This is a genomic window from Pyxidicoccus sp. M6, assembly GCF_055568925.1.
Genome location: NZ_CM145714.1, coordinates 7,957,929 through 8,419,301 on the forward strand (window position 1 = coordinate 7,957,929; position 461,373 = coordinate 8,419,301).

Consider the following 461,373-nt stretch of genomic DNA (forward strand, 5'->3'; position numbering starts at 1 on the left):
AGCCTCACGTACGGCATCCGCTCCGCGGTGTCCTCCTTCCCCAGCGGCTCGGTGGTCGCCCGCTGCACCATCACCACCGAGGGCTTCGTCACCGACTGCAAGTCGCTGCAGGGGCTCAGCGGGCTGGAGGACAACGTCATCCGCACGCTCTCCACGTGGCGCTACGAGCCGGCCATGCTCAACGGCAGGCCCGTGGCCGTGTACTACGTCTTCGACATCGTGTTCAGCACCCAGCCGGGCGGCGCTCGCATCGAGCCACCGGGCAAGCAGATGGCGAGCGTGGACCTCGAGCAGTACCGGAGCGGCGCGGCGGCCAGCCACTCGTGCATCGTCTGCAAGCGCTTCACCACCGACGGGCGCATCCTCTTCCGTTCGGGCACCTTCTGACGGCGCCGGGCGCTACCGCGCCACCGGCAGCTGGAGGATGAAGCGGGCGCCCCCGCCGGGCGCCGAGCCCACCTCCAGCGTGCCGCCGTGCTGCGTGACGATGGCGTGGACGATGGAGAGCCCCAGCCCCGAGCCCTGGGCCTTCGTGGTGAAGAAGGGCTCGAAGATGCGGTCCCTCACCTCCTGCGGGATTCCAGGGCCCTCGTCGTCCACGATGAGCCAGACGCGCCCGCCCTCCTGGCCCGCGCTCACCGTCACCTTGCCTCCGGCGGGCGTCGCCTCCAGCGCGTTGAGGCACAGGTTGATGAGCACCTGACGCAGCCGCTCCTCCTCGCCCGCCACCGGCGGCAGCGCCTCGTCCAGCGAGGCCTTCTCCAGCGCCACCTTGCGGGCCTCGGCCTGTCCGCTGAGCAGGTCCACCACGCGCCGCAGCAGCGCGCGCACGTCCACCGAGCCGGGGCGGAACTCGCGCGGCCGGGCGAACTGGAGGAAGTCCTCCAGGATGTGGTCCAACCGGCGGATTTCGTCGCGCACCAGCAGCAGCGGTTCCAACAACGGGCCCTGCTGCGGGTCCGGCAGCTTGCGCACGCGGCGCTCCAGCACGGACAACTGCAGCGCCGCCGCGTTGAGCGGGTTGCGGATTTCGTGGGACAGGCCCGCCGTCATCGTCCCCACCGCCGCCAGCTTCTCCGTCATCTGCGCGCGCCGCGCCAGCTCGCGCTTCTCGCCGTGCAGCCGCACCTGACGCATGGCCTGCTCCAGCGTCAGCAGCAGTTCCTGCGGCGCGCACGGCTTCATCAGGTAGGCGCACGCGCCCGCGCGCACCGCCGCCACCGCCGTCTCCAGCGTGGCGAAGCCGGTGAGCAGCACGACTTCCGAGTCCGGCGCGCCCTCCTTCAGCTCCGCCGCCAGCGCGGTGCCGTCTCCGTCCGGCAGGCGCAGGTCCACCAACGCCACGTCGAAACCCTCCCTCGCGCACTCGCGCGCGGCCCGGCAGCTCGACGCGCCGCGCACGGCGTAGCCCGCGTCGCCCAGCAGCTCGTTGAGGTTGTCGAGGAAGGCGGCGTTGTCGTCCACCACGAGGATGGTGGGCAATGGCTTGGAGGTGGGCTCGCTCATGAGGCGTGGGGGATGCGCGCGGCGTGCGCCGACTCCAGCGCCCGCACCAGCACGCTGGTGTCGAAGGGTTTGGAGAAGATGCCCGAGGCCCCCTCCAACGGCACCATGTCCGGGTAGGCGGTCATGATGTAGACGGGCAGCTTCGGGTAGCGCTCGCGCAGCCGCCGCAGGGCCTCACCGTCCGGGCCGCCGGGCAGCCGCAGGTCCACCAACGCGGCGAAGGGCTCCACGCAGCTGATGCGGTCCGTGTCCAGCACCGACGAGGCCGTCACGCACGAGAAGCCGCGCGCGCGCAGCACCTCGCCGAGGTTGTCGCTCAGCGCCGGGTCGTCCTCCACCAGCACCACCAGTCCATCTCGCCGGGCGCCGGAGAGCAGCCCCACCAGCGTGGGAATGGGCACGGGCTTGGGAAGCACCGCGAGCAGTCCCTCGCGCCGGGCCGTCTCCAAGTCATCCTCTCGGGGATACGCGGTGATGACCACCGCGGCCAGCCCCGGGTCCACACGGCGCAGGTGGTGTACTGCGTCCGCGCCGGACATGCCGGGCATGCGCATGTCCGTCAGCAGCGCGTCGAAGCGCGTGGTGCGTGCCAGTTGCAGCGCCTCGTCGCCAGAAGTCACGACGACGGCCTGGTCTCCTTCGTCGCGGAGGATTTCGGCGAGGTTCTCCGCGAACGCACGGTTGTCATCCAGCAGAAGGTACCGACGCATGGGCGCCCTCCGCGGGCATGAGGGGAAGCCGGAGCACGAAGCGCGCGCCGGCGCCGGAACGGGGCGCATACACAATACTGCCGCCGTGGCGTTCCAGGATGCGTTTTACGAGCGGGAGCCCCAGGCCGATGCCGCGGGCCTTCGTCGTCATCAGCGGCTCGAAGAGGCGGCGGCGGATGGCGTCGCTCACGCCGGGGCCGGTGTCCTCCAGCACCAGTTCCGCCACACCGGGCTCGGGCGTGCTGGCGGACAGCGAGATGGTGCCGCCCTTCTCCTCCAGCGCCTGCGTCGCGTTCTCCAGCAGGTTGACGAACACCTGGCGCAGTTGCACGGCATCGCCCTGCACCGACGGCAGCGCCGCGAGCCCTTCTTCGCGCAACGCCACCGAGTCCGGCCGTTGCACGGCGGAGGCGGCTTCCTGCCACACCTCATCCAGCCACACCTCCTGACGCTGCAGGGGACGGTCGCGAATCATGTCCAGCAGGTCGGAGACGATGCGGTTGGCGAGGGCGACCTGCTCGCCGATGCGGCCCAGGTGCTTCGCGGTGCGCTCGTCCACGGCGCCGGGACGGCCCTTGAGGATGTAGAGCGACGTCTCGATGACGCCGAGCGGGTTGCGCAGCTCGTGGCCGATGGAGCCCACGAGCTGGCCGAAGGTGGAGAGCCGCTCGCTGCGCGCCTGCTGCGCGAGCAAGTCCTCTCGGTATGTGTGGAGCATGATGGCCAGCTCCAGGTCCAGGATCTTCCCCAGCGCCGCGCGGGTGACGCGCAGCTGGTCCGGCCTGCCCAGGTACGCCTCGTCGATGACGGCGTTGAGCTCCTGGCGCAGCACGTTCATCGCGCCGAACATGTAGTGCTGCGGCAGTGCGATGCGCACGTGCATGCGGCCGATGCGGCAGCGCAGCTCGTAGTAGTCCTCGTCCCACGGGCCGCGCAGGAGCTGGCTCATCCAGATTTCCAGCGTGCCGCGGAGGTGGCCGACCTGACTCTCGCCGCCTTCCAGTGCCTGGCGCGCACCCTCGTGCTCCAGGATGCGGTCGTAGAAGATGCGGGCGATGCGGGCAAAATGTGGCTTCGCGATGGCATGCAGGGCGACGAGCGCCTGCTCGTCCTCCTTGCCGAAGCCGACGTATCTTTTCAGTTCCTCGAGCAGGGTTTCCGCCATGGTGTCTGGGTTGAGAGCCTAACCGGAGGAAACGGCGGAGAGCAGCGACTTCCTCCCGTCATCTTCACCGGTCAACGCCACCGGACCGTCACGCGACGCGCGCCGGGCGCCTTAGCCCGCGTCGGGCGCCGCGGCCCAGGGCAGTTCCTCCACCGTGCAGCCGGCCCGCCGGGCCACCTCCAGCAGGAGCAGCTCGCGCTGGATGCGCAGGTCCAACTGCCGCCGCTGCTGGTGCTTCAGGAAGTGGAGGCCGTGCACCACCTCCGCCATCGTCGCCTCTCCCGAGGCGAGGCCCAGCAGCACCGCGCCCAGCGCCTCCTCCGCCACCGGAAGGAGCTGCTGCTCGTGCGTGCCCATCCGCTTGTCCAGCGAGGCCAGCTCCGCCAGCTGCCGGTCCAGGTCCGGAGGCAGCGCCGCGGCGCGGCCCGTGCGCGCGAAGACGAGACCCGCCAGCGCCACGCGGTCCAGATTTCCGTCCCGCGACCAGGGCGGCGCCGTCTCCCCTTCGAGGATGTTGAAGTCCGGGTCCATGCGGCCCAGCCGGGCCAGCAGCTCCGTGCGCGCGTCCGCCAGCGCCACCAGCTCGCCGTCCGTGGCCAGGGCCTCCGCATCGAGCATGACGCGCTCGTGCGAGAAGACGAGCTCCTTCGGGGCCTCGGCGGAGAGCTGGATGAGGCGCTCCAGGAACTCGCGCACGCCCTCTTCAATCATGCGCGCCTCGCGGTTGTGGCGCAGCCACAGCTTCACCCGCGCCGGCTCCTTGCCCGGCGACTCGAGGAAGCGCGCCAGGGACACCTCCTGCGCGCGCTGCGGAGCGGGCTTCTCCGCCGCCGGGCGCTGGGGAGCCACCAGGGGAGAGCCGGGCTCCAGGCCGCTCGCCTCCCCCACGCTCGCGCCGAGCAGCATGCAGAGACACACCGGAATCGCATCACGCAGGGCCATGGGGCCTCCCGTCCGCCGGCCCACCTCGGGGCCGGCCTCCGCATGCATGAGCAAGCCTCGCGCCAGATGCTCCTCGTGCCCCGACGCACGAGGACGGACGCAGGAAGTGCGCCCCGCACCCGCTCGCGCGAGAGGGGCGCACTTCCTGCGCCGGCCGAAGGGCAGGCGGCCCTGCGCGTGTCCAACCTGGTGTTCCGTCGATGCCCGCGTGAGGTGTGAGGGACTACCAGCTTCCGCTGGAGCCGCCTCCGGACGAGCGCCCTCCTCCGAAAGAGGAGCCGCTCCTGCTGGACGAGGAGCGGGAGGAGGAAGAGGAGGAGCTGGACGTGGACCGGGTTCGCCGTGGCGTGCTGTGAGTCGACGTCGTCACGTGGCCGCAGTGGCCGCAGCGGCGCGTCACCTCCACGCGTCCCCCATGATCGTACGTCGCGGCTTGCAGGGTCCGGCTCGTCTGCTTGACGGCGACGTAGCTGCACCCCGAGCAGCGCGAGAACCGGGTGAACAGCGTGCCGTAGCGCTCCACGAAGGACCACCCAACTCAGCCATGCGCGCATTGGCTCGGACTGTAGCAGAGCGCCTGCCTGCTCGGAGGACGTGCTCCCCGTGGAGCACGGCGTCGGGTGCGCTGACGCCCCGGCCCTCGAGCAACCAGCCGAGCGCGCGGGCCGCGCAGGTCTCGTTCAGTGGGCAACGGAGACGGTGCCCGCCTGCCAGCGCGTGCCCAAGGTGAACGGGCTGATGGACTTCTGAAGGAGCGAGGAGACACGACGCATGGCTGGACCGCAGACCACGCCTGGAGAGCCCGTGAAGGCGCCGGAGCCGGGCAAGCCGCCCGCGCGCGAGCCACCCACCCGCCAGCTTCCGGAAATCGAGCCGCCCACACGTGCGCCGCCGGAGATTGAGCCGCCGCAGCCGCCGGACATCCGGCCGCCGGGAATCCATGACCCGCCCATGCCCACGCAGCCGGGCAAGCCGGAGATCATCGCGTAGTCGCGCTCCAGCCATGCCGTTCCTCTCCCCTCGCGAGGTGCCCAGCTTTCTCGGGAAGGCTGTGTCGCGACGCGAGGAAGGAACGGAACATGCGAGGGCCCGAGTTCCTGGACCGTTATGAGGGAGGCCGTGAGCTCGCGGGCCTGCTGACGGACTACGCGCACCGGCCGGACACGCTGGTGCTGGCCCTGCCGAGGGGCGGCGTGCCGGTGGCCTACGAAGTGGCCAGGGCCCTTGGCGCGCCGCTGGACGTGTTCCTCGTACGCAAGCTGGGCGCGCCCTCGCACGAGGAGCTGGCGATGGGAGCCATTGCTTCTGGAGGAGTGCGCGTCCTCAACCGCGAGGTGGTGGAGGAGCTGGAGGTGACGCGGGAGGAGATCGACGCCACGGCTGAGCGCGAGGGGCGGGAGCTCCAGCGACGCGAGGAGCGATATCGAGATGGTCGCCCGCCGCCGGACGTGCGCGGGCGCACGGTGGTGCTGGTGGATGACGGCCTGGCCACGGGCACCACGATGCGCGCCGCGGTGGCCGCGCTCCGGCAACAGGGTCCCGCGCGCATCGTCGTCGCCGTGCCGGTGGGCGCCGTCGAGTCGTGTGAGGACCTGGCCGCCGAGGCGGACGAGGTCATCTGTGCTCGCAAGCCGGAGCCTTTCTACGCCGTGGGCCTGTGGTACCGCGACTTCGCGCAGACCTCGGATGACGAGGTGCGTGAGTTGCTGGCGCTCGCGTCGCGGCAAAGGGCCGAGGGAGCTGCGCAGCCCGCTGCGCCTTGATGATGGCGTCCTGGTGCGCCGCGTGTCGAAGGGGCGTGCCCGGTGCCGGAGCCCATTGCGTGTCTCGAGGGCCCGTGCCCTGATGGGAGCGGGCCGGCATGTCATGCGCGGCGCCCCTGGGGCGACATCGTCATGGAAAGCATCATCCTGCTGGGGTGCACCGTCACGCTGCGCAATGGGACACAAGTCAGCTGTGTCACGGCGTTCCTGATTGTGGCGCTGGCCATCGGGGTCCGCGTGCTGCCCAAGCTGCTCGAGGAGCGCCCTCCGCCGCCTCCGCCCGGCGCGCCCCTTCGGAACCAGGACTCGATGAACTCGGCCGGTCTCCCCATCATCCTCGTCCTGCTCGCGCTGCTTGTCGTTGGAGTCCTGTTCATCCTGTAGCGGAGCACCTCATTCCCGCAGCCTCGAAGAGCCCGTCCCCCCGCCCGCCCCACCACCGGGGTGTCAGTCCGGAAGTCCGGCTGCAAGAGTCCGCAACCCCATTCCGGTTTAGGCTCGCGCGTCCGCGCCTACACCGTATGCACGAGTCCCCCTCCCACCGTCAGTTGCTGTTGGCCGTCCTCGCGTCCACGGCCGCCGCCGCGTTCGTCGCCTGGCTGAGCTGGCGCGTCGGAGCCGAGAGCCTCCTGGCCCGCGTCCTCCTCCCCACCTCGCTCGTGCTCATCACCACCAGCGTGCTCGCACTGCGGTGGGCTCTCGTCTCTCGCCGCATCCACCGTGAGCGCCTCGCCGCGCTGCGCAGCGCCACCAACGCCAGCGCCCTGCGCGAGGCCGTCATGGACGCCGCCCCCGTGGGCTTCGCCTTCTTCGACCGCGAGCTGCGCTACGTCCACGTCAACACCGCGCTCGCCGCCATGAACGGCCAACCCGCCGCCCTCCACCTCGGCCACCATGTCACCGAGGTGATGCCCGAGCTCGGCCGGCTCCTCGCGCCCCGCCTCCAGCAGGCCCTCGAAACCGACACTCCCATCCAGGACCCCTGCCTCCAGGTGGAGACTCCCGCAGCTCCCGGCGAGCCGCGCGTCTGGTTCGGCAGCTATTCGCGCGTGCGCGGCACCGGCGGCGAGGTGCTCGGCGTCATCGCCGCCCTCTCCGAGCTCACCGAGCGCATGCGCGCCGAGCGCAGCCTCCAGGAACACGAGGACCGGCTCGACGTCCTCACCCGCTCGCTGCCGGACTACCTCTGGGGCGGCAAGCTCCGAGGCGGCGTGCTGCGCGACTTCTACTGCACCCCCGTCATCGAGCGCACCACCGGCTACTCCGCCGCCGCCTTCGCCCAGCCCGGCCCCGACGGCCGCCCGCCGCCCCTCTGGGCGGAGATGGTCCACCCCGAGGACCGCGCCCGCTACCGCGCCTGCATCGAGGGCCTCGCCCCCGGCGCCGAGGTGGAGCTGGAGCACCGCCTCATCTGCTCCGACGGCCGCGTGCGCTGGGTGCGCAGCCGCGCCGCCGCCTCCGCGCTCGACTCGCAGCAGGAGCTGCACGTGGGCTGCGTCGTCACCGACGTCACCGACCGCCGCCTCGCCGACGACCTGCGCCAGCGCCTCCACGCCAGCTTCCGCCGCTCCGCCCAGGAGTGGCGCCGCACCTTCGACGCCGTCTCCTCGCCCGTCCTCGTCCTCGGCGCGGACGGCGTCATCCAGCGTCTCAACGCCGCCTCCATCGCCCTGTTCGACGGGCTGGACCCCAGCGGCCAGCCGCTGTCCACGACGCCCCCCACGCCGCTGCGCTCCAGCACCCTGCTCCTCCTGGAGCTCCTGCGCCACACCCGCGGCAGCGCCTCGCGCGAGGTGACGGACCCGCCCTCCGGCCGCGCCTGGGAGGTGTCCGGAGCGTGGGTGGAGGACGGCGACGACTCGCGCATCATCTTCGTGGCCACGGAAGTCACGCGCCTCATGGAGCTGCAGGCCCGCCTGCGCCGCCATGAGACCATGGCCGCCATGGGCGCCATCGTCGCCGGCGTGGCCCACGAGGTGCGCAACCCCCTCTTCTCCATCTCCGCCGTGGTGGACGCGGTGGAGGCGACATTCGGCTCCCGCGCCGAGCTGCAGCCCTATCTGGAAGTGCTGCGCGGCGAGGTGAAGCGCCTCAACCACCTCACGCAGGAGCTGTTCGAGTACGGCCGCCCCGCGCGCGGTGAGTGGGTGGAGGGCCCCGTGCGCCCCGTCGTGGAGGACGCGCTGGCCGCGTGCTCGCTGGCCGCGGAGCAGGCCGGCGTGGCGGTGGTGCCCGTCGTCGCCGCGGAGCTGCCGCCGGTGCGCATGGACTCGCGGCGCCTGTTCCACGTCTTCCGCAACGTGGTGGAGAACGCGGTGCAGCATTCGCCCTCCGGCGCCACCGTGCGCGTGGCCACCGAGGCCGTGGAGGAGGACGGCCGCGCGTGGGTGCGTTGCACCGTGCATGACGGCGGCCCGGGCTTCCGCGAGGAGGACCTGCCCCACGTCTTCGAGCCCTTCTTCAGCAAGCGCCGCGGCGGCACGGGCCTCGGCCTGTCCATCGTCCAGCGCATCCTCGAGGAGCACCAGGGCGCCATCCGCCTGCGCAACGCCGAGTCGGGAGGCGCCGAGGTGACGCTCCTCCTGCCGGCCGTTTCCTCGCCTCCGGTAACCCTATCCGTAGACTCCATGGCCTCATGACGCGCACCCGCATCCTCCTGGTGGACGACGAACCCGGCATCCGGCTGGGCATGAGGGGCTTCCTCACCGCGCACGGCTTCGACGTGGACGAGGCCACCAGCATCGCCGAGGCGCAGGAGGCCTTCCGCACCACCCGCCCGGACGCGGCCGTGGTGGACTACCGGCTGCCAGACGGTACCGCGTTGCAACTGCTACCGCGCCTCAAGGAGCTGGACGCGTCCGTGCCGCTGGTGGTGCTCACCGGCCACGGCTCGATTGAGCTGGCGGTGCAGGCCGTGAAGGAGGGCGCGGAGCAGTTCCTCACCAAGCCGGTGGAGCTGAGCGTCCTCAAGGTGGTGCTGGAGCGACTGGTGGCGCAGCGGCGCGAGCGGCAGCGGCAGCTCGCGGAGCGCGTGAGCACCGTGCGCGCCACCGCCGTGAATCCCTTCCTCGGCACCAGCGCCGCCGTCCGCGCGCTCCAGCAGCAGGCCGAGCGCGTGTTGCAGAGCGACGCCCCGGTGCTCGTCACCGGCGAGACGGGCAGCGGCAAGTCCGTGCTCGCGCGCTGGCTGCACGAGGGCGGCCCCCGCGCGGACGCGCCCTTCGTGGACCTCAACTGCGCGGCGCTGTCCAAGGAGCTGCTCGACTCGGAGCTGTTCGGCCACGAGAAGGGCGCCTTCACCGGCGCCGTCTCCGCCAAGCAGGGCCTGCTGGAGGTCGCGGACCAGGGCACCCTCTTCCTGGACGAGATTGGCGACATGGACGTGGCCGTCCAGCCCAAGCTCCTGAAGGTGCTGGAGGAGAAGCGCTTCCGCCGGCTGGGCGACGTGCGCGACAGGCGCGTGGACGTGCGCCTCATCGCCGCCACGCACCAGGACCTCGGCGCCGCCGCGCGCGAGAAGCGCTTCCGCAGCGACCTCTACTTCCGCATCAGCACCCTCATCCTCCACGTGCCCGCCCTGCGCGAGCGCCCGGAAGACATCCCCGTCATCGCCCAGCACTTCCTGGAGGAGATGGGCCGCTCCCGCGGCCGGGGTGCCGTGGGCCTGCTCCCGGACGCCGAGGCCGCCCTCGCGCGCTACCCCTGGCCCGGCAACATCCGCGAGCTGCGCAACGTGCTGGAGCGCGCCATGCTGCTGTCCGGCGGCGGCCCGCTGTCCCGGAACGACTTGCGCTTCGAGGCCCCCGCCGACGAGTCCAGCGCCGAGGAGGACCTCACCCTGGAGGAACTGGAGCGCCGCCACATCGAGCGCGTGCTGCGCCGCGAGAATGGCCACGTGGAGCGCGCCGCCGCCCGGCTCGGAATCCCCCGCTCCTCCCTTTATGAGAGGCTGAAACGTTTGGGCATCAACCGGTCCGGATTCCAGAAACCGGATCCGTAACCTGGACAGCCGCCGGGCATGCGAGCGGGCTCGCCGTGCAAGTACCGGAAATCCCGAGGCCGCCGGGGCCTCTTGGACCCTGGCCCCTGGCTTGCTCACGGCCGGTCCGTGTCGCGCAACCTCCTGATTGTCGATGACGAATCGGCCCTGTGCTGGGTGATGGGACAGTTCTTCGCCAGCGCGGGCTACCGTGTGGACTCGGCGCAGGCGCTGGACGAGGCGCTCGATTTGATGACGACGGGCCGATATGACCTCGTCATCAGTGACTTGCGCCTGAGTGGCACCCAGTCCGAGGAGGGGCTCATGCTGGCGGACTTCGTGCGTCGCTTCTCGCCGGACACGCGGGTGGTGCTGCTCACCGCCTTCGCGACCCAGGAGCTCACCGAGAAGGCGCGCGGACTGGGAGTCGATCTGGTACTGCCCAAGCCACAACCGCTGCCGGCGCTGGCCCGGCACGTGTCGGAACTCCTCACGCCGGAGCCTTGAGCGCATGGAACGTCACAAGTCGGGGGGGCTGCAACGCCGAGCCGTGGCGATGCTGGGACTGGTGATGGCGCTGGTGGTGCCCGGTGGCGTGGCGCTGGCCCAGCCCGCGGCGTCACAGGCCATCGACGTGCAGCAGTACAAGCCGGGCCCGGGCACGTACGACCTGCTCGGCCTGCACGGCGCGCGCGTGGGGCCGCACCTGGGATGGAACCTGGGGCTGTCGCTCAACTACGCGGATGATCCGCTCAATGTGCTGGACCCGCGCCAGGACAAGTTCGTCTACCGAATCGTCGACAGCCAGCTCACGCTGGATTTGATGGGCGCCCTCTCCCTCTACGACAGGCTGGAGCTGGGCGTGTCGCTGCCCGTCTCCACCACCACGTCCGAGCCGGCCGCCATCATCTCCCCCAGCCTCGCCAGCGGCGTGAAGGCCACGGGCGTGGGCGACTTGCGGTTGGTGCCCAAGGTGCGGCTGCTGTCCACCGACCAGGGAATCCACCTGGCCGTGGTGGCGCCGGTGACGCTGCCCACGGCGGGAGGCTCGAAGTACCTCGGCTCGGATGGGCTCACCTTCCAGCCCCGGCTGGTGGCCGAGTGGGCCGGCACGTCGCTGCGCCTGCTGGCCAACGTGGGCGTCAACCTGCGGCGCGAGGCGCAGCTGCGCAACCTGCGCGTGGGCAACGAGCTCGCGTACGGCGTGGGCGCGGAGGTGCCGGTGACGCAGGCGCTGTCCGCGGAGGCGTCGCTCGCGGGCGCGCTGGGACTGAAGGAGTCGAACACGGAGGAGCGCCCGCTGGAGCTGCTCGCCGCGTTGAAGTACCGCTTCCAGGAGGGGCTCTCCGCGCACGTGGGCGCCGGGCCGGGCCTCACGCGTGGCTACGGCACGCCGGGCTTCCGCCTGCTCGCGGGGCTGACGTGGACACCAGCTCCGACTCCCGCCGGCAGCGCCCCCGTGGCCACGACGACGTGCGCGCTGGGGCCCGAGGACTTCGACGGGTTCCAGGACGAGGACGGCTGCCTCGACCCGGACGATGACGGCGACGGCATCCTCGACGGCCCGGACGTGTGCCCGGGCGAGGCGGAGACGCGCAACGGCTTCCGGGACGAGGACGGCTGTCCGGACGACCCGAACGCATGGCAGCCGGTGGCCACCCCGAGCGGTGAGCCCGTGGAGCCGCCCACGCCGCTGACGCTGCCGCCCGTCGCGGTGGCGGACTCGGATGGCGACGGGCTGCTGGACACGGAGGACCGCTGCCCGAACACGGCCGAGGACCTGGACGGCTTCGAGGACGGCGACGGCTGCCCGGAGACGGACAACGACCGCGACGGCGTGGCCGATGCGTCCGACGCGTGCCCGCTGGAGGCCGAGGTCATCAACGGCGTGAAGGACGACGACGGGTGCCCGGACAAGGGGCAGACGCAGGTGCGCGTGGAGGGCTCGCGCATCGTCATCCTCGACAAGGTGTACTTCGCCACCGGGAAGGACGTCATCCTCGCGAAGTCGCACCCGCTGCTGAAGCAGGTGGCGTCGGTGCTGAAGGCGAACCCGCAGCTGGAGCTGGTGCGCGTGGAGGGCCACACGGACGACCAGGGCTCGGACGAGCAGAACCTGGACCTGTCCCAGCGCCGCGCCAACACCGTGCGGGCCTTCCTGGTGAAGGAGGGCATCCTCGCCGTGCGCCTGGAGGCGGTGGGCTACGGCGAGACGAAGCCGGTGGACACCAACCAGACGGCGAAGGGACGCGAGAACAACCGCCGCGTCGAGTTCAACATCGTGAAGGTCGCCGAGCCCTCGGCGGCGGGAGGGACGCCGTGATGCGGACAGCTCTGTGGATGATGGCCCTGGTGCTGCTCACCTCCCCTGCCCTGGCGGCGGAGGGAGCGGAGCCCTGTGGCGGCCTGCGCTTTACGAACGGGCGCATCGAGACGGGCCGGCCGCTCGCGCCGAAGGGGCCGGAGACGACGGCCTGCCTCCAGCACGTGGCCGAGGCGCTGAAGGCGCGGCCTGCCATCCGCTCGGTGACGGTGGCGGCGAGGGTGCCGGACGTGGAGCGGCTGGAGGGCCAGGGGCTCGCGGCGGCGAAGGCCGCGGCGGAGGTGCTGGTGGCCGCGGGCGTGCCGCGCACACGCCTGTCGGTGGTGGCGCCGCCGTCCACGTCGGGCGAGCCGGCACAGCTCCAGCTCGCGTACGTGGAGCGGCCCGCGCAGCCGCCGGTGGCGCGCGTGCGTGCGGCCAACGGCGACGTGTCCGCGGGCCCGGCCCCGGCGGAGCTGCGGCCGAGGACGGTGGGCGACGCGCTCTACTCCGGCGAGCTGCTCGACACGGGCCCGGGCGCGCGCGCGGAATTGATGCTGGCGGATGGCAGCTCGGTGCGGGTGATGGAGGGCAGCCTGGTGCGGCTGGGCACCGTCGAGCTGATGGCGAACCTGAAGCGCAAGGTGGAGCTGGAGCTGTTGCGCGGCACGCTGGAGACGGCGGCGGCGCCCGGCGGCGAGGGCAGCGTGTTCGAGGTGCGCACGCGCTCCGCGGTGGCCGGCGTGCGCGGCACCCGGTTCCGCGTGACGGCGCAGGAGGACGGCACGCACCGGCTGGAGACGCTGGAAGGCAAGGTGTCGCTGATTGCGAAGAAGGGCGACCTGGACGTCGTCGCGGGTTACGGCTCGCGGGCGCTGCCGGACTCGGCGCCGGAGCCCGTCCGCCCGCTGCTGGTGGCGCCCACGCTGGCGGACCCGCGCGGCGGCACCTTCCGCGAGGCGCCCCGGCTGTCCTGGTGGACGGTGCCGGGCGCGAAGACGTACCGCGTGGAATTGGCGCGGACGGCGGACTTCGCCGCGGGCGTGCAGTCGTACAAGTCCGAGGGCACGGAGATGGAGGTGCCGGGCTCTCGCGAGGGCAAGTGGTTCTGGCGGGTGCTGGCGGTGGACGGGGATGGCTTTGTCGGCTTTCCGTCGAAGATCTTCGCCTTCGACGTCCGCCCTTGACGTTTCCGGCTTTTCCCGGACCTCGTATGTATGATGGGAGGGCTGAGGTCGAGGCGAGGCTCTGAATCCCGGGGGGGCCATGACGAGAGAACCGCCCAACGCGCGTGGGATTGCGCCCGCTTCCACCGCACCGTCGCCAGACAGCGTGCGTGTTGCCGTGGTGACCGACGTGCTGCTGTACCGCGAGGCCCTGACCCAGTGGCTGTCGAGCGTGCCGGCGATGGAGCTCGCCGGCGATGCCTCCAGCCTGGACGAGGCGGTGGACCTCATCCAGACGCGGCGGCCCTCGGTGGTGGTGGTGGACATGGGCAGCCGCGACTCCGTGGCGCTGGTGCGGGGGCTGCGCGCCGCGACCGCGGAGGTGAAGCTGGTGGCCTTCGCGGTGACCGAGCGGGAAGACGAGCTGATGGTGTGCGCGGAGGCGGGCGTCAACGGCTTCGTGACGCGCGAGGCCTCGTCGGAGCAGCTCGTCGCCGCCGTGGTGTCCGCCGCGAGGGGCGAGCTGCTCTGCTCCCCGCGAATCTCGGCGCTCCTCTTCGAGTGCGTGGGCACGCTCTCCCGGCGCAGGCCGGAGGGCCCCTCCACCACGGTGCTCTTCAGCGAGCGTGAGCGGGAGATTGGCGTCCTCCTGGCCGAGGGCCTGGCCAACAAGGAGATCGCCGTGCGCCTGCGCATCGAGGTGGCGACGGTGAAGAACCATGTCCATGGCATCCTCACCAAGCTGAGGGTGGCGAGCCGGACCGAGGCCGCCGCGTACTTCCGCATGCGCCTTCGCTGAACCTCGCGCCGCGAGGAACCGCACCTGGATTCAATCCGACCTGAATCCAGTTCCTCCCCTCGCCAGGACCCGGGCTGCACCTCCGATTCATCCCCGGACGAGCCGCGGTACCGGACCGCCGATTGGACCACCGGGGCACTGGTTGCCACCTGCCACCGCGCCTCTAATCCCGCGCCATGGCGCAGCGGATCATCGATGCGATGGACATTGCCAGCGCCTGGGGCGCGCTGGCGCCCGACGGTGTGACGCCGTCGACGGAGCTATCGCTCACCGCCGAGACGCTTCAGGTGCGCTACGGCGCGGACGGGCACAGCGGGCGCGTCGACGCCAGCGCCGCCGCCGCCGGCCACCTGCTGCGCCGGACGCTGGGCGCGGGGGTGGACCTGCGGCCCTACCGCGAGCTGCGGCTGTGGGTGCAGGCGAACCGCGCCGCCACGGGTACGGCGACGCAGCCCTTCTTCCTGGAGCTGCGGCTGGGAAGCGCGGTGCTGCCGGTGGACGCCCCGGGCAACACGTGGCACCGCTACCTGGCGGTGTCCCAGGCGGGGACGTGGGAGCTGCAGCGGCTGTCCCTGGAAGACCTGGCGCCGGCCGTGCGCTCCTCGGTGGGGACGCTCCAGCTCCGGTGCCGGTCCGGCGTCCCGTTCACCTGCTATGTCGACGACGTCCTCGCCGTCCGTGACGAGATGGTGCTGGACGTGGAGGCCGCCCTCCTGGCCCGCCTCCACAACGTCCTGACGCTGGACGGCGCGCCGGTGCCCGCGGTGGTGCACTCGCCGGACGTGACGGCGCCGAACCCGCCCTACCTCCGCCTCACCCGGCTGGGCATCGAGCACTCCGACGCGAGGACGCCCTCCACGTCCGTGCGCTCCGACTACTCCTCCGCCGGCTCCGCTCTCCGTCCGGCCGGCTTCGCGTACGACCTGCTGTACCGGGTGGACGTCTTCGCCACCTCGCTGGCGAACGAGGCGCGGCTGCTCGACTTCGCGCTGGAGTCCCTGCCCCCACGCGGCGACCTGCTGGTCAACGGCGTCCAACTGCCCCTGGAGATGACCACCCTGCCCGCCGAGGAGCTCATCGGCGGCAGCCGTGGCGAGCGCGTCGGCCTGCTGTACCGCGTCCTCGCGCGGAAGGACGCGGGCGCGGGGCTCTTCGCGCGCGATGTGAGCACCGTCATCGTCGAAACGGACCAGAAGGTGGCGTGAACCATGACGAGCCCCAGCCAGGAGTTCCTCGTTGTCAGCCGGCGCAACCAGCCGACAGAGCTTCACCTGTCGGACGGCACGGTGGCCTTCCTGGAGCCGCGCGGCACGCTGTCCATCCCGGCGGCGGTGCGCGAGTCACCGCAGTTGCTCGCGCTCGAGCGCCAGCACGCGGTGATGGTGCGGCCCGCCGAGGCGCCAGAGCCGCGCGAGGCCCACGCGGAGGCGGCGACGCCCCGGGAGCCCCCGGCGGAGGACGCCCACAAGACGGGCGGCAGGTGGAAACGCAGCAAGACGAAGTGAGGACCCGGCACAATGGCCTACAACATCGGTCTCAACGTCGTCGAGGTAGATGGATCCGCGACTCCCGCCATCGTCGGGGCGGCGACCTCGGTGGCGGCGTTCAACGTCATCACCCGCCGGGGCGTTCCCAACCGCGCCATCCGGATCAGCAGCTACCCCGACTTCGAGCAGCGCTTCGGCGGCCCCTTCGCGGGCGGGTACGGCGCCTATCTGGTGAAGGGCTTCTTCGACAACGGCGGGCAGACGGCCTACGTGAACCGGGTCGTCGCCACGGACACCCTCACCGGGGCCGCGCCCGCCAGCATCACCCTGGATGACGCGGCCAACGCGGACACCCTCACCCTGGAGGGCGGCTTCCGCGGAGAGGAGGACCCGGGGCGCTGGGGCGACGACCTCTACGTCCGCACCACCGCGCGCGCGTCGGCAAAGACGACGGTGAAGGAGCTGTCGCCCGCCACCGTGACGGGCACCGCGCTCACCGCGCCGGTGAACATGTCGACGTTCCCCTCGCTCACCGTGCGCGTGGACGGCGAGACGGCCGCCACCGTCATCACCTTCCAGGCCTCGGACTTCGCGGCGGCCAACGCGGCCACGCTGGCGGAGATTCGCGACGCCATCAACCGCCGGACGTCGAAGCTGGTGGCCTCCATCAGCGGCAACCAGCTCGTGCTCATCTCCACGGGCCAGGTGGCGCGCATCGCCAAGGACTTCACCCGCCTGCAGGTCACCGTCGCCAACACGACGCTGGGCTTCGCGGTGATGGCCAGCCCCGCCGTGGGCACCGCGGCGCCGCGCGCGGCCAACGGCACCGCGCTGGCGGAGGTGTCCTCGCTGGTGGTGGGTGACGCCCTGCGCGTGTCGGACGGGACGAACACCGCGCTGGTGAAGCTGATGTCCGTCAACCCGCTCGACGGCGCCGTCACCTGGGCGCCGAACATCGCCAACATCGCCACGTTCGACGCCATCCTCCTGCGCGTCTCCAAGGTGGAGTTCGACCTGGACATCGCGCTGGGCGGCGGGGACGCGGAGCACGTGGTGGAGTCGTGGACCGGCCTCTCCCTGGAGACGGACGTCCCCAACTACGTGGAGACGGTGCTCAACGACCCGCTGCGGGGCTCGCGGTACGTCATGGCCACGGACGCGCACAGCCCCTCCACGGTGGGCGCCGACGTCCCGGTGGCGACGAGCGGCTTCGTCCGCTTCAACCCCGGACGCGACGGCACGCCCACGGCCAACGACTTCATCGGCAACCCCACGCTGAAGTCCGGCTTCTACGCCTTCGACGCGTACGACGTGCAGTTGCTGAGCACGGAGCGCACGGACGCGTCCATCCTCGCGGCGGGCCTCACGTACTGCGCAAGCCGGGGCGACTGCATGTTCGTGGGGGCCGTGCCGGAGGCCACCATCCAGGCGGACCTGACGGCCGCCCTCAACTACGGCCAGGGCTTCCAGGGGAGGAAGGTCTACGGCGCGCTCTACGGGCCGTGGATCATCGTGCAGGACCCCATCGGCACCGGGGCCAGCCCGCTGAAGAAGATTCCCCCCGTGGGCCATGTGATGGGCGTCTACGCGCGCGTGGAGACGACGCGCGGCATCTGGAAGGCCCCCGCCGGTGACGAGGCCAACCTCGCGGGCGCGCTGGACGTGGAGTACCGCCTCAGCGACGCCGAGCTCACCACCCTGGTGAAGAACGGGAGTATCAACGGCATCCGTGCCGTGCCACGCGCCGGCATCGTGGTGGACGCCTCGCGCACGCTCTCCACCGACACGCGCTGGCTCTACGTGAACGTGCGGCTGCTGTTCAACTACGTGAAGAGCAGCCTCAAGCAGGGCCTGCGTTGGGTCCGCCAGGAGCCCAACCGGGACACGCTCTGGAACGCCATCCGGCTGGGCACGGTGACGCCCTTCCTGATGGGCCTGTGGCGGCAGGGCGCCTTCGGCACCGGCACGCCGGAGCAGGTCTTCACCGTCATCTGCGACGCCACCAACAACCCGCCCACCGAGGTCGACAAGGGCAACCTGGTCGTCGAGGTCTACTTCTATCCGTCCAGGCCCGCCGAGACGATTGTCGTCAAGGTCGGCCAGCAACCCAGTGGCGCCACCGCCGCCGAGGCGTGAGAGGAACCCGCGATGCCGAAAGTCGGAGATATCTGGGAGAGCTACCGGGCCAATGAGTTCGTGCTGATCATCGACGGGACGGAGAGCCCCGGCGTCAGCAAGATTTCGGGCCTGTCCGAGGGCGAGCTGGAGACCATCGAGCAGGCGGATGGGGGCTCCAACCACGTCTACAAGCTGGCCGCGGCGAAGGTGAAGTTCGAGTCCCTCACCATCGAGCGCTACGTCGACGGGAGCCCCGAGGACAAGCGCTTCATGGAGTGGTTCAAGCAGACGTTCAAGCTCAACACTCGCACGCAGGGCGGCTCCACCGTCCGCAAGAACGGGATGATCGTGAAGCGGCACAACGGCGTCGACGTGATGACGTTCGCGTTCCGCGACGCGTGGGTGAAGTCGTCCAAGTTCACCGACCTCGAGGCAGGCACCACCAACCTCATGAAGCAGACCCTCGTCCTCGAGCACGAAGGGCTCGAGCGCGTGGAGTAAGCGAGGACACCCGACATGAGCGCCAACGCCCCCAACCCCGGCCGAGAGGCCGAGTTCACCATCCCCATCGGCCTCACTGACGACGAGGGCCGCGTCCACAAGGTGGCCGTGCTGCGCAAGATGACCGGCCGGGAGGAGGCCATCCTCGCGGACCGGCGCAACCAGCGGAACGGCGGCAAGCTGGTCAGCGAGCTCATCGCGAGCTGCCTCGTCCGCCTGGGTGAGCTGCCCAAAGGTGGCAGCTCCACCGTCGAGCGGATGTACTCGGCGGACCGGAACTTCCTCCTGCTGAAGCTGCGCACCCTCACCTTCGGGCCGGAGCTGCAGGCGACGTACACCTGCGGCACCTGCGGCGAGTCCATCCAGGTGGTGGAGGACCTGGACCAGCTCCCGGTGAAGATGCTCCAGGACGGCGAGTCCCCCGACGAAATCGTCGTCAACCTGCAGGACGGGTACGTGGACAAGGATGGCCAGGTCCACACCGCGCTGACGCTGCGGCTGCCGCGCGGAGACGACGAGTCCGCGGTGGCGCCGCAGATGCGGCAGAACCCGTCGCTGGGGAAGAACGCGCTCTTGGCGCGGTGCCTCAAGTCGCTGGGGGACGTGCCCCGCCACCGGCTGGAGGCGCTCGGGCCGAAGATTCTCGCCGACCTCACCATGACGGACCGGCGGCTCATCGACCGCGCGCTGAACACGAGCGCGCCCGGCGTGGACCTGGTGCGTGAAGTCGTCTGTGGCAGCTGCGGCGGCAGCTTCCGGGCGACCCTGGACATGACGAATTTTTTAGCGCTGGCCTAGCCCAGGAAGCGCTCCGACAGGAGGTCTTCTTCCTTGCCTACCACCTCCATTGGTCCTGGGCGGAGATCATGAACCTCGAGGCCGACGAGCGCCGGGCCTTCGTTCAACTGCTCATCGATCAGATCGAGCGGGAGAACATGCAACTCGAGGCGTCGAGGAGGGCGCGCTAGATGCCGGTGTCGCTCCTCCTCCAGGAAGTGCTGGGGCCGCTGCTCAACGACCAGCCGCGGACGCTCGCGTTCGCCACGCTGGCGGTGGACCGCGCGCGCCAGGGCCTGACGCGGCTGGAGCCGTTCAACCGGCTCGTGTCGCTGGAGGAGATGCTCATCGGCCGGGCGCGCAGCGCGTTCCTCGTGCACTGGTTCGGCACCGGCCTGCCCATCGAGGGGCTCGCCCTGCGGGTGTACATCGCCAACATCGACCACCTCCGGCGCCGCTACCAGGCGGTGCTCGCCGCCACGGGGCCGGACGCGCGCGGGCTGAACCTGACGGAGCCCCTGCTGGGGCTGGTGGGCAACGTGGCGGGCGTCGTCCTCTCACCGGCGGGCATCTTCTCCGTGACGATGGTGGCGCTGCGGTCCATGCGCACCTGGTTGCGCATCCTGGTGGGCACCTTCGCCAGCGTGCTGGTTCCCGCCGTCGGGGGCGTCATCGGCGTGCTGCTCTTCCCCGCCGGGCTCGGCGTCGCGCTGCTCGCGGGCCTGCGCAACGAGCAGCCCCTGCGCGCCCTCTACGACGTCATGGGCGCGCTGGCCCGGCTCCTCCACCAGGTGAACCAGTTCATCGACCTGCTGCTCGGCCCGAGGGAGCGCATTCGCAACCCGCTGCTGCGCCAGACGCTGGAGGTCTTCGACCGATTCGCCCGGCTCGTCCCCTTCGTGCTCGCGCTGTTTTCCGTGCTGCTGGCGCGGCTCGGGCCCCTCATCCTGCCGCTGGCGAGGCAGGGCGCCGCGCTCATCCAGTTGACGCGCGCGGTGATGGGCGCCGTGGGCGCCATCCTGGGGGAGGTTCCCCAGGTGCTGGAGCGGGCCTTCTCCTTCGCTCCGTCGCAGCCGCTGGGCCGGCTGCGGGCGGTCTTCTCCAGCATCGGCCCCATGGTCCAGCGGGTGACGGAGCGCATCCGCACGTTGCTCGAGGACGTGGCCCTCACGCTCCCGGTCATCGGCGAGCGGGTGATGACCGCGGTGCAGTCCTTCTTCAACGCCGCGAGAGCCGTGGTGCTCCGGAACCTGCAGGCCCACCCGCGAGTCATCACGCTGCAGACGTTCCGCGCCCAGCTCGCCGACATCGGCCGCCTCTTCGCCACGCCGGCCGCCACGAGCGCCGCTCCCTCCTCCGGCGGTGGCGCGGGCTCCTCGGGGCCGGCGCTGCCGGGCTGGCTGTCGTCGGGGCTGGGCTACTTCTTCGGCCCGCCACCGCCCCTGCCCGCCGCGCCGGCGCTGCCGGACCTCGCCGCCATCGAGGCGATGATTGGCCGGCCGGCCCTCTCCCTCGACAGGGCTGGCATCGAAGCCGCCGCGTCGTTCATCCCCGCGGGGACGCTCGACGTGTTCCGCCTCGCGGACCGGGCCCGCGCGGACTTCGACCGTGCCGCCTCGCCTCCCAGCGAGCTGGCGCGCGCCCGCCGGGAGCTGGCCCGCGAGCTGGGCGCTCCTCCCTCCGAGGTGCTGGCCCGAATCCGGACCGAGGAGCTGCCGCTGCGCGAGGCACTGGCCGCCGTCATGGGCCGGGTGCTGCCTCCCGCCATCCGCGCGTACCTGCCCGACCTGCTGGACCTCTTCCGCACGCTCGACACGGAGCTGTACGGCGTCACGCCGGAGCAGCCCGCGCCACCCGCCTTCCCCGTGCTGCACGTCCCCGAGTCGCGCCGGCTCCGCGTCGTGGTGCGCCGCCTCCAGGTCCGCTCCGCGGGAAGCGACGCGCCGCACGTGGGCGTCTTCAGGGACAGGCTCGTCGAAGCCCTTCAGCGCCAGGCCTACCTGGCTCCCGCCACGCCGTAGAGGACTCCGCCGATGCCGATTGCCTGGGACTTCATCGCCGCGCTCTTCCGGACTCCGCTCCGGATGCAGACGTTGGAGATTGTCCGGGGGCTGGAGCGGCTGGAGCGCTGGCTCGAGAACCGGGTGAAGGTGGCGGAGGCGCTGGAGCTGCGCAGCCGCGGCTTCCCCATCATCCTCTTCTACAACGAGGCGCTCACCCTCTACGTCGACGAGTCCCAGCACGGCACGCTGCGCCGCCCACCCGAGCGCGGCGTGGGCGCGACGCTGGTCGCATCGGGGCAGGCCTTCGTGTCGGGGCTCGGCCGCGTCGGCGAGGCCATCACCGAGGAGCGGCTGTTGCCCGGCTTGGTGGAGCGCATCGGCAACATCTTCGACCTCATCGTCGCGTCGATGGAGCGCTTCATTCCGGTCCGCCCGGGGATGTTCGACATCCGCGCCCGGACGGCGTCCGACCTGTTCGGCCAGGCGGGGCTCCTCTTCCGCACCGTCACCGAGAGCACCGGCCCGCTCCTCACCCTGGGGGGGAACCTGGCCGAGGCGCGCGACGTCCTCCGTGGGGTGCTCGGCCCGTCGGAGGCCGTCGCCAGCGCGGCGGCCAGCACGAGCGCTCCGGCCGGAGAGGAGAGCCTCGCGGAGTCCCTCGACGTGGGGGCGCGGTTCATCCTCGGCGCCGTCCTCGCGCTGCCCATCCTTCCCCTGTGGGTGGGCCGGCTGTGGAGCGCGACGAACGTCTTCCTGCGCGACACGCTGCTCCGGACGTTCCAGGACATTGAGTCCGACGTCTTCGCGCTGCGCCGGCAGGTCTACGACGTCTTCTCGCGCACCCTGCCCGAGCTCATCGTGTCGGCGGCGCGCGTGCTCTCCTCGGTGTGGGCGGTGGTGGAGCTGCACTGGCGCTTCTACGTGCGCGTGGCGCTGGTGTACGGCGGGGACCTGCTGCGCAACCTCGACACGTACCTGCGCGGCCTGCAGACGTTCCTCAACTACTGGATTGGCGTCGTCAACGGCATCATCCGCGCCATCGAGGCCGCCCTGGACTTCGACCTGGCGCCCATCATCGCCACCGTGGTGCTGGGCCCGCTGGGCCTGGGGCTGTCCGCGCTGGGAGCGCTGCCTCGCTTCACCATCCGGGACTTCGTCGGACTGGGCGCCAACGTGGCCCGCGAGGCGCTGCGGCTCTTCCTGACCGGCCTGATTCTCACCGTGGAGAACAGCGTGCGGGGAGCGGGAGTCGCGGCCCGGGCCTTCAAGTACCTGGGCGGACCGCTGGGCTGGTGGCTCGGGCCCAAGGCGGTCCGGGGAGTGGACGCGGTGCGCTTCCGCGTCGGCGCCGCTCGGCGGCTGGTGTGGAACCTGCTGCGCGCGCCCCAGGCCCTGCCCGCGGAGACCGCGGTGCCCTTCACGCTCCCCGCCAGCTTCCCCAACGTGTTCGACGCCTTCTTCGGGCCCGGCGCCCCCAACTTCCGCGCCGCGCTCGGCACCGCGCGCACGGAGCTGGAAGGCGGCGTGCGGGACATCCTCGGCGGTGGAGTGGCGCTGCTCACCGACCTCTCCCGCTCCTTCGACCGGGCCACCGCGGACGCCGCGACGCTGGGCTCGCCCACCCGCATGCGGCGCATCGCCGAGGGCGCGACGTCGCTGGCAGAGACTGCGCTCGGCGACCAGCTCGGCGAGCTGGAGGGGCGCATCCGCGACCGGCGCGCGGACCCGGTGGCCGTGGCCTTCGAGGGCTGGCTGAGCCGGGGCGGCTTCTACGTGGTCGGCTCCGCAGTCCCCCTCTACGTCGAGGAGATGGACCGCTTCTGGCGGCAGCAGTCCGAGGAGGGCGCCGAGACGACGGTGACAGTCCTACCGACGTCGCCCCACAAGCTGGTGAGCCGCGCGGCGCTGGGGCGGGTGCGCGTGCCGGGCATCACCCTGACGGCGGCGGGACGGCCGCCGGGAACGGAGCTGGCGGAGGCGGTGGCCACCCGCCTGAAGGCGGCCATCGAGGAGTCCTATGTGACGGGAAGGGAGCGGCTCGCCGGACTGGCGGCGGCCGCGCGGTGAGGACACACGGACGGAGCGAATGATGGAAGAGGAGATCATCACACAGCTCGGATTGATCCTCACCCAGCTCCGCTTCACGCGGCGGGCGGTGGAGGACATCGAGCGCAGCACGGCCCGCTATGGCGGCTTCACGTTCGCCACCGCGCTCGCCGCCGGTCCGCGCTTCGGCGAGCCGCCGATGATTTCCGGCGCCCTCAAGGTCTACGTGGTGAACATCAACGACCTGGCGCCGGGCGCAGGCATCGGCGGCTTCCTGGAGGGGCTGCTCGGCGGCATCGGCCGCTTCTTCGGGAGCTTCTTCGGGGGCCTCGTCGGCGGCACCATCAGCGGTGTCTCGCTGCCGTTCATGATTGGCCAGCTCAACCGGCTGGCGGAGCGCATCGAGCGCATCCTGACGCTCGTGGGTGTCGGCACGCGCCCCGCGCCGACGGCGACGCCAGAGCCGGCCCGCGCGGAACCCGCCAGTGGGGGCCTCAACCTGACGGCCACGCTGGCGCAGGTGGAGCGGGTGGTGAACACCTTCACCGCCCTCTTCCAGGCGGCCTCCACCGGACCCGAGGCCGCGGCGCGCACCTCGTCCTTCCCGTCCACGCCGGGCGGCGAGCGCTGGCTGGCGATGCTCACCACCGCCTCCGCCATCCTCACCGGCATCTCCCACGTGGTGGACGGCCTGGTGCTCCTGGTCCCCATCCTCATCGGCGCGCTGGCCTTCGTCATCACCCGCCTGGACGACGTGAAGCTGGCCTTCATGGACATGCTCCAGTTCGTCCTGCGCAACGTGCTGCTCCTGCGCGGCGTGGTGCTCACCACCCTCTTCGACACCGTGGCCGCGGCGGCGCGCCTGGCGGCCAACGTGCTGGGAATCCTCGCCACCGCCGTGGAGCGCATCCTCGGCTCGCTCTTCACCATGGTGGGCACCCTCCTCGACGTGGCGGTGGCGGCCATCCGCTTCATCGCCAACGGGCTGCAGCGGACCATCGACGCGCTGCTGCGCTGGCTGGTGGAGACCGCCTTCGTGGTGCTCACCCGGCTGGGTGACACGCTGGTGTTCCGCTTCATCGTCCACGTGGTGCAGTTGCTGCCGGGCATCATCCCGCCGCTGTGGGAGCTGAAGTTCGGGAAGACCTTCACCGGCACCATCACCGCGCCGCCCATCGGTCCGCCCACGTACCCCGGCGCCCTGGCGCCGCTGCCGGCGTTCCCGGACCTGGGCGCCATCATCACTCCTTCCGCCACGGCCTTCGGCACCAGCGTGACGACGGCCGCCGGCTCCATCACCCGCGAGATGCGCGGCATCTTCGGCGCCGGAGGAAGCGCGCTGGCCGGCCTCAGCGGCTCCCTGGAGCGTGCCGCCGCCGGCGAGGCGCGGGCGTCCGAGCGCCTGGGAGAGCACTACCGCACCGTGCGGGACCGCTCGCGCGACTTCGCCGCCGCGCTCACGCCCGCCGTGGAGGCCGCGCGGCGCGAGCCCGCCACCGGCTTCGAGGCCATTGCCCAGGCCTATGAGTCCTGGCTGGGCACCGGCGGACTGGACACGCTGCTGGGCACCATCACCGAGCACTTCCGCCGCGGGCCGACGACGGGAGCGGCCGCCGCCACGTCCCTCCCCGGCACGGTGGCCGCCGGCGCCGTGGGAGAGCGGCCGCGGGCCACCATCGAAATCGAGGCCATCACCATCGAGATTGCCCCGCCTCCCACGGGCGCGGCCGCGACGACGACGGGGAGCGTCTCCTCCGCCACCGCCGAGCCGCAGGAGCTCACCGTCTCGATGTTCACCGAGATGTTCCACGAGCTGGAGGAGCGGGGCTGGAATCCCGCACTCGGCCCCCTCGTCACGCAGGTCACCTAGGAGGTCACCATGCCCGAGCGTTCCACCGGCTACCTCGCCAGCCTCATCAACGTCCCGCCCCTCATCTTCCGGTTCCAATACAACCCGGAGATGTTGCAGGAGAAGAAGACGTACAAGTACCAGGAGGCCAACGCCTTCGGTCAGTGGGGCACGGACCAGTTCGCCGCCGCGCCGGGGCTCTTCTCCAGCGTCGGCAACTTCTTCACCGCCGCCGGTGCCCTCTACAAGGACGTGAAGGAGATTGGCGCGCTCCTGGTCAACACCAAGCCCCTGGAGCCGGTGGAGGGCGAGCAGCGGACCTTCGCGCTGGACTTCAAGCTCAACGCGACGGAGCCGGGCCCGCTGGACGGCAAGCAGCACTACGCCGACCTCTCCCACCCGGAGCGCGGGAGCCTCGAGCCCGACCTGGCGCTGCTCCGCTCGTTCATGAACCCGGCCTACGACATCATCGAGGTCGTCAAGGCGCTGGGAGGCAATCCCTCCTGCTGGAAGCGCCCCCCGGAGTGCTCGCTCATCTACGGCGGGCTGTCCGTCACCTGCGTGATGACGGACCTGAACATCAAGATGGTGGAGTTCTTCGACGACGGGAAGCCGAGCCGCGCCGACGTCAGCGTCTCGCTGAAGGAGCAGACGTTCGCCCCGTCTCCCATCATCGAGTACCTCAAGCGCAACTTCGACGTGGGCCGCAGCTACGCGCGGCAGGGCATCGGCACGGACTTCGCCGCCGTGACGCCCATCGTCAACCTCTTCGTCTAGCCCCGCGGAGGACCGCCCATGCCCGTCACCAGCCGCTCCCGCTACTTCAACCACCCCGTGAGCCGGGTACGTGACGCCTCCGGAGAGGAGCACGAGGCCATCTCCATCCGCCCGGCGCCCGCGCCGCCCGGCCCGTCCGGCGCCACGCAGCACATGGTGGCCGGGCTGGAGAGCATCGAGTACCTCGCGTGGCGCTACTTCGGCTCCAGCGACAACTGGTGGCGCATCGCGGACGCCAACCCGCTGCGCTTCCCACTCGACTTCCCCCCGGGCACGAAGGTGTCCATCCCCGCCGCCGCGGACGTGGGCCGCACCCAGCGCACGAGGAAGGTGTGACGTGGCGGACCCCACTCCCTTCATCAGCGTGCGCTGGCAGGGCGGAGAGATTGGCGGAATGGTGCAGTCCGTCAACGTCGAGGACCACGACCGCCTCATCGACCGGGCCCGCATCGTCGTGGATGACCCGCGCGAGGTCGCCGGCCACATCGTCGACGTGGGCCAGACGGTGCGGGTGGACCTCGGCTGGTCCGACGACCACGCCATCATCTTCGAGGGCGAGGTGACGCGCGCCGTTCCCGAGACGACGGGCGGCCGCCGCCGCGTCACCATCACCGCGCTGGACTTCAGCGTGCGGCTGCGGCGGCACGAGCGCCCGAAGGATGACCCGCCCTACCGCGGCAAGCTGAGTGAAATCGTCCAGCGCATCGCCAGCGCGCGGGACTACGGCTTCGCGGTCAGCGCGGACAACATCAAGCCCGACCCCGACCCCGAGTTCACCGAGGACAACGAGCTGACACGCCGCTCCGGGCTCAACGACTGGGACTTCCTCCAGCAGCTCGCGGCGGAGCACGACTGCCGCGCCTTCGTCGAGTTCAACGAGGGGACGTCCAAGTTCTACTTCGTGCCCACGCGCAAGCTGCTCGACGGCGAGCCGATGGGGATGCTCCACCAGTGCCCCGGGTACACGCAGCTGCTGGACTTCCGCTACCAGCGCATCGCCTCCGGCGCGGCGCCCGCGTACTCCACCTCGTGCGTGGACCCGTCGTCCGGCCAGACGGTGAGCGCCAGCGCGCCCACGCCCGCGCCCACCGCGCCGCCGCCCGCCAGCGCGGACGTGCGCAGCCGCCTGTCGGAGGTCAGCGACTCGGACGCGCTGGCCTACGACGCGGGCGTCGAGGCGGCGGGGCGCGCCACCAGCAATCCCTCGGACCAGGTTCCGCAGCTCTTCCTCCCCGGGCTGCCGTCGGACCCCGCGCTGGCGGAGCGGCTGTTGCGAAGAGACCCGACGCGCGTGCTGGGCCTCGTGGGCGAGGGCACCGCGCGCGGCACCGTGCGCTTCCGCGCCAAGGGGCGCCTCACCCTGGAGGGCATCGCCACGTGGGCGGAGGGCGACTGGTACGTCGCCCGCGTCAACCACCTGTTCACCCGTACGACGGGCGCCGGTGAGGCGTTCGCCGGTACCTACCGAACCCGCTTCGTCGCCACGCGCTGACCATGCTCCTGAACGAAGACCTCAGACGCCACGCGGGCAAGTTCTACGGCAAGTACGCCGCGGAGGTGGCCAACAACGAAGACCCCCTGAACATGGGCCGCATCCAGGTGCTCGTGCCCTCCGTGTTCCAGGACAACACGCCCGTCCGGGCACGGCCCTGCTTCACCTCCGGGCACTTCTTCGTGCCGCCGGTGGGCGCGAAGGTCTGGGTGGAGTTCGAGGCCGGCGACACCCGCTACCCGCTCTGGGTGGGCACCTTCTACCCGGCCGACGCCGCGCCGCAGCCGGCCGTCCAGACTCCGCCGGACACGCGCGTCATCCACACGCCGTCGGGCCACACCATCGAGCTCTGGGACCAGGCGGGCGAGGAGAAGATCGTCATCAAGCACAAGGACGCCTCCTTCGTCGCGCTCGACAAGGACGGCGGCGTGCTGGTGTCCAACAAGAACGGCTCGCACCTGTTCCTGGACGCGAAGGACGGCAAGGCCACCTTCATGGAGGAGCACGGCAACCTGCTCACCTTCGGCAACGACGGCGCGGTGCTGGTGGGCAAGGACGGCGCCATGGTGGAGCTGAAGGGGGACACGGCCCGGTTGATGGCCGCGAAAATCATCCTGCAGGCCACGTCGGTGGCGCTGGGCCAGGGCGCCGCCGAGCCCACCATCCTGGGCAAGACGTTCGCCAGCATGTGGTCCACCTTCATCACCCACACGCATGCGACCGCCGTGGGCCCGAGCGGGCCGCCGGTGCCACCCGCCCTTCCGCTGGAGGCGATGATGGCCCTCACCAGCGCGGTGGTGGTGAAGTGAATGAGCCTCTGCAACTTCCCCGCGATGCCGTCGCTGGCGGTGCCGCTGCCCGCGCTGCCGGGGCCGCCCTCGCTGCCGGCCATCCCCGCGCTGCCCACCCTGCCCTCGCCTCCAGCGCTCCCTGCGCCGCCGCCGCTGCCGGCGCTCTCCGTGCCGCTGCCCGCGCTGCCCGGGCCGCCCGCGCTGCCGGCCATCCCCGCCCTGCCCTCCCTTCCCAAGCCCCCACCGCTGCCGGCGCTCCCGCCACTGCCCGCGCTCTCCGTGCCGCTGCCCGCGCTGCCCGGGCCGCCCGCGCTGCCCTCGCCTCCGGCACTGCCCTCGCTGCCGGCCCTTCCGCCGTGCCCACTCGACTGAGGAGCGCGCCTCCCATGGCACTCAACAAGCAGACGCTCGCCACGAAGCTCAAGGACACCTTCAAGCAGGCGAAGGACAACGCGTGGACCAGCGACCAGGTGGCGGACGCCCTGGCCACCGCCTTCGACGAGTACGTGCGGGCCGCCGAGGTCGTCTCGGTGCACTGCACGGTGAGGAACAACTCCAACGTCGTCATCGGCACCGCCACGCAGGACAACCGCGGCAGCCTTCAGTGAGGAGCTCCCATGCTGGATGACATCCGTGGCTTCGGCTTTCCCTTTCGAATCGACCCGCAGACGGGCGGTGTCGCCTGGGCCAGTGGGGACCAGAAGATTCGCCAGAACGTGATGCTCGTCATCGGCACGCGGCGCGGCGAGCGTCCCATGCTGCGCGAGTTCGGCAGCCAACTGCACTCGCTGGCCCACAACCCGAACGACCAGGTGATGGCGGACGTGCTCCGCACGCAGGCCAGGCACGCGCTGATGCAGTGGGAGCCGCGCGTCGTCATCACCGACGCGGTGGTGGCGCAGACGGAGGACTCGCTGCACCTGCGCCTCAACTACTTCCACACCAACGAGCCGGTCACCGGCGCGCAGATCACCTTCCCGCTCGGGTGAGCCATGGCGTCCGCGCCCCTGCCCATCGACTACACCAACAAGGACTACGCCTCGCTCCGGCAGGCGCTGCTGGAGCTGGCGCGGTACCGGCTCCCGGAGTGGAGCGACCGCTCACCGGCGGACCTGGGCGTCCTGCTGGTGGACATGTTCTCGTACATGGGCGACGTGGTCCTCTACTACCAGGACCGCATCGCCGCGGAGAGCTTCCTCCACACCGCGTCCGAGCGCCGGAGCGTGATGCACCTGCTCAGGCTGCTCGCCTACGAGCTGGCCCCGCCCGCGCCCGCCTCCGCGGACCTGCGCCTCATCTTCCGGCCGCCCTCAGGGTCCCCGGTGGTGACCATTCCCAACGGCGCGCAGTTCTCCGCGCGCGGCACCGCCGGCGAAATCCTCTTCGAGTACCTCGGGCCCACGTTCACCGTGGATTTGAATTCCGACCAGGTGCAGGTCATCACCGGCAACCGGCGCGTCTATGACGGGCTGCCCGTCACCCAGAGCGCGTCGGGCGCGGTGGAGATCATCGGCTCGTCCACGGGGGAGCCCAACCAGGCCTTCACGCTGGCGCGCTCGCCCCTCATCCTCGACTCGCTGGTGGTGGAGGTGAACGAGGGCGGCGCCGGCTGGGTGAAGTGGGACCGGCGGGAGAGCCTGCTCTATCACGACTCCGGTGACGGCCGGCCCAGCCTCTCCACGCCGGAGTCGCGCCACTACTACATCCAGTTCGACGAGGAGGACCGCGCGAGCGTCCGCTTCGGAGACGGCGTCTACGGGCGGCGCCCGCCCATGGGCGTGAACAACCTGCGCGCGACGTACCGGGTGGGCGGCGGCGCGGCGGGGAACGTCCCCGCCGGGGCCATCAATCGCGTGCGGACGGCGAGCCTGTCTTCGCTCGTGGAGTCCGTCACCAACCTGCTGCCGGCCGCGGGCGGCACCGACCACGAGTCCCTGGCGAACGCGGTGCGCTTCGGCCCGCTGGCTTTCCGCTCCGGCCAGCGCGCCGTCACGCTGGACGACTACGTGGCCCAGGCGCACCGCGCGGGCGGCGTGGCCAAGGTGCGCGCGCGCAGCCGCGGGTGGAACGTGGTGGAGCTGTACGTGGCACCGGAGGGCGACACCGTGCGCCCCGTACCCGAGGACCTGCGGCGGCGGCTCATCGCGTACTTCGAGGCCCGGCGGATGGCGGGGACCTTCGTCGACGTGCTGGACGCCACCTTCGTGCCCGTGGACCTGAGCGCGGACGTCGTCTTCGACCGCCACTTCCACGCCGACGCCGTCCGCCAGGCGGTGGAGGCGGCGGTGAAGGACGTGCTCGCGTTCGCCAACGTGGACTTCGGGCAGACGGTCTTCCTGAGCGACATCTACGCGCGCATCGAGGCCGTGCCCGGCGTCCAGGCCGTCACCATCACCCGCTTCCTCCGGCACCTGACGCAGGCGGAGGACCTGGACCAGAAGCTGCGCCAGGCCTCGCTGCCCCCGCTGGACCAGTTGCCGGAGTTCGTCCGCCGGGGCCTGCTGGTGGACGTGGCGCCCGAGGGGCGCATCGACGTGGGTGAGTTCGAGATTGCCGGGCTGGGCGAGCTGAAGGTCCGCATGCAGGAGGCGACCCGGTGAGGATTGTCGGGTTCCAGGCGAGCGGAGACCTCGTGGGCCGGCGCATCCGCGTGGCCTGGGAGTTCTGGCCCGAGGAGGGCGAGACGCTGGCCAACGTGCCCCGCGTCGTCCTCCGCCGGAAGCTGCGCGACTTCGAGTACGTCGCCACGACGCCGGACCCGTACGTCGTCTATGACAGCAACGACTTCCCGCCCGCGGACCCGCTCGCGCTCGTCACCGAGCTGCCCGGCTGGGAGGAGCGCGAGGACGGCACGCGGCGGGTGGTGAGCGTGCTGTCCGTGGCCCGCCCCTTCAACGGCCGCAACACGGAAGTCGCACGCCGCACCCTCACGCAGGTGCTGGACGAGGACGGTCGCACGCTCTCGCAGCGCGTGGAGCTCCTGGACCTGGGCGGCCAGCCCGACGCCCTCTCACCGGGAGAGACGTACTACTACCAGCTCTTCAGCCCGGCGCTCACGGCGGACACTCCACCGGAGCCCTACCGCTCCACCGCGACGCCCGCCGAGAACCACGGCATGGGCCGCACGCTCTACGAGATGCTGCCGGAAATCTACCGGCGGCACGACGTGGTGACGCGCCCCAGTACGCCCGGCGACGACACCGTCCCGGAGATGGCGGGCCGCTCCGGGCAGCTGCGCCGCATGGTGGACCTGTTCGGGACGGCGCTCAGCTCCATCCGCTCCAGCGCGGAGGCGCTGCGGCGGCTGCACGACGTGGACGCGGTGGATGCGCGCTTCCTCCCGCTCCTCGCGAAATGGATTGGTTGGGACCTGGACCAGAGCGCGAGCGCCGCGCGGCACCGGAACGAAATCCGCACGGCCGCGAGGCTCTACCCCACCATCGGCACCATCCCCGGCCTCCGGGCGCTGGTGACGCAGTACACAGGCTGGTCCAGCCAGGTGGTGGAGCTGGCGCAGCACGTCTTCCGCTCCCACCAGGCGCCCCGGTACAACCTCTTCGCCTCGGCGGAGCGCGGCACGCAGTGGTTCGGCGCAGACGACTCCGCGCCGCTGCTCGGCTTCGGACCCGGCAACGACGACGCCTCGGGCGGCGGCAGCGCGCCCGCGCAGTTGCTGGGGACGGGCACCGAGCCCTTCGCCTTGTTCCCCGGCGCCACCCTCACCGTCGCGGTGGACGGAGGGCTGCCGTCCACGGTGCGCCTCGCGCCGGGTGACTTCGCGACGATGGGGGCCGCCACCGCGGCCGAGGTCGCCGCCGCGCTCTCCGCCGCACACGACCAACTGGTGGCCACCGCGGTGGGCGGCCGGGTGCGGCTCGCGACCAAGAGCGTGGGCCCGGCCTCGTCCCTGCGCGTGCTGCGGGAGTCCGGCTCGCTGCTGTCGCTGGAGGCCTCGCCCGCCGGCCGCCTCAGCGCCTTCAACCAGGGCGCCGCGCGAAGCTGGCTCTTCTTCGAGGCCCGGGACGCCGCCGCGCCGCCCGAGCGTCCTCCGCTGGAGACCGCGGCGAGCCCGCCTGGAACGCGCCAGGACGTGCCGCGCGAGGTCGTGGGGCGCATCCTCTACAAGGCGCGGGTGGATGACGTGTGGCGCCCCGCGCGCGTCGCGCTCGGCGCCACCACGACGTCACGTGGCGCTCCCGCCGCCGCGGCCCTGCCGGACGGCCGCGTCTTCCTCTCGTGGCTCGACGCTCCGGAGGCAGGCGAGGCCCGCCACCGCTTCGCGCTGGGGAAGGTGCGCGCGGGGACGCCGGCCCGCCTCCAGGGCACGCGCCGCGCGCCCTTCGCCCTGACGCCCGGGACGCGGCTGGTGGTGGGCTCCACGGGTCCAGGCGGGGCCGAGGTCTTCACCGTCAACGCCTCGGACTACGCCAACCCCGCGCGCGCCACGGCGGCCGAGGTGTCTGTCGCCCTCTCCTCGCAGCTCTTCCACGTCAGGCCGGTGGTCGAAGCGGATGGCTCGCTCCGGCTGGAGACGCTGCTCACCGGCGACGCCACGCGCCTCTGGGTGGACCTGTCCCAGTCCACGGCGGCGCGCGCGCTGGGCTTCGGGCCGGAGGCGGCGGGCCCGGCGCGCGGCGCCTTCGATGACACGCTCGACTGGAGCCGCGAGGGCTGGCTGCCCCAGGTTCTCCCCGGCCGCCACGCGGGCCTCTCGGCGGCGTGGGATGCCACCGTGGGCGGCCTGCGCCTGGCGTGGGCCAGTCACCAGGGCCCGCCCTGGAAGGTGTGGCTCGCGCTGTGGACGGGGAAGCATGCCATTGCCACCGCGGCGGGCGTCGCCGTGCGCGCGGAGAACGGCACCGTCACCCTGCTCACGAGCGCGCAGGGGCTGCCCTCCAACGACATCCGGGCCGTGTCGCTCGACGCGGACGGCACCTGGGCCTTCGCCACGGCGGCCGGCCTGGCGCTCTACCGGACGAACAACACCGTGGGCGTCGTCAACACGGGCTCGGGCCTTCCGTCCAATGACGTGCGCGATGCCTGCTTCGAGCCGGGCGGCGGGGTGTGGCTGGCCACCGCGGGGGGCGCGGTGCTCCGGCCGGCCACGAGCGGCCTCGTCGTCCTCACCACCGCGCAGGGCCTGCCCTCCAACGACGTGCGTCGCGTGGCCCTCCAGCCGGACGGGACGGTGTGGCTGGCCACCGGCGGCGGCCTCGCGCGGCGGAGCCCGGACGGTGCCCTCACCACGTGGACGGCGGCCTCCCGAGGGCTGCCGTCGTCGGACGTCCTCGCGGTGGCGCTCGACGAGACGGGGACGCCATGGGTGGCCACCGCCGCCGGACTGAGCGTGCTGCGCGCGGGCGTCTTCGCGCGCGTCACCGGGCTTCCGGGCGGGGCGGCCCTCCGGGCCATCGCGTTCGACACCCGAGGCGCGGTGCTGGTGGCCACCTCCGCCGGACTGGCCATCCGCCGCGGCGAGGAACCCTGGGACGTCGTGGGCACGGCGAACGGCCTGCCCTCCAATGACATCCGCTCCGTCTGGGCCTCGCCCACGGGAGAGGTCTGGGTGGCCACGCCGGCGGGCGCGGCGTACCTCGGAGCGGACGGGTTCTGGCGGAAGGTGGGGACCGCCGAGGGGCTTCCCTCGCTGGACGTGCGCCACTTCTCCGGCGTCTGGTCCACGCCCCGCGCCGCCGCCTCCGCCGGGGGCGCCAACGTCGAGCCGTCGTTGGTGTCCGGTCTGCTCGCGGGGGCGTGGCTGATCTGGAGCCGGCGCGAGGACCTGGGGCCGAGTGAGACCTGGACGGTGCGGCAGCGGCGCTTCGATGCAACGACGCTGACGTGGACGGACGAGGCGGCCGTCACCACGGCGCCCGTCGGGGGCCGCGCCGCCGACCGCGAGCCGTCCGCCGTACCGGGGGCCGCGAGCGGGCTGCGCGTCTTCTTCCGCTCCGACCGCTCGGGCGGCGAGGGGCTCCACTGGCTCACGCTGTCCTCGACGGGCGTGCCCGGCGCGCTCAACGCGCTGCCCGCGGACGCGGCGAGGGACAGGGCGCCCGCGCCGCTCGTCCTTTCCGGCAACACGCCGTGGCTCGCCTTCCGGAGCGACCGGAACGTCGCGCTGTCGCAAGCCGAGGCCCCGGCGCCGGCCTTCTCCACGGCCCGCTCCGCGCGCGTCCCGGACCCGGGCGCGCTGCGCCGCCACTCCGGCTCCACCTCCGTCGCGTTGGACGACCTGGTGCGCAACCGCGCCCGCCGCGAGCTGGGAGACCAGCTCTCATACACGCCGCAGAAGCCGCGGGGCACGCCCGAGGAGACGCTGACCGACGAGGACCTCTACACGCGCGGCACGCTGGGCCTGTACCTGAGCCGCGGAAAGGTCGGCAACGAAATCACCGCCGACGAGGTGTCGCGGCTGCGCGCGCTGCTGGAGCGCTTCCTGCCCATCAACGCGCGGGCGGTGGTCATCGTCAGGCCGGAGCCGGTCATCGAGCTCGTCTACCCGCCCGGCGCGGACATCGTGGAGAGCTACGCCGACAACCACCCCTTCATCGAAACGTACCCCGGCCCCATCACCGACGCGGCGGCGGCGGCGCTGCCCGGCTGGGACGTCCTGCACTCCAACGACGTCGGAGACGTGTCGGCGGACCCCGCCGACCCCACCACGCTCCGGCGCCGGACCTACTACCCACCACCGGAATGACCTGACCGAGGAGCTCGCGCGAATGAGTCTCGAGGACCGCCCCACGCTGGGGCTGAAGGGGATGTTCAGGGACGTGCTCCGCGACGCGCACGGCGACGTGGTCTGGGACCACGGCTGGCGCAACAACTCCATCGTCGCGGACTGCCGCCGGGTGCTGGCCGGCTTCCTGGCGGGAACGCCCACCACCACCGCGGGCATCCTGGGGCTCGCGGTGGGAGCGGGGCTCGCCGCGTGGGATGTCACCGGGCCGCCTCCGGCCACCCCGGCGCAGACGGCGCTGGTGGACCCGAATGCCTTCCTCGTCCCCAACCCGGGGCCCGCGTTCCAGATCAACTTCCTGGACGGGGCCACCGTCTCCACCACGCCCACCAACCGGCTGCAGATCAAGGTGACGCTGGGGCCCAACCTCCCCCCGTGGCCGGACGCGAACCACACCACCTCCGCCCTCCGCGAGTTCGGCCTGGTGGCGCGGCTCAACGGGGTGAACGTGCTCCTCAACTACGTCACCCACCTGGTCATCAACAAGGACCCCACCAGCACGCTGGAACGGACCATCTGGCTGGTCTTCTGAACCGAGGCTCCTCACATGGCAATCATCTCCGCCGACACCTTCCGTCCCTTGAAGCGCCACATCGGCTGCCGGCTCCAGCAGGGCGTCCCCATCGTGGACGCGGACTGGAACGAGCTGGAGGACATCCGCAGGTTCGAGCTCCGCGCCTTCCTGAAGTGGTTCATCGGCGACGGCATCCCCGAGGGCACCGACGGCTTCCGGGTGGTGGGGCAGAATCAGGCCAACGACTTCCTCATCAGCGCCGGGACGCCGCCCGCGGTGCTGTCCACGGACCCGGTGGAGCACGCGCTGCGCGACATCGGCCGCCTCCTGGTGGACGGGCGCGACATCCTCATCGACGCGGACCTGCGCTTCCGCCAGCAGTCGCTCCACGTCAGCCAGCCCGGCGCCGCGGCCCGGGCCGCCGCCCTGGGCGTGCCCACCGTGCCGGAGCTGCCCGGCCTGAATGGCGAGGTGCTCATCTACGTGGATGTCTGGGACCGGCTGCTCACGCCCGCCGAGGACCCCTCGCTGCTGTTCCCCGGCCTGGGCACCGAGAGCTGCGCCCGTCTCAAGCGCGAGTGGGTGGTGCGCGCGCGGGTGTCCGCCACCGTGCCCAGGCTCACCACTCCCGCGGACCCGGACTACCTGGCGGGCCACAGCTACTACGCGCTCGCCCGGGTGCTCCGCCGCACCACCAGCCCCAACGTGGCCAGCTCCGACGTGGTGGACCTGCGCGCCCGCCGGCTCTTCCTCCCGTCGGCGACGCTCATCGAGGACGCGCTGGGCACCACGGCGGACCGCTACCGCCAGGGGCTGGACCGCCCGGCCATCAACCTCCGGGCCGCCATCAATGCGCTGCTGAGGGGAGAGCTCCCCGGCACGCAGGAGACGAGACTCGCACCGAGTACCAGCCAGCAGATCATGATGCGCGGGTTCGCCTTCGATAAGAGCAACGGGGTGCTGGCGGCGTGGCTCTCTCCGGGGGTGGGCAGTGACTACCAGGTGTTCATGAGCCGGTTGTCGCTGAGCAACATCCCCGGCGGATTCGACCCCGCGCCCGTGCAGGTCAGCGCCACCACCAACCACCCATACCCGCCGTTCCTCGCGGTGCTGCCGGATGGGGATGTCATCGTCAGCTACAGTGAAATCACGAGCACCACCCCGTTCGAAATCAACGCGCTCTACAAGCGCGCCCCCTACTCCGGGCTGGCGACCGCGCCCGAGCAGCAGGTGGCGAACACCACCCAGTTCGAGGCAGCCCCCATGGTGTTCGTGAGCGGCAACGTGGCCGTGTTCATCTACGCGGGGGGCACGAGCACCGAACTGCTCTGGAAGTTCCGCCGCCTGCGGCACACGGACAACACCTGGCTGGACGCAAACCCGGTCGTCCTCTCTCCCGAGCAGGTCCTGGGCTTCCTGCACGCGGCCGTGGCGGAGGACGGCCGCCTCTGGGCGATAGGCTCCAACGACAACGACAAGGTGTTCGCGCTCTCGCTGGACCCGGTGACGGGCGTGGTCGCCAACAACTCGCCCCTGTTCGACGCGAACACGTCGGGCGATCCGCAGCCCTTCATCCTTCCGACGAAGGCCGGGCCTGTCTTCGGCTTCTGGCGGGGCCCCACGGGGTTGATGATGGCGCGCTTCGCGGCCGGTGCCTGGGAGCCCGCGCAGGCCCTGCCGTTCACCGTCGTCGGTGATGATTTCAACCCGACCGCGGTGGAGGACGCGTACGGCGGGCTGTGGCTCTACTTCGCCCGGGGGACACCGGGCCGTGTGTTCTACGTCCGTCGCGAGCCAGCCGACGGCAGATGGGGACTCGTGCGGCAACTGACCGTGTCCACCGACACCAGCGCGGACGACACGCCGTTCGCGACCCAGGCGCCGGACCGTTCGACCTGGGTCTTCTGGCAGAGCTCGCGGGGCGGCGGCTCTCAGAACATCTTCTTCAAGCAGGTCTTCAACGCCATCTGAAGTGAGCACCGGGAGGGACTGATTGCGCGGGGCGGACCGGGCACGCATGATGCGCCCGGACGCGTCCCCAGCCATGTCCCCAAGTCCCTCCGAGCCCACCGCGGGTCCCAGCCCCCGTCGCCCGCGCACCGCGCTGTGGCGGACGCTGGGCGCGCTGGTGGGCGTGCTGATGGCCGTCGTCACTGCGGTGGCGGGCGGTGCGCCGGGCTTCCTGGAGCGCGCGCTGTATGACACGGCGGTGAGCCGGTGGTTGCCCGGCGTGCCGAAGAGCGCGGACCTCGTGCTGGTGGAGGTGGATGACCGGACGCTGGCGGCGCTCGGGGAGCGCTGGCCGCTGTCCCGCGCGACATGGGCCCGGGCCTTCCGAGCGCTCGCGGCACAGCGGCCCGCGGCGGTGGCGGTGGACGTGGTGTTCGACCAGCCCGGGCCTCGCGATGCGCTGGAGCTGGGCGAGGAGGTGCTGGAGGCGCTCCAGGACTCGGGCCTCGCGGCGCAGCCCGCGGGGGCGGCGTTGGTGTCCCGCCTGGAGGCGCGGCTGCATGAGCAGGACGGAGACGCGCGGCTGGCGGAGGCGCTCTCGGAAGGAACGGGCGTCATCCTCGGCGCAGCGGCGCTGACGGGGGACATGCCGGTGATGGCGCCGATGGAGGAGGGTGCCCCGGGCCAGCCCCTGGCCCTGTCCCTCCCCGTGGAGGCGCTGCGGCTGAAGGCGCCGTCGGTGGCGGGGAGCATCGCTCCGCTGCGGCTCGCGGCGCGAGGCAGCGGGACGTTGAACATGTGGGTGGACGGAGATGGCGTCATCCGCCGCTATCCGTACGCGGTGAATGTCGCGGGCCGGGCGTGGCCTTCGCTGGCGCTGGCCACCGCGCTGCAGTTGATGCCGGAGCGCTCCGCGTCGCTGCTGAGGCTCGCGTCGCTCGACCATGGGGCGCCGCTGATGCGGCTGCCGGCTCCGGACTGGCTGCCCCGGGTGAGCCTGGCGGATGTGCTCACCGCGGAGCCGGGCTCGGTGGGGTTGGACCTGGCGCTGCGTGGGAAGACGGTCTTCGTGGGCGTCACCGCGGCGGGGTTGCACGGCCAGAGCACGCTGCCCGGACAGGTGGCCGTGCCGGGCGTGGAGATTCACGCCTTTGCCCTGGACAACCTGCGCTCGGGCCGGCTGCTGCGCTCGTCGGGCGTGGTGGCGATGACGGGCGTGCTGGAGACGGCGGCGGTGCTGCTGGCCTTCGCGCTGCTGTGCCGCCGTGCGCGCTCGCTGCGCGCGATGCTCGGGTGGGCGCTGCTGCTCGCCGTGCTGCATGGAGCCCTGGTGGGCTGGATGGCCGCGGACCCGGGCTGGGTGGTGCCGCTGGTGCCCGCGTGGGTGGGCCTGCTGCTGATGCTGGTGGTGGACGCCGTGGCGCGCGGTGAGGAGCTGGGCCGGCAGCGTAGCGCCCTGCGCCGGCTGTTCGCCCGCTATCCCCAGGCGACGGGCTCGACGTCGGAGTAGCCACGCCCGGGAGTCCCCGCGACACGAGTTCCGTGGCAGCATCCGAGAGGCATGGCTCCGTACGCCCTCATCGCCGAGCCCGACCCGAGCCGCGCCGCCGTGCTCCTCGCCCTCGTCCGGGGTGAGGGGCTCGAAGGCGTGGCGGCCCGCGACGGCGCGGACGCGCAGGAGACGGTGCGCCAGCGCGGCTCGCCCCGCCTGCTCATCACCGACCTGGCGCTGCCTCGCGTGGATGGCTTCACGCTGCTGACGTGGCTGCGCGAGCGTGAGGACGCCGCCGCCACGGCGGTGGTGGTGGTGACGGCCTTCGATGAGTTGCGCGTGCGGGCCTGGCAGCTCAAGGACGTGCTGGGCATCCACGCGCTCCTCAGCCGGCGCGCCACGCCGGAGCGGGTGCGGGACACCCTGAAGCGCGTGCTGGACGGCCAGCGCTCCGCCCTGCCCGACGCCGCGGAGCCCACGGTGGACCAGGAGCGCCAGCGGCTGGCGCGCATCGAATCGATGCGGCTGGTGGACGAAGGGCCTCCGGACGCGGAGCTTCAGCAACTCGTCTCCGAGGTGGCGCAGGCCTTCGGCGTCCCCGTGGCGTTGCTGTCGCTCGTCCTCGGGGACCGGCAATGGTTCAAGGCGCACGTGGGGCTGCCGCCCTCGCTCGCGAAGGACAGGGGGACCCCTCGGGACTGGGCCTTCTGCCACCACGTGGTGCAGGGCCGCGAGCCGCTGGTGGTGCCGGACGCCACGCGCCACCCGGTGTTCCGCGACAACCCGCTGGTGCGCGATGGAATCGTTGGCAGCTATGCGGGCGCACCGCTGCTCACGTCCACCGGAGAGGTGCTCGGCTCGCTGTGCGTCATCGACACGCGGCCGCTGGTGCTCGGCTCGGAGGACCTGGCGGCCCTGCGCGAGCTGGCCCGGCGCGTGGCGGAGGACCTGGAGCAGAAGGTCCGCGCACGGCAACCGGCGCAGGCCCCCGAGCTCGCGGGTGTCGCGAAGGCGCCGGCCCTCACGGAGGACACGGCGCTGGCGGTGCTGGCGGAGGCGGTGCAGGCGATTGATGTCCCGGTGCTGCTCGTGGCCCCGGGACGCCGCCCCTTCGCGGGCAACGCCGCGCTGTCGGAATGGCTGGGCCTGCCGGCCGAGCGAATCCCTGGACTGACGCTGGAGGCCTTCTGTCAGCACGTGGCCGGGCTGACGGCGGACCCGGCGGCCGCTCTGCGGCAGCTCGACCTGGCCTCCGAGTCCTCGCGAGGACTGCACCTCACCGTCACGCTGGAGCGCCCCCAGCCCCGGCGGCTGCGCTGGATGGCGCGGCCCTTTCCGGTACCCGGCGGCGTGGCGCAGTTCCTCACGCTCGTTGACCTGGGCGGCACGCCCTCGCCCCGTGAAGAGCGTGAGCGGATGTTGCGCGTGGACGCGCTGACGGGCCTGGACACACGGCGCGCGGGCGAGGAGCGGGTGCTGCGCGAGATTGGCCGCTGCCGTCGCGACGGGCTGCCCTTCAGCCTGCTCCTGGTGGACCTGGTGGGGCTGGGCCGGCTCAACACCACGCGAGGCTTCGACGCGGGGGATGCCGCGCTGCGCGAGGTGGCCCGCCGGCTGGAGTCCCTGTGCGCTCGGACGGGCTTCGCCGTGCGGTGGGAGGGAGGCACGCTGCTGGGCGCGCTCCCCGGCGTGGATGCCTCGGGCGCGGAAGGCCTGCGGCAGCAACTCCAGGCCGTGCACGGCGCGCCGGAGGTGGTGTCCGCCACGGTTTCGGTGGAAGGCGAGGAGGACCCCCAGAGCACGCTGGCCCGGGCCGAGGCCGCGCTGACTCGGTCGAAGGCGGAGCACCGGGCCAAGCACCCCGGGTGAGCCGCGCCGCGAGCCGGTGTATGAAGGGGGTACGCTTCCGCACGTCCTCGCGGGAGTGGAGGCCGCATGCCCTCGTTCGTGGTGCCCGACCGACTCCGCCTTCCCTTCTCCTTCGACGCGGCCTGGCTCCAGGAGGAGCTGGCGCGGCTGGGCCCCGACATCTGGGTGCCGCACTTCAACAAGCGCAACTACGAGGGCGAGTGGAGCGGCGTGCCGCTGCGGTCCATTGGCGGCGAGGAAGGGCGCATCTACCCCGACCCCACCGGCCGGGAGCGCTACGCGGACACGCCGCTGCTCGCGCGGTGCCCCGCCTTCCGCGAGGTGCTGTCCACGTTCCAGTGCCCCATCGGCTCGGCGAGGCTGCTGAAGCTCGCGGCGGGCGCCGTCATCCGCGAGCACACCGACTACAACCTCGGCTTCGAGGACGGCGAGGTGCGGCTCCACGTCCCCATCGTCACGCACCCCGACGTGGCCTTCTTCCTCTCGGGCCGGCGCGTGGTGCTCGAGCCCGGTGACTGCTGGTACCTCAACTTCAACCTCCCCCACCGGGTGGAGAACCCCAGCGCCACGGACCGCGTCCACCTGGTGATGGACTGCGTGGTGGATGACTGGCTGCGCGCCGTCTTCTCCAGGGCCATCGTTCATGCCGCCTGACGGCTTCGAGCGATTCCGCCGGCTCGTGCTGGAAGACGTGGCATTGCAGGACGCGCTGAAGGAGACGGCGGACGTGCCGGCCTTCATCGCCCTGGCGCGAAAGCTCGGCGCCGAGCGCGGATGTCATTTCACCGAGGAGGAAGTGCGGGAGGCGATGCGCGCCGCCCGGCGGACGTGGCTGGAGCGGTGGGTATGAGCGACGCGCGGCTGGAGGGTTGGGTGCCCTGCCGTGTCCTCTTCGCGGACGGCGAGCCGCGCGTGGAGTGGTGCCACCTGGGCACGCAGCGCTTCACGGACCCGTTCTTCGACCAGACGCTGGAGCGCCGGTTCCGCCACCCCTTCGCCCTGCTCTTCCGGCACCAGACATCCATGGACGAGCTGGTGCGGCGTCATGCCGAGCGGCCCGGGCTGCCGGTGCGAGGGCTCGTCTTCCACATGTCGCGCTGTGGCTCCACGCTGCTGGCGCAACTGCTCGCGGCACTCCCGCGCCACGTCGTCCTCTCCGAGGCCGGGCCGGTAGACAGGGTGCTTCGCGCCCACCTGCACGTGCCCGGCATCACGGAGGCGCAGCGGATTGAGTGGCTGCGCGCGGTGGTGGGCGCGCTCGGTCAGCGGCGCAACCCGGAGGAAGAGGCGGTGTTCCTCAAGCTGGACGCATGGCACATCCTGGAACTGCCGCTGCTCCAGCGGGCGTTTCCCGGCGTGCCGTGGCTGTTCCTCTACCGAGAGCCGGTGGAGGTGCTGGCCTCGCACCAGAACCACCGGGGCGCGCACATGCTGCCGGGCATCCTGGAGCCCGCGTTGCTGGGGCTGGAGCCGGGGGCACTGGAGGGAATGCCGCTGGAGGAGTACGGCTCCCGCGTGCTGGCTCGACTGTGCGAGGCGGGGCTGCACGGCTATCGGGAGCGCCAGGGACCGGCGCGACTGCTGGACTATCGGCAGCTCGCCACGGAGGGAGCGGCGCTCCTCACGGACCTCTTCGGACTGGAGCTGTCACCGGAGGACTCCGAGCGCCTGCGCACCGCCGCGGAGCGGAACGCGAAGAACCCCGTGGTGCCCTTCGCGGACGACACCGAGGAGAAGGCACGCCGGGCCACCGCCCTGTCGCGCGAGATGGCGGAGCGCCACATCCGCCCCGTCTACGACGCGCTGGAGGCCGAGCGCCTTCGCGGCTGAACGCGAGTGCGCACGCGCTACAGCGGGGCCACGTCCGAGGACAGCCCCATGGGCCCCAGCATCGCGAGCCGCGACTCCACCTGCTCGCGCGTGGGCAGCCCGCCGAGCGCGCCCAGTCGCATCGTCGCCAGCGCGGAGGCCTCGTGCGCGAAGCGCGCCGCCTGGGCCAGCGACTTCCCTTCCGCCAGCGCCACGCAGAGCGCCGCGCAGAAGGCGTCTCCCGCGCCCGTGGTGTCCGCGCGATCCAAGGCCTCGTCCGGCAGCCACAACTCACCCGCGGAGGACAGGACGAGGCTGCCGCCAGGTGCCGCCACCACCACGTCCCCCACGCCTCTCCGCAGCAGGTTCTCCGCCGCCTGCCGCGCCGAGGCCCTGTCTCGAACCTCCACGCCGGTCAGGACCTCGGCCTCGTGCGCATTGGGACGGATGATGTGCACGGCCTCCAGCAGGTCTTCCGACAGTGACTTCACGGGAGACGGGTCCAGCACCACGCGCGTGCCCGCCGCCCGCGCGTGATGGATGGCGGCGCTCACGACCTCCAACGGCACCTCGAGGTCGATGAGCATCACGCTCGCGGAGGAGATGCGCTCCTCCGCCTGCATCACGTCCGACACCTTCATGCACCGGTTCGCCCCGGGGGCGGCGAGGGTCTGCTTCCTTCCGTCCTCGTCCACCATCTCCAGCACCACGCCGGTGAGCGAGGACGGGTCTCTCGCCACGCCGCCGATATCCACGCCCTCGTCCGCGAGCTGCTCCAGCGCCGCGAGCCCTCGCGCATCCATGCCCACGCGGCCGATGAGCGCCACGCGAGCGCCCAACCGAGCCGCGCCCACGGCGCCGTCGGCCCCCTTGCCCCCGAGGCTCTCCAGGAACAGATGGCCCTGCACGTTGTCGCCGGGCCCGGGCAGGCGGGAGCCCTGCACCAGGAAGTCCGTGTTGATTCCGCCGACCACGACGATGTCGGCCTGCTCGCCAGTTGCCATGGCCCACCTCCTCCTCGGGCCCGCCGGGCGTGCAATCTCCGTCATCCAGAGAGGCCGCCCGCCCCGTGCAAGGAGCAAGGCGGGCCGCCACGAGGGCATGCGACTGGCTTCAAGGTACGCACGGAGCCAGCGCGAGCCCCCGAAAGGAGTGCCCGCTGCTCTGCTTCCGACCAGAAGAACCGGGGCCTGTTCACCGGCTCGCCGCCACTCCGCTCAGTGTCCCCAACGCGCCGAGGCCACCGCCTCCTGGAGCAGCGCAGCCAGCCGAGTGCTCGTCCGGGCCTCGCTGCTGCTCAGCACCCGCCACGCACCCTCGCGCGTGTGCAGCACCACCTGGTACGAGTCCTCCGCGACCAGCAGCCGGGCCATGGACCCGAAGAACACCACCGCGAGGAGCACGAGCGCGGCCTCGTAGAACCCCCGGCGCCCCGTGGCCGCCACGGACAGCGCGGACAGCATCGGCAGCCCCACGCTCATGCTCAACGCGAGCGTGGCCAGCACGGGCCGCAGGCTCGGCGAGCTACGCACGGACTCCACGCGCTGCACGTCCGCGAGCGGCAGCGTCTTCCCCCGCGCCACCACGCACTCGGAGGTGACGAGGACGCCGTGCGCCTGGAACAGCGGCGCCTCGACGGGAGGCAGCGCCACGACCACCGGACGCTGGGGCAACACGGGGGCACCGGGCAGCAGGACCGCGGCCTGAGGCTTCATCATGAGTCAGCTCCAGAGGTCGGCGGCACGGCCCCGCCGGAAGAAATCGATGTGGCGTCCCGCACGCCGGGAAGGTGTGCCCGCAGCATCCGGCGCAGCTCCTCCAGCGGACGGCCCAGCGCGAAGCAGTCCCGCGCCCCCAGCCGCAGCGCGAGCTGCACCAGCCGCTCATCCGCGAACGGCACCAGCACGATGAACGGCCCCTGCCGCAACAGCTCCCGCGCCCGGCCCAACAGACGGTGGAGGCCCTCGCCCCGCTCCACGTGCACCAGCACGAGGTCTGGACGCACCGCGAGGCCGGGTCCATCCAACTCCAGGGCAATGCCCAGCTCTCCCAGCACGTCCATCAGGAGCGAGCTGAGCGAGGCATCTCCCCCCAAGAGGAGGGCGTGGGCTGTGAATGGGGACTCCACTGGCATGGAGCCAAGCAATGCCCATGCCCGGGCACTTCCCTCTCGGAGCCGCGGCCGGCGAGCCGCGCACCGTGGCATCGCGCCAGCCCGATATGGCGGATTGCCACGGTGGTGCCGGAGCGACTACCCGCGCTCCCGCTCGCGACGATGGATTGTGGACACATCGATGCCCAGCAGCTCCGCCGCGCGCGTCTTGTTCCCGCCGCAGCGAGCCACCATCCACGCGATGTACTCCGCCTCCAGCCGGCGCAGCGGCCACAGCTCCTGCTGCGCCAGCGCCAGCGGCCGGGACTCCAGCGCTTCGGACGGCAGGTGCGGGCGCAGCTCCTCCATACCCACCGTCTCCCCGGGTGCGAGCACCACCAGCCGCTCCACCAGGTTCTCCAACTCGCGCACGTTGCCCGGCCAGGGCATGGCCGCCAGCGCCGTGACGACCTCCGGAGCCAGCGCCTGCACGCGCGAGCGCGGGTTGCGGGCCCGGGCGCGGGTGACGAAGTGCTCCACCAGCAGGGGAATGTCCTCGCGGCGCTCGCGCAGTGGGGGCAGGCGAAGGGTGACGACGTTGAGCCGGTAGAAGAGGTCCGCGCGGAAGCGGCCCTCGCGCACGCGCGCCTCCAGGTCCTGGTGCGTGGCGGCGATGATGCGCACGTCCACGGTGCGGCTGGCGTCCGCGCCCACCGCGCGCACCTCGCCGTCCTCCAGCACGCGCAAGAGGCGGGCCTGGAGCTCCATGGGCATGTCGCCAATCTCGTCCAGGAACAGCGTGCCCCGGTCCGCCTCCACGAAGAGCCCGCGCCGCGCCGAGGTGGCCCCGGTGAAGGCGCCCTTCACGTGGCCGAACAGCTCGCTCTCCAGCAGGTCGTGCGGTAGCGCGGTGCAGTTGACCGCGACGAAGGGCCCGGCCGCGCGCGGCCCCTCGAAGTGGAGCGCCCGCGCCACCAGCTCCTTGCCGCTGCCGCTCTCGCCGCGCAGCAGCACCGCCGCGCCCGAGTGCGCCACCCTTCCGATGAGCTCATAGAGCGAGCGCATCGGCGCGCTGCGGCCCACCAGCGCGCCCAGGCTGCTGCGCTCGGCGGCGGCCTGTCGCAGGGCCCGGTTCTCCGCGCGAAGCCGCCGCTCCGCCAACGCGCGCTTCAGGAAGACGAGCACCTCGTCCAGCCGGAAGGGCTTGGTGAAGTAGTGGTAGGCGCCGCGCTTCATCGCCTCCACCGCGCTCTCCACGCCGCCGAAGGCCGTCATCAGCAGCACCGGCACCTCGGGGTCCACCGCGTGCACGGCCTCCAGCACATCCAGGCCGTCCACCTTCTCCATGCGTAGGTCACTGAGCACCGCGTCGTAGAGCCGCGAGCGCACGAGCTGCACGGCCTCCTCGCCGCCCGTGGCGAGGTCCACGGTGTAGCCCTCGTCGGTGAGCGGGTCGCGCAGCATGCGCCCCATCTCCACGTGGTCGTCGACGACCAGGATGCGTCCCTCAGCTTGCATGTCGCTCCTCGGCGGCGGACGGCGTGGCGGGCCACAGCACGGTGACGCAGGTGCCCTGCCCCGGCTCGCTCTCCAGCTCGATGCGCCCGCCATGGTTGCGCACGACGTGGGCCACCATCGTCAGGCCCAGCCCCGTGCCCTGCCCGCGCTTCTTCGTGGTGAAGAACGGGTCGAAGACCTGGTTGAGGCTCTCGCGCGGAATGCCGCAGCCGTCGTCCCGCACGGTGAGCGACACCAGCCCCCACGTCCCTCGCGCCGCGCCATCCGGCCCCGAGGCCGACAGCCGCACCCGCCCGCCCGGGCCGCACGCGTCACACGCGTTGAGCGCCAGATTCACGAGGACCTGTTGGAGCTGGTCCGGGTCCGCGGCCAGTGGAGGCAGCGCGTCTGGCACGTCCAGCTCCAGGCTCACCTTGCGGCGCTCCGCCTCCACGCGCAGCAGCTCGTGCACGTCGCGGACGATGGGCCCGAGCGACACCGGCCGCACCGCCGTGGGCCGCAGGCGCGAGAAGTCCAGGAGCTGCCGCAGCGTGCGGCTCACCCTGTCTATCTGCTCGATGATGACGGCCACGCCGGGGCCCTGCGGATGCCCCTGCCCCAGCTTGCCGAGCACGTACTCCGCCCGCCCGCGCACCACGCCCAGCGGAGTGCCAATCTCATGCGCGATGCCCGCGGCGAGCACGCCCACCGTGGCCAGCTTCTCCGCGCGCAAGAGCTGCGTCTCCAGCGCGCGCACGTTGCTCAGGTCCTCCACCACCAGCAGCGTGCGGACGTCCGAATCTCTCGCCTCCAGCGGCACCGCGTGAAGGTTGAACCGCCCTTCATCTCCGAAGAGGGCCAGCGGCTCGCCCAGCAGGCTGTGCGGGCGTGCCTCGCTCGCGGCGGCCTCCGCCAGCGCGCGCAGGCGGGACACCACGGCCTCGGGGGCCCGCGGAAACGCGGCGGCCAGCGGTGCGCCCACGGCGCCCTCCGGCATCCGGGCGCGCAGGGCCTGGTTGACGGCGCTGATGCGGCCATCCTCCGTGAGGGCGAGCACGCCGGCGGGGATGTGGTCGAGAATCTTCTGCGTCTTGTCGTGCAGGTGCGCGAGCTGGTCCGCGTGACGGCGGCTCTCGCGCAGCGCGGCCGCGCGGCGCTGGGCCAGCACCACGTACACGGCGAACGCCACCAGGAAGAGCGCCACCAGCGCGGAAGCGCCCGCCAGCCGCCAGATGAGCCCCTGCTCGTGCGAGCGCAGCGCCGCGGTGGACACCAGCGTGGCCGCGGCCCAGTTGCTGCCGCCGCGCATGCGGATGGGAGTGAAGACGGCGACGGCCTCCGCGCGCCCGAGCCCCAGCCGCTCCGCCTCGTCCTCGCCGAGCGGGAGCGTGCCGCGCTCGCCTTCCTTCATCCGCGCCGCCATGGACGCGAAGCCCGGAACGAGCATTCCTTCCGCCTCCAGCCGCCGGTACCAGTCCGCGAGCTTCGCGTCACTCGCGGGAGTCGGCTGGTCATGCGCGCCCAGCAGCAGCAGGCGCGCCTCCGGGTCCGAGGTGACGATGCGCAGCGGCGTGAAGAAGGACTCCGTGTCCACCAGCACCGCGATGGCGCCCGCGGGCCGCCCCTGGGCCACGGGCAGCGCGGTGGCCATGACGCGCAGCCAGCCCTGGCTCTCTCCGAGCGGCGGTGACGTGGTGATGTCGCCCGGGGGGCGCTGGAGCGCGCGCCGGGCCGCCTCCGCCATCTGCGGGAGGATGGCGCCGCGAGACACCTGCTTGCCGGTGCGCCTGTCCAACAGGCGCAGCCGCTCGCGCCCTTCCGCGTCGTACGCGACGATGACCTTGTACTGGCCCACGGCCTCCAGCAGGGCGCGCAGCTCTCTCCGGTGCTCGGCATCGCTGCCGGGCTGGGACATCAGCTCGCCCGCGAAGCGCAGGTCCTCGCCCACGTCCTCGAGCGACTCCCCGACGCCCCGCGTGGCCTCGTCGAGCTGGGCCTGCCGGTCCACCGCGAACTGCCGCGCCAGCGCCGCGCGGTTGCTCTCCAGCAGGGTGAGCACGCCCATGCCCACGCTGGTGAGCGCGGCGACGAGGAGCAGGATGGGCAACAGGGCGTACCGCATGGACGCGGCGAGTCTATCGTGTCCGCGGGCATTACCCCCGACGGGATGATTCGGGGACACCGAGCCGAGGCAGCGAATGGATTTCGTCAGGTACGTCGGGGTGGATGGCGATGAGTGCGATGCCACGTGGGACGCGGTTCTCGAAGCAATCGAGCGCTTGAGAGGCGGTCAGTCCCATCAGATATCCCTGAGCGAGAGCGAGACGGGTGATGTCTTCATGCTCATCAGCCGCTGCCGGCCGTCCGGGCTCCTCTATGTTTCGGCCCGGGCGCAGGATGAGGCGGATGAGTTCGACCTGGTCGATGCCTCGATGCCACCAGACCTGATCGAGTGCATCGTGGGGACGCGGATGCAGACCGTTACGCGGGACGCCTTCGTCGACGGGCCCCAGGTCGAGGCGGTGGCCAGGCACTTCTTCCACACGGGAACGAGGCTCGCCTCCGCCACCTGGCGGAAGACGAAGGAGCGATACCTGCGGATGGGACGGGGCGAGCCCGTTCTCAGTCTCAAATGACCCGGCTCCCTGGATAAATTGTTTTAGCTGATACTCTTGCAACCGCGGCACTCGTGGACGTGCTGGGCGCCGCGCACAACCCCATCCGGGAGAGCACAAATGATTGGCTCCGCGAAGAAGGTCGCACAGTTGTTGCTCGCCGTTACCGCAGGCGCGGTCGTGTCGTTCGGTACCACCGTGGCAGTTGCACCGACGCCCAGCGAGCCGCTCTCCTACTGCTCCGTGAACTGCGTCAACTACTGCATCGACGAGGGCTTCAGCTACGGCCGGTGTGATGTCGATGTCTGTGTCTGCTTCTACGCCTACTGACGTCGTCGGCGTCCGACGGCGCCACTGAAGTCCCCTCGCTCCTCCGAGGCCGCGCCATCGGAGGAGCGAGGTCATGCCCTGGTGCGTGAGTCCGCCTCAGCAGCCCCGGCCGTACGCCAGCAGGAACGTGGTGCGGTCCGTGTCGTTCACCACGCCGTTGCCGTCCGCGTCCGCGTCCAGGCTGCGAGCGTTGTACGCGTTGAGGAACGCGTCGCGGTCCGCCTGATTCACGGTGCCGTTCGTGTCGTAGTCGGACGGGCAGTAGAACTTGATGCTCATCTTCCACCACGACGTCGCCGTGCCCGCGGTGCCCTCGCGCGCGTCCACCAGCGCGGACACGTCACCCTGGAGCGTGAAGGGCCCGGGGAACAGCCAGCCCTTGCGGCTCACCGAGTCCGCGTCGTTGTTGCCGATGTCGATGGACAGCACGGGCGCGCCGGTGGTGAGGCTGGCGATGTACACGAGCGACGTGGAGCCGCCGTAGACACCCGCCGTCGTGTCCGCCGTGGCATCCCCGGACACCACGTAGCGGGCGAAGCGGTTCAGGTCGAACGTCAGGTAGAAGTCCGCGTTGCCCGTGGCGTACCCGCGCCCGGTGGCCTGCGTCCAACCATCCGCCGTGGCCCTCACCTCCGCGGTGATGCTGGAGCCGGTGATGCTCGACGTCTCCGTGCCCGAGCCATTCGAGTCCGCGTGGCTGTGCGTGTCGTCGTACTGCGGCTGCTCGCTGGCCTTCAGCACCACGCTCTCGTTGAAGTCCTCGAAGCCGTAGGTGCGGCGCGAGTCCTCCGCGTTCACGTTGGTGATGCCGCCATCCTTGGCGATGACGGTGGCGGACACCGACCGGGTGCCCTCGGACGGGGTGATGAACTGCGCCTGCGCGAACGCGGACGTGGCGGCGAACAGGGGAACGGCACCAGCCAACAGGGGGATGCGACGCATGAGACCTCCAAGCTGCGTGACGGGTTGCGCGCGCAACTTAGGCGCCCCGCCTGACGGCCTTCCTGCCAATCCAGTGACGGCCCGCCTGCTCTCGTAACTCCGCGAAACCCAAGGAGAACTTCGCGCCGCTCGTCTCGCTCTCCCACACGCCGAGCATTGACTCCTCGCGTCGCTTGGTGTTACCTACCGGTCGGTAGGTGCTGAGGGCCAATAATTTTCCAGTATCCATGGAAAGGGTCACACGTGACGAACAGCGGACGGAAGCCGGATGAGGGCGAGCGCTACCGGGCCATCCTCGAGACGTCGGCGCGGCTCATCTGCGAGCGCGGCTACGAGGGCACGTCGATGCAGGAGATTGCCGCCGCGTGCCGGATGACGAAGGCGGGGCTCTACCACCACATCCAGAACAAGGAGCAGCTCCTCTTCGCCATCATGAACTACGGGATGGACGTGTTCGAGGAGCAGGTCCTCTCGCGCGTGCAAGGCATTGAAGACCCGGTGGAGCGGCTGCGCGCGTGCATGCGTCACAACATCCTGCTGGTGACGCGCGGGTGGAGCAAGGAGGTCATCATCATCCTCCACGAGCACGCCACGCTCACCGGCGAGGCGCGCGCGTTCATCGACGCCCGGAAGAAGCGCTACGTGGACTTCCTCGAGGAGGCCTTCGCGCAGGCCGCGGCGTCCGGGCGCATCCGCCCGGTGGACCCCACCATCGGTGCCTTCTCGTTCCTGGGCATGGTGCTGTGGGTCTACAAGTGGTTCAAGCCGGACGGGCGCCTCACCGACGAGCAGATTGCCGACGGCATGGTGGACATGCTCTTCCCGCCCATCGTCGCGGCGGCCGTGGAGGGCCAGCCGGGCACGTCGTCGTTACGCGTGGTGCCCGCGCGCTCCGCCACCGGGACCGACGCTTCCTCCGGCTCCGCTTCAGGCTCGAAGGAGAAGCCGTGAAGACGGCGCGCTGGTGCTCGCTGGAGGAGGCCGTCGCCTCCATCCCGGACGGCGCGTCGCTGGCCACCGGGGGCTTCATGCTCGGCCGCGCGCCCATGGCGCTCGTCATGGAGCTCATCGCCCAGGGCAAGAAGAAGCTGGGCCTCATCTCGCTGCCCAACCCGCTGCCGGCGGAGTTCCTCGTCGCGGGCGGGTGTCTGGAGCGCGTGGAGCTGGCCTTCGGCGCGCTGAGCCTGGAGGGCCGCGTGCGGCCCATGCCCTGCCTCAAGCGGGCGATTGAAGCGGGCACCCTCTCCTGGCGCGAGCATGACGGCTACCGCGTCGTGCAGCGGCTTCGCGCCGCGTCCATGGGCCTGCCCTTCATCCCCGCGCCGGACGCGGACGTGTCCGGGCTGGCCCAGGTCGAGCCGCCGCGCACCGTGGTGGACCCCTTCACCGGGCAGAGCGTGACGGTGGAGCCCGCGTACTACCCGGACGTCGCGCTGATTCACGCGCGCGCCGCGGACGAGCGCGGCAACCTCTACATGGAGGACCCGACGACGGACCTGCTGGTGGCGGGCGCGGCGAGGCGGGTGATTGCCACGGTGGAGGAGCGCGTGGCGCGGCTGCCTCGCGCGACCATTCCTGGCTTCCAGGTGGACCGCATCGTCCTCGCTCCGGGCGGCGCGCTGCCTTCGGGCTGCGCGGGCCTCTACCCGCATGACGACGCGATGCTGAACCGCTACCTCGCGCTGGCCGAGGCGGGGCGCGAGGCGGAGTTCCTCGAGTCACTGGTGGCCCGGAGGGCGGCATGAGCCCCTGCATGGACGCAACGCCCGCGGAGACGGTGGTCTCCCTCCTGGCGAAGCAGATTGAGAACGGCGCCGTGGTGGCCACGGGCGTGGCCTCGCCGCTCGCGATTCTGGCCATCGCCGTGGCGCGCGCCACGCACGCGCCGGACCTGACGTACCTGGCCTGCGTGGGCTCGCTGGACCCGGACCTGCCCACGCTGCTCCCCTCCTCCGAGGACCTCGGCTACCTGCAAGGGCGCTCGGCGGAAATCACCATTCCGGACCTCTTCGACCATGCGCGGCGCGGCCGGGTGGACACCGTCTTCTTCGGCGCGGCCGAGGTGGACGCCACCGGCAGCACCAACATGACGGCCAGTGGCAGCCTGGAGAAGCCGCGCAACAAGTTCCCCGGCGTGGCGGGCGCGGCCACCCTGCGGCAGTGGGTGAAGCGGCCCGTGCTGCTGGTGCCCCGGCAGTCCCGCCGCAACCTCGTGCCCGAGGTGCAGGTGGCCACCACGAGAGACCCAAAGCGGCCCACCACGCTCATCTCCGACCTCGGCGTCTTCGAGCTGGGCCCCGAGGGTGCGCGCCTCGTCGCACTGCACCCCTGGGCGACGACGGAGATGCTGGAGGAGCGCACCGGCTTCACCTTCCGCGTGCCGGAGTCGATTCCCGTCACGCCGCTCCCGGACGTGCGCACGCTGGCGGCCATCCGCGACATCGACTCGCGCGGGCAGCGCAACCAGCTCGTCGGCGCCTGACCCGCCATTCACAAACAGCATTTTTGGATTCACGGAGGCATGGAGATGAAGGCCGTCGTTCTGCGCAGCTTTGGTGAGGCAGGCAATCTCAAGATGGAGACCGTCCCCATGCCCCGTCCCGGGCGCGGCGAGGTCTTGCTGAAGATTCACGCGTGCGGCGTCTGCTACCACGACGTCATCAACCGCCGCGGCAACCTGCCTCGCACCCACGTGCCCGCCATCCTCGGCCACGAGGCCGCGGGCGAGGTCATCGAGGTGGGCCCGGAAACGCCGGGCTGGAAGACGGGAGACCGCGCCGCCACGCTGCAGCGCCTGTCCTGCGGCGAGTGCGCGCTCTGCAAGAGCGGCCGCAACAGCCTCTGCAAGACGGACAACCGCTTCTTCGGCGAGGAGCTGCAGGGCGGCTACGCGCAGTTCATGGTGGCGCCGGTGGCGGGCCTGGGCCGCGTGCCCGCGTCGCTGCCGTGGGAAGAAGCCGCGACGGTGTGCTGCACCACGGGCACGGCGGTGCACACGCTGCGCACGCGCGGCCGCGTCCGCGCGGGTGAGACGGTGCTGATTACCGGCGCCAGCGGCGGCGTGGGCCTGTCCTCGGTGCAGCTCGCCAAGGTGGACGGCGCGCGCGTGATTGCGATTACGTCCGGCGAGGCCAAGGTGCAGCCGCTGAAGGACGCGGGCGCGGACGAGGTCATCGTCTCGCGCGGGCTGGACTTCGCGGCCGAGGTGCGCAAGCGCACGAAGGGCCAGGGCGTGGACCTGGCCGTGGAAATCGTCGGCAGCGCCACCTTCGACCAGACGCTGAAGTCCATGGCACCCGGCGGCCGCGTGGTGGTGGTGGGCAACCTGGAGTCGGGCATCGTCCAGGTGAACCCCGGCCTCGTCATCGTCAAGGAGCTGGAGATCATCGGCGCGTACGCCACCAACCAGCAGGAGCTGGACGAGGCCCTGCGGCTGACGGCCACCGGCAGCGTGCGCCAGTTCGTCACGGACAAGGTGCCGCTGGCGGAGGCTGCGCGGGCGCACTTCCGGCTGGAGAACCGCGAGGTGGCGGGCCGGCTGGTGCTGGTGCCGCCCGAGGCGTGAGAGCGGCGCGAGGCGCATTGACACGGATTCGGAGCACGAAGCGAGGAGTGCCATGAAGAAACGCGTGGGAATCGAAGCGTTGGCGGTGGCGGTGCCGTCCCGGTACGTGGACATCGAGGACCTGGCGCGGGCCCGCGGAGTAGACCCGGCGAAGTACACGTCCGGCCTCGGCGCGAAGGAGATGGCCGTCACGGACCCCGGCGAGGACACCGTGGCGCTGGCGGCCACGGCGGCCGCGCGCCTGCTGAAGCAGCAGGACGTGGACCCGTCCCGCATCGGCATGCTGGTGGTGGGCACCGAGACGGGCATCGACCACTCCAAGCCCGTCGCCTCGCACGTGCAGGGCCTGCTGAAGCTGCCTCGCACCATGCGCACCTATGACACGCAGCACGCGTGCTACGGCGGCACCGCGGGGCTCATGGCGGCGACGGAGTGGATTGCCTCCGGCGCGGGCGCGGGCAAGGTGGCCGTCGTCATCTGCTCGGACATCGCGCGGTACGGCCTCAACACCGCGGGCGAGCCCACGCAGGGCGGCGGCGCGGTGGCGCTGCTCGTCTCCGAGCAGCCGGACCTGCTGGCCATGGACGTGGGCCTCAACGGCACGTGCACCATGGACGTGTATGACTTCTGGCGTCCGGTGGGCCGCCGGGAGGCGCTGGTGGACGGGCACTACTCCATCAACTGCTACCTGGAGGCGCTGTCCGGCGCGTACCGCGGCTGGCGCGAGAAGGCCGTGGCGGCGGGGCTGGTGCGCTGGTCCGGGACGATGCCCGGCGAGCAGCTCGCGCGCATCGCCTACCACGTGCCCTTCTGCAAGATGGCGCGCAAGGCGCACGCGCAGCTCCGGCTCTGTGACTTGGAGGACGCGGTGGGCCCCGGGCCCGGCACGCCCGAGGCGCGTGAAGAGGTGGCGAAGTCCCAGGCGAGCTACGACGCGCAGGTGGCGACGTCGCTGGGTCTGAATTCGCGCATCGGCAACGTGTACACGGCGTCGCTGTACCTGGCGCTCGCGGGCCTCCTGCAGCGCGAGGCCGCTCAGCTCGCGGGCCAGCGCATGGGCCTGCTCTCGTACGGCAGCGGCTGCATGGCGGAGTTCTACTCCGGCGTCGTGGGCGAGAAAGCCGCGGAGCGCATGGCCCGCGCCGACCTGGACGCGGTGCTGGCGAAGCGCGAGCGCGTCTCCATCGAGGAGTACGAGCGTCTCATGAAGCTTGCCTCGGACGCGCCCGAGCCCATCGCTCCGGCCCCCGGCGCGTTCCGGCTCAAGGAGATTCGCGACCACAAGCGCATGTACGTCGAAGGGGCGCCCTGAAGTCCACCTGCCCTGGCGGCCATGCCCGGGTGCCGCCGGGGCCTACGCGCTGGTGTGGAAGCTCGCGGCGCCCGGTGACGCGCGGCGCTCCTCGGACACCGGAGCGAGGTTGTGGACGAGCAGCACGCGCAGCACGGTGTCGAGGGCGAACGAGATTCGGACGCCCTCCACCGTGGTGACGAAGCCCTCCTCGCCGCGCTCCAGGCGGGCCAGGACCTGTGCCAACGGCACGGCGCTCCCGAGCAGGAGCACGAGGTTCTCCAGATGCGTCTCGAGGTGCACCCGCACCTCGCCTGGAAGACGCTGAAGCTGTCGCTCCGCCCGCCGGGAGAAGAAGAGCCTGGGCATGAGAGCATGCTAGGCATCGGACACATGCTCCGCCCGGAATCCGGCAAGGCCGGCCGCTGAGCAGGCGGGCGGCCGGCCGCCTGTCGTGCTTGCTGGCCCTACCCTACCGGTACCAGCGCAGGCGCGCGACGGCGCCTCCGCCGTTCTCGTAGTACTCCATGACCACCCTGTGCCAGGCGGAGCGCGTGAAGTAGCGCCAGGTGACGTACGAGGTGGGCGCCTGGTCCCTCCACGCGTCGATGATGCGGTTGCCGTCCAGGTACACGCGGACGCCGTCATCCGCCTCGGCCGCGAAGAAGGTGCCGCCGGAGAACAGGTAGAAGTTGCCGGACCAGCGCACGGAGAACCCGTCCGCGCCCACCCACCTTGAAGGACTCCCTTGGCCCCAGTCGTGGTCGAGCGGCGCGGACTCGCAGCGCACCAGCGCCGGCGCGCCGGACAGCGACATGTTGTTGAAGTACTCCGCGAGGTACATGCCGTCCGGACACTCGCTGGGGAAGTCGAAGTCGTAGAGGGCCATGTACGAGGCGTCGCTCGTTCCCGCGACGATTTCGCGCTGCTGCGGGCCCGGCCCGTCCGCCCACCCCCGGAAGACGGCCTCCGACTGGGGCGACGGCGCGTAGACGGTGTGCGTGGAGCCGACGATGACCGTGCGCACCCGGGGCGCCGGGCCCGAGGCTCCGTCGAACACCAGCTCCAGCCCCGACGGTGACGTGTCCACCGTGAGCTGCACCGTGCGCGGGTACAGCGTCACGGTCCTCGACGCGGTCAGGCCCCTCGAGTCCGTCGCGGTGAGCGTGAGCACGAAATGGATTTCATCGCCGTGGTCCTCCACGGTGAACGTCCCGCTCGGGCCCGTGCTCGTGGAGTACGGGTGCGCGTGGCAGGTGCCTCCGGTGCAGTGCTGGAGGACGATGCTCCAGGCCAGACGGCTCGCGGGAATGGGGCCGTCCTCCGGGTCGCTCGCACTGCCGGAGTACGTCACCAGGTCACCCACGCTGAACCGGTACGCGGCGGACGGCGAGGTGATGGACACGGTGGGGGCCCGGTTGCCCACGTCGATGCGCAGGCTGGCGGAGTGGCTGCCGCCCCGCCCGTCCGTCACCGTCAGCCGCGCGGTGTAGCGGCCGGGCAGGTTGTACGTGTGCTCCGGATTCGCCATCGTCGTCGCGAGGGAGCCGTCTCCGAAGACCCAGCGGTACTGGAGCGTGTCGCCGTCCACGTCCCGCGAGCCGGCGCTGGAGAAGCGCACCCGCAGTGGCACGCCGCCGTTGGTGGGCGAGGCCGAGGCCACCGCCGTGGGCGGCGTGTTGCCCGCGGTGTAGCGGAAGCGCCGCAGCTCTCCCGCGAGGATGTCGACGAAGTAGAGATTCGTGTCCGGCCCCACGTCGAGCGCGACGATTCCGCCCACGTCGGTGGCGAAGTCCATGACGCTGCCCGGAACGAGGTTGTCATTGGCGTCGACTCGCAGGGAGCGAATCCAGCGCCGGGAGTAGTCGGCGAAGAAGTACGCGCCGCGCCAGGTCTCCGGATACGCCGTGCCCGTATAGAAGGCCCCACCCGTGGCCGTCTGGCCGACGGAGTGGTCCCAGACATACAGCGGGGCCTTCACCGCGGACTCGCCCAGCTCGTAGAGGTCCTGGCAGAGCGGCTTCGGTGCATAGCCTGGCTGGCGGAAGTAGCCCTCGTAACAGGGCCAGCCGAAGTTGGCGCCGGCGGTGGCGACGTTGATTTCCTCGTAGTCGTTCCAGCCCACGTCGCCCAGGTAGGGCACGCCCGTGTCCGGGCGCAGGTTGAAGCGATAGGGATTGCGAAGCCCAGATGCCCAGACCTTCGAGCGATTGGCATTGGCATCGCCATTCCAGAACGGATTCGTGGGTACCCCCTTCCCTTCGCGGGTGATGTGCAACACCTTGCCCGCGAGCGAGTCCACGTCCTGGGCCCGCAGGGCATCGTCATCCACCATGTCGAAACGGGATGCGTCCCCGTTCGTCAGGAAGAGCGTGCCGTCCGGGGCGAAGCGGAGGTTGCCCACGCTGTGCGAGGCACCGTCGGCCGGGATGCAGTCCACGCCCGGGAGGAAGTCCTTGCAGGAATTGCCCACCACGGAGCCCAGCAGCACGTATTCACTGGCGACAGACGCCGTGTCACCCACGGCGGTGTACCGCGCGAGGCGGGCCGTCTTCGGGCCTGTGTCGTCCACTGCGTCGTCGTCGTAGGTGTAGAGGAAGTAGACGAAGCCATTCGTGGCGAAGGCCGGGTCCACCGCGAGCCCGAGCAGGCCCCGGTCATGGTGCGAGTTCACCCGCGCCCGGAGGTCGAGGAAGGGCGTGGGCTGGAGCACTCCGTTCTTCACGAGCCGGACGAGACCGTCCTTCTGCGTGACGAGGATGCGCCCGTCGGGGAGCACCGCGAACTCCGTGGGGGTGGAGAGGCCCGAGGCCACCACCTCCATCGTGAATCCGGACGGAAGCAGCGTGGCGAGGGAAGAAGGCTCGGCCTCCGCGAGCAGGCTCCATGTGAGGCAGAGGAACAGACAGGTGGCGCTTCCGCGCGTCCAGCGGCTCGGAACTCTCATGAACACTCCGAGATGGGGGAGCCGGGAAGCTGGTGCTGGAATCGCGCCTGACCAGCGGCACTTCAGCCGTGGGTCACTGTCGCGTGGTGCGCGGCGCCGACGCGCTCACGCCGTACGCCAGCGCACCGCCAGCACCGAGACGGCCAGCAGCGCGGTGCCCGCGCCCACCGCGGCCATCAACGGACGGCGCAGCCCCGCGACGAGCGCCTTCAGTGCCCCACCCGCTCCGCGCACCGTCGCGGCGGAGGTCCGCTCGGCGAGCCGTTCCAGCGCCTGGGCCGAGGCTGCGGGGCTGTTGGCCAGCTCCTCTCGGATGCCCACGGCGAGGCCGTGCACCAGGGTGCGGCCGGTGCGCACGAGCATGCCCACGAGCGCATCGGCGTCCTCGCGGAGCTTCGACTCGATGCCCTCGACGAGTCCCCTGCCCACCTTCGAGGCAATCTCCGCTCCGCAGGGGGCGAAGCGCAGCGCGTCTTCCGCGAGCGTCGGCGCGGCCTCGTGGAGTTGCTCCACGACCGCCCTCACCACGCCCACGGCCATGGCCTGGGCGCGCTCGCCCGGGGTGCGAATCTCGCGGGTGCGGTCGCGGGCGAACTCCGCCACGCCGTCCAGCATGCGGTTGATGCGCTCCGCGAAGGCGTGGAAGGGCATGCCGCCGTCCTGCCACTCGCGCTCCAGCACATCCAGCGCGCCCTGCATCGCGGCCTCCGCCATGACATGGGCCACTGCGCCGGGCTCCGCGTGCTCGCGCTCGGCGGCCTCGTGCACCAGCCGGCCGAGCACCTTGAGCGCGTCCGTGATGAGGTCGCGCACCTGGCCATCCAGCTCGGGAATCTCCCTGCGCAGCCCGTCCGCCGCTCCGCTCACCGCGCCGACCACCGCTTCGCGCGCGGCCAGGCGCTCGAGCCCCAGGGCCAGGTTGCGCAGCGCCTCCACCGGGCCCGTCCTCGAATCCTTCCCCATGGACCCTCCCGTCCTTCGCGCCCGCCTGCCCCGCGCGGATGTGGTGCGTCTGTATGAAGGGTGGGAACGGGGTGTCATCCGGTCAACCAGTCCATGCCCGACACGGCGGGGGGCGGGCCTCTGCCTCCTCTCTGCCCTGTCCAGGATTGGACCTGTGGCCAATGGCTGAACGTCGCGCGTGCGCGCAGCGTATGGAGTGAAGTCGGAGTGCACATGGCATGTCCCCAGGCCGGGGCTGGTTCCTCCCTCCCCGCCGCGCCCCGGCCTGTCTTCGCCATGCGACCACGCCCGTCCTTCATGGAGCTCGAGCAGCTCTTCCCCGGCGACAGCGAGCTGGCCGGACGCATGCGCGCGTTCGACTGGAGCCGCACGCCGCTCGATGACCCGCCGGAGTCGCATGTCGACGAGTGCTGGCGCCTCGTCGCAAGGCGGGTCTAGTCAGTATTGCTGTGCGCCAGAGCAAGAGGGTCGAGGGTCTGGGCATTCCGATTGAGTGGCATGTCGCGGAGAAGCATGCTGCGGGGGCTATCGAGGCACTGCTTGAGAATGCGGGCGTCAAGGGAGTCAAGGTCATCCATACCCCAGTGCTCTGAGGACAGGACATCGTGACCGGCTCCCCCGAAACCAAGCCCTATCCCGAGACCTACCATGCCTGCGCCTATTGGGGGCCGCGGAAGGAGTCCGCAGAGGAGTGTGCTCGGCGGGCAGTGGACTTCCTCAACCTGCTGGCTTCATGCGATCCACTCCTTGCCAACTGGAACAAGATTCCCAAGCCGCGTGGCAAGGGCCGCAAGACGCCCCTCATGCCTCCTGACCTGGCCACCCTCACCGAGGCGTTCCGGCGTGGCGTCAACCGGGAACCCGGAGGACCCGCCATCGAGGAACTGGGCTTATCGGTCTGGGCCTACAACGATGGTTCCGGTCAGGACTTCGCCAGCTTGAGCATGCGCTGCGGCAGCTTCGCACGAGGGGGCACGGCCAATGCGTGCGTGTTGGACCTGCCCTCGCGAGGAGCGAGCGCGGAACAGCTGCTCACCCTTCCTCTCCTGGCGAACGTGGTGCGAGGCATGGTGTCCTGCTGGGAGCCGGACTGGGCGTTGGCCGGTTCATCGGCCTACAGGATGCAATACCGGGAGCCTGATTCATCCCCCTTCTCCCTCAACTGGCTGACCTATCTTTCGCACCGTCTGGGCAGGGTGCCACCCCTTCCCGCCCCCGTGCGCATCGAGCCGGTCGAGGACCGGGGCACCCTCATCATCCTCACCCCCGAGCGCTTCACCGTGGCCAATCCAGAGCATGTGGCGCTGGCCCGAAGGGTGCGCGAGTTACTCGCCCGGGCCGGCCTCTTGCCACCTGCTGCGGCATGACTCCAAGTCCTGACACGCGAACCATTCACGTGACTTCGCGCCCGCGGACCTCGGGGTGGCCCATGCGCGCTGAAGCGTCGCGTGTCTCCTGGCTGCTGATCGCCACCCTGCTGGTCACGGGCTGCGCGTCGATACCTCCGTCATCTGTCCGAAGGCCAGAGCTGGGCTACGCACCGCGCACCGTCGCGCAGTCGGGGCCAGACTCGGGACGCGAAGCACGAGTTGCTGGAAGCGTCCGCGCTCGCGGCGGTGCGCAGGAAGACGCGTGGGAGCAGTTGCTGACGGACTCGGGGCTGGGCGCAGCGGACGCACGCCCCTTGCCCGGCAGCACGCTGACGCCTGCGCATGCGGTGCGGCTGCTGGGGGTGCTGCTTCGCAAGCCCGTCACGCTCGGGACATTCCCGGCTCGCATGGCCGTGGGCTCCCTGCTGCGCGAGGTGCTGCAAGGGGGCGCCGTCTCTCATCCCGAGCTCTTGAGCCGAGTGGAGCGCTTCACGCGAGTGGCGGTGCTGAGGCAGGATGGGTACCTGGCCTGGGTGCGGACAGGAAGCACGCAGCAGAAGGCCGCGTCCGTGGAGTGGAGGGACGGCGCATTCCGGGCAGGCCCCTTCGAGCTGGGGCGTTTCTACGTGAGCAATGGCTCTGTCTTCCGGCTCGCGAACGAGCGACTGGAGCCCGTCGAGAGCTCCGTGTTCGTCGAGGTGTACGACGATGCGGACTACCTCGGCCGCTCGCTGGACGGGGCCGAGGCGGCGTTCCTGAAGCTGGCACTCTCGTTGGGCGAGTTCTTCACACGCCCGTTGGACAGCATCGCCGCGCTGAAGCACCTTCCGGCTGGCGTCGCCGCGCTCATCGTCTCTTCGCCCGAATACTTCGAGCGCTTCCGGTACATGACGCGCGGCGAGCAGGTGCGCGCGGTGGCCGAGCTGGCCACCAACCTCCTCGCGACGACGGGCACGGCCACTGCCACCACGCGCACGGTGACGGGGGCATTGGCAGGTGCCGAGGCGACGGTGCCGGCCCTGTCGCTATCCGCGCAGGGGGCGCTGACACTGGAGCGTGTGGCGGTGCCAGTGGGACGCATGGCCTCGGTACTGGGTGGCGGACCCGGAGCCGCCATCATCCTCCAGCGCGCCAACTCGGCCGCTGGGGCGGCGTCTCCTGGCGGGGGGCGCGAGCCGGGGCAATGGGGGCCCTCCGAGGAGAAGGGCGCGCCGGCTCGCGCCAGGGCCTACCAGGAGCAGATTTCAGGGCGCTCGTACGACGAGGCCTACTGGGTGGGCGGCGTGGGAAGGAAGAGTGGCGGGACGAAGTTCGACGGGTACAAGAACGGTGTGCTCCTGGAGGCCAAGGGCCCCGGGTATGCCGAGTTCTTCGAAGAGAACTTCGCGCCCAAGGATTGGTTCAAGCACTCAGAGGGTGCTGCGGAGCTTCTCCGTCAGGCGCAGAGACAGCGTGAGCGGGTCAAAGGCCTGGGCATTCCGATTGAGTGGCATGTCGCCGAGAAACATGCTGCGAATGCCATTCGGAAGATGCTCGACGATGAGGGCATCGTGGAAATCACGGTCATTCATACCCCTGCGCACTGAAAAGAGGACTTCGTGACCGGCGGCGTTGCCCCATTGCCTTATCCTGAGAGCTGGCGTGCCCGTGCCTTTTGGGGCCCGCGGAAGGAGTCCGCCGAGGAGTGTGCTCAGCGGGCCGTGGACTTCCTCAACCTGCTGGCTTCGTGCGACCCCCTTCTGGCCAGTTGGAACAAGATCCCCAAGCCGCGTGGAAAGGGCCGCAAGACGCCCCTCATGCCTCCTGACCTGGCCACCCTCACCGAGGCCTTCCGGCGCGGCGTCAACCGGGAACCTGGCGGCCCAGTCATCGAGGAACTGGGTCTGCGCGTCGAGGCCTACAACGATGGCACCGGCCAGGACTCCGCCTCGTTGACGATGCAGTGCGGCGGCTATGGGAGCGGTCAGTTCCCCAATGTGTGCGTGCTGGACCTGCCCTCGCGAGGAACGAGCGCCGAGCGACTGCTCACCCTTCCCCTACTGACGCGCGTGGTGCGAACCATGGTGGCCTGTTGGGAGCCGGAGTGGGCGATGGCCGGTTCGGTGGCCTACCTTCCGAACCAGGAACCCAACTCCCCGCCGTTCTCCCTCAACTGGCTGGCGTATTTCTCTCGCCGCATGGGCAGGGTTCCTCCCCTGCCCGCGCCTGTACGCATCGAGCCCGTCGAGGACCGGGGTGCCTTCGTCATCCTCGACCCTGAGCGCGTCACGGCGGCCAATCCGGAGCACGTGGCGTTGGCTCGAAGGGTGAACGAGTTGCTCACGCTGGCCGGCCTCCTCAAAGCCCGCTGAGGTCTGAATCCAGGTCCCGGAGTGGCATGTCGCGGAGAAGCATGCTGCGGAGGCCATCAAGCGGCTTCGGAGGAGCGATAACATCCAGGAGATCAAGGTCATCCACACCTCGGCCCTCTGTGGAAAGCACCGTGAGCACCGCTCGTGAGACCGAGAGCTATCCCGAGACGTACTACACCGGTGCCTACTGGGGCCCGCGGAAGGAGTCCGCCGAGGAGTGTGCTCGGCGAGCCGTGCACTTCCTCAACACGCTGGCTTCGTGCGACCCGCTCCTGGCCAGTTGGAACAAGATCCCCAAGCCGCGCGGGAAGGGCCGTAAGACGCCCCTCACACCGCCTGACCTGGCAACCCTCACCGAGGCGTTCCGGCGCGGAGTCAACCGGGAACCCGGAGGACCGGCTATCGAGCAACTGGGCCTGCGCGTAGCGGCCTACAACGATGGCACTGGTCAGGATTTCGTTTCTTTGACCATGCAATGCGGCGGCTACACGCAAGCCTTGTCCAACGTGTGCCTACTGAATTTGCCGTCACGAGGAGAAAGTGCCGACCGGCTGACCACAGTTCCTCTGCTGACAAACGTCGTACGCGCCATGGTGTCCTCTTGGGAGCCCGATTGGGCGATGGCCGGCTCGAGCGCCTACCGGAGGTTCGACGGGGAACCCAATTCCTCGCCGTTCTTCCTCAACTGGCTCACGTATCTCTCGCACCGCCTGCTCCTGGCACGGACGCGCGTGTCCCCGGCGTTTCGTGTCAGCGGCGCGCTCACGGCGGGAGTGCTCGCCTCCGGCTGGCTTCTCGAGCGTACGGCGGGAATCCCGAACCCGACCGGCCCCGCGCTGGCGTGGCTCGAGCACCACCCGGTGCTGCTCCTCCTCGTGCTGGCGCGCAGTGCCATCGTCGCGCGTGCGAGCGAGCCCGCTCCCATCCCCGTATCGGTGCGCGAAGAGTAGCCATGCGCGCCTTTGCCCGCGATGGAGCTACGGGAACGTCACGTTGTCGAGGGTGACGGGATGTCGGCCACCTTCGCCCCACAGCTTCAGGATGAAGGTGCTATTCGCTACGTCCTGAACCGCTGCCTCCACCACTACGCGGCGTCTCTGCGCGCCGGACACGGAGGCGTCCTGCCAAACGGTCACGTCCGTCAGTTCCTCGCCTGCCCTTTCCCGAAGCAGAGCTCCCTCCGCATTCCAGGGACCGAGCTCTTCGGGGACGTCCAGCCATAGCTCCACTGCTACACGATTGAAGGAACGGAAGTTCCGGACGGTTCGCACATGGAGGGACGCACCGGACACCGGAACATCCCTCGTCTTCACCTGCTCGGAGATGACGCCAGTCTTGTCCAGCACTCCAGTGGCAAGCAGGCTCGTGAGCCCGCTGGGACGCGACAACTCGGCTCGCAGGCGGCCCACCTGCTCGTGACATGACTGGAGCTGCGCGACCTTTTCCTTCATCTCCGCCAGCAGGGATTCGGGATGCCGCGGCTGCCGGTAGACCTCCACCTGCCGCTCGGCCAGCGCGGACTGCTGTACCACCAGGGTGAACGTGGCGCTGGCCGGCCCCTCGCCACCCTTGAAGGGCACCGTCAGTCGGAGCCGCTGCCCGGGGACAGCCTGATCCGAGGGCACGAGGAGAATCGACTCCTCCGCGATGGAGACGCATACCTGCTCGCGCCTTTGGAGCCGCACGCCTTCGCGGTCGAGGGTGGCTCCATGAAAGCGGAACGCGGTGGTGAGCCCCGGGCTGATGACCACCTCGGGCGCGGAGTTGGCTGCATCCTGTCCCAGCTCGATATGACGCACGCCGGGGGCCTCGGGCTTCTGGCCCGATTGCGCGGCGGCGGTGCTCTGCTCGACGAGCGCCTCGGGCTGCTGGCCCGGTCGAGCATCGGCAGCGCTCCCCACGATGAGCGCCAGGAACAGGGGCATGACACACGTCGATTGCAGCACGGAGGTGACCTCTTGGATGGGGCCTGTGGTTCTTCAGCCACCTGCGGCTGCGTTCCTGGATTCACTTGAAGCGGTCGACTGCCTCGACGTCTCCAACGCTGAAGACACGGGCGGCGGCGGGAGTGCTGCCCGGCTCGATGACGAGACCACGCTTGTCATCGGTGCCATACATCTCCATGCAGATGGGGATGATGCCATCGGGCGTGCGCGCCTCTGTGAGCCGGCCGTAGACGCGCTCCTTGCCGAGAATGAGCCGCCCGCGAAGGAGCGTGGGATCCCTCAGCTTCTCCCAGTACCCCACCAGATTCACTTCGATGAAGCCTTCGCGCACCGTGATGTCCTGGCGCCGTACTCCAGGAAAGTCGAAGGGGTGGCCACCACCAATGACGAGACCGAGCTTCTTCATGGTCTCCACCGCCCCAGGAGGACAGCTCTCGGGTGGAGGATCCGCGCGGACCGGAGTCCCAGCGCAGGCCAGCGTCGCCGACGTGGCGCCCACACAGAGCGCCTTGCGCACGGAGCCCAGGCCCGGAGCTCGGGAGGTAGTAGAAGTGGAAGGTGCAGCAGCCGTCTTCTTCACGGGAGTCTTGTCCTCGGCGTGCGTCGCGGGAACAGCGACGGCCGCAGGAGGAAGGGCCGCCCGGGGCGGGGCTGCGGCGGTGCCAGTGTCAGGGGATGCCACCTCACGCGCCACTTCATGGCCGGACGACCCGAGAGGTAGCACAGGCATGCGCCCCCCGGCGGATGCCAGGGGAGGCTCCTCGCGCGGGGACATCGCCCCTTCGCCCAGCACCTTTGCTCCCACGATGGCCGCGCCCAAGGCGGCTACGAGGGTGGCGCTGGTCAACCAACCCCTCCACCATGTCTCAGGACGGTCCGAAGCCCTCAGCCTCACCACCTCGCGTCGGGCTCGCCTCACGTGAGGCCTCGGCACAGGCAGCTCGGGCCCCAGCACCAGCCTCCGACGAGGTGGCGTCACGGACGGCGCAGGCAGCTTGGGCAGGCGGATGCGCCTCGCTCCATGCTCCGTCCCCTCCTCCCATTCGAAGACGGTGCGTTCCCACGCCGTGGCATCACCCATGGCCACCGCCGCGACGAGCGCGGCGTGAACTTCATTGCCCGTCTGGAAGCGCGCCTCGGGTGACTTCGAGAGCAGTCGCATGATGACGTCGCTCAAGGCACGGGGCACTCGGCGATGGAAGGCCGCGGGCGCCGGAGGCACCACCGCATCGACCTGCAGGTAGAGCAGGTCCGGAGGCAGGTCGGGCGAGAACGGCCAGTGGCCCGTCACCAGGCGGTAGAGACAGACGCCGAGCGCATACAGGTCGTCGGTGGCCCGGGCCACGTACCGCGCCCCGGGGCGCCGGGCGTGCTTGAGGAAGAATCGCACCGCCTCCGGGCTGAGCAGGTGCAGGGTGGCTGGAGGTAGCACCGCCGACGTGACGGTGTCCGCGCCTGCATATCGCCCCACGCCGAAGTCGATGAGCATGGGCTCGCCATCCGACTCACGGATGAGCACGTGCTCGGGCTTGAAGTCGCGGTGCAGCACGCCCTTGTCGTGCAGCGCGCCCAGCGCCAGGGCCACCTTGCCCACCTTCTCGGCCAGCAGCCGGAAGGACGGATTCACCGTCTCCACCCACGTGTGCAGCGCGGGGCCGGGCACCCAGTCCATGACGAAGTAGAGGTACCCCGTGCGCGGGTGCGGCCAGCGCCCGCTCGCATGCAGCCGCACCACGTTCGGATGGGCGGCCCGGGACATCAGCAGCTCCACCTCGCGCTCCGCCCGCCCGTCCCCCTGCCGCAGCGAGAGCTTCAGCGCATAGAAGTCTCCCGGACACGCCACGTCCTCCACCCGGTAGACGGCTCCGTAGCCGCCCATGCCCAGACGCTCCACCACGCGCCAGGCGCCCACCTCCGTCCCGGGCCCCAGCGCCCCCGGGTGCACCTGCCAGTCTTCCACGTGCATGGGCATACGACTTCCAGCCTCCATCGACAACCCATCAACCTAGCAGGTTGACACCCCCACGCGCAGAAAGGATGCATGTACCGCCCGGCCCCTGGCGCATCGCGGGGCCGCGGCCTGGACGCGCGCCACCTTGACACGGCCAGAGGCGGTGACTATTCAATAAATCAATAGAATAGCTGAGGATGGGAAATGGGGAACCGGGCTTTCAAGAACGCGCTGTACGAGCAGCTCGCTCGCATCTCCAAGGCCATTGCCAGCCCCCGGCGTCTGGAGCTCGTGGACCTGCTGGCCCAGGGTGAGCGCACCGTGGAGGCGCTCGCCCGAGAGGCGGCCCTGAGCGTCGCCAGCACGTCGCAGCACCTCCAAGTGCTCCGCGAGTCGCATGTGGTGGAGGCGCGCAAGGACGGCCTCTACGTCTACTACCGGCTGGCCAGTCCCGCCGTCTTCGCACTGGTGCAGAGCGTGCGCAGCGTGGCCGAGGCCCAGCTGGCCGAGATGCAGCGCGTGGTGGACACCTACCTCGAGGACCGCAACGCGCTCGACGCGGTGGGACGCGAAGAGCTGCTGGAGCGCGCCCGTGCCGGCGAGGTCGTCGTCATCGATGTACGCCCCGCCGAGGAGTACGCCGCCGGTCATATTCCGGGAGCCCTCGGCATCCCCATCGCCGAGCTGGAGACACGCCTGAAGGAGCTGCCGCGCCGCCGCGAGGTGGTGGCCTATTGCCGCGGCCCGTACTGCGTCTACGCGAACGAGGCGGTGAAGCTCCTGCGCGCGCATGGCCGCAAGGCACGCCGCCTCCACGAAGGCTTTCCAGAGTGGCGTGCCGCGGGCCTGCCCACGGAGGCGTCATCATGACTTTCAAGCCTCCCGAGTCCGAGGCCATCCTCCGCTTCAACCAGGGACGGGCGCCGTGAGCCGCGGGGACAGCACTCCGGCGGTACGCCTGGGCCTGCGGGCCAACCTCGGCCAGTTCTCCCTGCTGGTGCTCGTCAACGCCTTCGTGGGCGCGATGGTGGGACTGGAGCGCAGCATCCTCCCCAGCCTGGCCGAGCAGGAGTTCGGCCTCGTCGCCCGCTCGGCGGTCCTCTCCTTCATCGTGGCCTTCGGCCTCTCCAAGGCGGCCACCAACTACTTCGCGGGGCGCCTGTCGGACGCCTGGGGGCGCAAGGGTGTGCTGGTGGCGGGCTGGCTGCTGGGAGTGCCTGTGCCCTTCCTGCTCATCTGGGCCCCGTCCTGGGCGTGGATTCTCGGGGCCAATGTGCTGCTGGGCGCGAGCCAGGGCCTCACCTGGTCCACCACCGTCATCATGAAGATTGACCTGGCCGGGCCAGAGCGCCGCGGTCTCGCCATGGGGCTCAACGAGTTCGCCGGCTACGTGGCCGTGGCCCTCTCCGCGCTCGCCACGGGCTACCTCGCGGCACGCCATGGCCTGAGGCCCGAGCCCTTCTACCTGGGCTTCGCCTACGTCGCGCCAGGCCTGCTGCTGTCGGCCTTCCTGGTGCGCGAGACGCGCGGGCATGCCGAGGCCGAGGCGCGCACGCACTCCGCCAGCGCGACGTCCCCTCGCGGCGTCTTCGTGCGCACGAGCTTCACCGACCGCGAGCTGTCGAGCGTCACCCAGGCCGGCTTCGTCAACAACCTCAACGACGGAATGGCCTGGGGCCTGTTTCCCCTGGTGTACGCGGCGGCGGGCCTCTCACTGGCACGGGTGGGGACGCTCGCCGCCATCTACCCGGCCGTGTGGGGCGTCGCGCAGCTCTTCACCGGAGCACTGTCGGACCGGTTGGGCCGCAAGTGGCTCATCGCCTCCGGAATGTGGGTGCAGGCGGGCGGCATCGCGCTGATGGTGTCCGGGCGGAGCACGGCGCTCTTCATTCTCTCGGGCGTGTTGCTGGGCCTCGGCACCGCCATGGTCTACCCGACGCTGCTGGCCGCGATTGGTGACGTGGCGCACCCTTCGTGGCGCTCATCGGCCGTGGGCGTCTACCGGCTGTGGCGAGACGCGGGCTATGCCGCGGGCGCACTGGTGGCGGGCATCACGGCCGATGCGCTGGGCGTACCGGCCGCCATCACCCTCGTGGCCATTCTCACGGGTGTCTCGGGCGTACTCGTGGCCGTGCGAATGCGAGAGACACATGGCGCGCGCCACGCCACGTTGACCGGGCCCGGGCCCGGCTCCGCGCTCTCATGAGCGTGCTCAGTGCACCGACAGGAAGAAGCGCAGCTCGTAGGTGTCCTTGTCCACGTCCGGGAAGCCGTCGAACTCGCTGTGGCGCTGGAAGAAGTTCACCTCCGTGCCCAACCCCAGCCGGTCGAGCACGGGCAAATCCAATTGGAGCTGTCCGGTGTGGACCTGGTGCGAGCCTCCCGAGCCGTTCAGCACCGCGACGCGCGACACCCCCGCCTCCAGCGTGAGGATGTCCCACGCACTGTTCGCATAGACGACGCGGAGCTGGAGGCCCACGCCCGGGCCATAGTCGTAGTCGCGGTCCTCGGTGCCGTTGTGTCCGGAGGAGATGCCGGTGAGCACGCTGCCCTGCACCCACAGCGCCGCCTTCAGCTTCGAGTGCGTGGAGAGCTGGCGCTGGTGCAGCAGGCCCACGTCCAGGGACTGGCCGCCCACCACGTACGCCACCGTGTCCACGTAGCTCAGTTGCTGCAGGAGGCCCAGGCGCAGCTCGTCCCGCCCGGTGCGCACCAGCGTCTTCGCCGCGAGCAGCCCCGTCAGCCCCGCGTGGCTGACGAGGCTGTCCTCCCGGGTGGTGAGCTGGATGTGCGCGTCGAAGGCGTCGAAGGGACGGTCGATGTCGCCACGGAACATGTCCCCGTAGCGCAGCGAGAACTGGGTGAAGAACTGGTCGCTGCCTCGCGCCTGGAGCTTGCCTTCGCCGAGGCTCAGGTAGCCCAGCGTGCCCCAGGCCGCGAGCGCGTGCGCCCGCCATTCCGGAGGCGAGGGCTCGTGCCGGAAGGTGTCGCCACGCAGCAGCCGGTTGACGCCCCGGATGGGGCTGATGAGCCCCGCGGTCAGCTCCCGGCCGACCCGCTCGCGCCCCGTGGTCTCCGTGTCGAGCACCCAGGAGGACAGCCGGTAGAGGGCTTCACCCATGGCCATCCCGCCCATGGTGGTGTTGACGAGGTCGTTGATGGACGGCGGCTCGTTCTCCGCGAACACCTCCCACTGGGTGCTGCCCAGCAGCATGAAGGGGACGGCTCCCACGTAGGAGATGCCGTTGTCGCGCGCGGCCGTGTAGTAGAGGCCGCCATGGTAGGGATGCGCGAACTGGTTCGTGGAGAAGCCGTCCTTGTCCCAGCCGAAGCCCGCGTACAGGTTGTCCCGCCACGTCTGGGGACTCACGCGTGCCCAGTCCTTCTGGCCGAGCGTCCTGTCCCAGGCCCATACGCCCAGGTTGATGGCGGTGACCTCCCCCAGCGCGAGCCACGGGTGGCGCTCCTGCGCCGTGTCCTCTTCAACAACCTCCTCGGCCCGCGGGGCATCCTCGGGCGGCGTTGCTTCCGACGCATGCGCGGCGGTGCAGGTGAGGACCATCAACACGCCCAGGACGCGCCGTCGCGCCCGGGCCGCGCGTGGGCTCCCCCGTCGTGGGCTGCTGTCGCTGGTCCTCGTGGAGTGCTGCCGCGTCCCACACATCCGCCCGCCCCGGCGCGGCCCCGCGCCGCGAACCGCGAAGGTAGGCATCCGCTATCCGCCAGGCGCCCCGCCTTCCGGGGAGGGGGCGGCGGCAGGCACGGACCTCCGAGTGGGGCAGCGCTCCCCTCCTCCAGCGGGCGGATGCCCCCGTGGCAGCACTGCCAGGGTCCCTCCCCGCGAGTGCGATTGCGCGGTGAAGGCAGTGAGCCAGAGATTGCGCTGTAGGCCCGTCGGGTGTCGCGGCCGGGGGAGCACATGACATGCAGACGACGTTGACGCCCGGCGATGGCTCATCCGAGGACGGCATCTCGGGGCAGGTGTCCGCCTCCAGGCAGGAGTCCCCTCCCCCCGTCCTCTGGTTCGAGTCCCTGTCGCGCGGAGACACCGCCATCGCCGGTGGCAAGGGGGCCAACCTCGGCGAGCTGACACGGGCCGGGCTGCCCGTTCCCCGGGGCTTCGTCGTCACCGCCGCCGCCTTCACCGCCTCCCTGGAGCCCCTCCGCTCCCGCCTCTCGGAGCTGTGGCGCCGCATCGACCCCGATGACGCCGAGTCGCTCGCCACGCTCTCCGGTGAGCTGAAGCAGCTCGTGCGCGAGGCGGAGCTCCCCGCCCCCGTGCGCGCCGCGCTGCTCGGCGCATACCGACAGCTCGGGAAGGAACGCGCCGTGGCCGTCCGCTCCTCCGCCACCTCCGAGGACACCGCGGACACCTCCTTCGCGGGCATGCATGAGACCTACACCAACGTCGTGGGTGAGGACGCGGTGCTGGACAAGGTGCGCGAGTGCTGGGCCTCCGCCTATGGCCAGCGCGTCATCGCCTACCGCCGCAGCCAGGGACTCTCCGAGGAGCCCACCCTCGCCGTGGTGGTGCAGGAGATGGTGGACTCCCAGCGCTCCGGAGTCCTCTTCACCGTGGACCCATCCACGGGAGACACGGAGCGGCTCGTCATCGAGGGCGCCTTCGGGCTCGGCGAAGTCGTCGTCGGAGGCCAGGTGGAGCCGGACACGTACGTGGTGAGCAAGCAGCGCCTGCGCCTCATGGAGGTCCGCGTCGGCCACAAGGACTTCCAGATTGTCCGCGAGGGCCACGGGAAGGAGCGCCGCGTCGAGCTGTCTCCCGAGGAGGCCGACCGCCGCGTGCTGAAGGACGAGGAGGTGCTGGAGCTGGCACGGCTCGGGCTGCGCGTGGAGAAGCACTACGGCTCACCGCAGGACGTGGAGTGGGCCGAGTCCGGAGGCCGCCTGTACCTCGTGCAATCGCGCCCCATCACCACGCTGACCGGCGCGGGCCAGGCACCGAGAAAAACCGAGGCCCCGGCCGCGAAGGGGCCGGCGCTCGTCACCGGCCTGGGCGCCTCGCCCGGCGTCGTGTCCGGACGCGTGCGCGTGCTGCGCCACCCCGACGAGGGCAAGCGGCTGCGCCAGGGCGAGGTGCTCGTCGCGCCGATGACGTCTCCGGACTGGGTGCCCACGCTGCGCCGCGCCGCCGCCATCGTCACCGACAGCGGCGGCATGACGTGCCACGCCGCCATCGTCAGCCGCGAGCTGCGCATTCCCTGCGTGGTGGGCACGCGCTCGGCCACGCGCGTGCTTCGTGACGACGAGGAGGTGACGGTGGACGGAGCCACCGGCCAGGTGCGCGCGGGACTGGAGGCCGCCCCCGTGTCAGCGCGGGCCGCCCCGGCCCAGGCGCCCACGGTGGCCGCCGAGCCCGAGCCGCTCGCCACGCGGCTCTACGTCAACCTCGCGCTGCCCGGACAGGCGAAGGAGGTGGCCGCGCTCCCGGTGGATGGCGTGGGGCTCCTGCGCGCCGAGTTCATGCTCACGGACGCGCTCGGCGGCGTGCACCCGAAGCGGCTCCTGGCCCTGGGCCGGCGCGACGAGTTCGTCGAGAAGCTGGCCGGCTCGCTGCTGGAAATCACCCGCGCCTTCCACCCGCGTCCCGTCGTGTACCGGACCACCGACTTCCGCACCAACGAGTTCCGCGGCCTGGAGGGCGGCGCCGACTTCGAGCCCACCGAGGCCAACCCGATGATTGGCTACCGCGGCTGCTACCGCTACCTCCGCGAGCCCGAAATCTTCCAGCTCGAGCTGGAGGTGCTCGCCCGCGTGCGCGAGGAGACGCCCAACCTGCACGTGATGATTCCCTTCGTGCGCACGAAGTGGGAGCTGGAGGCGTGCCTGGAGGCGATGGACAAGAGCCCCCTGGGCCGGCAGCGGGGCCTCCAGCGCTGGGTGATGGCGGAGGTGCCCTCCGTCGTCTACCGCATCCCCGAGTACGCGAAGCTGGGCATCACCGGCGTGTCCATCGGCTCCAATGACCTGACGCAGCTCATGCTCGGCGTGGACCGGGACTCGGAGCTGTGCGCGGAGCTGTTCGACGAGTCGGACGCGGCGGTGCTGGACGCCATCATCCACATCATCCGCGCGGCCCGCGAGGCGGGCATCACCTCGTCGCTGTGCGGCCAGGCGCCGTCCAACCGGCCGGAGTTCGCCGAGCACCTGGTGCGCGCCGGCATCACCTCCATCTCCGTGGACCCGGGAGCCGCCAGAGCGGCGCGGAGGGTCATCGCCGCGGCGGAGCGACGGCTGCTCCTGGAGTCCGCACGGGCAGGGCATGTATGACGCCCCGCCCTGGCAACGCCCGGGCTCCCCGGCTGGAGCAGGTGGTCGGCAACATGGGACTGCTCGCGGCCGGGCTCGCCGGGGTCATGGCCGTGGTAGCCATCCTGGCCTGGAGCCTGGAGGGCACGGGCCTCCCCCACGTCTTCTTCGGCATCTCGGTCGTCGCGTTCTTCGCGCTCGCCGTGTTCCTGTGGCTGCTCACCCGGAACGCGCGCATGCTTTCGCGCATGGAGGCGGAGCGGCAGCGCATGGAGCAGTCGCTCCGGATGTCCGAGGCCCGCCTCGCGGCCATCGTCTCCAGCGCGGCCGACGCCATCATCTCCGTCGACGGCGCGCAGCGCATCACCGTCTTCAACGAGGGCGCGGAGCACATCTTCGGCTACTCCGCCCGCGAGGCCGTGGGCCAGCCCCTGGACCTGCTCATCCCGGAGCGCTTCCAGCAGGTCCACCGGCAGCACGTCGAGCGCTTCGGCGCGGACGCGCCGTTGTCACGGTCCATGGCGGAGCGGATTCCCATCGTCGGGCGGCGCAGGACCGGGGACGAGTTCCCCGCGGAGGCCAGCATCTCCAAGGTGGACGTGGGCGGGACGCACCTGCTCACCGTCATGCTGCGCGACATCTCCGCCCGGAAGCATGCGGAGGAGGTGCTCCGCGACAGCGAGGAGCACTTCCGGACCGCGTTCGAGGATGCCCCCATCGGCATGGCCATCGTCGGGCTGGACGGCCGCTTCCTGAACGTGAACGACTGCCTGTGCGGGATTGTCGGTTACTCGCAGCGGGAGCTCCTCACCCGGCACTTCCGGGACATCACCTGGCACGAGGACCTGGAGGTGGACCTGGCGAACTTCCGGCGGCTGCTCACGGGGGAAATCGGCTCGTACCAGCGGGAGAAGCGCTACATCCACAAGACGGGCCACATCGTCGACATCCTGCTGACGAGCTCCCTGGTGCGCGACTCCCGGGGCGAGCCGCTCCACTTCATCGCGCACATGCAGGACATCTCCGAGCGGAAGCTGTTCGAGCAGGCCCTGCGCTTCCTGGCCGAGGCGGGGCCGCGCCTCGCGGGCTCGCTCAAGACCCGGACGACGCTCGCCACCGTGGCACGGCTCGCCGTGCCGACGCTGGCGGACTGGTGCGTGGTGGAACTGGTGGATGAAAACGGGCACGCCCTGTCATTGGAAGGAGTGGCGGCCACGCCGGAGAAGTCGCAGTTGCTGGACACGCTGCTCAGCGCGTACCCCCATGACCCGATACGCCATGGGAATATCGTCGCGGGCGTGCTCCAGACGGGACGCTCCGTCCTGTTCCCGGAGGTCCCGGAGACGCTGCTCGAGGAGATGGCCGAGGACGGTGCCCACCTGGAGATACTCCACCGCATCGCGCCGGTGTCGGGCATCGTCGTGCCGCTCCAGGCTCGCGGGCGCATCCTGGGCGTGGTCATCCTCTGGACCTCCGAGTCGGAGCGCCACTTCGGCACCCGGGATTTGACGCTGGCCGAGGAGCTGGCCAACCGCGCCGCGCTCGCCATCGACAATGCCTTCCTCCACGAGAAGTCCGTGCAGGCCACGCACATCCGCGACGAGGTCCTGCGCGTCGTCGCCCATGACCTCCGCACGCCCCTCAATGTCATCGCCCTGAGCGCCGCGACGATGCTGAAGCGACAGCCCGGCGGGCAGCGGACCGCGGACACGCGGCCGCTCGAGGCCATCCGGAAGGCGGTGGCGCGCTCCCACCGGCTCATCCAGGACCTGCTGGACGTCGCCAAGATGGAGGCCGGCCACCTCAAGGTGGCGCGCGCTGCGCTGGACACCCCGTCCCTCGTGCGAGAGGCCATCGAGCTGCACCGGGCGCTCGCGGAGGTGAAGTCCATCCAGCTCGTGGCCGACGTCCCCGAGGACGCCCCGCCGCTCCTCGCCGACCATGACCGGGTACTGCAAATCCTCTCCAACCTCATCAGCAACGCGCTCAAGTTCACTCCCGAGGGCGGAACCGTCGCCGTGCGGGCCGAGCCCGAGGGCGGCACGGTGCGCTTCTCGGTGAGGGACACGGGGGCCGGCATCGACGCGGAGGACCTCCCCAATCTCTTCGAGCCCTTCTGGCAGGCCCGGGTGGGAGGCAAGGATGGCGCGGGACTGGGGCTCGCCATCGTGAAGGGGCTCGTCGATGCCCACGGCGGCCATGTCTGGGTGGAGAGCAGCCCCGGCATGGGGAGCACCTTCTCCTTCTCGCTTCCCACCGGGCCGCAGCCCGAGCCGCAAATCACGCACCACGCATGAGGAGGGCGCACGCATGAAGCCCGGAGAGGGCTCGCCAGAGCTGGCTTCCTTCTACCACCTCGGGCACGAGCCCCTCGGCGACAGGGCCTGCCGGGGCACCGCCTGCTTCGTCGCGCGTCACCTCCGCCCCGACTGCTGGCGCCAGGCCGTCCGCGCTCCCTCCCGCGTCTATTGCCTGGGCAGTTGCTACGTGTCGCCCGCCACCACACGGGAGGAGGCGCGGCCCATGATGCGGGTGCGGGCCCCACGCGCCGTCGCGCTGGAGCGCCTCGCCGAGGGAGGGGCCCGCACGCTGGCCGACTACACGCGGCACGGCGGCTACCAGGCCCTGGAGGCGGCGCTGTCCTCGCCGCCCGAGGACCTCCTCTCCGAGGTGGAGCGCTCCGGGCTGCGCGGCCGCGGCGGAGCGGGCTTTCCCACCGGACGCAAGCTGCGCGCGGTGGCCCTGGCTCACGGCACGGAGAAGCACGTGGTGGCCAACGCGGACGAGGGGGACTCGGGCGCGTACATCGACCGCTTCCTCCTGGAGGAGGACCCGCACGCACTGCTGGAGGGGCTGCTGCTGGCGGCGTACGCGGTGGGCGCGCGCCGGGGCACCGTCTACGTGCGCAAGGAGTACCCGCTGGCCGCGTGCGTCCTGCACGTGGCCCTGCACGAGGCGCGGCGCGCGGGGCTGCTGGGCTCGCACATCCTGGGCAGCGACTTCTCCTGCGAGCTGCACCTGGAGGTGGGCCAGGGCAGCTACCTCTGCGGCGAGGAGACGGCGCTGCTCAATGCGCTGGAGGGACGCCGGCCCTTCGTACGCGCCCGGCCGCCCTACCCCGCGCAGGCGGGCCTCTTCGGCCAGCCGACGCTGGTGCAGAACGTGGAGACGCTGGTCAACCTCCCGTGGATTGCGCGCCACGGGGGTGACGCCTACGCCACCATGGGAATCCCGGGCAGCCGCGGGACGAAGGTGCTGTCGCTCAACTCGCTCTTCCACCGCCCGGGGCTTTACGAGGTGGAGCTCGGCACGCCGGTGCGCACCGTGGTGGAGGAGCTGGGCGGCGGGCTGCGCACGGGTCCGCTGAAGGGCGTGCTCATCGGCGGGCCGCTGGCGGGAGTCCTCCCTCCGTCGTTGCTGGACACGCCGCTGGGCTTCGACGAGCTGAAGGCCGTGGGCTGCTCGGTGGGCCACGGCGGCGTGGTGGCCTTCGACGCGCGCACGTCCATCGCGGCGCTGGTGCACCACGTCTTCTCCTTCGGCGCGTACGAGTCGTGCGGGAAGTGCACGCCCTGCCGGCTGGGTGCGCGGCACGTGGAGCAGCTCTTCGCGCGTGCCATGGAGGCGGGGCCGGCGCCTCGCGCGGAGGGCTGGGAGGACGTCGTCGAGGCGCTGCGCCTCACCAGCCTGTGCGGCCACGGCACCGGCCTGGGCGAGTTCGCCGCGAGCGTGCTGCGCTACTACCGCGAGGAGGTGGAGGCGTGCTTCGCGTAACGATTGACGGGCAGCCGCGCGAGTGCGCGCCGGGCACCGTCCTGCAGGGCCTGGAGTCGCTGGGGCTCTCCATTCCGGCGCTGTGCAATGACTCGCGGCTCGGGCCGGTGGGGGCGTGCCGCACGTGCATCGTGGAGGTGGAGGGCTGCGCGCGCCCGGTGGCCGCGTGCACCACGCCGCTGACGGAGGGCCTGGTGGTGCGCACGCGCTCTCCCCTCGTGGAGGCGCAGCGCAAGGTGCTGCTGAGGCTGCTCGCCTCGGAGTACCCGGCGGAGGCGGTGGCGCGCCACCCGGACAAGCCCTTCCACCGGGTGCTGCGCGAGTACGGCCTGGAGGGCGAGCTGCGCGGCGAGCACCGGCAGGAGCTGCGGGACGACTCGCATCCGTACATCCACGTGGACATGTCCCAGTGCATCCACTGCTACCGCTGCGTGCGCATCTGCGACGAGGTGCAGGGGCAGTTCGTCTGGCGCGTGTGGAACCGGGGCGCAGGGACGCGCATCCTCCCGGACGGGCCCTCGCTGAAGGACAGCTCCTGCGTGTCGTGCGGCGCGTGCGTGGACAGCTGTCCTTCCGGCGCGCTGGAGGACCGGACGCTGCTGGACCGGGGCTGGCCCGAGGCGTGGACGCGCACCACCTGCCCGTACTGCGGCGTGGGCTGTGAGATGGACGTGGGCACGCGGGCGGGACGCATCGTCACCGTGCGTCCGTCGCGCGAGGGCCCGTCCAACCGGGGTCACCTGTGCTCCAAGGGCCGCTATGCCTTCGGCTTCGGCGAGTCCCCGGACCGCGTCACCGTCCCGCTGCTGCGGGAGGACGGAGGCTGGCGGCGCGCCTCCTGGGACGAGGCGCTGGGCTTCCTCGCCTCGCGGCTGCGGCGCATCCGCGAGGCGCACGGCCCGGACGCGGTGGGCATGCTGGGCTCGGCGCGGGCCACCAACGAGGAGAACTACCTGGCGCAGAAGCTGGCCCGCGTGGTGCTGGGGACGAACAACGTGGACTGCTGCGCGCGCGTCTGCCACGCGCCCAGCGCGGCGGCGCTGAAGGCCATGCTTGGCACGGGCGCGTCCACCAACGCGTTCGCGGACGTGGAGGACGCGCGCACGCTGCTGGTGGCCGGGAGCAACACCACCGAGTGCCACCCCGTCGTCGGCGCCCGCATCAAGCAGGCGGTGCTGCACGGGGCGAAGCTCATCGTCATCGACGCGCGGCGCACGGAGCTGGCGCGCTACGCGGACGTGCACCTCCAGCCCCGCGCCGGCACGGACGTGCCGCTGCTCAACGCGCTGGCGCACGTGGTGGTGACGGAGGGCCTGTGCGCGGAGGACTTCCTGCGCGAGCGCGTGGACGCGGTGGAGGAGTTCCGCGCCTTCATCCGTGACTGGACGCCCGAGCACGCCGCGGAGCTCTGCGGCGTGGACGCGGAGGCCGTGCGCCGGGCGGCGCGCCTGTACGCCACGCACGGCCCGTCCATGATGGTGCACGGCCTGGGCATGACGGAGCACGTGCAGGGCACGGAGACGGTGATGGCGCTGGTGAACCTGGCGCTGCTGACGGGCAACCTCGGCGGGCCGGGCATGGGCGTCAACCCGATGCGCGGGCAGAACAACGTGCAGGGCTCGGCGCACATGGGCTGCGAGCCGCACCACCTCACCGGCTACGTCCCCCTGGAGGCAAACCGCGCGCGCTTCGAGGCGGCGTGGGGCGCGCCCCTGCCCGCCACCCCGGGACTGGATTTGATGCAGATGATGGAGGCGGCACGTGAGGGACGACTGAAGGCACTGTGGGCCTTCGGCTACGACGTGCTGCTCACCAACCCCACGGCCCACGTGACTCGCGAGGCGATGGAGCGGATGGAGCTGCTGGTGGTGCAGGACCTGTTCCTCAACGAGACGGCGCGAGCCTGCGCGCACGTCTTCCTTCCCGCGTGTACCTCCTTCGAGAAGGACGGCACCTTCATGAACGGAGAGCGGCGCGTGCAGCGGGTGCGGCGCGCGCTGGCTCCCGCCGGTGAGTCGCTGCCGGACTGGGAGATTCTCTGCCGCGCGGCGAAGGCGCTGGGCCACCCGGAGGGCTTCGACTTCGCGTCGCCGCAAGACGTCTGGGACGAGGTGCGGCGGGTATGGCCTGCGGGAGCGGGCCTGTCCTATGCGCGGCTGGAGACGGGCGGCCTGCAGTGGCCCTGCCCCGACGAGTCGCACCCGGGCACGCGGCTGCTGCACACGCGCGCGTTCGCCAGCGGGCCCCGGGCGGCGCTGCGCCGCATCGGCTTCACTCCCTCGCCCGACGTGTGCACGGAGGAGTTCCCCTTCGTGCTGATGACGGGCCGGCGGCTGTACCAGTTCAACGCGGGGACGATGACGCTGCGCACGCCCCACGCGGTGCTCCAGCCGGGGGACTGGCTGGACATGGCCCCGGCGGACGCGGAGCGGCTGGGCCTGGAGGACGGCGCGCGCGTGCGGGTGCGCAGCCGCCACGGCGAGGCGGTGCTGCCCATGCGACGCGCCGACGGCCTGCGCCCTGGAGAGCTCTTCACCACCTTCCACACCGCCGAGGTCTTCATCAACGAGGTCATCGGTCCGCACCGGGACGGCATCACCCACACGCCCGACTACAAGGTGACGGCCGTGCAGGTAGAGTGCGTGGATGAAGGAGGTCCACCAGCATGACGGTGCTGTGGTTCATCATCTGGCTCATCGCGAACAACATCGGTGCGTATGAGCCGCTGCGCTTCGACCCCGTGAATGCGTGGGCCGCGACGTTGATTCTCGCCGTGGGGCTGGACCTGTCGGCGGCTCACGCGAAACGGAACGGGCGGGGCAAGTAGCGGCCGGACCGGGGGCCGCGCGGGCGCCTTGCGAAGAAACGCTGGCGCGAGAGCACCAGCGGCACCAGGGCCACCGCGACGCCCACGACGACGCGTGTCCAGTCGTCCACGTGCAGCGGGTGCAGCCCCATCAGGTCCGCCAGGGGCCGTGCCTGGATGAGCACCACCGAGACGAGCAATGACACCGCGCAGACCCACCGGGCCGTGCGGGTGCGCAGCGCGGTGAGCACGGTGGTGTAGCCCGCGCTCGCGAGGGTGAGGGACGCCAGCGCCACCGCGCGCCCGTGCTCCACGTCGCGCCCCGCCCCCAGGCTCCGGTCGTAGCTCCAGACGAGCCCCACCGTCACCAGCCCGCCCACCAGCGCGACGGTGGTCCACTCTCCGGCGGAGAAGAAGCGCGCGGGGCCCTGTCTCCTCGCGGGCCCGAGACGTCCCGGTCGGGCCGCCGCCTGGAAGGCCAGCATGGCCGTGGGGTGGATGATGAGCTCCAGCCAGACGATGTGGATGGGCAGGTACAGGAGCGGGTAGCCCGCCAGCGGCAGCAGCGCCGCCGTGACGACGAGCGGGATGTGGATGAGCAGCAGGTACTGGAAGCAGCGCTGGAGGTTGCGGAAGAGCTGCCGGCCCTCGGCGATGGCGCGCACCAGCGTGCCGAAGTCGTCATCGAGCAGCACGATGGAGGAGGCCTCGCGCGCGCCGCGCGTGCCACGCTCCCCCATGGCGATGCCCACGTCGGCGGCCTGGAGCGCGGGGACGTCATTCACCCCGTCCCCCGTGGCGGCGACGACCTCTCCGTGCCTGCGCAGGGCCCGCACCAGGTCATACTTCTGTGCTGGCAACGCGCGGGCCACCACGTCCACGGGCGGCACGGCTCCGTCCTCACGCAGCCGCGCCTCCAGCTCGTCGCCCGTGAGCACGACCGGGCTCGCGCCACCGAGCCCGAGCTGCTGCGCCACCGCGAGGGCCGTCTCCGGATGGTCTCCCGTCACCATGACGGTGCGCAGGCCTGCCTCGCGGCACTCGCGCACCGCGGCCACCACCCCGGGGCGCACCGGGTCCTCACAGGCCACCAGCCCCAGGAAGTGGAAGCCGTGCCGCGGCTCTCCACCCCGCCATGATGGGGTGTCCAGCGGCTGGCTCGCGCAGGCGATGACCTTGCGCCCTTCACGTGCGAGCGCGGAGACCCTTCGCGTCCACTCCTCGCGGTCGGCGGACGACAGCGTGCACAGGCTCAGCACACGCTCCGGTGCCCCCTTCACCGCCGCGAGCAGGCCACCGTGCCCGTCGTCCACCACGGCCGTCTCGCGCTGCCGCTCCTCGGTGAAGGGGAAGGTGGCCACGGGGCTGCCGTGATGTGGAACCCGCGCCGCCGCGTCCAACAGCGCCGCATCCAGCGGGTCCCTCCCCTCCTCCCGCGAAGCCAACACCGCCGTCCGCAGCAGCGCCTCCTCCGCGACTTCCGGCGCGGGCACGAGGCGCGCCACCCGCAGCCGCCCCTCCGTCAGCGTGCCCGTCTTGTCCGAGCAGATGCACGTAATCCGGCCGATGTTCTCCACGGACACCGCGCGCCGCACCAGCGCCTGTCTCCGGGCCAGCCGGTACACCCCGGCCCCCAGGAAGAACGTGAGCGCCAGCGGAAACTCCTCGGGAAGGGCCGCCACGCCGAGCGTGGCCGCGCTCAAGAGTGCATCCATCCACCCGAAGCCCTGGCGCCAGCGCACGAAGGCGAGCACCGCGCACAGCACCGCGGCCACCACCACCAGCACCGCGACCAGGTGCGCCACCGCCTCCTGGAGCGGCGTGCGCGCATGTCCGCCCTGCTCCGCCGAGCGGACGATGCTCCCGTAGAGCGTGTCCTTCCCGGTGAAGACGACGCGCACCCAGGCCTTTCCGGTGAGCAGCCGCGTCCCCGCCATTCCCCAGTGCAATCCCTCCACCGTCGGCTCCGTTCCAGGAGGAAGGAGCTCCAGCGGCCGCTTGCGCACGGGCAGCGACTCACCGGTCAGCGAGGACTCCTCGGCCTGCGCGTCCTCGGCGCGCACCACCAGGCCATCCGCCGGGAAGTGCCCGCCGGCCTCCACGCGCACGAGGTCTCCCACCACCACGTCCTCCGCGGGCACCTCCAGCTCGCGCCCGTCGCGCAGCACCGTGGCCCGCGCGGCCAGCCGGCTCTGCAGGCCCTCGGTGGACGCCTGCGTCCGGTGGTGCAGGAAGGCATCCATGCCCAGCAGCGGGACGATGGCCACGAGCAGCACCATCCCCTCCGAGAGCTCCCCCAGCGCGAAGTAGACCGCGCTCGTTCCCACGAGGAACCAGAGCATCGGGTCCGTCGCCGACTCGCGCAGCGTCCGCCACGCGGAGCGCCGGGGTCGCGCCAGCACGTCATTGCGGCCGTAGCGCGCGCGCCGCTCCAGCACCTCGCCGGAGCTGAGCCCCCGGGGGTCGCCGATAGGGCCTGGAAGCCGATGGGTGGGGACGGGGATTCGCATGCCTGGGGCGGTCGGGGGCTCCCAGGGGTGAAGCTGCTGCGGCCGCCCGCGTGCGGCATCCACCGCGCGGGAGGGCTCGCTCGCGGTGACGGCGGGAGAGGCCCCGGCCGTGCGCCCGTCGCCCCCGGCGCTCGCGCAAGAATTGGCCGTGATGCGCGGTGGGTGCGCAGACTTTGCGCGGGGGACGTACGGCCCGCTCTCCTGGAGGCCCGTCGCCAGCACCGCCGGTCCGCCGTATGCATGACGGTGGGGACTTCACCATTGGGGAGGACATCGATGCGGGTTCTGGTCACCTACGGCTCCAAGCGGGGCGGCACCGAGGGCATTGCCCGGCAGGTCGCCGGGGTGCTCCGGGGCGAGGGCCTCGACGCGGATGTGCTCCCTCCGGGCGACATCGAGGACGTGTCGGCCTATGACGCCGTCATCGTCGGCGGGGCGCTGTACGCGAATCGCTGGTACCGGGTCGCCCGGCGCTTCGTTCACAAGCACGTGCACGAGCTGCGTGAGATGCCCGTCTGGTTCTTCTCCAGCGGTCCACTCGATGACTCCGCGTCGGAGGGCATCATCGAGCCCACCGCCCAGGTCCGCGCCCTCATGGAGCAGGTGCACGCGCTCGGGCATATGACCTTCGGCGGGCGGCTGGAGGCGAACGCGAAGGGCTTCATCGCCCATGCGATGGCTCGCCAGCATGCCGGCGACTGGCGCGACCCCGAGCGCATCCGGAGATGGGCCCGGAGCATCGCCGAGGAGCTGCATCCGGAGCGGGAGGAGCCCCCCGCTCCGACGGAGACCGCGCCGGAGCCCCTGCTCCACTGAGACTCAGTCGCTGTCCAGCAGCCGCGCACGGACGCGGCAAGTCGCCCGTCAAGGCCACGCGGGCTTCAGGAACGCACGCCAGCCCCTCCCACGTGGGCGGCCGTCACGCTCCTGTTGCGCATGCGGAAGTCAGGCCAGAGCTTCGACATGGGAAGGCCACACGCGCCACCTTCCGGGGGGAGCCATGCGAGCGACGGTGTTCCGAGGGGTCGACCGGTTCGGCATCGAAGAAGTCGAACAGCCGCGCGCGGGGCCCGGGGAGGCCGTCGTCCGCGTCACACTCACCACCATCTGCGGCACGGACCTGCACATCGTCCGCGGCGAGTACCCCGTGAAGCCGGGCCTCGTCATCGGTCACGAGCTGGTAGGCGTCATCGAGGAGCTCGGCCCCGGCGTCACCGGCTACCGTCCGGGCCAGCGCGTGCTCGTGGGCGCCATCACCCCGTGCGGCCAGTGCCGCGGCTGCCTGTCCGGGCACCTGTCTCAGTGCGGCCACGGCGAGGGGTACGAGGCCCTGGGTGGCTGGCGGCTGGGAAACACGCTGAACGGCGCACAGGCCGAGTACGTCCGCATCCCCTTCGCGCAGGCCAACCTCGCGCCCATTCCCGACGGGCTCACCGACGAGCAGGTGGTGCTGCTGGCGGACATCGCCTCCACGGGCTTCAGCGGCGCGGAGTCCGGTGGCGTGCGCCTTGGCGACACGGTGGTGGTCTTCGCGCAGGGCCCCATCGGCCTGTGCGCGTCCATGGGCGCGCGGCTGATGGGCGCGGCGCGCGTCATCGGCGTGGACGGTGACGACGCGCGGCTGGCCATGGCGCGGAAGCTGGGCGTGGACGTGGTGCTCGACTACCGGAACCAGGACGTGGTGGCGGAGGTGAAGCGGCTGACGGGAGGCGGCGCGGACGTGGCCATCGAGGCGCTGGGCACGCAGCAGACCTTCGAGAACGCGCTGCGCTGCCTGCGGCCCGCGGGCACGCTGTCCAGCCTGGGCGTGTACTCCGGCAAGCTGCAGCTCCCGTATGACGCCTTCGCCGCGGGCCTCGGGGACCACCGCGTCGTCACCACGCTGTGCCCCGGCGGCAAGGAGCGCATGCGGCGGCTCATGGAGCTGGTCCAGGCCCGGCGCGTGGACCTCACGCCCCTGCTCACCCACCGCTTCGCGCTGAAGGACATCCGCGAGGCCTACGCGCTCTTCGGCCAGCGCAAGGACGGCGTCCTCAAGGTCGCCATCCGCCCCTGAAGCCCTGTCGGGTTCCGGCCCCGGAGAGGAGCCGCCCCGGTGTCACTTCGAGAAAGCAGCCTCCGAGGGAGTGCCGCCGGAGGCAGGCGGTGGCGCATCCTGTTTGCGCCTCTGCGCGAGTGCCGTCGGTGGCAGGTCGGGTGACTGCACGCTCTTGTCCGCCATCTGGAACAGGCGTCGGAGCACGCTGTCCATCGTGGAGCCCAGGACGCGGTCCGCGAAGAACCCCACCGAGATGGAGATGATGGCGTAGGCGTACTCGACGGCCAGCGGGCCGCCCAGCACGATGCGGATGGCGGGAGGCTGTGTCGCCGACTCCTGGCCGGAGTACTCGATTCCGAAGAGGAGCTCCGACCTGGCCAGCAGGTAGAAGAGGAAGGCCGCGAAGGCGCCAATCGCCGGACGGACGAAGAGGTAATAGAGGAACTGCCTCCACGCGGGACCCCGGGCGGCGAGCACGGGAGGGTCCGAAGCCATGTTCGCGACGATGGCCCCCGCGGCACCCAGCAGGATGAGCGACATCAGCGGCAGGGGCACCGCCCGGGTCGACAGCTCGGGAGCGCTGGTGCCCGCGGGCAGCCAGGCGTGGATGTTGAAGAGGAAGGCCGTGACGAAGAGCAGCACCAGCAGGGCACCGCTCAAGCCGCGCACCAGCAGGGCGAAGGCGAGCTGCCGGAAGTGCTGGTCCGATTGTTCGTTCACCAGCCGGAGCGCCCCTCGCAGCACGTTCCGGGCAAACGTCAGCTTCCGCACGTCGTCGGCGCCGGGAGTCTCGGGCTTGCCGGCGAGCTCCAACACCTGGTTCACCGCCAGCGGGAGGGGGCCCGAGTTGCCGTCGAGCCCCAGCCACGTCTGACGGGAGATGGGGTCCTGGATGTTGCGGCGGAACTGCTCCTCCACCTCCAGGGCCTGCGTGGCCAGCATGGCGGGTGGCATGAGCAGCAGCATGTCCGCGGAGATTCCGTGGACGAGGCCCCAGAACTGGGGGTCATCCCTGCGAATGCGCCGATGCCTCGTGCCTGTGATGCCGGACTTCGCCAGCTCGAGGCGGGCGAGGAGTTGCTTGAGCAACTGCTTTTCTTCGGTCGATTCCCGCGCCTGAAGGTAGTGCAGCGTGGCCTCCACGCTCTGCAGCTTCGACCAGAGCTCGCCCCGGGAGGAGAAGCCGACGGACTCGGGCAGGGACGGGGACCGCCCCTCCGGATGCTGCGCTGCAAGGGTCGTCATGGAATGGCCTCCCCTCACTGGCCAATGTGCCCATTCGCGCCCGGGCACGACAGTGCGGTGTCTTCCCTTCTCAGTCGGAGGGGCGAAGCGGCGGAAGGAAGCGCTCCAGCGCCTGTCAGGCCTTGTCGAGCTCCCCGGCTTGCCGTCCCTCACGCATCCCAGTTCATGGCCGGAGCGGACAGCGGGACGTGCCTCTCGGGGGCGGTGTCGTGGCGACGGCGAGGGAGCATCTTCGTCGGGAGCACGTCAGAGCAAGACGCTCGGTGGTCACCGACATGTGTACCGGGCAGGCCTGCTCCACCGTTTCATTGCGCACAGGAGCCGGAACCATGGATGGCACGATTGGAACCGAGCAGGCCTCCCGCCGCGCCGCGCGTCGAGACGCAGCTCACGCACCATGCATGAGGTGATGCATCCGAAGATGCGGCCGGGAGCGCCCCGGGCTCGGGCCGAGTGGGGCCGGACCCTCGCGCTGGCGGCGCTCCTCGCCGGAATGGTCCTGCTCGCATCCTCGGACGCCTTCCAGTCCGGGGTCCGCCGGGTGCTCGACGCGGCGGCGCCCGTCATCGCCGAGCACCCCTTCAGGGGCGCGGTGCTCTTCATCCTCCTGTCCGCGCTGTCGGCGATGCTGGCCTTCTTCTCCAGCGCGCTGCTGCTGCCGGTGGCGCTCCACGCCTGGGGCAAGACGGTGTGCGTGCTGCTGCTGTGGGCGGGCTGGATGCTCGGCGGCGTGTGCGCGTATGGCATTGCCCGCCATTGGGGCCGGCCAGTCATTCGCCGGCTCGCGTCGTCGGACGTCCTCGCGCGCTACGAGGAGCACATCTCCCGGCGCACGCCCTTCGGGCTGGTGCTGCTCTTCCAGCTCGCGGTGCCCTCGGAGGTACCCGGCTACGTGCTCGGGCTGGCGCGCTATGGACTGCGCCGCTACCTGCTCGTGCTCGCACTGGCGGAGCTGCCGTACGCGGTGGGCACCGTCTACCTGGGGGCCAGCTTCCTGGAGCAGCGCACCTTCGTGCTGGTGGGCCTGGGCGTGTTCGGCATCGCCTTCGGAGCCTGGGCCCTCCACCTGCTGCGCGAGCGACTGGGGCCGAACGGGCGGAAGTGAGCACCTGCGACGCGAGGGCGCAGCGTGGACTCATCGGTAGCGTATCCGTGAGGAGGAATCCCCGGACGGCGTCATGCAGGAGCGCGAGCTTCGCGTAGAGGGGGCGCCCCGGCCCCGCCTCAGAGCGGCGGCGCATCCGCCTCGGCGCTCCACGCGCGGCCCCAGCCCAGGTGGTGGCGGAGCCTGCCGCGCCGCTCGAAGTAGTGCTCGGCGGCGTTCGCGGCGAGCCTCCCAGACAGCAGCACCGGAGCGATGCCGTGGGAAATCACCCCCTGCCCCGCGAGGAAGAGCCCCTGCACCGGCGTGCGCGTGCGGAAGCGGTAGCGGCCCGACTGCAGCGGAGTCATCGCCGGCCCGTAGGGGCCGCCATGCGGCGCGCGCAGCGAGTCGACCCAGGTAAGGGGGGTGGCCACCTCGCGCACGACGATGTCCCCGACGAGGCCCGGGAAGCGCGCCTCCACCTCGCACAGCATCCGGTCCGCCAGCCGCTCCTTCAGCGCGGCGTAGCCCTCACCTCGCACCTCGGGCGGCACGGACGCCCACCGCTCGAACATCGACTCCGGCACGAAGGTGGTCACCTCCAGCGTGGAGCAGCCCGGCGGCGCCAGGCGTCCCGTCGGGTCCTTGAGCGAGTTGGCCGCGAGGAAGAGCGGCAGCTCCGGCGGAAGCCCGCCATGGGCAAGCGGCTCGTAGAGCCCGTCGAGGTCCGTGGACGGGTAGCTCCAGAGGTTCGCCGCGCTCATTCCGTACTGGCGCAAATCTCTCCGCAGCCCGAGGTAGACGACGGCCATGCCCGTCGACGGCTCGATGCGGGACACGCGCATCCGGAGCGACGCGGGAAGGGACTCGGGCCCCACGAGGCGGCCCAGCGTCACCGTGGGGTCCACATCCGACACGACGACGTCGGCCTCGAAGGCCTCTCCGTCCTCCAGCTCCACGCCGATGACGACGCCCCGCGAGAGGTGGATGCGCCGCGCCGCCGCGCCGGTGCGGAACGTGACGCCGTGGGCGCGGGCCACCTCCACCAGTTTCGCGAGCAGGGCCCCTCCCCCTCCCATGGGGAAGAAGGCCCCATCGGAGTAGTCGGCGATGATGGCGAGCGCGGCCGTGGCCGCGGCGCGTCCCGGAGGCAGTCCCCAGTCGCCGCACATCGCGGACAGCGCGGCGCGCGCCCGGTCGTCCCGCAGGTGGCGCCCGAGGAACTCTCCCCACGACACGCGCCCCAGCCGCCACAGCCGGGGCAGCACGCGCAGCGGCTTCAGCTCGGAGGCATGGTGGGCCGTGCCCCGCGGCTGGGAGGCGAGCATCATCACGTCCCTCACACACGCCAGCGTGTCGAAGACCTCGGCGAGGCCGGCGGCCTCCTCGGGGAACAGCGCCCGGAGCCGCGCGTGGAAGCGCTCCAGCCCCGCGCAGTTGCGCACCTCGAAGTCCGGGAAGCGGTAGATGTCGAAGCCGTCGGGCTCGAGCTCGCTGAAGAGGGCCGAGGCGTCGAGCCCCAGCGCGGCGAGCTGCTCGTACAGGAGCTGTCCGGGATGGCACCCGCCCACGTAGTTGATGCCGACGTCGAAGGTGAAGCCCTCGCGCTCGAACGGGGCGAGGTTGCCGCCCACGTGCGTCCCCTGCTCCAGGGCCGTCACCTGGAAGCCCGCCCGCGCCAGGAAGGTCGCCGCCGAGAGGCCTCCCGCGCCGGTGCCAATCACCACCGCCTTCGGTGTCGCGTCCATGGGCTCCCCGCTTTCACCGGGCCACACGCGGCACGCCAGCGCACGCCCTGTCCCTGGAGGGCGAAGCCTCCTCCACGAAGTCAGCGCATGCCCGCGGCGACATGCAAGCCATTGAAGCCAGCCAGGCATGGCGAGCGCCGGCTCCTCCGTCAGACACTCACCTCGTGGACGGGGAGATACGAGGCTTGAGACATCCCATCGCCCATCCGGCCGGATGGCCTGCCACGCCATGAAGCAAGACCTTGGGCCGGCAGTCAGCGGAGGGGACAAGCATGGAGACGAATCGTCGGCCCGGAATCGCCGGGCTGTTGGGTGTGGTGTCGTGCGTGGCAATGGTGGCCGCCTGCGGGCAGGCGCCGGAGGACGAGGCGCGGGAAGCGCAGGCGGTGGCGGCGGACGCTCCGGAGGCGCGGACGTCACAACAGCCGCTGAAGGCCCCGGCCCCCGCGTACGTCGCGCGGTACGGCCCGGCGGTGGCCTATGGCAACACGCGGTACTTCGTCGTCTGGAGCGACATCCGGACGGGCGGACTCTATGGCTCGCCCGTGGCGCAGGACGGCACCATGCTCAAGCCGGGGGGCGAGCTCCTGAACCCCGGTGACACCGGCGTCCGGCGGGTGGCCATCGCCTTCAATGGCACCCACTTCTTCGTCATCTGGGAGACGGTGGATGGCGTCAATGGCGTGCGCGTGACGGCGGACGGCACCGTCGTCGGCCCCGAGTTCACCCCCTTCTACACGCCCGAGGCCTTCGGTCAGGTGGACATCGCCTGCTCGCCGGAGGTCTGCCTGGTGACCACCTCGATTGAGGGAGACGACGAGACAGACATCTACATCCAGCGGGTGTCGAAGGACGGCGTCCTCCTCAGCCCCGCGCCCTACGAGGCCGTGAGCCCCGGCTTCAACTACGCGCGCCAGCCCGCGGTGGCCTGGGACAACACCCACAAGGTCTTCCTGGTCGTCTGGAGCGACGAGCGCGGCGGAGGCCCCGGGCACGAGGACATCTATGGCAACCGCGTGACGGAGGCCGGCAGCATCCTCGACGGGGATGGCTTCCCCATCTCCCACGCCGCCGGCGCCCAGGTGAGTCCGGACGTGGTGTGGACCGGGCGCCGCTTCCAGGTCGTCTGGTCCGACGGCCGCTCGGGAGACGCGGACATCTACGGCGCGCGCGTGCGCTCCAATGGGACGGTGGACGACCCTGGCGGCCTGCCCATCTCCACCGCGCCGGGAGTGCAGGCCACGCCCCGGCTCGCCCACCACAACTCGAAGTCCCTGGTCGTCTGGGACGACACGCGCGGCGGGGCGCACCGCATCCGGGGCGCGCGGTGGGATGAGGACGGTCACGTCTGGGACGCCCATGGCTTCGCCATCTCCAGCGGAGGCCAGCCGGCGGAGTTCCTCCCGGCCGTGGCCTATGGCGCCAACCGGTTCCTCACCGTGTACGGCGCCGGAGCCGGCACCCAGATTGACGTGCCCCACCTCATCCTGGGCGCACGCGTCACGCACGAGGCCACCGTGAAGGACGCCCCGGCGCTGCTCTTCACCCGGCAGCGCTGAGCCCCCGGAGACGGCGGCGGTACATCGGCGACAGGCACGGGCTCCACTTCGAAGTCATGGCCCGGCCTGGGCCAGCACCGGAGGCCCCGAGGGGAAGTGGAGCTCCAGGTGGTAGACGCCGTCCTCGCGGACGGTGCGGATGGGCAGGCCGCTCTCCTGGAAGACGTCCAGCATGGGCTTGTTCGTCACCAGCACGTCCGCCTGGAAGCCGGGGATGCCTCGCGCGGCGGCGGCCTCGCGGATGCGCCGCATCAGCACCGTGCCCACGCCGCGCCCCTGCCAGTCGTCGCGCACCACGAAGGCCACGTCCGCCAGCCGCGTGGCTGGGTCCACGTCGTAGCGCACCACGCCCACCACCTCGTCCGTCCCCGGAGGGCACGCCACCAGCGCGAGGTTGTGCTCGTAGTCCAGGTCCACCAACTGCTGCACCTCCTCGTGCGGGTGCGTCTTCTTCAGCTCCAGGAAGCGCCGGTAGCAGCTCTCCTTTGAAAGGCCGTACATGAGGTCCTGCAGGCCACGCTCGTCGGTGACGCGCGCCGGGCGGACGAGCAGCTCGTCTCCGGACAACGTGCGCTCCGTCCGCGCCTCGGCCCACGGGTAGCGCGCACGGGGCACCACCTGGTCCGGCAGCACCCACTTGCGCGCCTTGGCTGCGGCCATCAGCTCCGCGCGGAAGTCCGGGTGGGCGATGTCGATGAGCGCCAGCGCGCGCTCGCGGATGTTCTTCCCCCACAGGTCCGCGACGCCGTACTCCGTCACCACGTAGTGCACGTCGCCCCGGCTGGTGACGACGCCCGTGCCCGGCTCCAGCGCCGCCTGGATGCGGCTCACCGTGCCGCCCTTCGCCGTGGACGGCAGCGCGAGGATGGGCTTCCCGCCCCGGCTCCGGCGCGCGCCGCGCAGGAAGTCCACCTGCCCGCCGATGCCCGAATAGAAGCAGCCGCCCAGCGTGTCCGCCGCCACCTGTCCCGTGAGGTCCACCGCCAGCGCGCTGTTGATGGCCATCATCTTCTCGTTGCGCGCCACGTTCAGCGGGTCGTTGGTGAAGTCGCTCGGGCGCATCTCGATGGCCGGGTTCTCGTGGGCCCACGCATAGAGCGCGCGGCTGCCCATGATGAAGGACGTCACCAGCTTGCCCGGCAGCAGCGTCTTCTTCCGTCCGGTGATGACGCCCGCCTCGACGAGACGCATGACTCCGTCGGAGAACATCTCCGTGTGGACGCCCAGGTCCTGGTGGCGGGTGAGCTGGGCCAGCACCGCGTCCGGAATCTTCCCGATGCCCGTCTGCAGCGTGGCCCCGTCCGGGATGAGCCGGGCGACGTGGATGCCAATCTGCCGTGACACCTCGTCCAGGGGCTCGGAGTGGGCCTCCAGCAGCGGCGTGTCCACGGGCACGAGGTGGTGGATGCGGCGCACGTCGAGGAACGAGTCCCCGTGCGTGCGCGGCATGTTGGGATTCACCTCCGCGATGAGCAGCGTGGCCGCGTCCACCGCGCTGCGGACGATGTCCACGGACACGCCGAGGCTGACGTACCCGTGGGCATCCGGCGGGCTCACCTGGAGCAGCGCCACGTCGATGCGCACGCGGCGGCTGCGGATGAGCTCCGGAATCTCCGAGAGGAACACCGGCATGAAGTCCGCGCGGCCCTCCTGCACGGCGTTGCGCACGTTGGCGCCGATGAAGAAGGCGGTGTGACGGAAGCGCCCGGCCTGCGCGGGCTCCGCGTAGGGCGCGGGGCCGAGCGTGAGGAGGTGGACCACCTCGTTGTCGGCCAGGTGCTCGCCCTTCTCCACCATGGCCCGCACCAGCGTCACCGGCTCCGCCGCGCCCGAGCCGATGAGGATGCGCCGCCCCGGAAGGATGCCGCGAATCGCCTCCTCGGCCGTCACCACCTTGTCCGCGTACCGCTGACGCCAGTCCTGTTGCTCGTGCATGCCCTTGCGTTAAGCATTCCGCGTTCCAACGGCGCGGCAGGACGTGCGGCGCCTCTGAGCGCAGGCCTTGCGCGGCGATGGAAGCAGGCACGCAGGCGTTGCGCCGCCCTCTTGCCTACCAGGTGTCGATGAACCGGCGCCGCCCCTCGCGCGTCTGCCGGGGGACGGAGCGCAGGCCCCGGAGAATCCACGCGCGCGTCTCCGCCGGGTCGATGACCGCGTCCAGTTCCAGGAGTGAAGCCATGTTGATGGCCTTGCCGCGCTGGTGGGCCTCGGCGATGAGTGCCTTCGCCATCTCCTCCCGGGCCGCCGGGTCTTCAATGGCTTCGAGCTGCTTGCGCATGCCGATGCGCACCGCGCCCTCCAGGTTCATCCCTCCGAACTCGCCCGAGGGCCACGACGCCATGAACACGGGCGCGTGGAAGTGGCCACCCGCCATCGCCTGCGCGCCCAGCCCGTAGCCCCGGCGGAGCACGACGGTGAAGAACGGCACGGACAGACTGGCCGCCCCCACGAACATGCGCGAGACATGGCGCACCAGCGCCGTCGCCTCCGCCTTCGGGCCCACCATGAAGCCCGGCGTGTCACACAGCGAGACGACCGGGAGGCCGAACGCGTCGCACAACTGGAAGAAGCGCGCGGCCTTGTCGGCGGCGTCCGCGTCGATGGCACCGGCGAGGTGGAACGAGTCGTTGGCGATGAGCCCCAGCGGCTGCCCCTCGATTCTCACCAGCGCCGTCACCAGGCTGCGCCCGAAGTCCTTGCGCAGCTCCAGCACGGTGCCGGTGTCCGCCAGCGTCTCGATGATGGGGCGGACCTTGTAGGCCCGGCGGCGGTTCTCCGGCAGCGCGTCGCGCAGCTGCTCCTGCGGGGCGCACGTGCCAGGAGCGATGGGGCCCTGGAAGTACGACAGGTATTGCTTCGCGACGGCGACCGCCTCGGCCTCGTTTCGCACGCGCACGTCGATGACGCCGTTGCGCGTCTGCACGTCCGCGGGGCCAATCTCCTCCGGAGCGAACGAGCCCAGGCCACCGCCCTCAATCATCGCCGGCCCACCCATGCCGATGTTGCTGTCGTCCGTGGCGATGATGACGTCACAGCTCCCCAGCAGCGCGGCATTCCCGGCGAAGCACCGCCCGGAGACGATGCCCACGCGAGGAACGAGCCCCGACAGCGCGGCGAAGGCGAGGAAGCTGGGCGTGTCCAGGGCCGACACGGTGTGCGTATCCGTGTCGTTGGGCCGCCCGCCCCCGCCCTCCGCGAAGAGCACCACCGGCACGCGCCACCGCGAGGCGAGCGCCAACATGCGGTCCAGCTTCCGGTGGCCCACCAGCCCCTGCGTGCCGGCGAAGACGGTGTAGTCGTAGGCGAGCACCATCGTCCGCGCGCGCTCGTCGTCGAAGAGGGCCCGGTTGACGGTGCCCACGCCGCAGATGATGCCGTCCGCGGGGCTCGCACGGACGAGGTCCTCGATGGAGCGCGTGGACCGCTGCGCCGCGAGCGCGAGCCCGCCGTATTCCGAGAAGCTCCCCGGGTCCACGAGGTCACCAATGTTCTCCCGCGTGGTGCGCTGCCCCGTCTTCCGCCTCCGGGCCACCGCCTCCGGGCGGCCCTCGTCCGAGGTGGCCGCCAGCCGCTCGCGAAGCTCCGCGAGCTCGGGACGGACCTCTCCGGGGGAAGTCTTGCCGCCGTCGCCAGTCGTGTCGCTCATGGGCGCGGGATGATGCCCCGGGTTGGCCCGCGCCCACCAGCAGTGAGCTGGCTTGGGGCAATGCCGGTCAGATTACGCGGCAGGGGCCGACTTTCCGCGGTTGCGCGGGAAGTTGCTCATCTTGACTTTGACATGCCGCTTGTAGCGGCGCTCCGGTCTGCGCTGCGGCAGGACGAGAAGCCGGAGCTCGCTGTCGAGTTCACCCAGTCGACTAGGCAGGACACCAGGAGAGGTATCCCACGCAGCGAGGCAGAAGTTGCGGATGAGCATCAATGCGTGACGGAAGCTGATACGGATGGGCGGCACGTTCAGCTCCCGCGCCACCCGTTCCATCTCCTTGCGCACCAGGTTGTAGGCGATGGCAATGCCAGCAATCTCCTGGCGGACGCCCTCGGGGTGTTTGCTTCGGAGGGCTTCTTCCCGCTCGAGCATGTGCGTCTTGAGTTCGTCGTACCCCAGTTCAATCTCCCATCGCTCGTGGTACAGGGCGGCAAGCTCCGAGGCCGGAAAGCGCTCGGGGTCGAGCATGGAGGTAATGAGGCGCTGAGGCCGGTAGCCTTTTACCTGATACTTCACCACGCGCGCCTGAATCGTTTCAGGCATGTCGGGGCATTCTTCGCGCAGGCGCTTGGGAGTCTTGATTTCCACCCGCTCATCCCCGGGCCCCAGCTTCTGGAGCGTCTTCCATTTCAGGTTGGACTTGGTCCTCAGCAGCCAATGGCGCTCCTGGCCTCCTTGGTGCAGTCGGTACAGCGGCCCCCAGGACAGAAAATTCCGGTCGAGGATGCTCAAGGAATGGTCGGGGATGCGCTCCCACAGTGGCGTCACCAGCGCATGCTCGCTCTCCTTGATACCTCCGACACTCAGCCCCGCCAGCACGTGCGAGCGCAGGGCCATCAGCCCCACCATCCGCACTTGAGGGTAGCCCGAGCCGCTGCGGGCACTGCCGGGCCTGCCAAAGGCCGCTTCATTCTGCGGCGTATCCGCCACTCGCAGGCACACCCCATCCAAGCCATACAGGCTCAAGCCTCTCCACCGGTCTTGCTCGGCACTGGCGTGTCCCCACGCGTGTCCCGTCAGCTCGAACAGATGCTGCGCCGGCTCGACACCCAGTCGCTGTCGCGCTTGAACAATGGCGCTTTTCGCCACCCCCGAGCGCGGCCCCGGGCGCACCAGGGCCAGGTCCAGGTGCTGCACCACTTCCTGAATGGAGCGGTCCCGAAACAGGCCCATCCCGATGGCCAGCCAGAGCGCTCGGTCCACCGGCAACTTGCGCCTGCGCATCTGGGCCCGGCCTTCTTCGCCGCCGGCACCAGCGGCCAGCGCTTCGAAGAACCATTCCGGCTTCATGTGGGCGCCGAGGTGGGCGAACGCCTCGGGGGTGAACGCCAGTATCTCAGGCAACGCGGCGACGAGCGGGCTGGGCATCGACTCCTCCTTCGCCCAACCCTGCACACTCCTGCCCCTCGCTCCAAGCCTGAGCAACCCAGCGGAATCTCTGCGCTTTTCCGGCTATCTGACCGGCATTGTGGCTTGGGGCGCACGGGTAGCCGGTGGTTGAGAGCTGGTGCACCGGAGCCCGCGGCTTGCGCCTCTCAGGTGCCAAGGTCACGGGATGCGGCAGCTCCGCGAGACACCCATCCCCGAGCAGCCCCGTACCACAGCGCCGCCCGCGGTCATTGGCGGCCACCCACACGTCGTAGCCGAGCGCCATTCTCCGCGCGTCGAGCGCACGGATGGCCGCCACCCGTGCCTCGCCGTCATCACAGCAGGCGCACGCGGACAGGAAGCGCCCGAAGGCACGCTGGTTCTCCGGCGACTCGTAGATGTCCGGGATGCGCAGCTTGGGCTTCCACAAGAAGGCGTGGTCAGCCCCCTTGAAGATCTGCCGCTGCTCGGCCACCGAGCCCACCACCGTCTCCAGCGACGAGCCCTTGTAGACATTGCCAAAGGTTCCCTTCTCGACTTCCTCCACCACCGTCTCCAGACCGCGGCGGATGGAGCGGAAGTTCTTCAGGCGCTCCTCCCACAGGAACCAGGAGCGGTACGTCCCGCCGGCGTCTTCCCGCCAGCGGGTGATGAGGGCACGCAAGGGTTCAGACATGGCGTTCACGGGCTCCCGTGCCGGCGAAGCCCCCGGGCTCGCAGGCTCACATAGGCCACCGGGACGATGACCAGCGTCAGCAGCGTGAGCGACACGAGCCCGCCCACCATGGGCGCGGCGATGCGCCGCATCACGTCCGCGCCTGTTCCCCGAGAGAGCATCACCGGCGCCAGGCCCACGAGGTTCATCCCCACCGTCATCAGCAAGGGACGCACCCGCAGCACCGCGCCGTCCAGCGCGCACGGCACCAGGTCCGCTGGCCCCGAGATGCGCCCCTCCCGCGTCCAGCGCTGCCACGCCTCCTCCAGATAGATGACCATCACCGACGCGGTCTCCGCCGCGATGCCGATGAGGGCAATCATCCCCACCCAGACCGCCACGCTGGTGTTGAAGCCCAGCGCGTACAGCAGCCAGAGGCTGCCCACCATTGCGAAGGGCACCGACAGCATGACGAGCAGCGTGAGCGACAGGCTGCCGAACTCGAAGTACAGCAGGCCCACGACGAGCAGCAGCGTCAGCGGGATGAGGTACGTCATCCGCTCGCGGATGCGCTCCAGGAACTCGTACTGGCCCGTCCACTGGAGCCGGTAACCGGCGGGCAGCTTCAGGTCGGCCACCGCCGCCTTGGCCCGGTCCACGTACCCGCCGAGGTCGGAATCACTCGTGTCCACGAAGACGTAGCTCACCAACGACGCGTTCTCGTCCTTGATCATCGGCGGGCCGCTGCGCACCTCGAACCGTCCGAGCTGAGCGAGCGGCACCTGGGTGGCCACCGGTCCCGTGGTCATTCCCCCTGTCACGCCGCCCATTCCCGCCATTCCGCCGCCCTGCCCCGCGCCTGCGCCCGCCCGCACCGGCACCAGCACGCGCTCCAGCGAGGCGAGGTCCGTGCGCAGCTCCCTCGGGTAGCGCACGTTGACGGTGAAGCGCTGGCGGCCCTCGATGGTCTGGTCCACCACCATGCCGCCAATGGCCGTCTCCACCTGGTTCATCACGTCCGTCACCTGGAGCCCGTAGCGCGCGAGCGCCCGCCGGTCCGGGATGAAGTCGATGTACGCGCCCAGCGTCTCGCGGTCGGCGAAGACGCTGCGCGTTCCCGGCACATCCCTCAGCCGCGCTTCGACCTGCCGGCCCACCTCCTCGTTGCGGGCCAGGTCGTCGCCGAAAATCTTCACGCCGACGGGGGTGCGGATGCCGGTGGTGAGCATGTCCACCCGGGCGCGGATGGGCATGGTGAGCGCGTTCTGGAGGCCGGGCAGCTCCAGCGCCTTCATCAGCTCCGCCTCCAGCTTCTCGCGCGTCATCCCCTCGCGCCACTGCGAGCGCGGCTTGAGGACAATCACCGTCTCGAACATGGAGAGCGGCGCCGGGTCCGTGGCCGTCTCCGCGCGCCCGGCCTTGCCCAGCACCGACTCCACCTCGGGGAAGGACTTGATGATGCGGTCCTGGAGCTGGATGACCTGCTTCGCCTCCTCGATGGAGATGTTGGGCAGCGTCACCGGCATGAAGAGGAAGGACCCTTCGTCCAGCGGCGGCATGAACTCCGAGCCCAGGCGGTAGAAGGGCCATGCAGTGGCCAGCACCAACAGGGCCGCCACGGCGAGCACCACGCCCCGATGTCTCAACACGAGTCCGAGCACGGGCCGATAGGCGGCGATGGCGGCCCGGTTGACGGGGTTGGACGCCTCCGGGCGGATGCGGCCCCGGATGAACAGCACCATCAGCGCCGGCCCCACGGTGACGCTCAGCACCGCCGCCGCCGTCATGGCGAACGTCTTCGTGTACGCAAGCGGATGGAAGAGCCGTCCCTCCTGGGCCTGGAGGGCGAAGACGGGCAGGAAGCTCACCGCGATGATGAGCAGCGAGCTGAACACGGGCCGCGCCAGCTCCTTCGCCGCGTCGATGATGATTTCCTCGCGTGGCCGGCGGCTGCCCTCCTGCTCCAGCTTGCGGTGTGCGTTCTCCACCATCACCACCGTGGCATCCACCATGTCGCCGATGGCGATGATGATGCCGCCCAGCGACATGATGTTGAGCGTCACGCCGGTGAGGTACGTGGCGATGAAGGACGTGAGCACCGCCACCGGCAGCGTGACGATGGCCACCAGCGCGCTGCGGAAGTGCATGAGGAACAGCGCGATGAAGAGGAGCACCACCACCATCTCCTCGGTGAGAGCCTCGCGCAGGGTGGCCACCGCCTCGCGGATGAGCTCCGAGCGATCATACCCGACGCGCACCGTCACTCCCTCGGGCAGGGATGGTTCCAATTCCTTCAAGCGGGCCTTCACCGCGTCGATGACGTCCAGCGCGTTCTGCCCGGTGCGCATCACCACGATGCCGCCCACCGTCTCCCCTTCCCCGTTCCACTCCAGCAGACCCCGGCGGATGTCGGCGCCAATCTCCACCCGGCCCAGCTCCTGGATGCGGACCGGCGTGCCCGAGGGGCTCTGCTTCACCACCACCTGCTCCAGGTCCTCGCGGGATTTCACGTAGCCCAGTCCCCGGAAGACGTACTCGCGGCCGCCCCACTCGATGACGCGCCCGCCCACGTCGCGGTTGCTCGCCTGCACCGCCTGCGTCACCTCCGGCAGGCTGACGCCGTAGGCGGCCAGTCGCACCGGGTCCACCACCACCTGGTACTGCTTCTCGTAGCCGCCCACCGAGGCCACCTCGGCCACGCCCGGCACCTGGGCCAGCGCGTAGCGGAGGCTGAAGTCCTGGAACGCTCGCAGCTCCTGCAGGTCGTGCCGCCCGCTGCGGTCCTCCAGCGTGTACATGAACACCCAGCCGCTGCCGGTGGCGTCCGGCCCCAGCGTGGGCGTGGCTCCGGACGGGAGCTGACCGGACACCTTGGCCAGGTACTCCAGCACGCGGCTGCGGGCCCAGTACGGGTCGGTGCCGTCCTCGAAGACGACGTAGACGAAGCTCATCCCGAACATGGAGAAGCCGCGCACCGCCTTCACCCGCGGGGCCGAGACGAAGCTCGTCACCAGCGGGTACGTCACCTGGTCCTCCACCAGCTGGGGCGCGCGGCCCATCCACTCGGTGAAGACGATGACCTGCGGGTCGGTCAGGTCGGGAATCGCATCCAGCGGGCTCGCCTTCAGCGACAGCGCGCCCAGCACGGCCAGCAGCAGGGCGAGCGCCACCATCAGCCCGCGTCTGCGGGCGCACCCTTCGACGAAGCGCTCGAACATCAGTGGCCCCCGTGTCCGGTGGGCTGCGAGGTGCCGCGCAGCCGGCTCTCGCTGTCGATGAGGAACTGGGCGCTGACCACCACCGCCTGCCCTTCGGAGAGCCCTTCGCGAATCTCCACGCGGTCCTTCGCGCGGCGCCCCACCTTCACCAGCGTGGGACGGAAGCGGCCCTGCCCGAGCGACACGTAGACGACCTGCCGCGTGCCGGTGTTCACCACCGCCTCATCGGGCACCCACAGCGCGTCGGTGGCCTGCGTGGGCAGCTCCACGGTGGCGAAGCTTCCGGGGCGCAGCACGCCCTCCGGGTTGGGCACCACGAGGCGCACCTTCACCGTGCGGCTCACCGGGTCCACCGTGGGGTAGACGGAGTCGACGCGGGCCTGCACCGGCTCGGCCACGCCCTGCACCTCCACGCGCGCCAGCCCGTTGCGCTCCAACCGGTTCACCTCGAACTCGTACACGTCCGCCACCACCCAGACGCGCGACAGGTCGGCGATGCGGTAGAGGAGCATCTCCGGCTCCACGTAGTGCCCCGCCAGCACCTGCTTCTCGATGACGGTGCCGTCGATGGGCGAGCGGAAGACGACGGCCTTCTGCGGCCCGTCGCGCTCGATTCGCTTCACCTGCTCCTCGGGCACGTCCCACAGCCGCAGCCGGGCCCGCGCGGCGGCGGCCAGCTCCGCGTTGGTGGCCTTCGCGCGCAGGTACTCCTGCTGCGCGGCGTACAGCTCCTGCGAGTACAGCGAGTACAGCGGCTGGCCCTTCTTCACCGGCTGGCCCACCGCGTTGACGAACAGCTCCTGCACCCAGCCCATCAACTTGGAGTGCACGTGCGCCTCGCGCGTCTCGTCGGCCTGGATGATGGCGGAGGCGCGCACCGTGCCGGTGAGCGTCCCGCGCTCGGCCTTCGCCACCTTGAGGCCGATGAGCTGCTGGCGCTCGGCGGACACCTGCACCTCCGCGTAGCCCTCCGGCACGCCTCCGGGCGTCTCGCGTGCATGCCCCTCATGGCCGCCCGGAGGCGCGGACGGACGCCGCGGCGCGGGTGCCCCCTGCTCCGCCTGGGGCGGCGGAGGCCCGTGCCCGGCATGTCCCTGCCAGGCCAGCAGTGGGCCACTGGCGAGGAGCAGCAGCACCGCGCAAAGCGCCTTCATCGCTTCTCCTCCGGGGCGAGGGATGCCCCCAACAGCCGCTCCAGCTCGTAGCGGGCGGCCTCCCGCCGGGCCACCGCCTGCAAACGGGTCGCCTCCAGCCGCTGGCGGGCCATGGTGGCCTCCAGCAGCGACAGGAAGTCCGCCGAGCCGCTGACGTACGCGGACTCGCTCGCGGCCACCGTCTCGCGCATGCGGGGCAGCGCGGTGTCCTCCAGCGCCTGGAGCGTCAAATCCGCCGCGCGCGCCCGGCTCCATGCCATGCGCAGGTCCGTGCGCGTCATCACCTCCATGGCGTCCAGCTCCCGCTGCGTGCGCTGCACCATGGCCTCGGCCATGTGCACCTCATTGCGCTGCCGGTCGAACCACCACAGCGGGACGGTGAAGCCGATGATTCCTCCCACCGAGTCCGGCATGCCGCTGAAGCGCTGTTCATAGAAGCCAGACACCATGGGCATGGGCAGATACATGCGCTCAGCCAGCGTGCGGCGGGTCTCCATCTCCGCGCGCATCCACCGCATCGCCTCCAGCTCCGGGCGCTCCTCCGTGCGCGCGAGCAGCGCTTCCACGTCCGGCAGGGGCTTGCGCTCGGGCAGCACCACCGCGCCCACGGGTTCATCGAGGCGATGTCCGCGAAGCGCATTGAGCATGGCGCCCAGGGCCTCCCGCTCGCTGTCCAGCGAAGCCTTCTCGGCCGCCATCGTTGCCAGCTCCGCCTGGGCACGCAGGAAGTCGTGGTGCCCCATCATCATCCCCGCGACGTAGCGGGCCTTCGCGGCGTCCTTCATCCGCTCCAGGGTGGCAACCTGCCGGTCCAGCAGCGCGCGCATCTCCTGGTTCATCCACAGCTCCAGGAAGACCTCCACCGCCTGCGTGCGCGCGTCCCAGCCCACCCGGCGCGAGCGCGCCTGCTCGGCCTGGAGCTGCGCCCGTGCCGCCTCCTTGGCCAGCCGTCGGCGCCCGAAGACGTTGAGCGGCTGGGTGAAGGTCCAGGTGAGCATGGGCATCGGCGCATCCTCCCCGCTCCGCAGGGGAATGCTCTCGGCCATCAGCTCCACCGTGGGGTCCTCCCAGGCCCCCTCCACGGCTATACGCGAGCGCGCCACCTCCACCGAGGCCTGCTGGGCCTGCACCTGCGGTGCGCGCGCGGCGACCTCGGCCAGCAGCGCCTCCATCTCCATGGGGGCAGGTGCATCGGGAGCCGCGGCGACCAGCGTGACGAGCAGGAGCGGAACCATGGTCTCTTCAAACGGTGGGTGTCCGCACGTCCCGGAGGAAGCGCGGCGGAGCGTGGGTCGCGGCCCGCCGGGTTTCACGGGGCGCCCGCTCGCGGAGTCCTCGCGCGGCAACCCCCGGCGTGAGGCCCGTCATTGCCCGGGGATGCGCCTGGCCGTCGAGCGTCGTCTCCATGACACCCCTCCGCTGCAGTCCCAGTGCCAGCTGAGCGAAGAAGGAGCCGGGAGGGACGCGGCGGGGAAGCGCTGGGGCGGCGAGCCTCGGCGACCTTAAACGCCACCCCCTGGAGGCACAAAGCGCATCCGCCGCGGGAACGCACGAAATGCGTGAGTGACGACGAAAGCGCACGAATTGCGACGCGCCTTCGCGTCCCGGCCATCGCCACACATGCACTTCACTCCGACGCGAGGGCAGGAGCGCGCAGCGCCCGGATGAGCCGTACCTTGCCCGGCGGTGCTCGCGGGATGGCGTCCAGGTGGAGCACGTCCTCCTGCCGGCCCTGGATGCCCGCGAGCAGCCTGAAAGGCCGCCCGCATTCACAGGCGGCTGTCGAGACACAGACGCTGTCGCTCATCGCGTACCGGATGAGGGGCTGGGTGCGGCTGAAGAGCACGGTGACGAGCACCTTCGCGCCATACACGCCCGGAGGCACCGGGCGGTGGTCCTCGTCCACGACCTCCGTGATGACCAGGTCCTCGTAGAGGTGCAGGCCCGTGTGGCGCTCGCACTCCGAGGCCACCCCCGCCGTCTCGGTGGCGGCGTAGACGTTGAAGGGCCTGATGCCCCAGGCGCGCTGGATGCGCTGGCGCGCCTCCTCCGTCAGCACCTCGGAGGCGCACATCACCGCGCTCGGAGCGATGTGCAACCGCCCGGCGAGCTGCTCCTCGGCGAGCACCCGGGCCATCGACGCGTAGGCCACCAGCGACTCCGGCGCCGCTCGTTCGAGCCGGGAGACGACTTCCGGCAGCGGCCAGGTCGCATCGATGCGGCTCACGTCCGTGAAGGGACTGCGCAGGCTCGCGCCCACCCGGGCGGACTGGTGCCAGGGCACCGTCGAGCTGACCACCGCCATCTTCAGGGGGTGGAACAGCCCGGCCTCGATTCCTGCCCAGTCATTGGCCCGGGCATAGGAGGCCAGGATGGTCGCCCACTCGGCGGGATTCGCGCAGAACAGGCCGCGCCTGCCCGTGCTGCCAGAGGTGAGCGAGAGCTCGTAACGCCCCTGGAACTTCTCCTCGGCCCGGGGACCGCTGGCGTGCGCCTCGGCCTCCGCCAGCCGAAGCTCACGTTCCGTCACGAGCTCGTCGAAGTGCGCCATCAGCGTCGCCTTGTCGAGCACCGGGAGTTCGTGCAGAGGCCTGTCCCCCAGCCCCCGGTGGAAGCGCTGGTAGAAGGGGGACTTCCGGCAGGCGTACTCGCGCAGCTCATGCAGCGCGGCCGCCTGATGACGCTCCAACTGGCGCCGGCTCCAGCGCTCGCGTCTTCGGAAGCGCGCCCGAAGCACCAGGACCTTGGCGAGGAGTACGGCATCCATTCCGGCCTCCGCTCAGGGCTTCCCCGGCAGCCTGGACGCCAGGGGCCGGGCCGGAACCAGGAGGCCAGGCGAAGACGAAGCGACGGGGCCGCTGCCACGAAAGATGGGTGCCGCCTCTGGCGAGGACAACGCGGGCGCGCTTCAAGAACGCGGCTGCCGCGCCATCAGGTCCCCGGCGCACGGGAGCGCAGCCCTCACCAACGCCGTGGCAGGTCCCGGCCCACCACGACCCTCGCACGCCCCGCCGAGTCTCCCTCCTCGCGCCCGACGCAGCGAGTCACGCGAACGACTTCGGCGTGATTTTCCAGCTTCGCGGCATTGGCGGTATTGCAACAGGGTTACCTACGCGGTGTGTCATTGATTGGTTGTTCCGCTCTGCAAAACACAACCAATGAAATCACTCTCACGTTCCGCCCTGCGAAACACAGTCATCGAAAAATTCGGCGATACCTTTTCACAGACTTAAAGCTGTGGCATTGCTGCCGCCACCAAACCAACGGGGAGGATGCGATGCGACGGCTCGTGCTCGGGCTCATGGCGGCGGCTCTCGGGTTGACGGCGTGCAAGAAGGAAGAAACCGCGGCGCCGAAGCCTGAAGGCTCGCAATCGCAGTCACAGCCTGTTTCGGACATCAAGACAGACAAGGGCGTCGACCTGGAGCACAAGGTCGTCTACATCGGCGCGCTCAATGACGAGAGCGGTCCGGGGGCTGCCATTGGCAAGCCATTCGCCGCCGGCAAGCGGCTGCTGGTCCGCCAGGTGAACGCCGGCAACAGCGGCCTGCTCCCCGAGGGCTGGAAGCTGGAGCTCGTCGAGAAGGACCACGCCTACAACCCGCAGAACGCGGTGCAGGCGTACAGCGACATCCACGACCGCATCCTCTTCCTCGGCACCAGCTTCGGCACGCCCAACACCCTGCCCCTGCGCGACAAGCTGGCCGCGGACGGCGTGGTGTGCTTCCCCGCGTCGCAGTCCTCGGAGATGGCGCGCAACCAATTCACGCCGCCCATCGGCGCCTCCTACAAGCTGGAGGCGATGCGGGCCATGGACTTCGCCGTGGAGCACGCGGGCGGCGCGGACAAGGTGAAGGCCGCCATCGTCTACCAGGGGGATGACTTCGGGAAGGACGGCATCGACGGCTGGACGGAGGCCGCGAAGCACCACGGCGTCACCATCGTCTCCCAGCAGACGGTCGCTCCGGGGCAGAAGGACTTCGCCGCCATCGTCACCGCGCTGAAGCAATCCGGCGCCAACTACGTGCTGCTCACGGTGCTGCCCAGCGCGTCGGGCCCCATCCTCGGCACGGCCGCGCAGCTCAAGTACATGCCCAACTGGGTGGGCCAGACGCCGGCCTGGGTGGACCGCTTCTTCGACCCCAAGGTCATCCCTCCCCCCGTCTTCACCAACTTCTACTGGGCCACCGGCCTCACCTACTGGGGCGACGACGTCCCGGGCATGAAGGACTTCCTCGCGCTGCACGGCCAGCACGCGGACGTGCCGAAGGACTTCTACACGCTGTCCTCCTACGTGCAGGGGCTCGTCCAGGTGGAGGCGCTGAAGAAGGCCATCGAGGCCAAGGACGTCACGCGCGCCGGCTACCTCAAGGCGCTCAAGGGCCTCAACACCACCGCGCGCGGCATGGCGGCGGAGGCCATCGACTTCTCGAAGTTCCCCTACGAGACGGCCGTCTCCGTGCGCATCCTCAAGCCGGTGATGGACCAGGGCACCTGGCAGGTCGTCTCCGGCTTCGCGAAGCCCAAGGCGCTGGACGCCTCTCCCGCCAAGGCCGCCGATGACAGCAAGTAGTCCTCCCCTCCTCCAGGTCAAGAACCTCCAGGTCGTCTATCACTCGGTGGTGCGGGCCCTCCGGGGAATCTCCCTGGAGGTGCCGCGGCAGGGAGTCGTTGCCCTGCTGGGCCCCAACGGCGCCGGGAAGTCCACCGCGCTGCGCGCCATCAGCGGCCTGTTGGATTTGCACGACGGCGCCATCACCAAGGGCACGGTGGAGCTGTCCGGCAATGACCTGCTCCGGCTGCCCGCGGACGCGCGGGTGCGCGAAGGCGTGGTGCAGATTCTCGAGGGCCGCCGAATCCTCAGCGAGCTGTCCGTGGAGGACAACCTCCTCGCTGGCGGCTTCGGCATGGGCGCGAAGTCGCGCGCGGAGCTCGTCGAGTCCGCCTTCACCCGCTTCCCCCTGCTGAGGGAGCGGCGGAAGCAGAAGGCGGGCTACCTGTCCGGCGGCGAGCAGCAGGTGCTGGCCATCTGCCGCGGGCTGATGCGGCGGCCCCGGGTGCTGTTGCTCGACGAGCCCTTCCTCGGGCTGTCGCCCAAGGCGGTGGGCGAGGTGACGGAGCTCATCCAACGCATCGCCGCCGAGGGTGTCTCCGTGCTCCTCGTCGAGCAGAACGCGCGGGTGGCACTTCAGATGGCCACCTACGGCTACGTGCTGGAGACGGGGAAGGTGGTGCTGGACGGTCCCGCGGAGCGGCTGCGGGACGACCCGGACGTGCAGGAGTTCTACCTGGGCTTCGGACGCGAGGGTCAGCGCGGCTACCACGAGCTGAAGCGCTACCGCCGCAAGCGCCGCTGGTTGTCCTGAGGAGAGGCATGGCACTGCTCGAGCTCGACAACGTAGGTCTCTCCTTCTCCGGCGTGCGGGCGCTGGACGGCGTGTCGTTCTCCATCGAGGCGGGAGCGCTGCACGCCGTCATCGGCCCCAACGGCGCCGGCAAGAGCAGCCTCTTCAACTGCATCAGCGGCATCCACCGGCACATGGAGGGCCGCGTCACGCTGGACGGGAAGAGCCTCACCGGCGTGGAGCCCACGGAGATTGCCCGGCTCGGCGTGGCGCGCATGTTCCAGAACCTCGCGCTGTTCGAGCACCTCACCGTGCTCGAGAACCTCCTCCTCGGCCGGCACCAGCGGTACCGGACGGGACTCGTGGGCAACCTCTTCTGGACGCGCGGGGCGCGCGCGGAGGAGGTCCGCCACCGCGAGAAGGCCGAGGAGGTCATCGACTTCCTCAACCTGGAGCACTTCCGGTGGATGCCCGTGTCGGTGCTGCCCTACGGCATCCGCAAGCGCGTGGAGCTGGGCCGCGCGCTGTGCATGGAGCCCAGGCTGCTGCTCCTGGACGAGCCCACCGCGGGCCTCAACCAGGAGGAGACCGAGGACATGGCCAACTTCCTCCTCGACCTCCGGCACGAGCTGGGGGTGACGCAGGTCCTCATCGGCCACGAGTTGCGCTTCGTGATGGACCTGGCCACGCAGGTGACGGTGCTGGACCGGGGCCGGGTGATTGCCAACGGGCCGCCGTCCACGCTGCGCAACGACACGCGCGTCTTGAGTGCCTACGTGGGCGGGGCGGTGGCGGCATGAGCGCGGCCCTTCCCATGAGTCTTCCCGCGCAGCTCTGGAAGCACGCGGAGGAGCGTCCCCACGCCGTGGCCCTCCGCGAGAAGCGGCTGGGCATCTGGCGGGAGATGAGCTTCCGCGAGTACCTGGAGTGCGTGGGCCACGTGGCCCGCATGCTGTGGGAGCTGGGCGTGCGCGCGGGGGACTCCGTCGCCATCCTCAGCGACAACCGGCCGGAGTGGCTCTTCGCGGACCTGGGCACCCAGGTGCTCGGCGCGCGCACGGTGGGCATCTACCAGACGAACCCGCCCCCGGACGTCGCGTACATCCTCAACGACGCGCGCTGCACCGTCGTCATCTGCGAGGACCAGGAGCAGTACGACAAGGTGGCCACCGTCGCCGCCGAGACGCCCACCGTCCGGCACGTCATCGTCATCGAGCCGCGAGGCCTGCGCGGCTCGCAGGATGCGCGCCTCCGGCTGTGGGAGCGCTTCGTGGAGGAGGGCCGCGCGCTGGCGGAGCGGGAGCCCCACTTCCTGCGCGAGCAGCTCGCCCGGCGCAGCCCGGATGACGCGGCGATGGTCATCTACACGTCGGGCACCACCGGCAACCCCAAGGGCGCGCTGGTATCCAGCCGCAACATGCTCGAGGGCTCGTCCACCTTCGTGCGGCAGATGGGCCTGACGCCGGAGGACAGCGTCGTCTCGTACCTGCCGCTGTGTCACGTGGCGGAGAAGCTGTTCAGCCTGCTCCTGCCGCTGGTGGTGGGCGGGAAGGTCCACTTCGGCGAGGCGCTGGAGACGGTGCAGGCGGACGTCGCGGAAGTCTCGCCCACGGTGTTCCTCGGGGTGCCGCGCATCTGGGAGAAGATGCACGCGAGCATCATGGTGAAGATGCGCGACGCCTCGTGGCTCAAGCGCACCCTCTTCAACACCTTCACGAAGCTGGGCGCGCGGATTCGCGAGCGCGAGCGCAATGGCCAGCGGCGCTGGTGGGACGGGCTGGCGTGGTTCGTCGGCGACCTGCTCATCTTCCGGCCCCTTCAAGAGCGCCTGGGGCTGCGCCGCTGTCGCTACCCCATCTCCGGCGCGGCGCCGATTTCTCCGGACATCATCACCTGGTTCGACAGCGTGGGCGTCCGCATCTACGAGGGCTACGGCCAGACGGAGAGCGCGGGCACCAGCCACCTCAACGTCCCCGGCGCCACGCGCATCGGCACCGTCGGGCGGCCGGTGCCGGGCGTGGAGTGCAAGCTGGCCGAGGACGGCGAGGTGCTGATTCGCGGCTCCAACGTCTTCCTCGGCTACCTCAACAAGCCCGAGGCCACCGCCGAGGTGCGGCGCGACGATGGCTGGCTGCACACCGGTGACGTGGGCGAAATCGACGCGGACGGCTACCTGCGAATCACCGGCCGCAAGCGCGAAATCCTCATCACCTCCGGCGGGAAGAACCTCTCCCCCGAGCGCATCCAGAACGCGCTGAAGAACAGCCCGTACATCAAGGAAGCGGTGGCCATTGGCGACCGGCGGGCCTTCGTCACGGCGCTCATTCAAATCGACGCGGACACGGTGTCGGACTGGGCGCTGCGCCGGAGGATTCCCTTCACCTCGTACACGGACCTCACCACGCAGCCCGAGGTGAAGAAGCTGATGGAAGAGGAAGTGGCCCGCGCCAACGAGGGGCTCGCTCGCGTGGAGCAGGTGCGCGCGTTCCGGCTCCTCCCCCGCGAGATGACGCAGGACGCGGGCGAGGTGACGGCCTCGCTGAAGGTCCGCCGCAAGGCGGTGCTCCAGCTTCACGCTCCCCTGGTGGAAGAGATGTACGCGAGGACCCGCGAATGACGCAGTTGCTCCAGCTCAGCATCTCCGGCCTGGCCCTGGGCGCGACCTACGCGCTCATCGCGCTGGGCTTCTCGGTGGTGTACCGCGCCTCGCGGCTCTTCAACTTCGCGCACGGCGAGTTGCTCAGCCTGGGCGCGTTCCTGATGACGGCGCTGGTGGACGTGCTGCCCTGGTGGCTGGCGCTCGCCGCCGCCGCGTGCCTCACCGGCGGGCTGGCCGCGCTGCTGGAGCGCACGGTGCTCCGGCGCATGGTGGGCCGTCCCGTCTTCACCACCATCATCCTCACGCTGTTTCTGGGGTTGCTTCTACGCGCGGGCATCGTCATCGCCTTCGGCACGGACACGCGCGGCATGCCCACGCCCTGGGACGCCATGGCGGAGGTGCAGGTGGGCGACGCCACCGTGCTCCTGTCCTCACTGGTGTCCCTGGGCGCGACGGCGGCCGTGCTCGTCCTCTTGCACGCGCTCGTCCAGCGCACGCCGCTGGGCGTGGCGATGCGAGCGGCGAGCGAGAGCCAGGAGGTGTCGCTGGCACTGGGTATCCCGGTAGGCCGCGTGCTGGCCTTCACCTGGTTCCTCGCCGGAGCGACGGCCGCGGTGGCCGGCATCTTCCTGGGGATGTTCCCCCGCTCGGTGGACTCCAACCTGGGCTACGTGGCGCTGCGCGCCTTCCCGGCCATCATCGTCGGAGGCCTGGAGTCGGTGGTGGGCGCGGTGGTGGCCGCGTTCATGCTGGGCCTCCTGGAGGTGCTGTCCCAGGCGTACGTCAACCCGCACCTGGGCGCCTTCGGTCACAACTTCCACGCCGTCTTCCCCTATGCCGCGATGATTCTCTTCCTCGTGCTCCGGCCGCGCGGCCTGTGGGGCGAGCACGAGGTGCGCCGGGTCTGAACGCCCGCGAGACGACGCCATGCCAACCCGCCCCCTGGTCATCCGCTACGAAGACGACCTGAAGCTCTTTCCTGACTTATGGCAGAAGGCCGGCGTGGTGCTGACGCTGGCCGTGGCCCTGAGCTACCCATGGCTCGCGAGCACGCGCTGGCTCACCGTGGGCAACCTGGGCCTGGTGGCCATCGTCGGCGCGGCGGCGCTGATGGTGCTCACCGGCTTCGCGGGCCAGGTGAGCCTGGGACACGCGGCCTTCCTCGCGCTGGGCGCGTACACCGTCGCGGCGCTGGGCACGAAGTGGGGCTGGCCCTTCTGGCTGGCCCTCCCCCTGGCGGGCGTGGTGTCCGCCACCGTCGGCGTCGTCATCGGCGTCTTCGCGCTGCGGCTGCGCGGGCTGTACCTGGCCATCGTCACGCTGGGGCTCGTCTTCCTCACGCAGCACGTGCTGCTCGCGTACCCGGAGGTGACGAACGGGCTGAGCGGCACGTCGGTGCCCATGTACTGGTGGTTCCGCGGCGCGGACGGCAGCGCGGCCTCCATGGGCGACACGTGGATGGTGGGGTCCGTGGTGCTCACCTTCGAGCGGAAGCTGTACTTCCTCTTCCTGCTGCTGGCCGGCGGCACGGTGTGGCTGACGAAGAACGTGCAGCGCTCCAACAGCGGCCGGGCGATGATGGCGGTGAGAGACCAGGACCTCGCGGCGGAGGTGCTCGGCGTCGCGGTGACTCAGGCGCGGCTGCAGGCCTTCGGCGTCTCCTCGTTCCTGGCCGGCATCGCCGGGGCGATGTTCGCCTTCCAGCAGCAGTACATCACCGTCGAGCCGCCGTTTGATTTGAACCTGTCCATCCAGTTCATCGCCATGATTGTGCTGGGCGGGGTGGGCACGGTGTTCGGCGCGGTGAGCGGCGCGCTGGCCTTCACCTTCCTGAGCCCCCTCGCCGAGTCGGTGGGGCACGCCATTCCCCTCGTCAACCAGCTCACCTCCGCGCAGCAGTCGACGGTGCTCCTGTCCGTCGTGGTGGTGCTGGTGCTGGTGCTGGAGCCCCTGGGGCTTTTCGGCGTGTGGCTGCGAGTCAAGCGGTACTTCCAGGTGTGGCCGTTCCGTTACTGAGGGCGCGGCCCGAGACATGACGTTGACCCCGTAGAGGAGACTCACCATGAATCGCGTGTTGCTCGCTGTGCTGTTCGTATCTCTGGTGTCGGCGACCGGCGCCCAGGCCCAACAGGCGGATTTCCGGGACTACGAAGCGGGTTTCTTCGTGCCGAACCGCAGTGTCATCGCCCACACGTACCTGCGCCACGCGTCCGCCTCGGGTGACCGGGACTTCTCCCAGACGCAGGCGGCCTTCCGCGCCACGTACGTGCTCAAGCACGACAGCGGGCTCGTGGTGGTGCCCTTCGACATCAGCATGCCGGTGGTGGACGTCACGGTGTTCCAGGCCAACCCGGCGTCGCCGGCCGCGCCGAAGACGGCGCTCCGGGCCTCGGGCGTGGGTGACCTGACGTACATCCCCACGGTGGGCTACGGCCTCATCCAGGACGCGGAGACCAATACCCATACGTGGTTCGCCTTCACGCCGTACGTCACCATCCCGGTGGGCAGCTATGACAGCAACAGGTTCCTGAACATCGGCAGCAACCGGTGGACGGTGCGCCCGCAGCTCGTGGTGGGCCAGCGCTTCCTCAAGGCCTTCACGCTGGAGGCGATGGTCAACGTGGGCATCCACGGGGACAACGACGAGTTCCCGGTGCTGGCGGGCGCCGAGGTCGCCAAGCTGACGTTGAGCCAGTCGCCGTCGCTCGGCGGCGTCCTCGCGGCGGGCATGGACCTGTCCCAGAGCTTCTTCACGGGCGCGGCGCTGTACATTGACCGGAACGGGCAGCGCACCGTCGAGACACCGGTGGGCGAGGTGGAGGTCGCCCCGAAGCAGACCGTCAGCTCGCTGCGCCTGACGATGGGCCTGCGCATCGAGAAGCTGACCACCGTCATGCTCCAGTTCCAGCCGGACATCTACGCGTCGTCGGGCATCACCAAGGGCAACTTCGTCGGCGCCCGCCTCACGCACGTGTTCTTCTAGGACGTCACGGAGGCGCACCGGGAGTGTGTCCCCGGTGCCCTCCCCCGCTGTGGAACTGTTGACAGACGCATCCTTGTATAACCCGCGATGCCAGAAATCCTCGTCCAGTGGCATGCTGGCCGCCGGACTCGAGGAGGCGCGCGATGATCGACGTCATCAAGGTGGCAAAGCAGCTCAAGAGCGCGGTGCTGGCGGATCCGGAGCACTTCTACACGAACGAGACGGGCGCCTGGGTCGCCGGCATGCCCTCGCCGAAGGAGATCCAGATCCGCACGGGGCGCGAGCCGTATTGGATCAACCTCGGCTATTGGCGCGACGTGGAGCGCGTGGACGAGAACAACGTCGAGCGCGTGGGTGAGCTGTTCAAGGAGGCCCAGTCGCAGATGGCGCACCTGCTGGCGAAGACGGCGCGCCTGGGGCCCGGGGACACCGTGCTGGACTGCGGCTTCGGCTACGCGGACCAGGACCTGCTGTGGGCGGAGCAGTACCACCCCTCGCGCATCACCGGGGTGAACATCACGCCGAACCAGGTGCGCATCGGCCGCGAGCGCGTGCGGCTCACGGGGCTGGACGGGGTGATCCGGCTGCTGGAGGGCTCGGCGACGGCGCTGCCCTTCGGAGCCAACGAGTTCAGCGTCGTCTTCGCGCTGGAGTCCGCGATGCACTTCCGCACGCGCAGCGACTTCCTGCGCGAGGCCTTCCGGGTGCTGCGGCCGGGAGGGCGGCTGGTCATGGCGGACATGTGCATGAAGACGGACCGGGAGTCGGGCGCGGGGCTGCGGCGCCGCCTGCGCTACCGCTACTGGCGCGGCCGGATTGCCTTCCCGGAGGTCAACGTCTGGACGACGCAGCGCTACCTCGCGGAGCTGGCGGGGGCGGGCTTCAAGAACGGTCGGCTGGACTCCATCGCCGCGGACGTCTACCCGGGGGTCAACACCGCGATTGTCGCGCTGCGGGGCATGGCGGCCGTGGCGCGCCAGCCCGGCACCGTCACCGTCGACAAGGTCCGCCAGGACGTGCTGAAGGCCCGGCTGACGCCTGTTGATCAGCTCCAGTGGAGCGACCTCTTCAACTGCGACGAGTACGCGGTGGTGTACGCCGAGAAGCCGTGAACCGTCCCCGCCCGGCGCTGCCTCCGAGACGCCAGCGCCGGTCGCGAACGTGCGTAGTCCTGGCTGCGGCGCTGCATCCGAGACGCCAGCGCCGGGTGCAAACGTTGGTGGCTCTGGCTGAGACGCTGCGCTCATGACGCCTGCGCCTGGCGGCAACGCCTGTGGCTCCGACTTCGTGGAATCCGGCGGAGGGCTTCCTCCATGAGGACCACCGGAGTCCTCGGCCCTGGCCAGGGCGAGCCAGAGGGCCTCTCCCGACTCGGCGATGTCCTCCAGGTACACCGGCTCGTTGCGCTCCGCCGACGCCCGCGCCAGCTCCGTCAGCGTGCCCCAGACCAGGGCCTCACCCGCCCTGACGCAGCCGGGCCTCAGCGCTGCTTCCTGCTCGCCGTGCTGGAGCACTTCGCGCACCAGCGCCCGCGCCGCGCCGCCGGGCACCTGCTGGCCGGGGACCCTCGGATGCAGGAAGGTGAAGCTGAAGGGGCCGGGCTTGCCCAGCGCCCACTTCGCCATCGCGTTCCAGAAGACGAAGAAGGCCTCGCGGAAGGTGACGCCCTCCGCCCCGTGCTTGCAGATGTATGCCCAGTCCACGTCCTGGCAGAAGACGTTCTCGCTGAAGTCGCGCACCTCTTGAGCAAAGCGCGGCTTGCTGCCGTAGCGCCGGTACAGCGAGCCCACCGACATGCCCGCGGCCCGGGCCAGCTGCTCGGCCTTCACGTGCTCGTAGCCGTGCTGGCCCAGCACCTCCGCCGAGCTCTGCATCATCCCCGACAGGAAATACTCCGTGAACCCCATGCCCCTGCCCCTCCCGCCCCTCCGGGGCGGCCGTCCCGTGGAAGGAACGTTCCTTCCATGAAACCCTTCTACCGGAGGGGGCTGACATCACGGGTTGGATGCGAACGGAGCTACCTCCCCGGGTGGCCCGCGCCTGTCTGTGCTCAAGAGGTGGCGCTGCGCCGCTCTCGCGCGTCGGCTGCGTGGGCTCGGCTCAGGGCTTCGCGCAGCAGCGTGGCCACCCTCCTGAGCCCGTCGCCGCGCAGGAGGGTGTAGTGATCGCCCTCAACCGTGTGCACTTCCACTCCGCCCCGGGCCAGCGCCTCCCAGCCGTGCGGCCGTGACGCCGCGCTTGCCTCCAGGGAGAGCAGCGTCCCCGCGTAGGGCTGGGGCACGTAGCTCCACGCCGCGCGGAGGTTGTCCTCGAATACCTCCCGCAGCGTCGCCAGGGACTGGAGGCCCGACTCGGGAAGCGCCGCCGCGGTGCGGCCCGCTGCTTCGAGCACCCGCAGCGCCTCGTCAGGGACCATCCGTGACAGCTCCTCCTCTGAGCACGGAAGCTCGGCGCCCGTCGCGCGCAGCAGGTCGCGGTAGAAGAGCGCGCCCAGTCTCGCGGGCTCCAGCGACTCCGGAGTCATTGTCCCGTCGGGAGAGACGTTGATGTTCGCATACGAATCGATGAGCGCGACCAGGCCCACCTCTTCTCCCTGCACCTGGAGCTGGCGGGCCATCTCGTAGGCGAGGATGCCGCCCATGGACCAGCCGCCCAACAGGTACGGACCTCGCGGCTGCACGGAGCGCACGGTGTCCAGGTAGTGCGCGGCCATGGACTCCAGGCTGCCGAAGCGCGGTGCCTGTCCCTCCAGCCCCGGCGACTGCACGCCGTAGAACGGCTGGTCCGGCCCGAGCAGGTGCGCCAGCTCCGCGTACGCCAGCACCGTGCCGCCCACCGGGTGGATGCAGAAGAAGGGGCGCTTCGTCGTGCCACCTCGCAGCCGCACCAGCACGGACGCGGGGCCCTGCTCCCTGCGTAGCAGCTCCGCGATGTGCTCCACCGTGGCTCCCTGGAAGAGGGCCGCTACGGGAAGTGCTCGTCCCGTCAGCTCGCGAATCCGAGCCAGCAGGCGCATGGCCAGCAGCGAGTGGCCTCCCAGTTCGAAGAAGTCATCGCGGATGCCCAGTGGGTGCTGGCCCAGCACTTCCTCCCAGATGCGAACGAGCTGCAGCTCCATGGAAGTCCGCGGCGCGACCCGGATGCGAGTGGACTCCAGCGCCGGGCCTTCCGGCGCGGGCAAGGTCTTGCGGTCCACCTTGCCGTTGGGCGTGAGGGGCAGTGCCGGTAGCGTAACGAAGGCCGAGGGCACCATGTACTCGGGCAGCTTCGACTGCATGTGCGCACGGAGCTCCGCCACTGCGGGCGCGTCAGCTCGGGGGACGAAGTACGCGACGAGCCGCTTGTCTCCGGGCCCGTCCTCGCGAGCCACCACCACTGCCTCGCGCACCGCGGGGTGGCGCAGCAATGCGGACTCCACCTCACCCAACTCAATCCGGAAGCCTCTCAGCTTCACCTGCCCGTCCAGGCGGCCAGAGAACTCGATGCGCCCGTCCCCAAGCCACCGCGCCCTGTCTCCCGTGCGGTACAGGCGCGCACCGGGCTCCGGGCTGAAGGGGTGCGGAATGAAGCGCTCCGCCGTCAGCTCCGCACGGCCCAGGTAGCCCCACGCCAGTCCGTCTCCTCCCGTGTACAGCTCGCCCCATACGCCCACCGGCACCGGCTCCAACGCCTCGTCCAGCAGGTACACCTGCGTGTTGGAGATGGGCCGGCCGATGGACACGGTGTGCCCCACCTCGTCTGGTGCCGTCATTGGATGGCAGCAGGTGAAGGTGGTGTTCTCCGTCGGGCCATACCCGTTGACGAGCATGCGGCCCTGGGAGAGTCGTGCTCTCACTGCGGTGGGAGACAGCACGTCGCCGCCCGCGAGCACCTGCCGCACGTGCGCGAGGGCCTCGGGCTGTGTGGCCATCATCTGCTCGAAGAGAGCGGCGGTGAGCCACAGCGTGGTGATGCCGTGCCGCACCAGTGCCTGGCCCAACTCCTCCAACGAGGGCGCCGAGTCGGGGAAGAGCACCAGCTTCGCGCCGTGGAGCAGCGCGCCCCAGAGTTCCAACGTGGACGCGTCGAAGGAGATGGGGGCGAGTTGGAGAAAGACTTCGCGCTCTGACAGCTCGACGAAGTGCGAGCCCTTCACCAGGCGCACCACGCCCCGGTGCGGAATGGCCACGCCCTTGGGCCGGCCCGTCGAGCCCGACGTGTACATGACGTACGCAAGCGCATCGGCGGACGCGGGCACATCCAGGTTCTCCGCACCCTCCTGCGAGCCGGAAGCCGCTACGGGCTTCAGCGGCGCGTTCGGCACCTCCGCACTCTCCTGTGAGCCGGAAGCCCCTATGGGCTCCAGCGGCAGGATGTCCACGCGCAAGTCCGGTGGCAGACGCGACAGGAGCCTGGGCTGCGCCAGCAGTACCTGGATGCCCGAGTCCTCCACCATGAAGGCCAGCCGCTCGCTCGGGTACGCGCTGTCGAGCGGCACGTACGCACCGCCCGCCTTGAGGATGGCGAGCGTCGCCACCACCATCTCCAGCGAACGTCCCGCGCACAGGCCGACGCGAGCACCCGCTACCACGCCGCGCTTGCGCAGGTGGCGAGCGAGCTGATTGGCCCGCTGGTTCAGCTCCGCATACGTCAGCCGCGCGCCCTCGTACTCCACCGCCACGGCGTCCGACGTGCGCGCCACCTGCTCCTCGAACAGCAAATGAATGGACGCCTCGCGCGGGTACTCCGTACGCGTGTCATTCCACTCGACCAGGAGGCGGCGGCGTTCGGACTCGCCGAGCAGCGGCAGCGAGTCCACGCGCTGGCCGGGACGGGAGACGGCTCCTTGCAACAACCGCACGTAGTGCCCCGCCATGCGGGCCACCGTCTCCGCGTCGTGAAGCCCGGTGTTGTATTCCCAGTACGCCACGAGTCCCTGGGGCAGCTCGCGCACGAAGAGCGTGAGGTCGAACTTGGCCATGCCCGGCTCGAAGGACAGTTCTTCCGAGACAAGCCCCGGCAGCGCCATGGGCTCCGTCGAGCCGGTCATGACGAACGTGGCCTGGAATACCGGTGAGCGGCTCAAGTCACGCGCGGGCTGGAGTGCATCGACGAGGTGCTCGAAGGGCAGGTCCTGATGGGCGAAGGCGCCCAGGCAGGTCCTGCGCACCCGCGCCAGCAGCTCGCGGAAGGAGACGCCACCACTGGTGTCGGTGCGCAGGGCCAGCGTGTTGACGAAGAAGCCGAGCAGCGGCTCCACCTCGCGCCAGTTGCGACCTGAGATGGGCGACCCCACGATGAGGTCCGGCTGCCCGGTGTAGCGCGCGAGCAGCGCCTGGAAGCCTGCGAGCAGCGTCATGAAGAGCGTCACGCCCTCCTTCCGGCTCAGCTCGCGCAGCGCGCCCGCAAGCTCCGGCGGAAGTCGCATCGACAGGTGGGCGCCCTTGAAGGACTGCACGGGTGGACGCGGCCTGTCGGTGGGCAACTCCAGCACCAGCGGAGCCCCGGCGAGCTGTTCCTTCCACCAGGACGACTGCCGCTCCAGCACCTCGCCCTTCAGCCACTCGCGCTGCCACCGCGCGTAGTCCGCGTACTGCACCGGCAGCGTTTCCAGCGCCGGCGCTGCTCCCCTCACCCGAGCGCCGTACACGGCCGCCACTTCCTGCTCCAGCACGCGTGCCGACCAGCCGTCGAAGACGATGTGGTGCGCGCACCAGCACAGCACATGCGCTTCGGGAGATACGCGCAGCAACCTCGCGCGCAGCAGTGGGCCCCGCTCCAGGTCGAAGGGCCGGCGCGCCTCCTCCTCGACGCGGGCAAGGACATCCGCCTCCGCCACCTCCTCCACTTCCAGCTTCAGCTCAATGGACGTCTGGATTCGCTGCACCGGCCGACCGTCCACTTCCGCGAAGGTGGTGCGCAGCGCCTCGTGCCGCCGCACCACTTCCTGGAAGCCCGCCTCCAGCGCCGCCACGTCCAGCGGCCCCTTCAGCCGCACGGCATTGGGCATGTTGTACGAGAACCCACCCGCATCGATTTGCGAGACGAACCACAGCCGCTGCTGCGCGAAGGACTGCTCGGCCTCGCCGTCATGCGGCTGGTGCACCAGGGGCGGTGGGGGCTCGCCCCGCTCCTGCTCCAGTGCCGCCTCCAGCCGTCGCGCGAGCTGCGCCACGGTGGGGGCCTCGAACAGCACGCGCACGGGCAGCTCGCGGCCCACCACCTCGCGCAGGCGCGAGACGGCCCGGGTGGCCAGCAGCGAGTGGCCGCCCAGCTCGAAGAAGTGGCCGTCCGCTCCAACGCGCTCCATTCCCAGCAGCGGGCCGAAGACGCCGGCCACCACCTGCTCCATCGCCGTGCGCGGTGCCACGAAGCCTGCCTGCGCGCTCTCCGCCTTCGGCGCGGGCAACGCCTTGCGGTCCACCTTGCCCGTAGGAGCCAGCGGCAGCGTGGCGAGCGACACGAAGGCCGAGGGCATCATGTACTCCGGCAGCCGGGCCTTCAGCTGCTCGCGCAGTCCGGCGAGCTCCACCGACGGTCCCTCCTGCGGCACTACGTACGCCACCAGTCGCCGGTCTCCGGGCACGTCCTTGCGGACGATGGCCACCGCGTCGCGCACGCCGGGGAAGGCACGCAGCACCACCTCCACCTCGCCCAGCTCGATGCGGAAGCCGCGCAGCTTCACCTGTCCGTCCAGCCGGCCGAGGAACTCCACGTTCCCATCCGCCAGCCATCGCGCCCGGTCTCCCGTGCGGTACGTGCGCTCCCCGAAGCTGCCTCCGAGGACGTCCGGGACGAAGCGGTCCGCCGTCAGGTCCGGCCGCCCGTGGTAGCCATGCGCGAGGCTCTCGCCCGCGACGTACACCTCGCCGGGCACGCCGATGGGACAGGGCTCGCCCCGCGCGTCCAGTACCTGGAGCCGCACATTGGGAATGGGCTGCCCCACCGGAGGCAGCGCGGGCCACGACGAAGGAGGACCGGACGCGCGCCACGCCGTGACGACGTGGGCCTCCGAGGGCCCGTACTGGTTCTCCAGCACGCACCCGGGGAGCCGCTCGAAGAAGGCCACCAGCGCCGGAGTCACCTGGAGCTGCTCGCCCGCCGTCACCACCTCGTTGAGCGGGGGCAATTCCGCCTCGTTGAGGGCCGCGTCACACAGCGCCTGCAGCGCGACGAAGGGCAGGTACAGCCGCTCCACGCGGTGCCGCACCATGTAGCGCAGCATGGCGGTGGGGTCCTGGCGCAGTGGCGGCGTCATCAGCAGCACCCGCCCGCCCAGGCACCAGGTGCCGAACATCTCCTGGAAGGAGACGTCGAAGTTGAGCGAGGCGAACTGGAGCGTGGTGGCGTCCGGCTTCACCGAACGCTGGAGCAGCCACCACAGCATGTTGCCCACCGCGCGGTGGGACATGACGATGCCCTTGGGCCGGCCGGTGCTGCCCGAGGTGTAGACGAAATAGCAGTGCGTCTCCGGAGACACCTCCACCGGCGGGACGTGGGTGGGACGGGCGGCAATGGCGTCCGCAGCCTCACCCAGACGCAGCAGTCGCGCGCCCGTGCCGGAAGGCACCGCCGAGACGAGATGCCCGTGCGCCACCACCACCGGTGCGCGAGTGTCCTCCAGCATCAGCGCGAGGCGCTCGGAGGGCCATGTCGGGTCCAGCGGCAGGAAGGCCGCACCCGCCTTGAGCGTGGCCAACACGGCCACGGGCATGTCCAGGCTGCCGCGGTCCAGGCACAGGCCCACCGAGCCATTGGGGTGCACACCGAGCGCAATGAGGTGATGCGCGAGCTGATTCGCGCGCGCCTCCAGCTCCGCGTAGGTGAGTGAGCTCGTGCCGTCCGTCACCGCCTCGGCATGCGGCGTGCGCTCAACCTGGGCCTCCACCCAGCGATGCATGAGGCCCGGGACGTAGGTGGCGTCCTCTCGTGCGCCCCACTCAAGCAACAGCTTGCGGCGCTCGGCCTCGCCCAGCAGGGGCAGGGCATCCACGCGCTGGCCAGGATGGGACACGGCGCCTTGCAACAGTCGCACGTAGTACCCGGCCATGCGGGACACCGTCTCCGCGTCGTAGAGGTCGGTGTTGTATTCCCAGTACGTCTCCAGCCCACGCGGCGTGTCCCACGCGAAGAGGGTCAGGTCGAACTTCGCCGTGCCGGGCTCGAATGGAAGGTCCTCGGCGGTGACGCCGTGCAGGGCCAGCGGCTTCGGCGTGCCCGGCATGACGAACATGACCTGGAACAGCGGCGAGCGGCTCAAGTCTCGCGTGGGTTGCAGCGCATCGACGAGGTGCTCGAAGGGCAGGTCCTGATGGGCGAAGGCGCCGAGGCATGCCTTGCGCACGCGGCCCAGCAGCTCGCGGAAGGTCGTGCCCTCCGTGTCCACCCGCAGCGCGAGCGTGTTGACGAAGAAGCCGAGCAGCGGCTCCACCTCGCGCCAGTTGCGGCCGGAAATGGGTGAACCCACGACGATGTCCGACTGGCCGCTGTAGCGCGCGAGTAGCGCCTGGAAGCCCGCGAGCAGCGCCATGAAGAGCGTCACACCCTCACGCCGGCTGAGTTGATGAAGGGCTCTCGCCAGGGTGTCCGGCAGCGGCACGCGCAGCAGCGCACCCCGGAAGGACTGCGCGGGAGGACGTGGCCGGTCGGTGGGCAGCTCCAGCACGGGCGGTGCCCCGGCGAGCTGCGCCTTCCACCAAGACAACTGCCGCTCCAGTACGTCGCCCACGAGCCACTCGCGTTGCCAGCGCGCGTAGTCCGCGTACTGCACTGGCAGCGACTCCAGCCGCGGCGCTTCTCCGCGCAGCCGGGCCGAGTAGGACTCCGAGAGCTCCTGGTACAGCACGTCGACGGACCAGCCATCGAAGACGATGTGGTGCACGCACCAGAGCAGCGCGTGGTCTTCCGGAGCCACGCGCAGGAGGCGCACGCGCAGCAGCGGGCCGCGCTGGAGGTCGAAGGGCTTCCTGGCCTCCTGCTCCACCTCGGCGAGGACGTCCGCCTCGGCCAGGTCCTCCACGTGCAGCTTCAGCTCATGGGGCGCGTGGATGCGCTGCACGGGCCGGCCATCCACCTCCGCGAAGGTGGTGCGCAGCGACTCGTGACGCCGCACCATCTCCTGGAAGCTGGCCTCCAGCGCGCCCACGTCCAGCGGCCCCTTCAGCCGCAGGGCGAAGGGGATGTTGTACGAGAAGCCGCTCGCGTCGAGCTGCGAGATGAACCACAGCCGCTGCTGCGCGAAGGACTGCACCGCTTCACCGCCGTGCGGCTGGTGCACCAGCGGAGACGCCCCTGCCCCATCCGCCTCCTCCAGGCGTCGCGCGAGCTGCGCCACCGTGGGAGCCTCGAAGAGGGCGCGCACGGGCAGCTCGCGGCCCACCACCTCGCGCAGGCGCGAGACGGCCCGGGTGGCCAGCAGCGAGTGGCCGCCGAGCTCGAAGAAGTGGCTGTCTGCCCACACGCGCTCCCGTCCCAACAGGGGGCCGAACACACCGGCCACCACCTGTTCCATCGCGGTGCGCGGGGGCACCCTTTCCCCTGCGTCCTCGAGGTCCGGTGCGGGCAAGGCCTTGCGGTCCACCTTGCCGTTGGGCGTGAGGGGCAGTGCCGGTAGCGCGACGAAGGCCGAGGGCACCATGTACTCGGGCAGCTTCGACTGCATGTGCGCACGGAGCTCCGCCACTGCGGGCGCGTCAGCTCGGGGGACGAAGTACGCGACGAGCCGCTTGTCTCCGGGCCCGTCCTCGCGAGCCACCACCACTGCCTCGCGCACCGCGGGGTGGCGCAGCAGTGCAGACTCCACCTCACCCAATTCGATGCGGAAGCCTCGCAGCTTCACCTGTCCGTCCAGGCGGCCAGAGAACTCGATGCGCCCGTCCCCAAGCCACCGCGCCCTGTCTCCCGTGCGGTACAGGCGCGCACCGGGCTCCGGGCTGAAGGGGTGCGGAATGAAGCGCTCCGCCGTCAGCTCCGCACGGCCCAGGTAGCCCCACGCCAGTCCGTCTCCTCCCGTGTACAGCTCGCCCCATACGCCCACCGGCACCGGCTCCAACGCCTCGTCCAGCAGGTACACCTGCGTGTTGGAGATGGGCCGGCCGATGGACACCGTGTGCCCCACCTCGTCCGGTGCCGTCATCGGGTGGCAGCAGGTGAAGGTGGTGTTCTCCGTCGGGCCGTACCCGTTGACGAGCATGCGGCCCTGCGACAGCCGCGCTCGCACGGCGGTGGGCGACAGCACATCGCCTCCCGCGAGCACCTGCCGCACATGCGCCAGGGCCTCAGGTTGCGTGGCCACCATCTGCTCGAAGAGAGCGGCGGTGAGCCACAGCGTGGTGACGCCGTGCCGCACCAGTGCCTGGCCCAACTCCTCCAACGAGGGCGCGGAGTCGGGGAAGAGCACCAGCTTCGCGCCGTGGAGCAGTGCGCCCCAGAGTTCCAACGTGGACGCATCGAAGGAGATGGGGGCGAGTTGGAGGAAGACTTCGCGCTCTGACAGCTCGACGAAGTGGGCGCCCTTCACCAGGCGCACCACGCCCCGGTGCGGAATGGCCACGCCCTTGGGCCGGCCCGTCGAGCCCGACGTGTACATGACGTACGCAAGCGCATCGGCGGACGCGGGCACATCCAGGTTCTCCGCACCCTCCTGCGAGCCGGAAGCCCCTACGGGCTCCAGCGGCAGGATGTCCACGCGCAAGTCCGGAGGCAGACGCGACAGGAGCCTGGGCTGCGACAGCAGCACCTGGACGCCCGAGTCCTCCACCATGAAGGCCAGCCGCTCGCTCGGGTACGCGCTGTCGAGCGGCACGTAGGCACCGCCCGCCTTGAGGATGGCGAGCGTCGCCACCACCATCTCCAGCGAACGTCCCGCGCACAGGCCGACGCGAGCACCCGCCACCACGCCGCGCTTGCGCAGATGGCGAGCGAGCTGATTGGCCCGCTGATTCAGCTCCGCATACGTCAGCCGCGCGCCCTCGTACTCCACCGCGACGGTGTCCGGCGTGCGTGCTGCCTGCTCCTCGAACAAGGCGTGGACACACGTGTCGCGTGGATATTCCGTCCGCGTGTCATTCCACCGCACGAGGAGCTGCTGGCGCTCATCTTCGGAGAGCAGCGACAACTCCGACACGCGCCGCTCCGGCCGTGCGACGGCTTCACTCAGCAGCCGCGCATGGTGCTCCGCCATGCGGGCCACCGTCTCCTTATCGAAGAGCGCGGTGCTGTACTCCCACAGACCCACGAGCCCCTCGGGCGTCTCGCGCACGAAGAGCGTCAGGTCGAACTTCGCAACCCCGGGCTCGAAGGCGACATCCGAGGCGCGAACGCCTGGGAGCTTCAGCTCGGCACCGGGCTCGCCCTGGAGCGCGAAGGCGGCCTGGAAGACGGGCGTGCGGCTCACGTCGCGGGTGGGCTGGAGCGCATCCACCAACTTCTCGAAGGGCAGGTCCTGGTGCGCGAAGGCACCGAGGCACGTCTTGCGCACCCGGGCCAGCAGCTCCTGGAAGGACGCGCCTTCCGTGTCGACGCGCAGGGCCAGCGTGTTGGCGAAGAAGCCGACCAGCCCCTCCAGCTCATACTGACTTCGCCCCGCGACCGGCGAACCCACGACGACATCCGTCTGCCCGCTATAGCGCGAGAGCAGCGCCTGGAAGCCCGCGAGCAGCGTCATGAAGAGCGTCACGCCGGCCTTGCGACTCACCTCGCGCAGCGAGCTCGCCAATGCCTCCGGCAGCGGCACGCGCAGGAGCGCACCGTGAAAGGACTGCACGGGAGGGCGCGGCCTGTCCGTGGGCAGCTCCAGCACGGGCGGTGCTCCGGCGAGCTGCGCCTTCCACCACGACAACCGCCGCTCCAGCACCTCACCCTCGAGCCACTCGCGCTGCCACTGTGCGTAGTCCGCGTACTGCACCGGCACGGGCTCCAGCCCCGCCTCCCCTCCCCTCACCCGCGCGCCGTACACCGCGGCCACCTCCCGCTCCAGCACGCCCATGGACCAGCCATCGAAGACGATGTGATGCACGCACCAGAGCAGCACGTGGTCTTCCGGAGCCACGCGTAGGAGGACCACGCGCAGCAGCGGGCCGCGCTCCAAATCGAAGGGCCTGCGCGCCTCCTCCTCGACGCGGGCAAGCACCTCCGCCTCCGCCACCTCCTCCGCTCGCAGCTTCAGCTCAATGGACGCGTGGATGCGCTGCACGGGCTGGCCGTCCACCTGCGCGAAGGTGGTGCGCAGCGACTCGTGCCTCCGCACCACCTCCTGGAAGCCCGCCTCCAGCGCCGCCACGTCCAGCGGCCCCTTCAGCCGCGTGGCGAATGGCGCGTTGTACGCGAAGCCTCCCGCGTCGAGCTGCGCGAGGAACCACAGCCGCTGCTGCGCGAAGGACTGCACCACCTCGCCGCCGTGGGGCTGGTGCCTCACCGTCGGCCTGCGTCCCGCTCCGTCCACCCGCTGCCGTACGCCCTCGCCCGCTGGAGGATGTGTCTGCATCATGGTGCACCTGACCTCGCGCCAGCCCGGCTGGACGCGCCAGGCGCGCCCCGGGGGAATCCAGGTGAAGAAACAGTCTGCTGTGTGAGGGCGCGGAACCGGCGGCGTCAGTCCAGGCGCGCCGTGCGCAGGGCCGCCTGAGAGCCGTGCGCCGGCAGGAGCTCGTCATAGGGATTCATCGCGTCCCCCGACAGGCTCTCCAGCTCCACCTCCGTGCCCAGCCCGAGCTCCCGCGCGCGCCGCGTGAGGGCCCGCGTCACCACCTGGTCCTCCAGCGCGAAGCCCGTGGAGTCGAACACCGTGGAGCGCTTGCGCCAGTCCGCGTAGCGCTCCGGATGCTGGATGACTTCGATGATGCAGGGGCCAATCTGCTCCGGCCGCAATTGCTGGCACTCACCCTCGACGAGTGCCTGCTCCAGGAAGTCCGGGCACACGAGGCTGCGCTCCAGCAGCGACAGCGGCAGCTCGATCTTCCCCGGCAGGTCCGAGCCCACCGCGTTGATGTGCACCGACGGCTTGAAGCGGCCATCCGACATGACGGGGCCCTCGCCCACGCCCACCGAGGTGACGGTGCAGATGATGTCCGACTCCGCCTCCAGCTCCTCCAGCGACGCCGGGCGCACGTCCAGCCCGAGGAAGCCCACGCGCCGCAGGTAGGTGCGCAGCACGCCCAGGTCCACGTCGTACGCGAGCACACGCTCGATGCGAAACAGGCGAGACAACGCGTGCAACTGCGTGACGGCCTGGGCCCCGCAGCCCACCATGCCCACCACGCGGCTGTCCGGGTCCGCCAGGTACTTGCTGGCAATCGCCGACGCCGCGCCCGTGCGCAGCGCCGTGGGCAGCACGCCGTCCATCAACTCCATCAGCCGCCCGGTGGCGCAGTCGTACACGCTATTGGTGGCGATGATGGTGGGAACCCCATAGCGGTGGGGATTGTTCGGGTTGTAGCCCACCACCTTGATGGTGATGGACTCGCCGTGCTGCATCACCGGCATCCACTCCAGCACGCCGGTGCGCTCGTTGCGCAGCGTGAAGCCGTCCCGCTTGCGAGGCTCCGTGCGCTCCGTGTCGAAGTGGCGGAACGCCGACTCCAGCGCCTCGATGACGGTGTCCATCAAGGCGTCGATTCCCTCCGTCTGCACGAGCTTGCGCAGGTCGGCCTGCGTCACGAGGAGTGTCTTCACGCGCGCTCTCCTGGGGGGCGGGAGGTTGGGGGGACGAGAAGTGGACGCACTCTGCCACCATCCAGGGCTTACTGTTAAGTCAGCGATCCAATCTAAATTGGATTTAACAGAAATACCTGCATTCAACTTCTTCAATGCCATGCATCACGTGGGAGCGGGTGCGCGACTGGGCGCTCCCCCTTCATCCAGACGCGCGCATTCCGCCGCCTGCTCCTACAGTGCGTCTCTGGCGAGAGGGTGCTCCGTGGGTCACACCCTTCAAGCGAGGGAGGACGTGGATGCAGAATGAAAGGCAGCACATGGCCGCGCTGGGCTTCGACGAGCAGGAGCTCTCCAGCCGCCGCACCTATTTTCAACTCGGTGATGAGGACCTGGCCCGGCTGAAGTCGCTCCGGCCCTTCGCGGAGCGGCACAACGACGCCATCGTCGACGCCTTCTACAACGAGCTGCTCCTCAAGCATGACGAGAGCCGGCTCTTCTTCCGCGACCCGGCCGTCCTGCAGCGGGCCTCCAGCGCGCAGAAGCGCTACTTCCTCCGGCTCTTCTCCGGCGTGTGTGACCTGGCCTACGTGGCGGACCGGCTGCGCGTGGGCACCACGCACCAGCACCTCAACGTCGCTCCCAAGTGGTACCTCGGCGCCTACGCCCACTATCTGCGTCTCATCGACCAGCGCCTCTACCAGGAGCTGGGTGACACACCCGAGACGGAGACGCTCATCCGGAGCATCCAGAAGCTCGTCTTCTTCGACATGTCCGTCGCCATCGAGACGTACATCGCGGCGGGCGTGGAGGCGATTGAGCGGCACCAGGCGGCCATCCGCGAGCTGTCCACTCCCGTCATCCAGCTCTACGAGCGCGTGCTGCTGTTGCCGCTCATCGGGACCATCGACGGGCTCCGTGCCCGGCAGATGGTCGAGCGGGTGCTGGAGCGCGTGGTGAAGACGCAGGCCAGGGTCATCATCCTGGACATCGCGGGCGTGGCGGTGGTGGACACCAGCGTGGCCAACCACATCATCCAGACGATGGAGGCGGTGCGCCTCTTGGGCGCCAACACCATCCTCAGCGGCATCCGCCCGCAGGTGGCGCAGACGCTGGTGCAGCTCGGGGTGGACTTCTCCGCCATGCACACCTGCGCCAGCCTGCAGGAGGGCCTGGAGCTGGCGCTGGACATGACGGGCCGGGTGATTCGCGCCCGGGGGAAGTGACGCGTCACGCGCTGACTTCCGGCCCTCCCCGCGGCTCGACACGGGACTGGAGGAGGCCCGCGTCCTCCGCGAGTGGAGCCGTGAGCGAGGACGCCTCCTCGGAGGCCTCGGGCCGGACCACGCTCCGCACCAACCACAGGCAGGGACACGGGCCCTGCTCGGGCCGGCACGTCCCTGCCGGGTCCCCTCTCATCCAGGACTCTCGCCACCTGGCGCAGAGGGCCTCGTGTTCGGCGTCGCCCGGCTCATTGAAGCCGTTGTTGCGGTAGAGCACGGCCTCATCCGCCTCCCGCTTCTTGTCGTCGAGGGAGGCGTTCCGGGCCCCGTGGACATGGACCGCCAGCCGCGCCACCTCTCCATCCGACGGAGCCGGCCACCCATCCCATCTGACGAGCGCGGCCAGGAAGGCGTCGCCGATGCCCGCGCCCCAGAAGCCGGATGGCACGTAGAAGTCATTCGAGTCCCAGGCCTCGAACCGGCTCCCCTCCCCCAACTCCTCCTTCCGCACGCGCACCAGGGCCAGTTGGATGTCGACGTCGCGGTCCCCATAACGGACCGCGTGGATGAAGGAGAGCAGCCGCGCGCCGTCGCTCACGGAGAGCTCACCCCGCTCCTTCAGCCAGCCGGACATCGCCAGTCCCCTGGCGTGCTCGCGAGTCACCTGCTCCACCCGGGCCGCGGTTCCGGCCCGCTCGAGGCCGAACCGCTGCTCGAGGAAGCGCGTGAAGCGCTTCGGGTACAGGGCCTTGAGGAGGGGCCACCACATCCGGAAGAGCGGCGCGTGCGTCCAGCGCGCGAAGTAGTTCATCAGCCCCAGGTAGGCGGGATGGTTGTACCGCTCGGCGAGGTCCTCGCTGAGGAACACCTCCTCCATGAAGAGGAGGGCCCGGCGGCTCGCCTGCAGGGACTCGGAGATGTCCGCGGCCTCGGGCCAGGCCGGAGTCTCGCGGGGCCTGCTCCCCCGTTGCCGTGACAGGCCTTCGAGGAACACCTCCTCCTCGAAGACCTCTCGCAGCAGCCGGTAGGCCCCCGCCTTGTGCAGCAGCGCGTCGATTTCCGCCGCTCGCGACGCGAAGCGCGCGAAGCGCTCCGAGTACCCGGCGGGCAGCGGGAGCCACTCCCGGCGGGCCTGGGCGAAGAGGACGGGGCCCAGCATGTCCGGGTCCTCCCGGGCGACCCGGTCCAACTGGCTCAGGACGGGCTGGAACGCGGACTCGGCCACGTGCTCGCCCAGCCTGCGGTACGACTCCCACTGGGCCTCGTCGTAGAACTGGTCCCCGGTCGACTCATGCGGGAAGGCGTCGTTACGCGCCTTGTACTGGGCGACGTCCGCCGGCTCGTTGCCCGTCAGCGTGGGCTTGATCATCAACAGCACCCCGGTGTCTCCCGTGGGGTAGTGGATGTCTCCGGCCACCATCCGTTGCCGGGCCCGTCCATGGTCGTCGGGGCGCAGTGGCGACAGGTCGATGTCGATGTCCACCCCGAAGTCCTCGCGGACGCGCCGCACGGCGTTGCCGAAGTCGTCGAAGGCGACATCCGGGTCCATGCCGCAGTCGGACACGAGGATGTAGCGGCAGTGCCGGCGGACCAGCTCGTAGAGCGCCAGGTTCTCGAAGTGCCCGCCGTCGGAGAGGTGGACGTCCCGGCCCTGCGCTCGCGACATGCCGAACATCTCCTTGTAGAAGGGCAGTCCGAGGGTCAGCGCGTCGAACCAGCGCGGCCCGCGGCCTCGCGTCGGGTGAGGCCACCACAGTCCCAGGCGCAGGTTGAAGGCGGTCATCAGGAACGTGACGGCCGGCCCGAGCCGCTTGGATTGCGCGCCCATGTTCGAGTTGAAGGCCGCGCCCGATGCCGTCATCGCCGACGCGAGCGAGGGAGCTCCGCCTTCGCGCCTTCCCGCGCCGTCGGAGCTCCAGCGCGCCCATTCGTGGGCCACGCTCATGCCCACCGGTGAGAGGACGGCGCTCTGCGCCCCGCGCTCCAGGTTGCGCAGCGGGTCCTTCGGCCGAAGGTCATTGGCCGCGCAGCAGATGAGGTGCAGGGGCCGCGCCCACGGGCCACCGGCGAGCTCGGTCAGCGGCAGGTCGTCCCCGCTGCACTCGCCCGACGGCTCCGTCTGGCTCCGCCCCGGGTTGGACGCGCCCAGGTAGGCGCACGCGAGCCGCGAGCGGTAGAAGGGGTGCAGCCCCACCCGCGTGGTCTCGAAGTAGAGCAGCGTCGCGACGGTGGCCGCGGCGGCCATCCCGAACAGCAGCGGCAGCCAGTGGTCCTGCCGCGCGTGGATGACCAGGGCCACCACCCCGATGAGGAGCAGCGCCACGATGAAGCACGCCAGGAGCCGGAGCGCGATTGGCTTCATGCGCTCGCGCCTGTCCGGCATGGCCGGCCGGCTCGGCTGGTGGCTCAGGAGCTTCTGCCCGCGGGCGAGCACCTTCATGAGGATGCCGACCACGGTCACCAGCCCGGCGATGGAAGGCGCCTCCAGCTTCTGGCTCAGCCACGCCCCCGCGAGCCAGCATCCCGCCATGCCCGTCCAGAGCGCGGCGAGCATGAGCAGCCGGCTGATGGCCCGCCCGAAGGCCGCCATCCAGGCGGGCTGCGCACCCCGGCCCCAGTTCGAGAAGAAGAAGCGGAGGAGCACGAGCGCGCCCGCCGCCGCGCCCCACACGGCGGCCGGATGGAAGAGGGACTGAAAGACATGCCGGTCCGGCATGGCCCAGGACTCGGAGTGCCACCGCAGCAGGTCGGCCATCGGCGTCATGTTCGCGCCCGCCGCGAAGCGCCACGCGAAGGCCACGGTGAGCACCACGCCGCACACGCCCGCGAGGAAGTACGCGCCGGGCCCCTCCAGCGTGAGGCGATCCTCGCCCAGCTCCCTCCTGCGCCACCACCACTCGCCCTGCACCAGCTCCACGGTGGTCACCAGGAAGAAGAACAGGAGGCCACCGCGCAGCCACACCGCGCCGAGCGCCAGCCCACACGCCATCAGCGAGATGAAGGGGCGCTTCAGGGGCCCTCTCGCCAACAGGGGCGGAATGAACAATGCGAGCCAGGATAGCGACCCTGGGAGGCTGCCCTGCCCACCGACGAGCGCCACCCGCCCGGGGACGAGGGCCGCGCGTGCGAGCCCCTCCCAGGCGAGGACCGCCAGCACCAGCAGCGCCAGTGTCGTCAGCAGCGAGGGGATGATGGCGCTCAGCACGGAGGAGACCATTCGCCCCGTGTCGGAGTTCAGCAGCCCCGGCCTCGGGCGCAGGAAGTTGCTGAACTCGCGCAGGTGGCGGATGGGCAGCGGCTCCATTCCGCCAGCCGCATCGGTTCCCAGTGGAAAGAGGCTCTTCTTCTTCCGCTCGGCTTCACGCTCCTGCCCGGCCCGCGGCTCCTGCTCGGCGCGCCCCGTGCGCGCGCGCCACGCCGTCCAGAACCCCCCGATGTACCCGCCGCCCGACACCGTCGCGAGATAGTGGAAGACTCCCAGCAGCTCCAGCTTCGCGAGTCCCTGCAGGAGCCCGAGGTTGAAGGTCGCGCTGCGGATGCCGCCTCCGGAGAGCGCGAGCCCGAAGAGGCTCTCCCGGGGATGCTCCACCCACGTCGTCGCCTTCCCCTTCGTCCGCTTCCGGGGCTCCGCAGGAGGCGCTCCCGCCGGGCGTGGGTGTTGTCCAGGGTGGATGGCCTCCAGCTCGGCCTCCACGAGCTCCTCGAAGTTCGAGCCGGACGCAACCTCCAGTCCCGCGTGCGTCTCCATGGCGCTGTCCCCCCAGGCCATGTGTCTGCCTCACACCCGCTCCGGCCAATGACCGGGTGGAGCAGGTCCCGTCCGCACGAGGGCCGGGAGGCGCGCGTGCCTGGCGGCGCCCCGCCTGTCGCGCCTCAGGGGCCCTGATTCTCGCGGACGGCGGCGGCCGTCTGGTCCAGCTCCGCGGACAGGAGCACCAGCACGTCATCGAGCGACACGAGCCCCGCTACGCGCCCCTGCCCGTCCACGATGGGCAGGCGGCGCACGCCGTGTTTCTTGAAGGCGAACAGCGTCTCGTCGAGCGAGGTGTCCACACGGACGATGACGGGCTCGGACGTCATCGCCGCCGCGACGGTGACGGTCGTCGCGTCCGCCCGCTCGGCCACCACCCGCGTGACGATGTCCCGGTCGGTCAACAGGCCCACCGGGCGCAGGTCGTCCTGCACGACGACGAGCGCGCCCACGTGCTGCTCGCGCATCCGCTCGGCGGCCTCGGCCACGCTCTGGGTGGGCTGGATGATGGCCACCGTCTTGCGACAGAACCTTGCGAGCGACATTGACACCTCCCCGGACGCTGCGGGCGTGCGCCCGTCCGTACGGCCCCGACAGGGGTCGTCCCCGCGCACGTCCTCCTCCCCGGGAAAGCAGCGCACCCCATCCGCTGGATGCAACCCACCGCGCGCCAGCGGCGCGGCGAGCGCCCGCCATCCCATCCGGAGGCTTCGACCGCGACGTCCTGTCCGTGTGGAGACGCGAGCGCCTTCGCGGGTGCTCATGTTTCCCCCGACATGCCTCCCGCAGTACGCGCAGCACGGCCGCGCCCACGAGGAGAGACGCCGTGGAGAAGACGACGCAACCCCAGACAACCGTGCGCGACGCGCACCGGACGCCGCGCCCACCCCACCCTCCCCTGGAGCAGCCCACGTCGCTGCTGGGGCCGGCCCTTGGCGTGGGCGTGACGATGGGACCCTCGCTGGTGCTCGACCTCCTGTGGGCCTCGGCGGTGACGGCGACGCTGCTCGGCGGCCGCCCGCGTGGCCGTGCGTTCCAGGCGGCCAGCCGGGTGGGAGCGCTCATGCCCTGGGGCTGGCTGCTCGCCCGCCCGTGGGTGCTGTTCTGGGGCGCGACGCCGGAGGAGGTCCGCCGCGCCCTGCCTGGAGACGCGCTCGTGCCCAATCCAGTGGGCGGGGGGACGCGCGCCATCACCATCGATGCGCCTCCCGAAGCGGTATGGCCGTGGCTGGTGCAAATCGGTTACGGACGCGCGGGCTGGTACAGCTACGACTGGCTGGAGCGGGCCGCGGGGGCCGCGCACTTCGTCGAGGGCCACTCCGCGGACCACGTGCTCCCGCGGCTCCAGGGGCTGAAGGTCGGCGACGTCATCCCCATGAGCCGCTGGACGGGGATGCAGGTGGTGGAGCTGGTGCCTTCGCGCGCGCTCGTGCTGCGCTCCGCGATTGATGAGGAGGCCCCTGCCTGGGGCCTGTCGAGCTGGGCCTTCGTGCTCGAGCCGCTGGAGGGAGGGAGGACGCGGCTGCTCGTGCGCGGGAGGAGCGGCATGGAGCCGCGACGGTGGATGCAGCGGGTGCTCGCGCAGCTCATCGAGCTTCCGCATTTCGTCATGGAGCGGAGGATGATGCTCGGCTTGAAGGCGCGGGCCGAGAGGAGGACTCCAGTCTGATGTCCTTCCGGCCCGAGAACGCTTGCGACGGCGCGTGAGCGCATCCGGGCGTCACCAGCGGACACAGTGCTCCGGCTCCGGAACCATGGCCGGGCCCGGAGGGGGACACCACCCTTGGCGCCCCCTTTCAGGCGAGGTGATGCGATGGCCCGGTCATGGTGGAGCGTGTGTGTCTTGCTGTTGCTGGGAGGCCCGCTGGCCTGCGAGGTCGCTCCGTCGTCTGAATCCCTCGTGCGCCCGGGGAGCCGGGACGCCGCGCCGTCCGAGCGCCCGGAGGACGTCCAGGCCTCTGCCATCTTCGAGGCCACGCTGGCGCAGGAGCGCTCGGCGGAGCGCGGCGCGCTGAAGCCCGTGGAGCGGCTCGGAAAGCTGCTCTTCTTCGACCGCCGGCTCTCCGAACCCATGGGCCAGGCCTGCGCCGTATGCCATGGCCCCGAGGTGGGCTGGACGGGCCCCGACATGTTCATCAACCTCACCGGCTCCGTATACGAGGGCGCCGTGCGGGGCCGCTTCGGCAACCGCAAGCCGCCCTCGTCCGCCTATGCCACGACTGCCCCCATCTTCCACCCGCGGACGCTCGGGCGCGCGGAGTTCGTGGGCGGCAACTTCTGGGACGGCCGCGCCACGGGAGAGGAATTGGGCAACCCCGCCGCGGACCAGGCGCAGGGCCCCTTCCTCAACCCCGTGGAGCAGAACAATCCCAGCGAGGCCGTCGTGGTGGGCAAGGTGTGTCAGGGCCCCTACGGCGACCTCTTCCGCGCCGTCTACGGCGCCAGCATCTGCGGCGACGTACCGCGCGCGTACGACTCCATCGCCCGGGCCATCGCCGCGTACGAGGGCTCGTCCGAGGTCAACGCCTTCTCCTCGAAGTACGACGCATGGCTCGCCGGCCGCGCCCGGCTCACCGCCCAGGAGGAGTGGGGCCTGCGGCTCTTCGAGGGCAGGGCCCGTTGCGACACCTGCCACCCGAGCCAGCGCGGGCCCCGCGGCGAGCCGCCGCTCTTCACCGACTACAGCTTCGAGAACCTGGGCGTGCCCCGCAACCTGTTCAATCCCTGGTACTGGCAGCTCCAGTTCAACCCGGAGGGGCCCTTCTACGTGGACCTGGGCCTGGGCGCCTTCCTGCAGACGCGCGCGGAGTGGGCGTCGCGGGCGCGCGCCAACCTGGGCCGGGTCAGGGTTCCCACCCTGCGCAACGTGGACAAGCGCCCCTTCCCCGGCTTCATCAAGGCCTATACCCACAACGGCTACTTCAAGAGCCTCGAGTCACTCGTCCACTTCTACAACACGCGGGACGTGCTGCCGGTGTGCCTCGTGGGGACACCGGACATCCCCGGCACGGACTGCTGGCCCATGCCGGAGGTGGGGTTGAACCTCAACACCCGCGACGTGGGCGACCTGAACCTGTCGCCCCAGGAGGAGCAGGCCATCGTCGCCTTCCTGCGGACGCTGTCGGACGGCTACTTCCGTCGCGCCGCGGAGTGAGCATTCGAGGGGACGGCCCCTCTCGTGACTCCAGGCCCCACCCTTGCGCCGGAGCGAAGCGCCCCCATCGTGACAGGGGCGCCTCCGTGAGGGCGGGAGGGGACGTTGCCTCAGGCAAGGGCCCGATGGAACTGGCGCAGGTGGGGCTTCGGGCTGGCCCTGCTGGCGGCGGTCATCCTGGTGGCGGCGCGCGCCTCGGACGAGCGCGAGTTCGCGCGCCTGCTGAGGGACTCGGCCCCGGCCTGGCTGCTCGTCGCCGCGCTGCTCCAGGCGGCGACCTACCTGTCCCAGTCCGCCGTGTGGCGCTCCGTGCTGCGGCGGGCGCGCTTCCGCGTGCCGCTGGGCGCCCTGTACTCGCTGAGCTTCGCGAAGCTGTTCATCGACCAGGCCGTGCCGTCCGCGGGCATCAGCGGCTCGGCGCTCATCGTCCATGGCCTCGAGCGGCGCGGCGTGGCGCGCGGGCCGGTGATGGCGTGCGTGGTGGTGGAGACGATGACCAACTACACCGCGCTCATCCTCGCGCTCCTCGTCGCCCTGGGGCTGGCGGACTGGCTCGGAGAGGCGCGCGCGCTGGTATGGGCGTCCACGGGCGTGCTCATCGCGCTCACCTGCGTGCTCATCGCCTTCCTCGTGCGCCTGTCCCGGAGCACGGACCTCGAGCGCCGCCCGCGCGGCGTCGCGCGGATTCCCGGCGCGAGGACGCTCCTCGCGGCGCTCTCCCAGGCCCCACCCTCGCTCGCGCACAGTCCGCGCGTGCTGACGGAGGCCACCGGCTACAACTTCGTCATCCACCTGCTCGACGCCGCGACGCTGTGGGCCCTGCTGCGCTCCATTGGCGTGGAGGCGTCACCCACCGGCGTCTTCGCCGCCTTCATGCTGTCCACGCTGGCGAGGACGCTGGGCGTCATCCCCGGAGGGCTCGGCACCTTCGAGGCGGCCTCCACCGGGACGCTGACGCTGATGGGCATTCCCCTGGCCGCGGCGCTGTCGGCGACGGTGCTGTTCCGGGGCTTCAGCTTCTACCTCCCGCTGGTTCCGGGCCTCCTCCTCTCCCGGGGCGAGCTGCGCGAGCAGCGTGAGGCGGGCCGCGCGCCGGCCGTCGAGCGCTACTGGGCCCTCCCGCCGCGAGCGCTGCTCGACGCCCTGCGCACGAGCCCGGACGGACTTCCGCCGGAGGAGGCCCTTCGCCGTCTGGAGCTGCACGGTGACAACGAGCTGGAGGAGTCCCGGCGCCTGTCGCGCCTCGGCGTCGTCTGGGGGCAGCTCAAGAGTCCCCTCGTGCTGCTGCTCGTCGTCGCCGCGGTCATCTCCGCCTTCACGGGTGACTGGACGGACGCGGTCATCGTGCTGGCCATCGTCCTCGGCAGCGTGGTGCTCGGGTACTCGCGCGAGTACAAGGCCCAGGCCGCCATTGCCCGGCTGCGGGAGCGCATCACCCTCTCGGTGAAGGTGCTGCGGGGAGGCCGGCCGGACACCGTGCCGCTGCCCTCCATCGTCCCGGGCGACGTGGTGTTGCTGTCCGCGGGGAGCATGGTGCCGGCCGACGCGCGGCTGCTCGAGGCGACGGACCTGTACGTCAGCCAGGCGGTGCTGACGGGCGAGAGCTTTCCCGTCCACAAGCGGCCCGGGCTCGCCGCGCCGGACGCCGCGCTGGCGGCCCGGGACAACTGCGTCTTCCGGGGCACCCACGTGCGCAGCGGCACCGGGGCGTGCGTCGTCGTCGCCACCGGGCGGGACACGGCCTTCGGAGGCATCGCCCGGCGCCTGGCCCTGCGCGCGCCGGAGACGGAGTTCGACCGGGGCATCCGCCAGTTCGGATACGTGCTGCTGGTGACGATGGTGTTGATGGTGCTGGTCGTCGTGGCGGCGAACGTCCTCCTCGCGCGGCCACCGGTGGAGACGCTGCTCTTCTCCCTGGCCCTCGCGGTGGGGCTCAGCCCCGAGCTGCTGCCCGCCATCCTCAGCGTGAATCTCGCCGCCAGCTCGCAGACGATGGCCGCGCGGGGCGTGCTCGTGCGCCGCCTCAGCGCGATTGAGAACCTCGGCAGCATGGACGTGCTGTGCACCGACAAGACGGGCACGCTGACGGAGGGCGTCGTCAGCCTGGACGGCGCCTTCGACACCTCGGGCCAGCGCTCGGACGACGTGCTCACGCTGGCGGCGCTCAACGCCGCGCTCCAGGCGGGCCTGTCGAATCCGCTCGACGAGGCCATCCTCCGCGCGCAAACGCCCGCGCCGGACTCGGCACAGAAGCTCGGCGAGATTCCCTACGACTTCGTGCGCAAGCGCCTGTCCGTCATCGTCCGGCGCGGGGACGACGTGCGCCTCGTCACCAAGGGCGCCTTCGCGCAGATGCTGGAGGTCTGCACGCACGTCGCCGGCGGTGAGGCCCTGGACGCGCGGCTGCGAGCAGGGCTCCAGCGTCGCCACGACGCCTGGAGCCAGCAGGGCATCCGCATCCTCGCCGTGGCCACCCGCCCGGTCGAGGCCCGTGCGCACTACACGCGGGAGGACGAGCGCGAGCTGACGCTGTGCGGGTTCCTCGCCTTCCTCGACCGGCCGAAGGAGGGCGCGCGCGAGGCCATCCTCGAGCTGTCCCGGATGCGGGTGGGCATCAAGGTCATCACCGGGGACAGCCGGCTGGTGGCGGAGCACGTGGCGCGTGAGGTGGGCCTGGGCACCACGCGGGTGCTCACGGGGGCGCAGCTCCATCAACTGAGCGACGAGGCGCTGTGGCACCGGGCCGAGCTGACGGAGCTGTTCGTCGAGGTGGACCCGACGCAGAAGGAGCGCATCATCCTCGCGCTGAAGAAGCAGGGCCACGTGGTGGGCTTCATGGGCGACGGGGTGAACGACGCTCCGGCCATGCACGCGGCGGACGCGAGCATCTCCGTGGACCAGGCCGCGGACGTGGCCCGCGAGGCCGCGGACTTCGTCCTCCTCCAGCGTCACCTGGACGTCGTGCGGCGCGGAATCGAAGAGGGGCGGAGGACCTTCGCCAACACGCTCAAGTACATCCTCACCACGACGAGCGCGAACCTGGGGAACATGGTCAGCATGGCGGTGGCGTCGCTGTTCCTGCCCTTCCTTCCGCTGCTGGCGGGACAGATTCTGCTCAACAACTTCCTGTCGGACATTCCCGCCGTGGGGCTGGCGGGCGACAGCGTGGACCCGGAGCTGATGGAGCGGCCGAGGCGCTGGAACATGCGTTTCATCGCGCGCTTCATGGTCGCCTTCGGGCTGTTGAGCGCCGTCTTCGACTTCCTGACCTTCGGTCTGCTCCTGCGCTTCTTCAAGGCCGGCCCCGAGCTGTTCCGCACGGGCTGGTTCATCGAGTCGCTGCTGACGGAGTTGGTGATTGCGCTGGTGGTGCGCACGCGGCGGCCCTTCTACCGGAGCCGTCCCGGCACGCTGCTGCTCGTCACCACGGTGGCCGTCGTGGTGCTCACGTACGTCCTGCCGTTCCTCCCGTTCGCGGGGATGCTCGGCTTCGTGCCGCCTCCGGGCTCGCTGCTGCTCGTCATCACCGTCATCACCGGCCTCTACGTCGCGGCGACGGAGCGGGCGAAGAAGGGCTTCTTCCGGAGCGAGGCGTGAGGCGCGCGTCGTACTCAGGGGCTCACCTGAAGGTGCCGCGCTGCGACATCGCGATGACGACGAGGGCCGGTCTGAACGTGTGCGTCATTCCGGTGTCATTCGCGACAACCTCCGAGCCAAATTGTGTAGCTCGGATGTAACCGGCCTCGCCTTGTTTTCACTCTATACGTGGCTTGATAGCCTTCATGCTCCGAAGCACCACAGGAGCACGCCGTGATTGCCACCTCGTCCCCGTCCAACGTCATCTCACTGGAGCAGCGGCTCGCCGGCTACTGGTGCGAGCTGCTGGGAGTCGACTCCGTCTCGCCGGGAGACAACTTCTACGAGATGGGCGGCAACTCGCTGCTGGCCACCAACCTGGCGAACCTCATCGAGGACGAGCTGGGCGTGCGGCCGGAGATGAGCGAGCTGGTCGGCACGCTCGCGGAATCCGTCACCGCCACGGAGGCACTGCTGAAGGCGCTGCACGCGTCGAACTGAACGCGTCCGTCACGCATGCTCGTCGGGGAGGAGCGTGCGGAGCAGCTCGTCCTCGGAATCGAGCGGGCGCCACCCTGGGGGAGGCGGCGCCGTGCGGAGTGCTGCTCTGGCCTGCTTCACGCGCTCTTTGTGGGTTTCCGGTGTGAATGCGGACCACGAGCCAAGAGCCATCGCGAGCTTGATGCGGTTGGGTTCGTCTCCCGCTTGCGGCCATCCTTCGGGAAGGCGCTCCCACAGCTCGCGTACGAACTGACCGCGTACCAGGCGAGTCACCTGATGACTTCGCTCTGCCTCCTCAACCAATCCGCTGAACACCTGCACGGCTGCGAGCTCGGCCGTGCCAAGCTCCTCGGCGAGCGCCACCAACGAGGCCGTGGGGCGCGCTTCGGCGAAGGCCGTGAGCGAGCTGTAGCCGCGCTCGCGAACCCGCTCGTACATGCGGGCGACCCAATTGCCGCGCCAGGAGTTTCCCTCGGTCATCGTGCTCGCCAGGGGACGAAGTTCATCGGGAGGTTATAGCGTCTCATCTGGAGCGCGACCTCTTCCAGAATCTCGCTTCGCGACAGCATCCGACCTGCTTCAGCCTCGGCTTCGCGAAGCACTTCCATGATCATCCGGTTCCACTCCTTGGGCCACGTGCGCCCCAATCGCCAGTCACCACCACCGTGAATCGCCTGATGGTGCGCGGCCTCCAGTTGGACACAGAACTGGTCGATGTCCATGTCGCCCTTGAAGCCGCGCTGAACGAACCACTCGCGTTGCTCCCGAGGCAGGGCGTGGTGCTTGGGCAACTCCGACATGCCCGCTCCTGCCCTGCCCGTCTCCCGCATGGCGCGCACCTCGGGTCCATCGCCGAGCGCCTCACGTATGCCCTTCGGCAGGTCCTCGTTGGACTGCGCCATCATCACCTGGCCTGCGTGGATACGGACGGCGGCGCTGATGGCTGGAACGGAGAGGACACCGGCCTGCACGAGGCGGCGAATCATCTCCACCCATTCCGCGGAGACGACAATCTGCGAGCCCATCATCACCCCACCCGAGCCCATCAGGAGGCCGACGCCGACAGTGGCGGGAGCGGCGGGAGGTAGTCGAGGCAGCGACATCTTCAGCGTCGAGACCAGGGTGAGCATCTCCACGAGCTGCGCCGCCGCGATGACCTTGCCGCTGCGGTCCATGGCCGTGCGCGCGCCGTCTCGGACGGTGCCGAACTCGCGTGTGAGCTGCCCCATCAGCTCGGGCATCGCCGTGGCCGCTGCCTCGACTTGCCCGGGGTCATCTGACGCAAGCGCCGCAAAGGTGGGCTGCATCCGCTGCTGCACCCGATTCAAGTCCATGAACAGCGTCTCGATACTGTAGGCGGGGCACTCCCGGAGCACGACGTCGGCCAGCTGAAGGAAGTCGAGCCATGCGGCGAGCAGCATGGCGCCGGACATCGCCGCCTGGAGCCGTGGCCCTCCCATCCGGAGGACGCCCAGCGACATGTCCGGGTCTTCGACTGCCGAGGCAACCTCCGTCAGCGCCGTAACGCGACCGAGGGTGCCTCGCAGCCAGGGCAGCTTGCTGGAGCCATGTTCCAGGTAACGGGAGAAGACTCCGTTGACTCCACTCAAGCCGCGATTCCCCAGTCCGGGTGGACGCGTCGCCAGCTTGGAGAGTGCACTGGCGACGCCATTCGTGGAACTCTTCACCGTGTCCACTGCATCGAGCACCGCTTGTCGGGCCAGCGCGACGTGTTTTCGGTCATCTCCCAAAGACGTCGTCTCACGTGGCCCGGTGCGACGGTAGAGCCGCTCCGAGCCTGGTGGTCCGCTCCGCGCGGTCACGGCACCGCGCCGCGGTGAATCGCTCCGGAGCCCACTCCTACCGGAAGCTGGCGGCAGCGACGCGCAGCCGGAGACGAATACGGCCACGCACAGCAACAGGGGCACGATGCGCACAGTCCACCTTCGCTATCCAGCGAGCAGGTTCCGCTCGGAGGGCTCCTCGGGAGGAGGTGGCGGTGCCTCGGCCGTGGCCTTCCGGTGCAGCAGGGGCCGGCTCCGGTACAGGAAGCCGACAATCGCCGGCACTGGCGACACGATGCGGTCCACCGAGCTCAGCGCGCCGGCGTGCTCGCGGCGCACCGCCGGCATGCGGCTCCAGTGTGTCTGCGGCCGCAGGTGGTGCTCCTGGTGGTAGCCGTCGTTGAACGCGAGCAGGTTGTACAGCCGCCCGTAGTGGCTCACCGAGTCCGTGTACCGGCTCTCCGGCGCCGCGCCGTAGTGCTCGTAGTAGTTCTGCACATTGACGAGCGCGAGCGCCAGGTAGAAGGCCGGCACGTAGCACACCAGCGTCCACCGCCAGGACAGCGCGAGGAACACGCCCAGCCCCACGACATGGGCCACGCGGTCCAGCCGCACCTGCCGCAACTCTCGCTCCCGGCGCACCGGGTCCTTCGTCGCCAGCTCTCGCAGCGCCGACTCGTGCGGCCCCACGCCCCACAGCCGCCACACCGCCACCCCGTTGCGCGCCGTGCTCAGCAACGAGTGCAGCGCTCCACCGAAGGCGTAGTGCCACACGCTGTCGTGCTCACTCCCCTGCCCGTCCTCGAACGTGGAGGACCTGTCCTTCGTGTGCCCGTCCGCGCCCTTCCGGTCGTTGTTGTACCGGTGGTGGTTGCGCACGTGCGTGAGCTGATACGCCTGCACCGACTGGCCGATGTTCAGCGAGTTGAGCATCGACACCAGCGCGTTGAGCCACCGCGACTCGAACCACGGCGTGTGCGTGAAGAGGTGGGAGATGACGATGATGTTGTACGTCATCATGAAGACCAGGAGCCCGAAGCCGCCCACCCGCTGAAGGGCGGAGGCCTGCTCCCAGCCGGCCGCGAGCCACACCATCACCACCGTCTGCATGACGCTCAGCCCGAGCATCACCGCGTCCAGCGGAGAGTTCTTCCAGACTTTCATCTCGGAAACCCGGCGGGCCTAGAAGTAGGACTGGAGCGCGCCGCGGCGGCGGACATCCAGCGTGGCGCAGTGGAACGAGCCGCCGAACGAGTTGAAGTTCCGGAAGTTGCAGAGGATGGGCTTGAAGCCCCACTTCTTGAACGAGGCAATCATCGGCTCGTCCGAGCGCTCCACCACCACGCGCTGCTCGTCGAGCATGATGACGTTCATGTTGATCCACTTGCTCGTCATGTAGAGCGTGTGCTCGGGCGGCATGATGGGCTTCGGCGCGCGGAACACGTCCCAGCCCTTGAACAGCTCCGGCACCTTCGTCACCCGCTCCGGGTTGATGAGCAGCTTCCCCGGCGCCAGCGGAACCAGCGTGGCGTCGATGTGCATGGGGTGTGGGTCATCGAACTCGAAGACGTGGATGCGGTACTCCGGGCCGATGTGCCGGCGCAGCCACTCGATTCCGAAGCTGTTCGTGACGTTGCTCCGCTGGGCGAAGATGTCCCGGCCGCAGCGGATGAAGTCCGCGGCGTCGAACGTGGGCTCGAACTCGCTGATGACGGAGCGGAACGGGCCGCCGTCGTGCGCCTCCGTCCAGTCGTAGTCGTACAGCTCGTCCTTGAGCTCCGGCTTGGGGCCCGCGCTCCAGCGCGCCCCGCCGCGGAAGTACTCCTTGAGCAGCGGCCGGTACGCGGACGTCTCGTAGTAACGCGAGCGCCACGCCATGGGACACTCGATGATGTCGTTGCCCACCACGAGCAGGAGGTCTCTCGGCATGGCCGCGTACAGGCCCGTGCTCGTCCAGCCCGGCGCGCCGAAGGACTTGAGCTGGTCCACCGGCTCCGGACGGCGGACCTTCACCCCTTCCGCCTCCAGGATGTGGACGAACTCCTCCAAGTCACGCTTCGCCGCCGCAATCTGCTCCGCCGGGAACGGCTTGCCCGCGTGCTTCCGGAAGAAGTCGTGCTGGTCCTCCGGCAGCGTCGCCTTCAGCGCGATGTGCGAGGGCGGGACGGTGGCGCCGTCCACGATGCCCACGATGACTTCCTCCAGGGGGTCCCACTCATTGAACGAGCTGACAGGGCACGCGGATTCGGTGGCGGACATGGCTGGCTTCCCCTTTTTCGCGCCGGAGCGCGAGCCGAGGCTCGAACCCTGACTCACGGGACATCCCCGTGAAACAAGCTTCGACCGTCATCCGTATCATCCACGAAAAGCCGCCCATCCGTGAAGTGAGCGTGTGATGTGTTTCAACCGCTCGCAATGCGTGGCGCGGCGCGCAAGGGACTCCGCGTCACATCGCAACCATGCTGGCGATGATTTCTTTCATCACTTCAGAAGTCCCCCCGCCAATGGTGAGCATGCGCACATCGCGCCACGCGCGAGCGACGTGTGTCTCTTCGACGTACCCGAGGCCGCCGTAGAACTGCTGGCAGTCATAGGCCACGCGCTGCGCCAGCTCGGTGGTGAGGAGCTTGGCCATGGAAATTTCCTTCACCGGCTTCACCTTCTGCCGCCGCTTGCGCTCGTAGAGGTCCACCGCGTGGTAGGTGAGCCTGCGCGCCGCCTCCACCAGCGTGAGGTGGTCCACGAACTTGTGGCGCCACACCTGGAAGTCCACCAGCCGCTCGCCGAAGGCCTTGCGCTCGCGGCCGTAGCGGATGGCCTCGCGCAACAGCCCGTCCATCACCGCCACGGTGTTGACGGCGGTGACGAGTCGCTCGGCGTGGAAGCTGTTCATGATGAGGGAGAAGCCGTCGTTCTCCCGTCCCAGTACGTAGCGCGCGGGGATGCGGCACTCCTCGAAGAAAAGGACGGCCATGTCCGAGGAGCGCTGCCCCACCTTCTCCAGCTTCTTCGAGACGTGGAAGCCCTTCACGTCCGTGGGGAGCGTCACCAGGGAGACGCCCGTCATGCCCTCGCCGCCGGTGCGCACGGCGAGGACGAGGAAGTCCGCGCGGGCCCCGTTGGTAATCCACATCTTCGAGCCGTTGATGACGTAGTCGTCACCGTCGCGCCGCGCGGTGGTGCGCAGGCTCGCGAGGTCCGAGCCCGCGCCCGGCTCGCTCATGGCCAGCGCGGCGATGCGCTCGCCCGCGAGCGCCGGGGCGAGGAACTCGCGCTTCTGCTCGTCGGTGCCCACCTCGTTGATGACGGGCGTGGCCATCTGCCCCTGCACCATCAACGACATGCTGACGCCGCCATTCTGGCTGCGCGCCAGCTCCTCGGCGAAGACGGCGACGTACCAGGTGTCCAGCCCGCTGCCGCCGTACTTCGGGTCGTGGTCGATGCCGAAGAAGCCCAGCTCGCCGCACTTCTTGTAGACCTCGCGCGGGAAGTGGCCCGCGCGGTCCCACTCCAGCGCGTGCGGCGCCAGTTCCTTCTCGACGAACTGGCGCACCGTGCGGCGGAACGCCTCGTGCTCCGGAGTGAAGCGCGCATCCATGCGGCCAGGTCCCTTCCAGCTCGGCGCCTCACGCGCCCCAGTAGTAGCTCCACTTGAGCATCACCGCGTCCGTCGCCGGGCCATCCAGGAGCCGCTTCGGTCCCAGCGTCGCCGGAGCCACCTCGCCCACCGGCGTGGGCAGTCCCTGCTGGGTGTGCGAGTACACGAGGAAGAGCGTGGAGCCCAGCCGGTACTCCCATCGCGCCACCGCGTTGATGTTCAGCGCCGTGTCGTGGAAGTTGAAGTTGTCCGCGGGCTCCGTGGCCGCCAGCGCGTCCAGGTCGATGCGCGAGCGCGCGGCGTCCGACCGCGCCGTGAAGTAGCGGCCGTACAGGCCATACGCGGTGAAGAGCTGCGCGTAGCCCTGCAGCGTCAGCTTCGGCGACACAATCCACTGCTGCCGCAGTGTGAGGGACAGGTAGCGCGAGTCCAAATCCCCGAGGAGGAACTGGCCGTCGTCCAGGGACGTGACGAAGCGGGGACCGTGCCGCGTCCTGTCGCTGCCCACCTCCACGCGCGTCTGCAGCGCGGGGTGCGGGTTCATCACCGCGTACACGCTGGCCGTCCAGTCCCAGTGCGCGGGCGCGGCGGCGGTGGCGAGCCGGCGGTTGATGCCCGCGCTGCCACCCACGGCCACCGTGCGCGTGGACTTGGTGTTGCCGTAGAGGCCGACGTACGCCACGCCGGTGCGCTCCAGCGGGACGCCGGTGCCGGACAGCTCGCGCACGTCGTAGCCGCCCACGTCGAGCGTACCCTGCACGCCCAGCACGTCGAAGGACGGCAGCAGCGAGTCCACGCTGAGGCTGGCGGACGTGCCGCGGTACACGCCCCGCCCGTCCGCCGTCCACTGGGGCTTCACGGTGAAGGTGGCGAAGAAGTCGTTCAGCGGCCCGAAGCCGTCCGGCTGCGCGTACTGCAACTGGAAGCGCGGAATCGTCGCGTTCTGCGTGCGCTGGAAGCCGGTGGCGTTGAGCTCCAGCTTGGGCAGCGCGAAGTCCACGCCCAGCTCGGGGCGGAAGCCCTTGCCGCCGAAGCGGCCCGCGCGCACGTAGCCACCCATGCCCGTGTCCCCGCGCCGCAGCACCGTGCCGTCGCGCAGCAGGCGCTCCGGCGGCCCCGCCACCGCGCGCGACGCCGTGACGAGGCCCAGCACGCCCCACTGGCTGTCGCCCGTCTTCACGTCGAAGTCCAGCGCCCCCGCCAGCGAGCCTGTCGCCGTGCACGACGCGGGCGGCGGCCCCACCTCCGGCTCCAAATCCTCCGGACGGCACGTCCCCTCGAAGGGCTGCGCCGAGGCGAGCGAGACGCCCACGCGCGAGCTCGTCCCCACCTTCGTGCGCGCCATCGCCACCAGGAAGTTGGTGGTGGCCGTGGGCGCGGAGGGCAGCTCCACGCCGGGCCCCAGGTGCAGCGGCCGGCTGGCCTCGAGGTGCAGCCCGCGGTCCGGACGCTCCTCGTCCCGCTGCTGCCAGGGCGCGGTGACGAGCGCCTCCATGACGCCCACCTGCACGCCCTTCCCCACCGTGCCCGTCATCTTCGCCGCGCCGAGGATGGGCGTCGCCAGGCCGATGCGCCGCGAGTAGAAGAGCGACATCGGCGCCGTGTCGGACGTCATGCCCACCGGCTCGAAGAGCTCCAGCCCCTGCGTGAAGAAGGGCCGACGCTCCGGGTAGAACGACTCGAAGGTGGAGAGGTTGAGCAGGAGCTGGTCCGCCTCCACCTCGCCGAAGTCCGGGTTGAGCGTGGCGCTCAACGTCAAGTCACTCGTCACCGCCGCCTTCGCGTCCAGCCCCACGTCCAGCACCGGGCTGAGCAGCCGGGGCGTGGGCTGGGTGGGCGCGGAGAACTGGGGCCGCATCACGCCGCGAGCCGCCAGGTAGGGCCGCACCTCCCAGCGCGCGTGCGGACGCAGCGCCTCCATACCGGTGAGGTGCCCCAGCCGCGAGGCCACCGCGTTGGTGGTGCGCGGGTTCTCCACCGACTCGATTTCTTCGTTCTTCCGGCCGATGTCGCGGCGCACGGAGAAGCCCCACGTCTGCACCTCCGCCTGGGGAAAGGGCAGCAGCGACAGGGGAATGGCGTACTCGGCCACCCAACCATCCGGGGCGGTCGCCGCCGCCGCGTCCCACACACCGTCCCAGTTCTGCGTGTAGTTGCGGTCGTCGAAGTAGAGGCCGTCGCTCTGCACGCCGCTGGCGCTCAGCGAGAAGACCATGGCCGTGCGGTGGTCATGCGCCGAGTCGATGAGCAGGTGGATGCTGTCGCCGCGAGGCAGGCTGTCACGCCGACCCAGCCGGTAGTCGATGAGCGCCGGCTGCGAGTCGTGCGCGTAGACGCCCACGTACAGCGTGTCGTCGTCGTAGAGGACGCGCAGTTCAGTGCGCTCGCTGGGCGTGGCGCCCGCCTTGGGGAAGCGCTGCACGAAGCCGTCGAACACGGGCGCGGTGGCCCACACCGGCTCGTCCAGCCTCCCGTCCACCGTGACGCGGCCCGGCGTACGCGCCGCGTGGAGGAACTGCTCGCGGCCCGGCCCTTCCAGCGCGGCCTGGCTCACCGTCCCCCACAGCGCTACCAGCAGCGCCGTGCCCCACCTCGCATGAGACGACATGTTCCAGGTAATACCAGCTCTCATGTCGCACATGCAAAACGGCTCTGTTTCATCTGTATACTTAATCGGCAAAAACTGCGATGGCTTTATTTCTCCGTTTTCTCGGACTACGATGATGTATCGTTTGAGGCCCGAGGTCCACACCCCTGGAGACGCCATGCGGAATGAATCCATCGAGGCGGCGCTGAACAAGAATCCCAACCGCGAGCAGCTCCTCAAGCACCGTTTCTTCCAGATGGTGGATGAGCGTGCGCTGTCGAAGGCGCAGGCGGAGACGGTGCTTGGCCAGTGGTGGCACCCGATGCACTACTTCCCCAACTTCCTGGGCCGGTTGCTGGCCGCGTGTCCCCAGTTGGAGATGAAGACGGCCGTCTCACACATCCTCGACCAGGAGGTGGGCGAGGGGAATCCGGCCAACGCGCACGAGCGGCTCTTCATCACCACGATGACGGACGCGGGCCTGGAGCGAGCGGCGGTTTCCGAGGCGGAAATGATGCCCGCGACGCAGCGCCTCATCGACGGCTACAAGCGCGCCACGGACGACTACCTCACCGGCCTCGGCTTCCTCTACGGCACGGAGGTGGCGGACCTCACCATGGTGGCGAAGCTGGGCAAGCTGCTGCGCCGCACCACCGGCCTCAAGTCCCTGCCGTGGGTGGACATCCACGTGAAGCAGGAGCCGGACCACGTGGAGACGGCGGGCCACACCGTGGGGCTCCAATACACGGACGCGGAGATGGCCACGATTGTGCGCGGCGCCGAGGACATGTGGCGTCTGTGGGTGGGATTCTTCGACGAGCTGCACAATCGTGTTGTCTGACATTGGCTCCGCGCGATGCGTCAGTGATTGTCGCCGCGCGATGCGTCAATGACGGTGAGTCAAGAAATCCCTAGTGAGACAGTAAATACAGGGAAGCCCCGGGCAGGCGGTTCCGGGGTGAAGTACAACGAGCCCACCGTGCCCTCGCTCCGACTGTCGCGTCTCTCCTCGCTTCGCGCCCTGAGGCACCGGGACTTCGCCTTCATCCTCGCTGGTGCCACGCTTTCCAACATCGGCACGTGGATGGAGGTGCTGGCCCTGGGCGTCTACGTGACGAAAGTCACGGGCCGCGCGGAGTGGACGGGAGGCATCGCCGCGCTGACGTTCCTCCCCGCCATCATCCTGTCGCCGCTGGGCGGGGCGCTGGCGGACCGGTTCGACCGGCGCCGCTACGTGGCGCTGGGGACGGCGCTCGAGTGCCTGCTGGCCGGCACGCTGGCGACGCTCGCCTTCACCGGCAAGCTCACGGTGGGTGCCATCGCCATCGTGTCGTTCCTCAACGGCTGCGTCACCAGCCTCTTCCTGCCGGCCTTCACGGCGCTCCTCGTCAGCGTGGTGCCGAAGGAGGACTTGCACAGCGCGCTGAGCCTGGACTCCGCGCAGTACAACCTGGGGCGCATCTGCGGCCCGGCGCTGGGCGCGGCGATGGTGACGATGGCGGGCGTGGAGTGGGCGCTGCTCACCAACACCCTCTCCTTCCTCGCGGTGCTGGTGGGGCTGGCCTTCGCGCGAGGCGCCGCGTCCACTGGGGCGCCCTCCAGCAGCGAAAGCCTGTGGACGGGCATCGTCCAGGGCATGAAGGTGGCGCGGGAGGACCCGGGCATCGCGCTGGCGCTGTTGGGCACGCTGTCGGTGGCGCTGTGCATCGCGCCCTTCACCGCGTTGGCGCCGGTCATGGCCATCCGCGTGCTCCACCTGGACGCGGGCGCCACGTCGCTGCTCGTCGGGGCGCAGGGCGCTGGTGCGTTGCTCGCGGCGCTCGCGGCGGGCTCGCTGGCGGACCGCTTCGGCAGGGGGCGCCTGTTGGAGTGGTGCGTGCTGCTCATCGGCCTCATGGCGGCGGCGTACTGGCTGTCGCCGTCACTGCCCTTCGCCGTGCTGGCGGTGCTGGGGCTGGGCAGCCTCTACATGCTGACGAACACGGGGCTGGCCACGCTGTGCCAGTCGCGCGTGCCCGCCGAGATGCGGGCCCGCATCGCCAGCTTCAGCGGCATGCTTCTCTACGCCGGCTTCACCTTCGGCGTGTGGCTGCAGGGCGCGCTGGCGGACCGGCTGGGCGTGCGCCTGGTCACCGCGAGCGCGGCACTGTCCTTCTTCGTCCTCGCGGTGATGTTGCGCTCGCTGCGCCCGCGCACGTTCGCCGTCCTGGAGACCTGAGACCATGAGTCAGCACGAGCGCGCCGCCGCCCCCCAGGCGGCGAAGCCGGAAGCCCTTCCGGGACGCAAGCGTCTGCCCCTCGTTCCCGTCTCGCGCACGGAGCCGCTGCCGCTGTCCTTCATGCAGCAGCGCCTGTGGTTCCTCGCGCAGCTCGAGGGCACCTCGTCCACCTACAACGTCCACTTCTTCGTCCGGCTGAAGGGCCCGCTGGACGTGGGCGCCCTGCGGCGCGCCGTGGCGGACATCGTCCAGCGACACGAGTCACTGCGCACCACCTTCGCCGAGGTGAATGGCCAGCCCGTGCAGCGGGTGACTCCGACGCTGGCGCTGCCCCTGCCCGTGGAGGAGCTGGAGCCCGCGCCCGGGGAGACGCGCGAGGCGGCGGTGCGGCGGCGCGCGGAGGAGGAAGCGCGTCACCGGTTCGACCTGGAGACGGGCCCTCTGGTGCGCGCGACGCTGCTGCGCGTGGCGGAGGACGACCATGTGCTGCTCTTCGTCACGCACCACATCGTCTGCGACGCGGTGTCGTTCTATTGGATGGCCGGTGAGCTGAACACGCTCTACCTCGCGCACTCGCGTGGGGAGGAGCCCCGGCTCCCGGCGCTGCCGGTGCAGTACGCGGACTTCGCGCACTGGCAGCGCGAGTGGCTCCAGGGCGAGACGCTGGAGGCGCAGCGTGCGTGGTGGATGAAGCGGCTCGAGGGAGCGCCGCCCGTGCTGGAGCTGCCCACGGACCGGCCCCGTCCTCCGGCGCAGACGTTCCGTGGCGCCATCCTCCCGGTGCCGCTGCCTCCCACGTTGCCGGCGGCCGTGCGCGAGCTGGCGCGCAAGGCGGGCGTGACGCCGTACATGACGATGCTGGCGGGCTTCGGCGCCCTGCTCTCGCGCTACAGCGGCCAGTCGGACCTCGTGGTGGGCACGCCCTTCGCGGGACGCGGACGGCGCGAGGTGGAGAAGCTCATCGGCTTCTTCGCCAACACGCTGGCGCTGCGGCTGGATGCGTCCGGAGAGCTGTCCTTCCTGGAGCTGCTGCGCCGCACGCGCGAGGGGTGTCTCGCGGCGTTCGGCCGGCCGGACATGCCCTTCGAGCAGTTGGTGGATGCGCTCGTGCCCGTGCGGGACGCGAGCCGCTCGCCGCTGTTCCAGGTGATGTTCGTCCACGTGAGCACTCCGCTGGCCACGCTGAAGTGGCCGGGAATCACCGTGGAGGAGGTCGCGTACGAGCCGGGCGTGGCCCGCTTCGACATCACCCTCTTCTTCTACGAGGACGCGGACGGCTGGGTGGGGCGGTGGGAGTACAACCGCGACCTCTTCGACGAGGCCACCATCCTGCGCATGGCGGCGCACTACACGCGGCTGCTGGAGGCCGCGTGCGCCAACCCCGCGGAGACGGTGTCCCGGCTACCGCTGCTCACGGACGTGGAGCGGCACCAGGTGCTGCGCGAGTGGAACGACACGGCGGTGCCCTACCCCACCGTGCCCACCGTGCACGCCCTCTTCGAAGCCACCGCCGCTCGCACGCCCGAGGCCATCGCCGCCAGCTTCGGTGACTCGCGCCTCACCTATGCCGAGCTGAATCGGCGGGCCAATCGGCTCGCGCACCACCTGCGTGCGCTCGGTGTGGGGCCCGATGAGCGCGTGGGCATCTGCATCCCTCGCTCGCTCGACTTGCCCATCGCCGTGCTCGCCACCCTGAAAGCCGGCGGCGCCTACGTCCCGCTGGACCCGGCCTACCCCGCCGAGCGCCTCGCCGCGATGCTGGAAGCCTCCGGCGCTCGCGTGCTGCTCACCCTGGGCCACCTCCAGGACGTCCTGCCTCCGGGCTCCGCCACGCGGCTCGTCTTGGACTCGGACTCCGACGCCTTCGCGCGGGAGCCGGAGACGAATCCGACGCTCATCACCGGGCCCGGCTCGCTCACCTACGTCATCTTCACCTCCGGCTCCACCGGCGCCCCCAAGGGCGTCGCCATGCACCACGCCTCTCTCGTCAACCTCATCCACTTCCAGTGCCAGAGCTCCTCCGTTCCTTCGGGACGCACCCTCCAGTTCTCCGCCTTCAGCTTCGACGTCTCCTTCCAGGAGATGCTCGCCACCTGGGCCGGCGGCGGTGAGTTGGTCCTCATCTCCGAGGACGTCCGGCGCGACGCGCATGCCCTGCTTCAGCTCATGGACTCGCGCGGCGTGGAGCGCATCTTCCTCCCCTTCGTCGCCCTCCAGAATCTCGCCGAGGTCTCCGAGCAGGACGGCCTGGTGCCCCGCCACCTCAAGGAAATCATCACCGCGGGCGAGCAGCTCCGGATGACTCCCGCGCTGCGCCTCTTCATGAAGCGGCTCCCCGGCGCCGTGCTGCACAACCAATACGGCCCCACCGAGACGCACCTCGCTACGCTCTGCGTCCTCTCCGGCGACGCGGACTCATGGCCGGACCTGCCCCTCATCGGCACCGCCATCGCCAACGCCAGCATCCACCTGCTCGACTCGCACCTTCAGCCGGTGCCCATCGGCGTGCCTGGAGAGCTCTACATCGGCGGCTTTCAGGTGGCGCGCGGCTACTGGGGACGGCCGGACCTCACCGTGGAGCGCTTCCTGCCGGACGCCTTCGGTACGCGCCCCGGCGCGCGCATGTACCGCACCGGAGACTGGGCCCGCTACCGCCCGGACGGAGCCATCGAGTTCCTCGGCCGCCGCGACGCGCAGGTGAAGGTGCGCGGCTTCCGAATTGAACTGGGCGAAATCGAAGCGGCACTCGCCAAGCACCCATCCGTGCGCGACTGCGTGGTGGCCGCGCGCGAGCAGGGGCCGGGCGAGAAGCGACTGGTGGCGTGGGTGGTTGCAACCGAGGGCCAGACGGCGGAGACGGATGCGCTCAAGGCCTTCCTCAAGGAGCGGCTGCCCGAGTACATGGTGCCCTCCGCCTGGGTGCACCTGGACGCCTTCCCCCTGACTCCCAGCGGAAAGGTCGACCGCAAGGCGCTGCCGGACCCCGGGCAGGAGGAGCACGAGGCGTACGTCGCGCCGCGCACGGAGACGGAGGCGCTGGTCGCGCGCATCTGGGCGCCGCTGCTGAAGCTGCCGCGCGTGGGCGTGAATGACCACTTCTTCGAGCGGGGCGGCCACTCGCTCCTGGCCACGCAGGTGGCCTCACGGCTGCGCTCGGCACTGGGGGTGGAGTTCCCGGTGCGCGTGCTGTTCGAGGCCCCCACCGTGGCCGAGCTCGCGGAGCGGCTGGACGCGATGCCCCGAAGCACGGCGGGTGCGCGGCCTCCACCGCTCGTGCCCACGCCGAGGGATGGCGAGCTGCCCCTATCCTTCTCGCAGCAACGGCTGTGGTTCATCGCGCAGCTCGATGCCGGTGGCTTCTCGTACAACGTGCCCTTCGTCTTCCGGCTGGACGGACGGCTGGAGAGCGCCGCGCTGGAGCACGCCCTGCGCGAGCTGACCCTGCGGCACGAGGTGCTGCGTACCACCTTCCCGCAGGTGGACGGCCGGCCGGTGCAGCACATCGCCCCCGAGCCCGTGCTGCGACTGGTGGTGGAGGACGTGTCGGCGCTGCCGGACGACGCGCGCCGGGACACGCTCGCGCGTCGGGCGCGGGAAGAGGCCCAGCGTCCCTTCGACCTCGCGGTGGGCCCGCTGGTGCGCGCGACGCTGATGCGCGCCACGGAGAGCGAGCATGTGCTGCTGCTCGTCATGCACCACATCGTGTGTGACGGCTGGTCGCTGGGCGTACTGCTCCGCGAGCTGAAGGCGCTCTACACGGCGGCCCTCACGGGCGAGTCACCCGAATTGGCGCCGCTGCCGGTGCAGTACGCGGACTTCGCGCGCTGGCAGCGGGACTGGCTGAAGGGCGACGTGCTGGACGCGCAGCTCGCGTGGTGGAAGGGACAGCTCGCGGGTGCGCCCGCGCTGCTGGAGCTGCCGGCGGACCGTCCCCGTCCTCCGGTGCAGGGCTTCCGGGGCGCGCTGCTCCAGGTACCGCTGCCGGAGGCGATGACGGACGCCATCCGGCAGCTGTGCCGCGACGAGGACGTCACGCCCTTCATGCTGCTGCTGGCGTCCTTCCACGCGTTGCTGGCCCGGTACAGCGGACAGGCCGACATCGTGGTGGGCACGCCCATCGCCGGCCGCACGCAGCGCGAGCTGGAGGACCTGGTCGGCTTCTTCGTCAACACGCTGGCGCTGCGGCTGGATGCGTCCGGAGACCCGAGCTTCCGCGAGTGGCTGGGCCGGGTGCGCGAGACGAGCCTCGGCGCCTTCGCGCACCAGGACGTGCCCTTCGAGAAGCTGGTGGACGCGGTGCAGCCCGTGCGCGACCTGAGCCGCTCTCCGCTGTTCCAGGTGATGTTCGTGCTCCAGGACGCGCCGCCCACGGTGGCGCTGCCCGGGGTGGCGCTGGGGCTGATGGACATCGACCCCGGCGTCGCCACGTTCGACCTCACGCTGTACATGCGCGAGACGGCACGCGGCTGGGTCGGCTTCTGGGAATACAACAGCGACCTCTTCGACGAGGCGACGGTGGCCCGAATGGCGGCGCACCACGCGCGCCTGCTGCGGGTCGCGTGCGCGGAGCCGTCTCGGCGCCTGTCCTCGCTCCCGCTGCTGACGGAGGTGGAGCAGCGGCGGTTGCTGGCCGACTGGGACGCACCTGGGACGCAGGTGGCGGAGACCTCGTGCCTCCATTCGCTGTTCGAGGCGCAGGCCGCGCGCACGCCGGACGCGGTGGCGCTCGACTCCGAAGCGGGACGGCTCACCTATCGCGAGCTGAATGCCCGGGCGAACCAGCTCGCGCACCACCTCGCGCGGCGGGGCGTTTGCGTGGGGGACGTGGTCGGCGTGCTGCTGGAGCGCTCGCTGGATGCGCTCGTCTCGCCGCTGGGCGTGATGAAGGCAGGCGCGGCGTACCTGCCGCTGGACCCTGCGTATCCCCGGGAGCGGCTGGAGTACATGCTCGCGGACTCGGGGGCGAAGCGGCTCCTCACCCACGCGGGCGTGCTGGCGCGAACGGGCGCGCTGGACGCCGAGGTGCTGGACGTGGAGGCCCTCCGCGCGGAGGTGGCGCGTGAAGCGGACACGAATCCCAACCGTCCTGTGCCGACCGAGTCGCTCGCGTACCTCATCTACACCTCCGGCTCGACGGGCAGGCCCAAGGCGGTGATGACGCCGCATCGCGCGGTGGCGGCGTATTCGCTCGGCAATGCGCGCATCTATGGGCTGACGCCCGCGGACCGGGTGCTCCAGTTCTCCACGCTCAGCTTCGACCAGAGCGTGGAGGAGATCTTCCCCGCCCTGCTCACGGGCGGGACGGTGGTGCTGCGCACCGAGTCGATGCTGGACCCGGTCGCCTTCCGCGACCGCTGCGAGCAGTGGGGTATCACCATCCTCGTCCTGCCCACGGCCTTCTGGGCGGAGCTGACGGCCGTGCTGGTCAGCGGCGTGGTGCGCCTGCCGCCGTCGGTGCGCGTGGTGGGCATCGGCGGCGAGAAGGTGCCCGCCTCGCGCGTGCTGGACTGGCAGCGCGTGGTGCCCGCGCACGTGCGGCTCACCAACGAATACGGCCCCACGGAGACGACGGTCATCTGCGTGGTGGGCGACCTCGGTCCGGTGCCCGAGGCGGAGCTGCGGCAGGGGCGCGTCCCCATCGGCCGTGCGGCGCCCGGCGTGCGTGCGTGCGTGCTGGACGCGCGGCTGCAGCCGGTGCCGCCGGGGCTCCCGGGCGAGCTGTACGTCGGCGGCATCATCCTCGCGCACGGCTACCTGGGCCGGCCGGACCTCACCGCCGAGAAGTTCGTGCCCGACCCCTTCAGCGCCGAGCCGGGTGCGCGGCTGTACCGCACCGGTGACCTGGTGCGGAGCCGACAGGATGGAAACCTGGAGTACGTGGGCCGCGCCGACGACCAGGTGAAGCTGCGCGGCTTCCGCGTGGAGCTGGGGGAAATCGAGTCCGCGCTGCGCAAGCTCGCGGGTGTGCACGACGTGGCCGTGGTGGTGCGCGAGCCGACACCCGGAGACAAGCGGCTCGCCGCCTACGTGGTGCCTGAACCGGGGGCGGAGGTCCGCGCCTCGTTGCTCCGCGCGGAGCTCCGGCGCGCGCTGCCCGAGTACATGGTGCCCTCGGCCTTCGTCGTCCTGGACGCGCTGCCGCTGACCCCGAGCGGCAAGGTGGACCGCAAGGCCCTGCCCGCGCCCCACGAGGAGGTCGAGCGCGAAGGCTACATCGCGCCGCGCGCGGGCCTGGAGGAGGTGGTGGCCAACATCTGGGCGCCACTGCTGGGCGTGAAGCGCGTGGGCGCGCATGACAACTTCTTCGAGCTGGGCGGCCACTCGCTGCTGGCCACGCAGGTGGTGTCTCGGCTGCGCGAGGTGCTCCAGCGGGAACTGCCGGTGCGCATGCTGTTCGAGGCGCCCACCGTGGCGGAGCTGGCGCGCCGGCTCGAGGCGTCGCGCGAGGACGCGGGGCCTCCGCCGCCTCCGTTGGTGCCCGTGCCACGCGACGTCGCGCCGCCGCTGTCCTTCGCGCAGCAGCGGCTGTGGTTCCTCGCGCGGCTGGATGCCGGGGGCTTCTCGTACAACGTGCCCTTCTTCCTGCGGCTCAAAGGTCCGCTGGACGTCTCCGCACTGGAGCGCGGCCTCGGGGACCTCGTGCAGCGTCACGAGTCGCTGAGGACGACCTTCATCGAGGTCGACGGCGAGCCCGTGCAGCGCGTCTCCCCACAGGGGGAGCTTCCCTTCACCGTGGAGTCCCTGCGAACGGCGTCGGAGGAGCACGTCCGCCTGCGAGCCGAGGAAGAGGTGCGACGCCCGTTCGACCTGGAGCGCGGGCCGCTGGTGCGGGCCACGGTGCTGCGCACGTCGGCGGAAGAGCACGTGCTGCTCTTCGTGATGCACCACATCGTCTGCGACTTCTGGTCGTCGGACGTGCTGGTGCGGGAGTTGAAAGCGCTCTACACGGCACACGCGCGGGGTGAGGACGCCGCCCTCCCCGAGCTGCCGATTCAGTACGCGGACTTCGCGCACTGGCAGCGACAGTGGCTGCGAGGCGAGGTGCTGGAGGCCGAGCGCGCCTGGTGGAAGGCTCAGCTCGCGGGTGCGCCACCGGTGCTGGAGCTGCCCACCGACAGGCCCCGTCCCGCCGTGCAGACCTTCCGTGGGGCGCAGTACCACCAGCGGCTCCCGGCCGAGCTGCCCGTCGCCGTCCAGGAGCTCAGCCGCGAGGTGGGCGTCACGCCCTTCATGCTCCTCATGGCGGGCTTCCACGCGCTGCTCGCGCGCTACAGCGGGCAGCCCGACATCGTCGTCGGCACGCCCATCGCCGGGCGCAACCGTCGCGAGGTGGAAGGCCTCATCGGCTTCTTCACCAACACGCTGGCCCTGCGCGTGAATGCCTCCGGCGACGTCAGCTTCCGTGCGCTGCTGCGCCAGGTGCGCGAGGCGTGCCTCGGGGCGTATGCGCACCAGGACATGCCCTTCGAGCAGCTCGTCGATGCGCTCGTGCCCATGCGCGACGCCAGCCGCTCGCCTTTGTTCCAGGTGATGTTCGTCTTCCAGCAGGGCTCCGCCGCGTGGGAGCTGCCCGGCGTGGCCGTGGAGGAGCTCGCCTTCGAGCCGGGCATGGCGAAGTTCGACCTCACCCTCTTCGTGCGCGAGACGCCCACCGGGTGGACGAGCCTCTGGGAGTACAACACCGACCTCTTCGACGAGGCGACGGTGGCCCGCATGGCCGCGCACTACACGCGCCTGCTGGAAGGCGCGCTCGCGAGGCCGGAGCGGAAGCTGTCCACGCTGCCCCTGCTGGCGGAGGCCGAGCAGCAACCCCTCACCGCCTGGGCGGGAAGGACGGTGCCCTATCCGTTCGCGCCCACCGTGCACGCGTTCTTCGAGGCCACCGTCGCGCGCTCGCCCGACGCCGTCGCCGTCCGCTTCGGTGACTCACACCTGACGTACGGCGAGCTGAACCGCCGCGCCAATCAGCTCGCGCACCACCTGCGCTCGCGAGGCGTGGGAACGGACACGCTGGTGGGCGTCTGCGTCCAGCGCTCGTTGGACCTGCCGGTGGCGGTCCTCGGCACGCTGAAGGCGGGCGGCGCCTACGTGCCGATGGATCCGGCGTACCCCTCCGAGCGCCTCGCGCTGATGCTGAAGACCTCGGGCGCGAAGCTGCTCATCACCCAGCACGCCCTGCGCGGCGCGCTTCCCTCGGGACAGGCCACCCCGCTGTTCCTCGACCTGGAAGGCGCGGCCCTCGCGCACGAGCGTGACGACAACCCGGTGCCCATGGCGGGGCCGGAGTCGCTCACGTACGTCATCTTCACCTCGGGCTCCACCGGCACGCCCAAGGGCGTGGCGCTGCACCATGGGGCGCTGGTCAACCTGCTGCACTGGCAGCTGCGCGACTCGGTGGCGCCGAGCGGCCGGACGCTCCAGTTCTCCGCGCTGAGCTTCGACGTGTCCTTCCAGGAGATGTTCTCCACCTGGGCCGCGGGTGGCGAGCTGGTGCTGCTCACCGAGGAGGTCCGCCGTGACGCGCACGCGCTGCTCGACTTGCTAAAGCACGCCGGAATCGAGCGGCTCTTCCTGCCCTTCGTCGCACTGCAGAACCTGGCGGAGACGGCGGAGCGGGAGGGGCTCACGCCCTCGCGCCTGAAGGAAATCATGGTGGCGGGCGAGCAGCTCCGGATGACTCCCGCCCTGCGGCGCCTGATGCAGCGGCTGGGCGGCGTGCTGCACAACCACTACGGCCCCTCCGAGGCGCACGCCGTCACGTCGCTCACGCTGAAGGGAGACCCGGAGGAGTGGCCGGACCTGCCGTCCATCGGCTGGCCGCTGAGCAATACCCGCATCTACCTGCTGGATGAGCACCTGCGGCCCGTTCCTCTCGGCGTGTCGGGTGAGCTGTACGTCGGCGGCGTCCAGGTGGGCCGCGGCTATCTCGGCAGGCCGGAGCTCACGGCGGAGCGCTTCATCCCGGACCCGTTCAGCACGGAGCCGGGTGCCCGGCTGTACCGGACCGGAGACCAGGCCCGCTACCGCGCGGAGGGGGAGCTGGAGTTCCTCGGGCGCGGCGACTCGCAGGTGAAGGTGCGCGGCTTCCGCATCGAGCTGGGTGAAGTCGAAGCGGCGCTCGCGAAGCACCCGGCAGTGCGCGACTGCATCGTCGACGCGCGGGACGACGGCGCGGGCCAGAAGCGACTGGTGGCGTGGGTCATCGGAGCGGAGGGCCAGCGGCCCGAGTCCGGCACCCTGCGCGCGTTCCTCAAGGAGCGGCTGCCCGAGTACATGGTGCCCGCCCTCTGGGTGCCGCTGGAGGCCTTCCCCCTCACGCCCAGCGGCAAGGTGGACCGCAAGGCCCTGCCGGTCCCCGAGGGAAGCCGCGAGGCATCGCGCGCCTTCGTGGGCCCGCGCACGCCGCTGGAGCTGCGGCTGGTGCGCATCTGGGAAGAGGTGCTGGGCGTGCACCCGGTGGGCGTGCGCGACAACTTCTTCGAGCTGGGCGGACATTCGCTGCTGACGCTGCGCCTCCAGTCCGCCATCCGCGCGAAGCTGGGACGGCCGCTGCCGGTGACAGCGCTCTTCCAGAACCCGACGGTGGAGCACCTCGCGAAGCTGCTGCACGAGGACACCGGGCCCTGGTCTCCGCTGGTGGAGCTGCAAGCGGGAGACGGCCGGCGTCCCTTCTTCTGCGTCCACCCGGTGGGCGGCAGCGTGTTGCCGTACGCGGAGCTGGCGCGACGTCTGGGGCCCGAGCAGCCCTTCTACGGGCTCCAGTCGCACGGGCTGGATGGAGACGAGGCGCTGCCGGAGTCCATCCCCGTCATGGCGAAACAGTACCTGACGGCCGTGCGCGCGGTGCAGCCACGCGGGCCGTACCTCCTCGGCGGCTGGTCCATGGGCGGCTCCATCGCCTTCGAGATGGCGAACCAACTCCGACGCGAGGGAGAAGAGGTGGCGCTGCTCGCGCTCATCGACACCACGGCGGAGCTGCACGGCGGAGGCCCCACCGCGCCCGAGCAGCCAGAGTCGGCGCTGCGAGAGCTGTTCTTCGAGGACCTGCTGCGCGCGGCGGGACAACCCATGCCCGCGCTGGAGGGGAAGGCTCCCGAGGCGAGACTGCGCGCGCTAGAAGAAGCCAGCCAGGCCTTCCCGTATCCGACACTCCGTCGCGTCTTCGAGAACAACCTCCGCGCCGCGTGGACGTATGTGCCTCCGCCCCAAGCCGGCCCCGTCACGCTCTTCATCGCCCGCGAATCACGCTGGGACCACGGTTGGGCGTCACGGGCTCCGGGAGGGCTGACGACGCACGAGGTGCCCGGAGACCACTACTCCATGCTGGCGCGGCCCCATGTGGAGACGCTGGCGGCGCGGCTCGCGGAGTGTCTGGAGGAGGCGCGGGCCCGTATCGAGGGCGACCAGCAGGTGGGCCGCGTGGGCTGAGCGCGCTGCATGTGAGACGCATGTCTCACCGTGTATGAATGGAGTGGTTCGAGTTGTTCGAGGCGTCCATGCGCGCATGGTGCCACGAGTCCCGTCACGGTCTGTCGCACGCAGACCGACTACTCCGGGTCGAGGGCCCAGGTGCCCTCTTCCCACCCCCTCAGCGTCTGTCGGGCCCCAAAGGCGATGAGCCCGTCTCCCTTTGCGGCCTCCTCCAAGACGGCCCTGGCTTCGGCGGTGCGATAGCGGAGCAGGAACGCAGCGGCTGTTGTCCTCACGTCCACCATGGGATGCTTGAGAAGAACGCACAGCGCTTCTCTTCCTTTGTCACCGCGGGCCCGAAGCTCCTGGAACGCTGCGATGTATCGGTCTCCGTGCGAATCTTCGGGATCGGCTCCTGCCTTGAAGATGGCTTCGGATTGCGCTGCGACATTTTCGGCAAACTCTCTGACCAGATCTTCCAGCGTCATCGCCAGATTCCCTTTCTGATGTTTTCAATGGCGAGCAAGCCGAAATCGCGTTGGACTTCGTAGGACTGAGTGCTCAGCCACTCTCGAATGGTGAGGCTGGGTGCGCGAGTGAGAAGCGGGAGCTTCTTTGAATAGAACGCGCTGACCAGCTCGTGGAGTGTTTTGTCCAGGGCGATGACGTTGTCTGTATTGTGAATGGACTCAGGTCCAAAGCGGCGAACATTGCCCTCGGTCTGCTCAACGATGTGGTGCCACTCCTTGCCCTTGCCGGCACTGCCTCTACCCTTGTACAGGCCACTGTGCGTCTGCCACTCACGGTATCCCGGCGCTGAACCCCCGCTTCCCCGGGTACCACTGGACGACATCGCCACGGCCCCTGGCGCGAGCGTGAATGCGAAGCCATCCGCGGCCACGGCCACCGTCTCCACCTGCCCCACCGCCGAGTACACCACCCCGGCCAGCGCTTCGGCCCGCACCGCCGCCTGCGCGGCCCCGGGCAGTCCCTGGAGCTTCGTGCCCAGCGTGGCTCCCGTGCATCCAATGGCCGCGGTCGCCAGCATCACGAACGCCCGCGCCGCGTTCCGGCCCATCACCTTCCCGAAGCGCTCGCCCGCGTCGCGCAACTCATCGAACGTCACCGCCCGGTCGGACTCGACCATCAGGTTCCGGAAGCCCTGGATGAGCTCCCAGAAGGTGTCGACTCCCACGTAGATGATGAGCGCCGCTGTCAAAACCGCCGCCACCCCCTTGGTCGCCGGCTCAGGTACCGTCCAGAGGAGCGCATAGGTGGCTGCCGTCCACAGCGCCGCCTGCATCAACGCTTCCGGGTTGGCCATATCCTTCACGGCCTCCCATAGCTCGTCCATCACCGCGCCCTTCGCCAGGGACATGGCGAGGGTGAAGCGCGCATCCCCCGTGACGGACGGACTCTCCTCCAACAGCCCCAGGCAGTCCCCTTTGCGTTGAGTCCGCTCGCACCAACGCAGGTAGGCGCGCGTCAGCTCCACCTCGGTCTGGGGAGCTTCAGCGGCCAGGTGCTCCCCCGGACCGAGCGGAGTCAGGCGCCGGCTCCTCGCATCGAAAAGATACGCGCCGCTCCGGGAGCCCACCTCGAACAGGAGTCGAGCCGCTTCCTGGGGGCGTTGAGACGGGCGCAAGGTCCGACTCAACCGAGCCACGGCCGCCGCTACCTCATCGTCATCGAGCGCTATCGGCTCGGTGCTTCCTTCCGCGCGGGGAACGTGGACAACCGGTGAGCCGCGGCCTGTGTCGAGCCGAACGACTCGCGTGGCTCCGCCGCAGCCGACCAGCATCCACAGCAGCGAGAGCACCCACCACGGCAGCCGCATCCGAAGCTCCAGTCCCATCTCCCATGCGCCGGGGAGTATGGCACGAGCCCCGTCGGGCCCCGGCTTCGCGGGACATCACTCAGTCCGTGAAGCCTCCGCCGATGACCGGGATGCGCGCATAGGCGCGCGGGAGGCATCCAGCAAGTCAACCCACCCTCGCGTCCCTCACGAGCCACTCCCGGGCCCCTCGCGCGCGAAGGGGCGTCACGACCTCCTGCCCGCCCGCCTCTCTTCCCTGTCTCCCTGCCACCCTCAGCTTTGCAACGTTCCCCAGCACACAGGAGGTGCTCATGGCAGACACACGAAGCTCAGGGAGGTCGGGCAAGGGACGGTGGGGGCTCGTGCTCGCCGTACTGCTGGCGGCAGCTCCCCCGGTCGCGAGCGCGCAGGCGGCGAAAGCCCCCGGCGAGCAACCCTCGCAGGTCGACCCCAGGGCAGATCGCCTCCTGCGGAAGATGAGCGACTTCCTCGCCCAGCAGCGCGAGTTCTCCGTCCACATCGATGGAAGCCAGGACGTCGTGCTCGAGTCGGGACAGAAGGTCCAGTTCAACCGCTCGGGCGACGTGCACGTGCAGCGGCCGGACCGGCTCCGCGTGGACCGCTCCGGCGAGCTCGCCAGGCTCCACCTCTACTACGACGGCCGGCAGCTCACCCTCTTCGGTGAGACCCACAACGCCTATGCCACGTCACCGATGCCGCCCACCCTGGACGCCACCCTCGACGTGGCCGCGGAACGGCTCGGCCTGGAGGCGCCCGGCGCGGACCTGCTCGTCAGCAACCCCTACGCCGCCCTCTCCGAGGACGTGGTCTGCGGCAACTATCTCGGCCGCTCCATCCTGAACGGCGTGCCCGTCCACCACCTCGCGTTCCGCAACCGCGAGGGCGTGGACTGGGAACTCTGGATCGAGGACGGCGACCGGCCCCTGCCGCGCAGGTATGTCATCACCACCCGGGACCTGACCGGTGGCCCGCAGTACGCCGTCACCATGTCCGGCTGGGACCTGGCGCCCCGCTTCACCCAGGACACGTTCCGATTCACACCCCCTGCCGGTGCGATGCGCGTGTCGTTCCTCGCGACGAGCTCGAAGGGTGAGCAGTCGCAGGGTGAGTCGTCACAGGCGGAAGAGCCACAGGGAGGTGCGAAATGAGGCTGGACACACTCAAGAGCCGACGTCGTGCGGCCGGGCTGCTGCTGGGCGTCGCGGCCCTGGGCGGGCTGCTCCCGGAGACGGCTCTCGCCATGGAGGCCATCGCGCTCCCGGGAGACCTCCTCCCGCAAATCACCCTGGCGCAGTACGGAACCTCGCGCCGGGTGGCTCGGCGCACCTCGCGGCGCACGGCCGCGCGGCATTCCGGGGCCTATGGCGGCTACGGCTACGGCGCCGTGGGCGTCGGCGTGGCCATTGCGCCCATTCCCGTGGGCGTGAGCTACGTCAGCACGCTCCCCACGGGCTGCGCGGCCGCGACGGTGGGCGACATCACCTACCAGCAGTGCGGCGCCGTCCGCTACCGCCCCTACTACCAGGGTGAAACGCTCGTCTACGTGAAGGAGTAGCCCTCGCGCTCCGGCGGTGGGGCGCGCTGCAACCCCACCGCGCGGAGCACGCCGCCTACTGGCGGGCCATCGCCTGGCGGAAGCGCTCCTGGGGCGAAAGGAAGTGGTCGAAGTCCTCCCGGCCCTTGTCGAGCTGCACCCACTTCACCCGGCCGGTGAACCGGCTGTCGCCGTCGTGGAAGCCCTCCGCCACCGGCGAGCCCAGCTCCATGCCCACGTCAGCCGACTCGTCGGCGGAGAGGATATAGGCCAGGGTCTGCTCCACCCGGCCGCGGCCCACCTTCTTGCCGTCCACGTAGAGCGTCACGTCGCCACCCTTTCCCACGCCGCCGCCGTCGTACTTGAACTCCATGCGGACCTGGTGCGTGCCCGCGGGCAGCACGCGGTCCGCCTCGACGTAGTCCCTGCGCAGCCCGGCGTAGTTGTAGCAGTAGCGCAGCCGGCCCCCGCGCACGAAGAGGCACCAGCCGCCGAACGCGCCACCCTGGGTGACGATGACGCCGTTGGCTCCGCCCTCCGGTATCTCCACCTCGGCGGTGACGGAGTGCGACTTGTTCTTGAGGTTCAGCATCGAGTTCTCGCTGAGCCGCCGCATGGAGCCCGACAGCACCTGCGAGTCACCCTGGATGAGCTCGGGACGCCCGGCGATCTCCGCGTTGAAACGCTCGGCGCTGCGGTCATCCAGCGGCAGCACGTAGTACTTCGCGGCCTCGATGAGGAAGAGCTGCTTCAGCTCCCGCAGCTTCTGCGGCTGCTCGGCGGCGACGTCCCTCGCCTGCGTCCAGTCCTTCGTCGTGTCGTAGAGCTCCCAGACATCATCCTCGAGGCTGCGTAGCGGCTCGGGTTCCCACGGCGTGCGGTGCCGCGTCACGGCCGTCCAGCCCTGGTGGTAGATGCCCCGGTTGCCGAACATCTCGAAGTACTGCGTCTGGTGCCGCTCCGGCGCCTTCGCCTCGTCGAAGCTGTAGCCCATGCTCACCCCCTGCATGGGCGTCTGCTGGACGCCGTGGACCAGCACCGGCTGCGGCAGGCCCGCGGCCTCCAGAATCGTGGGCGCCACGTCGATGACGTGGGTGAACTGCGAGCGGACCTCGCCCTTCGCCTGGATGCCCCGGGGCCAGTGGACGATGCAGCCGTTGCGCGTGCCCCCGTAGTGCGACGCCACCTGCTTGGTCCACTGGTACGGCGTGTCCATGGCGTGCGCCCAGCCCACCGCGTAGTGGTTGTAGGCCTCGGGCGTGCCAAGCTTGTCCATCCGCTCGATGAGGAACTCCGGCGTCTCCACGCCGAGGATGTCGTTGAAGGTCAGGCCCTCGTTGAACGTGCCGTTGAGGGTGCCCTCGGCGGAGGCGCCGTTGTCTCCGATGATGTAGTAGACGAGCGTGTCCTCCAGGACGCCCATCCTCGCCACCGCGTCAATCAAGCGCCCCACGTGCGCGTCCGCGTACTCGAGGAAGCCCGCGTACACCTCCATCTGCCGCGCGAGCACCGGCCGGAGCTTCTCCGGCATGTCCTTCCACGCGGGGATTTCCTTCGGGCGCGGAGTGAGCACGGCGTCCTTCGGAATGACGCCGAGCTTCTTCTGCCGCGCGAAGATGTCCTCGCGCAGCGCGTCCCAGCCGGCGTCGAAGCGGCCCTTGTACTTGTCCGCCCATGCCTTGGGCACGTGGTGCGGGGCGTGAGTGGCGCCCGGGGCGAAGTAGCAGAAGAACGGCTTGTCCGGCGCCAGGGCCTTCTGCTGCCTCATCCAATCAATCGCCCGGTCCGTCATGTCCTCCATGAAGTGGTAGCCCTGCTCCGGCGTGCGGTCCGGCTCCACGGGCGTCGTGTTCTCGTAGAGCGCCGGGTAGTACTGGTTCGTCTCCCCGGCGACGAAGCCGAAGAAGTACTCGAAGCCGGAGCCGGTGGGCCACCGGTCGAAGGGGCCCACGGGGCTCGTCTCCCAGACGGGCACCTCGTGGCACTTGCCGAACTGCGCGGTGCTGTAGCCGTTGAGCTTGAGGGTTTCGGCCACCGGTGCGCAGTGGTTGGGCCGCATGCAGCTATAGCCCGGCGAGGAGGTGGCAATCTCCGTGATGCCGCCGAAGCCCACCGCGTGGTGGTTGCGCCCGGTGAGGAGCGCCGCGCGCGTGGGCGAGCACAGCGCCGTGGTGTGGAAGCGGTTGTACTTGAGTCCGCCCGCCGCGAGCCGCTCGGCGGTGGGGGTGTTGATGACGCCGCCAAAGGCGCTGGACGCACCGAAGCCCACGTCGTCCAGCAGGACGACGAGGACGTTGGGCGCGCCGGAGGGCGGACGCAGCGGGACGATGGGCGGAAACTTCGCGCTCGGGTCCCTGGCGCTGAAGGGACGCACGCCCTGGTAGAGCTGGTCCGGGATGGGGAGGACCTCGCGAGGGAGTGTGTCGTTGGGAGAGGGCTCCGCCTCGCCGCCTGCCCGCCGCTTGCCATTCTTCTTCATGGTTCCTGTCGTCCTCTCCGTGCCACGGCCCGAATCTCCGCAAGCTAGGCCGCCCGCGACTCCAGGCCAGTTGCCCCGCCGGGAGGGGCGGGCACGGGGTTCACGACGCATGCAACTGAGTTGCGCGAGTCAGGGTGCTCGTGCGAAGGCAGGCGCCTCGACCTCCCGCCCGCCCGCCTCTCCTCCGCGTCTCCCCGGCCCTCCAGCTTTGGAACATTTCCGGGAGGCGCCATGGCGAAGAAGCAACCGAACATCCTCATCATCTGGGGCGACGACATCGGCTGGTTCAATCCGAGCTGCTACCACCAGGGAGCCATGGGCTACCGCACCCCCAACATCGACCGCATCGCGGCCGAGGGCGCGCGGTTCACCGACTGGTACGGGCAACAGAGCTGCACCGCGGGACGCGCCGCCTTCATCACCGGCCAGTCCCCCATCCGCACCGGGCTCACCAAGGTGGGGCTCCCGGGCGCGAAGATTGGCCTCCAGCCAGAGGACCCCACCATCGCCGACCTGTTGAAGCCCCTGGGCTACGTCACCGGCCAGTTCGGGAAGAATCACCTCGGAGACCGCGACGAGTTCCTCCCCACCGTGCACGGCTTCGATGAGTTCTTCGGCAACCTCTACCATCTCAACGCCGAGGAGGAGCCAGAGAACCCGGACTACCCCAAGGACCCCAACTTCCGGAAGCGCTTCGGCCCGCGCGGCGTGCTGCACTGCTGGGCCAACCCCGACGGAACGCAGCGAATCGAGGACACCGGCCCGCTGACGACGAAGCGCATGGAGACGGTGGACGACGAGTTCGTCGCCGCGAGCCTCGACTTCATCGACCGCGCCCATGCGTCGGGCAAGCCCTTCTTCGTCTGGTTCAACTCGACGCGCATGCACGTCTTCACGCACCTGCGGAAGGAGTCGCAGGGGGTGACGGGCCTCGGGCTGTACCCGGACGGCATGGTGGAGCACGACAAGCATGTCGGCCAGCTCCTCGACAAGCTCGACGCGCTGGGCATCACCGAGGACACCATCGTGATGTACTCGACGGACAACGGGGCCGAGGTGCTGAGCTGGCCGGACGGCGGCAGCACGCCCTTCCGCGGCGAGAAGGACACCAACTGGGAGGGAGGCTGGCGCGTGCCGTGCGTCATCCGCTGGCCGGGCGTCATCGAGCCGGGGACGATTTCCAACGAGATGTTCTCGCACACCGACATGCTGCCCACGCTGGTCGCGGTCGCCGGCGAGCCGGACATCGTCGACAAGCTCAAGCGGGGCCACAAGGCCGGGGACAAGACCTTCAAGGTCCACATCGATGGCTACAACCTCGTGCCCTTCCTGATGGGCGACGTGGAGGAGAACCCGCGCAAGGCCTTCTTCTACTGGAGCGACGACGGCGACCTGATGGCGGTGCGCGCCGGCATGTGGAAGGTCGTCTTCCTCGAGCAGCGCGCCCATGGAATGAGCGTCTGGCAGGAGCCCTTCGTGGAGCTGCGCTTCCCGAAGCTCTTCAACCTCCGGAGCGACCCGTTCGAGCGGGCCGACAAGGACGCGACGCTGTACTACGCCGACTGGGCCGCCAAGCGCATGTTCGCCCTGGTCCCCGCGCAGGCCCTCGTCGGCAGGTTCCTGAAGACCTTCGAAGAGTTCCCTCCCCGCCAGCGGCCCTCGAGCTTCAGCATCGGCCAGGCCCTGGAGAAGGCGCGGGAGAAGCAGAAGATGATGGCCAGCACCGTTCCCCCTCCCGGAGAGGGCGAGGTGGCGGCGAGCGAGGAGCAGCCCGCCGTCCATTGAGGCCGGGGCAAGCCCCACTCCGGGGACGGGCACGGTGCGGGCCTCGACGAATGGCACCGATTCCCGTGCAGTGGTCAGCGTGGGGCGTCCCTCCCACGTTGGTCACCCATGAAACCGACCTACGTGTGCCTGCTCCTGTTCCTCGGCATGGCGGTCAGCGGAACCGCGGCCGCCGCCGAGAGCGATGCCGCCGCTGAAGGCAAGGCGTGTCCGTCCGACCGGGCCCGGCAGCTCGGCGGACACACCTTCCTGTTCCCCATCCTCCAGCAGAGCGCCTTCGTCACCACGAACGTCGGCCTCCGCGAGGGCCTGGCCCGCTACGACGTGCCGGACCTGCCCGTCGGCAGGCTGGGCCCCCAGGACGTGCTGCTCACCGGTGTCCAGCAGACATTGGACTTGAGCATCGCCTTCACCGACTGGCTGGGCATCGCGGCCTTCGCGCGGGGCACCGTCGTCACCGGCGCCAACGGGCGCTCGCTGCTCATTGAAGGCGCGACGGTGGAATTGGTGGGCCAGGCGGGCGCCGTCGTTCGCGTGTGGCGCAACGAGTCCAGCGGGACGCAGGTCTCCGTGCGCGGCAACCTCGGGTATCAGGATGGCAGGGAGGTCACTGTCTCCCCGCTCATCACCGGAATCTTGAACACTCCAGGGTCGACCATCGAGGACATCATTCTGGGCCGGCTCGGCGACCTCATCCTCGTGCCCACGAAGGAGACGCAGGTGCTCGGCGGCGCCTACCTGGCCCAGGCCCTCAACCGGACCTTCTCCATCCAGGCCTCCGCGAATGGCGAGTACGCCTGGCGCGAGCGGCAGCCCTTCGACTCGTCGATTGGCGACCGCTTCACCGAGAAGACACATGCGGCGCGCGTCAACCTCACGGCCGCGCTCGAGGCGGACTTCGCGCCCCATGGCATCCCGATTGGCCTGCTGGGCGAGTACCTGTTCACCACCGGGCAGGAGAGCAACGCGCGCCTGCCAGACAGGACCTTGAGTTCGCACACCGTCGCGCTCGGCGTCTACTACACCGGGCGGCGCAGCCTGCAGGTGGGCCTGGGCGCCGTCACCACGCTGAGCGCCGCGCCTCGCATCGGCATCACCGAGGATGGCGAGCCGCTCGAGTCCGACAATCCGACGCTCAGCTACGGCCAGTTCATCCTCCGCTACATCTGGTGAGCGGCTTCCCTCCTCCCGCTCAGGGGAGCCCCTCGCGGATTTGACGGAGGACGGTGAGGAACTCCCGGTCCAGTATCAGCAGGACGGCCAGCGGGGCGAGCGCCGCCGCGACGAGGCCCGCCAGCGAGCGCGGCTCGTACAGGAGCAGGCGCATCTTCCGGGCGGTGGTGAAGGTCGTACCCAGGTCGGCGAGCGAGGAGAACTCGGGAGCGCCCAGCACCTCCGGCTCGGCGCGAGGCGCGGTGCGGAACCACTTCCGTTCGAACCGCCGCGAGTGCCAGGCCGCGACGGCGGAGAAGCGGAGGTCCCCCCGCCGCTTGGCCCTCACGAGCTGGGGCGTGAAGAGGCCCAGCGGCGCGCACACCGCGAGCGCGCAGAGCGCGCCGAGCACCAGCATGGGGACGAGATACGGCAGCGGCGCGCCGACGATGCCGTGGGGCTCCGCCTCCCACACGGTGGCGGCCACCGCCGACGCCAGGGCGAACACCACGGGCGCGAAGCTGGCCTGACACAGCGGCAGGAAGCCCAGCCCGCCCATCTGGTCCGGGTGCGTGGGCGCCAGCGCGAGCGGCAGCCGCGAGATGCGGAAGAGGAGGCCCGTCCACACCAGCCCACGCCACAACCACCGCAGCAGCAGGAACCGCAGCAGCGGTGCGCTCAGGGCCAGGTACCACCAGCCCGCGGCGGTGGGCGCGCCTCCGGGAGCGGGGGACATCCACTCCCGGGTGGGCCCGGGCGCCGACAGGAAGCCAATGGCATACGCGGCGACGAGCATGAGGGCCTCGGCGATGCGGCTGTCGCGCAGCCGCTGCGCCTGATGGAGGCTGGCCTCGAAGCGATGACGGCTTCCCACCCCCACCAGGTGCACGGCGAGGAACTGCCGCACCGCCTCCCGGATGCGCTCGTCCACATAGGGCTCGGCCGCGATGAGCACCGGCAACGTCACCAGCAATTCGGTGTGGACCTTCACCTCGAGGAACAGCGCGTGCAGGGCGTCACTGCTCCAGGCCCACGCGAGCACCGGGAGCGGCAGCCAGGCCAGGGCGACGAAGGCGAGCGTGGTGCGGACCCGCAGGAACCGCGGTGGCCGGACGAGATGGAGCTTCCGCTCGACGCTGTAGAGCGGCCCTCCGCTCATGAGCGAGAAATCTGGCAGTGGGGGCGAGACGTCCATGGTTCGGCCACATCCAGGCAGTCACGGGCGGGCCCACCGGCCATGCGCGAACCACCGCTGGCGCCCTCCCCTCCACGGTGTGCTCGCGTCACGCGGTTGCCAATCCACGGCCCCGCGGGCGCGCTGCTCCATGCGGAGGAATGAGTGCTCGCTCCCCCCGGACTCCCGCCGGGGGCCGCCGGGCGGGCGAGGCTCGGCACCATTCCGCCTCGCGCGCAATGTCAGGAGGCCGACGCCACGCGCCTCGGCGAATGACAAGGAGATGCCCCCATGCGGCTGCCGCTTCGTATCGCTCCGTTCCTGCTGGGCCTGATGCTCGCCGCCTGCTCGGGTATCGAGGTCAATACGCAGTACGACCCCAACGCCGTGGCACAAATCGGCGGCTTCCGCACCTACGCCTGGCTTCCCCAGCCTCAGGGCAAGGACCCGCGCCTCTACAACGACATCATCAACTCCTACGTCCGGGACGCGGTGAACGCGGACCTGCAGAAGCGCGGCTACCAGCAGGTGGAGCGGGACGCGAACCCGGACTTCCTCATCGGCTGGCAGGGCGCCATCGACAACAAGGTGGATATCCAGACGGTGAACTCGTACTACGGCTACTACTGGGACCCGATGTGGAGCCCCTACTACGTCGGCGCCGGGGCCCCGTACACATACGCGCGGGAGTACGAGCAGGGCACCCTCATCGTCGACTTCGTGGACGCGAAGTCGAACAAGCTCGTCTGGCGGGGCACGGCCCAGGCGGAGGTGAACGAGAACCCGTCCGCGTCTCGCACCCAGGGCCGCATCAACGAGGCCGTGGAGGAGATGCTCACGCACTTCCCGCCCAAGGCCTCGCAGTGACGCGCCGCGCGCCCGCCCCTCCCCGGGAGCCGACGGGTGCGTCGCGCTCGAGACGCGCTCGAGCCAGAAGCGCCGCTGCAACGACATGACAACAGCCACCGGGACGAGGCCGGTGCGCCGCCCTCCCGGCCGGTCCACCCTGGAGGGGCGGTGTGCGGACAGGCGTCCCGTCCCCACGCTCCTGGCACCACGCAGTCCGGTGTCCCAAGGAGGTTGTCATGCGATTGCACACGTTGCTTCCCCTCACCTTGCTGGTACTCACCGTGCCGCGGGCCGTGAGGGCCCAGTCGGACGCGGCCACGGTGGGTTTCGAGTCGCAAGGCCATGAGGGCCCTTCGCGCCACTTCATGTTCAACGTGGGAGGCGGCGTCTCGTTCCCCATCTCCGACGCGGGTGACCGCTTCAAGACGGGTGGCGGCTTCCAGGTGGGCGCCGGCTTCCAGTTCCAGCGCAACCTCGGCCTCATGGGCGAGTACCTCTACTCCGCCTATGACGTGCAGGCCGACGTGCTCACGGGCACCGGCATCGACGGCAACCACTACATGCAGTACGGCAGCCTCAACGCCGTCTGGAACGTGATTCCCCAGAGTCCCCTGGGCTTCTACATCATCGGCGGGCCGGGCCTGTACTACCGCAAGGTGGAGCTGACGCAGATCGCGGGTGTGGCGGCCGTCCCGTACTGCGACCCGTGGTTGTACTACTGCAGCACGGACATCGTTCCCGTGTCCGAGATTCTCGGCTCGCGCAGCAGCACGGACTTCGGCCTCAACGTCGGCCTCGGCGTCACGCTGAAAATCTACGGGGACCTCCGCCTCTACGTGGAGGGCCGCTACCACTACATCTTCGGCCCGGAGTTCAACCTGCCGGAGGGCGGCACGCGCAAGGCCGACGGCCAGTACATCCCCGTCAACCTCGGCATCCGTTACTGAATGCGCGCGAGCGGAAGGAGGCGGATGCCCGGCGGCAGCCGCCATCGTCCACTTCCGGCGGGTGCCCCGCCCTGGAAGGCCGGTGCCCTCCCTCCGGAAGTGCTCCAGATTGGAGCCGGCGGACCCGCGCATCCTCCGCCACTCCAAGGAGCGCCGCCATGAGCACGGACCTGAGCAGCGAGGCCGCGCGGCTCGGACCTGCGCCTTCCGCGCCCGCCGAGCCCGCGCCCGGCGAAGCGCCCTTCCCGGACATGGTGTGGATTCCGGGCGGCACGTACTGGATGGGCTCGGACCACCACTACCCCGAGGAAGCGCCCGCGCACCAGGTGAGCGTCACGGGCTTCTGGATGGACCGCTTCACGGTGACGAACATGCGGTTCGCGCGCTTCGTGGACGCCACGCGCTATGTCACCGTGGCCGAGCGCCCGCTGAATCCCGCGGACTACCCGGGTGCAATCCCAGACATGCTGGTGCCCGGCTCGCTCGTCTTCCGCAAGGCCCCCCGGCCCGTGGACCTGCGGAACATCGCGCACTGGTGGGCCTACGTGCCGGGCGCGTGCTGGCGTCATCCTGAGGGCCCGGGCAGCAACCTCAAGGGACGCGGCAGGCACCCGGTGGTGCACCTCGCCTTCGAGGACGCGCAGGCCTACGCGGAGTGGGCCGGCAAGACGTTGCCCACGGAGGCGGAGTGGGAGCGCGCCGCGCGCGGTGGGCTGGACCGGAAGGAGTTCTGCTGGGGGGATGACTTCACGCCCGGCGGCCGGCACCTGGCCAACACGTGGCAGGGCGAGTTCCCCTGGCAGAACCTGCGCGAGGACGGCCACGAGGGCACGTGCCCCGTGGGCAGCTTCCCGCCCAACGGCTACGGCCTGCACGAGATGGCGGGCAACGTGTGGGAGTGGACCACGGACTGGTACCAGTCGCGCCACGCGGGCAACAAGGGCAAGGCGTGCTGCATCCCCGTCAACCCGCGCGGTCCGGCGCACGCGGATGGCAGCCAGGACCCTGGTACGCCGCAGGTGAAGATTCCCCGCCGCGTGCTCAAGGGCGGCAGCCACCTGTGCGCCCCCAACTACTGCCGCCGCTACCGCCCGGCCGCGCGCTCGCCCCAGGCGGTGGACAGCGGCGCCAGCCACATCGGCTTCCGCTGCATCGTGTACCCCGCGCGCAATTGAGAGCGGGCACCGGCGGCGTCAGGTGGGGACGCTGCCCGGTGGAAGCGGGGCGCGCTCCGTCCCGCGCTGCCGCTTCGCCCAGACCTTGTACGGAATCAGCGCGAGTATCCGGACCAGGACGATGGCACCCACCACGGCCGCGACCTCCAGTGCCTGCACTCGCGGATAGCTCTTGATGATGATGGTCATCGTCAGCGCCGGAGGCGCGAGGGCGGCGGCGAGCGCCACGGCCTTCCGGTCCTCGAGCCGCGGCCCTCCCGCCCAGTGTCCCAGGAAGGCCGAGGCGGACACGAGCAGCACCAGCGCCAGCACCGTGGGCCACCCGAGGTCTTTCAGCCGGGGCGCCGCGATGATGATGACCAGCACCGCCGCCGCGACCAGGAGCACGTTGAACACGCGGCGGCACCACACGGCCAGCGCGTCCGCCAGACGCGGGAAGCGGCGCCGGACGGCCATCCCCACCAGCAGCGGCGGAATGACCTTCACGAGCAGCGTGCCCACCACGAGGCCGGGAGTGGCCCGGAGCTCGTACCCCATCAACCGGTCCAGCACGGAGACCCAGATGGGCACGCTGACGAGGGTGAACAGGGCCAACAGCAGCAACATGTTGAGCGACGTGGTGACGCTCGCGTTCAGCGACTTCGCCTGTCTCACCTGCAAGGGCGCCCCGGGGCAGATGGCGGTGAGCACGATGGCGCCCGCCGCGACCGGGGGCAGCTTGAACAGCCGCACCAGCGCGTACGCCACGAGCGGCACCGCCACCAGCACGACGGCCAGGGCCCTCCCGTAGAGCGCGGGGCGGGTGTGCACCTCCCGGAGCTTCTCCGGCCGCGCCTCCAGCCCCATGGAGAACATGAAGAGGACGATGACGTTGGACAGCGCGAAGACGAGGATGGACCTCAGCATGTCCCCTTCCCCTTTCAGGGGCGCGGCGAGGCGCTCAGTTCCAGGGTGTGCCCCCGATGAATGTTTGACAATCCAGGCGGCCCACGCGGCGCCACGTCTCATGGCAGGCCGCGGCATGCGCCAGTGCCATCAGTACCTGGCGCCCGGCCGGGGGCTCGCGGAGCAGGCGGGGTGAACATTCCCCCGGTAGTCACCGGGCAGGCGTGGGGAACACCGTCTTCCAGTCGTCGCGCATGCTGACGACGCTCCACCCGCCCTCCTTCGCCGCCCGCAGCGAGGCGCCGTCCTTCTCCTGGTAGGCGAACTCCCTCGCCGCGTCGTCGTGGTTGATGAGGAGCTGGAAGGAGGGGCCGCGCCGCTGCTGGGAGGCGCTCAGCATGGCGATGTCTCCGCCGCTGCGGACGTTGCCCGCGACGAACACCGGCGGCCGGCCGATGTGCAAGGCGTTGCCCACCGGCTTGCCCTCCTTGTCGTTGACGTGGTCCACGCGGGGCTCGCGCCACAGCACGACCTTGCCGCCGCGCTTCTCGAACTTCTCCTCCAGGCTGCTGCCGATGACCTGCTGGGGAGGAATGCCATACACGTCCTCGGAGAAGACGCGCATGAAGTCGATGCCGCCGCCGGAGCTGATCCACGTCTGGAAGCCGTTGTCACGCAGGAACTGGAGCAGTTCGAGCATCGGCTGGTAGGCGAGCTGCGTGTACGGCACGCCGAACTTCGGATGGCGGGCGGCTTCGAGAAACTGGCGCACGTCTGCCTGGAACTGCTCCTGCGTCATGTTGGCGTGGGTGGCGGCGAACAGCTCCATCAGCGCCTTCTCGCCTCCTTCCATCACGGTGTCGATGTCCCCTTCCAGCACCGCCTTGAACGGCTGCCTTTGTTTAAGCGAGGGGTCCTTCGCGGCGAGCTCGCGGACGCGCTGTACCAGGAAGGCGCCCTGCACGGCCGGCCTCTCCTGCCAGAGCGTGCCGTCGTTGTCGAAGACGGCGATGCGCTGCTCGACCGGGAGGAAGTCCGGACCGCCCTCCGTCGTCACCCGCGTGACGAAGCCCGTGATGGCCTGCTTCACCGGACCGTCATTCCATGATGGCAGCGGGTCGGCCTTCGCCGCTGCCGGGAAGGCCAGCGCGAGCACAAGCATGAGGACGACGGGGCGCGGATGACGCTCGGGGCGGCGGGGAAGTGGAGACATGGGGGCACCTCTCCCGCGACACGCTGGGAATGCTGGGGCCACTGCGCAATCCAATGGCCAGGCATACCTCCAGGCGTGCGGCCCGGCTCAGGCTCGACTATTCGTGTCCTCCGAACGACCGGCGATCTCCGGGAAGCGCGCGTACGCCTGCGGGAGCGAGAGCAGGTCCGCATCGCGGGCGGGGTCGGGAAACCCGATGGCCCGCGCGGAGGCGGCCGACCAGTAGTTCAGCCACCCGAGGTGATGTGGAATCTCAGGCGCGCGGATTTCCTCGGTCAGCTTGAGCCTTGGAAGTCCCCATGGCGGAACATGTGGCTCACGCATGGAATGGCGTATCTGCTGCGCCAGCTCGGCCGCCACGACTTCCGGCGTCGCACGGCCCCAGAACGCGCCTGCTGCCTCCCCCATGCCTGCGAGCACAGCCGCTGCCACGGTGCTTCCATCTGCGACCAGAGGCAATTGGGCGTGGACTTCAAACTGCGCAAGTCCTTCCGGGGAGGTCTCCGCCGGCCTTTCCCATCCGGAAAGCGACACCCGGAAGTCCTCGTCGCCGTTGCAGATGAGCCGAAAACCTCTCCCATTCGGCCGCCCCTGGGCGAGCCAGGCCTCTCGCTGCGGCAGAGGAACCAGCTTCCCCTCGCCGGAAATCGTCCACTCCAGACGCAAGCCGGGGAAGGCGTGTTCCACTTCGCGGACGATGGCCAGCTGGCGGCTGTCGTCACGCGCGAGCGCAAGGGCGTAGGCGATGAGGATGAGGGGATTCCGCGAACCTGCCATGTCAGCACCAATCCATCACGACGACATCGAGGGAGCCATCCCGAGCGAGCAGCTCGACCTTGTGCGCGGCGCTGCGCACGCCGACCCGGAAATTGAACCCGCACGTCATGGCGAGAGCACGCTCGCGCTGCAACTCCGGTAGCTGGCTGTCGATGACGATGTCGCGAAGGTCGTCCGTGTACGTATCGAAGTTGTCGGTCTTGATCTCCCACAGCACACGTGCGCGCATCTGCAGAGCGTCGAGATTCTTCCTATTGACGAGCGCGTCCCAGCCGGAAAAGTCATTCCGTGGAACCTTGTCCGCGCACCTGTCGTGCAGCTCGTTGCCACCAAGGTGCGGCACGCGTTGAGGGGCACACTTGGGGTGGCGTCCTTGCTCCAAGGGCTCCACCGGCACCGGAGGCAGCCAATCCTGTCCTGATGGCTCCGGCTCTGGCCTTCGTTCCCTCTGGGAGGCCGACGCGACTGGCGCGGTCTGGAGCTCCGCCTCTACTTCCGCGGAATGGCCTCCGCGCCACTACACCGCGCCTATGGGAACGTCACGCCGCCGAGGGTCACCGTCCGGGCGCCGCTCGCGTCCCACAGCTTCAACGTGAAGGTCCCCACCGTCGCGCCCGCTGGCGCCTCGGCCTCGACAATCACGCTCCGCTGACCGAGCTCCCCGGGCTCAATCGGTTCAGGAGGCCACACGCTGAGCACCTTCAACTCGGCGCCCTTCCTGTCCGTGCGCATCAGGGTCGCGCGCTCCGGTTTCCACGGTGGTGCATCCGCCGGGTTGAGCAACGTCACGCTCACGGCCACCCGCAGGGCCGAGCGGTAGCTTTCAACAGCCGTAGCCGTGAGCGTATTGTTGGGGTGCTGCGTGACATGGTTGGAGAGCACGCGGGCCACCACTCCCGCCGAGTCCATGATCTTCGAGTCGAGCAGGCCGGTGAGCCCTCCCGGGCCGCTTCGCTCGACCCGGAGCTGCTCGTTGTCCGCACGGCACTGACGGAGGGCCGCCTCCGTCTCTCGCAGCTCGCGCTGGCATGACTCCACCGTGCGCTTCTCGCGGTGGACCTCCACATGGGTGGCGGCCTCCATGTCGTGCACCACCAACTGAAGCGCCGCGCCTGCCGGAGCGTCATCGTCCTTGAATCGCACCGTCAGCTTCGCCCGCTCCCCCGGCACCAGCTTCTCGGAGGGCACGAGCTTCACGGTGCTCTCACTGACGTGCACCTTGGTGAAGTCCTCGCGGTGCTCCAGCGTCAGCGACTCGCGCAGGAAGTCCGTCTCGAAGCTGAGGGTGGTGGCCTGCCCCGGGCTGATGCAGATCGCGGGCACCTCGCCCGTGGGCACCGCCGGCAGCTCCACGTGCTGGACGCCCGACTGGCACGCCGTGGCCCCCGGCTGCGTGATGACGGACCCATCCAGGAGGACGAGCGCGAAGAGGACGAATGGTGGGGAGGCGAGCACGGAGAGAAGACCTCGGAAGGTAGAGCGCGATGCAGTGACCTGCCACGTCGGGTCTACCACGCCCTGCCCGCCGCCGCACCGTGGCCGCGCGCCCCGAGCTCACACGTCCGGGGGCGCTATTCGAACGTGCGAACCGCCTTCACGTACACGGTGGAGAAGACCTTGGCGGTGCCGGACCCGTCGTAGGACTCGAGCTCGACGCCGCGCTTGATGTCGTTGCCCTGCAGCTCCACGCAGATGGGGATGGTGCGACCGTCCACCTTCGCTTCCGTGAGCCGGCCATAGGCACGGTCCGCGAGGAAGAGACGTCCGGACAGCACCGTTCCTGATGGGAGGTCCCACCAACGTCCAAGGAGGCGGACAGCCGTCCGCCCCTCTCTCACGGCGACAGGCTCGGGGACCTTGAAAGGGTCGCCGAGCGTCGCGCCGTTGGTGGTCCCCAAGCGGATGCCCAGCTTCTCCATGGCCGCCAATGCGCCGGGCGGGCACGGCTCGGGCTCGGGGGGGGGAGGACGAACCTGGGCTCCAGCGCATCCCGTCAGCGCGGAGCAGGCAAGTGCCGCGCCCACCACGCTCCTCGCGGTGCGGCTCGCCGTGGAGGGCTGCCTGGATTGCACGTTCGTAGGGGTCTTCACGGCAGGTGATTCCTTGGAGGGCATCGCGCTGGATGCGACAGTCTGAGGGTTGAGCGCCGCCTCGGGTGAGGCCGCGGCGGCTCTAGCTTCTGGTGACTCCGGCGGACCCGCCACTTCTTCACTGCCTCCCGCCTTCCTCTCCGGTTCATGCGCCAGGGATGCCACCGGCGGCCGGGCCGTGCTCCACCACGAAGCCAGAACCACGAGACCTGTCACCAGCGCGCAGAGCACGAAGCCCCCCAGCAGCAGGCGGCGCACACGCGCCCGGGTCCAGATGAACTGCGTGCTCCGCGCCGGTACCGCGCTCATGCGCGCGAAGTCGTCGGTCAGCGGGTGGCCCGGTGGCGCCGCGTCACCGGGAGGCGCTTCGCCCCCACCCACCGCGCGCGCCTCGGCGGCGAGGCGATTGCGCTCCGCCAGCTCGCGCTCGTGGACCTCCTCTTGCGTCATTGGCGCCGGCCCGCTCTCGGGCAGGTCCAGCGGCACCTTTCAGGCGCGGGAGGTGCGCGCCTTGCTCGCCTCCCAGAGCGCCTGGTGCAGCGCCTCCGCGCTCGGGAAGCGGTCTTCCGGACGCTTCTCCAGCAGCCGCATGGCAATGGCACTGAGGCTCAGCGGCACCTTCGGATTGATTCGATGGGGAGCGCGCGGCACGCGCAGCCGGATGACCGCGCCCAGTTTCTCCAACGGCAGCTCCGGGTTGAACGGGTAGCCGTCGGTCAGCGCGCTGTAGAGCAGCACGCCGAACGCGTAGAGGTCCGCGGCTTCACCACCCTCGAACCGGGCCTCGTCACCGTGCGCGCGCGCCTGCTCGAGCGCCTCGGGAGGAATCACGGACAGGTCCATGGGCGGCATGCCCTGCGTCAACGTCCTCGCGCCGGGCAGCCGCACGCTTCCGAAGTCGAGCACGAACGGCCTGCCGTCCTTCCGTCGGATGATGACGTTGTTCGCGTTGAGGTCCCGGTGATGGATGCCGCGCTTGTGGAGGTCCGCCAGCGTCCGCGCGATGGGCTGGAGCACGTCGGCGAGCTGAGCGGCCGTCGGATGTTTCTCGTGGCGCCAGTCGTGGAACCGCCATCCATCGACGTGCTCCATGAGCATGGAGAGGAAGCCGGATTCCGGGTCGGGCCAGCGGCTCACCTCGTAGACGCGGGGAATGTGCGGGTGCGGCGTGTGCTCCAGCATCGCCGTCGCTTCGCGCACGCACCTGCCATCCACGTCCTCCTCTCCGGGCAGTTTCTCCCCCGGGAGGCGTACGGCCATCTTCAACGCGTAGATCCGGCCCTCGCCCTCCACCTTGAAGACGCGGCCCAGCCCACCGGCGCCGAGCACTTCGAGAATCTTCCAGGGACCGACGGTGTCGCCCGAACCGAGCCGGTCCGGATGGAGGATTTCAGTCGTCATTCGGCGTGCCCGGCGTGGGTTGGACTGTGAGAAGGCAACTTCCTGGGTTGCTCTATCTCACACCACGGGGCGGCGGCGCCACGCGCGGAGCACGAGCGCCGCGAGGATGATTCCGCCCACCAGGCCCAGGCCCACGAGCGCCAGCAGCCATAGGAAGACGCGGTCCACCAGGTGCCCCGCACGGTCGAAGGCGTGGTCCACCCAGCCCCGGGCCAGGCCGTCCAGTTGCTGCAGCGTTGCCACGCGCTCGGCATGCAGCGCGTCCACTACCGCCGCGCGCTCCTGCCCTACTCCGGTGAGCACGGCCTGCCGCTCTCCGGAGATGAACTCCTGGAGCGAGCGCCGCTGCCCGTCCAGCGCCTCCAACACCGCCGCGCGCTCGCGGGCCACCAGCGCGGGCGTGTTCGCCGCCACGCCGCCCACCCGGTCGAGGATGTCCACCACTCGGGCCAGCTCGGCCAGGGTGGACTGCACGGCGGGGGCGTTCATGGCATCCGCGGCCACCAGCTCCGCCTGCCAGCGGGCCTGGCGCGGGAGGCTGGCCGCGTAGATGTCCACGCGCGCGGTGATGTCGCGCGTGTCCTCCAGCAGTCCGGCCGTCCTCCGCAGCAGCCCCCCGCCCGAGGCCGCCGTCACGGAGGCCAGCAGCGGCACGGTGGAGTCACGGGCGACGAGCGGCCCCGTCAAGGGGTGCTCCGCGGCCCACTGGTGCACGCGCTCACGCGCGGAGGACACGTCCTCCTGTCCGGACACCTCGCGCCACAGCGCCTCCACCTCCGACTCCATGCCCTCCAGCGAGCGGCGGGCCTCGGCCAGCAGCTCCGGTGAGGCGTTCGCCGCCGTCTTCGGCAACGCGTCCTCGAGCTGGGCCAGCAGCGCCCACGCATCCACCAGGGAGGCCACCGGGTCCGGCTGGAAGAGCGCGCCCTGCATGGTGGGCACCGCGTTCGCCTTGAACTGGAGCATCGCCCGCTTCACCTCGGGCGAGTCCGAGCGCGAGGCGATGTTGTCCGCCGCCGCCTCGATGAGGCCGGAGAAGCGCCGGGCCAAATCCCTCACGCGGATGCGCAGGGCGCTCACGTCCAGGTCCGAGTGGCCCACGCGCTGGGCCAGCTCCGAGCGCGGAGGGTTCATCGAGGCGCACGCCGAGAGGAGTGCCGCGAGCACCCCCACGAACAGCCAGCGCCAGGAGCGAGGAATCAGGGACATGAGACAGGCGCAACCTGCGCATGTCCGCCTGCCCCGCCGACCCACCCCGCGAGCGGGTGGACGCGTTCCGTCGCGGACAGACACGACCAGCGCCCGGCGGCCCGGCGCCCCCTCCCTCAAGGTCGATGCAATGGATACCGCCGTACACAGCATGACGACATGAGCTCCAAGGCCTCCATCCGACCCGTAGGGACTCCCTATCCCTCCATCTCCGACTACGCCTTCCTCAGTGACTGCCACTCGCTGGGCATGATCGCCCGCGACGGCACGCTGGAGTGGATGTGCTTCCACCGGTTCGACTCCAACCCCGTCTTCGCCTGCATGCTGGACCGCGACAAGGGAGGCTTCTTCCGCGTCGCGCCCGTGGCGCCCTCCTCCATCACCCGGCGCTACCTGCCGGACACCAACATCCTGGAGACGCGCTTCACCACCGACACCGGCGGCGTCCTCGTCGTCACCGACTGCCTGCCCTGCTGGGAGGACGAACGCGAGCCCGGGAAGCTCGCCGTCACCAAACCCCGGCACCTCTTCATCCGCCTGGTCCGCTGCGAGAAGGGAGAGGTGGAGGTGGCCGTCACCTTCTCTCCCCGCTTCGACTTCGGCCGCACCACGCCCTACCTCCATCCCATCGCGGATGACCTCGCCGTCATCTTCGGCGGCGCGGACTCGCTGCTCCTGCAGTGCAACCTCGGGCGCATCACCTCCGACGCGAAGGGCGGCTGCGACGCCCGCGAGGTGCTGCGGGCCGGTGACAGGCGCGAGCTGGCCCTCCAGTGGGAGCACCCGCACTACATGAAGCCGGCGCGGATGGACGTCGAGGACCTGCGCACGCGCGTGGAGCGGACGGAGGCATACTGGCGCTCGTGGTCGAGCCGCTGCACGTACTCGGGGCCCCATCGCGACCTCGTGGTGCGCAGCCTGCTCGTGCTCAAGGGGCTCACCTACGCGGACACGGGCGCCATCATCGCGGCGGGCACCACGTCCCTCCCGGAGGAAGTGGGCGGCGTGCGCAACTGGGACTACCGCTTCAGCTGGCTGCGGGACTCGTCGGTGCTCATCGCCGCGCTGGGCATGTTCGGCTACGGAGATGAGGCCCGGCGCTTCGCCCGCTTCCTGCTGTCCACCACGGCGGGCCGCACGGACGAGCTCCAGATTCTCTACGGCATCGGCGGCGAGCGCTTCCTCATCGAGACGGACCTGCCCGCCCTGGATGGATACCGGGGCAGCAAGCCGGTGCGCATCGGCAACGGCGCGTTCGACCAGTTCCAGATGGACACCTACGGCGAGCTCATGGGGGTGATGTTCAACCTGATGAACCGCCTGGGGTTCTCGTACGAGAAGCAGAAGGCGGACCCCGCCACCCGCTTCTGGATGGAGTTCCTCCGCCAGGTGGCGGACACCGCGGCGCAGAGATGGAAGGAGCCGGATGACGGCATCTGGGAGACGCGCGGCGGCCGGCAGCACTTCGTGTTCTCCAAGGTGATGGCGTGGCTGGCGCTGGACCGCGGCATCCGTCTCTTCGAGCCCTACCCCGAGTTGAAGGCGGACCTCGACGGCTGGCGGCGCGCACGGGACGAGGTGCGCAAGGCCATCGAGACGGAGGGCGTGGACCCGGAGACCGGGGCCTTCGTGCAGGCCTTCGGGCAGAAGGCGCTGGACGCCACCGCGCTCCAGATTCTCCTCACCGGCTTCCTGCCCCCGGATGACCCGCGCGTGAAGGCCACGGTGGAGCGCATCGACAAGGAATTGACCCGCGAGGGCCACGTCTACCGCTACGTCGAGCGCAACGACGGGCTGTCCGGCGAGGAAGGCACGTTCACCTTCTGCACGCTCTGGCTGGCCACCAGCTTCGCCGTCATGGGCGACGTGGAGCGCGCCGAGGAGCGGCTCGCGAAGGTGCTCGAGTACGTCAACGACCTGGGCCTGTGCGCCGAGGAGATAGACCCCGTGCGCCGCGAGGCCCTGGGCAACACCCCGCAGGCCTTCAGCCACGCGGGGCTCATCCAGGCCATCCTCGCCATCGAGAGCGCCCGCGAGGCCCGGAGGAAGGGCGTCAGCGCTCCGGCCATCTCCCCCCTGCAGCCGGAGGCCGCCGCGGCGCCGCCGCAGGCGTCATCCCCGGCATGAGCAGCCGGGCAAGGGAGAGCGCCTCATGGGTTGAACGGCCACGGACGGGCCCAAAGCTTTGCGGTGAACGTGAGTTTTTCGGGAGGCGGTCATGAAGAGCATCCGAGCACTGATGATGGTGGGCCTGCTGACGGGAGGCGCGGCCCTGGCCCAGGAACAGGCCGACATGCGGGGCGTCACGGTGTCCGTGGGCGGCGGCGTCGAGGGCTACAGCGGCGAGCTGGCGCCGCGCCTCAACACGGGCCCGGCCTACGGCGCCACGTTGACCCTCAAGCCCTCGCGCGTCCTGGGCCTGGAGGTGGGCTACTCCGGCGCGGTGAACACCATCGACACGGACGGCCGCGAGGTGGCGGGAGAGACCCCGGACATCGTCCGTAACGGCGGGCAGGCGGTGGCCACTGTCGGCATCACCGCCAGCCCGCTGCAGCCCTACATCCTCGGGGGCGTAGGGCTGAGCGACTACAACGTGCGGAGGAACGGAGAGGTGCTGGGCTACCAGGACGACACCGTGGGCACGGTGCCGCTGGGCGCGGGCGTGCGCTTCTACTCCGGGAACTTCGTCGCCGACTTCCGCGCCAACTACAACCTGCTCTTCGACGAGGAGTTCGTGCCCATGGCCCGCACCGTGGAGGGCCCGGGCAACACGGAGTTCGCGAGCGGAGGCAGCTACAACGGCACGCTCAACGTCGGCGGCACCTTCTGACCCCGCCAGAGGCGGGGCCTCCCGAACCTCGTGGCTTCAGCGGGCCGCCGCGAGGTTCTTGGCGACGAAGTCCCAGTTGATGAGCTTCTCGAGGAACGTGTCGATGTACTTGGGACGCGCGTTGCGGAAGTCCACGTAGTACGCGTGCTCCCAGACGTCGATGGTGAGCAGCGCCTTCTGGCCGTGCTTCATCGGCAGGTCCGCGTTGCCCGTCTTCGTCACCTTGAGCTTGCCGCCCTCGAGGACGAGCCACGCCCAGCCCGAGCCGAACTGCGTGGCGGCGGCGTTGGCGAACTCCTCGCGGAACTTCTCGAAGGAGCCGAAGTCGCGGTTGATGGCGTCCGCGAGCTCACCGGTGGGGCGCCCGCCGCCATTGGGCTTCATGCAGTTCCAGTAGAAGGTGTGGTTCCACACCTGGGCGGCGTTGTTGAAGACGCCACCGTCGCTGCTGAGGATGACCTCCTCCAGCGACTTGCTCGCCTCGGGCTTGCCGTCCAGCAGCTTGTTGAGGTTCGTCACGTACGCGGCGTGGTGTTTGCCGTGGTGGTACTCGAGCGTCTCCGCGCTGATGTGCGGAGCGAGGGCGTCCTTCGAGTACGGCAGGTCAGGGAGGGTGAACGGCACGGGTGTTTCCTTTCGTGGTGAGGGTTCTCTGTGAAGCGTGTCTTCCTACTTCGGGAGGGGACCGGGCCCGGCTGACGGCAGCTCCGTCACGGCTCGGTAGGCGCGGTTCCAATAGAGGAGCGGCTCCGCGTCCACGCCCCGGTGGACGCCCACCACCCTGCCCACGACGAGCAGGTGGTCGCCGTAGCGGCGCAGGTCCTGCAGCTCGCAGGCGAGGCCGACGAGGGAGCCCCGGACCCAGGAGTGCTCGTCGAACGCGGCGTCCTCCGCCGCGCCGCTCGCGCACTTCGCCGCGATTTCCCGCTGGGTGGAGTTGAGGACGCTCACGGTGAAGCGGCCGGCGGCCTCCACGCGCTTGAGCGTCCGCGAGGTCTCCTTGAGCGCGATGAGCATGAGCGGCGGCTCCAGCGAGAGCGAGCTGAACGAGCTCACCGTCGTCGCGGCCAGGCCGTGCGCGTCACGGAGCGATATCACCGCCACACCACTCGCCCAACGGGACATCGCGTCCCGGAAGTCACGAGCGTCGACGCCATCCTGCGGACTCGGGAGCATGCCCCCCGATCTATGGCGGACAGGGTGCTCCTGTCAGCACCCGTCCAATGTCTTGGACGAGCTCCAATGTGTTGGCGGAGCCCGCGGCCAGGATGTCCCCCCCGACCCGGACCTTCCGGGCGAGGAATCCGCGCGCCAGGAACAAAGGCGGAGGTGCTCCTCCCGATGCGTCGGAGGCTCAACCTCCCGAGCCACCCGGGGACGATGGTTGCCCGGGACCGGATGACGGTACTGAAGGCTCCCCCTCCCGAAACCTCCGCCGAGGGGAATCCCCATGCACCGTTCCCTTCAGGTCGTCCGGACCTTCGCCTCGCGCAGTCTGGTGCTCGTCACCTGCCTGGCGGGAAGTGTGGCCCTGGCCCAGAGCTCCTCGGTGTTGTTGGGCACCATCATCGATGCCTCGACGAAGCAGCCCGTCCCGGACGTGGTGGTGACCGCCCGCGCGCCCAGTCTCCAGGGGGAGCGGGTGGCCGTCACCAACGACGCGGGCCAGTACCGCATCCCGCAGCTGCCTTCCGGTGTGTACACGCTGCGGTTCGACAAGGAGGCCTACCGGCCCTTCTCGCGCGACGGAGTCACCCTCCGGCTGGGCTACTCGGTGCGCGTGAATGTGGAGCTGCTCCCCGAGTCGGCCTTGAGCGAGGAGATTCTCGTCGAGGGAAGCCCTCCCACCATCGACGTGGGCTCCACCACCACCGGGCTGAACATCAGCGAGGAGTTCATCCGCGACGTCGCCGTCATCCCGCCCGCCACCAAGAACGGGGCGGCCCGCTCCTTCGAGTCACTGGCGAGACTGGCACCCGGTGCGGTCTTCGACGTCTACGGAGTCTCCCTCAGCGGAGCCACCTCCCCCGAGAACCAGTACCTCATCGATGGCGTCTCGGTGAACGACCCCAGCACCGGGGTCAACGGCACGCCGCTGAGCGTCGAGTTCGTCCAGGAGGTGAATGTCATCACGGGCGGCTACCTGCCCGAGTTCGGCCGCGCCATGGGAGGCGTGGTCGAGGTGGTGACGAAGTCCGGTTCCAACGAGCTCCACGGCTCGGTCTTCGGAAACTACACGCCGGGAGCGCTCGCCACGTCGGGCAAGGAGATTCGCCAGGCGGTGGATGTCATCTCCGGCCAGGAGTCGCTGTGGAACCTGGGGGACTTCGGCGTCGAGCTGGGAGGCCCCCTCCTCCGGGACAGGCTCTGGTTCTACGCGGGCATCGCGCCCTCGTTCACCCGGTACCAGCTCGAGCGCAACCTCAACGTGCGCGTGCTCGACGAGAATGGAGAGCTGGTCGAGGACGAGAACGGCTTCATCCAGACCCAGCGCATCGAGGGGACGCAGCAGCACTACTTCGCGGATCAGTGGGGCCTGCAATACATCGGCAAGCTGACGTACCAGGCGCACCGGAACCACCTGCTCTCGCTGTCGGTGGTGGGCACTCCCGGCTCCTCTGGCGGCCCGGGGCGCTTCTCCATCCTTCCCGACAACGGCGCTCCGGAAGTGAGCGTGATTCAGGGGCCGCTGGAGGCGCAGGCCACCCAGCGCACCCGGAACGGGCTGGACGCGGGGCTCAAGCTCTCCTCCTCGTTCCTCGACAAGCGCCTGTTGCTGGATGCCACGGCGGGGTGGCACCACCAGGGCAGCGCCGTGCGTGCCTCGGATGGCACGCGGGCGGGCAGCACGGAGGGGCTCGCGTACGTCCCCCAGGTCAGTTGGCGCAGGACGACGCCATACGAGCACTCCCTCGTCGAATTCGAGCAACCGCCGGACCCTTCCGTCTGCGGCGCCACCCCGGAGGAGGCGGCGCTGCGCTGCCCCGTCTTCAACTATCTCACCGGCGGCCCGGGCTTCCTGGAGGAGCGCACGCTGGACAGGCTTCAGGGCCGGCTCGTCGGCACGCTGCTGGCGAAGGCGGCGGGGCAGCACGTGCTCAAGGTGGGACTGGAAGCCGAGTGGATGCGCTACGACCATATCCGGGCGGTGAGCGGCGGCAGCCTGCTGCGCGAGTCGAGCGGAGGAGACTCCTTCGATGACTTCGTCCAGTACGGCTTCCTGACCGGACCCGACCAGGCGGTGCTGCTCGACTCGTTTCAGACTCTCTCCAAGTCCAACTCCCTCGGCGCCTTCGTCCAGGACAGTTGGAACGTGCGCGACCTCGTCACCATCAACGTGGGGCTTCGCTATGACGCCCAGTGGCTGCGGGGTGGAGACGAGCTCGCGCTGGCGCTCGCCAGGCAATGGTCACCCAGGCTGGGACTCATCGTCGACCCCACCCGCTCCGGCCGGGCCCGGCTCTTCGCCAGCTACGCACGCTATTTCGAGAGCGTCCCGCTGGACCTCATCGACACCTCCTTGCCGGGCACTCCCCAGGTGCTCTCGCGCAAGAGCGCGGAGGTGTGCCGTCCGCTGGAGCCGGGGTTTCGGGAGGCCTGCGCCTCGGACCGTGCGCGGCTGCCCTACCTGGAGGAAGAGTCGCCCCTGGACCCCAGCCGACGGTGGCTGGCGGTGGGGGCGGGCAACACCCTCGTGGATCCGGACATCCATGCCCAGTCCACCGATGAGTGGGTGGTTGGTGGAGAGCTCCATCTCCTCGCTCATCTCCGCGTCGGTCTCTCCTATACGCGGCGCTCGCTCAACAGGGCCGTGGAGGACATGAGCCTGGACGAGAAGAGGACGTACTTCATCGGCAATCCCGGATATGGCCTGGGGCAGCCCCTCGGCAAGGCCACGCGGACCTACGACGCGGGAACGCTCTTCCTGCAGCGGAGCCTCGCGGATCGGTGGCTGTTCCAGGCGAGCTATACGCTCTCCTCCGTGCGCGGCAACTACGAGGGCCTGTTCCGCAGCGAGACCGGCCAGCTCGGTCCGAACCACACCAGCGCGTTCGATTCGCAAACGCTGACCATCAACAGCGAGGGCCCGCTGCCGTCGGACCACACGCACCAGTTCCAGGCGTTCGCCTCCCGGGAGTTCGTCATCGGAGCGCACCTGAGCGTCCAGTTGGGGCTCTCGTACTTCGCGACCTCGGGGATGCCCTATAGCTATCTCGGGGCGGACCCGGTGTACGGCCCACTGCAGGTCTTCATCCTTCCCCGCGGCTCCGCCGGACGCCTGCCCTGGTATCACCGCATCGATACCCGCCTGGCCATCACCTATACGCTGACGAAGACGCTGACCGCCTCGGTCGGTGTGGATGTGTTCAACTTCTTCAACTTCCAGGCGGCCACCTCCTACGACGAGTCGTACACGTACTTCCCTGTCGTTCCCATCCAGGACGGGACGCCGGAGGATTTGCCGGAGCTGCGGGGCCTGGATGGCGAGCTGCTCGGGCCCGAAGCGCTCAACAAGAACTTCGGCAAACCCACCAGCTACCAGTTGCCACGTTCCATCCGGCTCGGCGCCCGGCTGTCCTTCTAGCGGCACCCGTGGCTGTCAGGAGAGCCCGCATGCGCAGACACTTCCTGGGGTTGACGACGGCAGCCGTCCTCATCACGTCCTGTGACACACAGCAGCCCGACATCGGCTGCCCGGTCCAGGGCGTCGATTGGGTGGCAACCTACAAGCCCGTGGGCGAGAACACGTGCCCCGAGCTCCCGGGAGAGTTGCTCGGCGTCCAGAAGTACCAACGCCAGCTCTTCCTCAAACCACAGACGCTCAACGACATGGACCCGGCGGATGAGCTGGACCCCAACCACCCGCCATACGCGTCTGGCGACCTGCCCGCGGAAGCGGATGCGGACGGCCTCTGCACCGTCGTCTCTCTTTCGGTGGCGGAGAAGCATGTGCCCCAGGGCTCGGAGCCGTCGCTTCCCACCGATGCCGTCTATCATTGGAGCAACGTCCGGCTCGTGGCGCTGCCGGAGGTGCCGGGAACGCAATTGATCGCAGACATGGAATACACGGCGACGTACGCCGCGCGGGAGTGCACCGCCCGGTATGAGGTCTGGGCGATGTGGCCTGGCAATGTCGACTGTGAGTCCGCGGAGTCACCGGGCACGCCCGACGACAGCCTCTGCCAGACTTCCGGGATCATTCCTCCCCGCTTCGCCGTGACCTGCGATCCCGCCCAACTGCGCTGCGTCCCCGCCCAGCGTCCGCCGTCACTGCGGAGTACTCCATAGGCTCGCAACGCTCGCTCCCACGAGGGGCCCGGCAACCGCACTCCGTGTGCTACGGCCTCCTCAATCGTCGACTGGCCTAGGTTTCGCAGGGGGACTAATGATAAACGGTGGCCCCGACGCAGCACCAACATCCCTCAGTGGCATCGGCGTGCGCCCTGGAACCAGCCTCCAGGTGATGCGGCCCACCTCCTGCCCCTCATGGAGTTGGCGGATGGCAATCTCATATGCGTTCTGACGCAGCATCTTGGGGATGTCGACCCTCAACCATGCGGGAATGCGCGCCTTCGCGGGGAAGAGCCACTCGCCCAGCGGGTGGTGCCCGGTGGGTTTGATGGGCAGCAGCGCCACACCGGGCTTCCCCTCATACACGTATCGTGGCGGCAGCAGCCCCAATCGCTCCCGGACGGGAGACTCCACTTCCAGGTACACCCGCGCCTCCTGCGGCAGGCGCGCCACCACCTCCAGCGCCATCCTCCGCGCGATGTCCGGCGCCCCCGTCACCAGGAAGGGCAGCCTCACGAGGCCGAAATGATTCGGCTCAGTGCCCGCGACATTGAAGCTGCGCCAGGTGACTTTGTTGTTCTCACGGATGAATCTGCGGAAGTTGTCGAAGTCCATCAGGTCCGCGAGCGCGGGGGCCGGTTCGGACGCAGTGCTGAGCAGCCCGACCAGGGAGTAGTGGTCGGTGGCGGGAATCTGGGCGCCAGGCCAGGTGAGCGGTGGAAAGAGCGTGAGCATGTCCCCGCTGGGCAACGAGGGCAGCGTCACCGAGCCGATGAGGTTCCATTGTTCGGGAGTGACGAGCGTGGCGACCTCGGCCCAGTAGATGGTTGCCTCCACGCTGGTGGCTGCCGCCCCGCCCCGGTTGCGGGCACGGATGTAGAGGTAGTTGTCCTGGCCGCGCCTGGCCTCGAAGCCCAGGGTGGCATCGTTCGCGGCACCGCTCAGTTCTCCGAATTCCGCCTCCGCATTGGCGACGGTGGCGGGCCTGAGGATGAGGTCCGGGCTGGCACAGAGGAGGCCCGAGTGCGGCTCTCCCGTGTCTCCCACGTGGTCGCGAAGGTAGACGTCGGGAACGATGTCGAGGCAGTCTCCGGCAATGGCCCTCAAGTCCGGCATCACGCCGATACCATCAGTCGGAGAGGCCGAGGGCGTGCCGAAGGCGGGGTTGCTCAGGATGGCGCGCATTTGCTGGGGGCTCAAGCGGTAGCCCATCGCCGCGGAGGCCATCCCCTGGGTGGATAGCGCGGCCCCCGTGACGATGGACGAGGCGCTGGACGTGCCGTTGAAGGTGGCGGTGTATGCGTCGTGCACCGCACCCGCGGGGTCGGTGGTGGCGCTCTCGACGTGCTCGCCCCAGCCGAAGCAGTCGACGCGGCTCCCGTAGCAAGAGAAGCCCAGACGGGTGTGAGGCGCAGCAGAGGAGGCGGCGCCGACGATGGTGGCCCCCGAGTCCCTGAAGCCAGCCGTGGGCCCTGCGGCCCGATTGAAGATCTGGCGACCCCTGGAGTCCACCACGGTGTCCAGGTCGACGTTCCCGTTGCCCCCGGCTTCCACCACCACGACGCCCAGGGCAGTCGCCAGGCGGACCACGTCGAAGACGGCAGGCTCAATCTCGACCGGAACCCGAGTATGCCCCCAGAGAGACGTCTGCGCCTCCAGCAGGAGGACGTCCCCGAATTCCATCACGATGATGGCGTCCAGGATGGGCTGCGCGGTGCCATACCCGCCGTCGGTGAGCCACTGCGAGACGACGCGCACGGAGGTCAGGTTGGGGGTGATGCCGACGCAGCCCACGGTGTTGTCAACGGCGGTGACCTCGCCCAGCACCGAGGTCCCGTGGGAGAAATACTTCTTGTTGATTCCTGAGATGAGCGTGATGCCATGGTCCACGAGATCTTCGTGGTCGAACTTCCAGCCCCATTCCAGGTCCACGAAGCCGAGCCCGGCTCCATCCCCGCCCGGCACATTCCAGGCGAATTCGGCGTCAATCCCATCCGGCGCAGGGTCCAGGTAGCCCTGGTTCATCCAGTGTGGCTCATCTGCGGCATTCACCAGCGGGGGCTCGACAGGGCCGGGCTCGACATAGGCCTGCTCCACGGCTCGCGACTCGCTGAGCCGCTGGACCACCTCTTCCGGTTCCACTTCCGCGGGAACCTCCAGGACAAAGTACGAGGCGAGGTCCACCGGCTCATAGGTGGAGTCCGTCTCGGCCGCACGCTTCACCATGGAGCGCAGCTCCTCGGGGGATTGACGGAACAGCCGCGTCATGCGGAAGTCCGGGAGCCGCACGGCCAGACGGGGCAGTAGCGTTTCGACGTCCTCTGGCGTCGGGGTCTGGGGTGGCTCCATCCAATCCCTGAACTTCACCACGACCCTGGGTGGGAGCAGACTTCCGCACTCTGCCTCGCGTTTTGGATTGCTCCCGCCATTGCCTTTGACTCGCGAACGTCCCTGCATGGCACCCCCTCCTGGATGTGGAAGGCCGCGCGACCTCGGTCGGCGTCCAGGTGAAGTTGGTAATCACTTCCGTCCCAGGAGAAGTGGCGAGAAGCCATCTAAGCCCTGGCGGGGCTGCTTCGAAGTCCGCCCCCCACCCGCGATGAGCGCTCCGAGGCGAAAGGGAGCTGCCGTTGGAGCGCATCAGCCGGGCAGGCTCAGACGGACCTTGTCCTGGCTGTTGTGTGAAAGGAATACATCGAAGCTCCCCCTCGCATGGCGCTCCCCTCACGCGCTCGAGCCCACCGTCATCCCTCAAGGTGGACACGTCCCTGCCGGAGTGAGGTTCCTCCCGGCCCGTTGTGACCGCGCTCCAAGCCGTGGCCCCGCCAGGGAATGCACCCCTGGAGTGCGCCTTCGCCCCGGGCACACGGCCCATCGCGAGGGGGCGTGTGCCGCGGACCTCAAGGACGCGTATGAGGGTAGGTGATATTCGGCGGCCCTGACCCATCATGCCCTTGTCGCCCCTGTGGCACCGGCTCGCGCCCTTGGCCGAGCAGCCACGTGATGCGGCCCACCTCCTGCCCCTCATGGAGCTGGCGGATGGCAATCTCATACGCATTCTGACGCAGGTGCTCGGGGATGGAGACCCTCAACGCGGCGGGAATGCTCTCCTTCGCGGGGAAGAGCCACTCGCCCAGCGGTTGGTACCCGGTGGACTTGATGGGCAGCAGCGGCACACCGCTCTTCTCCTCAGGCACGTACCTCGGTGACAGCTGCTCCAGGTGCTCCCGGAGAGGGGAATCTATCTCCAGGTACACCCGCGCCTCTTGCGGCAGACCGGCCACCACCTCCAGCGCCATCTTCCGCGCCATGTCCGGCGCTCCCGTCACCAGGAACGGCAACCTCTCGAAGTCGGAGAGAAGATTGGGCGTATCGCCCACGACGCTGAAGTTGAGCAAGGTGACGTTGTTGTCACGGATGAACTTGCTGAAGGTGTCGATGTCCTTGAGCGCCTCGGGGTCGGGGGCCGGGTCGGACTCGGTGTCCAGAATCGCTATCAGGCAATAGTGGTCGGGGTCGGGAATCTGGTCCCCGCGCCAGGTGAGCGGTGGGAAGAGCGTGAGCACGTCCCTGGTGGGCAGCGAGGACAGCGTCACCGAGTCGATGAAGTGCCAATCCACCGCGGGGATGAACGTGGCGGCCCTGGCCCAGTAGACGGTGGCTCGCACGTTGGTGGCCGCCCCAAGACCCCGGTTGCGAGCGCGGATGTAGAGGTAGTTGTCCTGGCCGGCCCAGACCTCGTTGCCCAGGGTTCCGCTGTCGGCGTTGGAGCTTCCTTGTCCGAATTCCGCTTCGGCATCGGCGACGGCGTCGGGCCTGAGGATGAGGTCCGGGCTGGCGCCAAAGCGGCCATCGCTCCGGTCTCCCGTGTCCCCCACATAGTCTCTCAGGTAGACGTCGGGAATGGCCGTGAGGCCGACGCTGGCGGTGCGCTTCAAGTCCGGCATCACGCCGATACCGTCGGTCTGGGCGGCCGAGGGCGTGCCGAGGGCGGAGTCACTCAAGATGGGACGCAGTTGCCGGGGAGTCAGGCGGAAGCCCAACCCCACGGAACCCACGCCCTGGGCGGAGGCCATGCCCTGCGTGGATAGAGCGGCTCCCGCGACGATGGCCGCGGCGCTGGAAGTGCCGTTGAAATTGGAGATGTATCTGGGGCGCCCCGGGCCGTGGGTGGTCACGACCTTCTCGCCCCAGCCATAGCAATCCACACGGCTTCCATGGCAGCAACGCGCTATCCGGGTGTGCTGAGCGTCGGAAGAGGCGGCGCCGACGAGGATGGCTCCCGAGTCCTTGAAGCCAACCCTGGCGCCCCCGGACCGATTGAAGACCCGCTGGCCCTGGTCGTCGACCACCGTGTCCAGGTCGACGTTCCCGTTGCCCGCGGCCTCCACCACCACGATTCCCAGGGCGGTCGCCAGGCGGATGACGTCGAAGACGACGGGCTCTATCTCGACCGGAACCTCGCTGTAGGTCACAGCCGGTGTGTCCGGGTCGAACGAAAAATCCGTATGCGCCTCCAGCAGGAGGACATCTCCGAATTCCATCACGGTGATGGCATTCACGATGGCCGGCGGGGTGCTGTACCAGAGTTCCCCGTCCTCATTCTTGTGCCATTGTGAGACGAGGCGCACGGAGGCAAGGTGGGGAGTGATGCCGACGCAACCCACGGCGTTATCCAATGCGGCGACCTCGCCCAGCACCGACGTCCCGTGGGAGATGGCATCGTAGTTCTCTCCGGAGATGAGACTGATGTCAGGGCGCTTGAGATCTCTATGGTCGAGCCACCAACCCCACTCCAGGTCCACGAAGCCAATCCCCGCGCCATCGCCGCCCGGCACCGTCCAGGCGAACCTGGCGTCAATCCCTCTTGGCGCTGGATCCAGGTAGCCCTGTTTCCTCGACTGTGGGTCATTCGAGGCATCCACCTGCGGGGGGGCGACCGGGCCTGGCTCGACATAGGCGTGCTCGAAGGCCTGCGGTACTTTCCGCAGAAGCCGGACCAGTTTCTTCGGATCCTCCTCCTCGGGAAGCACCAGCGCAAAGTATGAGGTGAGGTCCACCCCCGGCCGATAGGTGGGGTCCCTCTGCATCGCTTTCTTCGTCAAGGCGTGCAGTTCCTCGGGGGACTGGCTGAACAGTCTTGTCATCCGGAAGTCCGGAAGTCTCCCTTCCAGAGGGGGCAGGCGCGCTTCGACGTCCTTGCGCGTCGGGTTCTGGGGGAGCTTCACCCATTCCGCGAACTTCACCACGACCCTGGGCGAAAGCACCCTGGCGCGCTCGGCCTTGGGCCTTGGCTTGCTCCCGCCATTGCCTTTGACTCGCGAACGTCTCTGCATGGCTCCCCTCCTGGACATGGGAAGGCCGCGCGAACACGGCCGTCTTCCCGGAGAAGTTGGTAATCACTTCCGTTCCAGGAGAAGTGGCGAGAGGCCGTCTGAGCCCTGGCGGGGCTGCTTCGAAGTCCATCCCACGCGCGGCGAGCGTTCCGAGGCGGCGGATGTCTGCCGTTGGCGCTCATCGGTCGGGCAGACTCAAGCGGATGTTGAAGGTGTATTCCACCGCGATGGGGCGGCCCTCCAGCGTCACGGGCTGGTAGCGCGAAGCATGCAGTGCATCCAGCACGGCCCTTCCCATATGAGGCTGCGGCTTGAGGATACGGCACCGCTCGACCCTTCCCTCGGTGGTGATGACACATCTGACAATCATCAGGCCTTCGACACGGGCCGCGAGCGCCTCACGCGTGTATCGAGGTGTCGGCCCCGAGAGCTTCCGGGGGCGGGTCATCCCCACGTCGAACGAGCGCACGTCCATTCCCACACCGCCCACCTGCCCACCGACGGCTCCGCCGACCAGACCGCCCACCACGCCTCCAATCTCACCGTCGTCCGCCCCACCCTCCTCCCCCTCCACACCGTTCGCCGCTTCCTCTTCCCCTTCGGCTGGCGAAGCCGACTCCTCCTCGGAGGGCCTGACCTCGGGGCGCTGCCTGGGCGGCACCCTGATGTCTGGCTTCTTCGCGACCGGCCTCCTGGCGTGCGTCTTCTTGTGTGTTCGAGGTGGAGGGGGTGGCGGCGGCAGGGATGGAACGACCCGGAGCGACACCCCTGGCTGCTGGAGCGTGATGACCCGTGCCACGTCCTCCCTGGGAGGGCGCGAGGTGAACCAGAGCACGAGACCGAGGACGCAGAGATGCAGGACGATGGAGATGACGACGCCCACGCGGACGCGAGACCTGGGCCCCTGCCCACGACCAAGGACAGACTCGAACATGCCTTCCCCCTACCTGCTCTTCGACGCGGTGAGCGCCTGCGACACCGACAGGCGCTGCCCGCCCGTGTCTGTCCGGGTGGTGCAGTCGCGCTTCGTGTGAAGGTAGAACGTGCGCTCCTCGCAGGTCAGGACCCGCCCGGCGCTCCAGCTCGAAAGCCGGGCCGCGAGAGGTTCCCCCAGCGGGCGCGTCCAGACGCGAATCGTGCCATTCCCGGTGGGGGTGTAGAGGAGCGAGTCATCCGCGCTGAGCCAGGCGCCCCGAAGCAGGCTCGTCTCACCGAAAGGCCTTGAGAGGAATTGACCGGAGTCCGCATCCCAGAGGCAGGGGATGTCCTCCCGGTAGGTGGTGATGACTCGCTTGCCATCCGCGCTGAAGCGCGCCTCCCCCACCGGGCCGAGGGTCTGCCCCGAGAGCGTGACGAGGGGCCTGCCCGTGGCCGCATCCCAGAGGCGTGCCGTGCCGTCCATGCCGGCGGTGGCGACGCGCGATCCGTCAGGGCTGAAGTCCACCTCCGCCACCAGGCCGACATGCCCCGAGAGGGTGGCGAGGAGCCTGCCCGTGGCCGCCTCCCAGACACGCGCGGTGTTGTCCATGCTGGTGGTGGCCACTCGCGTCCCATCCGGGCTGAACCGGGCGGTCAGCACCTCTCCCGTGTGCCCCGAGAGCGTGACGAGGAGCCTGCCCGTGGCCACATCCCAGAGGCGAGCCGTGTCGTCCATGCCGGCGGTGGCGATGCGCGCTCCATCGGAGCTGAAGTTGGCGGACCACACCCTGCCGATGTGTCCCGCGAGGGTGACGAGGAGCCTGCCCGAGGCCACGTCCCAGACGCGCGCCGTGCCGTCGACGCCGGTGGTGACGACACGCGTCCCATCGGGGCTGAAGGTCACCCCCTGCACGGGGCCGGTGTGCCCCGCGAGGGTGACGAGGAGCCTGCCCGTGGCCGTATCCCAGACACGTGCCCTGCCATCATCGCCAGCGGTGACGGCGCGCGTGCCCCCGGCGCTGAAGTCCGCCGTGGTGCCTGCCAGCGTGGTGGCCAGCTTTCCGGAGGCGTCCCAGATGCGCGCCGTGCCGTCGACGCCGAAGGTGACGATGGACTGGCCGTCGGCGCTGAAGCTGCCCCCCAGCACCGCCTTGGTGTGACCGGAGAAGGTGTTGAGCAACACGCCGGAGTCCGCATCCCAGAGGCGTGCGGTGCCATCCGTGCTGGCGGTGACGACGCGCGCCCCGTCCGGACGGAACCCCGCCTCCACCACGGGACCGGTGTGCCCCACCAGGGTGACGCGGTGCCTGCCGGAGGCCGCGTCCCAGAGGCGCGCCGTGCCGTCCAGGCTGGCGGTGACGATGCGCGTGCCGTCAGGGCTGAACGCGGCGCCCTGCACCGCGCCGCCATGTCCCTCGAGGATGGCGAGGAGCCTGCCGGAGTGCGCGTTCCACAGGCGCGCCGTGCCATCCGCGCCTGCGGTGACGACGCGCATGCCATCGGGGCTGAACCGGGCTTCGGACACCGCTCCCCGATGTCCCGAGAGGGTGACGAGCAGCCTGCCGGATTCGACATCGTGGATGCGCGCCTTGCCGTCCGGGCCGACGGTGATGGCGCGAGTGCTGTCCGGGCTGAACATGGCGAACCCCGCCTCCTCGGAACCCCTGACGAGGATGCGGAGGGGCCTGCCGGAGGCGGCCTCCCAGGTGCGCACCGTGCCGTCACGGCTCGCGGTGATGATGCGCAGGCCGTCGGGGCTGAAGCGGGCCTCGCCGACCGCGTCGGTGTGTCCCGAGAGGATGGCGAGGGGTTTGCCGCTGGCCGCGTCCCAGATGCGCACCGTGCCATCCTGACCGGCGGTGACGACGCGTGAGCCCTTGGAATCGAAGCGGGCGCTCCTCACCGGCCCGGAGTGGCCCTTCAGGGTGACGAGGGGGCTTCCGGAGGTCACGTCCCAGATGCGGACCAGGCCCTCGCTGTTGGACGTGATGACCCGCGAGCCATCGGGATTGAAGCCGACACGGCCGACGAAGCTGGAGGTGTCGCGCAGGACGACCCGGGCCGGCTCGAGCTGCCACTCGGACAAGGCCCTCTCCACGTGTTCCGTGGGGGCGAGACGGTAGGCCGCCTGGATGAGGAGGAGGCTGCGCTGCGGGTCCTCCTTGAGTCCCAGCAGGGCATTGGCCGTCAGCTCACGCGAGAGCGCCGTGTCCCGCTCCCGGCGCGCCTGCGCCCAGAAGGAGAGGATGCCTCCCGAGCCCACCAGCAGCACCACGAGCAGGAAGCGCAGTCTGCGCGTCGCCCTCCGCGCCACCCGGGCCCGGGCCGCCTCGGCCCGCCTCCCCTCCTCGGCCACGCGTGCGAGCTGCTGCGTCTGCTCGAGCTCCGCCTGGCGGCGATGCTCCTCCGCGCGCTTCTCCTCGTCCCGGCGCTCCACGCTCGCATCCAGGAACTCGCGCTCCCCTGCGTTCAGGGGCTCGGGGTTGCCGGAGAAGCACTCCTCGGCCTCCAGGAGGCGGGAGCCGGTGAAGAGGTAGCTGGCGTCGCGTTGGTGCTCCGTCCATTCATGGGTGGCCTCCGTCAGCCGGCGGTGGATGAACAGCTCGCGGCGGTTCTCGTCCAGCCATCCGCGCAGGGTGGACCATGTCTGGATGAGGACCTCGTGTGCCACCTCCACGGTGTTGTCAGTGACGACGACGAGCCGGGCCTCGGGGCCCGACAGCGTTCGGAGGACGTGCTCGACCTGGGGAGCATCTACCCCGGGGAAGTCCAGCTCGCTGGAGTGGATGCGCCGTCGCGTGTCCGGAGTGCCCTCGCCCAGCGCCGTCAGCCGCAGGAAGAGCCGCTTCGCAATCTCCCGCTGTGGAGCGGTCAGCGCCTCGTAGCAGGCCTGTGCGCGCCGCTGGAGCGCTCCCGCCACGCCGCCGCTCGCCTCATAGGCGGACAGCGTCAACCAGGCACCGTTGCGAGCCCGCCACAGCTCGTAGAGGGCGTGCTCGAGCAGGGGCAGTGAGCCGGGCTCCTGGGAGACGTCCTTCAGGATGGCGCTCACCAGCCCACGCTCCAGGAAGGCCCCCACGGCCTGGGTGGGCCGGGTGATGGCGTCGCGGAGGGACTCCGGGCCCATGTTTCCCAGCAGGACTTCGTGGTCCTGCAGCAGGGTCCGAAGCGTGGGGATGCGCAGGCTGCGCTCGAAGAAGTCCGCGCGCAGGGTGACGATGACGCGGATGGCGCCGCCTCCGTGCTCGACGGCATCCCGCAGGTTGGCGAGGAAGGCCGTCGCGGACTTCGAGAGGCTCCCATCCGGGGCATGGGTGAAGAGCTCCTCCAGTTGGTCCACGACGAGGAGGAAGGTGCCCGGGTGCTCGGCGGTCAGGGTCGACACCGCCGTCCTGAAGGCATGTTCCTCCGAGGCGAGCCGCTCGCGGAGCGCCTCGGCGGTGGCCAGGCGGGCCTCGGGAGGAACCAGCGTCGCGAGCTGGTCCGCGAGCGCTCGGAGGGGACGGCCTCCCGGCGTCATCGTCCGGGCGCGCAGCGGCGCGTCGTCCCCCCAGCCGGAGTCCTCGAGGCGAGGCAGGACGCCGCCGAACACCAGCGAGGACTTGCCCACTCCCGAGGCGCCCACCACCGCGAGGAAGGGCGCGAGCCGCAGCCTGGCGAGCACCGTCCCGACTTCCGCTTCGCGGCCGAAGAAGAACCGGGCGTGCCGCCTACCGAAGGGCAGCAGGCCCCGGTAGGGGGCCGGCTCGTCCGGGAGCTGGAAGGTGTCGTTCTCGGGGGCCTGTCCCTTGATGCCCGCCACCAGCCGCTGGAATGCGGCGTCGTCGTCCAGCCCCGCGCGGAAGTCCACCCAGGTCCGCAGGGCCAGGAAGCCCGTGACGTCCTCATGCTTCGCGCCGGGGAGGAGCACGGGAATGACGCGGTACTCGTCGCGGGTCCGCACCGCGTTCGCCAACGCGACACGCAGCTCCTCGTCGCGCCAGTGCGCGTTGACCGAGGCACCGAAGAAGACGGCCACCGCCTGGCTCTTCGCCAGCGCCGACTCCAGGCTGTGCTGCCACGTCGTTCCTGGCACCAGTTGCCACTTGTCCAGGAAGGGCCGCAGCCCGGCTTCGGACCTCAGCCGCTCGGCGAGGACCTCGACCGCGGCCTTGTCCTGGCTGTTGTGTGAAAGGAATACATCGAAGCTCCCCCCTCGCATCGCGCCCCCTACCCGCTCGAGCCCGTGCCCACCCTCCCCCAAGGTGGACACGTCCCTGCTGGAGTGAGGTTCCCCCCGGGCCGTTGTGACCACGCTCCAGGCCGTGGCCCCGCCAGGGAATGAACCCCTGGAGTGTGCCTTCGCTCCAGGCACGTGGCCCCTCGCGAGGCGCGCGCCGCAGGCCCCTCCTCAGTGCCCCCGCGGCTTCGAGGGTGTGTAGATGACCGTCGGTCCCGACGGCGGCGGCCTCGGAAGCCGCAACTGAGCGCGATCCGGAACCAGTCGCCAGGTGATGCGGCCCACCTCCTGCCCCTCATGGAGCTGGCGGATGGCAATCTCGTATTTGTTCTGACGCAGCGCTGGGGGGATGCAGACCATCAACGCGGCGGGAATGCTCGCCATCGCGGGGAAGAGCCACTCGCCCAGCAGGTGGTGCCCGGTGGCCCTGATGGGCAGCGTCGGTATCCGGGTCTTCTCCTCCTTGTCCTCCCTGAATTGCGGCGGCAGCAGCCCCATGCGCTCCCGGATGGGCGACTCCACTTCCAGGTACACCCGTGCTTCCTGCGGCAGGCGCGCCACCACCTCCAACGCCATCTTCCGCGCGATGTCCGGCGCTCCCGTCACCAGGAACGGCAGCCTCACGAATTCGGAGCCGCAGCCCAGGTTGTTGTCCACGGTGAAGTTCGGCTGGTTGCCCACGACGTGGAAGTTGCGCCAGGTGACGTTGTGGTTGTCACGGATGAGCCTGAGGAAGGTGTCGAAGTCCTTGAGCTCCGCGGGCCTGGGGGCCGGGTTGGACGCGGTGCCCAGAAGCGCTATCAGGCAGAGGTAGCTGGGGTCGGAAAGCTGGGTCCGCCAGATGACCGGTGGGAGGAGCGTGAGCATGTCCCCGGCGGGCAGCGTGGGCAGCGTCACCGAGTCGATGAGGTGCCAGGGGACCGAGGTGATGAGCGTGGCGACCGGAGCCCAGTAGACGGTGGCTTGCACGTCGGTGGCTTCCCCCCCACCCCGGTTGCGAGCGCGGATGTAGAGGTAGTTGGTCTGGCTGGCCCGGACCTCGTAGCCCAGGGTGGCATCGTTGGCGGTGCCACCCTGCTCTCCGAAATCCGCTTCGGCATCGGCGACCGCGTCGGGCCTGAGGATGAGGTCCGGGCTGGCGCCGAGGGGGCCCGAGCTCCGCGCTCCCGTATCCCCCACATGGTGTCTCAGGTAGACGTCGGGGATGACATTGAGGCTGTCGCGGGCGATGCGCTTCAAGTCCGGCATCACGCCGATACCGTCGGTCTGGGAGGCCGAGGGCGTGCCGAGGGCGGGGTTGCCCAGGATGGCGCGAAGCTGCCAGGCACTGAAAGGGTGGCCCATCGCCGCCAGGGCCATGCCCTGGGTGGAGAGCGCGGCTCCCGCGATGATGGCCGCGGCGCTGGAAGTGCCGCTGAAGGTGGAGGTGTATGCGTGGGGCGAAGTGCCCGTGGTGCTCTCGACCTGTTCGCCCCAGCCATAACAGTCGATGCGGCTTCCGTGGCAGGAGTCCGGCAGTCGGGTGTGCGGAGAGGAGGAAGAGGCGGCGCCAACGATGATGGCCCCCGAGTCCTTGAAGCCAACCGCGGCGCCCCCGGACCGATTGAAGACCTGCTGGCCCCGGGTGTCCATCACGGTGTCCAGGTCGAGCTTTCCGTTGCCCGCGGCCTCCACCACCACGATGCCCAGGGCGGTCGCCATGCGGATGACGGCGTAGACGGCGGGCTCTATCTCGACCGGAACATCGTCGAAGCCCCACAGCCGCGTCTGCGCTTCCAGCAGGAGGACATCGCCGAATCCCATCTTGAAGACCGCATCCATGATGGCCTGCGCGGTGTTGAATCTGTCGGGCGCGAGCCATTGCGAGACGACGCGCACGGACTCGAGGTTGGGGGTGATGCCGACACAGCCCACGTCGTTGTCCACGGCGGCGACTTCGCCCAATACCGACGTCCCGTGAGAGATGTATTCCTTGTTGGCTCCAGAAATCTTTCGGATTTTGTGCGCCTCGAGGTCCTCGTGTTCGAGCCTCCAGCCCTGCTCCAGGTCCACGAAGCCGAGCCCCTTGCCATCACCGCCCGGCACCGTCCAGGCGAACTCGGCGTCAATCCCATCCGGCGCGGGGCGCAGGTAGCCCTGGCTCTTCGCGTGCGGGTCATCCGAGGCATCCACCTTCGGGGGCGCGACAGGTCCGGGCTCGACGTAGGCCTGCTCCACGGCTGGCGCCGCCAGGAGACGCTCGACCATCTCTTCCGGCTCCATCTCCGCGGGAATCTCCAGGGAGAAGTATGAGGCGAGGTCCACCGGCTGATAGGTGGGGTCCATCTCCACGGCAAGCCTCGTCAAGGCGCGCAGCTTCTCGGGGGACTGGCGGAACAGCCGTGTCATGTGGATGTCCGGGAGCTTCGCGGCCAGAGAGGGCTTTATCTTCTGGAAGTCCTCCGGCGTCGGATTCTCGGGTGGATCCATCCAATCCCTGAGCTTCACCACGACCCAGGGTGGGAGCGGGCTACCGCGCTCTGCCTTGGGCCTCGGCTTGCTCCCGCCCTTGCGCCTGACCTGCGTAGGCCTCAACATGTCAACCCCTCCTGGACGCACGTCGGCCGTACGAACACGGCCGTCGTCCCGGGGAAGTTGGTAATCACCTCCGTCCCAGGAGAAGTGGCGAGAAGCCATCCAAGCCCTGGCGGGGTTCCTTCGAAGTCCTCCCTCCCACGGCGAGCGCCGCGAGAGGCGGAAGAGGCCTGACGTTGGAGCGCCTCCTGGTCGTGTCGGCCGTCGTCACGCCGTGGTGCGCTGACGCCGGGGGAAGGTGATGACGAACTCCGTGGAGTCGCCGGGCACCGTCTCGACGCCAATCTCTCCCAGGTGGGACTGGATGATGTCGTAGCAGATGGACAGCCCCAGGCCGGTGCCCTCCCCCGCCGGCTTGGTGGTGAAGAACGGGTCGAAGATGCGGCCCACGACTTCCTGGGGGATGCCAGGGCCGTTGTCCTGGATGCGGACCTCCACCTGGTTGCCCAGGTTCTTCGTGCGGATGCGCAACCTGGGCTTGAAGCCCGGCCTCCCGCTGCGCAGCTTCTCGCGCGTGGCGTAGCACGCGTTGTCGATGACGTTCAGGAAGACCCGGCTCACGTCCGACGCCGACAGGAGGATCAGCCCCACCGTCGAATCGTAGGAGGCGTCGAGCTCCAGGTTGAAGTCCGGGTCCTTGCCGCGCACCGCGTGGTACGCGAGGTGGACGCTCTCCGCCACCAGGGCGTTGAGGTCCGTCTCCACCTGCGTGCTGCCTCCGCTGCGCGAGTGCAGCAGCATCCCGTTGATGATTTTGTCGGCGCGCCGGCCGTGCTCCTGAATCTTGGCGGCGTTCTGCTTGAGGATGCCGGTGAGCTCCTGGACCGCGCGGCTGGCCGGCGTCCCGGTCTCCTTGAACTCCTCCTCGAGGTCGATGGCCGCCGACACCGACAGCTTCGCGAAGTTGTTGATGAAGTTGAGCGGATTCTTGAGCTCGTGGGCGATGCCCGCGGTGAGCGCGCCCAGGGACGCGAGCTTCTCCTGCGTGACGAGCTGGCGCTGCGTCTCCTTGAGCCGCTTGAGCGTCTCCAGCAGCTCGTCGTTGCGCTCGCGCAGCTCGCGCGTGCGCTCCTTCACGCGGTTGTCGAGCGTGTCGTAGAGCCGCGCGTTCTCGATGGAGATGGCGGCCTGCGCGGAGAGCAGCTCGAGCACCTTGCACCGCTCCGGGGTGAAGGCATCCGCCACCAGGTTGTTCTCCAGGTAGACGACGCCCACGAGCTTCTTCTGCCGGAGGATGGGCATGCCCAGCACGGACATGGGGCGGGCATTCACGATGTACGGGTCCGCCTGGAACTGCACCGCCTCCGCCGCGTTGCCCAGCACCACGCTGGCGGCCGTGCGCTCCACGTAGCGGACCACCGCGGTGGACAGGTCGGCGCGGTCATCCACCGGGGTGGTGTGGATGTGGACCTGTCCCCCGCTGCTCGGCGCTTCGACCAGGAGGGGCGGGTCTCCGGACAGGATGAGGAAGCCGCGCTGCGCCCCGGCGCTCTCGATGAGGATGCGCATCATCGCGCGCACGAGCTCGTCCAGCACCAGCTCGCCGGAGATGGCCTGCGAGGCATTCATGATGGCCATCAGGTCCAGCGACGCGCTGGTGGGGCCACCCGCGACGGGGAACTCCGCGCCGTCTCGCGGCAGCAGCTCCTTGAACTCCGTGTTCAGCTTCGCGACCTTCGCGTCCGCGCCCCAGCGCACGTAGGCGTAGCGCGCGTCGAGCAGGTACGCGCGCGCGAGCTTGCGCCGGCCGCGCGAGAGGTAGAAGCGCGCCGCCAGCTCGTTGCCGATGGCCTGGAGGTTGATGAAGTCATGGCGCGTCGCGGACTCGATGGCCTGGTCATACAGCTCCATCGCCTCCTGCTCGCGGCCACAGATGCGGGCGTCCTCCGCGCGCACCAGCAGCCAGCGGTGCTCGAAGTTCTCCGGACAGCTCGCGCTCCACTGTTCCAGGCGCTTGAGCTGCGCGTCGATGAGGCCCCGGTAGCGCACCTGCTCCTCGGGGGAGAGCGTGGGCCACGCGGCCGCCGCGGCGAGCGGGACGATGAAGCTGAACTCCGTCTGCCGCAGGTTGCACACGAGCATCGGGACGAACGGCTCCGACCTGGCGCCCAGCGCGAGCGCACGCGCGTAGTCCCCCAGCGCATAGGCCGAGTGCATCTCGTGGAGCAGCAGCGTCGCCACGTTCATCGGGTAGTGGGCGAGCTTCTTCTCCAGCGACTCGGCGTCCAGCTCCTCTCCGGAGCTGGTCCGCGCGACGCCCTTCGACAGCAGGGCGAAGGTGCGCTCGAAGCACCGGAAGGTGGTGCTCGTGTCCCGCTGGTTGAGGCGCTGCTGGAGCTCGGCATGCCGGCTCGCGCGCTCACGGAGGCCGTGCAGCTCCTCGCCCGCGAGGAAGCCCTGGTCCATGGCATGCATCATCGCGAAGCCCGCGTAGACGACGCTGCCGGACTCCATGCCAAGGGTGAAAGCGCGCTCCAGGTACGGCCGGCCCTCGCGCATGTGCTTGCGCCAGGGGTTGATGTAGCCGCCGAAGAAGTTCAACACCGTCGTCCGCGTGCCCGCGTCGTCGAAGCGCTCCGCCAGGCCCAGGGCGACGCGGCCCAGCTCGTACGCCGTCGCCGCGTCTCCGGTCATCCCTCCGTGCATCATCCCGTAGGTGGCGTACCCCAGGGAGGAGCCGGCCGCGTTGCCGTACTCGAGGGAGAGCCGGACGACGATGGCCGCGAGCAGGCCATACAGCGCGAGGTTGTCGCCCGCGTACATGGTGGCCCGCGACACGAGCAGGATGCGCGCCCGGTGGTCCGGGTCCTTCGCCTCCTCGAAGTCCAGCAGGCTGCTCACGGGACGGCCCGCGAGCTTCGCCTGGAGCAGGCCGCCCACCACGCCCAGCTCCGCGGCGAAGGCCGCCTCGTAGCCCGACGCCGGAATCTCGATGCCGGCGGCGAGCAGCGCCTCGCGCCCGGCCTGCGCCGCGGCGGTGAAGGCGCCCCGGCTGGTGAGAAGCCCCGCCCGCTGGCTGTGGAGCTCGCTCTTCTGGAGCTGGGACTGCGCATGGGCCAGGAGGCGCTCGAAGTCCGCCTCGGCGGCGTCGAACTGGCCCAGCAGGTAGAAGCACTCCGCCCGCAGGCGGTGGAGCGAGTGCGTCAGCTCCCGCTCCCGCTCCCAGCCGTCCTCCGGCAGCAGGCCGATGCTGGCCTCCAGGTACCGGAGCCCGGAGGAATACGCCGCCGAGGCGCGGGCGCGCGTCCCCGCGAGGAGGCCGAGCCGCGCCACCCCGAGCCGCTCCTCGCGCGTCTCGATGAGGTCCGCGGCCACCAGCAGGTGGTCGACGATTTCGAAGACGTGCGTGTCCAGCTCCTCCTTCGGGGTGTGCTCCATGAGGAGCCGCCCCACGCGCAGGTGCACGGCCTTCCGCTCCGAGGGGTCGATGAGCGAGTAGGCCGCTTCCTGGACGCGGTCGTGCAGGAACGCGTAGACGGCCGTGCGCCCCGTCGCGGGCGAGGAGCCGGGCTCGTCGTCGCGCAGCGGGGCGACGTACTTGTACGCGTCGCCGATGGGCACCAGCAGCCCCTGCTCGAGCGCGGGCCACAGCTCCGCGGCCACCACCTGCGCCGGGAGCCGGCTCACGGTGGCGAGCGTGTCCAATGCGAAGGTGCTGCCGATGCAGGCGGCCAGCTTCATCACCCGCTGCGAGGGCTCGGCCAGCGCGCGAATCTTGTCGGCCATCAGCTCCGCGACGTTGTCGGTGATGCCCTCCTCCCGGATGCGCTCCAGGCTCCAGCGCCAGCGCCCCTCCTCCGGAGCGAACGTCACGAGCTCACGCGCGTGGAGCGAAGTGAGGAACTGGTTGACGAAGAAGGGGTTGCCCTCCGTCTTGTGGAAGACGAGCGACGCGAGCGCGTCCACCTGCGGCTCGCCCTCGCCTCCCAGCGTGTCGACGATGAGCTGCCGGACGTGCTCCAGCCCGAGCGGCTCGAGCGCGATTTCCCCTCCAACGCTCCCTGCCTTCCGCAGCCCCTCGATGACCTCCATCAGCGGGTGCGCGTCGTAGACCTCGTTGTCCCGGTACGCGCCGACGAAGAACAGGTTGCGGCTCTCCGAGTCGTGCAGCAGCCGGGACAGCAGGCTCAGCGAGGCCGAGTCGGCCCACTGCAAATCATCCAGGAAGAGCGCCAGCGGGTGCTCCTCGCGGGCGAAGACGCGCACGAACTGCTGGAAGACGATGTTGAAGCGGTTCTCCGCCTCGGAAGGCCCGAGCTCCGGCACCGGGGGCTGCGGGCCCACGATGAGCGCCACCTCGGGGACGACGTCCGTCACCACGCGCCCGTTGGGCCCGAGCGCCTCGCGAATGCGCTCCTTCCACCGGGCCACCGTGCGCGCGTCCTCGCCCAGAATCTGCCGGATGAGCTCCCGGAAGGCCTGGATGAACGCGCCGTAGGGCTCGTTGCGATGTTTGTCGAACTTGCCGGCGCTGTAGTAGCCGCGGCGCGCGACGATGGGCTTGTGGATTTCGTTGACGAGCGCCGACTTGCCCACGCCGGAGTAGCCGCTCACCAGGACGATGGTGGCGGCCCCGCGGCTGGCGCGCTCGAAGGCTCCGAGGAGCACCGCCTTCTCGGAGTCCCGCCCGTAGAGCTTCTCGGGGATGCGGAAGGTGGCGGAGACGTCGTGCCGGCCGGGGACGAAGCCGTCGAGCGTGTCTCCCAGCCGCAGCCGGTCCGCGCACTCCTTCAGGTCCTCCGTCAGCCCGTAGGCGCTCTGGTACCGGTCCTCCGCGCGCTTGGCGAGGAGCTTGAGGACGATGTCCGACAGCGCGGGCGGAACCTGCGGACGCAGCACATGCGGCGGCGTGGGCTCCACGGCGATGTGGCCGTGCACGAGGGACACGGGGTCCGCGGCCTCAAAGGGCGGCCGTCCCGTCAGCAGTTGGTAGAAGGTGACGCCCAGCGAATACAGGTCCGAGCGGTAGTCGACCGCGCGGTTCATCCGCCCCGTCTGCTCGGGCGAGATGTAGGCGAGGTTCCCTTCCAGGCGGTGGATGCTGCGCAGGACCTGCGTCTCCCGGTCCAGCCGCGAGGCGAAGTCGAAGTGGGTGAGCTTCGCCTCGCCCGTCCGCCGGTTGTAGAGGACGTGGGCCGGCTGGATGCTCTTGTGGATGACGCGGTTGCGGTGGAGCTCTCCGAGCGTCCGGGCGACCTGGGCGATGATGCCGATGGCCTCCAGGGGCTCCATCGGCCCCTCGGCGAGGAGGCTCGTGAGCGGTGGGCCGCCGGAGTCCTCCAGGACGAGCACGTGGCGGCCGCCCTCCCGGGTCAGCCCCAGGGATTTGACGACGCCCGGGAGTTGAAGCCCGCTCGCCAGCTCATGGCCGTAGCCAAGGCGGGCGAGCTCCTCCGGGCTCGGGTACTCCTGAGTGAAGCGGCGCAGGAGGACCGGCTGCCCGTCGCTCCTTCTTGCCCGAAGGAGCACCGTGCCGCCGTCCTCGGCGAGCACCTCCGCTTCCGTGAAGCCCGGGATGACATGCATTGCGTTCGCCTGCTTTCGCCCTTTCGCCCCGCTGTTGGCGAGCGCTCCGGATGCTACCCGCGGCTCAGGCTGGATCCCACTCCACGGTCAGGTGCTTGAGCCACCGGAGCACGAGGTTTGTCGTGTAGTTCAGCTCGGGGGTCGGCGGGAGGCGGAGGTTCGGCAGCCGCTGGAGCAGCGTCTCGATGGCGATGCGAAGCTCGATCCGCGCGAGCGAGGCGCCGATGCAGAAGTGGGGACCGCGGCCGAACGTCATGTGCTGGCTCGCGTTCTCGCGGTGGATGTCGAAGGTCTCCGGCTTCTCGAACTGCGTCTCGTCCCGGTTGGCCGAGCCGAAGAGGAGGATGACGCGGCTCCCCTTGGGGATGCGGACGCCCGCGAGCTCCACGTCCGCCGCCGCGGTGCGGAACATCGCCGGGTTCGAGGTGTCGTAGCGCAGCCCCTCCTCGACGGCCTGGGCGATGAGCCCGGGCTCCCGCAGGCAGGCCTGGAGCTGCTCGGGGTGGCGGAGCAGGTGCACCATCGTGTTGCCGATGGCGCCGGTGACGGTTTCATGGCCGGCGAAGAAGAGCTGCATGGCCGTGCTGATGACTTCCTGCTCGCTCGCCTGGGCCTCGCCCTCCGTCCCAGCGGCCGCCAGCACGCTCAGGGCGTCATCGCGGGGGTCCTTGCGGCGCTGCTCGAGGAGGCCGGCGACGTAGTGGTAGAGGGCGGCGGCGCCCTGGGCGCAGGCCTTCTGGTGTTCCAGCGGCAGTCCCGGCGTGTTGAGCGTGAGCCAGGCATCGGACCACTTCTTGATTTGATGGCGGTCCTCGTGCGGCGCGCCGCACAGCTCGACGATGATGCTCAAGGGAAGCTCGTAGGCGAAGCGCGCCATGATGTCGGCGCGGCCCTCCTTCGCGAAGCCGTCCACGAGAGCGCCCGCGACCTGGCGGATGCGCGGCTCCAGCTTCGCCATGCGCTGGGGCGCGAAGACCCGGCCCACCAGGGCGCGCAGCCGTGTGTGGGAGGGAGGGTCGTTGTTCACGAGCCCGGGCGCCTCGTTCGGCATGGGCATCAACGCCTTCACCTCGGACGGGAGCTGGACCAGGGCGACCTTCGAGGAGAACCGCTCCGTGTCCTTGGCGGCCTCGTTGATGTCCTCGTAGCGGCTCACGATCCAGGCGTCGAACATCGGACTGAAGAAGACGGGCGCCTGGCCGCGAGCCTTTGCGTAGGTGGGATAGGGATTGTCGAGCTGGGAGGGGAGGAACGGGTTGAACTCGACCGCTCCCGCCTGAGATGGATCATGAGCCATTCGGAGACCTGGGCAAGGCGTGGAGGCACCGTGAGGCACCTGGGAGCATACCCACCCCGCCCCATGACTTCCACGTGAGTGCCCGGCTGGTCCCTGGGGGCCGTTGCGCTTCCTGACGCGGGCAGACCACAATGCGCCGCGCCAAGAGAGGCCAGCGTCGCTGCGCCCAGGGCACAGGGGAGCCTTCATGAACATCCTGTCGTTTGACGGCGCGGCCAGCACCTCGCTCCAGATCCGCATGCTGAAGTACCTGGAAGAGGAAGTGCCCGGGTTCCTGGATCGGGCGGAGTTGTTCGCGGGAGCCTCGGACGGGACGCTCCTGGGCGTCTACCTCGCCTCCCGGCTGCATGGCCCGAATCGCATGAAGCCCCTGGCGGCAATCAACGACGCCATCGAGTTCAGCAACGAGATGGCCGCCTCGCTGCACGCGTCGCTGTGGGGCACCCTCATGGCGGCCATCGGCATCCAGCCCCTGCTCTCCCCGGGCCTGTTCTCGGACGAGAACAAGTTCCAGAAGCTCGTGCAGCAGCGCTTCGGGAACGAGACGCTCGGCGACATGACGAAGGCGGGCGTGAAGCTGGTGGTGGCGAGCTTCAACATGACGGAGAAGCGTCCCCAGATCTTCCAGAACTTCGGGCCGACTCCCGACGCTCCGGAGCGCACGCTCGCCGAGCTGGCAATGGCCAGCTCCGCCATGCCCCTGATGCTTCCGCTGCCGGGCTATCTCAACCCGAAGCGCCCGTGGGACCGCGACTACTACCTCGACGGCTCGCTGGCCACGAACAACCCCACGATGTCCGCCGTGGCGGCCGCGGTGAATGCGCTCTGCGTGCGCGACGGTGCACGCGCCCGTTTCCACCCGGTGAACCACCCCATCGACCACGTCGTCGTGGCGTCGCTCGGCTCGACGGTGACGCGGCGCGATTCGGGCCGTCACGGCCCGCTGGACGGGGGCATCGAGCATGTACGCGTCCCCCCGCTGCCGGTCATGGTCATCCTGAAGGCGCTCTCCAAGCTGCTGCCTCGGGGCAAGTTCGTGAAGAGCCTGGACTGGGGCTGGCTCCAGTGGCTGCTCAACTACGAGTTCAACCTCATCGACCTGGGGCTCTACGCCTGGTTCCAGAACGCCATGGACACCGTCGCGCTCCAGTGCGGCGACCTGCTCCACCCGGACCAGTACTGCCGCTACGCGCCCGGCATCGACCAGATGCAGCTCCTGCTCCAGCTCCTCTTCGGCAACACCGAGGAACTGCTCAAGTCGATGGACCAGGAAGCGGCGAGGCTCCGCGAAGGCCCCGGCTTCAGGAGGCTCGTCGCGTGGGCCCAGGGGGAGTGGATGCAGGCTCCCCTCGTGGGCGCGAAGCCCGGCCTGCGTGTCGCGGCGGAGGGCTGACGCCGCGTGATGAGCCCCAAGCCGGCCACGTCCCTCGTGCCGTGTCACGTTCCGCTGCCCGCGCTCGAGCGCGTCGTCATGGCCGCCATCCGGGCGCCGAGCACGGAGAACTGCCAACCCTGGAGCTTCTCGTGGGATGGCACCGCGCTCTCCGTGCGCCATGTGCCGGAGCGCTCGCGGCACGTGCTCAATCGCGGTGAGCACGCCACGTACGTGACGCTCGGCTGCGTCCTCGAGTCCATCGCCCTCGCGGCCACGGCCGAGGGGCTCCAGGCCCACGCGGCGCTGTCGCTCGACTCCGGGCCGGGCGCCGTCTGGGCGACGGTGGGCTTCAGCGCGAGCACGCGGGACGTGCATCCCCTCGTCGAGGTGCTGCCCACGCGAGGGACGGACCGCCGGCTGTTCCGAGGCGGCTCCTCCTCGCATCCCGTGTTCGACGTGCTCAGGCGCGACGCCGGGGACTTCGCGGGCAGCGGCCTGCACCTCGCCTCGCGCTTCTCGAAGGAGCTGCTCGACTACCTCACGGAGGCGGAGACCTACGTGTGGCGGCACGAGGACTCGCTGCGCGACGTGATGCGGTGGATGCGCCTGTCCCGCGAGGAGCTGGAGCGGACGCGGGATGGCATGCCCTGGAACACCTTTGGCTTCGATATCCCCGAGCTTCGCGTGCTGGGCCTGTCGCGCTCGCCGCTGCTCGGTAGTGAGCTCGCCGGACGTGTGCTGGGCGCGACCTCGAAGCGCTGGCTGGCCTTGCAGCTGCGTTCCTCGGCCGCGCTGGTGTGTATGACAGCGCGCTCCACCCGGAGGGAGGACCTGGTCGACGCGGGCGCGCTGGGCCTGCGGGCCTGGCTGCGACTCAACCAGGCCGGGTTTGGCGTCCAGCCGCTCACGAGCCCGGCCCTGCTCGCCTACAACGCCGTGACGGACCACCTGCCCGCGACGGCCCGCCCCGAGTACGTCGCGCTCCTCCGGAGTGGACCGGAGCTCATCGCCCGGTGCTTCAGCGCCCCGGACACCGAGCTTCCCGTGTGGATGCTCCGCACGGGGCGCTCTTCACCGCTTCCGCCCCATCAGCGCGCTCCGCGCCGCGCGCTGCATGAGGTGCTCTCCGTGACGGGCGGCTGAGCCCGAGCTACCGCGCCGCGGAGAGGCAGGCCTGGAGCTTCTCCGCGAGCACCTGGACATGGGGCTGTCGCAGCAGCGTGAGGTGCTCACCGGGAATGCGGTGCACGTCCACGCCGCCCGCCGCGAGCTGGCTCCATCCCTGCGTCGGGTCTCCTCCTCCGCGGCCCTTCAGCTCCGTGGCCTTGAACAGCGTCACCCGCGAGGGGTACGCGCGCGGCGAATAGTCGAGCGTCTGCTGGAGGTGGTGCTTGAAGAGGCGGAACATGGGCAGCATGGCGGGCTGACGGAGCGCGAGCAGGCGCGACTCCCTCGGCACGAAGTTGGCCATGGTCGAGCGCGCGAGGAAGGACTCCAGCCAGTCGAAGCCCGCTGGGTGGACGGGGGCGGCGGTCTCCTTGCCGTCGCGTGAGGCGGCGCGGAGATAGAGGTAGTCGTGCAGGTGCGGCCAGATGGAGCGTGCAATCCCCGTGGCCAGGAGCCGGGCCATGACGGCGGGAGAGGGCCGATGGCCGTTGACGGGCGCGGGCTCGTCCACGATGGCGAGCAGGCGGACCTCCTCGCCCATCCCGACGAGCTGCTGGGCCATCTCGAACACGACGAGGCCGCCGAAGGAGAAGCCTCCCAGGTGGTACGGGCCTCTCGGGGCGATGCTCCGGATGGCCTCGACGTAGCGCCGGGCCATGTCCTCGATGCTCCGGTCCGGCGGGGACAGTCCGTCCAGCCCGAGCGCCTGGAGCGCGTAGAAGGGCTGCTCGGGGCCGAGTGCGCGCGCGAGCCCGATGTATGGGAAGACCACGCCGGCCGCGGGATGGACGAAGAAGAGCGGCGGCTTCGTCCCGCCCGACTGGAGCGGCACCAGCACCGATGCATGGGACGACGCGGGCACCGGGCTTGTCGTCGCTGGAGTCGTGTCCGCGGGCTCCAGCGCGAGCGCGAGACGTTCGAGGGTGACGCCCCGGAACACGGCATGCGGAGGCACCTCCAGCCCGAGCACCTGCTGGACCCGGTCCGAGAGCCGCAGCATCAACAGCGAGTCCGCGCCGAGCTCGAAGAAGTCGTCGTGGCGTCCGATGGGGGCGACTCCGAAGAGCTCTTCGCAGATCGTCACGAGCCGGCGCTCCATCGCCGTGCGCGGTGGCACGTAGGGCGTGCGCAGGTCGGGACGTGGATGGCGTGCGGCGGCGTCATTCGTCACGAGCGCGGTGCCAGGGCCCTCGACGGCCGTGTGCGTGGCCGCGGATGCCGGGCGCCTTCCCAGGATGAGCCCGTGGTCCACCCGCGCGCGCGTCCGCGGCTCGCGGGGGAAGGCCTCCACACTCTCGAAGCGCGACTGCCGCAGAGCGTCCTCCCACCTCTCCAGCGTCAGGAGCGGTGAGTCCGTGCGCAGTCCATCCTCGTAGTACCAGAAGCCTTCCGCGAGGCCCCAGGTGAGGATGTCCCAGCGGCCGAAGCGGGTGGCCTCCACCAGCGCCAGCGTCCCTCCAGGCGCGAGCAGCCGCTCCACTTGCTGGAGAGCCTCGGGGACGTGGCGCACGGCGTGGAGGACGTTGAAGGCGACGACGAGGTCGAAGCCGTGCGGCTCGTATCCCTGGGCCGCGGGGTCCTTCGTGATGTCGAGCACGCCGAAGCGCATCAACCCATCGAGCCCCCGGCGCGCGGCCTCCCGGCGGGCGTCGTCGACGAAGACCTTCCCGAGGTCCGTGAAGTGGTACGTGACGCGACGGTCATCCGAGCGCTGGAGTTGCTTCAGCTCGGCGGCGAGCGGCCACGTCAGCAGGCCCTGCCCTCCTCCGAGCTCCAGGATGCGGAGCGGCCCGGGATGGGACTCGGCCAGCCGCAGCACGGCCTCGCGGACGAGCGCGAGGTAGACGGTGTCCGCGCGGTACGCGGCCGTGTCGCGCTCGAAGCGGTCGATGAGCTCGGAGCTGCCGCCGGGATAGAGCACGCCGATGGCCTCGCGCTGGCCGCTGAGCGCGACGGCGTAGTGGCGGGTGCAGTGCTCCAGGAACGCGAACAGACCGGTGAAGGTTGGGAAGCGACGCTCGAGGTCCGCGCGCAGCACGGCGGGCTCGGGCACGGTGCTTCCGTCCTTCAGGAAGACGAGCGATGTCCCCTCCGCGCGCACGAGGCCGTCCTCGGCCAGCATCCGGAGCATGGCCCGCAGCAGCCTTCGGAACCGGGGCTGGACTCCGAGTGCGCCCGCCAGCGCGTCCACCTCGTACCGAGCGCCCACGGACATGTCCACGCCCCCCGAGCGCAGATAGGCACAGACATGGGCGGTACACAGCGCATCGAGCCCGGCGACGAGGCCGGGGTGTGCCTCCAGGGGCGGAGGAGCCACCGTGCTCCGGAGCGTCGCTTCGACTTCGTCCAGCGAACGCGGTGGGGCAGCCGGGGCGCTCGCGGCGACGACTCGCGGAGGCTCCACCCAGCAGCTCCGCCGTTCGAAGGGGTAGGTCGGCAGCGGACGCCGGAGGCGGCGTTCTCCGACGTGCACCGCCGCCCAGTCGATGTCCACCCCCGAGGCCCAGACGCGCCCCAGCATCTGCGTGAGGGGCAGTCCCTCCCCTTCACGCAGGGGCGGTTCGCCCACCTGCAGCAGTTGGATGTTCGCCAGGCCCTCGTCGAACCGTGCCATCACATCCGCGGGGGGCTCGGGGTTTTCGCCGAGGTGCGCGAACAGCGAAGGCTCGGCGACGTCGTTCGCGGTCAGCCAGCCGCCCGCGATGATGGAGAAACACGGCAGCTCGGGCGCACTCCGCTGCATGCGGCGGACGCGTTCGAGCAGCGCGGGGGACACCCCCGTGGCCGGCGCGTCTTCGGGCCGGGACTGCGCGAGCCGTCCGCGCTCGCTCACAAGCTCGAGGGCGTCCTCCAGCGAGAGCACCCCGGAGAGACACAGGGCCACGTACTCTCCCATGCCCCGGCCCGTCACCCCCTTGGGACGCACGCCCCAGGACATCCAGAGCCGGGCGAGCGCGTACGCGTACACGAAGAGCATGGGCTGCGCGTACGCGTCCGCCGGTGCGCTCGCATCGAGCAGCACCGGGCGGAGGTCAAAACCACAGCGGGCGCGGAGCAACTCCACGCAGCGGTCGACGTGCTCGCGGAACACCGGCTCGAGCCCATACAGCTCCGCGGCCAGGCCTGGTGCGTGCACGGTCAGAGGTGAGAATGCGAAGACCACGGAGGGCTCTGCGCCGGCCTCGACGACTTCGAGCGTCCGTCGCCGGGAGCTCGGGGCCCGGAGGAGGGCCACGGCTTCCGCGGCCTCACGACACGTGATGGCGAGGCGATGGGAGAAGGCCCTCCGGCCCACCTGCAGCGTATACGCCGTGTCCGCGAACGCCGCCGCGTCGAGCCCGGGCTGTGCTTCGAGGTGGTCCGCGAGCCGCGAGGCCAGGGCGTCCAGCGCGGTGCGCGAGCGCGCCGAGAGGACGAGGAGCTGCCACGGCTTCGCGGGCACGTCCGAGCGCGAAGGTGGGGCCTCTTCGAGGACGGCATGCGCATTCGTGCCCCCGAAGCCGAAGGCGCTCACGCCCGCGCGCCGAGGCCCTCCCTCCCCCTTCCAGGGGCGCAGCGAGGCGTTGACGAAGAACGGGCTCCGTTCGAGCTGGAGGGCCGGATTCGGAGCGTGGAAGTGAAGGCTGGGAGGCAGCACTCCGTGCTCGACGGCGAGCGTGGCCTTCATCAACCCCGCCACCCCGGCCGCGGTGTTGAGGTGCCCGACGTTGCCCTTGAGCGAGCCGATGGCGCAGAAGCCGCGTTCCTCCGTGCCGTGACGGAAGGCCTGCGTGAGCGCGGCGATTTCGATGGAGTCCCCGAGCGGCGTGCCCGTCCCATGGGCCTCGATGTAGCCAATCGACCGCGCCTCGACGTTGGCCAGGGCCTGGGCCATGCCGATGACCTCGGCCTGCCCCGCGACGCCCGGTGCCGTGTACCCCGCCTTGTGCGCGCCATCGTTGTTGACGGCCGCGCCGAGGATGAGCGCGTGGATGTGGTCGCCATCGGCCAGCGCATCGGCGGCGCGCTTGAGGACGACGACTCCCACGCCGTCGCCCGGGACGGTGCCTCCCGCGGCGGCATCGAAGGCTCGGCAGTGCCCATCCGGGGAGCCGATGTGGCCTTCCTGGTAGGCATAACCGTGGTTCAGCGGGAAGGCGATGGACACGCCGCCCGCCAGGGCCATGTCGCACTGGAAGTTGAGCAGGGCCTGACACGCGAGCTGCACCGCGACGAGCGATGTCGAGCAGGCGCTCTGCACGGTGATGGCGGGGCCGCGCAGGTCGAGTTTGTAGGCGACGCGCGTCGTCAGGTAGTCCTTCTCGTTACCGAGCAGGGTCCCGAGCCCGTTCATCCCACCGGTCGCCTCCGGGACTCCGCGCAGGTGGTGGAGCAGGTACCCATCCGGCCCGCAGCCGGCATAGACGCCCATCATGCCGGGGTAGCGCGAGGGGTCATACCCGGCGCGCTCCAGTGCCTCCCACGCGCACTCCAGGAAGAGGCGGTGCTGCGGGTCCGTCAGCTCCGCCTCCCTCGGGCTCATCCCGAAGAACTCCGGCTCGAACTGGCCGACGTCCCGGAGGACGGCCCGCGCCCGCACGTAGCGCGGACTGGCCACCCGCGCCGGGTCCTCACCCGCGGCGATGAGCTCCTCGGGCGTGAAGCGGGTGATGGATTCCTTCCCCTCGCACAGGTTCTTCCAGAACGCCTCGATGCTCGAAGCGCCCGGGAAACGTCCGGACATTCCGACAATGGCCACGCCATCCGTCATGCCGGTGGACGCATCTTTCATGTTCAACCCTTCCACGATGCCAATGCGGGCCGCGTCGCTAGTCGCCTGTGGGCTCCGGCGCAATGCCCCTTGCGCGGACTCATCTCCCGCGCCGCGAAGCCATGGACTCCGCGGCCTGCCGGCGACGCTCGAGCACGTCGCGCTGCTTGCGGGCCCGCTCTTCCAATCCCGTCTGCTGCGGAGGCGCACGCACGGCCTGACCCAGGTACTCCGCCAGGGAGCGCACCGTCGGGTGACGGAAGAGGTCCACGGCGGCCACCTCGCGGCCGAAGGCCTGCTGGAGCCGGGCGCTCACCTGGGCCACGAGCATGGAGTGGCCTCCGAGGCTGAAGAAGTTGTCATGGATGCCGACGCGGTCCAGCCCGAGCGCCTCGCGCCAGATGGTGGCGATGCGCTGCTCGGCCTCGGAGTGCGGCGCCACGTGGGGTGGCCGGCTCCGCGCGGCCTCACCGCCGAGCAGCGCGACATCGGGCTGCCCGTCCGGAGTCCGTGGAATGCGCTCGACGCGCACGAGCCGGCACGTCACGGGCACGCCGAAGTCATCGCGCAGCGGAAGCGACTCGGGGAGCGCCGCGGCGCCGCCGGTAGCTGCCACCCACGCGGTGAGCCGGAGTGTGTCGGGAGCGGCGTCCCACCGTGAGCGCGCAATCGCCGCGTTCCGGCCGTCGAGCCCGACGAGCAGGTGGGGCTCGCTCCGGTGCAGGGCGACCAGGAGCGAGGTGAGCCCCGCCGAAGTGGAGATGGCCTGGAAGCCGCTGGCGAGGGCCGCCTCCCGCGTCGGGCTGTTCCGGTTCATGCCGATGGCATCCCAGAAGCTCCAGGACAGGCAGTACGCCCGGGTGTGCCCCTTGCGGCGCAGGTCATGAACGAAGTGCTCGGCGAGGCGGCTCGCGGCTGAATACGTGCCCGCGGAATGCCCGCCGAAGAAGCCGTTGACGGAGGAGAAGACGACGAAGAGCCGGTCCTTGCGGCCGTCGAGCAGGCCGTGCAGCGCCGTGACTCCAGCGCTCCGGGCGTGGAGCGTCGCGGAGAAGTCCGTGGGGCGCTCCTCCACGAGCCGGCGTTGTTCGAAGGTCCCCGCGAGGTGGAGCACGCCGGAGAGCTCGCGCCCCCAGAGCGCCTTCGCGCGCTCGACGATGTCCCGCAGCCTCGGAGCATCCGCGACGTCCGAGGACTCGTACCGCACCTGCCCGCCGACGCGGGCCGCGAGCTGCTCCAACTCCGAAAGGGCCTGGGACTGCTCATGCGCGAGCCGCTCGCGAGGCGTCCGGCTGATGAGGAGGAGCCGCGCCCGGTGCTGCCGGAGCAGGTGGCGCGAGAGCTCGACTCCGATACCCCCGAGCCCTCCCGCCAGCAGATAGGCCCCGCCATCCTCGAAGGGCGGCGATTGCTCCGGGACGAGGGCCGGGTCCACCCGCACGAGGCCAGCGATCTGGCGCTCACGATTGCGATACGCGACTTCCCTATCGCGAGAAGGGGCTGCGAGCTCGCGGGTGATGCACGCCGCGTCTTCACTGTCGTTGGTCGCGGACACGTCGACATGGCGGCAGTCGAGCCAGGGGAGCTCCCTCGACACGGTCCGCACGAGCGCGGGGAGCGGCGCCTTCGTCCAGTCTGGCGCGTCGTCAGGAGTGACAGCCTGGGCCCCGCTCGAGACGACGAGCAACCGGACCTGCTCGGGCTCCGCTGAAGCGAGCGCCTGGACCAGGAGCAGCAGGCTTCGCGCGCCGTCCGTCGAGGTGCACACCTCCTGCCCCGGTGCTCCGTGGGTCCAGAGGTGGATGGCCGCCGCGATGGGACCTGCCTCCTCGGAGGCCGCCGCGAGCACTCGCGAGTAGTGCTCGGGCACGGCGGGGTCGATGCGGAACCGCCGCGCATCGAGTCGGACGAAGCCGGCCCCGGGTTCGACGATGACACACGGGCGTCCTTCTTCCTGGAGCTGCCGTGCCACGCGCTCGCCCGGACCTCGCGGGCCGGAGAAGAGCAGGCAGGCTCCCTTCCGGAGCGCCACCCCGCGCGACTCCTTCCGCCTCCACTCCGGCCGGAAGAACCAGTCCGGGAGCGTTCGCTCATTTCCGAGCTGGAGGTCGACGGCCTCGATGGTGCTCCGGAAGCGCCCCGCCGTGAGCGCCTTCTGCAGGGCCACGCGCTGAATCTTCCCGCTCGTCGTCTTGGGGAACTCGTCGCGCGCAATCGGAATGACATACGTGGGGGCGACGCCCAGCCGCTTCGTCACGTGCTCGCGCACCGCTCCCGCGACGCGGGCAGAGGCTTCGATGGAGGACTCTCTCGGCACGAAGAAGAGGGCCAGGCCTTCGGTGCCGCCGTCGGTGTCCACCACGGCGCAGGCCGCCGCGAAGGTCGGCTCGACGCCGGGGACGCTCCCCACCACATCCTCGATTTCGTGGCAGTGGAAGTTGGCCCCACGGATGATGATGACCTCCTTCTCGCGACCGGTGACGGTGAGGCGCCCCTTCCAGAGGAAGCCCAGGTCCCCGGTGTTGAACCAGCCGTCCCCGACGAAGGCCTCCTGATTCGCGGACGGATTGTCGAGGTAGCCCGGCGTAATCACCCCACCCTTCAGTTGCAGCCGGCCGATGGCGCCCTCGGGCAGGAGCCGGTTCGAGGCGTCGGTGATGCGCAACTGCACGCCGGGCACCGGCGGACCGAGGTCGATGAAGGCGATGCTCCCGTCATCCCCGGCGGGGAGGAATTCCAGCGCTCCGCCGAGCGAGGCCTTGGCCACATGGTGCACGCCACTCTCGACGGAGAACGTGTTCTGGTAGGTGACCATGGTGCACGCCTCGGCCATGCCGAAGCCCGGCTGCATGACCTCCGAGGTGATGCCGAAGGGCGCGGTCACCTGGAGGAACTCGCGGACCGCTCCGAGCGTCACCTGCTCACCCGCGTTCATCAGGCGCCGCAGCGAGGAGAGGTCCCACCTGCGCCGTCCCGGAGTCCGGGCGATGGCGTCCGTGACGAGCCTGAGGCCGAAGTTCGGGGAGAAGGTGTGGGTGGCGCGGAAGCGCTCGATGAGGTCGAGCCACGCGAGCGGGTCCGCGAGAATCCGCTCGGTCTTCACGTGAATCTGCTCACAGCCGACGCAGACGTCCTTCAGGTGGCACGTGAGGATTGGCACCACGTGGTCGAAGGGAATCCAGTTGAGCGTCACGTCGTCCGGGCCATAGCCACAGAACCGAGAGACGGAGTGCGCGTGGAGGAGGATTCCCCGGTGCGTCTCCTGGATGACCTTGGGGACGCCGGTGCTGCCCGAGCTCAACTGGAAGAAGGCGAGGTCATCCGGGCGCAGGGCGGGACTCGGCGCCAGCGCGGGGTCTCCCCACAAATCTTCCACCGCGAGCACTCGCAGTCCTTCCATGGGAAGGAAGGCGCGCAGTCCCTCCAGCGGCGCGGCCAGTGAACGGCTCGTGAGGATGTGAGGACGGCCGAGGAGCGCCCACGTGCCCTGGAGCTTGGTCAGCACTCCGTTGGGGGCGTCGTATGACGGTGCGAGCGCCACCGTCACAGGCTGGATGCCGCCGAGGACGCAGGCCCAGAAGGTCGTCAGCAGCTCCTTCAGGGACTCCATGTGCAGGATGACCCTGTTGCCGGGCTTCAGGCCGGCGCGCGCCAGGCCCGTGAGCCGCGCGCGTGCATCGTTCAGCAGTGCCGTGTAGCTCTGGGACACGACGGTGCCATCGGACTGCACGTAGCGGACACCCTTCGTTCCCGAGGCCGCGCGGACCAGCGCGTCCACGAGCGTCTCCGGCGCATCCGGCGGAAGGACCAGCGGGCCTCCGTCACTGAGGGCCAGAGGCCGGGTGTTCGTGGTGGGGGCGCCAGCGGCTCTCGCGGGGGCATCGAGCTCAGGACCCACGCCCCGCTTCCCTCCCGGGAGAACACGCCACACGTGCAGGCGCGGAACCGGCTCGGGTGGCGACTGGACGAGCACCGCGACATCGCCCACTCCTGGAGTGGCGCGCAGCATCGCCTCGGTCTTCCTGACGAGCGCGCTGTCGGGCACCGGGATTCGGGAGAGTGCATCCTCGTCCACGTGCCCGCCGGGCCTGCGCGGAAGCGAGGACAGCGGCACGATGGCTCGCGGATGAAGCTCCGCGGGGAGCCGTCCCTCCAGTCGGCGAGCGAGCCACGCCGGAGTGAGTGGCTCCGTGGAGACGACGTAGGCCACTCGCTGCGGCGAAGAGGTATGGGCCGGTCGCATCCGCACGGCGCACTCCAGTACCGCGCTCTCCTCGCCGAGCGCTGCTTCGAGCACCGCGCAGCCGCGCCGAGCCTCCGGCGCGTCGAGCCATACGAGCTCCGCGAGAGGTACTTCCGGCTCCGCGACGACTCGTTCGAGAAGCGTGCGCAGCCTCCTCCCGAGCCGGGCGATGGTGGCCGCATCGAAGAGGTCCGTGGAGTAGAGCAACACCCCTTCGAGTCCCGCTCCTCCGGGATGCGTCCAGAGCTGAAGTGAAAGGTCGAAGGGCGCGGCATCCGCGTGGAGCTGCGCGAGGTCGATTTCGAGCGGGCCGCTGCTGACAGACGGCAGGCCCGGGTGGAGGCCGAACGCGACCTGGAACAGGGGGTTGTGGCTGGCGTCGCGCTCCGGCCGCAGCGCCTCCACGAGCTTCTCGAAGGGAAGCTCCGCGTGCGCATACGCCGCGAGCGCGCGCTCCCTCACGCGGTCCAGCACGTCACCGAAGCGCGGGGCCTCGCCCAGCCGCACCCGAAGGGCGAGCGTGTTCGCGAAGTGCCCCATCAACCCTCGGGTCTCACGTCGCTCGCGCCCGTCGACGGTGGTGCCAATCAACAGGTCCTCCTCGGCGCCCTCGGCGTGCAGCAGCACCGAGAATCCGGCGAGCAGGGTCATGAAGAGCGTGCTCCCCCGGGCCTGGCCCAGATTCTGGAGTGCACGCGTCGTGTCGGCCGGAAGCGACCAGGGCACCTGGGCGCCGCGGAAGCTCTGGACGCTGGGACGGGGGCGGTCCAGCGGAAGCATCATCCGCGTGGGTGCGCCCTCGAGCTCCCTCTTCCAGAAGGCGAGCTCCGCATCGAGCTTCGCTCCCTGCATCCACTGGCGCTGCCAGGCCGCGAAGTCGCCATGGCGGATGGGCAGCGGCGGCAGCGACGCCGGAGCCCCTTCGAGCAGGGAGCGGTAGAGCACCGCGAGCTCCCGCTGGAGGACCTCCATCGATGCGCCATCACAGATGATGTGATGGAAGACGAGAATCAGCGCGTGCTCGCGCGCGCCCAGCCGGACCAGCACCGCGCGGAGCAGAGGGCCACCCGCGAGCTGGAAGGCGCGCATCGCCTGCTCCGCCGAGAGCGCCGCGAGTCGTGAAGCGCGTTCTTCCTCCGGCAGAGTCGAGAGGTCGACGACGGGCAGCGGCACCGCGGCTTCGACTCGGACCTGCTGCACCGGGGCGGCGCCCTCCCCTTCCGGGAAGGTGGTCCGCAAGGCCTCGTGGCGTTGCACGAACGCTTCGAGACTTCGCTGGAGCACGGCGACGTCCAGCTCCCCGCGCAGGCGGAGCAGCGCCGGCAGGTTGTAGGCGGCGCCATCGGGGGCGAGCTGGTGGAGCAGCCACAACTGCTGCTGCACGAACGAGAGCGGGGCCGGCTCGTCGCCGTGGCGCCTCGGAATCACGCCCTCACGGTCCGCCGGATTCTTGTCGCCCACCACTTGCTCGGCCAGCGCGGCAATCGTGCGGTGCTCGAGGATATCCCGGCCCGACAGCGGGATTCCCTCCTCCCGCAGCCGGGTGCTCACCCTCGCCGCGGACAGCGAGTCACCGCCCAGCGCGAGGAACTCGTCGGCGACACCGACGCCGGAGACGTGAAGCACTTCGGACCAGATACGGGCCAGGGTCTGCTCCACCTGCGTGCGGGGCTGGAGCCATGGCGTGTCGAGCGCGGGCCGTTGGTCGCCGGGCTCCGGCAGCGCTCGGCGATCCACCTTTCCGCCAGGAAGCCGAGGCAGTGCCGCCAGCGCAACGAACGCGGCGGGAATCATGTACTCCGGGAGCCGCGCTTCGAGGAAACGTCGGAGCGATGTGACGGAGGGCGGCTGGGCTCCGGTGGGAACGACGTACGCAGTGAGCCGGCTTCCTCCGAAGGCATCGTCCCGAGGGACCACGACGGCTTCATGGACCTCCGGGTGTCCGGTGAGCACCGCCTCGATTTCGCCGGGCTCCACCCGGAAGCCCCGCACCTTCACCTGCGCGTCGATGCGGCCGAGGAACTCGAGAGCGCCATCCGCGCGCCGCCGGCCCCGGTCTCCCGTCCTGTAGAGGCGCTCGCCCCTGTTGAACGGGGCGGGGACGAAGCGCGAGGCCTCCAGTTCCGGGCGGTTGAGGTAGCCGCGCGCAAGTCCCACGCCGCCAATCGCGAGCTCGCCCTCGCAGCCATCCGCCACGACAGCGCCGGCCTCGTCGAGCACATGCACCACCACGCCCGGCAGTGGGTGACCGATGGGTGGCGCTTCCGTACCGTGGTCAGCACACTCGAACAGGGTGGCCGAGACGGTGGCCTCGGTCGGACCATACGTGTTGAAGAACCGGCAGCCCACACGCCAGCGCGCGACCAGCTCGCGCGGACATCGCTCTCCGCCGCAGACGACCACGCGGAGGTTGGGAAGGTCCCCGGCCGGCACGGTGGCGAGCACCGATGGAAGCAGCGCCACGTGGGTGATGGCGTGCCGGGACAACAGTTCCGCCAGCTCTTGTCCCGACGTGCGCGCATCCCCCGTCGCCATGTAGAGCGCGGCACCGCCAGCCAGCGCCATGCCCGCTTCGAAGAGTGACGCGTCGAAGGAGAGCGACGCGAACTGCAGCACCCTGTCTCCTGGACGAACGTCGAGCGCGGCGACGAGCGTCCTGGCGAGGTTGGAGAGGCCGTGGTGCTCCAGCAGCACGCCCTTGGGCAGTCCCGTCGAGCCCGAGGTGTGGAGGATGTAGGCCAGCGTGTCAGCGGAGCTCCGGCACTCCAGAGGCGCGGTGTCCTCCTCGCCGTCCTCCCCGTCCACGCAGAGCAGCGTCGCGGAGTGCAGCGGCAGTGAGGAGCGCAAGCTTTCACGGGTGACGATGACCTGGGGACGGACGTCATCGAGCAGGAAGCCCAGCCGCTGCTCCGGAAGCGTGGGCTCGAGCGGGACATACGCGCCCCCCGCCTTCCAGATGGCGAGCATTCCCACCAGGGCCTCGGGCGACCGGTCCAGGTAGAGCCCGACGCGAACCTCCGGGCCCACCCCCGCCGCCCGCAAGCGCCTCGCGAGCCGGGTGGCCTCACGGTCCAATGCCCCGTAGGTCAGGCCCCGGCCCTCATGCCATACGGCCAGGGCCTCCGGGGCTCTCGCCGCGTGGGCTTCGAAGAGGGTGTGGAGGAAAGGTGCAGCAGCGGGGAGCTCCGGCACGGGTGACCCTCTGCTTGTCAGTCGCGTTGTCATCACCGCTGCGGCCGTCACAGGCGCGGGCCCGCATCCATGCGGCCTTGCCGCAGCGCGCAGAGGCTCGCATCAGGAGCACAACCCTGTCGAGCGCCAGGTGCGAGGCCGAAGCAACCGGGCAGGTCGGCGCACCGGCCCTGGGGGAACCCGACCGGGCACCACCGCGCCGGAAACGAGAAGGGCCGGCTGCCCTGTGGCAACCGGCCAGAATCACTGCGAAATCCAACCGCTTCTCCGCCCGGCCCGGCTGACGCTGCCGGAGCGGATGCGCCCACACCGGCAGGGCGGATGGAGCCCGCGAGGTGGGCTCCGAGGAAGAGAGTCCGGGCCAGACGTCCGACGCCGGTACGAGCAGCGACTCCGGCACCGTGGATGCTGGCCTCCCGAGTGATGGAGGCGTTCCAGCCTGGTTGACGAGCGCCGCGGTCAATCGATGGGTTGAAATTCCCGGCACCAGCGGGGCTGGCGGCGCGCCGGTGGATGCCTACAGCGGCATGGCCATCAAGGACAGCACCAGCGAGCTCATCATCGCCGCCGCGGGCGGACATGGCGACAGTGCCGTATCCCTCGGCCTGGGACGTCAACACGAACGATGGGTTCAACCTCAACACCAACACGTGGGACGGCGAGGGTGTTCATCCACTGGCGACGGATGGGTACGGGTTCGTGCGCGACGGCGACGGCAACGTGTGGACCACTGCATTCGAGCGGTACGATCCGGTGGCGAAGAAGTGGACCAAGCCCATCACCACCCGCACGGCTGACCAGGTTCGTTTCCCGGGCGCGTACGACTCGAAGCGCCGGCAGATCTTCACCTTGCAGTGGGGTGACGGCCAGGGCGCGGGCACGGGACTTTCGGCATCGCGCGTTCCAGTCGATGGCCATTCGCAGCTGGCGGTGACCTTCACCAACAATGCGGCCCTGGAGCAGTTGAAGCCCGACGAGCCGATGTACGCAGCGATGGACTACGACCCGCTCAACGACGAGTTCCTGTTCTACGCGGGCGGGAGCTGAGCGGGGGCGAAGCTCACTCCGATTCCAGAGCGGATCTATGCGGTGACGCCGGTCGACTCAGGGCCGTGGACGCTTCGGCTCAAAGAGGTGACCGGCGCTCCTGCCGTATCGAGCTCGGCGGGAGTGCAAGGCCGCTTCCGCTACGTACCAGCCTTGAAGGGCTTCGTGTTGCTGCCGTCTTCGAAGACGAACTTCTGGTTCCTGCGAACGAAGTGACGCGCTCCAGGAGGCAACGCGGTTCCTCTCCGAGCTACACGCGGCCGCCCACTCAGCTCCCTTCCGCGACCAGCACCCTGACCGCGTGTCTCTCGGAAGGAGCGGCGGGTTGCCGGTGGGCGCAGGGCCGGACCTCCGCTCCGCCTGCGACCCGCGGGGGCTGTTCGTTCAGCCATTGGCTGGCAAGCCCGAAGAGCTCCACACAGCCCCAGGGTGACGGCGAGCCGCGAAAGCTGGCCTCGAACCCGTTTCCCCACGGGAAACGCCGTCCGTCTGGCCCCCGGGCAGCCCGCTCCCACTCGTCGGCGCTCGGCAGCCGAACGCGAGCTCCGCTCACGGCCGACAGCCGCTCGCACAGGGCCTCCGCGTCCGCGTGCGTGAAGGCGACGGGCACGTCCTCCTCCGGTGTCCGGAAGAGCGCTGTCGCCAGGAAGAACCCCTCCGTGGGTTGGACCCGGCGGATGGGATTGGGCGAGGGCAACTCCACATCATCGTCCCCGAGCCAGCACGGAGCCCGGCCCACCCAGCGCAGCGCGATGTCCGTGCCCGCGAGCACGAACCCCTCACCTGCGCTCCGCACTCCGGCCGGTAATGACTCCGGCGGGCCGTCGAGGTCGAGCGGCTCCGTCAGCGACGCGACGAACATCGCGAGGTGGTCGAGCCTGCGCGGGGGCCTTCCCTCCACGATGCTCCGCAAGTGGTACACGGAGAGCGCCCCTGCGCCCGCGCCCGAGGGAGGCTCCACCAGCGGCGTGCCCGCCAGGCGCGCCAGGACGGCCTTCTTCACTCCGCGCAGCATCGCCCGGTCCGTCGGCCCCGGTCCCAGACGGCTCGTCGTTGGCAGCTCGCAGCGATACACGAGCGGCGCGAGCTCCTTCACGTCGAAGCGTGCCGCGGCGAGCATCGCGGTGGCCCGCACCTCCCAGTCCGGGTCCACGAGCGCGGAGCGCAGCGCCGCCACCATGCCCGCATCCGCCCGCGAGAAGTCTCGCATCATCCACCGCAGCGTCTGGCGGCGGCCGTGCACCTCCAGCATCGACTCGAAGATGGCCGCCCCAGCTCCGAGCTCGCGAGCGTTCAGCGGAAGCACGGAGCGGACCACCTCTCCGGTGGCTTCCCGCACCGCGGGCTCCCGGTGGCGCAGCAGCGCGAGCACATCCTCGGAGAGCGACGGTTCCATCAGCATCCGCGCGATGCCCAGACCGAGCAGCACCCTCTGGAGCTCCACCGCCCGGAGCAGCTCCCGCGCGACTGCAACGGTCGCGACCGGCACGGCCTCGCTCAGCTTCGCCGCCCACTCCTCCGCGTCCGAGCCTCGGACTTCCACCCAGCGCAGCCCGGAGCGGGGCTCGAACGTGTAGTCGACCTCCGCGTCATCCAGCGTCCGCGACCAGCTCACGAAGACGGGCTCCGGCTGCCCGGCATTCATCCCCGCCCGGTCCGGCTCACGGACGAACTCCGCCGCGTGCAGAAAGGTGTCGAGGGCCTCCAGCGAGGCACCGGGCGCCAGGGGGATTCGCAGCGTCGGCGTGGACATCTCAGGCGGCCGCCAGCCTGCGGACCTCGGCGGCCAGCGCGGGGTAGCTCTCTCTTCCGAGGAAGAGCTTGCGGCCAATCACGAAGGCCGGCCGGATGAATGGAATAGCACAGGTCATCACCACGGCCCGGTCCTGATCGACCTTCTCGACGATGTCGGGCGCGGTCGCGCGCTCGAGGACCCGGTCCGGGTCCACCGGCAGTTCCCTCACCACCTCTCGCGTGATGCCCATCGCCACGTCGCCCTGCCAGCGATAGATGAGCTGGATGGCATCCCAGAACCGGTCGGGGGCCGCCTCGCGAAGTGCCTCGGCGAATCCCGCGGCGAATTCGCCTCCACGGCGATGACCGGTAGGGCCGTGAATCCAGCGGAAGCGCACCGCGCTCCGGGCATCTCCCAACGCATCCAGCAGTTCCTCTTCACCCATGGCCCACCTGCCATACACGAGGTCACCCACCTCGATGACTTCGACGGGGCCCTCGCCCAGCGCGGGCACCTCGTCGCGCAGGAGCAGGGGCGCGGGGAGCAGCACCGGTGCCTCCCGGCCCAACACCTTGCGCAGTCCATGGCGTGCGAGCGCGATGGTCGACCGCAGCCCATCCCCTCCCATGGAGAGCTGCCGCTCCAGGAGGGTGAGCGGATGGAAGGGCCGGTCTCCCTCCTCCCGCAGCAGCAATGCGCCGATTCCCTGCATCCACCGCTCGATGGCGCTCTCGGGCTCCTCACCGCTCGCCATGGCGCTGCTCAATGCCTCGTTCAGCTCAGCGACCTCCGGCTCCACACCGGGGCCCACGATCTCCGCGTCCAGCATGGAACGAAATCGCAAGGTCGCGAGCAGCGACGGCATATCGCGCACCTGCGCCAGCCCACTGAGGAAAACCCGCGGATGGCCAGCCATGTTCGGGGGCGTATAGAGGCGGGCGATCTGGTGCTCGATGAGGAACTCGAGACCGAGGTCTCGAATGCGCCTGGCGAACGCTGGGTGCCGCGGGAGTTCTGTCATGGCGTGGGTCCTTGCAAGATGAGCCGAAGGTAGGGTCGCAGGGCCTGGCGGAATGCACCATCGTCCATCTCGACGCCGGTCGCGGGCGGTGGCGGTCGAAGACCATAGCGCCTGGCCAGCGCGTCAATCACGCTCGCACGCTCGTGGCCCACTCGCGTGGCCAGCACGATGGCATCCTCCATGTCCTTGCGGAGTTGCGCGGCGGCGGCGAGCGGACGACCGCCCATGCGGGTCGCGAAGCCCTCCAGCACCACGCGAATGGCCTCGGGGTACGTCAGAGACTCCGTCGCCAGCAGATAGGCCAGCTCCAGGCGCGGGTCGGTCAGGTGCATGCCCGCGTTATCCGTGTTGACGGAGACACGCAGGCGGGGCTCGTCGTGCAGCATGCGCGCGACCGGATGCGGGGCGCGGGGATCAAGCCCGCTCAACATGACGTTCGACGTGGGGTTGATTTCAATCACTACCCCCAGGTCGGCGGCCTGGGTCAACAACTGGCGCCGTGTCTGCTCCATCTTCAGGAGGTCATTCACCGTGTAGCTCTCGTTACCCCGGACCCAGATGCCGCCTTCCTCCTTGAAGTCGAGGCTGCGCATGAGGTCTGCGTTGACGCGCAAGGGGTGGCCTGGCGAGATGAAGGAGGTGCCGAGAATCACACCATGGCCGATGCGGTCGGAGCCCGCTTCGAGCACGAGGCTCACGTCGTTGAGCAGGGACGTGAGCGCCGCGTAGCCGCGCACCTGCTCGCCCGCGTGCACGGTGGTTCCCAGCAGGCCCAGGAAGCCCTGCCGAGGCGCCAGATGGTTCACCTCGCGCTCGGACGCCGTACCCAACCGCTCGAGGGCTTCTCGCATGACCCGGTTCCAGAGCGCCAGGTCGCGCTGTCCCGCCAATCCCTCGCCGAGTCTCTGGGCCAGCACCTCGCCAACTCGCAGCGGAGGCGTATCCGCCGCGAGCCCGAGTCCCTGGAGGAGCGTGCGGAAGCGAGGGTCGGGATGGGTGGCGAGATGATTCTGCACGGCGAGGTGGAGCTCGGCATTGCCACCGAGCAGGCCCTGGAGCTGCTGCCAGTTGTGCTCGTGCACCTTCCGGAAGGGCCGGAGATACGACTCGCGCAGACCGGCCGTGCCCTCGGAGAGTCCACCTGTCTCCAGCCCGCTCAGGTCGAAGCCGAGGACGAATGGCACCCCCCCCTTCTGGAAGCGCGCCAAAACCTTGGGGATGAAGTTCTCGCTCGCGGCGTGGGTCTTGACCTGCGTGACGATGAGCCCCTGGACGGCGTTCGCGTTCGCGGTGAACCAGGCCTCCACATGCTCGGAGAGCCCCTGCCGCAGCTCGACCATGGACACCCCATGCTCCATGAGGTCGCGAACCGCCATGGTGATGAGCTCGGTCCGAAACTCCGCCCCCACGAGGAACCTCTTCTGCCGGACGAACTCGGGGAAGAACTGGTCGATCAGCGGCGCCACCTGAACATCCGCCAGGGGCATGGAGAGGACGTGCTCGAGGCGTTGCGTCAGTTCCTCGCGCCGCACACTCAGCGCCGCCTCGTTCTCCGGTGTGGGATTCGTGAGGGCCCGCTCCCGGGCCTTGCGGAATGCCGTGAGGGCGGTACGCGCATCCTGCTGGACCTGACTGAAGAGAGCCTGCTCCTCCGGGGTGAGCTTCTTGCCGGCCTCGCGACCCGAGAGCAGGGTCTCGACGGCATCGAGCCAGCGTTGGCCCGTGGCCTGGGTCTCGGGGCGTGACACCTCCACGATGGCCGCCTCCACGCGCCGCACCACGTGCTCCGGCTCGAGCAGACCGCCCATGTGCAGGTGGGTCTCGGCCAGGGGGACGATGCCACGCGCGCCCAGTTCCCTCGCCCCGGGCCCTCCCAGCAGCCGCTGGAGGATGTCCGCGAAGGTTCTCGCGCGACGCAGGTTCGCCTCGCTCGGCGGGTGTGTCCCCGCGCCCGTGGTCTCCAGCAACGCCCGGAACGGCGCGCCGTACATCGCCACGTAGGCCTCGACCAGCGGACCGCGGCTGCGCAGCACCTCCCGGATTTCAGGCGGCAGGTCGGCCAGCCGCGTCTCCACCGTGGCCGCATCGGGCAGCCTCGCCGCGACGTAGCCCACGCCCGGGTCTACATCCATCGCGCGCACGGTGGCGGTGTGCTCGTCCACCTGCATGCGCAACGACTCGATTTCGAAGGCGATGCGCGCCCGCTCCCGAGGGTCGGTCGCCAGCCGGAGCGCCTGCGCCCGCTCCTCGATGATGCGCGGCAGCTTCTCCAATTCGAGCTGGGCCTCCCAGGCCCGCGTGCCCGGTCCCGCCCGTGGGTTCCGGCCCATCCACTGGGCCAACTGCTCCACGAGCCGCCGCACCCGGCCGCTCATCCCCTGGAGCTGGCGCATGGCGCGCGCCGTCTCCACGTGCATGTGGATGTCCACCGCCCGCGCGCCAGGCCCCACCTCCATCCACACCCCGACGATGAGCCCCTCGTGCGACTCGTAGTGCACCTGCACCGTGCCGCCCTCGAGCTCCGGGTTGACGTACACCGGCACCCGGTTGCGCAGGTCCCTCGGCAGCGCGAGCGCGGGGTCCTTCACGCGCCCCCCGGTGCCCGGCTCCACCAGGTCCACCAGGCGCGCGGCATGCTCGCGCACGGCGGCGGGATCCGCCCCCTGGCGCACCACCAGGTGCACCTGCCCATCGCGCACCACCACCGCCGCGTCCGCCGAGGGGTTGCCCGTCAGCCGCGCCATCTCCGCGCGGGACACCTGCGTCACCGGCACCTCGCGTGCGAGCGCCCTCGCCTCCTCGGGCAGCGCCTCATTCAGTTGCGCGCGCACGGCCTCCGTATCCCTCGCCGCCCGCGCCACCTCCGCGTGGGCCTCGGCGCTGCGGCGGCCCATGTCCATGTCGAAGTCCGCCGCCGTACGGCCCGGGTGCATCTGCTGGTACTCGGCGATCCGCGCCGCGCGCTCCGCCTGGAGCATCTGGTTGAAGTCCGCCTCCGTGCGGCCCTGGCCCCCAGCCAGGAACTCCTCCAGGTGGCGCCGCCGCTGCTCGCTCACCAGCGAGTCGAAGTCACTCTCGGAGCTGCCCGGGTTGCGCCGCTGGAACTCGCGCAGCGCCGCCTCGTGGGACTCCGGCGACGTGAGCAGGTGCTCGTGCGGGACCACGTCCGGAGCACCGCCGAGCCTCGGTCCGCGGAGGAGGTTCATCGCGGCGCCACCCACGTGGCTCACCATGGCGTGCCCGCCGCTCATGGCCAGCCCCATGACCAGCCCGTGCCCCATCTGCTCCGCGGTGCCGCGCACGATGTTCACCAGCGGGTTGCCACGCTCCCAGGCCTGGTCGTTCACCACGTTGCCGATGATGGCCGTGGGCAGCGACTGCACCGCGTTCTCCATCGTCTGCGAGATGCCGTGCGCGGCCAGCCGGCTGAACCACCCGCCCTGCGCCATGCGCTCCAGCGTGGCGATGGAGCGCGTGGCCTGCGTCAGCCGCCCGGTGTTCCCCAGCCGCCCCAGCAGCCGCCCCAGGCCGATGGACAGCCGCTGCGCCGCACCTCGCAGGCCCGTGCGCGTCACCGCCGGCACCACGGAGCGACCAAGCTGGCTGATGCCCAGCAGCCGGCCGCCCAGGCCCGCCGTCAGCCCGCCCACCACCGCGTCCACCACGCCCAGGCCCAGGTCCATGAGGATCTCCTCATGGCCGTACTGGTTGCCCATCAGCAGCATCCGCGTGCCCATGGAGGCCGCGGTGCTCGCCAACGAGGCGATGATGGCCAGCGCCACCGCCGCCGACGCGCCGCCGGTGAAGATGGAGCCCACCGCACCCACGATGATGGCCACGGTGATGCCCACCGTGTTGGCGATGCTGTCGGTAATCTCCGACACCGCGCTCCGGTGGTCCTCCACGGCCGTCTGCACCGCGCTGGCGTGGAAGTCGAAGTCGTCCAGCAGCCGCGCCCGCTCCTCTCGGGAGAGGTTCTCGTCGTACATGCGCGCCGCATCGGCCTCGAGCTGGGCCATGCGCACGCGCATGCCCTCCCGCTCGGGGCCGGCGATGGCCTCGCCGAAGAGGTTCGTGGGCTGCTCGAGCGCCATGCGCGCCCGCTCGATGCGCACCCGGTCCTCCACCGTCTCCGGGGCACCCATGAGCGCGACCTGCATGTCCATGGCGTCGCGCCCGCTCAGCTCGCTGGCGGCGCGGCTGTCGAGCGTCTCGCCCGGGTGCGCGCGCGCCCACTGCTCGCGCATCTCCTCGAGCTCCGCCTGGGAGGCGCCATCGATGGCCCGCTGCGCATCCTCCTCCTGCGTTCCCACCCCGCGCACCGCGTAGTCGAAGCGCTGGTAGCGGGTGAGATAGCCCCCCTGGCGCAGCAGCGTCCGCGCGCGCTCCCCGTCGTCGCCGCTCGTGGACTCACGGAGAGCTGTCGCGAGCGACTCGCTGTACTGGCTGGCATAGGTCTGGCTCAGCGCGGCCATGTTGCCGTCGGCCCGGCGCCGGGCCTCGGCCTCCAGCTCGGTCAGGAGCTGGCGCTCGACGAGCTGCTGCCTGCGGAAGCGCTCGGCGGGTGTCCACCGGCGGCCCGTCTGGCGCTCGTACTCGCGCTCCTCCGCGTCCAGGTCCGTCATGAGCGCGCGCCGGCGCTCCGGGGCCAGGTCCCTGCGCACGTCCTCCAGGGCGCGGTCGTACTGCGTCTCGAGGACGCGGTTCATCTCCCGGTCCGAGGCGTAGAACGTGCTCTGCCGCTCGATGGCGAGGCGGGCCGCGTCCGCGCCGGCCGGGTCGTTGTTCGCCAGCGACACCACGAGGTTGCGGCTGGGCCCGTCGAAGCGCGAGGCGAGGTTCTCGTCCAGCGTGCCCCACATGGCGCCGAACTGCCGGTCATAGGAGCGCCGGATGTCCTGCGTGCGGCGCGTGAGCTCCGCCTCCATCTGCGCCGTGGTCCAGTGCTCGCGCTCGGCCTGCTCGGAGACGTCGCGGCGGACCTGGTCGTAGATGGCGGCCACCTCGTCGCGCGCGTCGGACTGGAACGACGTGCCGTAGGTGACGTTGAAGGCGTTGGCCCACGAGAAGCCGTGGAGCTGCTGGTCCACGGCGATGGCGTCGGCGGCGGTCGTGTCGCTGCGCAGCAGCGCGTCCGCCCGGTCGGCGTCATGCGTGGTCATCGTGGCCCAGTCGTCCAGCTCGCCCCGGAGCTGCTGCGACAGGTCTCCGCCGTACATCTCACGGTAGAGGCGGGTGATCTGCTCGACCTCCTCCGGTGTCTTGTTCCGGAGGGTCCGCATGATGGTGTCTTCGTCGGTGCCCCAGCCGGTGCCCAGGGTGGTCTCGTGCATCGCCGTGTAGAGGGTGGCGACGTCGGCGCGGAGCCTGTCTCCGGAGAGCAGCGCGCGGGCGCGCTCGCGCTCTCCACCGGAGAACTCGCTGGTGACGTCGCTGTCCAGGTCGCGGCCGTAGACCTGGCTGTAGCACCTGCGCAGCGCGAGGGCCTCGATGGGGCCCAGCCCCGTCATCGCCCGATAGGCGCGCTCCTCGTCGGTGCCCCAGCCGGTGATGCCGCCGTGGAACGCCTGGTGGAGCTCGGTCGCCAGGTGCAGGGCGTTGAAGCGGGTGTTGCCCGCGGCGCGAGCCACCTCCTCGAGGACCGCCCACTCCAGCGTGGAGCGGGTGAGCAGGTCGCGAAGCTGCTCCTCCAGCCGCGTCCTGCGCTGGTTGAAGATGCGCGCGCGCATGCCCGCGGCCACCGCGCCAATGGGGTCTCGTCCGCCCTCCGCCGGGTCGGGGTTGAAGTAGGCGTGGACGATGGCCTGCTCCTCGGCGGACAGCCTGTTCTCGGCGAGCAGCTCCTGCTCCGAGAGCCCGGCCGCCGCCGCGCGCCCCACCCGGTCGATCATCGCCAGGTCGTCCGAGACGGCCCGTGCCGTCTCCTGGTTCTGGAGCGTCTCCCAGGCATCGGCGGTGGCGCGGGCCTGGTTCGACCAGTCCTCGAACATCTCGAAGAGCCGGCTCCAGAAGCCGCGCTCCTCGCCCAACTGCGTCGCCGCCCACTCGCGAATCTGCTCCCGGCCCTGGTCTCCCGCGGTGGAGAGCTCGTCGCGGTAGGTCCGGCTGGTGTCTCGGGCCTCCTGCTTCAGCCGGCCCAGCTCCCGGCGCACGAAGGCGAGGCGCTCATTGAGCCAGACGGTGGTGCGGGCGACCTCCTCCCGTATCTCGAGCTCGGTGCGCTGGCCGCGTGCCTCGTTGAGCTGGAACTCGTCTCGCTGCGCCGCGGCCTGGTAGGCCGCGCGCTGCTCCCGCTCGGCGCGGTCGAGCTCCTGCTCGCGTGTCTCCCCGGCCCGGCGATACAGCGCATCTCCCCGTGCCACGCGCCGGTTGATGTCGCCGAGGAGCGCGTCGCGCTGGGCGGTGATGGCGGCGGTGGGAGACGTCGAGCCGCCCTGCACCGAGCGCGCTCGCGTGTCCATCCACGTGCGGCCTCCCGCCACCGCGTCGCTGAGCGACTGCCCCGCGCCGCCGATGGAGGCCGTCGCGTCCGGGAGCGACATCTGGAGCCGCTCCTCCTCGGCCCGGCGACGCTCGTCGAGGACGCGTTGCCGCTCGGTGACGGCCGTCCGCAGCTCCCCCGCCGCGAGGCCCGCCTCGGTGGCGATGGCGTTGAGCTGCTGGTCGAGCGCCAGCTCGAGGTCCGGAACGAGGGTGTCGTCTCCCAGCGTGGCCGTCGCGGAGACGCGCTCGAGCGCTCCGTTGGGGTACGCGGTCCGCCGGGCGCTGGAGACCATCTGCCGCGCCTCCTGGCCCTTGTTGGCCAGCAGGCGGGCAATGACCTGGGTGGCCTGGGCGCGGCTGTCCGGCGTGAGCACCGGGCGCTCGGGGGGCAACTGCTGCCGGAGCGCGACCGGCTGCCCCTGCCCGGGCCGCGGCGTCGAGCGGTCCATGAGGCGCTCACGCATCATGAGCAGCCGCATCCGCGCCTCGTCATTCGGGTCGGAGACCGGAGGCCCCTCGTCGAGGACGCGGTGGAGCTGGCGGACCAGGTCCGGTGATACCGGCTGCTCCCCCATCCGCGGCATGTTGCCAAAGGGGCTCGCCGTGAGCGCGGGCGGCGTCTGGTCGGGGAATGTGCGGACCGCCTTCGCATCGACGAGCCTGCGCGCTCCGGGGACCGGGTCCTGCTGGGTCGGCAGGGCCTCCGGGACGCCCGCCGGCACCGGAGGCATGGCGTGCTCGGCGCTTCCCGGCACCTCCGCCGCCCGGATGCGCAGCAACTCCGCGCGCGACACCGCCGTGGACTGGACCGATGCGGCGCCCGTGCTCCCCGCGGTGACAGGCGCCACCTGGATGGCCGAGGCACGTCGGCGGATCTGCGCCCGCACGGAGGCCATGGTGGGCTCCGGTCCCGCCCCTTCATCCGTGCTCTCGGGCGGCTCGGCCTCCCCTTCCTCCGCCTCTTCCTCCAGTTCCTCGACCGCGTCCTCCGGGGCTGCCGCGGCTTCAAGCTCCTCTCCATCCGACTCCGCGGTCGCCGCCTCCAGTTCCTCCGCCGCCTCCTTCGCGCTCCCCTCCGCGGACCTTCCCTCCTCTCCCGGCCGGGCTCCAGGGCCCAGCCTGCCTCGGGCCTCCGCGATGCGCGCTTCGCGCTCCCCGGGTTCCTGCTCGGAGGTTTCCTCCTCGGAAGCTTCCTCCTCGGAGCTCGAGGCTTCAGTCGCGGTGACTTCTTCTTCGGTGCTCGCGGCCTCATCACTCGCGGCCTCAGCGCCGGGTGTCGCCGGCGCCTGACTCGACGCAACCCCTGCCACCGCCCGGGAAATCAGGAAGCGAGGCAATCGCGTCGTCGAGTCCTGCCGCGGTGTGGGTTGGCGCACGGGCGTGGTGCGCGCGGAAGTGGCGTCGGCCGAGCGTGCCCGGATTTCCGGTCTGGAGATGACACGCGTTTTCACCGGACCCCCTTCCAGTCCTTACAGGACAGGCCTCTCCAGCATACGCATTGCCATTGATTTATTCACTCAGGGAGTTTTTCGCGAATGCAAGGAACCAGGGTGGCCAGTGCCTCTAAGGGCAATCCCGTACGAGGCTCGTGCGTCTCGCAAGGGGGGTTCTCACTCGGACAGGACCACTACCGCGAATCCACCGAAGCAATCCATGGCGTCGGCCTGTGCCTCAATGACTTGCGAAATAGGATCGAAATTATCTTTGAAACCCGAGTAAGAATTCACTTAGAGTGCGTCAATCGTTGGAGGCTGCGCAGACACCAGGCGTGCCCAAGAAAGGGGGGGGCGTGGCGAATTTCTTCGCAATTCATTCCATCGGCGAATCGCTGGTCTCCTACCTCAGGCACGCCTATCAGGCGCTTCCGCCCGACCAGCGAGAGGAATTGCCGCAGGTGCAGGGATTCTCGCTGCTGTCGAGCAAGGACATGGGCGGGGGACAGGGCGCCACCGAAATCACCCGTCCTGCGATCACCCTCTATCTGTATCGCGTGACGATGAATGAGCACCTGCGAAACCAGCCACACCTGGGGGGCACCGTGGAGATGCCTCCGCCGCTCGCGCTCGACCTGCACTACCTGCTGACCGTCTGGGCCGAGGACGCCAAGGACGAGCACCGCCTGCTGGGTTGGGCCATGCACCTGCTCCATTCACACCAGACGCTCAGTGCATCGGACCTCAACGAGGACGGAGGCTGGGGGCCCGGGGAGATGGTGCAACTCATCCCCGCCGAGTTGAGCAACGAGGACCTGATGCGCATCTGGGATGCGTTCCAGCGTCCCTACACACTGAGTGCCTCGTACATCGCGCGTGTCGTGCGAATCGAAGTCCCGCCGGCCCATCCGAGCGGCAGACCGGTCGTGGCCCGGCGACTCTCCGTCACCGATACGGGGAACGGCACATGAGGTGGGAGCTGCTCGACAGCCGCGTCCTGGCCGCCCTGCGCTTCCTGGACGGCGAGACCTCGGAGCCGCTCACCGGTCCGCTCGAGGTCGCCGGCAATGGGGTCCGCATGGTTCGCAACCGGCGGGCGCTGCACGTCGTCACCCAGGCGACCGGCTTCGAGGACTACACCGGCCGCTTCGAGGCCTCGCCCGCGCCCGCGCCGGCCACGTTCACGCTCACCGTCATGGACCCCAGCGGGCGTCATCTGCCCCGTGGCGTCACGCTCGAGCTGCCGCGAGATGCGTCGCTGCCTCCCACCGACCCCGGCCGCTCCGTGTTCCTTCCCGTGGACGTGAGGATGTACCTGGCCCCTGCGGCCCGGCCATCACCGGGCAGCGCCGTGGTGCGCCTGTCCCTCACGGATGCCCAGGGCGCGCCGCTCGCGGAGCGCGTCATCCGCCTCCGGGTCGCCCTCCCGGATGGGCCTCCCCTCGTGGGGCTCGGCCTGTCGGACGCGCGCGGCGAGGTGCTGCTGCTCGTGCCCCGCCTCCCCATCATCCGGTGGGGCCAGGAAGAGAACGACGCCCTCATCCACACCGACTTCCCCGCGACGCTGGAGTCCGCGCCCGCACCGAGACAGGCGGGCCTGCCGGTTCCGGATGTCCCGGACGAGAGTTTCTCGTCGCTGCCGCTCACCCTCCGGGTTGCCTCTGGCCTGGAGATTCACCGTCGGATCCAGATCCCGACCTCATAGAGGGGGCTCTCATGCCTGAATACCTCGCACCTGCTGTCTACGTCGAAGAGACCAGCTTTCGTGCCAAGTCCATTGAAGGGGTGAGCACCAGCACGACGGGCTTCGCCGGGCCGACGCTCACCGGTCCCCATGGCGCGGCACCGGAGCTCCTCACCAGCTTCGCGGACTTCGAGCGCGTCTACGGAGGATTGGAGCCGCTGACCTACGGCACCACCCTGGTGACCAACTACCTGGCGCACTCAGTCCGTGCCTACTTCAACGAGGGAGGCTCCCGCCTCTACGTGTCGCGCGTCGTCTCGACGGACGCGGCGACGGGCGCCAAGGCGGCTTCGGTGCAGATTGGCACCAGCGAGGCGAGCTTCGTCTCGCGCTTCCCGGGGGCGCTCGGCAACGGCACCGTCACCGTGGATGCCTTCCTGCGCCCGGCCACCGTCAAGGCCGTGAAGAACGCCCCGGTCGGCACGGTGCTGCTCAATACCGCCGCCACGCCGGTGGCCTACCTGCGGGGAGCCTCGTCCTGGACCGACGCGAGCGCGGCCGAGATGGCCGCCCTGCCGTCCGACGACACCGCGGCCGCGGGCAACTTCCTCACGCTGTCCATCCGCACCCGGGATGCCTTTGGCCGGGAGGCGGCCTACGACGACGTGGCCCTGGACCCCCGGCACCCCCGGTGGATTGGCCATGTGCTCTCGGCGACTCCCGCGCGACAGGCCGAGGCCCTCCTGCGGCAGTACGCCGTCGCGTTCTCGGACAACACGCCCCCGGATGGGCTGGTGCTCCTGGCCGCCCTGAAGGGCACCGGGAACCTGCCCCGCACCTTCACCCTCGCGGGCGGCACCGACGGCACCGCCGCTCCCAACTCCGGGGACTACGACACGGCCATCACGCTGCTGTCTGGCATCGAGGACATCTCCATCATCGCCGCCCCGGGCTCCTCGGCCCTGGCCGACGCCGCCGCGAAGGCGGTGCGCAACTCGCTCATCTCCGCCGCGGAGAAGCGGCGCGCCTACCGCATCGCGGTGCTGGACACGCCTCCAGGGCAGAACGACGGCGCGGCGAAGACGTGGCGCGGGCAGATCGACTCGAAGTACGCGGCGCTCTACTACCCCTGGGTGGTGGTGGCCAACCCGCTGGCCCGGCCGGGTGACGAGAGCACCCCCGCCGAAATCGCCCTGCCGCCCTCCGGCTTCATCTGCGGCATCTACGCGCGCACCGACGTGGAGCGCGGCGTCTTCAAGGCGCCGGCCAACGAGGTGGTGCGCAGCGCGCTGCGCTTCGAGACGGACATCAACTTCGCGCAGCAGGAGGTGCTCAACCCCGCGGGCGTCAACTGCCTGCGCTTCTTCCCGGGGCGCGGCTACCGCGTCTGGGGCGCGCGCACGGCGAGCTCCGACCCCGAGTGGAAGTACGTGAACATCCGGCGCTTCTTCAACTTCCTGGAGCGCTCCATCGACGTGGGCACGCAGTGGGCCGTCTTCGAGCCCAATGGCGAGCGGCTGTGGGCCAACATCCGGGAGACCCTCGGCAGCTTCCTGGAGACGCAGTGGCGCTCGGGAGCCCTGCTCGGCACCGAGCCCAAGCAGGCCTACTTCGTCCGCTGTGACCGCAGCACCATGACCCAGGACGACCTCGACAACGGGCGGCTCATCTGCCTGGTGGGCGTGGCCGCCATCAAGCCCGCCGAGTTCGTCATCTTCCGCATCGGCCAGAAGACGGCTGATGCCCGCAGCTAGGCGAAAGGACCCCGGACATGAGCACGCGCCCCACGCCCTACGGTGCATTCAATTTCGAGATCAGCTTTGGCGGTGAGTCCTTCGGCGGCTTCTCGGATGTCTCAGGCCTGAACACCGAGTTCACCATGGCCGAGTACCGCGAGGGCAACGACCCGAAGAACCACGTCCGCAAGGTGCCCGGCATCTACAAGACGGGGGATGTCACGCTCAAGCGCGGCATCATCAACTCCCGTGTCATCTGGGACTGGCTGGAGGCCGTGCGCAGCCAGGGCGTCAACGGCCGCAAGGACTTCATCCTCGTCACGCTCCTGGACGAGGCCCGCGCCCCGGTGCAGGCCTGGAAGCTCATCAACGTGACGCCCATGAAGTACACGGGCCCCACGCTCGCCGCCAAGGGCGGAGGAGACGTCGCGATGGAGGAGCTGGTGCTCTCCGCCGAGGACGTCCTGATGGGCTTCCCGAACGTCACCTAGCCAGCGCCTCGCGAGGAATGGGTCAGGCAATGAGCGGCCTCGTCTTCGAAGCCAGCACGCGCGCCCCGGTGAGCGCGCCCGAGCGTGCGGACATCGCCTGCTTCGTGGGCTTCGTCCGTCACCGCCCGGACGTGCCCGTGCCGCTGGAGCTCCAGCAGTGGCTCTTCGAGCACGGCTGGAGCACGCAGCCCGCCCCGTGGAAGGCCCCGGTTCCGGAGCGCCTCGCCACGCTGGAGGACGTGCCGGTTCCCATCGAGCGCTGGGGTGACTTCGCCCGGCTGTTCGACTGGGAGGGGACGTACCTGGGCGCCGCGGTCCGCTCGTTCTTCGCCCAGGGCGGGCGCAAGTGCTACGTCGTCCGCGCCGACGAGCCCTGGGCGGCGGGGACGGACCGGCAGGGGCGCGCCCCATGGCTCCAAAAGCTGCTGCCCGGCACGGACGCGCTCGTCCACGCCTCGCCGCTCGACCGGAGCACCTGGCACGGCGCGGCGCACCTGCTCGGCCTGTCGGGCGTCTCGTTCCTGGGCCTGCCCGACCTCGCCGCCACGCTCGCGGTGGATGCCGAGCCCCTGCCCCCCCCCGTCGAGCCTCCGTCCGCTCCGGAGGTGTTCGTCGAATGCACGACGGACATCTCCAGCAACGAGGAGGAGTTGCGCTCCACGCGGGCAGCGCCCCGGTGTGACTTCGACGGGTACCAGCAATGGGCGCGCTTCCTCGAGCGGGTGAAGGCGCTGCTGAGCCGCCACGTGCGCGAGGTGCAGCTCGTCGCGGCCATTCCCCTGCCCCAGCCGGGGACGAGCGAATGGGGCGCGGGGCGGGAGCGCTTCGCGGACGAGAACACCTACGCCTTCCTGCTCGCCGCGGGCCACCTCTCCCGCCTCCAGAGCGCCTTCGTGCAGCTCGTGTACCCCTGGGCCCGCACGCCCGGCTCGGCCCTGCTGCCCGAGGCTTTGGAGAGCCCCGAGGGCGTCCTGATGGGGGTGCTGGCGCGCAGCGCGCTCTTGCGGGGCACCTTCCGGAGCGCGCTGAACCTCGGGCTCGCGGACGTGGAGGCGCTCTTCCCCATGCTGGACCGGGGCGCGCTCTTCTCGCGGCCTCCGGAGGGGTTGGGGGACGCGCCCGCCCGGCCCTGGGTGGAGCGGGTGTCGATGCTCGGCCAGACGGCGACCGGGCCGCGCGTGCTCTCGGACGTCACCACCAGCCGGAGCGAGAGCTGGCGGCAGGCCGGAGTGAACCGGCTGTTCTCCGTGCTCATCCGCGCCCTGCGGAGGGCGGGGCTGGAGACGGTGTTCGAGCCCTCCGGGGAGCGCACCTGGCGCGAGCTGGTGTACCGCATCGAGGCCGTGCTCATTCAGCTCTGGGAGGTGGGCGCCCTGCGCGGCGCCAGCGCGCGCGAGGCGTTCGAGGTCCGCTGCGACCGGACCACGATGACCCAGGATGATTTGGACAACGGCCGGCTCGTGGCCGAGGTGGAGCTCGACGCCTCGGTGGCCATCGAGCGCATCCGCGTGGTCCTGACGGTGTCCGAGGAAGGCGTCGTGCCCCTGCGGGTGGAGGGCGCGGCATGACCCGGCCCAACGACCCGGCCTTCGAGCCGCTGTTCACGTTCCAGTTCGAGCTCTCGTTCGTGGACGCCCCGCTCCCTGGACGCCGCGGCGCCGCCAGCTCGGCCCTGGCGGGGGCCTTCTCCGAGTGCACCGGCCTGGAGGCGACCATGGAGCCCCGGGTCATCCAGGTGGGCGGGCACAACTACGGCACCATTCAGCGGGCGGGCCCGGTGACGTTCGCGACGGTGGTGCTCAAGCGCGGCCTCTCGCGCGACACCCGGCTGTTCCAGTGGTTCGAGCGGGTGTCCACGGGGGACTACGGCCACCGCCGCACGGTGCGCATCCAGCTCAAGCGGCCTCCCGAGCAGGCCGGTGGGGAGCCGCTCATCGTCATGACGTGGAGGTTGGAGAAGGTGCTGCCCGTCAAGTTCAAGGCGGCGGACTTCAACGCCCGGGCCGCCGAGGTGGGCATCGAGGAGCTGCACCTCGCCCACGAGGGGCTCTTCCTCGAGACCGGGCGCACGACGGGAGGATGACACCATGACCACACCCAGGCCCGCCACGCTGACGCCCCAGGACGGGGAGGGCATTCCCGCCCACTTCAACCCGGCCACGCTCGAAATCACCGTCTCGACCAGGCTCAGCCAGAACAAGGACAAGAAGAAGAGCACCCGGCAGGTGGTGAACGAGGGCACGGCGAAGCTGTCCGTGGAGCTCGTCTTCGACACGACGGGGTCTCTCAAGAATGTCTGTGACACGACGGTGAAGGTCGCACGGCTGCTCGGCGACCAGGGCCAGCCCCCTCCGAAGACCACCTTCGAGTGGGGCGCCTTCAAGTTCGAGGGCATCGTGGACTCCTTCAAGGAGACCCTCGACTTCTTCTCGGCGGACGGCGTGCCGCTGCGCTCCACCGTCGCGCTGACGATGACGAAGGACGAGGACATCTACTCGCGCGGACCGGCCGGCAGGAGGGCGGCGGGCTGGAGCGGCGGAGGCGATGATGGCCAGGGTACCGCCCCGGCCGCCGAGGTCCCCTCCCCGCCTTCCGGTTTCTCCCTCACCCTGACCGCCACCCTGGGCGGTGCCCCCGAGGCGGGGCGCTTCCTGGCGGCCCTGAATGGCGAGGAGAGCATGCGCTTTCCGCGCGCCCCGTCGCTCGTCGTGGATGCCTCGGTGGCGCTCGCGCCGCCCGTGGGGTTGTCCAGCGTCGCGGTGGGCGTACCCGCCGTGGACATCGGGGGGGCCTTCTCGGGGCTGAGGGTGCCGTCCCCCAGTGTCTCCGCCGTCGCGAGGCTGGACGCCAGCCGTCTGCAGTACCGGGTGGCGACCCACACCCACGCGGCGGACGGCGGCGCCACGTTCGAGCTGGGCGGGCGGATGACGAGCGAGGGCTCGCAGTTGGGGGGCACCGTGCGCTCCCGCCTGCGCTTCGAGGAGGACTGAGCCATGGGCATCGTTTCGATTGGAGAGGTGGTGGGCAGCGTGCAGGGCGGGCCCGTGGCGCCGGCGGCCCCCATGGCGGAGCAGCCGCAGGCCGGGGCGGAGGCCGCGATGCCGGGCGCTCCGAGCGCCGAAGAGCTGGAGAACGAGCTGAGGCTGCGCGCACGGCGCCAACTGCGGCTCCACGCGGACTGAGGGCGGGACACCATGGCCGAACGCGCACTCAGCAGGATGCCCGTCTACTCCGCCCGCCCCACGGTGCGGATTGACGGCCGTGCTTCCGACAAGGTGGCGGGGCTCCTCAACGCCATGCGCCTCACCGAGGCGGAAGGGGGCATGTCCTCGCTCGAGCTGAACCTGGAGAACACGGCGCGCTTCGAGGACGGCCAGGTCGAGCTGGCGTTCGAGGACGAGGCGCTCATCCGCTTCGGCGCGCCCATCGCCATCCATGCCGGAGACGAGCAGGCACCCCAGGAAATCTTCCGGGGGCTCGTCACCGGGCTGGAGGCGAGCTTCGTGGACGCCACGGGGCCGGAGCTGCTCGTGCTGGCGGAGGACGCGCTGCAGCGGGCCCGGCTCACGCGGCGCACGAAGGTCCACGACGACGTCAGCCTGGACGCACTGGCTCGCGAGCTCTCCGGCCGGTTGGGCCTGCGCCCCGTCATCAATGGTTTCAGCGAGCGCATCGGCACCCAGGTGCAGCTCAACGAGAGCGACCTCGCCTTCCTGCGGCGCCTGCTCGCCACACGGGACGGAGACCTGCAGGTGGTGGGCGACGAGCTCCACGTGTCCCCGCGCCAGGAGGTGCGCCGGAGCGCCGTCGAGCTCGCGCTCTACAGCCAACTGCGGCGCGTGCGCATCACCGCGGACCTCGCTCATCAAGTCACGGAGGTGACGGCCGCGGGTTGGAACGCGCTCGCGGGCCGGCGGGTGTCCGGCCGCGGCACCGGGCTCCACCTGGGGCCCGGCTCGGGCCGGCGGGGCGCGGACGTGCTCCGCTCCGCGCTGGGAGCGCGCGTGGAGCACCTGGGGGATGTGCCCGCGGTGACGGACGCGGAGGCGCGGGCGCTCGCCGAGGCGTCGTTCGACCAGCGCGCCCGCCGCTTCGTCCGCGTCGACGGCACCGCCGAGGGCAACCCCGCCCTGCGCGTGGGCACCCACGTCACGCTGCGCGGGCTGGGCCGCCGCTACGACAACACCTACTACGTCGTCCGCGCCTGCCACCGCTATGACCGGGCGCGCGGGTACGAGACCGACTTCGAGGCCGAGTGCGCCTTCCTGGGAGGCCCGTGATGCAGCCCCTGCCCGTCCCACCCGCGGCGCCACACCTGGGCGCCCTGCATGGCACCTATCTCGGCCGCGTCATCTCGGTGAACGACCCGGAGTCGCTCTCCCGCGTCCAGGTCCGCCTGATGAGCACCCCCGAGTCCACCGGTGACGCCGACGCCACCGTGTGGGCCCGCGTCGCCGTGCCCTTCGCCGGTGGCGGGCGGGGCGCCTTCTTCCTGCCCGACGTGGGCGACGAGGTGGCCCTCGTCTTCGTCAACGGAGATCCGCGCCAGCCGCTCGTCGTGGGTGGACTGTGGAGCGGCACCGCCCGTCCCCCGGAACAGCTCGGCGGCGCCGGGGACCGCGTGGACCGCTACACGCTGACGGGGCGACACGGCAGCCGCATCGCCATCGTCGAGGAGACGGAGGGCCAGGCCACCGTGTCGCTCTCCACGCCGGGCGGCGTGGACGTCACCCTCGTGCAGACCAGCGGCGGGAAGCTCACCCTCGTCGCGGCCGGCAACACCGTCACGGTGGACACGAAGGGCATCACCCTCGAGACGCCGCTGACGGTGAAGGTCTCCGCCAGCCGCGTGGAGGTGGGCGCCGCGCAGGTCCAGGTGAACGCGGCCATGTCCACCTTCTCCGGCATCGTGAAGTGCGACGTCCTCCAGGCCACCACCGTCGTGGCCGCGACCTACACGCCGGGAGCCGGGAACGTATGGTAGGCGACCACCCCACCGTCCTCCGCGGCCTCACCTTCGACGCCGGGAGCGGCCAGCCAAGGCCGGCGACAGGAAGTCGTCCGGTGCTCGTGGAGCGCACCGACGAGGACTTCATCTCCGCGTTCCTGGAGGAGCTGGGCAGCGACGCGGGCCGCGCGCTCCTGACGGGCTCGGTGCGCAACGCGGGCGAGCAGGACCCCGCGCTCAAGCTGCTGCAGCCCGTCCACCGCTCCTTCCACCTCGCCGTCTTCGAGGCCGCATGTGACATCCCCGGCGAGCCCCGGCTGGACCCGGCGCGAATCGAGAGCGCGGGCATGGTGGTGCGGCGGCTCCAGTCGCCATCCAGCCGGCGCGAGGGGTGGATGCGGCTCAAGGGCGAGGTGCGCGGCTGGGTGGCCCTGAAGGATGGGACGGAACAGGACCGCGACCCCTCGCCGGAGCGCCGGGCCGCCGCCTTTCCCGCGGGCCACCCCACCCTCAACACCCTGGTGGAGAGCGCGCTCGGCGCTCCCGAGCCCTACGAGGAGAGCGTCGCCCTGCTCTTCGTGGCGCCGCCGCACGTCTGCGCCGCCGCGCGCCGCACCATTCTGTATGGCCTGGTGCCCGTCGCCAGCTCCGAGTTCGTGTCGAGCCGGGCGTCCCGGACGCCCGCCTACGAGGAGGACGAGCTGCGCGACCTGCTCACGCCCTACTTCTCCGACGGCGTCAGCGTGAGCCTGGAGGGCATCGCCGGGAAGACCTACTCGTCCCGGTTCCTCGATGAAGCCCGCGGTGACGGGACGCTGTCCGTCCCCGAGCGCGAGCCCGCCGCGCAGCGGCTGGAGAAGTTCGCCACGATGCTGGCCGGGCTGGGCAGCGTCTTCAACGCCTTCGCGCCGGACAGCACGATGCGCAAGGCGCTCAACGGCCTGCGCTTCGAGGACGAGAACCCCGCCGGACAACGGCCCGTGGGAGACGCGCTCGCGGAGGCCTTCGAGGTCTTCGTGCGCGGGAACACGGACGTACGCTTCCGCATGCCGGCGCGCTGGCCACGCCTGACCACGGCCCAGGTCGCGGCGCTCGTGCGCGCCGGCTCCACGGCCTCCTCACAACGGATGGAGAAGCTGCTGCCGCGGCAGGGCCGCTTCGACGTGCCCGACGCCCGCTACGAGGTGCGCGGTTTCGTCCGCGTGCGGCGCGACGACGGCTGCCCGCCGAAGCTCGTCTGGAGCGAGCCCAGCCAGTCCTTCGCCATCGCCGCGTGGCACGAGAGCGGCAAGCTGCCTCCCGTGCAGGTCTCCCTGCCCGCCGTCACCCGGGGCAACGTCCACCAGTTCCTGCCCAACGTGGCCTTCCAGGTCCCCGGCAACATCTTCAGCCTGCTGTCGCGCAACAAGGCCAAGGACTTCCTGGACGAGAAGGCCCAGCCGGGCGCGTCCGGGCTGGATTGGATTTGCGGCTTCAACATCCCGCTCATCACGCTCTGCGCGTTCATCGTGCTGAGCATCTTCCTGGCACTGCTCAACATCATCTTCTGGTGGCTGCCCTTCATCAAAATCTGCATCCCGCTGCCCCGCCGCGCGCGGGGACCGTGAAGCGGCCTCGAGAGGCACGTCATGACGACACCCGCAAGACCCCTGGTGGGCTTCCCGCTCCTGGCCGTGCCCGACGCGGACGGAGAGCTCCACTTCCATTCGCTCGAGCAGAGCGTGCGAGAGGCCATCGAGGTCATCCTGCGCACCCGCCCGGGTGAGCAGCTCATGCGTCCCGAGTTCGGCGCGGGGCTCGAGGAGCTGGTGGGAGCGCCCAACGTGCTGGCCACGCGCCGCTCCATCCGGGACCGGGTGGCGGACTCGCTGGCGCGCTGGGAGCCGCGCATCGACGTGGAGCGCATCGACGTGCAGGAGGTCGACGGCGCGCCCACGCACGTGCGCGTGGAGATCGTCTACCGGCTCCGCCGGACAGGCGCGGTGCAGGGACTCGGACTGACGCTGGACCTCGGAGCCTAGGATGCCCATCGTCCCACCCCGACTCGACGACCGCGGCTTCGAGGACCTGGTCGAGGAGCTGCTCGCCCGAATCCCGGCGCATACCCCCGAGTGGACCCATGCGCGCGTGGGAGACCCGGGGCGCACGCTGCTGGAGCTGTTCGCCTGGCTGGCGGACACGATGCTGTACCGGGCCAACCTCATCCCCGAGCGGCAGCGGCTCGCCTTCCTGCGGTTGCTCGGCATCCCCATGCGGCCGGCCGTCGCCGCCACGGGCCTGGTGAGCGTGCACTTCGACGACACGGCCCGGAAGCCCGCCACCGTGCTGCGCCAGTACTGCGAAGTGACAGGCTCCGTCCCCTTCGAGACGAAGGCTGAGCTGCCCGTGGTGCACCTGACGTCCGAGGCGTACTACAAGCGGCCCCTCGCCCCGGCCGAGCGCACGCAGATGGGCGAGGTGCTCAACGGCCTGTCGCGCGTCTACGGGCTGCCCGCCTCCCAGGCCACGTACTACGTCACCACGGCCCTCTTCCCCGGCGGCGCCGCAGAGCCGGCCGGGTTCGACCTGGTCGAGCGGGCAGTGGACCGTTGCCTGTGGCTCGCCCTGCTCGCGCCGAGCAGGGACGACGTGCAGCCGCTGCGCGAGGAGCTGGCCTCGGGCCGGTTGCTCAGCGTGGGGGTCATGCCCTCCATCGAGGTGCCCGCGCTCCTGGAGGACATCGGGCCGCGAGCTCGCATCCCCCACCAGTGGGAGCTCACCGGGGGCCCGGACGCGCAAGGCAACCCCACCTACCACCTGCTCTCGGTGGCCCACGACTCGACGCAGGGGCTCACCCGCCGCGGCGTCGTCCACCTCGTCATGCCCGGCGGCAACATCCACGCGCCGTCCAATGACGTGCGCCAGCAGCTACAGGCGGGCGTGGGGGACCGTCCCCCGCGCCTGGATGACCCGAAGCGCGACGAGCGGCTCGTCGCGTGGCTGCGGCTGCGTCCCACGGTGCGGCTCTCCCGCCTGTCCTTGAGCTGGGTGGGCATCAACGCGGTGGAAATCGAGCAGCGCAGCACGTCCCCCGCCGCGCTCGTCATCGGCCAGAGCAACGGGGCCGCGGACCAGGAGCTGAGGCTGCCCTCGGGCTCGGTGGAGCGCGAGTCGTTCCGGTTGGAGGTGGAGGAGCCGGACAAGGGCTACCAGCCGTGGGCCCCCGTGGACGACCTGGCGCTGGCGGGCCGGGAAGCGGCCGTCTTCCAACTGGACGCGGAGGCCGGCGTCCTGCGCTTCGGCAATGGCGTGCGCGGCCGCATCCCTCCGGTGGGCATGCGCGTGCGCGTGGCGCGGATGCGCACCGGCGGTGGCGTGGCCGGCAACCTCCCGCCGGGGACGCTCAAGGGCCTCAATGCGTTCGACCTCGAGGGGAAATCGCCCGTGGGGACGCTGAAGGTGGTGCAGCCCCTGCCCACGGTGGGAGGGCAGGACGCGGAGACGCTCGCCGAGGCCGAGCGGCGCATCCCGTCCACCCTGCGCCATGGCGAGCGCGCCGTCACCGCCGAGGACTTCCGCTGGCTGGCCGCCGGCAGCCCGGGCGCGAAGCCGGGGCGTGTGGAGGTGCTGCCCCGGTTCAAGCCGCACCAGCGCCGCGAGAACGTACCCGGCGTCGTCACCGTCATGGTGCTGCCGCCCTCCGACGCCTTCCGGGCGCCCAACCCACGGCCGGACCGTCCCTTCCTGGAAGCCGTGCACGCGCACCTGGATGTCCGCCGTCCCGTGGCCTCGGAGCTGTACGTCATCGGCTGCGAGTACGTGCCGCTCGGCCTGGCCACCGGCATCACCGTGCGCGAGGGCTTTGGCCGCGAGACGGTGGTGAACGCGGTCCGCGAGGCCCTCTTCCGCTGGCTGTGGCCGCTTCCGCCGGGCGGGGCCAAGGGTGAGGGCTGGCCGCTGGGGCGGTCCGTGAGGGACAGGGAGCTGGAGGTCGCCATCGCCCAGGTGCCCGGCGTGGACACCATCACCGGCGTGCGCCTGTTCAGCACCGGCACGGTGGTGACCCTGCCTCCCGTCTCTGGCCAGGGTGAGGGGCCCACCACGGCGCGCTTCGAGGTCCGCCCGTCGTCTCAGGGCAACGCCCAGGGCGCGTCCGGCTCCGCCCTTCCCGCCTCCACGGCGCAGGTGCCCTCTCGCTGGCAGCCGCTGTCGGACCCCAGCACCAGCATGCCGGTGGAGCTCGTCCTCCGGCCCTGGCAGCTGCCGGAGTTGATGGCCGTGGTCGTGGATGCGGACGGCGCGCTCCCGCGGGAGCTGCGCGGCGCGCCGGATCCGTTCTCCTCTTCGACGGGCATCGCCGTCCCGGTCGTCCCCGAGGTCTGCTGACCATGGACGCGAACCAACTGCGCTACTGGATGCTCGCGGACCACGACCACTGGGAGCCCCTCCCGGAGCCGCCGGACGGGGCGTACGCCATCTACCGGGACAAGAGCCGCCACATCGTACGGCTGGCGAGCTCGCCGGGAGCCACCCCCTGGACGGAGCCGTCGACGCCCGCGGACCTGGGCGTCGCGGAGCAGCTCGTCCACCAGGTGCCCGGCGTCCTCGACACCTATGGCACCTGGGCGTACTTCGACCGGGAGAAGGCCGCCGTCATGGCCGCGGGGGCGGGCCCCGAGCCGCGCCTCCTGCTGCCCTTCGACGCGACCAATCCCTTCAGCCTGCCCACCGACCTGGTGCTCGGGAAGGACGACGTCCTGTACGTCGCCGTCGGTGGCGGCAAGGTCCTGCTGAAGGAGCCGCGCAACCGATGGGACCCGGCCACCGTGTCGGTGGAGGGCTTCGACGCGTGGCGGCTCGCGCCCGCTCCGGGCGGTGGCGTCTTCGCCATTCCCCGCCCCGCGTCGCTCAGCACCCCCGTGGGCCCCGCGCCGGTGCGGCTCGCGCGCGTGTCCGGGCTGCCACTGCCGCGCGCCCTGCCCGGCGAGCGCGCCCCCACCGTCTTCCAGCCGGGGGACAACCCGAACCCTCCGCGGATGTCGCTCCTCCTGGACGGGCTCACGCTGCCGGGCGAGGTGCTGGTCGGACTCGCGACCAGCCCCGAGGGCCGGCTCGCCCTGCTGAGCTGGGTGTATGACGCCGCCGTTGCCAGCCCGTCCGGCGGTGGCGGCTTCGCGCGGATCCGCTTCTTCACGGGGTTGGGACTGACGGCGCCCATCTCCCTCCAGCGCGCGTACAGGCCCTACAGCTTCACGTGGCTCTCCAACGAGCGCATCGCCGTGCTCCTGCGCACCGTCGAGCACGGAGTCATGGTCGTGGCCTATCCGCTGGAGCAGGAAGGCGGAATCGCCGCTCCGCTCGGGGACTACTACCCGCTCACCGCGCACGACGGGGGCCCCTTCCTGCACGGCGTGGAGCTGCCGGTCCACTACCCCGTCCAGAACGCGCCGCCCACGCCGCTGTACCCGGTGTCGCTCCCGTCCTTCGCGGCACAAGGCTCCATGCAGAACGCGGAGCGCCCCAAGGCGCCCCTGCTCGACGCTGGCAGCGCGCGGGCCACCTGGCACCGGCTGTACCTGGAGGCCTGCATTCCGCCGCGCTGCGGCCTCCGCGTCTTCCTGGCCGCGACGGCCACGCCGGAGCGCCCCGAGGATGACGCCCCGGGCACCCCGGAAGACGCGCGGCGCTGGCACGAGCACGTCTTCGGCGACGTGGCGCCGGAGAGCGGCGCGTTGCACGTGCCGCGCGGTGCATGGGTGCCCGCCGCCTCGGAGCTGCCCTTCCACCCCGGGCTGATGCCCGGCACGCCCGAGCCGGGCCGGCGCGGCCTCTTCACCGTCCTCATCCAGCGCGCGGGCCGCCACGTCCGCTCGCTCCAGGGCCGCTACCTCTGGGTGAAGGTGCAACTGTGTGGCGACACGCGCTCCACCCCGGAGCTCACCGCGCTCCGGGCCTATGCGCCCCGCTTCTCCTACGTGGAGCACTACCTTCCGGAGCTCTACCGCGAGCAGCTCTTCGGCCCCGAGGCCGACGCGGCGGGCACGAGCACGCAGGCCGACTTCCTGGAGCGCTACCTCGGCCTGGCCGAGGGCATCCTCACCCCGCTGGAGGACCGCATCGCCAGCGCCGCGCTGCTCACGGACCCGCGCACGGTGCCGGAGGAGTCGCTGGAGTGGCTCGCGGAGTGGACGGGCCTCTCGTTCGACCCCGCCATTCCCCGGGAGCGGCGGCGCCGGATGCTGGAGGCGGCCCCGCGCATCCGCCCGTGGCGCGGCACGCTGCGCGGCCTGCGGCTGTCGCTGGATGCGCTCACGGACGGGGCGGTGGCCCGCGGCGGCCTCGTCGTCGTCGAGGAGTTCCGGCTGCGCCGCACCTTCTCCACCATCCTGGGCATCAACCTCGGGGACGAGGACGACCCGCTGCTGCCGGACCTGCACCGCAGCGGCAACTCATTCGTGGGAGACACGCTCTTCCTGGGTGACGAGCGCAGCAAGGAGTTCCTCGCGCTCTTCGGCCCGGGGCTCCCCGCGACTCCGGCCGAGGAGGCCGCCGTGCAGGAGTTCTTCAACGAGCTCGCCCACCGCGTCACCGTGCTGGTGCACCAGGACGTCGACGCGCTGGAGCTGGGCCTCATCCAGCGCGTGGCCGAGCTGGAGACGCCCGCGCACGTGAGCGTCTCGGTGAAGCGGGCGAGCTACCCGCTGCTGGTGGGCGTGGCCTCGCTCGTTGGAATCGACACGTACCTGGGACCGCCCCCCAGACCGCAGCCCATGAGCGTGGGGCACGGCGCGCTCGGCAGCAGCAACCTGCTCGAGCGCCCCGCCAGCCTGGACCCCCGACTGAACGCAGGAGGTTAGCCGATGAGCTCCCCCAAGGATTCGCTGCTCGAGAACGAGGCGACCGACCGCACGTACTACGCGACGGGCGTCCTCCTGGACACCACCGACTTCGTCGCGGAGCAGACGTACCACCGCGGCCGCCTGGCGCGAGCCCTCGCGACGCTGCATGGCGTGGGCACGGCGGCCGGGCTCCTCGTGGAGCACGCGCCGAAGAAGGACGCCGTGGTGGAGGGTGAAATCGAGGTCCATCCGGGGCTCGCGCTGGACCCGCTCGGACGGCTCGTGGAAGTCACCTCCCGCGCCTGCATCCGGGTGCAGCGCTGGTACGAGGGCTACACCGCCGACAAGCTGCTGGTGCGCGACAGGAGCCTCTACAACGTCGGAGTGGACCCGGCGAAGCTGCCGGAGAAGGGCGTGGTGGCCGACCTCTTCCTGCGCTTCCGGGTGTACGAGCGCGGATGGACGCCGGCGATGGCGTCCGGCCTCTACGACGCGACGGATGCCGTCTCGCCCGCGCGGCTGCGGGACGGCTTCGAGCTGCGGCTCGTCCCGCGCCAGGAGGGAGCCGGCGAGCTGCTCCCGGGCGTCCCGGTGGGCCCCTGGCCGCGGCCCGTGGGCGGGAGCCCCTTTCCGGAGCAGTCCGCGCCCGATGCGCGCCATGCGCTGAAGGACGCCATCCTCCACGCCTGGCACCCGGGCCGTCCCTCCCTGCTGGACCGGCTCTGGAAGGACGACTTCCTGCCGCACGAGCTGCGGTTCGACCCGAACCAGCCGGAGAACGACCACAAGGTGGTGGACCCCGCGTGGGTGTTCCTCGCCCGGGTGGTGATTGGCGTCTCCGGTCCGCCGGAGGCCGGCAAGCGGCCCGTCCGCACGGGCGTGGTGGCCGTGGACAACGAGATGCGCCCGTTCGCCGTCACGGTGGCGGCGCTGGCGCGCTGGCTTGGCATCTAGACGTCGCGAGACACAGAGAGAACGGGTGCGATGATGGATACGACGAAAGGACCGGCGCGCGAGCAGCTCGAGCCGGGCGTGGTCACGAAGCTGGAGTCCGCCGGCACCCTCGTCCACGACGGCCGGCGGCTGCGCTCCTTCTTCTTCGATGGCCGCTTCCTCACGGCCAAGGACCTGACTCGCGAGCAGACGTACTTCCTCACGCGCCAGGCGGACCTCGCCCGCAGCGGCGGCGTGGGCGTGGTGGCGGGGCTCCACGTGAAGAGCGGGCCGGACCCCCGCTCGCTGAGCATCTCCGCCGGGCACGGCGTCACGCCCTCGGGCGAGGCGGTGGTCATCCCGCGAGACCTGGGCAACCTCCGGCTGGACGACATCCCGGAGATTCAGCGGCTGGACGCGGCCTTCGGGCTGGCGCCCATTCCCCGCGAGACGGCGCGCAGCCGCTCCGGGCTCTACGTCGTCGCGCTGCGTCCCGTGGAGTACACGGCCAACCTGGTGGCCTCGTACCCCAGCTCGGTGGGCGGCGCGCGCACGGCGCAGGACGGCGACATCATCGAGGCCACCGCCATCACCCTCATCCCCTACCCGGACAACCACGCGGGCGCGGGGTTCGACGCGCGCAGGGCCCGGGTGGCCCATGAAATCTTCGTGCGCAACGGAGGGCTGCGCCCGCCCGTGGACGCGCTCCCCATCGCCATGATTGCGCTCGACCACGGCGTGGTGCGGTGGGTCGACCGGTTCCTCGTGCGGCGCGAGGTGGGCTCGGAGCAGACGGATTTCCTGGGCTTCGGCCAGGCGCCCCGGGCGCTGCGCGAGGCGCACCTGCTGCAGTACCAGGAGCACCTGGAGGAGGTGCTGAAGGTCCGCGCCCAGACGAGCCAGGGCGCGCGCTTCGCGGCCAGCGACCACTTCTTCACGCTGCCTCCAGCGGGGCCATTCCCAGCGGCGGCCGTGGATTCGCAGAGCTTCACCGAGGTCTTCTTCCCTCCCGAGGTGGACGTGGAGCTCTCGTTCGTCCCCCAGGACGAGGTGGGCGCGCTGCTGGCGGAGAGCCTGTCGCTGTCGCCCATCGACCTGACGCGGACGGGCGAGGAGCTCTCCTCCATCTCGGTGCTGGTGCTGGTGCCGATTCCCCGCGAGTCGATGAGCCAGACGCTCGCCACGCTCTTCCCGACGGAGCGGACCACGTCGATGAAGCTGCGCGCCACCGCCTCGGGGCTGGTGGCCATGCGCCGGCCGGGCGAGGCGCTCAAGGCGCTGGCCCTCCAGCGGACCACGCTCGCGCCCACCACCGCGCCGGAGCCGAGCCTCACGAATGCCGTCTGGAGCAGTCTCCTCGCCAGCGCCACCACGCTCTGGTACGCGCGCCGCCGGAGCTTCCCCTACAAGGCCGCCGCCGTCGGCCAGCCCCAGCAGGAGCCGCCCACCCTGGAGGACGACGTCACCCGGTCCCTCCAGGAGGTGGGGCTCTACGATGAGTTCCAGTCACTGCCCAACCGCGCGACGGCGCTCGCGATTGGCAGGGGCTACGAGCTGCTGCGCACCCTGATCCGGAGTGAGGAGGCTGGAGCGCGCTCCCTCTTCGCGGGTGCCGCGGGCGAGCTGCTGCGCCCGACGCGGCTCACCGAGGAGACGGTGGCCGAGGTGGAGCGGCGCTACAGCTACAAGGGACGGGGCGAAGGACTCGCGCTGCTGGGCGGGAAGTCCACCTCCCGGCCCGGGGCGGCGTCCGCGCTCCCATTGTCACGGCTCGCGCGCTCGGGCGTCACCGCCGAGCTGGACCAGCACGCACTGCGGGCCAGCAACGAGGGCACGAACGCGCTCGAGCGGATGCGCGGCCTCGTCAGCCGGGCGCTGGAGGAGGGCCGTCCGCTGGGCGACGTGGTCCAGGAGCTCCGCAAGTCCCTCGAGAAGCCGCCCCGCTAGTCCCGGATGGAGGGAAGGTCGCTCATGAACACCAAGCCGCTGACGGAGTCGCTCCCCGACGAGCACATCCTCCAGGTGGACCCTCCCCTGCGTCCCTCGGTGGATGCGGGCTGGCGCAGCCGGCCCCACCTCTACACGGGCCGCGCGCTCTCCGCGGAGGCCCTCTCCGCCGAGCAGCGCCAGCGCTCCGGCCGGCTCGCCCTGCTCGGAGAGCAGGTCGCTCCGGGCGTCGTCGCGGGGCTCGAGGTCCGTCTGGAGAGCGAGTACGACGAGGCCCTTCAGCGGCAGGTCCACCTCTTCCAGATTGCCCCCGGCCTGGGGCTGACGGCGCGCGGAGAAGACGTGGTCCTCGCGCGCGCCACCCGCGTCCGCGTGGACCGCCTGCTGGCCTATTGGCAGCAGGCCCCGGAGGGACCGCTGGACTTCGATGTCAGCATCCTGGCGGACGCGAAGGTGGAGGACTTCCCGAAGACGCACGCGGGCCTGCGCGCCGCCGTGCTCGTGCTGGTGCCGGTCATCTCCAAACGGGACGCGCCGCTGGTTCCCGGGGAAGACGCCTGCGAGGAGACACCGGACGACGACGCCTTCGAGGACACGCACCTGGTGGATGGCTGCGCGCTGGTGCTCTACGCCTGGCCTGCCTCCTGGTCGCCCATGCCTGCGGTGGGTGACCCGTGGCGCAACCGCCTGGCCTGGGACATCTTCGAGCGCGAGCGGAAGCGCCCCCATGGGGAGGCCGCGCCCTGGGAAATGGTGGGCGTCCCCCTGGCCCTCGTCGGCTTCGAGCCTCCCGCCGAGGAAGGTGAAGCCGCCACGCCCCTCTTCCTCGACCGCGCCGCGGTGGTCCGCTCCGGCGGTGCGCCCCGCGCCCGCACGCCACTGCTGCCCGAGCTGGGCTCGCCGCTGCTCTGGCAGGCCCGCAGTCAGCAACTCGCAGAGCACCTGGCGTCCTTCACTCAAGAGCAACTCCAGGACGGCACGGCGCTCAAGGCCCTCGCCTTCCTGCCTCCGGTGGGCACCCTGCCCCGAACTGCTCTCGAGCTGGGCGCTGGAGGGTTCGATCCGCGGCGCTGCTTCTTCCCCAGCAACTTCCAGTTGGAGTACGTGCCGGTGCCGCTGGAGCAGCTCGACGCGGTGGCGCTGACCAGTGCCTCGCTCGCGCGGTTGGACGTCACGAAGCCCGAGTCCGTGCGCTTGCTTGTCCCCGTGCCGGAGGCCTACTTCGAGCCCGGGCTGCTGCGCATCGAGCAGGTCGGCCCCGCGTTCCAGGACGCCATCGACGACGGTTTCGCGCGGCTGGGCGAGTGGCGGAGACGACGCAAGGACCTCCGGGGGAAGTCCTCGCTGCTGCTCAATGCCCTCGAAGGCAGGAAGACGAATCGCTTTCCGGATCCGGACCCCGGCGCCATCCCGGGCGAGTACGAGGGCTCGAAGCCCGCTGAGCCGAACCCCTATGGCCCGGAGGAAGAGGCCTACGGCACGGACGGCTCCACCGTCCCGGCACTCGAGGCAGTGCTCCCGCCCCAGGGAGAGAACAGCACCTGGACGGCGCCCGCGCTGCTGGGGTTCAACGCCGAGGAGGTCTCCATCGCGGCTCCCGAAGGAGCGGCGGAGGAAGGCTTCGGCCTGGTCGCGCGCCAGGGCGCGTCCGAGCTGGCGCGTACGAGCTTCCGCGAGACGTGGGAGGCGTGGGAAGGCATCACGGGGGCACTGCCCCGCGAAAGACTCACGCTCGAGGGCTTCAGGGCCGTCTGGTGCAACGGCGCGCTCGCGGTGGTCGCCCTCATCAAGGAGAGCCCTCCGCCCCCGCTACCCGACGAGCCCCCTCCGACCTGGCTCAACACCTACTCCGTGCGCGTCTACCACCAGTCGCCCGGGAAGGGCTGGCAGTGGAGCGAGACCGCGAAGGCCCAGGCATCCCTCGTCACGTGCTTCTCCGCGGTGTCCTGGGGAACGGGGCGCATCGACACCTTCGTTGCCATCGAGACCGCCGCGAGCAGCGAGCCCACCGCCGCGAGAACCCGTGACCTCCTCGAGTTCACCTGGGTCGATGGCGCTTCGGCCCAGCCGCCCGTGGTCTCCCTCCCGGACGCCAAGGAGCAGGAGTTGGTCGACCTGGTGGCCCTCCAGAAGCAGGAGGGGTCCAACACCCGCATCGAGCTGCTCTTCCTGGGGCGCCCGGCGAGCTCGAACGAGACGCACTGGTTCCATCACCTCTCCTTCCTGCACGAGGCGAACGCTCCGGGGCCGAGCAACCCCAAGCTCACGGAGACGAAGCTCGCCGTGGGCAAGCATCTGTCGGCCTGCATGACGGGCGGCGGCCGGTTCGACGTCCTGGTCATGGGAGACGACGGAATCCTCCATGGCCGGTATGAGTCGGCCACCTGGAGCTTCGAGGACGACCTGGTGAGCCCGACGCCCGGCGACTTCATCCAGGCGGTGTCGCGGGGCGACGGGCAGGTCCACGCCTTCTGGTGGAGGAAGGCCGCGGACCCTCAATACAAGCTGCCCAACACCCTCTGGTCCGCCTGGTTCGACGGAACCCGCTGGCGCGCGCCCCGTCTGCTGATGGTGGCGGAGCTCTCCGAGAGCAGTGCCCAGCCGTTCGGCGTCGTCTTCTCCGGCTCCACCCCGAACGTCTTCCTGGCCTCGGTCCAGGGACTCCAGCACCTGAGGATGCTGCCCGACGGCATCCGCGCCATCGTGGAGCAGCAGGGCTTGAGGGGGCTCGAAGCCCAGTCGAACGAGCTGCTGAACCGCGTAGAAAGCTTCATCCAGGCGGGCTCCACGCAGGTCCAGGCGGATACCCAGAACGTGCGCCAGTTGATGATCAGCGGCGACACGGAAGCCAGCCGGCTCGTGGTGTCTCCGGTCCTGGGAGCCACCATGGTGCGCAGCCCGCTGGCGGCCCGCTCCGACATCGAGCACTACTTCACGAAGTTCATCCGGCGGCGCGTCCAGCCTCCCGAGGTGGAGGACCCCGTCAGCCGGGAAGACGCCCGGGAGACCCTGCAGCAGGCCACCGCGACCCGCGCTGACCTGACCGAGCGCCTCGTCGATCTGGTGATGGAGCTCGGGCTCGACGTGACAGGCATGACCGTCGCGGGAGTGGTCGTGTTCATCGCCAGCAGCCCCGCGGATAATCCCGTCGCCGAGCGCGATGGGAGCACCCGGTTCGTCAATCGCGACAACATTCCCCTGAGCGACCTGGTGGCGGACTTGGCGAAGCTCGACGCCGTGCTCGCGCGCATCCGCCTGGAGCCCAAGGCCATCGAGAACGCCACCGGCTCCGCGACGCTCAAGTGGACGCAGTCCGACTATTTCTCCACCGCGGTCCAGCACCTGGAGGACATGCTTGTCCTCCTGCGGGAACTGGAGCGCCGCACGCGCCCCTACGTCACGGCCCTGGAGCAGTACCAGAAGGCCATCGCCCGAATCGAGCAGGACGCCGCCAGGCTCGGCCAGCGGCTCAAGGCCATCGACGGCGAGGTGTCCGAGGCGAGGCAGGACGTCACCGTCGCGCACGCGCTGCTGGAGGAGGAGAAGGTCCGCGTCGGCGCCATCAACACCCGCCGCCAGCGCGTGCTCGCCCAGCACGTCCCCTTCTTCGTCTTCCAGCGCCCCCGCCTCCACGACCTCACCCGCGACGCCGCCCACCTCCTGCTCGACTCCGGCTTCGTCCCCGACATCCTCCCCGAGGTCCTCGCCAGCACCGCCGCCGCTCCTCCCGAGCTGCTCGCCTACCTCCAGCTCGTCCGCGACTCGCCCCTCCAGTGGTTCTCCCTCGCCCCCACCCTGCTGGGCGGCCTGGACCGCGTTGGCCTGCTGCACCGCACCTTCGAGTGGGCTCACGTGCGCGCCGTCCAGCGCCTCCCCATCTCCTACCCCGTCCTCTCCAGCCGCGTCGCCTCTCCCCTCCTCCAGGGACTCTCGCGCCTGCTCGGCTCTCGCGAGGCCCTCGTCGCTCGCCAGCGCGCCGCCTTCGTCCACCTGCAGCCCGCCCTGCTCTCCTCTCGCACCTGGCTGGAGTTGCAGCAGGCCGCCCATGAGCAGCTCTCCCTGGGCGACCTCATCGACACCGCCCATGGCCGCCCCGACGTCAGCGAGGCGGCCTCCACCGAGCTGCAGCACCTCTCGCGCGTGGCCACCGGCCTCTACCAGCGCTTCGGCGAGGTGCTGCCCGCACTGCGCTTGGAGTGGGCCGGCCTTTTCAGCCAGTACGACGCCTCCGTCGACCTGCGCGACTTGTCGCGCCTGCCCAGGTGGGAGCAGCTCGAGGTGCTGCACCGGCGCGAGCTGCAGCTGCTCGTCGACTGGCTCTTCCTGCGCGTGGTGTCCTCGCGGCCCGAGGCCCTGTCGCTCATCAACGACTTGGTGCGCGTCTGCCTGCTGCTGGCCAGCCACGCTCCCGTCAACGAGCTGCTGTCAGGCCATGTCTCCGTGCCGTCGGTGGCACGCGTCGGCGGCACCCTCGAGTTGGCCGTGGACCCCGAGCGTGTCCGCATCGGCATGCACGTCGTCATCCGCTCCGGCGTCGAGACCGTTCAGGCCGTGGTGGAGGACCTGTCCTCGAGCGTGGTCCGGGCACGCGTGCTGCTGACCTCCAAGCAGGAGGTGGGGCTGCAGGCACGGACCGCCGCGTACTTCTCGGAGCCCGCTCGTGGCGCGGGCTCCCTCCTGCCCTACGTGGGCCTCCAGCGATGAGGAGCACGATGCGAGGTAGCCCATGAGCACCCGGCCCCTGAAGACGCCACTCGCGGACGAGCACATCTTCCAGGTGGAGCCTTCACCAAAGCCCTTCGTCGACGCGGGCTGGCGCAGCCGGCCCCACCTCTACACGGGCCGCGCGCTCTCCGCGGAGGCCCTCTCCTCCGAGCAGCGCCAACACTCCGGCCGGCTCGCCCTGCGCGGTCAGCTGTCGACCCCGGGCGTCGTCGCCGGGCTGGAGGTCCGCCTGGAGCAGGTGTACGACGCGACGGAGCAGCGGAAGGTGCCCGTCTTCCGGCTCGAGCCGGGCCTGGGCCTGACGGCGAGCGGCGAGGACGTGGTGCTTCCCCGCGGCATCGACGTCCGCGTGGACCGTGTGCCGGTGCACTGGCCGGGTGACAATCCCAATGGCTTCGAGCTGGACGTCCTGGCCCATGTGGACGCGCGCAGCACCCAGTTCGCCCTGGAAGCCGCCGTGCTCGTGCTGGTGCCGGTGGTCTCCAGGCAGGACGACCCGCCCGACCCCAACGACCCGGGAGAGGTGGACCTGGAGAGGCGGGCCCTCGCGGACCCGCGGCTGGTGGATGGCTGCGCGCTGGTGCTCTACGCCTGGCCTTCCAGCTGGCCGCTGCCCGAACGCGATGCGCGCTGGCGCAGCCGCATGGCCTGGACGGTGTTCGAGCGCGAGCGCGAGCGTCTCCATGGGCAGCCCGCGCCCTGGGAGGAGGTGGGCGTCCCCCTGGCTCTCGTCGGCTTCAACCCTCCGGCGCAGGAGGGACAAGCCGCCACGGCCCTCTTCGTCGACCGCGCCGCGGTGGTCCGCTTCGGCGGTGCGCCTCGCGCCCGCACACCGCTGCTGCCCGGACTGGGCTCACCGCTGCTCTGGCAGGCCCGCAGCCAGCAGCTCGCCGAGCACCTGGCGTCCTTCACCTCCCAGCAGCTCGAGGACGGCACCGCGCTCCAGTCCCTCGCCTTCCTTCCCCCGGTGGGCACCCTGCCCGTCAATGCCCTCAGCCTCGACTTCGAGCACATCGGTCATCGGCGCCGCTTCTTCCCCGCCAGCTTCCAGTTGGAGTGCGTGCCGGTGCCCCTGGAGCAGCTCGACGCGGTGGCGCTGGCCAGTGCCTCGCTCGCGCCGCTGGATGTGACGCAGCCCGAGTCCGTGCGCGTGCTCGTCCCCGTTCCGGAGGTCCACTTCGAGCCCTCGCTGCTGGTCCAGGAGAAGGTCGCTGATTCCTTCCAGGCGGCCATCGACAACGCGCTCAACCGCCTCAACCAGGGACGGTGGGAGCGAGAGGTCCTGCGTAGCAGGGCCATGGCGCTGTGGATCGCGCTCGAGGGCGAGAAGAACGCGGCGAAGCGGGCCCCGGGAGCCGATCCCGTCACCGAGGGCGAGCTGCCGCCTCCTACCCCGAACCCGTATGAGCCCCAGGCGGAGTTCCATGGCACCCAGCGGGACACCACCGTCACCCCGCCCAGGGTGTTCGTCCCCCTGTTGGAGCAGACCTTGTCGCAGAACGGCACCTGGGCGGAGCCCGACCGGCTGGGCTCGGACGGCATCAAGGTGTCCACCTCCCTGGCACCGGATGGTGGCTACGGGGTGCTCACCATGGGGTTCCACCCCTTCGGGTTCTTCATCCTGAACGTGCGGCGCTCGCAGACGGGCCTGCAGCCCGAGTTCGTCGGCCGGTTCCCCGGGCTGGTGGACTCCACGCTGGTCTGGAGTGGAACAGAGCCCGTCATCGTGGTCCTGACCCGGCACTCCGCGGCTTCGACCGTGGCGCTCTACCGCAAGGTCGGCACGGCCTGGGTCTCCACCGAGTCGCAGGGCTTCCTGGAGACCACCATCCTGCACTTCGACGCCGTGGCCTGGAAACCCGGGCGCATCGACGCCTTCGTGGCCACGAGGACAGGCATCCGGAAGCTCACCTGGGTCGACCTCAAGGCCGCTGGCTCGGAGGTCGTGAGCACCCGGCATGTCAACCAGCTTGTGGCGCTCAGCCCGAAGCCCGGGAGAATCGAGCTGCTGTTCCTGGGCAAGGAGAGCTCGTCGGCCGAGAGCGCTCCCTTCTGGCTCCACCACCTCTCCGCCCAGCATGTGGGGGACGACCCCAAGCTGAGCCCCGTCTCAGGAAACGAACTCGTCACCCGCGAGGTGAAGGACCTCAAGGGCACCCGGCTGGATGCCTGCATCTCACTGCGCGATGCCCAGCGGCTCGATGTCCTCGTCATGGGGACAGGGGGACTCCGGCATGGCTGGTACGAGGGCACCTGGAAGTCCGGCATGGAGCTGGTGAGCGCGGCGAGCAACGATGCGCACGCCGTCGTCTCGGCGGGGGACGGGCAGGTCCACGCCTACTGGTGGGAGTCCCCTGACAGGCGCCGTGGAAGCAACTACGGCCGCCTCATGTACCGCCGGTACGACGGCACCCGCTGGCAGACGCCCGAGTTCCTTGGACTGCAATCACTCAACCTGCCCACCCCGCTCGGCGCCATCGTCCTGGAGTCGAGTCCGCACATCTTCCTCGCCGCCACGTCCGGGCTCGTGCGCCTGAAGAAGGTCGCCGACAGCACGAGGAAGACGGTGAAGGACGTGGGCCTGAAGGGGCTCATCGACAACGTCGAGGGGCTCTACAACGAGACGGTCGTCTTCATCGACGAGGGCTCCAAGCGCGTGCAGGCGGAGCTCGATCACATGCGCCAGCTGATGCTCACCAGCAGCACGGAGGCCAGCCGCCTCGCCGTGTCCGCGAGCCAGGGGAGCACCCTGGTCGACAGTCCCCTGGTGGTCACCGCCGACGTCGACGGCTATCTCACCGGCTTCCGCTCGCGCACGGGCCGCCTGGCCTACATCCGCTTGTCGGACGCCATGGAGGCGCTGGACCAGGCCACCACGACCCGGCTCGAGCTGACCACACGGCTGCTCGACCTGGTGAAGCGCATCGTCGCGGTGAAGGAAATCGGGCTCGACGTCACGAACCTGTTCCTGGTGGGAATCGCGAAGGTGACCACCTCCGGCAGTATCGCGAGTGCCACGCTCATCCCCAACACGAAGACCGTTGATAGAGACCATCCGTCCCTGCACGACCTGGTGGACAAGCCGGACCTGCTCGCGAGCGTCCTCAAGCGAATCGACGAGGAGCCGGAGAACATCCGGCGCGCCCTCGCGCTGAAGCGGCTGAGGTGGACGGAGTCGCTCTACTTCTCCACCGCCCTCCAGCACCTGGAGAACACGCGCAGTCTCCTGCGGGAGCTGGGGCGCCGCCTGCGCACCCGCGTGAACTTCATGGAGGGCTACAAGGTGGCCCGTACGCGGATAGAGCAGTACTCGTCCGAGCTCGACACACTCCTCGAGATCGTGGGCGGCAAGGTGTCCGAGGCGAGGCAGGACGTCACCGTCGCGCACGCGCTGCTGGAGGAGGAGAAGGTCCGCGTCGGCGCCATCAACACCCGACGCCAGCGCGTGCTCGCCCAGCACGTCCCCTTCTTCGTCTTCCAGCGCCCCCGCCTCCACGAGCTCACCCGCGACGCCGCCCACCTCCTGCTCGACTCCGGCCTCGTCCCCGACATCCTCCCCGAGGTCCTCGCCAGCACCGCCGCCGCTCCTCCCGAGCTGCTCGCCTACCTCCAGCTCGTCCGCGACTCGCCCCTCCAGTGGTTCTCCCTCGCCCCCACCCTGCTGGGCGGCCTGGACCGCGTCGGCCTGCTGCACCGCACCTTCGAGTGGGCTCACGTGCGCGCCGTCCAGCGCCTCCCCATCTCCTACCCCCTGCTCTCCAGCCGCGTCGCCTCTCCCCTCCTCCAGGGACTCTCGCGCCTGCTCGGCTCTCGCGAGGCCCTCGTCGCTCGCCAGCGCGCCGCCTTCGTCCACCTGCAGCCCGCCCTGCTCTCCTCTCGCACCTGGCTGGAGTTGCAGCAGGCCGCCCATGAGCAGCTCTCCCTGGGCGACCTCATCGACACCGCCCATGGCCGCCCCGACGTCAGCGAGGCGGCCTCCACCGAGCTGCAGCACCTCTCGCGCGTGGCCACCGGCCTCTACCAGCGCTTCGGCGAGGTGCTGCCCGCACTGCGCTTGGAGTGGGCCGGCCTTTTCAGCCAGTACGACGCCTCCGTCGACCTGCGCGACTTGTCGCGCCTGCCCAGGTGGGAGCAGCTCGAGGTGCTGCACCGGCGTGAGCTGCAGCTGCTCGTCGACTGGCTCTTCCTGCGCGTGGTGTCCTCGCGGCCCGAGGCCCTGTCGCTCATCAACGATTTGGTGCGCGTCTGCCTGCTGCTGGCCAGCCACGCTCCCGTCAACGAGCTGCTGTCAGGCCATGTCTCCGTGCCGTCGGTGGCACGCGTCGGCGGCACCCTCGAGTTGGCCGTGGACCCCGAGCGTGTCCGCATCGGAATGCACGTCGTCATCCGTTCCGGGGAGCAGACGGTGCAGGCGGTGGTGGAGGACATCACACCCACCGCGGTACGTGCGCGCGTGCTGTCCACCTCGACGCCCACGGTGCACCTGCCCGAGCGGGCCTCCGCGCGCTTCGCCGACCCGGCCCGGGGCGACAACACCTTGCTGCGCTTCATGAACGAGCTCTGGTGAGGAAACGATGAAGCGCGTGGACACAGTGCGCCTGTCGGCGAGGAGCGAGGCCCTGGTGCGCCGTGGCGCCCTGCTGCTCGAGGACGCCCTGCGTACCGCATCATTCCCCGAGGCCGCTCCCGGCCGGGTCCTCCTCATCCGCCAGCTGCCCGTCGGAGTCATCCGCGGGCACCTGCCTCCGCAAAGTCTCGCGCTCACCATCGAGCGAGTGGTGCGCGAGCTGTCCGTGTCCGCGGTGCATGCCGATGACGCCTCGGCGCCGCACCAGGGCGCTGTCTTCTTCCGGGACGACGCGGAGCCTCCCGTTCTCCTCGCGGGGCGGCTGGCGCGCGGTGAGTCCGTGACGGCGTGGTACTGGCCGCTCGCCGTGCAGCGCTTCCACCCCCTGATGTCACGCGACGAGGGCCTCCGCCTGACGCTCGCCGCCGCGCTCCGCTCCAGCGCGGGCCCGGCCGCCGCGGTGAGGCTCGTCGCGTCGCTGCATGCGCGGGGAGGGCTCGACCTGCTGCTGGGAACGCTGCGGAAGAACGAGGGCTCCGCCCTCATCCATGCGTTCGGAGGAGCGCCGGCCGTGGCGCCCCTCGCGTCCGCGGCGGCGTCCCTGGAGTCACCCGAGGAGACGCTGCCATCGGGTTCCCTGCATGCCTCCGTGGTGCGCTGGGCGGGAGCCTGGGGCTCCGAGGATGCGCGCTCGGTCTGGCTCGCGGCCGTGGCGCTCATCCACGAGCGGCGCGGGCGCCTCGCCCAGCCGGGATTGTTCGAGCGGGCAGCGCGCCTGGTGGCCAGGCTCGCCTCGGCGTCGGTCGCGCAGGAAGAGTCAGGGAACGAATGGGATGCATGGGCCAGCCCCGCGACTCCAGGACCCAAGCGCTCCGCGGCCTCTCGCTCCGAACCCACGACGGGAGTCGCGCCCACCGCCGCACGGGCCGATGACGCGAACGCCACGGCCCCTGATTCCCGCAACACGGAGACAGCTTTCGAGAGAGCTCCGTCCTCCGCGCCGGCTCCCGCACGCCCGGCCTCTGTCGCCGAGCCCGCTCTCTTCAACCACGGGACGGATACGGCCTCCGAGTCCGGCCCGGCCTCCCCGGAATGGCTGGAGGCGCCTCGCCCCACGGAGCTCGGAGGGCTCTTCTTCCTCCTTCCCATCCTGGAGCGGCTCGGCTTCCCCACGCTGCTCGAGGCGAATCCGCTCCTGCTCGAGCTCGACGTGCCGGAACGGCTGCTGGCGTTCATCGCCGAGTGGCTCGGTGCGCCCGCGAGAGACCCCGTGCGTGTGCTGTTCGCCGCCCACGCCACGCGAGCGTGGCCCGACGACTCGGGCCTGGAGCATGACCGGCTGCTTCGAGGACTGCGGAGTGCGGTGCGGTGGTGGTGTCACCGTCGTGCGGCGCTCGGGCTCCGTGACCTCGCCCGCCGCCCCGCTCGAATTTCCGCGACGTCCACCCATGTCGATGTGCTCTTCGACCTCCAGCACGCGGACCTCCGGGTGCGCAAGCTGGGGCTCGACATCAATCCCGGCTGGGTGCCCTGGCTGGGGCGGGTGGTGCGGTTCCATTACCTGTACGGGGAGGCATGAGGCGCGCCGCGCCTGGATTCCATTCTCATGACCCAACCACTCCCCACACCCTCCGGCCTCCGAGACTTCGCCCTGGCGGCCGTGGCACGACAGCTCCCCGAGGACGACTCCCCGCACCACGAGGTGGGCTTCCTCCGCCGCCTCCAGCGGGAGGTGGACTCCAGGCACCCGGACTGGCTCGCGGGCGTGCGCGCCTGCGTGGCTTCGCCCTCGCCCTCGGATGCGCCCCTCGTGCAGCTCGCCGGGAGGCTGGGCCTCACCCTCCTCGAGCAGCTCGTCGTGGCGCTCACCGTGGCCGTGGAGGAGGACGCCCTGGTGGGCCGCGTCCTGGCTTTCGTCCAAGCCCCCTCGGGGACATCCCGTCCCACGCTCGGCCTCGTCGCGGCGGCCTTCTCCAACGCCGCCCCCCCGGGCCAGTCCGCGCTGCACCTCCTCGCCAGCGGCGCAGCCCTCCAGAGTGGGCTCCTCACCCGGAACAACACGGAGGCTCCCCTCAGCGAGCAGTCGCTCGCGCTCCACCTGCCCCTCTATCTCGCCCTCCAGGGACAGGACGGTGCGTGGCCCGGGATGACGCTCGGGCTCGGTGCCCACCCCCGGATTCCCCTGCCGGACTCCATCCTCGACGAGGCGCGCCGCCACGCGGAGACGCTGGCCGCCCTGCCTCGAAGCGCGCTGTTGATCCGCGGCGGCCCTCCCGCGGAGAACCGCACCGTGGCGGCCGCGGTGGCCGCCGCCCTGGGCCAGCGTCCGCTCTTCATCGAGACGGACCGGCTCGACGCGCTCGGGCCCTACCTGCTGCTGCGCTCGCTGCTTCCGGTGGTCTGTCTCGACCTGGGCCCGGGTGAGCGCAGGGTGGTGCCTCCGCTCCCGTACTACGAGGGGCCGGTCCTGTTCATCAGCGGCGCAGAGGGAAGCCTCGAGTGGCCCGCGGGCAGCCTCCTCACCTGGTCGCTTCCCGTGCCCCGGAGGCAGGAACGTCGAGCCCTCTGGGCCGCGACGCTCCAGGATGAAGCGCTGGCCGAGCAGCTCGCGAGCACGCACCGCCACCGGGCCGGGAGAATCGCCCACCTGGGCCTGCTGGCGCGGCGGCACGCCACGCTGCGCGGCCATCCGGCCCCCGAGGAGCGCGACCTGTTGGCCGCGGCATGGACGGGGGATGGAGGCGGACTGGGCGCGCTGGCCCAGGCGCTGCCCGAGCCCATCAGCGACGAGGCCCTGGTGGCCAGCCCTCCGCTCGCCGCCGAGCTCCAATCGCTGCTGCTGCGCTGTCGTGCGCGTGACGGCCTCTCCGAAGGGCTCGGCGCCTCCGCCACCACGCGGTATCGCACGGGGGTGACGGCGCTCTTCGTGGGCCCCTCCGGCACGGGCAAGACGCTGGCGGCGGGCTGGCTCGCCACCCGGCTGGGAATGCCGCTGTACCGCGTGGACCTGGCCAGCGTGACGAGCAAGTACATCGGTGAGACGGAGAAGAACCTCGCGCAGATCTTCGCGCGGGCCGAGCACGCCGAGGTGATGCTCCTGTTCGACGAGGCGGACTCCCTCTTCGGCCGGCGCACGGACATCCGGGATTCGAATGACCGCTTCGCCAACGCGCAGACGAACTACCTGCTCCAGCGCATCGAGTCGTTCGACGGCGTGGCCCTGCTGACGAGCAACAGCAAGAGCCGGTTCGACCCCGCCTTCATGCGGCGGCTGGATGCCATCCTCGAGTTCCCGATGCCCGGGCCGGAGGAGCGGCGCGCGTTGTGGGTGGCGCACCTGGGAGCGCGGCACGCGGTGGCGCCCAGGGATTTGAACCGGCTGGCCACGATGGCGGAGCTGACCGGCGGGCACATCCGCAACGCGGTGCTGCTCGCGGCGGTGCTGGCGCGCCATGAGGGCCGGCCCATCGGTTACGCCGACCTGCTGAGAGGCTTCGCGAGCGAGTACCGGAAGCTCGGGCGTCACGTCCCGGCGGAGCTGCGGGAGCCGGGCGCGCTTCCGGCCATGGGAGCTGTCGCGCCCGGACGCCAGGACGCGGGTGGAAGCTGAAGGTGTGGAGGAATGACAGATGCCAGACGTGCAAGAGCCCGGTCCCGGCCCGAAACAACCCACCATCGTCCTGGGCGAGAACGCCAACGCCCACGTGGTCCCCGTCAGTGACGACGGCTCGGCCGGGCCTGTCGAGCCGGGCTTCCCGGTCAACTTCTTCGGGACGCTCTACACGGCGCTCCACATCAACACGAACGGCAACGTCAGCTTCCGGGAGCCGCTGTACAAGTACCTGCCCTTCGGGATGGCGGTGCCGACGCCGCCCCTCATCGCCCCCTTCATGGCGGACGTGGACACGCGGGCCCGCACGTCCGGGCTCGTCAGGTACGGCACGGTGGTCTTCGAGGGACGGCCGGCCTTCTGCGTGAACTGGATCCACGTCGGCTACCACTCGGAGCACGCCGACAAGCTCAACCGCTTCCAGCTCCTGCTGGTGGACCGGAACGAAGTAGGGCTGGGCGACTTCGACATCGTGATGAACTACGAGCGCCTGGAGTGGGAATCCGGTGCCGCCAGTCGTGGGAGCGGAGGCGCGGGAGGGTTCACCGCCGCCGCGGGATTCTCGGCGGGCACGGGCGCGCAGGGCACGTTCTACGAGCTCGGTGGCTCGCGCACGCCGGGCGCGCTGCTCGACAGCAACACGCAGACGGGGTTGATCTACAAGAGCCGGGGCAGCCCGCTCCCGGGCCGGTACATCTTCCGGATGCGCCGGGGGTGGCCCGACCTGCCGAGGCCCGCGGGCCGGAGTCCGAAATACGCGCCCAGCGCGGTCCGGCTGAGCGATGGCCGGGTGCTCGCCCTGGGAGACAACACGCGGCTCGTGGATGTGTTCGACCCCACGAAGGACACCTGGGCGCCCACCGGTGACTCCCTCGCGGAGCGGCGTCTCCACTCCGCCACGCTGCTGGCGGACGGCCGCGTGCTGGTGGTGGGCGGCGAGGTCAGTCCCTCCACCGCGGAGCTCTATGATCCGAAGAGCGGCACCTGGATGTCCGCGGCTGCCCCGAGCGTGGGGCGCATCGAGCACACGGCCACGCTGCTACCGGACGGGCGGGTGCTGGTCGCTGGAGGACGGAATCCCGGTGCCGGGCGGCTCGCCTCCTCCGAGGTGTACACCCCAGCTCCGAACGGCCCGGGCACGTGGGCTTCCACCGGGAGCCTGCTCACGGCGCGGAGCTCGCATACGGCCACGCTGCTTCAGGACGGGCGCGTGCTGGTCACCGGGGGAATGACCACGCAGTCCACGAGCGCGCCGCAGGGGGTGACGGAGGGCGGAGGCGTGCCCACCGACACGGCGCTCACCTCGGTCGAGGTGTATGCCGATGGGAACTGGACGGCGGTCAGCGGCATGAGCACCACCCGCCATGACCACACGGCCACCCGGCTGAAGGACGGGAGGGTGTTGGTGACCGGGGGCAACCCCGTGCAGGACCTCAGCGGCTCGTCCGAGGTGTTCAACACGGGCACGTGGACGGCCACGGGGCCCACGAGCCAGTCGCGCTTCCACCACACCGCCACCCTGCTGAAGAGCGGCCACGTGCTCATCACCGGAGGCGAGCACCAGACGGGCTACACGAACAAGGTCGAGCTGTATGCCCCCGACACGGGGACCTGGAGCCAGGTCTCACCCCTGGCCGCGGAGCGCCATCTTCACGCCGTGGTCCTGCTGGACGACGGCCGGCTGCTCATCGTCGGTGGCTTCAGCAACTCGGCCTGGGGCACCTACGAGCTGTACTACCCGCCCTTCTACCGGCGGCGGTAGGCGCGCCTCAGCGGAGCCTCCACGCTTCATCTCCCCCCTGTGTTGACGCCGTCCGCTGGTGGCCGTTTAGGATATCTGGAAATTGCGTCAGGCGGGACTAATCCGTGAGCACTTGGATCGAGCACCTCGGCCATACCAGCTTCGCCGTGACGCGAGAGGGCCTGAGGCTCCTGCTCGATCCGGTGCTCGTGCGCCAGGACCACGACTTCCGCCAGCCCACCTGCCCCCGTTGGGTGACCGAGGACCTGACCACCGTGAGCGCGGTGTTCCTGTCTCACGGCCACGATGACCACCTGCATCCGCCCAGCCTCCTCGGGCTGCCGCGGGACACGCCCATCCACTTCCTCGACGAGGACCCGGCGACCTGCTCCTGCGACGAGAGCCCTCGCCGGCTCCTGTCCTCGTTGGGCTTCCGCGTCCTCAACCCCTTCCGCCCGGGCGACGTCATCTCGCTGCCCGGGGACGTCCGCGTCCGCATCCTCCCGGCCCGCCGCTCGGCGGAGGGCGAGGAGCAGTGCGCGTTCCTCATCGAGACCCCCGACGTGCTCGCGCTGAACGGGGTGGACATCCAGGACGCGTCCACCACGCGCGAGGCCCTGGAGCCGTACCGCGAGCGGGTAGACGTCGCCTTCCTGCCCACGGGCGCCTCGCTCCAGTTCCACGGCTTCTGGAACCAGATGGACATGGTGGAGGCGCGGGCCTTCATCGAATGGCTTCGCCCAACCCTGGTCGCCACCTGCGGCGGCTCGACGTCCATGTCCGCGCGGCCTCGCGCCGACACCTTGGAGCGCTACCCGCATGACCGGGCGGACTGGCTCGCCTTCGCCGCGGCGCACCTGGAGCCGGGCCGCTTCCTCGCGGCGCCCCCTCCCGTCCGCCTCCAGTACGAGGCCCACCGGCTGGTGCGCACCGTGCCCCAGGTGCCCGGCACCCGCTTCCTGCCCGGTGGCGGCGCGCCCCGGCCCCACGCGCTCGTCGCGACGTTCTTCGGCGGCTACCACCCGCGCATCCCCACCCGGAAGTCGTGCTGGCCCCGCACTCCGCTCGCGGAGTGGCTCGAGCCTCTCCAGCCCCTGCGGGACGCCATCCTGGCCGCGCGGCACGAGCTGCAGGCCCTGCTCGCACGCTGCCAGCCAGAGGCCAACAAGACGCCCGCCGGCGTCCTCGCGCCGTGCACCCTGCGCCGGCTCGTCCAGGGCGGGGCCCTGGAGCTCGCCGCCCGCCTCTGCACCATCATCCCGCCCACCGTCACCGAGCCGGACGCGCTGGACGCGGGCTTCTTCGCCGTGGCCGAGTGTCTGCTGGAGAGCGCCCCCGGGCTCGCCGAGTCCCTCCTCGCCGACCTGCGCACGAGCCTGTGGCTCGACCGCCGGATGTTCCAGACGCGCGTGCTCGCGACGCGGCTCAGGACCCTGTCCAGCACCCCGCCCGAGGAGGCGGAGCGCCTCCGGGGCGAGCACCTGGCGGCGCTGCGCCGCACGGCCCATCAGCGACGCGTGGCGCTCGGGCCCCACCACTTCTGGCTGACGCGCGAGCAGGTGCCCCTGCTCACCGGCGCGCCGCCCGCGAGCGACACCGCCGCCCTGCTCTGCTTCCCTGGCCACGCGGGCGTCCACCAGGTGCCACTCAACGAGCTCGAGGCGCTGATGCTGGAGCGCTGTGACGGCAGGCCCTTCGCGCAGCTCGTCTCGCAGCTGAGCCAGCTGCTGGAGCTGCCGGCATCCGAGGTGGACGCGGCGCTCTTCGGCCTGCTCGCCCGCCTGTCCCGGAATTCCGTTGTGCTGTTCGACTGGAGCCAAGGATGAATGACATCAACGCGTACCTGTTTCCCCCCGCACTCGACGCAACCCGGAAGGCCCAGGTTCGTGAACGCATCCAGGTTCACCGTGCCTCGGTGATGGACGCGTACCTGCCCATGCTCCAGGACACGGCGATGACCACCCGGCTGGGCGCGGAGCGCAGCGCGGCCCTCCAGGACTTCATCTCCGAGCTGCTCGTGCTGTCCACGCGCGCCCCCGAGCGGCTCACCGAGCTGATGTCCCACTGGGCGCCCGCCTCGCTCCTCAACGCCCTCGTCTCCAAGGAACCGCGCGTCGACGCGCAGCTCGACCAGTACGTGGGCAACCTCCAGGCGCTGCTCATCGGCTACCACCTCGAAGGCAAGGGCGTCTCCCCGAAGGTGCGCTTCCGGACGCCTCCCAGCCTGTATGACCTGCGCACCTCCGCGCGCATCCAGGTGCGCGGCGTTCCCGAGGGCCAGAAGGTGGAGTGGGACTTCGCCGGCAACTCGCTCACCCTGCGGCACGCGGGCGGCGCCCCCATCCAGGTGCCCCTCCCGCTCGCGAACGGCGGCGCCGTGGAGCGCACGCCGCTGACGTGGTCGAAGTCGTGGAACGTCCCCATCATCGAGGACAACGCGGTGCTGGGCATCGTGGGCACCACGCCCCAGGAACTCCGGAAGGAAGTGGAGGACCCGAACTGGGAGCCCCTGTCCCTGCACGACAGCGCCGAGGCGGCCTACCGCATCATCGCCGACCTGTGGCCGGAGATGCTCGACTGGAGCCCGCTGCTCTGCACGGGGCTCGTCGACATGAACGGGCCGAGGTCCCCGCACGTGCACCGCTCGGCGTCCTACGGCCCGGCCAGCCCCATCTTCGTGACGCGCGTGGACGACCCGTTCAAGCACGCGGGGGACATCGTCCACGAGCTGCAGCACCAGCGCATGCACCTCATCATGGACACGTCGGCCTTCGGCAAGTGGAACGACCCGACCCAGAACACCGCGTCCCCCTACCGCAGCGACCCGCGCCCCATGCGCGGCCTGCACCTGGGCATCCACGCCTTCCTCGCCGTCAACCGGCTGCGGCTGCGCCAGCACGCCCGCGCCGAGTCCCCGGATGAGCACTACCGCTATCTGCTCAACGCGCACCGCATCAACCTCTTCACCTTCCGCACCCTGCTGGAGTTCGAGGACATCCGCCCGCACGGCCGCGCCATGTTCGCCGAGTACGCCCGCGAGCTCCTCGCGCAGCACGAGCTCATCGAGCCCGGGGCGAGCCGCGAGATGAGCGAGACGTTCGACCAGCACATGCGCGCGCACATCCAGGCCGTCGCCGGCCGGGCCACGGAGAAGATCATCAACACGGGTCCGGAGTTCATGGACTGGGCGGAGATCGCGAAGCTCGCGGCCCGCTACGCCGAGCGGGAAAGCGCCTCATGAGGACCACGGGCCGGCGTTACAAGGACGAGTGGCTGCCCAATTTCTTCCCCTCCCGGAAGGTGGGGCCGGACCACCACGTGCGGCTGTCGCGCACGGGGGCGCTCCAGATCCTCTCCGGGACCGAGGATGCGCAGCTCTCCGAGATCTTCATGGACGCGGCGCTCTTCGAGCGCCTGGAGCAGAGCGGCCACATCGTCACGGCGAAGAACGCCGCGCAGGTGATGGAGGACCTGAAGACCTGGCACCTGAAGACGTTCGCGGGCGCCAGCCTGCACATGGCCGTCCTGACGAAGCGGTGCAACCTCAACTGCACCTACTGCCACATGAACCCGGAGCCGATGGACGCGCGGCACCTGGACATGCAGCCGGACACCATCGACGCGCTGGTGCGCTTCGCGCTCTCCACGCCCAACCCGCTCATCCACTTCGAGTTCCAGGGCGGCGAGCCGTTCCTGAACTTCCCGGGCATGGTGCACCTCGTGGAGGAGGCCCACCGGCAGAACGAGAAGGTGGGCAAGAAGCTCGACTTCGGCGTGACGACCAATCTCATGGTCGTCACCCAGGAGCACATGGAGTTCTGCCGGAAGCACCGCATCAACGTGTCCTACTCGTTGAACGGGCCCCCGGACGTCCACGACAGGTTCCGCATCACCCGCAGCGGCGCGGGCTCGTACCGGTCGGTGGTGGAGAAGCTGCGGGAGTTCCAGAAGGAGTACCCGGACATCCTCAGCACCTCACCGCTGTGCGTGGTGGGCAGCGCGAACGCCCCGGACTTCCGGCGGACCATCGACTTCTACCATGAGATGGGCTTCAAGAACGTCGGGGTCATCAAGCTCAAGCACCTGGGCAACACGGTGAAGAACGGGCTGCGCTTCGACATGCGCGACTTCCTCAAGCACTACCTCGACGCGCTCGACTACCTCTACGAGAAGAACCAGCGCCTCAACGCGGACTACTCCGAACGCCTGCTGCGCGTGCTGATGGTGAAGATCCTCTTCAAGACGGACGTGGGCTACGTGGACTGGGCCAACCCCTGCGGCGACTTCAGCGGGGCCATCGTCTACGACTACGACGGGGAGATCGTCCCCTCGGACGAGGCGCGCTCGCTGCGCGACTACTTCGGGCTGGGCAACGTGCGCGACGTCACCTACGAGCAGCTCATCCAGGACAAGAACACCTTCCGGACGATGAACCTCTCGCTGCGCGACCGGGACGCGGAGTGCCGGGAGTGCGCCTACAACCCCTACTGCGGCGTGTTGCCCGTGCTCGACTACGCGCGCACCGGCGACCCGACCCCGCGCCCGCACGGCTCCGACGAGTGCATCCAGGTCCTGGGCATCCTCGACTGGGTGTTCAAGAAGCTGGTGGAGGATCCGCTGCCGCTCTTCCGCATGCTCCCGGGCATGGAAGGCGCGCTGATGGAGCTCGCCAACTCGCTGGAGGCGCCGCAGGCCACCACCGCCTAGAGGACACGCCCCATGCACCCGCTCGCCAAGGCCGTTGCTCCGCAAGGTCTGCTCGGCTTCCCCAGCAAGCTGCAGCTCCAGACCACCAACCGGTGCAACTACACGTGTCCCATGTGCCCGTACCCCGACGTCGCCGGTGGCCGGGAGGGCGTGAAGCTGGACAGCGCCCTGTTCCACCGGCTCATCGGCGAGGTGCGCGCGGCGAAGCGCCGGGTGAAGCTCTGCCTCATGCTCCAGAACGAGCCCCTGCTGGACAAGCGGTTCGTGGAGCTGCTCGACGAGGCCCACCAGGCCGAGGACGCCATCAGCTCCATCTCCACCGTGACGAACGGCAGCGTGCTGACGCCGGAGCTGCTCGACCGGCTGCTGGCGTACGAGCGCTTCTTCCTCACCGTCTCCGTCAACGCGACGGACGCGAAGCGCTACCAGGAGATCCACGGCCGGGACTTCTGGGACCGCGTGCACGGGCTGCTCACGGGCTGGAAGGGGGAGCGGCGGCGCGTGCGCCTGTCCTTCGTGCTCGACGCGCACTCGGTGGAGGCCGGCCGGGCCTTCCAGGACTACTGGGGCGGCATGGGGTACTCGGTCCGCTTCGTGCCCATCAACACCCGGGTGGACAGCATCCCCGACAACGCGCGCATCCACGAGTTCGACGCGGACTACGGGCACTGCCACTACCCGGTGGACACGCTCAACATGCTCGCGGACGGCAGCGTCATCCTCTGCTGCAACGACTGGAAGCACCAGGACCGCTTCGGCAACCTGCGCGAGCAGTCCATCGCCGAGGTGTGGAACAGCCCGCGCCTCACCCGCCTGCGCCGCGCGGCCATCGACGGCACGCTGCGGGAACACGCGATGTGCAAGGGCTGCGACTACCCCATCCGCTCCTCCCAGCGCCTGTTGCTGGAGGCGCGAGTGGCGGGAGAAGAGCTGCCCACCGCCGCGAAGAGGCGGGACGTGGTGTTCCACGAGGGGGCCGTGCGCACCAGCCCGGACGCGCCGCCCGTGCCCGTGCTCGTGTGGAGCGCCGACGAGGAGCACGGCACGCTGTCCGCCCTGTTCCCCCGCTCGCACGCGCTGCCCTCGGAGGTGTGGTTCCAGCTCCGCATCGGCCACTCCGGGGCCTTCAACTTCGGCGCGCTGGAGCCTGTCTGGTGCAAGGGCACCGTCACGCCCCTGAGCACGGACCTGGACGTGGGGGACGCGGTGCCCATCCGAATCAACCTCTCCCGCACGGCCGAGGAGTTCCAGTTCTTCCGCTGGTACTGCGCGGACTGGCATTCCCTCTGACCCGCGGCCGGTGCCCGCCCTCTCATGACCTCACCTGAAATCATCGCGCCCTCCCCCGTCCTGCTCCGGAACATCCGGGAGGAGCTGGGCTCCCACCTGCCCGAGCCGCACCGGCCGCTGCTGCGGCTGCTGGACGTGTCGTCGTACCTGACGTGCATCACCGTGGCCCTGGGCGAGCGGGCCGTGGGGCGGCTCATCCTCCCGCAGGAGAGGCTGGAGGCAGCGACCGGGCTGCTCACCGGGCTCGGGCTTCACGTGCACCGCGGCTGGCTGGACTTCATGCCCCGCGTCTCCGGCGTGGAGGGCACGGACCACGACCGCGTCGCCGCCCCACGTGGCACCCCCGGCGCCACGCACGGCATGCTGTACATGGGCCTGGACGCGGATCTGGTCGAGGGCGCGGAGACGGTCGAGCGCCAGGGGCACCATGGCCTGCTCGCCCAGCTCTTCGGCTACCCCGACTGCTGCTCACGCGTCTTCACGCAGCCAGCCGCCCCGACGCACCTCGACAAGACGCCGGACTCGTACCAGGACACCGGCCCCTTCCCGCGCGAGATGAACCCGTGCGTGCCCCACCTCTACGGGCTGCACCCGCTCTTCCACTTCCCCTGCTCGCCGCGGTGCACGGCCTCGCGGGAGCTGCTTCGACAGCGCCTGGGCTACCTGCGCAGGTATGCCCCGTCGTGCGCGGAGTACGAATCCCTCGGCGAGGGCATCGCCTTCTACGGCCAGGGTGTCGGCATCGCCGTGGCGACGCGCTACCAGCGCACCGACGAGGACACCTACCTGCTGGAGAGGGTCGTCACGCGCAGCGACCGGCTGCGCGAGATTCTCTCCCGCCCGGGAGCCTCGCCCCGGCTCCGCATCCACTCGGTGCACGAGTTCGAGTTGGGCGACGCCCGCCTCCAGGACGCCCGGGGCCTCGTGGCCCGGTTCGAATGAGCGAGGTCGCGTGGAGAAGCCATTGCCAGGAGCCATACATGAGGCGCTGGAGCGGGCTGTCGTGGCCCTGGAGGCCGCGGCGACGCCGGAGCTGCTGATTGCCTCGGCGGCGGGGTTTCAGCCGGTGGCCTCGCCCTACGCAGCCGCCCTCGTCCTCTCCTCCCTCGCGGCCGACACGCGGCGCCTGGAGCGCGCGGCCCGGCCCTTCGTGCGCTACCTCCTGGAGACGCGCGAGCCCTCCGGCCTGTGGCGCCCGTGGCTCCCTCCACCGGAGCAGCCACCGGGCACGAGTGCCTCGGCCCGCGCGAGCCTCGCGCTCGCGCAGTGGGGCATCGCGGAGGCGGACCCCGCGGCGACCTTGAAGGCCCTGCTCGCCACCGCGCGCCCGGACGGCGGCCTCGGGGCCTGGGCGGAGCCCGCCGGCGCCGACGCGGAGGACCTACTGGCCAGCGTGGACGTGCTCGCGCTTGCCTCGGCCCGGGGCCACGCGCTCCCGGCGCTCGCCGCGCGGGTGGGCTCGCGGGTGGAGATGCACGGGCTGGAGGGCCGCCCACGCCACCCCTTCACCGTCTCGCCGTTCGCGCTCGCCCACGCGCTGGCGACGTGGCTCCGGACCGACGACACGCTCACGCTGCGGCGCATCGTGTGGCGGGACTGCGCGCGGCGCCGGAGGACCGCGCTCGAGGACGCACACGACTGCGCGCTCGCGCTCAGCACCCTCCTGACGCTCGGGCCGCCCCGGGGCGAGCCCTCCTGGGACGAGCGGGTGGAGGAGATGGTGGCGCGCATCCTCCAGGAGCAGAGCGACGTCGGCCTGTGGCCCGCGCTGGCCCTGATGACGGACGCGCACGGGTGCGTGTATGGCTCGCTCCAGGTCACCACGGCCGCGTGCATCGAGGCCCTCACGCGCTATACACAATGGCGCGAGGGTGCCGGACTGCCCGGGAAGCCGGAGCCCACCCCGCTCCCGCCCCGGGGCTGGAGGGCGGCCACCGCGCGCAAGGCACGTTCCGTCCAGGATTCGTTCCGGCCCGGCACGTGGAGCGACAGCCTCGCGGCGCTGCACGCGCTGGTGCCGCCCACCCTGCTCTCGACGGAGGCCATGGACCGCGTGCACGGCATCGCGCGCTGGCTGCCCTCGGAGCTGACACACGGCTTCGGGCTCGAGTGCCGGCTGGCGGAGGCGACGCCCCGCGCGGACGTGTTCTTCTGGATCAACAGCGACAGCTACGGGCCGTACATCCTGGCCGGTGAGGACCCGAAGGTGTCGATGCCGGAGGCGCTGCGCCGCGAGCCGCTGTGGCGGAGCATCTTCGACTTCTCGCGCCAGTGGACGGACCCGGGCTCGCTGCTCCACCAGGGCGTGGACAGCTTCTGGCTGGAGTTCGACGTGGGCGAGGCGTCCCCCGAGCCGCCCGTCCCCGTCATCTTCTTCTGTCCCGAGGAGAGCCCCATCCCCGAGGACCTGGCCGGCGCCCGCGCGTGCCGCCAGCGGCACCAGGACATCGCCACCGCGGCCCTGCACACGTTGAGTGACGGGGGCCTGCCTCCCGAGACGCTCCGCAACGTGCGCGCCTGCATCGAGGCGCTGCCGTCCGGCTCCCAACCCTTCGCGCTCGGAGTGCTGCGCTCGCGACGGCTCGACACCGTGCGCTTCTGCGCCAAGGACATTCCCGCGGAAGGAATGCTGGACTACCTCGCGTCCGTCGGCTGGAGCGGCCCCCGCGCCGGGCTCCAGGAGCTGCTGGGCTGGCTCTCCGGCCACGTGGACCGCTTCGTGCTCGACCTCGACGTGGGCGCGCACGTGCTGCCCACCGTGGGGCTCGAGTGCTCGTTCCACCGCCGCCGGCAGCCGTCCGCGGAGCCCCGCTGGGCCTTGCTGCTGGAGGAGCTCGTCCGCCGAGGGCTGTGCCAGCACGACAAGCGCGACGCGCTGCTCGCCTGGCCGGGCCAGTCCCCGTGCGTGGAGCACCTGGAGGGAGCAGTGCGGGAGAGCCGCTTCGACCGGCGCCTCAGCCACCTCAAGCTCAGCCTGAAGCCGGAGCTGGAGGCGAAGGGCTACTTCGGTGCGTGGCGGTACCTCGAGATGAGCCGGCCCCCGTGAAGGAGGCCGCCCACCCGAGGTGGCTGGGGTCATCCCGGCTCTCGCCGGCCCCATCCACCTCGCGGCTCAAATCCAGCCGTCGCCGTCACCGTAGCTGCTGTGCACGGGGGGCAGCTCCGCGACCGCCGGCATCGTGGAGATGGCGTGGCCCTGGCCGGTCGCCAGCAGCTTGCGAAGATGGCCACGCAGGGCCTCGACCTTCTGCGCGTCAAGCTTCTTCAGCTCCGCATCCTGCTGCACTTCCTTGGTTTCAACCATTACGACCTCCGATACCTCACTGGGGTTTGGAACCACGGTGTGCTCGGAAGCCGGGTGCCCCCGAGGCCCATGGGGATTCAACCAGACATCGCGTTTGAACCCATACGGATTGTCTCTGTGTCGCTATAATGTCGTCAAGACGCCGATAGTTGAATTCAAGGGAATGTCAGTAACCGTTTCCTCGAAGGTGCTCATGGACCGCCTCATGAATGACTTGAAATACGGCCTCCGGCTCCTGTTCGCGAGCCCCTCCTTCACACTGGTGGTGATTCTCACGGTGGGGCTGGGAATCGGTGCCAGCACGGCCATCTTCAGCGTCATCAACTCCATCTGGGTGCAGCCGCTGCGGTTCCAGGGAGAGGACCGTCTGCGGATGGTCTGGGAAAGCGCACCGAAGCAGGGCGTGGACCGGATCGAGACCTCGCTGGCGACCCTGGCGGACTGGAAGGAGCAGTCGGACGTCTTCGAATCGCTGTCGGGGCTGGTGCCCGAGAGCTACAACCTGGCCGGCGCGGATCAGGCGGAGCGGCTGCATGGCATGCGCGTGGGCGCGCAGCTCTTCCGTGCGCTGGGCGTGGACGCGGTGGTGGGCCGGACCTTCGGCGCGGACCAGGAGCAGCCCGCGGGCCAGGACGTCGTCCTCCTCAGCCACAAGCTGTGGCAGCGCCGCTTCAGCGGGGCCCCGAGCACGGTGGGGAGCACGGTGACGCTGGATGGCAAGCCGTACACGGTGCTGGGCGTGATGCCGCCGAGGTTCGATTTCCCGCCGGGCTCGGACGTGTGGGTGCCGCTCGTGCCGACGACGGACGAGCTGCGCGAGCGCGGCAACCGGCAGGTGCGCGTGGTCGGGCGGCTCAAGCCGGGCGTCACGCCGGAGCAGGCGGATGCGACGCTGCGGGTGCTGGCACAGCGGCTGGCGGAGCAGCACCCTGATTTCCTGGAGGGCCGCTCCATCCGCATGACGACGGTGCGCGAGGGCTACCTCGGCTCGGCGGGCCCGGTGCTCGCGACGCTCGCGGGCTCGGTGGCCTTCGTGCTGCTCATCGTCTGCGCGAACGTGGCCAACCTCCTGCTCGCGCGCGCGGCCGTGCGCCGGCGGGAGATGGCGGTGCGCGCGGCCCTGGGCGCGGGACGCGGGCGCCTGCTGGCGCAGCTCCTCACGGAGAGCGTGCTGCTGGGGGTGCTCGGCGGCGCGCTGGGGGTGTTGCTGGCGCTCTGGGGCACGCACCTCATCGCCGGGGCCTTCCCGCCCGCCATCGCCCAGTTCGTCCCGGGCTGGTCGGATATCCACGTGGACGGCCGCGTGCTCGTCTTCAGCCTCCTGCTGTCGCTGGTGACGGGCCTGCTCTTCGGGCTGGCGCCCGCCGTGCACGGCTCGAAGCAGGACCTCACGGACGCCCTCAAGGATGGCGGCCGGTCCACCACGTCGAAGAGCCGGCTGCGCACCACACTGGTGGTCGCCGAGGTGGCGCTGGCGCTGCTCCTCGTCGTGGGCGCGGGGCTGATGATCCAGAGCCTCTACCAGCTCGAGGGCAAGTCGCCCGGGTTCCGCCAGGACGGGGTGCTCACCTTCGAGCTGGCGCTGCCCGAGGCGCAGGAGGCGGACCGCTCCGCCCCGGCGCGCTTCTACGAGCAGTTGCTGGAGCAGCTCTCCGCGCACCCGGACGTGACGAGCGCTGCGGCCATCAGCCTCCTGCCGATGAGCCGCAACAACCACAGCAGCGGCATCACCATCAGCGGCAAGCCGGCGGTGTCCGACTCGGAGAAGCCGATGGTCAACCGGCGCATCGTGTCGCCCAACTACTTCCGCACGCTCGACATCCCCCTGCGCCAGGGCCGGGACTTCACCAGCGAGGACACGGCGCAGACGCGCCACGTGGCCATCATCAACGAGGAGATGGCCCGGAAGTACTGGCCCGGCGAGGAGCCGCTCGGCCAGCGCTTCACCATGGGTGGCGAGGAGTGGGAGGTCATCGGCGTGAGCGGCAACGTCCGGACGATGAACAAGGGTCAGCTGCGCGACGAGGTGCCGGAGTTCTACCTGCCGCTGGCGCAGTCGCCGCAGAGCAGCATGGGCGTGCTCGTGCGCACGCGGGGCGAGCCCTTCACCCTGAACAACGCCGTCCGCCAGGCGGTGGCGCACCTGGACGGGAACCTGCCGCCGCCCGTGACGCGCACCCTGGAGCAGCGCATCGCGGAGACGCTCGGCTCGCGGAGGCTCCTGACGCTCCTGCTGGGCACGTTCGCGGCGCTGGCGCTGCTGCTGGCCGCGGGCGGCGTCTACGGCGTCATGTCCTACTCGGTCGCGCAGCGCACCCACGAGATGGGGGTGCGCCAGGCGCTCGGCGCCACGGAGGGCGACGTCTTCCGGATGGTGCTGGGACAGGCGTTGCGGCTCGCGGGCACCGGCGTGACGGTGGGCAGCCTGCTGGGATTGGTGCTCATGCGCCTGATGAAGTCCCTGTTCTTCGAGGTGAGCCCCTCGGACCCGCTCACCTTCGTGGGCACCGCGCTGCTGCTGCTCTTCATCGCGCTGCTGGCCAGCTTCGTGCCGGCCCTGCGGGCCACGCGCGTGCCCCCCGCGAGTGCCCTGATGGGGTAGCGGCCGTCAGGCGGCCACGACCTGCTTCTCCACGAGTCGCCGATACAGGCCGTCCTCGGCGACAAGCGACGCGTGCGTGCCGCTCTGGATGATGCGGCCGTTGTCCATGACCAGCACGCGGTCCGCGTCCATCACCGTGGAGAGCCGGTGCGCGATGAGGAGGGTGGTGCGCCCGCGCATGAGCCGGTCCAGCGCCTCCTTGACCAGGTGCTCGCTCTCGGCGTCCAGGGCGCTGGTGGCCTCGTCGAGCACGAGCAGGCGGGGGTCCTTGAGCACGGCGCGGGCAATGGCCACGCGCTGCTTCTGCCCGCCGGAAATCTGCACGCCGCGCTCGCCCACGAGCGTCTCGTACCCCTTCGGGAAGCGGGAGATGAAGTCGTGCGCGTTGGCGGCGCGGGCGGCGGCCTCCACCTCGGCGTCGGTGGCGTCCGGGCGCCCGTAGCGGATGTTCCGCGCGATGCTGTCCGAGAAGAGGAGCGGCTCCTGCGACACCACGCCGACCTGCCGGCGGAGCCACTGCGGGTCCAGTTCCTCCAGGCGACGACCATCCAGCGTGATGAGCCCCGAGTCCGGCGCGTACAGGCGGATGAGCAGCGAGGCGATGGTGGACTTGCCGGCGCCCGAGTGGCCCACGAGCGCCACGCGCTCGCCGGGGGCCATCAGCAGCGACAGCTCATCGAGCACCGCCACGTCCTTGCGCGTGGGGTAGCGGAAGCTCACGCGCTGGAACTCGACGCGGCCCTCCACGCGGGCCAGCGTATCCCCGCCCCGGTTGGGGATGGCGGGCACGCGCTCGATGAGCTCGAACACGCGCTCCGCCGCGCCGATGGCGCGCATGACGTCCGTCCACAGGTCGCTCATGGCCCCGAGCGCCATGGCCACCATCAGCGTGTAGACGAGGAAGGACGTGAGGCTGCCCACGGTGAGCTTCCCGTCGATGACGAGCCGCCCGCCGTACCAGAAGACGAGGATGGCCGCGGCGTAGCTGGCGAAGCCGGCCACGCCCATGAAGGTGCCAGACAGGAAGATGCGCTTGCGCTCGAGCTTGAAGGCCTGGGCCATGGCGTCCACGTAGCGCTGGACCTCGGTCTGCTCGGCGGTGAAGGCGCGCACCGTGCGGATGCCCGCGAGGCTCTCCACGGCGACGTGGTTCGCCTCGCCCTCGGCGTCCTGGGCCTCGCGCGACAGCTTGCGCACGCGCCGCCCGTAGGCCATGGCGCCCAGTGCCACCGGGGGCACCACCGCCAGCATGATGAACGTCAGCCGCGGCGACGTGTAGAAGAGGAAGGCCAGTCCGCCCAGGATGGTGATGGCGTTGCGCAGCGCGATGGAGATGTTCGAGCTGACGGCGCTCTGCAGCACCGTGGCGTCCGACGAGAGCCGGCTGGCGAGCTCGCCCGCGTGCCGCTCGTCGAAGAGCGCGATGTCCTGGTCCATGAGGCTGCGGTAGAGCTGCTCGCGCAACCGGTTCACGATGCGCTCGCCCGCGGTGTGGATGAGCGTGTAGCGCAGCATGGTGGCCACGCCCTGGACGACGAACACGCCGGTCATGGCGGCGGCGATGCGGTCCGCCCGCGCCGACTCTCCGGACAGCAGCGCCTGGTCGATGATGAGGCGGATGGCCTGAGGGAAGAGCAGCCCGGCGGTGCTGGCGACGAGGATGCAGAAGGTGCCGAGCAGCAGGCTGCCCAGCTCCGGACGCGCGAGCCCGAACATGCGCCGCAGGGACACCCGCCGGGCGGAGGACATGGAGAAGGCTGACATGGAGAGCGAAGCCTATTCCGAGAGCCCAGCAGGGCGGAATCACCCGGCCTCCCATGAGAAGGCGGGAAGACCCGTGTTAGCCTCGACGCCCTCCTCCCATGGCTCCTCATCCCGCATCCCTCCTGGATGAACTGCGCGCAGGCGTCCGCGCGCCCGTGATTACCGCCCCCGACGCCCTCGAGTGCCATGGCCACGACTTCGGCGGCCTCGTCCGGAGGGTGCCCTCGGTGGTGGTCCAGGCCCGCTGCGAGGCGGACGTGGTGCACACGCTGAAGGTGGCGCGGGCGCTGCGGGTGCCTGTCGCGGTGCGCGGGTCCGGCCACTCCTCGGGCGGACAGTCGCTGTGCGAGGGGGGCATCGTCCTGGAAGCAAGCCCGGAGCATGGCGAGGTGCGGCTCCTCGAGGACGGCCGCGTGGAGGTCACCGCCCGCACGCGTTGGGAGCAGGTGGAGGCCGTGCTCAACGCCGCCGGGCGGACGATGCCCGTGCTCACCTCCTCCCTGGGCACCACCGTGGGTGGAACGCTGTCGGTGGGCGGGTTCGGCTCCCGCTCGCTGCACTTCGGAGCCCAGGTGGATCAGGTCGAGTCGCTGCGGCTCATCCTGCCGGATGGCTCGGCGGTGTGGTGCGGACCGGAGGAGAACGCGGAGCTCTTCCGCTTCGGTCTCGCGAGTTTCGGCCAGGTGGGCGTCATCGAGCGCGTGGTGATGCGGACCGTGCCCTTCCAGCCCGTCACCCGGCTGCAGCTCAACCCGCACGGAGGCCTGAGCGCGCTCGTGGACGCGGTGGCCTGGACGGCCCGCTGGGAGGAGCCTGGCCCCGAGCACTTCTTCGGCATCTGGAAGGAGGGCCGGCTCTGGTCCGTCTTCGGACGGGACTTCGCGGACGAGGCCGCGGCCGGCCGCGCCAGGGCCCCCGAGCCATTGGCGCGCATGACCGAGGGCCGGGTGGAGCTGGACGCACCGCCGCTCATCTTCGCGCTGAGCGCCGAGCAGGACACGCGCCAGCGCCAGCCCACGCACCGCCGGCTCTGGTGCGACTACTGCTTCGACCTGGACGGGCTGCGCCGGTTCGCGCGCTTCGTCGAGGAGACGCGCGAGCTGTGGCTCCCCACCCTCAACACCGTGTACGTGCTGGGGCTCGCGAACCCCGCCGGCCGGACGCGCTGGCCCTTCGACATGCGCTCGGGACGTCAGGGCCCGGGGCGCCTGTACGCGGTGGGCCTGTACCATGGCGTCCGCGCGGAGGACCGGCGGAGCCTGGAGGCGGCCGTGGCCGCGCACCGCCGGTGCCTGGAGTGGACGGTGAAGGCCGGAGGCCGTCCCTACCTCTATGGTTGGCACCCCCTCGCACCGGAGAGCCGCGCGGCGCTCTACGGCGACGACCTCTCCCGCCTGCTCGCGCTGCGCGAGACGCTGGACCCGGACGGCCTGCTCAACCCGCATGGGCTCCACTGGGGCGACCTCGCGGCGGAGGGCGCGCGGTGAGCGCCCCGGACGTGGCGATGTGGCTGCTGCGCCGGCGCCGCGCGCTGGCCGCGCGGGCCCCCGTGGTGCTTCACGCCAACGCCATCGGAGACCGGCTGCTCGCGCTGCCGGCGGTGCGCGCCCTGGCCTCGCTCTTCCCTGGACGGCTGACGGTGGTGGGGCCCGCGATGGACGAGCGCCTCTACTACGCGGACCTGCCGCTGCGCGCCTTCCTTCCCTTCAAGATGCGGTGGGTGGGCTACAGCCAGTTCGATCCGCGAGCGCTCGCGCTTCAACTGGAGGGGTGCGACCTGCTCGTCTCCTTCAACAGCTGGCACTCGGAGGACGTGGACGCGCTGCTGGCCCAACTGCCCGGGGCGGTCAGCGTCGGCTATTTCCGCGCCTTCACGAAGCGGTTCCGCCGCCCCGAGACGGTCAACGTCTGCGACGCCCACTTCCAGGCCCCGCGCTGGCTTCGCCGCGAGCTGCGGCTGGAGGACTTCTCCCAGCCCCCGCCCCTGCCGGAGGAGAGCCTCGCCGCGGCCCGGCAGCTCCGCGCCAGCCTGCCTCCGGGCGCCCGGCTGCTCGCGGTGCACACCGAGCCCTCCGAGGACTTCAAGCGCTGGCCCGCCGAGCGGTTCGCACGCGTGCTGGAGTCCTTTCTGGCGCGCCACCCGGACTTCCTGGTGCTCGTGGTGGACCGCGCCGAGTCGGGGCTGGAGGCCATCCGCCACGGCGACCGGGTGCTGTCCTGCGCCGGCTCGGACCTGGCCCTGGCCATGGCGCTCGTGGGGACCGCGGACCTGTTCCTCGGCATCGACTCCTGCATGCTCCACGTGGCCGACTTCTTCCGCGTCCCGGCCGTGGGGCTCTTCGGGCAGACGCGCCCCGCCTACTGGGGCTGCCGCTTCACCACGCACCGCTGCCTGGACGCGAACGGGCCCCTCCATACGCTGGGCGAGCCCGAGGTGCTCGGCGCCCTGGAAGCCCTCGCCGACGCCCCGCGCCAGAGTCCTCCGGGACCGCGGGGCTGGGCGAAAGTGCCGGGCTATCGATGATTTCATATTTTTGATTTGCTCATGCGCCTGCCGCGAGGACGCGCCATGTTCAATGCGACATTCATCGGTCACCAGGGGTGGTTGCTCGAGACGACCGACACACGGCTCCTGGTCGACCCATTGCTCGCGGACACCTTCGGCAACACGCCCGGGCGCGAGGCCCGCGTCTTCCCCCCGAGGGAAATCCAGTTCGAGCGCTTCCCGGCCGTCTCCGCCGTGCTCCTCACGCATGAGCACGAGGACCACCTGTGTCCAGCGTCGCTCGACCGGCTGAGCCGCGACATCCCCATCTATATCTCCGGCAACTCCTCCTCGGCCGCGGCGGACATCCTCCAGGAGATGGGCTTCGAGGCGCGGCGCCTCTTCCCCGGGCAGGTCCTCTCGCTGGGCAACCTGAACGTGCTCGGCCTGGGGCCCTGCCACGTACGCCACGAGGCCAGCGACGAGTGGGACGTGCTGCCCTTCCTCGCGTGGGACCGGGACGGCCACGGCAGCTTCTTCAGCTCGGTGGACGTGGCCACCGCGGACGAGATGCTCCAGCGCGCGCGCGCCTGTGTGCCGAGGCCGGGCATCGTCGCGCTCTCGTGGAACACCATGCACCTGGGCTTGCGCATGGTGGAGCCCAAGCCCGCGGACCCGTTCAGCATGGCCCAGTCGCTGGCCCAGAGCGCGCTGGAGACGCACAGCCGGCTGTCGCGCCTCTGGGGCGCTCCGGCCGCCATCGCGGTGAGCGGCAGCGGCTTCTCGCTCCAGGACGACATGGCGTGGCTGAACCGGAACGCGTTCGTCCTGGAGGCCCAGCAGGTGGTGGACGCCGTCCAGCAGCTCGGCCTCCCCGCGCTCCTCGTGGCGCCCAAGCCGGGAGAGGCGCTGTCCATGACGAAGGAGCGGCCCTGCCGCGTGGTGACGCGCGAGTTCATGCGCAGCGCGCCCCGGCAGCGCTGGCCCGAGCGGACCTTCGTGGGGGACCAGCCCGCGGTGCCCGCCGACTACGCCCCGGCCTGCGGCAAGCGCGAGGCCGGCCCCGCGGAGAAGGACGCCCTCGAGAAACACCTCGTGGAGCTGGCGCGGTACCTCTATGGCACGCGCATCTTCCAGGACCTGCTGTCGGTGCACTCCGACGAGCTGCGCGACCGCCGCCGGAGCATCGCGCTGGTGCTCAAGCGGGCGGAGGGCCCGGCCTGGGTGTTCGAGTACAACCTGCAGCAGTGCCGCTTCGTGCCGCGCGAGTCCGTCAACCCCTACGCCAACTATCCGGCGGGCATCGAGTGCTGGGCCACGGACCTGCTCGCCCTCTTCGAGGGCCGCGTGGTGGCCAGCAGCGGCGTGGGCCTGGGGCGCTCGCGCGTCTGGAGCGCCGTGCCGGGCCGCTTCGCGGGGCTCTACACCCAGCTCTTCGTGCGCTTCTTCCACCCTCTGCGCCGCCCGGAGGCGGGGCTGGCGCTGTACCGGCGCGTCTGGGCCCTGGCCCAGGAGTCGCGCTCCAGCGCGCCGCACGTGGCGCGTCAGAAGCCGTAGCACCCAGCGAAGAACGACCAGCTTGGGAGGGACACAGTGACTTCATCAGCGGAATGCGTGGTGATTGGCAGTGGGCTGGCGGGCACCGTCATGGCGCTGTGCCTGGCCCGCTGTGGCGTGAAGACCCTGGTGCTCGAGGAGAAGAGCCATCCTCGCTTCGCCATCGGCGAGTCCACCGTGCCCACCACCACGCTGGGCTTCGACCATCTCGCCCGCACGTATGACGTGCCCGAACTGCGCCTCGCGTCCCACTACCTCGAGACCAAGCAGGTAGGCATCGCCTCGTGGCCCAAGCAGTCCTTCTGGTTCGGCCACCACCGGCCCGGCGAGGCGATGGTGCGCGGCGAGCAACTGCTGCTGGACTCCCCCGGGCTGCCCACGGGTCCGGACGCCCACCTGCTGCGCGCCGACCTGGACGGGTACCTGGCCTCGTGCCTGCCGCGCTACGGCGTGGAGCACCGGACGCACACCACGGTCATCGCCTTCGAGCCGGACGCCACGGGCGCCACGCTGAAGCTCCGCGGCGGGGAGGGCCCGGCGGAGGTGCGCGCGCGCTTCGTGGTGGACTGCTCGGGCCACGCGTCGTTCCTGGCCCGCCACTTCCAGCTCCGCGAGGCCACGCCCAGCCTCCGCAACAACACCCGTGGCATCTACGCCCACTTCGCGGACGTGCCATTCCTGGAGGACGTGCTGGGCTCCCCGGAGCCGCGTTTCGTGTGCAGCCGCGACTCCGGCACCCAGCACCACTTCTTCGATGGCGGCTGGTTCTGGGGCATCCGCTTCGACAACGGCACCATGAGCGTGGGGCTGGTGCTGGACCGTTCCATCCACCCGGACAACGACCTGGGCGCCGAGGAGGAGTTCCGCCTCTTCGTCGAGCGCTTCCCCACGGTGCGCGCGCACCTGGGCACCATGCGCCCCATCCGGCCGTTCGTGAAGACGGGACGGATGCAGTTCAGCTCGCGCTCCATACTGGGCGAGCGCTTCATGCTGACGCCGCACGCGTCGGGGTTCGTGGATCCGCTCTTCAGCTCCGGCATGGACCTGACGCTGGCCTTCGCGGGGCGAGCGGTTCCCGCCCTCCTGAAGGCGTTCGCGGAGGATGACTTCGCGCCCGCGCGCTTCGCCGCGCTGGACACGACGTACACGGCGGAGCTGGACCTGGTGGACCTGATGGTCTCCGGCCTCTACCGCGCCTCCTACAACTTCGACGTCTTCAAGCAGTACTGGCGCACGTGGGTGTACGCCTCGGGCCTGCAGTACTTCGCCTCGCTGTCGTGCCCGCCCGACTCGCCGCACGGGCCTTTCGGGCACTACGGCGGGACGGTGGCGGGCTGGAAGCAGCACCTCCAGGCCATGCACGCGTGCGTCTCGGCCTCGCGCGCGGAGCCGCCGGAGAAGACGGCCCGCACCCTCAAGGAGATGATGGACAGGCTGGTGGAGCCATTCGACCCGGAGCTGTCCAACTGGGAGATTGGCTCCGCGGAGGTCTGCCGGCCGGTGGCGCGCAAGCCCACCCTCCAGTGGTTCCGCGACCTGGTGCCCACGGTGCCGGAGCTGGCGCTGCGCTCCAACCCCGAGTGGCTCCGCGCCTACGAGCAGCGCGAGGCCGAGCGCAAGGCCTCGCTCGAGGCGCGGTACGCCGAGTCGAAGCAGCAGGGCACGCGCTTCCACAAGGACGTGGACATGATGCGCCGGTACCAGCGCTTCGCGACACGCTGACCGGCGCGCCCCTGGGTTCGGGAGCTCGCCGTGGGGACGCTACCGCCGCTCCAGAAAGGCCAACGCCTGGGAGATGGCAGACCTCATGCGGCCCTCGCGGCGCGTCAGGAAGCCCCTCGTGCGCCGCGGGTGGCCGGTCCATGGCTCATGCGCTCCCCCCAATGAGGTGGCCGGCCGCGGACTCCCGCGCTGGCAGCGGCCAGGCGTGGGCGCGCATGCGCCTCGGCCATCTGCTCCAGCGCCTCGAGCACCGGCCCCTCCTGGATGAGCTCCATGGGCCCGTCGACCTTGACGCAGCGGTGCGGACCGAAGCGGAATCCCCACCGGGTGCTCGGGGTCGGTCCAAACAAGCCGACCGCGGGGACCCGGAAGAGGTCCGCCGCGTGCAGCATGCACGAATCCACCCCGAGGAAGAGGTCGGCATTCGCCACGATGGACATCGCCACCCCGAGCGAGGCGCCGGAACACTGCAGCACCCGGTCACCGTGACGGTCGAGCTCCAGCTCCAGGGGATGGTAGTCCACCACCAGGACGAGGTACTCCGGGTGCTTGTCTAGGAAGGCCTCCAGCACGCGCTGGAACCGCTCCACCGGCCAGCGCCTCGGCGCCGCGGATGGCTCCGTGTGCAAGGCCAGCACTCTCGCCTCGGGCGGAACGGCGGACATGATTTGTGCGGTGAGCTCCCGGTCCGCCTCGGGCAGGAGGGGGGGCTGCGAGAAGTCCTCCAGCCTCAGCCTGCGGTCCAACCGCCGGACGAGATCGAAGGCCTGTTGCTTCGCATTCCGCCACTGGGTCAGCCGCAGGTGGGACTCGAACTCGGGAAAGTGCCCGAGCGTCTTCGCCCCCGGAAAGCATTGCATCAGCTTCCGCACGTCGTCGGACCACCAGCCGTTGAACGAAACGAAGAGGTCGCACTCGCCTATCGCCCGGGCCACGTCGCGGGGCTCGAACCGAGGAATGCGATCCGTGACCTTCCAGGGGCAGGGGTGGAAGGCCTTGAGCGGAAGGTCCGAGCAGAACAGCGAGTCATCGCCAGGCGTGCCAACCAGCGTGACGCGATACGGATAGAGGCTGCACAGCGCGCGGAGCGCGGGCAGGACGATGAGCCGGTCCCCGACGGCATTGAGGTGGAGGACCACCGGGGCACGCAGCGAGCGCCACGCCCGCTTTTCCTTCAGGAAGGACGCAACGGAGTACACGCTGCGGCGGAGGAAGTTCACGGCTGGTTTCTACCCCAGGCGAGACACCCCCCAACAAGCGCCCTGTCCAGACAAAGTCATGTAAAAGACGAATAGACGGAATTCCGCCGTACTTCAGGATTCCCAGCGGGCCCAAACGAAAAAGGCCGGCTGCCACAGGGGCAACCGGCCTTCTTGCTGTTCTGGAGCCGACACCCGGATTTGAACCGGGGACCTACTGATTACGAATCAGTTGCTCTACCAACTGAGCTATGTCGGCGAAACGAAAGTGGGCGCGAAGTACCATGGGGTTTGCGGGCCGGCAAGGACAATTGATCAGCCCCGCTCTTTTGCACCGCCAGTCCTGCTCTTCTGCTCCCCCAGCCACCCTGCTTTTCGTGGATCCACAGCCTGTCCACTGTGACAGCGATGACACACCGCGTCCGACCCTGGTGACACAGCGCGTTGCCATAAGTGCCCGTCATCTCTCCACATTCCTGAGGAAGAGTGGACGCTCCGCGCGGTTGAATCCTCCGAGCGGCTATGCACATAAGGGCCGCCATTCCCGAGTGCCTCGCCACCACACCCCGGTGGGGCCCACAAGGAGCGTTTCTCGTCATGGCCAGCGAAGAGAACTTCATGCGCGCCCCGGCGCCGTCGCCGAAGCGCACCGTCTACACGGAGGCGATGGAGATCTTCCATCGTGCCGCGGACCTCATCAAGCTGGACAAGCGCGTCCGCCTCGAGCTCGAGGAGCCCGACTACGAGCACATCTTCTACGTCACGGCGAAGCTGAAGGACCGCCTCGTCCCCCTCGTTCCCGAGAAGGCGAAGTCCTTCTCCGACCTGCCCGAGACGCAGGTGCGCAACAAGGAGGGCCTGGAGCTGCTGGCCAACGGCAGCATCATCCTCAACGGCCGCGCCCTGCTCGGCTCCGACGTGGCCATCCGCCAGGGCCACCTCCGCCTGCCGGACGGCAAGGTGTACCAGCTCGTCCCCGGTGAATCTCAGCGCTTCAAGGCCTACCGCGTCCAACACAACCAGGCCCGTGGCCCCTACAAGGGCGGCCTGCGCTATCACCGCGAAGTCTCGCTGGACCTCTTCAAAGCGCTCGCCGCGGAGATGACCTGGAAGACGGCCATCAGCGAGGTCCCGTTCGGCGGCGGCAAGGGCGGCATCCAGATCGACCCGCGCGAGTACGGCCGGGAGGAGATCGAGGCCATCACCCTGCGCTTCATGTACCGGCTCAAGAGCCTCATCGGGCCGAACATCGACATCCCGGCGCCGGACGTGGGCACCAACCCGGACATCATGGCGCTGCTGTACCGCCAGTTCTCCGACGGTGAGCGCGAGCGCCACAACCTGCGCGGCATCGTCACCGGCAAGGACGTGCGCATCGGTGGCTCCGAGGGCCGCGGCAAGGCCACCGGCCAGGGCGTCGCCTTCTGCATCGAGGACTACTACGCCGACCGCGGCGAGTCCGTGAAGGGCAAGACGTTCACCCTCCAGGGCTTCGGCAACGTGGGCAGCCACGCCGCCCTCATCCTTGGCAACGCGGGCGCCCGCCTCCTGGCTGTGAACGACGCCGACGGCACCATCTACAACGGCGATGGCATCGACGTGAACGCGCTGGCCGCCTACGTGGCCGACCCGAAGAACCTCAAGCGCAGCGTGCTCGGCTTCCCCGGCGCCCAGAAGATCGAGAAGAAGGACCTCTGGGACGTCCAGGCCGACATCCTCATCCCCGCCGCGCTGGGTGGCGAAATCACCGCGGACGTCGCCGAGCGCCTCAAGGTGAAGCTCATCGCCGAGGGCGCCAACGGCCCCACCACCCCCGAGGCCGACCGCGTCCTCCAGAAGCGCGGCATCGAGATGATCCCCGACATCATCGCCAACGCCGGCGGCGTGACGGTGTCCTACTACGAGTGGATCCAGAACAAGCGCATGGAGCGCTGGAGCGAGGCCGAGGTCGACCAGCGCCTCGAGCGCGCCATGAAGCGCAACTACCGCATCATCCGCGACATCTCGCGCAACCAGCCGCGCAAGACGGAGATGCACGACAGCCGCCAGTACTGCATCGGCGAGCCCGTGGACACCCGCTGCGCCGCCATGATCCTGGCGCTCAAGCGCATCGAGGCCCACTACCTCCTCGAGGGCTTCTCGCAGTAGTCCCGGCGCTTCAACGCCCGCTGTAACGACGAAGGGCACGGCCTCCAGTTTCCGGAGGACGTGCCCTTTGTGTTTTCAAGGCCCTGCGAAGGGTGGCTCGTACGGCCCCCGCGGTTCCGGGAGCGACGGCCGTCGAGCCCCTCACGGGCCCCGGAGCGCGCTCAGCGCGCTCAGTGCACGGTACCCGGCGCGCTTCAGTGCATCACGCGCTCGCGGTCCACGAGGAGCAGCGGCGCGTCGTCCTGCGTCTCGTAGGCGACGATTCGCAGCCCCACGCCGCGGCTGCTGCCCTCGCGCCCGTCCTTCCGCCCGAAGGCCAGGGCCACCTGGTAGCGGACCTCGCACAGGCAGGTCATCTCGGTGCCGTCCTCGCCGGCGAAAGTCACCTTGAGCTTCTCGCCCAGGCCCACCGAGTCGCGCACCTCCACGAACATGCCCCGAGCGCTGATGTTGCGCCCCACCCCCCGCATCATTCCGTCCTGGGTGGTGAGGTACACGGTGAAGACCTTGTCGAAGCGAAGGTGGCTGCGGCGCTCTTGAGGACGCTCGAACACTGGGGGATGCCTCCCGGAACAGGTGGTGACAGGCACACCCTACATGGTAGCCACATGTAGGCAAGTTCTTCACCCGTAGCTACCTGAGACCACCTGTTGAAAGACGAGTGCCCGGGGCACGGGGCGGTGGCACCATGCCGGGCCTGAACCCGCCTTCCCTGGAGTCCCCCCTCGTGAGCCGCTTCCTCGTCGCCGCCGTTTCCCTCCTCCTTCCCGCGCTGGCCCTGGCCGACGTGGACGCCCGCTTCGCGAAGCTGCGCGACGAGTCCGAGGCCCTGGGCGGGCTGGGGGCCTTCCTGGAGAAGTACATCGGCGCGTGCGAGGGGGCCTTCGTGGACCCTCAGTGCAAGTCGAACGCGGAGGCCTTCCGGAAGAAGTACCAAGGCAAGCGCCTCTACATGATTGTCACCGAGGACGACGCCACCATGCTGTCCCCCGGGGGGTACGCGCCGGGCACGGGTGACTACACCATCAACATCACCCCGTTCTTCCCGGGCGGCCGCTACGCCCTCACCCACGGCGCGCCGAAGAAGACGGACCCCAACGGCAACCCGGTGCTGCCCTTCCTCACCGTCACCGGCACGGTGCCGGAGGGGTGGAACGCGTCGCTGTTCAACCGCCTCTTCGCCATGCGCGGGGTGCGCGCGCAGGTGGTCTTCACGCCGCAGGGCGTGTGGAGCCTGCCCAAGAAGGGCGGCGGGAAGAACTTCGGCGTCACCGCCCGCATCGAGGGCATCCTCGTCAGCGAGGGGCGTACGGGCCAGCAGCTCGGCCTGTGGCTCAACGGCAAGGACGCCAACGCCGGCAAGTAGTGGAAGTGCCCCGGGAGGCGGAGGCGGAAGACTCCCCGCCCCCGCTCACCGGGCGATGGCCAGGTACTGGAGCGCGTCGCCCCGCTTCACCCTCAGGAGGATGCTGGCCCCGGCGCTCCCCTTCGCGAGCGCCGCGCCCACGCCGGCCGCGTCCTTCACCCGGCGCCGGTTCACCTCCGTCACCACGTCGCCCGCGCGCAGGCCGGCCTCGTCCGCCGGGCTGCGCGGCGTGACGCTGGCCACCAGCGCCCCGGACCAGGCCTCCGCGCCCATGGGCGCGGCCACCTCGGGAGTGAGGTCCACCAGCGTCAAGCCCAAATCCCGCTCGCTGGAGGTGCGCTGGCTGAGCCCTTCGGTGGCCTCCTTGGCGGGCCGGGCGATGAGCCGCGCCGTGACTTCCTTCGTCACGCCCCCGCGCTGCAGCGTCAGCCGCGCCTCGGTGCCGGGCGCCAGCAGCGCCACCTTGCGCAACAGCTGCAGGTACGAGCCGATGGCGCGCCCGTTCACCGCCACCACCCTGTCTCCGGGACGGATGCCAGCGGTGTCGGCCGGGCTGCTCTTGTAGACGTCCTTCACCACCAGGGCGCGCCGCTCGCCGTCGGTGCCGTCGTCGTTGATGGCCACGCCCAGCCAGCCGCGCTCCAGCTTCCCGTTCTCCCGCAGGTTGGGCAGCAGGTCCTTCACCAGGTTGATGGGCACCGCGAAGCCGATGCCCTGCCCCTGGCTGATGATGGCCGTCGTCACGCCCACCACCTCGCCCTTCATGTTGAAGAGCGGCCCGCCGGAGTTGCCGGGGTTGATGAGCGCGTCCGTCTGGATGAAGTCGTCGAACTGGCCCACGCCGAGGATGCGCTCCTTGGCGGAAATCATCCCGTGCGCCACCGAGTGGTCCAGGCCGAACGGGTTGCCGATGGCCACCACCCAGTCCCCCACCTCCAGCCTGTCCGAGTCCCCGAGGTACAGCGCCGGCAGGTTGCCCAGGCCCTCGCCGGACAGCCGCAGCAGCGCCACGTCCGTGGAGGCGTCGCGGCCCACCACCTCGGCGGCGAACTCACGCCCGTCCGCCAGGCGCACGGCAATCTGCCGCGCCCCGGCCACCACGTGGTTGTTGGTGACGACGAGCCCGTCCGGCGTCAGCACGAAGCCGGAGCCGGTGGCCTTCTTCATCCCCCCGAGCCCGCTGTCGCGCAGGGCCACGGTGGTGATGTTGACCACGCCCGCCTCCACCGCGCGGATGAGCGGGGCCAGCGACGTGGGGGGCACGAAGTCGGGGAGCCCCTTGTCCTCCGGGGCGCGCTCCCGCCACAGCCCGAGGGCGCCGGGGCGGCCCTCTCCGGAGGCCTGGGCGGCGTACCAGGCGGTGTGCTCGCGCACTCGCGCCTGGAGCCATGAGTCGAGCGGACCCTCGTCGGCGCGCGCCGCGGGGGCGAGCGCCAGCACGAGGAGGACGGGGAGCATTCGGGAGAGCACGGAGGGGCAGCTTATACAGCGGGCCATGGCGTTCGGGGCCAACAGCGGCCCCGCCCGCTCCCTTCCCGTGCGGAGAATGCGCCCGCCGCCCTCAGGCCTGGGCCGGGGCCACGTACTTGGCCACCTTGACCCGGGCGGGGCGGATGATGCGGTCCTTCAGCCGGTAGCCGGCGCGCACCTCGGCGATGACACGCTGGTCCTCGTCCGGGCTGGTGGTGATTTCCATGTCCGCGGCCTCGGCCACGTTGGGGTCGAACGTCTGCCCCACCACCTGGATGCGCTCGATGCCGGTCCCCTGCACCTTGGCCAGCAGCGCGTCGCGAATCATCCGCACGCCCTGCGCCAGGGGGGACGTGTCCTGGCCGCTCGCCGACAGGCAGCGGTCCAGCTCGTCGATGGCCTCCAGCAGCGTGGTGGCCACGTTGCCGCGCTCCACGTCCATCATCCGCTCACGCTCGCGGGTGATGCGCTGCTTGAACTCCTCGCGGTCCCGGTTGACCTCCTGGTAGGCGCGGGCGAGCTGGTCGTACTTCTTCCGGGTGGCGTCCAGCTCCGCCAGCAGCCGCTCCTTCTCCGGGTCAGCCTTCGGAGCCTGGGCCCCCGCGGCGCTCGCTTCGGCGCCCTGCTGCTGCTGCGAAGAGGGCTCCCCGGAGGCCGGGCCATTCCCACCGTTGGCGGTCTGGGCCTGCTGCGTTTCGGGGTTTGCGTCGGTGCGGGGATTGCCGTCCATGTCGAAGAACCTGAGGCGATGGGAGGTGCGCGCGTGCGCGTAGGGGTTGGTTTGTGCCCCGAACGTAACCGCGAGCGCGCACCTGTCAACGCGCGGGAAGCGTTAGTGCTCCTGGGGTGCGTGGGGCGCCTCGGCCATGAAGCCGTGGTCCACCTGGCCCGTCACCTCGTCGATGATTTCCACCTGCGCGGCGCGCAGCGAATAGTAGAGGAGCCACCGCTCCGCCGCCGTCAGGGTGCCCGCGGGCAGCGCTTCCTCAATCTCCTGGACGGTGAGCCGTCCCTCCTTGAGTCCCTTCGCGAAAAGGGTCTTCCGGGCCACGTAGCTCTTGCCGATCCTGTTCTCCACGGCGACGCCTCCTTTCGCGCAAAGATAATTTCGCCCACCGGACACCGCAGGCGACCGCGGCGTCGGTGGGCGGATGGACGGAAGCAGGGCAGGCGTCCAGGCGTCCCGTTATGAATCCAGGGACGACTTGGGCGTGCGGGCGTGCTGCGTGGGAGGCGCCGGCTCCTCGCCCTCCCCCACGCCCACGGGGTGCGCGGAAATCACCGTGCGCGCCTCCGGGTGGAGCAGGCCGCGCTGGGCCACCACCTTGGGGCCGAGGATGATGGTCATCGCGTCCTCCTCGATGACCTCCGTGGCCAGCAGCCGGGCCGCCACGGCCTGCACCTTGTCCTTGTGGATGGTCAGCACCTCGCGTGCCCTGTCGAGCGCCTCGTTGACGAGCTTGCGGACCTCCTCGTCAATCATCCGCGCCGTCTGCTCCGAGTAGGTGCGCGATTCGGGAATGCCGGCGGAGCGCAGGAAGGCCGGCCCGTGGTCGGCGCCGAGCGCCACGGGGCCCAGCGTGCTCATGCCGTAGTCGCGCACCATCATCCGGGCCATCTCCGTGGCCTGCCGGATGTCATTGGCGGCACCGGTGGAAATCTCGCCGATGAAGATTTCCTCCGCCGCGCGGCCGCCCATCATTCCCGCCATCTTGTCGCGCAATTCGTCCAGCGACATGAGGTAGCGGTCCTCCAGCGGCAGCGACATGGTGTAGCCCAGCGCCGCGAGGCCGCGGGGGATGATGGACACCTTCGTCACCCGCTCCGCGTACGGCATCATCCAGCCCACCACCGCGTGGCCCGCCTCGTGGTGAGCGACGATTTCCTTCTCGCGCTCGTTCATGCGGCGGTTCTTCTTCTCCAGGCCCGCGACGACGCGCTCAATCGCCTCCTCGAAGTCCGCCCGCATCACCGCGTCGCGGTTGCGGCGCGCGGCGAGCAGCGCGGCCTCGTTGACCACGTTGGCCAGGTCCGCGCCGGCGAAGCCCGGCGTGCGGGACGCAATGGACTTGAGGTCCACGTCCGGCCCCAGCTTCACGCCGCGCGAGTGGATTTCCAGCACGCGCTCGCGGCCCCGCTTGTCCGGCCGGTCCACCAGCACCTGCCGGTCGAAGCGGCCCGGGCGCAACAGCGCGCTGTCCAGGATTTCGGGCCGGTTCGTGGCCGCGAGGATGATGAGGCCCGCGCGGCTGTCGAAGCCGTCCATCTCCGCCAACAACTGGTTGAGCGTCTGCTCGCGCTCGTCATGGCCGCCGGCCACGCCCGCGTTGCGGCTCTTGCCGATGGCGTCCAGCTCGTCGATGAAGATGATGCACGGGGCCTTCGCCGTGGCCTGCGCGAACAAATCACGGACACGCGCGGCGCCCACGCCGACGAACATCTCCACGAACTCGGAGCCGGAGAGGCTGAAGAAGGGCACGCCCGCCTCGCCCGCCACCGCGCGCGCCAGCAGCGTCTTGCCGGTGCCCGGCGGGCCCACGAGCAGCACGCCCTTCGGAATCCGGCCACCCAGGCGGCGGAACTTCTCCGGCGTCTTGAGGAACTCGACGATTTCGCGCAGCTCGTCCACGGCCTCGTCGACGCCGGCCACGTCCTTGAAGCCCACGCCGGTGTCGGCCTCGGCCTGCACCTTGGCGCGCGTCTTCCCGAAGCTCATGACGCTCTGCGGGCCCTGGCCAATGCCGCCGGCCATCCTCCGCATCATGAAGCTCCAGAAGAAGATGAAGAGGCCCAGGGGCACCAGCCATATCCACAGCGCCTCGCCGAGGCCGGACTGCGGCACCGCCTCGTACTGGATGCCCTTCTCCTGGAGGAGGTTGACGAGTCCCTCGTCACCGGGGACGCGGTATGCCATCCACGGCAGGGCGCTGGGCTCACTGCGCAGCGCGCGGTCCCCCGTCGAGGATGGAGGCGGCTGCGCCGCGGCCGTGTCCTTGAGGAAGCCCTTCACCCACTCGTTGGAAATCTGGACGCGGCTGAAGTTGCCGGCCTCCACCGCGTCGCGGAACTGGCTGTAGCTCACGCGCCGCACGCCCGCGTCCTGGAAGACGTTGCGGAACAGCAGGAAGCCCAGGACCAGCAACAAGATGTAGCCCAGCGGTGAGCCGAGCTTGAAGCCCCGCCCCGGTGTCGGCGTTGGCTTGTCCGTCTTCTTTCCGCGCGGGGCCATACCCGGCGGCAAATCCTGTGGCTTCATCGTCGGCACGCTCGCCCTCCCCCTCCCACTCACAGGGACACCTTGCCCATGTGGGGGCGCCCTGGCTGTGGCCAAAGATGTTCACCAAGGCCAAACCGTCAACCCGGCAGGCGGCCTTCAGGGGCAGGGCAGACCTTTGCGGTGGATCAGCGACATCCCACGACGTAGAGCGGTTGACTGGTGAACTCCGAGCCCAGCAGGTAGCCGTTGCCGTCCTGTAGAAAGGTAATGGCCTCCGCCTGAGCCTGGCTTGCACCCGGCACTTCGACCACCTGCCCCGCGAGGAGGTCTTCCAGGCGGGCGGCGCCCGGCTGTCGCACCTCCCACACGCGGGTGTAGGTGCGCAGCAGCAGCCGCTGGCCGGACGGGTGGAGGGCCGCGGCGGTGGTGGCTCCGTCCAGCCCTTCGGGCACCTCCAGGTTCCGCAGCTTCGTGGCTTTGATTGTCGCCCCCGGCTTCAGCCCATCCAGCGCGAAGACGCCTCCCAGCGAGCCGGGCGTCTTGGTGATGACGGCCAGCCGCCCCGAGCGCGCATCGATGACGAGCGACTCCGCGTCGTGGGGCTCGTCGGGGTACGTGAAGGACAGCACCTCCACCGGCACGGTGGCGTTGGCGAGCGCCTCCGGCTCCGGCAGCCGGTAGATGCGCACCACGTCGCGGCGCTCGAAGTTGTCGCCGATGTCCGCCAGGAAGACGCACGGGCGCGAGTCCCCCGGAGCGCACGGCCCGACGGCCACGTCCTCCACGTCGCGGGGCTCGGCGCCGGTGAGCGTCAGCGTCGCGCGGACGGCGCCGGTGTCGTCGATGGCGAACACCTGGAAGGCATTGCCGGAGTCGTTGTGCGCCCAGAAGACACCGGGGTGGCGCTGGCTGGCGGCGAGGCCGGACAACTCGGGCAGCACGTCCGGCACGGTGCCCGTCTGCCGGGGCTCGCCGTAGAGGGTGCAACCAGGCACGCCGGCCGCGGGCAGCTGGGAGCCGGCATCCGCCGAGACCTCAGGAGGCGGGACGGGCTTGGAGCGCGAGCAGGCGCCGAGCGCGCCCGCGAGCAGGGCCAGGGCCAGCGCCAGTCGAGGCGACACGTCAGGAGTCCAGGTCGAGCAGCTTCGCCAGCGTCTTGGCGTCGGCGTCCGGGAAGCGGTAGGCCGCCATCTCCTCCAGCGTCACCCAGCGGTGGTCGTGCACGCGCAGGTGGCGGATGTTCTGCTCGGGCTCGGCCAGCCGGCAGTGGAAGACGCGGAAGTCGATGTCGTACGTCGGGTACTCGTGGCGGGTGTGCATGGCCTGCTCGAGCACGTGCACGGCCACGCCCATCTCCTCTTGAATCTCCCGGGCCAGGGCGGTGGCATCGTCCTCGCCCTCCTCCACGCGCCCGCCGGGGAACTCCCACAACAGGGGCAGCGAAGCGGTGGGAGGGCGCTGGGTGATGAGGTAGCGCCCCCCGTCGTTCTGGAGCATTGCACCGACGACGCGGACGTGGCGACGGGCCATTCGCTTCTCCTGTCTCCTGCCCAGGGGGATACCGGGGAGGGGCGACCTAACACACCCCCCGGAGCCAATGCCACAGGCCCCTACCGCCAGCGTGCACACGGCGTGGCGGGGCGGCCAGTCCCCGAGTCCGGGCCGCACATTTCCCGGGGACGGAAGGGGGGCTTGCGCGCGGCCCCGGGGCCCTGGCGCAGTGTTGGAGGCCATGCGTCGGGCCGGGGCCATGTGGTGAATTGGATGACGGACGGACCGGATGGCGTCATGCTCGGGGCCATGAACACGAGTCGGAGGGAAAGGGCCGAGGTGCTCGGCGCGGCACTGAAGGCCGCCCGCCAGCAGGCGGGGCTCGGCATGGAGGAGGTCGCCGAGCGGCTGGAGATTCCCGTGGAAGTCCTCGCGCGCGTAGAGCGGGGCGTCATGGTGCCCACCATCTCCACGCTGACGCGGCTGTGTGTGATCCTGAAGCTGGACCCGGACACGCTGCCCGACCTGCCGGAGATGTCGGACTGACTTCTCCCGGGTGGGGCCCTGCCCTTCCCTCTCCGTGAAGCCGCGAGGCCGTGACGCAGGGCCTCCTTCCGTCCGCGCGGCGGACCGGAGAAGATTCTCCGAGTCAGGCGTTCTCGACTCGAATGCGCTGTCCCACCTGTCACCGCCGCGTGGCGGAGCGCTGCCCCCTCCACCCCTCGGCCGAGCCGCGTCCACCGATGGCCCCGGCCCCGCTGCCGGAGGTGACGGGCTTCACCGTGGGTGGTCCCCTGGGGCGCGGCGGTTTCGGGCGCGTGTTCTCCGCCCGCCGCGAGGATGACGGGCGCGAGGTGGCGCTCAAGGTGCTGGAGCCCCTGGCGAGCGAGCGGCTGGAGCGCGAGGTGGAGGCGCTGCGCCGCATCGGTCCACCCGCCGCACCGCGGCTGCTGGGCCAGGGGACGACGCGCGCGGGCGAGCCGCTGGTGGTGATGGAGCGCATCGACGGGCTCACGCTGGCGCGCAGGCTGGCGGAACTGCCCGGGCCGGGTGCGCTGCCATGGGGCGAGGCCGGGCCGCTCATGGTGGCGCTCGCGGAGGCGGTGGCGCATGTGCACGCGGTGGCCGTCGTGCATCGGGACCTCAAGCCGGAGAACGTGATGCTCGCCGGAGCGCGGCTCGTGCTCCTGGACTTCGGGCTGGCGCGGCTGGGGGCGACGGAGGACGCCGAGGCGCCCGCCGTCACGCTGACGCGCACGGGGCAGCGGCTGGGAACGCATGAGTACATGGCACCCGAGCAGTGCCGTGATGCACGGACCATCGATGCGCGCGCGGACCTGTACAGCCTCGGAGTGGTGTTCTTCGAATTGCTGTGCGGACGCCCGCCATTCGTGGGTGACACGGCGGCGGTGTTGCAGGCGCATGTGTCGCGCAGACCTCCGGCGCTGAGGGAGCTGGCGCCATGGCCAGTGCCCGCGCCGGTGGAAGCGCTCGTGCAGCGGTTGCTGGCGAAGGACCCGGAGGAACGGTTCCCGAGCGCGGCGGTCCTGGTGGAGGAGTTGCGGCGCGTGATGGACGCGGCGGCGCGGAGTGGAGAGGCGTCCGCGCCAGTGTCCTCGCGGGATGGAGTGGCCCATGCACCGGGGGCGCAGGGCCCGCGCGAAGTGGCGCTGCTCGGCGTGAAGACGTCGATGGATGCGCCGGCATTGGTTGCGCAGCTCGCGGCGTTCGGCGCGGAGCTGGCGCGGGTGGAAGCAGGACTGACTGTGTTCGCGTTTCCGCATGCGGCCGGTGTGGAGGCCGGACTGCGCGCGGCACTCAAGGCCGCTGAGTCACTGGGGCCGGTGCTTCCGTCCGGTTCGGAGCGCGCCATCCACTGCGCGCCGCTGCGCATCCGCGAGCGGGCCGGGAGGATGACGGTGGGCGGCGCGGCGCTGGAGCGCCCCGAGCGGTGGTGGCCCGCCCCCTCGTCCCTGCCCTCTTCCGTGCATGTCACGGAAGAGGCCCGTGCGCATCTGGGCAACACCGACGTGGGCCGCACACCCGCGGCGGAGGTGGTGCTGCCCACCATCGACACCGTCCTCGGCCGCGAGGCGGAGCTTTCCTGGCTGCGAGATGGCCTCACGCGAATCCGTGAGACGGGCGCGCCTGTACTGCGCACGCTGCTGGGTGAAGAAGGCCTGGGCAAGACGCGGCTGCTCACGGAATGGCACCGTGAGCTTCGGAACACGACAGGTGTCTCCGCCCTCTTCGTGGAGGCCCAGCCCGACGAAGGCAGCGCCAGCGAGAGCGGCCTGCGCAACCTCATCACCACCATTCTCGGCCTGCCGCCGACCACGCCTCCCGATGAGGCCGTTCGCCAGCTCCTCGCGAACGCCGGGCCCACCGCGCATCCCGCCGCGCGACGACAGCTCATCGCGCGTGCACTGGCCTCGCGGATGTGGCAGCTCGCGGCGGAGCGACCGTTCGTGCTGCTCGTGGACGACGCGCACACGCTGGACCCCACCGCGCTCGATGCGCTGGAGCTGGCGACGCTGGCCGGAGTCCATGCACCGCTCTGCGTGGTGCTCGCCGGACGGCATCGGCTGCTGGGTCTGCGTCCGTACTTGGGTGAGCGCGCAAGAGACTCCGCACAGTGGGACCTGCCTCCGCTGCGTGACGACGCGGCCCGCGAGCTGCTGCGCCAGCTCCTCAAGCCCGTGGACCTGCTGGCCGAAGGAGTCCTCCGCGAACTGGTGGACCGCTGTGGCGGCTCACCGCTGCGCATGCTGGAGACGGTGCGTGCCCTGCGAGCAGCCGGAGCCATCCGCGCCCAGGCGGGCGGAGGCAACTACCTCGCGGCGGACGCACTGCACGGACTGGCCGCGGACAGCCCGCGTCCGGACGAACGCCTCGCGGAGCGCAGTCTCGCGGCCCTGCCCTCGGGTCTGCGCTCCCTGCTCCAGGTGGCGGCGCTGCTCGGCGACGAGGTCCGCCTGGAGGAACTGTCCGCGACGCTCGCGCACCTGGAGTCGGACGACGCACTGGACCTGTCCCTGGACCCGGGCGTCGCGCTGGAGCGACTGTCGCGCGCGGGCATGTTGGAGCCGCGCGGCCCTCGACGTTGGCGCTTCGAGCACCCCACCCTGCGCGAGGCCTTTGGCGCACTGCTGCCCACGGCCCTGAAGCGGCGCATCTGTACGGCCGCACTGCGCGCCCTACCGGACGCGCCCGCCACGAGAAGGGCCCGGCTCGCCGAGGGCGCGGGAGATGTGCGGCAGGCACTCGCGCTCCACCACACGCTTGCAGAGTCCGGCCGCCGAGCCCACCGGCTGCTGGAAGCCGAGCGCCACTACTCCGCCGCGCTGGAGTTGCTGCCGCGAGGAGACGACGCCCTCCGTCTGGAGTTGCTGTCCGGCCGCGGGCGCGTGCGCTACCGCTTGCAGCGCATCGACGATGCCCTCGCGGACCTTCGCGCCGCACGTGCGCTCGCGGAGGCGCGCGGCGACGTGGTGCGCGAAGCGGACCTGTTGCTCGAAGAGGCCACCGCGCTCGACTGGCAGGATGACCCGGAGGGCTCCACGGCCCTGCTGGAGCAGGCCCTCCGCTGCCTCGGCGACGCTGTCCCTCCCGAGCTGGCCGCACGCCACGCACTGGCCAAGGCCCGCGTCGTCGTGAGGAGCGAGGACATCAGCGGCGCGGTGCCTCCCCTGGAGCGGGCCGTCGAAGCCGCACGTGCTGGAGGCGACGCGGAGACGGAGGCGATTGCGCTGTCCATGCTCGGAGCGATGCTCGCGTGGACGGGGCACCTGGAGGACGCGGCGAGGCGCTTCGATGAGGCGATTGCCCTCTGCGAATCCACCGGAGACACGTTGCACCTGGGCGTGGCCCTCAACAATCGCATGGTGTTGCATGTGCAACGCCGTGACGCGGCGGGCGCGAGGGCGGACCTGGAGCGCGCCGTGTCCCTCGGCCGCGAGCTGGGCAACGTGCAGATTGAGCGGACCTCGGCCTTCAACCTCGCGCTGCTGCTCGGCTACCAGGGGCGGGCCGCGGAGGCACTGCCCCTGGCCCGTCGCGCGGGAGTGCTCAGCCAGCGCTTCTTCCCGGGCTCCATGGCGCAGGACGCGCTGCTCGTGGCGCGCCTGTGCTGCGAGCTGGGCGACATGCCGGAGGCATCGCGCCAGCTCACCTGGCTGGAGGAACCCTCCACGCAATCGAGGCTCCTCCCCGGAGACCGGTTGATGCTGTCCGTGGTCCACCGCGTGGTGGGCGAAGCACGAGGCACGCAGTCCTATGCCGCGCCGGACTGGGCCGCGCTGGTGGAAGCCGCGCGCCAGCAGTCCACCCCGGACGAGCGCTTGGAGATCCTCGTCTGGGCCGCGCGAGCAGCAAGGGCCGCCGGAGACGACGCCACGGTCCGGGCCCGCGTGCAGGAGGTGGAAGCCACCGTGCACGAGGCGCCCCTCTGGACGGAGCGGGTGCGAGCACTCGCGCAGGAGGCACGCGAACCCTCCTGAGTGCCCCGGCCCGTGCTAGCAGGGGAAGACGACGCGGGAGACGGAGGGTCCATGGCCGGAGCACCCCCACGTGACGACGCAGCGCCCGGAGCTGAGCTCTCCCTGTACGGAGACGCGCTGGAGCCCGGAGCGCTGGTGGGCCCCTGGGTGGTGGAGGCTCGCGTCCATCCCGGCGTCACCGCGTGGCTCTACCGCGCGAGCCACATCTCCACGCGCGCCCCCGCCGCGCTCAAGGTGGTGCGCGAGCAGTTCAACCACGTGAGCGAGGTCCTCCGCCGCTTCAAGCAGGAAGCGGACACGCTTCAAGCACTCCGCCATCCGCACATCGTCGAGGTGCTGGAGTACGGCGAGCTGCGTGACGGCCGGCCGTGGCTCGCGATGGAGTGGCTGGAGGGAGAGAGCGTGGACCAGTGGCTTGCGCACCGGGGCCCCTTCTCCGCCGCAGAGGCACTCACGGTGATGGAGGAGCTCGGCGGAGCGCTGCACCTCGCGCACGGCCGGGGCGTGCTGCACCGCGACCTCAAGGCGCAGAACGTGATGGTCCTCCCGCGAGCGGAGGGCTTCACCGTGAAGCTCGTGGACTTCGGCATCGCACGTGTCCAGCCGCCTGAAGGACTCTCCGGCCTGACGACGGGTGGCGCCGTGCTCGGCACGCCCGTGGCGATGGCTCCGGAGCAGATTCGTGGGCAGGCCGTGGACGCGCGCACGGACCTGTATGCGCTCGGTGTCCTGCTCTACCAGTTGCTCACGGGGCGTCTTCCCTTCGAGGGCACCAGTGCCGTGGAGGTAGAGGAGCAGCATCTGCACGCCCCTCCCCCGCGCCTGGGCGAGCGGGTGCAGGCACCTCCCGCACTGGAAGCCGTGGTGCAGCGCTGCCTCGCGAAGGGCCCCGAGGACCGCTGGCGGGACGTGCCCACGTTCCTCGATGCCCTGCGCGCGGCGCTCGTTCCCGCCACCGCCGTGCCATGGGCCGCGGGCATCTACGTGGACGTGCGGTTCCCGGAGTCACACGAAGAACCCACGGACGAGGAACTCGACGCAAGGGATGCCGCGCTAGACGCGGCCCGTGGCGTGCTCGAAGCCGAGGGGTGGATGTTCGCGCTGGAGGGAGGCAACGCCCTGCTGGCATGGCGCCTGCTGCCCGGTGAAGCCAGTGGAGCCCGAGCGCAATCCGAGAAAGAGGCACGAAGCCACGCGGAAACAGTCCTCACCAGGGCGGTCAAAGCCACCAGCTCCATGGCCGAGGTACGCGTCTACGCGCACGCCGCTCCGAGCGAAGTCACTCCGGATGCCCAGGGACGCCCCCGCCTCACCGGAGGTGAGCTGTTGAAGCTGGAGCGCTGGGCCAGGGGCGGCGCGGCAGGAACGCTAACGTCGATCGGGCTACGATTCGAACGCGCAACTACCGGCACTTCACCTGTCAATTCTTGACCTCCAACGGGAGTGTCGCGCACTGCATGCCTGACTGCCCTGTTAGACAGTTCTCGACTGATGGGCATGAGCGTCTGCTTCCCTCATGCCCGTCATCATTCGAGGCCGCCGAGTCATTTTCCTCCAGTCCAAGCCTGGCGACGGGCCTCAGCCGGTGAAGCTTCCGCCGTGCAAGTACTGCGGGAAGCCAGGACACCCGTTCACGCCGAAATGGGGAAGCCACCTGGGAAACTCGATGTTGCTGAGCAATACCATACTTCAAGGCAGAGAGCCGGAGTGTCACCCCTGGTACACGGGGCGCTGGTCCATCGCCGCGCACCACCTCATCTGCTCGGAAGCCATGGCCGACGACGAGGATTGGGCGACGTACTGCCGGCTATTTGGCTACGACATCAACCGCAGATGGAACGGCGTCATGCTGCCGTCGAGGATGGAAATCGCCTGTCAGCTGCGTGTGCCCCTCCACCGCGGCAATCACGCAGGGGGTTGGGCACATGACGTCCAGATGGCCTACCCGAAGGCTGTGTCCGCCAAGCTCTCGGAGGTGGCTGACCTGATTGAGTCGGGCGCCTTCTGCTCCGAGCCTGACGCGTTGGTACGCGAACTGGACGCGTTGAGTGCGTCCATTCTGGTGAAGGTAGCGAGCTTCACGTGGACGCTGAGCAGCGATGGGCTCGACTATCGCGAGGGCGGAGCCGGGTGCTCGGGCGTGCGCAGCATCACCGACAAGCCTCAGCGCACGTGCCCTCAGCGGCGACGTCATGGGGCAGTGCATGGCGTCAGCCGGAGCCCCCTCGTGCGGCGCGCCCTGGTAGCTGGGGAGTAGCCATGCAGCGCGACTACTTCGTCATCGAGCGGGCCGCGTCCACCGCCCAACCGCTGTTGGGGTGGGCCCAGAGCGCGAGCATGTTCCGCAAGGGCAAGCCGGTGAGCGTGTCCGAGCCGATTCGGCTTCGCCTCGCGGAACCAGTGCCGCCCGCCCCCGTCATGGTGGACCACCACAGCCTGCCGGCGCCGGTAGTGTCGCAGCGCCTCATGCAAGTGCTGGCACAGCTCGAGCTACCCGGTGTCCAACTCGTGCCGGCGGATGTGCCGGTGAGGGAAGCAGTGCTGCGCTACTGGCTGGTGCACGTCTACAACAGGCTGGCCTGCCTGGACCGGCGCCGGTCCGTCTTCACCGCGTCGCCCAGTGGGCTGCTGCTGACGAGTCTGGACTCGCTGGTGCTGGACGAGGACGTGCTGTCGAACATTCCCTTGGAGCAGCGACTCGTCTTCGTACTCGGAGAGTCGACGTCCGTGTACCTCTTCCACCGCACGGTGGTGGACCGGGTGATGAGCCTCACCCCTCCGCCAGAAGGACTGCGCTTCATTTCGGTGCCGGATTGGAACGACTCGACCGGCTTCCGCTGAGCTATCTCACCCCACGAGCCGCGCAGGCTCACTCGGGCGCAGGCTCTCTTCGATGTAGCGCACGAGCGTGGACGTCAGCCGCTTGCGCTCACCACTCTCGCCGAAGATGGCGAGCTCGATATCGCCCAGGTCCGGGAACCCATCCTCGGACGAGAGCGGCACCAGCCCACCCGACACGGCGCTCTCCGGCAGCACAGCCACACCGAGCCCCGCCTGCGCCGCCGCGATGACGCCCATGACGCTCTCGCTCGTGTAGATGACGCGCCACGGCCGGCCGATGGACTCCAGCGCCGCGAGCCCGCGCGAGCGGAAGACGCACGACGGCGGCAGCGAGCACAGCGGCAGCGCGGACTCCGCGTCAGGCCGGAACCACTGCGCCGCCGCCCACCGCAGCCGCTCGCGCCGCACGACGCGACCTCCCTGGCGCGGGTGGTCCCTCCGGGCAATCGCCACATCCAGCTCGCCGCGTTCGAGCAGCTCGAACAGGTTGTCGTTCAGCCCGACCTTCACCTGGATATGCACGCGCGGATACGCCTGCGTGAAGCGCGACAGCACGCGAGGCAGGTGGTGCGGCACGAAGTACTCCGCGACCCCGAGCCGCAGCTCGCCCTCGTTGTCCGGCTCGCTGAAGCGCTGAACCGTCTCGTCATTCAGCTTGAGAATCTGCCGCGCATAGCTCAGCAGCAGCTCCCCATCCCGAGTCAGCACCGGCGAGCGGCTGCTCCGGTCGAACACCTGCCGCTCCAGCAGGTCCTCCAGCCGCTTGATGCGGATGCTCATCGCCGCCTGCGTCCGTCCGAGCCTCGCTCCGGCGGCGGTGAACCCACCCGCGTCCACCACCGTCACGAACGCCCGCAACAGCTCCATGTCCAGGTCGGTGTAGCGCACCCCTTCGATATGCGTCCCTTATCCTGAGCATGTCAACTATCAATGGCCGCTATCACGCGAAGACCCCCATTCTTCCGCCCGAACGCTGTCCCCCCGAGGAAGAACATGAAAGCCATCGCCTACCGCCAGTCGCTGCCCATCGAGCACCCCGAGAGCCTCATCGACATCGAGCTCCCCACCCCGAAGCCCACGGGGCGCGAAATCCTCGTCCGCGTCGAGGCCATCTCGGTGAACCCGGTGGACTACAAGATTCGCAAGAACGTCGACCCGAAGGGGCAGAACAAGGTGCTCGGCTGGGACGCGGCGGGCACCGTCATCGCCGTGGGCCCGGACGCCACGCTCTTCAAGCCGGGCGACGAGGTCTACTACGCGGGCGCGCTGGAGAAGCCCGGCACCAACATGCAGCAGCACCTGGTGGATGAGCGCATCGTCGGCCGCAAGCCGAAGTCGCTCACCTTCGCCCATGCCGCCGCGATTCCGCTCACCGCCATCACCGCGTGGGAGCTGCTGTTCGACCGGCTCCGTATCCGCATCGGCAAGCCGCTCGACGCAGGCTCCGTGCTCGTCCTCGGTGGCGCGGGCGGCGTGGGCTCCATCGCCATCCAGCTCGCGCGGCGCCTCACGGGCCTGACGGTGTTCGCCACCGCGTCCCGCGCCGAGTCCGAGAAGTGGGTCCGCGACATGGGCGCGCACCACGTCATCGACCACACGAAGCCCTGGGTGGAGCAGGTGAAGGCCGTGGCGCCGCGAGGCGTGGACTACGTGCTGGGCCTCACGCACACGGAGCAGCACTTCGACTCCATCGTCGATGCGATTGCCCCCCAGGGCGCGCTCGGCCTCATCGACGAGTCGTCCACCCCGCTGCCCATCCTCAAGCTCAAGTCCAAGAGCATCTCCATCCACTGGGAGCTGATGTTCACCCGCCCCCGCTGGGAGACGCCGGACATGATTGCGCAGCACCACCTGCTCAACGAGGTGGCGGACCTGGTGGACGCCGGAGTCCTGCGCACCACGCTCACCGCCGACTACGGCGCCATCAACGCCGCCAACCTGAAGCGTGCGCACGCGCAGGTGGAGAGCGGGCGCACCATCGGCAAGATTGTCCTCAGCGGCTTCTGACCGCGACAGGCCTCACCTTCCGGCGCGGGCTCAGGTGCGCAGCCCGTGCCGGCGCAACAGCCGGTACAGGTACACGCGGTCCATGTCCGCGGCGGTAGCGGCCTGCGACACCTTGCCGCCGTGCAGCTTGAGGAGCGCGTCGAGGTACTCGCGCTCGAACGCCTCCAGCGCGCGGCGGCGGGCCTCGGCGTAGGGCTGCTTCGGGTCCACGAGGCTGCGCAGCACGCCCTGCGGATTCACGTCCTCGGTGGCCGGAGGCATGGCGTCCTGGAAGACGAGGCAGCGCTCCAGGTGGTTGCGCAACTCGCGCACGTTGCCGGGCCAGGCCGCGTGCTGGAGCTGGGCGATGAACTCCGGAGTGCTCAGCGCCTCCACCTGCGCGGCGTCCGCGCCGAAGGCCGCGAGGATGCGCTGGGCGATGAGCGGGATGTCCTCGGGCCGCTCGCGCAGCGCGGGGATGAGGATGCGCACCACCGCGAGCCGGAAGAACAGGTCCGGCCGGAAGCGGCCCGCGTTCACCTCCGCGCGCAAGTCCCGGTGCGTGGCGGCGATGACGCGCACGTTGACGGGCTGGTACGCGTTGGCGCCCAGGCGGCGAATCTCGCGGTCCTCCAGCACGCGCAGCAGCTTCGGCTGGAGCTCTGCGGGCAGCTCGCCAATCTCGTCGAGGAAGATGGTGCCGCCGTCCGCCTCCTCGAAGGCGCCCACGCGGCGCTGGAGCGCGCCGGTGAAGGCGCCCTTCTCGTGACCGAACAGCTCACTCTCCAGCAGGTTGCCGGGGATGGCGCCGCAGTCCACGGTGAGGAATGGCCCCGACGCGCGAGCGCTCGCGCGGTGGATGGCCAGCGCCGCGCGGCTCTTGCCGGTGCCCGTCTCCCCTTCCAGCAGCACGGTGGCGTCGCTAGCGGCGGCGCGCTCCATCAGCGCGAAGCTGGCGCGCGTCACCGCGGCATGGCCCACCAGCTCGCCGAAGGTGGTGCGCTCGGAGATGAGGAGCCGGTTGCTCTCGGAGCTGAAGTCGAAGCGCACGCTGACACGGCCCAGGCGCAGCACGCTGCCGCCGCGCAGCCACGCCTCGCGCACGTGGACGCCGTCGAGCACCGTGCCGTTGCGGCTGTCCAAATCACGCACGCGCGCGCCGTCGCGGTCGACCTTCACCTCGCAGTGGAAGCGCGACACGGTGGGCTCGTCGAGGACGAGGTCATTGAGCGCGTGCGAGCCGATGGAGAAGGTGTCCGCGTTGGAGTCCTTGGCGTGGCCGGGTTGCGGGCCTTCGAGGACGGTGAAGCGGAAGCGGCGGACGGCGCCGGAGAAGCCCGGCCGGCCCTCGCCGATGGGCCGGGTCTGCTGGACGTCCTCGGAGCCTTCGGGTGGCCGGCCCGCTCCCGAAGGTCGCTCGGAGTTGCTCATGGGCGACACACGTTATCACGCTAGAGTGGGGCCCATGGCCTCCCTCCATTTCCTCGGTGCCGCCGGTACGGTGACCGGCTCCAAGTTCCTCCTCGAGCACGACGGCTGGAAGGTGCTCGTGGACTGCGGTCTCTTCCAGGGGCAGAAGGAGCTCCGTCGGCGGAACTGGCAGCCGCTCCCCTTCCCGCCTTCCCAACTGGACGCCATCGTCCTCACGCACGCTCACATCGACCACACGGGGGGCCTGCCCAGGGTGGTACGCGACGGCTACAAGGGCCCCGTGTACGCCACCTCCGGCACGCGCGACCTGGCGGCCCTGCTGCTGCCGGACTCGGCACACCTGCAGGAGGAGGAGGCGCGCTATGCGAACAAGGAGGGCTTCTCCAAGCACCACCCCGCGCTGCCGCTCTACACGGTGTCGGACGCGGAGCGGGCGGTGGGGCTCCTGGAGACGTTCGGCTACGAGCGACCGAAGGAAATCCTCCCGGGCATCACCCTGACCTTCTACCGGGCGGGCCACATCCTCGGCTCGGCTGTGTGCGTCTTCGACCTGAAGAGCACGCGGCAGCGCGTGGTGTTCACTGGAGACCTCGGCCGCTACGAGGCGCCCATCCTGAGAGACCCGCAGAGCGTGGCCTCGGCGACGACGCTGGTGGTGGAGAGCACCTACGGGGACCGGCAGCACGGCGAGACGAACCCGATGGAGGCGCTGGCCGAGGTGGTGCGTGGCACCTTCGAGCGCGGCGGCGTGCTGGTGATTCCCGCCTTCGCGGTGGGCCGTACACAGGAGCTGCTCTACTTCCTGCGCCAGTTGGAGGACGAGAAGCGCATCCCGGTGGTGGACGTGTTCGTGGACTCGCCGATGGCGTGTGACGCGACGCCCATCTACCTGGCGCACTCCGAGGAGCACGACCTCGTCATGAGGTCGCTGGTGGAGCGCGGGGCGTCTCCGCTGGCCACGCGGCGCACGAAGTTCGTGACGTCGCCCAACGAGAGCAAGCGGCTGAACATGCACGAGGGCCCGGCGATCATCATCTCCGCGTCGGGCATGGCCACGGGCGGGCGCGTGCTGCACCACCTGAAGCACCGGCTCCCGGACCCGAACAACACGGTGCTGTTCGTGGGCTACCAGTCGGTGGGCTCGCGCGGGCGGCGGCTGTTGGATGGCGAGAACGAGGTTCGCATCCACGGGCAGATGGTGCCGGTGGGGGCGGAGATTCGCTCGGTGAGCGGCTTCTCCGCACACGCGGACTGGACGGAGACGATGCGCTGGATGGAGGGCTTCGAGTCGCCTCCCCGACAGACGCTCCTCGTCCACGGCGAGCCCGAGGCCCTGGAGGGCCTCCGCCAGCGCGTCCAGGCCAAGGGTTGGAAGGCGTACGTGCCGGGGTACCTGGAGAAGGTGGAGCTGGAATTGGTTGCGTAGTGCGCCCTGAGCCCGGTGCTATCTTCCGCGCGCCATGGCTCAGCCCCTCTTTTCCTCGGTCTCCAACGAACTCGACTTCCCCGCCGACGAGCGCCGCATCCTTTCCTTCTGGAAGGAGCGGCGAATCTTCGAGCGAACGCTCGAGGGCCGCGAGGGGGCCCCCAGCTTCGTCTTCTACGAGGGCCCGCCCACCGCGAACGGCCTGCCGCACAACGGCCACGTCCTCACCCGCGTCATCAAGGACCTCTTCCCCCGCTACCAGACGATGCGCGGGCACTACGTCCCCCGCAAGGCCGGCTGGGACACCCACGGCCTGCCCGTGGAGGTGGAGGTCGAGAAGGAACTGCGCATCCACGGCAAGGCCGAAATCGAGCGCTACGGCGTGGAGCCCTTCACCGAGCGCTGCATCGAGTCCGTCTTCCGCTACACCACCGAATGGGAGCGCCTCACCGAGCGCATCGGCTTCTGGGTGGACCTCAAGACGGCCTACGTCACCTACCACCGCAGCTTCGTGGAGAGCGTGTGGTGGGCGTTGGCCGAGCTGTACAAGAAGGGCCTGCTCTACCAGGGCCACAAGGTGGTGTGGTGGTGGCCGCAGGGCGGCACCGCGCTGAGCGCCGCCGAGGTGGGCCTCGGCTACAAGACGGTGGACGACCCGAGCGTCTATGTCGCCTTCCCGCTGCGTGACGCGCCGGACACCTCGCTCCTCATCTGGACGACCACGCCCTGGACGCTGCCGTCCAACATGTACGCGGCCGTCAACCCGTCCGTGGACTACGTCACCGTGGACACGGGGGACCGCAAGCTCATCCTCGCCGCCGCGCTGCGCGAGGAATTGGCGAAGAAGCTCAAGAAGGACCTGCCCGTGCTCGCCACGCAGAAGGGCAGCGCGCTGGTGGGCAAGCGCTACACCCCGCCCTTCGACCTCTACTTCAAGCGCGCCGGCAACACGGAGCTGCCGCTGAAGGACGGCGGCAAGGATGCGATGGCGTGGCGCGTGGTGGGCGCGGACTACGTCACGCTCGACAGCGGCACGGGCATCGTCCACACCGCGCCGGCCTTCGGCGAGGACGACTACGAGACGTTCCGCCGGGACAGGCAGCGTTTCGCCAACCCGGACGCGCTGGAAATCTTCTGCGCGGTGAAGCCGGACGGCACCTTCGTGGAGGACGTGCCGTTCGTCGCCGGCCGCTTCGTGAAGGACGCGGACAAGGACATCCAGCGCAACCTCAAGGAGCGCGGGCTCCAGCTGCTCGCCGAGCAGTACAAGCACGAGTACCCGTTCTGCTGGCGCGCGGACAACGACCCGCTCATCCAGTTCGCCCGGCCCGCCTGGTACATCCGCACCACGTCGGTGAAGGACAAGGCCATCGCCAACAACCGCGCCGTCAACTGGGTGCCCGAGCACATCAAGGAGGGCCGCTTCGGCGACTTCCTCGCCAACAACGTGGACTGGGCCCTCTCGCGCGAGCGCTACTGGGGCACGCCGCTGCCGCTGTGGATTCACTCGGAGACCGGTGAGGTGGAGGCGATTCCCTCGCTCCAGGCCCTGCGTGAGAAGCCGGGCAACAACCTGGCCGAGGTGGAGGCGGAGCTGAAGGCCTTCCTCGCCGGCAAGCCGCACGAGGCCAACACCGAGCACCTCATCGTCCACAAGCCGTGGATCGACAAGGTGACGTACCAGAAGCCCGGCACGTCGGGACGCTTCGCACGCGTGCCCGAGGTCGTCGACGTGTGGTTCGACTCGGGCTGCATGCCCTTCGCGCAGTGGGGCTTCCCGCACGCGCCGGGCTCGCGCGAGACGTTCAACCGCACCTTCCCCGCGGACTTCATCTCCGAGGCCATCGACCAGACGCGCGGCTGGTTCTACTCGCTGCTGATGGTGAGCACGCTCGTCTTCGACGAGGAGACGCAAGCGCGCATGGGCGTCACGCCCCCGCGCGGCTGGCCGCAGCCGTACAAGAACTGCATCGTGCTCGGGCACGTCTCGGACAAGGACGGCAAGAAGGAGTCCAAGTCCAAGGGCAACTACACCCCGCCGGAAATCATCCTCGATGAAGTCCGCATGGACTTCGCGGTCCTGACGGCCGCGGAGGCCGGCATGCCCGGCGAGCCCGGCGTGGCGCTCATCGCCCGCGAGGACCTGGAGGGACTCGACCTGCAGGAGGGCGCGAAGGTGCAGCTCTTCCGCCCGGACCGGCCGGACAGCGCCATCACCGTCACGCTGAAGGTGCACAAGAAGCTCAAGCGCCGCGTGGCGCTGCTCGCTCCGGTGGAGCTGCAGGCGCTCGGCGTGGCGCCCTCCGCTCGCGGGGCGGACGTCATGCCGGTGGAGGTGCCCCGGCTCGCTCCTTCCGAGCGCGTGGTGCTGAAGGACCCGACCTCCCGCGCGCCCGGCGCGGATGCGTTCCGCTGGTTCTTCTACGCGGCGAGCCCGTCGTGGTCCAACACGCGCCACTCGCTGGCGAACGTGCGGCTCCTGCAGAAGGACTTCCAGGTCAAGCTGCGCAACGTCTACTCGTTCTTCACCATCTACGCGAACATCGACGGCTTCAACCCGGCGGCGGGCAATGCGGACGCCACCGAGGCGCCGTGGAAGGCAGTGCGGAAAAGCCAGGGCTGGCGCGAGGTAAAGGAGCGCTCCGTCCTCGACCGGTGGATTCTCTCGGAGGTGCAGTTCGCCCTCCGCGAGGTGTCGAAGGCCCTGGACACGTACCAGGTCTATGACGCGGCCCAGCGGATGGTGGCGCTCGTGGACGCGCTGTCCAACTGGTACGTGCGCCGCGGCCGTCCGCGCTACTGGGCGCCGGGCTTCGAGCAGGACAAGCGGGACGCGTACTTCACGCTGTACGAGGCGCTCACCACCATCGCCGCGATGTCCGCGCCGTTCATCCCCTTCTTCGCGGACGAGCTGTGGAGCAACCTCGTTCGCAATCCGTGGCCGAAGTCCCAGCCGGAGAGCGTGCACCTGGCGGGCTTCCCGGAGGTGGACGAGCGCCTGATGGACGAGGGGCTCGCGGCGGAGATGGGCGCGGTGCGCGAGCTGGTGTCGCTGGGCCTCAAGGTGCGCACGGACAACAAGCTCAAGGTGCGCCAGCCGCTGTCGCGCGCGGACGTCATCCTCGCGCGCAAGGAGCTGACGGAGCGCGTGGCGATGTACCGAGAGTTGATTGCGGACGAGCTGAACGTGCACGAGGTGCGCTTCCTGGAGCCGGGCAGCAAGGAGGCGGACGTGGTGCGCTACCGCGTGCGTCCCAACCTGCGCGCGGTGGGCAGCCGGCTCGGGCCCAAGCTGGCGCCGGTGCGCAAGGCGTTCGACTCGGCGGATGGGCGCGCGCTGCACGGCGAGCTGCTGCGCACGGGCCGCGTGGCGATGAACGTGGCTGGCGAGGACATGGTGTTCCCGGCGGAGGAGCTGGAGACGCTGGTGGAGGCCACGCCGGGCTACGCGGCGGCGGGCGCGGGCGTCGGCGTGGTGGTGCTGGCCACCGAGCTGACGGAGGCGCTGGTGGACGAGGGCCTCGTGCGCGAGCTGCTGGCTCGCGTGCAGGGCGCGCGCAAGGACATGGAGCTCGGCTACACGGACCGCATCCGGCTGTGGGTGGACGGTGACGCCCGCGTGAAGCGCGTGACGGACGAGGCCCGCGACCTCATCTCCCGCGAGACGCTGGCGGCGGAAATCCACGTCGGCCCCGAGGGGCTCACGGGCAAGGAGGAAGAGGTCAGCCTCAACGGCCTGCCCGCGCGCATCCGCGTCGAGCGAGGCTGAACGCGGCACGAGGCATGAGGGTGGACGCCTGACGTAGCGGCCGGATTCGTCCGGGCGCATGGAACCGTGAAGGGCCCGCGAGCGTCCTGGAAGGCACTCGCGGAGGTCCATCGTGCTGCCCACCCTCGTGCTGAGCCTTCTCGCCGCGACGTCCGTGCCGGCGTTGGAGGTCGAGGTCTTCGTGCCGCTGTGCGACAACGCCTTGATTGCCTGTGGCCGTAGCGCCGCGGGAGCTCCCCGCGCCCTGGAGACGAACCTGTACTGGGGCGCGGCTTACGGCGCGGAGCGCTTCCTCTCCCGGGCCCCCGGGTTCCGGGTTCAAAGCCGCGATGATGGCCCTGCGGGCTCTGCGGTGCTGCGCGAACTCGTCATCGAGCGGGCTGCCTCCCACGGCGAGCGGGCCGTCCGGCTCAAGCTTCATGCCTATGCGGGAGACCGCATCGACGATGCGCTGGAGGCTTTCCTGCGCGCCGCCGCAGGAGCGAGCCAGTCTGACCTCGTGGTCTGGGCCGGACATGACCGGCTCATGGACCGGGCCGCGCCGACAATCCAGCCCCTCCCGGGCGCCACGCCGAAGCCCGTCGTGGTCCTGGCCTGCATGAGCGAGCAGTTCTTCGGACCGGTGCTGCAGTCACTCGGGGTTCGGCCCGTCGTCCTCACCCGGACGCTGATGGCGCCCGAGGCCTACCTTCTCGAAGCATTGGCTTCCGCCATTGCACGGCACGGTCTCTCGGAAGTAGCCGCAGTGCGCACCGCGCTCGTGGACGCCTACGCCCGATACCAGCGAATCAGCCCCCGTGCGGCCAGTTCGGTGTTTTCCAAGGTGCACGAAGGGAAGTAGCCCGGTATGCCTACCCGATGGTGAGCAGCCCGATGGTCCCGGGCTGAACCTGCCCGAGCCATTCCCGAGCCTGGGCCAGGGCCGCCTTGATGGCCTCGATGTGCATGGGGTCGGCGCTTCCGTGCTCCGACTCCAGGAACTCAGCCACCTCCTGCGGATTTAACTCCGTTTAATTCAACCCGAGCCGGGTCTGCTGCGACACATGGATGGAAGCTCCCGTCCGAGAGGTCGCCCGCGATGATTCAGCTCACCCGCACCCCGCCGCCACCCCAGCCCCTCCGCAAGGAGCCCACGCCCGCCCCGGCTCCTCCGGCGCCGAAGCCCGTGGCGGTGCCTCAGCAGCGCGCGAGCACGTTCGAACAGGCGGCGCCCGTGCCCCAGCCGGTGGCCAGCAACCTCCACACGGAGACGCTGGGCGACGGCCAGGCCAACTGCCTGGAAAAGGCCGTGGGCCTCGCCCGCCCGGGCGATTCCATCATCCTCCTCAACGATTCGAGGGATGGCGTCGGCCACGCGCTCGTGCGCAAGCCGGACGGCTCCGTGGTGGACCCCAACCACCCCGAGGTGCGTTACGAGACGCTGGGCCAGTGGCAGGCCCTGCACCCCAGCTACACCCAGCCCGTGTCCGTCCCCGCCGCCCAGGTGCGGCAGGTGCTCTCCGTGCCTCCCGGCGAAACGCGCGAGGCGCTCATCCGGAGCCTCGGGTTGTCCGGCGTCGCGAGCCGGCAGGTGGCGGACGATGAGCGCTGGGTCTCTCCCTCCGGCGGCGTCAACATCCGCGGTGGCCCGGGCACCAACAACGGAGTCATCGCGGGCCAGGGCGCGGGCGACAAGATGCGGGTGCTCGGGCAGAACGAGGACGGCACCTGGCTGAACGTGGAGCTCCAGGACGGCACCGTGGGCTGGGTGTCCGCGTCGCTCGTCACGGATACCACCGCCCCGGAACCCCCTCCTCCGCCGCGCTTCCCCGAATGGATGGTGGAGGGCACCCGGCCTCCCGACCTGGACCCGCACCTCTGGAACGCCATGGGCCAGGAGGGCCAGGAGCGCTATATCCGGGAGCAGCGCGAGCGGGCCGTCGCCCAGGACTGGCCGATGCCGGACTTCGACGTCAACGGCCCACCGCCACCCAACATCGACGTGCGGACGTGGCACCACCTGCCGCCCGAGGACCGGCAGGCCATCTTCCAGGAACAGTGGCAGGCAGCCATCCGCGAGCAGACGGACCTCCTCTTCAACGGCATCCCCGAGGGCGGCGTGAGCGTGCAGCATCCCTTCCTCGGCGCGGACAGCGAGCTGGGCCGGGGACAGGTGGGCCAGTGGAGCCGCTACGCGGTGCAGGCGGGCTCCGCCGCGCAGTACTTCAACCTGCAGAAGGTCTTCGGCGAGGGCTGGCCCACGACGCACTACAACCTGTGCGGCCCGCTCGCGGTGGGGGCCTCGCTCGGCCTGACGCCGCAGCAGGCGCTCCGGCTCTTCAAGGACTCCGACGGAGCCAACAGCGAGAGCGCGCTCAAGAGCCGCACGACGACGTCCGGTTCGCAGCTGATGAAGATGTACGAGGCCGCGGGCTGGACGTCGGAGTACCAGGCGAACCAGCTCCCCGAGCCGCGAGAAATGGCGCAGCTCCTCGCTGACGGTAAGCAGCTCATCGCGCTGGTGAACATCGACACCAAGGGCGCGGACGGGATGCTGCGCGACTACGACGACAGCACGAAGCAGGTGGCGCACTGGGTGAACGTGCGCGCGGTGGAGGAGACCGCCAGCGGAGAGTGGATGGTCCGCGTCTACAACCCCTTCGAGAACCGCGAGGAGGTCTACTCGTGGGACGAGTTCCAGGAGTCGTGGAACAAGACGGGCGGCGTCGACGAGGAGGGCAACTCCTGGTTCAACCAGCCCTACGGCCTGGTCGTCGCCACGCCTCCAGAGGAGTAACGGGGCTCGCGCGCTACCGCTCCGGGCGGAGATGGCGCTCATGTATCGCGGATTTAACTCGGCTTAATTCACCCTGCTCCGGGCTCGTTGCGACAACTGGATGAGAGGTTTTCAGCCAGAGGTCGCCAGCGATGATTCAGTTTCCCCGCGTCCCGACGACGTCCCAGTCCGCCCGCAACGAGCCCGAGCCCGCCCCGGCCCCTCCGCCGCCTCCTCCCCCACCGCCGCCCGCTCCGCCGAAGGACGTGAGCACCTTCGAGGCTCGCGGCCCCGGGAAGCCGGTGGCCAGCAACCTCCACACGGAGAAGCTGGGGGACGGCAACGCCAACTGCCTGGAGAAGGCCGTGGGCCTCGCCCGTCCAGGGGACACGCTCGTCCTGCTCAACGACTCGCGCGACGGCATCGGCCACGCGCTGGTGCGCAAGCCGGACGGCTCCGTGGTGGACCCCAACCACCCCGAGGTGCGCTACCAGACGCTGGGCCAGTGGCAGGCCCTGCACCCGAGCTACACCCAGCCCGTGTCCGTTCCGGCGGCCCAGGTGCGGCAGGTGCTGTCCACGCCTCCGGGCGAGAAGCGCGAAGCCCTCATCCAGAGCCTTGGGCTGTCCGGCGTGGCGAACCGACAGGTGGCGGACGGTGAGCGCTGGGTCACCCCGACGGATACCATCAAGGTTCGCAGCGGGCCGGGCACCGGCAACGAGAAAATCGGGAGGCAGACCCCCACGGACAAGATGCAGGTGCTCGGTCAGAACAAGGACGGCACCTGGCTGAACGTGAGACTCCAGGATGGCACCGAGGGCTGGGTGTCCGCGACGTACGTCAAGGACACCTCCGCGCCCCTGCCCCCTCCTCCTCCGCGCTTTGACGACTGGCTCGTGCGGGGCACCTGCCCTCCCCACGTGGCCCCCGACACCTGGGAGAAGCTGTCCCCGAAGGAGCAGGCGGAGCGCATCCAGGCCGAGCGCGAGAAGGCGGTGGCCGAGGCCTGGCCGCAGCCGGACTTCGACGTCAACGGTCCACCGCCGCCATCCATCGATGCGCAGACGTGGCACCACCTGCCCCCCGAGGACCGTCAGGCCATCTTCCAGGAGCAGTGGCAGGCCGCCATCCGCGAGCAGACGAACCTGCTCTTCAACGGCATCGACCCGGGTGGCGTGCGCGTGGAGCACCCCTTCCTCGGCGTGGACAGTGAGCTGGGCCGGGGGCGGGTGGGCGAGTGGAGCCGCTACGCCGCGCAGGGCGGCACCGCCGCGCAGTACTTCAACCTGCAGGAGGTCTTCGGCAAGGGCTGGCCCACGGTGCACAACAACCTGTGCGGGCCGCTCGCGGTGGGGGCCTCGCTCGGCCTGACACCGCAGCAGTCGCTGCGACTCTTCAAGGACTCCGATGTCGCAAACAACAGCGAGGGGGCGCTCAAGAGTGGCACGACGACCGACAAGCTCCAGTTGATGGAGATGTACGGCGCCGCCGGCTGGACGTCGGAGTACTCGAGGGACATCCCCCTGAATCCGTGGGAGCTGGCGCAGCACCTCACCGACGGCAAGCAGCTCATCGCGCTGGTGAACATCGACACCAAGGGCGTCGACGGCAAGCTGCGTGACTTCAACGACAAGAACAGCGTGAAGAAGGTAGCGCACTGGGTGAACGTGCGCGCGGTGGAGCAGACCGGCAGTGGCGAGTGGATGGTGCGCGTCTACAACCCCGTCCAGAACAGCGAGGAGGTCTACTCCTGGGACGAGTTCCAGGCGTCGTGGCGCACGACGTCGGGCGGTGTCGATGCGAACAAAAACACCATCTACAACGGGCAGTACGGCCTGCTCATCGCCACGTCTCCCGCGGAGTGACGAATTGACGCGTCGCGAGGCAACTTTTCCTTGAAGGCGCAGAGAATAGGGGCATTCTCTCATTTTCCAGGAATAGAGCCGCTTCCATGGTTGCCATCGCCCGCGCCTCCTCGACTGCTGCCCTCCGTCAGACCGCCAGCGCCTCGCTGCCGACCCTTCGTGAAGGCTCGAAGGGTGCGTCGGTGGTGTCGCTGCAGAACAAGCTGAAGGCGGCGGGCTTCAATCCCGGTGCCGCGGACGGTGCGTTCGGCCCGAAGACGGAAGCCGCGGTGAAGGCCTTCCAGAAGTCGCGCGGGCTCGCCGCCGACGGCGTGGTGGGCCCCAAGACGTGGGCCGCGCTGAACAAGCCCGCGTCGTCGGGAGGCTCGGGGCCCACGCTGCGCCCGGGGGCGAAGGGCGAGCCCGTGCGCGCCCTGCAGAACCGCCTCAACGCGCTCGGCTTCAATGCCGGGGCGGCGGATGGCTCGTTCGGCCCGAAGACGGAGGCCGCGGTGAAGGCCTTCCAGAAGTCCAAAGGCCTGACGGCCGACGGAATCGTGGGCCCCAAGACGTGGGACAAGCTGGGCATCAAGGTGTCGGGCACGCCGTCTACGGGTGGCGGTGGCGGGAAGGTCGTCACCGGCTACGTGAATGGGGTACCCCGGAACATCACCGTGGCCTCCATTCCCAACGGGAAGGTGTTGCGCACGGACGCGGCGGCGGCCTTCAACCGCATGCACGCGGCGGCTCGCGCGGCGGGCATCAACATCACCGTCAACAGCGGCTTCCGCACCATGGCCGAGCAGCAGGCCCTGTACCGCGCCTACCAGAACGGCACAGGCAACCTGGCCGCGAAGCCCGGCTACTCCAACCACCAGGGCGGCATCGCCGTGGACCTCAACGTGGGCGGTACGGGTACCTCCACGTATCGCTGGTTGGCGGCCCACGCGAAGGAGTACGGCTTCGTGCGCACCGTTCCCTCCGAGCCCTGGCACTGGGAGTTCCGGCGCTGACTCAGCGGAAGCGCCACTCCACGACGAAGGCAGGTCCTCCGGACACAGCCTCGGTCCGGGCTAGAGCCTCGGGCCTCTCGTCTCCGGACCACAGGCCGACGAGGTCACCCATCAACCACTGAGACAGGGGACGCGCCGCGCGCTGCACGTCCTCGCGGCGCACGCCGGTCAACGAGCGCTGTGCCTCCATCAGCCCACGCACCACTCGCGTGGGCAGCACCCAGCACTCGGCGCGAGGGAATGGCGGCACGAGGAAGAGGCAGAACGCGGCCTCCGTGCGCAGCAGCAGCGCGTCCAGTTGCTCGCGAGCGAGCCGGAACGTGGGCATCCACTGGCCCTCGCCCCGCTGCTCCAGCTTCAGGACCTGCACGGAGACCACGCGCTTCGTGCGGATGAAGCCGGCCACCTCTACGTCGATGACGAAGGCCACCTCCACGCCCGAAGGCCGGAACAGGGACATCTGCGCCGGAGGCTTCGCGGCGCGAGGAAGCTTCATCGGCGATGCGGAGCTCGCAATCGCGATGGTCGAAGACGCCTCCACCTCGGTCACTCCCGAAGGGGCTGGCTTGAGCTCGGACTCCGAGGCTCCCGATGCCGTGTCCGTGCTTTCCGAAGCGCCGGTCGCGGCAGCAGGTTCCTCAGCGCGGACATGAGCCGAAGCACTGTCAGCCGTGCGCTCCAAAGCGCCTGACATGACCTCGGTGTCCTCGTGAGCAGCAGCGCCTTCAGATGCCGCGTCCACGCGTAACGGAGTACCGGTCCCAGTCAAAGGCTCCGCGTTGACCTCGGAAGGTGAAGCACCATCGTGCTCCGCGATGGAGTCTGCCGACGCAGCAGTCCCCGTCGCAGCCTCCGCGTCCACCACGGAAGACGCGAGTCCGGGGGCCACGTCCGACGAACCCGAAGCGTCAACTGAACTCGTCGGTGCCGTAGCTGCCTCTGGCAGAGCAGCGCCTCCAGGAGGCGCGTCGGATGTTTCCGAGAAGCCAGCCGAAGTTGCCAGTGCCGCAGCGGCCTCGGAAGGAGCAGTGCCTTCAGGCTCCGCTCCGGGTTCGGGTTCAGCTCCGAGCTTTCGGACCGTGAGCTCCATCCGCAACGGCGCCGGCTGTCCCTGCGCCAGTAGCGCGGACAGGTCCGCCTTCACACGTTCCAGCTCGGCACGCAGTCCCTCCAACAAGTCCGCGACCAGCCCACCAATGTCCTCACGGAACCGCTCCGGATAGCGCGTGGCGAACTCCGCCTCCACTCGCGCCAGTGCGCCGAGCAGCGCCTCCTCGAAGTCCCTGTCCCGCAGCCATGTGCGTCCGCCCAGCGGCACGGCGCGTGTCACATGAAGATGCCGAAGCGCCTCCGTCAGCGTGGACGGACCGGAAGCACTCGACGGCTCGACGGCAGGTGCCGCCCCACCCTTCTTCCCGCTCCCCTGCAACCACGTCTGCAACGTGCGCACGCGGAACCGCACGCGAGACGACGGATGCTCCTTCAGCTTCCGCACCAACCGCCGGTCCGTCCCCGTGCGAATCAGCGCGAGCACCGCCAACTCCGCCTCGGAAGCCGCGGCATCCGGCGCGCACCACAGGAAGAACTCGATGGCCGCCTTGCGCAGCACGGGCTTGCGGCCCACGCGCGTGGACACCTCCTGCCGCCACGCCGCCAGCTCGTCCATGCCCGGCCGCACACCACCCGCGCCGAACCGCGGCCACAGCTCCGAGCACTCCTCCGCCAGCCAGCACAGGTGGTCGAACGCCGCAGCCAACGGTTGCAACTTCACGCGCACGCGCCCCCGCCGCTCGAAGGCATCCGGCAGTCCCCTCCGCACGGCCGCGCGGAACAACCGTTCCTCCAGCCACAGCAGCGTCAGCACCAGCGCGGGCTCGCCCTTGCGCAGCGTGGCCTGGCAGTGGTCGAGCACGAAGCGCACCGGCTCCAGGTTCGCCATCGCGTCGAAGTCCCCGCCCACCAGCGCGCCCAGGGCTCCGCGCAGACCGTCCACCGGCGGTGCATCGAAGCGCGCCAGCAGCTCGCACAGATTCTCCACCACCTCCGGTGGGCCGCCCGCCTCCAACGTGCGCGACAGCAGCAGGCCCGCTCGCGCGCACCAGTCCGGCTCGCGGCGGCCACTCGGATAGCACGCGAGGAAGCCGCTCATTCCACTGCGGCCCTCGGGCGACGTGGCCAGCGCGAACAACCGTTCCGCCAGCACCTCGGAAGCTTCGTTCCACGGAACGCGCGCGGCCCGCGAGCGGATGAACTCCATCAGCCGCGTCCGTCCCTCCTCGGGCGTCGTGGGCAGCAGGGCCCTCAACTGCTCCAGCAGCCCAATCGACTTCGCCCCCGTCCCGAGCACCTGCTTGAGGTCCACCTCCACCGCGTGCTCGAAGCGCAGCGCCCGTCCATCGAACGTGCACGGCGTGTCTCCGACGAGCGACAGCAGCGACTCCGGGTGCCGCTTCAGGTAGCGCGTGAGCACGGTGGAGACGACGGCATCGGTCTCCTTCCGCACGCGCGTCGCACCTTCGGAGTCTCCCGCCTCCTGCAATGCCGTGAGCACCGACTCCTGCCGCTGCCGCAACCGCTGCAACAACCCGGAGGGCGGAGCCGCATACGGCCACATCAACTCCACGCACGAGGACAGCAGGAACAGCAGCTCCGCCGGAGTCCGCTCACCGGAGTCCAGTCGAGCCCACGCCGCGGACTCGGCCAGGGTCCGCTCTTCCAGCGAGGCCCCGCGCACCCATTGGGCGAAGGACTCTCGCCACCGCGCGGACGCCACGAGGGCCTCCGCCGTGGGAGTCCCCGGCACCTCGTCGTAGAGCGGCCGGAGCGACTCCGGCCAGCCGGTCTCAGCGGACGGCAGCAGCATGGCCTCTCATGATGCCGGATCCGCGTCCGAGGATGGGGACAAGGTGATGACCACGGACTTCGACGTGGGCGTGCGGCTCTTCTCCGCGAAGCTGTCCACCGGCACGAGCACGTTGGCCTCCGGGAAGTACGTGGCCGCGCACCGGCGGGGAATGTTGTACGGCACCACGCGGAACTTCAGGGCCACGCGCGTCTCGCCCTGGAAGTGGCTGGTCAGGTCCACCACCTGCCCTTCCTTCAGGCCCAGCTCCTTCATGTCCCCCGGGTGCAGGAGCACCACGCGCCGGCCGTTGCGGATGCCCCGGTAGCGGTCATCCAATCCGTACACCGTGGTGTTGAACTGGTCATGGGTGCGGATGGTCATCATCAGCAACTGCCCGGGTGCCAGCTCCAGCTTCGGCAACTCGTGCACCGTGAAGTGCGCCTTGCCGCTCGCGGTGGTGAACCGTCCCTCGCGCGGGCCGTTGGGAAGAGCGAAGCCTCCGGGCTCGCGCACGCGCCGGTTGAAGTCCTCGAAGCCAGGGATGACACGGGAGATGAGCTCACGGACGCGGTCGTAGTCCTCCACCAGCCACGACCACTTCACCGCCGAGCGACCGCCGAGCACCGCTTCCGCCAGCTTCGCGACGATGACGGGCTCGCTGAGCAGGTGCTCCGACGCGGGCTCCACCGCGCCGCGAGACGCGGACACCATGCCCATCGAGTTCTCCACCGTGACGAACTGCGCACCGCCCGCCTGCACGTCGCGCTCGGTGCGGCCGAGGCACGGGAGGATGAGCGCCCGCCGTCCATGCACCAGGTGCGCGCGGTTGAGCTTCGTGGACACGTGCGCGGTGAGCCGCGTGCGGCGCAGGGCCTCGGCGGTGAGCTCCGTGTCCGGCGTCGCGGAGAGGAAGTTGCCGCCCAGCGCGAAGAACACCTTCACGCGCCCGTCGTGCATGGCGCGAATCGTGTCCACCGTGTCCATGCCATGGTGGCGCGGAGGCTCGAAGCCAAACTCGCGTGACAGCGCGTCGAGGAACGCGTCCTTCGGCCGCTCCCAGATGCCCATGGTGCGGTCGCCCTGCACGTTGCTGTGGCCGCGCACCGGGCACAGGCCCGCGCCGGGCCTGCCCACGCTCCCGCGCAGCAGCGCCAGGTTGACGATCTCCTGGATGTTGGCCACCGCGTTCTTGTGCTGCGTGAGCCCCATGGCCCAGCAGTAGATGGTGCGCTCGGAGCGCGCGAGGATTTCCGCCGCCGCGACAATCTGCTCGCGAGGCACCCCGCTCCCCTCCACCACGTCCTCCCACCGCACCTCGCGAATCCGCGCGGCCCATGCGTCGAACCCGAGCGTCTTCTCTTCGATGAACGCGCGCGCCACCACCGTGCCCGGCTTCGCGTCCTCCAGCTCCAGCAGCGCCTTGGCCAGGCCCTGCAGCAGGGCCACGTCGCCGTTGATGCGCACCTGGAGGAACTGCGTGTTCAGCGCCGTGCCGGGGCCGAAGAGGTGCAACACCTCCTGCGGGTGCTTGAAGCGATTGAGCCCCGTCTCCGGCAGCGGGTTGATGGAGACAATCTCGCAGCCCCGGCGCGCGGCGGCCTGGAGCGACGACAGCATGCGCGGATGGTTGGTGCCCGGATTCTGACCGATGACGAAGATGGCATCGGCCTTGTCGAAGTCCTCCAGCGTGACGGTGCCCTTGCCGATGCCGATGGTCTCGGACAGCCCCGTGCCGCTGGACTCGTGGCACATGTTGGAGCAGTCCGGCAGGTTGTTGGTGCCGAACTGCCGCACGAAGAGCTGGTAGAGGAACGCGGCCTCGTTGCTCGTGCGCCCCGACGTGTAGAAGCACGCCGCGTCCGGAGTGCCGAGCGCGTTCAGCTCCTCCGCCACCAGCGCGAAGGCCTCGTCCCAGGAGATGGGCGCGTAGTGCGTGGCGCCCTCGCGCAGCACCATGGGGTGCGTGAGGCGACCCTGCTTGCCCAGCCAGTGGTCCGTCTGCTGTGACAGCTCCGCGACGCTCCACTGACGGAAGAAATCCGGCGTCACGCGCGCCGTCGTCCCCTCCTCCGCCACGGCCTTCGCGCCGTTCTCACAGAACTCCGCCATCGAGCGGTGGCCCGGGTCCGGCCATGCGCAGCCCGGACAGTCGAAGCCGTGCTGCTGGTTCACCTTGAGCAGCAGGCGCGTGCCGCGCACCGGGCCCATCTCGCCCCAGGCGTGCTTCATCGTGGACATCACGGCGGGGATTCCGCCGGCCACCTCGGACATGGGGCCCACGCGGGGAGGACGCGGCTCCTCGGGCGGCTGTGCGCTCGGGTGCACGGGGGCCAGTGTCGCCTCCGATGACGGTTGCGGTTCCCGCTCGTTCCGATGTCCGTCGGCCATGACACGCCCCTCCAGGCGCCATGCGGCCGACTGCCCGGCCGCGACGCGCGCGAGTCTATCCCTCCCCGCGTATGCGCGGATCCGCGCCGAAGTCTGATGCCTGCTCCTCTTCCCGCACCCATGGTGCGGCTGGCCGGGCGTCCGCCACGGCGCGTCAGAGCGGTCTTCTGATGCGGCGCTCCCGTCATTCCCAGACAGCGCACGGGGCCGCCGGGGCAACCCGGACAGCGCGCATGCCTGTCCGGACTGCGAGCGTGGCAAGGGCGCATTGCCGGGACCACTCGGGGTCAAAAACGTCTGGAGTCGAAGCGAAGGCGAACGCGACACGTCAGGAGGCGACGCGATGAACGGCAGGCGTGATGACGACCGGGAACGGCGGTACGGAGAGCGGGAGCTGCGCAGGGGGCAGGCGGAGGAGTTCCAGGCGGGCCGGCGCGGGGAATACGACCGCCAGCGGGACTGGGACGAGCATGGCTACGAGCGCGGCCCCGAGCGACTCGGCCATGGCGGCCGTGACGTGCGCGTCGCGGACGAGAACCCGCGCAGGGGGCAAGGCCGCGAGGTCCCCGATTACGGAAGAGACACCGGTCGCGCGGACTGGGACGAGGACCGCGACTACGAGCACCCCTCGCGCGACTTCGACCGGGACCGTGACTACCGCACGCTGAGGGGCGACACGGACCGGCGCGACTACGAGATGGACCGGGACTTCGGCCGCGCGGCTCGCGACCTGGACCGCGCGCGCGAGTATGGCCGCGACTTCGACCGCGACCGCGAGCTGGACCGCCGCGCACGTGAGCTCGACCCCGAGCGCATCGCCCGCCGTCCCGGCTTCAGCCCGAGCGGCAACTACCGCGCCTTCCAGGAGGAGCTGCGCGAGGAGCGCGAACGTCCCCGCCGCTATGGTGACCGCTCGCGACCCACGAGCCTGGACGTCGACACGGACCGATGGGGCTCCGGCCAATACGGCCTGGGAGCGGGCGCGGACTACCGGACAGGCGGCGGCCGGGACTACGAGCGCTACGGCGGCGACGTGGGCCGCGGCGGCAGGGAGCGGGGGCGCTACGGCTACGACACACGCGGCGCCAGCACGGACGAGCGCCTCGACGAGCGGCGTCCCGTCGGCCGCGACTTCAGCTTCAGCGAGCGCGGCGTGAGAGGTGGCACCGGCCGCGTCCCCGAGGAGGACACGCGCTACGGTGGCACGGAGCCCGGAGGACACGGGCCCGGCGTGGAGAACATGGCGCCGCCCTCGGTGGGCTACGGCACCAGCCCGTCACGCCGCGATGACCACGAGATGGGCCATGGCGGCTACATGGGCGGCACCTACCGCTCCGCCACGCCGACGCGGCTCGAGACGCCGACGCGCCCCGTGTCTCCGGGACGCGGCCCGAGGAGCTACCAGCGCGGCGACGACCGCGTCCGCTCGGACATCTGCGACCGGCTGATGCAGGGGTGGATGGACGCCGACGACGTGGACGTGAAGGTGAAGGACGGCCTGGTGACGCTGTCCGGCACGGTGCGCAGCCGCGACGAGAAGCGCGCCATCGAGGACCTCACGGAGGAAGTCCTCGGCGTGAAGGAAGTGACGAACAACATCCGCATCAACCGGGCCGAGGGCGTCGTGCACCGTCAGGCCTCGCAGGAGCCGGTGCAGCAACCCGGCGCGGACACGGGCGACCGCGGCCTGCACTCGTGACGCAAGGGAGCGCACCATGGCGAACCGTCGATATGAAGAGAGGCCCGGAGACTGGAACTACGAGGGCCCGCAGGGCCACCAGTGGCGGGACATCCGCGAGCAGCAAAAGACTGACCGGGCGCGTCATGGCGGTGGCTACGGCATCGGGGGCGAGCGCCGCGGCTACAACCAGGGCGGCCTGGACCCTTCCGCCTACGAGGAGGGCTACACGCACCGCAGCTACGACCGGTTGCTGGACGTCACCGAGACGCGGCGCCGCGTGCTGGGCAAGGCACCGCGCGGCTACGTCCGCTCCGATGAGCGCATCCGCGAGGACATCTGCGAGCGGCTCATCGACAGCCCCTACGACGCGAGCGACGTGGAGGTCGTGGTGAGGGAGCGTGAAGTCACGCTGACGGGCTCCGTGCGGGACCGCATGGAGCGGCGCGCCATCGAGGAGCTCGTCGCGACGGTGCGGGACGTCCACGACGTCTTCAACCGCATCCGTGTGACGGGCCGTGACACTCCGCAGCGAAAGTTGCACTCATGAGGTGAAGCAAAACGAACCGTTCCCGGGCGAATGCCCACCCGGGGACGGGGCCTCACCGGGCTGTGCCGCCGGTGCGCGGGTTCGGGTAGTGTGCCGCGGCTTTCCGGCAGCCACACCCCCCAGGAGTCTGTACATGTCCCGCGTCATCCGCGCCCCCCATGGTTCCACCCTCTCGTGCAAGGGCTGGGTCCAGGAGGCCGCGCTCCGGATGTTGATGAACAACCTCGACCCGGACGTCGCCGAGCGCCCCGAGGACCTCGTCGTCTACGGCGGCACCGGCAAGGCCGCTCGAGATTGGCCTTCGTTCGACCGCATCGTCTCCAGCCTGCAGAGCCTCGGTGACGAGGAGACGCTGCTCGTCCAGTCCGGCAAGCCGGTGGGCATCTTCCGGACGCACCCGGACGCGCCCCGCGTGCTCATCGCCAACTCCAACCTCGTGGGCCGCTGGGCCAACTGGGAGCACTTCCACGAGCTGGAGAAGAAGGGCCTGATGATGTACGGCCAGATGACCGCGGGCTCGTGGATCTACATCGGCACGCAGGGCATCCTGCAGGGCACCTACGAGACGTTCGCCGCCGCCGGCCGCTTCCACTTCGGCAGCGAGGACCTCGCCGGCCGCCTCGTCCTCTCCGGTGGCCTGGGCGGCATGGGCGGCGCGCAGCCGCTGGCCGCCACCATGAACAACGCCGTGTTCCTCGGCGTGGAAATCGACCGCACCCGCGCCCAGCGCCGCGTGGAGACGCGCTACCTGGACGTCATCGCGAAGGACCTCGATGAGGCGCTCGCGCTGGTGAAGGAGGCGCAGCACAAGCGCATCGGCCGCTCCATCGCCGTCATCGGCAACGCGGCCTCCATCTTCCGCGAGCTGTACCGCCGTGGAATCAAGCCGGACCTCGTCACGGACCAGACGAGCGCGCATGACCCGCTCAACGGCTACATCCCCACGGACCTCTCGCTGGAGGCCGCGGCCGAGCTGCGCAAGAGAGATCCGGAGGGCTACGTCCGCCGCGCGCGCGAGTCGATGATGATGCACGTGGAGGCGATGAACGACTTCCAGCGCGCCGGCAGCCACGTGTTCGACTACGGCAACAACCTGCGCGGCCAGGCGCAGCTCGGCGGCATGGAGAACGCCTTCGAGTTCCCCGGCTTCGTGCCCGCGTACATCCGCCCGCTCTTCTGCGAGGGCATGGGCCCGTTCCGCTGGGTGGCCCTCTCCGGAGACCCGGAGGACATCCGCCGCACGGACAAGGTGGTGAAGGAGCTCTTCCCGCAGAAGGCCTCGCTGCAGCGCTGGCTGGACATGGCGGGAGACCGCATCGCCTTCCAGGGCCTGCCGGCGCGCATCTGCTGGCTCGGCTATGGTGAGCGCGCGAAGGCGGGCCTCGCCTTCAACGAGATGGTGCGCAAGGGCGAGGTGAAGGCCCCCATCGTCATCGGACGAGACCACCTGGACTGCGGCTCGGTGGCGTCGCCCAACCGCGAGACGGAGGCGATGAAGGACGGCACGGACGCGGTGGCGGACTGGCCCATCCTCAACGCGCTGGTGAATGCGGTGAATGGCGCGTCGTGGGTGTCCTTCCACCACGGCGGCGGCGTGGGCATGGGCTACTCGCTGCACGCCGGCCAGGTCATCGTCGCGGACGGGACTCCTGAAGCCGCGCGCCGTATCGAGCGCGTGCTCACCAGCGACCCTGGCATGGGTGTGCTGCGCCACGCGGACGCGGGCTACCCCGAGGCCATCGACGTGGCGAAGCAGCGCGGCGTGAAGATTCCCGGCATCACCGTCTGACATCTCGGAAGAAGGACCGCCATGCACCGGACGCACGCGAGGATGTTCCTCCTGTTGCTGGCCACCGCGCTCGGTGCGCTGGCGGGTTGTGCCCCCACGGCGATGGGCCCCATGGTGATGCGCATGGGGCCCGGCGCGCCGGACAAGAACTTCGCCCAATTGGGAGTGCGCTCCGGCCCGAGGCTGAGCGCGCCCACCTCGGGGGCGCAGCCGTTCATCCCCGAGTCGGACCGCTTCCGCGGCGACGACGCCAGCTTCGCCACACAGCAGTGGGGCATGACGCTCGATGCGGCGATCTCCTGGCCGCTGACGGAGCGCCTGCAGCTCCACACCGGCTTCCAGGGTGAGTTCTTCCTGCCGCTGCCCATCCCGGGCTACGGGCTGTACGCGGGGGCCTCGTACTACCTGGGCTCGGAGCGGCTGGGCCTGGGCCCCGCGGTGGCGCTGCGCGGGGCCTCGGACTTCGGCATCGACTCGCGCGGCGGCCCGGGGAGCATGTTCGGCGCGGAGGCGTCATGCGCCTTCTCGATTCAACCCGAGAAGAACGTGTCGCTGGGCCTGGTGCCCTTCTTCGCGTGGAACGTGCTGTCGTCGCACGGGCAGACGGACACGGCCGTGTACTACGGCGGCGTGGTGGCGGCGCGCTTCACCTGGGGCTGGCTGGACGACATCGAGCTGTCCGGCGGCTTCGGCCGGGCCAAGATTCACGAGGGGGCGAGCTGGAACGTCCCCATCGTGGGCGTGCGTGGAGGTCGTTGACACATGGCTGCACTGGAGCTGCTGGTCCGAAACACCTCGGAGGTCCTCACGGTGGAGGGCACGCACCGCGAGAAGGCCGAGGTGGCGCTCACTCCGCGCCCGCATGCGTGCGTGGGCCTGCGCGCGGGCCGCGTCGCGTACGTGGGCCCGGAGGCGGACCTGCCCGCGGACGCGGTGGATGGCGGCACCGAAATCATCGACGCGCGCGGCGGCTTCGTGGGCCCCGGCTTCGTGGACCCGCACACGCACCTCGTCTTCGCCGGCGAGCGCTCCGCTGAGTTCGACTTGCGCAACCAGGGCGCCACGTACCTCGAAATCGCCAAGGCGGGCGGCGGCATCGTCAGCACGGTGCGCGCCACGCGCGCGGCCAGCGAGGACGAATTGGTGAAGCTCGCCCTGCCCCGCCTCCAACGACTGATGGCGCACGGCGTGACGGTGGCGGAGGTGAAGAGCGGCTACGGGCTCGACTTGGAGAACGAGCTGAAGATGCTGCGCGTGGTGCGCCGGCTCGCGGGACTGACGCCGGTGGAGCTGGTGCCCACGCTGCTGTGCGCGCACGCCATTCCCGAGGAGTACCGCGGCCGGCGCGACGACTACGTCCGGCTCTGCATCGAGCAAATCCTCCCCGCCGTGGCGGCCGAGGGCCTGGCGCGCTTCTGCGACGTCTTCGTGGAGGACAGCGCCTTCACCGTGGACGAGGGCCGCCGCATCCTCACCACCGCCCGCGCGCTGGGCATGGTGCCGCGCCTGCACGCGGACCAGCTCACGGCGTGCGGCGCTTCGGAGCTCGCCGCGGAGCTTGGAGCCGCAACGGCCGACCACCTGGAGCAGGTGACGGACTCCGGCCTGCGCGCGCTCGCCGAGGCCAACGTCTCCGCCGTACTTGTTCCCACCTCCACGCTGTTCCTGCGCATGCGCCCCTATGCCCCCGGGCGCAGGTTGCGAGACGCAGGTATCAACGTTGCTTTGGGTTCAAACGTAAATCCTGGCTCGGCCATGAGTGAAAACGTGGCCTTGGTGTTGGGATTGGCCTGTCTCGAAAACGGGCTGAGCGCCGCGGAGGCGTACTGGGCGTTCACTCGCGGGGCCGCGCAATCCTTGGGGCTTCAATCACATGGACGGCTGGCCGTGGGAGACCCAGGCGACCTGGTGGTCTTCAACTGTGCCTCGTACCGACATCTGCCCTACCATCTAGGGGTAGGTCACGCGCGCGTGGTGGTGAAAACAGGGCGTATTGTCGTCCGTCAGGAGATGAATTCCTGCGCGTGAAATGGCGTCACTTTGACAAGCGACGCTATCCGATGAGACATGGGAACTTCTCGTCGGGGCCGGGCTGTATAAATACCTGCCGCTTGCCATGTGCCGACTCTTTGGATTTCGCTCATCGACGCCTTCCGCAGTTCATCCCGCTCTGGTGACGGAGAAGAACTCGCTCCTCATCCAGTCGCGCGAGCACAAGGACGGGTGGGGAATCGCCGCCTACGGCGCGGAGCCGGTGCCGCTCGTCGCCCACGGTGTGGGGCCCGCGCACAGCGACCCTGATTTCGAGCGGGTCAGCAGCCGTGTCTCCTCTCACACGGTGGTGGCGCACATCCGCCTGGCGTCCGTGGGCGCGGTGGAGCTGCGCAACTCGCACCCCTTCCACCATGGCCGCTGGTCCTTCGGGCACAACGGGACGCTGCGCGAGTTCGCGAAGCACCGTGCGGCCGTGGAAGCGCTCATCAGCCCGAGTCTGCGTGGGCACATCAAGGGCACCACGGACAGCGAGCGCTGCTTCTACCTCTTCCTTACCCGCCTGGCGGCCCGGCACTCGCTCGAGCACTCGGTGCCCGTGGAGGGCGTGGCCCGCGCGGTGGCGGAGACGATGTCGCTGGTGTCGGCGATGACGGACCGGCCGGGGGTGGAGGGTGGGCCCTCGGCGATGAACTTCCTCGTCACCAATGGCGAGGTGATGGTGGCGTCGCGCCGCAACCGCACGCTCTTCGTGTCCACGGGCGCGAAGTGCGGGGCCGGCACGGCGGCGTTGCCGCCCGTGGGGACACAGGTGCCGCAGTTCATCGTCGCCAGCGAGTCGCTGTGCGGCGGGCCCTACTGGTCGCAGGTGGAGGAGGAGGACGTCGTCGCCGTGGACTCGCGGCTCGTCTTCCACCGCTGGCGCGTGCACGAGCTGGCCGGGGGAGACTTGTTCCCGCCGGTGAACCCGGGCACTCCAGTCAACGCTGCGTGAGTGGCGGAACGCGGAGCTCCGCGGATGCGCGCCGTGATTCGGGCGCGATATCGCGGAGCTTCGTTGAGGCACGCTGCGCTTCCCGTGCGCCGGTGAGGTGACCCCTGCTCTGGAGACGTGCTGGGACGACGCGTTCCTGGAGGGCGCGGTGCTCACGGCGTCCAACCTGACGCGAAGCTCGTTCCGACGCGCGCATCTGCGCGATGCTCGGCTCGACAGGGCCTCGCTGTTCAAGGAGGACCTGCGGCACATCGAGGCGGGAGTGGACGCCACCTCCGACCTGGACGCGGAGCTGTGCGCGATGTTGAAGGCCTCGGACTGGAGGCTGCACCTGCTGGCGTCGGCGGCCATGGTGCTGGGGGGGCGCGGGCGAACGTCCCGTGGCAGCCATGTGGAAGCGCCTGGATTCGGGGGAGCTTCGCCCACGCCCAGCTCACCGTGGCGCTGCTCCTCACCGACCCGGATTTCGAGGCCCACGCGCGAGAGCGGATGAAATCCCCTGCTCCGCCCGAGCCATCCAGGCGCAGTGGAGCTACACGCCTCTCGCGCCCGAGTGAGTCAGGCCGCGCGCGGGCGCGGTGAAGAACACGCGGAGCAACTCCGGCCGGTCCACGAACAAGGCGATGGCGAGCACGACGAAGGAAATCGTCGCAGCCCCTCCGTGCGCGAGGGTATGGCCCGCGGCCCAATGTGAGCCCATGGCCCCGGCCATCAGGAACATCAGACCGAGCAGCGACGGCGTTCTCAGACGCGGCACGAGGAGCGCCAGCGCACCAATCACCTCCAAGAGACCGATGAGGCGCGTGGGCACCTCGCCGTAATGCATCGAGGGCATTCGCACGCTGAACGGCTCCAGCCAGAGCGCCTTGCCACCACCCACGTAGAGCATCCACACCACGAGCAGGCCAATGAGCCCCCACTGCACGTACTTGCGCATCCCGGTTCCTCCTGGTTACGAACCTGCGCAAGGGATACGGGCACGGCGGTGGACGTTCCATGCTCGAACCGCCGTGTTTTATGTCCAAGCGTCCAGCAGGAGGGCCGTACCTTGGATGTGCTATCGGACGTCACCCAGGCCATCCGCCTGAAGGGGCTCATCTCCGGAGGGCTGGAGCTCGCGGCGCCGTGGGGCATGCGCGTGCCGAAGCGCGGGCATCCGTGCTTCTACGCCATCGCTCGCGGCAACTGCGTGGTGGAGGTGGAGGGAGTGGATGGCACGTACTCGCTCGCGGGAGGGGATTTGTTCTTCCTGCCCCGGAGCCATCCGCACCTCATCCGCGACAGCCGGCGCACGCGGCCACAGCCAGTCGAGAAGGTCATGGCCCGTGCGAGCCGTGACGGCCGGCCGGGCTCGCCCGTCGATGGGGATGGACCTGTCACGGCCTTCGTCGCTGGCTGCTTCAGCCTGGACGAGGGGCCACGTCACCCGCTGCTGTCCTCGCTGCCAGACGTCATCCATCTGCGCGCGGACCGGCGTCAGTCCGCGGGAGGCCTGGACGCGGCGCTGCAATTCATTGCAAGCGAAGCAGCGTCGAGGGCGCCGGGAGTGACGACAGTGCTGTCGAGGCTCGCGGACATCCTCTTCGTGCAGATTGTCCGCGCGTATGTCGCTGAGTCGGGAGAGAACAGCGGTCCGTGGCTCCGCGCACTGGCGGACCCGCAGATTTCCCTCGCGCTCCAGCGCATCCACGAGCACCCGGATGCACCGTGGACGGTGGAGTCACTCGCACGTGAAGCCGCCATGTCGCGCTCGGCCTTCGCCGCGCGCTTCACGGAGCTCGTGGGCGAGCCGGTGCTCGCGTACCTGACCCGGTGGCGGATGGTGAAGGCGCGCGAGTGGCTCACGGCCCCTGGCGCCTCCGTGAGCGAGGTGGCTTCACGCGTGGGCTACACGGCCGAAGCCGCGTTCGCGAAGGCCTTCAAGCGCATCGTTGGCGTGGGGCCTGGTGCGTTCCGCAAGGAGGCGGTCCCGCCCGTGAATCCGGGCGCGCCGAGGAACGCGGCCTGAGGCGCCGTCGGGGTGCGCGGGCCTACTCCGCCGCGCGCTCGCTCACCTGCTCGCAGAGCTGACGCAGCATGTGCTCCCACCGGTTGCGCCGGTGCCGCGCGGTGCTCGTGTAGATGCCCCGGGCCAGACCAAACGCGCCGAGCGCCGCGCCGATGAACATCCCCAAGCCCATCAACACGGAGTCGGAGAACATCGCGGCCCCCACGGAGAGGGGGATGCCAAACCCGGCACCCACGCCGCCGCCCACGCCGCCGTACAGGCCTCCGGCCAGCCCGCCCTGCGAGGCCTGCAGCTCCACCCGCGTGCGGCCGTTCCGGCTCCACACCGTCACCTTCTGGGGCAGCACGCCGTCCTGGGACTTGCGCGTCCAGGTCAGCATCTGCCCGCCCAGGGAGACGGTGCCCTCCCCGCCCAGGATGTCGTTCATCCGCGCGCCGAGCCCCTCCAGTGCCTTGGCGGACAGCTCCACGGGCACCGTGTGCTCCAGCAGCACGCCCGTCGGCTCTCCCAGGACCAGGCTCTTGGGGGCAATCGTCTGTGGAGCCGTCAGCGACTCCGCCGCGTGACGGATGTTCTCCGGGGCGATGCCCGCGTCGGCGGCAATCCGCTCCAGCTCATCAAGGCTCAGCGCCGTCTCCGGCGCCTCCGCGTTCATGTGCGCGGCGCGCCGCAGGATGAGCTCGGCTTCCTGTTGCGTGAAATGACGACCGGGCTGTCGCGTCTTTTCCATGGATGCCCACCCTATGCCAGCAGGCCGGGGGAAGGACTCACGAGGAGCCTGCTTCCCGCCGGCGTCGTGGACGGAGGCTTGCTCCCTCCGCTGGGATGGATGCAGGCGTGCGCGCACGAAGGCCGCTTGCGACGCAAGCAGCCCGCTCTCTTCCCGATTCGAGTCAGCAAATACAGCGCGCTACTTGCTTCGGGCGCTCAGCATCCCTGGCCGTCTCAGGCCAGTGGGAGCCACGCCTCGAGCAACGCCGCCGGCCGCTCACCGAAGGCTTCCGCCGTGAGCTCGCGAGCATCCGCCCCCGCGTGCCGCAGCGTCACTCGCAGGTGCTCGCGCGGCGCGGTCTCCGGAATCCGGTCCAGCCACTCCACCAGTGACGCACCGTCCCCCGCCTCCACCATGTCCAGGAAGCCGGTGGAGTACAGGTCGTCGTAGTTCGTCAGCCGGTACAGGTCCGCGTGGTACAGCGGAATCCTTCCCGAGTACGGATACACAATCGCGAACGTGGGGCTGGCCACCTCGGAGCGAGGCACCTCCGCGCCCTCGGCTACGCCGCGCACCAGGTGCGTCTTTCCCGCGCCCAGGTCGCCAATCAATCCCACGAAGTCACCCGGCCGCAGCAGCCCACCCAGCCGCACGCCCAGGGCATGCGTCTCCTCGGGCGACGCCAGCCGCACCGTCTTCACTCGCGTCGCGGTGCTCATCGCCCCCACCGGGTCCACACCTCACAGAGCCCCTGCTCCACCAGGTCTCCCGCAATCAACCCGAGCTGCCCACGCCGCGCCGCCGCCAGGTCGCCCGCGAGCCCGTGCGCATACACCGCCGTCCACACCGCATCCGGCACCGGGAAGCCCTGTGCGAGGAAGGCACCGAGCAGGCCCGACAGCACATCCCCCGAGCCCCCCGTGGCCATGCCCGGATTGCCTGTGGTGTTGATGAACACACGTCCATCCGGATGCGCCGTGAGCGTCCTGTCGCCCTTCAGCACCACCGTCACCCCGAGCCCCGACGCGAGCTGCTTCACCACCTCCAGCCGCCGCGCCTGCACTTCCTTGGTGGGCTTCCCCGTCAGCCGAGCCATCTCCCCCGGGTGCGGCGTGAGCACCACCGGCGCCTTCGCCCGCCGCAGCACGGACAGGTCATCCGCCACCGCGTTGAGCGCATCCGCATCCAGCACCGCGGGCAACTCCAGACGCGACAACAGCTCGCCAATCAGCTTCCCCGTCTCCGGGCCGCGAGGAATCCCGGGGCCGATGACGAGCGCATCCTTGTTCTCGGCCGCGGCCAGCAGCGCGTCCAAGTCACTCATCGCCAGCGGCCCGGAACCGTCCAGGGGCGTGCCCATGATTTCCGCCGAGTGCGATTGAATCGTGTCCAGCGCATCCCCACGCGCCGCCACCGTGACGAGCCCCGCCCCCGAGCGCAGCGCCGACTTCGCCACCAGCGCCGCCGCGCCCGACTTGCCCCGGCTCCCCGCCACCGCGAGCACGTGACCGAAAGTCCCCTTGTGCGAGTCCGCCCGGCGCCTGGGCAGCGTGCAACGCGCGTCCGCCTCTTCCACCACGTAGAGCCTCGGGCCGGACAACTCCTTCGCCGCCTCGCCGCCCATGCCGATGTCCACGCGCTTCACCCGGCCACACAGCGAGGCCCCGGGCTCCAGCACCTGCCCCGGCTTGAGGAAGCCGAAGGCCACCGTGACATCCGCCTCCACGCACGGCGTGAAGGGCTCGCCCGTGTCGCTCTGCAGGCCCGACGGCACATCCGCCGCCACCACCTTCGCCCCCGCGTTCCACCAGCGGGAGATGGCACCAATCGCCTCCGCGAACTCGCCCGCCGGCGCGCGGCTCAGCCCCGTGCCGAACAGCGCGTCCACCACCACGTCCCCCAGCCCCAGCTCCGGCAGCGACGCCAGCGAGCGCGGCACCACCCCGAAGGCCTTCAGCGCCACCAGGTTCCGCTTCGCCTCGAGCGTCAGCTTCGCCGCGTCGCCCACCAGCGCCACCGTGACGCGCGCTCCCCCCTCCTGGAGGAAGCGCGCCGCCACCAGCCCATCGCCGCCGTTGTTCCCCGGTCCGCACAGCACCGTGAAGCGCCCGCTCGGGCTGGCCAGGCTCCGCGCCACCTCCGCGAGCCCCCGCCCCGCGTTCTCCATCAGCAGCGAGGAGGGCATGCCGTGACGCTCTTCGGCGTCCTGCTCGGCTTCACGCATCTGGGCAGCGGTGAGGACGCGCAACATGGCTCACTCCCCTTTCTTCTGGAGCACCACCGTGGCCGCGGCCACGCCGGCGTCATGCGACAGCGCGAGGAAGGCCTCCAGCCCGCGCGCCTCCATCACCTCGCGCGCCACGCCGGAGAGCGCGAAGTACGGCGGCCCGCCGTCCCTTCGCACCTCCATGTCCTTCCACCGGATACCGGGCGGCGCGCCCAGCGCCTTCACCAGCGCCTCCTTCGCGGCCCACCGCGCCGCGTATGCGCTGGCCGCGTCGGCCCGGCCGCCACACAGCGCCCGCTCGGCTTCCGTGTACACACGGTTCAGGAAGGCCTCCGCGCGCGGGCCGTCCATGATGCGCTGAATCCGGGAGATGGAGCAGATGTCGAGGCCGAGGCCGACGATTCCCATGCCGCGCTACCCCGGGTTGCGCATCAGGTCCAACATCTCCCGCACCGCGCGCTCGAAGCCCACCAGCACCGCGCGCGCCACAATCGCGTGGCCGATGTTCAGCTCGTCAATCTCGGTGATGCGGGCAATGGGCTGCACGTTGTCGTAGTTGAGCCCGTGGCCCGCGGCCACGCCCATGCCCAGCTTCGCCGCCGCCTTCGCCGCGTCGACGATTCGCGCCAGCTCGCGAGCGCGCTCCTTCTCGTTGCGCGCCTCGCAGTAGCGGCCGGTGTGCAGCTCGATGCGGTCCGCGTTCACCTTGTGCGACGCGCGCACCTGGTCCAGGTCCGGGTCGATGAACAGCGAGACGGCAATCTCGCCGTCCTTGAGGTTCTTGATGATTTTCGCGACGTGCTCGCGCTGGCCCGCAACCTCGAGGCCGCCCTCGGTGGTGAGCTCCTCGCGCCGCTCGGGCACGAGCGTCACCACGTCCGGCTTGTGCTCGTAGGCAATCTTCACCATCTCCGCGGTGGCCGCCATCTCGAGGTTGAGCAGCGTCTGCACCGTCTCGCGGAGGATGCGCAGGTCGCGGTCCTGGATGTGCCGCCGGTCCTCGCGCAGGTGGATGGTGATCTGCTGCGCGCCGGCGAGCTCCGCCATGGCCGCCGCCGTCACCGGATCCGGGTATGTGGTGCGCCGCGCCTGACGCAGCGTCGCCACATGGTCCACGTTGACACCCAGTCGCTGTCCCATCGACCGCACCTCGCTTGGCGCGCGAGCACGGGATTGTCGATGGCCCCGGTACGCGCCGGCCCTTCTTTTCGCGGCCGGCGTCCGGAAGTCAACCGCTCTGAAGCCTCGGGCCTCAGCCGTTGAGCGACTTGGAGAGCGCCTGGGCAATCTCCTTGGCGTACGCCTCGTTGCGCGCGGCGTCCTCGCCCTCGATGAGCACGCGCACCTTCGGCTCCGTGCCGGAGAAGCGCACCAGCACGCGGCCGGCGTTGCCCAGCCGCTGCTCCACGCTCTTGATGGCCTTCATCACCTCCGGCAGCTCGCCCAGGTCCTTCTTCTGCTTCACGACGACATTGAGCAGCGTCTGGGGCACCGGCTCGAAGATGGAGGCCAGCTCGCTCAGCGGCTTGCCCTGGCGGCACATGACGGCCAGCAACTGCAACGCGGCCAGCGTGCCGTCACCGGTGGTGGTGTGGTCCAGGAAGATGAGGTGGCCGCTCTGCTCACCGCCCAGGTTGTAGCCATTGCGGCGCATCTCATCGACGACGTAGCGGTCACCCACGCGGGTGCGGGCCACCTTCACGCCCCAGCGCGACAGCGCGCGCTCCAGGCCGATGTTGCTCATCACCGTGGCGACGAGCGTCTTCTTCTTGAGCTGCTTGCGCGCGACGAGCTCGCCCGTGCAGATGGCCATGATGGCGTCGCCGTCCACCACCTTGCCCTTCTCGTCCACGACGATGAGGCGGTCCGCGTCGCCGTCCAGGGCGATGCCCAGGTGGGCGCCGTGCTTCACCACCGCGCGCGCCAGGTTCTCCGGGAACAGCGCGCCGCACTTGTGGTTGATGTTCTTGCCGTCCGGCGACACGCCGAGGGTAATCACCTTGGCGCCCAGCTCCTCGAGCACCGAGGGCGCCGTCTTGTAGGCCGCGCCGTTGGCGCAGTCGACGACGATGGTCATCCCCTCCAGCGTCAGCTCCCGGGGGAAGGTGGCCTTCAGGTAGACGATGTACCGGCCGCGCGCGTCCTCCATGCGGAACGCCCGGCCAATCTTCGTGGCCGTGGGACGGATGGAGTCGATGGAGCCGCTGGACACCAGCTCTTCAATCTTGCCTTCCGTCTCGTCCGGCAGCTTGAAGCCGTCGCGCCAGAAGAACTTGATGCCGTTGTCCTCGTAGGGGTTGTGCGACGCGGAGATGACCGCGCCCGCGTCCGCCCGCATGGAGGTGGTGATGTTGGAGATGCCCGGCGTCGGCAGCGGGCCCACGAGCTCCACGTCCACGCCCATGGAGATGATGCCGGCGGCCAGCGCCTGCTCGAGCATGTAGCCCGACAGCCGCGTGTCCTTGCCGATGATGACGCGATGCCGGTGCGGACCGTTGCGGATGAGGAACGCGAGCGCACGCCCGAGCTGCATCGCCACCTCGGCCGTCATCGGGTAGACGTTCGCCTTGCCGCGCACGCCGTCCGTACCGAACAGCTTCTGCGACGCCCGCTCCTCCTTGGGAGGCATGTTCATCCTGTACGCCATGTGTGCCGCTCCACCTTTCCCACGCCGGGCCTGCGCCGGCCTCTCGACGTCGGGGCTTATACCCCGCCCTCTATCCGAGCCCGAAGCAACGAACACGGTGTTCCCTGGGCAACCACCCAGGCATGCAGGCTTATCAACCTCAACGAGGTTGCGAAATCAGTACCAACGCTGACCGGAAGGCTCGGCCTCTCACAATGCCCCCCTGCTCAGGGTCCACTGGTGCCCGCAAGTCCACACATCGAGGACTGAAAGCCACACCAATTTACCGGCCATACAGCAGGCCACCCTCCATTCCTTGCCGGATGGCGTCCGCCACGGCCAGGGCATCCCGGGCCTCCGCCACGTCGTGCACCCTCACCACGTCGGCGCCCCCCAGCGCGGCCATGGCGGCCACGGAGCCCAGCGTCGCCGCCAGCCGCTCGGCGGCCGGCCTGCCCCCCGTGAGCTTCCCGAGGAAGCCCTTCCGGCTGGTGCCCACCAGCAGCGGCAGCCCCAGCACGCGCAGCTCGCCCAGCCGGCGCAGCAGGAAGAGGTTGTGGTCGAAGGTCTTCCCGAAGCCGATGCCCGGGTCCAGGAGGATGCGCTCGCGCGGCACGCCCGCCGCCACCGCCCGCGCCACGGCGTCCTCCAGGAAGGCCAGCACCTCGTCCACCAGGTCGTCGTAGCGCGGCGCCTGCTGCATGGTGGCCGGCGTGCCCTGGATGTGCATGAGGCAGCAGGCCGCGCCCGCCTCGGCCACCACGCGGGGCAGGTCCGCGTCCGAGGTGAACCCGGTGATGTCGTTGATGAGGTGCGCGCCCGCCTTCAGCGCCTCGCGCGCCACGGCCGCCTTGGTGGTGTCCACCGAGAGGGGCACGGACGTGCGCGCGCGCAGGCCCTGGATGACGGGCAGCACCCGCGCCACCTCCTCCTCCGCGCCCACCGCCTGCGAGCCCGGCCGGGTGGACTCTCCACCTACATCCAGCAGGTCCGCGCCCGCCTCGGCCAGCGCCACGCCGTGGGCGATGGCGGCCTCCGCGTCGAAGTAGCGCCCGCCGTCGGAGAAGCTGTCCGGCGTCACGTTGACGATGCCCATGACGTAGGTGCGCGAGCCCCACGCGAAGGTGCGCCCGCCCAGCTCCAGCGCCGCCGGGGCCCGGCCCGCCTCCAGGGCGCGCTCCAGCGCGGACGCCAGCCCCACCAGGGCACTGGACTTCGCGTGCGCCGCCGCGGCCAGCCGCTCCACCTGCTCGTGGCGTCCCACGAGCAGCCCCGTCCCCGGACGCGCCTGCGCGTCGCCGGGAATCCACGTGGGGTACTTCGCGGTGGCGTCCGAGCGCGACGCGAGGAAGCGGAGCGCGTCCTCCGTCAGCCCGGTGAGCAGCAACTGCACGTGGGGCAGCTTCGCCAGCAGCTCCTCGCGGGCCTCCGGGGCCAGCCCCATCCGCCGGAAGGCCAGCAGCAGGTCCTCGGGGCGGTCGGCGGCAATCGGACGGGCACGAATCATCGGCAGGGGCTCCTGAATGTGACGTCCCCACCCTACCCCCGTGCGCGCGCCCCGGCGCCGGACTTCTCGCCGAAGCGATGGATGCCGGGCACCCGCGCGGGGTGACGACGGCCCCTCGAGGGCCCCTCCCGCCGACTGCCCGAACGGCGGCGGCGTTTGTCCAATGGGTGGAACAGTCCTTCCCAGATTCCTCGTCTGGTGAGGAGGGGGGCGCTGTCGCATCTTCCTTCCCGAAGACGGAAGGGCCCTGGTGGCCGACGCCTTCCGAAGAAAGGAAGTACACCATGATGACCATTCGACCTGCTGACGCCCGCGGCCATGCGAACCACGGCTGGCTGGACTCGCACCACACCTTCTCGTTCGGCGGCTACTACGACCCGGACAACATGGGCTTCCGCGCCCTGCGCGTCATCAACGAGGACCGCGTCACGGCCGGCGAGGGTTTCGACACCCACCCGCACCGCGACATGGAAATCATCACCTACCCCCTCAGCGGGGCCATTGCCCACCGCGACAGCACGGGCGGCACGGGCCTCTTGCGCACGGGTGAGGTGCAGCGGATGACGGCCGGCACGGGCGTGCTGCACAGCGAGATGAACGGCTCGGACGATGAGCTGCACTTCCTGCAGATCTGGATCATCCCCGAGCGGCGGGGCCTCGAGCCGGGCTACGAGCAGAAGCTCTTCCCCGAGTCCGAGCGCAAGGGCCGCTGGAGGGTGGTGGCCAGCCGCGACGCACGCGAGGGCAGCCTCACCGTGCACCAGGACGTGTCGCTGCACAGCACGCTGCTGGGCGCCGGCGAGAAGGCCGAGTACACGCTCGCCCCGGGCCGCCACGCCTGGCTGCAGATGGCGCGCGGCAAGGCCACGCTCAACGGCGTGGAGCTGAAGACGGGTGACGGCGTGGCCGTGTCCGACGAGTCCAAGCTCGTCCTCACCGCCACCGAGCCCACCGAGGCGCTGCTCTTCGACCTCGCCTGAGCTCGCGGGAGCCCTGGCGCTGAAAAGCAGAAGGCCCTTCCCGGTACGCTGGGAAGGGCCTTCGTCGTTTCAGGACTCCAGAAGCCTGGGGCCTACGCCTTCTTCGGCTCCATGGCCGGCATGGCCTCGAGCGCATCGAGAATCTTGCGCTTGTCCTTCTTCTCGGTGGCCTTCGGCGGCGCGTTGATGCGCGGGGCCGGGCGCTCGCGGGTGAGCTGGCCACCCTGGAGGAGGATGTTCACGTCCTCGGCGTCCAGCGTCTCGTACTCCACCAGCGCATCGGACACGCGCTTGAGGGCCTCGAGGTTCTCCGTGAGCAGCTGCTTGCCCTTCTCGTAGCAGCCCACGACGATGCTGCGGACCTCGGAGTCAATCTGCCGCGCGGTGTCCTCGGAGTAGTCCTTGGACGAGTTGAAGTCGCGGCCGAGGAACACCTCACCGTCGCTCTTGCCGAACGCCAGGGGGCCCATCTTCTCGCTCATGCCCCAGCGGCACACCATGGCGCGCGCCGTCTCGGTGGCGCGCTCGATGTCGTTCGCCGCGCCGCTGCTCATCTCGTTGAACATGAGCTCTTCGGCGATGCGGCCGCCCATGGCCATGGAGATCTGGTCCAGCATCTGCTTCTTGTAGCCGTTGACCTTGTCCTCGGTGGGCAGGCTCCAGGTGACGCCCAGGGCCTGGCCGCGCGGGATGATGGTGACCTTGTGGAGCGGGTCGCAGCCGGGGAGGAGCTTGGCCAGCAGCGCGTGGCCCGCCTCGTGGACGGCGGTGTTCCGCTTCTCCTTCTCGGTCATGATCATGGACCGGCGCTCCGGACCCATGAACACCTTGTCCTTGGCGGCCTCGAAGTCGCTCAGGTCCACGCGCTCCTTGTTCTGGCGCGCGGCCATGAGGGCCGACTCGTTGACGAGGTTCTCCAGGTCCGCGCCCGTCATGCCGGGCGTACCGCGGGCGATGACGTCCAGCTCCACCTCGGGCGCCAGCGGCACGCGGCGGGTGTGCACCTTGAGCACGCCCAGGCGGCCCTTGAGGTCGGGGCGCGGCACCACGATGCGCCGGTCGAAGCGGCCCGGGCGCTGGAGCGCCGGGTCCAGCACGTCCGGACGGTTGGTGGCGGCAATCAGGATGACGCCGTCGTTGGACTCGAAGCCGTCCATCTCCACGAGGAGCTGGTTGAGCGTCTGCTCGCGCTCGTCATGGCCTCCGCCCAGGCCCGCGCCACGGTGGCGGCCCACGGCGTCGATTTCATCGATGAAGATGATGCAGGGGGCGTTCTTCTTGCCCTGCTCGAAGAGGTCGCGAACGCGGCTGGCGCCGACGCCCACGAACATCTCCACGAAGTCCGAGCCGGAGATGGAGAAGAACGGCACGCCGGCCTCACCCGCCACCGCGCGGGCGAGCAGCGTCTTGCCCGTACCCGGGGGGCCCATCATCAGCACGCCCTTGGGAATGCGGCCGCCGAGCTTGGTGAACTTCTTCGGGTCCTTGAGGAAGGCGACAATCTCCTCCAGCTCCTCCTTGCACTCGTCCACGCCGGCCACGTCCGCGAAGGTGACCTTGTTGTGGCTCTCGCTGAGGAGCTTGGCCTTCGACTTGCCGAAGGTCATCGCCTTGCCGCTGCCGCCCTGCAGCTGGCGCATGAAGAAGATGAAGAAGAGGAACAGGAAGACGACGGGCATCCACTGGCCGAGGATGGTCAGCCAGAGGCTGTTCTGCTCCTCGCGCTCGTACTTCACGTCCACGCCGTTGGCGCGGAGCTGGTTGAGCATGGTCGCGTCCGGCGCGGGACCCGTCGTACGGAACTTCTCGTTCGTATCGAGGAACTTGCCGGAGTAGGTGTTGCCCTTGACGGCGACTTCCTTGACCTTCTTCTCCTCCACCTTCGCCAGCAACGTGGTGAAGGAGGGTTCCTGGACGGGGTCCGTGCCCGAGGAGAAGAAGTTGTAGAAGGCGACGAAGAGGACGATCAGGATGACCCAGAGCCCGATGGTCTTGTAGGTCGAACGCACGTGTCAGCTGCCCTTTCGGTACTCGGCGGGATGAGGGCCGTGCTGGGAAATACCCCAGCTTTTTCCATCATTTGGCCGACACCAGGCGAGCAACCCAACGTCGGACCGTATCAGCAACAGCAAAAAGCCCTCAACTATTTAGGGGGTCGCGGCCATCCCCGCTCTCAATACTGCTTTCACTGCATAACGGAGGGGTCCGCTGAATGCTCGGACCCGGGGGCGTCGCACACAGGGACTGTCCGGAGGGACTTCCCTGGGGCGCGGGTGCCCACAGCCCGGGGAGCCACAGCACCTCTCCCCCAGCGTCCACCACCACCGGCCACGCGCCGCGCGCTTCCGCTGGCACCCGAAGGTCCACCAACAGGTCCTGGAGTTTTCGTTGTCCCGCCGCCGTCCGCACGCGGTCGCCCGGCTGGCGCGTCCGCACGGTGAGCGGCCAGCGCGTCGCATTCGCGAGCCCCAGGCCCCACACGCCCGCGGGCGGTGGCGACGGCTCCACGGAGAAGCGCCAGCCCGTGCCCTCCAGCGTGCCTCGCGCCCCCTCGCCTTCCAGGCGCAGCTCGGTGGTGACGCGCGGAGACGCCGGGCCCACGCAGCGCACGCGCCCGCTCGTGGTGCGCAGCACGAGCTCGCGGCCGAGCGAGGCCGTGCCGCCGCGCTCCACCCCGAGCAGCGCGCGCTTCAGCGCGGCGTCGTCCGCCAGCACGCCCGCTTCGTCCAGCAGCCGGGCGAGCACGCGCCTTCGCAGCGGTGGCTCCAGCGCGCGTACGCCCGTGGCGTCCAGGCTTCCGTCCTCCAGCACGAGCCGCTGCCACGCTTCGTCCGCCATGCGCGACAGGAGCGCGTCGTCCTCCGCCGCGTGCCGCGCGAAGGCTGCCAGCCGCGCCTCCACGCCATGGCCCGCCGCGCGCGAAAGGGCCGGCAGCGCGTCCTGGCGGATGCGCGTGCGGAAGAAGGCCGGGTCGGAGTTCATCGGGTCTGTCCAGTAGGAGACACCCTCGGCCGAGAGGAAGGCGAGCACCTCCTCGCGCGTGAGCTCCAGGAGCGGACGGACGAGCCCCGCGCGTGAGGCCTGGATGCCCGCCGCGCCGCGCAGCGAGGTGCCGCGCGCGAGCCGCATCAGGAGCGTCTCCGCCTGGTCGCTCGCAGTGTGAGCGGTGGCCACGGCATCCACCTCACGCTCGCGGCGCAACGCCTCCAACATCGTGTAGCGGGCCTCACGGGCTCTCGCCTCCAGCCCCGGCCCCGGGCACAGGTGCAGCTCGCGCACGTGGCAGGGCAGGCCATGCTCGGCGGCCAGCTGGGCAACCGCCTGCACCTCCGCCTGCGACTCGGGTCGGAGGCCATGGTTCAGTGTCGCGACCTCCACGCGCAGCCGCAGCGCGCGAGCGATGCGCACGGTGCCCACCAGCAGCGCGGTGGAGTCCGCGCCTCCGGAGACGGCGAGCAGCACCGAGCGCCCCTCGAGGCCGAGGCGCCTGTACGCCGCCTCCAGCGTCTGGGGCAGCGTGGGGGGTTGGGAGCGAGTGCGAGGCATCGGACAGGGGCGGAATGGATTGTCGAATGGCCGGGTTACAGAGGCGCGTGCGGTTGAAGGTAGGGGGGTCGGTTCTTATGATCGTCACACCGGATGGGCGTGGTCGCGGAAGCGGAAATAGACGCTTCTGCTGGGGATGTTGAGAGGACGGTCGAATTTCAAGGTGTTGGGCCTAGGGGTCCCCCCCCTCCCCCTCTGGGCCCACGGGTCCGCCAGGAGACTCACTCCCGGCGGTCCCTCTTTCCGAAGCGCCCCGGACTTCCTCTCGTGAGGTCCGGGGCGTTTCCTTTTTCGCGCCACGCTGCACACGTCAGGTGCGGCTGGACGTGCCCGGGTAATGAGCGTGCGGTCGCGGAATGAGTCCTCCGAAACCGTTGACCCTCTTGGGAGTCTGTCGGATAACGACCCCGGTGTGTTCAGGTCGTCACCTCGAATCCGCCCCGGAGACCCAGGTATGGCAGGCACTGACAAGCGCAAGCAGTCGCTGTACTTCCCCGAGGAGATGCTGAAGGAGATCCAGGAGGAAGCGACCCGCCAGGACCGCTCCCTGTCGTGGGTCGTTCAGCAGGCGTGGAAGATCGCCCGTGAGCGCATCAAGTCGTTCCCGGCCGTCAACGACGTGACTGGCGACGAGCGCCAGGACCCGCGTGAGGAGTAGCGAGGGCATGGCAACGACCGACCATCGCAAGCAAAGTCTCTACTTCCCCGAGGACATGCTGGAGGAAATCCAGCGTGAGGCGACGCGGCAGGACCGCTCGCTGTCCTGGATTGTCCAGCAGGCGTGGAAGGTGGCTCGTGGCGACATCCGGAAGATGCCTTCCGTGAATGACGTGCTGAGCCCGCCGCCGCGTCCCGCGCCGGCCCCCGTGGCTTCGGCGTCCTCGGCGGCTCCCTCGGCGGCGGCGCCCGTAGCGGCCGCGGCTGCGTCCTCGGACGAGTCCAAGTAGCCCGCGACGCCCGGCCCACCGGCACCACGAAGCCGGCGGGCCGCGCGGGTTGAGCGCGTCGGCCCACGCGCTCCGAGGCTCCCGAGAGGGGCCGTTTTTTTGCCGGGCCTCCTGTGCCGTGCGAGGGATCTGCGCACTCCATGCGCGACTCGCTGGCCTTGCACCTCGCACTGTTCCGCCGCCAGAGGGCGCAGCTCGCCCGGGTGGTGGACGGTCAGACCGAAGCCTTCCGCGCCTACGAGGCGCGCTACCGGCGGCGTACCGTCGGCTACCGGCGCATCGTCACGCTGCCCGCCGTGCACCAGCAGGTGCAGGCCGCGGACGTGGTCTACGTGGGCGACTACCACACGCTGCCGCTCGCGCAGCAGACGTACCTGACGCTGGTGGAGCGCGCGCTCGCCTCGGGCCGCCGCGTCGTCCTCGCGCTCGAGTGCGTGGAGGGCCGGCACCAGGCCTCGCTGGACGCGTGGCGCGCGGGCCGCCTGCAGGAGCGCGCCCTCTTCGAGCGGCTCGGCCTCTCTTCGGGCGGCAACGGCTTCGGCTCCGCCATGGGCACGCGCGCGGTGCTCGCCTTCGCGCGCAGGCACAAGCTGGAGGTGGTGGGCATCGACCGGCGCGCGCAGGGTGAGCGCTCGCTCGCGCTGCGAGATGCGTACGCCGCCGAGCGCATCGCCCGTGCCGCGCGCGCGGAGGACCGGCCGCTCGTCATGGTGCTGGTGGGCCAGTACCACGTGGCGCCGTGTCACCTGCCCGCGCAGGTGGAGCGGGCGCTCGGCGCGGATGCTCGGCGTGGCCTCGTCGTGTACCAGAACGCGGAGGGCGTCTGGTGGCGCCTGGCGCGCGAGGGACGCGTGGGCGCGGCCGAGGCAGTGGAAATGGCCGACGGCGCGCTGTGCCTGCTGAACGCCTCCCCCGTCGTGTGCCAGCAGAGCTTCCTGGACTACCTGGAGGCCGAGGCCGGTGACGCGCCGCTGGTGGACCGCAGCGCCGCGGAGCGCTTCCGGGAGATGGCGGAGCTGATTGGCCGGCTGGCCGGCGTGCCCGTGGTGCGCGAGCTGGACTCGGTGGACGTGGCCACGGCAGCGGACGGCGACGTGCTGGCGCGCATCCAGCGGCGCGGGCGCTTCACGCACTCGGAGCTGACGCAGCTGCGGCGGCACATCCTCTCGCGCGAGAGCGGGTACATCCCGCGCGCGCGCACCGCGTACCTCGCGTCCATGTCGCTGAACCACGCGGCGGAGGAGGCGGCGCACTTCGTCCGGCACTGCGCGGTGGGTGATGCCATGGAGGCGCCGCGCCGCGCGTCCGAGGCCTTCTACGCGCGCTGCCTGGAAGAGGCGCTGGGCTTCTTCGGCTCGAAGCTCGTCAACCCGCGGCGCACGAGCGCGGGGCTGGCCGAGTGGGCGAAGCGCTTCGGCGAGAGCCGGGGCGTGGACCGGCAGATTGCCGCCTTCGTGCTGGCCCACAAGGCCGCGGAGACGGAGGGCCCCGAGGAGGCCGTGAAGCTGCTCCCCCTGCGCAAGGACCGCCTCTTCCACGGTGTCAGCCACGCGCTGGGCTACCTGCTGGGCGACAGGCTCTACCAGGCCTTCGACGCGGGCCACGTGGCGAAGGTGGAGGTGCAGGCGCTGTTCCGCGACCCGTTCGTGGACCCGCGCGGCGCCTACTTCACGTGGGCCGGGCGCCTGGGCGTCTGAGCCGCGCGACTCAGCGCCGAGCCCGCGTGAAGCTTTCGGCGGACCCGGAGCGCTGGAGGACTACAGCTTCTGCGTGGGCGCGGACTGGGTGCCAGTCGCGGCGTCCTTCGGCTTGACGGCGCTCTTCACCTTCTCCTTGAAGGCGCGCATCTTCTCCCGCATCTGCGTGCGCTGCTCGTCGGTGAGCTTGCCGCCCGCCGCTTCGCGCTGGGCCTTCAGCTCGTCGCGGAGCTGCTGGCCCTCGGCCTTGAACTGGTCGGCCTGGGCCTGGGAGAGACGGCCCTCGGCCACCGCCCGGTTCAGTCGCTCCTCCAGGTGCCCGAAGCGCAACTTGTGCTTGAAGCCCCGATGCCCCCCGTGGCGGCCATGCTCATGGGTGGGCGTGGAAGACGGCGCGGGCGCGGACTCGGCGGCCAGCACCGGGGTGGCGAGCAGCAGCGACGCAACGACAGCGGACCGCAGGGCAGACGTCAGACGCATGATGGGATTCTCCTTCGGTTCCCGATGGCGCCGGGACTCACTGTCCCGTCGCCTCATGCCCTGAAGAACCCCGCGCCCGGCGAAAGGTTAAATCTCCCTCTGAAACGGGCCCGGAAATGGGTACCCGCGCGTGGGCCGCGGGCGCCCTCCCCTCCCCCACGCCCTACCGCGCCGCGGGCTTCACCGCGCGCGTGGCGATGAAGCCGGAGAGGTACTCGGACAGCTTGTCCCCGGGAACGTGGGTGTCCTCGTAGAAGCCCGTAATGGCGAAGCCCGCATCCGTCTGCCCACCGAGCTGGTCCTCCAGCGAGTGCGCGAAGACGAGGGGCTCGTCCTTGAACCGCGCGCGCTCCGCGTCCGTGAGGCTGGTGAAGTCCGAGTAGGGCATCTTGTACTTCAGTTGCAGGATGCCCTCCTGCTCCTTCGCGGGGTCGAACAGGTAGACGATGGGATTGCAGATGCCGGACAGCAGCGCGCCCCCGGGACGCAGCACGCGGAACGCCTCGCGCCACACGGGGCGGATGGTGTCCACGAAGCAGTTGGAGCACGGGTGGAAGACGAGGTCGAAGCTGCCGTCCTCGAAGGCGGACAAGTCCTTCATGTCCCCTTCCACCAGCCGGAGCTCCAGGCCATCGCGCTCGGCCACCTTGCGGTCCTGCCCGAGCTGTGCCGGCGAGTTGTCCAGCACCGTCACCCGCGCGCCCGCCGCCGCGAACACCGGCGCCTGCTGCCCACCCGCGCCCGCGAGGCACAGCACGTCCCTGCCCTTCAGCTCTCCGAACCACGCGCGAGGCACGGGCTTGTTGGGGGTGAGCACCACGCTCCACTCCCCGCGCCGCGCGGCGGCGATGACCTCCGGGCCCACCGGTAGGGTCCACCGGTCTCCCTTGGCCACCTGCCGGTTCCACGCTTCGCGGTTGTACTGCCGCACGTCGACGTCAAGTGTCATGCAACACCCGTCCTTCCATGCCGCCAGCCACGGTGATGATTTCTCCCGTGACGTGGCCGGAGACGCGGTCTGACGCGAGCGACACCACCACGCGCGCGACGTCCTCCGGCTGCCCCACCTTCCGCAGGGGCATGGTGCGCGTCACCCGCTTCACGAAGTTCGGGTCGTTCATCTTGTCGCCGTGCCGCTCCACCGCCGTCCACCCGGGGCACACCACGTTGACGCGGCCCAGCGGAGCAATCCGCCCGAGCTCATTCTTCAGGCTCTTCACGAAGCCGCCCGCCAGCGCGCCCTTCGCGGCCGCGTAGTCCGAGTGTCCCGCCTCGCCGAACAGCCCCGCCGTGGAGCTGATGATGACGATGTTGCCCGTGCCCGTGGTGGCCACGTGCCGCAGGAAGGCGCGGCAGGAGAGGAACACGCTGTCCAGGTTCTCCGCCAGCGTGCGGCGCCAGCGCTCCAGCGACATCTGCCACACCGGCTCATCGGGCCTGGGCCACACGCCCGCGTTGCACACCAGCACGTCCAGCCGCCCCAGCGCGGACACCGCCGCGGGCACCAGCGCGTCCACGTCCGCCTCCACCGTCAGGTCCGCGCGCACCGCCGCGCCGCCCACCTCGCGAGCCAGCGCCTCCGCGCCCTTCGCGTTGGAGTGGTAGTGCACCGCCACCTTCGCGCCCTCCTCGTGGAACGCGCGAGTCAGCGCCGTGCCGATTCCACCCGCGCCGCCCGTGACGAGTACGCCCTTGCCCTTCAGCTCCGTGTCCATTCGGAAGGCTCCATCCTGCTCCCGCGCCTCGCGGGAAATGGGGCGCCATGATGCCCCACCCGCCCGGGCACGGCATCAGCGCCGGGGCTTGCGGTTGCGCAGTCCGGACAGCAGCAGCTCCAGCCCGAAGGCAAAGCGCGCGTCGAAGTCCGGGTCGACGATGGCGTCCGCCGCCGCCGCGACGTGGGGGAAGCGCCCCTTGGCGAGCGCCCGAATCCGCTCGGCCACCGGAGGGCCCTCCGCCTTCTTCGCGCCGAGCGACTGCTCCTCGATGGTGAAGCCGAGCACGTAGTCGAGGACGGAGAAGGCCGCCCAGCTCGCCTCGCGCGGCTTCAGGCCCGCCCGGCCCAGCGCGCCGATGAGCAGGTCGCTGACGCGCAGCGTGTTCTCCGACACCACGGTGGTGCCGGCATACACGCGAGCCCCATCGCGATGGCTCATGAAGGCACGCCGCAGCTCGCCGGCCACGCCCTTCACCTTCGCTTCCCATCCGGCGTCCGCGTCCTGCTCGCGGCCCACGTCCTCGAGCAGCGCGTCCGCCATCGTCTCCAGCAGCACCTGCTTGCTGGGGAAGTGCCAGTAGAGCGACGGCGCCTGGATTTCGAGCGCCTGCGCCAGCGCGCGCATCGTCATCCCCTCCACGCCGATTTCATCCACCAGCGTCCACGCCGCTCGGACGACCTGCTCTCGTTGGATTCGCATGCGCCTCCGGCACTCCGGCTTGACAACCTAACATTGTTAGTTATTCCCTAACAACGTTAGATTGCCCGTCCGGGAGGAGCGTCATGGAGGAAGCCGTCGAGGTCGCAGTCGTCGGAGGTGGTCCCACGGGGTTGTTCCTGGCCTGCGAGCTGGCCCTGGCGGGAGTCCGGGTCCGCGTGTTCGAGCGCCGCACGGAGCCGGTGCGCGAGTCACGTGCGCTGACGATGCATCCGCGCTCCCTCGAGGTGCTCGCGCTGCGGGGCCTGGAGGAGCGGTTCCTGAGCCGGGGCCGGCCGCTGCCCACCGGGCACTTCGGGATGCTCGACACGCGGCTGGATTTCTCCGGGCTCGACACGACGTACCGCTTCACCCTGTTCCTCCCGCAGGCGGTGACGGAGGCGCTGCTGGAGGAGCGGGCGCGCGAGCTGGGCGTGGACCTGAGGCGCGGGCACGCGGTGGAAGGGCTGCGGCAGGACGCGGAGGGCGTGGAGCTCTCCGGCACCGCCGAGGGACGGCCGTTCCGCTGCCACGCGAGGTACGTGGTGGGCGCGGATGGGGCGCGCAGTGTCGTCCGTCAGCTCGCGGGCATCGCGTTTCCCGGAACGGACACCACCCGCACCTCCATGCTGGGAGACGTGACGCTCGACTCGCCGCCGTCCGCACCCTTCCTCGCCCTCACCCATGCGCGAGGCGGCGTGGTCATCGTCCCGCTCGGCCCGGGCGTCCACCGCGTCATCGTCACGGACCCGGAGCGGGAGGGCACGCCGCTGAAGGAGCCCGTGACGCTCGACGAGCTCCGCGCCAGCGTCACCCGCATCGCCGGCTCGGACCTCGGCATGCGCGACCCACGGTGGCTGTCGCGCTTCGGGAACGAGACGCGGCTCGCGGAGCACTACCGGGCCGGACGCGTGCTGCTCGCGGGAGACGCGGCGCACATGCACTTCCCGGCGGGCGGCCAGGGCCTCAACGTGGGCCTGCAGGACGCGATGAACCTGGGCTGGAAGCTCGCGGCCGTCGTGAAGGAAGGCGCGCCGGACGCGCTGCTGGACAGCTACCACCGGGAGCGCCATGGCGTGGGCCAGGCCCTGCTGCGCAACACAGAGGCGCAGTCCGCCCTCATGGGCTTCACGCCCGAGACACTGGCCCTGCGCGAGCTGATGAACGGGCTGCTGAAGCACCCCGCCGTGAATCGGGAGCTCGCGGAGCACCTCGGCGGGCTCGACGTGCGCTACCCGGCGCTGGACGTCCTCGGGCCCACCAACAACGAGGCCTCGCTGCTCCCGGAGTGGACGGGCCGGAGGTTGCCCGACATGGAGCTGCAGCGCTTCCTCGGTGGCACCCAGCGTCTCTACTCCGCCCTGCATGGAGGCCGCTGGCTGCGGCTCCAGGTGGCACTGAGCAACCGGATGTTCCCCGACGAAACGGGAATGAGGCCGTCATGGAGGCCCCGTGCCGAGCACCTCTACGCGCGTCCCGCGCAGGAGGGAGCGCAACTCCAGGGGGTGGGCTGGATGCTCATCCGTCCGGACGGGCACGTGGCACGGGCCTGGGCGTGATGAGCGCCCGGGCCCGGCCTGAATGCCTCACTCAGGAGAGGCGCAGCAGCTTCCGCGCCTGCTCGGGCGTGGCCAGCTCGCGGCCGTTCGCGCGAGCGCGCTTCGCGGCCTCGGCGACCAGCTCCCAGTTGCCCTTCGCGAGCACGCCCTTGGACACGTAGATGTTGTCCTCCAGGCCCACGCGCGCATTGCCCCCGCGCTTCGCCGCCTCGTCCACGTACGGAAGCTGATGCCGCCCCACGCCGGCCACCGTCCAGGTGGAGCCCTCCGGCAGCGAGGCAATCATCAAATCCAACACCTCCGGCCGCGGCTGCAGCGTGCCCGGCACGCCCAGCACGAAGTCGAAGTGCGCCGGCAGGTCCACCAGCCCCTCCTTCGCGAGGTAGCGGGCCTCGTCAATCATCCCCAGGTCGAAGCACTCCAGCTCCGGCCTGAGCCCCAGCGCGCGGATGCGCTTCGCGATGTCCCGCACCAGCGGGCGCGGATTCCAGAACACGTCCTCGCCGAAGTTCACCGTGCCGGTGGTCAGCGTGGCCATGTCCGGCCTGTCGGGGCCGGTGAGCGTCAACGGACCGCAGCGCTGGTCCACCGTCATGCCCACCGCGCCGCCGGTGGACGTCTGGATGAGCACGTCCGTGCGCTTGCGGATGGCGCGGATGGCGGCGCGGAACAGCTCCGCGTCCTGCGAGGGCTTGCCGTCCGCGGTGCGCACGTGCAGGTGCACCATGGCCGCGCCGGCCTCGCGGCAGCGCGCCGCGTCCTCGGCAATCTCCTCGGCGGTAATCGGCAGGTTCGGATTCTGCTCGCGCGTCGTCTCCGCGCCGACCATCGCCGCGGTGATGACCATGGGGGTGCTCATCGCTGACCTCGCTGCTTGTCCTTCGGAACCACGCAGGTGCCCGAAGCACGGCACACCACCACCGGCTCCTGCAACAGGTCCGCCGCCGAATCGTTCACGTCCGGGCGCGGCCGGATGACCTTGCGCGCCTCGAAGCGCATTTTCCGCGACGTGTTGCCCGCGCTGATGATTTCCCCTTCCGCTTCGATGAAGTCCCCGGCGTACACGGGCGCGAGGAACTCCACCGAGTCATAGGCGCGGAACAGCCCCTCGTCGCCGTCGCTGCGGATGCACAGCTCCGTGGCCACGTCGCCGAAGAGGCCCAGCATGCGCGCGCCGTCCACCAGGTTGCCGCCGTAGTGCGCGTCATGGCTGCTCATGCGCAGGCGGATGATGGCCTTCGTCCCCGTGCTCACTTGGGCTCTCCCTGGTAGTGCATGTCCTGCGGCTCCTTGCCTTCCTTCTTCAGGAGCGCGTGGACGATGTAGTTGGCCACGTCCGACGGCTTGGTGCCCGGACCGAAGCCGGCGTCGAAGCCCAGCTCCAGCGCCAGCTTGTGGTCCACGCGCGGCCCGCCCAGGAGCAGCTGCACCTTGCCGTGGATGCCCGCCGCCTTCGCCGCGTCGATGAACTGGCGCGAGTTGTCCTTGTGCACGTCGCGCTGCGTGACGACCTGGCTCACCAGGATGGCGTCGGCATTCTTCGCCATCGCCTTCTTGATGAGGTCCTCGTTGGGCACCTGGCTGCCGAGGTTGAACGCCTCGAAGCCCGGGTAGCGCTCCAGGCCGTAGTCGCCCGCGTAGCCCTTCATGTTGAGGATGGCGTCGATGCCCACCGTGTGCGTGTCCGTGCCGGTGCACGCGCCGAACACGACGATGCGGCGGCCCACCTTCTCCTTGATGAAGGCGTTGAGGTCGTCGAAGGACATCTTCTTCACGACGACTTCGGGCACGTCGATTTCGGCGTAGTCCAGCGTCACGTTGGAACGGGCGTAGACGATGAAGAAGGTGTAGCTGTCCGCCGCGCGCTCGGCGGCGGCCACCTTCACGTCGGTGAAGCCCATCTTCTTCGTGAAGACGGCGGCGGCCTCCTTGGCCTTCTCCGACAGCGGCACCGGCAGCGTGAAGGACAGCTGCACCACGCCGTCGTCGCGCCGGTCGCCATAGGGACGGATGATCTGCTTGCTCGGCTTCACCATCGGCTCATTTCCCCCCGGCCCGCTGCAGCTTCACGCTCGTGCCGACCTTCTCCGCCAGCGGCGCGAAGCGCTCCTTCTTGCCCTGCTCCAGGTAGAAGACGACGGACCACGTCGTCTTCCCGTCGCACCCCACGTACGTCACCGTGTCCACCGCGCCGCCCGTGGGCGACTGGTCCGTGTCCTGCCGCTTCGCCGCCGGCTGGCCGCCCACCTTGAGGCGCTCCCAGTTGGCGCCGCCAATGGACTTCACGATCTTGTCCACGCACGTGTCGGCCTTCATGCCGGCCGTCTGCACCGCGCCCACGTCCACGAGGAAGTAGGCATCACCGCTGGGCGCGGTGAACTTGTTGGTGCCGTCCTCCACCTGGCGCGTCCACGCCGCCGGGACCTGGAGCGCCACGTTCTTCACCTGGAACTGCGCCAGCGCATCCGCGGAGCCACCCGCAGCCACCACCATGGCGAGAATCGAACCGAGCATCACGCAGCCTCCAGCAAGTCCAGGAACGGGTTGAAGTAATCCGGGGCCTTCTCCAGCACGCCATCCAGGCCCTTGCCGCCAGTCTCTTCGCGCTTCACGTCACCGAAGTGGCCCTTGCCGATGGCCGCCACCATGCCTTCGTCGCGGCACTCCTGGAGGAGCGCCATCGCCCTGCCGAACACCTCGCGGGCGCGGTTGGCGATCTTCCCGTCCTCGCGAACGGTGAACTCCTCGTCGATGCCACGCGCGGCACGGTGGATGTACGACGCGGACTTGAGCGCCACGTACCGGTCCGCGAGCAGCGGCGTGTGCATGGCCTCGGTCATCATGCCCAGCAGCTGGATGCCCTGCCGCGTCCAGATGGCCACCAGGTCCGCCATCACGTCGTACGCGTGGCTGAAGAAGATGTCCGTCTCCTTGTGCTTGGTGGGCGGCATGTACTTCAGCGGCGCATTGGGGAAGCAGCGGCGCACCAGCATGGCCTGCGACAGCTCCAGGAGCAGCGTGTCGTCCCGGTACGGGTCGATTTCGTACGAGTGGCCAATGCCGAGCTGCCAGTCCTTGAGGCCCGCGCGCTTGGCGAAGCACTCGTTGATGAACTGGCTGGCGATGACGGTGTGGGCCGCCTCGTACGCGTCCGCGGTGGTGATGTAGTTGTCCTCGCCGGTGTTGATGATGATGCCGGCGGCGGCGCAGATGCGGCGGCTGAAGTACTGGTCGATGAACGTGCGCCGCATGTTGATGTCACGGAAGAGGATTCCGTACATCGCGTCGTTGAGCAGCATGTCCAGCTTCTCGAAGGCCGCGCAGAAGGCAATCTCCGACATGCAGAGGCCGGACGAGTAGTTGGTGAGCTGGATGTAGCGCTTGAGCTTGCGGCTCTCCTCGTCCAGGGCCTCGCGCATGATGCGGAAGTTCTCCTGGGTGGCATAGGTGCCGCCGTAGCCCTCCGTCGTCGCGCCGTGGGGCACGTAGTCCAGCAGGGACTGCGCGGTGGAGCGGATGACGGCGATGACGTCCGCGCCGGCCTGGGCGGCCGCACGGGCCTGGTCCACGTCGTCGTAGATGTTGCCCGTGGCGACGATGACGTACTTGTGCGGCGCGGGCGACATGGGGAACTGCTCGCGGAGCCCGTTGCGCTGGGCGACGCGGGACTTCAGGTCCTCGAAGGCCGCACGGGCCTCGGAGCGGACCTCCTCGCGGAGGTTGTGCTCCTGGTCGGCGGACAGCGGGCCCAGCTTGTCGGTGGGCAGCGCGGTGAGTCGCTCCACGGCCTCCAGGGGGCTCTTGGCGCCCAGGTGCAGCGCGCGGCCGTACCAGTAGGCGGCGCCCTTGTTGAGCACCCCGGCGGCCTTGAGCTTGTCGACCATCAGGTTGGCGAGCGGCACGCCCCGCGCGCCAGCTCCGGAAATACCGAAGAAGCGCAACACGGTGCGCTCGGTGGATACAGTGGTGTTGCGGCGGATGAGGTCGAAGATCGGATTGACGATCTCCTCCGCCAGCTTGCGCGCCTGGTCGATCTGCGCGTCTTCAATGAACGGGCCTGGCATGCGCGCACCTTACCCGCCAAAGCGCCCACCGGAAGGGCCAAGCGCACCGGTGGCGCCCTGGCGCACCGCATTATCGGTTTCATGAGGCGCCACACCGACGGAGCGGTGAAATCAACCACCGAACGGCCGGTGCAACACCGAAATATCGGTTCGGGCGACTCATCTTGGCTCTCAACCCATTGATAACACTACGGGGCGGTGCCCGGCACGGGGCCTGCTTTGGAGCGCGGCGTCTCACCCCCGAAGACGAGGAAGACACCGAATATGCAACTCCGTCCCCTGCTGCTGTCGGCGCTGTTCCTGGGTGGTTCGGCTCTCGCCGCCACTCCGCCTCCCCTCACCACCGACTCCGGCTCGCCGGTCGGTACCAACCAGAGCTCCAAGACGGCCGGCCCCCGCGGTGGCGTGCTGCTGGAGGACTTCCACCTCATCGAGAAGCTCGCCCGGTTCGACCGTGAGCGCATCCCCGAGCGCGTCGTCCACGCGCGCGGCACCGGCGCCTACGGCGTCTTCGAGAGCTATGGCGACTTCTCCAACCTGACGCGCGCGTCCGTCTTCTCCGCCAAGGGCAAGAAGACGCCGATGTTCGTGCGCTTCTCCACGGTCATCCCCGCGCAGGGCTCGCCCGAGGCGGTGAGAGACCCTCGCGGCTTCGCGCTGAAGTTCTACACGGACGAGGGCAACTGGGACCTCGTGGGCAACGACCTGCCCATCTTCTTCATCCGGGACGCCATCAAGTTCCCGGACATGGTGCACTCGCTGAAGCCGTCGCCGATTACGAACAAGCAGGACCCGAACCGCTTCTTCGACTTCTTCTCGCACCAGCCCGAGTCGACGCACATGCTCACGCAGGTGTACTCGGACCTGGGCATCCCGGCGAACTACCGCCAGATGAACGGGCACGGCGTGCACTCGTTCAAGTTCGTCAACGCGAAGGGCGAGTACAAGTACGTCAAGTTCAACTGGTTCTCGCAGCAGGGCGTGAAGGGCCTCATCACGCCCGAGGAGGTGGCCAAGGTCACCGCCAGCGACTACCAGCACGCCACCACGGACCTGTACACCACCATCGGCGCGGGCAAGTTCCCCTCGTGGGAGCTGACGGTGCAGGTGCTGGACCCGAAGGACCTGGACAGCTTCTCGTTCGACCCGCTCGACGCGACGAAGGTGTGGCCGGAGGACAAGGTTCCCTCCATCAAGCTGGGCAAGTTCACGCTCAACAAGATGCCGGACAACTTCTTCGAGGAGACCGAGCAGTCGGCGTTCTCCCCCGGCGTGCTGCCCCCGGGCATCGAGCCCTCCGAGGACCGGCTGCTGCAGGGCCGCCTCTTCTCGTACGCGGACACGCAGCGCTACCGCATCGGCGCCAACTACCAGATGCTGCCCGTCAACCGCGCCAAGGCCCCGGTGAACAACAACAGCCAGGGCGGCTCCATGAACTTCGCCAACACGAAGTCGGACGTGAACTACGAGCCCAGCGTCACCCGTGAGACGCAGGACGCCCCGGCGTACCTGTTCTCCAACGCGCCGCTGACGGGCACCTCCCAGCAGCGCCCCATCGACAAGACGGACAACTTCTCGCAGGCGGGTGCCTTCTACAACTCGCTCGACACGGCCGCGAAGGAGCGGCTGGTGAAGAACCTCGCCGCGGACCTGGGCCAGGTGAAGGACGCGCGCGTGAAGGCCCGCATGGTGGGCCACTTCCTCATGGCCGACACCGACTACGGCACGCGCCTGGCGAAGGCCGTGGGCGTGAAGGTGGACGACGCCAAGGCCGCCGTGGCCCCGCTGGCCTCGCGCTGAACGTCGCTGACTGAGTCGTGCCGGGCCCCGGTGTGCTGCGTCCACCGGGGCCCGCTGTTTTCCCTGTCGCTCTGTCTGAGAGAGGGCCGGGACACACCCGGGCGGCCCTCATCCCGGCTCTCTCTCAGGTGGAGTGGTGCTTCCGGAGGACTCCATGGTTCGCAAGCTGCTGCTCGGAGCAATCGGTCTGCTGGTGGTGGTCATCGTCGTGCTCGCCGCGTCGTTCCTGTCCCTGCGCTCGGCGCCCGCGCCCCAGGGGCGGCTGCTCGCCACGAGCGAGGCGGAGCGCTACCTGCTCGCGGCTGCTCGCGAGGGTGACGTGGAGGTCGTCAGCGGCCTCATCAAGGCCGGCACGCCGGTGGAGGCGCGGGACTCGCGCGGCTTCTCGCCGCTCATCCTCGCCGCGTACCACGGCCACACGGACACGGTGCGCGCGCTGCTCGCCGCGGGCGCGGATGCGTGCGCGGGCGACAACCGGGGCAACACCGCGCTGATGGGAGCGGCCTTCAAGGGCTACGCGGACATCGTCGAGCTGCTCAGCCAGCAGAAGTGCGCGGTGGACCAGAAGAACAGCCTGGGCCAGACAGCGCTGATGTTCGCGTCGCTGTTCGGCCGCAAGGAGGTGGCTGAGCAGTTGCGCAAGCAGGGCGCCTCGCCCGAGGTGCGCGACGGGAGCGGCCGGTCCGCCAATGACTGGGCGGCGACGCAGGAGCCCGTGGCTCCAGTGGCTCCCGCGCCGGAGCAGACGGCCGCTTCCGCGCGGTAGGTCGCGGAGCCGTGGGCGGCGAAGTCCGGCTCCTTGCGGTATCGCGGCCAGGCCCGGCGATTCGGGCCCGGCGCGTACGCGGCGTCAGACGTACCGTGTGGCGAAGAGCTGAAGGAGCTCCGGCTCCGTACGCAGCAAATCCAGCGTCAGCGCGGCGTGGTTGGGGACGTAGCCATTGCCCACAATCATGGTGACGTCCTTGCCCACGCCCTCCGCGCCCAGGGCCGCGGCGGTGAAGCTGGTGGCCATGGAGAAGAAGATGGCCGTGCCCCCGTCCTTCACGGACAGGATGGTGGCCATCTCCGTGTTGCCCACGCTGGCGCAGTTGACCACCAGGTCGCAGAGCTGGCCGTCCGTCGCCTTGCTCACCGCCTCCATCACGTCCACGCCCTGCGTCGCGTCCACCTTCAGCGCCACGTCGCACAGGCCGATGGACGACAGCATGTCCAGCGCGCCCTGCGACACGTCGAGCGCAATCAACTTGCCGCGGCTCTCCAGCTTGCGCCGCGCCTGCGCGAGGCACAGCGCGCCGCTCTTGCCCGCGCCCAGCACCGCCACCGTCATGCCCGGCCGCACGTGCCGCGCCACCAGCGCGGGCGCGCCGCACACGTCCAGCGCCGCCAGCGCCAGCGTGTCCGGCATGTCCGAGGGCAGCTTCGCGTAGATGCCGCTGGCGAACAGCAGCGCGTGCCCGCGGATGTCCACGCGGTCGATTTCCACGTGCACCGCCTTCACCTCTTCAATCACCAGCGGCGTCAGCGTGAGGCTCACCAGCGTGGCGATGCGGTCGCCCACCTTGAGCAGCTCGCGCGCGGGGTGCTTGGGGCCCATCTCCTTCACGCGGCCAATCAACATGCCGCCCGAGCCCGTCACGGGGTTCTGCATCTTCCCCCGCTCGCGGACGATTTCCTGGATGCGCGCGCCGATGCGCGCCGGGTCTCCGCCCACCTCGCCCTTGATCTGCTTGAAGGACGCCGCGTCGATGTTGAGGCTCTCCACGTCGATGAGCATTTCCGCCTCGCGGCACGGCAGCGAAGGGTCCAGCTTCCGCGCGCGCTGCGGCAGCACGCCCTTCTCTCCGACGACGCGCGACAGCCCGTAGAGGTCGATGCCCATATCCGTCTCTCTCCCAAGAAGGTCCGAGCGCCAGGCCACGGCCCCGAAGGCCGCGCGGCGCGCACGGTGCTGCGTCTATCCGCTCCCCCCGGGCAAAGGCCAGCACCTCGTCATTCCGCCCCTCGCACTTTCGTACCGGGGTGATTGTTCGGTTCTGGTGCTCCCGTCGGCGGTCCGTTCCGGAGCGACTGTTCAGTCCCGATGCCACCCCGCTGACACACCCCCGCGGCCCCCGAGCCACGGCCGCTATCCACCCCTCCGGCCAAGACCGCGTCGTTCCGAGGGAATCTCCAGCCACGCGGGCTGGCCCGGCGAATGCAATCCCCCTCGGGCATGAACCCCCACCTTCTCACCAGCGCCCTTGTCGTGGCGCTGCTCGCGCTGCCCGGCCGCGCCTCCGCCCAGGAGAGCTTTGCGCGGCGCGCCGAGATTCCCGACGCACACCTGCGCGGCGTGACGCACGTCGTCTGCGCCACCTTCCCGCAGGACGCCATGCCGGAGGTGCCCCTGTATGAGCGCCGCGGCATCGGCTTCCAGCCCGCCGGCTCCGTCCCGCGCGCGCAGACGGTGCCGCTGAGCCGCTGGGTGGACCCGGGCGGCTGGCAGGAGGACTGCTACCCCGCCTTCGAGCACGAGCGCATCCACGAGCACGGCGTGCCCGTCCAGTACGCCCACGTCATCGTCGACATGCGGAGCGGGCGGAAGGCGTGGCTGCGCGACGGCGGCGCGGATGATGCGAAGGCCGTGTGGCTGACGATTGAAAGCCTGCGCCCGCTGGAGGCCTTCGAGGACAAGGGCGTGGAGTTCTTCAAGCTCCGCCGCGAGGGCCAGCCGCCCCTCGTCTTCCGCCAGGCGCCTCGCGACGACGCGAGCCCCGTGGACACCTCCCTGCATGACGAGCAGCTCATCCTCGGCCGGCGCGCGGGAGACTTCGCGGAGGTGCTCGCGTTCGACGAGGCCGAGGGGAAGTACCAGCACCGCGGCTGGGTGCGGCTGGTGGACTCCGAGGGCCTGCTGCTGCTGTGGCCCGCCAACTACCCGTCGCACGGGTGCTGAAGCGCCGTGCGACGTGCTCCAGCGTGAGGGAGTGCTACTCGCGCGCCAGCTTCGGCACCAGCACGGAGAGCGAGCGCTCGAAGCGATAGGACACGCCGGAGTGCCCGTCCTCGAACTCCTCGTGCACCAGCTCGATGCCGGCGCCCTTGAGGTCCTCCGCGAGCATGCGCGTGCCCCAGCGGATGTTGAACTCGTCGCGGGTGCCGCAGTCGAGGAACACCGTCTTCAGCTTGCGGAACGAGTCGATGAACTTGGGCACGAAGCGCACCGGGTCGTGCACCAGCCAGCGGTTCCACACGTCCAGCTTGAGGCGGCCCGTCTGCGCGTCGAAGGGCAGCTCGACGTTGAGCGGCTCGCCCTTCTTCGGCGAGTACGCGGCGGCCATCGCCAGCGTGTTCACCACCGGGAAGTCGTCGCCGCGCATCTTCGTCTCGCGCACGCGCTTGCGGAACTCCCCGTGCCACGCCTCCACGCCGCCGGACTTCAGCAGCGAGCCCGCCGCCTTGGGCAGGTCCGGCAGGTAGCAGTACTCGAAGTAGGAGTCCGCCGCGTGCGCGCCCAGGTGCGAGAAGAGCTCCGGGTGATAGCGCCCCATGACGAGCGCGCCGTAGCCGCCGGAGCTGTGGCCCACCACCGCGCGCGAGGCCGCCTTGGGCACCGTGCGATACGTGCGGTCCACGAAGCCCACCACGTCCTTGGCCAGGTAGTCGCGGTAGCGGCCAATGGCGTCGCTGTTCACCCACTGGCTTCCGCCCAGGGACGTCCACCCGTCGGGGAAGATGCCGATGGCGGGCGGCACCGCGCCGGACTCGATGAGCGCGTCCAGGCGCTCGGGCACGGTGGGGCCGAAGCCCGCGGCGTTCGTCCAGGTGCCGCCGCTGTTGCCGAAGGCGTGCAGGAAGTAGACGACGGGGTAGCGCTTGTCGCCCTCTCCGTAGCCGGGCGGCAGGTACACGGTGAGCCGGCGCCGGGCCGGGTCGCCCAGCGGGTTGGCCTCCAGCGCGGGCGATTGCAGCTCGCGCGTCTCCAGCGTTCCCTTCATCCGAGTCTCCCCCTCAATGGGCCCGCCGCTAGGCGCGCGAGCCGGGTGTTTGCTTGCCGAGGACCTTCATCACCGCCTGCAGGTCCTCCCACGCCTTGCGCTTCTCCGCCGGACTGCGCAGCAGGTACGCGGGGTGGAAGGTGGGCATGAGCTGGATGCCCTCGTACAGGCGCCAGTTGCCGCGCAGGCGCGTAATGGGCGTGGAGTCCCGCAGCAGCGTCTGCGCCGCGAACTTGCCGAGCGCCACCACCACCTTCGGCTGGATGGCCGCGAGCTGCGCGCGCAGGAAGGGCTCGCACGCCGCGATTTCATCCGGCTCCGGGTTGCGATTGCCGGGCGGGCGGCACTTCACGACGTTGCAGATGTAGACGTCGTCGCGACGGAAGCCCATGGCTTCAATCATCTTCGTCAGCAGCTCACCCGCCGCGCCGACGAAGGGGACGCCCTGCAGGTCCTCGTTCTCGCCCGGGCCCTCGCCGACGAAGACCAGCTCCGCGCGCGGGTTGCCCGAACCGAAGACGATGTTCTTGCGCTTGCTGCACAGCTTGCAGCGCTGGCAGTCACCCAGCTCGCGGCGGATTTCGTCGAGCGTCGGACGGTCTCCGCTGCCCATGCCCGGAAGCTGCCCCGCGGAGCGCGGCGCCTGCGGGGGCACGTCGAGGAGCAGGCCCGCTCGACCCACCGGCGCGGGACGCGAGGCCGGAGCCCGCGCGGACGACGGCGACACGGTGGGGCCCGCGGCGGCGGGACGCGTGGGCGCACCGGGGTGGCTGCTTGGCGCGCCCGTAGAAGGCATCGGGGCGGCGGCGGGGCCCTGCGGCGCGCCCATGGAGGACGTCGCGGCTCCGGTGGGGCCATTCGACGGAGCCCTGGCCGCCAGGGGCACCGGAGCGCCGGTGGGGCCGTTTGACGAGGGAGCGGGCGCGGGACTGGCGCTCGGACGGGGAACGGCGGCAGGAGCCGGGCGTGCAGCGGTCTCCGACGACCCGTTGCCTCGGGACAGGAGCGAGCGCAGCGACGGTGCGGAGCGCTGGAGCTCTGCTGCTGCCTTCGCGTCGACCATCAGCACGCGGCCGGCGGCCTCCTCCTGCCAGAGCAGGTGGCGGCGCACCTCGTCCAGCACGGCGCTCAGTTCCTGCGAGGAGTCGGGCAAGTCGTCGTTCACGTTGACTGGATCGGTAGCGGAGGAAGAGGGCCTGCGCAAGGAAGCGGACGGCGGCCTCGTCAGTACGCTTACCGCAGGGCCGAGCCCGGCGTCACTCCCGGAGTCACCCGGCCTCCATGGGCCAGAGGGCGCTCACAGTGTGGGCAGAACGTGGCGGGTCGGCCGTCACGGAGTGGACGGACGCTGGTCAGGGCTGACGCGCTACCTCCGGGGCACCAGCAGTAACTCCAGGATGGCGCGGGCCACCTCGTGCTTGCTGCCCTGAAGCTCCTGCTGGAGGCCCGAGCGCGTGAGCAGCGTCACGCGGTTGGTGTCCGTGCCGAAGCCCGCGCCGGGCGCCGTCACGTCATTGGCGACAATCGCGTCGAGCCCCTTGCGCTCCAGCTTCTCGCGCGCGTGCTCCACCACCCGCTCCGTCTCCGCCGCGAAGCCCACGAGCAGCGGCCGCTTCGCGCTCCCCGCCACCTTCCGCGAAGCCTCCGCCAGCACGTCCGGCGTGCGCACCAGGCGCAGGGACTCCGGCGTGTGGGTGGAGCCCTTCTTCACCTTCTGCGGCGCTCGCGTCTCCGGACGCCAGTCGCTCACCGCCGCGGTGGCGATGAAGGCGTCCACCGACTCCACTCGCGAGAGCACCTCGCGCGCCATGTCGTCCGCGCTCACCACGTCCACCACGGTGAGCCCGCCGCGCTCCACTGCGCCCACCGGGCCCAGCACTACCGTCACCTCGGCGCCCAGGCTCCGCGCCGCGTGCGCGAGCGCCAGGCCCATCTTCCCCGTGGACGGATTGGAGATGAACCGCACCGGGTCCAGGAACTCGCGCGTGGGGCCCGCCGTCAGCAGCACCTTCTTCCCCGCGAGCGGCCCGGCGCCGAAGCGCGCGGCCACGGCCTCGGCAATCCTCGGCACGTCCGCGAGCCGCCCCTCGCCCACGTCGCCGCAGGCCAGCAGCCCCGCGCCCGGCCCCACCATGCTGAAGCGCGGGTGCGCGAGCAGCGCCGCGACGTTCTCCTGCGTCATCGCGTTGTCCCACATGGCCACGTTCATTGCGGGAGCCAGCACCACCGGCCCGCGAAACGCGAGCAGCGACGTCGTCACCGCGTCGTTCGCCATGCCCACGCGGATGCGTGCGAGCAGGTCCGCCGTGGCCGGGGCCACCACGTAGGCCTCCGCCCAGCGTGCGAGGTCCAGGTGCCCGAAGTTCCCCTCCTGCGCGGGGTCGAAGTAGTCCGTGAGGACGGGGTGGCCGCTGAGCGCCTGGAAGGTGAGCGGGGTGACGAACTGCCGCGCGGACTCCGTCATGGCCACGCGCACCTCGGCGCCGGCCCGGCCGAGCTCGCGCACCAGCTCACATGCCTTGTACGCGGCGATGCCGCCGCCGACGCCGACCACCACCTTACGGCCCTTCAGTGCCGACACGTCCATGCGGGCTTCCTAATGCGCACGCCCGCTGGCTCGCAACCCGCGCCGCGCGGAGGTGCCGCCGCCTCACCGCCCGAGGACCACCTCGCCCCGCGAGGGCACGTCCACCACGCGCACCTCGGGCCCACCCGGCGTCTCGACGTGGAAATGGCCCCACACCAGCGTGTACCGCCCCGGAGGCAGCCCGTTGAGCACCACCTGCTCGCCGCGCGGCTGGTACACGAGCTGCGCATACCGCGAGCGCATCAGCCCCATGGCCGGCGGGTTGCCCACGTCGCCCACCTCCCCCGCCACCACCCACAGCGCCTTGCCGCGCTCGGGCTTGAGCTGCACCGTGAGGGTCGCGGTGCCCGGCGCGTTGCCCAGGTCCAGGCGCATGTCCGTCCCGGCCACCTGCACCACCAGCGCCGGCTCGCCGGAGAACTCGCGGTTGACGCCGAGCGCGAAGCGGTAGCTGCCCGGGGACACCTCCACGCTGTAGCCGCCGTCCGGGCCGGTGACGATGGTGAGCGGCTCGCTGCGGTCCGCGTTCACCGCCTCCACCTCGATGCCCGCCGCGGGACGGCCGTCCGCGAGGTACACCTTGCCGCTCAGCCGCGTCGCCTGCCGCAGCGTCAGCTCCACCGGGCCGCGAGCGCCGCGCTCCAGCGACTGCGTCCCGCTCAGCCGGCCCTTGCGCGCGGACACGGTGAAGCGCGGCACGTACGGCGGACTGGCCAGCGTGAAGCCGCCGTCCGGCCCCGACATCACGGACTCGTCGCACACGTCGCACGTCACCACCGCGTCCGCCACTGGCCCGCCACCCGTGTCCTTCACGACGCCGGAGATGCTGGGCAGCTTCTCCAGCACCAGGTCTCCCAAATCCGGCGCCGCGGGGCGGTCCACCATCATCGGCTCGTAGCCTGGCGCGTCCACCGCGGCGATGATGCGGTCTCCCGCCGTGGCCAGCGGCAGCTCGAAGCGGCCGTCCGGGCTGTTCACCTCGTGCTCGTCCACGCGGTAGCGGCGCACCGGCGCGCCGTCATCTCCCACGACACGCCCCCGGAAGACGTCGCGCTTCTTGAGCACCACGCGCACCGGAGGGCCGCCGGCCTTGCCCTCCGCGCGGTCCACCTGGTCATAGCCCGGGTGCTTCGCCTCCAGGCGGTAGCCCCGGTCCGGCCGCAGCGCACGGAACTCGAAGTGCCCGCGCGCGTCGCTCTGCACCGGCTCGGAGCTGCGCGGCACCACCAGCAGCGTGGCCCCTTCCACGGGGGCACCCTGCCCGTCCACCACCTCGCCCGTCAGCGGCGCGCCGGGCTTCAGCTCCGCTTCGAGCTTCAGCGTCTGCCCGTCCTCCAGCGTCACCTGCTTGCGGTCCGAGGGTAGGTAGTCCGGATGCGAGGCCACCATCCAGTACGTCCCCGCCGGCATGCCGCGCATGGGCACCACGCCGTCCGAGCCCGAGGAGCGGTCGCTCCGGAAGATGCCCTCCTGCTCCACCCACAGCACCACGTCCGCGCCCTCCACACGGCGGCCGCCGGACGACACCGTCACCTCCAGCGCCGCGCGAGGCTCCAGCGAGAGCTGCACGTTGCTGGCCGGCGCCGTCACCTTGAGCTTGCCACCGCCCCACTCCGAGTGGTGCGCGTGCAGCTCGTAGAGACCCGCCGTGGGCACCTGCGCCACGAAGCGCCCGTCGGCGTCCGCGAGCACCGACTCACCGGTGGGCTGCACCAGCACGGACACGCGCGGCGCGGGCCGGCCGTACTCGTCCAGCACCTGCCCGCTGATGAGCGTGGCGCGCTCCATCTCCAGCTCGAGCGTCGTCTCGCCCTGCGTCACCTTCGCGGGGAGCTGCGCGTCTCGGAAGCCCTCCGCATGGCCCTCCAGCACGTAGTCGCCCGCGGCCAGCGGGCCCAGCTCCACCATCGCTCCGGTGTCGACGCGCTCGCGGCGGATGAGCTCGCCGCGACCTGTGCGCAGCAGCAACTCCGGCTGGGGCACCGGCTCGCCCTGCTCGTCCACCACCGTGACGAGCAGCTTTCCCGCGGGCTCCAGCTCCAGCGTCACCTGGGTGAGGCGCGAGTCCAGCGTCAGCGTGCGCGGCGCGGCGCCGAGCCCCGGTGCCTCCGCCGTCACCACCACCTGGTCCGGGTACAGGCCGGTGAAGCGCAGCGGCTCGCCGTCGGTGTGCAGCTCGCGCGACAGGTGGTCCGCGCGCAGCCGCACCGTGGCCGCCGCGGGCTGGCCATTCCGCGTGACGCGGACCTCCAGCGTGCGCGCGGGCGTCAGCTTCAGGCGCACCGGCTGCGGGCCCGCCTCCACCTGCGACTCCACCGCGGGCAGGAAGCCGTCCGCCGTGGCCAGCACGTAGAAGGGCCCTTCGCCGAGCCCGTCGAGGGAGAAGACGCCGTCCGCGCCCGCCGTCGCCTCGAAGGGCACCGGCACGCGGCGCGACACCGCGTGCACGTGCGCGCCCCGCACGGGCTGGCCCGCGTCGTCCACCACCAGCCCTCCAATGCTCCGCAGCGGCGGGAGGAACAGCTCCACCGGGTCTCCCGGGGCGGCTCGCTCACGCAGCGCCACGCCCAGGCCGGGGGCCTTCGCCCAGACGGAGAAGGACACGCCCGCGAGGTGCTCGAAGCGGAAGCGTCCCTCCGCGTCCGTCGTCGCCGTGGCGCGCGGGGTGAGGAAGCCGTGCTGATGCTCGAAGAAGGCCAGGACCTGCAGCGACGTCTCTCGCGCCGGGCACGACAGCAGGGCCTGCCCGCACTCGTCACAGCGCACGTCCGCGAGCGTCTTCTCCACGCTGGCCGCGAGGGACACCTCGGCATTCGCCACCGGACGTCCCGAGGCGTCCAGCACCCGGCCCGTCAGGGCGAGTCCTTCGTCGGAGCCGGAGGACACGTCCACCGCCGTGAAGGTGGGGAGGGACGTCGCCTGGGGAGTGTCAGGGGAAGCGGCGGGCGTCCGGGTGCTGGAGGCCCGGCCCGACGCGAACCAGGCGGCTCCCGCCACCAGCAGGGCCACCGCCAAGCCTATGAGAGTCCAGTTGCGCATGCGCACGCCGCGAGGACCATAGCCCGCGGTCGGGCCCGGAACGGGCAATTCCCGGAGGAAATTCCGGACGCGTCCTTTCCCGGACGCTCCCCAGCCCACCGACGTGCGCTAGTGCTTGCTCTCGAGGTCGTCGAGTCGCTTCTCGACACGCGCGAAGCGGTCGTTCGTCGACTCCGCCATGGTGCCCAGCAGCCGCGCCATGCGTCCGAGGTTGTTCTCCATGCGCTGGAAGCGCTCATCCACGGCGCGAGACTTCACCACCAGAACCTCCATGTTCGACATCATGGAGTCCATCGTGTCCCTCATGGTGTCCATCGCCTTCCTCATGGACCCCATGTCGCGGAGGACAACGCCCAGGCTGGACGACATGATTTTCACGTCCGTCCGGGTCGTCCGCATCTCCTCGCGGAGCTCCGCCACCTCGCCCATCAACTTCACGAACACGTCGCTGCCCGCCGCCCTCGCCATGCGACCTCCTGAGTTGGTACGCCGGGAGCGTACCTGGGAGGTCTGACGTGGACCAGTCCGTGCGCGAGGCGTCTTCGGAGGACGGGGGCTCACGGAGGACTCACTCCTCGGCGAAGGGTTGGATGGCCTGGGCCACGGCGAGCTCCTGCCGTGCCTCGCTCAGCTCGGAGTTGGTGGCGCGGAGCCGGTCGCTCAGCACCTGCACGAAGCTCCAGAGCATCTTCACCGCGAGGATGGACTCGCGCTTCATCAGCCCCATCAAGTCGGGCCGGGAGATGACCATGGTGCGCGTGGGCTCCGTGGCCCGCACCGTCGCAGAGCGCGGCGCGTTGTCGATGAGCCCCATCTCCCCGAAGTGCCCGCCGGCGCGCAGCTCGGCAATCTCCACGCCGTTCTTCTCAATCGCCACCCGGCCGCGGATGACGACGAAGAGCTCCTCGCCCGGCTGCCCCTCCACGACGATTTCCCGGCCCGCCGGGTACGTGCGCGTCGTGGCGATGGACAGCACCGCCGTCTGCTCCTTGTACGTGAGGTGACGGAACAGCGGAATCTTGCGCAGCGCCTCCATGCGCGACTGCGCCTCGCTCGTCTCCTCGCTGATGGCGGCGCCCTCGCCCGCCACCTTCACCACCACCGCGGTGATGTTGTCCTTGCCGCCGCGCTCGTTGGCGATGTCGATGAGCCGCTTGGGCAGGTCCGCCGGCTGCATGCCGGTCACCAGCGGGAGGATTTCCTCGTCCTCGATGTAGCCGTGCAAGCCGTCCGAGCAGAGGATGAACACGTCGCCAGGCACCAGGTCCACGATGAGCGTGTCCACCTGGACCGACTCCTGGATGCCCACCGCGCGCGTAATCACGTTGCGGTACTGTGACGCGGCGGCCTGCTCCTTCGTAATCGTGCCGGCCTTGAGCTGCGCGGCCACCAGCGTGTGGTCCTCGGTGAGCCGGTGGCACTGGCCGTGGCGCACCAGGTACACGCGGCTGTCGCCCACGTGGCCGATGACGCCCTTGTTGCCGCCCACCGCGAGGCACACGAACGTGGTGCCCATGCCGCGCTTGGACGCGTCCGCCATGGCCGCGCGGTAGATGTCCGCGCAGGCGCGCTGCACGGCCACCTCCACCAGCGCCGCCGCCGCCGAGCGGCTGTCCGCCGTGGGGTTGTTCCCCAAATCCTTCAGCAGGTGCCGGTTCGCGGTGATGTGCTGCTTGACGACCTCCGTGGCCCGGGCACTGGCGACCTCGCCGGCCGCGTGGCCGCCCATTCCGTCGGCGACGACGTAGAGGCCGAGCGGCGAGTCCACCAGCATCGCGTCTTCGTTGTGCTGGCGCTTGCGGCCAACGTCGGTCAGTCCGAAGGCTTCTGTGGTCAAGGCCACCGCGAACACTCCCGTGTGTGACAGAAGGCGACGCCGCACGTTACGCAGGCCGCCGAAGACGTGGCAAGGCTCAGGGGGCCATCCTCACGGCGAGCATCCGGGCAAAGCCGCTCGCCGTGTAGAAGACAACCTCCACCTGTCCGAAGCGCAACCGGGCCCCGTCCTCCACGGGCACCGCCTTGCGGGGGGTGAGCCGCACCCCGCCCACCCACGAGCCATTCTTCGAGCCCGCGTCCGTCAGGAGGAAGCCCGCCTGCCCCTCCTCCCGTGAGAACCACGCGTGAAACCGGGACACACTGCCGTCGTCCAGCACCACGTCGTTGTTGCCCGTGCGCCCCACCGTGATGCCCCGGCCGAATGCATTCGTGCGCGACTTCAGCACGGGGAACACCACCGCCTCGCTCACTCCCAGCGTGGGTGTCCCCGCGTTCGTCACCGTCTTCAGCCGGTACTCCTCCTCGCTCACCGGCCCCCGCGACAGGGGCGACGGCGCGAAGACGAGCAACGCAGGCGGCAGGCTCCGCTCGAACTCGCCGCGGTTGCGCAGGAACCGCGACACATGGGCACTCAGCGACTCGGACATACGGAGAGTGCGAGCATTCCGCGCACAAACCCGGCGCGGAGTCTACCGCCAATCCACGAACAACCCGAGCTGAGGGCCGCCCACGAAATAGCGGCCGAGGCTGCGCTTCTTGAGGGAGAAGGGCTCGCCCCAGCCGATGGCGGCGCCCGCGGCCACCGCGCCGAACTGGTAGCCGAGGTGGAAGCGGCCCTCGACGATGCCGGCCGTGCGGTGGTCCGCCGGGGCTCCCCCGTCGAAGTGGGCGCCGTAGAAGACGGGGCCGCCCGTCACCTGGAAGCCCCAGTGCACGCTGTCCGGCAGCTGGTTGCGGTAGCCGATGCCTACCTGGGCGGTGTGCTCGTAGAACGAGCCGAGGAAGCTCTGCGGCGTTTCCGCGTCCTGCTCCGGGAAGGACGCGGCCCAGCCCAGCCCGCCCTCCAGCAGCAGCGCGAAGGCGTCCTTCGGTTCCTGGAAGAAGGTGAACTGCCACTGCACCTTCACCCGGGGGGTGACGACCCCTTCACGGATGGTGGTCCCGAGGAACACACCCCGAGGCAACCACGCCGGTGTGGGAGACTTGTGCTCGGGCGGCCTGGCTGTCTGGGCGCTGGCGACAGAGGCGAGACCAAGCGAAAAAACCAGCAAAACGGGGAGCTTGCGGTTCATGGGAGTCCCTTCCCGCCACGCCGCGGGGCGCTTGTCAACGAAGTGTTCGGTTGGCTATGACACGCCCGTTACTCGCGGATGGGCCCGGTGCCGGGTTTTCCTGGAGCCACTCGCCGCGGGACACAAGGAGCGGGACACCGCATGCCAGTCGTGACAGTCCGGGCGGGTAACAAGCAGCGCTCGGGAGAGTTCGACGCCCTGGTCCGCAAGGCCACGGAGAAGGCTTCCGACCTGCTGGAGCAGAGTGATCGGGTGCTCGTCGTCTATGGGAAGGGCAGCGCCAGCATCTACTACGAGGGTGACGGGATGACTCCCGCCGTCGTCCCCTCGGCCCGGGCCTCCTGAAGAGGGAGTCCCAGAAGTCCCGCTGAACCGAAGTCTCCGGGTTCGCCAGGTGGAAGTACGGAACCGCGAGCCCGGCGCGCGCGTCCTTGAGGGCACCTGTCGTCCGTGTCCTCACCTGAAAGGAACGCCGTGCGCCCTCTCCTCCTCGTCCTGCTGGGTTTCCTCGCCGCCTGTTCAAGCGCGCAGCCGCGGTACCGCGCCGAGGACGGGCTGATGGGCATGCCTGAAGGGGCTCCGGGGGCGCTCGAGGCGAACCGGTCCATCATTCGGAGTGCCCTGTTGCAGGTGGAGCGCGAGGACCCGGAGAAGGGCCCGGCGCAGGCGGTGGCCCTGGCGAGGACGCACGGAGGCTACGCCCAGCGCGTCACCTCCGAGTCGGCCACGGTGCGGGTGCCGGCGGAGCGCCTGGACGTATTCCTCGGGGCCGTCCCGGGGCTGGGCACGGTGGCGAAGCAGTCCGTCACGGCGGATGACGTCACGGAGGCCCACCAGGACCTGAAGGTCCGCTTCGCCAACCTGGAGCGCGTCCGCGAGCGGTACCTGGCGCTCCTTCAGCAGGCGGCCACGGTGGAGGACACGCTCCGGGTGGAGAAGGAATTGGAGCGCGTCACCGCCGAATACGAGTCCCTCAAGGCGCGGCTGGAGGGGCTGGAGCAGCAGGTGGCGCTGGCCACGGTGAGCCTGGAGTTCAAGAGGCCCGTGCGCCCCGGCCCCGTGGGCTGGGTGTTCTATGGGCTGGGGAAGGCCGTGAAGTGGCTGTTTGTCTGGGATTGACGAGGGGCTCGGCGATGACGCGCAAGCGGTGAGCTTCCGGATGAAGAAGCTCGCGTGCAGGAGCTGGGTGGCTCCCTTCCATCAGTCACGTACCCAACGCCATGCGACCGCAACCTTCCTCCTGAGGCGTGACAGGGAAAGGAGCGGGCTGGCTCAATTCCCGGCATGACTCAGGACCACCGTGCCCCGCACGGGGCTGGGCAGGCCAGGCCCCACGCATTTCGTTCGCTGCTCATCCCCGTGGATCTCTCATCGGCGATGGAACGGGTCCTGGCGCGCGCGACGTTGCTCCCCCTCGCCAGGAACGCCCGACTCACCCTCCTCCACGTGGTGCCGCGGGGCCTCCGGCGGGAAGCCAGGCTCCAGGCGGAGCGCGATGCGACGAAGGCCCTCGAGTCCGCGGCGAGGAGCCTGGCGCCCAGGCTCCCGGAGCGCGCCAGGGCCGTGCCGCGTGTCGTGGTGGGCGTCGCGGCGGCCGAGATTGCCAAGCACGCGCATTCACGCAAGGCCGAGCTCATCGTGATGGGCCGCGGCCGAGGCCGGACGCTCCGCGATTTCGTCCTGGGGTCGACCGCGGAGCGCGTCATCCGAAGGGGGCAGTTGCCTGTCCTGGTGGTTCGCCGCCAGCCTCATGGGGCCTATCGCCGCCCCCTGCTCGCCCTGGATGTGGATGAGGCCGCCCGTGATGTGCTGGCCCTGGCGCTCCGGGTGCTCCCGCCGCCCCGCCGGCAGGTCGGGTGGGTCCACGCCTACGATGCCCCGTACCACGGGCTGATCTATCCGAGCCTCGCGCCGGAGCAGGGCCAGGAGTACCGCAAGTACTACCGCCAGCAGGCGCTTCACGGGCTCGCACAGATGATTGCCACCGCGTTGGTGGAGATGAAGAGCCCGCCGGCCGAAGCCCTCACCTGGACGTCCCACCTCCGGTACGGCTCGCCCAGGACGGTCATCCCGGACGTCGTGGCGAAGAGCCGGGCGGAGCTCCTGCTGCTCGGAACGCATGGCCGTGCGGGACTCGCGCACGCGCTCCTCGGGACTGTCGCCGGGGATGTGCTCCGGGAAGTGCCGTGCGACGTCCTGGTGGTTCCCCCCAGGCGCCAGGGGGCCCGCAAGCGATGAATGGCCGAAGCTCCGGCGGCGCCCCCGTGCCCATGACCCTGAGTGGGAGGAGCGTGGCGGGGCACTCGCCCCCTCCTGCTCATTCCTCCTGATGCCGCTCCTCGCGCTCCTGGTCATTCCCTGGGTCTCCAGTGTCATCGCGGCGCTGCTGCCCGCGAGCGCCCGGAACCGCGCGGCGGGGCTCGCGGGCCTCACCACGCTGGTGGGCCTGGTGGGCGTGGCGCTCCACTTCCCGAGCGTCCGGGGCGGGGGCCAACGTGCCGAGCGCTTCGCGTGGATACCCTCGCTCGGACTCGACCTCGTGCTGCGGCTCGACGGCCTCTCCTGGACATTCTGCGTGCTCGTCCTGGGCATCGGCGCGCTGGTGGTCCTGTATGCGCGGTACTACCTCTCCCCGAGAGATCCCGTGCCGAGGTTCTTCGCCTTCCTCCTGGCCTTCATGGGGGCGATGCTGGGCGTGGTCCTCTCGGGAAACCTGCTGCAGCTGGCCTTCTTCTGGGAGCTGACCTCCGTCTTCTCGTTCCTGCTCATCGGCTACTGGAACCATCGGAAGGACGCGCAGCGCGGGGCCCGGATGGCGCTCACTGTCACTGGCATGGGCGGCCTGTGCCTCCTCGCCGGGCTGCTGGTGCTCGGCGGGTTGGCCGGCAGCTACGAGCTGGAGGCCGTCCTCGGGAGCGCGCAGGCCATCAGGGCCCACCCGCTCTACCCGGTGGCGCTCTGCCTCCTCCTGCTGGGTGTGTTCACCAAGAGCGCCCAGTTCCCCTTCCACTTCTGGCTCCCGAACGCGATGGCGGCTCCGACGCCGGTGTCGGCGTATCTGCACTCGGCGACCATGGTGAAGCTGGGCGTGTTCCTGCTGGCGCGGCTGTGGCCGGCGCTTTCGGGGACGGAGACCTGGTTCTGGCTCACCAGCTCGGCGGGGCTCGTCACGCTGCTGCTCGGCGCATGGGCGGCGCTGTTCCAGCGCGACGTGAAGGGGCTGCTCGCCTACTCCACCATCTCCCACCTCGGGCTGGTGGTGCTGCTGCTCGGGCTCAACAGCCCGCTCGCGGCGGTCGCGGCGGTGTTCCACCTCATGAACCACGCGGCCTTCAAGGCCTCGCTGTTCATGGCGGTGGGCATCATCGACCATGAGACGGGGACGCGGGACATCCGGCGGCTGTCGGGGCTCTTCCGCCTGATGCCCATCACCAGCACGCTCGCGCTCGTCGCCACGGCGGCGATGGCGGGAGTCCCGCTGCTCAATGGCTTCCTGTCGAAGGAGATGTTCTTCGCGGAGACCGTCTTCATCGACGCCCACCCCGCCGTGGAGTGGGGCCTGCCCATCGCAGCCACCCTGGCGGGCATGGGGAGCGTCGCGTACTCACTCCGCTTCTCCGTGAAGGTGTTCTTCGGGCCCGCCAGCGCGCTGAACACCCCGCGTGTCCCGGAGGAGGCCCCCAGGTGGATGCGCGTCCCCGTCGAGGTGCTGGTCCTCGTGTGCCTGGTGGTGGGCATCGCGCCAGCGGTGTCGATAGGGCCCATCCTCGAGGCCGCGTCCTGGCCGGTCGTCGGCGGACAGCCTCCGCCGTACAGCCTCGCGCTGTGGCACGGATTCACGCCCCCGCTCCTCATGAGCGCACTGGCGCTCGGCGGTGGCGCGGTGTTGTACGGAGGGGCCCGGTGGTTGGATGCACGGCGGCCGGGCCCCGGAGGCCGCATCGCGGAGCGGTGGAATGGCGCGAGGCTCTTCACGTCACTGCTGGCGTGGCTCACCGCGGCGAGCAGGTGGCTGCGCCGCGGGCTGCTCACCGCGGGACTCCAACGGCAGCTGCTGGCGATGGTGCTCGTCACCCTGCTGGTCGGTGTAGCGGCGCTTTGGGGTGGCATCGGTAAGGGAGATCGTCCGCTGGTGCCGCTCTCGCCCGTGTTCATCGCGCTGTGGGTGACCGGAGGCGCCGCGGCGGTGGGGGCGGCCTGGCAGGCGAAGTTCCACCGGCTCGCCGCGCTCATGCTCTCGGGGACCGCGGGCGCGGTGAGCTGCATCACGTTCATCTGGTTCTCTGCTCCGGACCTGGCGCTCACCCAGCTCACCGTCGAGGTGGTGACGACGCTGCTCATCCTGCTCGGGCTCAGGTGGCTCCCGGCGCGGGAGCCGGCCCACGGCGTGTACGACGCGCACACGCTGCGGCGCGCCAGGGGCCGGAGGGCCCGGGATTTCACCGTCGCGGTGGGCGCTGGCGGCGGGATGGCGGTCCTCGCCTACGCGGTGATGACGCGCGAGCTCCCTGAGCGCACCTCGTTCTTCCTCGAGAACTCCCTGAGCGGCGGAGGCGGGCGGAACGTGGTGAACGTGATGCTGGTGGACTTCCGCGGGTTCGACACCTTCGGAGAGGGCGTGGTGCTCTCGCTCGTCGCGCTCACGGTCTACGCGCTCCTGCGGCGCTTCCGGCCGGCGCCGGAGGTGATGGCGCTCCCTCCACAGCAGCGGGCGCTGCCGCGGGACCTGCGGACAGACCTGGTGAATCCACGCCTGGCGCACGACACGGCGGTGGGCTACCTGATGGTTCCCGCGGTGCTGGTCCGCCTGCTCCTGCCCGTCTCGGGAGTGGTGGCGACGTTCTTCTTCCTGCGCGGGCACAACGCGCCGGGCGGCGGGTTCGTGGCGGGGTTGGTGATGTCGGTGGGCTTCCTGCTCCAGTACGTCATCTCCGGGACGGAGTGGGTCGAGCAGCGGCTGCGCCTCTCGCCGCGCGTGCTCATCGGCGCCGGGCTCCTGTTGGTGCTCGGCACGGCCTCGGGAGCGTTCGTGGCGGGGTATCCGCTCCTCACCTCTCACACCTTCCATCTGAGCGTGCCGGTGCTGGGCGAGCTCCACCTCGGAAGCGCGGTGTTCTTCGACCTGGGCGTGTTCTGCCTGGTGCTGGGCGCCACGTTGCTCATCCTCGTGGCGCTCGCGCACCAGTCGATCCGCGCCCACCGGGCCTCGGGAGATGACTGATGGAGGTGGTGCTTGCAATCGCTATCGGCATCCTGACCGGCTCGGGCGTCTGGCTCCTGCTGAGACCCCGCACCTTCCAACTGGTCATCGGACTGTCGCTCCTCGCCTACGCGGTCAACCTCTTCATCTTCAGCATCGGCGGCCTGGCCATCGACAAGGAGCCCATCCTCGCGGACGGCGTCCCTCCGGACCTCGCCCACTACACCGACCCGGTCCCCCAGGCGCTCGTGCTGACCGCCATCGTCATCAGCTTCGCGATGACGGCACTCCTCCTGGTCATCACCCTGGCCTCACGCGGGATGACCGGGACCGACCACGTGGACGGCACCGAAGAATGAGCGCGCTCGTCCAAGGGCTGATGCCCCACTTGATGTTGGCCCCCATCCTCCTGCCCATGCTGAGCGCGGCGGTGATGCTCCTCATGGGCGAGGGGAAGCGCACCGCCAAGCGGGTGCTGGGGATGGGCTCCGCGCTGCTGGGGCTCGCCATCTCGGCGGTGCTCCTCGCATGGGTGGACGCACACGGCGCCGTGGCCTATCTGCCCGGCAACTGGCCCGCGCCGTTCGGAATCACGCTCGCGGTGGACCGCCTCTCGGCGGGGATGCTGGTGCTGACCTGGCTGCTGGGCGCCAGTGCGCTCTCGTTCGCCTCCGCGCGCTGGCACCGCGCGGGCGTTCACTTCCACCCGCTCTTGCAATTGCAGCTCATGGGGCTCTCGGGCGCGTTCCTGACGGCGGATGTCTTCAACCTCTTCGTCTTCTTCGAAATCCTGCTCGCCGCCTCGTACGGCCTGTTGCTGCATGGCGCCGGGAGGCCGCGGGTCCGCGCGGGCCTGCACTACGTGGCGGTGAACCTCGCCGCTTCGTCACTCTTCCTCATCGGCGTGTCGGTCATCTACGGCGTCACGGGGACGCTCAACATGGCGGAGCTCTCCGCGCGCCTGTCGGAGGGACAGGTGGCCAACCGGCATCTCATCGACGCGGGAGCGGCCATCCTCGCGGTGGCGTTCCTGGCCAAGGCGGCGGCCTGGCCGCTCAACTTCTGGCTCGTCCCCGCCTATGCGTCGGCGACCCCGCCCGCGGCGGCGATGTTCGCGGTGCTCACGAAGGTCGGCGTCTACGCGCTGATTCGGCTGTGGACGCTGATGTTCGCCGGGGGGCCGCTGGCGGGGTTCGGCGCGGACGGACTGTTCGTGTTCGGAGGGCTCTCCGCGGTGCTCTCGGCCCTGGGGATGCTCGCCTCGCAGCGGCTCGCGGTCCAGGCTTCCGCGGGGGTGATGGTCTCCTCCGGGATGCTCCTGGCCGCGCTGGGACTGGGCGAGGAAGCCGTCCTCGGCGCCGCGGTCTTCTACCTGGTGGGCTCCGCGCTGGCCTCCAGCGCGTTCTTCCTGCTCGTGGACCTCGTCGAGCGCTGGCGCGCGGGAACGACCGTCGTGGACGAGGCGCCCTTCCTCAGCGCGACGCTCGAAGAGCAGGAGGTCAACCTGGACGACGAGGAGGCGCCGCTCGTCGCCCTGCCGTTCCCCGCCTCCACCGCACTGATGGGCATGGCCTTCATCGCGTGCACACTGCTCACCTCGGGCCTGCCTCCCCTGCCGACCTTCATCGGCAAGCTCGGCATGCTGTCGGCGGCGCTCGGGTCGGGTGGCGCGAGCGCGCCAGTCCCCCTCCGTGCCTGGCTGTTCACCGGCGTGCTGCTGGGCTGCGGCCTGCTCACCCTCATTGCGCTCACGCGGACAGGCATCCGGACCTTCTGGTCGGAGATGCGGCGCGAGCCCCCCAGGGTCCGGGCACCGGAGGGGGTTCCCCTGGTCGCGCTCCTCGCCGCATGCGGAGTCCTGACGCTCGCGGCGGGGCCCTCGATGGAGCTCGCGCGCGCGACGGCGAAGTCCCTCCACGCGCGGAGCGAGTACATCCATGCGGTCCTCGGAGCACGGATGCGGCCGCCAGCCACGGCGCCGGAGGCCCGGCCATGAGGAGACTCATTCCCGCCCCCGCGCTCTCGGTGGCGCTGCTCCTGCTCTGGGTATTGCTCATGCAGTCGGTGAGCGCGGGAACCCTGGTGCTGGGCGCCGTGCTGGCGCTGTTCTGGCCCGCGGTGACCGCCCGGCTCAGGCCCGCCCCCGTGCGGTTGCGCAAGCCCTACGTCATGGCGCGCCTGTTCTGCCGGGTGGTGCTGGAGATGCTGCGGTCCAACGCCCAGGTGGCGTGGGCGATCCTCACCCAACGCTCGAGCAGCATTCGCTCCGGGTTCGTCCTCATTCCGCTCGAGCTGAGAGACCCGAACGGGTTGGCCGTGCTGGCGATGATCGTCACCTTCACGCCGGGCACCGCCTGGGCGCAGCTGTCGGCGGACAATCGCGTCCTCCTGCTGCACGTGCTCGCCATTCAGAGCGAGGCGGAGCTGATAGCTCTCATCAAGCAGCGCTACGAGCGTTCGCTCAAGGAGATCTTCGAATGAGCCCCCTGCTCTCGTGGGCGCTGGCCTTCGCCCTTGGCTGTCTCGCATTGGGGATGCTGCTGGCGCTGGCACGGATGATTCTCGGGCCCAGGGCGGAGGACCGCGTCCTGGCGTTCGACTGCCTGTACCTGAACGCCATGTTGGTCATCCTCGCGCTCGGGCTCATCTACCGCAGCAGCTCCTACTTCGAGGCGGCGCTCCTGATTGCCCTCTTCGGATTCGTGGGCTCCACCGCGATGGCCAAGTTCCTCCTGCGCGGGGAGATCATCGAATGAGCCGGGAGGCGCCTCTCTGGGTGGACGCGTTGACCGCGCTGCTCGTGGTGGTGGGCGCACTGGCGGCCCTGCTCGGCTCGTTCGGGTTGCTGCGCCTGAAGAGCTTCTTCCAGCGCATCCACGCGCCCACCCTGGGGGCGACGCTGGGAACCTGGGGCTTCACGCTCGCGGCGGCGGTGCGGATTTCCTTCGACCGCGGCCAGCTCTACCTTCATACGCTGCTCATCGCGGTGTTCATTGCCCTCACCGTGCCGGTCACCACCCTCTTCCTGATGCGGGCCGCGGTGTTCCGGGGACGCCTGCGCGGCGAGGAGGTTCCCGTGCCCGGCGCGGACGAACCTCCCCGGGGATAGAGACGGAAGCGCGCTGCCAGGTCCACGGGGCGCTTCACGGGAACCCGCCCGCGGACATGGGGCACATTTTCCGAAACGAGAGCTGCGCGGTCTTCGGGAGGGATGATAGGAATTGGGCGTGCCCAGCGTCCTCATCGTGATTGTCGCGGCGGTCGTCGTGTTGGTGGGCCTCATCGCCTACGCCGCGGGGGCGCTGACCGCCAACCGCCTGGGCCGGCTGGTGCTGCTCGGCGGGCTCGGGCTGCTGCCGCTGGTCGTCACCGGAGCGGGTGTCACGGTGGGCGTCCGCGAGTCGAGCCAGACGCAGTTCTGCGTGAGCTGTCACGAGATGGAGCCCTTCGGGAAGAGCCTCTTCGTGGACAACGCCGAGTCGCTCGCGGCGATGCACTACCAGAAGCGCCTCATCCCACGAGACTCCACCTGCTACGCGTGCCACACCGACTACGCCCTCTTCGGAGACGCGAAGGCCAAGCTCAACGGCCTCCGTCACGTCTGGGTCCACTACTTCGGAACCATCCCGGAGAAGCCCAGGCTCTATCAGGCGTATCCCAACTACAACTGCCTCCACTGCCACGACGATGCGCGCGGATTCCTCGAGTCCGCCTCCCACCGGGAGCTCCAGGCCGAGCTCCAGAGCGGACAGCGCTCCTGCCTCACCTGCCACACGCTCGCGCATGACATGGAGGGTGTGAAGGCCCAGAAGTTCTGGCAGGCGGAGGCACCATGAGCCACGAGAAGCGCATCCGGATCTCAGCCCTCTTCGTCCTGATGGGGCTGCTGGTGCAGCTCTTCACCAGCCTCCACTGGACGCCGCTGACCTTCGTCCTCTTCGCAGTCCTTGGCGTGCCCCTCGTCCTGCTGGGCGTGGGCCTCTATGTGTCCACCGTGTGGAAGATTCTCAAGGAGCAGAAGGCACTGTGAGCTCGGACTCTCCGGCCCCCCGGCCCCTGGCAAGCTCCGCACGGCGCGGCCTCCGCTGGTGGCTCGCGCTCCTCGGCGCCGCCCTCTTCGCCACGCCCATCCTCGCCTTCACCATGCCCCAGGACGTGCGCATCCCGCCCGTGAAGGCACGCCCCCAGCCCGTGCCCGCGCTGTTCTCCCACTGGGCGCACGAATCGCAGCGTTGCTACAGTTGTCATCCCAGTACCTTTCCGCAGGCGCCGCTCGGCTTCACCCACCAGGACATGAAGGAGGGCCGCTTCTGTGGGAGCTGTCACGACGGCGGGAGCGCCAAGGCCGTGAGCGCCATGCGCTGCGAGGGGTGCCATGTCGCTCGCTAGCCCGCGCCTCGCGCCGCTCTGCGCGCTCGCGCTCCTCATCGCCCTGCCGTCCCCCTCCCGGGCCCAGTCCCAGGAGGAGCGACGCCGGCAGCTCCAGGAGCGGCTCGGCATCCGGCCGCCCGCGGCGCCCACGGCCGGGGCTCCCGACGCGGGTGTGGCCGAGCCGCCCGCGGCGCCCACCGCGCCCCCGAAGGCTCCCGCGGAAGCCGCCGGGACGCCGTCGAAGCGTCCTCCCGCCGCGGCGCGGCCCCGCGTGCCGACCTTCGCGGAGGACGCGAAGCCCGTCCTCGAGAAGGCCTGCGCGAGCTGCCATCGCCCGGAAGGAAAGGCGGCGAAGTCCCGCTGGGTCCTTCGCGGAGAGCCCGGCGACTACGAGGCGACGTTGCGCTTCGTGAAGCGCGAGGACGCCGCCCAGAGCCCGCTCCTGAGGAAGGGCATCGGCGCGACGCTGCATGGCGGGAAGAAGGCACTCGCGGCCGAGTCGCCCGAGTACACGACGCTGCTGCGCTGGATTGAAGGCGGCGCCGTGGCCGGCAGGGCACAGGTGGCCTCGGCGCCGGTGCCCGCGGGCCCCACGTCCCCGGCTCCCGCGAGCAACCCCGCCCAGGACGTGAAGCCACCGCGGCCCCCATCCGACTCCGCTCCAATTCCCCCGGTGGCCGCTCCCGTGCCCTCGGTCGCCGCTCCCGTGCCCTCGGTCGCCGCGGCCTCCGAGGCTCCGAGCTTCGAGCCTCGCGTGCACGAGCTGCTGATGTCCGGATGCTCGAGCTGCCACACGTCGGACGGAATGGCCGCCGCCAGCCGGTATCTGACCCACCCGGATGCGCGCCAGCACTTCCAGTCGGCTGTGGCCCTGGTGGTGCCGGGGGCCTCGGAGAAGAGCGTCCTCTTCGAGCGTGCTCGCGGAGAGGACCACCCGGGAGGAGCCATCTGGGAGCCCGGGAGCGCGGAGCTGGCGCTCCTCGCCCGATGGATTGATGCCGGCGCTCCCGGGCCGGCCCCCGCGCCCGCCGAGGCGCCAGGCCTCCCGCCCCCGGTGGCCGCCGCGCCGGCGCCTGCTCCCTCCAGCCCGCCCGCCTCCCCGGCGCCTCCCGCCGGAGCACATGGGCATGACGGCATCTCCCTCGGGACGTACCCGCTGCTGGGCTCGCTGCGGCTGAACGGCCGCTTTGACCTCAACTACGAGCGCCTCGGCTACAACGACCATCCCTTCCAGGGGGAAGGCGTCAACGCGCTCCGCAGCTACCACCACTTCCTCTTCCTCACGCGCCAGTCCACCGGGGACCCGGTGACTCTCACCGTGGAGGTGCTCTCGCTGCAGTTCTGGGAGGTGGGTGCCCGACTCAGCCCGGAGTCCTGGCCGGTGAAGGTCTCCGCGAGGTTTGGCAAGCTGCTCGTGCCCTTCGGTGGCGAGCCGCTCTACCACCACAACTATGGCGGACACGCCGCCTTCGACCAGCGCGTCCTCCCGGTCATCTTCGCCCGGGAAGGCGTCGCCGTGAACGCGCAGCGCCGCGTGGGCCCCTTCCTGTTGTCGGCGGACGCCTACGCCATCTCCGGCTACCGACTGCGTGAGGCCGACTCCATCATCAACCTCCAGTCGGACTTCGCGCCGCTTGAGGACGTGAAGCTCGGCTGGGGCGCGAGGCTCGCCGCCTCCTGGGGCCCCCTCAGCGTCTGGTACTCGCCCTATTACAACCGGCTCGGGTTCGGGCGGAGGCTGTTCATGCAGGCCCTGGACGTGATGGCGTGGCGCCCGAGGGGATACCGCTTCCTCGAGCACTTCTCGCTGGGCGCAGGGCTCCTGCGCGCGGACGTCTCCGGGGGCACCGAGGAGGGGTATGGCGGGCCGGGCGCGGACTACTACCACTTCGCCAGCTACGTGCTGCTGCGATACCACCCCAACGACTGGCTCTACGTGCAGTACCGCCAGGGCCTGCGGACCTTCGGCAACCAGCGGGGACTCATCCTGGACAAGAGCGACCTCACCCGCCAGGACGGCTCGACCCACAATGTCGGCGTGGTCGCGCGGTGGCAGGGCTTGAGCGCGGGCCTCTACCACTACTGGAACATGGAAAAGGCCGATGAGACGCCGGACGACTTCACGCGACTGGTGGTGGCGTATGAGTTCTAGCCCCTGCCTGTCTGGAGCCACCGCGCTGCTCGCGGCGCTGGTCTGCCTGAGCGCCGGCTGCGCGGACTTCAGCCGCGGAGACCCGTCTCCGGACGCGGGCACTCCCCCGCCGGGCACTGGAGGCGGCGCGGACGGCGGAGCGAAGGTCTCCTTCGCGAGCGAAGTCCATCCGCTGCTCGTCTCCGGGTGTCAGGGCTGCCATCGCGCGGGAGGTGCCGCGGGCGACACCGGCCTCGTGCTGAGCGGCGAGGCGGAAGCCGACTACGTGCAAGCCACCTCCTTCATCGACGCCTCCAATCCGCCCGCGAGCCGCCTCCTGCGCAAGGCGTCGGGGGTGGGCCACGGCGGGGGCGCCGTCTACCCGGACGGCACTCCCGAGTATCAGACCCTGCTGGCGTGGATCTCCAACGGAGCCCAACCATGAAGCCCTGCCTGTCGCCCGCGAGGCCCCTTCCCCCGCGACGTCCGTCGCCGCGCCTGCTCGGCCTCATCTCCTGGATGATGGTGCTGGCCGCCTGTGCCCAGCTGGAGTCCGACACCGCCTCCATCACGACCGAGGGCCCCCACGCGGTCCTGCTGGGAGCGAGCATCCAGCTCACCGCCACCACGCGCGACGCGAAGGACCCTGGCTACACCTTCGAGAGCGAGAACCCGGAGCTGGCCACCGTGGACGCCACGGGCCTCGTCACGGGCGTGGCCGTGGGGGAGACCGCGGTGAAGGTCACCGGGACGAAGTCCCGCCTCACGGCGCGACACGTCATCGTGGTGACGGCGCCCGTCGTCAGCTCCGACGCGGGTGTCCCTCCGGACCAGGTGCCGTTCTTCACCCGCTGGGCCGGCTCGCCGCACGCCGACGTCTCGGCCGAGGCGTTCTCCCACTGGAACGAGGAGGGCAGCGTGCCGACCACGTGCGCGCGGTGTCACAGCACGGAGGGCTTCGTCGACTTCCTCGGTGGGGACGGCACAGCCCCGGGCCGGGTGGAGACTCCGGGGCGCGTGCAGTCGGGGGTGCGCTGCGACGCGTGCCACAATGGCGCCGCCTCCAGCCTGACCTCGGTCACCTTTCCCTCGGGCAAGGCGGTCAGCGGGCTCGGCGCCGAGGCCCGGTGCATGGTGTGCCACCAGGGACGTGCCGCGGGCCGGGACATCGACGCGCAGGTGGCCGACGCAGGCGTCACGGGCGAGGACACCGCCAACCCCGCCCTGGGCTTCACGAACATCCACTACTACCCCGCCGCGGCGACCCTCTTCGCGAGCCAGGCCGCCGGCGGCTACCAGTACACCGGCCAGGTCTACGACACGCGCTTCCGCCACGTGCCAGGCTTCGACAAGTGCAACGAGTGCCATGACCCGCACAGCACGCAGGTCCGCTGGGAGGCCTGCTCCACCTGTCACCCCGGCACGACGGACGTGACGAAGGCGTGGAACATCCGGCAGATTGCCTCGCGCAACCAGGACTACGACGGCGACGGCAACCGGGCGGAGGGTATCTACTTCGAGCTGCAGGGCCTGCGCGAGAAGCTGCTCGCGGCCATCCAGCGGTATGGCGCGGAGCGGGCCCAGCGCCTCTGCTACGGCAACGTCCATCCGTACTGGTTCAAGGACACCGACGGCGACGGGGCGTGCAGCCAGACCGAGTCCGCGGCCACCAACCGCTTCGCGAGCTGGACTCCGCGCCTCCAGAAGGCGGCGTACAACTACCAGCTGTCCAAGGTGGACCCGGGCGCGTTCGCGCACAATGCCAAGTACGTCATCCAGCTCCTGCATGACTCCACGCAGTCGCTGAACTCCGCGCTGGCCGTTCCCTTCGACACGTCCCTGCTCGTCCGCAACGACCCCGGGCACTTCAACGGCGCGAGCAAGGCGGCGCGCAACTGGGACTCCAGTGAAGCGGTCCAGGCGGGCTGCTCGCGCTGCCACAGCGGCGCGCAGGGCTACCGGTTCTTCGTCCAGTATGGGGTGGGCCAGTCCGTCCCGGAGACCGCCAACGGCCTCGAGTGCTTCACCTGCCACGAGAACTTCGAGCCGACGTACGACGTCTTCGTCCCTACCCGGACCTGGCTCCCCGACGGCAAGACGGTGAGCCTGCCCGGCCAGGACAACCTCTGCGCCAACTGCCACATCGGTCGCGCCTCGAAGGCCACCATCGATGCCGCGCTCGCGGCGGGTGGCTCGCTGCGCTTCCAGAACGTGCACTACCTGCCCGCGGCCGGAACGCGCGAGGGGGCGCTCGCGAAGATTGGCTACGAATACGCGGGGAAGACCTACGCCGGCCGGCTCGCGCACACGGGCGGAGTGCAGTGCACGAGCTGCCACGTCCCGGGGAACAGCAACCACACCTTCCGTGTCGCGGACACCTGGAACCAGCGCTGTGAGAACTGCCATGCCGACCAGAGCGCCGCGGAGCAGATCCGCAGCGCCCACCTGCTCGACCATGACGGCGACGGGAACACCTCCGAGAGCCTGAAGGCGGAGGTGGAGGGCATGGCCGCGCGCCTGCTCGCGGCCATGCGGGCAGTGACTGGCAATGGCATCTGCTACGACGGAGAGGTCAACCCGTACTTCTTCAAGGACACGGACAAGAACGGCACGTGTAGCCCCGCCGAAGCCGTGTCGGCCAACGCGTTCGCCCCCTTCACGCCCGCTCTCGTGAAGGCGACCCACAACTACCAGTTGAGCAAGAAGGACCCCGGGGCGTGGGCCCACAACTTCGACTACATCGGGCAATTGCTCTTCGACAGTGTCGAGGATGTCAGCGGCTCGGCGCCCGCCAACATGGTCCGGCCGTGAAGCAGCACGAGCACCAGAACCTCCACGCGACGATGCGTCCTCATGAGGGAGGCGCGCTAAAGGGAGAACCTCACGCCCACCCGTTCATGCAGCAGATGAACGTTCGTGCCGCGCACCCGCACGTAGGTATAGGCACCTCCCAGGTTGAGCGCGAACCATCGGTTGGGGTGCCATTCCATCCCGGCCCAGACTTCCGGGAAAGCGCCCAGTCGCGACTCGAAGTTGGGATCCGATTCGCCGTCGCCGTCATCGAAGTCGAGGTCGAGCGCTCGCACGGAGACGAGAGGTAGCCCCAGAAGCTCTCTGCCCGCTCCTGCGGCTCCGAGCTTCAGCCCGCCACCGAAGTACGGAATCCATCGCTGGCCTGCATCGTCGCGCCAGCGGTAGAGCAGCCCCGGGGTGAGGCCCAGCTCGGAGAAGGTGGAATCCCCGGAGCCGCCTACCCCCAACTCCAGCGGCAGGCGGAACGCCCACCGGGCACCGAGATCCACTTGGAGCGAGGCTTGGAGGCTGACGCCTACCGCCGCTCGGCCGCCCGAGAACGCCTGCACGGGCCCCAGTGCGATGGGCTCCAGGTTGACTCCCGCACCGAAATAGCCCGAGCGCGGCACGTCACCTGCGGTCGCTGTCGATGCGAGGACGACGACAAGAAGCGGTACGAGCGTCATTTCATCTCCAGATGGTCAGAGAAGAGAGTCGGGCCAGCCGAGGGCTGCGGAACCACACGCGCAGCGGCGTGCAGCGATGATGCGTTCTCCGCGGTGCGCAGGGCGTTTCCTTCATCACCGACCTCCTTGCGGAGCCACCGCCCCGAGTCTTCTGCGCCACCGCGCCCGAGCCACGCGGTAGTCGCGCGTTGCATCATCCAGCAGCCGCCCCGATTCCTCCAACCGCCGCAACGATTGCGCACGCGCCACGGAATCGAGCGCCCCGGCCTGAACGGCCTGCTCAAGCACTTTGTGGCTGCGGGCGATGGCGTCAGCACGCCAACCAGAACCCGCCAGGACGGGCGCTCCCGCCGAGACGGAGCAGTCGCGGAGACCTGCGCTGAGAAAGGGACGCCCTCGCGGCGGCGTAAGAGTCCTGGCGGGAAACCTTGCTGACGTTCGGCCCTCACGGGTCGACGTCTTCCTCCAACTCAACCCGCGAAGCTCACGACGAGCGAGAGGACCGCGAGCACCCGTGGGCGGGGCAATGCGCATGCCGGACACTGCTCGACACTTGCCGGCTTTCTCCGGACACCGTCCTTCTCCTCGACCCGTCAGGTAGTGCACTTCCTTTCCGCCTGATGAGATAGGCTTCGAGGATTGCTGTCCCCCAGGCCTCCAACCCGGTTCCTGATATCGGATAGATGTCCAGCGGATGGATCGACTCCATGGTCTCCTACAACGTCGGTAGGCTCTTCAGTGAAATTGAGCGCGTGGTGAAGTCGGACGTCCCCGTCACGGCAGGACTCCTGCGCGTCATTCAATTCTGCGAAACCGCACGCCCTCACCCGGACTGGTCCGCTCTTCGTTCACTGGATATCGAGGGCGATCTCCAACAGCTCCAGCGGTGGCTCGAAACCCTCATGCGGCCGATGCCACCGCAAGCGCTGGTGACGGGTCTGTGGTTTGGCCTCTTCAACCCGGTCGTGCAGGGCGGCGTCACCGCGGACCTTCATCTCATCGGGGCACCCTACAGTGCGAACGACCCCGACTGGCTTTTCAGGCAGCGCTGGGGCGAGGACACGCCCGACGCGAGCTCCGCCGTCCTTGATGCCATTTATCGCGTGGCCTACGGGCGCGAGAACGGGCTCGGGAACGACGCCGAATACCCCTTGTGCCTGGCGTACGCCGCGCTCGCCGTCAGACACCTCGCAAAGCTCATGGGCCCAACGCTCCTCGGGGATGCCGCCCAGCGAGTCCTCCATGTCGGCTTCGACTCCGGCGACTTCCTATGCATCGGTGCAGTCCAGAGAACGGGGCTCATTTTCTCTCGAAGCCGCGAAGTGATGACTTGATGCTCGCGTGGTGCGGGCACCTGCCCGCGTCGGTCGCAAGCGGTCCAGGGCTGCCAACGGCGCCTTGCTTCGGCCTTCCGCCCCTGCCCCCACTCCCCGCGGAGGCTTGGGGGGTGCTGGGACGCTCCCCGGGCAGGGGAGCACCGTGCCGACGAGCAGCGGGTACGGACGCCTTCAGGAAGAAGGGGAAACCGCGAGCCGGTTATCCCTCATCGAAGCTCTTGCGGCGGCCCGTCCATCCCGGTATAGGGGGCAGCACTTTGTGGCCAGGTAGCTCACCTGGTTAGAGCGGCGGTCTCATAATCCGCAGGTAGTCGGTTCAAGTCCGACCCTGGCCACAGCGAACCCCGGAGTCACTCTCTGAGTGATTCCGGGGTTTTCTTTTTTGCCCTGAGTCCAGACGGGGCCAGGGCGGCTTGCCTGGAGGCCCTGGTGTCCACCCGACTCGACCCGCGCCGTCTCGAGACCTTCCGCGTGGTGGCGACGACGGGTCAGGTGTCCGCGGCCTCTCGGCTGCTGCACCTGTCGCAGCCGGCCGTCACCGCGCAGATCCACCAGTTGGAGCGCGAGTGCGGCCGTCCCCTGCTGGTGCGCACCGCCCGGGGCGTCCGCCTCAACGAGGCCGGGCGCGTCCTCCTGGAGTATGCGCGGCGCCACCAGCAGCTCCTCGACGAGGCCGCGCTCGCGGTGGCGGGCGAGGAGTCCGTGGGCGGCGAGCTGGCCCTGGCGGCGAGCACCACCGTCGCCAGCTACGTCGTGCCGGAGCTGCTGGCGTCCTTCCTCCGCCTCCACCGGGACGTGCAGGTGCGCCTGGAGGTGGGCAACACCGAGCAGGTGCTGGCCTGGGTCGGCGAGGGCCGCGTCCCGCTGGGGCTCGTGGAGGGCCACGCCCGCGCGCCCCGCATCCGCTTGGAGCACTACCTCGACGACGAGCTGGTGCCCGTCGTCGCCTCGCAGGCGCCCGCGGAGCTGCTCCGCGTGCGCTCGGTCGACATGCTCAAGGCGGTGCCGCTGCTGTGGCGCGAGCCGGGCTCGGGCACGCGCGCCGTCATGGAGCGCGCCCTGCGGCGCGCCGGAGTCCGGCGCGGGCCCGGGACGGGAGACCTGCAGCTCGGCAGCACCGAGGCCATCAAGGGCGCCGTGTCCGCGGGCCTCGGCGTGGGCTTCCTCTCCCTCTGGAGCATCCAGGCCGAGCGCGCCTCGGGCCGCCTCCGGCCGCTGCCGTTGCCGGGCCTCCGGGTGGAGCGGGCCTTCTCGTGGGTGCTCCCCGTGGACACGCCTTCGGGCGTCGCCGGCCGCTTCCTGCGCCATGCCCGCGCCACTCCGCCGGCCCTGCTGCAACCCTGAGCTTCACGCGATGACGTGGAGCAGGATTGCGCCCAGGCTCAGGCCGGCCATGCACACCCACAGGCCCACGCCCTGCGCCAGGGGCCGCACGCCCACCGCGCGCACGGCGCTCCGCGTGAGGTTGGCGCCGATGAGGAACAACGTCAGCACCAGCGCCTGACGGGACACGGCCGCAACCCCGAGCCCCACGGGCCGGAGCGCCGGCACCCACGTGACGAGCGCCGCCGCAGCGATGAAGCCGAGGATGAACCAGGGCCTGCGCGCCCTGCCCTGCTCCACCTCCGCGCCCGTCCGGCGCTGCACGGCCCCCACCGCCATCGTCAGCGGGACAATCCAGAGGGCCCGCGCCAGCTTCACGGGGGTGGCCACCTCCAGCGCCCTCGGTCCGTATTGCATCGCCGCGCCCACCACGGAGCTGGTGTCGTGGATGGCCAGCGCGCTCCACAGTCCGAACTGGTGCGCGTCCAGGCCCACCGCGTGGCCCACGGCGGGAAAGACGAAGAGCGCCACCGCGTTGAGCAGGAACACCGTGCCCAGCGCGATGGACACCTCGTGCTCCTTCGGGCGCAGCACCGGCACCACCGCTGCGATGGCGCTTCCTCCGCAGATGGCCGTGCCGACGCTGATGAGCAGGCCCGCATCCCGCGAGACGCCGAGCACCCGCGACAACAACGTCCCCAACACCAGACATGCGGCGATGCCCACCACCGTGTAGCCGACGCCGTGGACACCCACGGCCGCCACCACCCGCAGGTCCATGCCCGCGCCCAGCCCCACCACCGCGAGCGCCAGCAGCATGTGCGTGGCACGACGGGTCAGCGCCCCATACGGGTTGCCTGCGGTCAGCGCGACCAACGCGCCCGCGACCAGCGCGACACCCGTGGACACGAAGGGCAACAGGCTGAGCGCCGCCCCGAGCGGGACGAGCACGTGTCCGGCGTTCCATGAAGTGGGCCGGGGTGAACGTGATTCAGGTTCGACGCCGGTGCGACAGGGAGGATCATCCATGGTGCCCAAGCTGCATCGGGTACCATCAGTGGACCAGACGAAAGGCGCGATGGGCCATCAGCTTTCCGGATGGCTCTCGAGGAGGGCGGTACCCCTCCAGCCCCAATCAGCCCTGCGTCCGTTGGCGTGCATCACTCTCGCCACGCAGTGCCATGATTCACAGATAATCGGTTCAAGTCACACGTACCTCTGGTTTGGTTCTCCCTGGAGGCCGCCGTCCTCATGGGCGGGGGGGAAAGCGGCGGCCGACGCCGCCCAAGCCTGGGACGACGCGCACAACGCGGACCTGCCTGAGTGGAAGCGGCGTTGCATCCGCGCCTATGGCGACTGCAAAGAATTTGGCTGGTCTGGGTCGTGTTACGACTGCCTCCGCTACTGCGAGGGCCAGCAAGAATGGCCAGAGGACAAGTGTTCTCCGAGCAGGAAGAAGAGGTGACGCATGCCCGAGAAGATTGATTGGGATCCCATCCGCGCATTGGCACGCAGGGTCATCCGAGAAGGGGCGCCGCTCGTCCTCGACGATGACGTGCGCGCACTCCTCCGGCGCACAGCGCGAGAAGTGGGCATCAGCGATGCCGGCGTTGAGCAGGCACTTTCAACGGACGTGGGGGCGCTAGAACTTCTTCGCGAAAGCTCGCGGCGCATCACGGACGGGTCCAACAGGCTGATGGACGCGCTTCACAGGATGTACCGCCACCAGAAGGCTGGCGACTTCGATAGCGCACGCCAGGAAATGCGCGATGTGCTGGCCGTCGAAGTCGTGCCGCACTACCGCGAGACGGCGCAGGGCCAACTAGACGACATGGCCGACGAGCCGTGAAAAGGCCTCCACCAAACCCGACTGACCGCCCACACGCTAACTGGTGCCCTACCCGCCGGAGTCACTCCCTGAGTGATTCCGGGGTCTCCTCTCGGCCCCAGGCCCCTGGCTGGAGCACGCGCCGGGTGTGGCGGGCAATCATCGCTTCCTCGTTCGTGGGAATCACCCACGCGGAGACGCGGCTGCCGGGCTTCGTGATGCAGGGCCCTCCACATGCGTTGGCCTCCTCATCCAGCTCCAGCCCGAGCCAGCGCGCCTCACGGCACACCCGCTCGCGGATGGGCGCGGCGTGCTCCCCGATGCCGCCCGTGAACACGACGGCATCCAGCCCGTGCAGTGCCGCCGCGAGCGAGCCGAGCTCGCGAGCAATGCGATACACGAACAGCTCCAGCGCCTCGGAGATGGCTTCACTGGAGCCCTCCAGCAGCTCCCGCATGTCACTGGACTCCCCGGAGACGCCCAGCAGACCGGACTGCTGATAGAGCAGTCGCTCCAGCGCCCGCGCGTCCATGCCGTGCCGGTCCATCAGGTACAGCAGCACCCCGGGGTCGATGGAGCCACAACGCGTCCCCATCATCAGCCCATCCAGCGCGGTGAGCCCCATGGTCGTCGCCACGCTACGCCCCGCGAGCAACGCACACATGCTCGCGCCGTTCCCGAGATGCGCCACCACCGTGCGTCCCTCCGCGGCAGCGGGCGCGGCGCGCGGGAGCGTCGAGGCGATGTACTCATACGACAGCCCATGGAACCCGTAGCGGCGGATGCCCTCCTCCGCGAACCTGCGAGGCAGGGCAAACGACTGGGCCACATGCGGCAGCGTCCGGTGGAACGCCGTATCGAAGCACGCCACCTGTGGCACCGCGGGCGCCGTCCGCATCACGGCCTGAATCGCCGCGACACAGTGGGGCTGGTGCAGCGGCGCCAGCGGAACGAGCGACTCCAGCTCCGCCAGAACCTCCGCGTCGATGCGCGCGGGCCCGGAGAACCGCATCCCGCCATGGACCACGCGATGGCCCACGGCGGCGATGCGGTGCCCGCCCATCACTCCCTGCCGGCCCCACTCGAACAGGTAGTCGATGGCGCCCTCGTGCCCGAGCCGTGTCCCGGGGGGCCACTCCTTCTCCCCCACCCAGGCCCCATCCGCGCGCGCACTGAAGCTCGGATGGGTCGTCAGCTCCTCGAACTCCCCTTTCAGATAGAGCCGAGGAGGCTCCTCATCGAGGAAGACGGAGAACTTCAGGCTCGACGAGCCGGCGTTGAGCACGAGCAGCGCGTCCGGCGCGCTGCCCGTCGCGGGAGTCCGCGAATTCATCAGTCCGGCCACGTCCAGTCGGCAATCTCAGGCTTGTCCCTGCCGTGCTGGTGCGCGTAGCCCAGGTTCTCGATGATGGCGTTGCGCATCTCCTCCTTCAGGTGCCCCGCCTTCGCGCGCATCCCCGGCACCCGGTCGATGATGTCGATGACCAGGTGGAAGCGGGACGTCTCGTTCAGGATGGCCAGCTCGAAGGGCGTGTTGATGTTGCCCTTCTCCTTGTAGCCATGCACGTGCAGGTTGTCGTGGTTCTTGAACCGATACGTGAGCTTGTGGATGAGCGACGCGTAGCCGTGGAAGCTGAAGATGATGGGCTTGTCCGCCGTGAACACGCCTTCGAGCTCGCGCTCGGTGGACCCGTGCGGATGCTCCTCCGCCGACTGGAGCCTGAACAGGTCGACGACGTTGACGAAGCGCAGCTTCAGGTTCGGCGCGCGCTCGCGGAGGATGGCGGCCGCTGCCAGGGCCTCCTGCGTGGCGACGTCGCCGCAGCTGGCCAGGACGACGTCCGGCTCCGCGTCCACGTCCGTGCTCGCCCTCTTCCAGATGCCCACGCCCTTGGCGCAGTGGGCGATGGCCTCGTCGATGGTGGTGAACTGCAGGTGCTTCTGCTTGTCCGCCACGATGACGTTGACGCAGTCGGTGCTGCGCAGGCACTGGTCCGCCACCACCAGCAGCGTGTTCGCATCCGGAGGCAGGTAGATGCGCGTGACAGTGGCGGACTTGTTCGTCACCAGGTCGATGAACCCCGGGTCCTGGTGTGAGAACCCGTTGTGGTCCTGCCGCCACACCGTCGAGGACAGCAGGATGTTCTCCGAGGCGACGGGCGCCCGCCATTTCACGTGGTTCTTGCTGATGTCCAACCACTTGGCGTGCTGGTTGAACATGGAGTCGATGACGTGGGCGAACGCCTCGTACGTGTGGAATAAGCCGTGGCGGCCCGTGAGCAGGTACCCCTCGAGCCAGCCGAGCAGCGTGTGCTCGGACAGCATCTCCATGACGCGGCCGTCCCGCGAGAGCTCGCCGCCGTCCGCGTCCACCGGTAGCAGCTCCGCCATCCAGGTCTTCTTGCTCACCTGGTAGATGGCCTGCAGCCGGTTCGACGCCGTCTCATCCGGGCCGAAGACGCGGAAGTTCGTCATGTTGTTCTTCATCACGTCGCGCAGGAACTCGCCCAGGGGCTTCGTGTTCTCGTGCAGCGTGGTGCCGCGGTCGACGACCTTGACCGCGTAGTCCCGGAAGTCCGGCAGCCTGAGGTCCTTGCGCAACACACCGCCGTTGGCGTGCGGGTTCGCGCTCATCCGCCGGCGGCCCTTCGGTGCCAGTGCCCGCAGCTCGGGAATCAGCCGTCCCTGCTCGTCGAACAGCTCCTCGGGCCGGTAGCTGCGCATCCAGTTCTCGAGCGCCTTCAGGTGCGACGGATTGCCTCGCACGTCGCCGAAGGGGACCTGGTGCGAGCGCCACGAGCCCTCCAGGATGTGCCCGTCCAGCTCCTTCGGTCCCGTCCAGCCCTTGGGCGAGCGCAGGACGATCATCGGCCACCGGGGACGCGTCACCTCCGTGTCCGCCTGCCGGGCCTTCTTCTGGATGGCGTGAATCTCCTCGACGGCCACCTCCAACGTCTCGGCCATCTTCTGGTGCATCTGCTCCGGGTCGCTGCCCTCGACGAAGTAGGGCTTGTAGCCGTAGCCCACGAACAGGGCCTCGAGCTCCTCCTGGCTGATGCGCGAGAGGATGGTCGGGTTGGCGATCTTGAACCCGTTGAGGTTCAGGATGGGCAGCACGGCGCCGTCGTACCTGGGATTGATGAACTTGTTGGAGTGCCACGCCGTCGCCAGGGGCCCCGTCTCCGCCTCGCCGTCACCCACGACGCAGGTGACGATGAGGTCGGGATTGTCGAAGGCCATGCCGTACGCGTGGGAGAGGCTGTAGCCGAGCTCGCCACCTTCATGGACGGAGCCCGGCGTCTCCGGAGTGACGTGGCTGCCGATGTGGCCGGGGAAGGAGAACTGCTTGAAGAACTTCTGCATCCCCTCCGCGTCCAGGCTCTTGTCCGGATAGACCTCCGAGTAGGTGCCCTCGAGGTACGCCGGCCCGAGCACGCCCGGGGCGCCGTGGCCGGGGCCCGCGACGAAAATCACATCCAGGTCCTGCTCGACGATGAGCCGGTTGAGATGGACCCAGACGAACGAGAGCGCCGGGCTCGCGCCCCAGTGGCCGAGCAGCCGGTGCTTGATGTCTTCATCTTTCAGCGGCCTGCGCAGCAGCGGGTTGTCCTGGAGGTAGATCATCCCCACCGACAGGTAGTTGCACGCCCGCCAGTACGCGTTCATCAACTCCACTTCCCGGGAGGTGAGCAGTCCCCCACCCCGGTTCCGCTCCCGGCCGGGCACATAGGGGCCCTGGCCCTGCTCCCTGGCGGACAACGGCACTCCGTACCCCGCTTCCTCGGTCCCTACTGGGTCTGCCATGGCATGTCTCCCGTCTGGGTGCTGTGAAGGCCTTCCATGTCGGCGCGGTACCGGCCCAGGGCCGCCGCGCTGTCACACCACGCGCGGTGGTGGAACACCTGCTGGCCGGCGGGCACGTTCTCCGCGCGGCCCTGCCAGGCCTGGAGCGCCTCGTCCTGCAGCGCGCGGCCGTAGGAGAAGCTCAGCTTCCAGGGCTTCGAGCCCTCCAACTGATTGATGGCATTGAGGTGCTCGGTGGCCTGGACATGGTCCTGACCGCCGGAGAGGAAGACGACCCCGGGGACCGCGGGCGGCACATGGCGCGTCAGCGTGCGCAGCGTCGCCTCCGCCACCTCGCCCACCGAGGCCTTCCGGGACGCGTCCTGGCCCGCGATGACCATGTTCGGCTTGAGCAGCATCCCCTCCAGGGACACGCGCGCGACGTAGAGCTCGTCGAAGACCGCTTTCAGCACGCGCCCCGTCACCTCCTCGCACCGCTCGAGGCCGTGCGCGCCATCCATCAGGACCTCGGGCTCGACGATGGGCACCAGGCCCAGCTCCTGGCAGAGGGAGGCGTAGCGCGCGAGCGCGTGCGCATTCGCGCGGATGCACCACTCGGACGGCTGCCCATCGCGAATGGTGAAGACCGCGCGCCACTTGGCGAAGCGCGCGCCGAAGTCTCGGTACTCCTCGAGCCGCTCACGGAGCCCGTCGAGTCCCTCCGTGATGACCTCTCCCGAACTGCCCGACAACGGGCGCACGCCCGCGTCCACCTTGATGCCGGGGATGATGCCTCGGCCCGCGAGCAGGTCGGCCAGCGGAATGCCTGTCGAGCTGTCCTGGCGGATGGTCTCGTCCTGGAGGATGACTCCACCGATGAAGCCGGCGATGTCGGGCGCGCTGAAGAGCATCTCCCGGTAGGCGCGGCGGCTGTCCGAGGTCGACTCGATTCCGCGCGCCTTCAGGCGCTTCGTTATCGTGGAGACCGTCTCGTCCGCCGCGAGTATGCCCTTGCCGTCGGCGACGAGGGCTCGCGCGGTCTCGGCGAGGGTTGGCATTGTTGGCATTTCTTCCTCCCCATCCGTCGGAGAGGAAGCTGAGAGCAGGCCGGCTCGCCGGCAATCAGCGGGAGGGCGCTCGTCAACGAGCCTGCCCCGTGCGCGGAGGCAGGCCTGATGGTGCCGGCCTGTCGCGATGCCATCTTGCTCGTGGACCCAACCGTCGCCGACCCGGCCTCGCGTGCGGTGGCACCGGCGGGCGGCTCGTCGCTGGAGACAGTCATGACCATCAAGTTGCTCATCGCGGACATCGACGGGACCATGGTGACGAAGGACAAGGTCCTCACCGAGAAGACCCGCGAGGCCGTCCACCGGCTGCGCGACAGCGGCATCCTGTTCACCGTCACGAGCGGGCGGCCTCCCCGTGGGATGGCGAGCCTGGTTGCCGCGCTGGACCTCACCGCTCCCCTGGCTGCCTTCAACGGCGGCATGTACGTCAAGCCCGACCTCACGACGGTGCTGGCCCAGCGGACCCTTGCACCGGACATCGCCAGGCAGGCCGTGGACTACCTCCTGCAAGCAGGCATGGATGTCTGGGTGTACCAGGGCACCAACTGGTTCCTCCGAGACCCGAGCGCGTTCCGGGTGGCGAGAGAGAGGAACAACGTCGGGTTCGACCCCACTGTCGTCGGGGACCTGCACGAAGTGCTCGAAGCCCCCATCAAGATTGTCGGCGTGAGCGAGGACACGGCGCGAGTCGCTCGCTGCGAGGCCGAGCTGTCCCTGCGGTTGGGCACCGACGCGTCAGCGGCACGTTCGACTTCCTACTACCTCGACGTCACGCACCCGGAGGCGAACAAGGGCATGGTCGTGCGCGAGGCCTCGCGCCTGCTCAAGCTTCCCCTGGAGCAGGTCGCCGCCATCGGAGACATGCTCAATGACGTGCCCATGCTGAGCATCGCCGGAATGGGAATCGCCATGGGCAACGCCGGCCCCGAGGTCCAGCGGCTCTCACGCCACGTCACGCGCAGCAACGAAGAGGAGGGCTTCGCCCACGCGGTGGACACCTTCATCCTCGGCCAGCCGCCCTTCGCGCGGACGGAGCTCGGGCTCCCGCCCCGCGCGCGCGCCTGCCTCTTCGGGCTCGACGGCGTCCTCACCCAGACGGCCGGCCTCCACGCCATGGCCTGGAAGCAGCTCTGCGACTACTACCTGCGGCGCCACGCGCGGTCCGCGGGGGAGCCCTTCCTCCCCTTCGACCTCGTGCGCGACTACAGCCGTTACTTCGACGGCAGGCCGCCCCTGGAGGACCTCCGCGCGTTCCTCGACTCGCGCGGCATCGCGCTGCCGGAGAGCACGGTCCGCGCGCTGAACGACCGCAAGGGCGAAATGCTGAACGAGCTGCTCCGGAACGAGCGCGTGGAGACCTATGAGGGGACGCTCCGCTACGTCCAGGCGGTGCGCGCCGCCGGCCTCCAGACCGCGGTCGTCTCCGCGAGCAGGCACACCGAGGAGATGGTCCAGGCGGCCGGCATCGCGGACCTCTTCGACGCGCGGCTCGGCGGCACGCCGCTCCCCGAGCTCTATCTCGCGGCCGCACGGGCCCTGGGCGTCAACACCGAGGACGTCGTCGTCTTCGACGACACGCCCACCGGCGTGGCGGCCGCGCGAGCGGCCCACTTCGGCTACGTCGTGGGCGTCGACCGGCAGGGCCGGGCCGCTGAGCTGCACCGCCAGGGCGCGGACCTCGTGGTGAAAGACCCCGCCGAGCTCTTCGAGGAGGAGGCGGCGCGCCCCATCCTGGAGCAACCCGGCGTTCAGTAGTGCTGGGGAATGAAGTTCCGTCCCTCGATGGACGCCGCGTCGTCATAGGACCCGCGATTCGAGCGGCGGGGCAGCTTCACCTTGGGACGCTTCACCTTCTGGTGGGGAATCTTCTCCAGCAGGAAGCGGATGCAGTTGAGCCGCGCCCGCTTCTTGCTGTCGGACCGCAGGATGTACCAGGGCGCATACGGCGTATCCGTCGCGGCGAGCATCTGGTCGCGCGCCTTGGAGTAGTCGTACCAGCGCGTCCAGGACTCGACGTCCATCGGGCTCAGCTTCCACTGCCGGAGCGGGTCCTCGATGCGAGCCTCGAACCGCCGCTGCTGCTCCTCCTTGCCGACCTCGAGCCAGACTTTCAGCAGGAGGATTCCGCTGTCGACCATGTACTTCTCGAAGACGGGGCACCCCTCCAGGAAGCGCTTGTGCTCTTCGGCGGTGCAGAAGCCCATCACCGGCTCCACGCCTGCGCGGTTGTACCAACTGCGGTCGAAGATGACGATTTCGCCCGCCGCGGGGAAATGGGGCACGTACCGCTGGAGGTACATCTGCGTCTTCTCCCGGCTCGACGGCGCGGGGAGGGCCACCGCCCGGAACACGCGCGGGCTCACGCGTTCGGTGATGGCGCGAATCGTGCCGCCCTTGCCCGCCGCGTCCCGCCCCTCGAAGACCACGACGACGCGCATCCCCTCCTGCTTGACCCAGTCCTGGAGCAGGCAAAGCCTCGCCTGGAGCTTGCGCAGCTCCTTCTCGTAGTCCTTCCGCTTCATGGGCTCTGCCTGCGTGCGCTGTGCCATGCACCTAGGGTTGTGCGGCCGCGAGACGCGCGCAATGCACGACCCCGAAGGAAAGGCAGCCAGCTGACGGCGTCAGGCTCCAGACGTCGGGCTTGCACGGCGGAGGACGCCCATATCGCCCTCGGGTCGGTGCCGGGCACCTTGGGCAGACATCGCGTATTGCCCCCTGGGGTATTCGAGCACGCCGCACTTCCGCAGGCCCCGCGCAGTACAGATTCTCCTCTCCTACTGAGGTGTCTCGAATGCGGGGGATGGCCAACAACAGGCAGGGAATGCGTCAGGGGCTTCCGCCCTTCGCCGGTGCCTTGCCGCTGCTCGGAGTCCTATCGGCACTCGCCGGGTGCACGGTAGGACCCAAGTTCAAGAAGCCCGAGGCCGCGGTGCCTCAGGAGTGGCGCACCCAGGGCGACCCGAAAATCTCCACGCAGGCCGCGACGGAAACCGCGTGGTGGAAGACCTTCGGTGACCCGACGCTCGACCGCCTGGTCGAGCTCGCGTACCGGCAGAACCTGCCGCTGCAGATTGCCGGACTGCGCATCGTGGAGGCCCGCGCCCAGCTGGGCATCGTCACCGGTCAGCAGTATCCACAGGCGCAGGTGGCTTTCGGCAGCGCGAACGCGGTGGGCATCAGTGAAAACGCGGCCAACGTGCCCAACATCGCCGGCTTCGACCGCAACTACCTCGAGTACCAGCTGGGCTTCGACGCCATCTGGGAGCTGGACTTCTGGGGCAAGTATCGGCGGGGCGTGGAGGCGAGCACCGCGGGCCTGCTCGCGTCGGTGGCGGACTACCAGTCCGGCGTCGTCTCTCTCACCGCGGAGGTGGCGCGGACCTACGTCACGATTCGCACCTTCGAGGTGCTCATCGCGCAGGCCGAGGAGAACGTCCGGATTCAGGAAGAGGGGCTCAAGATTGCCGAGTCGCGCTTCCGAAATGGCGCCACCTCGGAGCTCGACGTGGCCCAGGCGGCGACACTGCTGGAGAGCACCCGGGCCACCATTCCCAGGCTGGAAATCGGGCTGGAGCAGTCTCGCAATGCCTTGAGCACACTGTTGGGCCAGCCCACGGGCGCCGTGGAGGCTCTGCTGGCGGGGCCCAAGCAGATTCCGGTGGCACCCGCGACGGTGGCCGTCGGCATGCCGGCCGAGATTCTTCGGCGGCGTCCGGATGTCCGGAGCGCCGAGCTGATTGCCGCCGCGCAGTGCGCTCGCATCGGCATCGCCGAAGCGGACCTCTATCCGAGCTTCACCATCGTGGGCACCGTGGGGCTCCAGGCGAGCAATGCAACGGGCGTCTCCGCCAACCTTTTCTCGCTCGACAGCATCATGTATTCCATTGGCCCTCGCATCGTCTGGCCCTTCCTCAACTACGGCCGACTGAAGAACGGTGTGCGGGTCGAGGACGCGCGGTTCCAGCAATTGCTGGTCAACTATCGCAACACGGTGCTCAAGGCGGCCCAGGAGGTGACGGACGCCCTGGCGGGCTTCGTCTACGCCCAGAAGGCCCTGGCCTTCGAGCAGGCCGCCGTGAAGTCCGCCCAGCGCTCGGTGGAGCTGGCCATGGTGCAGTACCGGGAAGGCGCCGTGGACTACCAGCGCGTGCTGGACGCACAACGCTCACTCCTGGAGCAGCAGAACAACCTGGCCGAGGCGAGCTCCGCCATCGCCACGAACCTGGTCGCTCTCTACAAGGCGCTGGGCGGAGGCTGGGAGGTGCGTCAGGGCCAGCCTGTCGTCCCGGAGCCCACCCGGCGGGAGATGGAAGCGCGGACCAACTGGGGCGACGTGGTTTCCAAGCCCCGGAAGCCCGAAGCCGAGAAGAGCCAGCCACAGCCACAGCCACAGGGAAAGCAATAGAGAGCCTGCCATGGCCAAGAAACTCCAGAATGGAAAGGCCAAATGGGTCATCGGGTTGGTCGCCGTGGCGATCATCGCGTTCATTGGCTTCCGCTATTGGAAGGGAAGGCAAGCCGCGCTGCCCGAGGGAATCGTCGCGGGCAATGGCCGCATCGAGGCCAAGCTGGTCGACGTCGCAGCGAAGGAGCCCCTGCGGGTGCAGAAGATCTTCGTGAATGAAGGCGACATCGTCAGACCCAACCAGGTGCTGGTGCAGTTGGACACCACCACGCTTCAAGCCAGCCTCGCGGAAGCCAATGCGAACGTCGCCGCCATGGAGGAGCGCCAGGCGGTGTCGAAGGCGTCCATCGTCAAGCAGCAGAGCGAAATCGATCTCGCCTCCATCGAGCTCGAGCGCGCCCGGCGGCTGGTGAAGGACGGCGCCGGCTCGCAGCGGGACCTGGACGTGCGCGCGAGCAAGCTGGAGACCACCAAGGCCACCCTGGCGGAAGCCCAGGCCATGTTGAAGTCCTCCATCGAGCAGGTCGAGGTCGCGAAGGCCAGCGCGAAGACCATCCAGACGCGCATCGCGGACGCGACGCTCAAGTCTCCGGTGACGGGGCGGGTCCTCTACCGCCTCGCCGAGGCTGGCGAGGTCCTGCAGCCCGGAGGGCCAGCGCTGACGGTGGTCAACCTTGAGGACGTCTACATGGAGATCTTCCTCCCGGCCAACGAGGCCGCCAGCCTGAAGCTGGGCTCCGAGGCCCGCATCACCGTGGACTACGAGCCCGACCGCGCGGTCCCCGGGTACGTCAGCTTCGTGTCCCCGGAGGCGCAGTTCACCCCCAAGCAGGTCGAGACGAAGAGCGAGCGAGAGAAGCTGGTGTTCCGCGTGAAGGTCCAGGTCCCCAAGGAGCTGGCCACCCGCTACGTCGAGCGCATCAAGACAGGCATCCGCGGCGTCGGCTACGTCAAGGTGAACCCGAACGCGCAGTGGCCGGCCCGCTTGCAGAAGGTCATCACGGCCGAGTCCGCCTCCCGGTAGCCCGGCGACCCGAGAGGGCTCAGACATGGCTTCTTCCGCGTCTCCAGCATCGCCGGGCGCTACACCGAGCGGGCCCGTCGTCTCCATCCAGGACGTGACGCATCGCTACGGCGACGTCGTCGCGTTGGATCGCATCTCGCTCGACGTGCCCAGCGGCATCATGGTGGGAATCGTCGGGCCGGACGGCGTGGGCAAGTCCACGCTGATGGCCCTCGTCGCCGGCTCCAAGAAGATGCAGGAGGGCAAGGTCATCGTCCTCGACGGTGACATCGCCGAGGCCCGGCACCGGCGCGACGTGGGCCCGCGAATCGCATACATGCCGCAGGGCCTGGGGAAGAACCTCTACCTGGAGCTCAGCGTCTACGACAACGTCGACTTCATGGCCCGCCTGTTCGGGCTGTCTCCCGAGGAGCGCAAGGTCCGCATCCCGCAGCTGCTCGAGGCCACGGGGCTGGCGAAGTTCGCGGCGCGCCCCGCGGGCAAGCTGTCGGGCGGCATGAAGCAGAAGGTGGGGCTCTGCGGCGCGCTGGTGCACGACCCGGACCTGCTCATCCTCGACGAGCCCACCACCGGCGTGGACCCGCTGTCCCGGCGGCAGTTCTGGACGCTCATCGACGACATCCGCGCGGGGCGCCCGGGGATGAGCGTCATGATCTCCACCGCCTACATGGACGAGGCCCAGCAATGGGACTGGATTGTCGCCATGGACGCGGGCCGCGTGCTGGCCACGGGGACGCCCGCGGAGCTGATGTCGCGCACGGGGACGCATGACCTGGAGAAGTGCTTCATCGCGCTGCTGCCCGAGGAGAAGCGCAAGGGCCACAAGGAGCTCACCATCCCGCCCCGCCCGTCTGCCCAGGGAGAGCTGGCCATCGAGGCCAACGGACTGACGCGCAGCTTCGGCACCTTCATCGCCGTGGACCACGTCACCCTGTCGATTGAGCGCGGCGAGATCTTCGGCTTCCTCGGCTCCAACGGCAGCGGCAAGTCCACCACGATGAAGATGCTGACCGGGCTGCTGCCTCCCACGGAGGGGTCGGCGAAGCTCTTCGGCAGCTCCGTCGAGGCCGGCAGCATGGAGGTGCGCAAGAACCTCGGCTACATGACGCAGGCGTTCTCGCTCTACGGCGAGCTGACCGTGCGCGAGAACCTGGTCCTGCACGCCCGGCTCTACCACCTGCCGGAAGAGCAGGCGAAGCGGCGCATCGACGAATTGGTCGACCGGTTCGGCCTGGGCGCGCACCTGGATGCGGACGCCGAGTCGCTGCCCATGGGCCTGCGCCAGCGCCTCTCCCTGGCCGTCGCCGTGCTGCACGGGCCGAAAATCCTCATCCTGGACGAGCCCACGTCGGGCGTGGACCCGGTCGCCCGTGACAGCTTCTGGGAGCTGCTCATCGACCTGTCGCGCAATCAGGGCGTCACCATCTTCGTGACGACGCACTTCATGAACGAGGGCATGCGCTGCGACCGCATCTCCCTCATGCACGCGGGACGGGTGCTCGCGGCGGATGAGCCCCAGAAGCTCATCGAGGCCAAGAAGGCCGACGGCCTGGAGACCGCCTTCATCGCCTACATGGAGGACGCCATCGCCGAGGGCGCGCGCGCGGAGAAGAAGGAGGCGGCCCCCTCCCCTGCCCCCGCGCCCGAGAAGCCCGCGGCCGAAGCGCCCCTGGCCCAACCCGCGCACAAGGAGCGGAGCGCGTTCCAACTCGGCCTGGGCCGGATGCTCGCGTACGCCCACAACGAGGCGGTGCAGATTCGCAAGGACTCCGTGCGGCTGGCGTTCGCCTTCATCGGCTCGGCGCTGCTGATGCTGGTCTTCGGCTTCGGCATCACCACCGACGTCGAGGACATCCGCTTCGCCGCGCTGGACCTGGACCAGTCTTCCGAGAGCCGTGCGTACCTCGACCAGTTCGCCGCGGCGAGGCCCTACTTCGCGCGGACTCCGCCCGCCCAGTCCGCGGACGAGGCGCTCCGCCGGCTGCAGTCGGACGATGTCTCGGTGGTGCTGGAGATTCCTCCCAACTTCGGCCGGGACTTCCGCCGGCGCGCCGGGCCCGAGGTGCTGGCGCAGGTGGACGGCGCCATGACCTTCCGTGGCGACACCGTCGAGCAATACGTGCAGGGCGTCCACGGCGGGATGCTGAGGGACCCCGCGACCGGCCTCGGGACCGCCGAGCCCCAGAAGTCCACGGCCAGCCTCGAAGAGCGCTTCATGTACAACCCGACCTTCGAGAGCATCTACTCCATCGTGCCGAGCGTCCCGGCGCTGCTGCTGCTGCTGATACCCGCGATTCTCATGACGGTCAGCATCGTGCGCGAGAAGGAGCTGGGCTCCATCATCAACTTCTACGTCACGCCCACGGGACGGCTGGAGTACCTCATCGGGAAGCAACTGCCCTACGTCGCCATCGGCATGGCCAACTTCTTCATCCTGGCCGCGCTGACGCTGATTGTCTTCCGGGTGCCCGTCAAGGGCAGCTTCCTGATGCTGATGCTCTGCACGCTGTTCTACGTCATGGCGACGACGGGTCTCGGGATGGTGACCTCCACGTTCACCAGCAGCCAGGTGGCGGCGGTCTTCGTCACGGCCATCCTGACCATCATTCCGACCATCCAGTTCTCCGGCCTGTTGCAGCCCGTCTCCACATTGCAAGGCAGTGCCGCGCTCATCGGCTCCATCTGGCCGGCCACCTATTACATGCACGCCAGCCTGGGGGCCTACACGAAGGGGCTCGGAGCGGGACTCATCCTGCCGGACATCCTCTTCCTGGCCGTGTGCATTCCCGTCCTCCTGGCCATCAGCTTCGCCGGCCTCAAGAAGCAGGAGAAATAGGGGTGAACTCGCTGCTCAACATCCTGTGGCTCGGGCTCAAGGAGCTTCGCAGCCTGCTGAGCGACGCGGTGATGGTCGTCTTCGTCATCTACGCGTTCACCCTGGCCATCTACGTCCAGGCGACGGGCACCTCGAGCGAGGTGAACAACGCCTCGATTGCCTTCGTGGACGAGGACGGGTCCGCGCTGTCCAAGGAGCTGCTCAACGCCTTCTACCCTCCCCGCTTCAAGCTGCCCGAGACCATCAGCGCCGATGAGGTCCAGCCGGCCATGGACAGGGGCCGGTACCTGTTCGTCGTCGTGATTCCGCCGCGCTTCGAGCACGACCTCCGCGCGGGGCGCAACCCGGACGTCCAGGTGAACATCGACGCCACGGCCATGCAGCAGGCGGGCATCGGCGCCGGCTACATCCGGAACATCATCACCGACCGCGTCGACTCCTACCTGCGGCGCACGGAGGAGGCGGGGCCGAGGCCCGTCAACCTGGTCGTCCGCAAGCTCTTCAACCCCAACGGCGTCTCCTCGTGGTTCAAGAGCGTGGTGGCCATCATCAACCAGATAACGCTGCTGACCGTCGTGCTGACGGGCGCGGCGGTCATCCGCGAGCGCGAGCACGGGACGCTGGAGCACCTGCTGGTGATGCCGCTGACCTCGTTCGAGATTGCAATGGCGAAGGTCTGGGCCAACAGCCTGGTGATTCTCGTCGCGACCGGGGCCTCTCTCTTCCTGGTCGTGGACCTGGTGCTGAAGGTGCCGTTCGCGGGCTCGGTGACGCTGTGGCTCCTGGGCGTGGTGCTCTACCTGTTCTTCGCCACGGCGCTCGGCATCTTCCTGGGGACGATTTCCCGCTCCATGGCGCAGTTCGCGCTGCTCATCATCCTGGTGGTGCTGGTGCTGATGCTGCTGTCGGGCGGCAGCACGCCCGTGGAGAGCCAGCCGAAGTGGCTGCAGTACGTCACGTACCTCCTGCCGGCCCGGCACTTCGTCAGCTTCTCGCAGATCATCATCTACCGCGGCGGCGGCCTCTGGGCCGTGTGGCGCCAGTTCCTGATGGTGGCCGCGGTGGGCGTGGCGTTCTTCGTCTACAGCCTGTCGGCCTTCCGCAAGTCCATCTCGGTGAGCAAGTAGGGGGAGCAGGCGATGGATTCCTCCGAGCTCGCTCTCGAGAGCACCCACATGGCCGCGACGCGGACCCTGCTCTCGCTGGTGAGGACGGGCGCGGCCATCGCGGGAGGTGGCGCGCTCGCCACGGACCTGCTCGTCAAGGAGTGGCCGCGCTGGGTGGTGGTCGCGCTCTCCTCCGCTTTCGTCATCCTGGGCTACTCGCTGATGTGGTCCGCCTTGAAGCAGGGCCGGCGGCTGCGCGCGCAAGTCGAACGCGAGCAGCACGGAGAGGCCTTTCTCCTGCCGATCCGCGAGGTCACCGCCTGGACGGTGGCCCTACAGATCCTCATCGCGACGGTGCTGGTGCTCTACATCCTCTGAGCGCCAGCCGCGCGGACATCCGCCCTCCTGGCGAGGGACGGCGCGGACACGGCCTGTACGCGGTGGGGCGGCGGGGGCCCGTCACAGGTTGCGTTGAAGCCGCTCCTGGGCCTTCACGATGGCGGCCGTGCGCGTGGTGACCTCCAGCTTGGCGAAGACGTTCCGCAGGTGCCACTTGGTGGTGGACAGCGCCACGTTGGAGCGCTCGCTGATCTCCTGGTTGCTCAGCCCCTGCGCGAGCAGCTTGAGCATCTGCAGCTCCCGCTCGGTGAGCGGCTCCAGGGGCGCGCTGGGAGGCGCGGCGAACTCGGCCGGCATGGAGTCTCCCACCGACAGCAGGTCCTGGTAGCGCGCGGTGTACTTCTCCGGCAGCGCGAAGCTCAGCTTGCGCTGCGTGGCGGCCGCGACGATGACCTCCTGCAGCCCGGGCGTCTCGTCGAACACGCTGCGCCCGAAGCCGAACCGCTGCACCAGCGCGAAGCCCCGGTTCAGCGCGGCGAACGACGCCGAGGCATCCCCCGCGCGCCAGTGACACACGGCGATGGCCGCCAGGAGCGCCGCCTCGCGGGACACGTAGCCCACGTCGTGCGCGCTGGCCCGCAGCGTCTCCAGAATCGCCAGCGCCTTGCCCTGCCGCCCTCGCGACATCAGCACCCACGCCTGCGCGAGCCCGAGCTGCTCCCACGTCTCGTCGTAGAAGCGCTTCTCGCTCCACTCCCCGCGCCGCATCCGCTCGCCCAGCTCGAACTCCTGCGCCACCACCCGCATCCGCGCGGGCGACTGCTCCACCAGGTAGAGGCGAATCTTCTCCACGCAGACGTGGGCGAGGAAGCGCGTCTGGTTGCTGCACTCGAGCACGCTGTGCAGGTAATCCAGCAGCCGGTACGCCTCCGCGTACTTGCCGCGAATCGTCTTGATGCGGGCCAGCAGGAAGTACGGGAGCGAGAAGGTCTCGAACACCGTGGCCTGCGGAATCACCGGGAGCACCTCCACGCAGAGCGCCTCGGCCTCGTCGAGCCGGTTCTGCTCGTAGCGGGCCTTGGCCAGCGCCGTCGCCGCGTTCACCCACACCGGGTTGCGCCGGCCGCGGCTCGCGCGCTCATAGGCCTCCTCGCACCGCTCCGCCGCCTCCTTCATGTTCCCCTGGGCGCTGTCCGCCAGCGCGACGAGCACGTCCGAGTAGCCCGTCAGGAAGGGGCTGTTGAGCCCCTGGAGCGTCTCCCGCGCGCTCAGCGCGAGCCGGCGCATCGCATCGAACCGGTTCATCCGGAGCGCCTGGTACGCCTTCGCCGCCAGCACCGCGCTCGCGACGAAGACGTCCGGCTCCTCCACTCCCGGCGACGCGTCCAGCTCGACTCCGGAGACCGGGGCCGATTCGGACAGGACGGTGTGCATCAACGAGAGGTGCGCGAGGCGCTTCGACAGGCGCTCGCGCTCCGGGTCCGTCGCCGCGTACGCCTTTTCGATGCCGCGCCAGGCGTCCTCCAGCGCCGTCGTCGCGTGCGTGAAGCGGCGCGACAGGATGAGACACGCGATGTGCCCCACGCAGATGGTGGGAGAACAGATGATTTCGTCCTCCGTCAGCTTCGCCGTCCACTGGAGCACGGAGGCAATCTCGCCCTCGCGCATCCACGCCTCCACGCAGCGCGCGGTGAGCTCCAGGCACCAGCTCCGGTCCCCGGAGGCGAACGCGTGCGTGAGCGCCGGGTCCGGCATCTGGTGCTCGGCGAACCACTGGCTCGCCGCGCGGTGCAGCCGGGGCACGCGGTCCCCGAAGTCGCACGCGAGCTGCGCTCGCAGCACGTCGAGGAACAGCGGGTGGTAGCGGTACCAGCGGTGCTCGGTGTCGAGCGGCTGGATGAACAACTGCGCCCGCTCCAGGTTCGCCAGCAGCGCGGGGCCGTGGGTGATGCCCAGCATCGCGTTGCACAGCTCGCCGTTGAGGTGCTCCACCACCGAGCTCTGCACCAGGAACGCGCGCACGTCGTCGGCCTGCTCGCGCAGCACCGCGTCCGCGAGGTACCGCGCCACGTCGTGGTTGGAGCCGATGGCCTTCCTCAGCGAGTCGCTCACGCTGGCGTGCTCGCCCGCGGACAGGAGCGCCAGCTTCACGCCGGCCACCCACCCCTGCGTGCGGGACGCGAGGTAGTCCACGTCCTCGCTCGTGAGCGCCGAGCCGCACAGGCGCTGGCCCAGCTCGCGGATGGCCTCACCGTCCAGGCTCAAATCACGCCCGTCCAGCGTGACGAGCTGCTCCGTCAGCTTCAGCTTCGCCAGGTCCAGCTCCGGCACGTGGCGCGACGAGACGACCCAGTGCACGTGCGGCGGCGAGTGGTCCAGCAGGTACGAGAAGGCGCGCACCAGCGAGCGCTCGCGCAGCGCGTGGAAGTCGTCCAGCACCACCACGAGCTCGCGGCCCAGGTTCCACAGGCTGCGCAGCAGCACGGACGTCGCGTGGTCCAGCTCACTGGTGCTGTACGCGTCGAAGTCCGGCGCGACGCGGCGGATGGCGCCGACGAGGTACGAGAAGAAGCGCTCGGGCGCATTGTCCTGCTCGTCCAATGACAGCCACGCGAGCAGGTGCGGGGCGCGAGCATTCCGATACCACTGCGTCAGCAGCGTCGTCTTGCCCGAGCCGAGCGGTGCCGTCACCAGCACCAGCTTGCCGCGGATGCCCTCGTCCACCTTCCGCAGCGCGGCGCCGCGCGTCACCAGCACGGAGGCCGTCTGCGGCGGCGAGAGCTTCGTTGGCAACAGATGCCAGAGCCGCTCTCCGGAGGGTGCCTCGGCGCCTGCCAGCCCCGTCGCCGGCGAATGACGATTCCCAGATGTGTTTCGAAGGCTCGGCATGGGCACGCTCCCCTTCGGCCGAATGCGTCAGCGAGTAGACCACGGAAGCCGCGTAAATCACCCCTAGTGTGAACCATGCGGGCGCACGATGAGTGTCATGAAACGCACACCGCATCGCGTCACAGGCGAAGGAGTTGTTCGTTAGCTACGCAACGCACCGTGTCAGGCATTGCTCCGCGTGCGAGGAGGGGCCGTTCCCCCTCCCTTCGGTGGGGGCGATGTCACGAAATCCCCTGGTATTCCCGAAGTGCAACGCTTCCCCGTCCCGAGGAGGTCCGTATGGTGAGTACCCAGCAAGTGGGCGCAAGCAGAAGTCGCTGGCGCGCTCGAGCCGTTTCGTTGTGCGCCGCCGTGTCCCTGTTGACTGCATTCACCGCCGCCGCGCAGTCGCCCGCGTTCATCGAGTTCGACAGCGCGCACGTACGTCCGCTGGCCATCTCTCCGGATGGGACGAAGCTGTTCGCCGTCAACACGCCGGACAACCGGCTGGAGATCTTCAACATCAGCAGCGCCGGCCTCACGCTGGCCGCCGAAGTCCCGGTGGGCCTGGAGCCCGTCTCCGTCGCCGTGCGCAGCAACACCGAGGTCTGGGTGGTGAACCACCTCTCGGACAGCGTCAGCGTGGTGAGCCTGAGCGGCACGCCGCGCGTGGTGCGCACGCTGCTCGTGGGTGACGAGCCGCGCGACATCGTCTTCGCCGGCACCAACGGATATGCCTTCATCACCACCGCGCACCGCGGCCAACAGCGCACGGACGCGTCCATCTCCGGCGTGCCCGGCGCGGGCGACCCGCAGCTGACCACGGCCAGCGTGGGCCGCGCGGACGTCTGGGTGTTCAACCCGGCCTCGCTGGGCACGACGCTCGGTGGCACGCCGCTGCGCATCGTGACGCTCTTCGGTGACACGCCGCGCGGTCTGGCCACCAGCCCGGACAAGAAGATTGTCTATGCGGCCATCGCCCAGTCCGGCAACCAGACGACGACCGTCAACCTGGAAGGCGTCTGCAACGGCTTCGACAAGGCGGGCATGTGCCTCGTGTTCCCCGACACGTGGCCCTGGGGGAACAACCTCATGCCGGGCGGCCTGCCCGGACCGTCCACGAACATCGAGGGCAAGAAGGCGCCGGAGACCGGCCTCATCGTCAAGTGGAACGCCTCCGCCGGGCAGTGGCAGGACACGCTCGGCCGCAACTTCAACAACGGCGTGCGCCTCCGCCTGCCGGACAAGGACGTGTTCGCCATCGACGCGGACCGCCTGACGGAGACGGCCTTCTACACGGGCGTGGGCACCACCATCTTCAACCTCGCCACCAACCCGAAGTCGGGCGCCATCTACGCGTCCAACAGCGAAGCCAACAACCTGACCCGCTTCGAGGGCCCGGGTGAGTTCGGCGGCAGCACGGTGCAGGGCAACCTGGCGAAGATGCGCATCACCGTCATCGCCGGTGGCACCGTCACCCCGCGCCACCTCAACAAGCACATCGACTACTCGAAGCTGGCTGGGAAGCCCGGCTTCGACTCCACGGCGAAGAACCACACCCTCTCCACGCCGACGGAGATGGTCGTCTCCCAGGACGGCACGAAGCTGTACGTGGCCGCGTTCAGCTCCAGCAAGGTCGGCGTCTTCGACACGGCCGCGCTGGAGAGCAACGCCTTCGACCCGCGCACCGCGAGCGCCAACTACATCCCCGTCACCGGCGGTGGCCCCAGCGGCCTCGTGCTGGACGAGGCTCGCAACCGCCTCTACGTGATGACCCGCTTCGACAACGCGGTGAAGGTCATCGACCTCGCCACCAAGGGCCAGGTGGCCTCGGCGGCGCTGTACAACCCGGAGCCCTCCTCCGTCGTGCAGGGCCGCCCGTTCCTCTACGACGCCTCCTTCTCGTCGGCCAACGGCGAGTCGTCCTGCGCCAGCTGCCACATCTTCGGCGACAAGGACGAGCTGGCCTGGGACCTGGGCAACCCGGATGACGTCGTGACGTCCAACCCCATCGACAAGCGCCTCGCGAGCGACCTCGAGATTGGCCTGTTCCGCACGTTCACCGGTCACCCGGCCTCGGACGTCAACGGCACCAACGACGAGAACTCGTTCCACCCGATGAAGGGCCCCATGACGACGCAGACCCTGCGCGGCATGAACAACCAGGGTGCCATGCACTGGCGTGGAGACCGCGCGAACGGCTTCTTCGGCGCCGGCGCGTACGACGAGGAGCTGTCGTTCAAGAACTTCATCGTCGCCTTCCCCGGGCTGCTCGGACGCGCTTCGCAGCCGACGGAGGCGGAGATGAACAAGTTCACGACGTTCCAGCTCCAGGTGCAGCTGCCGCCCAACCCCGTGCGCAAGCTGGACAACACGCTCACCGCCTCGCAGCAGGCCGGCAAGGACTTCTACTTCGGCAGCCGCCGCGTGGACGGCATCGCGATTGGCGCCGACAACGGCTTCAACTGCAACGGCTGCCACGTCGTCGACGCTTCGCAGGGCTTCTTCGGCACGGACGGCAAGGCGAGCTTCGAGGGCATCACGCAGATCGTGAAGATTCCCCACACGCGCAACATGTACACGAAGGTCGGCATGTTCGGCTTCCCGGACAACAGCTTCTTCACGCACCCCGAGTCGGGGCAGCTGGGAGACCAGGTCCGCGGCTTCGGCTTCACGAACGACGGCGCGGTGGACACGCTGTTCCGCTTCTTCAGCGCCATCGTGTTCACGAACACCAGCATCGGTGGACCGCTGGTGGGCTTCCAGAACGACACCCAGCGCCGCGACGTGGAGGCCTTCATGCTGGCGTCGGACACCGACCTGGCGCCCATCGTCGGCCAGCAGATCACCCTCAACAACGGCAACGCCTCCGCCGTGGGTGCGCGCGTCGACCTGCTGATTGCCCGCGCCAAGGCGCCGTTCGTGTCCAAGATCCTCGGCGGCAACACGTACGAGGCGGACCTGGTGGCGAAGGCGGCGCTGGCGGGCCGGGTGAAGGGCTTCCTGTTCGACCGCGTGGCTGGCACGTGGAAGCCGGATGACGGCAGCGCGAACATCACCACCGCGGCGCTCCGCGCGCTGGCCAACACGGCTGGCCAGGAGGTGACGTTTACCGCGGTTCCTCCGGGCTCCGGCGTGCGCGTCGCGCTCGACCGGAACCTGGACGGCCGGCTCGACGGCCAGTAGCCGCACGTGCACGGCGGGCCCCCACCCGCCGCTGACGTCCGTCCGGGTGTAAGCCCGGACACCCTGCTCCCCGCCCCCGCTCACCCGGGGGCGGGGTTTCTATTTCCAGCTCGGCTCGACTCCACGCCCAGTCTGGCTCCGAGCGCTCAGGTCGGCTCGCCGCAGACTCCGTCAATCGCGGTGCCCGAAGCTCCCACGCAGGCGCCACTCACGCAGTCGCGGTCCGTGAAGCACGCCTCTCCGTCCGCTCGCGACTTCACGCACGTCCCGTAGCGGTCTCCCGGCGTGAAATGGTTGGAGCACGTCAGTGCCTTCTCGCACTCGGCCGCCACCGTGCAGGAATCGCCTTCGCCGCGCAGCGGGTAGTCGCAGATGCCTCGCGGCGCGGGTCCGTCTTCTCCGCTCGGGAAGCTGCACACCAGGTCATCCGGGCACGCATTCCCCGCGTCGCACGCCTCACCCAGCCCCGAGGCGCAGCCCATGCCCAACACCATCACGCACAGCCACGGCATCATCATCTGGCGCATCACAGCGAAGCCTCCAGGGAGAGCACCGCGGAGCGGCCCGGCTCGTCCACGCCGGAGCCATGGGTGCGGTACGTCGCATCGAACAGGTTCTGCAGCGTCAGCGCCGCTGACAGTCGCTTGCCCAGCCTCGCCCCGCCCCTCGCGTGGAAGACGATGAAGCCCGGCGTGCGCGCGCAGTCCGGCACCTCCGCGCAGGTGCGGATGTCCAGCATGTCCGCCGCGGAGAAGTCATCCTGCGCCAGCGCCCAGCGCGTCACGCCCTCCACGAAGAACGTCTCGCTCGGCTCCCACGTCGCGCGCACCAGCCCGTTGAGCGGCGGCGTGCGTGACAGCGGCTCCAGGATGAGTGGCTGCCCCTCCGCCGTGAGGTCCCTCCGCTTCTGCCGCGTGTGCGTGTACGTGGCGTGCGTCGCCAACGTCAGCGACGGCAGCACCTTCACGGACACCGCCGCCTCCACCGCGTGGATGTCCGCGCGCTCGCGGTTCTGCCGCGTGAGGTACGGCACTCCGTCCGGGTTGAGCTCCTGCCCGTCCAGCAGCGTCGGCACGTTGCCCACCAGTCCGTCCACCAGGGTGAAGGCATAGAAGAGCTGCGCCCCCACCGGGCCCCGGTCCACGCGCGTGCCCAGCTCGGCCGTGTAGGACTGCTCGGGGTGCAGGTCCCTTCCCGGCACGAGATAGCCCGGGCCTTCCGCGCCCAGGCGCAGGTAGTCGTCGATGTTCGGCGCGCGGAAGCCCGAGCCCAGGTTGAGGAGCACCGAGATGCCGTCCGCCACCCGCTGCCTCACGCCGAGCTCACCGGCCAGCCCCACCGCGCTCTGCGTCGTCGCGGGCAGCACCGGCAGCGGGACGCTCGCGTCGGGGAACAGCGCCGCGAGCCGCGCGTCCTCGGGCAGCGACACGCGGTGGAGCTGGGCGCGCAGGCCCGCGTGGTACGAGAAGGGACGGGCCACGTCGCTCGACAGCAGGCCGAAGACTCCGGCCGCCAGGGCCGTGGGCGTGCCCGGGTAGCGCGCGTCCTCGGGCCTGGGTGCGAAGTCCAGCATCTCTCCCGACAGCTCGCTGCGCCCGAAGGAGCTCGACGCCTTGTCGTGGAAGACCTCCACTCCGAAGAGCGGCGCGGGCGCGCCGGGCAGCGCGTCCACCGGCGACGCCTCGCCTTCCGCGCGCACACCCACCGTCCACACATTCACGTCGTCGCGATCCAGCCTGTCTCTCGACACGCGGAAGCGGTCCACCTGCTCGGCCTGCCGGTGCACGCTGAATTCCAGCGCGCCCCGCCGCAGCCAGCCGGAGCTCGTCTGCTCCAGCCGCGCGTGCGCGAAGTCACGCTCCTGGTCGCTGAAGCGCCGGAAGTCTCCCGGCACCGAGCGGTCCAACCGCGGCGCGTCCGACTGCCGCACGCCCTGGTACTGGAGGTAGAGCTGGAGCCCCGGCTTCAGGCGCTGGCGCACCTTCAGCGCCGCGTCTCCTTCCTGGTAGCCCGTGTAGCGCTGCACGCCTACGCGCTCTCCGCCGCGCAAGTCATTGAAGTCGCGCAGCGTGAGCGCGCCGGCCACCGCCGTGTCCTGGAGCGACACGCCCGCGCGCAGGTGCCCCTGCAGGCTCTCGTCCGCGCTGCCCGCCTGCGCGCGCACGGTGCCGATGGGCGTAGCCTCCGACGCGAAGCGAGGCCAGAAGGTGCGCACGTTGACGACTCCGCCCAGTGCGTCCGAGCCGTACAGCACCGAGCCCGGCCCGCGCACCACTTCCAGCTGCTCCACGAGGAACGGGTCCACCGTGTTGAGGTACTGGTTGGGCCCCGAGCGCACGGTGCCGTTGTTCAGCCGCACGCCGTCCACGAGCAGCAGCACGTGCTGCCCGTACAGGCCTCGGAGGATGGGCGCGCCGCCGCCGTGGTTCGTCTTCTGGAGGAAGACGCCTTCGGATTCGAAGAGCGCTTCCGGCGTGGTGCGTGCGGGCCGGCGCGCCAGGTCCTCGCGCGTCACCACCGACATGGCGCGGGGCTGGCTCGACGTGGGCTGGGGCGCCCGCGTGGCCGTCACCACCGTCTGGGGGATGACTGGCTCCACTCCGGACTCCGGCTCGACATCGGCGACTGGCATGGGGAACGCTGGAGGGCCAGAAGCCGCGGGCGACTCCTCTAACGGGGCGGGCACCTCTTCTTGGGGCAGGAGGGTCCGCGGAGCGTCACCGGTTTGCGTGTCAGGACTTTCCGGCGCCTGTTCTTGCGCGGCGCGGGCCAGGGCGATGGGCGCGCCGGACAGGGCACAACACGCCAGCAGGACGAAGGGGCGAAGGGACATGGGGCCCGGAGTCTCCTACGCCCGTTCCCCTCCAGGAAAGACGCTCCCCTTCTGCCGCTGTCGGACGCACCCATCAGGCATGAAGGGGCCGTGGCATCGAGCGCCGCGCCGCCGGCCCCGGGCCACCCCTCGGTCGGCCGCTTGCCTGGAGCGCCCGTGGCGTCACATCCTCCGAGGCGCGCGCTCTACCTTCCCTGGGGATTCCGCGCGCGGACGCGGCCCAAGGGGGAGGCCATGCCAGACGGGACCAGGAAGCCGGGAGGTCCACCGCATCCTTTGGGTGGCGGTGCTGTCCACGAGGAAGCCCGCCCCTTGAAATGGGACGAGCTGACCGGCGAGCAGCAGCAGGTCGTGGTCAAGGTGCACGAGTGGCTCGTCGAGTTCGTCGGTCGCAAACAGGAGCCTTCCGGGCCAACCGCGCGGTTCACCCCCTTCGACTACCAGCAGCTTTTCGAGCGCCGCCCTTGCAATGTCATCCTCATTGACGGCGGGCGTGGCAGCGGCAAGACGAGCGTGCTCCTCACCCTCCTGTCGCTCTGGCAGAAGTCCGCCGCGGGAGAGGCCTTGGACACGTTCACGAAGGATTGGGATGCGCCGAGTGACCCGCCCCGTCCCGAAGAGCGCCGGTTCAATCCCAAAAACCAGGTCGTCGAACTCCTCACGGGAGGTCCCCTCGCGCGCAAGCTGGTCCCGGTGCTCCCGCTCGACCTGCAGCCCCTCCCCGAATCCGCTTCCATCCTTCAGTGGATTGCCGCCCGCATCATGGAGTTCGTGGACCACCTGGAGATACCCTGCTCCACCGAGCCCGCGCAGCAGATGCCTCAGGCCATCGCAAGCTGGGAGCCGCGCTGGGAGCGAGAGAGAGAGTCGCGCAAGGCGTTCCGGGAGTTCCTCCAGTGCTCAGCGCTCGGCTGGGACAGCAACCTCCCGCAGCGCCGCGGAAGCCTCGACTCGGACACATACGCGGAGGAGCTCAAGTACGGTGAGAGCGCCCGGCTCGGCATGGCGGACCGCTGGCGGTACTTCGTCGATGCGGTCATCAAGGATGCCCACCAGCTCTGGCCCCGGCTCGTCGATAGCGACGCACGCCTCGTCATTCCCATCGACGATGCGGACATGAATCCCCACCACTGCGTGCAGCTCCTGCTGCTCCTGCGCACCCTGTGGACCTCTCGCGTCGTCTTCGTGCTGACAGGCGAGAGCGAGCTGTTCGTCAAGACACTCCACTTCCACTGCATGCGGCTGATGCGCTACCCGCCCAATGTCAGCACTCCCTTCTCACCGGAGGAACTGGCGTCCGTGGACGTCAACCCCACCCCCCGCAGCGTCGCGCTCCAGTTCTACGACAAGGTCATCCCACCGGCGCACCGCTTCAGGATCCATGCCTTGGAAGGCGGCGAACGACTGACCTTGCTGAGGGGCGCACTCGATGTCCCCATCGAGCGCGATGCGAGCGAATCGGGACTGCCACCGGCAAGGCTCGCGGATTACTTCGACATGGTCCCGTTGCTCCGCGAAGGGCTGCCGAAATCCGTGCGGCGCGCCCTGAACTCCGAGGCGGTCATCGTACGCTACCCGCGCGCCAGCGAGCGCGTCCGCAAACTCTGGCAACACGAGGTGCAGAATGGAGACTGGCAACACGAGGAACGGACGGCGCTCGAGCAATTTCTCCAGCTCAGCCCCGAGCGGGAGTTGCGGCTCTCCCTGAGGGGAAGGTTCAAGCACCAGCCATCCCCGTTGGCCTCCCTTCCCACCATGCAGGGCGAGTTGCTCCGGGTGCGCAGCATCACCGGTTATAAGTTCGAGACCTCATTCCCAAACCGCGAGGAGCCACGCGAGCTCCCCGAAATCCTGACGTACTTGCTGTTACTCGCGGCTTCGGTGACGGCCGACGGGCTCGGTGGACATTTCGTCACACCGAGCCCAGACCTTTCTGCGCACGCCTATCCGCTCGCGGAGTCCATCCTCCCGGCCCCCTGGCGCCCCGCGATTCAACTGTCGTTTCACTGGCCCATGCCACTCTGGCGGGCGCCGGTGGACTTCATGCTTTTCGACCAGTTCTGGAACGAGCAGGTCCCCACGATGCGGGTGAGCAACGATGCTGGAACCCGGATGGAAGGGGAACTGGTCCGCCTCTATCTCACCGGCATCGTCGCCGTGGGAGCGACGCGACGGCCCCTGCCACCGAAGGAGAACGTCCCTCTGAACTGGGAGGAGCTCACGAAGCCGCTGGTCGAAGACGCGCGAGCTCGCATGGGGAATCCAGACCAGAGCTTGACGCAGAGGACACACCGCTTTCGCGTGTGGCTCTCCGAGGCGATGCTGCTCGCCGCTCCCGAGTACGGGCTCTCTCCAGAGGTCGCCAATGGCCTGCTTGCGGCATGGTTGCAACCCCTGGAGCGCTTCGAGCATCTGCCCGCGCTGCTCTCCGAGCTGAAGCAGCACCGCAGAACGCGGGCCCAGCGCGCCCTGGAGCGTGCCGGTCAGCAGGGCATGAGCGCCGAGGAGCTACTGGCATCCCTTGACGAAAGCCATCCCCAACACGAATGGGGGACGAAGATTGAACAGCGAAAACCGCGCGTGAAGCCGATTCAGGAGACACTCGTCGCGGCGCTCGCCAGCATCACCATCCGGCATCACCACGGCGTCGGCGTACAGCACCCCTCCACGCTCGGCGAATACCTGGAACGGCTCGACGTCAGCACGAACCTCGTGCTCACGGACGCGGAGATGGAGACGCTGACGCGCACCCTTCGTGCCTATTCCGGTTCCCAGGGCAGCGCACTCCAGGCGCTCGCGGACCTATGGAACCAATTTCACGACGGCAGGCCCGAGGAAGCCATGGGCTGTCCGCGGAATGCCTTCCAGATGGACGGAAGGCTTGCTGAGCTCCAGCTAACTCGTCCGTTGAAGCAGCTCGTCGACTACCCCCGCTCCCCGGAGCGGCCCAGCCCGGAGCACAAGCTGCACCCCTTGCGGCTACCGGACAACCTGCTCCTCCCCATCTGGGGACTGGACGTGCACGAGTTCGAACCCTGGTTGAAGGCGCCCTCGCGCGTGTGCCAGGGATTGCTCCAGGTGGCCCACGACATCCAGGCGGACGAGCAGGACCACGAGCCCCTTCCCCTGCTCGGGGAGCCCGTTACCACGCAGGTCCAGCGTGCGATGAGGGGCGCACTGCCCCAGGTGTCCACGCGGCTTCGCATGGGCAGCCATGACCTGCAAGTGGACTGGCTGGGGCCGTGGTGGCCCACCTTCCTCGATTGGAAGCTCGCGCACGAGGTGTGGAGCCAAGCCTTCCACGGCCTCATGAGACTGCCAACGCAGCTCGCCCTGGGGAACACCCTCGAGCACGCCGCCATCGGAGCGCTCGCGCATGCGGTGCTGGAGGGCACGTCGCGAATCTGGCGCAAACGCACGGCGGAGCCCGTCCTCATCGACATGAAGACGGACGCGGCCGCGCTGACGGACGACGGACATCAACTCCTCGGTCTCGCCGCGTCGTCCGTGGTCGGGCGCCGACAGACGCGACTCGCGGAGTGGGTGGCGGGGGCCGCGACCCTCTTCGGGGCACCCGAGGTGGGACTCCCTCCTGAGCTTGCAGCTGGTTTCCTGGGCCCCTGGAGCGAACATGGCACGGTGGCCTCCGAAATCATCCGGAGCCTGCGGCGTGAGCGACTGCGGGTCGCGCTGGTGCGAGAGGGCTCCCGCGCCGAACCCAATGACGTGTCGGAGCTGCAATCACAAATCGATCAGGCCACGCCGGGTCATCCCTGGCACGACTTCGTCGGCCGCGAGCCCTCCCCGACGCCCCCCGAGAGGAAGTGATGCCCTCGCCCATGCCCAGCGAGCACCTCGCGGTGGAGATGGCGGCCTGGCCTTTCTGGTCCGAGCCGGCCTTTCGTGGCTGCTTCCTCGCGCTGGAGCGGACCTCGCTGGGAGCGCAAGGCGACGCCACCGCGAAGCTCTCGCAGGCGATGATGGACCATCTGCGTCCCAGGGCGCGGGGCACCTCGCTGGAGGTGCTGTACCAGGTGCGCAACCAGGTCTGGTTCGAGCCCCGGGATGCCTCGGGCTTCCTCCAGGGCCACGAGGTGCGCCTGGCGCGCTTCCTGGAGGCGCTCGCCGACCAGAGCCTCATGTCCACGGGAGGTCAGGTGGCCGTGAGGGACGGTCCTCCCGGACACGAGTGGCATGTGGCCCGCTGGCGCTGGCTGTCGCTCGCGCTGCCGCCGGACCTGCTGCTCGCCGCCCATGCATCCCTCGTTGGCGAGGAGCCCCGGTGCGATCACGTCTCGCTCGGCGCACGGCACCTGGCCCGGTTCTTCGGCGAGGAGGGCGTGGCGCACGTTCACCTCCACCTGGGCGCGGCCCTCTCCTTCGACCTGCTGTGGACCAACCTGATGACGCGCGTAGGTTCGGAGGACTTCGAGTCGAGCTCGCTGGGGCGCACCGATGCGCCGCCCTTCGGCGGCGGGAAGGCGTTCCTCTCCTGGCTGATGACCGCCGCGCTGGCGCGTGTGTCCCTGGCCTCCTTTCTCTGGCACCACCGGGAGGACCTGCACGCGTTCCTCGCGGAGCTGACGCGGCGCAGACGCATGGACTCCGCCGTGCACCTCGCGGTACTGCACGCGCTTCAGCGGGGCCAGCAGCCGCTGCCGCCGGGCGCGCTGCGTCCCGTGCTCCGCCGCCTCACGGGTCCTCCGTCCCAGCGATTGCCCACCAGCACCGAGGACGTGGCCCGCGCGGATCCGCTCTTCCGCTGGAAGACCCCGGAGACGGGCCTGCCGGAGCTGCACTTCCTCCACGCCTGTCTCCGCTACCTACGCGCGGCGCCGCCCACCCCGAGCACAGAGCTGTTCGAGCGCCTCTTCTGGCAGTACGTCCGCATCCGCGGACGCACCTACCGGTACCTCGTGCAGGAGCCCGGCACGGCGGGACTGGACTGGTTCTCCACCCACTTCCAGCGCATCCAGGGTCTGCGCCGCGGGCTGGACGGCGCGATGATGATGGCGGCCCTGGCTCTGGAGGGCCGAGGCCCCACGCGGCTGAAGTCCCTGGAGGTCCGCACGTCGCCTCCGGAGTCGTGGGCGGACGTGTACCACCTGGTCCACGGCATCGCCGCCGCACGCGAGCCGCGCGGCTGCCACCCGGAGCGAGGACTCGTCCTCCACTTCACCAAGCAGCTCCGCCATGCCAGCGGGCGCCCGCACGCGGACCCGAGGTTCCCCACCTACAACTGCCGCTACGGCGCGTACTTCCACGCCGCCTCGAGACAGGTGCGCGCAGTGGAGACGGCGCTGGATCGCCACCCGGAGCTGCTCGTGGTGCTGCGCGGCTTCGACATCTGCAGCCTGGAGTTGGCGATGCCCTCCTGGGTGTTCGCCCCGCTCTTCGAGCGGCTTCGCCGGTGCTCGACGGCGGCCTCGGCGAGGCTCGCGCAGGACGGCGACGTGCCGCCCTTCCGCTTCACGCTGCACGCGGGCGAGGACTTCCGGCGGCTGTCGGAGGGCCTGCGCCGCATCGCGGAGCCCCTTGAGTTCGGCATCCTCCACCCGGGAGACCGGCTGGGCCACGCGGTGGCGCTGGGCGTGGACCCCGTCGCGTGGGCCGGATACTCGAGGGCCATCTACCAGCCCGCCGAGGAGCGACTGGAGGACCTGCTGTGGGAGCTGGACCTCTACCGCCACGGCCAGCTTCCCACCCACAGCGCGCGGCTGGAGCAACTCCACTCCTGGATTGATGAACTGGCGCACCACATCTACGGCCCACTGGTGCGCTGGAGGGACAGGACGTCGGCGCTGTTGCAGGCGCGCGCGCGGCGGTACACCTCCGCGTGGCTGGAGCACCTCGGCTACCCATTCATGGGGGCTCTGGCCCACCCTGCTTCCACGCGCTCGCTCGGGCCCCGGCGGGACGCAGCCGGGCAATTGCTCTGCGCGTACCTCACGGACCCGGGCGTCTATGCGCGCGGGCAGACGCCGCAGGAAGTGTTCGTGGACGAGGGCGAAGTGCGGATGCTGCGCGACGCGCAGCGATACCTGCGCCAGCTCATCGCAAGCCGCGCCATGACGGTGGAGGCAAATCCCTCCAGCAACATGCTCATCGGCGACCTGCCCCTGGACGAGCACCCCGTCTTCTCACTCCAGCCGCTGCACCGCGCGGCGGACCCGGACGTGGCCCCGGTGCTGGTAGGCCTGGGCGATGACGATCCCATCACCTTCGCGAGCTGCCTTCCGGACGAAATCTGCCACATGTACCACGCGCTGATCCGCCGGGGCATCGCCGCCTCGGACGCAATGCAGTGGCTGGACACGCTGCGGCGCAACGGCCTGCGCGCCCGCTTCACGCTGGAGGCCTCGCGCTTCAAGGCGCGCCCGGCGCGAGCCTCTCGGACGGCACTTTTTTTGACGGAGCGCCTGCCTGCCCGCCTAATGCCGCGGACAGGTCGGTAGCGGCCTGTAGCAGCTACGCCCGGAGGAAGTCCGATGCAGGATGGAAGCGCCAGCCCCATGAGCCCCGAGGCTCCATCGTCACCGGCCGCCGCCGAGGCGCCCGTCGCCGCGCGCGGTCCCGAGGCCGACATCGTCTCCACCCACGTCCTCGTGCCGGAGGAGCAGGTCCAGAAGCTTCGCGAGCTGGCCCGCCGTACCCGTATCCACCAGAGCGAGTACCTCCGCGAGGCGGTGGATGACCTCCTCGGCAAGTACGGCCACGGCGCGCCCAAGAAGGAGGAAGGCCAGTCATGAGCGCCGTCGCCGTCGTGCCCCGCACGTCGTCGCGCACCCGCGAGGCCGTACCCGCCGCGCTCGTACGCGACTCGGACGCCGTGCGCACGCCGCGCACCCGCCTGGCCTCCGAGCGGCCGGCCTCCATCCGCGAGGCCATCGTCCGCTGGTTGGACCAGGAGCTGTGAGTCCCGCGCCCGGCCCCTCCCTGGAGGCCGGGCCGCGCGACGGGATACGTTGGGGACTCCTCTTTCATAGGAGTTCCCACACCCCATGCGTCTTTCCATCCTGACGGCCGTCCTGGCCTTCGCCGCCGCCGGCTGTGCGAGCTCGGGTGGCTTCGACAAGCTCTACCCCGGCATGTCGTCCCGCGAGGTCGTGGATGCGATGGGCAATGGCCCCTCGCGCGCGCAGGAGTTCCCCGACAAGTCCACCGCCTGGTACTACGGCGAGGACCGCTGCGTGCTCATGCGCGACGACAAGCTGGTCTCCAAGGCCACCTCCGAGGACCGCACGTCGGTGGACACGCCCATCGTCTCCGTGCGCGACACCTCGAAGGCGCTCTGCGCGCCCGAGGGCTACGCGGCCGGCGAGAAGCGTGAGCAGGAAATCGACACGCCCATCGGCACCTTCCGGGGGAACATCGACCCGTCCGGCGCGGTGAAGAAGGTGAAGGAGATGGTGACGGGCAAGGAAGAGGCGCCCGAGAAGTCCGAGCAGGCCACCACGCCCGCGCCTTGAGCCCATCACCGTCTTGAATCACGCCCGGGGCCGCGCGCGCAGGAGCGCCGCGGCCCCGAGTCGTTTCAGGCGGAGGGCGCCGGGGCTTCGCCTTCCTTGTCCAGCTTGCCGGCGACGTCCTTGAAGGACATGTGGCCGACGGAGAGGAGGATGAGGCCCAGCACCACCTGCTGCACCGTCTGGCTCAGCCACATGACGTTGGCGTAGGCGAGCCCATTGGCGTTCACCACCGCCGCCGGGAGGAAGAGGCCGAGGCCCACCTTGGTGGCGGCCTGGAAGGTGCCCATCATCCCCGGCGCCGCGGGAATCATCAGCCCCACCACCAGCACGCCGAGCACGACGTAGGCCTGGAAGAAGGACAGGCTCATCGGCTGGCACGCGGAGCCCGCCGCCGCGCTCGAGCAGTCGAAGGCGTTGGCGAGCAGCGCCATGCCGAAGCCATTCAAGCCCCAGTACGCCGCCGTGTAGAAGAAGAAGAGCGCCATCTGCGTGCGGTTGGGGAGCTGGCGCATGGCGCCGACGAAGGTGTCGACGACGTCCGCCACCTTGTGCGCCACGCCCGGGGCGAAGCGGCCCACCGTGGCGCGCACCAGCCGCACCGTGCGCTCCTGCTGCCAGAGGCCGAAGAGGAGGAACGCGAGCCCGCCGCCGAACACGCCGAACAGCAGCCACGCGCCCCACTTCACGTAGCGGATTTCAGGCGTCTCGGTGGGGACGAAGAAGAGCAGCGTGCGCATCATCACCGCGACGAAGAGGCCGTCGGTGATTCGCTCCAGCACCACGGACGTCATGGCGGCGCTGCGGCGGATGGAGCTGCGCTGGGCGATGAGGAAGGGCCGGGCGAACTCGCCCAGGCGGAAGGGCAGCACCAGCAGCATCATGAAGCCGATGCCGGACGCCTCGTTGAGCTTGCGGAAGGGCACCTTCTCCAGGCCCGACAGCAGGCACCCCCAGCGCAGGGTGCGGAACACGTGGATGACGAGCAGGCAGCCGATGTACGGCACCAGCCACGCGTAGTTGGCGGACTTGAGGCTGTCCCACTGGGTATCCAGGTCCGTGTCCCGGAAGGCCCACCACATGAAGAGGAAGGTGACCAGCAGGCTGGCCAACAGCTTGACGGCGCGTTTCACGGCGGGCGGGTATACCGTCAGTCCGGGTCGGACTCCAGCGACTCTCCCGCGAGCAGCCGGGACGGATTGTCACGCATGAGGCGTCCGAAAGCCTGCTCCCCTGCCCTGCTTCGCAGCTCCGCCAGCGAGCGCCCCACCCAGTCCCGGGCCCCCACGGGGGCGTGGAGGTCCGTGGCGGCCACCGCGTACAGCCCTTCTTCCAGGAAGGAACGCGACAGCTTCTTCGGCATGGGGCCGTAGCGGCCGATGAGGGCCCCCATGTCGAGCTGGAGCAGCGCCCCGGCCCGGACGGCCTCGGCCGCGCGGCCCTTCCGCTCGAACTCCAGGCAGCGCTCGGGGTGGGCAATCAGCGGCACCACGCCCTTGGTGCGGATGCGGAAGAGGATGTCCAGGAGGGCCGGCACGGGGGCGGTGTAGGGCAACTCCACCAGGACGTAGCGCCCCGGGCCCAGGGTGCGCGCGGACGGCGTGCCCAGGCCGCGCAGGAAGGCGTCGTCGAGCACGTTCTCCGCGTTGCGGCCCAGCGCCAGGGGGATGCGCTCGCGCTCCAGCGCGGCGGCGAGCTCCGCGCGCTTCGCGTCCACGACGTCGACGGGGGCGTACTCGGGACGGGCGTGGGGGCTGGGGGCGACGGTGGAGAAGCCGAGGTCGACCAGGGCACGCGCCATCTCCAGCGCGTCTTCGAGGGTGCGGGCGCCGTCGTCCACCCCGGGGAGGAGATGGCAGTGCAGGTCGACGAAGCCGCTCACGCGTCTCCGCCCTGCCGGTCGGGGTGGTGGCCGGGAGGCAGCTCGTCCTCCTGCTCATCCGCCTGGCGGTCCGGCACGCGGTACTCCTCGCCCAGCCAGCGGCCGAGGTCCACGGCGCGGCAGCGGCGGGAGCAGAAGGGGAAATAGGCGTTCTCCGGCCTGGGGGGAACGGGCTTCTGGCAGATGGCACACTTCATCGCGGGCATGGTGGCTGGTCCTCTAGATAAGCGTTGACGCTCGCGCGGGCCAGGATGTTTCGATGCCTGCCCTCGACGCTCGACGGAGGAGGTCCCGCCATGAAGGTCCAGCGCATCACCGAGCCCGGTGGTCCCGAAGTGCTTGCCCTGGAGGAGCGCCCCCAGCCCGTGCCCGGCCCCGGAGAGGTGCTCGTGCGCGTGCGGGCCTCCGCGTTGAATCGCGCGGACCTGCTGCAGATTCGCGGCTTCTACCCCGCCCCGCCGGACGTACCGCCCGACGTGCCGGGCCTGGAGTATGCGGGCGAGGTGGCCGCCGTGGGGCCGCGCACGCGACGCTTCAAGGTGGGAGACCGGGTGATGGGGCTCGTGGGTGGCGGCGCGTGGTCGGAGTACCTCATCACGCACGAGCGCGAGGCGCTGCCCATGCCGGAGGGCATGGACTTCGCGGACGCGGCGGCGCTGCCGGAGGCGTACCTCACGGCGTACGACGCGCTGGTGCTGCAGGGCGAGATGAAGCCCGGCGAGACGGTGCTCATCCACGCGGTGGCCAGCGGCGTGGGCTCGGCGGCGGCGCTGTTGTGCAAGGCCTCGGGCGTGTGCGTGGTGGGCACGGGGCGCAGCGCGGCCAAGCTGAAGCGGGCCTCCGAGTGGGGCGTGGCGCGCACGGTGCTGTGCGAGTCCTCACCGCCGAGCTTCGCGGACGTGGTGCGCGCGGAGACGCGCGGCCGGGGCGCGGACCTCTGCCTCGATTTGGTGGGCGGGGACTACGTGCCGGAGACGCTGAGCGCGATGGCGCCGCGTGGGCGGGTGATGCTCGTCGGCATGGTGGCGGGAACCAGCACGGAGGTGAACCTGGGCATGGTGCTGACGAAGCGGCTGCGCGTCACGGGCACGGTGCTGCGCAGCCGTCCGCAGGAGGAGAAGATGGCGCTGGCGCAGAGCGCGGAGCGCCACCTGCTGCCGCTGTTCCGCTCGGGCGCGCTCAGGCCCGTGGTGGACGCGGTGCTGCCCATGGCGGAGCTGCGCCAGGGATTGGAGCGCATGGAGCGCAATGACTCCGTGGGCAAGCTCGTGGTGCGGTGGTAGCGGCCCGTCAGCCGCCGGTGACGTAGAGGCCCACGGCGATACGGCCACCCGGCAGCGGCTCCCCGGGCGCGGGACGCTGCCAGCACACGCGCCCCGCCTGCTCCGGCTGAGCGCACGGCATGTCCGTCACCTCCAGCGCGGCGCCGGAAGCCCGGGCCCGCCGCGCCGCGGCCGAGCGCGTGAGCCCCAGCAGCACGGGCGTGGCGGGCGGCGTGCCCTTCGGCTCCTCCCGGACGAAGCACACGCGCACCTCGTCGGCGCCGTCCGCCGCGAAGGTGAGGCCCCCGGCCGCGGGCGACACCTGGCCGCGCAGCACCAGCTCCACCGGGCCCAGCCGCAGCGGTCCGTTGCCGAGCCGCGCATGGACGCGCGCGAGCGACTCGCGCACGTCCGCCAGCAGCGCGTCCAGGTCCAGGGTGTCGCTCATCGCGCGCGGAGCCTCCGCCCTGTCACTCCTGCGTCCCCTTCGCCTCGTCCGTGGTGATGGTGTCGGACTTGCGGATGATGGGCCCCGGCGTCAGCACGCTCCCCACCTCGATGCGCCCCGTGGTGGACGACTGCACCTTCAGCACCAGCTCGCCGTCGCGGGGCAGCACCGTGCCGGGCTCCGAGGAGGCCGCAATCACGAGGTCCTTGTCCTGCGCGCCATCGGGGAAGCGGTGCGGCACGCCCGTCGCCTGGAGGAGCGCACGCGCGTCCGCCACCGGCTTGCCCACCACCGCCGGCACCACCACCATGGCCTCCGCCTGGGGCGAGGGCGGCACGGGCACCACGCGGAACTTCAGCCGCGACTGCGCCGCCAGCGTGTAGCTGAAGCGGTTGGTGTAGCTGGCGTCCATGGGCGCGCCATACATCTTCAGCCGCGTGCGCCCCTGTGACTGCTCCTCCGCGGTGATGGAGAGCGCCACGGCGATTTCCGCCTCGGCCTCGGGGATGTGGTACCACGTCGGCCGGTAGCCCAGGCGCTGCAGCTCCGCCGCGAAGCCCTCGTCCGCGGCGTACAGCGCGCGCAGCCGCTCCAGTGTGCCCTCGTCCAGCTCCTGCTGTGCCTGCGCCACGCCGCGGCCCACCGCGGAGATCAGCGAGCCCAACGGAGCGCTCAACGCCTCGAGCGAGGGAAGGTCCTTGGTATCCGCCATCGTTCAGCCCTCCATCGCTCGGCCGAAGAACAACTGCACGGGTTCGGTGGTGCCCTCGACGCCGGGCTTCGGAAGCTGGCGCAGCACCCGGCCGTGCTGGGTGCTGTCCTTGGTGAAGAGTGGCGCCTGCGTGATTCGCATCCCGGCCTGCGCGGCCAGCCGCTTCGCCGCCGCGGGAGTCAGCCCGTGGAAGTCCGGCACCGGGCGCGTGGCCGTCTCCTGCGTGGCCACGGGCACCTTCTCGAGCTGCTCGACGAACTGCGCCTCCGTCTCCGAGGTGCCCTCGGCCGTCGTCTCCGTCCAGCGCACGCGCACCTGGCTCAGCCGCATCGTCGTCAGCGAGGCCCGCACGGACTGAATCTGCTGCCCTGCGGACTTCAGCCGGTCCTCGATGGCCACCTCCGCCAGCGTGGGCTCCGTGGTGACGGCGGGGGTGGTGGCCTGCCCCCCGAGCGCCCCGGCGGACACGGCGCGGATGCCCTCGCGCGCGGGCTCGAGCACCATCAGCGTGCCGAAGTCGATGACGGTGCTGCTCATCTTCACCGGGTACGTCGCCACCATGCCGTCCGTCAGCCGCAGATGCGAGCCGAAGGTGGCGCTCGACACTTCCATGTCCACCACGCCCTCGGCGTCCGTCACGCCGGTGTCGCGCGCCTCGAAGGTGCCGGCCGTCTTGCCGGGCACCCACCACACCGCCTTGAGCCCGGCGGCGGGCTGGCCCGAGGCCTTTCGGAACAGGGCCCTCACCCTCATCGGAGCACCTCGCACGTCAGCGCCAGCGTGCGCTCCGCGGCATCCACGGTGAGCGCGAGGACGCGAGCCTTCTCGTCATCTGCGATTCGCACCGTGGTGCGCGCCACACCGGACGCGTCCGTCTTCACCACCGCGAGCGTCACGTCCGTCATCGGGCTCGGCGCCACACCCGCCACCAACGCCGTGGCCTTCCGGTCCAGGTTGAACTCCACCTCCACGTTGGGCAGCACCTCGCCCGCGGCGTTGCGCACGCGCGCCGTCACCAGTGGCAGCCCGCTGGCGTCCCTGGACACGCTCGCATCGAGCACCACCGGGGGCAGGCCGTCATTGGCAGGCACCGCGACGAAGCTGCCGCGGATGACGCTGACCAGCTCGGTGCTCGTCTGCGTCGTGGCCGTCTCCGCCAGCCGTACCGGCCGCATCTTCAGCACCTTGGCCGGCGTCGTCCCGGACGCCGTGCGCGTCTCCACGCGCAGGTCCATGCGCAGCTCGAAGTCCAGCTTGGGCACGTAGTACGTGAACTGGCGGCCGGGCGCGCCCGCCGAGGACAGCGCCCCCAGCTCCGCCTGAGCCTTCGCCAGTCCGTCCGCCAGCTCCAGCAGGTACTCGTCCAGCGTGCCGAAGAGCTCCTGCGCCTGCTGTGTCGTGTCACTCATCCCGCGCTCCCCGGCGGCCACCGTCCCGCCGTGCGTCGCGCGCCGCGTCCCGCGAGTCCATCGCGTCGTCGCCGTCGCGCTCCAGCTCCATGTCCATCTGCCGCTCCATCGACTCCATATCCATTCCGAACGCCGACAGCCCGCGCGACACCCGCGTGTCCACGTCCAGTGAGCGCGGCTTCAGTCCCCTCGCCTCCCGCGCCAGCACCGCGAGCCGGCCCACGTCCAGGCGCGCCCCGCCCACCCGCCGTGCGCCCGGCAACGGCAGGGGCATCGGCGTCTTCCCCCGCGCCGCCGCGCGCGCCTGCTCCGCCGCATCCACCAGCCGGCGCGCCGCGTCCCGCGTGCCCTTCTCCTTCTCCTCCCCGCTCGCGCCGGAAGGCCTCGCCGGGGGCAGCATGAGGCGCTCCGCCAGCCGGGTGGCCTGCTTCGCGCGCTCGCGGGCCTTGCGCGCCCACTGCTGGCGCAGCGTGGCCAGCTTCTGCTCGCGCCGGCGCTCCGTGCGTGCGAGCTCCACGCGCTTGCGGCGGAGCTCCTCCACGCGCTCCGCGTCGGCCGCCCCGGCCTTGCGCCGCGCATACAGCTTCTGCTCCAGCAGCCGCCGCGCCGTGTCCCGCTCGTGTTGCCGGCGCTCGGCGATGCGCGACTCAGGCGTGTGCTCGACGACGGGGAACTGCTTCGCCGTCCGCGCGTCCACGGGCTCGCGCTCCACGCCGAGCAGCGCGTTCATCTTCCCCTCGAGCTGCTTGCGCTCGCCCAGCAGCGCGGCCAGCTCGGCGTCGACGGTCGCCACCTCCTCCAGGGACGGAGGCGCCTTCGGCACCGGCGAGGTGCCACCGCGGGCGGCATCCCCCTGGGCAGGGGATGCCGTCTCCTCCTCGAGCAGGTCTTCCCAGCGGACGTGTGACATGGCCCGTGCCCGTCCGTCAGCCCACGTTCTGCACGGCGGCGTCCACCTTGCCGCTGACGCTGTCACCCTCCGCGGTGCCCTTGAGGCTCTTGGCAATCTCCGCGCAGATCTGCTGCAGCGCGGCCGGCGGGGGGATGGGCACCAGCTTGGTGCGGATGAGGCTCGAGCCCTCGGCGGAATAGCTGTACTTCTGCGAGTGCTTCGCCGTCACGGTGGTGACGTGGCTCTTGTGGCCCTTCACCAGCGTGGTGAGGATGCCCTTGTCGCGGTCCACCTTCCTGTCACGCGTCTGGGTGATGTCCTCGGTGGACTCGTGCATGGAGATCTCCATCTTCACCTCGATGATGGTCTCCACGAACTGGTAGAAGGTCGGCGCGAAGCCGAGCAGCAGCAGCGGGTACTCCGTGTTGCCCAGCTTCACGAAGCCGGCCGCGTCGCGCACGGCATTGCCACTGTCGTCGATGCGGTAGCCCGCCATGAGCTGGGCAATCTTCAGCGACGAGCTGTCGAGCGCGTACTGCGCGTCCGCGATGGCGGTGCCCAGGTTGCGGACCATCTCCCCGAAGGGGACGTTGAGCAGGTCCTGACCGATGGTGTCGGCGCCCATGGTGTCCGTCCCCCGCTACGGCTTGACCGGCGTGGTGGTGAGGGTGCCCGTCGTGTCCGTCGTGCTCCCGGACTTCGCGGCGGCGAGCGCGCGCACGCGCTCCTCGAAGATGGCGGGCGGCGGCACGGGCACGAGCTTGGTGCGCAGCAGGCTGGCGCCCTCCACGCTGTAGTCGTACTTGCGCGCGTAGCTGGCATCCACCGTGCTGACGATGGCCTGGGGCGTCCCCTTCCGCTTGAACAGCTTCAACGCGGCGGGCGACTGGGCGGTGGTGGTCTGCGTCTGGCGCGCCACCTTCGACTCCACGCTCTCCGTCATCTTCACGGCAATCTTCACTTCGATGATGGTGTCGACGAACTGGTAGAAGTTGGGCGAGAAGCCCAGCTCCATCATGGACACCGACGAGCCGCCGAAGGACACCTTGGTGTCCACGCGCACCGGCTTGCCGGCGGAGTCGAGCTGGATGTTGCCGTCGGCGTCGCGCAGCAGCGCCTCGCCGCTCATCATCTCCGCGACGAGCATCCCGCTCTTGTCGAGGTCCAGCTGGGCCTCGGCGATGGCGGTCGCCATCTCGCGAATCATGTCCCCCATGGGGACGTTCAAGAGTTCCTGGCCAACGTTGGGCATGGTGGAGAAGTCCTCAAGGAGTCGTGTTGGTGGCCGGCGCGGGCTGCGCCGTGGCGGCGATTTCGTTCAGGAGCTGGTGCAGGCGGGCCGGCGGCGGCAGCGACACCAGCCGCGCGGCGATGGAGCTGGCGCCCTGCACCTCGAAGCCATACTTGCGGCTGTACTCGGCATTCACCGTGACGGAGAACACGTCCTTCATGCCTCCCGTCACCGAGCCGCCGACGGAGAGCTCCGTCGACTCGCGGATGGTGAAGGTGAGCTTCGCCTCCAGCGTGGCCTCGGCGAACGCGTAGAAGGTGGGCGTGAAGCCGAGCGACAGCAGGCTCCACATCTGCCCGCCCAGCTCCACGTTGCGCTCGGCCATGCGCCGGGCGATGTCCAGCGAGTTGTTGTCCAGCGCGTGCTGGGCGTCCGCCACCGCGCGGCCCAGCCGCTCGATGAGCTCGGGCAGCGGCGCGTCCAGCACCGTCAGCATGGCCCGCTGGCCCTGGGTGGTGTTGTTGCCTGGCATGGGGCGTCCTCAGGGGCTCAGGGGTACCAGCGGTCGAGGTAGTCGCCGATGGCCTGGAGGAAGCGCGGCGGCGCGGGCACCGCCACCAGGCGCGCCTTGATGGTGGAGCTGCCGGAGACGCTCAGCTCGTGCTTCACGGCGAGGTGCGCGTCCACGTTGAGCGCGCGCAGCTCGCGGCCGGAGCTCTCCTTCCGGTCCAGCGTGCTGCGGCCGCCGAGGCGGTTGGAGGACAGCGCGAAGGCGTTGGCGTTGCTGGTGCCCAGCAGGGTGCCCGAGGGCCCGGAGAGGGTGACGGTGCTGCCCGCCGCCTGCGCCTGGAGGCCGGCGGCCAGCAGGCCGGAGCTGGAGCCCGCGGTGATGGCGGCGGCGAGGTTGCGGGCGGTGTCCGCGGCGGTGACGCCCAACGCGAACTGGCCGGGCTGCGCCGTGGTGCCGGCGTCCACCGCCACGAGCTGCACGTTGTCGATGACCACCGTGTCGCGGGCCTGCGGCGAGGCGGGAGGGCGGCCGTCGCCGAAGCGCCGGGCCACGCGCAGGGTGCCCGCGGCGGAAAGGGCCGGCGCGGTGGGCGTGCGCGCGAACAGCGTGAACATGGCGTGGTCGCCCGCGCCGTAGAGGTAGACGCGGTCGCCGCGAGCGAAGGCGCCGAAGGCGGTGTTGGCGTTGGCGTCGCGGATGGCGCGCGCGAGGTCGGCGGCGGTGGACTCGGCGGTGGCGCCCAGCGTGAAGCCGGTGCCCTGGGTGTAGTCCCGGCCCATGAAGGTGACGACGGGCGTCGCGGACGTGCTCGTCCCGGCGCCGGTGCGCGGGACGATGCGGGCCTCGCGGTCCGCGCCTGTCGGATCCCACGCGGCGGTGGTGACGGTGGAGGCGACGCGGGCCACCAGCACGCCGTCCACGCCCGTGAAGCGCAGCACGACGCGGCGGTTGGCGGCGAGGTCCGTGGTGCTGAAGCTGTTCGTCTCGCCCTTGCCCTGCGCCGTCATGCGCGAGGCAGCCACGCCGCGATGTTGCAGCGCCATCAGCACGGAGTCGGCGCGCTTGCGCGACAGCGCCTCGTTGTAGGGCACGGTGTTGCGCACGTCCGCCCAGCCCTCCAGCGTGAGGCTGGCGGATGGGTAGGCGGCCATCAGCGCCGCGGCCGCGTCCAGCACCGCGCTCGGGTCCCGGTCCGGACCGTACGTGGTGGTGGGCGTGAGGAACTCGTTGTCCTCGAAGTAGAGGGCCCGGTTGCACGTGCCGCCGGAGACGACGAGGAAGGCCCCCGGGTCGATTTGATTGCCGATGTCCGCCAGCGCGGCGCCCACCGAGGCCGCGGTGCTGGTGTAGCGCGTGCCCGTGCCGGAGGGGAGCACCAGCGTGGGCGCGGGCGTCACCGAGCCCAGCTTCGCCACCACCAGGTTGTCACCGGGGCCCGCCGCCGGCGCGGTGCGCACGGTGATGACGGAGCGGTCGATGACGTAGAGGTCCGGCCGGTTGGTGCTCGCCGTGACGCCCGACTGCATCTCCCACTCCATGAAGACGCCCTGCAGGTCGCCAGCGGCCTGGTTCGTCCACACGGAGTTGTTGCGCAGGGCCAGGAGCACCTCGCGCGCCGTCTCCCACAGCGACGGCTGCCGGGCCACGGGGATGCCCGTCGCGTTGGGGCCGGCGCCGCCGTCCAGCGCGTAGCTGGTGGTGCCCACGGTGAGCTGGCCCGGCCCGTTCGACGCGAGCGCCACGCGGGCGTACGGGGCGATGCCCTCCCCGTCCTGCACCGTAATCGTGGCGGTGCCCGTCGAGGCCGTCGTCTGGAGGTCGTAGTTGCTCGACTCACTCTCGTTGTCGTAGTTGAAGTTGACGTCGAGGTCGACGGAGGTCGAGTAGTAGACGTGGAGGTTCACCTCCAGGTCCGCGTACTGGAAGTGGTAGAAGGCCGGCCGCAGCCCCATGGACAGCAGGTTCTGCGTCATGCCGGGCAGCACCGTCTGGCCCAGGCGGAGCGTCTGGGTGACGCTGTTGGTGTCCAGCTTCTCCTGGGCTTCGGCGATGGCCAGACCCATGTCCCGGATGAATTCGGAGATGTTGAGATCCGCGAGGATCTTCCCTGCTTTCGGCATGGCCTACCTCGGTGTGGCGACGAAGGATGGAAGTGCGACGGCGATGTCCGGCCGGACGGCACCCCGCCGGACGGTCCAGTAGGCGTGACGCTCCTGCTCCAGCGAGATGCGGCGCGCGTCCACGTGCAGGCCCGCGCGCAACCACGACAACACCCGCTCCGCGACGGGGAGCCGGCCCGGGCCTGAGTGCTTCACGGCGGCCTCCAGGCGCTCGCGCGCGGCGGCGGCGTGGCCCTGCTTCACCAGCGCCAGGCCGTGCCGCTCCAGGTGCGCGGCCCGGTCCGCACGGGCCAGCTCTCCCTCCGAGCCGGCGCGCGCGTAGTGCGACTCCACCTGCTCGCAGAAGGAGATGACGGAGTCATGGGCGTCGGTGCGCTCCAGCGACTCCAGCACGCACCACGCATAGTGGCGGAGGCATGCCTCCGTCCCACCCCCGCCCTGAAGCCCCGCCAGCCGCAGCGCCTCGCGGTAGTGCCGCAGCGCCTCGGCGTGGTCCCCCGCCAGGGCGCGCACCTTGCCGTGCTCGGCGATGCGGTAGTGCAGCGCGGGCGCGCTCATGGCTCCACCAGGGAGGCCCGGGTTCCCCGCGAGCGCAGCTCCGCGACGAGCCACCGCGCCCGCGTGTCCCCCACGGGCGGCGAGAAGGTGTGGGGCAGGCGCGACAGGGCCATGCGCACGTCGGCCGCCGGCAGGCCGAGCGCCGCGGACAAGAGCTCCCCTGCCCCGCCCGGCTCCTTCGCCTCGTCCACGCGCAGGCGGAAGCTGCGGAAGCTGACGAGCTGGACGGACACCTTCGCGCCCGCCGCCTCCAGCGCCGCGCTGCGCGCCGCCACGTCCTCGCGGCGCAGCCCCGCGTGCAGCACCACCGGCAGGCGCGACAGCACCCGGGGCACGAGCGCCTCCGGCATGCCCGTCTGCTCCACCAGCACCCGCGCGAAGCCGCCGTCAGCGGGCGCAGCGACGAGGCTCACGTCGAAGCGCTGGAAGGCATGGTCCAGCACGCGCACCAGCCCGCGCGAGCCCAGCTCCCGCCACACGCGCTCGGCCTGGTCATGGTCCAGGTTGGCCGCCAGCAGCGGCGGCTCGCCCGGCGTCACGCCCAGGGCCTCCACCACCGGACGCGCCACGGCCAGCCCCGCCGCGTCCGAGCCCACGTAGAAGACGTCGTAGCGCGCGGTGGGCGCGTGGCTGGCGTCCACCTCCACACCCAGGGGCCCGAAGCGCTCGCGCAGCGCGTCCACCGTGGCCTGCGACACGGAGCCCAGCACCGTGGCCGGCGTGGCACAGAGGGCCGCGGCCGCCTCCGACTGCGAGCAGCCGAGCACCGCCACCAGCTCCGCGCAGGCCTCGCGGAAGCGCGCGCCGTCGCGCACGTACAGCGCCACATCGAAGGTGCGGCCCGGCTCCGGTGACGGTGCGTCCGCCGGCTCCACCGCCACGTCCAGTCCGGCTCCCCGCAGCGCCTCCGCGAGGTCCGTCGCCAGCGCTTCCGGCAGCCCGCTCGCGAGCACGGCCGGCGCCCGGAAGATGCGCGCCGCCAGCTCCGCGGGCGGGAGCTCGAAGTGAGGCACGAGGGCCTTCAGGATGCTGGCAGACCCTTTGTGCAATGAGCGCACAGTGATGCGGTGCGGACTGTCCATGTATAAAACATGAGACGATAACAGTTATCACCTTGTCAACACTCCGCGTTCCACCGGCAGTGATTCCCGGCGCGCGAGAGCCTGGGAACCTTGAGTCCTGTGAAATGACTCGTGCCTGGGTCGCCGTTACCTCGCCGTATCAGGCAGGCAATCCCTCACGTCGGCGACCTGCGTTTCAGGTGAGGTCCCTGCGACGGAGTGGAGGATGGGCAGGTGTCCCGCTCGGGCGCGTTCAAGTGACGCAAATTTTGCGTCAGGCATTGATGCATTTCCAATGCATCGAAGTATGAACACGAAGCACTGAAGCGCTCCTGCCACGGCGCGTCGAGCGACTCCACCCGCCTCTCATCCAGCTTGACGGCGGGTTGAGGATGGCGTTCGGGTCCGCATCGACGGCGGAGAGCTTCGAATGCCCCATCAGGTCGACAAGGGCAGGCGCGGGCCTCGTGGTGCGGTGGGAGTGATGCGCGGCGGGCGGCCTATTTGATGTTGTTGATGACGGCCATCGCCATCTCGTTCAGCTTCTTGAGCACGTTGGAGATGAACGCCATCGTCTCCTGCTGCTTCTGCAACATCAACTGCGCCTCGGCATTCGCGCGCTGCTCCTTCGGCACCGTGGAGAGGAATTTCGCCTCGGCGCTGGTGTACGTGTTCGACTTGTTCAGAGCACGCGTCAAGGCATTGTCGATAGCATTCATGTGTCCTCCTCAATGAACAGTGGGAAGGCTCCAGTGAGTGCGCATACGGCGTGAGTGCGCCCGGGCCACCCGCGGGGCGACGAAGTGTCGGCTCGTGGGCGAACGCCAATCGCTGTCACTGCGCCTTCGGCGGGCCGTCATTCGAATGACGCCGCGCAGGCGACACTGCGCTGCACTTGCGTTCAATTAGGCAAGCAAGCACGCATGGTCATCATGGGCAGGCGATTTTCAGGGGCATCCCCGTCGCCCCGAGCTTCCGCCCAGGTCCCCCTCACCGAGGCGCAAACCCTCACACCCTTCCGGGAACCGTGCGTTCCGAAAGGGGGACCGTCCCATGTATACGAACGAGGCCGTCGCCTCGCGCGGCACGCCCGCGCCGAACAAGCCCCCGCTGGCCCCTACCCTGCTCGGGCCCGGCATGCGCATCCACCATTACGAGCTCATCCGCCAGCTCGGCAGCGGCGGCATGGGCACCGTCTTCCTCGCGCGCGACACGAGGCTCGGCCGCCGAGTGGCCATCAAGCTCCTGCACACCCAGGACTCGCAGTTCACCCGCCGGTTCCTCATCGAGGCGCGAGCCACCGCGCAGTGCAGCCACGAGAACATCGTCATCATCCACGAGGTCGGCGAAGTCGGTGCAAGCCCATACATGGTCCTGGAGTTCCTCCAGGGCCAGCCCCTCAGCCGGCTCCTCAAGGGCTGCCCTCGCCTGCCACCCGCGCGGGCCGTGGAGCTGATGGTCCCCGTGGTGCGTGCCCTGTCCTGCGCCCACGAGCAGAAAATCGTCCACCGCGACCTCAAGCCCGACAACATCCTCGTCACCGACTCCGGCACCATCAAGGTGCTGGACTTCGGCATCGCCAAGGTGCTCCAGACGGACGAGGCCCATGGCGAGGCCTCTCCGAAGGCGCTGCTCGCGGAGCTCCAGCCGCGCGCCACCACTGGCTCGCGTGAGGAGACCGCCAACCTCACGCGCCAGGGCACCCTGCTCGGCACGCTGCCGTACATGTCCCCGGAGCAGTGGGGCAACGGCGTCGCCGTCGACCACCGGACGGACATCTGGGCGGTGGGCATCATCCTGTTCCGCATGCTCGCGGGCCGGCACCCGCTGGACCCGCTCTCCGGAACGCAGCTCATGGTCACCGGATTGCTCGACGAGCCGATGCCGCGCCTGCGTGACGTGGCGCCTGACACGCCCGTGGAGCTGGCCGCCGTGGTGGACCGCTGCCTGCTCAAGCACAAGGAGGAGCGCTTCCCGGATGCGCTCTCGTGATGGCCTATGCATAATGCCCCTCCTCCTCCGCACTTATTTGAGCAGGTCTACGCCCGCTGGGTTCATTTCCCCGGCTCCTGGTGGCCCTCAGCTGCTTGCGTGTCGAGCGGTCGAGCCTGAACCACCGAGGGCTGCCGGGGCCACCCCCCTCGACGCATCGCAGCCAGCCCTTCTCCACCCAGGAGCGCACCACGGGTTCAGTCACGCCCAGCAGCGCGGCGACACCGTGCGTGGAGTAGAGGCCGTCGGCCCGGCGCTCCTGCTGCCGTGGCCGCCCCCGTCGTCCCGCGGGCTGGCGCCGTATGCCGTAGCGCCTGCGTACCCAGCGCACCGCCTCCTTGTCCCAGGCGCGCTTGACTCCAGACAGCAGCCCCCTGCGGTTCAGCTCGGCTGCTACCTCCCTGTCACTCCTCTCTTTGGCCAGCGTGCCAATGAGTTGGATGACCTCGGGTGAGGTGGCCCGCGCGTAGGAAGGGCGACGCGCAATGGTGATGTCGCTGCACGTCCCGGTCTGCCATAGCAGTTGGATGTGGATTCCGCGCTTCGGGACGTCCACGGGGCTGAGCACCACTTCCCTCACCAGAATCCGCAGCAGGTTCTTGCGCTCCGCATTCGTCGTGCTCCGCGCGTGCCAGACATACGACAAGTCCTTGGCCAGCTCGAGCAGGCGTGCTCTGTCCTGGCTCGTGAGCTCTACCTTCTCGCGCCGCAGCACCTGCTGGTGCTCGCGCTCGAGCGCCTCCGACTCGCCCAGCTTCTCGTTCCACTCGCGCTCCAGCGTGCGGGCCACCACGCGGTTGTCCGGGTCCACCGCCTTGTAACGGCGCTCGGCCAGTTGCGCCTCGTAACGCGCGCGCTCCAGCCGGAGTCTCCACTGGCGCTCCACCTCCTGGGCCTGACGCTCCACCTCCCGGGTGACGGCCAGGCCCAGCTCAATCTCCGGCGGCTGCACCGTCTCCAGGAAGAGTCGGGCGACGGCCTCGTCAATGCCCGCAGCCGACACCGTCCAGCAGCTGCCCTTGTCGGTGAGGCGGCGGCACTCGTAGTACGGACGCGCGGAATCCCGGTAGGAGGTCTGCATCCGGTGACCGCACCGGCCACATAGCACCAGCCCCTGCAACAGAGCGCTCCCCTCGCGGGCAGCACCGCGCTGGTCCGGCTGCTGGTAGCTGGGGTGGTTGGTAGCGAGCTTCTTCTGGTTGGCCATGTATTCCTCCCAGCTGAGGTAGGCCGGGTGGTGGTTCTTCAGACACACCTTCCATGCCTCCTGCGGCAGCCGCGCGCTGCGCTGGCGCCGCACCTGCCCGTCCACCAACGCCATATGCCTCTCATTGCGCCCGAAGACGTAGGCACCGGTATAGGTGGGGTTGTGGAGCATGGAGAGCAGCAGGGTGTAGCGCGGTGGCCCCCAGTGCACCTGGTGCGTGCCCGGATGGCGCACCGGCATCTTCAACCCGTTTCCCATGAAGTAGCGCAGCACACCGTAGGCACTGCCCTCCAGGCGGAAGCGCTCGAAAACGAGGCGTACGGCTCGCTGCACCCCTTCGTCGGGGTCGAAGCGAAACCGGCCCGTCGTCTCCTCCCACTCATAGCCCACGGGTGACGAGAGGCGGAGGGCACCTCGTCGGGCCTTGGACAGCTTGCCGCCCTGCAAACGCAGCCGCATCCAGTACAGCTCGGCTTCGCTCATGGTGCCCTTGAGCCCAAGCAGCAACCGGTCGTTGTAGTCGCCAGGGGTGTAGACCGCCTGCTCATCGGCCAGCAGCACGTCGGCCAGGCCGCACAACTCCAGCAGCCGGTGCCAGTCCGCCGAGGAGCGCGCCAGACGAGAGACTTCCAGCGAGAAGATGGCGCCGACGCGTCCGTGCGCGACATCCTCGGCCATGCGCTGGAAGCCCGCCCTCCACTCCGCGCTCGAACCGCTCTGGCCCATGTCTTCATCGATGAGGTCAATGCGCTCGGGCGGCCAGCCCAGTTCCAGAGCACGCTGGCGCAGGGCGTACTGACGGGCCGTGGACTCACGATGCTCGTGGACCTGCCTGAGCGTGGACTGGCGCAGGTACACCACCGCTCGACGCTCCAGATGCGTGGCTCGAACCTTGTCGTTCATCGCCTTCCTCCGCGTCCACGGTTTCGGCGCGCAGCGCCTTGCGCAGCAAGGCGGCCCACGTGCCGAGCAGTTGCTGTCTTGCCGTCACGGGCAGTGCCGCCCACGGCGGGCCGGATTTCTGGGAAGGACACGTTGGCATGTGTCAACGTAGGTCCACCCTGGGCCAGGGGCGTGGCTGACGGGCCGTGGGTGCGGCCGAGCACCACCTGCACCGCACCGGCAAGCTCGAGCAGAGCGGGGACGGAGAGGCGGACCGCGCGTCCCTCAACGCTCGGCGGAACGAGGGGTGGGGAGCGGTCCGTCCACTCGAGCGGCAGTCGCATGTACTGTCCGGGAGGATGCTCCACGTCGACGTAGCGCCGACCGTCCCGGCTGCGAATGAACCGGGCGACCGGCAACTTCTCTCCCTTGAGAGGGTGAACCGGTAGCGTGACGGTCACGCGCTCAATCAAGGGTGGAGGACTTGTGGCAGTGTGTCGATGCCGTCGTTGCTGCGAGCCCTGGAGCCGTTCCTCCCCGGGCGATACATCCGGGACCTCCGCGTCGACGAGAGCCCCTACGCGGGCCTCAGCTCCTTCCAGGAGGCGGACGCGAACCGCTTCTTCGGCCGCTCCCGCCAGACCGCCGCGCTGGTCCACCGCATCCAGGACCGGCCGCTCATGGCCGTCGTCGGCCCCTCCGGCGCGGGCAAGTCCTCCTTCATCCGCGCCGGACTGATTCCCGTCCTCAAGCGCTCGGGAGACGCCTGGGAGTCCTTCATCATCCGCCCCGGGCGTCATCCCCTGGCGGCGCTGGCTGGCCTCGTGGCGCCACTCATCACCTCCTCTCCCTCCGTGGAGGAGGACCTCCGCAAGCAGCAGCAGCTCACCCAACACCTGCGCACCCAGGCCGGCTACGTGGGCGCGGTGCTGCGCAGCCGTGCCCGGCAGACGCGCAGGCGCATCCTCCTCTTCGTCGACCAGTTCGAGGAGCTCTATACGCTGGTGCCCGACGCCGATGAACGCCGGGCCTTCACCGCCTGCCTCTCCGGCATCGCGGACGATGCCACCTCGCCCATCCGCGTCGTGCTCTCCCTCCGCTCCGATTTCCTCGACCGCGCCTCGGAGGACGAGCACTTCATGACCGAGCTCGGCGCGGGCCTCTTCTTCCTCGGCAGTCCACACCGCGAGGAGCTTCGGGACGCACTCGTCCAGCCGGCGGAGCTGGCCGGGTACCGCTACGAGACGCCGGCCATGGTCGACCAGATGCTCGCGCACCTGGAGTCCGCGCCGGGCGCGCTGCCCCTGCTGCAGTTCGCCGCCACGCGGCTCTGGGAGGCCCGGGACACCACACAGCGGCTGCTGACCGAGAGCGCCTATCAGAAGCTCGGAGGCATCTCCGGCGCGCTCGCCACCCATGCCGATGGCGTCCTCGCCGGGCTGTCTTCCCAGGAGCACGTGCTGGCGCGGGCCGTGTTCCTCCGCCTCGTCACTCCGGAGCGCACGCGCGCCATCGTTCCGCTGGAAGAGCTGCGTGAGCTGTCCCGGGACGGCGGGGACGTGCAGCGGCTCATCGACCATCTCGTGCAGGCGCGACTGCTGGTCATCCAGACGGGGAGCGGCTCCAGCGGCGCCGCGGTGGAGCTGGTGCATGAGTCGCTCATCCTCGGGTGGCCCACCCTGCTCCGCTGGCTCGACGAGGGACAGGAGGACGCGGCGTTCCTCGAGCAGCTCCGCAACGCCGCCCGGCAATGGGAGGCCAAGTCCCGCGACCCGGGGCTGCTCTGGCGCGGGGAGATGGTGGACGAAGCGCGGCGCTTCCAGCGTCGCTACCGGGGAGAGCTGCCACAGCTCCAGAAGGACTTCCTCGACGCCGTCTTCGCGTTCTCGGCACGGGCGGCAAGACTCCGGCGGGCGCTGGTGGCGGGGGCCACCACCCTCGCGTTGCTGCTGTTCGTCGCGGCGGCGGTGGCGCTGGTCGTCATCGGCAACGCGCGGCGCGAGGCCGAGCGTCAGGCCCGCCTGGCCCTGCGTGCCGAGGCAGCCGCACGCGATGCCGAGGCGCTGGCTCGCGGCTCCGAAGCCGAAGCGAAGCAGCGTCTGGCCGAGGTGCAGGCCAAGGAAGAGGAACGCCGCAAGGCCCAGCTCCAGGCCGAGGCTGCCAACGCCCAGGTCGAGTTCACCAATCTCGAGCTGTCCCACAAGAACGAGGCGCTGCGTTCCGCATTGAAGCGGGCCCAGCGGGCGCAATGGCGCGCCCGGCTCGCGAAGGTTCGTGCCGAGCACAGCGCCACGGCTGCACGCGAGGCCCGGAAGGAAGCAGAGCTCCTGCTGCGGCGCGAGCAGGAGCGGGCCAGCCGTATCGAGGCCACGCTCGGCAGCAGGTTCATCGAAGACCTGAAGTGAGGCTCCCGTGAGAGGAATGAAGAACAGCTTTCCGTCTGGAATGGCGTTGGTGCTGGTCGCACTGTGGACCTCCTCCGCCCTCGCGCAGCAGGTTCCCGCGCTGCTCGATGCCGGGGAGGGACATCCCTGGGTCACGGGTGTCTCGTTGAAGGAGCGGCAGACGGCGCGGGCCTTGTTCAAGGCAGGCAACGAGCGGCTGAAGGAGTCCCTCTTCGTCGAGGCCAGCCGCCAGTACCGCGAGGCGCTCGAGCACTGGAACCACCCGGCCATCCACTACAACCTGGCGCTGGCGCTGATGAACCTGGACCAGCCCATCGAGGTCCACAAGCACCTGGTGGCGGCGATGCGCCATGGGCCGGACCCGCTGGAGACGGGCAGGTTCGAGCACGCACTCGATTACAAGACGCTCATCGAGCAGCAGCTCGCCTGGGTGGATGTTTCGTGCGACCAGTCTGGGACCTCCGTGACGATGGATGGCCGGACGCTGTTCGTGGCACCCGGCCGCTTCCAGGGCCTGGTGCGCCCCGGCATGCACAGCATCGTCGCCGTCAAGGAAGGACACCTGACCACCGAGAAGACGCCGACGCTCATGCCGGGCAAGAAGGAGCACTTCGCCCTCAAGGTCTACACCGCGGCCGAGCTCACCGAGTACCGCCGGCGCTGGCCCACCTGGGTCCCCTGGACGGTGATGGGAACGGGACTGGCCGTGGCCGCGGGAGGCGGGCTCCTCCATCACGAGGCCCGAGGGCGGTTCAACGACTTCGACGCGGGCGTCACCGACTGCGGCGGCTGTGTTCCCGAGCCAGGGCTCGCACGGCTGCACAGCCAGGGCAACGTGATGCAGAAGGCGGCGGTGGCCGCGTATGCCGTTGGCGGCGCGGCGCTGACCACCGGCGCGGTGATGCTCTTCTTCAACCGGACCCAGCCACACCTCCGCTCGCCGAATGAGGCCGAACAGGTCGTGGCCGTCACACCAGTCGTCGGCGTCGGCGCTGGCGGTGTGCTGGGAACGTTCCGCTTCTGATGAGGTCCCCGATGAAACGTGCCCTCTTGTTTCCGCGCAGCGCTGCTCTCAACTCCACGCTTGCGTTGACGCTCCTCTTCCTCTCGACCCCTTCGTGCGTCGAACCCATGAGCACGACGTGTCCGACGGGAGCGGTCTGCCCTATCGGCCTGAAGTGCGCCGCCCACCAGTCGGTCTGTATCGAGAACGACTGTGGTGATGGCTTCACCCAGGATGGCGAAGCCTGTGACGACGGCAACGTCATCGATGGTGACGGCTGCAGCGCTGACTGCAAGTCCAATGAGGAATGTGGCAATGGCTTCGTCGACGAGCGGATCGGCGAGGTCTGCGACTACCGCAACAGCGTCAACGGACCTCTCTGTAACTCCGACTGTAAGTCCACGAAGGGCTGCGGTAACTCCCGCGTCGACCCGGGAGAGGCGTGCGACGACGGTAATAACGAAAGCGGAGACGGCTGCAGCGCCAACTGCAAGTCCACGGAGTACTGCGGCAATTCCTACCATGACAGTGCACGGGGCGAGGTCTGCGACGACGGCAACGCCCGCTCTGGCGACGGCTGCAGTGCCGACTGCCGGTCAATCGAAAAATGCGGTAATGGCTATCGCGACGTGAAGGAAGTGTGCGACGACGGCAACACCGTAAGTGGAGACGGCTGCAGCTACGACTGCCAGTCCACGGAGTACTGTGGCAACGGCTACGTCGATTTCGCGCGGGGCGAGCAGTGCGATGACAAGAGAAATGACAATGATGATGATTGCGTCAGCGCCACATGCCTGTTTGCCCGGTGCGGTGATGGCTACATCCACGAGGGCAAGGAGGCGTGCGACGACGGCAACTCCCTCGCCTGTGGAACCTGTGATTCCACTTGCTCACTGTCCCAGGATGCACGCGGTGCGAGCGGATCCATTACCGCGATTTCCGGCGACAAGATTCATGATGGTGAGTCCTTCTCCATCAGTGACGGTCAGACACGCCGAGACTTTGAGTTCACCAGTGACGGCGGAACATGCGACAGTCACATGCCAGTCAATGTCAGTGGAGAGTCCAAGAAGGGCGAGGTCGCCGAGGCCATCGCCAGCGCCGTCAGGCAAGCATTTGGCACTGCCTTGCGAGTCGAACATAAAGAGGGGACCGTCGAGGTCGCCGCTTCCCAGATGGGCTCCTTTGCGAATCTCCCCATCTTCGAATCTGTCGAAGACAAGGGCTTCACGGTGAGTGGCATGAATGGAGGCGCAGGCTACGACTGCCCGGCGGGCACCGGGTGCCGGGAGGACGTTGACTGCGAAGCAGACCTGGCGTGCCTGGAAGACCCGGCCACCAAGAGGAAGGAGTGCAGGGAGCCGCCCTGAGCGGAAGACCGTTGCGCCCGGAGCCCGTCCCCTTATCCTGCGCCGCCATGTCCACCCACTTCGACCCCAGCGCCGCCGCCCAGCCGGGCTCCGGCGTCTTTGGCCTCCCGCACTCGCCGGACGAGGCCCATGTCGTCCTCATCCCCGTGCCCTTCGAGGCCACCACCAGCTACGGCGGAGGCACCTCCGAGGGCCCCGCCGCCGTGCTCGACGCCAGCCGGCAGGTGGACCTCTTCGACGTGGAGACGGGCCGCCCCTATGAGCGCGGCATCGCCATGCTCGACGAGCCCCAGGAGCTGCGCGACTGGAACACCCGCGCCAAGGAGCGCGCCCAGGTCGTCATCGAGGCCGGCGGCATCCACTCCGGCGAGGCCGAGCTCATCAAGGCCTCCAATGACGTCAACGCGCTCTGCGACCAGATGAACGAGCACGTCTACCGCACCGCGAAGCACTGGCTGGAGAAGGGCAAGCGCGTGGGCGCGGTGGGCGGAGACCACTCGTGCTCGTACGGCATCATCCGCGCGCACGCGGAGAAGTACCCCGGCATGGGCGTGCTCCACCTCGACGCGCACGCCGACCTGCGCGTGGCCTACGAGGGCTTCACCTGGTCCCACGCGTCCATCATGTACAACGTCATGGAGCGCATCCCCGGCGTGAAGACGCTCGTCCAGGTGGGCCTGCGCGACATGAGCCAGGAGGAGTTCCGCTACATCGAGGACTCCAAGGGCCGCGTACACGGCTTCTTCGACGCCACGCTGCAGAACAAGCGCTTCGACGGCGTGCCCTGGAACCGGCAGGTGGACGAAATGGTCGCACTGCTCCCACAGCACGTCTACCTGTCCTTCGACATCGACGGCATGGACCCGGTGCTCTGCCCGCACACGGGCACGCCGGTGCCGGGCGGCCTGTCCTTCCCCGAGACGGTGGCGCTCATCTCCGGCGTCGTCCGCTCCGGGCGCACCATCGTCGGGTTCGACCTGATGGAAGTGTCGCCGGACCCCGAGGGTGGCGAGTGGGACGGCAACGTCGGCGCCCGCCTGCTCTACAAGATGATTGGCTGGATGCTGAAGTCGCAGAAGGCCTGAGGCCGCTGCCTCACTCGCCCCGCGCCTGCTTCACCGCGTTGGACAGGAGCACGTCGAACTCGACCGGCTGGAGCGCCATGCCTCCCGCCGCCAGCCGCGTCACGTCCTTCAACGTGCGCCCCAGCGCCTCCAGGGATTGAAGCTGCGCGTCCAGCGCCGCCAGCGCCGAGCGGTCCACCGCGGGCGCGGCCTCCAGCTGACGGAGCTGCGCTCGCGCCGCATCCAGCGGACCCTGGAGCGTCCGAGCCACCCACTGTCCCAGCGCCTCCACCGGCGAGCCCACTTCCACGGGCTCCGGGCGCGGCGCGGAGGCCAGCGACTGTCGGATGACGGACTCGAAGTCGGTGATTTCGAAGGGCTTGTGGAGGAAGGCCGAGGCCTCCGGCGCGCCCTGCGGCAGCACGGCGCTCAGGAGGATGATGGGCACGTCCTTGAGCTGCGTGTCCTGCTTCAGCCGGCGGCAGAGCTCCACGCCGCTGAGGCGCGGCATCATGTGGTCCGTCACCACGAGCTGCGGCCTGCGGGCCCTCGCGAGCCCGAGCGCTTCCTCGCCGTCTCGCGCCCTCAGGACGTCGTGGCCCAGGTCCTCGACCACCTGACTGAGGACCTCCAACACCGCCGGCTCATCGTCCGCGACCAGGACGAGACTCATACGCTTCCACTCCCTCGGCTCCAGCGCGCCTCGTCTCGACGGCGCGCTGCCAGGATAACGGCCTCCCCCGACGGTGCATGGCCACCGGGGTGAGCGCGTGCATCCTGGAGATGCAATCGTTCACGGATGAGCGGACTGATCTATGAAGAGCGGCGCATCGCCACCAGCGACTGGGAGCTGGGCTGCGGCCTTCCCGACAGTCGGGTTGTCACGCGTGAGACATTCGCTGGTGGCACGGAGGATGGGAATGAAGCCTGGAGTCATGAGGTGGAGCCTGGTGGTGCTGGCCCTGCTGGCCTCGGGAAGCGCGAGCGCGGACCTGGCCCGGCGCCGGGACGCCATCGTCGAGGTGGTGCAGAAGGTGTCCCCGGCCGTCGTCTACATCGGCACCGAGCAGGAGGTGGAGTCGCGCTTCCGCGGCCGGCGCTCCCCGCTGGAGGAGTTCTTCGGCGGCATGGGCGGCGGCGAGCAGGAACGGCAGAAAATCGAGGGCCTGGGCAGCGGCGCCATCATCGACGCGTCCGGCACCATCGTCACCAATGACCACGTCATCCGCGGCGCCTCGGCCATCCACGTGGTGCTGGCGGATGGGCGTTCGTTCGACGCGGAGGTGATTGGCAGCGACGCGGCCAATGACCTCGCGGTGCTGAAGGTGAACGCGCGCGAGCCGCTGCCCACGGCGAAGCTCGGCACCAGCTCGGACCTGATGATTGGCGAGACGGTGATTGCGATTGGGAGCCCCTTCGGCCTGAGCAAGACGGTGACGGCCGGCGTGGTGTCCGCCACGGGGCGCACGTTCCGCGCGGACGACCGCGTCTACAACGACTTCATCCAGACGGACGCGGCCATCAACCCGGGCAACTCGGGCGGGCCGCTGCTCAACGTGGATGGGGAAATCATCGGCATCAACACCGCCATCTTCGGCGGCGGCGCGCAGGGCATCGGCTTCGCGATTCCCGCGGACAAGGTGCGGCGCATCGTCGACGAGCTCACGCGCTTCGGGAAGGTGCGGCCGGCGTGGGTGGGCATCGACACGATGGACCTGCAGCCGCGCGTGGCCAGGCAGCTCGGGTGGGACCGCGCCTATGGCGCGCTGGTGACGAGCGTGGAGCCCGGCAGCCCCGCGGCCCAGGCCGGCGTGAAGCGCGGTGACGTGGTGGCGGAGCTGGGGGGTTCCCGCATCCAGGATGCGGAGGACTTCGAGACCCGCGTGCGCGGCTACCCGGCGCGCTCGGCCTTCCCCGTCGTCCTGTTCCGCGACGGCGGCACACGGACGGTGCAGGTGACGCCGGTGGAGTTCCCCGCCCGCATGGTCGAGGGGCTGGCATGGGAGCGGCTGGGACTGAGGGTGAAGGAGGTGAAGGGCGTCCTGGCGGTATCGGGCGTGCGGCCCGACTCGGCGGCGGCCGAGGTGGGGCTGGAGCCGGGAGACATCATCCTCCGGGTGAACAACCAGCCGGTGCCCACGGCGGATGCGTTCCGGGAGGCGCTGCTGACGGCGCGACGCGGACGGAGCGTGTTGCTGCTCGTGCGGCGGGGCCGGTACGGGTACCACATCACGCTGCCCTTCGAGCCTCAGGGGCAGAGCCTCTAGGGTGCTACAGGTAGGGGGCCGGGCGTCCGGGATTTCTGGACTCGTGCGTCTCGCACTAGCATGGGGCGTATGAGTTCGGTCCGTTACCAGTCCCTCGGTCCCCTGCTGGCCGGGGAAGGCTCGCGAGCCTTCCTCGGGTTGGCCCTGGAGGACGGTTCGCCCCCCCGCCCCGTGGTGCTCATCTGGGCGCCGCAGGAGATTGCGCAGAACCCGGAGATGACGGCGAGGCTGCAGCGCGAAACCGCGCGCGCGCTCGTCTTCGAGCACCCCAACATCCTCCGCGTCCACGGCCTGGCCCTCCAGGACGGCGGCGTGGCGCGCGTCACGGAGTTCGCCGACGGCGAGCCGCTGCGCCGTCTGCTGGAGGCCCACCCTCGCCTGCCGCCACAGTTCGCCGCGCTGGTCATCGCTGACGCGGCCATGGGCCTGCACTACGCGCACGTCGCGGGCAATGACGACGGCACGCCGCTGGTGCACGGCGACATCCGCCCGGAGACGCTGATGATCTCCTTCGGCGGCGTGACGAAGGTGACGGGCTACGGCGCGCTGGGCGTGGCTCCGCGCGAGCGCGACGGCAAACGCGTGAAGAACCGGCGAAAGTACAGCGCTCCGGAGCAGTTGCTGGGCGGGCGCGAGGCCGTGAACGTGCAGTCGGACGTGTTCCTGCTGGGGCTCGTGCTGCATGAGAGCCTGTCGGGGAAGATGCCGTTCAAGGAGACGGCGGACCCGGACAAGGCGGTGCTGAACCGCTCGCTGCCGCCGCTGCCGCAGGACGTGCCGCTGAAGATTGACGCGGTGGTGCGGAAGGCGACGACGAAGCGCGCGTATGACCGGTATCCGACGGCGCTCGCGTTCCGCGAGGCGCTGGTGGAGGCGGTGGGTACGCTGCCCACGCACGCGCAGTTCGCCGAGTTCATGGCGAAGTACTTCCCGCCCGAGCACGAGGCGCGGGCGGCGCGGCGCCGGGTGATTGAGGCCGGCATCGCGGAGGTGATGCAGAAGGCCGGGATGTCGCCGCCGGTGGTGGCGGAGTTCCTGGCCCGTGGGGCGCTGCCCGCGGGTGTGCTGCCGGCGAAGTGGCCGGCACTGCCGGGGCAGCTCTCTGTGTCGGGGCCGGTGAACCTGAGCTCGGCGGCTCCCGAGGGCGCGAGCACTGGGGCGGATGCGCAGGCGGCGTCCGCGGGCCCGACTACCGGCTCGCATGCGCAGGTTCCGAGCACCGCGGCGCAGGGGCCGTCCACCGGCTCTCACGCGCAGGTCGCGAGCACTACGGCACAGGGGCCATCTACCGGCTCTCATGCACAGGTCGCGAGCGTTGCGGCGCTGGGGCCGTCCACTGGCTCTCACGCGCAGGTTCCGAGCACTACCGCTCAGGGGCCGGCGAGTGGCTCTCACTCGCAGGTGTCGGATGCCGCGAGCACGCCGGCTCCCGCAACTGGCACGACAGGCTCGAATGGAACAGTGGCTCCGGCTCCTGTTGCCGCGAACCCCGCTGCGGGAGCCCAGCCAGCGGGTGGTCCGGTTCCCGTTGGTGCCGCGGCCGCCGCGAAGCCGTCACGTGCGTGGATTGGCCTGGTGGTGATCGGCCTGGTGCTCACGCTCGGCGCGGCGGCGGTGGTGCTCAAGCGGCTGCCCTCCAACATCGAGGCCGAGGTCGACGCGGGCGCAGCTTCCGTGACGCCGCTGGACGCAGTCGCCGATGCGGGCGCGACAGCCAAGGCAAGCGTGGTGGACGCGGGCATCCCGATGGGCATGCTCGACCTCACCGTGGAGCCGCGCGTGGAGGCGTCCATCCCGGGCCAGTACCTGGGACGCACGCCGCTCTCCGCGTCCGTGCCCGCGGGCCGGCACGTGCTGACTCTGAGCAACCCGGTGCTCGGCATCCAGGTGACTCGCACCATCACCGTGCCGGCGGGTGGCCGCACCGCGCAGCAGTTCTTCCTCAACAAGGGCTTCGCCACCGTGCGCGCGCCGAAGGGGGCCATCGTCACCATCGACGGCCGCCTCGTGGGCGCCGCGCCCGTCGAGGAACTGGACCTCTACGAGGGTACGCACCAGCTCCTCGTCGTGGTGAACAACTCGCGCTGGCAGCGGACGTTCAAGCTCGAATCAGGCCAGCGCGTCGCGTTCGACGTGGACTTCGAGGCGCCTCCTGAGGAGGAGCAGTAAGCACAGTGGTGGCCCCGCGCCGTAACACGTGGCGCGGGGTCAGCTTCGCAGCAGCGCGAGCAACTGCTCTGTGTCCACGGGCTTCGTCAGGTAGTCACTGGCTCCGGCGGCGAGGCACTTCTCGCGCTCGTCCTTCAGCGCCTTGGCCGTGATTGCGATGATGCACAGGTCGGCGAAGCGCGGGTCCTTCCGGATGGCGCGCATCGTCTCGTAGCCGTCCAGCTCCGGCATCATCACGTCCATGAGGACGGCATTCACGTCCGGGTGGGCATGCAGCGTGTTGATGCCCTCACGGCCGTTCTCCGCGTGGAGCACCTCCAGCCCTCGGCCTTCGAGAACGCTGGTCAGCGCGAAGATGTTGCGGATGTCGTCGTCCACGACGAGCACCTTGCGCCCCGCGAGCCCCTCCGTCGACGCGGCTGTCAGCGGCGGCACGTTGCGTACGATAGGCTCCGGACTCGGAACGACCGGAGCGCTCGCGCTCGATACTTCCTCCGGGCCCACGTAGACCCGGGGCAGGAACAGCGTGAAGGTGCTCCCCTTCCCCGGCTCGCTCTCCAGGTGCAGCTCCCCGCCGAGCAGCCGCGACAGCTCGCGACTGATGGAGAGTCCCAGACCGGTGCCTCCGAACTTGCGGCTGGTGCTGCCGTCCGCCTGCTGGAAGGCCTCGAAGACGAGGTGCTGCATCTCCTTCGGAATGCCGATGCCGCTGTCCACCACGCTGAAGGCCAGCACACGGTCGGCGCGATTGAGCAGCTCGCTGTCGAAGCGCTGGCCCTCCACCGTGCGGATGTGCAGCTCCACGCGCCCGGTGTCCGTGAACTTGAAGGCATTGGAGAGCAGGTTCTTCAGCACCTGCTGCAGGCGCTGCGGGTCCGTGCGCAGGCCGTACGGCAGCTCGTCGCCGAGCGTGACGCTGAAGCCCAGGCCCTTGTGCTCGGCCACGTGCGTGAAGCTCCGTTCGACGAACTGCTTCAGCTCGGAGAGCGGGACGTCGCACGGCTCCACGCGGAGCTTTCCGGCCTCCACCTTCGACAGGTCGAGGATGTCGTTGATGAGGTTCAGCAGGTCCGCGCCCGACGCGTGGATGGTCTTCGCGTACTCCACCTCCTTCGGGCTCAGGTGCTGTTCCTTGTTCTCACAGAGCACCTTCGCGAGGATGAGCAGGCTGTTGAGCGGCGTGCGCAGCTCGTGGCTCATGTTCGCGAGGAACTCGCTCTTGTACCGGGACGCGAGCGCGAGCTGCTCCGTGAAGCTCACGTTGTCCGTGAGGTCCTTCCACACGCCCGTCACGCCCGGAATCCGAGGCTGTTCCGCGACCTTCCCTTCCGGGCCCACCTCCTTCGCGACGCGCGTGACTTCCGCCGCGAAGGCCTGGAGCTGGTCCACCATCGTGTTGATGGTGTTCTTCAGCGCGAGGCTCTCGCCGCGCACGTCCACGGTGACCTTCTCCGTCAGGTCACCCCGGGCCACGGCCTCGCTTACCTTCGCGAGGCACCGCACCTGCGCGGTGAGGCTGGCGGCGAGGACATTCACGCCCTCGGCAATCTCCTTCCAGGGGCCGGACAGGTCCTTCAGCTCCACCTGTCCACCCAGCCGTCCCTCGACGCCCACCTCGCGGGCGACTCGCGAGACTTCCGCGACGAAGGCGGACAGCCGGGCCTCGCGCCCTGCTTGCAGCGCGACGCCGGTGTTGAAGGCCTCCGCCAGCCGGTCCAGCAGCGGATTCACACCGTGCAGCGGAAGGCGCAGCCAGACGTCTCCCCGGTTGGCAGCCTCCATCGCGGCGAGCAGCGCGCGGAGCTGGGCTTCCTCGCTCGGAGTCTCATGAGGGTTCTTGGGGTCCACGGCGGCTCCTCGTGCGGCCCGATATGCGGCCGGGCGCTCGGACCGGCATCAGCGCAGGTGCGCCGAAAGCGATGGCCGGTACATCAACGTCAACTGCCGGACACGCCTCCGCTCCGACTCGACGTGCAGGGCAACATCTCCCACGTCCCACCGCTTCCAGCCCTTCCCCACCCGGCTCGGTGCTCCCCAGCTCTCCAGCGGGCCTGTGGAACCACCGGGCGTAACACCTCGGACTTCGACGGGCTCGGCCAGGTGGTCCGGCTTCAGCCACACCGTCGAGATGCGCCCCGCGAAGTCGCACGCCAGCTCCAGGGGACGCTCCGCCTGCTCGATGCGCTCGACATACGCGCGGGCGCGCGTATCCGTCCCGCTCATGCCCAGCAGGTCCTCCGGCGACGCGGGCTTGCCCTCACGGATGGGCACTTCCAGCGGCTCCCCTTCTTCCAGCCGCTCCCGCCGTCCCTGCGGGTCGGGCTCGAAGCGGCAGCGGGCCACGACGCCGCCGAAGTCACGGGCCACGTCGATGCCCCGCGACGTGAACCATTCAATCAGCGAGTCGTCCGCCTCCGACTCCCGCACGAGGTAGTCGGCCAGCGTGGCGGCGTCACACGAGAGCTGCCCCTCGGTGTCCAGCCTCACCAGCGGCGCACGGGTCAGCGCAAGACGCGGCCGGTGCTTCCAGAGCGCGAGCCAGCTCCCGTCCGCCACCTCCGCGATGAAGTGAAGCTCGCGAAACATCCGTTTCCACGAGGCCCGCACCCGCGCATCGAGCCCTTCCGCATCAAGGTAGCCGGACGGTGTCTCTCCCTCCTCGCACCACCGGAGGCCGGCCACGGGAGACTTCCGGGCCGCCCTCAGCAGCTCGATATCCGGAGGGAGCCGAGCCATGACGGAAGGTCCCTACGCGCTCTTGCGCCGCCGCATCATCGCCTCGTACGAGCGGCCCACGCTCTGCGAGAGGATGAGGAGCTCGCCGACGTCGGGCGGGGTGAGCTGGTCCGGCCCGTTGTCCACGTAGAGCAGGTGCACCACCTTGCCGCGCACCAGCAGCGGGAGGATGACGGCCGTCGTCGGGAAGCCGCCGCCCAAGAGCTTGTAGAACACGCCCATCGCCGCGTCCCGCTTCACCGGGCCGATGAAGTGCGAGCGCGTGTCACGCACGAGCCGGAAGGTGCTCTGCTCCCTCAGCGCCACGCCGATGCGGCGCACCGCCGCCTCGCGCACGCCCGCGCCCATGCCGTGCCAGCCCGTCACGAGGCTGCCCTGCACCGACAACAGGAGGTTCCGCTTCCACTTGCCCAGCGCGAAGCGCAGCACCGTGCGCGCCACGTCCTCGCGGTCCGCGCTGCGTGCCAGCTCCGCCTGCGCCTCGGCGAAGGTGAGCGGCGTGGGCGGCGGCTCCGGAGGCCGCTGCACCGGCGGGGGCTGAGGAGTCGCCGCCGCCATGGGCGCGGCCGGACGCTGCGGCTGCGCGGGCGGCACCGTCGTCACCGGCGGCGGCGTCATGGGGAAGGGCTGCGTGGGCACCACCGGCACCGGGCGCTGCGGCTGCACCGGGACCTGGACCTGCGGCGCCACCGGCCGCTGCGTGACAGGGGCCACCGGCGCGGGCACGGGCTCCACCACCTCCACGCCGGTGATGACCTCCTCCGCCTCGGCGTGGTCGGCCTCGTAGTCCGCGCCGCCGCGCAGCGCCTGCGCGTAGACGGACTGGAACTCCTCCTCGCTCATCAGGTCGGGCGGCCGCTCGTCCGCCTTCGCCAGCTCCGCCTGCGCGCCCGGCGCGGGCCTCACGCGGATGGCGTTCATGTCGATGGCGCGCAGCGGCCGGAACGCCTTGCAGTGGCGCCGCAGCATCTGGTTCATCCGGAACTCGGGGATGACCACCGGCACCACGCGCTTGCCCGTCTTGAAGGCAATCTTGTCCAGCGTCTCGAAGTCATGCGGATTGAGGACGGCGACGCTCAGCCGCGTCGCGTCCACCCGCATGGGCAGGTATTCCTTGTCGTCCGCGTGGTTCGCCGACACCAGCGCGAGCGCCTTCGGGTCCGGCACCAGCTCCCCGGAGGCGAAGGCCGTGTTGTGCAGTTGACCGAGCGTCTTCGCCAGGTCCTGCTCGGACAAAAGACCCAGCTCCACCAGGTTCGTCCCGAGCCGCCCGCCGTGCACCACCTGCGCCTCGAGTGCCTCCTCGATTCCCTCGGGCGTGACGAGGCCTTCCTTCACGAGCAGTTCACCCAGGCGCATGGCCCTGGCTTGTAGCCGTGCCCCGTCCCGCTCCGCAAGCGTGGCCGCCCCCGCGTAAGGGAGCGCTAGTCCTCGGGGTGGTGGCTGAGCGCCACGCGGTTGCCCTCCGGGTCCCTCACGTACACCGTCCAGCGCGTCTCGTGCTCCAGGGGCACGCCTGCCCGGGTGAAGGTCTCCACCACGCCCGCCCTCGCGGACTTCGGTATCCGGAAGGCGAGGAGCAGCAGGCCCGGCCGCTCGTGCCGGAAGGGAAGCGCCTCCGGCTCCTGGCTCGCCGCCTCGATGGCCAGGAAGCCACCTCCGGGCACGCCCACCCAGATGCTCCTCAGGGAGCCGTCTGGCCGCAGGTGGCGGGTCAGCTCCGGGAAACCAAGGAGGTCCCGGTAGAAGGCCGTGACCCGCTCCAGGTCCTTCGCCTGGATTGCAACATGATGGAAGCCCTGAACGTCCATGGAGCGGATGCTATGGTCTGCGCGTCCATGGCGCGACTGCTCATCGTCGAAGACAACCACGAGCTGGCCTCCCTCATCGTCGCGGCGGCCCAGGGGCGCGGCCACGAGGCCAGGGCGGCCTATACCGGCGAGGCCGCCCTGGAGGCGCTCGGCCCCGGCTCGAAGTGGGACGTCGCCCTCGTGGACCTGCTGTTGCCCGACATCCGAGGCAGCGAGGTGCTCGCGGCCCTTCGTGCCCACGGCATCCCCTCCATCGCCGTCAGCGGCGTCTACAAGGGGGACCGCTTCGCCCAGGAGGCCGTGCAGGTCCACGGCGCCCGCGCCTTCTTCGCCAAGCCCTTCGAGCTGAATGCCGTCATGGACGCGCTGGAGGAAGCCGGCGGAATCGCCCCTGCGCCCCGCGCTCCGCCGCCCGTGGAGGAGGCGGATACCTCGGCGTCCGACGAGCTCCTCGACGACGCGGACCTCATCGTCCTGGAGGAGTTGTCCCCGGAGTCGGAGGACGGCGCCGCCTCCCTGCACGACGTGTCGGAGACCGAGGCCCTGCCCCAGTCCGATGACGGAGAGCACGCCCTCCCCCTGCCCTTCCAGCGGCGCGAGAAGGTGTGGAGCGCCACCGCGTCTCCGTCCGCCTCGCCGCGCGGCAAGCTGCCGGAGTGGACGCTCGCGGGTGAGCTGAAGGACACGTCCGTCGCGCGGCTGCTCAACGCGTATTACGAGGCCCGCCACCACGGTGAGCTGAAGCTCAAGCAGGGCTCCGTCCTCAAGGTCGTCTACTTCGAGGCCGGACGCATCGTCTACGCCGCCTCCAACCTCGCGCACGAGCGCTTCGGCCGCTTCAGCGTCCGCCGGGGTGTGCTGTCCGAGTCCCGCCTCGCGGAGGTGGCCGCGTACGCGAAGGAGCATGGCCTGCGCACCGGTGAGGCCATGCTGCGCCTGGGCCTCATGGACGCCGAGCGGCGCCGGCAGCTCCTGGAGGAGCAGGTGAAGGAAATCCTCTGGTCCACCTTCACGTGGACGGAGGGCCAGTACGGCTTCAGCGCCATGCGGCCGCAGCGCGCGGACCTGGTGAAGCTGTCCGTGTTCCCCGGCGACCTCGTGCTGGAGGGCGTGGAGAAGACGGAGACGCTGGTGGCCCTGCGCCAGCGCATGCCGCTGTCGCGCCGGCTGTTCCCCACCGCCGACCCGCCGTATGGCCTGCACGAGTTGAAGCTGCAGGGGCCGCAGGCGCTGCTGCTCGCGTACGCGGATGGCAGCAAGACGGTGGAGGACCTGCTGGCCCTCACGGACTTGTCCGAGCGCCAGGCCCTGGCCACGCTACGCGGGCTGGAGCTGCTCGGCGTGCTGGAGGAGCGGCCCGAGGCACCGAGCCGCCGCCACCGCATCACCTTCGGACTCTAGGCAGCTTCGGCGCCCGCCGTGACGTCCCGACGGCGGCGCAGCAGCCGCGCCAGCGCCAGCAGTTCGAACACGGCCGAGCCCGCGCCGGAGCCCGAGCATCCACAGCCCGAGGAGGTGGCGGGCGGCGGAATCACACCCGACACCTGCACTCCGTTGAGGAACACCGCGCCCTCCAAGCTCGCCGAGGTCAACAGCCGGGGCCGTGTCACGTAGGTGAGCGTGCTCGCGCCGCTGGCCGGCAGGGAGATTCCGTCCACCGCGAAGCCACCTTCCACCGGCTGCTCCACCACGGGCTGGCCATCCACCGTCACGCTGCCGGGCACCCAGTCCACGCCGTCCACCCGCTCCACGTGGCGCAGACTTCCCACCCGGCACTCCGAGGTGTTGCGCAGCTTCACCACCACGCCCACCAGGCTGTTCTCCGAGCCCGTGGGCGACTCCGATTCGTGCGCCACCTCGACGAAGGGCGCCACGGTGATGGGCACCGAGTGCTCCGTCGTCGCGCTGTTGCCGCCGCCCGCGTCGGCGGTGACGCTCAGCACGACGGACTCGCCCACCAGCCCCTCGAAGCCCGTGTCGCGCGTGGCAATCGTCACCTGCGCCCCGCCCAGCTCCGGCTGCGCGAGCACAGGCCCGCTCACCTGCTTCCAGGTGAGGTCCGCCGCCTGGCACGCGTCGGCGGGAATCGTCTGCGTCAGCGTGGCCGTCGCGCTCTCGCCGCAGCGGGCCACCAGCGCGTCGCCCTGCACCGCGCCCAGCTCGACCGGGAGCGCGGGAGCGGACACCTGCGTCTGCGCCGTGCCGCCGTTGCGCGGCGTGCCGGTGCTCTCGTCGAAGAGCTCGCCCCGGACGACGTAGGTCTGGGCCGAGCACGCCGCCGGCAGTGGAGCCGCCCAGCTTCCCGGGACGTCCACCACCGCGTCGGCCAGGGTGCCTCCGTCCAAGTCTCGCAGGGACATCCGCGCCTTCAGGTCATACTCATTCGGGCACAGCACCGACGTGCCGAGCTGGACATCCACCTGCCTCGGACCCGCGGGCACCGCGGTGAGTGAGAGCTGGGCGGCGGTGATGTCCTCCGGCGCCGGCACCGCGTCCACGCGGACCGTGGCCTCCGGGCCGTCCTGCACGCCACCGGCGTCGGTCTGGATGCGATTGAAGGCGGTGAGGGAGAGACTGTCGCGCGTACACGCGGCCGCCTCCACCCGGAGCTGGGGGCTCGTCACGGAGGACGTCAGCGTGACGGTGCTACCGTCCGCGTCCTTCACCGTGAAGCCCACGGGCACGCCCGCGCTGGAGTCGCTCAGCCGCCACACTGTCGCCACCGTGGGCAGGCCCGGCGTGCCGGTGCACGGGTGCTGCGGCGCCTCGGGCGTCAGGTCGACTCCCGAGTCCGGCCCCGATGCCAGCATCTTGACCGCGCCCGCGCTGAACGGCGCCAGCGGCCTGCCCCACGGCGCCACGTCCACCGTGAAGCTCGTGGGCGTCGACTCCAGTCCGCCCTCGTCCAGGCCCTGCACGGTGTACGTGTAGCGAGCGCCCTGCGGGACACACAGGAAGTCCGGAGGCGTGAAGGTCGCCGTCCTGTTGGCGCCTGAAACGAGCGCGGGCTGGCCCGTCGTCGCGGACTTCCACGTGTAGCCCACCGTCGGGCATAGACCGGTTCCGGGCGGCGAGGCCGTGAAGACTCTCGAAGCTCCGCCCGCGACAGTCACGTCATTCGCGGGCGTCACGCCCGGCGCCTCGGGGCCGCGCACGTTGGCGACGGTGACACTCACGCCCACGGTCTGGTCATGGCTCCCCAGGCCATCCGAGGCGAACACGTCGAGCACCCGCGTCTCGTCCTTGCAGACGTCGGTCAGCGGAGTGATGCGCAGGTCCAACGTGTCCGGCTGCAACGTGGCGCTGACGCCCAGCAGGCCGGCGGCCGCGGACGAGTCCACCGAGACGCGCACCGCGTCCCCGTCGTCGTCCGTCGCGGTGACGCGGGACTGGACGGGGCCACTCCCCTCGCCGAGCACCAGCGGCTGGGTCCCCGACACGAAGCGGGGCGCATTCTCGTTGGTATAGAGCAGGAGGTTTCCAGACAACCCGCCGAAGGCATTCAGGATGACGGCGCAGAAGGTGGAGTCCACACAGCCCACCTCGATGGGGTCCGGAAACGAGGTGTCGACCTTCGGATTGACGCGCCAGAGCGTGCCGGCATCGGCCACGCTGTCCGCGGGCACCGTTCCCAGCAGCACGACATTGCCGCTGTCGTCCACGCCCACCGCCATGCCGTAGCCCTCGCCATGCACACTGCCCTGGCCGGTGTTCACATCCACGGAGACGATGTGCACCGGGCTCCCGGCATCGAGAATCGTCACGGGTGAGAACGGGAGGAGGGGCCCGGTCCCCGTCGGCGGTGTCAGCCGTCCCCGGAAGAGCCCGGCGTTGCCTCCGTAGAAGGCGATGGGGTCCGGCCCGTCCGCGACGATGAGGTCCACCGTCCAGATGGGCTCCCCCTGCTGGCCGGCGGGAACGTCCACCTCCCCCATGAAGTCACGGCCCCGGAACCAGAGGAACTTCGTGCTCGGCGAGACGACATGGAACAAGGCGTGGGGCACGCCTCCATCCGTCTCCGTCACCGCCATCACGGGCGTGGGCAGGAACGAGTCGCGGGTGGTGGCGATCAGCTGGCTCCACGGCGTCTTGCGCGCATCGTCCGGGAGCGTGGTCAGCAGCATGGACTCGGTGGTTTCGGGCCTGACGCCGGCATAGCCCGTTCCGGAGGGCGTGAAGCGCACCCGCTGCACCAGGGGCGTCAACCAGTTGCCTGGAACGATGTTCCCGGGCGGCAGGCAGTTGCCGATGCTGACCACGGAGCCGCCCTGCTTCACGGCGGCAAAGCAGCCGGACGGGGACAGGAAGGTGCCACGCACGTCCGTGTCGGAGAAGGCCCAGGGCCCCGCGGCGCCCTGCTCCCAGAGCTCCACCGTGTTCGTCGTGGACACCGAGAAGACGCCCGGCTTCCAGACGTCCACGAAGTTGGGGCTGCCCGGCACGTCCGGGTCGGGGCGCTCCACCGAAGCGGAGGCCACCGCGGCCATACCCAGGCTGAGTAGGATGACGAAGGCGGCGCGCACGGCGTGCTCCTAGTAGGCCACTTCGGCTCGCAGGTAGAGCCGGTCCTGATTGTCCGACGGGTCGTCGGTCAGCCCCAAACCGCTGAAGCCCAGGAGTGTGTACCCGGCGGCGAGACGCAAACGCTCGTCCACCCGGTATGCCACCTCCGCCCTCACGGCGGTCAGCTTCTCACCCTCGAGCGAAGCGGTACGTCGGGCGAGCTCGGCGCCCACTTCCAGACCTCCCACCACCCGGACTGCCGGCCTCACGGTACCCGTCCACACCCAGCGCACGGAGTCCGCGAGGCGGGAGCGCCCCGCGTGCAGGCCCGCCGCCACGGAGAGTCGGTCTCCCAGCTTGACGGCCGGCAGCAGCGAGAAGATTTGCAGCGCCCGGTCGCCGAACGCGGCGCGAGCTCCGGGCAGCAGCTCGCGGGTGAGGCCATAACGCGCCATGACGAGCCACGGCCCCGGGCGCCACGCCACCGCCGCGTAGCCCTCGACGAATCTCGACTCCAGCGCGCCCAGGTTCTCGGTGCGGGCGAAGTCCACGCGGCCGGAGGCCGTCACGTCCTCGCGCAGCTCCGCCTGCGCGGCGAGCGCCACCACCGTCTGCAACCGGTCCACCGGCGTGCGGGCACCCCGCTCCGGGATGCCGTCCTCGTGGCGCAGCTCCAGCCGGCCTTCGAGGCGCACGCGCTCCAGCACGAGCTGGCCGAAGACGCCGGCCGCGTCGCGCTCCAGCGGAGCCTCCACGTCGAGCAGGCTGCGCACGCCGCGCTCGTAGCGCGCGCCCACGCTGAAGCCGCCCGTCACCCGCTGCTGGAGTCCCACCGCGCGCGCCAGCCGCACGGCGTTGGTGTCATGCGCGCCCACGTCTTCGACGAAGAGCGCGGTGCCGCTGTCCGGCAGCTCGGTGCGCGCGCCCGTCAGCGTACGGCCCGCGCCGAAGTCCGGCCCGTCCACGTCCACCGAGTAGCCGCCGTAGTACACGTCCTGCCCGCTGCGCGACTCCACGTCGGCCCACGCGCGCGGGCCCAGCTCCGGACCCCAGCCGCCGTGCACGCCCACCCGCGTGTCCTTCACCACGTCCACCTCGACACCCGCCGAGGTGAAGGTGTCGTCGAAGCGGCCCGGCCCCTCGCCGTGCAGCGCGAGCATCTGCCGGTGCGCCGCGCTCAATTCCACGCCCGCGAAGGGACGCCAGGTGCCCGCCACACCCGCGGAGGTGCGCCCGCCGAAGAGGGCCGGCCCCTCCCCCGCCACCTCCGCCGCGCCCAGCCGCGAGTCACGCACCTCCAGCCGCGCGCTCCACAGCGCCTCCTCGTAGCCCACGCCCGCGCCCACCGTCCGCGCGGTGAAGGGCGAGTCCACGAAGGGCTCGCGAGGGTCGGCCGAGCGGCGCTCGTCCGCGAGCAGCGTCAGGCTCACGCGGCGGCCCACCGGCTGGCGCACGCGCAGCGACGTCTGCCGGAACAGGGCCGCTTCCGTGTGCGCGCCGTCCGAGAAGCCCTTCGCGCGCATGCGGAAGGCCGCGTCCACGGTGCCGCCGTCCAGCGCCGGACCGCGCACGCGCAGGCCCAGCGCCTCGCCCTCCGTGCCGAGCCCCGCCGCGGGGCGCAGGAAGCTGAGGCCGCCGTCGTCCGAGACGCCGAAGAGGCTGGACTCCACCGCCGTGCCCCGGCTGGACGCCACCTCCGCCGTCAGCGAGTACGCGCCCACGGCCGCTCGCGCGCGGCCGGAGTAGAGCGTGTACGGCTTGCCCTCGCGTCCCTCGCGCACCGCCGAGAGGCCGAGCCGCGCGCCGTGCCACTCACCCCAGACCTCGGCGCCGGCCGTGTCGTTGGCGTCCGCCGTGCGCAGCGCCGCGTAGTCCACCACCAGCACCGGCTCGGGGGCCTCGGTGGGCGAGCCCGTGCGCAGCCAGGACTCACCCGCGATGAAGGACAGCGGCCGGGACAGGAGGATGCGGCCAGAGAAGTAGTCGATGTCGTAGTCGCGCCCGCGCACCAGGTGGCGCTCCGCCAGCGGAAGGCCGGTGACGCCATCGCGAATCTCCAGGCGCACCAGCTCGGAGCCCTCCGAGATGGACACCGCGCCGAGGTAGTAGAGGCTGCCGCCGGTGGCGCGCAGCTCCTCGTGCGCAGGCACCGCCGTGAGCATGCGGCTCGGGTCGGTGAGGCTTCCGCCGAAGACGTCCACGCCCGCTCGCGCCGTCGAGTCCGGCTGGGGCTTCGTCTTCAGCTCCGCGTAGGGGCCGAAGAGGGGCCGGTGGTAGCGGCCCACCTCGCTGTCCTGCACGAGGGCGCGGTACGAGCCCAGGCCGGCGCGGCCGTAATCCGGATGGCGGGCCTCCAGCCGCAGGCGTCCCTCCGGAGCATTCGGCGTGAGCGACACCGAGTCATCGCCCCACTCCACGGGCGTGAGGTCGATGTCCGGCACGCGCTCGAAGCGCTCGGGCAGGCGCACGCGGAACCAGTCCGGCAGGTCGGCGCCGTGCAGCGTGCGGCCGTCGGTGTCGCGCAGGTCCAGCTCGCCGACGAGCTCCACGTCGGACAGGCGCAGCTCGGCGTGCGCGGAACCCCGGCCGCGCAACTGCACGTCGCCATCGCCGGGCGCCCAGGTGGCCTCCACGTCGAGGAGGCCCACCGCGAAGGGCCTCGCGGCGGCGTCAATCTCCAGCGTCTCGTCGCGCGGCGGCTGGCCCGGTATCTCCAGGTGGAGCGGCACCGCGTTGCGGCCCGGCTCCAGGGCCACCGGCACCTCCACGCTGCCTTCCGGCCCCACCACCGTCTCGCCCTTCGGCGTGCGCACGCGCGTGCCCTCCGGGGCCGCCACGCGCAACTTGGTGGTGCCGCTGGCCGTCTGCTCGTCGCGCCCGGCCGGAAGCTGGAGCGAGCCCGCGGGCTCCATCGGACGCGGTGCCACCAGCCAGCCATCACCGCGGCGCACCACGTCCACGCGCTGGCGGAACAGTCGCACCGCGCCGTCCGGAGCGGTGGCGGTAATCGCCAGCGTGTTCTCTCCCACCACCAGCGGGACGAGCGCGCTCCACGCGCCATGCGCATCCACCGCCGCCCCGATGCCCGAGACGGTGACGCGGTCTCCCGGTGCCGCATTGCCGGCCACGCGGAAACGCACGGCGCCTTCGCCCGCGACGAGCTCCGCCACTGGCGGCGCGGACTCGTAGGAGAGTGCCAGCGGCGCCGCCAGCGTGGCCACGCCGCGCACGGCGAAGTCCTGGAGGACGACGGCGCCCCACGGCACCTCCACCGTGGCGGCCTCCGGGCTCACGCGGCTCGCGGCCGGCAGTGAGCGCGGGTCCACCCTGAGCCGATGACGACCCGGGCGCAGGTGCAGTCCACCCGTCGCGTCCGGCGCGCGGGAGTCCACACCGTTGAGGTGATAGCGGCCGTGGGCGTCCGTGCGCACCTCGCGGCCAGTGGTCAGGACGAGCCTCACGTCCGGCAGGCCCGGCTCGTCCGTGCCGCACAGCCCGTCACCATTCACGTCGCGGCAGACACGCCCGGCGATGGTGGAGGCCAACGACGCCGTATCGGACGACAGCGTCTGCGCCGCCGACACGACGGGCACGAGCAGCACGGCCGCGAGCAGCAGCGCCCCGAGCCTCATGGCCGCACCTCGGCCAGTGCCGTCACGCCCGTGCTCACGTCCGCCACGGAGACTCCCACCGGTCTCGAGGCCCGCACGGTGAAGGACGTGCGCCCGTCGTGGACCTCCTCATCCACGCGCTCGCCGCCGGACAGCGACACGTACACCTTGCGTCCCTCCAGCACCTGCCCGCGCGAGTCCTCCACCCAGTACGTCACGCGGGTGCCTTCCACCTTCAGCCTCACATTCACGGGGACTTCAGGCGCCAGCTTCACGACCTGCGACACGGCGGGCGGCACGAGCGGCCCGTCCAGCGGAAACACCGGCCCGTCCTCTCCGAGCACATAGACTGTCCGCGCCAGCCCCGGCCATACCCCATGCGTCACCTGCAGCGTGCCGGGCTTCGGCGGCCCCAGCCGCACCGTGCCGTCCGCGCCCGTCACCACCTCGTGCCCATCCACGCGCAGCGACTGCGACGGCACGGGCAGGCCCGCCAGGTCCGAGACGCCCGCGTGCAGCGCACCGCCCTCTCGCCACACGGAGATGCGCGCGGGCTCGCTCCCCGCGGGGCCCCACGCGCGCACGCCCACCGCTACCTCCTCCGCGTCACCTGTCGGCGCCGGCGTCCACGTGCTGGTGAACGTCCCCGGCGGAGACTCCACCGGCGGAGAGAAGCTCCCCACCGGAGCCCGAGGCTCCACCACCGCGCCGGGCCGGGGCCGGCCGAACGCATCTCGCGCCGTCACCTGCACGCCTGTCTGCGAGCCATGGTGGACCAGCGCCTCGGCCACGGACATGCCCACCTCGGCCACCGGCCCCTGCACCAACTGCAGCGACAACTCCTCACGCGAGCCCGTGCCACGCTGGGGCCACGCGGCGGTGATGCGCTCGTCGTCGGCCAGCGCACGGGGCGCGGTGTAGCGCCATTCCAGCAGGCCACCCTCCGCGCGCACCGGCCCCGTCAACGTCCCGTGCCGCGCCTGCGCCGTCACGCGTGCATCCTCCACCGGCTTGCCCAGCGGGTCGCTCGTCGCGCACACCAGCCGCGCCCGAGACGTCCCATCCGCCGGCAGCCGCTGCGGCTGGAGCACGCACGCGAGCCCGTCCGTGGGCGGCAGCATCAGGTCGATGGGCATGCGCCGCACGTTGCCCACGCGGTCCACCACGCGGCCCTGTCCCATCCGGTGCCCCGGCGGGACGATGATGGGCAGGCGGAAGCGCCCATCCGGCCCCGCCGCCACCGGGCCGAACGACGTGCCCGCGATGTCGATGGAAATCTGCGCGTCCGGCTCCGTCGTGCCCGGCAGCGTCACCGACGCCGCGAGCGGAACCAGCACGCGCCCATACGCGCCCTGGATGGACTGCGGATGCGGCCACGCGGAGAACGCCACCAGGATGGCCACCTCCGGGTAGCGCGTGTCCGGCAGCACGTACCGCGCCCGGTACGTCCCCGGCCCGGTCCGCTCCAGGCCCTCCACCCGGCCGATGCTCGCGCGCACCACCGGCGGCGCGCCGCTGTCATCCACGGAGCCGTCCGGGCGCTGCATGCGCACCGTGAGCACAGCCTCCTTGTCCCTGCCCTTCACCGGCGCGGCAGGCTCCAGCGCCAGCCGCACCTCCGTCGCCGGCGGGCCCACGACGTAGCGCGCCTGCGCCTCCAGCCCTTCCACCCGCGCACGCACCACCACGTCACGTGCGCCCGGCCGCGGCACCACCACGAAGGTGCGCAGCGGCGGCTGCTCCGGGCCGTCGCGCAATTCCGCGCCCTCGGCCACCACCGACGGAGCCACCAACGGCACCGGCGCGCCCGACGCGTCCTTGCGCACCACCGCCACGGCGAAGCCATCCGGCGCCACGGCGGACGAGGGCCCGAGTATCTCGAGCGTGTCCGCCCAGGCCGGGGCGCACAGAATCAGCAGCAGTGCTGAGTGGAGGAACCGGTTCAGGCAGCTCCCACTCTACAGGGCGCGGCCTCCGCGCCGAAGTTCCTTCCGCCGCACCACCACCACCGCCCGCCGGGGGGCCATCAGCCACACCGCCGTCAGCATCAGCCCCACCAGCGCCAGCGAGCCACCGCCCGCGCTGCAGCCGCCGGGAATCGGCCCCGCGCCACCCACCGCGCCGTCGTCCCCGGTGAAGGTCATGGATGACACCGTGGCCGACGACTCCGACTCGCAGACGGGCGGCATTCCGTAGACGCGGACGCGGAACCCGCTTCCCGGGTTTCCGGAGATCAGCGAGGTCAGCGTGTTGTTGCCGTCGGTGGCCATCACCATGCCCTTGGCGATGAGGGTTTCGTTGGGACTGAACTGGTCGGGCGTCACCTTCACGTGCCCGTTGAGCCACACCCAGCCGGACGAGGCCGGCGTGCCGTTGAAGCCGTTCTCCACGCAGATGACACCCACGCCCGAGCCGGTGAAGGCCTGCTCGGCGCCGTTGGGCGCGCCCGTGGTCCGCGTCAGGTCCATCGTGGTCAGCAGCAGCCAGTCCTGCGGCGAGTAGCAGACGTCGATGGGGAGCCGGTCCACCTCTTCAATCGGCCGGCACCGCGGCTGCAGCTTGAAGGTGAATGAGTGCACGTTGAAGTCGCCGTTGGAGGGCGCCGTCCACACCACGCGCACCGTGCCGTCCGCGGCCACGCTCAAGTCGTTGAGGTTCTCGTTCTCCGTCCCGCTCGTCAGCTGGTAGAGCGTCTGCGTCTTCAAGTCGTAGAGCACGATGTCGAAGTCGCTCTTCTCCGGCGCCCTGCGCTCGAAGGCCACCAGCGAGCCGCTGACGCTCGGGTTGGCGTCCATGCCCGGCAGCGCCAACCGCTGCTCCGCGCCGCCGCCCACTGGCTTCCAGTAGATGTCCCGGTCCGTCACGCCATCCACCGTGCGCGTGCTGGCGTAGACCACCACCTCGCCGTTGGTGTCCGGCTGCGACTCCTCGCCCTCGGCGCCGGTGAGCGCGTCCGTGGTGAAGCCCGCGCCGTTCCACCGCGCCTCCCAGATGTCGCAGTTCAGGCCCTGCGCGTCGCACTTGGCCCAGACCACCGTCTTCCCGTCCGGTGCCACCGCGGGCGTGCGGTCCTGCAGCGTGTCATTCGAGAGGCGGGTGAGCGTGCTCGTGTTCAGGTCGAAGGCGGCAATCTCCGCCTGCAGCGTGTTTCCGGTGTAGCCGAAGTCCTGCCACGCCACGGTGCGTCCACCAATGACCGCGGCGCGGCGGCTGCTGCCCGCCTCGGGTGCCAGTTCCACCGGCGCCGCGTCCGTGCCCACCGAGAAGGTGAAGA

General features: G+C 70.2%; 330 protein-coding genes, 2 tRNA genes and 2 pseudogenes (2 of these 334 running past the window's edge). 192 read left to right on the forward strand and 142 right to left on the reverse strand.

The window, feature by feature from the left end:
• Positions 1–387, forward strand: partial view of a M56 family metallopeptidase gene (locus tag ACVTJA_RS31315; RefSeq protein WP_465825183.1) — the final stretch only. The gene continues 1,524 nt to the left of window position 1, outside the view; 387 of the gene's 1,911 nt are visible here — the last part of the coding sequence; its start codon lies off the left edge, out of view; its stop codon occupies positions 385–387.
• Positions 388–399: 12 nt separating this feature from the next.
• Here the strand turns inward: ACVTJA_RS31315 and ACVTJA_RS31320 are convergent, their stop codons facing one another.
• The 4 genes from ACVTJA_RS31320 to ACVTJA_RS31335 all read right to left on the reverse strand — a co-directional run bounded on the left by ACVTJA_RS31320 (position 400) and on the right by ACVTJA_RS31335 (position 4,371).
• Complete coding sequence (locus tag ACVTJA_RS31320; protein WP_465825184.1) at positions 400–1,506, reverse strand: sensor histidine kinase; 1,107 nt, start codon at positions 1,504–1,506, stop codon at positions 400–402.
• Entirely contained in the window at positions 1,503–2,216 is a 714-nt protein-coding gene (locus ACVTJA_RS31325) for a response regulator (RefSeq protein WP_465825185.1), read from the reverse strand. Before ACVTJA_RS31325 ends, ACVTJA_RS31320 begins: the two co-directional genes overlap by 4 nt.
• Positions 2,191–3,381: a sensor histidine kinase gene (locus ACVTJA_RS31330; RefSeq protein WP_465825187.1), complete on the reverse strand. Its 1,191-nt coding sequence runs from the start codon at positions 3,379–3,381 to the stop codon at positions 2,191–2,193. The genes ACVTJA_RS31325 and ACVTJA_RS31330 overlap by 26 nt, the downstream gene beginning before the upstream one ends.
• Positions 3,382–3,492: 111 nt before the next feature.
• A complete protein-coding gene (locus ACVTJA_RS31335) occupies positions 3,493–4,371 on the reverse strand; it encodes a hypothetical protein (RefSeq protein WP_465825188.1) in 879 nt (292 codons plus the stop codon).
• 167 nt (positions 4,372–4,538) lie between these two features.
• Between ACVTJA_RS31335 and ACVTJA_RS31340 the strand changes: the two genes are divergently transcribed.
• From ACVTJA_RS31340 to ACVTJA_RS31510, 35 genes and pseudogenes are all read left to right on the forward strand, one after another.
• Positions 4,539–4,679, forward strand: a complete 141-nt coding sequence (locus ACVTJA_RS31340; RefSeq protein ID WP_465825189.1) for a hypothetical protein — start codon at positions 4,539–4,541, stop codon at positions 4,677–4,679.
• A gap of 415 nt (positions 4,680–5,094) precedes the next feature.
• Positions 5,095–5,313: a hypothetical protein gene (locus ACVTJA_RS31345; RefSeq protein ID WP_465825190.1), complete on the forward strand. Its 219-nt coding sequence runs from the start codon at positions 5,095–5,097 to the stop codon at positions 5,311–5,313.
• 89 nt (positions 5,314–5,402) lie between these two features.
• A complete protein-coding gene (locus ACVTJA_RS31350) occupies positions 5,403–6,086 on the forward strand; it encodes a phosphoribosyltransferase (protein WP_465825191.1) in 684 nt (227 codons plus the stop codon).
• 132 nt (positions 6,087–6,218) lie between these two features.
• Complete coding sequence (locus ACVTJA_RS31355) at positions 6,219–6,470, forward strand: hypothetical protein (protein WP_465825192.1); 252 nt, start codon at positions 6,219–6,221, stop codon at positions 6,468–6,470.
• Positions 6,471–6,607: 137 nt separating this feature from the next.
• Positions 6,608–8,725 carry a PAS domain-containing sensor histidine kinase gene (locus ACVTJA_RS31360; RefSeq protein ID WP_465825193.1) on the forward strand — a complete coding sequence of 706 codons (2,118 nt, stop codon included), beginning with the start codon at positions 6,608–6,610 and terminating at the stop codon, positions 8,723–8,725.
• Complete coding sequence (locus tag ACVTJA_RS31365; protein ID WP_465825194.1) at positions 8,722–10,086, forward strand: sigma-54-dependent transcriptional regulator; 1,365 nt, start codon at positions 8,722–8,724, stop codon at positions 10,084–10,086. Before ACVTJA_RS31360 ends, ACVTJA_RS31365 begins: the two co-directional genes overlap by 4 nt.
• A gap of 108 nt (positions 10,087–10,194) precedes the next feature.
• On the forward strand, positions 10,195–10,572 hold the full coding sequence (locus ACVTJA_RS31370; protein ID WP_465825196.1) for a response regulator: 378 nt from the start codon (positions 10,195–10,197) through the stop codon (positions 10,570–10,572).
• A 10-nt stretch (positions 10,573–10,582) separates the two neighbouring features.
• Positions 10,583–12,388, forward strand: a pseudogene (locus ACVTJA_RS31375) (OmpA family protein); the annotation flags it as partial.
• The gene (locus tag ACVTJA_RS31380; RefSeq protein WP_465840559.1) at positions 12,388–13,554 is read left to right on the forward strand and encodes a FecR family protein; all 1,167 of its coding nucleotides are present in this window, start codon (positions 12,388–12,390) and stop codon (positions 13,552–13,554) included. The pseudogene ACVTJA_RS31375 and the gene ACVTJA_RS31380, both read left to right, overlap by 1 nt.
• A 79-nt stretch (positions 13,555–13,633) precedes the next feature.
• Complete coding sequence (locus tag ACVTJA_RS31385) at positions 13,634–14,332, forward strand: LuxR C-terminal-related transcriptional regulator (protein ID WP_465825197.1); 699 nt, start codon at positions 13,634–13,636, stop codon at positions 14,330–14,332.
• A 176-nt stretch (positions 14,333–14,508) separates the two neighbouring features.
• A complete protein-coding gene (locus ACVTJA_RS31390) occupies positions 14,509–15,537 on the forward strand; it encodes a hypothetical protein (protein WP_465825198.1) in 1,029 nt (342 codons plus the stop codon).
• A 3-nt stretch (positions 15,538–15,540) separates the two neighbouring features.
• The gene (locus tag ACVTJA_RS31395) at positions 15,541–15,837 is read left to right on the forward strand and encodes a hypothetical protein (protein WP_465825199.1); all 297 of its coding nucleotides are present in this window, start codon (positions 15,541–15,543) and stop codon (positions 15,835–15,837) included.
• Positions 15,838–15,849: 12 nt separating this feature from the next.
• On the forward strand, positions 15,850–17,955 hold the full coding sequence (locus ACVTJA_RS31400) for a phage tail sheath C-terminal domain-containing protein (RefSeq protein WP_465825200.1): 2,106 nt from the start codon (positions 15,850–15,852) through the stop codon (positions 17,953–17,955).
• Positions 17,956–17,967: 12 nt separating this feature from the next.
• Positions 17,968–18,438 carry a phage tail protein gene (locus ACVTJA_RS31405; RefSeq protein ID WP_465825201.1) on the forward strand — a complete coding sequence of 157 codons (471 nt, stop codon included), beginning with the start codon at positions 17,968–17,970 and terminating at the stop codon, positions 18,436–18,438.
• A gap of 15 nt (positions 18,439–18,453) precedes the next feature.
• Positions 18,454–19,236, forward strand: a complete 783-nt coding sequence (locus ACVTJA_RS31410) for a T4 family baseplate hub assembly chaperone (protein WP_465825202.1) — start codon at positions 18,454–18,456, stop codon at positions 19,234–19,236.
• A complete protein-coding gene (locus ACVTJA_RS31415) occupies positions 19,179–19,406 on the forward strand; it encodes a DUF6760 family protein (RefSeq protein WP_465840560.1) in 228 nt (75 codons plus the stop codon). The genes ACVTJA_RS31410 and ACVTJA_RS31415 overlap by 58 nt, the downstream gene beginning before the upstream one ends.
• Positions 19,407–21,236 (forward strand): hypothetical protein, encoded by a 1,830-nt coding sequence (locus tag ACVTJA_RS31420; RefSeq protein ID WP_465825203.1) that lies wholly within the window; start codon positions 19,407–19,409, stop codon positions 21,234–21,236.
• Between the two features lie 12 nt (positions 21,237–21,248).
• On the forward strand, positions 21,249–23,285 hold the full coding sequence (locus ACVTJA_RS31425) for a hypothetical protein (RefSeq protein WP_465825204.1): 2,037 nt from the start codon (positions 21,249–21,251) through the stop codon (positions 23,283–23,285).
• 19 nt (positions 23,286–23,304) lie between these two features.
• Positions 23,305–25,134 (forward strand): hypothetical protein, encoded by a 1,830-nt coding sequence (locus tag ACVTJA_RS31430; protein WP_465825205.1) that lies wholly within the window; start codon positions 23,305–23,307, stop codon positions 25,132–25,134.
• A gap of 9 nt (positions 25,135–25,143) precedes the next feature.
• Positions 25,144–25,890 (forward strand): hypothetical protein, encoded by a 747-nt coding sequence (locus tag ACVTJA_RS31435; RefSeq protein ID WP_465825206.1) that lies wholly within the window; start codon positions 25,144–25,146, stop codon positions 25,888–25,890.
• 18 nt (positions 25,891–25,908) lie between these two features.
• The gene (locus ACVTJA_RS31440; protein WP_465825207.1) at positions 25,909–26,226 is read left to right on the forward strand and encodes a hypothetical protein; all 318 of its coding nucleotides are present in this window, start codon (positions 25,909–25,911) and stop codon (positions 26,224–26,226) included.
• Between the two features lies 1 nt (position 26,227).
• Positions 26,228–27,382, forward strand: coding sequence for a hypothetical protein (locus ACVTJA_RS31445; protein WP_465825208.1), 1,155 nt, complete (start codon positions 26,228–26,230; stop codon positions 27,380–27,382).
• Between the two features lie 2 nt (positions 27,383–27,384).
• Complete coding sequence (locus ACVTJA_RS31450) at positions 27,385–28,191, forward strand: phage baseplate assembly protein V (protein ID WP_465825209.1); 807 nt, start codon at positions 27,385–27,387, stop codon at positions 28,189–28,191.
• Positions 28,192–28,545 (forward strand): hypothetical protein, encoded by a 354-nt coding sequence (locus ACVTJA_RS31455; protein WP_465825210.1) that lies wholly within the window; start codon positions 28,192–28,194, stop codon positions 28,543–28,545.
• A gap of 14 nt (positions 28,546–28,559) precedes the next feature.
• Entirely contained in the window at positions 28,560–28,781 is a 222-nt protein-coding gene (locus ACVTJA_RS31460) for a hypothetical protein (protein ID WP_465825211.1), read from the forward strand.
• A gap of 9 nt (positions 28,782–28,790) precedes the next feature.
• Complete coding sequence (locus tag ACVTJA_RS31465) at positions 28,791–29,162, forward strand: GPW/gp25 family protein (RefSeq protein ID WP_465825212.1); 372 nt, start codon at positions 28,791–28,793, stop codon at positions 29,160–29,162.
• A gap of 3 nt (positions 29,163–29,165) precedes the next feature.
• Positions 29,166–30,773 carry a putative baseplate assembly protein gene (locus tag ACVTJA_RS31470; RefSeq protein WP_465825213.1) on the forward strand — a complete coding sequence of 536 codons (1,608 nt, stop codon included), beginning with the start codon at positions 29,166–29,168 and terminating at the stop codon, positions 30,771–30,773.
• On the forward strand, positions 30,770–34,876 hold the full coding sequence (locus tag ACVTJA_RS31475) for a phage tail protein (RefSeq protein ID WP_465825214.1): 4,107 nt from the start codon (positions 30,770–30,772) through the stop codon (positions 34,874–34,876). Before ACVTJA_RS31470 ends, ACVTJA_RS31475 begins: the two co-directional genes overlap by 4 nt.
• A gap of 22 nt (positions 34,877–34,898) precedes the next feature.
• Complete coding sequence (locus tag ACVTJA_RS31480) at positions 34,899–35,447, forward strand: hypothetical protein (RefSeq protein ID WP_465825215.1); 549 nt, start codon at positions 34,899–34,901, stop codon at positions 35,445–35,447.
• A 15-nt stretch (positions 35,448–35,462) separates the two neighbouring features.
• A complete protein-coding gene (locus ACVTJA_RS31485; RefSeq protein WP_465825216.1) occupies positions 35,463–37,400 on the forward strand; it encodes a hypothetical protein in 1,938 nt (645 codons plus the stop codon).
• A gap of 73 nt (positions 37,401–37,473) precedes the next feature.
• Positions 37,474–38,889 (forward strand): CHASE2 domain-containing protein, encoded by a 1,416-nt coding sequence (locus tag ACVTJA_RS31490; RefSeq protein ID WP_465825217.1) that lies wholly within the window; start codon positions 37,474–37,476, stop codon positions 38,887–38,889.
• Positions 38,890–38,940: 51 nt separating this feature from the next.
• Positions 38,941–40,740 (forward strand): diguanylate cyclase domain-containing protein, encoded by a 1,800-nt coding sequence (locus ACVTJA_RS31495; RefSeq protein WP_465825218.1) that lies wholly within the window; start codon positions 38,941–38,943, stop codon positions 40,738–40,740.
• A gap of 66 nt (positions 40,741–40,806) precedes the next feature.
• Positions 40,807–41,394, forward strand: coding sequence for an aspartyl/asparaginyl beta-hydroxylase domain-containing protein (locus ACVTJA_RS31500; RefSeq protein WP_465825219.1), 588 nt, complete (start codon positions 40,807–40,809; stop codon positions 41,392–41,394).
• A complete protein-coding gene (locus ACVTJA_RS31505; RefSeq protein WP_465825220.1) occupies positions 41,384–41,590 on the forward strand; it encodes a Nif11-like leader peptide family natural product precursor in 207 nt (68 codons plus the stop codon). The genes ACVTJA_RS31500 and ACVTJA_RS31505 overlap by 11 nt, the downstream gene beginning before the upstream one ends.
• Positions 41,587–42,570 carry a sulfotransferase family protein gene (locus ACVTJA_RS31510; protein ID WP_465825221.1) on the forward strand — a complete coding sequence of 328 codons (984 nt, stop codon included), beginning with the start codon at positions 41,587–41,589 and terminating at the stop codon, positions 42,568–42,570. Before ACVTJA_RS31505 ends, ACVTJA_RS31510 begins: the two co-directional genes overlap by 4 nt.
• A gap of 17 nt (positions 42,571–42,587) precedes the next feature.
• Here the strand turns inward: ACVTJA_RS31510 and ACVTJA_RS31515 are convergent, their stop codons facing one another.
• The 5 genes from ACVTJA_RS31515 to ACVTJA_RS31535 all read right to left on the reverse strand — a co-directional run bounded on the left by ACVTJA_RS31515 (position 42,588) and on the right by ACVTJA_RS31535 (position 48,260).
• Entirely contained in the window at positions 42,588–43,553 is a 966-nt protein-coding gene (locus ACVTJA_RS31515) for a ribokinase (protein ID WP_465825222.1), read from the reverse strand.
• 213 nt (positions 43,554–43,766) lie between these two features.
• Positions 43,767–44,267 (reverse strand): DUF6232 family protein, encoded by a 501-nt coding sequence (locus ACVTJA_RS31520; protein WP_465825223.1) that lies wholly within the window; start codon positions 44,265–44,267, stop codon positions 43,767–43,769.
• Positions 44,264–44,611: a DNA-binding response regulator gene (locus ACVTJA_RS31525; protein WP_465825224.1), complete on the reverse strand. Its 348-nt coding sequence runs from the start codon at positions 44,609–44,611 to the stop codon at positions 44,264–44,266. The genes ACVTJA_RS31520 and ACVTJA_RS31525 overlap by 4 nt, the downstream gene beginning before the upstream one ends.
• A 189-nt stretch (positions 44,612–44,800) precedes the next feature.
• Entirely contained in the window at positions 44,801–46,159 is a 1,359-nt protein-coding gene (locus ACVTJA_RS31530) for a sigma-54-dependent transcriptional regulator (RefSeq protein WP_465825225.1), read from the reverse strand.
• Positions 46,149–48,260 (reverse strand): two-component system sensor histidine kinase NtrB, encoded by a 2,112-nt coding sequence (locus tag ACVTJA_RS31535; protein WP_465825226.1) that lies wholly within the window; start codon positions 48,258–48,260, stop codon positions 46,149–46,151. The genes ACVTJA_RS31530 and ACVTJA_RS31535 overlap by 11 nt, the downstream gene beginning before the upstream one ends.
• Before the next feature lie 76 nt (positions 48,261–48,336).
• Between ACVTJA_RS31535 and ACVTJA_RS31540 the strand changes: the two genes are divergently transcribed.
• Both ACVTJA_RS31540 and ACVTJA_RS31545 read left to right on the forward strand, forming a co-directional pair.
• Positions 48,337–48,774 carry an Imm1 family immunity protein gene (locus ACVTJA_RS31540; protein ID WP_465825227.1) on the forward strand — a complete coding sequence of 146 codons (438 nt, stop codon included), beginning with the start codon at positions 48,337–48,339 and terminating at the stop codon, positions 48,772–48,774.
• A gap of 159 nt (positions 48,775–48,933) precedes the next feature.
• On the forward strand, positions 48,934–49,083 hold the full coding sequence (locus ACVTJA_RS31545) for a hypothetical protein (RefSeq protein ID WP_465825229.1): 150 nt from the start codon (positions 48,934–48,936) through the stop codon (positions 49,081–49,083).
• A gap of 96 nt (positions 49,084–49,179) precedes the next feature.
• Here the strand turns inward: ACVTJA_RS31545 and ACVTJA_RS31550 are convergent, their stop codons facing one another.
• Positions 49,180–50,025, reverse strand: a complete 846-nt coding sequence (locus ACVTJA_RS31550; RefSeq protein ID WP_465825230.1) for a GC-type dockerin domain-anchored protein — start codon at positions 50,023–50,025, stop codon at positions 49,180–49,182.
• A 243-nt stretch (positions 50,026–50,268) separates the two neighbouring features.
• On the opposite strand from ACVTJA_RS31550, the gene ACVTJA_RS31555 reads away from it, so the two are divergent.
• Genes ACVTJA_RS31555 through ACVTJA_RS31575 form a run of 5 tightly spaced genes read left to right on the forward strand, consistent with a single transcriptional unit; the run spans position 50,269 to position 54,902 of the window.
• The gene (locus tag ACVTJA_RS31555; RefSeq protein WP_465825231.1) at positions 50,269–50,976 is read left to right on the forward strand and encodes a TetR/AcrR family transcriptional regulator; all 708 of its coding nucleotides are present in this window, start codon (positions 50,269–50,271) and stop codon (positions 50,974–50,976) included.
• Positions 50,973–51,770, forward strand: a complete 798-nt coding sequence (locus tag ACVTJA_RS31560) for a CoA transferase subunit A (RefSeq protein ID WP_465825232.1) — start codon at positions 50,973–50,975, stop codon at positions 51,768–51,770. The genes ACVTJA_RS31555 and ACVTJA_RS31560 overlap by 4 nt, the downstream gene beginning before the upstream one ends.
• Complete coding sequence (locus tag ACVTJA_RS31565) at positions 51,767–52,507, forward strand: CoA-transferase subunit beta (protein WP_465825234.1); 741 nt, start codon at positions 51,767–51,769, stop codon at positions 52,505–52,507. The genes ACVTJA_RS31560 and ACVTJA_RS31565 overlap by 4 nt, the downstream gene beginning before the upstream one ends.
• 45 nt (positions 52,508–52,552) lie before the next feature.
• The gene (locus tag ACVTJA_RS31570) at positions 52,553–53,590 is read left to right on the forward strand and encodes an alcohol dehydrogenase catalytic domain-containing protein (RefSeq protein WP_465825235.1); all 1,038 of its coding nucleotides are present in this window, start codon (positions 52,553–52,555) and stop codon (positions 53,588–53,590) included.
• A 52-nt stretch (positions 53,591–53,642) separates the two neighbouring features.
• Entirely contained in the window at positions 53,643–54,902 is a 1,260-nt protein-coding gene (locus ACVTJA_RS31575) for a hydroxymethylglutaryl-CoA synthase family protein (protein ID WP_465825236.1), read from the forward strand.
• A gap of 42 nt (positions 54,903–54,944) precedes the next feature.
• Here the strand turns inward: ACVTJA_RS31575 and ACVTJA_RS31580 are convergent, their stop codons facing one another.
• The 3 genes from ACVTJA_RS31580 to ACVTJA_RS31590 form a co-directional block, all read right to left on the reverse strand.
• Positions 54,945–55,250 carry a hypothetical protein gene (locus ACVTJA_RS31580; RefSeq protein WP_465825237.1) on the reverse strand — a complete coding sequence of 102 codons (306 nt, stop codon included), beginning with the start codon at positions 55,248–55,250 and terminating at the stop codon, positions 54,945–54,947.
• 103 nt (positions 55,251–55,353) lie between these two features.
• Positions 55,354–57,828: a PQQ-dependent sugar dehydrogenase gene (locus ACVTJA_RS31585; RefSeq protein ID WP_465825238.1), complete on the reverse strand. Its 2,475-nt coding sequence runs from the start codon at positions 57,826–57,828 to the stop codon at positions 55,354–55,356.
• A gap of 105 nt (positions 57,829–57,933) precedes the next feature.
• Positions 57,934–58,791 carry a hypothetical protein gene (locus tag ACVTJA_RS31590; protein ID WP_465825239.1) on the reverse strand — a complete coding sequence of 286 codons (858 nt, stop codon included), beginning with the start codon at positions 58,789–58,791 and terminating at the stop codon, positions 57,934–57,936.
• Positions 58,792–59,067: 276 nt separating this feature from the next.
• Between ACVTJA_RS31590 and ACVTJA_RS31595 the strand changes: the two genes are divergently transcribed.
• From ACVTJA_RS31595 to ACVTJA_RS31615, 5 genes are all read left to right on the forward strand, one after another.
• Complete coding sequence (locus ACVTJA_RS31595) at positions 59,068–59,229, forward strand: hypothetical protein (protein ID WP_465825240.1); 162 nt, start codon at positions 59,068–59,070, stop codon at positions 59,227–59,229.
• A 167-nt stretch (positions 59,230–59,396) separates the two neighbouring features.
• Positions 59,397–60,158 carry an immunity 52 family protein gene (locus tag ACVTJA_RS31600; protein ID WP_465825241.1) on the forward strand — a complete coding sequence of 254 codons (762 nt, stop codon included), beginning with the start codon at positions 59,397–59,399 and terminating at the stop codon, positions 60,156–60,158.
• A gap of 62 nt (positions 60,159–60,220) precedes the next feature.
• Entirely contained in the window at positions 60,221–61,747 is a 1,527-nt protein-coding gene (locus tag ACVTJA_RS31605; RefSeq protein WP_465825242.1) for a Tox-REase-5 domain-containing protein, read from the forward strand.
• Between the two features lie 12 nt (positions 61,748–61,759).
• Complete coding sequence (locus ACVTJA_RS31610) at positions 61,760–62,512, forward strand: Imm52 family immunity protein (protein ID WP_465825243.1); 753 nt, start codon at positions 61,760–61,762, stop codon at positions 62,510–62,512.
• Positions 62,513–62,643: 131 nt separating this feature from the next.
• The gene (locus ACVTJA_RS31615; RefSeq protein ID WP_465825244.1) at positions 62,644–63,462 is read left to right on the forward strand and encodes an Imm52 family immunity protein; all 819 of its coding nucleotides are present in this window, start codon (positions 62,644–62,646) and stop codon (positions 63,460–63,462) included.
• A gap of 27 nt (positions 63,463–63,489) precedes the next feature.
• On the opposite strand, the gene ACVTJA_RS31620 is transcribed toward ACVTJA_RS31615, so the two are convergent.
• Positions 63,490–64,437, reverse strand: coding sequence for a DUF2381 family protein (locus ACVTJA_RS31620; RefSeq protein ID WP_465825245.1), 948 nt, complete (start codon positions 64,435–64,437; stop codon positions 63,490–63,492).
• An 82-nt stretch (positions 64,438–64,519) separates the two neighbouring features.
• Positions 64,520–66,430, reverse strand: a complete 1,911-nt coding sequence (locus ACVTJA_RS31625) for a serine/threonine protein kinase (RefSeq protein WP_465825246.1) — start codon at positions 66,428–66,430, stop codon at positions 64,520–64,522.
• Between the two features lie 183 nt (positions 66,431–66,613).
• Between ACVTJA_RS31625 and ACVTJA_RS31630 the strand changes: the two genes are divergently transcribed.
• Together ACVTJA_RS31630 and ACVTJA_RS31635 are read left to right on the forward strand one after the other, a co-directional pair.
• Entirely contained in the window at positions 66,614–67,279 is a 666-nt protein-coding gene (locus ACVTJA_RS31630; RefSeq protein ID WP_465825247.1) for an ArsR/SmtB family transcription factor, read from the forward strand.
• Positions 67,280–67,334: 55 nt separating this feature from the next.
• Positions 67,335–68,615 carry an MFS transporter gene (locus ACVTJA_RS31635; protein WP_465825249.1) on the forward strand — a complete coding sequence of 427 codons (1,281 nt, stop codon included), beginning with the start codon at positions 67,335–67,337 and terminating at the stop codon, positions 68,613–68,615.
• Between the two features lie 6 nt (positions 68,616–68,621).
• On the opposite strand, the gene ACVTJA_RS31640 is transcribed toward ACVTJA_RS31635, so the two are convergent.
• Entirely contained in the window at positions 68,622–69,971 is a 1,350-nt protein-coding gene (locus tag ACVTJA_RS31640) for a DUF3943 domain-containing protein (RefSeq protein ID WP_465840562.1), read from the reverse strand.
• A gap of 362 nt (positions 69,972–70,333) precedes the next feature.
• Between ACVTJA_RS31640 and ppsA the strand changes: the two genes are divergently transcribed.
• The 5 genes from ppsA to ACVTJA_RS31665 are packed head-to-tail and all read left to right on the forward strand — an operon-like array spanning position 70,334 to position 79,277.
• Positions 70,334–72,697 carry a phosphoenolpyruvate synthase gene (gene ppsA / locus ACVTJA_RS31645; protein ID WP_465825250.1) on the forward strand — a complete coding sequence of 788 codons (2,364 nt, stop codon included), beginning with the start codon at positions 70,334–70,336 and terminating at the stop codon, positions 72,695–72,697.
• Positions 72,694–74,973: a sensor histidine kinase gene (locus tag ACVTJA_RS31650; protein ID WP_465825251.1), complete on the forward strand. Its 2,280-nt coding sequence runs from the start codon at positions 72,694–72,696 to the stop codon at positions 74,971–74,973. Before ppsA ends, ACVTJA_RS31650 begins: the two co-directional genes overlap by 4 nt.
• A 13-nt stretch (positions 74,974–74,986) precedes the next feature.
• On the forward strand, positions 74,987–76,450 hold the full coding sequence (locus ACVTJA_RS31655; RefSeq protein WP_465825252.1) for a complex I 51 kDa subunit family protein: 1,464 nt from the start codon (positions 74,987–74,989) through the stop codon (positions 76,448–76,450).
• Positions 76,438–79,119, forward strand: a complete 2,682-nt coding sequence (fdhF, locus tag ACVTJA_RS31660) for a formate dehydrogenase subunit alpha (protein WP_465825253.1) — start codon at positions 76,438–76,440, stop codon at positions 79,117–79,119. Before ACVTJA_RS31655 ends, fdhF begins: the two co-directional genes overlap by 13 nt.
• Positions 79,116–79,277 (forward strand): hypothetical protein, encoded by a 162-nt coding sequence (locus ACVTJA_RS31665; protein ID WP_465825254.1) that lies wholly within the window; start codon positions 79,116–79,118, stop codon positions 79,275–79,277. Before fdhF ends, ACVTJA_RS31665 begins: the two co-directional genes overlap by 4 nt.
• Here the strand turns inward: ACVTJA_RS31665 and ACVTJA_RS31670 are convergent.
• Positions 79,247–81,766, reverse strand: coding sequence for a cation-translocating P-type ATPase (locus ACVTJA_RS31670; RefSeq protein WP_465825255.1), 2,520 nt, complete (start codon positions 81,764–81,766; stop codon positions 79,247–79,249). The two genes, ACVTJA_RS31665 and ACVTJA_RS31670, sit on opposite strands and share 31 nt — an antisense overlap.
• 276 nt (positions 81,767–82,042) lie before the next feature.
• Here ACVTJA_RS31670 and ACVTJA_RS31675 point away from each other — a divergent pair, with 276 nt between their 5' ends.
• Together ACVTJA_RS31675 and ACVTJA_RS31680 are read left to right on the forward strand one after the other, a co-directional pair.
• Positions 82,043–82,582, forward strand: coding sequence for a flavodoxin domain-containing protein (locus ACVTJA_RS31675; protein ID WP_465825257.1), 540 nt, complete (start codon positions 82,043–82,045; stop codon positions 82,580–82,582).
• Between the two features lie 184 nt (positions 82,583–82,766).
• Positions 82,767–83,822 carry a zinc-binding dehydrogenase gene (locus tag ACVTJA_RS31680; protein ID WP_465825259.1) on the forward strand — a complete coding sequence of 352 codons (1,056 nt, stop codon included), beginning with the start codon at positions 82,767–82,769 and terminating at the stop codon, positions 83,820–83,822.
• 42 nt (positions 83,823–83,864) lie between these two features.
• Here the strand turns inward: ACVTJA_RS31680 and ACVTJA_RS31685 are convergent, their stop codons facing one another.
• Entirely contained in the window at positions 83,865–85,049 is a 1,185-nt protein-coding gene (locus ACVTJA_RS31685) for a hypothetical protein (RefSeq protein WP_465825260.1), read from the reverse strand.
• Between the two features lie 409 nt (positions 85,050–85,458).
• Between ACVTJA_RS31685 and ACVTJA_RS31690 the strand changes: the two genes are divergently transcribed.
• Entirely contained in the window at positions 85,459–86,154 is a 696-nt protein-coding gene (locus ACVTJA_RS31690; RefSeq protein WP_465825262.1) for a TVP38/TMEM64 family protein, read from the forward strand.
• A 119-nt stretch (positions 86,155–86,273) separates the two neighbouring features.
• Here the strand turns inward: ACVTJA_RS31690 and ACVTJA_RS31695 are convergent, their stop codons facing one another.
• Complete coding sequence (locus tag ACVTJA_RS31695; protein ID WP_465825263.1) at positions 86,274–87,881, reverse strand: phytoene desaturase family protein; 1,608 nt, start codon at positions 87,879–87,881, stop codon at positions 86,274–86,276.
• A gap of 272 nt (positions 87,882–88,153) precedes the next feature.
• Here ACVTJA_RS31695 and ACVTJA_RS31700 point away from each other — a divergent pair, with 272 nt between their 5' ends.
• Positions 88,154–89,440 carry a hypothetical protein gene (locus ACVTJA_RS31700; protein WP_465825264.1) on the forward strand — a complete coding sequence of 429 codons (1,287 nt, stop codon included), beginning with the start codon at positions 88,154–88,156 and terminating at the stop codon, positions 89,438–89,440.
• A gap of 54 nt (positions 89,441–89,494) precedes the next feature.
• Here the strand turns inward: ACVTJA_RS31700 and ACVTJA_RS31705 are convergent, their stop codons facing one another.
• The 8 genes from ACVTJA_RS31705 to ACVTJA_RS31740 form a co-directional block, all read right to left on the reverse strand.
• Entirely contained in the window at positions 89,495–91,375 is a 1,881-nt protein-coding gene (locus tag ACVTJA_RS31705) for a GNAT family N-acetyltransferase (protein WP_465825265.1), read from the reverse strand.
• 115 nt (positions 91,376–91,490) lie between these two features.
• Positions 91,491–93,086, reverse strand: a complete 1,596-nt coding sequence (locus ACVTJA_RS31710) for an acyl-CoA carboxylase subunit beta (RefSeq protein ID WP_465825266.1) — start codon at positions 93,084–93,086, stop codon at positions 91,491–91,493.
• 72 nt (positions 93,087–93,158) lie between these two features.
• Positions 93,159–94,514: an IS4 family transposase gene (locus tag ACVTJA_RS31715; protein WP_465825267.1), complete on the reverse strand. Its 1,356-nt coding sequence runs from the start codon at positions 94,512–94,514 to the stop codon at positions 93,159–93,161.
• A complete protein-coding gene (locus tag ACVTJA_RS31720) occupies positions 94,483–95,190 on the reverse strand; it encodes a hypothetical protein (protein WP_465825269.1) in 708 nt (235 codons plus the stop codon). Before ACVTJA_RS31720 ends, ACVTJA_RS31715 begins: the two co-directional genes overlap by 32 nt.
• 5 nt (positions 95,191–95,195) lie before the next feature.
• Positions 95,196–98,387 carry an efflux RND transporter permease subunit gene (locus ACVTJA_RS31725; protein ID WP_465825270.1) on the reverse strand — a complete coding sequence of 1,064 codons (3,192 nt, stop codon included), beginning with the start codon at positions 98,385–98,387 and terminating at the stop codon, positions 95,196–95,198.
• Entirely contained in the window at positions 98,387–99,541 is a 1,155-nt protein-coding gene (locus ACVTJA_RS31730; protein WP_465825272.1) for an efflux RND transporter periplasmic adaptor subunit, read from the reverse strand. The genes ACVTJA_RS31725 and ACVTJA_RS31730 overlap by 1 nt, the downstream gene beginning before the upstream one ends.
• Positions 99,538–100,644: a TolC family protein gene (locus tag ACVTJA_RS31735; RefSeq protein WP_465825273.1), complete on the reverse strand. Its 1,107-nt coding sequence runs from the start codon at positions 100,642–100,644 to the stop codon at positions 99,538–99,540. Before ACVTJA_RS31735 ends, ACVTJA_RS31730 begins: the two co-directional genes overlap by 4 nt.
• A 524-nt stretch (positions 100,645–101,168) precedes the next feature.
• On the reverse strand, positions 101,169–102,308 hold the full coding sequence (locus ACVTJA_RS31740; protein ID WP_465825274.1) for a hypothetical protein: 1,140 nt from the start codon (positions 102,306–102,308) through the stop codon (positions 101,169–101,171).
• A 510-nt stretch (positions 102,309–102,818) separates the two neighbouring features.
• Between ACVTJA_RS31740 and ACVTJA_RS31745 the strand changes: the two genes are divergently transcribed.
• The 9 genes from ACVTJA_RS31745 to ACVTJA_RS31785 all read left to right on the forward strand — a co-directional run bounded on the left by ACVTJA_RS31745 (position 102,819) and on the right by ACVTJA_RS31785 (position 112,214).
• The gene (locus tag ACVTJA_RS31745; protein WP_465825276.1) at positions 102,819–104,114 is read left to right on the forward strand and encodes an ABC transporter substrate-binding protein; all 1,296 of its coding nucleotides are present in this window, start codon (positions 102,819–102,821) and stop codon (positions 104,112–104,114) included.
• Positions 104,101–104,907 (forward strand): ABC transporter ATP-binding protein, encoded by an 807-nt coding sequence (locus ACVTJA_RS31750; RefSeq protein ID WP_465825278.1) that lies wholly within the window; start codon positions 104,101–104,103, stop codon positions 104,905–104,907. Before ACVTJA_RS31745 ends, ACVTJA_RS31750 begins: the two co-directional genes overlap by 14 nt.
• An 8-nt stretch (positions 104,908–104,915) precedes the next feature.
• Positions 104,916–105,686, forward strand: a complete 771-nt coding sequence (locus ACVTJA_RS31755) for an ABC transporter ATP-binding protein (protein ID WP_465825279.1) — start codon at positions 104,916–104,918, stop codon at positions 105,684–105,686.
• A 14-nt stretch (positions 105,687–105,700) separates the two neighbouring features.
• Complete coding sequence (locus tag ACVTJA_RS31760) at positions 105,701–107,503, forward strand: AMP-dependent synthetase/ligase (protein WP_465825280.1); 1,803 nt, start codon at positions 105,701–105,703, stop codon at positions 107,501–107,503.
• Complete coding sequence (locus ACVTJA_RS31765) at positions 107,500–108,393, forward strand: branched-chain amino acid ABC transporter permease (RefSeq protein WP_465825281.1); 894 nt, start codon at positions 107,500–107,502, stop codon at positions 108,391–108,393. The genes ACVTJA_RS31760 and ACVTJA_RS31765 overlap by 4 nt, the downstream gene beginning before the upstream one ends.
• 94 nt (positions 108,394–108,487) lie before the next feature.
• Positions 108,488–109,501, forward strand: a complete 1,014-nt coding sequence (locus ACVTJA_RS31770) for a branched-chain amino acid ABC transporter permease (protein ID WP_465825282.1) — start codon at positions 108,488–108,490, stop codon at positions 109,499–109,501.
• A 46-nt stretch (positions 109,502–109,547) separates the two neighbouring features.
• Positions 109,548–110,468 (forward strand): transporter, encoded by a 921-nt coding sequence (locus ACVTJA_RS31775; protein ID WP_465825284.1) that lies wholly within the window; start codon positions 109,548–109,550, stop codon positions 110,466–110,468.
• A 143-nt stretch (positions 110,469–110,611) separates the two neighbouring features.
• Entirely contained in the window at positions 110,612–111,580 is a 969-nt protein-coding gene (locus tag ACVTJA_RS31780) for an SAM-dependent methyltransferase (protein WP_465825285.1), read from the forward strand.
• 469 nt (positions 111,581–112,049) lie between these two features.
• The gene (locus ACVTJA_RS31785) at positions 112,050–112,214 is read left to right on the forward strand and encodes a hypothetical protein (protein ID WP_465825286.1); all 165 of its coding nucleotides are present in this window, start codon (positions 112,050–112,052) and stop codon (positions 112,212–112,214) included.
• A 62-nt stretch (positions 112,215–112,276) separates the two neighbouring features.
• On the opposite strand, the pseudogene ACVTJA_RS31790 reads toward ACVTJA_RS31785, so the two are convergent.
• The 3 genes and pseudogenes from ACVTJA_RS31790 to ACVTJA_RS31800 all read right to left on the reverse strand — a co-directional run.
• A pseudogene (locus ACVTJA_RS31790) lies at positions 112,277–112,375 on the reverse strand (hypothetical protein); the annotation flags it as partial.
• Between the two features lie 143 nt (positions 112,376–112,518).
• The gene (locus tag ACVTJA_RS31795) at positions 112,519–122,934 is read right to left on the reverse strand and encodes a non-ribosomal peptide synthetase (protein WP_465825287.1); all 10,416 of its coding nucleotides are present in this window, start codon (positions 122,932–122,934) and stop codon (positions 112,519–112,521) included.
• 104 nt (positions 122,935–123,038) lie between these two features.
• Positions 123,039–124,118 (reverse strand): ornithine cyclodeaminase family protein, encoded by a 1,080-nt coding sequence (locus ACVTJA_RS31800; protein ID WP_465825288.1) that lies wholly within the window; start codon positions 124,116–124,118, stop codon positions 123,039–123,041.
• A 278-nt stretch (positions 124,119–124,396) separates the two neighbouring features.
• On the opposite strand from ACVTJA_RS31800, the gene ACVTJA_RS31805 reads away from it, so the two are divergent.
• A complete protein-coding gene (locus ACVTJA_RS31805) occupies positions 124,397–125,323 on the forward strand; it encodes a protoglobin domain-containing protein (RefSeq protein WP_465825289.1) in 927 nt (308 codons plus the stop codon).
• A gap of 4 nt (positions 125,324–125,327) precedes the next feature.
• On the opposite strand, the gene ACVTJA_RS31810 is transcribed toward ACVTJA_RS31805, so the two are convergent.
• Both ACVTJA_RS31810 and ACVTJA_RS31815 read right to left on the reverse strand, forming a co-directional pair.
• Positions 125,328–129,089, reverse strand: coding sequence for a hypothetical protein (locus ACVTJA_RS31810; RefSeq protein ID WP_465825290.1), 3,762 nt, complete (start codon positions 129,087–129,089; stop codon positions 125,328–125,330).
• Positions 129,090–129,193: 104 nt separating this feature from the next.
• A complete protein-coding gene (locus ACVTJA_RS31815; protein ID WP_465825291.1) occupies positions 129,194–129,616 on the reverse strand; it encodes a CBS domain-containing protein in 423 nt (140 codons plus the stop codon).
• Between the two features lie 281 nt (positions 129,617–129,897).
• On the opposite strand from ACVTJA_RS31815, the gene ACVTJA_RS31820 reads away from it, so the two are divergent.
• The 4 genes from ACVTJA_RS31820 to ACVTJA_RS31835 all read left to right on the forward strand — a co-directional run bounded on the left by ACVTJA_RS31820 (position 129,898) and on the right by ACVTJA_RS31835 (position 136,302).
• Positions 129,898–130,740, forward strand: a complete 843-nt coding sequence (locus ACVTJA_RS31820) for an SRPBCC family protein (RefSeq protein ID WP_465825293.1) — start codon at positions 129,898–129,900, stop codon at positions 130,738–130,740.
• Between the two features lie 144 nt (positions 130,741–130,884).
• Positions 130,885–132,225: a cytochrome-c peroxidase gene (locus ACVTJA_RS31825; RefSeq protein WP_465825294.1), complete on the forward strand. Its 1,341-nt coding sequence runs from the start codon at positions 130,885–130,887 to the stop codon at positions 132,223–132,225.
• Between the two features lie 105 nt (positions 132,226–132,330).
• The gene (mgtA, locus tag ACVTJA_RS31830; protein ID WP_465825295.1) at positions 132,331–135,822 is read left to right on the forward strand and encodes a magnesium-translocating P-type ATPase; all 3,492 of its coding nucleotides are present in this window, start codon (positions 132,331–132,333) and stop codon (positions 135,820–135,822) included.
• 213 nt (positions 135,823–136,035) lie between these two features.
• A complete protein-coding gene (locus tag ACVTJA_RS31835; protein ID WP_465825296.1) occupies positions 136,036–136,302 on the forward strand; it encodes a phosphopantetheine-binding protein in 267 nt (88 codons plus the stop codon).
• 9 nt (positions 136,303–136,311) lie between these two features.
• Here ACVTJA_RS31835 and ACVTJA_RS31840 read toward each other — a convergent pair whose 3' ends face one another.
• The 6 genes from ACVTJA_RS31840 to ACVTJA_RS31865 all read right to left on the reverse strand — a co-directional run bounded on the left by ACVTJA_RS31840 (position 136,312) and on the right by ACVTJA_RS31865 (position 144,292).
• Positions 136,312–136,782, reverse strand: coding sequence for an NUDIX hydrolase (locus ACVTJA_RS31840; protein ID WP_465825297.1), 471 nt, complete (start codon positions 136,780–136,782; stop codon positions 136,312–136,314).
• On the reverse strand, positions 136,779–137,912 hold the full coding sequence (locus tag ACVTJA_RS31845) for a DUF2380 domain-containing protein (protein ID WP_465825298.1): 1,134 nt from the start codon (positions 137,910–137,912) through the stop codon (positions 136,779–136,781). The genes ACVTJA_RS31840 and ACVTJA_RS31845 overlap by 4 nt, the downstream gene beginning before the upstream one ends.
• 339 nt (positions 137,913–138,251) lie before the next feature.
• Positions 138,252–139,250, reverse strand: coding sequence for a fatty acid desaturase family protein (locus ACVTJA_RS31850; protein WP_465825299.1), 999 nt, complete (start codon positions 139,248–139,250; stop codon positions 138,252–138,254).
• Positions 139,251–139,268: 18 nt separating this feature from the next.
• Positions 139,269–140,345, reverse strand: coding sequence for a hypothetical protein (locus ACVTJA_RS31855; RefSeq protein WP_465825300.1), 1,077 nt, complete (start codon positions 140,343–140,345; stop codon positions 139,269–139,271).
• A 187-nt stretch (positions 140,346–140,532) separates the two neighbouring features.
• Positions 140,533–141,684, reverse strand: coding sequence for an acyl-CoA dehydrogenase family protein (locus tag ACVTJA_RS31860; RefSeq protein ID WP_465825301.1), 1,152 nt, complete (start codon positions 141,682–141,684; stop codon positions 140,533–140,535).
• A 28-nt stretch (positions 141,685–141,712) separates the two neighbouring features.
• On the reverse strand, positions 141,713–144,292 hold the full coding sequence (locus ACVTJA_RS31865; protein WP_465825302.1) for a DUF5916 domain-containing protein: 2,580 nt from the start codon (positions 144,290–144,292) through the stop codon (positions 141,713–141,715).
• Between the two features lie 157 nt (positions 144,293–144,449).
• On the opposite strand from ACVTJA_RS31865, the gene ACVTJA_RS31870 reads away from it, so the two are divergent.
• The 3 genes from ACVTJA_RS31870 to ACVTJA_RS31880 all read left to right on the forward strand — a co-directional run bounded on the left by ACVTJA_RS31870 (position 144,450) and on the right by ACVTJA_RS31880 (position 156,918).
• Entirely contained in the window at positions 144,450–145,112 is a 663-nt protein-coding gene (locus tag ACVTJA_RS31870) for a TenA family transcriptional regulator (RefSeq protein WP_465825303.1), read from the forward strand.
• Positions 145,113–145,229: 117 nt separating this feature from the next.
• The gene (locus tag ACVTJA_RS31875; RefSeq protein WP_465825304.1) at positions 145,230–146,489 is read left to right on the forward strand and encodes an MFS transporter; all 1,260 of its coding nucleotides are present in this window, start codon (positions 145,230–145,232) and stop codon (positions 146,487–146,489) included.
• A 4-nt stretch (positions 146,490–146,493) separates the two neighbouring features.
• Positions 146,494–156,918, forward strand: coding sequence for a non-ribosomal peptide synthetase (locus ACVTJA_RS31880; RefSeq protein ID WP_465825305.1), 10,425 nt, complete (start codon positions 146,494–146,496; stop codon positions 156,916–156,918).
• A 119-nt stretch (positions 156,919–157,037) separates the two neighbouring features.
• Here the strand turns inward: ACVTJA_RS31880 and ACVTJA_RS31885 are convergent, their stop codons facing one another.
• Positions 157,038–157,388, reverse strand: coding sequence for a DUF2019 domain-containing protein (locus ACVTJA_RS31885; RefSeq protein ID WP_465825307.1), 351 nt, complete (start codon positions 157,386–157,388; stop codon positions 157,038–157,040).
• Positions 157,385–158,737, reverse strand: coding sequence for a SitA5 family polymorphic toxin (gene sitA5 / locus ACVTJA_RS31890; RefSeq protein ID WP_465825308.1), 1,353 nt, complete (start codon positions 158,735–158,737; stop codon positions 157,385–157,387). The genes ACVTJA_RS31885 and sitA5 overlap by 4 nt, the downstream gene beginning before the upstream one ends.
• A 290-nt stretch (positions 158,738–159,027) precedes the next feature.
• On the opposite strand from sitA5, the gene ACVTJA_RS31895 reads away from it, so the two are divergent.
• Positions 159,028–159,885 (forward strand): DUF2092 domain-containing protein, encoded by an 858-nt coding sequence (locus ACVTJA_RS31895; RefSeq protein WP_465825309.1) that lies wholly within the window; start codon positions 159,028–159,030, stop codon positions 159,883–159,885.
• Positions 159,882–160,292, forward strand: coding sequence for a hypothetical protein (locus ACVTJA_RS31900; protein WP_465825310.1), 411 nt, complete (start codon positions 159,882–159,884; stop codon positions 160,290–160,292). Before ACVTJA_RS31895 ends, ACVTJA_RS31900 begins: the two co-directional genes overlap by 4 nt.
• 55 nt (positions 160,293–160,347) lie before the next feature.
• On the opposite strand, the gene ACVTJA_RS31905 is transcribed toward ACVTJA_RS31900, so the two are convergent.
• The gene (locus ACVTJA_RS31905; RefSeq protein ID WP_465825311.1) at positions 160,348–162,750 is read right to left on the reverse strand and encodes an arylsulfatase; all 2,403 of its coding nucleotides are present in this window, start codon (positions 162,748–162,750) and stop codon (positions 160,348–160,350) included.
• 231 nt (positions 162,751–162,981) lie between these two features.
• On the opposite strand from ACVTJA_RS31905, the gene ACVTJA_RS31910 reads away from it, so the two are divergent.
• The gene (locus ACVTJA_RS31910) at positions 162,982–164,535 is read left to right on the forward strand and encodes an arylsulfatase (RefSeq protein WP_465825312.1); all 1,554 of its coding nucleotides are present in this window, start codon (positions 162,982–162,984) and stop codon (positions 164,533–164,535) included.
• A gap of 108 nt (positions 164,536–164,643) precedes the next feature.
• On the forward strand, positions 164,644–165,708 hold the full coding sequence (locus tag ACVTJA_RS31915) for a hypothetical protein (protein ID WP_465825314.1): 1,065 nt from the start codon (positions 164,644–164,646) through the stop codon (positions 165,706–165,708).
• Positions 165,709–165,727: 19 nt separating this feature from the next.
• On the opposite strand, the gene ACVTJA_RS31920 is transcribed toward ACVTJA_RS31915, so the two are convergent.
• Positions 165,728–166,882 (reverse strand): hypothetical protein, encoded by a 1,155-nt coding sequence (locus ACVTJA_RS31920; protein ID WP_465825316.1) that lies wholly within the window; start codon positions 166,880–166,882, stop codon positions 165,728–165,730.
• A gap of 270 nt (positions 166,883–167,152) precedes the next feature.
• On the opposite strand from ACVTJA_RS31920, the gene ACVTJA_RS31925 reads away from it, so the two are divergent.
• The 3 genes from ACVTJA_RS31925 (at position 167,153) to ACVTJA_RS31935 (ending at position 169,832) form a co-directional block, all read left to right on the forward strand.
• Entirely contained in the window at positions 167,153–167,728 is a 576-nt protein-coding gene (locus ACVTJA_RS31925) for a DUF4136 domain-containing protein (RefSeq protein WP_465825317.1), read from the forward strand.
• A 218-nt stretch (positions 167,729–167,946) separates the two neighbouring features.
• On the forward strand, positions 167,947–168,657 hold the full coding sequence (locus ACVTJA_RS31930; protein WP_465825318.1) for an outer membrane beta-barrel protein: 711 nt from the start codon (positions 167,947–167,949) through the stop codon (positions 168,655–168,657).
• 158 nt (positions 168,658–168,815) lie between these two features.
• Positions 168,816–169,832: a formylglycine-generating enzyme family protein gene (locus ACVTJA_RS31935; RefSeq protein WP_465825319.1), complete on the forward strand. Its 1,017-nt coding sequence runs from the start codon at positions 168,816–168,818 to the stop codon at positions 169,830–169,832.
• Positions 169,833–169,850: 18 nt separating this feature from the next.
• Here ACVTJA_RS31935 and ACVTJA_RS31940 read toward each other — a convergent pair whose 3' ends face one another.
• The 8 genes from ACVTJA_RS31940 to ACVTJA_RS31975 all read right to left on the reverse strand — a co-directional run bounded on the left by ACVTJA_RS31940 (position 169,851) and on the right by ACVTJA_RS31975 (position 177,407).
• Positions 169,851–170,738 (reverse strand): bile acid:sodium symporter, encoded by an 888-nt coding sequence (locus ACVTJA_RS31940; RefSeq protein WP_465825320.1) that lies wholly within the window; start codon positions 170,736–170,738, stop codon positions 169,851–169,853.
• A gap of 190 nt (positions 170,739–170,928) precedes the next feature.
• Positions 170,929–171,930 (reverse strand): HAD family hydrolase, encoded by a 1,002-nt coding sequence (locus tag ACVTJA_RS31945; protein ID WP_465825321.1) that lies wholly within the window; start codon positions 171,928–171,930, stop codon positions 170,929–170,931.
• Between the two features lie 87 nt (positions 171,931–172,017).
• The gene (locus tag ACVTJA_RS31950; RefSeq protein WP_465825322.1) at positions 172,018–172,707 is read right to left on the reverse strand and encodes a DUF5953 family protein; all 690 of its coding nucleotides are present in this window, start codon (positions 172,705–172,707) and stop codon (positions 172,018–172,020) included.
• A 1-nt stretch (position 172,708) separates the two neighbouring features.
• Positions 172,709–173,104: a DUF6310 domain-containing protein gene (locus ACVTJA_RS31955; protein ID WP_465825323.1), complete on the reverse strand. Its 396-nt coding sequence runs from the start codon at positions 173,102–173,104 to the stop codon at positions 172,709–172,711.
• Between the two features lie 131 nt (positions 173,105–173,235).
• Positions 173,236–174,162: a DUF2381 family protein gene (locus ACVTJA_RS31960; RefSeq protein WP_465825325.1), complete on the reverse strand. Its 927-nt coding sequence runs from the start codon at positions 174,160–174,162 to the stop codon at positions 173,236–173,238.
• A gap of 116 nt (positions 174,163–174,278) precedes the next feature.
• Positions 174,279–175,247, reverse strand: a complete 969-nt coding sequence (locus ACVTJA_RS31965) for a hypothetical protein (protein ID WP_465825326.1) — start codon at positions 175,245–175,247, stop codon at positions 174,279–174,281.
• Positions 175,248–175,286: 39 nt separating this feature from the next.
• Positions 175,287–176,198 carry a serine/threonine protein kinase gene (locus ACVTJA_RS31970; RefSeq protein WP_465825327.1) on the reverse strand — a complete coding sequence of 304 codons (912 nt, stop codon included), beginning with the start codon at positions 176,196–176,198 and terminating at the stop codon, positions 175,287–175,289.
• Between the two features lie 57 nt (positions 176,199–176,255).
• On the reverse strand, positions 176,256–177,407 hold the full coding sequence (locus tag ACVTJA_RS31975) for a chemotaxis protein (RefSeq protein WP_465825328.1): 1,152 nt from the start codon (positions 177,405–177,407) through the stop codon (positions 176,256–176,258).
• Positions 177,408–177,566: 159 nt separating this feature from the next.
• On the opposite strand from ACVTJA_RS31975, the gene ACVTJA_RS31980 reads away from it, so the two are divergent.
• Both ACVTJA_RS31980 and ACVTJA_RS31985 read left to right on the forward strand, forming a co-directional pair.
• Positions 177,567–179,534, forward strand: coding sequence for a glycoside hydrolase family 15 protein (locus ACVTJA_RS31980; protein ID WP_465825329.1), 1,968 nt, complete (start codon positions 177,567–177,569; stop codon positions 179,532–179,534).
• 91 nt (positions 179,535–179,625) lie between these two features.
• On the forward strand, positions 179,626–180,237 hold the full coding sequence (locus ACVTJA_RS31985) for a hypothetical protein (RefSeq protein ID WP_465825330.1): 612 nt from the start codon (positions 179,626–179,628) through the stop codon (positions 180,235–180,237).
• 36 nt (positions 180,238–180,273) lie between these two features.
• Here the strand turns inward: ACVTJA_RS31985 and ACVTJA_RS31990 are convergent, their stop codons facing one another.
• Positions 180,274–180,861 (reverse strand): superoxide dismutase, encoded by a 588-nt coding sequence (locus ACVTJA_RS31990; RefSeq protein ID WP_465825331.1) that lies wholly within the window; start codon positions 180,859–180,861, stop codon positions 180,274–180,276.
• A gap of 45 nt (positions 180,862–180,906) precedes the next feature.
• Complete coding sequence (locus tag ACVTJA_RS31995) at positions 180,907–181,335, reverse strand: flavin reductase family protein (protein WP_465825332.1); 429 nt, start codon at positions 181,333–181,335, stop codon at positions 180,907–180,909.
• A 352-nt stretch (positions 181,336–181,687) separates the two neighbouring features.
• On the opposite strand from ACVTJA_RS31995, the gene ACVTJA_RS32000 reads away from it, so the two are divergent.
• Together ACVTJA_RS32000 and ACVTJA_RS32005 are read left to right on the forward strand one after the other, a co-directional pair.
• Entirely contained in the window at positions 181,688–184,822 is a 3,135-nt protein-coding gene (locus tag ACVTJA_RS32000; protein ID WP_465825334.1) for a TonB-dependent receptor, read from the forward strand.
• A 29-nt stretch (positions 184,823–184,851) separates the two neighbouring features.
• On the forward strand, positions 184,852–185,526 hold the full coding sequence (locus ACVTJA_RS32005) for a hypothetical protein (protein WP_465825335.1): 675 nt from the start codon (positions 184,852–184,854) through the stop codon (positions 185,524–185,526).
• Between the two features lie 60 nt (positions 185,527–185,586).
• Here ACVTJA_RS32005 and ACVTJA_RS32010 read toward each other — a convergent pair whose 3' ends face one another.
• From ACVTJA_RS32010 to ACVTJA_RS32040, 7 genes are all read right to left on the reverse strand, one after another.
• Positions 185,587–187,797: a S8 family peptidase gene (locus ACVTJA_RS32010; protein ID WP_465825336.1), complete on the reverse strand. Its 2,211-nt coding sequence runs from the start codon at positions 187,795–187,797 to the stop codon at positions 185,587–185,589.
• 632 nt (positions 187,798–188,429) lie between these two features.
• Positions 188,430–190,865, reverse strand: coding sequence for a S8 family serine peptidase (locus tag ACVTJA_RS32015; RefSeq protein WP_465825337.1), 2,436 nt, complete (start codon positions 190,863–190,865; stop codon positions 188,430–188,432).
• 178 nt (positions 190,866–191,043) lie between these two features.
• Complete coding sequence (locus tag ACVTJA_RS32020; RefSeq protein ID WP_465825338.1) at positions 191,044–191,439, reverse strand: energy transducer TonB; 396 nt, start codon at positions 191,437–191,439, stop codon at positions 191,044–191,046.
• Positions 191,440–191,808: 369 nt separating this feature from the next.
• Positions 191,809–195,984, reverse strand: coding sequence for an nSTAND1 domain-containing NTPase (locus ACVTJA_RS32025; RefSeq protein WP_465825340.1), 4,176 nt, complete (start codon positions 195,982–195,984; stop codon positions 191,809–191,811).
• Between the two features lie 189 nt (positions 195,985–196,173).
• Positions 196,174–198,471: a S8 family serine peptidase gene (locus ACVTJA_RS32030; RefSeq protein WP_465825341.1), complete on the reverse strand. Its 2,298-nt coding sequence runs from the start codon at positions 198,469–198,471 to the stop codon at positions 196,174–196,176.
• Between the two features lie 312 nt (positions 198,472–198,783).
• Positions 198,784–204,102, reverse strand: coding sequence for a trifunctional serine/threonine-protein kinase/ATP-binding protein/sensor histidine kinase (locus ACVTJA_RS32035; protein WP_465825342.1), 5,319 nt, complete (start codon positions 204,100–204,102; stop codon positions 198,784–198,786).
• A 64-nt stretch (positions 204,103–204,166) separates the two neighbouring features.
• Positions 204,167–205,399: a cytochrome P450 gene (locus ACVTJA_RS32040; protein WP_465825343.1), complete on the reverse strand. Its 1,233-nt coding sequence runs from the start codon at positions 205,397–205,399 to the stop codon at positions 204,167–204,169.
• A 187-nt stretch (positions 205,400–205,586) separates the two neighbouring features.
• Between ACVTJA_RS32040 and ACVTJA_RS32045 the strand changes: the two genes are divergently transcribed.
• Both ACVTJA_RS32045 and ACVTJA_RS32050 read left to right on the forward strand, forming a co-directional pair.
• Complete coding sequence (locus ACVTJA_RS32045) at positions 205,587–206,792, forward strand: patatin-like phospholipase family protein (RefSeq protein WP_465825344.1); 1,206 nt, start codon at positions 205,587–205,589, stop codon at positions 206,790–206,792.
• Positions 206,793–206,801: 9 nt separating this feature from the next.
• Entirely contained in the window at positions 206,802–207,917 is a 1,116-nt protein-coding gene (locus ACVTJA_RS32050; RefSeq protein WP_465825345.1) for a nitroreductase family protein, read from the forward strand.
• 7 nt (positions 207,918–207,924) lie between these two features.
• On the opposite strand, the gene ACVTJA_RS32055 is transcribed toward ACVTJA_RS32050, so the two are convergent.
• Both ACVTJA_RS32055 and ACVTJA_RS32060 read right to left on the reverse strand, forming a co-directional pair.
• Entirely contained in the window at positions 207,925–212,712 is a 4,788-nt protein-coding gene (locus ACVTJA_RS32055; protein WP_465825346.1) for a type I polyketide synthase, read from the reverse strand.
• 79 nt (positions 212,713–212,791) lie between these two features.
• Complete coding sequence (locus ACVTJA_RS32060; protein WP_465825348.1) at positions 212,792–220,126, reverse strand: amino acid adenylation domain-containing protein; 7,335 nt, start codon at positions 220,124–220,126, stop codon at positions 212,792–212,794.
• 579 nt (positions 220,127–220,705) lie between these two features.
• On the opposite strand from ACVTJA_RS32060, the gene ACVTJA_RS32065 reads away from it, so the two are divergent.
• Complete coding sequence (locus ACVTJA_RS32065) at positions 220,706–221,173, forward strand: hypothetical protein (protein WP_465825349.1); 468 nt, start codon at positions 220,706–220,708, stop codon at positions 221,171–221,173.
• A gap of 268 nt (positions 221,174–221,441) precedes the next feature.
• Here the strand turns inward: ACVTJA_RS32065 and ACVTJA_RS32070 are convergent, their stop codons facing one another.
• The 3 genes from ACVTJA_RS32070 to ACVTJA_RS32080 form a co-directional block, all read right to left on the reverse strand.
• Positions 221,442–222,926, reverse strand: coding sequence for a formylglycine-generating enzyme family protein (locus ACVTJA_RS32070; protein ID WP_465825350.1), 1,485 nt, complete (start codon positions 222,924–222,926; stop codon positions 221,442–221,444).
• A gap of 1 nt (position 222,927) precedes the next feature.
• Positions 222,928–223,737, reverse strand: coding sequence for a DsbA family protein (locus ACVTJA_RS32075; RefSeq protein WP_465825351.1), 810 nt, complete (start codon positions 223,735–223,737; stop codon positions 222,928–222,930).
• Positions 223,738–223,925: 188 nt separating this feature from the next.
• Positions 223,926–231,749, reverse strand: coding sequence for a hypothetical protein (locus ACVTJA_RS32080; RefSeq protein ID WP_465825352.1), 7,824 nt, complete (start codon positions 231,747–231,749; stop codon positions 223,926–223,928).
• Positions 231,750–232,201: 452 nt separating this feature from the next.
• On the opposite strand from ACVTJA_RS32080, the gene ACVTJA_RS32085 reads away from it, so the two are divergent.
• The 27 genes from ACVTJA_RS32085 (at position 232,202) to ACVTJA_RS32215 (ending at position 274,088) form a co-directional block, all read left to right on the forward strand.
• Entirely contained in the window at positions 232,202–232,816 is a 615-nt protein-coding gene (locus tag ACVTJA_RS32085) for a Pvc16 family protein (protein ID WP_465825353.1), read from the forward strand.
• Positions 232,813–233,550 carry a hypothetical protein gene (locus tag ACVTJA_RS32090; protein ID WP_465825354.1) on the forward strand — a complete coding sequence of 246 codons (738 nt, stop codon included), beginning with the start codon at positions 232,813–232,815 and terminating at the stop codon, positions 233,548–233,550. Before ACVTJA_RS32085 ends, ACVTJA_RS32090 begins: the two co-directional genes overlap by 4 nt.
• A gap of 11 nt (positions 233,551–233,561) precedes the next feature.
• Positions 233,562–235,283: a phage tail sheath family protein gene (locus tag ACVTJA_RS32095; protein WP_465825355.1), complete on the forward strand. Its 1,722-nt coding sequence runs from the start codon at positions 233,562–233,564 to the stop codon at positions 235,281–235,283.
• Positions 235,284–235,300: 17 nt separating this feature from the next.
• On the forward strand, positions 235,301–235,756 hold the full coding sequence (locus ACVTJA_RS32100) for a phage tail protein (protein ID WP_465825356.1): 456 nt from the start codon (positions 235,301–235,303) through the stop codon (positions 235,754–235,756).
• A gap of 29 nt (positions 235,757–235,785) precedes the next feature.
• Complete coding sequence (locus ACVTJA_RS32105) at positions 235,786–237,324, forward strand: phage tail sheath protein (protein ID WP_465825357.1); 1,539 nt, start codon at positions 235,786–235,788, stop codon at positions 237,322–237,324.
• Entirely contained in the window at positions 237,321–237,839 is a 519-nt protein-coding gene (locus ACVTJA_RS32110; RefSeq protein WP_465825358.1) for a phage tail protein, read from the forward strand. Before ACVTJA_RS32105 ends, ACVTJA_RS32110 begins: the two co-directional genes overlap by 4 nt.
• A 4-nt stretch (positions 237,840–237,843) precedes the next feature.
• Positions 237,844–238,746 carry a CIS tube protein gene (locus ACVTJA_RS32115; RefSeq protein ID WP_465825359.1) on the forward strand — a complete coding sequence of 301 codons (903 nt, stop codon included), beginning with the start codon at positions 237,844–237,846 and terminating at the stop codon, positions 238,744–238,746.
• 3 nt (positions 238,747–238,749) lie between these two features.
• Positions 238,750–238,938 (forward strand): hypothetical protein, encoded by a 189-nt coding sequence (locus ACVTJA_RS32120; protein ID WP_465825360.1) that lies wholly within the window; start codon positions 238,750–238,752, stop codon positions 238,936–238,938.
• A 12-nt stretch (positions 238,939–238,950) separates the two neighbouring features.
• Complete coding sequence (locus ACVTJA_RS32125; protein ID WP_465825361.1) at positions 238,951–240,036, forward strand: phage late control D family protein; 1,086 nt, start codon at positions 238,951–238,953, stop codon at positions 240,034–240,036.
• Positions 240,036–240,740, forward strand: a complete 705-nt coding sequence (locus ACVTJA_RS32130) for a phage baseplate assembly protein V (protein WP_465825362.1) — start codon at positions 240,036–240,038, stop codon at positions 240,738–240,740. Before ACVTJA_RS32125 ends, ACVTJA_RS32130 begins: the two co-directional genes overlap by 1 nt.
• Positions 240,734–242,311 carry a hypothetical protein gene (locus ACVTJA_RS32135; protein ID WP_465825363.1) on the forward strand — a complete coding sequence of 526 codons (1,578 nt, stop codon included), beginning with the start codon at positions 240,734–240,736 and terminating at the stop codon, positions 242,309–242,311. The genes ACVTJA_RS32130 and ACVTJA_RS32135 overlap by 7 nt, the downstream gene beginning before the upstream one ends.
• Before the next feature lie 21 nt (positions 242,312–242,332).
• Entirely contained in the window at positions 242,333–242,725 is a 393-nt protein-coding gene (locus ACVTJA_RS32140; RefSeq protein ID WP_465825364.1) for a GPW/gp25 family protein, read from the forward strand.
• Between the two features lies 1 nt (position 242,726).
• Positions 242,727–245,069: a putative baseplate assembly protein gene (locus ACVTJA_RS32145; protein WP_465825365.1), complete on the forward strand. Its 2,343-nt coding sequence runs from the start codon at positions 242,727–242,729 to the stop codon at positions 245,067–245,069.
• Positions 245,070–245,071: 2 nt separating this feature from the next.
• Complete coding sequence (locus ACVTJA_RS32150; RefSeq protein WP_465825366.1) at positions 245,072–247,540, forward strand: phage tail protein; 2,469 nt, start codon at positions 245,072–245,074, stop codon at positions 247,538–247,540.
• A 3-nt stretch (positions 247,541–247,543) separates the two neighbouring features.
• Positions 247,544–248,476 carry a hypothetical protein gene (locus ACVTJA_RS32155; RefSeq protein WP_465825367.1) on the forward strand — a complete coding sequence of 311 codons (933 nt, stop codon included), beginning with the start codon at positions 247,544–247,546 and terminating at the stop codon, positions 248,474–248,476.
• 30 nt (positions 248,477–248,506) lie between these two features.
• Entirely contained in the window at positions 248,507–250,402 is a 1,896-nt protein-coding gene (locus ACVTJA_RS32160) for a hypothetical protein (RefSeq protein ID WP_465825368.1), read from the forward strand.
• Positions 250,403–250,426: 24 nt separating this feature from the next.
• A complete protein-coding gene (locus ACVTJA_RS32165; protein WP_465825369.1) occupies positions 250,427–255,106 on the forward strand; it encodes a hypothetical protein in 4,680 nt (1,559 codons plus the stop codon).
• Positions 255,107–255,128: 22 nt separating this feature from the next.
• Positions 255,129–259,694, forward strand: coding sequence for a hypothetical protein (locus ACVTJA_RS32170; RefSeq protein ID WP_465825370.1), 4,566 nt, complete (start codon positions 255,129–255,131; stop codon positions 259,692–259,694).
• 7 nt (positions 259,695–259,701) lie between these two features.
• The gene (locus ACVTJA_RS32175; protein ID WP_465825371.1) at positions 259,702–261,273 is read left to right on the forward strand and encodes a hypothetical protein; all 1,572 of its coding nucleotides are present in this window, start codon (positions 259,702–259,704) and stop codon (positions 261,271–261,273) included.
• 27 nt (positions 261,274–261,300) lie between these two features.
• The gene (locus tag ACVTJA_RS32180; protein WP_465825372.1) at positions 261,301–263,304 is read left to right on the forward strand and encodes an ATP-binding protein; all 2,004 of its coding nucleotides are present in this window, start codon (positions 261,301–261,303) and stop codon (positions 263,302–263,304) included.
• A 19-nt stretch (positions 263,305–263,323) separates the two neighbouring features.
• Positions 263,324–265,066: a nidogen-like domain-containing protein gene (locus ACVTJA_RS32185; RefSeq protein ID WP_465825373.1), complete on the forward strand. Its 1,743-nt coding sequence runs from the start codon at positions 263,324–263,326 to the stop codon at positions 265,064–265,066.
• A 104-nt stretch (positions 265,067–265,170) separates the two neighbouring features.
• Positions 265,171–266,871, forward strand: a complete 1,701-nt coding sequence (locus ACVTJA_RS32190; RefSeq protein WP_465825374.1) for an MBL fold metallo-hydrolase — start codon at positions 265,171–265,173, stop codon at positions 266,869–266,871.
• Positions 266,868–268,286, forward strand: a complete 1,419-nt coding sequence (locus tag ACVTJA_RS32195; RefSeq protein WP_465825375.1) for an aKG-HExxH-type peptide beta-hydroxylase — start codon at positions 266,868–266,870, stop codon at positions 268,284–268,286. The genes ACVTJA_RS32190 and ACVTJA_RS32195 overlap by 4 nt, the downstream gene beginning before the upstream one ends.
• Positions 268,283–269,752, forward strand: coding sequence for a radical SAM protein (locus ACVTJA_RS32200; protein ID WP_465825376.1), 1,470 nt, complete (start codon positions 268,283–268,285; stop codon positions 269,750–269,752). Before ACVTJA_RS32195 ends, ACVTJA_RS32200 begins: the two co-directional genes overlap by 4 nt.
• A 12-nt stretch (positions 269,753–269,764) precedes the next feature.
• On the forward strand, positions 269,765–271,042 hold the full coding sequence (locus ACVTJA_RS32205) for a radical SAM/SPASM domain-containing protein (protein ID WP_465825377.1): 1,278 nt from the start codon (positions 269,765–269,767) through the stop codon (positions 271,040–271,042).
• A 24-nt stretch (positions 271,043–271,066) separates the two neighbouring features.
• Positions 271,067–271,984, forward strand: a complete 918-nt coding sequence (locus tag ACVTJA_RS32210; RefSeq protein WP_465825378.1) for a hypothetical protein — start codon at positions 271,067–271,069, stop codon at positions 271,982–271,984.
• Positions 271,985–272,045: 61 nt separating this feature from the next.
• Entirely contained in the window at positions 272,046–274,088 is a 2,043-nt protein-coding gene (locus ACVTJA_RS32215) for a hypothetical protein (protein WP_465825379.1), read from the forward strand.
• 66 nt (positions 274,089–274,154) lie between these two features.
• On the opposite strand, the gene ACVTJA_RS32220 is transcribed toward ACVTJA_RS32215, so the two are convergent.
• A complete protein-coding gene (locus ACVTJA_RS32220) occupies positions 274,155–274,346 on the reverse strand; it encodes a hypothetical protein (RefSeq protein WP_465825380.1) in 192 nt (63 codons plus the stop codon).
• A gap of 193 nt (positions 274,347–274,539) precedes the next feature.
• Here ACVTJA_RS32220 and ACVTJA_RS32225 point away from each other — a divergent pair, with 193 nt between their 5' ends.
• Complete coding sequence (locus ACVTJA_RS32225) at positions 274,540–276,948, forward strand: ABC transporter permease (protein WP_465825381.1); 2,409 nt, start codon at positions 274,540–274,542, stop codon at positions 276,946–276,948.
• A gap of 6 nt (positions 276,949–276,954) precedes the next feature.
• On the opposite strand, the gene ACVTJA_RS32230 is transcribed toward ACVTJA_RS32225, so the two are convergent.
• Positions 276,955–278,712, reverse strand: coding sequence for an ABC transporter ATP-binding protein (locus ACVTJA_RS32230; RefSeq protein WP_465825382.1), 1,758 nt, complete (start codon positions 278,710–278,712; stop codon positions 276,955–276,957).
• 155 nt (positions 278,713–278,867) lie between these two features.
• On the opposite strand from ACVTJA_RS32230, the gene ACVTJA_RS32235 reads away from it, so the two are divergent.
• From ACVTJA_RS32235 to ACVTJA_RS32250, 4 genes are read left to right on the forward strand one after another with little or no spacing between them, the layout of a single operon-like run.
• Positions 278,868–280,199: an FAD-binding oxidoreductase gene (locus tag ACVTJA_RS32235; RefSeq protein ID WP_465825383.1), complete on the forward strand. Its 1,332-nt coding sequence runs from the start codon at positions 278,868–278,870 to the stop codon at positions 280,197–280,199.
• Positions 280,196–281,236 (forward strand): glycosyltransferase family 9 protein, encoded by a 1,041-nt coding sequence (locus tag ACVTJA_RS32240; RefSeq protein ID WP_465825384.1) that lies wholly within the window; start codon positions 280,196–280,198, stop codon positions 281,234–281,236. The genes ACVTJA_RS32235 and ACVTJA_RS32240 overlap by 4 nt, the downstream gene beginning before the upstream one ends.
• Before the next feature lie 45 nt (positions 281,237–281,281).
• On the forward strand, positions 281,282–282,754 hold the full coding sequence (locus ACVTJA_RS32245; RefSeq protein ID WP_465825385.1) for an MBL fold metallo-hydrolase: 1,473 nt from the start codon (positions 281,282–281,284) through the stop codon (positions 282,752–282,754).
• Positions 282,755–282,790: 36 nt separating this feature from the next.
• Positions 282,791–284,476, forward strand: coding sequence for an NAD(P)/FAD-dependent oxidoreductase (locus ACVTJA_RS32250; protein ID WP_465825386.1), 1,686 nt, complete (start codon positions 282,791–282,793; stop codon positions 284,474–284,476).
• Between the two features lie 104 nt (positions 284,477–284,580).
• Here the strand turns inward: ACVTJA_RS32250 and ACVTJA_RS32255 are convergent, their stop codons facing one another.
• Both ACVTJA_RS32255 and ACVTJA_RS32260 read right to left on the reverse strand, forming a co-directional pair.
• On the reverse strand, positions 284,581–285,696 hold the full coding sequence (locus ACVTJA_RS32255) for a glycosyltransferase family 9 protein (RefSeq protein WP_465825387.1): 1,116 nt from the start codon (positions 285,694–285,696) through the stop codon (positions 284,581–284,583).
• 162 nt (positions 285,697–285,858) lie between these two features.
• Positions 285,859–285,934: transfer RNA gene (locus tag ACVTJA_RS32260), tRNA-Thr, on the reverse strand.
• 338 nt (positions 285,935–286,272) lie between these two features.
• Between ACVTJA_RS32260 and ACVTJA_RS32265 the strand changes: the two genes are divergently transcribed.
• Complete coding sequence (locus ACVTJA_RS32265; RefSeq protein ID WP_465825388.1) at positions 286,273–287,823, forward strand: Glu/Leu/Phe/Val family dehydrogenase; 1,551 nt, start codon at positions 286,273–286,275, stop codon at positions 287,821–287,823.
• A 194-nt stretch (positions 287,824–288,017) separates the two neighbouring features.
• Here the strand turns inward: ACVTJA_RS32265 and ACVTJA_RS32270 are convergent, their stop codons facing one another.
• On the reverse strand, positions 288,018–288,377 hold the full coding sequence (locus ACVTJA_RS32270) for a PilZ domain-containing protein (protein WP_465825389.1): 360 nt from the start codon (positions 288,375–288,377) through the stop codon (positions 288,018–288,020).
• 173 nt (positions 288,378–288,550) lie between these two features.
• Between ACVTJA_RS32270 and ACVTJA_RS32275 the strand changes: the two genes are divergently transcribed.
• Positions 288,551–289,189: a DUF6066 family protein gene (locus ACVTJA_RS32275; RefSeq protein WP_465825390.1), complete on the forward strand. Its 639-nt coding sequence runs from the start codon at positions 288,551–288,553 to the stop codon at positions 289,187–289,189.
• A gap of 45 nt (positions 289,190–289,234) precedes the next feature.
• Here the strand turns inward: ACVTJA_RS32275 and ACVTJA_RS32280 are convergent, their stop codons facing one another.
• The 6 genes from ACVTJA_RS32280 to ACVTJA_RS32305 form a co-directional block, all read right to left on the reverse strand.
• Positions 289,235–290,647, reverse strand: coding sequence for a trypsin-like peptidase domain-containing protein (locus ACVTJA_RS32280; protein ID WP_465825391.1), 1,413 nt, complete (start codon positions 290,645–290,647; stop codon positions 289,235–289,237).
• 103 nt (positions 290,648–290,750) lie between these two features.
• Positions 290,751–291,389: a nucleotide exchange factor GrpE gene (locus ACVTJA_RS32285; protein ID WP_465825392.1), complete on the reverse strand. Its 639-nt coding sequence runs from the start codon at positions 291,387–291,389 to the stop codon at positions 290,751–290,753.
• A gap of 102 nt (positions 291,390–291,491) precedes the next feature.
• On the reverse strand, positions 291,492–291,737 hold the full coding sequence (locus ACVTJA_RS32290; RefSeq protein ID WP_206726885.1) for an RNA polymerase sigma factor region1.1 domain-containing protein: 246 nt from the start codon (positions 291,735–291,737) through the stop codon (positions 291,492–291,494).
• A 108-nt stretch (positions 291,738–291,845) separates the two neighbouring features.
• Positions 291,846–293,888: an ATP-dependent zinc metalloprotease FtsH gene (gene ftsH, locus ACVTJA_RS32295; RefSeq protein WP_465825393.1), complete on the reverse strand. Its 2,043-nt coding sequence runs from the start codon at positions 293,886–293,888 to the stop codon at positions 291,846–291,848.
• Positions 293,889–294,061: 173 nt separating this feature from the next.
• On the reverse strand, positions 294,062–294,997 hold the full coding sequence (locus ACVTJA_RS32300; protein ID WP_465825394.1) for a hypothetical protein: 936 nt from the start codon (positions 294,995–294,997) through the stop codon (positions 294,062–294,064).
• Position 294,998: 1 nt separating this feature from the next.
• Entirely contained in the window at positions 294,999–295,406 is a 408-nt protein-coding gene (locus ACVTJA_RS32305; RefSeq protein ID WP_465825395.1) for a (deoxy)nucleoside triphosphate pyrophosphohydrolase, read from the reverse strand.
• 234 nt (positions 295,407–295,640) lie between these two features.
• Between ACVTJA_RS32305 and ACVTJA_RS32310 the strand changes: the two genes are divergently transcribed.
• The 5 genes from ACVTJA_RS32310 to ACVTJA_RS32330 all read left to right on the forward strand — a co-directional run bounded on the left by ACVTJA_RS32310 (position 295,641) and on the right by ACVTJA_RS32330 (position 302,707).
• A complete protein-coding gene (locus ACVTJA_RS32310) occupies positions 295,641–295,913 on the forward strand; it encodes a helix-turn-helix domain-containing protein (protein WP_465825396.1) in 273 nt (90 codons plus the stop codon).
• A 122-nt stretch (positions 295,914–296,035) separates the two neighbouring features.
• The gene (locus tag ACVTJA_RS32315) at positions 296,036–299,866 is read left to right on the forward strand and encodes a serine/threonine-protein kinase (protein ID WP_465825397.1); all 3,831 of its coding nucleotides are present in this window, start codon (positions 296,036–296,038) and stop codon (positions 299,864–299,866) included.
• 51 nt (positions 299,867–299,917) lie between these two features.
• Positions 299,918–301,297, forward strand: a complete 1,380-nt coding sequence (locus tag ACVTJA_RS32320; protein ID WP_465825400.1) for a serine/threonine-protein kinase — start codon at positions 299,918–299,920, stop codon at positions 301,295–301,297.
• A 340-nt stretch (positions 301,298–301,637) separates the two neighbouring features.
• The gene (locus ACVTJA_RS32325) at positions 301,638–302,123 is read left to right on the forward strand and encodes an AHH domain-containing protein (protein WP_465825404.1); all 486 of its coding nucleotides are present in this window, start codon (positions 301,638–301,640) and stop codon (positions 302,121–302,123) included.
• Positions 302,124–302,125: 2 nt separating this feature from the next.
• The gene (locus ACVTJA_RS32330) at positions 302,126–302,707 is read left to right on the forward strand and encodes an imm11 family protein (protein ID WP_465825405.1); all 582 of its coding nucleotides are present in this window, start codon (positions 302,126–302,128) and stop codon (positions 302,705–302,707) included.
• 6 nt (positions 302,708–302,713) lie between these two features.
• On the opposite strand, the gene ACVTJA_RS32335 is transcribed toward ACVTJA_RS32330, so the two are convergent.
• On the reverse strand, positions 302,714–303,595 hold the full coding sequence (locus ACVTJA_RS32335) for a LysR substrate-binding domain-containing protein (RefSeq protein WP_465825406.1): 882 nt from the start codon (positions 303,593–303,595) through the stop codon (positions 302,714–302,716).
• 105 nt (positions 303,596–303,700) lie between these two features.
• Here ACVTJA_RS32335 and ACVTJA_RS32340 point away from each other — a divergent pair, with 105 nt between their 5' ends.
• Complete coding sequence (locus ACVTJA_RS32340; protein ID WP_465825407.1) at positions 303,701–304,714, forward strand: zinc-binding alcohol dehydrogenase family protein; 1,014 nt, start codon at positions 303,701–303,703, stop codon at positions 304,712–304,714.
• 30 nt (positions 304,715–304,744) lie between these two features.
• Here ACVTJA_RS32340 and ACVTJA_RS32345 read toward each other — a convergent pair whose 3' ends face one another.
• Positions 304,745–306,124, reverse strand: a complete 1,380-nt coding sequence (locus tag ACVTJA_RS32345; RefSeq protein WP_465825409.1) for a sigma 54-interacting transcriptional regulator — start codon at positions 306,122–306,124, stop codon at positions 304,745–304,747.
• A 34-nt stretch (positions 306,125–306,158) separates the two neighbouring features.
• Between ACVTJA_RS32345 and ACVTJA_RS32350 the strand changes: the two genes are divergently transcribed.
• The 3 genes from ACVTJA_RS32350 (at position 306,159) to ACVTJA_RS32360 (ending at position 312,160) form a co-directional block, all read left to right on the forward strand.
• Entirely contained in the window at positions 306,159–307,550 is a 1,392-nt protein-coding gene (locus tag ACVTJA_RS32350; RefSeq protein WP_465825412.1) for an MBL fold metallo-hydrolase RNA specificity domain-containing protein, read from the forward strand.
• A 34-nt stretch (positions 307,551–307,584) separates the two neighbouring features.
• On the forward strand, positions 307,585–311,319 hold the full coding sequence (gene ileS / locus ACVTJA_RS32355) for an isoleucine--tRNA ligase (RefSeq protein WP_465825414.1): 3,735 nt from the start codon (positions 307,585–307,587) through the stop codon (positions 311,317–311,319).
• Between the two features lie 112 nt (positions 311,320–311,431).
• Positions 311,432–312,160: a hypothetical protein gene (locus tag ACVTJA_RS32360; RefSeq protein ID WP_465825417.1), complete on the forward strand. Its 729-nt coding sequence runs from the start codon at positions 311,432–311,434 to the stop codon at positions 312,158–312,160.
• Between the two features lie 10 nt (positions 312,161–312,170).
• On the opposite strand, the gene ACVTJA_RS32365 is transcribed toward ACVTJA_RS32360, so the two are convergent.
• The gene (locus ACVTJA_RS32365; protein ID WP_465825421.1) at positions 312,171–312,308 is read right to left on the reverse strand and encodes a hypothetical protein; all 138 of its coding nucleotides are present in this window, start codon (positions 312,306–312,308) and stop codon (positions 312,171–312,173) included.
• A gap of 89 nt (positions 312,309–312,397) precedes the next feature.
• On the opposite strand from ACVTJA_RS32365, the gene ACVTJA_RS32370 reads away from it, so the two are divergent.
• The 3 genes from ACVTJA_RS32370 to ACVTJA_RS32380 all read left to right on the forward strand — a co-directional run bounded on the left by ACVTJA_RS32370 (position 312,398) and on the right by ACVTJA_RS32380 (position 316,931).
• On the forward strand, positions 312,398–314,095 hold the full coding sequence (locus tag ACVTJA_RS32370) for an SH3 domain-containing protein (protein ID WP_465825422.1): 1,698 nt from the start codon (positions 312,398–312,400) through the stop codon (positions 314,093–314,095).
• Positions 314,096–314,226: 131 nt separating this feature from the next.
• Positions 314,227–315,939 (forward strand): SH3 domain-containing protein, encoded by a 1,713-nt coding sequence (locus tag ACVTJA_RS32375; protein WP_465825423.1) that lies wholly within the window; start codon positions 314,227–314,229, stop codon positions 315,937–315,939.
• 86 nt (positions 315,940–316,025) lie between these two features.
• Positions 316,026–316,931 (forward strand): peptidoglycan-binding protein, encoded by a 906-nt coding sequence (locus ACVTJA_RS32380; protein ID WP_465825424.1) that lies wholly within the window; start codon positions 316,026–316,028, stop codon positions 316,929–316,931.
• 1 nt (position 316,932) lies between these two features.
• Here ACVTJA_RS32380 and ACVTJA_RS32385 read toward each other — a convergent pair whose 3' ends face one another.
• Both ACVTJA_RS32385 and ACVTJA_RS32390 read right to left on the reverse strand, forming a co-directional pair.
• Complete coding sequence (locus tag ACVTJA_RS32385) at positions 316,933–319,791, reverse strand: hypothetical protein (protein ID WP_465840563.1); 2,859 nt, start codon at positions 319,789–319,791, stop codon at positions 316,933–316,935.
• A gap of 9 nt (positions 319,792–319,800) precedes the next feature.
• On the reverse strand, positions 319,801–322,164 hold the full coding sequence (locus tag ACVTJA_RS32390; protein ID WP_465825425.1) for an FdhF/YdeP family oxidoreductase: 2,364 nt from the start codon (positions 322,162–322,164) through the stop codon (positions 319,801–319,803).
• 343 nt (positions 322,165–322,507) lie between these two features.
• Here ACVTJA_RS32390 and ACVTJA_RS32395 point away from each other — a divergent pair, with 343 nt between their 5' ends.
• From ACVTJA_RS32395 to ACVTJA_RS32425, 7 genes are all read left to right on the forward strand, one after another.
• Complete coding sequence (locus tag ACVTJA_RS32395) at positions 322,508–323,863, forward strand: BON domain-containing protein (protein ID WP_465825426.1); 1,356 nt, start codon at positions 322,508–322,510, stop codon at positions 323,861–323,863.
• A 16-nt stretch (positions 323,864–323,879) separates the two neighbouring features.
• The gene (locus ACVTJA_RS32400; RefSeq protein ID WP_465825427.1) at positions 323,880–324,392 is read left to right on the forward strand and encodes a BON domain-containing protein; all 513 of its coding nucleotides are present in this window, start codon (positions 323,880–323,882) and stop codon (positions 324,390–324,392) included.
• A gap of 133 nt (positions 324,393–324,525) precedes the next feature.
• Positions 324,526–326,181, forward strand: coding sequence for a urocanate hydratase (gene hutU / locus ACVTJA_RS32405; protein ID WP_465825428.1), 1,656 nt, complete (start codon positions 324,526–324,528; stop codon positions 326,179–326,181).
• A 21-nt stretch (positions 326,182–326,202) separates the two neighbouring features.
• Complete coding sequence (locus ACVTJA_RS32410; protein WP_465825429.1) at positions 326,203–326,940, forward strand: hypothetical protein; 738 nt, start codon at positions 326,203–326,205, stop codon at positions 326,938–326,940.
• Positions 326,941–326,943: 3 nt separating this feature from the next.
• Complete coding sequence (hutI, locus tag ACVTJA_RS32415; RefSeq protein WP_465825430.1) at positions 326,944–328,209, forward strand: imidazolonepropionase; 1,266 nt, start codon at positions 326,944–326,946, stop codon at positions 328,207–328,209.
• A gap of 88 nt (positions 328,210–328,297) precedes the next feature.
• Entirely contained in the window at positions 328,298–329,167 is an 870-nt protein-coding gene (locus ACVTJA_RS32420; protein WP_465825431.1) for a class II glutamine amidotransferase, read from the forward strand.
• Positions 329,168–329,264: 97 nt separating this feature from the next.
• Positions 329,265–329,660 carry a pentapeptide repeat-containing protein gene (locus ACVTJA_RS32425; protein WP_465825434.1) on the forward strand — a complete coding sequence of 132 codons (396 nt, stop codon included), beginning with the start codon at positions 329,265–329,267 and terminating at the stop codon, positions 329,658–329,660.
• Positions 329,661–329,699: 39 nt separating this feature from the next.
• Here ACVTJA_RS32425 and ACVTJA_RS32430 read toward each other — a convergent pair whose 3' ends face one another.
• Complete coding sequence (locus ACVTJA_RS32430; protein WP_465825435.1) at positions 329,700–330,104, reverse strand: DoxX family protein; 405 nt, start codon at positions 330,102–330,104, stop codon at positions 329,700–329,702.
• Positions 330,105–330,221: 117 nt separating this feature from the next.
• Between ACVTJA_RS32430 and ACVTJA_RS32435 the strand changes: the two genes are divergently transcribed.
• A complete protein-coding gene (locus ACVTJA_RS32435; protein ID WP_465840564.1) occupies positions 330,222–331,175 on the forward strand; it encodes an AraC family transcriptional regulator in 954 nt (317 codons plus the stop codon).
• Between the two features lie 22 nt (positions 331,176–331,197).
• Here ACVTJA_RS32435 and ACVTJA_RS32440 read toward each other — a convergent pair whose 3' ends face one another.
• From ACVTJA_RS32440 to folP, 7 genes are all read right to left on the reverse strand, one after another.
• Positions 331,198–331,905: a hypothetical protein gene (locus tag ACVTJA_RS32440; protein ID WP_465825436.1), complete on the reverse strand. Its 708-nt coding sequence runs from the start codon at positions 331,903–331,905 to the stop codon at positions 331,198–331,200.
• Positions 331,906–332,120: 215 nt separating this feature from the next.
• The gene (gene tsaE, locus ACVTJA_RS32445; protein ID WP_465825437.1) at positions 332,121–332,606 is read right to left on the reverse strand and encodes a tRNA (adenosine(37)-N6)-threonylcarbamoyltransferase complex ATPase subunit type 1 TsaE; all 486 of its coding nucleotides are present in this window, start codon (positions 332,604–332,606) and stop codon (positions 332,121–332,123) included.
• A complete protein-coding gene (locus ACVTJA_RS32450; protein ID WP_465825438.1) occupies positions 332,603–334,138 on the reverse strand; it encodes an NAD(P)H-hydrate dehydratase in 1,536 nt (511 codons plus the stop codon). The genes tsaE and ACVTJA_RS32450 overlap by 4 nt, the downstream gene beginning before the upstream one ends.
• A 3-nt stretch (positions 334,139–334,141) precedes the next feature.
• Complete coding sequence (locus tag ACVTJA_RS32455; protein WP_465825439.1) at positions 334,142–334,522, reverse strand: holo-ACP synthase; 381 nt, start codon at positions 334,520–334,522, stop codon at positions 334,142–334,144.
• Between the two features lie 6 nt (positions 334,523–334,528).
• The gene (locus ACVTJA_RS32460) at positions 334,529–335,254 is read right to left on the reverse strand and encodes a pyridoxine 5'-phosphate synthase (protein WP_465825440.1); all 726 of its coding nucleotides are present in this window, start codon (positions 335,252–335,254) and stop codon (positions 334,529–334,531) included.
• A 112-nt stretch (positions 335,255–335,366) separates the two neighbouring features.
• Positions 335,367–336,761, reverse strand: coding sequence for a phosphoglucosamine mutase (gene glmM / locus ACVTJA_RS32465; RefSeq protein WP_465825442.1), 1,395 nt, complete (start codon positions 336,759–336,761; stop codon positions 335,367–335,369).
• Positions 336,762–337,023: 262 nt separating this feature from the next.
• On the reverse strand, positions 337,024–338,247 hold the full coding sequence (gene folP, locus ACVTJA_RS32470; RefSeq protein ID WP_465825444.1) for a dihydropteroate synthase: 1,224 nt from the start codon (positions 338,245–338,247) through the stop codon (positions 337,024–337,026).
• A 284-nt stretch (positions 338,248–338,531) separates the two neighbouring features.
• Here folP and ACVTJA_RS32475 point away from each other — a divergent pair, with 284 nt between their 5' ends.
• The gene (locus ACVTJA_RS32475; RefSeq protein ID WP_465825445.1) at positions 338,532–339,227 is read left to right on the forward strand and encodes a pirin family protein; all 696 of its coding nucleotides are present in this window, start codon (positions 338,532–338,534) and stop codon (positions 339,225–339,227) included.
• 92 nt (positions 339,228–339,319) lie between these two features.
• Here ACVTJA_RS32475 and ftsH (ACVTJA_RS32480) read toward each other — a convergent pair whose 3' ends face one another.
• Both ftsH (ACVTJA_RS32480) and tilS read right to left on the reverse strand, forming a co-directional pair.
• Positions 339,320–341,236: an ATP-dependent zinc metalloprotease FtsH gene (ftsH, locus tag ACVTJA_RS32480; protein WP_465825446.1), complete on the reverse strand. Its 1,917-nt coding sequence runs from the start codon at positions 341,234–341,236 to the stop codon at positions 339,320–339,322.
• A 130-nt stretch (positions 341,237–341,366) separates the two neighbouring features.
• Complete coding sequence (tilS, locus tag ACVTJA_RS32485; protein ID WP_465825447.1) at positions 341,367–342,773, reverse strand: tRNA lysidine(34) synthetase TilS; 1,407 nt, start codon at positions 342,771–342,773, stop codon at positions 341,367–341,369.
• A gap of 454 nt (positions 342,774–343,227) precedes the next feature.
• Between tilS and ACVTJA_RS32490 the strand changes: the two genes are divergently transcribed.
• From ACVTJA_RS32490 to ACVTJA_RS32500, 3 genes are all read left to right on the forward strand, one after another.
• Positions 343,228–343,431, forward strand: a complete 204-nt coding sequence (locus ACVTJA_RS32490; protein ID WP_002638649.1) for a TIGR04563 family protein — start codon at positions 343,228–343,230, stop codon at positions 343,429–343,431.
• Positions 343,432–343,438: 7 nt separating this feature from the next.
• Entirely contained in the window at positions 343,439–343,720 is a 282-nt protein-coding gene (locus tag ACVTJA_RS32495; protein ID WP_465825449.1) for a TIGR04563 family protein, read from the forward strand.
• Between the two features lie 140 nt (positions 343,721–343,860).
• A complete protein-coding gene (locus ACVTJA_RS32500) occupies positions 343,861–345,417 on the forward strand; it encodes a ChaN family lipoprotein (protein WP_465825451.1) in 1,557 nt (518 codons plus the stop codon).
• A 60-nt stretch (positions 345,418–345,477) separates the two neighbouring features.
• Here ACVTJA_RS32500 and ACVTJA_RS32505 read toward each other — a convergent pair whose 3' ends face one another.
• The 4 genes from ACVTJA_RS32505 to ACVTJA_RS32520 form a co-directional block, all read right to left on the reverse strand.
• The gene (locus ACVTJA_RS32505; protein ID WP_465825452.1) at positions 345,478–345,897 is read right to left on the reverse strand and encodes a hypothetical protein; all 420 of its coding nucleotides are present in this window, start codon (positions 345,895–345,897) and stop codon (positions 345,478–345,480) included.
• 163 nt (positions 345,898–346,060) lie between these two features.
• Entirely contained in the window at positions 346,061–346,846 is a 786-nt protein-coding gene (locus ACVTJA_RS32510; RefSeq protein ID WP_465825453.1) for a class I SAM-dependent methyltransferase, read from the reverse strand.
• Entirely contained in the window at positions 346,836–347,612 is a 777-nt protein-coding gene (locus tag ACVTJA_RS32515) for an SDR family NAD(P)-dependent oxidoreductase (RefSeq protein ID WP_465825454.1), read from the reverse strand. Before ACVTJA_RS32515 ends, ACVTJA_RS32510 begins: the two co-directional genes overlap by 11 nt.
• Before the next feature lie 75 nt (positions 347,613–347,687).
• Positions 347,688–348,314: a TetR/AcrR family transcriptional regulator C-terminal domain-containing protein gene (locus ACVTJA_RS32520; protein WP_465825456.1), complete on the reverse strand. Its 627-nt coding sequence runs from the start codon at positions 348,312–348,314 to the stop codon at positions 347,688–347,690.
• An 83-nt stretch (positions 348,315–348,397) separates the two neighbouring features.
• Between ACVTJA_RS32520 and ACVTJA_RS32525 the strand changes: the two genes are divergently transcribed.
• A complete protein-coding gene (locus ACVTJA_RS32525) occupies positions 348,398–349,870 on the forward strand; it encodes an FAD-dependent monooxygenase (protein ID WP_465825457.1) in 1,473 nt (490 codons plus the stop codon).
• A 31-nt stretch (positions 349,871–349,901) separates the two neighbouring features.
• On the opposite strand, the gene kce is transcribed toward ACVTJA_RS32525, so the two are convergent.
• From kce to kamD, 5 genes are read right to left on the reverse strand one after another with little or no spacing between them, the layout of a single operon-like run.
• The gene (kce, locus tag ACVTJA_RS32530) at positions 349,902–350,729 is read right to left on the reverse strand and encodes a 3-keto-5-aminohexanoate cleavage enzyme (protein ID WP_465825458.1); all 828 of its coding nucleotides are present in this window, start codon (positions 350,727–350,729) and stop codon (positions 349,902–349,904) included.
• Positions 350,726–351,124 (reverse strand): 3-aminobutyryl-CoA ammonia lyase, encoded by a 399-nt coding sequence (kal, locus tag ACVTJA_RS32535; RefSeq protein WP_465825459.1) that lies wholly within the window; start codon positions 351,122–351,124, stop codon positions 350,726–350,728. Before kal ends, kce begins: the two co-directional genes overlap by 4 nt.
• The gene (gene kamE, locus ACVTJA_RS32540) at positions 351,121–351,906 is read right to left on the reverse strand and encodes a lysine 5,6-aminomutase subunit beta (RefSeq protein ID WP_465825460.1); all 786 of its coding nucleotides are present in this window, start codon (positions 351,904–351,906) and stop codon (positions 351,121–351,123) included. Before kamE ends, kal begins: the two co-directional genes overlap by 4 nt.
• Positions 351,907–351,910: 4 nt before the next feature.
• Positions 351,911–352,387, reverse strand: a complete 477-nt coding sequence (locus ACVTJA_RS32545) for a hypothetical protein (protein ID WP_465825461.1) — start codon at positions 352,385–352,387, stop codon at positions 351,911–351,913.
• Positions 352,384–353,934, reverse strand: coding sequence for a lysine 5,6-aminomutase subunit alpha (gene kamD / locus ACVTJA_RS32550; protein ID WP_465825462.1), 1,551 nt, complete (start codon positions 353,932–353,934; stop codon positions 352,384–352,386). The genes ACVTJA_RS32545 and kamD overlap by 4 nt, the downstream gene beginning before the upstream one ends.
• Before the next feature lie 264 nt (positions 353,935–354,198).
• Here kamD and ACVTJA_RS32555 point away from each other — a divergent pair, with 264 nt between their 5' ends.
• Together ACVTJA_RS32555 and ACVTJA_RS32560 are read left to right on the forward strand one after the other, a co-directional pair.
• Positions 354,199–355,734 (forward strand): catalase, encoded by a 1,536-nt coding sequence (locus ACVTJA_RS32555; protein ID WP_465825464.1) that lies wholly within the window; start codon positions 354,199–354,201, stop codon positions 355,732–355,734.
• Between the two features lie 154 nt (positions 355,735–355,888).
• Positions 355,889–356,500 carry an ankyrin repeat domain-containing protein gene (locus tag ACVTJA_RS32560; protein WP_465825465.1) on the forward strand — a complete coding sequence of 204 codons (612 nt, stop codon included), beginning with the start codon at positions 355,889–355,891 and terminating at the stop codon, positions 356,498–356,500.
• Positions 356,501–356,584: 84 nt separating this feature from the next.
• Here ACVTJA_RS32560 and kdd read toward each other — a convergent pair whose 3' ends face one another.
• Entirely contained in the window at positions 356,585–357,616 is a 1,032-nt protein-coding gene (gene kdd, locus ACVTJA_RS32565) for an L-erythro-3,5-diaminohexanoate dehydrogenase (RefSeq protein WP_465825466.1), read from the reverse strand.
• Between the two features lie 333 nt (positions 357,617–357,949).
• On the opposite strand from kdd, the gene ACVTJA_RS32570 reads away from it, so the two are divergent.
• Entirely contained in the window at positions 357,950–358,672 is a 723-nt protein-coding gene (locus ACVTJA_RS32570) for a hypothetical protein (RefSeq protein WP_465825467.1), read from the forward strand.
• A gap of 34 nt (positions 358,673–358,706) precedes the next feature.
• Here the strand turns inward: ACVTJA_RS32570 and ACVTJA_RS32575 are convergent, their stop codons facing one another.
• From ACVTJA_RS32575 to ACVTJA_RS32610, 8 genes are all read right to left on the reverse strand, one after another.
• On the reverse strand, positions 358,707–359,714 hold the full coding sequence (locus tag ACVTJA_RS32575) for an alpha/beta hydrolase (RefSeq protein ID WP_465825468.1): 1,008 nt from the start codon (positions 359,712–359,714) through the stop codon (positions 358,707–358,709).
• 28 nt (positions 359,715–359,742) lie between these two features.
• The gene (locus ACVTJA_RS32580) at positions 359,743–360,879 is read right to left on the reverse strand and encodes a uracil-DNA glycosylase (protein WP_465825469.1); all 1,137 of its coding nucleotides are present in this window, start codon (positions 360,877–360,879) and stop codon (positions 359,743–359,745) included.
• Between the two features lie 201 nt (positions 360,880–361,080).
• Positions 361,081–362,301 (reverse strand): bifunctional phosphopantothenoylcysteine decarboxylase/phosphopantothenate--cysteine ligase CoaBC, encoded by a 1,221-nt coding sequence (coaBC, locus tag ACVTJA_RS32585; protein WP_465825470.1) that lies wholly within the window; start codon positions 362,299–362,301, stop codon positions 361,081–361,083.
• Positions 362,302–362,364: 63 nt separating this feature from the next.
• Positions 362,365–365,340, reverse strand: coding sequence for a carboxypeptidase regulatory-like domain-containing protein (locus ACVTJA_RS32590; protein WP_465825471.1), 2,976 nt, complete (start codon positions 365,338–365,340; stop codon positions 362,365–362,367).
• Positions 365,341–365,448: 108 nt separating this feature from the next.
• On the reverse strand, positions 365,449–365,808 hold the full coding sequence (locus ACVTJA_RS32595) for a hypothetical protein (RefSeq protein ID WP_465825472.1): 360 nt from the start codon (positions 365,806–365,808) through the stop codon (positions 365,449–365,451).
• 100 nt (positions 365,809–365,908) lie between these two features.
• Positions 365,909–367,192 (reverse strand): Stp1/IreP family PP2C-type Ser/Thr phosphatase, encoded by a 1,284-nt coding sequence (locus tag ACVTJA_RS32600; protein ID WP_465840565.1) that lies wholly within the window; start codon positions 367,190–367,192, stop codon positions 365,909–365,911.
• A gap of 61 nt (positions 367,193–367,253) precedes the next feature.
• Positions 367,254–367,766, reverse strand: a complete 513-nt coding sequence (locus ACVTJA_RS32605) for an FHA domain-containing protein (protein ID WP_465825473.1) — start codon at positions 367,764–367,766, stop codon at positions 367,254–367,256.
• 42 nt (positions 367,767–367,808) lie between these two features.
• Complete coding sequence (locus tag ACVTJA_RS32610) at positions 367,809–368,291, reverse strand: hypothetical protein (RefSeq protein ID WP_465825474.1); 483 nt, start codon at positions 368,289–368,291, stop codon at positions 367,809–367,811.
• 261 nt (positions 368,292–368,552) lie between these two features.
• Between ACVTJA_RS32610 and ACVTJA_RS32615 the strand changes: the two genes are divergently transcribed.
• From ACVTJA_RS32615 to ACVTJA_RS32685, 15 genes are all read left to right on the forward strand, one after another.
• Positions 368,553–368,756 (forward strand): hypothetical protein, encoded by a 204-nt coding sequence (locus ACVTJA_RS32615; RefSeq protein WP_465825475.1) that lies wholly within the window; start codon positions 368,553–368,555, stop codon positions 368,754–368,756.
• Positions 368,757–368,885: 129 nt separating this feature from the next.
• Positions 368,886–369,530: a DUF4349 domain-containing protein gene (locus ACVTJA_RS32620; protein WP_465825476.1), complete on the forward strand. Its 645-nt coding sequence runs from the start codon at positions 368,886–368,888 to the stop codon at positions 369,528–369,530.
• Positions 369,531–369,788: 258 nt separating this feature from the next.
• On the forward strand, positions 369,789–370,649 hold the full coding sequence (locus ACVTJA_RS32625) for a universal stress protein (RefSeq protein WP_465825477.1): 861 nt from the start codon (positions 369,789–369,791) through the stop codon (positions 370,647–370,649).
• 91 nt (positions 370,650–370,740) lie between these two features.
• Positions 370,741–373,632, forward strand: coding sequence for a monovalent cation/H+ antiporter subunit A (locus ACVTJA_RS32630; protein WP_465825478.1), 2,892 nt, complete (start codon positions 370,741–370,743; stop codon positions 373,630–373,632).
• On the forward strand, positions 373,632–373,970 hold the full coding sequence (locus ACVTJA_RS32635; protein WP_465825479.1) for a Na+/H+ antiporter subunit C: 339 nt from the start codon (positions 373,632–373,634) through the stop codon (positions 373,968–373,970). Before ACVTJA_RS32630 ends, ACVTJA_RS32635 begins: the two co-directional genes overlap by 1 nt.
• Positions 373,967–375,607: a monovalent cation/H+ antiporter subunit D gene (locus ACVTJA_RS32640; RefSeq protein ID WP_465825480.1), complete on the forward strand. Its 1,641-nt coding sequence runs from the start codon at positions 373,967–373,969 to the stop codon at positions 375,605–375,607. Before ACVTJA_RS32635 ends, ACVTJA_RS32640 begins: the two co-directional genes overlap by 4 nt.
• Positions 375,604–376,092: a Na+/H+ antiporter subunit E gene (locus tag ACVTJA_RS32645; protein ID WP_465825481.1), complete on the forward strand. Its 489-nt coding sequence runs from the start codon at positions 375,604–375,606 to the stop codon at positions 376,090–376,092. The genes ACVTJA_RS32640 and ACVTJA_RS32645 overlap by 4 nt, the downstream gene beginning before the upstream one ends.
• Positions 376,089–376,367 carry a K+/H+ antiporter subunit F gene (locus ACVTJA_RS32650; RefSeq protein ID WP_465825482.1) on the forward strand — a complete coding sequence of 93 codons (279 nt, stop codon included), beginning with the start codon at positions 376,089–376,091 and terminating at the stop codon, positions 376,365–376,367. Before ACVTJA_RS32645 ends, ACVTJA_RS32650 begins: the two co-directional genes overlap by 4 nt.
• Positions 376,364–376,720, forward strand: a complete 357-nt coding sequence (gene mnhG / locus ACVTJA_RS32655) for a monovalent cation/H(+) antiporter subunit G (protein WP_465825483.1) — start codon at positions 376,364–376,366, stop codon at positions 376,718–376,720. Before ACVTJA_RS32650 ends, mnhG begins: the two co-directional genes overlap by 4 nt.
• 118 nt (positions 376,721–376,838) lie before the next feature.
• Positions 376,839–377,447 (forward strand): NapC/NirT family cytochrome c, encoded by a 609-nt coding sequence (locus tag ACVTJA_RS32660; RefSeq protein ID WP_465825484.1) that lies wholly within the window; start codon positions 376,839–376,841, stop codon positions 377,445–377,447.
• Positions 377,444–377,641, forward strand: a complete 198-nt coding sequence (locus ACVTJA_RS32665; protein WP_465825485.1) for a hypothetical protein — start codon at positions 377,444–377,446, stop codon at positions 377,639–377,641. Before ACVTJA_RS32660 ends, ACVTJA_RS32665 begins: the two co-directional genes overlap by 4 nt.
• Positions 377,638–378,000, forward strand: a complete 363-nt coding sequence (locus tag ACVTJA_RS32670; RefSeq protein ID WP_465825486.1) for a c(7)-type cytochrome triheme domain-containing protein — start codon at positions 377,638–377,640, stop codon at positions 377,998–378,000. The genes ACVTJA_RS32665 and ACVTJA_RS32670 overlap by 4 nt, the downstream gene beginning before the upstream one ends.
• The gene (locus ACVTJA_RS32675; protein ID WP_465825487.1) at positions 377,987–380,134 is read left to right on the forward strand and encodes a hypothetical protein; all 2,148 of its coding nucleotides are present in this window, start codon (positions 377,987–377,989) and stop codon (positions 380,132–380,134) included. The genes ACVTJA_RS32670 and ACVTJA_RS32675 overlap by 14 nt, the downstream gene beginning before the upstream one ends.
• On the forward strand, positions 380,124–380,558 hold the full coding sequence (locus ACVTJA_RS32680) for a hypothetical protein (RefSeq protein ID WP_465825488.1): 435 nt from the start codon (positions 380,124–380,126) through the stop codon (positions 380,556–380,558). Before ACVTJA_RS32675 ends, ACVTJA_RS32680 begins: the two co-directional genes overlap by 11 nt.
• The gene (locus tag ACVTJA_RS32685; RefSeq protein ID WP_465825489.1) at positions 380,555–382,924 is read left to right on the forward strand and encodes an Ig-like domain-containing protein; all 2,370 of its coding nucleotides are present in this window, start codon (positions 380,555–380,557) and stop codon (positions 382,922–382,924) included. The genes ACVTJA_RS32680 and ACVTJA_RS32685 overlap by 4 nt, the downstream gene beginning before the upstream one ends.
• 56 nt (positions 382,925–382,980) lie before the next feature.
• On the opposite strand, the gene ACVTJA_RS32690 is transcribed toward ACVTJA_RS32685, so the two are convergent.
• On the reverse strand, positions 382,981–383,592 hold the full coding sequence (locus ACVTJA_RS32690; RefSeq protein WP_465825490.1) for a hypothetical protein: 612 nt from the start codon (positions 383,590–383,592) through the stop codon (positions 382,981–382,983).
• A 707-nt stretch (positions 383,593–384,299) separates the two neighbouring features.
• On the opposite strand from ACVTJA_RS32690, the gene ACVTJA_RS32695 reads away from it, so the two are divergent.
• From ACVTJA_RS32695 to ACVTJA_RS32705, 3 genes are all read left to right on the forward strand, one after another.
• A complete protein-coding gene (locus tag ACVTJA_RS32695; RefSeq protein WP_465825491.1) occupies positions 384,300–384,926 on the forward strand; it encodes a hypothetical protein in 627 nt (208 codons plus the stop codon).
• Between the two features lie 264 nt (positions 384,927–385,190).
• Positions 385,191–385,264: transfer RNA gene (locus ACVTJA_RS32700), tRNA-Ile, on the forward strand.
• A 94-nt stretch (positions 385,265–385,358) separates the two neighbouring features.
• Complete coding sequence (locus tag ACVTJA_RS32705) at positions 385,359–386,273, forward strand: LysR substrate-binding domain-containing protein (RefSeq protein ID WP_465825492.1); 915 nt, start codon at positions 385,359–385,361, stop codon at positions 386,271–386,273.
• 3 nt (positions 386,274–386,276) lie between these two features.
• Here the strand turns inward: ACVTJA_RS32705 and ACVTJA_RS32710 are convergent, their stop codons facing one another.
• Complete coding sequence (locus ACVTJA_RS32710; RefSeq protein ID WP_465825493.1) at positions 386,277–387,203, reverse strand: YeiH family protein; 927 nt, start codon at positions 387,201–387,203, stop codon at positions 386,277–386,279.
• A 517-nt stretch (positions 387,204–387,720) separates the two neighbouring features.
• Here ACVTJA_RS32710 and ACVTJA_RS32715 point away from each other — a divergent pair.
• Positions 387,721–388,101 (forward strand): DUSAM domain-containing protein, encoded by a 381-nt coding sequence (locus ACVTJA_RS32715; RefSeq protein ID WP_465825494.1) that lies wholly within the window; start codon positions 387,721–387,723, stop codon positions 388,099–388,101.
• A 61-nt stretch (positions 388,102–388,162) separates the two neighbouring features.
• On the opposite strand, the gene ACVTJA_RS32720 is transcribed toward ACVTJA_RS32715, so the two are convergent.
• From ACVTJA_RS32720 to ACVTJA_RS32730, 3 genes are read right to left on the reverse strand one after another with little or no spacing between them, the layout of a single operon-like run.
• Entirely contained in the window at positions 388,163–389,413 is a 1,251-nt protein-coding gene (locus tag ACVTJA_RS32720) for an acetate/propionate family kinase (protein WP_465825495.1), read from the reverse strand.
• Positions 389,413–391,884 (reverse strand): phosphoketolase family protein, encoded by a 2,472-nt coding sequence (locus tag ACVTJA_RS32725; protein WP_465825496.1) that lies wholly within the window; start codon positions 391,882–391,884, stop codon positions 389,413–389,415. Before ACVTJA_RS32725 ends, ACVTJA_RS32720 begins: the two co-directional genes overlap by 1 nt.
• On the reverse strand, positions 391,869–392,921 hold the full coding sequence (locus ACVTJA_RS32730; RefSeq protein WP_465825497.1) for a class I fructose-bisphosphate aldolase: 1,053 nt from the start codon (positions 392,919–392,921) through the stop codon (positions 391,869–391,871). Before ACVTJA_RS32730 ends, ACVTJA_RS32725 begins: the two co-directional genes overlap by 16 nt.
• Positions 392,922–393,143: 222 nt before the next feature.
• Here ACVTJA_RS32730 and ACVTJA_RS32735 point away from each other — a divergent pair, with 222 nt between their 5' ends.
• On the forward strand, positions 393,144–394,685 hold the full coding sequence (locus tag ACVTJA_RS32735) for a Cof-type HAD-IIB family hydrolase (RefSeq protein WP_465825498.1): 1,542 nt from the start codon (positions 393,144–393,146) through the stop codon (positions 394,683–394,685).
• Here ACVTJA_RS32735 and ppk2 read toward each other — a convergent pair.
• The gene (gene ppk2 / locus ACVTJA_RS32740; protein WP_465825499.1) at positions 394,679–395,452 is read right to left on the reverse strand and encodes a polyphosphate kinase 2; all 774 of its coding nucleotides are present in this window, start codon (positions 395,450–395,452) and stop codon (positions 394,679–394,681) included. The two genes, ACVTJA_RS32735 and ppk2, sit on opposite strands and share 7 nt — an antisense overlap.
• 278 nt (positions 395,453–395,730) lie before the next feature.
• Here ppk2 and ACVTJA_RS32745 point away from each other — a divergent pair, with 278 nt between their 5' ends.
• The 5 genes from ACVTJA_RS32745 to ACVTJA_RS32765 are packed head-to-tail and all read left to right on the forward strand — an operon-like array spanning position 395,731 to position 402,679.
• Positions 395,731–397,335 carry an efflux transporter outer membrane subunit gene (locus tag ACVTJA_RS32745; RefSeq protein WP_465825500.1) on the forward strand — a complete coding sequence of 535 codons (1,605 nt, stop codon included), beginning with the start codon at positions 395,731–395,733 and terminating at the stop codon, positions 397,333–397,335.
• A gap of 10 nt (positions 397,336–397,345) precedes the next feature.
• Positions 397,346–398,359: an HlyD family secretion protein gene (locus tag ACVTJA_RS32750; protein ID WP_465825501.1), complete on the forward strand. Its 1,014-nt coding sequence runs from the start codon at positions 397,346–397,348 to the stop codon at positions 398,357–398,359.
• Positions 398,360–398,384: 25 nt separating this feature from the next.
• Positions 398,385–401,195, forward strand: a complete 2,811-nt coding sequence (gene rbbA / locus ACVTJA_RS32755; protein WP_465825502.1) for a ribosome-associated ATPase/putative transporter RbbA — start codon at positions 398,385–398,387, stop codon at positions 401,193–401,195.
• 2 nt (positions 401,196–401,197) lie between these two features.
• Positions 401,198–402,322 carry an ABC transporter permease gene (locus tag ACVTJA_RS32760; protein ID WP_465825503.1) on the forward strand — a complete coding sequence of 375 codons (1,125 nt, stop codon included), beginning with the start codon at positions 401,198–401,200 and terminating at the stop codon, positions 402,320–402,322.
• Between the two features lie 12 nt (positions 402,323–402,334).
• Positions 402,335–402,679: a DUF202 domain-containing protein gene (locus ACVTJA_RS32765; RefSeq protein ID WP_465825504.1), complete on the forward strand. Its 345-nt coding sequence runs from the start codon at positions 402,335–402,337 to the stop codon at positions 402,677–402,679.
• Positions 402,680–402,760: 81 nt separating this feature from the next.
• Here the strand turns inward: ACVTJA_RS32765 and ACVTJA_RS32770 are convergent, their stop codons facing one another.
• The gene (locus tag ACVTJA_RS32770; RefSeq protein WP_465825505.1) at positions 402,761–405,433 is read right to left on the reverse strand and encodes a winged helix-turn-helix domain-containing protein; all 2,673 of its coding nucleotides are present in this window, start codon (positions 405,431–405,433) and stop codon (positions 402,761–402,763) included.
• A 375-nt stretch (positions 405,434–405,808) separates the two neighbouring features.
• Between ACVTJA_RS32770 and ACVTJA_RS32775 the strand changes: the two genes are divergently transcribed.
• Positions 405,809–408,694, forward strand: a complete 2,886-nt coding sequence (locus tag ACVTJA_RS32775) for a YncE family protein (protein WP_465825506.1) — start codon at positions 405,809–405,811, stop codon at positions 408,692–408,694.
• 146 nt (positions 408,695–408,840) lie between these two features.
• Here the strand turns inward: ACVTJA_RS32775 and ACVTJA_RS32780 are convergent, their stop codons facing one another.
• On the reverse strand, positions 408,841–409,221 hold the full coding sequence (locus ACVTJA_RS32780) for a hypothetical protein (RefSeq protein ID WP_465825507.1): 381 nt from the start codon (positions 409,219–409,221) through the stop codon (positions 408,841–408,843).
• A complete protein-coding gene (locus tag ACVTJA_RS32785) occupies positions 409,221–411,326 on the reverse strand; it encodes a TonB-dependent receptor plug domain-containing protein (RefSeq protein WP_465825508.1) in 2,106 nt (701 codons plus the stop codon). The genes ACVTJA_RS32780 and ACVTJA_RS32785 overlap by 1 nt, the downstream gene beginning before the upstream one ends.
• A 513-nt stretch (positions 411,327–411,839) precedes the next feature.
• On the opposite strand from ACVTJA_RS32785, the gene ACVTJA_RS32790 reads away from it, so the two are divergent.
• The 5 genes from ACVTJA_RS32790 to ACVTJA_RS32810 all read left to right on the forward strand — a co-directional run bounded on the left by ACVTJA_RS32790 (position 411,840) and on the right by ACVTJA_RS32810 (position 418,996).
• Entirely contained in the window at positions 411,840–415,355 is a 3,516-nt protein-coding gene (locus ACVTJA_RS32790) for a hypothetical protein (RefSeq protein WP_465825509.1), read from the forward strand.
• A gap of 11 nt (positions 415,356–415,366) precedes the next feature.
• Positions 415,367–417,982 (forward strand): hypothetical protein, encoded by a 2,616-nt coding sequence (locus ACVTJA_RS32795; protein ID WP_465825510.1) that lies wholly within the window; start codon positions 415,367–415,369, stop codon positions 417,980–417,982.
• 33 nt (positions 417,983–418,015) lie between these two features.
• Complete coding sequence (locus tag ACVTJA_RS32800; RefSeq protein ID WP_465825511.1) at positions 418,016–418,276, forward strand: ribbon-helix-helix domain-containing protein; 261 nt, start codon at positions 418,016–418,018, stop codon at positions 418,274–418,276.
• Positions 418,273–418,443 (forward strand): hypothetical protein, encoded by a 171-nt coding sequence (locus ACVTJA_RS32805; RefSeq protein WP_465825512.1) that lies wholly within the window; start codon positions 418,273–418,275, stop codon positions 418,441–418,443. The genes ACVTJA_RS32800 and ACVTJA_RS32805 overlap by 4 nt, the downstream gene beginning before the upstream one ends.
• 85 nt (positions 418,444–418,528) lie before the next feature.
• The gene (locus ACVTJA_RS32810) at positions 418,529–418,996 is read left to right on the forward strand and encodes a hypothetical protein (RefSeq protein ID WP_465825513.1); all 468 of its coding nucleotides are present in this window, start codon (positions 418,529–418,531) and stop codon (positions 418,994–418,996) included.
• A gap of 65 nt (positions 418,997–419,061) precedes the next feature.
• Here ACVTJA_RS32810 and ACVTJA_RS32815 read toward each other — a convergent pair whose 3' ends face one another.
• The 3 genes from ACVTJA_RS32815 to ACVTJA_RS32825 are packed head-to-tail and all read right to left on the reverse strand — an operon-like array spanning position 419,062 to position 421,081.
• A complete protein-coding gene (locus tag ACVTJA_RS32815; protein WP_465825514.1) occupies positions 419,062–420,126 on the reverse strand; it encodes a lysylphosphatidylglycerol synthase transmembrane domain-containing protein in 1,065 nt (354 codons plus the stop codon).
• A 17-nt stretch (positions 420,127–420,143) separates the two neighbouring features.
• Entirely contained in the window at positions 420,144–420,875 is a 732-nt protein-coding gene (locus ACVTJA_RS32820; protein ID WP_465825515.1) for a tyrosine-protein phosphatase, read from the reverse strand.
• Entirely contained in the window at positions 420,872–421,081 is a 210-nt protein-coding gene (locus ACVTJA_RS32825; protein WP_465825516.1) for a DNA gyrase inhibitor YacG, read from the reverse strand. Before ACVTJA_RS32825 ends, ACVTJA_RS32820 begins: the two co-directional genes overlap by 4 nt.
• A gap of 90 nt (positions 421,082–421,171) precedes the next feature.
• Between ACVTJA_RS32825 and ACVTJA_RS32830 the strand changes: the two genes are divergently transcribed.
• Positions 421,172–422,158 (forward strand): NAD(P)H-quinone oxidoreductase, encoded by a 987-nt coding sequence (locus ACVTJA_RS32830; RefSeq protein ID WP_465825517.1) that lies wholly within the window; start codon positions 421,172–421,174, stop codon positions 422,156–422,158.
• A 7-nt stretch (positions 422,159–422,165) separates the two neighbouring features.
• On the opposite strand, the gene ACVTJA_RS32835 is transcribed toward ACVTJA_RS32830, so the two are convergent.
• The 12 genes from ACVTJA_RS32835 to ACVTJA_RS32890 all read right to left on the reverse strand — a co-directional run bounded on the left by ACVTJA_RS32835 (position 422,166) and on the right by ACVTJA_RS32890 (position 431,798).
• Entirely contained in the window at positions 422,166–422,585 is a 420-nt protein-coding gene (locus ACVTJA_RS32835; RefSeq protein WP_465825518.1) for a hypothetical protein, read from the reverse strand.
• A 22-nt stretch (positions 422,586–422,607) separates the two neighbouring features.
• Positions 422,608–423,297 (reverse strand): PASTA domain-containing protein, encoded by a 690-nt coding sequence (locus tag ACVTJA_RS32840; protein WP_465825519.1) that lies wholly within the window; start codon positions 423,295–423,297, stop codon positions 422,608–422,610.
• A 3-nt stretch (positions 423,298–423,300) separates the two neighbouring features.
• Positions 423,301–424,050, reverse strand: a complete 750-nt coding sequence (locus tag ACVTJA_RS32845) for a PASTA domain-containing protein (RefSeq protein WP_465825520.1) — start codon at positions 424,048–424,050, stop codon at positions 423,301–423,303.
• Positions 424,047–424,706 carry a hypothetical protein gene (locus tag ACVTJA_RS32850; protein ID WP_465825521.1) on the reverse strand — a complete coding sequence of 220 codons (660 nt, stop codon included), beginning with the start codon at positions 424,704–424,706 and terminating at the stop codon, positions 424,047–424,049. The genes ACVTJA_RS32845 and ACVTJA_RS32850 overlap by 4 nt, the downstream gene beginning before the upstream one ends.
• Positions 424,699–425,616: a hypothetical protein gene (locus ACVTJA_RS32855; RefSeq protein WP_465825522.1), complete on the reverse strand. Its 918-nt coding sequence runs from the start codon at positions 425,614–425,616 to the stop codon at positions 424,699–424,701. The genes ACVTJA_RS32850 and ACVTJA_RS32855 overlap by 8 nt, the downstream gene beginning before the upstream one ends.
• A gap of 16 nt (positions 425,617–425,632) precedes the next feature.
• Positions 425,633–426,223 (reverse strand): hypothetical protein, encoded by a 591-nt coding sequence (locus tag ACVTJA_RS32860; protein WP_465825523.1) that lies wholly within the window; start codon positions 426,221–426,223, stop codon positions 425,633–425,635.
• 15 nt (positions 426,224–426,238) lie between these two features.
• Positions 426,239–426,850, reverse strand: coding sequence for a hypothetical protein (locus ACVTJA_RS32865; protein WP_465825524.1), 612 nt, complete (start codon positions 426,848–426,850; stop codon positions 426,239–426,241).
• Between the two features lie 13 nt (positions 426,851–426,863).
• Positions 426,864–427,361 carry a hypothetical protein gene (locus tag ACVTJA_RS32870; RefSeq protein ID WP_465825525.1) on the reverse strand — a complete coding sequence of 166 codons (498 nt, stop codon included), beginning with the start codon at positions 427,359–427,361 and terminating at the stop codon, positions 426,864–426,866.
• 17 nt (positions 427,362–427,378) lie between these two features.
• A complete protein-coding gene (locus ACVTJA_RS32875) occupies positions 427,379–429,460 on the reverse strand; it encodes an OmpA family protein (RefSeq protein WP_465825526.1) in 2,082 nt (693 codons plus the stop codon).
• Positions 429,461–429,463: 3 nt separating this feature from the next.
• On the reverse strand, positions 429,464–430,018 hold the full coding sequence (locus tag ACVTJA_RS32880) for a hypothetical protein (RefSeq protein WP_465825527.1): 555 nt from the start codon (positions 430,016–430,018) through the stop codon (positions 429,464–429,466).
• A complete protein-coding gene (locus tag ACVTJA_RS32885) occupies positions 430,015–431,031 on the reverse strand; it encodes a hypothetical protein (protein ID WP_465825528.1) in 1,017 nt (338 codons plus the stop codon). Before ACVTJA_RS32885 ends, ACVTJA_RS32880 begins: the two co-directional genes overlap by 4 nt.
• Before the next feature lie 548 nt (positions 431,032–431,579).
• The gene (locus ACVTJA_RS32890) at positions 431,580–431,798 is read right to left on the reverse strand and encodes a hypothetical protein (RefSeq protein WP_465825529.1); all 219 of its coding nucleotides are present in this window, start codon (positions 431,796–431,798) and stop codon (positions 431,580–431,582) included.
• 334 nt (positions 431,799–432,132) lie between these two features.
• Between ACVTJA_RS32890 and ACVTJA_RS32895 the strand changes: the two genes are divergently transcribed.
• Positions 432,133–433,071 carry a serine/threonine-protein kinase gene (locus ACVTJA_RS32895; protein ID WP_465825530.1) on the forward strand — a complete coding sequence of 313 codons (939 nt, stop codon included), beginning with the start codon at positions 432,133–432,135 and terminating at the stop codon, positions 433,069–433,071.
• A gap of 4 nt (positions 433,072–433,075) precedes the next feature.
• On the opposite strand, the gene ACVTJA_RS32900 is transcribed toward ACVTJA_RS32895, so the two are convergent.
• Positions 433,076–435,181: a recombinase family protein gene (locus ACVTJA_RS32900; RefSeq protein WP_465825531.1), complete on the reverse strand. Its 2,106-nt coding sequence runs from the start codon at positions 435,179–435,181 to the stop codon at positions 433,076–433,078.
• A 479-nt stretch (positions 435,182–435,660) separates the two neighbouring features.
• On the opposite strand from ACVTJA_RS32900, the gene ACVTJA_RS32905 reads away from it, so the two are divergent.
• The 4 genes from ACVTJA_RS32905 to ACVTJA_RS32920 are packed head-to-tail and all read left to right on the forward strand — an operon-like array spanning position 435,661 to position 441,023.
• Entirely contained in the window at positions 435,661–437,565 is a 1,905-nt protein-coding gene (locus tag ACVTJA_RS32905) for an nSTAND1 domain-containing NTPase (protein ID WP_465840566.1), read from the forward strand.
• Between the two features lie 16 nt (positions 437,566–437,581).
• Complete coding sequence (locus ACVTJA_RS32910; protein ID WP_465825532.1) at positions 437,582–438,589, forward strand: hypothetical protein; 1,008 nt, start codon at positions 437,582–437,584, stop codon at positions 438,587–438,589.
• An 11-nt stretch (positions 438,590–438,600) separates the two neighbouring features.
• A complete protein-coding gene (locus tag ACVTJA_RS32915) occupies positions 438,601–439,938 on the forward strand; it encodes a DUF4215 domain-containing protein (RefSeq protein WP_465825533.1) in 1,338 nt (445 codons plus the stop codon).
• 47 nt (positions 439,939–439,985) lie between these two features.
• Positions 439,986–441,023 carry an agmatinase family protein gene (locus tag ACVTJA_RS32920; RefSeq protein ID WP_465825534.1) on the forward strand — a complete coding sequence of 346 codons (1,038 nt, stop codon included), beginning with the start codon at positions 439,986–439,988 and terminating at the stop codon, positions 441,021–441,023.
• Positions 441,024–441,033: 10 nt separating this feature from the next.
• Here ACVTJA_RS32920 and ACVTJA_RS32925 read toward each other — a convergent pair whose 3' ends face one another.
• Positions 441,034–441,675, reverse strand: a complete 642-nt coding sequence (locus ACVTJA_RS32925; protein ID WP_465825535.1) for a response regulator — start codon at positions 441,673–441,675, stop codon at positions 441,034–441,036.
• A gap of 247 nt (positions 441,676–441,922) precedes the next feature.
• Between ACVTJA_RS32925 and ACVTJA_RS32930 the strand changes: the two genes are divergently transcribed.
• Positions 441,923–443,269 (forward strand): Do family serine endopeptidase, encoded by a 1,347-nt coding sequence (locus ACVTJA_RS32930; RefSeq protein WP_465825536.1) that lies wholly within the window; start codon positions 441,923–441,925, stop codon positions 443,267–443,269.
• 69 nt (positions 443,270–443,338) lie between these two features.
• Complete coding sequence (locus ACVTJA_RS32935; protein WP_465825537.1) at positions 443,339–445,438, forward strand: protein kinase domain-containing protein; 2,100 nt, start codon at positions 443,339–443,341, stop codon at positions 445,436–445,438.
• Between the two features lie 39 nt (positions 445,439–445,477).
• Here the strand turns inward: ACVTJA_RS32935 and ACVTJA_RS32940 are convergent, their stop codons facing one another.
• The 4 genes from ACVTJA_RS32940 to ACVTJA_RS32955 all read right to left on the reverse strand — a co-directional run bounded on the left by ACVTJA_RS32940 (position 445,478) and on the right by ACVTJA_RS32955 (position 449,985).
• Positions 445,478–447,286 carry an ATP-binding protein gene (locus ACVTJA_RS32940; protein ID WP_465825538.1) on the reverse strand — a complete coding sequence of 603 codons (1,809 nt, stop codon included), beginning with the start codon at positions 447,284–447,286 and terminating at the stop codon, positions 445,478–445,480.
• Between the two features lie 48 nt (positions 447,287–447,334).
• On the reverse strand, positions 447,335–448,174 hold the full coding sequence (locus tag ACVTJA_RS32945) for a hypothetical protein (RefSeq protein WP_465825539.1): 840 nt from the start codon (positions 448,172–448,174) through the stop codon (positions 447,335–447,337).
• A 12-nt stretch (positions 448,175–448,186) separates the two neighbouring features.
• Positions 448,187–449,533 carry a GspE/PulE/PilB domain-containing protein gene (locus ACVTJA_RS32950; RefSeq protein ID WP_465825540.1) on the reverse strand — a complete coding sequence of 449 codons (1,347 nt, stop codon included), beginning with the start codon at positions 449,531–449,533 and terminating at the stop codon, positions 448,187–448,189.
• Positions 449,534–449,598: 65 nt separating this feature from the next.
• On the reverse strand, positions 449,599–449,985 hold the full coding sequence (locus ACVTJA_RS32955; protein ID WP_465825541.1) for a VOC family protein: 387 nt from the start codon (positions 449,983–449,985) through the stop codon (positions 449,599–449,601).
• Between the two features lie 12 nt (positions 449,986–449,997).
• Between ACVTJA_RS32955 and ACVTJA_RS32960 the strand changes: the two genes are divergently transcribed.
• Positions 449,998–451,386, forward strand: a complete 1,389-nt coding sequence (locus ACVTJA_RS32960) for a DUF4388 domain-containing protein (RefSeq protein WP_465825542.1) — start codon at positions 449,998–450,000, stop codon at positions 451,384–451,386.
• On the opposite strand, the gene ACVTJA_RS32965 is transcribed toward ACVTJA_RS32960, so the two are convergent.
• The 4 genes in view from ACVTJA_RS32965 to ACVTJA_RS32980 are tightly spaced (at most 39 nt apart) and all read right to left on the reverse strand, a layout consistent with a single transcriptional unit that may run on beyond the window.
• Positions 451,383–454,508, reverse strand: a complete 3,126-nt coding sequence (locus tag ACVTJA_RS32965; RefSeq protein WP_465825543.1) for an MYXO-CTERM sorting domain-containing protein — start codon at positions 454,506–454,508, stop codon at positions 451,383–451,385. The genes ACVTJA_RS32960 and ACVTJA_RS32965 overlap by 4 nt on opposite strands.
• Positions 454,509–454,517: 9 nt before the next feature.
• Complete coding sequence (locus ACVTJA_RS32970) at positions 454,518–458,120, reverse strand: flagellar motor protein (protein WP_465825544.1); 3,603 nt, start codon at positions 458,118–458,120, stop codon at positions 454,518–454,520.
• Complete coding sequence (locus ACVTJA_RS32975) at positions 458,117–460,018, reverse strand: hypothetical protein (RefSeq protein ID WP_465840567.1); 1,902 nt, start codon at positions 460,016–460,018, stop codon at positions 458,117–458,119. The genes ACVTJA_RS32970 and ACVTJA_RS32975 overlap by 4 nt, the downstream gene beginning before the upstream one ends.
• A 39-nt stretch (positions 460,019–460,057) precedes the next feature.
• Positions 460,058–461,373 carry the 3' portion of a TolB family protein gene (locus ACVTJA_RS32980; RefSeq protein WP_465825545.1) on the reverse strand. Its footprint extends 319 nt past the window's final position, so 1,316 of the gene's 1,635 nt are visible here — the last part of the coding sequence; the start codon falls outside the window, past its right edge; the stop codon is at positions 460,058–460,060.

Excerpts from the sequence above, each read along its gene's own strand:
- ACVTJA_RS32500 (WP_465825451.1), top strand. The coding sequence starts at position 343,861 with ATGCGCGACTCGCTGGCCTTGCACCTCGCACTGTTCCGCCGCCAGAGG.
- ACVTJA_RS32305 (WP_465825395.1), bottom strand. The coding sequence starts at position 295,406 with ATGGCCCGTCGCCACGTCCGCGTCGTCGGTGCAATGCTCCAGAACGAC.
- ACVTJA_RS31535 (WP_465825226.1), bottom strand. The coding sequence starts at position 48,260 with ATGCGGTACGCCCTGTTGCCCATCCTGCTCCTCGTCGCCGCGCTCACC.
- ACVTJA_RS31965 (WP_465825326.1), bottom strand. The coding sequence starts at position 175,247 with ATGACGCAAGAGGAGGTCCACGAGCGCGAGCTGGCGGAGCGCAATCGC.
- ACVTJA_RS32725 (WP_465825496.1), bottom strand. The coding sequence starts at position 391,884 with ATGGCAGACCCAGTAGGGACCGAGGAAGCGGGGTACGGAGTGCCGTTG.
- ACVTJA_RS31485 (WP_465825216.1), top strand. The coding sequence starts at position 35,463 with ATGGCAATCATCTCCGCCGACACCTTCCGTCCCTTGAAGCGCCACATC.
- folP (WP_465825444.1), bottom strand. The coding sequence starts at position 338,247 with ATGATTCGTGCCCGTCCGATTGCCGCCGACCGCCCCGAGGACCTGCTG.
- ACVTJA_RS32675 (WP_465825487.1), top strand. The coding sequence starts at position 377,987 with ATGTCGCTCGCTAGCCCGCGCCTCGCGCCGCTCTGCGCGCTCGCGCTC.
- ACVTJA_RS32135 (WP_465825363.1), top strand. The coding sequence starts at position 240,734 with ATGGTAGGCGACCACCCCACCGTCCTCCGCGGCCTCACCTTCGACGCC.
- ACVTJA_RS32105 (WP_465825357.1), top strand. The coding sequence starts at position 235,786 with ATGAGCGGCCTCGTCTTCGAAGCCAGCACGCGCGCCCCGGTGAGCGCG.
- ACVTJA_RS32525 (WP_465825457.1), top strand. The coding sequence starts at position 348,398 with ATGGAGGAAGCCGTCGAGGTCGCAGTCGTCGGAGGTGGTCCCACGGGG.
- ACVTJA_RS31470 (WP_465825213.1), top strand. The coding sequence starts at position 29,166 with ATGGCGTCCGCGCCCCTGCCCATCGACTACACCAACAAGGACTACGCC.
- ACVTJA_RS32165 (WP_465825369.1), top strand. The coding sequence starts at position 250,427 with ATGAACACCAAGCCGCTGACGGAGTCGCTCCCCGACGAGCACATCCTC.
- ACVTJA_RS31355 (WP_465825192.1), top strand. The coding sequence starts at position 6,219 with ATGGAAAGCATCATCCTGCTGGGGTGCACCGTCACGCTGCGCAATGGG.
- ACVTJA_RS32920 (WP_465825534.1), top strand. The coding sequence starts at position 439,986 with ATGTCCACCCACTTCGACCCCAGCGCCGCCGCCCAGCCGGGCTCCGGC.
- ACVTJA_RS31985 (WP_465825330.1), top strand. The coding sequence starts at position 179,626 with ATGAAGAGCATCCGAGCACTGATGATGGTGGGCCTGCTGACGGGAGGC.
- ACVTJA_RS32320 (WP_465825400.1), top strand. The coding sequence starts at position 299,918 with ATGGCCGGAGCACCCCCACGTGACGACGCAGCGCCCGGAGCTGAGCTC.
- ACVTJA_RS31440 (WP_465825207.1), top strand. The coding sequence starts at position 25,909 with ATGCCCGTCACCAGCCGCTCCCGCTACTTCAACCACCCCGTGAGCCGG.
- ACVTJA_RS31730 (WP_465825272.1), bottom strand. The coding sequence starts at position 99,541 with ATGAAGGCGCTTTGCGCGGTGCTGCTGCTCCTCGCCAGTGGCCCACTG.
- ACVTJA_RS31690 (WP_465825262.1), top strand. The coding sequence starts at position 85,459 with ATGCATCCGAAGATGCGGCCGGGAGCGCCCCGGGCTCGGGCCGAGTGG.
- ACVTJA_RS32505 (WP_465825452.1), bottom strand. The coding sequence starts at position 345,897 with ATGCGTCTGACGTCTGCCCTGCGGTCCGCTGTCGTTGCGTCGCTGCTG.
- ACVTJA_RS31725 (WP_465825270.1), bottom strand. The coding sequence starts at position 98,387 with ATGTTCGAGCGCTTCGTCGAAGGGTGCGCCCGCAGACGCGGGCTGATG.
- ACVTJA_RS32665 (WP_465825485.1), top strand. The coding sequence starts at position 377,444 with ATGAGCCACGAGAAGCGCATCCGGATCTCAGCCCTCTTCGTCCTGATG.
- ACVTJA_RS31930 (WP_465825318.1), top strand. The coding sequence starts at position 167,947 with ATGCGATTGCACACGTTGCTTCCCCTCACCTTGCTGGTACTCACCGTG.
- ACVTJA_RS32160 (WP_465825368.1), top strand. The coding sequence starts at position 248,507 with ATGATGGATACGACGAAAGGACCGGCGCGCGAGCAGCTCGAGCCGGGC.
- ACVTJA_RS32115 (WP_465825359.1), top strand. The coding sequence starts at position 237,844 with ATGACCACACCCAGGCCCGCCACGCTGACGCCCCAGGACGGGGAGGGC.
- ACVTJA_RS32810 (WP_465825513.1), top strand. The coding sequence starts at position 418,529 with ATGCGTCTTTCCATCCTGACGGCCGTCCTGGCCTTCGCCGCCGCCGGC.
- ACVTJA_RS32475 (WP_465825445.1), top strand. The coding sequence starts at position 338,532 with ATGATGACCATTCGACCTGCTGACGCCCGCGGCCATGCGAACCACGGC.
- ACVTJA_RS32930 (WP_465825536.1), top strand. The coding sequence starts at position 441,923 with ATGAAGCCTGGAGTCATGAGGTGGAGCCTGGTGGTGCTGGCCCTGCTG.
- ACVTJA_RS32765 (WP_465825504.1), top strand. The coding sequence starts at position 402,335 with ATGGATTCCTCCGAGCTCGCTCTCGAGAGCACCCACATGGCCGCGACG.
- ACVTJA_RS32955 (WP_465825541.1), bottom strand. The coding sequence starts at position 449,985 with ATGGACGTTCAGGGCTTCCATCATGTTGCAATCCAGGCGAAGGACCTG.
- ACVTJA_RS31900 (WP_465825310.1), top strand. The coding sequence starts at position 159,882 with ATGAGGCTGGACACACTCAAGAGCCGACGTCGTGCGGCCGGGCTGCTG.
- ACVTJA_RS32750 (WP_465825501.1), top strand. The coding sequence starts at position 397,346 with ATGGCCAAGAAACTCCAGAATGGAAAGGCCAAATGGGTCATCGGGTTG.
- ACVTJA_RS31880 (WP_465825305.1), top strand. The coding sequence starts at position 146,494 with ATGAGTCAGCACGAGCGCGCCGCCGCCCCCCAGGCGGCGAAGCCGGAA.
- ACVTJA_RS31400 (WP_465825200.1), top strand. The coding sequence starts at position 15,850 with ATGGCCTACAACATCGGTCTCAACGTCGTCGAGGTAGATGGATCCGCG.
- ACVTJA_RS31940 (WP_465825320.1), bottom strand. The coding sequence starts at position 170,738 with ATGCTGAGGTCCATCCTCGTCTTCGCGCTGTCCAACGTCATCGTCCTC.
- ACVTJA_RS31745 (WP_465825276.1), top strand. The coding sequence starts at position 102,819 with ATGCGACGGCTCGTGCTCGGGCTCATGGCGGCGGCTCTCGGGTTGACG.
- ACVTJA_RS32310 (WP_465825396.1), top strand. The coding sequence starts at position 295,641 with ATGACGGACGGACCGGATGGCGTCATGCTCGGGGCCATGAACACGAGT.
- ACVTJA_RS31345 (WP_465825190.1), top strand. The coding sequence starts at position 5,095 with ATGGCTGGACCGCAGACCACGCCTGGAGAGCCCGTGAAGGCGCCGGAG.
- ACVTJA_RS32895 (WP_465825530.1), top strand. The coding sequence starts at position 432,133 with ATGTATACGAACGAGGCCGTCGCCTCGCGCGGCACGCCCGCGCCGAAC.
- ACVTJA_RS32650 (WP_465825482.1), top strand. The coding sequence starts at position 376,089 with ATGAGCCCCCTGCTCTCGTGGGCGCTGGCCTTCGCCCTTGGCTGTCTC.
- ACVTJA_RS32420 (WP_465825431.1), top strand. The coding sequence starts at position 328,298 with ATGTGCCGACTCTTTGGATTTCGCTCATCGACGCCTTCCGCAGTTCAT.
- ACVTJA_RS32225 (WP_465825381.1), top strand. The coding sequence starts at position 274,540 with ATGGACCGCCTCATGAATGACTTGAAATACGGCCTCCGGCTCCTGTTC.
- ACVTJA_RS32910 (WP_465825532.1), top strand. The coding sequence starts at position 437,582 with ATGAAGAACAGCTTTCCGTCTGGAATGGCGTTGGTGCTGGTCGCACTG.
- sitA5 (WP_465825308.1), bottom strand. The coding sequence starts at position 158,737 with ATGCGGCTGCCGTGGTGGGTGCTCTCGCTGCTGTGGATGCTGGTCGGC.
- ACVTJA_RS32915 (WP_465825533.1), top strand. The coding sequence starts at position 438,601 with ATGAAACGTGCCCTCTTGTTTCCGCGCAGCGCTGCTCTCAACTCCACG.
- ACVTJA_RS31350 (WP_465825191.1), top strand. The coding sequence starts at position 5,403 with ATGCGAGGGCCCGAGTTCCTGGACCGTTATGAGGGAGGCCGTGAGCTC.
- ACVTJA_RS32175 (WP_465825371.1), top strand. The coding sequence starts at position 259,702 with ATGAAGCGCGTGGACACAGTGCGCCTGTCGGCGAGGAGCGAGGCCCTG.
- ACVTJA_RS32005 (WP_465825335.1), top strand. The coding sequence starts at position 184,852 with ATGCGCAGACACTTCCTGGGGTTGACGACGGCAGCCGTCCTCATCACG.
- kdd (WP_465825466.1), bottom strand. The coding sequence starts at position 357,616 with ATGGGCATCGACCTCTACGGGCTGTCGCGCGTCGTCGGAGAGAAGGGC.
- tsaE (WP_465825437.1), bottom strand. The coding sequence starts at position 332,606 with ATGAGCACCGCGACGCGAGTGAAGACGGTGCGGCTGGCGTCGCCCGAG.
- ACVTJA_RS31620 (WP_465825245.1), bottom strand. The coding sequence starts at position 64,437 with ATGCCCCTGTTCCTGGCGCTCATCGTGGGGAGCGCTGCCGATGCTCGA.
- ACVTJA_RS32170 (WP_465825370.1), top strand. The coding sequence starts at position 255,129 with ATGAGCACCCGGCCCCTGAAGACGCCACTCGCGGACGAGCACATCTTC.
- ACVTJA_RS31430 (WP_465825205.1), top strand. The coding sequence starts at position 23,305 with ATGATGGAAGAGGAGATCATCACACAGCTCGGATTGATCCTCACCCAG.
- ACVTJA_RS32045 (WP_465825344.1), top strand. The coding sequence starts at position 205,587 with ATGAACATCCTGTCGTTTGACGGCGCGGCCAGCACCTCGCTCCAGATC.
- ACVTJA_RS32905 (WP_465840566.1), top strand. The coding sequence starts at position 435,661 with ATGCCGTCGTTGCTGCGAGCCCTGGAGCCGTTCCTCCCCGGGCGATAC.
- ACVTJA_RS32575 (WP_465825468.1), bottom strand. The coding sequence starts at position 359,714 with ATGAAGGGAACGCTGGAGACGCGCGAGCTGCAATCGCCCGCGCTGGAG.
- ACVTJA_RS31665 (WP_465825254.1), top strand. The coding sequence starts at position 79,116 with ATGACGGTGCTGTGGTTCATCATCTGGCTCATCGCGAACAACATCGGT.
- ACVTJA_RS31585 (WP_465825238.1), bottom strand. The coding sequence starts at position 57,828 with ATGAGAGTTCCGAGCCGCTGGACGCGCGGAAGCGCCACCTGTCTGTTC.
- ACVTJA_RS32185 (WP_465825373.1), top strand. The coding sequence starts at position 263,324 with ATGCCAGACGTGCAAGAGCCCGGTCCCGGCCCGAAACAACCCACCATC.
- ACVTJA_RS31435 (WP_465825206.1), top strand. The coding sequence starts at position 25,144 with ATGCCCGAGCGTTCCACCGGCTACCTCGCCAGCCTCATCAACGTCCCG.
- ACVTJA_RS32645 (WP_465825481.1), top strand. The coding sequence starts at position 375,604 with ATGAGGAGACTCATTCCCGCCCCCGCGCTCTCGGTGGCGCTGCTCCTG.
- ACVTJA_RS32350 (WP_465825412.1), top strand. The coding sequence starts at position 306,159 with ATGGCCTCCCTCCATTTCCTCGGTGCCGCCGGTACGGTGACCGGCTCC.
- ACVTJA_RS32615 (WP_465825475.1), top strand. The coding sequence starts at position 368,553 with ATGCCAGTCGTGACAGTCCGGGCGGGTAACAAGCAGCGCTCGGGAGAG.
- tilS (WP_465825447.1), bottom strand. The coding sequence starts at position 342,773 with ATGCCTCGCACTCGCTCCCAACCCCCCACGCTGCCCCAGACGCTGGAG.
- ACVTJA_RS32490 (WP_002638649.1), top strand. The coding sequence starts at position 343,228 with ATGGCAGGCACTGACAAGCGCAAGCAGTCGCTGTACTTCCCCGAGGAG.
- ACVTJA_RS31775 (WP_465825284.1), top strand. The coding sequence starts at position 109,548 with ATGAATCGCGTGTTGCTCGCTGTGCTGTTCGTATCTCTGGTGTCGGCG.
- ACVTJA_RS32370 (WP_465825422.1), top strand. The coding sequence starts at position 312,398 with ATGATTCAGCTCACCCGCACCCCGCCGCCACCCCAGCCCCTCCGCAAG.
- ACVTJA_RS31670 (WP_465825255.1), bottom strand. The coding sequence starts at position 81,766 with ATGCGAATCCCCGTCCCCACCCATCGGCTTCCAGGCCCTATCGGCGAC.
- ACVTJA_RS31580 (WP_465825237.1), bottom strand. The coding sequence starts at position 55,250 with ATGCCCAGGCTCTTCTTCTCCCGGCGGGCGGAGCGACAGCTTCAGCGT.
- ACVTJA_RS32100 (WP_465825356.1), top strand. The coding sequence starts at position 235,301 with ATGAGCACGCGCCCCACGCCCTACGGTGCATTCAATTTCGAGATCAGC.
- ACVTJA_RS32830 (WP_465825517.1), top strand. The coding sequence starts at position 421,172 with ATGAAGGTCCAGCGCATCACCGAGCCCGGTGGTCCCGAAGTGCTTGCC.
- ACVTJA_RS32455 (WP_465825439.1), bottom strand. The coding sequence starts at position 334,522 with ATGGGAATCGTCGGCCTCGGCCTCGACATCTGCTCCATCTCCCGGATT.
- ACVTJA_RS31325 (WP_465825185.1), bottom strand. The coding sequence starts at position 2,216 with ATGCGTCGGTACCTTCTGCTGGATGACAACCGTGCGTTCGCGGAGAAC.
- ACVTJA_RS31330 (WP_465825187.1), bottom strand. The coding sequence starts at position 3,381 with ATGGCGGAAACCCTGCTCGAGGAACTGAAAAGATACGTCGGCTTCGGC.
- ACVTJA_RS31500 (WP_465825219.1), top strand. The coding sequence starts at position 40,807 with ATGCCCTCGTTCGTGGTGCCCGACCGACTCCGCCTTCCCTTCTCCTTC.
- ACVTJA_RS32230 (WP_465825382.1), bottom strand. The coding sequence starts at position 278,712 with ATGTCAGCCTTCTCCATGTCCTCCGCCCGGCGGGTGTCCCTGCGGCGC.
- coaBC (WP_465825470.1), bottom strand. The coding sequence starts at position 362,301 with ATGGACGTGTCGGCACTGAAGGGCCGTAAGGTGGTGGTCGGCGTCGGC.
- ACVTJA_RS32845 (WP_465825520.1), bottom strand. The coding sequence starts at position 424,050 with ATGAGGGTGAGGGCCCTGTTCCGAAAGGCCTCGGGCCAGCCCGCCGCC.
- ACVTJA_RS31860 (WP_465825301.1), bottom strand. The coding sequence starts at position 141,684 with ATGGATGCGCGCTTCACTCCGGAGCACGAGGCGTTCCGCCGCACGGTG.
- ACVTJA_RS31805 (WP_465825289.1), top strand. The coding sequence starts at position 124,397 with ATGCAGAATGAAAGGCAGCACATGGCCGCGCTGGGCTTCGACGAGCAG.
- ACVTJA_RS32880 (WP_465825527.1), bottom strand. The coding sequence starts at position 430,018 with ATGAGCGCGCCCGCGCTGCACTACCGCATCGCCGAGCACGGCAAGGTG.
- ACVTJA_RS32220 (WP_465825380.1), bottom strand. The coding sequence starts at position 274,346 with ATGGTTGAAACCAAGGAAGTGCAGCAGGATGCGGAGCTGAAGAAGCTT.
- ACVTJA_RS32595 (WP_465825472.1), bottom strand. The coding sequence starts at position 365,808 with ATGGCGAGGGCGGCGGGCAGCGACGTGTTCGTGAAGTTGATGGGCGAG.
- ACVTJA_RS32430 (WP_465825435.1), bottom strand. The coding sequence starts at position 330,104 with ATGCGCAAGTACGTGCAGTGGGGGCTCATTGGCCTGCTCGTGGTGTGG.
- ACVTJA_RS31825 (WP_465825294.1), top strand. The coding sequence starts at position 130,885 with ATGGCCCGGTCATGGTGGAGCGTGTGTGTCTTGCTGTTGCTGGGAGGC.
- ACVTJA_RS31495 (WP_465825218.1), top strand. The coding sequence starts at position 38,941 with ATGGCTCCGTACGCCCTCATCGCCGAGCCCGACCCGAGCCGCGCCGCC.
- ACVTJA_RS31935 (WP_465825319.1), top strand. The coding sequence starts at position 168,816 with ATGAGCACGGACCTGAGCAGCGAGGCCGCGCGGCTCGGACCTGCGCCT.
- ACVTJA_RS31810 (WP_465825290.1), bottom strand. The coding sequence starts at position 129,089 with ATGGCCTGGGGGGACAGCGCCATGGAGACGCACGCGGGACTGGAGGTT.
- ACVTJA_RS31885 (WP_465825307.1), bottom strand. The coding sequence starts at position 157,388 with ATGACGCTGGAAGATCTGGTCAGAGAGTTTGCCGAAAATGTCGCAGCG.
- ACVTJA_RS31710 (WP_465825266.1), bottom strand. The coding sequence starts at position 93,086 with ATGAGCGACACGACTGGCGACGGCGGCAAGACTTCCCCCGGAGAGGTC.
- ACVTJA_RS32630 (WP_465825478.1), top strand. The coding sequence starts at position 370,741 with ATGCCGCTCCTCGCGCTCCTGGTCATTCCCTGGGTCTCCAGTGTCATC.
- ACVTJA_RS31595 (WP_465825240.1), top strand. The coding sequence starts at position 59,068 with ATGCGACCACGCCCGTCCTTCATGGAGCTCGAGCAGCTCTTCCCCGGC.
- ACVTJA_RS32145 (WP_465825365.1), top strand. The coding sequence starts at position 242,727 with ATGCCCATCGTCCCACCCCGACTCGACGACCGCGGCTTCGAGGACCTG.
- ACVTJA_RS31910 (WP_465825312.1), top strand. The coding sequence starts at position 162,982 with ATGGCGAAGAAGCAACCGAACATCCTCATCATCTGGGGCGACGACATC.
- ACVTJA_RS32150 (WP_465825366.1), top strand. The coding sequence starts at position 245,072 with ATGGACGCGAACCAACTGCGCTACTGGATGCTCGCGGACCACGACCAC.
- ACVTJA_RS32110 (WP_465825358.1), top strand. The coding sequence starts at position 237,321 with ATGACCCGGCCCAACGACCCGGCCTTCGAGCCGCTGTTCACGTTCCAG.
- ACVTJA_RS32245 (WP_465825385.1), top strand. The coding sequence starts at position 281,282 with ATGTTCAATGCGACATTCATCGGTCACCAGGGGTGGTTGCTCGAGACG.
- ACVTJA_RS31320 (WP_465825184.1), bottom strand. The coding sequence starts at position 1,506 with ATGAGCGAGCCCACCTCCAAGCCATTGCCCACCATCCTCGTGGTGGAC.
- ACVTJA_RS32825 (WP_465825516.1), bottom strand. The coding sequence starts at position 421,081 with ATGCCCGCGATGAAGTGTGCCATCTGCCAGAAGCCCGTTCCCCCCAGG.
- ACVTJA_RS32945 (WP_465825539.1), bottom strand. The coding sequence starts at position 448,174 with ATGGCTCGGCTCCCTCCGGATATCGAGCTGCTGAGGGCGGCCCGGAAG.
- ACVTJA_RS31625 (WP_465825246.1), bottom strand. The coding sequence starts at position 66,430 with ATGCCCATGCACGTGGAAGACTGGCAGGTGCACCCGGGGGCGCTGGGG.
- ACVTJA_RS32840 (WP_465825519.1), bottom strand. The coding sequence starts at position 423,297 with ATGGCGGATACCAAGGACCTTCCCTCGCTCGAGGCGTTGAGCGCTCCG.
- ileS (WP_465825414.1), top strand. The coding sequence starts at position 307,585 with ATGGCTCAGCCCCTCTTTTCCTCGGTCTCCAACGAACTCGACTTCCCC.
- ACVTJA_RS32125 (WP_465825361.1), top strand. The coding sequence starts at position 238,951 with ATGGCCGAACGCGCACTCAGCAGGATGCCCGTCTACTCCGCCCGCCCC.
- ACVTJA_RS32510 (WP_465825453.1), bottom strand. The coding sequence starts at position 346,846 with ATGACACTTGACGTCGACGTGCGGCAGTACAACCGCGAAGCGTGGAAC.
- hutI (WP_465825430.1), top strand. The coding sequence starts at position 326,944 with ATGGCTGCACTGGAGCTGCTGGTCCGAAACACCTCGGAGGTCCTCACG.
- ACVTJA_RS31380 (WP_465840559.1), top strand. The coding sequence starts at position 12,388 with ATGCGGACAGCTCTGTGGATGATGGCCCTGGTGCTGCTCACCTCCCCT.
- ACVTJA_RS32040 (WP_465825343.1), bottom strand. The coding sequence starts at position 205,399 with ATGGCTCATGATCCATCTCAGGCGGGAGCGGTCGAGTTCAACCCGTTC.
- ACVTJA_RS32950 (WP_465825540.1), bottom strand. The coding sequence starts at position 449,533 with ATGCGCCTGGGTGAACTGCTCGTGAAGGAAGGCCTCGTCACGCCCGAG.
- ACVTJA_RS32730 (WP_465825497.1), bottom strand. The coding sequence starts at position 392,921 with ATGCCAACCCTCGCCGAGACCGCGCGAGCCCTCGTCGCCGACGGCAAG.
- ACVTJA_RS32960 (WP_465825542.1), top strand. The coding sequence starts at position 449,998 with ATGGTCTGCGCGTCCATGGCGCGACTGCTCATCGTCGAAGACAACCAC.
- ACVTJA_RS32570 (WP_465825467.1), top strand. The coding sequence starts at position 357,950 with ATGAACCCCCACCTTCTCACCAGCGCCCTTGTCGTGGCGCTGCTCGCG.
- ACVTJA_RS32625 (WP_465825477.1), top strand. The coding sequence starts at position 369,789 with ATGGAACGGGTCCTGGCGCGCGCGACGTTGCTCCCCCTCGCCAGGAAC.
- ACVTJA_RS31565 (WP_465825234.1), top strand. The coding sequence starts at position 51,767 with ATGAGCCCCTGCATGGACGCAACGCCCGCGGAGACGGTGGTCTCCCTC.
- ACVTJA_RS31945 (WP_465825321.1), bottom strand. The coding sequence starts at position 171,930 with ATGTCTCCACTTCCCCGCCGCCCCGAGCGTCATCCGCGCCCCGTCGTC.
- ACVTJA_RS31395 (WP_465825199.1), top strand. The coding sequence starts at position 15,541 with ATGACGAGCCCCAGCCAGGAGTTCCTCGTTGTCAGCCGGCGCAACCAG.
- hutU (WP_465825428.1), top strand. The coding sequence starts at position 324,526 with ATGTCCCGCGTCATCCGCGCCCCCCATGGTTCCACCCTCTCGTGCAAG.
- ACVTJA_RS32180 (WP_465825372.1), top strand. The coding sequence starts at position 261,301 with ATGACCCAACCACTCCCCACACCCTCCGGCCTCCGAGACTTCGCCCTG.
- ACVTJA_RS32015 (WP_465825337.1), bottom strand. The coding sequence starts at position 190,865 with ATGCAGAGACGTTCGCGAGTCAAAGGCAATGGCGGGAGCAAGCCAAGG.
- ACVTJA_RS31760 (WP_465825280.1), top strand. The coding sequence starts at position 105,701 with ATGAGTCTTCCCGCGCAGCTCTGGAAGCACGCGGAGGAGCGTCCCCAC.
- ACVTJA_RS31905 (WP_465825311.1), bottom strand. The coding sequence starts at position 162,750 with ATGAAGAAGAATGGCAAGCGGCGGGCAGGCGGCGAGGCGGAGCCCTCT.
- ACVTJA_RS32055 (WP_465825346.1), bottom strand. The coding sequence starts at position 212,712 with ATGAAAGATGCGTCCACCGGCATGACGGATGGCGTGGCCATTGTCGGA.
- ACVTJA_RS32515 (WP_465825454.1), bottom strand. The coding sequence starts at position 347,612 with ATGGACACGGAGCTGAAGGGCAAGGGCGTACTCGTCACGGGCGGCGCG.
- ACVTJA_RS32720 (WP_465825495.1), bottom strand. The coding sequence starts at position 389,413 with ATGAATTCGCGGACTCCCGCGACGGGCAGCGCGCCGGACGCGCTGCTC.
- ACVTJA_RS31410 (WP_465825202.1), top strand. The coding sequence starts at position 18,454 with ATGAGCGCCAACGCCCCCAACCCCGGCCGAGAGGCCGAGTTCACCATC.
- ACVTJA_RS32200 (WP_465825376.1), top strand. The coding sequence starts at position 268,283 with ATGAGGACCACGGGCCGGCGTTACAAGGACGAGTGGCTGCCCAATTTC.
- ACVTJA_RS31605 (WP_465825242.1), top strand. The coding sequence starts at position 60,221 with ATGCGCGCTGAAGCGTCGCGTGTCTCCTGGCTGCTGATCGCCACCCTG.
- ACVTJA_RS31530 (WP_465825225.1), bottom strand. The coding sequence starts at position 46,159 with ATGCAAGCTGAGGGACGCATCCTGGTCGTCGACGACCACGTGGAGATG.
- ACVTJA_RS31680 (WP_465825259.1), top strand. The coding sequence starts at position 82,767 with ATGCGAGCGACGGTGTTCCGAGGGGTCGACCGGTTCGGCATCGAAGAA.
- ACVTJA_RS32285 (WP_465825392.1), bottom strand. The coding sequence starts at position 291,389 with ATGGACGGCAATCCCCGCACCGACGCAAACCCCGAAACGCAGCAGGCC.
- ACVTJA_RS31630 (WP_465825247.1), top strand. The coding sequence starts at position 66,614 with ATGGGGAACCGGGCTTTCAAGAACGCGCTGTACGAGCAGCTCGCTCGC.
- ACVTJA_RS32870 (WP_465825525.1), bottom strand. The coding sequence starts at position 427,361 with ATGCCAGGCAACAACACCACCCAGGGCCAGCGGGCCATGCTGACGGTG.
- ACVTJA_RS32715 (WP_465825494.1), top strand. The coding sequence starts at position 387,721 with ATGCCCGAGAAGATTGATTGGGATCCCATCCGCGCATTGGCACGCAGG.
- ACVTJA_RS32925 (WP_465825535.1), bottom strand. The coding sequence starts at position 441,675 with ATGAGTCTCGTCCTGGTCGCGGACGATGAGCCGGCGGTGTTGGAGGTC.
- ACVTJA_RS32735 (WP_465825498.1), top strand. The coding sequence starts at position 393,144 with ATGACCATCAAGTTGCTCATCGCGGACATCGACGGGACCATGGTGACG.
- ACVTJA_RS31850 (WP_465825299.1), bottom strand. The coding sequence starts at position 139,250 with ATGAAAGTCTGGAAGAACTCTCCGCTGGACGCGGTGATGCTCGGGCTG.
- ACVTJA_RS31540 (WP_465825227.1), top strand. The coding sequence starts at position 48,337 with ATGGATTTCGTCAGGTACGTCGGGGTGGATGGCGATGAGTGCGATGCC.
- kamE (WP_465825460.1), bottom strand. The coding sequence starts at position 351,906 with ATGGTGAAGCCGAGCAAGCAGATCATCCGTCCCTATGGCGACCGGCGC.
- ACVTJA_RS31420 (WP_465825203.1), top strand. The coding sequence starts at position 19,407 with ATGCCGGTGTCGCTCCTCCTCCAGGAAGTGCTGGGGCCGCTGCTCAAC.
- ACVTJA_RS31515 (WP_465825222.1), bottom strand. The coding sequence starts at position 43,553 with ATGGCAACTGGCGAGCAGGCCGACATCGTCGTGGTCGGCGGAATCAAC.
- ACVTJA_RS31755 (WP_465825279.1), top strand. The coding sequence starts at position 104,916 with ATGGCACTGCTCGAGCTCGACAACGTAGGTCTCTCCTTCTCCGGCGTG.
- ACVTJA_RS32935 (WP_465825537.1), top strand. The coding sequence starts at position 443,339 with ATGAGTTCGGTCCGTTACCAGTCCCTCGGTCCCCTGCTGGCCGGGGAA.
- ACVTJA_RS32330 (WP_465825405.1), top strand. The coding sequence starts at position 302,126 with ATGCAGCGCGACTACTTCGTCATCGAGCGGGCCGCGTCCACCGCCCAA.
- kamD (WP_465825462.1), bottom strand. The coding sequence starts at position 353,934 with ATGCCAGGCCCGTTCATTGAAGACGCGCAGATCGACCAGGCGCGCAAG.
- ACVTJA_RS31980 (WP_465825329.1), top strand. The coding sequence starts at position 177,567 with ATGAGCTCCAAGGCCTCCATCCGACCCGTAGGGACTCCCTATCCCTCC.
- ACVTJA_RS32390 (WP_465825425.1), bottom strand. The coding sequence starts at position 322,164 with ATGGCCGACGGACATCGGAACGAGCGGGAACCGCAACCGTCATCGGAG.
- ACVTJA_RS32695 (WP_465825491.1), top strand. The coding sequence starts at position 384,300 with ATGGTCTCCTACAACGTCGGTAGGCTCTTCAGTGAAATTGAGCGCGTG.
- ACVTJA_RS31925 (WP_465825317.1), top strand. The coding sequence starts at position 167,153 with ATGCGGCTGCCGCTTCGTATCGCTCCGTTCCTGCTGGGCCTGATGCTC.
- mnhG (WP_465825483.1), top strand. The coding sequence starts at position 376,364 with ATGAGCCGGGAGGCGCCTCTCTGGGTGGACGCGTTGACCGCGCTGCTC.
- ACVTJA_RS31700 (WP_465825264.1), top strand. The coding sequence starts at position 88,154 with ATGGAGACGAATCGTCGGCCCGGAATCGCCGGGCTGTTGGGTGTGGTG.
- ACVTJA_RS31655 (WP_465825252.1), top strand. The coding sequence starts at position 74,987 with ATGAAGCCCGGAGAGGGCTCGCCAGAGCTGGCTTCCTTCTACCACCTC.
- ACVTJA_RS32775 (WP_465825506.1), top strand. The coding sequence starts at position 405,809 with ATGGTGAGTACCCAGCAAGTGGGCGCAAGCAGAAGTCGCTGGCGCGCT.
- ACVTJA_RS31720 (WP_465825269.1), bottom strand. The coding sequence starts at position 95,190 with ATGTCTGAACCCTTGCGTGCCCTCATCACCCGCTGGCGGGAAGACGCC.
- ACVTJA_RS31750 (WP_465825278.1), top strand. The coding sequence starts at position 104,101 with ATGACAGCAAGTAGTCCTCCCCTCCTCCAGGTCAAGAACCTCCAGGTC.
- ACVTJA_RS31390 (WP_465825198.1), top strand. The coding sequence starts at position 14,509 with ATGGCGCAGCGGATCATCGATGCGATGGACATTGCCAGCGCCTGGGGC.
- ACVTJA_RS32785 (WP_465825508.1), bottom strand. The coding sequence starts at position 411,326 with ATGCCAGTCGCCGATGTCGAGCCGGAGTCCGGAGTGGAGCCAGTCATC.
- ACVTJA_RS32605 (WP_465825473.1), bottom strand. The coding sequence starts at position 367,766 with ATGTCCGAGTCGCTGAGTGCCCATGTGTCGCGGTTCCTGCGCAACCGC.
- ACVTJA_RS31675 (WP_465825257.1), top strand. The coding sequence starts at position 82,043 with ATGCGGGTTCTGGTCACCTACGGCTCCAAGCGGGGCGGCACCGAGGGC.
- ACVTJA_RS32850 (WP_465825521.1), bottom strand. The coding sequence starts at position 424,706 with ATGAGTGACACGACACAGCAGGCGCAGGAGCTCTTCGGCACGCTGGAC.
- ACVTJA_RS32680 (WP_465825488.1), top strand. The coding sequence starts at position 380,124 with ATGAGTTCTAGCCCCTGCCTGTCTGGAGCCACCGCGCTGCTCGCGGCG.
- ACVTJA_RS31685 (WP_465825260.1), bottom strand. The coding sequence starts at position 85,049 with ATGACGACCCTTGCAGCGCAGCATCCGGAGGGGCGGTCCCCGTCCCTG.
- ACVTJA_RS31870 (WP_465825303.1), top strand. The coding sequence starts at position 144,450 with ATGCGGAATGAATCCATCGAGGCGGCGCTGAACAAGAATCCCAACCGC.
- ACVTJA_RS32030 (WP_465825341.1), bottom strand. The coding sequence starts at position 198,471 with ATGGATCCACCCGAGAATCCGACGCCGGAGGACTTCCAGAAGATAAAG.
- rbbA (WP_465825502.1), top strand. The coding sequence starts at position 398,385 with ATGGCTTCTTCCGCGTCTCCAGCATCGCCGGGCGCTACACCGAGCGGG.
- ACVTJA_RS31360 (WP_465825193.1), top strand. The coding sequence starts at position 6,608 with ATGCACGAGTCCCCCTCCCACCGTCAGTTGCTGTTGGCCGTCCTCGCG.
- ACVTJA_RS32035 (WP_465825342.1), bottom strand. The coding sequence starts at position 204,102 with ATGCATGTCATCCCGGGCTTCACGGAAGCGGAGGTGCTCGCCGAGGAC.
- ppsA (WP_465825250.1), top strand. The coding sequence starts at position 70,334 with ATGCAGACGACGTTGACGCCCGGCGATGGCTCATCCGAGGACGGCATC.
- ACVTJA_RS31650 (WP_465825251.1), top strand. The coding sequence starts at position 72,694 with ATGACGCCCCGCCCTGGCAACGCCCGGGCTCCCCGGCTGGAGCAGGTG.
- ppk2 (WP_465825499.1), bottom strand. The coding sequence starts at position 395,452 with ATGAAGCGGAAGGACTACGAGAAGGAGCTGCGCAAGCTCCAGGCGAGG.
- ACVTJA_RS31765 (WP_465825281.1), top strand. The coding sequence starts at position 107,500 with ATGACGCAGTTGCTCCAGCTCAGCATCTCCGGCCTGGCCCTGGGCGCG.
- kce (WP_465825458.1), bottom strand. The coding sequence starts at position 350,729 with ATGAGCACCCCCATGGTCATCACCGCGGCGATGGTCGGCGCGGAGACG.
- ACVTJA_RS32410 (WP_465825429.1), top strand. The coding sequence starts at position 326,203 with ATGCACCGGACGCACGCGAGGATGTTCCTCCTGTTGCTGGCCACCGCG.
- ACVTJA_RS31695 (WP_465825263.1), bottom strand. The coding sequence starts at position 87,881 with ATGGACGCGACACCGAAGGCGGTGGTGATTGGCACCGGCGCGGGAGGC.
- ACVTJA_RS31855 (WP_465825300.1), bottom strand. The coding sequence starts at position 140,345 with ATGTCCGCCACCGAATCCGCGTGCCCTGTCAGCTCGTTCAATGAGTGG.
- ACVTJA_RS32685 (WP_465825489.1), top strand. The coding sequence starts at position 380,555 with ATGAAGCCCTGCCTGTCGCCCGCGAGGCCCCTTCCCCCGCGACGTCCG.
- ACVTJA_RS32865 (WP_465825524.1), bottom strand. The coding sequence starts at position 426,850 with ATGCCCAACGTTGGCCAGGAACTCTTGAACGTCCCCATGGGGGACATG.
- ACVTJA_RS31840 (WP_465825297.1), bottom strand. The coding sequence starts at position 136,782 with ATGACCGAGGGAAACTCCTGGCGCGGCAATTGGGTCGCCCGCATGTAC.
- ACVTJA_RS31460 (WP_465825211.1), top strand. The coding sequence starts at position 28,560 with ATGGCACTCAACAAGCAGACGCTCGCCACGAAGCTCAAGGACACCTTC.
- ACVTJA_RS32805 (WP_465825512.1), top strand. The coding sequence starts at position 418,273 with ATGAGCGCCGTCGCCGTCGTGCCCCGCACGTCGTCGCGCACCCGCGAG.
- ACVTJA_RS31815 (WP_465825291.1), bottom strand. The coding sequence starts at position 129,616 with ATGTCGCTCGCAAGGTTCTGTCGCAAGACGGTGGCCATCATCCAGCCC.
- ACVTJA_RS31520 (WP_465825223.1), bottom strand. The coding sequence starts at position 44,267 with ATGATGAAGCCTCAGGCCGCGGTCCTGCTGCCCGGTGCCCCCGTGTTG.
- ACVTJA_RS31950 (WP_465825322.1), bottom strand. The coding sequence starts at position 172,707 with ATGGCAGGTTCGCGGAATCCCCTCATCCTCATCGCCTACGCCCTTGCG.
- ACVTJA_RS32380 (WP_465825424.1), top strand. The coding sequence starts at position 316,026 with ATGGTTGCCATCGCCCGCGCCTCCTCGACTGCTGCCCTCCGTCAGACC.
- ACVTJA_RS31590 (WP_465825239.1), bottom strand. The coding sequence starts at position 58,791 with ATGGGGAAGGATTCGAGGACGGGCCCGGTGGAGGCGCTGCGCAACCTG.
- ACVTJA_RS32855 (WP_465825522.1), bottom strand. The coding sequence starts at position 425,616 with ATGTCACACGTCCGCTGGGAAGACCTGCTCGAGGAGGAGACGGCATCC.
- ACVTJA_RS32555 (WP_465825464.1), top strand. The coding sequence starts at position 354,199 with ATGCAACTCCGTCCCCTGCTGCTGTCGGCGCTGTTCCTGGGTGGTTCG.
- ACVTJA_RS31970 (WP_465825327.1), bottom strand. The coding sequence starts at position 176,198 with ATGACGACTGAAATCCTCCATCCGGACCGGCTCGGTTCGGGCGACACC.
- ACVTJA_RS32780 (WP_465825507.1), bottom strand. The coding sequence starts at position 409,221 with ATGCGCCAGATGATGATGCCGTGGCTGTGCGTGATGGTGTTGGGCATG.
- ACVTJA_RS32345 (WP_465825409.1), bottom strand. The coding sequence starts at position 306,124 with ATGAGCAACTCCGAGCGACCTTCGGGAGCGGGCCGGCCACCCGAAGGC.
- ACVTJA_RS31570 (WP_465825235.1), top strand. The coding sequence starts at position 52,553 with ATGAAGGCCGTCGTTCTGCGCAGCTTTGGTGAGGCAGGCAATCTCAAG.
- ACVTJA_RS32560 (WP_465825465.1), top strand. The coding sequence starts at position 355,889 with ATGGTTCGCAAGCTGCTGCTCGGAGCAATCGGTCTGCTGGTGGTGGTC.
- ACVTJA_RS32280 (WP_465825391.1), bottom strand. The coding sequence starts at position 290,647 with ATGCTCCCCGTCCTCCTCGTGCTGGCGCTCGCCCCCGCGGCGCGCGCC.
- ACVTJA_RS31865 (WP_465825302.1), bottom strand. The coding sequence starts at position 144,292 with ATGTCGTCTCATGCGAGGTGGGGCACGGCGCTGCTGGTAGCGCTGTGG.
- ACVTJA_RS32095 (WP_465825355.1), top strand. The coding sequence starts at position 233,562 with ATGCCTGAATACCTCGCACCTGCTGTCTACGTCGAAGAGACCAGCTTT.
- ACVTJA_RS32395 (WP_465825426.1), top strand. The coding sequence starts at position 322,508 with ATGAACGGCAGGCGTGATGACGACCGGGAACGGCGGTACGGAGAGCGG.
- ACVTJA_RS32130 (WP_465825362.1), top strand. The coding sequence starts at position 240,036 with ATGCAGCCCCTGCCCGTCCCACCCGCGGCGCCACACCTGGGCGCCCTG.
- ACVTJA_RS32000 (WP_465825334.1), top strand. The coding sequence starts at position 181,688 with ATGCACCGTTCCCTTCAGGTCGTCCGGACCTTCGCCTCGCGCAGTCTG.
- ACVTJA_RS32890 (WP_465825529.1), bottom strand. The coding sequence starts at position 431,798 with ATGAATGCTATCGACAATGCCTTGACGCGTGCTCTGAACAAGTCGAAC.
- ACVTJA_RS32970 (WP_465825544.1), bottom strand. The coding sequence starts at position 458,120 with ATGAGGCTCGGGGCGCTGCTGCTCGCGGCCGTGCTGCTCGTGCCCGTC.
- ACVTJA_RS32065 (WP_465825349.1), top strand. The coding sequence starts at position 220,706 with ATGGCGACAGTGCCGTATCCCTCGGCCTGGGACGTCAACACGAACGAT.
- ACVTJA_RS32795 (WP_465825510.1), top strand. The coding sequence starts at position 415,367 with ATGCCCAGCGAGCACCTCGCGGTGGAGATGGCGGCCTGGCCTTTCTGG.
- ACVTJA_RS32635 (WP_465825479.1), top strand. The coding sequence starts at position 373,632 with ATGGAGGTGGTGCTTGCAATCGCTATCGGCATCCTGACCGGCTCGGGC.
- ACVTJA_RS31915 (WP_465825314.1), top strand. The coding sequence starts at position 164,644 with ATGAAACCGACCTACGTGTGCCTGCTCCTGTTCCTCGGCATGGCGGTC.
- ACVTJA_RS32315 (WP_465825397.1), top strand. The coding sequence starts at position 296,036 with ATGCGCTGTCCCACCTGTCACCGCCGCGTGGCGGAGCGCTGCCCCCTC.
- ACVTJA_RS32800 (WP_465825511.1), top strand. The coding sequence starts at position 418,016 with ATGCAGGATGGAAGCGCCAGCCCCATGAGCCCCGAGGCTCCATCGTCA.
- ACVTJA_RS31465 (WP_465825212.1), top strand. The coding sequence starts at position 28,791 with ATGCTGGATGACATCCGTGGCTTCGGCTTTCCCTTTCGAATCGACCCG.
- ACVTJA_RS31525 (WP_465825224.1), bottom strand. The coding sequence starts at position 44,611 with ATGGACGTGCTGGGAGAGCTGGGCATTGCCCTGGAGTTGGATGGACCC.
- ACVTJA_RS32265 (WP_465825388.1), top strand. The coding sequence starts at position 286,273 with ATGGCCAGCGAAGAGAACTTCATGCGCGCCCCGGCGCCGTCGCCGAAG.
- ACVTJA_RS31795 (WP_465825287.1), bottom strand. The coding sequence starts at position 122,934 with ATGATGCAGACACATCCTCCAGCGGGCGAGGGCGTACGGCAGCGGGTG.
- ACVTJA_RS32460 (WP_465825440.1), bottom strand. The coding sequence starts at position 335,254 with ATGGGACAGCGACTGGGTGTCAACGTGGACCATGTGGCGACGCTGCGT.
- ACVTJA_RS31705 (WP_465825265.1), bottom strand. The coding sequence starts at position 91,375 with ATGCACGAGCAACAGGACTGGCGTCAGCGGTACGCGGACAAGGTGGTG.
- ACVTJA_RS32120 (WP_465825360.1), top strand. The coding sequence starts at position 238,750 with ATGGGCATCGTTTCGATTGGAGAGGTGGTGGGCAGCGTGCAGGGCGGG.
- ACVTJA_RS31895 (WP_465825309.1), top strand. The coding sequence starts at position 159,028 with ATGGCAGACACACGAAGCTCAGGGAGGTCGGGCAAGGGACGGTGGGGG.
- ACVTJA_RS32875 (WP_465825526.1), bottom strand. The coding sequence starts at position 429,460 with ATGCCGAAAGCAGGGAAGATCCTCGCGGATCTCAACATCTCCGAATTC.
- ACVTJA_RS32745 (WP_465825500.1), top strand. The coding sequence starts at position 395,731 with ATGGCCAACAACAGGCAGGGAATGCGTCAGGGGCTTCCGCCCTTCGCC.
- ACVTJA_RS31550 (WP_465825230.1), bottom strand. The coding sequence starts at position 50,025 with ATGCGTCGCATCCCCCTGTTGGCTGGTGCCGTTCCCCTGTTCGCCGCC.
- ACVTJA_RS32640 (WP_465825480.1), top strand. The coding sequence starts at position 373,967 with ATGAGCGCGCTCGTCCAAGGGCTGATGCCCCACTTGATGTTGGCCCCC.
- ACVTJA_RS31505 (WP_465825220.1), top strand. The coding sequence starts at position 41,384 with ATGCCGCCTGACGGCTTCGAGCGATTCCGCCGGCTCGTGCTGGAAGAC.
- ACVTJA_RS32090 (WP_465825354.1), top strand. The coding sequence starts at position 232,813 with ATGAGGTGGGAGCTGCTCGACAGCCGCGTCCTGGCCGCCCTGCGCTTC.
- ACVTJA_RS32195 (WP_465825375.1), top strand. The coding sequence starts at position 266,868 with ATGAATGACATCAACGCGTACCTGTTTCCCCCCGCACTCGACGCAACC.
- ACVTJA_RS31455 (WP_465825210.1), top strand. The coding sequence starts at position 28,192 with ATGAGCCTCTGCAACTTCCCCGCGATGCCGTCGCTGGCGGTGCCGCTG.
- ACVTJA_RS31780 (WP_465825285.1), top strand. The coding sequence starts at position 110,612 with ATGATCGACGTCATCAAGGTGGCAAAGCAGCTCAAGAGCGCGGTGCTG.
- glmM (WP_465825442.1), bottom strand. The coding sequence starts at position 336,761 with ATGGCGTACAGGATGAACATGCCTCCCAAGGAGGAGCGGGCGTCGCAG.
- ACVTJA_RS32690 (WP_465825490.1), bottom strand. The coding sequence starts at position 383,592 with ATGACGCTCGTACCGCTTCTTGTCGTCGTCCTCGCATCGACAGCGACC.
- ACVTJA_RS31975 (WP_465825328.1), bottom strand. The coding sequence starts at position 177,407 with ATGTCCCTGATTCCTCGCTCCTGGCGCTGGCTGTTCGTGGGGGTGCTC.
- ACVTJA_RS32325 (WP_465825404.1), top strand. The coding sequence starts at position 301,638 with ATGGCCGACGACGAGGATTGGGCGACGTACTGCCGGCTATTTGGCTAC.
- ACVTJA_RS31490 (WP_465825217.1), top strand. The coding sequence starts at position 37,474 with ATGTCCCCAAGTCCCTCCGAGCCCACCGCGGGTCCCAGCCCCCGTCGC.
- ACVTJA_RS32070 (WP_465825350.1), bottom strand. The coding sequence starts at position 222,926 with ATGTCCACGCCGACGCTGCGAATCCCCCTGGCGCCCGGTGCCTCGCTG.
- ACVTJA_RS31480 (WP_465825215.1), top strand. The coding sequence starts at position 34,899 with ATGAGTCTCGAGGACCGCCCCACGCTGGGGCTGAAGGGGATGTTCAGG.
- ACVTJA_RS31510 (WP_465825221.1), top strand. The coding sequence starts at position 41,587 with ATGAGCGACGCGCGGCTGGAGGGTTGGGTGCCCTGCCGTGTCCTCTTC.
- ACVTJA_RS32900 (WP_465825531.1), bottom strand. The coding sequence starts at position 435,181 with ATGAACGACAAGGTTCGAGCCACGCATCTGGAGCGTCGAGCGGTGGTG.
- ACVTJA_RS31640 (WP_465840562.1), bottom strand. The coding sequence starts at position 69,971 with ATGGTCCTCACCTGCACCGCCGCGCATGCGTCGGAAGCAACGCCGCCC.
- ACVTJA_RS32590 (WP_465825471.1), bottom strand. The coding sequence starts at position 365,340 with ATGCGCAACTGGACTCTCATAGGCTTGGCGGTGGCCCTGCTGGTGGCG.
- ACVTJA_RS31425 (WP_465825204.1), top strand. The coding sequence starts at position 21,249 with ATGCCGATTGCCTGGGACTTCATCGCCGCGCTCTTCCGGACTCCGCTC.
- ACVTJA_RS32520 (WP_465825456.1), bottom strand. The coding sequence starts at position 348,314 with ATGCGAATCCAACGAGAGCAGGTCGTCCGAGCGGCGTGGACGCTGGTG.
- ACVTJA_RS31385 (WP_465825197.1), top strand. The coding sequence starts at position 13,634 with ATGACGAGAGAACCGCCCAACGCGCGTGGGATTGCGCCCGCTTCCACC.
- ACVTJA_RS32010 (WP_465825336.1), bottom strand. The coding sequence starts at position 187,797 with ATGACGCGGCTGTTCCGTCAATCCCCCGAGGAGCTGCGCTCCATGGTG.
- ACVTJA_RS31450 (WP_465825209.1), top strand. The coding sequence starts at position 27,385 with ATGCTCCTGAACGAAGACCTCAGACGCCACGCGGGCAAGTTCTACGGC.
- ACVTJA_RS32450 (WP_465825438.1), bottom strand. The coding sequence starts at position 334,138 with ATGTTGCGCGTCCTCACCGCTGCCCAGATGCGTGAAGCCGAGCAGGAC.
- ACVTJA_RS31920 (WP_465825316.1), bottom strand. The coding sequence starts at position 166,882 with ATGGACGTCTCGCCCCCACTGCCAGATTTCTCGCTCATGAGCGGAGGG.
- ACVTJA_RS32210 (WP_465825378.1), top strand. The coding sequence starts at position 271,067 with ATGACCTCACCTGAAATCATCGCGCCCTCCCCCGTCCTGCTCCGGAAC.
- ACVTJA_RS32075 (WP_465825351.1), bottom strand. The coding sequence starts at position 223,737 with ATGCTGGACGCGGAGATCGTGGGCCCCGGTGTGGAGCCGGAGGTCGCT.
- ACVTJA_RS32440 (WP_465825436.1), bottom strand. The coding sequence starts at position 331,905 with ATGGAAAAGACGCGACAGCCCGGTCGTCATTTCACGCAACAGGAAGCC.
- ACVTJA_RS32375 (WP_465825423.1), top strand. The coding sequence starts at position 314,227 with ATGATTCAGTTTCCCCGCGTCCCGACGACGTCCCAGTCCGCCCGCAAC.
- ACVTJA_RS31740 (WP_465825274.1), bottom strand. The coding sequence starts at position 102,308 with ATGGATGCCGTACTCCTCGCCAAGGTCCTGGTGCTTCGGGCGCGCTTC.
- ftsH (WP_465825393.1), bottom strand. The coding sequence starts at position 293,888 with ATGGCCCCGCGCGGAAAGAAGACGGACAAGCCAACGCCGACACCGGGG.
- ACVTJA_RS32400 (WP_465825427.1), top strand. The coding sequence starts at position 323,880 with ATGGCGAACCGTCGATATGAAGAGAGGCCCGGAGACTGGAACTACGAG.
- ACVTJA_RS32495 (WP_465825449.1), top strand. The coding sequence starts at position 343,439 with ATGGCAACGACCGACCATCGCAAGCAAAGTCTCTACTTCCCCGAGGAC.
- ACVTJA_RS32340 (WP_465825407.1), top strand. The coding sequence starts at position 303,701 with ATGAAAGCCATCGCCTACCGCCAGTCGCTGCCCATCGAGCACCCCGAG.
- ACVTJA_RS32835 (WP_465825518.1), bottom strand. The coding sequence starts at position 422,585 with ATGAGCGACACCCTGGACCTGGACGCGCTGCTGGCGGACGTGCGCGAG.
- ACVTJA_RS32050 (WP_465825345.1), top strand. The coding sequence starts at position 206,802 with ATGAGCCCCAAGCCGGCCACGTCCCTCGTGCCGTGTCACGTTCCGCTG.
- ACVTJA_RS31405 (WP_465825201.1), top strand. The coding sequence starts at position 17,968 with ATGCCGAAAGTCGGAGATATCTGGGAGAGCTACCGGGCCAATGAGTTC.
- ACVTJA_RS32205 (WP_465825377.1), top strand. The coding sequence starts at position 269,765 with ATGCACCCGCTCGCCAAGGCCGTTGCTCCGCAAGGTCTGCTCGGCTTC.
- ACVTJA_RS32025 (WP_465825340.1), bottom strand. The coding sequence starts at position 195,984 with ATGCGAGGGGGGAGCTTCGATGTATTCCTTTCACACAACAGCCAGGAC.
- ACVTJA_RS31365 (WP_465825194.1), top strand. The coding sequence starts at position 8,722 with ATGACGCGCACCCGCATCCTCCTGGTGGACGACGAACCCGGCATCCGG.
- ACVTJA_RS32140 (WP_465825364.1), top strand. The coding sequence starts at position 242,333 with ATGACGACACCCGCAAGACCCCTGGTGGGCTTCCCGCTCCTGGCCGTG.
- ACVTJA_RS31575 (WP_465825236.1), top strand. The coding sequence starts at position 53,643 with ATGAAGAAACGCGTGGGAATCGAAGCGTTGGCGGTGGCGGTGCCGTCC.
- ACVTJA_RS32155 (WP_465825367.1), top strand. The coding sequence starts at position 247,544 with ATGAGCTCCCCCAAGGATTCGCTGCTCGAGAACGAGGCGACCGACCGC.
- ACVTJA_RS32860 (WP_465825523.1), bottom strand. The coding sequence starts at position 426,223 with ATGGGCGCCGACACCATCGGTCAGGACCTGCTCAACGTCCCCTTCGGG.
- ACVTJA_RS31715 (WP_465825267.1), bottom strand. The coding sequence starts at position 94,514 with ATGCCCAGCCCGCTCGTCGCCGCGTTGCCTGAGATACTGGCGTTCACC.
- ACVTJA_RS31335 (WP_465825188.1), bottom strand. The coding sequence starts at position 4,371 with ATGCATGCGGAGGCCGGCCCCGAGGTGGGCCGGCGGACGGGAGGCCCC.